Raw genomic sequence first — 446,196 nt, forward strand, 5'->3', positions numbered from 1 at the left:
GGGCGCCGGCGGCCAGCGCGCGCACGATGTTGCGCTGCTCGCTCTCGGTCGTCACCATCATCAGCGTCACGTCCCGCCACTCGGGGTTGGCACGCACCTGCGTGATGAACGTGTAGCCGTCCATCACGGGCATGTTCCAGTCGACCAGGCAGACGTCGGGTACGACGCCCGCGTTCATCTGGTCGAGGGCGGCCTGGCCGTGCTCGGCCTCGGTGGTCTCGAAGTCGAGCCCGGTGACGATGCGGCGCAGGATGCTGCGCATCGCCCGGGAGTCGTCGATGATCATGGCTCGCACGATCAGGCTCCTGTCCTGGAGAGGGTCATGGCGGATGCCCGGCGGTAGGCGGGCACGCGGCCGATCTGGTCGCGCCGCCACGAGGCGGTGAGGTCGGCCGGCATGTCGAGGGTGGTCTCGGAGGACCCGAGCAGCAGGTAGCCGTCGGGGGTGAGCATCGGCAGCATCCGGCGCAGGATGTCCGCCTTCGTCTCGGCGTCGAAGTAGATGAGGACGTTGCGCAGCCAGATCACGTCGAACGTGCCGAGCATCGGGAAGGGCGCCGCGAGGTTGAGGTGCTTGACGCTCACCCGCTCCCGCAGCCGCTCGGCGATCTCCCAGTCGCGCCCGACCCGGGAGAAGTAGCGGACCAGGCTGGTCGCGGGCAGGCCGCGGTTGACCTCGACCTGGCTGTACCTGCCGGCCCGCACCCGGTCGAGCATCTGGGTCGAGATGTCGGTGCAGACGATCTCGTACTCCCAGCCGGACGGCAGGTGCTGGTCGAGGAGCATCGCGATCGAGTAGGCCTCCTGGCCGCTCGAGCACGCCGCGCTCCAGATCCGCAGGCGGCGGGACGTCGCCCGTTCCTCCAGGAGCGCGGGGAGCATCGCGTCCGTGAACGCCTGGTAGGGCGTGTGGTCGCGGAACCAGCTGGTCTCGTTGATGGTGAGCGCGTCGATCACCTTGCGCCGTTCGTCGGCGTCGAAGGCGAGCCGCGCGACGTACTCCTCGAGCCCGAGTCCCTTGGCGTTCGCCAGCGGGGTGAGACGTGCTTCGACGAGGTACTCCTTGCCCTCGTCGTACACCATCGACGTCTCGCGGCGAACCAGCGCCGAGACGGACGCGAAGGCGGAAGGGGCGGTCATGCCCGCTCCTTCGGCCGCGCACGGTAGTCCCTGACGAAAAGCACCGAAATCGCGTGCGATCGGGTGCTTTTCGTCAGGGACTATCCCTGTGGGCCGATGGGTGGCCCGTGACCAGGATCAGGGTGCTCGTCGTGGACGACTCGGCGTTGGTACGACGGCTGGTGACGACCGCGCTCGGGAGTGCCAGCGACATCGAGGTGGTCGGCATGGCCCGGGACGGCCTCGAGGCGGTCCGGATGGTCGACGAGCTCCGGCCCGACGTGGTCACGCTCGACATCGAGATGCCGAACCTCGACGGCCTCGGCGCGCTGACCCGGATCCGGGAGAAGCACGCGCGGCTCCCGGTCATCATGTTCTCGACACTGACCGAGCGCGGCGCGACCGCGACCCTCGACGCCCTGTCACGTGGCGCGAGCGACTACGTGACCAAGCCGAGCAACACCGGGCAGATCGCCGACGGCATCGCCGCCGTGCGCGACCAGCTGGTGCCGCGGATCCGCGCCCTGGCGGGCCTGCGCAAGCTGACCCCCGGCGCCGGCGGCCCGATCGTGCGTCGCGAGCGGTCGGCACCGGCGCCGAAGTCCGTCACCGCCCTGCTGATCGGCTGCTCCACCGGCGGTCCCGACGCCCTCGCCCGCTTCCTGCCGCGGCTGCCCGCCGACCTGGGCATCCCCGTGCTCGTCGTGCAGCACATGCCCCCGGTATTCACCGCGATGCTCGCCCAGCGACTCGACAAGGTCTCGCCGCTCGAGGTGCGCGAGGCCGTTGACGGGGACGAGGTGCGCGCCGGCCGCGTCCTGCTCGCCCCGGGCGACTTCCACCTCCGCGTCCAGCGTCGCGGCACGGGCGTCCGCGCCGTGCTCGACCAGGGACCGCAGGAGAACTTCTGCCGTCCCGCCGTGGACGTGCTCTTCCGCTCCGCGCTCGAGGTGTACGGCGGCAGCGCGCTGGCCACCGTGCTGACCGGGATGGGCCAGGACGGTCTCGCCGGGGCCCGGCAGCTCGCCGCGGCCGGCGCCCGGATCCTCGTCCAGGACGAGGACTCCTCGGTCGTGTGGGGGATGCCGGGTGCGGTCGCGGGCGCCGGACTCGCCGACGACGTACTGCCGCTGGAGGAGCTGGCGGACCGCGTCGTCGGGGCGGTCCGGCGCTCGCGCGCTGCTTGAGCTGGCCGTCCCGAGGACGACGAAGGCCCCGAGGTCCCGTGCGGGACCTCGGGGCCTTCGTCGTGCGGCAGGCGCCTCTCAGGCGGTGATGTCGAGGTAGACCGGGTGCGCGGGCGTGCTGGTCGCGTCCGCCACCCGGTCCGCCACCCTCCGCTGGTGGTGCTTGTCCGACAGCAGCGCGGGGATGGCGGCCATCAACCGCTGCTGGCGGGCCAGCAGCTGTCGCGCCCGGGGCACGAACTCGTCGGGGATCGGGCCGAGGTCGGTCGGCGGTGCCCACGGCGGCTCGTCCGGAGCCGCGTGACCGCGGATCAGCTGCTCCGCGCGGTCCGCGTGGGCCTCCAGCCGGTCGAGGGCCTCGCGCCAGGTCACAGGTCGCCGGGGCTGCTCGGGCAGCCCGGGCGCAGGTACGGCGGTCACTGGATCGCCGCCGCCATCGCGGCCTCGCGCCAGGTGTCGCACAGCTGCCGGGCGAGGCCGAGGGCCTCCTCCGACTTCGCCGGGTCGCGCTTCACGTTGGCCTCGACGAGGCAGCCCCGGAGGTACTGGTAGAGCGAGAGCAGCTGCGGCCCCGCCGGCATCCGGTCGACGTCGAGGCTCGACTCGAGCTCGACGACGATGTCCTGGGCGTGCAGGAGGTGCTGGTGGGCCGCCGGCCAGTCGCCGGACTGCTGGGCGGCGAGCGCGCGCTCGCCGTCGAGGACGAGGCGCTCGACCAGCATCACCAGCAGGCGTGCCGGGGAGGCCGTGGCGACGGCGTTCTCGCGGTAGGCGCTCTGCGCGCTGTGCACCGATCGGGTGGCGTACATGGGGCGGTCCTCACTGGGTGGATGCGGACAGGGAGTCGAGCTGGCTGGTGAGCCATGTCGACTGGCTGTTGAGCTGGGAGAGGGCGGTCTCGAGGGCGGTGTACTGCCGCTCGAGGGTCTGGCGTCGCAGCTCGAGGCGGTCGTCCCACCGCTCGATGCTGGCGTTGAGCCGGGTGATCGTGGAGGTGTGGGTGGTGATCGCGGCGGTCACCGTGCCGTCGTACTTGTCGCTGGCGGCCTCGGCGACCTTCTGGACCCGGGCGGCGAAGCCGGTGGGTCCGGTGAACGCGGCGGCGGTGGCCACGGGGTCGGCGGCGTACGACTCGGCGAACTTCTTCGGGTCGAAGGTGACCTTGCCGTAGCGGTCGACCTGGATGCCGTACTTGGCCATCGAGGTGCCGTCCGGCGGGTAGATCGTGTCCTGCAGGGCACCCGCGACGCGGCGCAGGGTGCTGTCGCCGGCGAGGGTTCCCCTCGCCTCCGGCGTGTTGGAGGTCAGCGTGCCGATCTGGGTGAGGACCGCGTTGAGCTGGTCGACGAAGCCCTTGGCCGCGGCCGACTGGCCGTCGGCGTCGCGGGCGACCGTCAGGTCGGCGGTCCCGGTGGCGCTCGCGCCGAGCGTGATCGTCACCCCCGGTACGACGTCGGCGAAGGTGTTGCTCGTCGAGGTGGCCGTGATCCCGCCGATCGAGATGCTGGCGTCGCGGCCGGCCCGCACCGTGGTGCCGCCGAGGAGCGCGGCGCCGGTGCTGTCGGTGAGCTCGAAGTCCTGGCTCGCTCCCGTGGCGGTGGACTCCACCAGCAGGCGGTACTGGTCGACCCCGCCACTGCTCCCGGTCCGCACGAGCGTGGCCCGGACGCCGGCGTCGGCGGCGTTGATCGCCCCGGCCAGCTCCTCGAGGGTGCCGTTGGCGGTGTCGACCTGGAGGTCGGCCTCGCCGGACCGCTTGAGCACGACGCTCGTCGTCGCGCCGGTGACCACTTCGGTCTTCGCGTGGGCATCGGTGAACGCGACCTGGTGGGTCAGCGCGGTCTGGCCCACGGTGACCGTGAACGCCCCCGGCGTCGCCGCGGACGTCGCGGTGACGGCGACACCGGTGTTGCTCGAGGTCGCCTTGAGGGTGGACCACGTGCCGGTCGTCGGGACCGCCATGTCCTTGCCCGCCGTGGCGAGGGCCTGCAGCGCGGTGTTGAGCTTCTGGAGGGCGGTGACCTTGCCCTGCTCCGTGGTGACCTGCGTCTTCAACTTCGTCTGCGACGCAGCCTCGAGCGTCATCAGCTGGTTGATGATGCTCGCGGTGTCGAGTCCGCTGGCGAGTCCGCCGATGCTGCTCGTGCCGGCCATGGGGTCCTCCTGGGTGGCGGGTGGGGGAGCACGTGCGGGCGCTGGTCAGTCCAGGCAATGGCAAGTGCCGGTGGGGCCGGTCGGCCCCACCGGCACTTGTGGGTTCAGCTGGTGGTGCGGATCAGCCGCGGAGCAGCTGGAGCACGCCGTTGGGGGCCGAGTTGGCCTGGGCGAGCATGGCCGTGCCGGCCTGGCTGAGGATCTGCGAGCGGGTGAGGCTCATCATCTCCTGGGCCATGTCGGTGTCGCGGATGCGCGACTCGGAGGCCGACAGGTTCTCGATCGCGACGTTGACGTTGTTGATCGTGTGCTCGAACCGGTTCTGCACCGCACCGAGCTCGGCACGCTGGGTGGAGACCTCGGTGATCGCGGCCTGCAGCGTGTTGCTGTCGGTGATGTCGACGGCGGCGACCGCGGCACCGGCGGTGAAGTCGGCCAGCGCGGTGGCCGAGATCGCGATGGTGTCGGTGTTGTCGTAGCCGACCTGGAAGGTGAGCGCAGCGCCGGCGAAGAGGTCGACACCGTTGAACTTGGTGTTGTCCTTGATCCGGGTGATCTCCGTGTTCAGCGCGTCGAACTCCGCCTGCAGGGCCGCCTGCGACTCGGTGTTCTGGGTGCCGTTGTTGTACTGCACGGAGAGGTCGTTCATGCGCTGCAGCATGGAGTGGACCTCGGTGAGCGCACCTTCGGCGGTCTGTGCGACCGAGACGCCGTCCTGGGCGTTGCGGACCGCGACCTTCAGGCCGCCGACCTGCGAGCGCAGGCCCTCGGAGATGGCCAGACCGGCGGCGTCGTCGGCGGCCCGGTTGATCCGGAAGCCCGACGACAGCTTCTCCATCGACTTCGAGAGCTGGTTCTGCGTGACCGACAGGTTGCGGTACGAGTTCGTGGCCTCGATGTTCTGGTTGATGCGAAGACCCATGATGTTTCCCTCCTGGAATCAGGTCGTCCTGTGGTTCTCGGGTGACCGTCCGTGGTCTCCCGTCGGGGTGGTGATCGGTACGCCGACCCCGGGCTTGAGAGGTTTTCGGGGGAAGTTCGTCGAGGAGGTTGCGCAGCAACCGTCACGAGACGCCTCGCCCCGGTGCAGCTGCTAGCCGACGGCGTCGAGCGGCGTGACGACGCCGCGGCGTACACCGTCGGCGTGCCGGGCCGCGACGGCCGCGAAGTACGACTCCCGGCGGCGCTGGGCCACGCCGCCGGCCTTGCCGGCGGGCTTGAGCAGCGCCGGCTCGAGGGCGTGGTTGAGCGCGTCGCGCAGCAGGGTGAGCGCCTCGGCGCGCATCTGCGAGATGCGGGAGTCGGTGACGCCGAGCTCGGCGGCGATGTCGGCCATCGGCCGCTCGGCGAAGAAGTAGTCCTGGACGACGATCCGCAGCCGCTCGGGCAGCTCCTCGATCGCCTCGCGCAGGTAGGTCAGCCGCTCGGCATGCTCGACCAGGTCCTCCGGGGACGGGGCACGGGTGGGGACCAGCTCCTCGATCGGGGTCGTCGCCGACCCCTGCAGCGACAGGACCTGGGCGCGGGACACGTCGTCGTCGTTGGCGGCGACCTCGTCGGGCGTCATCCCGGCGGCCTGCGCGACCTCCGCGACGGTCGGCGTGCGGCCGAGCACGTTGGCGAGCTGGCTGCGGGTCTCGGCGAGGTCGCGGGCCCGGCGCCGGACGGACCGGGAGGCCCAGTCGACCGAGCGGAGCTCGTCGAGCAGCGCGCCGCGGATGCGGGTGGCGGCGTACCGGTCGAACGGGACGCCACGCTCGGGGTCGAAGGCCCGGGCGGCGAGGACGAGGGCGGTCAGCCCGGCCGAGGTGAGGTCGTCGCGACTCACGTGCGACGGCACCCTGCCCATCGTCTCGCGGACGATGTGGCCGACCAGGGGCATGTGGGTGGTGATCAGCTCGTCCGTCTCGGCGGCGACGGTGCCCTCGTACTCGTTCACGTCCCTGAGATTCCGGCAACGGTCCGGCGTGTCGCACGCGAATTCGATGCGAGTGACCGCTCGGTGGGGCAATACGGGACCGAGGTCCCGGAACCGTGTGGTTCCTTGTGGGGTGGGGGTGCAGGGACATCCGGCCGAAACTGCTCAGGTCGCTTCCGTCGTGATCGATGGGGGTGCTACAGACACCCCGCATCTCGGGGGCGGAGCAGAGAGGCCGGACGATCGATGGACAGGCTGTCGCAGATCCTGTGGCGTGAGCGCGAGCTGCTCGAGACACTCGCCTACAAGCTCGAGGTCGAGCGGATGGTGCTCGCCTCCGGCAAGACCCGCTGGCTGGTCAACGTCACGCGGGAGATCGAGGAGGTCCTGGAGGACCTCCGCGCCACCGAGGTGCTGCGGGCGACCGCCGCCGACGAGGCCGCCGAGGCCCTCGGGCTGACGCCCAACCCGTCGCTCGGCGCGCTGTCCGAGGCCGCCCCCGACCCGTGGGCCGGCATCCTGCGCGACCACCGCGACGCGATGGTCGCCCTGGCCCGTGAGATCGCCGAGACGTCCGAGGACGCCAAGGGCCTGATCACGGCCGGCTACCGCTCGGCCCGCGAGACCCTGCTCGCCCTGGGGGGTACGACGACCGCGAGCTACACCCCGTCGGGCGACGCCGTGCTGACCCCGGCCGCCACCCGGCTCGTCGACCGGAGCCTGTGATGGCGGGCTCCTTCGGCGCGATCACCTCCGCGAGCGCGGCGCTGCGCTTCCAGCAGGTCGCCCTCGACGTCGCCGGCAGCAACATCTCCAACGCCAGCACCGACGGCTACGTCCGCCGTCGCGTGGTCGGCGAGAGCATCAGCACCAACGTCCCCGCGATGTGGTCGCGCTCCGACAACTTCGGCGGCACCGTCGGCGTCGGCGAGGTCCGCCGCATGGTCGACCCGCTGCTCGACATCCGCGTGCGCCGCGAGCACGGCTCGCTGTCCTACCTCGAGACGCAGCAGACGATCCTCGCGCGCGTCGAGGAGGGCATCGGCGAGCCCGGCGACAACGGCGTGTACGCCGCCATCCTCGACTTCCGCAACGCCTGGCAGGACCTCTCGACCAACCCCGGCGGCGACGCCGCGCGGCAGCAGGTGCTCGGCAGCGCCGAGACGCTCGCGCAGGCGCTGCGGATCCAGGTCGCCAACGTCGCCGGCGAGGAGGCCGACCAGCGGGTCCACCTCAACAACGTCGTCGACGAGGTCAACACCGCGGCCGCCGGCATCGCCGAGCTCAACCACAACATCCTCGTCACCGAGCAGAACGGCACCGACGCGGGCACCCTGCGCGACCAGCGCGACCAGCTCGCGCTGCGGCTGGCCGAGCTCGCCGGCGCGGTCACGACCGTCCGCGCGGACGGCCAGTTCGACGTCACCGTCGGCGGCGAGGCCCTCGTCACCGGCAAGGAGGCGGGCAGCTTCGTGGTCGCCTCCGGCGTGACGCCGGCCGGCGACGCGGACGGGGCGCCGATCACCTTCCGGATCGACGCGAGCTGGGGGAGCACGGTGCTCCCGACCGGCGCGGCCGGTCCCGGCGGCGAGCTGGGCGGGATCACCCAGGTGCTCACGACCACCCTGCCGTCGTACCGGGCAGGGCTGGACGCGATCGCCGCCGACCTCGCCGCGGCCGTCAACACCCAGCACGCGCTCGGGTACGACGCCGCCGGCGCCGCGGGCGGGACGTTCTTCTCCTACGACCCGCTCGTCGGCGCGGCCAGCCTGCAGGTCGCGATCACCGACCCGGCCCTCGTCGCCGCGTCGTCGGTGACCGGGGCAGGGCGCGACGGCGTCAACGCCGACGCGCTGAGCCGGGCCGGCGACGCCGCCGACGCCTACCAGCGCCTGGTCAACGGCTTCGGCACCGCGGTCGCCTCGCTCCAGCGGCAGACCGCCAACCAGACGGCGCTCACCGGGTCGCTCGACGACGCGTGGGAGCAGCAGGCCGGCGTGAACCTCGACGAGGAGACGGTGAACATGATGACCGCACAGCGGTCCTACGAGGCGGCCGCGCGGCTGCTGACCACGCTGGACGAGGTCCTCGACACCCTGATCAACCGGACCGGGCTGGTGGGTCGCTGATGAGCATCGGACGCGTCACCCAGCGGATGCTGACCGAGGGCTCGCTCGACAACCTGCAGCGCGGCCTCGGCCGGCTGGCGAAGGTCCAGGAGCAGCTCTCCACCGGCCGCATCATCAACCGGCCCTCCGACAACCCCACCGGGACCACCGCGTCGATGCGGCTGCGCAGCTCGCTGGCCGACCAGGCGCAGTACTCCCGCAACGCCCAGGACGGCCTCGGCTGGCTGACCCAGGTCGACTCCGCGCTCGACTCCGTGACCACCACGGTCAAGCGGGCCCGCGACCTCGCCCTGCAGGGCGCGAACGCGTCGGCGTCCGGGCCGGTCGCGCGCGAGGCGCTGGCCGTCGAGGTCGAGGGGATCCGCGACGAGCTGGTCTCCCGGGCGAACACGAAGTACCTCGACAGCCCGGTGTTCGGCGGCGTCACCGCCGGGACGGCGGCGTACGACGCCGCGGGCAACTACGTCGGCACGCTCGGCGACGTCAACCGGCGCATCGCCGACGGGGTCGTGGTCAAGGTCGACGTCGACGGGCCGACGGTCTTCGGCGACGGCGCGACGTCGGTGTTCGCCGAGCTGGACGCGCTGGCGACGGCGTTGCGCGCCGGCGACAAGGCGGGGATCAGCGCCTCGATCAACACGCTCAACTCCCGCATCGACACCGTGACCAGCGCCCGGACCGCCGCCGGCACCCGCTTCCAGCGGCTGGAGCAGGCCGACCAGATCGCCTCCGACGCCGGGATCTCGCTGAAGAACCAGCTGAGCACGATCGAGAACGCGGACCTCGCCGAGACCACCGTCGAGCTCAAGCTGCAGGAGGTTGCCTACCAGGCCGCCCTCGGCGCCACCTCCCGTGTCATGCAGCCGAGCCTCCTCGACTTCCTGCGCTGAGGGGACTTGCCACAATGACCCGCATGGACATCCCCGTCATCGAGCTCGCGCACCCCATGCCCGGCTTCCCCGACGACGCCCGCTTCGCGCTGGTGCGCCTGGACGACGACGGCGTGCTGCACGGCTTCCGATCCCTGGACAGCGACGACCTGCAGTTCGTCGTCGTACCGCCGGCGCCGTTCTTCCCCGACTACACGCCCGAGATCGGCGACGAGGTCGTGACCGAGCTCGGCATCGCACCGGAGGACGCGAGCGACGTCCTGGTCCTCCTCGTCGTCCGGGCCGGCGCCTCGCTCGCCGACACGACGGTCAACCTGCGCGCCCCGCTCGTGGTCAACCCGGCCACCCGCCGCGCCAGCCAGGTGATCCTCGAGGACGCGGACCTGCCGCTTGCCGCCCCGCTCGTCGCCTGACCCGATAGCCTCTATCCGTGCTGGTTCTCTCCCGTCGCGTCGGCGAAAGCGTCGTCATCGGTGAGGGCACGCCCGACGCCGTGACCGTCACCGTGCTCGAGGTCCGCGGCGACGTCGTCCGGATCGGCATCGACGCGCCCCGCTCGGTCGCCGTCCACCGCGCCGAGCTCCTCGCCGAGCTCGCCGACGCCAACGCCGAGGCGGCCTCGCCCCCCGCCGACGCCGTCGCCTCCCTCACCGAGGCGCTCCGCTCCCGCCAGTAGCCACCCCCGCTGGTCGAGGAGGTCGCGCAGCGACCGTCACGAGACCTCTGGCTCCGGTGCACCCGCTGTGCCCTTCGGTTGGGTAGGTGATCGGGTCTTCAAGCGCAGCGACGAGGAGGCTGGGTCGGGGCTGGGTTCCGGCGGTCGGGTGCGGTCCGGCAGCTCGTGATCACTCGTCGCACCACTAGCTCTTCACATGCGCCGGATGGAGTTTCCCCTGTCCACAGGCGGGTTTCCGTCGCTTCGTTGTGTCGGAGGTCGATGCAAGAATCCAGTCATGGACCTCGACACCAGCACCGTCTCGACAGCCTCGCTGCTGTCCGAGATCCGTGACGGTGTCGACCTCCGCGACGCCCTCATCGTCCGCGAATGGCAGGCCATCACGTCGTGGGCCGAGGCCAACATCGTCGAAAGTCCCGAAGGTGCCGCGACCCTGACGGAGGGCTACCTCGACACCGGTGTCCCGATCGCCGGCCCCGGCGCCCCGCTCGTGTCGGAGTTCCAGCTGATGGAGCTCATCGCGGTGCTCGGCCGCTCACCGGACGGTGGCCGGTCGTACGTGGGCCAGGTCATCGAGTGCGCCTGGCGCCTCCCGCTTCTCTACGCCGCCATGGTGGACGCCCGGGTCACGCCGTGGCGAGCCCAACGCATCGCCGACCTGACCAGGTCGCTGCCGGCAGAAGCAGCAGCATTCGTGGACCGGCACCTCAACGCCGCCGTCGGCGGCGTCGGCTGGGCACAGCTCGAACGCCTCGTCACCGAGGCGATCCTGCGGTTCGACCCCGAACGCGCCGAGGCCGAACGCCAGGCCGCGAACGACCGCCGCCACTGTGACGTCCACATGGACGAGGTCGACGCGCACGGCGGCGTGCACCTCGACGCCTACCTCGACGCCGCCGACGGCCACGACCTCAACCAAGCCGTCGCCCGCGAGGCGCACCTACGGGGCCAGCTCGGCGACACCGACTCGTTGGACGTGCGTCGTGCGAAGGCTGTGGGTGCGATCGCCCGCCGCGACCTCGCCCTCGACCTGCTGATCGCCGACGAGACGACTGGCGAGGTCATCGCCCAAGCCCCCGGACGTCGGGTGGAGCTGAACGTCCACATCACCGACACCGCCCTGACAGCACAGGCACAGGGGTCTCGTGACGGTCGCTGCGCGACCTCCTCGACCACCAACACCGTCGGTCGCTGGGACGAGGGCCGCTGCCCGGTCACCACCGCACAGATCCGGGAATGGCTGCAGGTCCCGGGCACCACCGTCATCGTCCGACCGGTCATCAACCTGGCCGACTGCATCCCGGTCGACTCCTACGAGATCCCCGACCGCCACCGACACCGCGTGGCGCTGCGAGATCACACCTGCCGGTTCCCCAACTGCCCCCAACAGGCAGTTCGCTGCGACCTCGACCACGCCAAGCCCCATGCCGCGGGCGGCAAGACCTGCCCGTGCAACCTGGTCCCGCTTTGCAGGCGCCATCATCGTGCGAAGACCCACTCGACCTGGCGCTATCTCGTCGTCGTCCCAGGGCACTACTTGTGGACCAGCCCCCACGGCCACCACTTCCACGTCGGCCCCGCCGGCACCCGCCCACTCGACGGCTACTGACCACCAAGCCCCACACCCCGCCCCACCGGCGGGGCCACCGGCGCGTCCGGGACAGACTCAGCCGGACTTCCTCCCGGCCGCGGCCGCGAGGACTCGCCGGATCACCTCCGTCGTCGACGACGCAGAGGCGTGGTCGGTTCGTCATCTCCGGGGCCCATGGCAACCCATCCACCACCAGGCCCCGCGTCCCGACGTCCCCGAACGGATCCACCACCCGGGACCCCGGTCCCGACTCCACGATCGCCCCTCATCCGCCTGCGGCCCGCGCCGATGGACAGCGCGGAAGGGAGGGCCAATGGACGACGACGCAGAGATCATCGCGGAGTTCCTCGTGGAGTCCCACGAGAACCTCGACCAGCTCGACCGTGACCTGGTCGAGCTGGAGCAGCAGCCGGACTCACGGGAGCGGCTGTCGAGCATCTTCCGCACGATCCACACGATCAAGGGCACCAGTGGCTTCCTCGCCTTCAATCGTCTCGAGCAGCTGACGCACGTCGGCGAGACCCTCCTGTCGCGCCTTCGCGACGGTGAGGCGGTGATGACCCCGGTGATCGCCGAGGCGCTGCTGTCCATGGTCGACACCGTCCGCGCGCTGCTCGACGTGATCGAGCGGACCAGCAGCGACACCGACCCCGCGGTCGACGTCGCGCCGGTCGTCGCCGTCATCGAAGACCTGCTGGCCGGGCGCGAGCCCGAGCCCAGCACCGGGACGCTCGTGGCGTCCGAGGCCGGCGGAGCCGCGGAGGAGCCGGTCGTGTCCCCGGCGGACTCCTTCGCGGCACCGCCGGCCCCCGAGCCCGAGCCCGAGCTCGCCCTCGAGCCGACCCCGCAGCCGACCCCGGAGCCCGCCCCCGAGCCGACTCCGGAGCCCGAAGCCGCGGCCCCCGCCGAGCCCGAGTGGGACGGCGTCGAGCGCCGCGCGTCCGACCCCGCCGAGCCGTGGGACGGCGTCGAGCGCCGGACCCGCGTGGAGTCGTCGGTCCGCGTCGACGTCGACCTCCTCGACGACCTGGTCGACCTGGTCGGCGAGCTGGTGCTGACCCGCAACCAGCTGATCCAGCGCAGCCTCGCCTCCGACGACCTCGAGCTGGTGCGCGCGAGCCAGCGGCTCGACCTGGTGGCGAGCGAGCTGCAGGAGTCGGTGATGAAGACCCGCATGCAGCCGATCGGCCAGGTCTGGTCGAAGATGCCGCGCGTCGTCCGCGACCTGTCCCACCAGCTGGGCCGCGAGGTCGAGCTGGTGATGGAGGGTCACGAGACCGAGCTCGACCGCAGCCTCCTCGAGGCCGTCAAGGACCCGCTGACGCACCTGGTGCGCAACTCCCTCGACCACGGCATCGAGCCGCCCGACGTACGCGCCGCGGCCGGCAAGCCCACCAAGGGCACGCTGAGCCTGCGGGCCTACCACGAGTCCGGCCAGGTGGTCGTCGAGATCGCCGACGACGGCAAGGGCATCGACCCCGAGCGGATCGCGGCCGTCGCGCTGGAGCGTGGCGTCGTCACCCGTGACCAGCTCTCCCGGATGGACGGCCGCGAGGTGCTCGGCCTGATCTTCCGCCCCGGCTTCTCCACGGCGGCCGCGGTCTCCAACATCTCCGGCCGCGGCGTCGGGATGGACGTCGTACGGACGAACATCGAGCGGATCGGCGGCAGCGTCGACGTCAGCTCCGAGCCCGGCAGGGGTACGACGACGCGGGTCCGGATCCCGCTCACGCTGGCCATCATCCCGGCGCTCGTCGTCGGCGAGGGCAGCGAGCGCTACGCCATCCCGCAGGCCAACCTGGTCGAGCTGGTCCGGATCGAGGGCGACGACCTGCAGCGCGACGTCGAGGACCTCGCCGGCGCCCCGGTGCTGCGGCTGCGCGGCAAGCTGCTGCCGCTCGTGTCGCTCGCCGGCGTGCTGAGCGGCGAGCCCGCGCCCAGCGGCGAGGCGATCACCGTGGTCGTGCTCCAGTCCGACGACGTGCGCTTCGGCCTGTGCGTCTCGACGGTCCACGACACCCAGGAGATCGTCGTCAAGCCGATCGGCCGCCAGCTCAAGGGGCTGGCGATGTACGCAGGCGCCACCATCATGGGCGACGGCCGTGTCGCCCTCATCCTGGACGTGGCCGGCATCGCCGCCACGTCCGGCGTCGGAGCGACGCAGGCGGAGGCGGTCGACCTCCGCACCGGCGTCGCCGACGACCGCACCGCACTGCTGGTGCTCGAGGTCGCCGACGGCCGCCGCGCAGCCCTCCCGCTCGCGGCGGTCGCTCGGCTCGAGGAGTTCGAGCGGGAGCGGATCGAGCGGAGCGGGACGGCCGAGGTGGTGCAGTACCGCGACGGGATCCTCCCGCTGGTGCGGCTCGCGACGGCGATCGGCCTGCCCGACACGAGCGACCGCAGCGACCAGGTGAGCGTCGTCGTGCACGAGACCGGCGGCGGCAACGGCGCCGGGGGAGCGGTCGGCATCGTCATCGACCGGGTGCTCGACGTGGTCGAGGTCGCGGTCAGCGCGAGCGAGGTCGGACGCCGTACGGGCGTCACGGGCAGCGCCGTCGTGCAGGACCGGGTCACCGACCTGGTCGACCTGGAGGCCGTCGTCGCCCGGTCAGGAGTCCCCGCATGACGATCACCGCCACCGCCCGGACCGCCGAGCAGTACTGCACCTTCTGGGTCTCCGGCCTCTTCTTCGGCGTCGCGGTCGACGAGGTGCAGGAGGTGCTGCGCCTGCAGCCGATGACGCCCGTCCCGCGTGCGGACGAGGCCGTCACCGGCCTGATCAACCTGCGCGGCCAGATCGTCACCGCCGTCGACCTCCGGGTCCGGCTCGGCCTGCCGGCGCGTGCCGCCGGTGAGGTCCCCATGAACGTGATCGTCCGCAGCCGTGGCGAGGTGGTCAGCCTCCTCGTCGACGACATCGGGGACGTGATCGACACCGCCGGCGTGGACGCCCAGCCGGCCCCCTCGAACATGCCCAAGGAGGTGCAGGACGTCGTCCGCGGGGTGCGCCCGCTGCCCGACACCATCCTGCTCGTCCTCGACGCAGACCGCGCGGTCGACGTTGCGACCACGCCCGACACCACCGGAGGAAACCCGTGACCGAGACCCTGGACGTGCCGGTGAACGGCACCGGTCCCGCCAAGTCGACCCGCGCCACCAAGGCCCGCACCGCGATCCCCGTCCCCGACCAGCAGGTCGGCGGCACCGACGCCTCGGCGTTCGCCCTGTCGATGATGGAGAACAGTCCGACGAACATGATGTTCGCGGACCGCGAGTTCGTCATCCGCTACATGAACCCGGCGTCGCTCGAGACCCTCCGCAAGCTGGAGGAGCACCTGCCGGTCAAGGCCGACGACATCGTCGGGTCCAGCCTCGACATCTTCCACAAGACCCCGAGCTACCAGCGCGGCATCCTCTCCGACGCCGGCAACCTGCCGCGTCGCGCCAACATCAAGGTCGGTCCCGAGGTCCTCGACCTCCTGGTCTCGCCGATCCGCGACGCCGCCGGCGAGTACGTCGGCGCGATGGCCACCTGGGAGGTCATCACCGAGAAGGTGCGGATGGAGGAGGAGGTCGCCCGGGTGACCTCGATGATGGAGAACAGCCCCACGAACATGATGTTCGCGGACCGCGACTTCGTCATCCGCTACATGAACCCGGCCTCGCTCAACACCCTGCGCGGGCTCGAGGGCGCGCTGCCGGTCACCGCCGACCAGGTGGTGGGCTCGAGCCTCGACATCTTCCACAAGAACCCCGCCTACCAGCGCGGGATCCTCGAGACGGCCGAGCACCTGCCCCGTCGCGCCGACATCAAGGTCGGCGACGAGACGCTCGACCTGCTCGTCAGCGCGATCACCGACGCCAAGGGCGAGTACATCGGCGCGATGGCCACTTGGGAGGTCATCACCGACCGGCTCCGTGCCGAGCGCGAGCGGGCCGAGGCGGAGGCGGACACCACGGCCGTCAACAAGATCCTCGCCACCCTCGGGTCCGCGACGGACGTCGAGCAGGCGGTGCAGAGCGCCCTCGACACGGTCCGCACGGAGTTCGGCTGGGCCTACGGCTCGTTCTGGAAGGTCGACCCGGCCGACCGGACGCTGAAGTTCGACCGCGAGTCCGGCGACGCCGGCCCCGAGTTCCGTCGGGTCACGCTCCAGGCGTCCTTCGCCGAGGGTGTCGGCCTGTCCGGCCGGGCCTGGGCGCAGCGCGACCTCTACTTCACCCCCGACATCGGTGAGATGACCGACTGCGTGCGGGCGCCCGTGGCCCAGCAGGTCGGCGTGAAGTCCGGTGTCTGCTTCCCGGTCATCGTCGAGGGCGAGGTCGTCGCGACGATGGACTTCTTCGCGACCGAGACCCTGCAGCCGAGCCCCCAGCGGCTCGAGGCACTGCGCAACATCGGCCGCCTGGTGTCCCAGGCGATCGCGCGGATCAACCGCGAGACCGCCGAGCGCGAGGCCGCCGCGGTCCTCGCCGGCAAGGTCGAGCAGATCCTCGACGTGGTCTCGGCCGCGGCGGCCGGCGACCTGACCCGCGAGCTCGACATCGAGGGCGACGACGCCGTCGGCCGCGTGGCCGAGGGCCTGCGCACGCTGCTCACCACCCTGCGCACCAGCATGGGCGACATCGGCGGTACGGCGGAGTCGCTCGCCGCCGCCGCCGGCCAGCTCACGTCGCTGGCCGAGGGCATGGGCGAGGGCGCCTCGATGACGTCCGACCGTGCGGCGTCGGCGTCGAGCGCGTCGGTGCAGGTGTCGGCGTCCATCCAGACCGTCGCCACGGCGGCGGAGGAGATGACCGCGTCGATCCGCGAGATCGCCAAGAACGCCACCGAGGCGGCCACCGTCGCCACCGACGCCGTGACCGTCGCCTCCGAGGCGCAGGGCACCGTCGCGTCGCTGGGCGAGTCCAGCGCCGAGATCGGCCAGGTCATCAAGGTGATCACCTCGATCGCGCAGCAGACCAACCTGCTCGCCCTCAACGCGACCATCGAGGCCGCCCGCGCCGGTGACGCCGGCAAGGGCTTCGCGGTCGTCGCCAACGAGGTCAAGGAGCTCGCCAAGGAGACCGCCAAGGCGACCGAGGAGATCGGCCAGAAGATCGAGGCCATCCAGAGCGACACCCAGGGTGCCGTCTCCGCGATCAGCCGCATCGCCGACGTGATCGCGAAGATCAACGACATCCAGTCGACGATCGCCTCGGCCGTCGAGGAGCAGACCGCGACGACCAACGAGATCGCCCGCTCCGTCACCGAGGCGGCGGCCGGTGCCAACGGCATCGCTGAGGACGTGACCCAGGTCGCCACGGCTGCCGCCGACACCCGCGAGGGGGCGGAGAACACGCTGACCTCGGCCACCGAGCTCACCGGCATGGCCGGCCAGCTGCGGGACCTGGTCGGACGGTTCAGCCTCTAGGGCCACAGACCCTCCCAGGGAACGCGAAGACCCCCGCCAGGTGAGCCTGGCGGGGGTCTTCTGTCGTACGGGCCACGTCCCCGGTGCGGCCCGGCCGGAGGGAGCTTCCCGGAGGGAGCTCGTCAGCCCACGCGGCGCTCGGCCATGGGCGGAGCGCTGGTGCCCTCGCCGCTGCGCAGCCGTACGGCGAGCAGGGCGGCCTGGGTGCGGTGCTGGAGCCCGAGCCGCGCGAGCAGCCCGGTGACGTGGTTCTTGATCGTCTTCTCGGCGAGGTAGAGCTCCTCGGCGATCTGCCGGTTCGTCATGCCCTCGGCGATGAGGAAGAAGATCTTGCGCTGCTGCGGGGTGAGCTCGCAGATGACGTCGAGCGAGCGCCGCTGCATCTCCATCTGCTCGACCACGCGGCTCGCGACGGTCGGGTCGATGAGCGAGTGGCCGCCGGCGACCAGCTTGATGCCGCTGAGCAGCGAGTTCCCCTCGATGCGCTTGAGCACGTAGCCCGAGGCACCCGCGAGGATCGCCGCCGAGATGGCGTCCGGGTCGTCGTACGTCGTCAGGATGAGGCCCTTGATGTCGGGGTCGACGGACCGCATCTCGCGGCAGATGTCGACGCCGGTGCCGTCGGCGAGGTGGGCGTCGAGGATCGCGACGTCGGGCCGCAGCTCGAGGATCTCGCGCAGGGCGACGGTCGCGCTGCCCGACTGTCCGACGACCTCGATGGTGTCGTCGGTCTCGAGGAGGCTCGCGACGCCGCGACGCACCACTTCGTGGTCGTCGACGAGGTATACGCGGATCGGGGTCTGCTCAGTCACGTGACGATTCTCGGGGCCAACCTGAGTGGAAAACCACCGATACCGGCAGGTAGGGCCGGAGGTCTTTGCGGCATGGCCCGAACGGGCCAGTGGCCCGGGACCGAACGGGGGAGAGTTCCCTCGCGCAGGCCCGCTCAGCGGGCGCGGAGGTCGGCGAGGGCCGCGTGGACGTCGCGCTCGCTGCGCCGCAGCTCCTCGAGGAGGGCGACGATCTCGACGGTCGTCAGGTGTCCGTCGCCGGCCGGAGGGGAGAGCCACTCGTCCGCCTCGTCGGCGGTGATCCGGCCACCGATCTCGAGCCGGTACGTCGTGTCGTCGAGCTCGAACTCGACGTCGGCGACGACCGCTCGGAAGTGCTCGTCGGCCAGCGGGTCGTGGACCAGGACGTGCTCGCCGGGCTCCAGGCCACGGGACAGGTAGTGGTCGCGGTGGCTGACGCCGAGCGAGCGGCTGCGCCGCGTGAACGGGCTGAGCGCCACCACGATCTGCTCCATCGGATCCTCCGTGCGGTCGACGTCCGGCTCGGTGCCGGACACAGTGATCAACCGTGGTCCGACCGTGGTGTTATGCCCGGTGCCGTCCTCTCGCAACTAGTCCTTTCGGACTATTCATCCTGATTCATACGGGTGGTCATACGTATGGATTCGCGCTAGGTTGGGTATCGGCGCTGCAGATGCGCGACATGTGGCCAAGCCCACCGCCACACCGCTTCCGACCATCGGGAGTAGTCCATGTCCATCGCCCTTGAAGTTGAGGTACCCACCATCCCGTCGGCCCATCCGGAGCCGGCACTGCCTTCGGACGAGCGGAAGGCCCGCACCGCGGAGCTGCTCGCCCAGGCCCGCGAGACCAGCGGCGCGGAGCGCGAGGCGCTCCTCGAGCAGGTCATCGTGATCAACATCCCGGTCGCCCGCACGCTCGCCGCGCGCTACCGCAACCGGGGCCAGAGCCAGGACGAGCTCGAGCAGGTCGCCTGCCTCGCCCTGACCCGGGCCGTGCAGTCCTTCGACCCGGAGCTCGGCGACGACCTGCTGGTCTTCGCCGTCCCCACCATCCTCGGTGAGCTGAAGCGGCACTTCCGCTCGGCGAGCTGGGTGGTGCGGCCCCCGCGCCGGGTCCAGGAGATCCGGCCCCGGATCACCGCCATGGAGGCCGAACTCACCCAGGAGCTGGGTCGGCCGCCGTCGCTCGAGGAGCTCGCCGAGGCCGTCGACGCCCCGGTGGACGAGGTCGAGGAGGCCATGGCCTGCGGCGACCTCGCGCACGCGTCCTCGCTCGACGAGCCGGTGTCCGAGACCGGCAGCAGCCTCGCCGAGCTGCTGCCCACCGTCGAGCCGGGCTTCGACCACAGCGAAGCCGTCGTCCTGCTCGGTCCTGCCTGCCGCAAGCTCAAGCCGCGGGACCGCTGGATCCTGCAGATGCGCTTCTACGAGCAGATGACGCAGCAGCAGATCGCCGACGAGCTCGGGGTCACGCAGGTGCAGGTGTCCCGCCTCCTGCAGCGGATCTTCACGGATCTGCGCCGGAGCGTGCTCGGCACCACGCGCGCAGCCTAGGCGCGCACGCCGGCCGAACGACGGCCCACCGACCGGAGATCGCCTGACACGCTCGACGCGTCCGGTCGGAGGGCGGTCGTCGACGGCTGTCGTCGTCACGGCTTGAACAGCACCTTCACCATGCCGTCGCGCTTGTCGCGGAAGTCGCGGTACGCCGCCGGCGCGTCGTCGAGCGCGAGGTGGTGGGTCGCGAAGGACTCCACGCCGAGGTGGTCCTCGGGCTCCATCAGCAGCTCGAGGATGTCGCTGCTCCAGCGGTGCACGTTGGCCTGTCCCATGCGCAGCTGGACCTGCTTGTCGAAGAGCTCCATCAGCGGCATGGGGTCCATCGCTCCGCCGTACACGCCGACGACGGAGATCGTCCCCCCGCGCCGGACGGCGTCGATGGCCAGGTGGAGCGCGGCGAGCCGGTCGACGCCGGCCGACCGCATGAGGGGCCGCGACATCCGGTCGGGGAGCATCCCGACGACCTTCGCCATCGACTCCGCCACCGGCGAGCCGTGCGCCTCCATGCCCACGGCGTCGATGACCGCGTCCGCCCCGCGGCCGCGGGTCAGCTCGCGGACCTGCGCCAGCGTCGGGACCTCGTCGGCGAGGTCCAGCACCTCGGCACCGTACGCCGCCACCCGCGCCCGGCGCTCCGGGACCGGGTCGACCACGATCACCCGGTGGCCGCGGTGCAGCGCGATCCGTGCGCACATGTCACCGATCGGGCCGGCACCGAGCACGAGCAGCGTGTCGTCGGGCTGGAGGCCGGCGTACTCGACCGCCTGCCAGGCCGTCGGCAGCACGTCGGACAGGAAGACGAACCGGTCGTCCGGCGGACCGTCGGGGACCTTGATCGGCAGGGTGTCGCCGAAGGGCACGCGGAGGTACTCCGCCTGCGCGCCCGGCACCTGGCCGTAGAGCCTGCTGTAGCCGAACAGGCTCGCGCCCGTGCCGTGCTCCACGTTCTGGGTGGTCTCGCACTGGCTGTGCAGGCCGCGCGAGCACATCCAGCACGTCCCGCAGCTGATGTTGAAGGGGACCACGACCCGGTCGCCCGGCTGCAGCGAGGTCAACCCGGCGCCCACCTCCTCGACGACGCCGATCGGCTCGTGGCCGACGATGTCGCCCTCCTCCATGAACGGGGCGAGCGGGTCGTAGAGGTGCAGGTCGGACCCGCACAGGCCCGAGGACGTCACCCGGATGATGGCGTCGTCGGGGCGGTTGATCCGTGGGTCCGGGACCTGCTCGACCGTCATCGTGCCCTTGCCCTGCCACGTCACTGCCTTCATGCGTCGCCTCCTCCGGCTCGCGGACTACTCGTCCGTCTGCTCCTTCTTCTTCCTGCGCTTCCTTGCGCGGTGGCTGTCGTCGCACCAGGGCAGCCGCTCGGAGCGGCCGCACCGGCACATCGCGACGACGGCCCGGTCGACCGTGCCGGTCGTCCCGTCGATGCCGACCACCTCGTCGGCGCCGCGGATGAGCAGCGGCCCGCCCGGGCACTCGGTGACGGTGACCCGTCGCGCGCTCATCCGGCCCTCCGGCCGGTGGACTGGCGCGGCGCGGACCTGGCCTCCAGCCAGGCGTCGAGCTGCGCCTGTCCCGCGATCCCGTCGAGGGCCAGGCAGGCCCGTGCCCCCATCAGCACGTCGTCGGCCAGCTCGGGCTCGTCGGTGACGAGGGCGCCGCAGATGGTGCGGATCGCGAGCTGTTCGTGCACGGCGTCGGCCACCACGTGCTCCTCGTAGTACGCCGCCACCTCGTCGGGCAGGCCGAGGCGCCGGGCACCCCGGGCGATCCGGTCGCAGGGCAGCGAGCTGGTCGCCTCGAAGGCGGCGAGGTGGCCCAGGGCCGCACCCCGCAGCCGGCGGTTGAGCGCGAAGAGGGACATCACGTTGACCGAGGCGAGGGTGGCGGCGTCCGCCTCCTCGGCGTACGACGCCAGGTCGGTCGACAGGTCGAGGGAGCGCAGCGCGGCGGCGAACAGCTCCTGGTGCAGCCGGTCGGGGCGTCCGGAGCCGTACTCGTCGTACTGCAGCTCGGCGAGGCCGACCTTCGCGGCGCCGCTGAGGCGCGGCAGCAGGAAGCTGTGCGGGTCGGACTCGCGCAGGTGGTGGACCGCGCGGCGGCGCAGGTAGGAGACGAACTCCTCGCGGGTGGCGCGGCGCTCGAGGAAGCGGACGGTCTCGCCCGGTCCCTCCTTCACCGTCATCCGGGTGAGCTCGCGGGTGACGCGCTCGGCCGGGTCGCCCACGTGGCCCAGCCCGTCCTCCGGAGCGGACTCGTCGGCGAGCGACCTCACGGCCCGCTCGAAGACGCGCTCCAGCGCTGCGCGGCTGACCAGGAGCAGCGGGTCCCACTCGGCGCCGGGGTCGACGCCGTCGTACCCGCGGTAGTGGAGCTCGTAGAGGATCCACAGCGCGAGCTGGAGGTCGCGGTCGGCCAGGGGCAGGACCACGTCGCCGACGGCGCGCGGCTCGGGGACGGGGTGGGGGCCGGTCGCCTCGGCGGTCAGGGCGCGCACGACGCCCTCGCTGAGGGGGCCGCACGGTTCGGGGAGCCGCATCACACGTTCCTTCATGAGTGGGTGGGGCCGGTGTTGTGGCCCGGCGTGACGTTCGGAATGATTGGTCCGCAGGCAAGGGGGGCTGGGCCCGCGTCACGTTCGTGGTCGCCGTGGTACCCCGGAGGCCTGCCGGCACACGGGCCCCCGGGTGCTGCGGGCATTCGTCGAGCGGAGGTCACGTGGAGCAGGTCGGATCCCTCGCCGAGGTGGGGCAGGACCGCCAGACGGGCAGGTTCGTCTTCCACGTCGCGACGAGCACCTGGGAGTGGGACGACGACGTCTTCGCCATCCACGGCTACCGGCCCGGCGAGGTCGAACCGACCACCGAGCTGATCATGAAGCACAAGCACGAGCTGGACCGCGAGCTCGTCGAGGAGACCCTGGCTGCCGCGGTGGTCGACGGGGCGCCCTTCAACATCTACTACCGGATCATCGTCGGCGACCAGATCCGGCGGGTCGTGCTCGTCGGCGAGGGCGAGTACGACGACGGCACGGCCATCGGCAGCGGCGCCGACCGCCTCGTCGGCTACTACCTCGACCTGACCCCGGAGATGGTGGCGGAGAGCAGCGCCGCCGCCGACGCGGCAGTCGCCGCCTCCGCCAAGGCCCGCGACACGATCGAGCAGGCCAAGGGCATCCTGATGCTCGGCTACGGGCTGGACGCCGACGCGGCCTTCGCGATGCTGAAGTGGTGGTCGCGCAACCGCAACGTCAAGGTGCGCGAGGTCGCCGACCGGCTGATCCAGGTCGCGCGCGAGGGGCACGTCAGCCACCCCGGCCTGCGCCGGCTGCTCGACAGCCTGCTCGACGACCTGACGACGCGCCGCACGCCCCCGGCGTCCTAGGGGCTCCCGGGCCGGATCCGGCGGATCGGCCCGGGTACCGCCCGGGCATGACCGACGACATCCAGTTCCCCGCCCAGCAGCAGACGCCGCCGGGACTGACCGGCGAGATGCGCCCCGAGCCCGACCACGGCGAGCAGTCGTACGTCGGGAACGGTCGCCTCGAGGGCCAGGTCGTGCTCGTGACCGGTGGTGACTCCGGCATCGGCCGCGCGGTCGCGATCGCCTGCGCCCGGGAAGGTGCCGACATCGCCTTCACCCACCTCGCCGAGGAGCAGCCCGACGCCGACGCCACGGTCACCCTCGTCGAGGAGGCCGGGCGCCGCGTCGTACCGATGGCGCTCGACCTGACCCGCCGGGAGGCGTGTGACGAGGCGGTGCAGCGCACCGTCGACGAGTTCGGCGGTCTCGACGTCCTCGTCAACAACGCCGGCTACCAGATGGCCCGCGACCACGCGATCGAGGACTTCAGCGACGACCGGATCGACCGGACCTTCAAGACCAACCTCTACGCCCTGATGTGGCTGGTCCGCGCCGCCGTCCCGCACCTGCGCAAGCGTCCGGGCTGCATCATCAACAACGCCTCGATCCAGGCGTACGAGCCGTCCACGGCCCTCCTCGACTACGCCGCCACGAAGGCGGCGATCAACAACCTCACGGTCAACCTCGCGGCCTCCCTCGGTCCCGACGGAATCCGGGTGAACGCCGTCGCGCCGGGCCCGATCTGGACGCCCCTGCAGCCTGCGACCCAGGAGCCGGAGAAGGTCGAGAGGTTCGGCGCCGACACCCCGCTCGACAGCGCCGGGCAGCCGGCCGAGGTCGCACCCGCCTTCGTCTTCCTGGCCTCGCCCGCGGAGGCGTCGTACGTCTCCGGCACGGTGCTCGGCGTCACGGGCGGCAAGCCGGTGTTCTGACCGGGCGGGGCCCGGGTACCGCTCGTCCATGCCTGGTGAAGACAAGAACTCCGGAGAGCTGTCCGAGGTGTCCAGCCGCAAGGCGGCCGGTCCGGTGACGCCCGGTGACGCGGTCGCCGGTCACCCCTTCGACGACGACGTCCAGGAGGGCGCCGCGGGACCGGACGCGCGCACCGGCGACGAGGACGTCGACGCGGCGCAGGAGTACCACGTCGCGGACGGCGACCCCGAGGCCGTCGTGGACGAGGAGGACCTCGACCCCGAGGCCGTCGTCGACGAGGAGGACGGCTCGCCTGCCGACGAGGACGACGACGCCTACCCGCGCGTGCAGGACGTGGAGGAGGACCGCGCGTGACGCCCCCGGCGACGCTGGGGGACCACCAGCGGCCGCCCCGGCAGCTCGACCGCAACCTCGGCGAGCTGCTCCAGGAGCTGCGCGTCATGCAGACCGGCGTGCAGATCCTCACCGGCTTCCTGCTGACGGTGCCGTTCACCGAGCGCTTCCACGACCTGACCGCTGGGCAGCACCGGCTGTACCTCGGGATCCTCCTCGGTGCCGTCATCACCACCTGCACGATCGTGGCGCCCGTCTGCTACCACCGCCTGCTCTTCCGGCAGGGGGAGCGGGACTGGCTGGTCCGGGCGGCCCACCTGTGCTGCCTCGGCGGCATCGTCGGCCTGGGTGTTGTCTCGGCGGCCGTCGTCTACCTCGTCTTCGACGTGGTCCTCGGCGGATCCGCCGCACCGATCGCCGCGGCGGCGGTCGCGCTGGCCTTCATCGCGTTGTGGGCCGCGGTCCCGTTCACCCTGCGGGACCGCGAGCGATGATGCGGGCCTGGCGTACGACCGCCGTCGTGGTGCCCTTCCTGGTGCCCTTCCTGGTGACCGTCCTCGCCACCACGTCCGGCTGCTCGCTGGTGGGTCAGCCCGACGTGGCGGCGTGGGACCAGGAGGCGCGGCAGGCGGTGACCGACGCGACGAGCGAGGTCGCCACCGCACGGCTCGCGGTCGAGACCGCGCACGAGGAGCGGACCTGGTCGTCGTACACGGTGGTGCTGGTGGCGGACGCCGAGAAGGCGATGGGCACCGTGCAGGACGACACGTCCCGGCTGCAGGTGCCCGCCGGCCGCGACCAGGACGCCGAGGACCTCGAGGCGCTGCTCGACGAGGCGGCCACGGCGGTGCAGGACGCGCGCCAGCACGCCGTCGACGGACGGTACGACGACCGCGCGGTCCTCGTCGCGCTCGACCGCGCGGCGGACCGGCTCGAACGGGCCGAGAGCCGGTGGTGAGGTGCCGTGAAGCGCTACCTCAACGTCCTGCTGGGCGTGCTGACCGCCATCGGCGGGTTCGTCGACATCGGGGACCTGGTCACCAACGCCCAGGTCGGCGCCCGCTTCGGACTGTCCCTCGTCTGGGTGGTGGTGCTCGGCGTGGTCGGCATCTGCGTCTTCGCGGAGATGTCCGGGCGGATCGCCGCGGTGAGCGGGCGGGCGACCTTCGACCTCGTGCGCGAGCGGCTCGGGCCGCGGATGGGCTTCCTCAACCTGGTCGGCTCGATGCTGGTCACCCTGCTGACCTTCATCGCCGAGATCGGCGGCGTGGCGCTGGCGCTGCAGCTGGTGAGCTCGGTCAACCACGTGCTGCTGGTGCCCTTCGTCGCGGCCGCGGTGTGGATCGTCCTGTGGCGGGCGAAGTTCTCGTCGATCGAGAACGTCCTCGGCCTGCTGGGCCTGACCCTCATCGGCTTCGCGGTCGCGCTGTGGCAGCTCGGCCCGGACTGGGGTGAGCTGGCCTCGACCCTGTCGCCGGCCGAGAAGCCGGGAGCCGAGTCGTGGGCGACCTACGCCTTCTTCGGCGTCGCCCTCTTCGGCGCCGCGATGACGCCCTACGAGGTCTTCTTCTTCTCCAGCGGCGGCGTCGAGGAGCGGTGGACCAGCAAGGACATCGGCGTGATGCGCGCCAACGTCCTCATCGGCTTCCCGCTCGGCGGCATCCTGTCGGTCGCCATCGCCGGGTGCGCCGCGGTCGTGCTGATGCCGCAGGGGATCGCGGTGGAGACGCTCGGCCAGGTGGGGCTTCCCGTCGCGGTCGCCCTCGGCAAGGTCGGGCTGGCCGTGGTGGTGCTCGGCTTCTTCGCGGCCACCTTCGGTGCGGCGTGCGAGACCGGCCTGTCGACGGGCTACAGCCTGGCGCAGTACTTCGGCTTCCAGTGGGGCAAGTACGTCCGGACCCCCGAGGCGGCGGGCTTCCACGTGATCCTGCTCGTCATGACGGTGCTGGCCGCCGGCGTGCTGCTCACCGGGGTGGACCCGATCATGGTCACCGAGATCTCGGTGGTCTTCTCCGCGGTCGCGCTGCCGCTGACCTACTTCCCGATCCTCGTCGTCGCCAACGACCCGGACTACCTCGGCGAGCACCGCAACGGGCGCCTCGCCAACCTCCTCGGCCTCGTCTACCTGGTGGTCATCGTGGTCGCGGCCGTCGCTGCGATCCCGCTGATCATCGCGACCTCGATGGGACAGGGCTGATGACCGGTTCGTACGACGCCGCGCTCCACCTGCTCGACCGGCAGGTCGTCGACAGCGAGGGCCGCCTGGTGTGCAAGGTGGACGACATCGAGATCGCCACCGCACCCGACGGATCCCTCGTCCCCACCGGGATCCTGGTCGGGCTGCCGGCCCTGCTGCCGCGCTTCGGCCCGCACCTGGGCGGCGTCCTGACGCGGACCCACGCGCGGGTCTTCGACGCCCAGGCGCACCGGTCGGTGCCCGACGTCATCGACCTCGACCTGGTCGCCGAGGTCACCAGCGAGGTCCACCTGTCCGTGCCCCGGGCCGGGCTGCTCCGGCCGCGCGCCGAGGGCGAGGCGGGGGCGGACCGGCTCCGGCTGGGGCAGCTGCTCGGGCTACCGGTGGTCGCGCCGGCCGCAGCCGGCCTGCACCGCGGCGCCCGGGTGCTCGACGCGCGGATGGTCTCCGTGCCGGACGGGCGTCGTACCGTCGTGGACGCGCTGATCGTCGGACCCGGCCGGCCGGGCGCCCTGCTCGGCTACGACCGCCGGAGCGAGCCCGGCCCGTGGCTGGTCGCGGACCTGGTGCGGTGGCTGCACCGGCACGCGCGGGTGGTCGCGATGGGCCCGGGCGTCGAGGTCGACGTGGCCCAGCGCGAAGTCCGCGTCTCCGACCGGGCGTCTGTCACCCCCCTCCTCGGGTAGCGACTGGGGAGAAGCAGAGACCCCACGGACGGAGGACGCCATGCCCGGCAAGAAGCACGGCCCGGGGATCAAGAACCCCGACATGTACGAGGAGCTCCGCGAGGACGGCGCCAGCAAGGAGAAGGCCGCCCGGATCTCGAACGCGGCGAAGTCCGAGGGCGCCTCGGAGATCGGCCGTCGTGGCGGCAAGGCCGGCGACTACGAGGACTGGACCGTCGACGAGCTGCACGAGCGGGCCGCCGAGCTCGACATCGAGGGCCGCTCGTCGATGAACAAGGGCGAGCTCATCGACGCCCTGCGCAACCACTGAGCTCCCGGGCAGACGGCAGGCTTGCCGCCAGGCGGGCGTGGGTTCCACCGGAGGCAACCGCGAGCGCGGCAGCGCGGCGGGAGCCGCGCCTCCGGCAGCTTGCTGCCCCCACCTGCGGCGGAGACGCGCTCGCGCCCATGATCAGACCCAGCGGGTGAACCAGATCCGGTTCAGCCACTCGCTGTGGGTCAGCATCTGGTTGGTCCAGATCGGCCAGAACCACGCGAAGTTCAGCATCACCAGGATCACGAAGGCACCGCTCACGATCACCCCGGCGGTACGACGGGCCGAGGGCAGCCGGGAGGGGCCGATCATGGTGCCGATCGCGAGGGTGAGGGCGATGACGGTGAACGGCAGGACGGCGATCGCGTAGAAGATGAAGATCGGCCGGTCGTCGTACTGCATCCAGGGCAGCCAGGTCGACAGCGCGCCGACGACGGCGAGGCCGTACCTCCAGTCGCGCGCGCCGATCCACATCACGACCGCGAAGAGCAGCGCGACCACGCCGCCCCACCACAGCACCGGAGTGGGGAGCAGCAGGACCTGCTTGATGCAGTCGCTGTTCGCGGGGGCGTCGCAGCCCTCGGCGTCGGGGGAGATGTCGTTGGTGACGGCCACGCCGACCGGACGGTTGATGAGCAGCCAGCTGGACGGCTTCGACTCGTAGAAGTGCTCGGAGCAGTTCAGGAAGTGGGTGTGGAAGGTGTAGACGTCCTGGTGGTAGTACCAGAGCGAGCGCAGCGACTGCCACGCCTCACCGATGCCGTGGGCGTCCTTCTCGGTCGCGGTGGGCCACTTCCTCGAGTCGTCGAGGTCGGTCGCGACGTAGGAGTCGTCGTCCTTGGCGCAGTGCCCGTGGCCGGTGTACTGGCGGTACTGCGTCGAGCTGAGGTGCTCCTCGTACTCGTGCGCGTGGGCCAACCACCCGCCCCAGGTCGCGATGTAGACCAGGCCGGCCACGACCACGAGGTGCAGGAAGGCGGGTACGCCGTCGGCGAGCGCCCCCTTCGCCACGGCCCACCGGATGCCGAGCATCCGCCGCGCGCCCGCGCTCCAGACCCAGCACAGGACGCCGAACGCGGCCAGGGGGTAGAGCGCCGTCCACTTGGTCCCGACGGCCAGCCCGAAGCAGACGCCCGCGGCCAGCAGCCACGGCCGGAACAGGATCCGGCCGCCCCAGCCGTGCAGCGTGCCGTCGGCGGTGAGCGCGGCGCGGGCGGCCAGCCTGCGGCGCAGCCAGTCGCGGTCGGCGACCAGGCAGTGCACGCCGCACAGCAGGAAGAGCGCGAGGAAGATGTCGAGCAGCGCCAGCCTGGACAGCACGAAGTGCATGCCGTCGAGCATCAGCAGGAGGCCGGCGACGCAGCCGAGCATCGTGGAGCCGGTGAGGCGTCGTACCAGCCGGCACAGGACCAGGATCATCAGCGACCCGGCGACCACCGACGCGATCCGCCAGCCGAAGGGGTCCATGCCGAAGGCCTTCTCGCCGAGCGCGATCAGCCACTTGCCGACGTCGGGGTGCACGGCGAGCGACGGCTCGCCCGTCCACACGCCCTGGGTGTGCCCGGCGAGGATGTCGGCGTTGATGTCGGTCTTGGTGTTGCCGTCGACGTCGGTCAGGTAGGTCTGGATGTAGCCGTTGTTGAGCAGCGACCACGCGTCCTTGGCGTAGTACGTCTCGTCGAAGGCGAACCGGTCCGGGTCGCCGAGGTGGACCAGCCGCAGGCCGAGCGCGAGCAGCGTGACGCCCAGCGGCCCCAGCCAGCCGACCAGCCGGTCGCGGCCGCGCAGGCCCCGGAGCGGGCCGAGCGCCCGGTCGATGGCGTGCGGAACGCGTCGCCCGGTCGCCGTCGTGGACAGCGTCGTCAGGCTGCGTGGGCCCGCGGACGTGCGGGCCTCCTCCTCGGCGACGGTCACGGTCCGGAAGCCTAGCTCCGGTGGTCGAGGAGGTTGCGCAGCAACCGTCCCGAGACCCGGCTGCAAGGATGGAGCCGTGACTGGAGTCCTCGTCCTCGCGGGCACGCCGATCGGCCAGGCGGGCGACGCGCCGCCACGGCTCGCCGCGGAGCTGGCCGGCGCCGACGTCGTCGCGGCGGAGGACACCCGACGGCTGCGCCGGCTCACGACCGACCTCGGCATCGAGCTCGGCGGCCGGGTGGTGTCCTACTTCGAGGGCAACGAGTCCGCGCGCACGCCGTCCCTCGTGGAGGCGCTGCTCAACGGTGATCGGGTCGTGCTCGTCACCGATGCCGGCATGCCGAGCGTCTCCGACCCCGGCTACCGGCTGGTCGCCGCGGCCGTGGAGGCGGGCATCCGGGTGACCGCGGTCCCCGGCCCCTCGGCGGTGCTGACCGCGCTGGCGGTCTCGGGGCTGCCGGTCGACCGGTTCTGCTTCGAGGGCTTCCTGCCGCGCAAGGCTGGCGAGCGCTCCCGCCGACTCGCCGACCTCGGCGCCGAGCAGCGCACAATGGTCTTCTTCGAGGCGCCGCACCGCACGGAGGCCGCCCTGGAGGCGATGCGCGACGTGTTCGGGGCCGAGCGCGCCGCGGCGGTGTGCCGCGAGCTGACCAAGACCCACGAGGAGGTACGCCGCGGCCCGCTCGGCGACCTGGTCACGTGGGCGGCCGACGGCATCCGCGGCGAGGTGACGATCGTCGTCGCCGGCGCCGACCCCGCAGCAGCCGTGGCGACCGATCCCGCGAGCCTGCGCGCTGCCGTGGCCGGGCTCGAGGAGTCCGGCATGCGGCGCAAGGACGCGATCGCCGCGGTCGCCGTACAGGCTGGGATCCCGAAACGCGACGTCTACCAGGTGGTGCACATCGATGACTGACAAGCCCGACACGATCTCGGGGACCGGGCGGATCACGACGGTCCGACGCGACTCCCTCACCTTCGACGTGTACGACGACGGTCCGGCCGACGGCGAGGTCGTGGTCCTGCTCCACGGGTTCCCCGAGCGGGCCAGCTCGTGGCGGCTGGTCGCACCGCAGCTGCACGACGCGGGCTACCGCACGCTGGCGATCGACCAGCGCGGCTACTCGCGCGGTGCCCGGCCGAAGCGGCGCCGTGACTACCGGATCGAGGAGCTGGTCGCCGACGTGATGGCGCTGGTCGACGCGGCGGTCGGTCCCGAGGGACGGGTGCACGTGGTGGGCCACGACTGGGGCGCCGTCGTCGCCTGGGGCGTCGCGCAGCAGCACCCCGACCGCGTCGCGACCCTCACCGCCGTGTCGGTGCCGCACCCGATGTCCTTCGTGACGGCGATGGCGCGCTCGGGACAGGTGCTGAAGTCCTGGTACATGCTCGCCTTCCAGGTGCCCATGATCCCCGAGCTGGTCGTGGGCCGGCTCGGCAAGGCGTCGGACCGCCAGCTGGCGGCGTCGGGCATGACGCGCGAGGACCTCGACCGCGTGCAGCGCGAGATCGTCGACGACGGTGCGCTGCCCGGCGCGCTCGGCTGGTACCGGGCCCTGCCGCTCAACAAGCCCCGCGACATGCGGTTGAAGGTGTCGGTCCCGACGACGCTGGTGTGGAGCGACGGTGACATCGCCGTCGGCCGCTGGAGCGCGGAGAACAACCACCGCTGGGTGGAGGGTCCCTACCGCCTCGTCGAGCTGAAGGGCGTCTCGCACTGGATCCCGACGCAGGCGCCGGACGAGCTGGCTGAGGCGATCCTCGACCGGCTGGGCTCGGCCAGCACCCGGTCGTGAGCGCCCGGTCGTGAGCGACGAGAGGCCGCCCGCCCCCGAGCCGCTGCCCCATCCGGTCGTCGACAACCACTGCCACCTCGACATCGGGCGGGGCGAGCCGGCCCGGGACGCCGGTGAGGCGATCGCGGCAGCAGCCGCCGTCGGCGTACCCCGCATCGTGCAGATCGGCTGCGACCTGCCCGGCGCCCGCTGGGCGGTGGCGGCAGCGGCGGAGCACACCGCGCTGGTCGCCGGCGTCGCGCTCCACCCCAACGAGGCGCCGCGGATCCTCGCCGGTGGTGGCCGGGCGGCGCTCGAGGCGGCGTGGGACGAGATCGAGCAGCTGGCCGGAGCGCACGACAAGGTGCGCGCGGTGGGGGAGACCGGCCTCGACGCGTTCCGCACCGGCGAGGACGGCCGGGCCGTCCAGGTCGAGTCCTTCGCGCGGCACATCGACATCGCCAAGCGCCTCGGCAAGACGCTGGTGATCCACGACCGCGACACCCACGACGAGGTGCTGGAGGTGCTCGACGCCGAGGGCGTGCCCGAGCGCTGGGTGATGCACTGCTTCTCCGGCGACGCCGACTTCGCCCGCGCCTGCCTGGACCGCGGCGCCCACCTGTCCTTCGCCGGGACGGTCACCTTCAAGAACGCCGAGCCCCTGCGCGAGGCCCTCCGCATCGCCCCGCAGGACCGGCTGCTCGTGGAGACCGACGCGCCCTACCTGACGCCGGCGCCGTACCGCGGTCGCACCAACGCGTCGTACCTGGTCCCGGTGACGATGCGGCTCATGGCGGCCGAGCGAGGCGAGGATCTCGGCGAGCTCTGCGCGGCCGTCGACGCGAACACCGAGCGGGCCTTCAGCGGCGGCTGGTGAGCCCTCGCCACTGCTAACAAAAGTTAGCAAACGGCGTGAGACGGGTCACCCGCTGAGCGTGGAGAGGGCTCTCAGGAGTTGCGATCCGCGCTTGCTCTTGTTCTGGTAGATGCGACGGCCGGGATCGGACAGCAGCATCCCGACCAGTTTCTCTCGGGTTCTGGGGGGCCGCTCGCGTGCGGGCACACTCTCCGGGAGGCACTGGTCGACCGAGGCCCGGGGAGTTCGAACATCGGAGAATCGTGCGAGTTGCGCGCCCTCACCTTGCCCAGTCCCTGCGGGGAATCGTCCAGAAGCTGACCGAGAGCCGCGTGGCCCTCGTCGCCACGATCGTCGGGGTCCTCCTCGCGGTCTCCACGGTGACCTATGGCTACACCTCGCTCTCCACCGAGGTCACGCTCGCCGTCGACGGCAAGGAGCGCACCGTCAGCACGTTCGGCGACACCGTCCAGGACGTCCTCGACGCCGAAGGCATCGAGCTCGCCTCCCGTGACGTGGTGCAGCCCAGCGTCGACGAGGAGATCGAGAGCGGCGACCGCATCTCCGTCCGGTACAGCCGGCCGATTGAGCTGACCGTCGACGGCACGACCTCCACCCACTGGGTGACCGCCACCGACGTCGAGGGCGCACTCGCCCAGATCGGCGTCGTGTACGCCGACAGCCGGCTCTCGACCAGCCGTGGCGCGGACATCGACCGCGGCGGCGCCGAGATCGAGGTCATCACCCCGAAGAAGCTCGTCCTCGAGCTCGCCGGCAAGAAGGCCGTCACCCGCACCGTCCCCGCGCTGACCGTCGAGGACGCCCTCGCCGAGGTCGGCGTCGAGCTCGACGAGTTCGACAAGGTCCGGCCCGCCCGTACCGCCAAGGTCGAGGACGGCGACCGCATCGTCTTCACCGACATCGCGCAGCGCAAGCGCCGCGTCGAGGACGAGGTCGTGCCCGCTCCGGTCAAGGAGGTCGAGGACGACTCGATGTACGAGGGCGAGCGCAAGGTCGTCACCGAGGGCGTCGACGGCGTCCGCGACGTGACCTACCGCGTCATCGTCCGCAACGGCGACGTCGTCAAGCGGATCGTGCTGACCCAGGACGTCACCAGGGCGCCGCGCGCCGAGGTCGTCCACGTCGGCACCAAGTCCGTCGCCGCCAACTTCGCCGGTGGCAACACCGTCTGGGACCGCCTCGCGCAGTGCGAGTCGGGCGGCAACTGGGCGATCAACACCGGCAACGGCTACTACGGCGGCCTGCAGTTCAACGTCGGCACGTGGCGTGCCTACGGCGGCACCGGCTACCCGCACCAGGCCTCCCGGGAGACCCAGATCGCGATCGCGACGAAGGTCCGCGATGCGTCCGGCGGCTACGGCGCCTGGCCGGGCTGCGCTGCCTCGCTGGGCCTGCCCCGCTGAGCCACCCGCACCTCCCACCGACGGCGAGCGGACCCCTGGTCCGCTCGCCGTCGGCGTCCCCGCACGGGCGAGCGCGGGCTTCTGCGCCCGCGGGCCCTACGCTTGAGCCCATGACCGAGACCTCAGCGCCGCGCCTGCTCGGCCCGGCCGAGGTCCGCGAGCTCGCCGCGCGGCTGGACCTGCGCCCGACCAAGCAGCGCGGGCAGAACTTCGTGATCGACGCCAACACCGTGCGCCGGATCGTGCGCGAGTCCGGGGTCGTCGACGGCGAGGTCGTCGTCGAGGTCGGGCCCGGGCTCGGCTCATTGACTCTTGCTCTGCTCGAGGTCGGCGCCACGGTCACCGCGATCGAGGTCGACCCGCTGCTGGCGGCCGAGCTGCCCTCGACCATCGCCGCGTTCGCGCCCGCGCAGGCCGACCGGTTCCAGGTCGTGCTCGCGGACGCGCTGACGGTCGACGTCGTACCGGGTCCGGCGCCGCAGGCGCTCGTCGCCAACCTGCCCTACAACGTCTCGGTGCCGGTGCTGCTGCACCTCATGGCGCTCCTGCCGTCGCTCGAGCACGGGCTGGTCATGGTCCAGGCCGAGGTCGCCGACCGGCTGGCCGCCCCACCGGGGTCCAAGACCTACGGCGTGCCGTCCGCCAAGGCCGCGTGGTTCGCGGACGTCCGCCGTGCCGGCGCCATCGGACGCAACGTCTTCTGGCCCGCGCCCAATGTCGACTCCGGGCTGGTCGCGTGGACGCACCACGCGCCCCCGACCGACGAGGTCACCCGCGAGCAGGTGTTCGCGGTCATCGACGCCTCCTTCGCGCAGCGGCGCAAGGCCCTGCGCGGTGCCCTGCGCAACCTGGCCGGTGGGTCGGGACCGGCCGAGGCCGCGCTCCTCGCCGCCGGCATCGACCCGCTGACGCGGGGCGAGGCGCTCGGCATCGACGAGTTCGTCGCGCTGACCATCGCGCTCCAGGAGCACGCCGTGGTGCCGGGCGGCGCCGATGAGTGAGGCGATGGTCGAGCCGACCCACCGGGTGACCGTGCGCGCGCCCGCCAAGATCAACCTCCACCTCGGCGTCGGCGGCCCACGCGCCGACGGCTTCCACCCGCTGGCGACGATCTACCAGGCCGTCGGCCTGTACGACGACGTGACGGTCGCCGACGCGCCCGACTGGTCGGTCGGGCTGACCGCCCCCATCGACGGGGTCCCGCTCGACGACGACAACATCGCGATCAGGGCCGGTCGCGCGCTCGTCGCCCACCACGGCCTCGACCTGGCGGCGCGGATCACGATCGCCAAGGGCATCCCGGTGATGGGCGGCATGGCCGGCGGGTCGGCCGACGCCGCAGCGACCCTGCTCGCGCTCGACCGCCTGTGGGACCTGCAGACCAGCGACGAGGACCTGTTGCGGATCGCCGGCGAGCTCGGCAGCGACGTGCCCTTCGCCCTGCTCGGCGGCACCGCGCTCGGGACCGGGCGCGGCGAGGTGGTGACGCCGATCCCCGACCGGAGCTCGGTGTGGTGGGTCGTCGTCCTCTCCGACGAGGGCCTGTCGACGCCGGCCGTCTACCGGCACTTCGACGTGCTCGCGCCCGACGCCGTTGCGGACCCCCCGGTGCCCCAGGCGCTCGTCGACGCGCTCGCCGAGGGCTACACCGACGAGGTCGGTGCCCTGCTCCACAACGACCTGTGGCCCGCGGCGCGCGACCTGCGCCCCGACCTCGTCGACGTCGAGGCCCAGCTGAGGATCCTCGGACCCGACGGCGTCCTGCTGTCCGGCTCGGGCCCGACCCTGTTGATGTTGTACGAGGACGTCGAGGAGGCGCGGAGCGCAGTGGCGGACCTGACCGAGCGCGGCTTCCGGTGCACGATCGCGCCGGGCCCGGTCGCCGGAGCCCACGTGGTGACCTATGCCTGATCCCGGCCAAGGCCGGAGCCTGCTCAACCTGGAGCGGGTCTCGAAGGCCTACGGCGTCCGTCCCCTGCTCTCCGACGTCTCCCTCGGCGTCGCCGCCGGCGAGCGGATCGGCATCGTCGGACGCAACGGCGACGGCAAGACGACCCTGCTGCGGATCATGACCGGAGCCGAGGAGCCGGACGAGGGCCGGGTCTCGCGCCAGCGCGGGCTCCTCGTCGGCGTACTCGCCCAGCACGACGACTTCGATGACTCCCACACCGTGCGCGAGGTGGTGCTGCAGGGCAAGGCCGACCACGAGTGGGCCGCCGACGCCCGCCTGCGCGAGATCGTCGACGTCCTGCTCGCCGGTGTCGACCTCGACCGCGCGGTCGCGGGCCTGTCCGGTGGGGAGCGCCGGCGATGTTCCCTGGCGGGCCTGCTGCTGGGGGAGCACGACCTGGTGATCCTCGACGAGCCGACCAACCACCTCGACGTCGAGGCGGTCGCGTGGCTCGCCGCCCACCTCGCCGCCCGTCCGTCCGCCCTCGTCGTGGTCACCCACGACCGCTGGTTCCTCGACGCGGTCTGCCAGCAGACCTGGGAGGTCCACGACGGCGTCGTCGACAGCTACGAGGGCGGGTACGCCGCCTTCGTGCTCGCCAAGGCCGAGCGCCAGCGCCAGGCCGCGGCCTCGGAGGTACGCCGGCAGAACCTCGTCCGCAAGGAGCTCGCCTGGCTGCGCCGCGGCGCACCCGCCCGGACCTCGAAGCCGAAGTTCCGCATCGACGCCGCCAACGCACTGATCGAGGACGTCCCGCCGCCGCGCGACCGGCTCGAGCTCCAGCGCTTCGCCGCGCAGCGGCTCGGCAAGGACGTGATCGACGTCGAGGACGTCGACTTCTCGCGTGGCACCCGCCAGCTGCTGAGCCACGCGACCTGGCGCCTCGGGCCCGGCGACCGCGTCGGTCTGGTCGGCGTCAACGGCGCCGGCAAGACCTCGGTCCTGTCCCTGCTCGCCGGCGAGGCCGCTCCCCAGGTCGGGCGGGTCAAGCACGGCCGCACCGTCGCCCTGCAGCACCTCTCGCAGGCCGTCGAGTTCGACGACCCGGAGGCCCGCGTCCTCGCCACCGTGGAGGGAATCCGCCGGGTCACCCGTACGGCGGACGGCGAGATCTCCGCGACGTCGATGCTCGAGCGCTTCGGGTTCACCGGCGACAAGCTCACCGCGCGGGTCGGCGACCTCTCCGGCGGCGAGCGACGCCGGTTCCAGCTGCTGCGACTGCTGCTCACCGAGCCGAACGTGCTGCTCCTCGACGAGCCCACCAACGACCTCGACATCGAGACCCTCAACGTGCTCGAGGACTTCCTCGACGGCTGGCCGGGCACCCTCGTCGTGGTCTCGCACGACCGCTACTTCCTCGAGCGCGTCACCGACTCGGTCTGGGCGCTGCTCGGCGACGGCCAGATCTCGATGCTGCCGCGCGGCGTGGACGAGTACCTCGAGCGCCGGGCCCAGGCCATGCACCTCGAGGTCGCCCCGCCGCCCGCGGCACCTGCTGGTCCCGTCATTGATCGGGTAGCCGGCGAGGAACCAGCCGGCGGATCGAGATCGACGGCCAAGCCCGGCTCCGCCGAGGAGCGGGCCGCGAAGAAGACGGTCGCCCGCCTCGACAAGGTGCTCGCCCGGCTCGCCGAGCGCGAGGCGGAGCTCACCGCGGAGCTGGCGGCCCACGCGTCCGACCCCGGGAAGCTCACGGAGATCTCCCAGGCGCTCGGGGAGCTGCACGAGGAGAAGGAAGCCGCCGAGCTCGAGTGGCTGGAAGCCGCGGAGCTGCTGGAGTAGCCCGAGCGCGCGACCGTCAGTCCGCGAACGGCACGAGCAGGCGCCGCAACAGGTCGGCGAGCTCGGTCTGGTCCTTCTCGGACAGCCCGGTGAGCAGGTCCCGCTCGGCGTCGAGGAGCGCCGCGAAGGCGCCGTCGACGGCCTCCTTGCCCTCGGGGGTGAGGCGCACCAGCACGCCGCGCCGGTCCGAGGGGTCGGGGTGGCGCTCGACCAGGCCGCGGGTGGCCAGCCGGTCGACCCGGTTGGTCATGGTCCCGCTCGTCACCAGCGTCTCGCGCAGCAGCCGCCCGGGGGAGAGCTCGTAGGGCCGCCCTGCCCGCCGCAGCGCGGCGAGCACGTCGAACTCCCACGACTCGATGTCGTGCGCCGTGAACGCCTGGCGCCGCGCGCGGTCGACGTGGTGCGCGAGGCGCGAGATCCGGCTGAACACGGCGACCGGACCGAGGTCGAGGTCGTCACGCTCGCGCGCCCACGCCTCCACCAGGTCGTCCACCTCGTCCCGCATGGCAGCACCCTATCCGATGCGTCGAGAATCTTGATGTCAAGATACTGAGGGCATAGGGTCGGGCCGTGGACCAGCGCACCACCGCCCTCGACCGGATCACCCTGACCAGCCTCGTGTGGGGCGAGGTCGACGACACGGCACGCCCGCTCGCCGTCCTCCTGCACGGCTTCCCCGACACCGCCCACACCTGGCGCCACCTCGGCCCGGAGCTCGCCGCGACGGGCTACCGCGTCGTCGCGCCGTTCACCCGCGGCTACGCCCCGAGCGGGATCCCGGCGGACGGCAGCTACCACGTGCCGGCGCTGATGGACGACGCCCTCGCCCTCCACCGCGCGTACGACGGCGACGACCGCGCGCTGCTCGTCGGGCACGACTGGGGCGCGATCACGGCCAACGGCATCGCGGCGTCCGATGCCAACCCGTTCGCCGACGTCGTCTCGCTCGCGGTCCCGCCGTTCTCCGCGATGAACCCGCGCAGCGACGACCTGACCCGCTGGCTGCGGATCCTGCCGCGGCAGGCTGGCATGAGCTGGTACACCCTCTTCAACCAGCTGCCCGGCCTCCCCGAGCGCACCTTCGAGCGGCTCGTCGCCCACCTGTGGCGGCGCTGGTCGCCCGGCTTCGACGCCACCGAGGACCTCGCCCACCTCGCGGCCGCGCTGCCCGACGACGCCCACCGCTCCGCGGCGATCGGCTACTACCGCGCCCAGCCGCGCACCTGGCGGCTGCCGGCGCGCTACCAGCCGCTGGCCCGCGACTGGACCGGCGCGCCAAAGGTGCCGCTGCTCTTCCTGCAGGGCGCCGACGACGGCTGCCTCGACGCGCGCTGGGCAGCCCGGATCGGGGACCGGCTGCCCGCCGGCAGCCGGGTCGCCGTCGTGGAGGACGCGGGGCACTTCCTCCAGCTCGAGCGGCCCGACGTGGTCAACGCCCGGATCCTCGAGTACCTCCACGAGCGAGCGGCGGCCCGCTCGTGACCAGCACCTGGGACCCGGGTCGCTATCTCGCGTTCGCCGGCGAACGTGGACGCCCCTTCGTCGACCTGGTCGCGCGCATCGACGCCACCGACCCGCGGGTCGTCGTCGATCTCGGCTGTGGTCCTGGCAACCTCACCTCCCTCCTGGCCGATCGCTGGCCTGCTGCCGCGGTCACCGGTGTCGACTCCAGTGCCGACATGGTGCGCGCCGCCTCCGACAGTCCGGCCGCGGAGCGCGTGGTCTTCCACAGGCAGGACCTGCGGGACTGGCTGCGCGAGGCCGAGCCGGGCCAGGTCGACGTCCTGGTCTCGAACGCGACCCTCCAGTGGCTGCCCGAGCACCTCGACCTCCTGCCCGCCCTGGCCGAGGCCGTCGCACCCGGTGGCTGGCTCGCCTTCCAGGTGCCCGGCAACCACCTCGCTCCCAGCCACACCCTCCTCGCGGAGCTGGCCGCCGAGCCGCCGTACGACGTCCACACGGCCGGCGCCGCCCGGGTCGGCGCACACGACGCCGTGACCTACCTTCGCGCGCTCCAGGCGCTGGGCTGCGAGGTCGATGCGTGGGAGACGACCTACCTCCATGTGCTGCACGGGGAGGACCCGGTCTTCACCTGGGTCTCCGGCACCGGCGCCCGGCCGATCCTGCACGCCCTGCCCGAGGACCTCCGCGGTCGCTTCGAGGAGGAGTACAAGGCGCGGCTCCGGGCGGCGTACCCGGACGACGGCCACGGCGTGGTGCTGCCCTTCCGGCGGATCTTCGTCGTCGCGCGCGTGCCGTAGAACACCTTGCCCGGCTTTGTTACTCGCGAGTAATCTCGACCCATGACTCAGGTGCACAACCTCTGGAAGACGACCACCGGCCTCCCCGTCGTCGGCGGCACGATCGGCAAGCGCGTCTTCTCGATCGCCTTCGCGCAGAAGGCGCCCTACTTCGCGACCATCCACCCCCGGGTGACCGAGATGGGGCCCAACCACTGCGAGGTCGTGATCCCCAAGCGGCGCAGCGTGCAGAACCACATCGGCACGGTCCACGCGATCGCCATGTGCAACGGCCTCGAGATGGCGATGGGCGGCCTCGCCGAGTCGACGATCCCCAGCAGCAAGCGGTGGATCCCCAAGGGCATGAGCATCTCCTACACGGCCAAGGCGACCGGTGACGTCACCTGCATCGCCGAGACCGACCAAGAGCAGTGGGACACCGCCGAGGGCGACCTGCCCGTGCGGGTCCGCGGCGAGCTCGCCGACGGCACCGTCGTCATCGAGGGCACGATCACGCTCTGGGTGACCTCGAAGAAGAAGTAGGCGACTCGGCCGGGGCCGCGCCGGTCAGACAGGCCCGCCCCGGTCGTTGTCGATCCCTGCCGCGACGGAGACGACGTCGATCTTCTTCTCGCCGACGAAGCGCCTCTGGATCCAGGTCGCGAGCAGGGTCAGCAGCAGGTTGAGCCCGACATAGAGAACCGCCAGCACGATGGCCGTCGGCACCTGGTTGTGGAACTCCTTGTAGATCGACTGGCCGACCCTGGTCAGGCCGGGCGCGGCGACGGCGTAGCCGAGGCTGGTGTCCTTCAGGGCGACGACCATCTGGCTGATGATGGCCGGAAGCATGACCTTCACGGCCTGCGGCAACAGGATGATGGTCATGACCTGGGTCTTGCGCATGCCGATCGCGTACGCCGCCTCCGCCTGCCCCTTCGGCACGGCGTTGACGCCGGCGCGGACCACCTCCGCGAGCACGGCGCCGTTGTAGCAGGTGAGTGCGATGACCACCGTGAAGAACCCCGAGCGCTGGTCGATCCACAGGAAGCTGCCCTGTACCGAGATGAACCACATGTAGAAGACGAAGAACATCATCAGCAGCACGGGCATGGCGCGGAAGAACTCGACGACGACCCATGCCGGCCAGCGGATGAAGGCGTGGTCGGACATCTTGGCGACGCCGAACAGGAAGCCGAAGACGACGGCGCCGATGATCGCGAACACCGCCATGGTCACCGTGTCGACCAAGCCGTCGAGGATGAGGGCGCTGAGGTAGTCCGGCGTCACGAAGGGCTCCCAGAGCCCGTACTCGAACTGGCCGTCGTTGTTGAGCTTCACGACCGCGTAGACGACGGCGGCGATGATGCCCGCCGATGCGATCGCGGTGTACATCCGGTGCCGCATCCGGGTGGCGGGACCGGGGGCGTCGAAGAGGACACTCGCGGCCATCAGGCGATCCTCCAGCGTCGTTCGAAGGTCAGCGAGATCATCGACACGATCTCGACCAGCACGATGTAGCCGATGGCGAAGGCGAGGAAGATCCCGATCCGCTGGCTGCTGTAGTCGTTGGTCAGGCCGCGCATGGTCGCGGTGGCCTCGGCGAGGAAGAAGATCGCGGCGACCGAGGTGTTCTTGAGCATCGCGATGAGTGCACTCGCGACGGGTGGCACGGACGCGCGGATCGCCTGGGGGAGCACGACCTGGGTCATCACGCCGCTGAACGGCAGGCCGATGGCCCGCGCGGCCTCGGCCTGGCCCATCGGCACCGCGTTGACCCCGGAGCGCAGGCCCTCGCAGACGAAGCACGCGGTGTACAGGCTCAGCGCGACGAACGCCGTGGCGAACGCCGAGGTGAAGTCGTAGCTGCCGATGTGCACCTGCACCCACCTGAAGTTGATGCCGATGATCGGCGCCGCGAAGTGGAAGAAGATGAAGATCAGGACCAGCGGGGTGTTGCGCACGACCGACACGTAGACCGCGGCCAGCGAACGCAGCACGGCGATCGGGCCCACGCGCATCGCGACGAGCAGGGTGCCCAGAACCAGGGAAGCAACGGCGCACACGAGGAACAGGGCCAGCGTGTATCCGAATCCCTTGAAGAACTCGTCGAGGTTGTCGAGCACTGCGCTCAACGGGATCCCCTCTCCGTCCGGGGAGCTGGGGCCCGTCCTGCGACGGGCCCCAGCTCCGGAGTCATGCGTGGGTCACTTGCAGGGCTGCAGCGTGGGCGGCTCGGGCGTCTCGACGCCCGATGGCCCGAGCGTCAGCTCGAACGCCTCGGCCCACGACCCGTCCTCGAACGCCGCCTTGAGGACACCGTCGATCCACTCACACATCTCGGGGTGGTCCTTGCCGTAGCCGACGCCGATGTTCTCGGTGGAGAACTGGTCGCCGACGACCTTGAGCTGACCCTCGTTCTGGGCGGCGAGCCCGGCGAGGATCGTGCCGTCGGTCGACATGGCCTCGTAGGTGCCGTCGAGGACCTTCTCCGCGCACTCGGAGTACGAGTCGGCGCCGACGCCCTTGGCGCCCTTGGCCTTGACGTTCTCGAGCGAGGTCGATCCGGTGACGGAGCAGACCTCCTTGCCCTTGAGGTCGTCGATGCCGGTGACGTCGCTGTCCTCCTTCACCAGGACCTGCTGGCCGGTGACCATGTAGGGGCCTGCCTGGCCGACGACCTTCTGCCGATCGTCGGTGATCGAGTACGACGCCAGGACGATGTCGACCTTGCCCGACTCCAGGTAGGGCTCGCGGTTGTCGGAGATCGTCTCCTCCCAGTTGACCTTGTCGCTGGCAGGGTCGATGCAGAGGTCGGCGATCAGCAGCTTGGCGATCTCGATGTCGAAGCCCTTCGGCACGTCGTCCGTCGCGCCCTGGAAGCCGACGCCCGGCTGGTCGGTCTTGTGGCCGACGTTGATCGTGCCGGCCTTGGCCAGCTCGGCCATCCGCGATCCCTCGTCGAACTTCTTGTCGCAGTCGCTCTTCGCGTCGACGTCACGTCCCTCGTCGTCGCTCCCCGCATCGCCGCACGCTGCCAACCCGGCAGCGATCGCGATGCCCGCAGTGGTGGCCGCAAAGGCCTTCCTCAGTCGCATCCTTCTTTGTCCTCTCCTTGCCGAGATCTGGTTCGAACGGGTCAGTGCTTGAGGATCTTGCCGAGGAAGTCCTTGGCGCGATCGCTCTGCGGATTCGTGAAGAAGCTCTCCGGGTCGGCCGACTCGACGATGCGTCCGTCGGCCATGAACACCACCCGGTTGGCGGCGGTGCGGGCAAAACCCATCTCGTGGGTGACCACGATCATCGTCATGCCGCGCTCGGCGAGGTCGACCATGACCTCGAGGACCTCCTTGATCATCTCGGGGTCCAGCGCCGAGGTCGGCTCGTCGAAGAGCATCACCTTCGGCTCCATCGCGAGCGCCCGGGCGATCGCGACGCGCTGCTGCTGCCCACCGGAGAGCTGGGCGGGGTACTTCGCCGCCTGGTGCCCGACGCCGACCCGGTCGAGCAGCTCCTTCGCGCGCGCCTCGGCCTCGGCCTTCGGCGTCTTGCGCACCTTGATCGGGCCGAGCGTGACGTTCTCGAGGATCGTCTTGTGGGCGAACAGGTTGAAGCTCTGGAACACCATGCCCACGTCGGCGCGGTGCGCGGCGAGGGCCTTGCCCTCCTGGGGGAGCGGCTTGCCGTCGACCTTGATGTCGCCCTGGTCGACGGTCTCGAGCCGGTTGATCGTGCGGCAGAGCGTGGACTTGCCGGAGCCGGACGGGCCGATGACGACCACGACCTCGCCCTTGGTCACGGTGAGCTCGATGTCCTGGAGGACATGCAGCTCGCCGTACCACTTCTGGACGCCGTGCAGCTCCACGAGCGGCTCGCCGGAGCGAGCCTTGCCGAGATCAACCGCTGCGTCATCGGAGACGGTCATGCGTTCGGACGCTAGCGGGTGATCCGTCCCACCGGCTAGTGCGACAGGCGGAAGAGATCATTTCGTGACGAGCGCTGATCGCATCCGATGGTCCGGCCGGAGCCGGTCGGCGTCAGAAGACCGCCGGCACCACGCTGAGTGCCAGCCCGAGCGCGATCGCCCCCACCGCCAGGGGTACGGCGAGCCGGCCGGCCCGCGACGGCACCGGCTCGTCGGCGGCGGTGATGCCCATGTCGCGGCGCCACTCGGCCTCCTCCTGCTCCCACACGCCGGTCGGCGTCACCGCGCGCAGCCCGCCGCCGATGGCGAGGAGCAGCAGCGTGAAGGTGCCGCCGGCGACCGTGAGCACAGTCAGGATCGCGCGCACGCCGCGGGTGTCGGTGCCGAACATCAGCCCGGCGCCCAGCAGGACCGCGACCGCGAGGGCGACGATGCTCAGGATGCTGCCGATGACCTGGTTGTGGCGGGCGACGAAGCCGGGGGGAGCGGTGTCAGCCATGCGCCGAGACTATGACACCGGCGCCGTGATCGAGATTCGGGCGGCGGCCCCCTGCCGCCGTACCCTTTTCCTGCCATGACCAGCACCGCAGCCCCCACCGAGCAGAGGACCTACGAGGTCCGCACCTACGGGTGCCAGATGAACGTGCACGACTCCGAGCGCCTCTCCGGCCTGCTCGAGGACGCCGGGTACCTCGCCGCCGCCGAGGGTGAGCAGGCCGACGTGGTCGTGTTCAACACCTGCGCGGTGCGGGAGAACGCCGACAACCGGCTCTACGGCAACCTCGGCCACCTCGCGCCCGTGAAGGCCAGCCGGCCCGGGATGCAGATCGCCGTCGGCGGCTGCATGGCGCAGAAGGACCGCGACACCGTGGTGAGGAAGGCGCCGTGGGTCGATGTCGTCTTCGGCACCCACAACATCGGCTCCCTGCCCGCGCTGCTCGACCGGGCGCGCGTCCAGCAGGAGGCGCAGGTCGAGATCCTCGAGTCGCTCGACGTGTTCCCCTCGACGCTGCCGACCAAGCGGGAGTCCGCGTACGCCGCCTGGGTGTCGGTCAGCGTCGGCTGCAACAACACCTGCACCTTCTGCATCGTCCCCAGCCTGCGTGGCAAGGAGAAGGACCGCCGGCCCGGCGAGATCCTCGCCGAGATCGAGGCGCTCGTCGCCGAGGGCGTCTCCGAGATCACCCTGCTCGGGCAGAACGTCAACGCCTACGGCGTCGAGTTCGGTGACCGGCAGGCCTTCTCGAAGCTGCTGCGGGCCTGCGGCGAGATCGAGGGCCTGGAGCGGGTCCGCTTCACCAGCCCGCACCCCGCGGAGTTCACCGACGACGTCATCGAGGCGATGGCCGAGACGCCCAACGTCATGCCCAGCCTGCACATGCCGCTGCAGTCCGGCTCGTCGAAGGTGCTCAAGGACATGCGCCGGTCCTACCGGCAGGAGAAGTTCCTCGGGATCATCGAGCGGGTCCGCGCCGCCATGCCCGACGCCGCGATCACCACCGACATCATCGTCGGCTTCCCCGGTGAGACCGAGGCGGACTTCCAGGAGACGCTGAAGGTGGTGCGCGAGTCGCGCTTCGCCGGCGCCTTCACCTTCCAGTACTCCAAGCGCCCCGGCACGCCCGCCGCCGAGCTCGACGACCAGGTCCCGCAGGCCGAGGTCACCGACCGCTACAACCGGCTGGTCGACCTGGTCAACGAGATCACCTGGGACGAGAACAAGCAGTTCGTCGGCCGCGAGCTCGAGCTCATGGTCGCCGAGGGCGAGGGCCGCAAGGACGCCGAGACGCACCGGCTCTCCGGGCGCGCGCCCGACAACCGCCTGGTCCACTTCGAGGCCGACTTCTCGCAGGTCGACGGCGAGCCGCGGCCCGGCGACATGGTCACCGTCGAGGTCACCTACGCCGCCCCGCACCACCTGGTCGCGGACGGGCCCGTGCGCGCGCTGCGGCGTACCCGCTCGGGCGACGCGTGGGAGCGCCGTACGACGGAGCCCCCGGCCGCCGGACCGGCCGTCGGCCTCGGGATGCCGTCGGTCGGCGTACCCGCCCCGCTGCCCGAGGCGCCCGCCTGCGGTTGAGCAGGTGACGGCGCTGGGCTAGGTTCAGGGGCGATGCCAGCGAATGATCCAACGATTCTCGCAACCTCGGGCGGCATCGTTCCTGGCGCACGGACGCGCTGGAGTGTCGGCCCGCTGACGCGTCATGCCGTCGACCTCGCTGGCGTCGACGGCCGCGCGCCCAAGGTCTGCTTCCTCGCGACGGCCTGCGGTGACGCGCCGATGATCGTCCGCGACTTCTACGACATGGCCCAGGAGGCGGGCTTCCACGCCAGCCACGTGCAGCTGTTTCCGATGCCCAACGTCGAGGACGTGCGCGCCCACCTCCTCGCGCAGGACGTGATCTGGGTGTGGGGTGGCAGCGTCGCGGGGCTGCTCGCGATGTGGGAGCTCCACGGGGTCGACGACATCATGCGCGAGGCGTGGCAGGCCGGCGTGGTGCTGACCGGCGTCTCCGCCGGCTCGATCTGCTGGCACACCGGCGGCACCACCGACTCGTTCGGGCCCGAGCTGCGACCGATCACCAACGGGCTCGGCCTGGTTCCGTGGTCCAACGGCGTGCACTACGACTCCGAGGAGCAGCGCCGGCCGCTCTTCCAGAAGCTCGTCGGCGACGGCGTGCTTGCCCCCGGCTACGCCACCGACGACGGCGTGGGCGTCCTCTACCGGGGCACGGAGTTCGTCGAGGCCCTCACCGAGGTGGACGGCAAGGCGGCGTACTTCGTCGAGCGCGCGGACGACGGCGGCGTCGTCGAGACCCGGCTCGAGACGCGCCGCCTTCGCTAGCTAGGCCGGCGACTCGTCCTCGGGCGAGACCTCCGGGTCGCCGCGGGTGGCTGCGGTGTCGGTGTCCTCCTCGCTGAGCGTCTCGGGCGGGAGCTCCTCGTCCGTGGCCGGGTTGCGCAGCGGGTCGGGGTCGCGCGGCTCGGTGCTGTAGGCGCCGTCGCCGCCGACGCCCTCGATCGCGTTGGGCCCACCGGGCGGGGGAGCCTGCGGCTCGGCCGTCGGCTTGGGCGGTGGGGGCAGCTGCCCGTTCATGGGTTGTTCCTCTCCGTGGTGTGCGGGAGCACCACCTCGGAGGTATCCGGCGGGAGCGATCGCAACCGGCCGGAGCGCCGGCTCAGAAGCCGAAGTGCGTCAGGGGCGCGAGGTCGCCGCGCTCGAGCCCGGCGAGGACGACGCGCTCGTGGGGGACCACCGGGTCGGGCAGGGCGTCGAGGCGGAACCACCGCAGGTCCGCGCACTTCGCGGGCTCGACGATGCGCGGCTCCCCGCTCCACGCGCGCGCCGTGAAGAAGAAGTCGATCCGCTCGTCGATCGGCAGGTCGTGGGCGGTGCGCTGCATCGCCGTCGCGAAGGCGAGGTCGAGGTCGGCGACCGCGACCTCCTCCAGGGCCTCGCGCCGGGCGGCGTCCTCGGCGGTCTCGCCGCGCTCGACGTGCCCGGCCGCCGCTGCGGCCCAGTGCCCGTCCATGTAGCCGGTTCCCTGCCGCAATTGCAGGAGCACCTCGGTGCCCGTCCCGCCCGCGGCCTCCCGGAGGAGGAACACGTAGGAGGCGGGGACCACCACGAAGCGGGTCTTGCCGGTCGCGGGGTCCTGCACGGTCACCGAGGTGCTCTTCTGCTGTCGTTGGTCGAGCGACGTCAGTTGATGTCGTCGTTCTCGCCGTCGAGGCCGTCGAGCGCGTCCTTCGCCTTGTCGACGCCGAGGTCGATCTTGTCGTCGAACTTGCCGCCGGTCTTGTCGGAGGCGAAGTCGGCGGCCTTGTCGAGGCCGTCGCCGATCTTGTCGCCCTGGCTGTCGACCGCGTCGCTCAGCTTGTCCTTGGCGTCGTCCAGAAAGCCCACGAGAAACCCCCAAAGGTTGATGGTCGCGACCCGCTCCGAGTCGTCGGCCCCACCTTGCCACACTGTCTCCATGCCGCACCGTCCCTCCACGTCCGCGAACCCGATCGTCGCGATCGTCGGACCCACCGCCAGCGGCAAGACGTCCCTGTCCCTCGACCTCGCCGAGGCGCTCGGGGGAGAGGTCGTCAACACCGACTCGATGCAGGTCTACCGCGGCATGGACATCGGTACGGCGAAGCTGCCGCCCGCCGAGCGCCGCGGCATCCCGCACCACCTGCTCGACACCCTCGACGTCCGGGAGCCGGCCACCGTCGCGCAGTTCCAGGCCTGGGCGCGCGCGGCCATCGCCGAGATCCGTGGCCGTGGCGCGACGCCGGTGCTGGTCGGCGGATCCGCCCTCTACACGCGGGCGATCCTCGACCGCTTCGAGTTCCCCGGCACCGACGGGGACGTCCGCGCCCGCTACGAGGCCGAGCTGGAGGAGGTCGGCCCCGAGGGCCTGCACGCCCGGCTCCGGGCGCTCGACCCCGCCGCCGCCGAGCGGATCGAGCCCGAGAACGGCCGCCGCATCGTCCGCGCCCTCGAGGTGATCGAGCTGAGTGGGGAGCCCTTCAGCGCCCGCCTCCCCGTCCAGGAGTACGACGACCCGGCGACCGTGCAGATCGGAGTCGAGATCGAGCGCGACGTGCTCGAGGAGCGGATTCGCGAGCGGGTCCGGACCATGTTCGACGCCGGCCTGCTCGACGAGACCGAGCGGCTGCTCGCCAACGGGCTCGCCGAGGGACGCACGGCCTCCCGTGCCATCGGCTACCCCCAGGCGGTCGCCGTGCTGGCGGGGGAGATGGACGTCGCCGAGGCGCAGGAGCGCACCGTCATCGCCACCCGCAGGTTCGCCCGACGCCAGATGGCCTGGTGGAAGAACGATCCCCGCATCACCTGGGTGCGCTACGACGACCCGGACCGGGTGGCGAAGGCGCTGGCCGTCGTACGGGATCGCCCTGTCTGAGCGCCGGGAGCGCACGACCGATCCACGGTTCGCGCCCTCGCGGGGCCGGGCGTGGCTCTCGTGCCCGAGCGGTGGATCGCTCGTGTCGCTGCGCGACCTCCTCGACCACCGGGTCAGAGGCGCTTCAACGCCGCCTCCGCCGCGTTGAACCCACCCATCCCGTGCACGCCGCCGCCGGGCGGGGTCGCGGACGAGCACAGGTATACGCCGTCGACGCCGAGGGCGTAGGGGTCCAGCGCGACCCGTGGCCGGAAGGTGATCTGGCGGGCGGTGTTGGCGCCGGCGGAGATGTCGCCGCCGACGTAGTTGGCGTTGTAGGCCTCGAGGTCGGCGGGGCCGCGGACGGCGGTGGCGACGATCCGGTCGCGGAAGCCGGGCGCGAACCGCTCGACCTGGTCGATGATCGCCTCGGTCGCGTCGCCGTCGTAGCCGTGGGGGACGTGCGCGTAGGCGTAGATCGGGTTGATGCCGCCGGCCGAGCGCGACGGGTCGATGAGGTACTGCTGGCCGAAGAGCACGAACGGCTGGTCGGGCATCCGCCCCCGGACGGTCTCCCGTTCGATGGCGGCGATCTGCTCCGCCGTACCGCCGAGGTGGAGGGTGCCCGCCCTCCGGCACGCCTCGTTGGTCCACGGCACGTCGCCCTCGATGGCGAGGTCGACCTTGAAGGCGGCGGGTCCGTAGGAGTAGCGGGTCAGCGCGCGACGTACCCGCGGCGGCAGGCGGTCGCCGAGGATGTCGAGGGCGCCGGCCGGCGCCGTGTCCAGCAGTACGACGTCCGGTCGGCCGCCGGCGAGCTCGGAGACCTGCGCCAGCGACTCGACGCGGACTCCGGTGACGACCTTCCCGCCGAGCGCGGCGAGCTCGGCCAGCAGGGCCCGGGTGATCGCCTCGGTGCCGCCCTCGGCGACCGGCCAGCCGACGGCGTGGGCACTGCCGGCGAGCATCAGCCCGACCGAGGCGCTGAGCACCCCGTCGAGTCGGCCGAACTTGTGGGCGGCGACGCCCGTGAACAGCGCGCGGGCGGGGTCGTCGCGGAACCGGCGGGCCAGCACGGTGGCGGGGAGGGCGGCCTTCATGCCGAACCGGCCGAGGGTCACCGGGTGCCCGGGCAGGTGCACGACCGGGCGCAGCACCTCGTCCATGAGGTCGTCGAAGTTGCGCACGATCGGGGCGAACATCCGTCGCCAGCGCTCGCCGTCGACGCCGAGGGATGCCACCGACGCCGACATGTCGCGGGCCGCGACGCCCGCGCGGCCGTCGTCGAGCGGGTGGGCGAGGTCGACCTCCGGCCACAGCCAGCGCAGGCCGTGCCGCTCCAACCCGAGGGAGCGGAAGAAGGGGGAGGCGACGCCGGTCGGGTGGAAGGCGGCGCAGTCGTCGTGCAGCACACCGGGGAGGGTCAGCTCACTGGTGCGGGTGCCGCCGCCGGGGCGCTCGTGCGCCTCGACGACGGTCACCGGGAGGCCGGCCTGGGCGAGGCGGATGGCGCCCGCGAGCCCGTTGGGCCCGCTGCCCACGACGACTGCACTGCTCAAGCGACGGGGTCCTTCCCGCTGGTCGGCTGGGTCAGGGTTCCCTTGCGACGGTACCCGGCGGCGGTCCACGAGACCTGCACGGGGACCGGGCCGTTGGGCAGCCACGGCTGCTCCTTCACGCAGTCGCGGACGTCCCAGCTGCCCCGCTCGACGACGCCGAGGGCGGCATCGATGACCCGGTACTCCTGCGGCCGCGACGTGCGCCACGGCGTCGCCTGCGACTCGCAGTAGACGACGACGAGGTCGCCGGGCTCGAGGCCGAGCCGCTTCTGCACCGCGGCGACCAGGCGCTCGTCGTGGAGGTGCCCGTCGCCGAAGTTCCAGCCGACGAGGATGTTGCACATGAACTCGCCCTCGCGCACGTCGCGGGTCTCGAGGTCGTCGAGGTGCTCCATCAGCACCGACAGCACGCCCCGGCCCTGGCTGTGCATCGCGCGCCACGCGACCGCCTTCTGCACGGTCATCTCGGCCTCGTCGGCGGTGTAGGGCATCGGCGCCATCCGCTGCAGCTGGTCGTTCTGCGTCTCGACCAGCAGCAGCTCGTTGAGCCGCTGCTCCACCCCGGGCTTCATCGCCCAGACCGCAGAGGCCCAGTTGCCGGCGTACTGGCGCATCGACGGGAGGAAGGAGACCAGGTCGGGACGCAGGTTGCCGAGCACCGGCCCGAACAGCAGCAGCGCGAAGATCGGCAGGAGCAGCCAGGGCTTCGAGAACTCCCAGATGTTGTACGTCGACGCGTCGAACCCCGCTCCCAGGTCGGTGCCGCCCCACAGCACGAGGGCGATGTAGCCGAAGTAGACGTTCCACTCGAGCGGCACGGCCAGCGGGAAGGTCGAGGTGATGAAGATGTGGAAGACGAGCATCGCCACCGCCCCCAGCATCGCGACGGTGTCGTTCGCGGTCGTCAGCAGGAGGATCGGGATGATGATCTCGACGGTCGTGCCGCCGACGTGGGCCATGAACCAGGCCAGTCTCGAGGGCCGGATGTCGTCGGGTGCGTTGCGGTAGTGCAGCCTCTTGACGATGTTCAGCTGGCCGGGGGAGTTGGACACCATCGGCGGGACCACGTTGATGAAGTGCTCGCCGATCTTGGAGACGCCCGCGCCGATCCACACGATGCAGATGATGATCTTGAACGCGACCACGAGGTCGACGAAGTCGCCGGCGGACGCCCCGTCGCGCAGGGCGACGGCGCCGAGGGTGGCGGAGAACAGCATGATCGGCAGGTACTGCTCGGAGCGGGCGGCCAGGAAGATCACCTTGTCGCGCAGGCCCATCAGCGGCATCAGCACGAGGATCGGGACGAAGGCGAGCGGCGGCACCAGCTCCTGCGGGCCGGTCCCGGCAGGCAGCGCGGTGACCGGGTCGGCGTGCGTGACGAGGGGTACGACGAGCGCGGCCAGCACGCCGACGTACAGGACCACGTCGAGGACGGTCCGCTCGTCGCCGCCGGTTCCCGGCACGTGCTTGCCCCACGGCGCCATCCGGATCGTGCCCGGCCGCAGCCAGTAGCGGATGTTGCCCAGCATCGGCACGAAGTGGCCGCACAGCGGCCCGAACGCGCCGCCCAGGCCGACCACCTCGAGGAGCATCAGCCACACGGCGAGCTTCTGGTAGACGACGACGTTGTCGAACCACGTGCCCGGGTCGGTGAAGTGGACGTGGTCGGTGGTCCACCCGGTGATGGCCAGGCCGACCGCGAAGTAGAGGCCGAGCATCTTGAGGATGTAGACGACGTGCAGCATCCGCGGGGTGTTGAAGCCCTCAGTCACCCAGTTGGTGGTGAGGACGTGCAGGCGCTCACGGAACGGCAGCGCGAGGAAGTCGGCGGGCGCCATCGGCTCCGGCGCGGGCTTGAGGAAACCCATGTCACTCTCCTGCCAGTCGTGCCCGCAGCGCGGGCTTGTCGATCTTGCCGACGGGGTTCTTCGGGAGTACGTCGAGCACGTGCACCGCGACCGGGACCTTCACCTTGGTCAGCTCCTCCCGGCAGCGGGCCAGCAGGGCGTCCACGTCGATGCCGCCGCCGGGCTGGGGCGACACGAAGGCGACCACCACCTCGCCGTACACGGGATCGGGGGCGCCGACGACGGCCGCCTCGAGGACGGAGGGGTCGCCGTGCAGGACGTTCTCGATCTCCTTGGGATAGATGTTCTCGCCGCCGCGGATGATCATGTCCTTGATCCGGTCCACGATCCGCAGGTAGCCGTCGGCGTCGAGGATCCCGACGTCGCCGGTGTGCAGCCAGCCGTCGCCGAGCGTCTCGGCGGTCGCCTCGGGCCGGTTGAGGTAGCCGCGCATCACGTTGCCGCCCTTGATCACGACCTCGCCCCGCTCGCCGGTCGGTGCCATCGTCCCGTCGGGCGCCATGATCGCGACGATCTGGCCGGGCAGCGCCGGGCCGACGGTGCCGGGCTTGCGCACGCCGCCGACCGGGTTGCAGGTCGACGCGCAGGTGCCCTCGGAGAGCCCGTAACCCTCGACGAGCGGGAACCCGAACCTCTTCTCCACCGCCGCGAACAGCTCCGGGGGCGCGGGCGCCGCGCCGCAGACGGCGAAGCGGACCGAGCTCACGTCCGCGCGCACCTCCTCGGGCAGGGCGACCAGGTGGGAGTAGATCGTGGGCACGGCCGAGAAGTAGGTCGGCCGCAGCCGCTCGATCGCCTGCAGGAACTCGACCGGGTGGAAGCGCTGCAGCACCGACAGCTGCCCGCCGACCGACATCGGCGTCAGCCAGCTGACGCAGATCGCGTTGACGTGGAAGAGCGGCAGCACCAGCAGGCAGTGGTCGTCACCGGTGACGGCGATCGCCTCGCCCATGCTCGCGATCATCGCCTCGATGTTGGCGTGGTCGAGCATCACGCCCTTGGGGCGGCCGGTCGAGCCGCTGGTGTAGACGAGCAGGGCGAGGTCGTTGGGGGCCGTCGTGGCCGGCGGCAGCGTGCCCGCCGGGGCGGTGGCGAGGTCGTCGACGCCGAGCACCGTCGCGCCGCCGTGCACGGTTGTGGGATCGGTGGTGACCACGACCACGGCACCGGAGTCGCCGATCTGGTGGCCGGCCTCGGTCGCCGTGAAGGTCGGGTTGATCGGAGTCGCCGCCGCGCCCAGCCGCCAGGCGGCCATGATCGCGACGAGCAGCTCGACCCGGTTGGGGAGCATCACGGCGACGACGGAGCCCGCCGTGACGCCGCGCGCCGCGAGCTGTTCGGCGACGGCCTCGACCCGCTCGCCGAACGTCCGGTAGGTCAGGTCCAGCCGGTCGTCGCGCACGCACGGCAGGTCGTCGTACGACGTGGGGCGGTGCCAGGGGAGGTGGTCGAAGGTCATCGGGGGCTCCTGCGGGACTCGGGTGGTGACGCTCCGACGCTAGGACTGCGGCCTCCCGAGGTTCTTGGTCCCGGAGCACGAACTCGACGGGCGGATTCGGAGCTGCGGGGCCAAGACCGGCCGACGGGCCAGTCTGGCACCATGGCGTGACGGCCGTCACCCCTTGGTGCCGCGGCCCAAAGCCGGACCGAGGGGGTGGTCGCCGTGACCGATGCCGAGAGCGAGCTGCAGGGCATCGCGGCGCTCATCGCGGAGCGCGCGGCCGAGCTGACGTCGTACCTCGTGGTCGAGTTCGGCAAGCGCATCCCCGAGCTCCCGACCGACCCGTCGCTGGTCGACCTCCTCAACGGCAGCGCGAGCTCCAACCTCGAGACCCTGGCCCACCTGCTGCGCGGGCACGTGCCGATCGACGAGATCCAGGCGCCGGCCGCCGCCGTCGAGTACGCGCGCCGGCTCGCCCAGCGCGGCACCCCGCCCAGCGCGCTGCTGCGCGCCTACCGGCTCGGCCAGCAGCTGATCCTGCGCTGGGCCAGCGAGGAGATCGCCCGCCGGGTCGGCGATCCGGCCCTCGCGCTGCAGACCAGCAACCTGCTGACCGACACGTCCTTCCAGTACGTCGACGCGGTGTCCGAGGACGTGATGGGCGCCTACCTGACCGAGCGCGAGCGGTGGCTGGCCAACCGGAGCGCGGTCCAGCGCGAGACCGTCGAGGCGCTGCTGCGCGGCGACCGGATGGACGTCGGCGCCACCGAGGCGGCCCTCGGCTACCGGCTGCGCCAGCACCACCTCGGCCTCGTGCTCTGGTCCGCCGGCGCCGACAACGGGCTCGCCGACTCCGAGCGGCTGTTGGCCCGGCTCGCCCAGCGGGTCGGCTCCGGGCACCCGCTCTTCGTGCCGCGCGACCGCGACACCGCGTGGGCGTGGCTGCCGATCGGTCGCACGGCCGACGTGGACCTCGACGCGGTGGCGGACGTGCTGGCGGCCGACGGCGGCGGCATCCGGGTCGCCCTCGGCGTACCGGATGCCGGGGAGCAGGGCTTCCGGGCCAGCCACCTCGGCGCGGCGGCGGCGCACGACGTCGCCCAGCTCGGTCAGTACGACGCCGACGTGATCTCCTACGCCGACCCGACGGTCCGCGCGGCGGCCCTGCTGGTGCGCGATATGGACTCGACCCGGCGGATGGTGGCGCGCACGCTCGGCGAGCTCGCCACCGACTCCGAGGGCGCCGCCCGGATGCGCGAGACGCTGCTCGCCTTCCTCGAGGACCGGGAGAGCTTCGTCGCCACCGCCGCCCGGCTGCACCTGCACAAGAACACCGTGAAGTACCGCGTCGACCGCGCGGTCGAGGCCCGCGGCAAGCCGCTCGGGGAGGAGCGGCTCGACCTCGAGCTCGCGCTCATCGCCTGCCGGTGGCTGGGGCCGGAGGTGCTGCGCAAGAACGGTCAAGCGGCGCCGCACTGAACGGTCCAGACTCGTCCCATGAGCACACCGACCGGCCGCGACCGCCTCCGCGAGCTGCTCGACGCCGTGCTCGACGAGGACAACCGGACGCTCGACGCGATGGCCCAGGGGGCGTACGCGTCGCCGTACCACTTCAGCCGGAGGCTCTCCCGCGACGCCGGCGAGGCGCCGGTGGCGATGCGGCGCCGGGTGATGCTCGAACGGGCGGCGTGGCGGATCCGGAAGGGGTCGAGCGTCACGGACGCCGCGTGGGAGGCGGGCTACGAGTCCCTCGAGGGCTTCAGCCGCGCCTTCTCCCGCGCCTACGGGCACGCGCCGAGCGACGTCGGCGAGACCGGCAGCGTCTGGCTGCCCGCCGCCAACGGCATCCACTTCCACCCGCCCACGAGCCTGTGGGTCCACAGCACGGAGCAGGCCATGAACCCGGTGACCGACCAGCAGGTCCGCCACGACCTCGACGACACCCGCGCGCTGGTCGAGCACGCCAAGGGCCTCAGCCCGGAGGAGTGGCGGGAGGTCCGCGCCCCGGGCCACCAGGTCGCGTCGTGGGAGGGGCCGGAGGAGTCGATCGCGGCCGTGCTGGAGCGCACGGTCTTCGCGAAGGAGGTCTGGCTCGCGGCGGTCGAGGGCACCGAGTTCCCCGCGGTCGACCGTGACCCGAACCCGGCGACGCTGCTGGCGCGGCACGACGCCGTCGCCGGCCGCTGGCTCGCCGCCGTCCGTGACATCGACCGGCGCGGCGGCTGGGACGACCTGATCATCGACGCCCTCTGCGAGCCGCCCGAGTCCTTCGTGCTGAGCAGCATCGTGACCCACGTGCTGACCTACAGCGCCTACCGGCGGCTGCTCGTGCGCGGCTGGCTGCACCGTGCCGGCGTCGACCTCGACCTCGACGACGGAGACCCCATCAACTGGCTGCGCCACGAGGCCGGCGAGCAACCCGAGACCGGAGGAGACCGGTGACCCGCACGACGTACTACACCGCCACCACGCTGGACGGCTTCATCGCCGACCCCGACGACTCGCTCGCGTGGCTGCTGCGCCAGCCGCAGGACGAGGGCGGCGGACCGCAGTCCTACGACGACTTCATCAAGCGGATCGGCGCACTGGTGATGGGCTCGACGACCTACGAGTGGGTGCTCGCGCACCTCGAGAGGACGGGGGAGGATTGGTTCTACTCCCAGCCGTCGTGGGTGATGACCACCCGCGACCTGCCCGTCCCCGAGGGCGCCGACGTGCGCTTCGCGTCCGGCCCCGTGACCGACGTGTACGACGCCCTGCGCGACGCGGCCGGCGACCTCGACATCTGGGTGGTCGGCGGCGGCGACCTCGCCGGGCAGTTCGCCGACGCGGGGCTCCTCGACGACGTCATCGTGTCGGTCGCACCGGTCACGCTCGGCGCCGGCCGGCCGCTCCTGCCCCGGCGGCTGGAGCTCCGGCTCGTCGAGACCGCTCCCAACGGCGCGTTCGTCACGGCCCGCTACGAGGTCGACGGCCCGCTGCTGGAGGACCGCGCGGGCTGAGGGCGGGCTTGACAGCCCGGGCATGGTGGAGGGAGTCGGACCACTGTCTCGGGAGGACACCGTGCGCCGTACCCTCGCCGCCACCCTGGCCACCTCGACCGCCGTCGCGGTCACGACCTTCTCCGCGGCCGCGCCCGCGCCGGCGAAGCCCGGTCCGCAGCCGCCGCCCAAGGTGCCGGTCGCGACCGGCTACGGCGGAGCGGTCAGCTCCGTCGACCCCAACGCGACGGCCATCGGGCTGGACGTGCTGCGCCGCGGCGGCAACGCGGTCGACGCCGCCGTCGCGACGGCCGCGGCGCTCGGCGTGACCGAGCCCTACAGTGCGGGCGTCGGGGGCGGTGGCTATCTCGTCCACTACGACGCCGCGTCGGGCGAGGTCACCACGATCGACGGCCGCGAGACCGCGCCCGCCGCGATGCAGCCCGACGCCTTCATCGACCCGGCGACCGGCAAGCCCTACCCGTTCACCCCGGACCTGGTGACCAGCGGCGTCTCCGTCGGCGTGCCCGGGACGCCCGCGACCTGGCAGACCGCGCTCGACCGCTGGGGGAGCCTGTCCCTGGCGGACGCCCTGCGACCCGCCGCCGACCTCGCCCAGCGCGGCTTCACCGTCGACCCGACCTTCGCGCTCCAGACCAGTGAGAACGCCCTGCGCTTCCGCACCTTCACCAGCTCCGGCGAGCTGTTCCTGCCCCGTGGCCGGGTGCCGGCGGTCGGCAGCACCTTCCGCAACCCCGACCTCGCCCGTACCTACCGGCTCCTCGGCGCCCGCGGCACCGGATGGCTGTACGACGGCGCGCTCGGCGCCGAGGTGGCCCGCACCGTGCAGCGCCCGCCGCTGAGCGGTGAGACCGACCTGCCGGTGCCGGTCGGCTCGATGACGACCGCCGACCTGGCGGGCTACCGCGCGCACGTCCAGGCGCCCACCTCGATCGGCTACCGCGGCTACGACGTCTACGGGATGGCGCCGTCGTCGTCCGGCGGCACCACGGTCGGGGAGTCGCTCAACATCCTCGAGCAGTTGCCCGAGCCGGCCGACGACGTGGCCGCGCTGCACCAGTACCTCGAGTCGACGGCGCTCGCCTTCGCCGACCGCGGCCGCTACGTCGGCGACCCGGCCTACGTCGACGTGCCCACGGAGGCGCTGCTCGACGACACCTTCGCCAAGGAGCGAGGCTGCCTCGTCGATCCCGCGGTCGCCGCGACCAAGCCGGTCGCGGCGGGCGACGTGACGTCGTACGACGGCATCTGCGAGGCGCCGGCCGACGCGGAGGGTGTCGACGCCGACACCGAGGGCCTGTCCACGACCCACCTGACCACCGCCGACCGGTGGGGCAATGTCGTCTCCTACACGCTCACCATCGAGCAGACCGGCGGCTCGGGCATCGTCGTGCCCGGCCGCGGCTTCCTGCTCAACAACGAGCTGACCGACTTCTCCACCGTCTACGACCCGGCCGACCCCAACCGGATCCAGCCCGGCAAGCGGCCGCGCAGCTCGATGTCGCCGACGATCCTGCTGCGCGACGGCAAGCCGGTCCTCGCGCTCGGCTCGCCGGGCGGCTCCACGATCATCACGACCGTCCTGCAGGTGCTGCTCAACCGCCTCGACCTCGGCATGAGCCTGCCCGCGGCGGTCGCCGCGCCGCGCGCCTCCCAGCGCAACACCGCCAACGTGACCGCCGAGCAGGCGTTCATCGACAGGTACGGCGCCGCGCTGGCGTCGTACGGGCACCACTTCGCGGTGGCCGGTCCGCCCGGCTCGAGTGCGTCCGAGATCGGTGCCGTCGCGGCGATCGAGCTGGGGCCGGGCGGACAGCTGACCGCGGTGGCGGAGCCCACACGCCGTGGCGGGGGATCGGCGGGGGTGGTCAGGCCTACATTGGGTCGGTGACGACGTGGACCGAGATCGCCGACGAGGCCGCCCTGACCGAGCTCCTCGGTGAGCCCACCGCTGCGGCCGCGAACAAGGAGCGCTCCGCGCTGAGCGACGTCGACCGCGACTGGCTGGCGGCCTCGCCGTTCTGCATGCTCGCGACGGCCGACGCCGACGGGCGTTGCGACGTCTCGCCCAAGGGCGACCCGGCCGGGCAGCTGGTGCACGTCATCGACGACCACACCATCGCGATCGCGGAGCGTCCCGGCAACCGCCGGGCCGACGGCTACCGCAACATCCTCGCCAACCCGCACGTCGGGCTGAACTTCCTCATCCCCGGCCGCGGCGACACGCTGCGCGTCAACGGGCGGGCCCGGCTGGTCAGCGACGCGCCCTTCTTCGACGCGATGGTGGTCAAGGGCCACCGCCCGCTGCTGGCCGTCGTCGTCGAGATCGAGACGGTCTTCTTCCACTGCGCCAAGGCCTTCCTCCGCTCGCAGCTGTGGAAGCCCGAGACCTGGGAGCCCGAGGCGGTCGTGCCGCGCCGCGCCGTCCTCTCGCAGCGGCTGGAGCGGCCGGACGACACCATCGAGGAGCTCGACGCGTACTACGGGCCCAGCTACGAGGAGCGCCTCTACGGCTGAGTGCCGGGGGGTGGGTGGATCCCTCTACCCTTGGGGTGTGTACCCCTTCCTCAAGGGTCACGGCACCGAGAACGACTTCGTCCTGCTGCCGGACCACGACGGCACCGTCCACGGCGAGCTCGCCGCGGAGCGGGTCCGCGCCCTGTGCGACCGGCGGGCGGGCATCGGTGGCGACGGCGTGCTGCGGGTCATCCGAACCTCCGCCGTCGGCGACGCCGGTCGCGGCCAGACGGTGCTGGACGGCGGGGCTGAGTGGTTCATGGACTACCGCAACTCCGACGGCTCGGTCTCCGAGATGTGCGGCAACGGGGTGCGCGTCTTCGGCCGCCACCTCGCCGAGCAGGGCCTCGTCGACACCTCCGTGCCTGTGCCGGTCGCGACCCGCGCCGGGGTGAAGGTGCTGACCTTCGCCGGGGGTACGACGGACGGCGAGATCACCGTCGACATGGGCTCGCCGGAGTTCCCCCGGCCCCGCAGCGAGATCACCGTGGGCGAGCGCACGTGGAACTCGCTCAACGTCGACATGGGCAACCCGCACGCAGTCGTCCAGGTCGACTCCCTCGACGACGCTGGCTCGCTCCTCGAGGAGCCCGGCTACGACGGCGGCGTCTACCCGAACGGCGTCAATGTCGAATTCGTCGTGCGCCGGGGGGACCACCATGTCGCGATGCGCGTGCACGAACGCGGCTCGGGGGAGACCCGGTCCTGCGGCACGGGCGCCTGTGCTGTCGCGGTCGCCGCGGTCTGGGCCGACGGCCACGTCGAGCCGGGCCACCTGCCGACCGAGGACGTGACCTTCCGCGTCGACGTGCCCGGCGGGACGCTCACCATCACCTGGACGGCTGACAACCGGGTCCTGATGACCGGCCCGGCAGTCGTCGTCGCCGAGGGCACGACCGACCTCTGACCGACGGATTGCCGCCCCGCTCCGCGGTAGGGAGTGGCGTGCCCGCCGACAGCTGGTCCCGGTGGGAACGGCTCGCTGAAATTGATTGATATCAATCAATTTGAGCGTGGGCGACCCATCGGGATCGGATCACACCGGCGCCAACCGCAGTGACGAGCGTGAGCCCACGACCACGTCGCGAGCGCCGGAGAATCCCGGCCGGCGCGCGTCAGGGATCCCCGACACTGACACCTCTGGTGTCACGGTCCGCCGCGCGGCGCTACAGTCCGGGCCATGGAACTCACCGGATCCTCCGCCATCGTCACCGGCGGCGCCTCGGGCATCGGCGCGGCCGCTGCCCGCGCGCTCGCCGCCAAGGGCGCCACCGTCGTCGTCGCCGACCTCCAGGCCGACAAGGGCGAGGCCCTTGCCGCCGAGATCAACGGCGTCTTCGCCCAGGTCGACGTCACCAACACCGAGCAGATCGGTGCCGCCGTCAAGGCCGCCGCCGAGATCGCCCCCCTGCGCGCCGTCGTGAACTCGGCCGGCATCGGCTGGGCGCAGCGCACCATCGGCCGCGACGGCCAGCTGGAGTCGGCCCACTCGCTGGAGGCCTTCACCAAGGTCATCGCGATCAACCTGATCGGCACCTTCGACATGGTCCGCCAGGCCGCCACCGTGATGAGCCAGAACGAGCCCGACGAGGACGGCTGCCGTGGCGCCATCGTCAACCTCGCCAGCGTGGCCGCCTTCGACGGCCAGATCGGCCAGGCGTCGTACTCCGCGTCCAAGGGTGGCGTCGTCGGCATGACCCTGCCGGTCGCCCGTGACCTGTCGGCCGCCGGCATCCGCCTCAACACGGTCGCGCCGGGCCTGATCGACACCCCGATCTACGGCGAGGGCGAGGCGGCGGACGCGTTCAAGGCCAACCTCGGCCAGAACGTGCTCTTCCCGAAGCGTCTCGGCACGGGCGCCGAGCTGGCCAGCATGGTCATCGAGTGCCTCACCAACTCGTACATGAACGGCGAGGTCATCCGCGTCGACGGCGGCATCCGGATGCCCCCGAAGTAGTCAGCAGCACTTCACCCGCGCGTCGACCGGCGAACCCTCGCTGGTCGGCGCGCGGCGCTTTTCTGTGGGTCGTGACGCTCCTCTGGGACGACCGGACCCGGCTCGGCGAGCTCCGCGTGGGCCGCCGCAGCACCATCGTCGCCGGCCTGGCCGGTGCCTCCGTCCCGGCCCTGGGGCTGGCCCGGTTCCCGGCCTTCGTCGAGCGTCGTCCGGACCTGACCACCGGCGTCCGCAGCGGCGAGGTCACGACCAGCTCGGCGGTGATCTGGTCGCGCGGCGTCGAGCCCAGCCGGATGATGGTGCGCCTGCGCAGCGGTGCCCGCCAGTGGACCGTCCGTGGCCGCTGGACCGACCCGCGCACCGACTTCACCTCGCGGCTCCACCTGCGCGACCTCGCCCCCGGTCGTGAGTACGACACCGAGGTGTGGTTCGAGACGCCGGAGGGCGAGCGCAGCGCACCCGAGCAGCTGTCCTTCCGTACGGCGCCGATCCACGCCGCCGCGCAGTCGATCGTCTGGTCCGGTGACACCAACGGACAGGGCTGGGGCATCGACAAGGGCCGGGGCGGGATGACGACGTACCGGATGATGCTGGACCTCCGGCCCGACCTCTTCGTCCACGTCGGCGACACCATCTACGCCGACGAGCCGATGCCCGAGACCAGGCTCCTCGTCGAGGACGGCACGACCTGGCGCAACGAGCTGACCGAGGACGTGCTGGCGCCGGCCGAGACCCTGGCCAACTTCCGCGGCCGCCACCGCTACCCCCTGCGCGACGAGCACGTGCGGGCCTTCTATGCCGAGGTGCCCTCGGTCGTGCAGTGGGACGACCACGAGACATCGAACAACTGGTATCCCGGCGAGACCATCGACGACATGGGCTACTCCGAGCGCCGGGCCGACGTGCTGGCCGTGCGCGGCCGGCGGGCCTGGCAGGAGTACCAGCCGGTGCCGGTGCAGCGGCTGGTCGCACCCGACGGCAACGGCTTCGCGCCGAACCGGATCTATCGGAGGGTGTCGCGCGGCCAGCACCTCGACCTGTTCCTGATGGACATGCGCAGCTGGCGTGGCCCCAACCCCGACGCCGACCCGGCGCAGGCCGCCGAGCGGGGCGAGGCGGGCCTGCTCGGCCCCACCCAGGAGGCCTGGCTGATCGACGGCCTGCGACGCTCGCGGGCGACCTGGAAGGTGATCTCGATCGACCAGCCGCTGTCCGCGCCGGTCCGCGACACCGGCGACCTCGACGGCGTCGCCAACGGCGACGACGGACCGCCCCTGGGGCGCGAGCCCGAGATCGCGCGGATCCTGTCGGCGATCAAGAGGCACCGGATCCGCAACGTCGTGTGGATCACCGCCGACGTGCACTACACCGCCGCCAACCACTACGACCCCGGGCGGGCCACCTTCACCGACTTCGACCCGTTCTGGGAGTTCATCTCCGGGCCGCTGCACTGCTCGCCGTTCACGGCCCGGCCCACCGAGCTGGACCAGACCTTCGGCCCGCTCGTGCACTTCACCCACGGCAAGGACGAGCCGCTGCCGGTGAAGATCGCGCCGCGCCCGGACAACCAGCACGTCGGCCACCTCGCGATCGCCGCCACCGGCGAGCTCACCGTCAGCCTGTACGACGGCGGCGGCACCGTGCTGTGGTTCAGGACCCTCGAGCCGGACCCGCTGGAGGCCTGAGCCGGTCGTGGCGGACCGGCCTCAGCCCTGGCACCACATGGCGCCGTACGGGCCGACGATCGTGCGGCGCTCCACCACCCGGCCGCCGACGCTGACCACGCACGTGACCTCGACGCCCGGCCACAGGGCGTGCACGAAGGCGGCGCCGTAGTCGGGGCGGCCCCAGACCGTCGTGTTGTGGACCCACGAGTTGCCGACGCCGTTGTCCTCGCCGTACTGCTGGTCGTCGCTCGTGGGGATGATGTACTGCACGCGGTACATCGGCTTCGCCGACGTGATCTTGATCTGGTACGCCGTGCGCGGCAGCGACTTGCCACGCCGGAGCCGCCCAGGCCGGGCGGCATCGGCAGGCCCGACGGCAGGTCGACGGCCTCCGGCGTCTCCTCGGCCTCGGCCTTCTTCCTGCGCTGGCGCGGCGTCGGGGTCGCCGACGGCTCGGGGGTCGCCGAGGGCGCCGCCGCGGGGTCGTCGGCGGACTCGTCAGGTGGGTCGGGTCGGTTGAGGAAGGCGAGGGCGCCTACCGCGACCGCCACGATCGTCACGATCCACAGCCACTTGCTCTCGCCCCCCGGTCGTCGAGCACGCATGCACGGTCAACGACCGGGAGCCGCCGGGGCTATCTCGGGTTCACTCGCCGACGGCGTCGCGCTCCTCACGCGTGTAGCCCTCCATCATCGGAGCCGGTGCGCTCGCGGGCGCGGCCATCCGGTCGTTGCGGAGCTTGCCGAGCTTCTGCGAGGTCATGGCCAGCACGTCGCGGCTCTTGCCGCGGCCGTAGGTGACCGAGGCCTCGGGTCGCACGCCGAGGCGGGTGCCGACCTCGATCGCGTCCTGGTCGGCGCCCATGTAGAGGAACTGCCACGCGTAGTCGTTGGTCTGCTGCTCGACCAGCGCCCTGATCGCGGGATGCGTCCACTCCTGGCTGGCGTTCTCGTGGCCGTCGGTCATGATCGCGACGATGACCGTGCCCGGGCGCTCGTCCTCGGGCAGGGCGGCGAGCTCGGCGCCCGCGGTGGTGACCAGGCGGCCCATCGCGTCGAGGAGCGCCGTCGAGCCGCGGGGCTGCAGGTCCAGCGGCGGCACGTCCGCCACCGGGACGCCGGCGAACACCACGTCGTACTCGTTGTCGAACTGCGCGAGCGTCACCCGGCACTCGCCGGGCTGCGCCTGCTGCTCGGCCACGAACGCGGCGAAGCCGCCCTCGGTGTCGGTCTTGATGGACTGCATCGACCCGCTGCGGTCGAGCAGGAAGTAGAGGTGCGTGAGGTCGGCTCGGGCCATGGCTGTTCTCCTAACTGGGCCGCCGCGGCTTGAACCGCATCGGCGCCGGTGGTGCGGCGGGTTGCCGCGGTTGACCTGTCTCCAGGTCGTACTTCGCGCGCTCGACACCGGCGGCCGTCACCCGCCCTCGGTCGTCGGCGTAGGCGCCGAGGCTGCGGGTGCGGGCCAGCCGGGGGCCGACCGCGTTCTCGGTGAGGCCGGCCTGCGCCCCCGCCCCACGCAGGGACGCCTGGCCGGTCAGCACCGCGGTCGCCATCGCCTCGTCGATGAGCTCGGTGAGGCGATCGGCGGCTTCGCGAAGGTAGGGGAGGGCTCCGACGGAATCCTTGGCCTCCGCCTCGTCGAGGGCCTGGCGCACGGCCGCCAGGCCGTGCGGCACGGTGGGCCGGTCGCCACGCCTCTGTTCGCTCATGGGATCCATCGTGCCGCACAAACTGCGGATACGCAAGAAATGCGGATCCGCAGATCATGCGTTCGTACGACGTCCCGGTGCCCGCGGGAGGAAATCGGGAAGCATCGCGGCGTGCCCGTCGTTACGCTGGACGACGCCTATGACGAACCATGCTGAAGACTTCTCCCTCGCTGCCGCCCTCCGAGCCACCGAGGGCTGGGACGACCCCGAGGACCTGGTCGACCCGGTCGACCCCGACAACCCCGACGACACCTGGGAGTCGGGGTACGCCGACGCGGACCCGGAGGACCTGACCACCGGCGAGATGGACCTGGCGGCGCGCCACGAGCTGCGCCGCGTCGCTGGCCTGCGCACCGAGCTCGAGGACATCACCGAGGTCGAGTACCGCCAGCTCCGCCTCGAGCGCGTCGTGCTGGTCGGCGTCTGGACCGAGGGCAGCGTCGCCGACGTCGAGAACGCGATGGCCGAGCTCGCGCTGCTCGCCGAGACCGCCGGCTCCGAGGTGCTCGACGCGATCTACCAGCGCCGCCAGTCGCCCGACCCCGCCACCTACATCGGCCGCGGCAAGGTCGAGGGCCTGCGCGAGATCGTGGAGGCCACCGGCGCCGACACGGTGATCTGCGACGGCGAGCTCGCCCCCTCGCAGCTGCGCAACCTGGAGGACCGGGTCAAGGTCAAGGTGGTCGACCGGACCGCGCTGATCCTCGACATCTTCGCCCAGCACGCGAAGTCGAAGGAGGGCCAGGCCCAGGTCGAGCTCGCGCAGCTCAACTACATGAAGCAGCGCCTGCGCGGCTGGGGTGGCAACCTCTCCCGCCAGGCCGGTGGCCGGGTCGGCGCCGACGGCGGCGGCATCGGTGGCCGTGGCCCCGGCGAGACCAAGATCGAGACCGACCGGCGCCGCATCAACGACAAGATCGCCAAGCTCCGCCGCGAGCTGAAGGTCATGAAGGGCACCCGCGACACCAAGCGCCAGGAGCGCCGCCGCAACGAGGTGCCGTCGGTCGCGATCGCGGGCTACACCAACGCCGGCAAGTCGTCCCTGCTCAACCGGCTCACCGGCGCCGGCGTGCTCGTCGAGGACGCCCTGTTCGCGACCCTCGACCCGACGACGCGGCGCACCCAGACCTCCGACGGCCGCGTCTACACGATGAGCGACACGGTCGGCTTCGTCCGGCACCTGCCCCACCAGCTCGTCGAGGCCTTCCGCTCGACGCTGGAGGAGGTCGCCGACTCCGACCTGATCGTCCACGTCGTCGACGGCTCGCACCCCGACCCGGAGGGCCAGCTGGCCGCCGTCCGCGAGGTGCTCGCCGACATCGACGCCGGCTCGATCCCCGAGCTGGTGGTGATCAACAAGCTCGACGCCGCCGACCCGATCGTCATCGACCGGCTGCTGCGTCGCGAGCCGCACTCCGTCGCGGTGTCCGCCCACACGGGCGAGGGCATCGCCGAGGCGATCGCCGCGATCGAGGCGGACCTGCCGCGGCCCCGCGTGGAGTTCACCGCGCTCGTCCCCTATGCGCGCGGGGATCTGATCGACCGGATCCACAAGGACGGCGAGATCAGCTCGATGGAGCACACCGCCGACGGCACGCACGTGTCCGGCCGGGCCACGGAGGCGCTCGCCGGCGAGCTGGCGGCGTACGCGGTCTGAGCGGGTTGGCCACGCACCTACCGAATGTGTCGCTGTCTGCGGCATTTTGCGACAATTTCGGTTGGTACGACGGATGATCTCGTCGTGACTCGGCACCACCCTCGTCCCCGCCCGCTCGCAGCGCTCCTCGCGCTGGGGCTGGTCGTCGCCGCCACCGCCCTCGTCTGGGCCCGCGCCGGTGCCGGCCCGGACCGGTGCGTCGAGCGGGCCGAGCGTGCCGAGCAGCGGAGCGAGCTGGTGACCGGCACCGGACCCGAGGTCCTCGTGATCGGCGACTCCTACTCCGTCGGCGCCGGCGTGCAGCCCGACCAGTCGTGGCCGGTCCGGCTCCCCGGCCGGGTCCGCGTCGACGGCTTCTCCGGCAGCGGGTTCAGCGCCGGTGCCAGCGGCTGCGGCGACCTCTCCTACGCGACCCGGGCCCCCCGCTCGCTGCGGACGACGACGCGCCTGGTGGTCGTCGAGGGCGGGCTCAACGACACCGACCAGCCGGTGGCCGACCTCGAGGGCGGCGCCCGCCGGCTGCTGCGGCTGCTCGACGGCCGCCGCGTGCTGGTGGTCGGCCCGCCGGCGACCCCGGACCGGAGCTGGGGCGAGGTCGCCCGGGTCGACGCGGCGCTGCAGCGGCTCGCGGGGGAGTACGGCGCGTCGTACCTCTCGATGCTGGACGCCGACCTGACCTACCAGGACGACGACCTCCACCCCGACCCGGCCGGCCACCGGGAGTTCGGCGACATCGTCGCGGCGCAGGTCGAGGCGATGCTGACCTCCTCGTAGGAGGTCAGGCCCGGCACCCGCCGGCGGCCCGGACCTCCCGCGCCACCTGCCGTGCGGTCGCCACGACCTGCTCGGCGAGCGGCGAGAGGGAGCCTCGGGTCAGCGCGTGGATCCGCCGTGGGGGCAGCGCGGGCTCGAGCCGGTGCAGCTCGATGCCCGGAGGTCGCTCGGGCCAGCCGAGCGAGAGGGTCGGCATGATCGCGCTCCCCAGTCCGGCGCGGACCATCGACAGCACGGCCTGGTTGTCGGCGGTGCGGAACACGACGTCGGGCCGGACACCACGGGCGGCGAGGTGTGCCTCGACCACCAGGGCCTGGTCGCAGATCGGCGGCAGGGCGACCAGCGGGGCCCCGTCGAGCCGCTCGACGGGGACCCGGCGGCTGGTGAAGTCGCCCGGCCGCGCCACCAGGACGTGCTCGTCCTCGATGACCGGGGTGCTGTCGACGCCGGCCGGTCCGGGGCGGTCGAAGAAGAGGACGTCGAGGTCGCCGAGGTCGGGATCGGCGGCCTCGTCCTCCACCAGCCGGATGTCGCAACCGGGACGGGCCTCGCGGATCCGCTGCACCACTGCGGGGAGCAGCACGTTGGTCACCGTCTGGAAGGTGCCGATGTCGACGCGACCGTCCCCGGCGTGGAACCGCTCGACCGAGGCCGCGGCGTCGTCGACGAGGTCGAGCACCTCCCGCCCGGACGCGAGCACCAGCCGGCCGAGCGGCGTCAGCCGGACCGGACGCGGGCCGCCCGGACGGTCGAAGACCGCACCGCCCACGGAGCGCTCGAGCGCGGCCACCTGCTGGCTCAGTGTCGACTGCGTGTAGCCGAGCCGCGCGGCCGCTCGCGCGAAGGTCCCCTCCGACGCGATCGCGTCCAGGGCACGGAGGTGCCGGAGCTCGTACACGTCAATGATCGTAAATCACGAACGCCACGATCGGGAACAATCGTTTTTCACGATGCTCTGCGCGGCCTAGCGTCGCAGTCATGAACCCCGAGACCCTGTACGACGTCAACGGCGTCACCCTGTGCGCGCAGACCTTCGGCGACCCGGCCGACCCCGCGGTCCTGCTCATCCACGGCGCCAGCGCCTCGATGCTCTGGTGGGAGGAGGAGCTGTGCCGGCGCATCGCCCGCACCGGGCGGTTCGTCATCCGGTACGACCAGCGCGACACCGGCCGGTCCTCCACCTTCCCGGTGGGTGAGCCCGGCTACGGCCTGCGCGACCTCGCGGCCGACGCGATCGGCCTCCTCGACGCCCTCGGCGTCGATCGCGCCCACGTCGTGGGCCGGTCCATGTCGGGAGGCGTGGCGCTGGTCGTCGCGGTCGACCACCCCGAGCGGGTGCGTTCCCTCACCCTCGTCAGCACGACGACCGGCGAGCTGCCGATGGGCGACCTCGACTTCCCCGAGGAGCCCGACGCCTCCGACCCGGCGGCCGTCGTCGAGTACGTCGTCGAGGCGGTGCGCGCCTACGCGGGAGCCTCGCCCCACTTCGACGAGGACGCCGTGCGCGCCCTCGCCACCGAGGACGTCGGCCGCGCACGCGACATCGCCGCCACCCTGGTCAACCACTACGCCATGGACTTCTCCGGTCCTGCCGGCGGCGGCTTCGCGGACATCCGGGTGCCGACCCTCGTCGTGCACGGCGAGCTCGACCCGGCATTCCCGCTGGCCCACGGGGAGGCGCTGCGCGACGCGGTCCCGGGCGCGCGGCTCGTCGTCCTCCCGGGGTCGGGGCACGACGTCGCCCCGCCGGTCTGGGACCTCTTCATCGACGCGCTCGCCGAGGTGACCGCGTCATGACGCGCGTGAGGTCGGCGATCTGGGTGCCGCTGTTCGACGAGCTGGCGGACCCGGCGGTCGTCGTACGGCTCGCGGTGGAGGCGGAGGAGCACGGCTGGGACGGCTTCTTCGTGTGGGACCACGTCCGCTGGAGGGAGCCCGTCGAGGCGCTGGCCGACCCGTGGGTGACGCTGTCGGCGGTCGCGGCCGCGACGTCGGAGATCAGGATCGGACCGATGGTCACGGCGCTGGCTCGTCGCCGGCCGCAGGTCGTGGCGCGGCAGACCGCATCGCTCGACCTGCTCAGCGGCGGCCGCCTCGTGCTGGGCGCCGGGCTCGGCAGCGACCGCTTCGGTGGGGAGTTCTCGCGCTTCGGCGACGAGGTCGACGACCGGACGCGGGCGGCGATGCTCGACGAGGGCCTCGCGATCCTGCGGGACGCCTGGTCGGGGGAGCCGGTCCGGCACCGCGGCGAGCACCACGTCGTCGACGACGTCCGGTTCCTGCCCCGCCCGGTGCGCGGCACGGTGCCGGTGTGGATCGCCGGCTTCCCCAGCCGGCAGCGGCCGCTCCAGCGCGCCGCCCGGTACGACGGCTTCGTGCCGGTCAACCTCGCGCAACCCGAGCAGCTGGCCGAGGCCGTCGCGACGATCGGCGCACTGCGTGAGGACCCCACCACGCCGTACGACGTCGCGGTGACCCTCGCCCCGGACGCCGACCTCGCCGGGTTCGAGGCGGCGGGGATGACCTGGTGGCTGACCGACGTCGATCCGCACGGCACCTCCGTGGCGGACGTGCGCGCGGTGCTGAGGGACGGACCGTTGCGCTGATCGGACGTGATTCGCGCGACGTTCACCGGATGCGTCGGCGTGGCCTGTGGAGGGCCTCCCGGGATGGTCGGTCCCGCCCTCTAGGGTTCTCCGGTGACCTCCCCATCGGCCAGGCCGGCTGTCGACTCCTCGCCCGTCCGCGACCTGCTCGCGACGGCCGTGACGGCGCTCGGCGGCCAGGAGCGGGCGGGCCAGGTCGCGATGGCGGAGGCGGTCGCCCAGGCCTTCGCCGACCGGGAGCACCTCCTCGTCCAGGCCGGCACCGGCACCGGCAAGTCGCTGGGCTACCTCGTGCCGGCCCTGCTGCACGACAAGCGCGTCGTGATCGCCACGGCGACCCTGGCCCTGCAGCACCAGCTGGTCGAGCGCGACCTGCCCCGGCTGGTCAAGGCCGTCGGCACGACCCCCGGCCTCGACGCGTCGTACGCCGTGCTCAAGGGGCGGTCCAACTACGCCTGCCTGCACCGGATCCGCGAGGGCGCCCCCGACGACCAGGGCGAGCTGATCCAGATCCCCGAGGGCTCGATGGGCGCGAAGGTCCTCGAGCTGCGCACGTGGGCCGAGGCAGCGGCCGAGGCCGGCGGCAGCGGCGAGCGCGACGACGCTCCGCGGCACACCGAGAAGGAGTGGCGCCAGGTCAGCGTCTCGGCGCGCGAGTGCCTGAGTGCGAGCAAGTGCCAGTTCGGCCAGGAGTGCTTCGCCGAGCGGGCGAAGGAGAAGGCGCACAAGTCGCACCTGATCGTCACCAACCACTCGCTGCTCGCGATCGACGCGATCGAGGGCATCCCGATGATCCCCGACTACGACGCCGTCGTGATCGACGAGGCCCACGAGCTCGCCGCGCGGGTGACCCAGGCGGCGACCGACGAGCTGTGGGCCGCGGAGGTGGAGCGGGCCGCGCGGCGCAGCGTGCGCCATGTCGAGGGCAACGAGGCCGACGACCTGGCCGACGCCGCCGACGCCCTGCGGGCCGCCGTCAGCGAGGCCCCGGCCGGTCGCTTCGAGCGGCTCCCCGAGGACCTCGCCGACGCGCTCGCGCTGGTCCGCGACGCGGCCCGTGCGTGCATCTCGGCGTTCCCGAAGGCCGAGGCGGGCAGCGAGCCCGACGCGGCGATGACCCAGGCGAAGGGGATGGTGCAGGAGGTCTTCGCGACCGCGGAGCGGATGGCGGCCAACTCCGAGCACGACGTCCTGTGGCGCACCGAGGGCAGCGACCGGATGCCGCCGACGCTGGCGATCGCGCCGCTGCAGGTCTGGGGGCAGATGCGCGACAAGCTGCTCGCCGACAACACCGTCGTGATGACCTCGGCGACGCTGATGCTCGGCGGCGACTTCAACGCCGTCGGCCGCTCGGTCGGGCTCAAGCCCATGCCCGACGAGGAGCAGCCGTGGCGCGGCATCGACGTCGGCAGCCCGTTCGACTACGCCAGGCAGGGCATCCTCTACGTCGCCCGCCACCTCCCGCCGCCCGGCCGCGACGGACTGGGCCCGGCCCAGCTCGACGAGATCACCCAGCTGGTCGACGCCGCGGAGGGGCGCACGCTCGGGCTGTTCTCCAGCCGGCGTGCGGCCGAGGCCGCCGCCGAGCACGTCCGCAAGGCGCTGCCGCACCTGACCACGCTCGCGCAGGGCGAGGCTCAGCTGCCCGAGCTCGCCCGGCAGTTCGTCGAGGACCCGCACACCTGCCTGTTCGGCACCCTCGGCCTCTGGCAGGGCCTCGACGTCCCCGGCGACACCTGCCAGCTGGTGATCATCGACCGGATCCCGTTCCCGCGACCCGACGACCCGCTGATGAGCGCGCGTCAGAAGGCCGCCGACCAGGCGGGCGGCAACGGCTTCATGCAGGTCGCCGCCACCCACGCCGCGTTGCTGCTGGCGCAGGGTGCCGGCCGCCTGATCCGGACGACGAGCGACCGCGGCGTCGTCGCCGTCCTCGACCCGCGGCTCGCGACCGCCCGCTACGGCTCGTTCCTCAAGGCGAGCCTGCCGCCGATGTGGCCGACGACGGACCCGCAGGTGGTGCGCCAGGCGCTGGCCAGGCTCAGCCAGTCACCTTCACGCTGATCGCCTGGCTGCTCGACCCCTGCTGGGGCGTGCCCTGGCAGGTGTAGAGGTAGGACTGCTGGTCGTCGGCCATGTCGCCGCAGTTGTAGCGGGTGTCGCCGTTGGCCACGGTGACCTCGATCCACTCGGTGGTCGAGCCGAACGCGTAGCTGACCGAGGCGTTGCCGTCGCTGGTGAGCGGCACCACCCGCGAGACCGCGCCCTGGTTGCGACGCTTCACGGTGATCACGGCCGCGGCACCGATCGACAGGGTGTTGAGGTTCAGCCCGACGGTGACCTTCGAGGTGACCAGCCCGGACCCGCGGGTGAAGCGGTACGTGCCGGTCGCGAGGTGGGTGAGGCTGAAGCCGACCGACCGGGTGCGCGCCGAGGACGTCATCGTGTACGTCTTGCGCAGCGGCGCGGGCCGGTAGGCGCTGCCCTCCTCGTAGAGGAGCGGGCGGCGGTTCCACATGCCGAAGGTCGCGAGCTGGGTGGAGATGTTCGTGCCCTTGGCCGCGAGCTCGTCCACCAGGCCCTGGAGCGAGTAGGTGTTGGCGTCACCGGAGCCGCCGTCGTCGAGACGACGCCAGATGTCGCGCACGATGGTCGGCAGGCCGGCGACCGAGGTCGGGTAGCGCTCGGAGAGGTAGCGGAAGAAGATCCAGGTGCCGTAGGGCTCGATCTGCGTGAACGCGTCGAGCGCCTGGTTCGGCTTGGCGAGCGGGCCGTAGGGCAGGTAGGCGCGGTTGTCGTTGATGCCGTCGTACAGCTCGTCCTCGACCCAGCTGGCCGTGGCCTCCATGATCCAGCCGTCCTCGTTGACGTCGTAGGCGAACTGGACGGCGTGGAAGAACTCGTGGGCCGCGGTCACCCGCAGCGCCGAGCGCGGCAGGATCCCGAACTCGGCGTAGTTGTTGTCGAGCACGCAGTACGCCGGCGCGGCCACGTGGCCCGAGACGTCCTCGTCGGTGGTGCAGTAGCCGTAGGCACCGGCGCTGCCGATGTTGCCGAGGTAGACGTCGGGCAGCGAGCTGCCGTCGGCCCCACCGTCGGAGATCGGCTTCTTGTAGCCCGCGCGGACGTAGGTGTTCGCGACGTTGCGCATCGTGTCGAGGGTGAACTCGACGTAGTCCGGCGTCCCGCCGGCCACGCCGGGGAAGGCGCCACCGGCGCCGTCGTTCTCGGTGGGGATCGCGTTGGTGCCGCTGCTCACCCAGTGCACGCACACGACGGTGTTGCACTTGCGCTTGACGGTGTGCGAGCCGTAGCAGGCGAGGTCCTCGTTGAGGCACTCCGAGGCGCTGTCGGTCGGCCGGGCCAGCAGGCGCGCGGCCGTCGCCCGCTTGGAGTCGGGCAGGTCGCCGCGCGTGACCGCGAGGTCGCGCAGCGCCAGGGTGAGGTTCTTGCCCTCGACGTCGCCGGCGGCGGGGTCGGCGGGCTCGACCGGCGCCTCGACGAGGTCCTGCACCGTCTCCAGCGCGTGCTCGGCCACTTCCTCGGCGTCCGGTGCCGGGTCCGGGTCCGCCGCGCGGGCGGGGACGCCGAGCGCGGTCACCGCGAGGGCGGTCGCGAGCAGGGTGGCGAGCAGCGCGACGAGCGCCGACCAGGGGGTGCGGGGACGGATCATGGGGGAACGGGCCTCACCGAGTTGCCGACAGGGACCCCCTGACCCTATGTCAGACCCGGCGCAGGACCGCGGTGACCTTGCCGAGGATCGTGGCGTTGGTGCCGTCGATGGGCTCGAAGGCCGGGTTGTGCGGCAGCAGCCACACCTGCCCGTCCTTGCGCTGGAACGTCTTCACCGTGGCCTCGCCGTCGATCATCGCGGCGACGATCTCGCCGTTCTCGGCGGTCGGCTGCTGCCGGATGACGACGTAGTCGCCGTCGCAGATGGCCGCCTCGATCATCGACTCGCCGCTGACCTCCAGCAGGAACAGCTGGCCGTCGCCGACGAGCTGGCGGGGGAGCGGGAAGACGTCCTCGACGCGCTCCTCGGCGAGGATCGGGCCGCCGGCGGCGATCCGGCCGACGACCGGCACGTTGGCCGGCACCGGAGCCGCGTCGCCGATGCCCGTCTCGTCGTACGACGTCTCCTCGGCGGAGCCCATCGCCTTGCGGGCGGCCATCACCTCGGGCAGGAAGACCTCGAGGGCACGCGGCCGGTTGGGGTCGCGCTTCAGGTAGCCCTTCTCCTCGAGGACCCGCAGCTGGTGGGCGACGCTCGACGTGCTGGTCAGCCCCACGGCCTGGCCGATCTCGCGCATGCTCGGCGGGTAGCCGCGCTTCTCGATGCTGTCCTTGATGTGGGCCAGGACCCGCTGCTGGCGCGGCGTCAGGCCGGTCGCGTCCGGGGGACCGTCCGGCAGCTCGGTCACACCGCGTCCTGCCTTGCGCTCCGCCATGGGGTGCCTCCCGTTCGCTCAGATGTCCCGGCCGTTGATCGGACATCCCGATCAGCCGACCGGCTGCATGTGACGACGCTAACCGATCCGGCGGCGGCGTTTCAAACATCTGTTCGAACGGCGTGTCGCGACACGCCCTTCGAACACGATTTCGAACGGGTGCTGGATTTGTTCGAACGTGTGATCTAACCTCGTACACATGTTCGATCGAACGCCTGATCGAACACCTTCAGTCGGACCCCGTCACTAGACAGTTCCCGACAACTTCCCCGGAGGACATGAGACATGAGCACGATCAGCATCGCCCCCCACCGCGTCAGCGCCGGCCGCAGCAACGCCGTGCGCGTCGGCACCTCCCGTGTCGCCGCCACCCGCCGGGTCGCGCAGCCAGCTCGCGGGGCGGGCCGGGTCCGGCTCACCCGCCGGGGTCGTGTCGTCGTCTTCCTCCTCGCGTTCGCGGTCGTCGCCGCTCTCGCCGTCGCGATCGCCGCCGGCTCCGCCGCCACCCGTGACGGCGGTGGCGCACCCGCCGTCGACGTCGTGACGGTCGCCCCCGGCGAGACGCTGTGGGACATCGCCAGCGACGTCGCAGCGGCCAGCGGCGGCGACGTGCGCGGCGCGATGGCCGACATCCAGGACCTCAACACCCTCGACGGGAGCATGGTCTACGCCGGCCAGCAGCTCCGGATCCCCGCCGCGCACTAGCGGCGTACCGACTCTCCGCTGCCTCGACCCCAGCGGAGCTACTCCGCTGACTCGACCCCAGCGGAGCAGGGGAAAGGCGAAGGGTGGCAGGCCCGGCTCAGCGAGCCGCGCGCTTGCCACCCTTCGGCGCATTCGGGTCCCGCTTCGCCTTCGGCTCGGGCGAGGAGGTCAGGCCGACGGCCCGTGAGAGGCGCACCGCCAGCATGAAGGCGAGGAAGAGGCAGAGCATGGCGCCGGCGGATGCCACGGCGAGGAACAGCCAGGCGCTGCCCTTGCCGTCGTGCCGGGCGGTCGCGCCGAAGTCGATGGCCGCGAGCACCAGGTATCCCCAGGCCACCAGCGCGAAGGTGATCCCGACGGCCAGGGCGAGCAGGTCCGGACGGAAGCGCGCCTTCGTCTTGCCGCCCGCGCGCTTTCCACCTGTCACGGCGGTCATTCTGACTGATGGCTGGTTGACCCGCGACTCAGGGCACCTCCGAGACCACGTAGACGGCGACCGCGGCGCCGGTCCCGGAGTCGGAGACGTTGAGCACGACGCCGTACTTCTCGCTGGTCAGGTTGGCGCTGGTGCCACCCAGGCTGCTCTGGTTGGTGAAGCCGGCGTCCTCGAGCTCGGCGACCGCCTCGGCGAAGACGTCCTCGGCGCTGCCGTCGCTCTCGGTGCCGATGGTCCAGCCGGTGCCGTCGGGGGTGTCGACGGCCGTCCCGGACTTGACCTCGCCGACGAGCGGGACGGCGTCCTCGGGGAAGCCCTCCGGCAGGTCGCCGCCGCCGATCACGACCGAGCCGTCGCTGTTCTCGACCTTCACCTCGCCGTCGTCGAGGTCGACGTCGACGTCCCCGCCGTTGCCGTCCTCGATGGCGTCTTCTGCGGCGTTCTCGGCCGCGTTCTCGGCGGCGTTCTCGAGGGCGTCGCCGCAGCCGGCGAGGGTCAGGGGAAGGGCGAGCGCGGCGGCCGTGGCCGCGACGGTACGACGAAGGCGGGGCCGGGTGCGCAGGGCGGTCTTCGAGCTGGACATGGGGGTCGCTCCTGGGGGGTGGGGGGAGGTCGGCGCGACCCGAGACACGCCGGTCGGGAACTGCTGTCGAACAGCCTCGTCCACCGCGTGACCTGCGCAAACGCGGGTACAGGTAAAAGTTCGCGCAAGTCGTGGCCCCCCGGCCTTGCACCCGTGGTGGCCGGGGCGTACGGTTACCACTACATCTAGTAGTTACAACGATGTAGTTCTCCACATCTAGTCCACAGGACGAGGGGTGGAGATGCACAGATCATCGCTCGTTCTGCACAGTCGGCGCCCTGGTTTCCACAGGGCCGACCGTCAGGCGGCGAAGCCGACCGGGGGAGGAGGAACCATGCACTGTCCGTACTGCAAGCACCACGACACCAAGGTCCTCGACTCCCGGGTGGCCGAGGACGGCTGCTCGATCCGCCGCCGGCGGGTCTGCCAGTCCCCGAGCTGTGAGAAGCGGTTCACGACGGTCGAGCTGATGCAGCTCACCGTGCTCAAGCGCTCCGGCGCCACCGAGCCGTTCAACCGCGAGAAGGCTGTCCAGGGCGTCCGGAAGGCCTGCAAGGGCCGCCCGGTCGGCGAGGACGACCTGGCCCTGCTGGGCCAGGAGGTCGAGGACCAGCTCCGGCTGGCCGGCAGCCCCGAGATCGCGGCCCACGAGGTGGGCCTGGCGATCCTGACCCCGTTGCGCCGCCTCGACGAGGTGGCCTACCTCCGCTTCGCCTCGGTCTACCGCGGGTTCGACTCCGCGGCTGACTTCGAGAACGAGATCGCCCTCCTGCGCGCCGAGCGCCAGTTGCAGGGTGACCCAGCCCCGACGGGCTGACCACAGACGCCCGGCAGGTAGTGGGGAAGCTGCCTGCCGGGCCACCAACGTCCCTGCCCCTCGGACCGGGGCACGCATTTCACCGCACGACCGCAGCACCGACGCATCACGCCGACACCGACACCCAGCACCAGGAGAGTCATGACCGAGACGGCCAGCAACCCGACCGAGGCAGGCGCACGCGCCGGCAAGGGCCTGAAGATCGAGCGCATCTTCAGCACCGAGGGCGTGCACCCCTACGACGAGATCACGTGGGAGCGCCGCGACGTCGTCCAGACGAACTGGAAGACCGGCGAGACCGTCTTCGAGCAGCTCGGTGTCGAGTTCCCCGACTTCTGGTCGCTGAACGCCTCGACCATCGTCACGACGAAGTACTTCCGCGGCGCCGTCGGCACCCCGGAGCGCGAGACCGGCCTGCGCCAGCTCATCGACCGCGTCGTCTCGCGCTACGTCGCGGCGGGCATCGAGCACGACTACTTCGCGACCACGGCCGACGCGGAGATCTTCGAGCACGAGCTCACCTGGCTGCTCGCCAACCAGTACTTCTCGTTCAACTCCCCGGTCTGGTTCAACGTCGGCACCAAGTCCCCCCAGCAGGTGTCGGCCTGCTTCATCCTGTCGGTGGATGACTCGATGGACTCGATCCTCAACTGGTACAAGGAGGAGGGCTTCATCTTCAAGGGCGGCTCCGGTGCCGGCCTGAACCTCTCCCGCATCCGCTCGTCCAAGGAGCTGCTCAGCAGCGGTGGTACGGCGTCCGGCCCGGTCTCCTTCATGCGCGGCGCCGACGCCTCGGCCGGCACCATCAAGTCGGGCGGCGCGACGCGTCGTGCGGCCAAGATGGTCGTCCTCGACGTCGACCACCCCGACATCGAGGAGTTCGTCGAGACCAAGTGGCGCGAGGAGGACAAGATCCGCGCCCTGCGCGACGCCGGCTTCGACATGGACCTCGGCGGCAAGGACATCACCTCCGTCCAGTACCAGAACGCCAACAACTCGGTCCGCGTCAACGACGAGTTCATGAAGGCCGTCGAGAACGGCACCGAGTTCGGCCTGCGCTCGCGCAAGGACGGCTCGGTCATCGAGACCGTCGACGCCCGCAGCCTGTTCCGCAAGATCAGCGAGGCCGCCTGGGCCTGCGCCGACCCGGGCCTGCAGTACGACGACACGATCAACGACTGGCACACCAACCCCGAGACCGGGCGGATCACCGCGTCCAACCCGTGCTCGGAGTACATGTCGCTCGACAATTCCTCGTGCAACCTCGCCTCGCTCAACCTGCTGAAGTTCCTGCGCGACGACGACACCTTCGACGCGCCGCTCTTCGCGAAGGCCGTCGAGTTCATCATCACCGCGATGGACATCTCGATCTGCTTCGCCGACTTCCCGACCGAGCCGATCGGCCAGACCACCCGCGACTACCGCCAGCTCGGCATCGGCTACGCCAACCTCGGCGCCCTGCTGATGGCGATGGGCCTGGGCTACGACTCCGACGGCGGTCGCGCGATGGCGGCCACCATCACCTCGCTGATGACCGGCACGTCGTACCGTCGCTCGGCGGAGCTGGCCGCGATCGTCGGCCCGTACGCCGGCTACGCCCGCAACGCCGAGGCCCACCAGCGCGTGATGCGCAAGCACCAGGCCGCCAACGACGACGTGCGCCCGCTGCACATCGCCGACGCCGAGGTGCACAAGCTGGCCACGGAGGAGTGGGCCAAGGTCGTCGACCTCGGCAAGACCAACGGCTTCCGCAACGCGCAGGCCTCGGTGCTCGCGCCGACCGGCACCATCGGCTTCATGATGGACTGCGACACCACCGGCATCGAGCCCGACTTCTCCCTGGTGAAGTTCAAGAAGCTCGTCGGCGGCGGCTCGCTGCAGATCGTCAACCAGACCATCCCGCGGGCCCTGAAGAAGCTGGGCTACGACGAGGAGAAGATCGAGGCGATCGTCGCCTACATCGGCGAGCACGGCCACGTCGTCGACGCCCCCGGCCTCAAGCCGGAGCACTACGAGGTGTTCGACACCGCGATGGGCGAGCGCGCGCTCAAGCCCATGGGCCACGTCAAGATGATGGCCGCCTGCCAGCCGTTCCTGTCGGGTGCCATCTCCAAGACCGTCAACCTGCCGGAGTCGGCGACGGTCGAGGAGATCGAGCAGATCTACATGGAGTCGTGGAAGCTCGGCCTCAAGGCCACCGCGATCTACCGCGACAACTGCAAGGTCGGCCAGCCCCTCGCCGACGGTGGCGGCAAGGCCAAGAAGGACGCCGCTGCCGCCGACGCCGCCGCCGAGGCCGAGACCAAGGTCGTCGAGAAGGTCGTCGAGAAGGTCGTCTACGCGCCGACCCGCAAGCGCCTCCCGAAGTCGCGCCTGGCCCGCACCACGTCGTTCACCGTCGCCGGTGCCGAGGGCTACATGACCTCCGGTGCCCACGAGGACGAGAGCCTCGGCGAGATCTTCCTCAAGCTCGGCAAGCAGGGCTCGACCCTGGCCGGCGTGATGGACGCCTTCTCGATCGCGGTGTCGATCGGCCTGCAGTACGGCGTCCCGCTGGAGACCTACGTCTCGAAGTTCACCAACCTCCGCTTCGAGCCCGCCGGCCTCACCGACGACCCGGACGTCCGGATGGCGCAGTCGATCATGGACTACGTCTTCCGCCGCCTGGCCCTCGACTACCTCTCCTTCGACGAGCGCGCCGCCCTCGGCATCTACTCCGCCGAGGAGCGCCAGCGCCACCTCGAGACCGGCTCCTACGAGCCCGTCGAGGAGACCGGCTCGGCCTCCGAGCTCGTCGAGACCGCCCCGGTCGCCAAGACCGCCCCGGTGGTCGAGGACGTCGTCGAGGCCGAGGTCGACGAGGACCCCCTCGCCGGTGCGCCCGAGGTCAAGGTCGCCAAGACCACCGCCGAGCTCCTCGAGCAGATCACCGGCCACGCGGTCGACAGCCCGCTGTGCATGACCTGCGGCACGAAGATGCGTCCCGCCGGCTCGTGCTACGTGTGCGAGGGCTGCGGCAGCACCTCCGGCTGCAGCTGATCGATCGACGTACGACGGCCCGGTCCCTCCTCGGAGGGGCCGGGCCGTCGGCGTCGTACGTCGTCGTGGGTCGTGTGCCTGAGACCCGCCTATCCGGCTGTCTCAGGCACACGACTCGACACGATGGTCAGCGGTCGCACTCGCCCGCAGGGTGGTGCAGGAAGCAGGCGTCACACATCGCGTTCCCGCCGGTCGGGTCGGGGGCGGTCTTCGACTGCCCGCCGGTCTTGCCGTTGCGGGAGGTGCGCCACACGTGCCCGCCGTGGGACGCCATGTGCTCGCTGTCCGGCCGGGTGATCCCGGCGCCGTAGTGGACGAGACCGGCAGCGACGGCCATCACCTCGGCACCGTCGGCGTCGTGGACGAGCACGCTGCGGTTCCACCCGTGGTGGGCGTAGGTGAAGGTCACGCCGCCGAGGGCCTCGACGTCCGCGGCGATGTGGTCGCGATCGCGGTCGTTCCAGAGCGAGTCGAACTTGAGAAGTTGGGCCCGCGTCATGGCGTCGCCGTTGGTCAGGGTGCTCACCTGGCGATCGTCTCACCAGAGTTCCGCGCGGCTCGCATCCCGACGGCCACCGTGGGTGGCTGGTCCGGGGTGGATCGACCGGTCCTCAGGGCGTCACGACGATGCCCCGCGCGGCGAACGCCTCCTTGACGACGTCCGCAGCAGCAGCGCCGTCCCGCACCAGCGCCTTGTCGTAGATCGCCGTCGCCGCGGCGTCGAAGGACGTGTCCGGGGCGAAGTCGAACTGGGCGTCGATGACGGTGGTGTCGAAGTCGCGCGAGGTCAGGCCGAGGGCCTCGTACCCGGCGCGGGCGTCCCAGAGGCCGCGGCTCCAGATCTGGCCGTCGTAGTGGACCTCGCCCTTGCGGTCGGCGACGGTGAGGTCGGTGTCCAGGCGGCGCAGGCAGTGCACCGGCCCCGAGGTGTACGACGTCGAGTCCCAGTCCATGACGCAGGCCTCGGGCGCCTGCACGGGCCAGCCGTACTCCTCCGCGGCGTCGAGGCCGACGGACACGGCGAGGTAGTCGCCCCACGCCTCGCCGATCGAGCCGGCATCGAGGGAGGTGCCGTAGCCGGGGACCTGGGAGGCGTGTACGGCGTGGCCGTACTCGTGCACGATCACCTCGGCGTCCTCGGCGTCGTCCACGCCACCCTTGCCGAGGCGGATCCGATAGGGCTTGTCGGTCTGGTAGCTGTTGTCGCCGCCGTACTGGTCGATCTTGACGCTGAACGACTGCTTGACCACCGGGCGCAGGGTGGAGCCGAAGCCGAGCGACTGGATGTACTCCTGCGCCTGGTTGACCCAGAAGTACGCCATCACCTGCTCGAACTGGTCGTCCTTGCGGTTGTAGTTGTAGACGCCCGTCGCCGAGTACGCCGGCGTGCCGGTCGCGGACTCGACGGTGACCCACCTGCCGCGGAGGTAGCCGGAGCCGTCCAGGTTGCGCAGCGGCACGGTCGCGTACTCGCTGCTCGGCACCGCGCTCGCCGAGTCCTTGGCATCGACGAGCGACTCGTCACCGCTCGACTGGACCGGGTTGACCTTGAACACCAGCCCGCTCCCGGTGGTGACGCCCGCGGCGGGCTTGGCGCCGGCCGGCGCGGCCGCTGCGGAGATCGTGAGGACGACGGCGAGGGTGGCCAGGGCCGGGCGAAGTTGCACGTTCGGGACACTAACACCGGACGAAGTCCGCGTGGAGGGCTGCGAGCGACTCGTTTTTGCCGGGTTGTCTGCAGGTGGCGGGCCCCGGGGAGGGGTGCCCATGAGAGCATGCATCCCGCCAGTTCCTCGTTGCTCGATCTCGGGAGAGAACAAAGTGAAGAAGTACGTCGTCGCGATGGTGATGGCCCTCGCTGTCATCCTTCCCGCCGCCCCCGCACACGCCGCGACGATGACGATCGAGGACTCGAACACCGACGCCCAGGTGCGCAACGCGCCTCCTGCTCGCGCGAAGTCGACGGCCGAGATCGAGAAGATGACCGTTTGGAAGTCGAACGGGATGGCGTACTTCCGCTTCCACCAGGCGGGGCTGAAGTGGCGGAGCACGGACCGTGCCTACTTCACGCTGCGGACCGGCTCGGGCTGGTGGCGGTACTCGCCCCAGCTCGGCATGGTCTATGCCTCGTCGTGCATCGTGGCGGTCAGTGGCCGTTACAACCTGACCACCGACACGGTGACGATCTCCTTGCCGACGTCGTGCTTCCTGCGGGGCAGGAACGCCGTCCAGGGTGACACCGAGTTCAAGCTGCCGTCCGGCGCCAAGGCGTTCGACGGGACACGGATCGGCGAGTACACCTTCCGCTGACCCGGCGCTCGCCGACGGCCCTGCGTCGACGACGTCCTAGGGCGCCAGGCGCGTCGCGACCAGCTCCACGGCCGGTACGTCCGCCGGCGCCCAGTCCAGCCCATCCAGCGCGCCCGGTGCGACCCAGCGGAGCGCGGTGTGCTCGGTCAGCTGCGGCGTGCCGGACACGATCCGGCACCAGAAGGTCGTGAGCACGACGACGACCCGGCCGTCGTCGTACCGGGTGGTGGCGATCTCGTCGCCCACCTTGACGACGCACCGGAGCTCCTCGTCGATCTCACGCTCGAGCGCGAGGCGGCCGGACTCGCCGTGCTCGACCTTGCCACCGGGGAACTCCCACTTGCCCGAGAGCGACCCGTCCGGACCGCGCTGGGCACAGAGCACCAGGCCGTCGCGCACGATGACGGCGCCGACGACCTCGATCTCTGGCTGGCGAAGGCGGTCGTCCATGACGGCAGCCTAGGAGCCCGCGTCAGTAGGTCTCGAAGGTCACGACCGGCTCGCCGTCGACCAGGTCGACAGTGGCGTTCACGTAGAGGTCCACCTGCTCGGTCTCCTTCGTCCAGTCGGCGGCGCCGAAGCCGTACGACGCGTCGTACTCGTAGGTCACGGTCGCCTCCCCGGTCTCGTCGGACGAGAGGCTGGCCGGGAAGGTCCCGTCGAAGTAGTCCCAGGAGACGGTGGGCATGGTGGTGAGCGTCCAGACCACCTTGCGCTGCTTGTCGCCGGACGCGAAGGCGTCCTGCGGGCAGTCCTCGGGGGAGAGCTCGGTGGCCTTCATGCACGCGTCGACCCAGTCGGTGATCGCGGTGTCCACCTTGTCGCGCAGCTGGTCGGACGGTCCGGGCTGGCCGGTCTCGGCGTAGATGCCGAAGGAGTCCGCGGCGGGGACCGAGGTGGATTCGTCGCTGGGCTCGAGCCACGGGTTGTCGCCGTAGGGGTTGAAGACGTAGGAGCCGGGGAGCGCCCAGAAGTCGGCATCTTCGCCACCATCGGCCTCGACCGTGACGCCGTTGGCCTCGACGGAGGTGCTGGTGTCGGGCACCGAGACCGTCACCTCGCGGGCCAGGCCACCCTCGTCGACCTTCCAGTCGTCGAAGAAGAGCGCGCGCTTGCCGTCGGGGCTGAGGGTCAGCTCCACATCGTTGCCGTCCTCCGGGCCCTCGAGGTCCACGGTCACGGTGATCGTGTCGCCGAACTCCTCGACGTCGGTGATCTCGTAGCCGGTGATGCGGTCGTCGGCTGCGGCGTACACCTCCTCGGTGAGGAGCGCCACCGATGCCTCGTCCTCGTCGACCGGGGCCAGTTGCAGCACCTTGTCGACGTCGCCTGCGACGACCGCGTCGAGGTAGGCCTCGGCCCGCTTCTCCGGGTCGGCCAGCGTCGAGCCGACGATGCTGAAGACGAGGACACCGAGCAGGCCGAGCCCACCGATGACGGCGGCCGCGACCAAGCCCTTCTTCGCGCGGGCGCGATCGCCGGGCGACATCGGGATGCGCTGGACCGGGCCCGCTGGTGGCGTCGGCCGGGTCGGGCCGGCCGCCAGCCGTCGGACGACGGCGTCGGGCAGCGATCCGACGAGGGCCGGTGCGACGAAGCGTGAGAGCGCCTCGATCGCAGCACCCCAGAGCGCCAGCACCGGGATCAGCCAGTAGGCGCCGCTGTAGGTGATGCCGCCGTCGACGCCGAACAGGGCGCCCGAGAGGCGCACCGTCGAGATCATGCACACGAGGAGCGCGCCGACGGCGTACGCGATCGGCAACGTCGCCCAGGAGGCCGGGTGGGCCAGCCACGCACGGTCCCCACCGCGGCGCAGGTGCCACGCGATCGAGGCGACGACCAGGAACAGGACGGCCAGCACGGGCAGCACGACGGCGGGGAACCAGCCGAGGTCCCACGCGAACGCCTGCTCGCCCGCTGCGGTGACCGCGCCGACGTGCGCCATCGCGAAGGCGCCGAGGGCGAGGGTCGGACCCCAGACCAGGGCGTAGAGGGCAGCGTCGAGGCCGCTGTCGACCAGCATCCAGACCACGGCGATCGGCACCAGCAGCACCACCCAGGCCAGCACGTGCTGCGTCACCAGGTGCGTGCCGCGCCGTACGTCGGCAGGAACCGCGGCCGGCCACAGCGCCCCGTGCACGGACTGTCGCCCGAGAAAGGCGGCGCCGCCGGCGAGGATCAAGGTCCCGAAGAACAGGCCGACCGTCGCCGAGTGCATGACGAGGTCGTCGTCGCGCATCGCCAGGACGCGCGTAGCCACCACGGCGACGACCGCGGTCGCGAGCGCACCGCAACCGGCGAGGATCGCCCGCTCCAGGGTGCTGCTCGTCGGCGCGGAGCGCTCGCTGCGCCGTGACAGTCGGAGCACGGCGAAGACGAACACTGCGGTGATGAACAGCGGTGGGGCGAACAGGTGCAGCGCGAACTCGTCGTCGCCCAGCCCGATCGACCCGCCCAGCGCCATGCCGGCGATCTGGAACGGGATGCCGATCAATGTCCCGATCACCTTGATGTCGATGTCGCCGGAGGGGTCCCCGTCGCTGGAGCCGTCGGCCTCGAGCGCGATCGCCAGCACGATCAGGCCCATCAGCACCAGCGACGCACCCAGCGAGATCGCGTACGCCAGCAGCGGCGCGCCGCAGGAGCGCACGATGCTGCGCAGGGTCGGCACCGTGGTGGCGACGACCCGCGGTGGCAGGGCGGGAGGCGCCGGGGGACCGGTCGGTGGCGGTGGCGGTGGCGAAGCAGGGCTCGGCGAGCCGGGGTTGTCCATGCGGGGCATCTTGGCGGGGCGGCCCGACGGAATCAGGGGATTGGCGGAAATGGGACGAGGTCGCGGTTGCTAGCGTCGAGACGTGCCCGCCCGCGACCGCGCCGACGTCGTACGACGTGCGAAGGCGCTCCTCGGCCGCACGATCACCGGTCACGGCGTCACCGTCCGGATCACCGAGGTGGAGGCCTACGGCGGGGTCGAGGACCCGGCGTCGCACGCGTTCACGCGCACGCCGCGCTCGGAGATCATGTACGGCCCGGCGTACCGGCTCTACGTCTACCGCTCCTACGGCATCCACTTCTGCGCCAACGTCGTCACCGGGCCAACGGAGATCGGGGCGGCGGTGCTGCTGCGCTCCGGGGAGGTCGTCGACGGCCTCGACCTGGCCCGGCTCCGGCGCAACCACCCGGCCCGGGACGCCCAGCTGGCGAGGGGGCCCGGCAACCTCGCGCAGGCGTTGGGGATCACCCTCGACGACCTCGGGACCGACCTCCTCGCCGACGACACCGACCACCCCGACCCGCACGACACGCGGGTCCACCTCGGCCCCGAGCCCGCCCGCAGGCCCCGGATCGGGACCGGCCCGCGGGTGGGCGTCTCCAAGGCCGCCGACGTGCCGTGGCGGTTCTGGATCGACGGCGACCCGACCGTCTCGGCCTACCGGCGCAGCCCGCGGGCGCCGGCCCCGGAGCACTACGCTTCCGGCACGTGAGCACTGAGTCGTCGTACACGAACGTCACCCTCGACCCGCAGGCCAACATCTACTTCGACGGCGCCTGCGTGAGCCACACGTTCTTCCTCGCCGACGGCACGAGGAAGTCGGCGGGCGTGATCTTCCCGGCCAGCCTGACCTTCGGCACGGCCGCGCCGGAGGTCATGGAGCTCAACGCCGGCTCGTGCCGCATCAAGCTGGCCGGCGAGGACGAGTGGACGACCTACTCCGCCGGCGAGTCCTTCAGCGTGCCGGGCGACTCGTCGTTCGACATCGAGGTCACCGAGACGCTCGGGTACGTCTGCCACTACGGCTGATGCAACCCCGCGCGGGGTCCCACTCGTGAGAGGGACATGAGACCGAAGCCCCGCGACGCGGAGTTCGAGGAGTTCGTCCGGAGCAACCGGAGCAGGTTGCTCGGGACGGCGACGGTGCTGACCGCCGGCGACCACCACCTGGCCGAGGACCTGGTCCAGGGGACGCTGGTGCGGATGTACCTCGCCTGGGGTCGGGCGACGAAGCGCGGGGGAGCGGCGGCGTACGCCCGTCGCGTCCTCGTCAACAGCTTCATCGACCACCGCCGGCGACCGTCGGTCTCCCGGGAGACGGCGACCGCCGAGCTCCCCGACCGGGCGGGTGCGCCTGCGGAGGAGCCGGTGGACGCCGCGCTGCTCGCGGCGCTCGGCGCGCTGGCTCCCCGCATGCGGGCCGCCGTCGTGCTGCGCCACGTCCTCGACCTGAGCGTCGAGGACGCCGCGGAGGTCCTCGGCTGCAGCGAGGGCACGGTCAAGAGCCAGACGGCTCGTGGCCTGGCCCGGCTGCGCGAGGTGCTCCCGGAGCCCGCCCCGGTCCCGCCCCCTCACGAAGGAGACCTCGCATGACCGACCTCGACGACATCACCGGCCGCCTCCAGCGCCTCGACACGCAGCCGTCCGCCACCACCGACGAGACGGTACGACGCGACCTGCTCCGCGCCCGTGGCGCGGCCAGGCGACGGGCCGCCCGCCGCTTCACCGCGGGCATCGGCGTCGCCGCCGTGACCGCCGTCGGCGTCACCCTCGTCGTCAGCAACCAGGGCGCCACGAGCGAGAAGCCGCCGACCATCGCCCAGCCCAGCCAGACCCCGGACGCCAGCGTGGACCTGGTCGCCTACACCGGGGCCCAGCAGCCCGGCTTCGTCGTCACGAAGGTCCCCGAGGGCTTCGTGCTCGAGGGCGCGACCCCGTTCAACCTCAACATCGCCCGCGCCGGCGACACCAGTGGCCTCGACGTGTTCGAGGACAAGCTCGTGGTGATGCTCGAGTCCTCGTCGGTCACGACGCCCCCCGAGGGCGATCCGGTGGAGGTCGGAGGGTTCGACGGCTGGCTGCGCAACAGCGAGGGCGGCACCTGGACGCTGACGTACGACGACGGCGACCACCGTGTCGTCGTACAGGCCTGGAAGTCGCTGGGCCTCACCGCCGACCAGGTGGTCGAGTTCGCCGAGGGCGTCACCGTCACCGCGCAGGCGCAGGCGGGCGTCGGCTGAGTTCCACCAATCGCCGGACAGCTCCGCCTCCCGGTCGTACGGTCCGGGGACTGGGAGGTGGAGATGTCAGGGATGCGGATCGGATGGGCGGCGCTCGTCGCCGCGCTGGCCGTCACGGCGGCGGGCTGCGAGATCGACGACGGCGAACCCACCGCCGGCGACCCGGTCGTCACGCAGACGGTGACGGAGACCGCGACCGCGGAGCCCACGGAGGTCGCCACCAGCGTCGAGCCGGTCGCCGAGGAGCCGACGTACGTCGTCACCCATGTCGTCGACGGCGACACCATCGACCTCGACAGCGGCGACACGGTCCGCCTGGTCGGCATCGACACCCCCGAGCGCGGCGAGTGCGGGTTCGGCCCGGCGCAGTCGGCCATGAAGCGGCTGGTCCTCGGCAAGGAGGTCACCCTCGTCGAGTCCGACGAGGACGCCGACAAGTACGGCCGGTTGCTGCGCTACGTCGAGGTCGGCGACCTCGACGTCGGCCTGCGGATGATCCGCAAGGGCCTCGCGATCGCCCGCTACGACTCCCGCGACGGCTACGGCCGCCACCCGCGCGAGGACCGCTACATCACGGCCGACGAGGCCGCGGCCGACGTCACCTGCCCGAAGCCGGAGCCGAAGCCCGAGGAGCCCCGCGGCTTCGCCGACACCGGCGAGAAGGGTGGCGACTGCGAGCCCGGCTACGACCCGTGCGTCCCGCGCTACCCGCCGGACCTCGACTGCGCGGACGTCGGCCCCGTCACCGTCACCGGGGCCGACCCGCACGGGCTGGACCGGGACGGCGACGGGGTCGCCTGCGGAGGGGACTGAGGTCAGGCAGCGGCGACGAGCTCCGCCTCGTCCTCGCCCACCGCCTCGCTGGTACGACGACCGCGCCAGTCGAGCACCAGCCCGCCGATCGCGACCAGCGCACCCAGCGCCGAGACCGCGGTCGCGAAGGCCAGGCCCGGCTGGAAGCCGTCGAGCGCGGCCGCGGGGGACTCGACGCCCGTCGTACCCGACGTGATGATGGCCGTGGTGACTGCGAGGACGATCGCGGCGCCGACCTGCATCGAGGTCTGCAGCACGCCGGCGGCGAGACCTTGCTCGTCGTCGTCGATCCCGCTCGTGGCCTGGATGTTGATGGCCGGGAAGCCGATCCAGCCGGCGCCGATGAGCAGCAGCGGCGGGAGCAGCACGCCGAGATAGGTCGGCGCGGTGTCGAGTCGCACCAGGAACAGCAGGTAGCCCGCGGCCATGACCGTCATCGTCACCGCGATGATCGGCGCGGTGCCGTAGCGGTCGACGAGCTTGTCGGAGAAGACCGCCGACAGGGTGACCATCAGGCCGATCGGCAGCAGCGCGAGGGCCAGCTCCAGCGGGCTCCAGCCCAGGCCGTCCTGCAGGAACAGGGTGACGATGAACTGCCAGCTGAAGTAGGACCCGCCGACCGCGACGATCGCGATGCTGGCCCGCACCAGCGTGGCCTTGCGCAGGATCCCGAGCCGGATGAGCGGGTGCGCGATCCGGCGCTCGATCGTGACGAACGCGGCGAACAGGGCGGCGACGCCCACGAAGGACAGCACCGTCCGGGCCGAGGCCCAGCCCGCCTCGGGCGCGGACACGACCGTGTAGACGAGCAGGAGCATCGCGGCACCCGAGGTCAGCGCGCCGAGCAGGTCGTGCCCGCCCTCCTCGGCCGGCTCGTCGTGCGGGACCAGCACCCACGCCGCCGCGAGGGCGAGCAGCGCGATCGGGACGGGGAGCAGGAAGGTCCAGCGCCAGCCGACGCCGGTCATCAGGCCACCGAACAGCAGGCCGGAGGAGTAGCCGCCGGCACCGAAGACGGTGTAGATCGACAGCGCCTTGTTGCGGGCCGGTCCCTCGGCGAAGTTCGTCGTGATGATGGACAGGCCGGTGGGTGCGGTGAACGCGGCGGCGAGGCCCTTGATGAACCGGGTCGCGATGAGCAGCGGGCCGGAGCTGACCAGGCCCCCGAGCAGCGACGCCGCGGCGAAGACGGCGAGCGCGATCAGGAAGACCCGGCGCCGGCCGAGCAGGTCGGCGGTCCGGCCGCCGACGAGCAGCAGGCCGCCGTACCCGAGCACGTAGCCGCTGATCAGCCACTGGAGCGAGGACGTCGACAGGTCGAGCTCGGCGCCGATCGAGGGGAGCGCGACGCCGATCATCGAGACGTCGAGCCCGTCGAGGAAGAGCACCACGCACAGCGTGATGAGCAGGCCCCAGGTGCGGCCGGACCAGCGGATCGCGCTGCCGGCGGCGGACTGGTGGGGGTTGAGGGATGTCGAGGACATGGCATGGAAGACTTCCATGCATGTGCATTCAATGCAAGCGCAAATAATGCGTTTGCATAAAAGTAACCTGCTGGCTAGGATGCGAGCGTGTCCAAGGCGCCTGCCCCGAGCGCGCTGGTGGAGGAGTGGCGACAGCTGCTCGACCGCCACGCGGTGGTCAGCTGCGCGCTCGAGAAGGCCCTCCAGGACCAGCACGGCATCGGCCTGAGCGAGTTCGAGACCCTCGACCGGGTGGTCGACGCCAACTGCGGCAAGTACCGCATGGCCGACCTCGCCGGCGACATCCACCTGAGCCAGAGCGCGCTCTCGCGCGCGATCACCCGGCTGGAGAAGGACGGGCTCGTCGAGCGCTCCGCCTGCGCCGACGACCGCCGCAGCGTCTTCGTCTGCCTCACGCCCCAAGGCCGCGAGGTGTACGACGCCGCGCTGCCCACGCACCGCGCGGTGCTCGAAGGCACCTGGGGCGCCTGACCTGCTGGCGCGCCCCGGACGTCACTCCGTGACGGCGGGCTCCCGGTTGAGCACCCGGGTGAACCGGGTCCGGTTGGCCGCGGCGTTGCAGAACAGGATCACGGCCAGGCCCAGCCCGGCGTACACGAACAGCACGGCGAAGGCGCCACCCGTGGCGGCGTCGGGGAAGTACATCGCGTCGCGGGCCACGGTCGCACCGGCGCCCGGCGGCAGCAGCTGGCCCACCGTGTGGCCGGCCTTCGGCAGCATCTCGGGGGCGATCGAGGAGCCGGAGATGATCAGGCCGACGGTGAAGTAGAGGCCGCCGATCAGGGATCCGGCCGGCCCGACGAGCGCCACGACGGCCGCCGTCGAGGCGGTGACCGCGAGCGAGATCAGGGCGAGTCCCCAGAAGAGCGTGACGTGGTCGGCGCCGTCGCCGACGCCGAAGAGCGCCATCGCGAGCAGCGCGACACCTGCGGACGCCACCGCGTAGACGACCAGCAGGGCTGCGTGGCCCAGGCCGCGCAGGGCCGAGCGGTCGACCAGGCCGCGCAGCCGGCCCAGCGCGAGGGAGGCGATCGACCCGCCGAGGCACAGCGCCTGGATGACGAAGCCGAGCGAGCTGCCGGCGCTGTCGTCCTCCGGCAGGGGTACGACGTCGGTGACCGGTGGCGGCGTGGTGAGGGCCGCGAGCGTGGCGACCGGGACCGGCCTGCCCGCCGTGGTCAGTGCCTGCACCTGCTCCTGGACCTGCTGTTGGTAGACCTTCGTGTACTGCGCCCGGAACAGGTTCGCCACCGACGGCGAGGCCGCGGAGGCGACGTACAGGGTCGGGGTGCTGCCCTGGAAGGCGACGCCGCCGTAGGCGTCACGCTCGCGGATCGCCTGCTGCAGCGCCTCCGCGTCGTCGTACGACTCGACCTTGAACTGGCCGTCCTTCTCCAGCTGCTGGGCCTGTGCCTGCTGCTCGGCGCTGCCGACCACTCCGACCGGGAGGTCGTGCGGCGAGGGGGAGTGGGCCATCGCGAGGTAGTAGACGGCCAGCACCAGCTGGATCAGCGCGCCGGTGACGGCGATGGCGAGGCCGAGCCGCGACAGCTTGCGGAACCCGCCGGGGGCAGGAGCGGTGTCGGTCATCGGGTCAGCCACAGTTGTCGCAGATGCCGGTCGCGGGGATCGCCATGAAGCACGTCGGGCACACGGCCACGACGGGCTCCGCCTTGACCGGCTTCGCGGGCGCCTTCGGGGCCCGCGGCGTGGTCGCCTTGCGGGTGCCGGTCGCCGTCGGCAGCGTCGACTTCCGGACGACGGGCACCTCGACGACGGGCACCTCCACGACCGGCGGCACCCAGCCGGGCGGCGGCGGGTCGGTGATCGAGAACCGGCCGAGGATCTCCCGGGCCGCGTCGGTGGGCTGGTGCTTGGGCCGGGTGACGATGTCGAACGGCGACGACGCACCCTCGAGGAAGGTCTGCGCGTCGGGGCGCAGGGTCTCCGGGATGCGGCGGTGGCGCCAGCGCTGCGGGGTCGCGCCCTTCTGGGTGATGGTCACCAGGTCCGGCCGGTTCCACGCGACCAGCGCCCAGTCGTCGTGGTGGCTGGTCGCCCACACGGCCACGGCGAGGTCGCCCGCGTCGGCGGCGGCACGCAGCGCGATCCGCTCCGGGTTGGAGAACCGGCCCCGGACGTGGAGGACGCCGGGCAGCGGCTCGGTGACGTCGTACTCCTCGCCCTGCAGCTGGTCGACGAGGGGGCTGAGGTCAGGCGTGGTCTCCATCGCCTCCGAGGGTAGTCGAGTCCTCCGCGTCGTCCGAGACCGCACCCGTCGCCTCGGCGATGATCGTGGCCATCGCCACGCGGGCCGCCTCGGCGTCGCGCGAGCGGACCGCGCGGGCCACCTCGACGTGCAGGTCGACGGCCTCGTCCTTGGGGTGCGCCGGCATCAGGTGGTGGTGCGTGCGGCCGGCCAGCACCTCGGCCACGACGCCGTCGAGGGCGGCGAGCATCTCGTTGCCGGAGGCCTCGAGCAGCACGCGGTGGAAGACGATGTCGGCCTGCAGGAAGGCCTCGAGGTCGCCGGCCCGGCCGTGCACCACCATGTCGTTGGCGGCGGCGGTGAGGGCCCCGCACTGCTCCGGCGTCGCGCGTACGGCGGCCAGGCCGGCCGCCACCGGTTCGAACCCGCTGCGCAGCTCGCCCAGCGAGCGGAGCTGGTGGGGGCGGTCGCCGGAGTCGAGGCGCCAGCGGATCAGGCGCGGGTCGAAGACGTGCCACGACGTGCGGGGCAGGACGGTGACGCCGACCCTGCGCCGCGAGGCGACCATGCCCATCGACTCGAGGACCCGGACCGCCTCGCGGGAGACGGAGCGGCTGACGTCGTACTCGGTGTCGATGCCGTCGAGGGTCAGCACGGCGCCCTCGCCGAGCTCGCCGTCGACGATGCGCCGGCCGAGTGCCTCGAGGACGTCCTCGTGCAGCGCGGTGCGGGCCACGGCTCCTCCAAAGATCAGATTTATTTGGCTGCGGGGTTGTTAAAAGCAGATTAATGGATGCACACTGTGACGGCCAGCACACCGGACCACTGGAGGACCCATGAGCAGCACCCTGCCGCACGACGGGGGCGCACCCCTGATCGTCGTGATGGGCGTGTCGGGGTCGGGCAAGTCGACGGTCGGCGCCGCGCTCGCGCAGCGCCTCGGCGTCCCGTTCGAGGACGCCGACGACCTCCACCCGGCGGCCAACATCGCGAAGATGTCGGCCGGCATCCCGCTGGACGACGACGACCGCCACCCGTGGCTGGAGACCATCGGGGAGTGGCTCGCCGCCCACGACGGCGACGGTGGCGTGATCAGCTGCTCCGCGCTCAAGCGCAGCTATCGCGACCAGCTCCGCGCTCATGCAGCGCGGGCCGTCTTCGTCCACCTCCACGGCACCCGCGAGGTCATCGCGCGGCGCCAGGCCAGTCGTCCCGGCCACTTCATGCCGGCCTCGTTGCTCGACTCGCAGTTCGACACGCTCGAACAGCTCGCCGACGACGAGGCCGGTGTCGTCATCGACGTCGACCAGACGGTCGACGCGATCGTCCAGCAGTACGTCGACCTGAGCGTCGACCACTCCTGAGGAGACCCGCATGTCCGCACACCTGGTCCTTGCCGCCGGCACCGACCTCATCGAGCCGATCAACACCGAGGGCAAGCTGGTCCTGGCTGCCCTCCTCGGCATCGGCGTCATCGTCGCGCTCATCATCGGCGCGAGGCTGCACCCGTTCCTCGCCCTGACGGCCGGCGCGCTCGTCGTCGGCCTGACGGCCCGGATCGGGCTCGACGGCCCGATCGGCGAGCGTTTCGAGGCGTCGATCGCCAGCTTCACCACCGGCTTCGGGTCGACGGCTGCCGGCGTCGGCATCCTGATCGCCCTCGGCGCCATGTTCGGCAAGCTGCTCGCCGACAGCGGGGGAGCCGACCAGATCGTCGACACGATCATCGGCCACGCCTCGCCGCGCGCCCTGCCGTGGGCGATGGCCGTCGTCGGCGCGATCATCGGCCTGCCGATGTTCTTCGAGATCGGCCTCGTCCTGCTGATGCCGGTGATCTACCTCGTCGCCCGCCGCTCCGGCCAGTCGCTGATCACGATCGGCATCCCGGCGCTCGCCGGCCTCTCGGCGATGCACGGCCTGGTGCCGCCGCACCCCGGCCCGCTGACCGCGATCGACTACCTCGGCGCCGACCTCGGCACCACGCTCGCCCTCGGCGTCGCCGTCGCGATCCCGACCGTGATCATCGCCGGCCCGGTCTTCGGGCTCGTCGGCCGCTACGTCACCGTCGAGGTCCCGCACCGCTTCGAGTCCACGGAGGAGGAGGACGCGAGCGGCCGCCCGTCCTTCGCGATCACCCTCGCGTCGGTCCTGCTGCCGGTCTTCCTGATGATGGGCAAGGCCCTCGCCGACATCTTCATCGACGACGAGACCGCCCCGCTGCGCAGCGCGCTCGACGTGATCGGCACCCCGCTCATCGCGCTGCTCATCGCGGTCGTGGTCGGCATGTTCACCCTCGGCCACGGCATGGGCCGCGACGGCGTCGCGAAGTCGATCGAGTCCTCGCTGCCCGGCGTCGCCGGCATCCTGCTCATCGTCGCCGCCGGCGGTGGCTTCAAGCAGTCGCTCGTCGACACCGGCATCGGCACCCTCGTTGCCGAGAAGGTCGCCGACTCCAACGTCTCGGTGCTGGTGCTCGCGTGGTTCGTCGCGGTCCTGATCCGCCTCGCCACCGGCTCGGCCACCGTCGCCACGGTCACCGCGTCGGGCCTGCTCGCCCCGCTGACCGCGCAGCTCTCCAGCGGCGAGGTGTCGCTGATGGTGCTCGCGATCGGCGCGGGCTCGGTCTTCTTCTCCCACGTCAACGACGCCGGCTTCTGGCTGGTGAAGGAGTACTTCGGGATGACCGTCGGCCAGACCTTCAAGACCTGGTCGGCCATGGAGACGCTGCTCTCCGTCAGCGGCCTGGCGTTCGTGATGGTGCTCAACGCGTTCATCTAGCAGCGAACGGGACGAAAAGACGCTGGTCCACCACTGGACCGGTCGGGGAGGATGACGGGGTGGCTGATCCCGTCATCCTCCTGGTCTCCTCCGACCACATCGACGTCCTGACCGAGCAGTTCCACCGCTACCAGCGCGAGTACGACGTCCGGCCGGCCACCAGCGCCCGCGAGGCGACCGCGATCCTCCAGCGGGCGCGCTCGACCGGGCAGCCGGTGGCCCTGATCGTGACCGACTCCCAGCTGCCGGACGAGAACGTCCTGCTCGCCATGCACGACTGGCGCACCCTCGTCGCGACCGCCCGGCGGATCGTGGCGATCCCGATCGAGCGCTTCGCGGAGGAGAGCCAGTCGCTGCGGCCCTATCTGCAGAAGGGCAAGTTCGACACCTACCTCGTGCTGCCGCAGGGCCGCCGCGACGAGGAGTTCCACTACGCGGTGACCGAGCTGCTCAGCGACTGGGGCGCGACGGTCGCCACCTCCGAGATCGACTCGGTGCGGATCATCACCCCCGACAGCCGCCCGCTCGCCCTGGCCATCCGGGACTTCCTCGACCGGCAGGGGATGCCGCACCGCACCTACGCCCCCGACACCCCGCAGGGGCAGGAGGCGCTCGCGAAGGTGGACGGCGAGGCGTCGTACCCGCTGGTGCACATGAGCTCCGGTGTCTTCGCGGACCGGCCGGTCCTGATGCCGACCTCGACGCGCGACCTGGCCGCGATGATCTACGGTCGACCGTCCGACATCCACTGCGGCGACGTCGTCGACTTCGCGGTCGTCGGTGCCGGCCCGGCGGGCCTCGCCGCCGCCGTGTACGGCGCCTCGGAGGGCCTGTCGACCGTGGTGATCGAGTCGGAGGTGATCGGCGGGCAGGCCGGCACCAGCTCGATGATCCGCAACTACCTCGGCTTCCCGCGCGGCATCTCCGGGCAGCGGCTCGGTCAGCGGGCGCGGGTCCAGGCGATCCGGTTCGGCGCCCGCTTCTTCACCGGCTGGCCGGTCGTCGAGCTGCGGCCGGGCGCCGACGGCGAGCCGCACGTGCTGGTCACCGAGGGCGGCAAGGTGCACGCCCGCTCGGTCCTGGTCGCCTCCGGCGTCGCCTACCGACGGCTCGGCGTGCAGCCGCTCGAGGACCTGGTCGGCATGGGCGTCAACTACGGCGCCGCCATGACCGCCGCGCGCGAGATGGAGGACCGCGACGTCTACGTCGTGGGCGGCGGCAACTCCGCCGGCCAGGCCGCCGTCCACCTCGCCCGGTTCGCCCGCTCGGTGACGATCCTGATCCGGCGCGAGGACCTGGCCGCGACGATGTCGAAGTACCTCATCGACGAGATCGAGTGGAACCCCCGCATCGCCGTGCGCCCGTGCACGGAGATCATCGACGGTGGCGCCGACGACACCGGCCAGCTCGGCTGGCTGCAGCTGTGCGACGTGCGCACCCGGGAGGAGGAGCGGGTCAGCGCCGGCGGGCTGTTCCTGCTGATCGGCGCCGCGCCGCACTGCGACTGGCTCGGCGACGCGGTGCTGCGCGACGAGCGCGGCTTCGTGCTGACCGGCCGCGACGTCCCCACCGACTGCTGGATCGACGGTCTGCCGCCGGAGAACCTCGGCACCTGCGTGCCCGGCATCTTCGCCGCCGGCGACATCCGCGCCGGCTCGATGAAGCGGGTCGCGGCCGCCACCGGCGAGGGCGCGTCGGCGGTGTCGCTCGTGCACGGCTACCTGGAGGGTTTGCGGGTACCGACCGCGCCATGACCAGTGGAATCGACCTCGGCCGCCCCGAGTCGGGCGACATCATCGACCTGATCACCGACGACCACCGTCGCTTCGAGCACCTGCTGGCGCAGCTCCGACTGGGCACGGCCGACCGCGACGCCGTACGCCGCGCGTTCGCGAACGTGCTGATCGCCCACGGCGAGGCCGAGGAGGACCTCGTCTACCCGGTGCTGCGCCAGCAGGCGGGGGATGTCGACGCCCACGACATCGAGCACGGCAAGGAGGAGCACGCCGAGGGCAACGAGGCGCTGCTCGCCGTCCTCGAGCTCAAGGGCACCGACACCCAGGCCTTCACCGACGCGGTCGAGGAGCTGAGCAACCTCGTCGCCCACCACATCGCCGAGGAGGAGCTCAGCATCCTCGAGCCGGCCCGCACCGAGGTGTCCAACAAGGTGCGCTGGGACCTCGGCGAGAAGTGGTCCCGGCGCCGCAACGAGCTCATCGACCAGGACTGCGGGTCGGCCGAGAACGTGCGCCGGATCGTCGAGGCCGCCAAGCGGGAAGGCGTCCTCGAGGACGCCTGACCCGGCGGCTCAGGCAGGGGCGACGATCCCGGCCGCCACGCCGACCTCGCGGTACGCCGCCGCCAGCGAGTCGACCGTCTCGTGGGCGTTGAGCCCGCTCGGGTTGGGCACCACCCAGAGCTCGGCGCCGGCGAGGTCCTCGGGCTGCCGCCCGGGCATCGCCCTCGGCTTCCCGAAGGCCGCACGGTAGGCGGTGATCCCGGCGATCGCGACGACGACCGGTCGCTCGCGCTCGACGAGCGCGGTCAGCTCGGCGCCGCCCGCCCGCAGCTCCTCGTTGGACAGCTCGGACGCCTTGGCCGTCGCGCGGTGGACGACATTGGTGATGCCGATCCCGCGGTCACGGAGCAGGTCGCGCTGGGCGTCGTCCACCCCGTTCGCCGGGTCGATCGGCTCGGTGATCACGCCCGCCTTCAGCAGCGCGGGGTAGAAGCGGTTGCCGGGGTGCGCGAAGTGGGTGCTGGTCGCCGCCGTCCACAGCCCCGGGTTGATCCCCACGAAGAGCAGCCGCAGCACCTGGCCCGGCCGGGTCGGCAGCAGGTCGGGCACGACGGCGTCGCGGAAGGACTCGAGCTCGGCGCGGGTGAAGGTACGGCGGGCAGTGCTCACCGCTCCATCCTCTCCGACGCCCTCGGAGCGATCATCGTGTGGTCTCGCGTGCACCTGGTGAACGCAGCACCACACGATCACGCGCACCCGGGGCACGGGTGCGTCGAGCCGGTCCAGCCGCGCTGCTGCAGCAGTGCGCCGATGCGTGGCGCGGTCCGGCACTGGCCGCCGAACACCTGCCCCCAGGCCAGCCGCACCGTGTCCCGCCCGGCCACTGCAGCGTCGAGGTCTCGCTCGAGATCGCGATCGCGGTTGCGGATCCCCGAGTGGTGCAGGCGTCCGTCGAGCTCGACGATCAGGCCGAACGCGGCGTACACGACGTCGCGGTAGAGCGAACCCTTGGCCGACTCGTGGACCTGGCGCTCCGCGGCCGGTATCCCGTGCGCTCGTTCGACGCGGTGCAGGTAGCCGTGCTCGAGGGCTGAGCACGTACCTGACGCGACGTCGTCGATCACCGAGCCGAGGAAGGTACGGCGGGCGATCCGGGCCCGCCCGGTCAGGGCTGTTCGGAGAGCCACCGGCGACACCCGCCGGTTGCCCACGGCGTCCGCGAGCACGCCGACCGCATCGACGTCGGTGTCCGCCGCGGCGGCCAGGTCGAGGACGTACTCCTCGGCCCGCTGTCGCGGCGGGAAGGTCGACCAGACCACGCTGTCAGGAAAGCTCCGGCTCCGCTGAATGTCCACGCCCGGGACCTTCAACGTTCGCTGCCAGTCGACAACGACCTCGATCGGTCGGCGGTCGTCCGCGGCGCTGCGTAGTCGTGCGTCAGCCGACCGGAGCGCCGAGGCACCGCGGAGGCCGGCGGGCCAGCACGCCAGGACCGCGGCCCAGGACCGCTGGTGCCATGACAGCGCCCCGGTGTGGTCGATGTACACGCTGGAGTGGACACGCACCAGCTCGCGGCGACGAACCATCCTCGCGATGTCGTGGTCGCCGAAGCCGAGGTCGAGGAGCTGGGCGCGCGTGACCAGGCCGCCCTGACAGGCCTGCCGGTTCCTGAGCTGGTGGTGTGCCTCGTCCATGCGCCGACCCTGAACGGCCTGCGACCCGCTCGCAACCCCGTCGCGGGCGACCTGTGGACAACCCTTCGGTCGGTGATCGTGTGGCCGTGCGTGCACCTGGCGAACGGAGAGCCACCCGACGACGCGGGGCCTGCGTGCGAGGATCGGCGCCATGGCCGGGTGCAACACCTTCGTCGAGGGCGACAACCTCGACGTCCTGGCGACCCTGCCCGGCGAGTCCTTCGACCTCGTCTACATCGACCCGCCCTACAACACCGGCAACGACTTCGCCTACCGCGACGACTTCCGCGGCGAGCGCGGGGAGGGCGCTCGGGGCCGGCACGCCGCGTGGCTGGCGTTCATGCGGCCCCGGCTGGAGGCGGGCCATCGCGTGCTGGCACCCACCGGCGCGCTCTTCGTCAGCATCGACGACCACGAGGTCGCCCACCTGCGCCTCCTGCTCGACGAGGTGTACGGCGAGCAGAACTTCCTCGCCCAGGTCGTGGTCAACCTCAACCCGAAGGGCCGCCAGCTCGGGAAGGGCTTCGCGACGTCGCACGAGTACCTCCTCGTCTACGCGAAGGACGCCACCCGCTGCGTCCTCGACGCGTCGTCGTCGACGACCGTCGTCGAGTCGGACTTCCCGCTCGTCGCGGACGACGGCCGCCGCTACCGCCGGCTCCCGCTGCGCAACACCAACAAGAAGTTCAACCCGCTCACCGCACCGACCCTGCACTTCGCCGTCTGGGGCGACCCGGAGACGGGACGCGTCGCCACGGAGCCCTTCGCGGGCGGGGTGGAGATCAAGCCCGTGTTCGGCGACGGTACGCCGGCGGTCTGGCGCTGGTCCCGGCCCCGGATCGACGCGCGGCCCGACGACCTCGAGTGCCGCCGGGTGCGGGGCGCCCGGGGCGAGCGGGTCGACGTCTTCCAGCGCGACTGGCGCCACCCGGTCGGCGGCCGCCGCAAGAAGCTGCCGACCATCTGGCTCGCCGAGGAGGTGGGCTCGACCGACACGGCGGTGGCCGAGCTCAAGGCGGTCCTCGGCCACGTCTTCGAGTCGCCGAAGCCGACGGGGCTGATCCGCCGGGTCCTCGACACCATGCCCGCCGACGCGCGGGTCCTCGACTACTTCGCCGGGTCCGGCACCACCGGGCACGCGGTCGCGCTCGCCAACGCGGCCGACGGCGGGCGTCGTACCTGCCTCTCGGTGAACTCCGCCGAGCCGACCCGGGTGGGCTCGAACGCGGAGCGCGCCGGCTACGCCACCGTCTCGGCGATCACCCGCGCGCGGCTGGCCGCGGTCGAGGCGCTGCTCAGCTGACGCCTGCCGCCTTCTCCAGCGCCGCGAGCTCGTCGTCGAGGAAGGTCAGCAGTCGCTGCAGGTGCGGGACCGTACGACGGCAGCCCGTCAGTCCGAAGCCCATGTTGCCGGCGTAGGAGGTGCAGGTGATGTTGAGCGCCATGCCGTTGATCGGGATCGAGACGGGGTAGTTGCCGACGAGCTGCGCGCCGTTCCAGTAGTGGGGGACGCGCGGCCCGGGGACGTTGCTGATGATCAGGTTGAACGGCGGGCGCACCATGCCCTGCATGCCCAGCGCCGGGATCACGATCGACGGGGCCATGCCGATCGCGCTCATCGCGACGATCTGGGTCGGCGTCATCGACGACAGCGCCTCCTTGCCGTCCTTCATCGACCGGCTGATCGTGCGGAGGCGGTCGGCCGGGTCGGCCATGTCGGTGGCGAGGCGCACCATGACCGAGCCGATGGCGTTGCCGCCGGCGGACGAGGCGGTGCCGGCCTGCTTGGCGTTGAGCCCGACCGGGACCATCGACACCAGCGAGCGGTCCGGCAGCGCGTCGAGCTCGGCCAGGTAGGTCCGCATCGCGCCGCTGCACATCGCGAGCACGACGTCGTTGATCGTCGTACCGGTGGACTTGCCGACGGCGCGCATCCGCTCCACCGGCCAATCCTGGGCGGCGAAGCGGCGGGCGCCGGTGATCGACTGGTTGAAGATGGTGCGCGGTGCCGCCAGCGACACCGCGGAGGTCTCGTTGCGCAGGCCCTTGCGCAGCGTCTTGACCAGCGCGACCGGCATGCCGGCGGCCTCGGCGCTGATGCTCATCGCGCCGCGCAGCACGTCGGCGGGCAGGTCGGCCAGCGTCTTCGCAGCGGTCGTGGCCGCGTCGACGGCCGCGGCCGGCAGCGACTCGGCGGTCTCCTCCGGCTTCCGGCGCCGCGAGGCCCCCTCGGCGAACGGGGCGGGCATGTTGCGGCGGTCCTCGTCGGGCGACAGGACGCTCGCCATCAGCCGCATCGCGGAGATCCCGTCGACCAGCGCGTGGTGGAGCTTGGTGTACATCGCGACCCGGCCGTCGGCCAGGCCCTCGATCACGTGCGTCTCCCACAGCGGGCGCTCCCACGCGAGCCGCGTCGAGTGCAGCCGGCCCACCAGCTCGAGCAGCTCGCGCACGCGACCGGGCTGGGGGAGCGCGCTGTGCCGCACGTGGTGCTCGATGTCGAACTGCTCGTCGTCGCGCCAGACGAGGGTGCCGCCGGTCTTGACCGAGCGGTGGGGGTGCTTGAGGAAGAGCGGCGCGATCCGCTCCGTGTCGCGCATCGACTCGAACATCTCCCGGACGTAGCCCGGACCGGCGTCGGCCGGCGGCTCGAAGAGCTGGAGCCCGCCGACGTGCATCGGCTGGTTGCGGTTCTCCGAGAGCAGGAAGGCGGCCGAGGTCGGGTCGATCGGGCGGAATCCGGGAACAGAAACCACGGGGGTCTCCTTTCGTCGCAGGCCCTGATCCTTGCGCGTCGTGACCCCGGTCACAACCGGGTCCCGCGTTTCGGTTGGCCGGGATCGGTTAGGACTCGGACGTGAACCACTTCTCCACCCCGGCCGGCTGGTACGCCGACGGCGACGGCTGGGAGCGCCGCTGGGACGGCTCCAGCTGGACCGACGAGCGACGCCGGAAGAACGAGCCGACCCAGATCCGGGAGACGCCGGCCACCGCCCCCGAGGAGACCGTGGCCCCGGCCGAGCCGCCCGCTCCCGCCGCACCGGCCCCGCAGGCCGCCCCCCAGGGGCCGCCGCCGACCGCGCCGCCCGGGGCGCCGCCGGGCTACGGCCACATCCCGTCGCTGCCCTCGCCGTCGTCCCCGTCGTCCCCGTCGAGCTGGGGTACGCCGCCGCAGGGCCCGCCCCCCGGTGGACGGCGCACGAGGCGGCTGGGGCTGTGGATCACGCTGGTCGTCGTACTCCTGGTCGTGGTGGGCACCGGCATCACCCTCGCGGTGCTGCAGCCGTGGGACGGCGGTGGCGGCTCCGCCGACGACCCGAACGACCCCGACCAGCCGGCCAAGGCTGCGATCCAGGGCGACATCAACGGCGACGGCTACGGCGACGCCCGCTACTACTTCTACCTCGACTACGACAAGGTGACGAAGGTCGAGCAGATCAGCAACGGCAACGGCTTCACCCCCGAGGAGACGCCGGTCGAGCCGTCCAGCGAGCCGGAGGAGCTCTACTTCGACTGGGACGGCGACGGCGTCAACGAGCAGCTGGAGTGGCAGTTCGTGGCGTCCGGCAAGCAGGTCACGCTCACCTCGACCGACGACGAGTTCCCCGACGACCAGTCGTTCACCCTGTCGCTGTCGTCGCTCAAGGAGTTCGGCGACCCGGAGGTCCAGGTCGTCAGCGGCGACTTCGACGGCGACGGCGACCAGGACCTGGCCGTCGCGAGCCCCAACGACCGCAACGTCGACATCTCCGTGCTGGCCAACGACGGCACGGGCACCTTCGCCGACCCGGCCCTGTGGCTCTCGCTGCCCAACGCCGTGATGGACGTCCTGCGGCTCTACCCCGGCGACTTCGACAAGGACGGCGACACGGACCTGTGGGCCCAGCTGCCGTCGGAGCGGCTCGACGACGAGGACTACGACGGCTACTACTCCGGCGACCGCGGCTACGCCCTGCTGACCTCCACCGGCTCGAAGCTCGAGGCCGGCGCGGTCGGCTCCACCGGGAAGTACTTCCAGGCCCTGCTCGTCGGCGACGTCATCGGCGACGGCACGGCCAGCCTCGTCGGCATCGACACCAACTCGGTCGACGGGACCATCGAGGTCAAGGCCTACGACGTCTCCAGCGGCACCATCCAGGAGGTCAAGGGCTTCACCGGGACCTCGAAGATCGGCTCCCGCAACCTCCAGGGCGCCACCCTCAGCGATGTCGACGGCGACGGCAAGGCCGACGTCGTGTTCGTGGTGAAGGGCTTCACGGAGTCGAAGTTCTCCGGCGTGCAGGTGATGACGTCGACCGGAGCGGTCTTCGAGTCCGCACTGGTGTGGGCCGAGACGCCGACCTGCCAGGACGACGACTGCCGCATCGAGTTCATCGGCACCTCGCGCTACTGACGCAGGCTCAGCCGTCGAGCTCCTCGCGGAGCTCGGTCACGACGGAGTCGACGACGGCGACCAGGTCGTTGCCGGTGCGCTCGGCCACGGCGCGCTGGCGGACGTACGACGGTCCGCGCGCCGGGATCTCGAGCACGGAGGCCAGCTCGGCCTCGCAGCCCAGGCGCTCCGCGGTCGGCTGCAGCTGCTCGACCAGGTCGGCGAGGTCGTCGGTGACGAGCCGCTCGTTGGACTTCGCGTCGAGGATCACGATCGCGTCGACGCCGTACCGGGCGGCGCGCCACTTGTTCTCCTGCACGTGCCACGGCGGCATCGTGGGGAGCTCCTCGCCGGCGGCCGCGCGGCCGTCGAGCCAGATGACCAGGCAGTGCATGAGGGCGACCAGCGCGGCCATGTCGGACAGGGTCGAGACGCCGTCGCAGATCCGGTTCTCGAGGGTGCCGTGCTTGACGGCGGGGCGCAGGTCCCAGCGGATCTCGCTGAGCTCGTCGATCACGCCGGTGGTGATCTGGTCGTGCGCGAACGCCTCGAACTCCTCCCACCGCTGGAACTGGAAGGGCAGGCCGGCGGTCGGCAGCTGCTGGAACATCAGCGCGCGGTTGGAGGCGTAGCCGGTGTCCACCCCCATCCAGATCGGCGACGAGGCCGAGAGCGCCTGGAGGTGCGGGTAGTAGGTCAGCAGGGCCGAGAGCACCGGCAGCACGCGGTCCCTCTCGGGCAGCCCGACGTGGACGTGCACGCCCCAGATGAGCATCTGCCGGCCCCACCACTGGGTGCGGTTGATGAGCTCCTCGTAGCGGTGGCCCTCGGTCAGCTGCTGGCCGGTCCAGTCGGCGAAGGGGTGCGTGCCGGCGCCGTACAGGTCGAGGTCGAGGTCGTCGGCGGCGGCGGTGACGTACTGCAGGGTGTTGCGCAGGTCGGCCATCGCGTCGCCGACCGTGGGGCACACGCCGGTCACGACCTCGACGGTGTTCTTCAGCAGCTCCTTGTGCAGCTTGCCGGGGTCGGGCATCCGCGGCTTGGCCCGCGCGAACAGGTGGGCGGCGTCGTTGCGGAGGTCGCGGGTACGGCGGTCGACCAGCGCGAACTCCCACTCCACCCCCAGTGTCGGCTCGGCCGAGCCGTGGAAGTCGATGCGCACACGACAAGCGTAGGGGTAGCCGAGCCGCGTGGCGGTGCCCGCGGTGCCGACGGGAAACCTGTCAGCATGAGTGGATGGACGACCTGCGGACCCTCCACCGCACGCTCGACCTTTGCCTGAAGGTCGGGGAGGTGCTGCTCTCCTCGGGGGCGGGCGCCCCCGACGTGGTGGCGACGATGCGCGCGCTCGCCCGTGCGCTCGGGGTGCGCCACACGCAGGTCGACGTCACCTTCACCTCGCTGGCGATGAGCGTCCAGCAGGGCCTGGACGAGCCGCCGGTGGTGCAGCTGCGCGCGGTCACCCAGCGCGACATCGACTACGAGGACCTCACCCGCGTCGACCACCTCGTGCGGGCGGTCGTGGCGGGGGAGGTCGACCTCGAGGGGGCTCGCACCGAGCTCGCCGCGATCGTGTCCTCGGGCCACGCCCGTCCCCGCTGGATGGCCACGCTCGGGGTGGGCCTGATGTGCGGCGGCGTCGGCCTCCAGCTCGGGGGCAACGCGGTCGTGGTGCTGGTCGCGATGCTCGCGGCCGTGTGCATCGACCGGCTGCAGCTGCTGATGACCCGCCGCCGGCTGCCCGGCTTCTACCAGCAGGTCGCGGGCGGCGTCGTCGCCACGATCCTCGCCGCCCTCGGCACCCGCCTCGCCGAGCCGTGGGTGCACCTCAACGCCTCGCTCGTCGTGACCGCCAACATCGTCATGCTCCTCGCCGGCATCGGGTTCGTGGGCGCCATCCAGGACGCCCTGTCCGGCTTCTTCGTCACCGGCGGCGCCCGCGTCCTCGAGGCCGTGCTCGCCACCGCCGGCATCATCGCCGGGGTCAGCGGCGGGCTGTCGCTGTGCGCCCGGATCGGGCTGGAGATCCCGCGCCTGGCCCTCCCGCGCTTCGACCTGGTCAGCGTGACCTCCGCGGCCGTCGGTGGAGGCGTGGCCGCGGCGGCGTTCGCCTTCGCCTGCTACGCCCCGCTGCGCACCCTCGTGCCCGTGGGCGTGCTCGGCGGCGCCGCGATCGCGGCCACGGAGCTGATCTCCGAGGCCGGCTTCGGCCGCCCCTGGGCGGTCGGCGTGGCGGCGTTCTTCATCGGGCTGTTCGGCTACACCGTCGGCCGCCGGTTCCGGGTGCCGCCGCTCGTGGTCGTGGTCTCGGCCGTCGTACCCCTGCTGCCGGGGTTGTCGATCTACCGCGGCCTCTTCCTGCTCTCCGAGGAGAGCGGCCAGCAGGTCGCGCAGGGCCTGCTCGCGATGGTCACCGCCGCATCGGTCGCGATCGCGCTCGCCTCCGGCGTCATCCTCGGTGAGTACGTCGCCCAGCCGGTCATGCGCGAGGCCCGACGGGTCGAGGCGCGGCTCGCCGGGCCGCGCCTGGTGGGGGTCACCCGGGTCGCGCGACGCCGCCGGTCACGAGGGTGACGTTTCACGGCGCATTTCCGTGGGAGGCTGAGCCCGATCACCTCATCTCAGCACGGGAGAAACCTGATGAAGAAGACCACCCTCGGCCTCGGCGCCATCGCGCTGGCTGCCGCACTCTCGCTCACCGCCTGCGGTACCGACGAGGGCAAGCTCGCCAAGGAGTACTGCGACCTGCTCAAGGACGCGACCTCCGCCGCGGACTCCGGCGACACGGCGAAGGCCGCGGAGGCCAGCAAGGCCCTCACCGACTGGCTGGAGAAGAACAAGGACGTCAAGGGCGACGAGGACGAGTTCACCGACGCCGTCAAGGACGAGTGCGGCGACATCGCCAACCTGCCCTGATCCCTTCAGGCTCACGAGCCGGGCTCCCGCACGGGAGCCCGGCTCGCTGCATTTCGGGGCGACGGGGCAGCCGCGTCAGGGGAGCGTGTCGATGATCGCGGGCAGTGCCGAGGTGATCACCTTGACCAGGTCGTCGCGGGTCAGGCCGGCGGGGTTGTCGCACCAGGTGAGGACGAGGTCCTCGACCATCGCCTGCCAGGCGTGGATGACCAGCCGGACCGCGGGGGTGTCGGGCAGGTCGAGGGTCCCGGTGTCGACGGTGAAGAAGCGGTCGGCGAGCGCGGTGAAGGTGGTCTCGTAGATCGCCCGCAGGGCCTCGTTGCTGCCGGCGGCCGACTTGAGCAGGGACCGGTAGGCGTCCTGGTTCTCGATCACGTAGTCGACGTAGCCGGTGATCGAGCCGAGCAGCCGCTCGAGCGGCTCGCCCTCGGCCGGGGGAGCGGTACGGCGGTAGAGGTCGTCGGCGGCGTACTGCACGACCGCCTCGAGATAGCCCTGCTTGCCACCGAAGTAGTGGTAGAGCAGGCCGCGCGAGATGCCGGCCTCCTCCGCGAGGGTGTCGATCGACAGCTCCTCCAGCGACCGGTTGGTCAGCAGGCGGATGCCGAGCTCGAGGAGCTGCAGGCGCCGCTGGTCGGGCGTCAGGCGGCTCCGCGATCTCGGGGAGGGGGTGGTCGTCGTCACGCGACCCACTCTATTGACAGATGTTCAATAGTGCCAATAGCGTCGCCGCCATGAGTGCAACCCCGGGTCGCAGCAATGTCGACCACCTCATCGTCGGCGCCGGCTTCGCCGGCCTCGCCGCCGCGATCAAGCTCGACGAGGCCGCGGAGCGCGACTTCGTGGTGATCGAGAAGGACAGCGACGTCGGCGGCACCTGGCACATCAACACCTATCCGGGCGCGGAGTGCGACGTCCCGAGCCAGCTCTACTCCTACTCGTTCGCGCTGAACCCGGAGTGGTCCAAGGTCTACTCGCCGCAGCAGGAGATCTGGGAGTACACCCGCAAGGTCGCCGAGGACTCCGGCACGCTCGACCGGTTCGTGTTCGACACGGCGGTCGTCGACGCACGCTGGGACGAGGACGAGCAGCGCTGGATCGTGCGCACCGAGGGCCCCGACGGCCCGAAGGAGTACGCCGCCCGCACGGTCATCTCCGGCTCGGGCGGGCTCTCCGAGCCGCGCCTGCCGGAGATCGAGGGCATCGACTCCTTCCAGGGCGAGATCTTCCACTCGGCCCGCTGGGACCACGACGTCGACCTCGCCGGCAAGCGCGTCGCCGTGATCGGCACGGGCGCATCGGCCATCCAGCTCGTGCCCGAGCTGCAGAAGGTGGTCGGCCACATGGACGTCTACCAGCGCACCCCGAACTGGGTGATCCCGCGCAACGAGCGCTCCTTCACCGGCTTCGAGAAGGCCGTGTTCAAGAACGTCCCCGGCGCCCAACGCGCCCTGCGCTCGCTCGTCTACGGCACCCTCGAGGCCCGCGTGCCGGCGTTCGCGAGGTTCCCGCAGGCCATGCGGGCGGTCGAGCTCCAGGGCAAGCGCAATATCGCCAAGGGGATCACCGACCCCGAGCTGCGCAAGAAGGTTACCCCGGACTACCGCGCCGGGTGCAAGCGGATCCTGATCTCCAACAAGTGGTACCCCGCGCTCGACGCCGACAACGTCGACCTGGTCACCGACCCGATCCAGAAGATCACCGGCGACGCGATCGTCACGGCCGACGGGGTCGAGCGGCCCATCGACGTGCTCGTGGTGGCCACCGGCTTCTACGTGACCGAGCCGCCGATCGCCCAGCACATCACCGGCCGCGGCGGCCGCACGCTGGCCGACGTCTGGGACGAGGGCGGCATGGCGGCGTACAAGGGGACGACGATCCACGGCTTCCCGAACCTGTTCCAGGTCGTCGGCCCCAACACGGCGCTCGGCCACTCCAGCATGATCTTCATCATCGAGTCGCAGGTCCGCTACGTGGTCGAGGCCGCGAAGGCGATGCGCGCCGAGGGCCTCGCCGTGGTCGAGCCGACCCAGGCCGCGCAGGACGCGTGGACCGCGGAGATCCGCCGCAAGATGAAGCCGACCGTGTGGCAGACCGGCGGCTGCGCCAGCTGGTATCTCGACAAGTTCGGCAACAACACCACCCTCTGGCCGGGACAGACCTTCACGTTCCGCCAGCACCTGCGCTCGTTCGACATCGACAAGTACGACGTGCAGCCCGTCCAGCCCGTCCAGCCCCCGAAGTCCACGCAGTCCCCCACGTCCCAGGAGAAGGTCAGCTCGTGAAGAACCTCAGCAACAAGGTCGTCGTCATCACCGGCGCCGGGTCCGGCATCGGCCGCGCGCTCGCGGTCAACCTCGCCGGCAAGGGCGCCCGGCTGGCGCTCTCCGACGTCAACGAGGAGGGCCTCGGCGAGACCGTCGAGCTCGCGCTGAAGGCGGGCTCGCCCGACGTGCACACCGCGCGGCTCGACGTCTCCGACAAGGCCGCCTTCGCGTCGTACGCGACCGAGGTGGCCGAGCACTTCGGCCAGGTCAACGTGGTCATCAACAACGCGGGCGTCGCGCTCGCCGGTGACGCGATCGACCTCAGCTACGAGGACATGGAGTGGATCGTCGGCATCAACTTCTGGGGCGTCGTCTACGGCACCAAGGAGTTCCTGCCGCACCTGATCGCCTCCGGTGACGGCCACGTCGTCAACCTGTCGTCGCTCTTCGGCCTGCTCGCGATGCCCGGCCAGAGCGCCTACAACGCCACCAAGTTCGCGGTCCGCGGCTTCACCGAGGCGCTGCGCGAGGAGATGCTCATCGCCGGCCACAACGTCGGCGTCACCTCGGTGCACCCCGGCGGCATCAAGACCGCCATCGCCCGCAGCGCCCGGGTCTCCGACAAGGAGGACAAGGCTGCGACGGCCAAGCTGTTCGACGAGAAGCTCGCGAAGATGACGCCCGAGCGGGCCGCCGAGATCATCGTCAAGGGCATCACGAAGAACCAGGCGCGGGTGCTCGTCGGCCTCGACGCCCACGCGCTGCACAACTTCCAGAAGTTCACGGGATCGCGCTACGAGGACATCGTCGCGGTGGTCTCGAAGCGGGTGCTCCCGACGAAGGTCGTCTGACCCACTAATCTCGCCTCCGTGGAGGCGTCGCTCGATCGGATGTGGTCGCGCAGCCGCCTGTCGCTGCGCGGCCGCATCCAGCGGTGGAAGTCCAAGCGCTGGGTCGTCCTGCAGTGCGCCGTCGCCGCTGCCGTCGCGTGGTTCGTCGCCGCCGACCTGATCGGGCACGAGCGGCCGTTCTTCGCACCCATCGCCGCGGTCGTCTCGCTCGGGACGTCGTACGGGCAACGGCTGCGGCGGGTCGCCGAGGTCACGATCGGCGTCGCCATCGGTGTCTTCGTCGCCGACGTGCTGGTGGCCGGCATCGGCTCGGGCGCCTGGCAGCTCGGGCTGATCGTCTTCCTCGCGATGTCGACCGCGCTGCTGCTCGACGCCGGCATCCTCTTCGTCACCCAGGCCGCGGTGCAGTCGATCGTCGTCGCCGCGCTGCTGCCCGGCGCGGGCGGCGCCTTCCTGCGCTGGACCGACGCCCTCATCGGTGGGTCCGTCGCGCTCGTCGCCGCCATGGCGGTGCCGGCCGCGCCGCTGCGCCGGCCGCGCGAGCAGGCCGCGGCCGTCGCGCGCAAGATCGCGGAGCTGCTGCGGGCGGCGTCCGACCTGATGGTCGACGGTGAGGTGACGCCGGCGCTCGAGCTGCTCGCCGACGCCCGGGCGACCGACCGGATGATCCGGGAGCTCCAGGCCGCGGCCGAGGAGGGCATGTCGGTCGTCAGCTCCTCGCCGTTCCGGCTGCGTCACCGCGAGCCGCTGCGGCGGATGGTCGAGCTGGTCGACCCGCTCGACCGGGCCCTGCGCAGCACCCGCGTGCTGGTGCGCCAGACGTCGATCGCGGCGTACCGCCGCCGGCCGGTGCCGCCGTCGTACGCCGTGCTGGCCGCGGACCTGGCCGATGCCGCTGACGCGGTGGCCGCCGAGCTCGCCGCGGACCGGCTGGCCGTCGACGCGCGCGAGGCGGTGCTGGCGGTGGGCGCCGCGACCGGGGTCGTCGAGCGAAGCGAGGTGCTGACCGCGGAGGCGATCCTCGCCCAGCTGCGGGCGATCGTCGCCGACCTGTTGATGGTCACCGGCATGGGCCAGCTCGAGGCGACCGACGCGCTGCCGCCACCGCCGCGCAGCTGACGCGTGCCAGACTTCGGCGCGTGACCAATGTCGTGGAGCAGAGCGTCGAGATCGATGCCCCCGTCAGCAAGGTGTTCGCGTACGTCGACGACTTCACCACCACGAAGGACTGGATGTACGGGTTGACGAGGATCGACCCGGTCACCGAGCAGCTGAGCGGCGTCGGCGCGCAGTACGACGGCGTGATGAAGGTCGGCGTACCGCTGAAGGCCCGCATCCAGTGCACCAGCTGGGAGCGGGACCGGCTCATCGAGCTCACCTCGGTCAAGGGCATCCAGACCACCCAGCGCTGGAGCTTCACCGACCTCGGCGGCGACCGCACCCGCGTCGACGCCTGGGTCAGCTACACCCTCCCCGGCGGCCCGGCCGGCAAGGCCATCGCCGCCGCCGTGAAGCCGGTCGTCGGGATCGCGGTCAAGCACACCAGCGAGGCGCTCGTCCGCAACGTCGAGTCCTTGTGACGCGCGAAGTGTCACTCCTGCACGGCCGAGGTGTCACCGGTGCACCGCCGAGGTGTCGGTGCTGCACGCGGACCGCGTGCAGCACCGACACTTCGAGCGTGCAGGAGTGACACTTCGGCCGAGAAAACCTGACACTTCGCGGGGTCAGCCGAACTCGACGCCCTGGGCGAGGGGGAGCTCGGTGGAGTAGTTGATGGTGTTGGTCGTACGACGCATGTAGGCCTTCCACGCGTCGGAGCCGGACTCGCGGCCGCCGCCGGTCTCCTTCTCGCCGCCGAACGCGCCGCCGATCTCGGCGCCGGAGGTGCCGATGTTGACGTTGGCGATGCCGCAGTCGGAGCCGGTGGCGGAGGTGAAGGTCTCGGCCTCGCGGACGTCGAGGGTGAAGATCGCGGACGAGAGGCCCTGCGCGACGTCGTTGTGCAGCGCGATGGCCTCGTCGAGGTCGCGGTAGGTCAGCACGTAGAGCAGGGGCGCGAAGGTCTCCTGCTTGACGATGTCGGTCTGCGCCGGCATGTCCACGATGGCGGGTACGACGTACTGCCCGCCGCTCACGCCGTCGGCCCTCGTGCCGCCCGTCACGAGCCGGCCACCGTCGGCCTGGGCCTGCTCCACGGCGCCCAGGAAGGCCTCGGCGGCGGCCGCGTCGACCAGCGGGCCGACCAGCGTCGAGGGCTCGAGCGGCGAGCCGATCGAGAGGGTGCCGTAGGCCTTGGACAGGCGCGCGACGAGGTCGTCGTGGACGGACTCGTGGACGATCACGCGGCGCAGCGAGGTGCAGCGCTGGCCGGCCGTGCCCACGGCGGCGAAGACGATGCCGCGCACGGCGAGGTCGAGGTCGGCCGAGGGGGCGACGATGGCGGCGTTGTTGCCGCCGAGCTCGAGGAGGCAGCGGCCCAGCCGGGCGGCGACGCGGGGCGCGACCAGCTTGCCCATCCGGGTGGAGCCGGTGGCGGAGACGAGCGGCACGCGCGGGTCGTCGACCAGCACCTCGCCGACCGCGCTCCCGCCCACGACGACCTGGGACAGCTCCTGCGGCGCCCCCACTCGACGGCACGCCTCAGCAGCGAGGGCCTGGCACGCGAGCGCGGTCAGCAAGGTCTTCTCCGACGGCTTCCAGACCACGGCGTCGCCCGCGACGAGCGCGAGGGCGGCGTTCCACGACCAGACGGCGACGGGGAAGTTGAAGGCGGAGATGACGCCGACGACACCCAGCGGGTGCCACTGCTCCATCATCCGGTGGCCCGGCCGCTCCGAGGCGATGGTGAGGCCGTGCAGCTGGCGGGAGAGGCCGACCGCGAACTCGCAGATGTCGATCATCTCCTGGACCTCGCCGAGGCCCTCGGAGCGGATCTTGCCGGCCTCGATCGAGACCAGCTCCCCGAGCAGCTCCTTGTGCTCACGCAGCAGCTCGCCGAGCTCGCGCACGAGGTGGCCGCGGACCGGGGCGGGCACCGAGCGCCACTCCTCGAAGGCTGCGTGGGCCCGGCCGATCGTCGCGGTGACCTCGTCGGGGCTGTGTGCGCGCAACCGGCCCAGCTCGGAGCCGTCGACGGGGGAGACGGCGACCAGGTCGCCGTCCGGCGCGAACGCGTCGGCCGCGCCGAGCTCGGCGAGGATCTGGCGGGCGCGGGTGGGCAGGTCGGCGAGCGGCTCGGTCGGGGTGGTCATCAGGCGATCTTTCCGTAGTCGGCGAAACGGCGACCGGCGTGGGTCGCGCAGAGGTCCTCGAGGGCGATGTCCTCCTGGCGGACGAAGCCCTCCTGGGGCAGGCGGCCGTCGGCGACCAGCTCGATCACGGCGACCGCCGACGAGGCGGTGGTCCACGAGATGGCGCGCCAGCTGCGATCGGTGCCCTCCCCGTCGGGGATCGTGATCGGGAGGTAGCCGCGGACGTGGTTCTCGCGGAACGGCTGGCCGTCCTTGACGCCCTCGACGGCGGCGTGGAGGTAGACGATGTCGTCGTTGACCGGCGGCTTGGCCTTCACCAGGATCCGCCCCACCTCCTCGCGGCACTCGCGCAGGCCCAGCTCGTCGAAGAGGAAGCGCATCTGGTCGAAGTGGCCGGGATAGCGCAGCGTCTTGTAGTCGAGCCGCTGCACGCGGCCCTCGTAGGTCTGGCACATCGTCCCGAGGCCGCCGGACGTCAGCGCGGCCTCCAGCTCGATGCCGCCGATGACGACGCGCTCCTTCTCCTCCATGGCGGGCACCATCTGGCGCCGGCCGGAGCGGAGCACCTCGCAGTCGTTGAGGTACTCGTTGACCACGCCCTCCGCCGACCAGTTGAACGCGTAGCCGAGCAGCCCGGTGGGGTTCTGGGGCAGCGCGCCGACCTTGAGCTCGATGGAGCGGATCTCCTCGAAGCCCTTCGCGAGGGAGGCGCCGACGATGCCGATCAGCCCGGGCGCCAGGCCGCACTGCGGGACGAACGCGACGCCCGGGTGGCGGGCGGCCAGCTCGATGACCCGCTGGGTGGTCGGCACGTCCTCGGTGAGGTCGAAGTAGTGGCAGCCGACGGCGGCGGCCGCCTCGGCGACGGTGATGTTGCGGTCCCAGGGCAGGCAGGAGATGACCGCGTCGACGCCGCGCAGGGCCTCCCGCAGCGCGCCGGCGTCGGTGACGTCGAGCTCGCCGGTCTCGAAGCGCAGGCCGGGGTGGGCCACGACGTCGTACCCGAGGACCTTGAAGCCGGCGTCGGTGAGCAGCCCCGCGACGAGCTCGCCCACCTTGCCGAGGCCGATCACGCCGACCTGGTTGATGAGGCGGTTGTCGGGGCTCATCGCAAGGCCTCCTCGAGCCGGTCGAGGCCCCAGCCGAGGTCGTCGGCGGAGATGACCAGCGGGGGCGCGAGCCGGATCGTCGAGCCGTGCGTGTCCTTGGCGAGGACGCCGCGCGCCATCAGCCGCTCGCAGACGTCACGACCGCTGCCGAGGGCGGGGTCGATGTCGACGCCGGCCCACAGGCCGCGCGAGCGGAACGAGACGACCCCGTGGCCGACCATCGCGGCCAGCCGGTCGTGGAGTACGACGCCCAGCGCGGCCGCGTGCGCCTGGAACTCCCCCGTCCGCAGCATCTCCACCACCTTCAGGCCGACGGCGCAGGCGAGCGGGTTGCCGCCGAACGTGGAGCCGTGCTGGCCCGGGTGCAGCACGCCGAGCACGTCGCGGTCGCCCACCACCGCCGACACGGGGACGACGCCGCCGCCGAGCGCCTTGCCCAGCACGTAGAGGTCGGGGACGACGCCCGCGTGGTCGCACGCGAAGGTGCGTCCGGTGCGGCCGAGCCCGGCCTGGATCTCGTCGGCGACGAAGAGCACCTGCTCGCGCGTGCACAGCGCGCGCACGCCGGGGAGGTAGTCGTCGGGCGGGATCACGACACCGCTCTCGCCCTGGATGGGCTCGATCAGGACCGCCACGGTGCTCGGCGTGATGGCCGCCTCGAGGGCCGCCAGGTCGCCGTACGGGACGATGTCGAAGCCGGGCGTGAACGGTCCGAAGCCGCCACGGGCGTCGGGGTCGTCGGAGAAGCCGACGATGGTCGTCGTGCGGCCGTGGAAGTTGCCGGCCGCCACGATGATGCGCGCGGTCCCGTCGGGGACGCCCTTGACGTCGTACCCCCACTTGCGGGAGACCTTGATCGCCGTCTCGACCGCCTCGGCGCCGGTGTTCATCGGCAGCACCATGTCCTTGCCGGCCAGGTCGCCGAGCGCGGCGCAGAAGTCGGCGAAGCGGTCGTGCACGAAGGCACGGCTGGTCAGCGTGAGCCGGTCGAGCTGGGCGTGCGCCGCGGCCAGCAGGCGCGGGTGGCCGTGGCCGAAGTTGAGCGCGGAGTAGCCGGCGAGGAAGTCGAGGAAGCGGCGGCCGTCGACGTCGGTCAGCCAGGCGCCCTCCGCCTCGCTGAGCACGACCGGCAGCGGGTGGTAGTTGTGCGCCGTGCGGGCCTCCGCGCGGGCGACCTCCTCCGCGGTACGACGCGGGGCGACTCCGGTTCGTTCGGTGGTGAGGCTCATGCGGCTCTCCGATCCCAGCTCGCGGGCAGGAAATCTTGCTGCCGAATCGCGTACGAACGGGCAAAACCTCCGTTGTCTGACAATCTCCGTCCACTGTAACCCAGGCCACAGCGCGACACGCGCGCCCGGCCCAACCGATCCGCAGGTGGCTCCGTCAAGCAGGTGACGGTGGTGCACGATGGCGGCGAGAGGCGGTTCGATGGTGCGGTCCGGGGCTCGGCGCGACGACGCGTTCGCGGCGTACGTCGCCGAACGGCGCCCGCAGCTGTTCCGCGCGGCCTGGCTGCTGTGTGGCGACCCGCACCGGGCCGAGGACGTCGTCCAGTCCGCCCTGGCGCGGCTGTACGTCGTCTGGCCGCGGGTCGAGCGGGCGCGGTCGGTGGACGCCTACGTGCGCCGGGCGCTCGTCAACAGCCACATCGACGAGTCCCGGCGGCCCTGGCGCCGGGAGGCGTCCGCCGGCGACGACCTGCCGGAGCGCAGCGTCGGCGCGCCCGCCGTCGAGGAGCACGACGCCCTGTGGTCCGCGTTGCGGGCGCTCCCGCCCGGCCAGCGACGGGTCGTCGTGCTGCGGCACTGGTGGGGGCTCAGCGTCGAGGAGACCGCCGCCGACCTCGGGATCAGTGCCGGGACCGTGAAGAGCCAGACGTCCGCCGCGCTCGCCGCGCTGCGCTCCGCGCTGGCCGACCAATCCGACTCGCTCGAGGAGAACCGAACATGATCCCTGTCGACGAACAGCTCAGCGCCGGGCTGCACCGGCTCACCGACACCCTGGCTCCCTCCGCCGACCCCGCCGGCGACCTGCGTCGGGGACGACGGCGCCGTCGCCGCACCCGGCTCGCCGTCGGCTGCGGCTCCGCGGTCGTGGCCGCCTCGGCCCTCGCCGTGGCCGTGCTCCCGCCGGGGGAGGAGCAGGCGCCGGTCGCCGAGGACCCGGTCACCACGCCGAGCGCCACGCCGGTGACGACCCCCGCGTCGACCGCGAGCGCTGCTCCGGCGACGAATCGGTGCATCGACCTGGACGACCGGGGGCCCGGACCCAACGGGACGATCGTCGCCGCTGCGCCCGACCTCCTCGACCTCTACCGGACCATCCTGGTCGAGCGGCTGGACCCGGCCGAGCGCCACCTCGGCCCCGGTCGCACGAACAACCAGGTGGGGGCCTCGGGCAACGACGGCTGCCGGGCAGGACAGGTCCGCCTGACGTCGTACGGCACGAAGCTGGACTGGCGCGTCCCGGGGGAGAGCGGCCTCGGCATGATCCAGGTCGAGGTGACCTCGGGCCCGTGGCAGGACGCGCAGATGCGCTACGCCTACGACTTCTGGGCGCCACGCAAGGTCAACCTGCCCGGTGTGCGGTCGGCCGGCGTCGCGTCGTACGACGGCGGTGTGGCCGTGGTCGTCCACCGCACCGACGGGCTGTCGGTCGCCATCGACGCCAACACGCTGTTCGGCAACAACTCGCTGACGCCGGTGAGCGGCATGGACGTCGCCGTCCGCGACCTCCTCGCGGCCGCCGCGGACCCGCGCTTCACCCTCGAGTGAGGCGGGCGACCCCGGCGGGCGCAATCCGATTGCGGCCCGCTGGGGTCGGCACGGGACAATGGGTGGGTTGTGAAGATCTCCTACCCGCCCGACCTGCCGGTCAGTGCCCGTCGCGACGACATCGCCGCGGCGATCCGCGACCACCAGGTCGTCATCGTCGCGGGCGAGACCGGGTCCGGGAAGACCACGCAGCTGCCGAAGATCTGCCTGGAGCTGGGCCGTGGTGCGCCGGCCCCCGACGATCCCGCCGCGCGGCCGCGGATGATCGGGCACACCCAGCCCCGGCGGATCGCGGCGCGCTCGGTCGCGGAGCGGATCGCCTCCGAGCTCGGGACCGAGCTGGGCGACCTGGTCGGCTACCAGGTCCGGTTCACCGACAAGACGTCGAAGCAGAGCCGCATCAAGCTGATGACCGACGGCATCCTGCTGGCCGAGCTGCAGCGCGACCGGCTGCTGCGCCGCTACGACACGATCATCATCGACGAGGCGCACGAGCGCAGCCTCAACATCGACTTCCTGCTCGGCTACCTGCGCCAGCTGCTGCCGAAGCGTCCCGACCTCAAGCTCATCATCACCTCGGCGACCATCGATCCCGAGCGCTTCGCGGAGCACTTCGCCGACGTACGCACGGGCGAGCCGGCGCCGATCATCGAGGTGTCCGGCCGGACCTATCCGGTCGAGGTCCGCTACCGACCCTTGATGGACGTGCCCGAGGACGACGAGGACGGCGAGCCGATCGTCCGGGACCAGACCGAGGCCGTCGTCGACGCGGTCAAGGAGCTCTCGGCCGAGGGACCCGGCGACATCCTCGTCTTCCTCCCCGGCGAGCGGGAGATCCGCGACACCGCCGAGGCGCTGGCCCCCCTCGGCGAAAGCCCCTCAACCGGGCACAGTCGGGGAATCGACGTGCTCCCGCTCTACAGCCGGCTCTCGGCCGCCGAGCAGCATCGCGTCTTCGCCCCGGCCAAGGGGTCGCGGCGGCGCGTCGTGCTCGCCACCAACGTCGCGGAGACCTCGCTGACGGTGCCCGGGATCCGCTACGTCATCGACACCGGCGTGGCCCGCATCTCCCGCTACTCCGCGCGCACCAAGGTCCAGCGGCTCCCGATCGAGCCGATCAGCCAGGCCTCGGCCAACCAGCGCTCCGGCCGCTGCGGCCGCGTCGCCGCCGGCATCGCGATCCGCCTGTACTCCGAGGAGGACTTCGAGGCGCGCCCCGAGTTCACCGACCCGGAGATCCTGCGCACCAACCTCGCCTCGGTCATCCTGCAGATGACCTCGCTCGGGCTGGGCGACATCGCGCGCTTCCCGTTCGTGGAGCCGCCGGACCGGCGCAACGTGCAGGCCGGCGTGCAGCTGCTCGAGGAGCTCGGTGCGGTCTCCGCGAAGGGCGATCTCACCAAGGTCGGGCGGCGCCTCGCGCGGCTCCCGATCGACCCGCGGCTGGGCCGGATGCTGCTCGAGGCCGAGCGCCTCGGCTGCGTCCGCGACGTGCTGGTCATCGTCGCCGCGCTCTCGTTGCAGGACCCGCGGGAGCGGCCCGGCGCCGACCACCCGAAGGAGCAGGCGCAGGCCGACCAGCTGCACGCCCGCTTCAAGGCCGAGCGCTCGGACTTCCTCACCCTGCTCAACCTCTGGAACCACCTGCGCCAGCAGCAGAAGGAGCTCTCCGGCAGCGCCTTCCGCCGGATGTGCAAGCGCGAGTACCTCAACTACCTGCGGGTGCGGGAGTGGCAGGAGTTCGTCGCGCAGCTGCGCCAGGTGACCAAGGAGATGGGTGTCCGGTTCGAGGCCCCCACGGACCTCCCCGACGCCGATGGCATCCACCAGGCGCTGCTGTCCGGCCTGCTGTCCCACATCGGCCTGCTGGAGGAGCGGGAGAAGCCCAAGCCGGGCACGCGCCGCGACAACCGGCGTCCGGGGCCGCGGGAGTACCTCGGCGCCCGCGGGGCGAGGTTCGCGATCTTCCCGGGCAGCGGCCTGGCCCGGAAGAACCCGCAGTTCGTGATGGCCGGCGAGCTGGTCGAGACCGGCCGGCTCTGGGCCCGGCAGAACGCCGAGATCCAGCCGCAGTGGGCCGAGCGCCTCGGCGCCCACCTCGTGAAGCGGAGCTACTCCGAACCGCACTGGTCCCGCAAGCGCCAGGCGGTCATGGCCACCGAGCGAGTCACCCTGTACGGCGTCCCCCTGGCCACCGACCGTCCCGTCAACTACGGGCGGATCGATCCCGAGCTGTCGCGTGAGCTCTTCGTCCGCCATGCCCTCGTGTACGGCGAGTGGGACACCCGCCACCACTTCCTGCGCGACAACAAGCGCCTCCTGGAGGAGGCCGAGGAGCTCGAGCACCGCGCCCGGCGGCGCGACCTCGTCGTCGACGAGCACACGCTCTTCGACTTCTACGACGCGCGGATCCCCGAGGGCATCGTCAGCGGCGCCCACTTCGACCGCTGGTGGCGCGACGAGCGCCGCCAGCGCGCGACGCTGCTCACCTTCGACCCGGCCATGCTGACCCACGACGCGGCCGAGGAGGTGACCGAGGCCGACTACCCCGAGCAGTGGTCGGTCGCCGGCGGCCTCACCTTCCCCATCAGCTACCACTTCGAGCCCGGGGCGAAGGACGACGGCCTGACCATCGACATCCCGGTCTCGACGCTCAACCGGGTCGACGACGACGACTTCTCCTGGATCGTCCCCGGGCTGCGCGAGGAGCTGGTCGTCGAGCTGATCCGCGGGCTGCCGAAGGCGTTGCGGGTCAACTTCGTGCCGGCGCCCAACACCGCGCGCGACTTCCTGGCCGCCGTCCCGGCGGGGGAGGAGCCGCTGCTCGGCGCGCTCGAGCGCTACCTCCGCTCGACGACGGGTGTCCACGTGCCGCGCGAGGCGTGGGACCTCGGCGCCCTGCCGCCGCACCTCACCCCGAGCTACCGCGTCGTCGACGAGCGCGGGAAGGTCCAGGGCCGTGGCAAGTCGCTCGCCGAGCTGAAGGCGCCGCTCCAGCCGCAGTTCGACAAGGCGATGGCCGCGGTCGCCTCCGACTCCGGTGTCGCCCGCACCGGCGAGACGGACTGGGTGTTCGACGACATCGCCGACACCGCCACCTGGACCCGCGCCGGGCACGAGGTGGAGGCCTATCCCGGACTGGTCGACGAGGGCGACACGGTCGGCCTGCAGGTCTTCGGGTCGGCCGACGAGCGCGACGCGCGACACCGCCTCGGCGTCGTACGACTGCTGTTGCTGGCGCTGGGCGACGCGCCGGTCAAGGGCGTCGTGGACGGGCTGTCCAACGCCGACAAGCTCGGCCTGTCCGGCACGCCCTACCCGACCACGCCCGCACTGATCGCCGACTGCCTGCGCGCCGTCGTCGTCGACGCGGTCGACGCCCGCCCGCCCGTCCGCTCCCGCGGTGGGTACGACGACCTGCTGGCCACCCTGCGCAGCACCGCTCCCGCCGCCGTCCGGAGCACCGTGGCCGACCTGCTGCGGGTGCTGGAGACCTGGCGCGAGGTCGACCGGCTGCTCAGCGGCCGCGCGGACCTGCCGCTGCTGCCCGCGCTGACCGACCTGCAGGGCCAGCTCGGCCGGCTGGTCCACGACGGCTTCGTCGGCGAGGCCGGGGCGGCCCGGCTGCGGCGCCACCGCACCTACCTGATGGCGATGCGCGAGCGTCGTACGGCCCTCGACACCGGCGGTCCGGCCGCGCTCGCGAAGGACCGTCAGCGGATGGACCTGGTGCAGCCGATGCAGGAGGCGTGGCTGGCCCGCGTCGGGGCGCTGCCGGAGGGCCGGCCCGCGGGGGAGGGGCTGCGCGCGATCCGCTGGATGCTGGAGGAGTACCGCGTCTCGCTCTGGGCCCAGCAGCTCGGCGTCGACGGCCCGGTCTCCGACGTGCGGCTGCGCAAGGCCTTCGACGCCCTCGGCTGACGCTGCTGACGGCTGCGGGGCTGCGGTTCAACTACCGGAATTGTCGTGAAAGCCGTCCGAGCACGACAATTTCGGTAGTTGAACCGCGCCGACCGTACGCTGGTCAGATGTCCGAGCGCCCGCACAAGCCCGTCCCCCGGGAGGCCGCCTTCTTCGACGAGCAGCAGGACGGGGTCGACCCCGCGCTGGTGACCGAGGCGGCCGAGCGGGCAGCCGTGCTCCTGGTCCGCGGCGCCCACGACAGCGAGGACGCCGGCGTCGCCGAGCGGCTGGTCCACCTGGCCGACACCGAGGGCATCGAGGCGATCGCGCAGGTGTGGTCGCACGCAGCCGCCGACTCGCTGGCGGGCTGCCTGTGGCGGCTCTACCTGCTGCGCTCGTGGGTGTACGCCGACCCGGCGGGCGTCGCGCGGCAGTTCGAGGCCGGCCGCTCGCGGGCGGAGTTCGCCCGGGTCGTGGCCGGTGTCGCCGACCCGCCCGGGCCCGACGAGCTGCGTCAGATGATCGACGAGGTGCTGCGCGGGATCGCGTCCGGCGAGTTCGCCGACGTGCTCTTCCGCGCCGCCGCCTTCGCCCGGGTCGTCGCCGCCGGCCGGGCCGGTCTCCCGGAGGTCCCGGACGCCGACGTACGCCGCATGCTCGCGCTCGCCGAGCAGCTCGAGGCCGCCGGACACCTCGAGCTGTCACGAGGACTGGGCTGACACCCGTACAATCAACAGTCGAGCACGCCGGGTCGCGGCAGCCCCGGGTCCCAAAAACAAGCCGCTACGAGCGGCCCTGCGCCGTGAGGCGCTCCCGGCCCGGTGTGCTCGATCTCCCTAGTCAAAGGTGGTTTTCTCGTGGGTCGGTTCGGCTGGCGGACGGGCGCGGTCGTCGTCGTGGTGGCGCTGAGCGTGCTGGTCGGCATGGTGATGCTGGCCGAGGGGTCCGACGAGAAGCCGGCCCCGCCGGGACCGTCGAAGCCGACGATGGCCCAGCTCGACTTCGCCGTCTGGGGCAGCAAGGAGGAGATCGCCGCCTACAAGTCGGTGGTCGACGACTACAACGCCGACAGCCTCGACACCAACGTCACGATGTCGTCGTGGCCGAGCGCCGCGGCCATGCTCGCCGACGTCCGTGCCGGCAAGGCGAAGCCCGACCTCTACCTGCTGCCGCGCTCCGAGCTGGCCGCGACGATCGCCGACAAGGCCAACCTGCCCCTGCTCGACCTGGTCAACGAGCGCGAGATCCCGATCGGTGACGACTTCGCCCGCGAGGCGGTCCAGGCCTTCTCCGTCGACGACGACCTGCAGTGCATGCCCTACACCGTCTCGCCGATGGTCATCTACTACAACACCGACCTCGTCGACTTCGACGCGATGGAGGCCGAGGACCTGCCGGTGCCGAAGCCGGACCACTCCGGCTGGAACCTCGCGGAGTTCCGCGCGGCGGCGGAGTTCGCCAGCCGGCCGCGGCAGAACACCCGGGGCGTCTACATCGAGCCGACCCTGCGCGGGCTCGCGCCGTTCATCTACTCCGGCGGCGGCCAGGTCTTCAACGAGGAGTCCGACCCGACCAGCCTCACCCTGGGCGAGGACAGCTCGACCGACGCCCTGCGCCAGACCCTCGAGCTGCTCCGTGACCCGCGGCTGACGCTGTCGGCCAAGCAGCTCGGCCAGCGCACCCCGCTGCAGTGGTTCGAGCGCGGCAAGCTGGCGATGATCGCCGGCTTCCGCGGGCTCACCCCGGAGCTGCGCCGGGCCGGCGTGAACTTCGACGTGATGCCGATGCCGTCGCTGGGCTCCAACCAGACCGTCGGCGACCTCAACGGCATCTGCCTGTCGCCGGGCCGCCCGAGCCGCACGGAGGCAGCGGCGAACTTCCTCAGCTACCTCGTCGCCGACGAACCCGTCGGCAAGCTCGCCGAGACCGGCTACCTGCAGCCGGCGAAGCTGACGGTCGCGCTGACCGACGAGTTCCTCCAGCCGGACCTGCAGCCCGCCCACGCCGGTGTCTTCACCCAGTCGGTGCGCAACATGATCATGCCGCCGCTGATGACCCAGGGCGCCCAGCTGCAGGCGCTGGTGAAGACGGACCTCGAGAACCTGCTCACGACGCCGTACTTCGAGGACCTGCAGGCGTCGCTGCGCGCGATCGACGAGAAGTCGCGTTCGCTGCTCGACCCCGACTACGAGCCGTCGGAGTCGCCCTCGGAGTCCGCGTCGGGCGAGCCGTCCGGCGCGGCATCGGGCGCATCCGACGCGTCCGACGGGGCCACCGACGACCGCTCGCGGGACTGACGCTTCGGCTTCTCGGCGTCGAGGATCGCCCGGCTCAACGCGGGTGCGGTCAGGCCGACCTGCCAGCTGCGCGCGCCGAGGCCGCGCAGCTGGTCGATGACGGCCTCCAGCAGCTCCACCGGCTCCCGCGTCCTCGGCGGGGTCCACATGGTGCGCCGCAGCGTGTCGGGGGTGAGCAGGTTCTCCAGCGGGACCTGGTGCTCCTCGGCGATCCGCGTGACCGCGGCCCGGGCCAGCTCGAGGCGCCGGGCGGCCACCGGGTCCTTGTCGGCCCACGCCCGCGGGGCCGGGGGACCGTCGCCGTGCGAGACCCGCGTCGGGAGCTGGTCCTCGGGCAGCTCCGCCGCCTCGCGTACGGCGGCCAGCCACTCGTTCGCGTAGCGTGAGGCGCCGCGTCCGTGGAAGCCCGGCGTCGACATCAGCGCCCCCCGGTTGGCCGGCATCGCCGTGGCCGCGGCCACCAGCGCCGCGTCCGGGATCAGCCGGCCCGGGGTGACGTCACGCTCCTGCGCGATCCGGTCGCGCGCCTCCCACAGGGCGCGGACCGCGCCGAGCGTCCGGCGGCCGCGGACCTTGTGCAGGCCCGAGGTGCGCCGCCAGGCGTCGACCCGGACGGTGGGGGTGAAGGCGCGGAGGTTCTCGAACTCCTGCCGGGCCCAGTCGGCCTTGCCGGCCTCCTCGAGCTGGGCCGCGAGCAGGTTGCGCAGCTCGACGAGCACCTCGACGTCGAGGGCGGCGTACTCCAGCCACGGCTCGGGCAGGGGGCGGGTCGACCAGTCGACGGCGGAGTGCTCCTTGAGCAGCTGGCGCTCGAGCAGCACCTCGACGAGGGTGGCGAGGCCGACGCGGGGGTAGTTCAGCAGGCGGCCGGCGAGCTCGGTGTCGAAGAGCGCGGCGGGGCGCAGGCCGACCTCGGCGAGGCAGGGCAGGTCCTGGGTGGCGGCGTGCAGGATCCACTCGGCGTCGCCGATCGCGTCGGCGAGCGGGGAGAGGTCGTCGAAGGCGATCGGGTCGATCAGGCCGATGCCGGCCCCCTCGCGCTTGACCTGGATCAGGTAGGCACGGTTGGAGTAGCGGTAGCCCGACGCCCGCTCGGCGTCGATCGCGACCGGGCCCGAACCGGCGGCGATGGCGGCGCAGTAGGTCGCGAGCGCGTCCGGGGTGTCGATGACCGGCGGCAGGCCGTCGGCGAGGGTCAGCAGCTCGACGGGAGGGGCCTCCTCCGCGTCCGTCGCGCCCTGTTCGTCCGGCTGCTGGGCCATCAGCCGGCGCCGCCCCGCTGGCCACGACGCGACGGCATCACGGCCACCCCGTCCGGCACCGGCTCCAGGCCACCGGCGGTGCACATCAGCTCGCCCCACGCCTCGGCGTGGGCGGCGAGGTCGGTGGTGTCGACGGGAGTCCAGGACGCCCGGATCTCCAGCTGGGCGTTGCCCGGCTCGCCGGCCATCGAGCCGTAGCTCTCCGTGGCCACCCGGGTCACGGTGCCCGACTCGGCGACGTACTCGGCCCCGTGCGCCTGCAGCGCGTCGGTCAGCCAGGTCCAGCCGACATCGGTCAGCAGCGGGTCGGTGGCGAGGTCGTGGTCGATCTCGGCGCGGCAGTAGGCGACGCAGCGGAAGGTGCCCTCCCAGGCGTCGTTGCCCGCGGGGTCGTGCAGCACGACGAGGCGGCCGGTCGCGACCTCCTCGTCGTCGACCGTCACGTCGGCGGACAGGGCGGTCGCGTAGGGGGCGATCCGCTGCGGCGCCGGCATCTCCTCGCAGAAGACCTCGGGCCGGAAGGTCGCGGCGCGCAGGCTGTCCACTGCTTGCGTGAACTCCCGAGGGGTCCCGGCCGCGCCGGACCCCTGGTGCGTCTCTTGGCGGGCGACCATGAGGTCACCCTAGGCCTCGGGGGCCGGATCGATGTGCGTCCCACGCCGTTCACCTGAGACCCTGACCCCGTGACGACCGCACCTTCCGGCTCCCCGCTCAGCAACAGTGCCTTCCTCAGGGCAGCCCGCGGGGAGGCCGTGCCGCACACGCCGGTGTGGTTCATGCGGCAGGCCGGACGCTCCCTCCCCGAGTACCTCAAGGTGCGCGAGGGCGTCGGCATGCTCGAGTCCTGCATGAACGCCGAGCTGATCACCGAGATCACGCTCCAGCCCGTGCGCCGGTACGGCGTCGACGCGGCCATCTTCTTCTCCGACATCGTGCTGCCGCTGAAGGCCGTCGGGGTCGACCTCGACATCAAGCCCGGCGTCGGTCCGGTCGTGGCCCACCCGGTCCGCACCCTCGAGGACGTCGCCGCGATCCCCGACCTCACCCCGGAGCACGTCCCGTTCATCACCGAGGCCGTGCGCACGCTCGTCGGCGAGCTGGCCGGCGTCAACGGGGGCACCCCGCTGATCGGGTTCGCGGGGGCGCCGTTCACCGTGGCGTCGTACCTCGTCGAGGGCGGTCCCTCGAAGGAGTACGCCAACACCAAGGCGATGATGTACGGCGCCCCGGAGGTCTGGGAGGCGCTGATGGCCAAGATCGCCTCGATCTCCGCCGCCTTCCTGCGGGTGCAGGTCGACGCCGGCGCCTCCGCCGTCCAGCTCTTCGACTCGTGGGCCGGCGCGGTCAACCGCGACGACTACGTCCAGTACGTCCAGCCGTGGTCGGCGCAGGTGCTGTCGTCGATCGGCGAGACCGGCGTCCCGCGGATCCACTTCGGCGTCAACTCCGGCGAGCTGCTGGACCTGATGGGCGACGCCGGTGCCGACGTCGTCGGTGTCGACTGGCGGGTCCGCCTCGCCGACGGCATCGGGCGGATCGGGCCCGACCGCGGGGTGCAGGGCAACCTCGACCCGACCCTCGTCTTCGCGCCGACCGAGGTGATGGCCGCCCGGGCCGCCGAGGTCATCGAGGCCGGTCGCGCCGCGCGCGGCCACATCTTCAACCTCGGCCACGGCGTGATCCCGTCCACGAACCCCGACCAGCTCGCGCGGCTCACCGACTTCGTGCACGCCTACCCGCTCGACTGAGCTCCTTCGTCGCGGTCGCCGCGGTCCCCGGGTTGGCGTCATGCGAAGCGGTCGCCGGGGCGCGCGGTTCGCATGACGTCCTGCCCGGCTCGCCGCGGCGGGCGCGTGACGTCATGCGAGTCGGTCGCGCGGGCGCGCGGTTCGTATGACGTCCTGCCTGGCTCGGCCGTGAAGGACCTACTTCTTGGGGTCCTTCTTCGCAGCCGGCTTCTTCGACGCCGCCTTCTTCGCCGCGGCGACCTTCTTCGCCGGCGCGGTCGTCGTGCGGCCCTTCACGCTGACCCGCACGGCGTTGCCCGAGCCCTCGGTGGTGAGGAAGGGCTGCGCCTGGACCAGGTCGAGCAGCTTGGCGAAGCCGTAGGAGCGGGGGTCGAAGGCGGGATAGGTCGTGCGCAGGTAGTTGCCGAACGTGGCCAGCGAGACCCAGCCGTCGTCGTCGGAGGCGTTGTTGACGCCGCGGGTCAGCAGGCTCTGCAGGTTGGGCAGCGCGGGCGCGTCGGCGCTCGCCGCCCCCTCCGGAGCGGCCGGGGCGGCGATGTCCTCCGGGGCCGAGTCGAGCAGCTCGAGGCGGATGAACCGGTCGCACGCCTCCTGCAGGGCCTGCGGCGTGTTGCTGCGCCCGACGGCGTACACGGTCTTGCCGGACTCGCGCAGCCGGGTGGCCAGCCGGGTGAAGTCGCTGTCGCTGGAGACGATCGCGAAGGCGTCGACGTTGCCGGAGTAGAGCAGGTCCATCGCGTCGATGATCAGCGCGGAGTCGGTGGAGTTCTTGCCGACCGTGTAGGCCATCGTCTGCTCGGGGCTGATCGCGTGCTGGTTGAGCTTGGCGGCCCAGCCCTTCAGGGAGTCGCTGCGCCAGTCGCCGTAGGCGCGCTTCACCGTCGGCCTCCCGAACTTCGCGAGCTCGGCCAGCAGGTCGGCGGCGTAGCGGTGCGAGGTGTTGTCGGCGTCGATGAGTACGGCGATGCGGTCGGTCACCGCCCCATCATGGCCGACCGGGTTTCGAGGCTCGGCGCTGGCGCGCCTCGCACCTCAACCTCCGAGGACGTGGTCAGGACGCGGCGCTGGCGTTCGTCGCGGCCGACGCGGCGCGGTACTCCGTCGCCCGGGTGGCGAGCGCGTTCTGCAGCTCGCGGACGGGCAGCGGCTGCTGGAGCGTCTTGCGCTGGCGCAGCTGCAGGGTGACGAAGGTCTGGTTGCCGGCGATCGGGCGGGACTCGATCATCCCGACCCGGTGCAGCGGGCAGCCGATCACGGAGTAGTCGGGCAGCACGGTCACGCCGACGCCCTCGGCGACCAGCGCCTTGCCCATCTCGGCGCCGTCGGTGCTGTGCGCGGCCGGCGGGACCTCGGGGCCGAAGGCGCGGTGTACGTAGCGGTGCATCACGTAGCCGGCGCGCATCATCACGAAGCGCTCCATGCGCAGCTCGTCGATCGTCACCTGCGGACGCGCGGTGAGCGGGTGCCCCGCCGGGAGTACGGCGACCGGCCGGCCGTGCAGGAGGTCGACCCCGTCGAGGCCGATCGGCGGGTCGTCGCCGTCGAGCACGTTGACCAGGCCGAGGTCGAGGGTGCCCTCGGCGAGCTGCTCGTCGATCTGCGCCTGCTGGAGGGTGAGCACCTCGACGGTCGTGCCGGGGTGGCGTTCCTGGAAGGCGCGCACGGCGGGGACGAGGAGGGTCGAGGTGGCGGCGTGCACGGTGCCGACCCGGATCACGCGGGTGTCGGTGCGCTGGTCGCCGGCGGCCGTGCGCAGGCGGTCGACCGCGGCGAGCACCTCGTTCATGTAGGGGAGCAGCTCCCGGCCCTCGCGGCTGATCCGCGCGCCCGAGCGGCGGCGGTCGAGCAGGGTGACCCGCAGCTCGCGCTCGAGCTTGGTGATCGCCTCGCTCAGCGCCGGCTGGGAGAGGTGGAGCTTCTCGCTCGCCCGGCGCAGCGAACCGTGCTGCGTCACCGCCGCGAGGTACTCCAGCTGTTCGATCCGCATGTCCTGCTCCTGATTCCTGGCCCTGAGTGCTCCGGCCGATCACGCGATCGGCGAATCCTGCCGCTGCAGGCCTTGCCGGTCCCACTAAGTCAAGTAAGTCTGTAGACAAACAGTAACACGACTGTTCGTCTCGCCACGACCCGCAAGGAGAGAACGCCCCATGACCGCTGACCTCACCACCGCGACCGGCACCGCTGCCGGCGGGTGGACCGACCGACCGACGACCCCGGAGGGATGGCTCGAGCGGGCCCGCCAGGTGGCCACGACGCTGGCGGCCGACGCTGTCGAGCGGGACCGCGCGCTCGCCGTACCCACGGCCGAGGTGCAGCTCCTCAAGGACTCCGGGCTGGTCACCCTGCTCGGCCCGGTCGAGCACGGCGGTGGCGGCCAGGACTGGACGACCGCGCTGCGTGTCATCCGCGCGGTCAGCGCCGGCGACGGGTCGATCGGCCAACTGCTCGGCTACCACCTGCTGTGGTTCTGGGCGGCGCGCCTGGTCGGCACCCCCGAGCAGATCGCCGCCGTCGAGGAGCAGGCGACCAAGGAGAGGTGGTTCTTCGGCGGCGCGGTCAACCCCCGCGACGCCGACCTGGCCATCACTGTCGAGCACAGTACCGAGGACGGTGACGGCGAGCTCGTCTTCCGCGGTGAGAAGTCCTTCTCGACCGGCGGCCGGATCTCCGACGTCACCGTGCTGGAGGGCGTCCTGGAGGGCACGGACCAGCACGTCTTCGCGATCGTGCCGACCGACCAGCCCGCCATCCGGTTCAAGGGCGACTGGGACACCCTCGGCCAGCGGCTCACCGAGAGCGGCGGGGTCGTCATCGACGGCGTCCGCACGCCGTGGGCCTCGGCTGCCGGCTACGTGCGCACCGACGCCGGCTGGGAGTTCCAGCCGCGGGTCTACAACACCCTCAACGTGCCGCTGATCCAGATCATCTTCGCCAACATCTACCTCGGCATCGCCGAGGGTGCGCTGGCCACGGCCGCGACGTACACGCGGGAGAAGACCCGCCCCTGGCCCTACACGCCGGACCTCAAGGAGACGGCGACCCAGGAGTTCTACATCCTCGAGGCCTACGGCGACCTGCGCTCGAAGCTGTGGGCCGCCGAGGCCCTGGCCGAGCGGGCCGCGACGCTGATCGAGGCGATCAACGCGCACGCCGACACGGTCACCCCGGAGGAGCGCGGCGAGGCGGAGGTCGTCATCGCGGCCGCCAAGCAGGTCGCGATCGACACCGGCCTCGAGATCGGCACCCGCGTGTACGACGTCACGGGAGCCCGCGCGACCGCGAGCTCGGTCGGCCTCGACATCTTCTGGCGCAACATCCGCACGCACAGCCTCCACGACCCGGTCGCGCACAAGCGTGCCGAGGTGGGCCGCTACGCGCTGCTCGGCGAGCTGCCCGAGCCGACCTGGTACACGTGAGGAGGTCGCGATGAGCATCACCGAGACCCGCTCCCTGCTCGAGGAGCTCCGGGCGTCGTACGGACCGGTCTTCGAGGAGATCGGCCTGGGCACCCTGCAGCGCGAGCTCGACGACGTGCTGCCCGACCAGGAGGTGCGCCGCCTCAAGGAGCGCGGCTTCGGGGCGCTGCGCGTCCCGACCCGGTACGGCGGCCGCGGGGCCTCGATACCCGAGCTCACGCAGCTCTGGATCGACCTCGCGGCCGCGGACAGCAACCTGCCGCAGGCCCTGCGCGGCCACGCGGCCCTCGTCGAGGACCGGCTGTGGCAGCACGCGCGGGGCCGCGACCAGCGGGTGTGGTTCGACCGCTTCGTGGATGGCGAGATCGCCGGCAACGCGTGGTCGGAGGTCGGCGCGACCGCGATCGACTCCCAGCAGACCGTGCTCACCGCCCAGCCGGACGGCAGCTTCCGGCTGACGGGGAGCAAGTTCTACACGACCGGCACGATCTACGCGGAGTGGGCCGACGTCTACGCCCGCATCGTTCGTGAGCCGGCCGAGGGGGCCGGCCTCGGGCAGGAGCCGGAGTTCGCGATCGCGATCGTCGACACCCGCGAGCCCGAGGTCACCGTCACCGACGACTGGGACGGCTTCGGCCAGCGCGGCACCGGCAGCGGCACGACCACCTTCGACGGCGCGATCGTCGCGGCCGCGGACGTGCTGCCGTTCGGGGAGCGCTTCCCGTACCAGACCGCGCTCTACCAGCTGAACCTGCTGGCCGTCCTCGCCGGCATCGGCCGGGCCGCGGTCGACGACTTCGTCGAGCACGTCCGCAACCGCGAGCGGAACTACTCCCACGCCAATGCGGCGCGGGTGCGCGACGACCCGCAGGTGCTCGCCCGGATCGGCGAGGCCTCCGCCGCCGTGTACGCCGCCGAGGCGGCCGCGCTGCGGGTCGCGCACGCCGTGCAGGAGGTCGCCGACCTGGCCGCGGTGGCGGCGGACGTGCCCGAGCAGGTGGCGGCCGCGAACGAGCGCGCCGAGATCGAGTCGTCGGCGGCCCAGGTCGTCGTCACCGACCTCGTGCTCCGCCTGACGAGCGACCTGTTCGACACGCTGGGCGCCTCGGGGACCGCCATCGCCAAGGGGCTCGACCGCCACTGGCGCAACGCCCGCACGGTGTCCTCGCACAACCCGCGCATCCTCAAGGCGCGGGTGGTCGGTGGCCACCTCGTCAACGGCACCCCGCCGCCGTACGCCTGGGCCATCGGTCGCACCGCGCGCTGAAAGGTTCTGCCTCTCGCAGGGTCGTCGGTTCCACGGGGCCGGCGACCCTGTTGCGTCTTGCGTCCCGCCATCTGTCCGCTAATGTCTATCGAACTACTCGACTTATCTCCGAGGTGCATCCCATGACCGACAACGTCTTCGACCGCGAGGCCTTCGCGGAGCCCATCAAGTTCGCCTACTGGGTCCCCAACGTCAGTGGGGGACTGGTGGTCAGCAAGATCGAGCAGCGCACGGACTGGAGCTACGACTACAACGTCGAGCTCGCCCGGCTCGCCGAGAACAACGGCTTCGAGTACGCCCTCTCGCAGGTGCGCTACATCGCGTCGTACGGCGCCGCCTACCAGCACGAGTCGACCAGCTTCAGCCTCGCGCTGCTGCTCGCGACCGAGCGCCTCAAGGTGATCGCCGCCGTCCACCCGGGCCTGTGGCAGCCGGGCGTGCTGGCCAAGTTCATCGCCACCGCCGACCAGATCTCCGGCGGCCGCGCGGCCATCAACGTGGTCAGCGGCTGGTTCAAGGACGAGTTCACCAAGCTCGGTGAGCCGTGGCTCGAGCACGGCGAGCGCTACCGCCGCTCGGAGGAGTTCATCCGCTACGTGCGCGAGATCTGGACCTCCGAGCACGCCGAGCTCAACGGCGACTTCTACCGCCTGCACGACTTCGACCTGAAGCCCAAGCCGTTCGAGGTCCCGGGCCGCGCCCACCCGGAGATCTTCCAGGGCGGCAACTCCACCGACGCCCGCGGCATGGCCGGCCGGGTCTCGGACTGGTACTTCGCCAACGGCAACACCCCCGAGGGCATCTCGGAGCAGATCCAGGACGTCACCGACGTCGCGACCGTCCACGGCCGCAAGGTGAAGTTCGGCGTCAACGGCTTCTTCATCGGCCGCGACACCGAGGCCGAGGCCCGCGACGTGCTGCGCGAGATCGTCGACAAGGCCGACCGGGAGGCCGTCGAGGGCTTCGGCTCGGCCGTGAAGCAGGCCGGCCAGAGCACCGGTGACAAGAAGGGCATGTGGCAGGACTCTGAGTTCGCCGACCTCGTGCAGTACAACGACGGCTTCCGCACCGGCCTGATCGGCACGCCCGAGCAGATCGCGACCCGGATCATCGAGTACAAGAAGCGCGGCGTGAACCTCTTCCTGCTCGGCTTCCTGCACTACCTCGAGGACGTCGCCTACTTCGGGCGCGAGGTGCTCCCGATCGTCCGCGAGCTCGAGGCCGCGGAGCTGGAGCGGGTCTGATGTCAGCGGCACCCTCGGTGGTCGAGGAGGTCGTGCAGCGACCGTCACGAGACCCGGCGACCCACACCGCCGCCTCGGCGATCGCGACGGCCACCGACCTGGCCGCCGCCTTCGCCGAGGACTCGGCCCGGCGCGACCGGGAGCGGATCCTCCCGGTCGCCGAGGTCGAGGCGCTCTCGGCGGCCGGCCTGCTGGCGATCACCGTCCCCGTCGAGTACGGCGGCCCGGGGCTCGGCGCCGAGGTGCTGGCCGAGGTCGTGCGGATCCTCGCCACCGGCGACCCCAACGTGGCCCAGGTCCCGCACAGCCACTTCGTCTACGTCAACGCGCTCGTCGAGCAGGGCAGTGAGCAGCAGAAGCGCTTCCTGCTCGGCGAGGTCGTCGCCGGCAAGCGGTTCGGCAACGCGCAGTCGGAGATCCGCAGCCGCCACGTGCGCGAGCACGCGACGACCCTGCGGCCCGACCCCGACCGCCCCGGCGACTGGGTGCTCGACGGCGAGAAGGGCTACGCGACCGGTGCCTACCTCGCGCACTGGATCCCCGTGCTGGCGCACCTCGGCGAGGGCGGACCCCTCGCCGTGGCGTGGGTCGAGCGCCACGCCGGAGGCGTCACGGTGATCGACGACTGGGACGGGCTCGGGCAGCGCACGACCGCCAGCGGCACCGTCCGGCTCGAGGGAGTCCGGGTCGCGGCGGACCGCGTGACGTCGTACCACCTGACGTTCGAGCGCCCGCAGGTGTACGGCGCCTTCGCGCAGCTGCTCCACGCCGCGATCGACGCCGGCATCGCCCGCGCGGCGGTGCGGGAGGCGGCCGCGTTCGTGACCACCAGCAGCCGGCCCTACCCGGACGCCCTGGCCCTCTACGACACCGACGGTGCCGCCGACGACCCGTTGGTCGTGCAGGCGTTCGGGGAGGTCGAGCTGCAGGTGCGGGCCGCCGAGGCGCTGGTCGCCGAGGCGGGTCGCGCGGTCGACCGGGCCCGTGCGGACCTCACCGCGGAGACCGCCGCCGAGGCCAGCCTTGCGGTCGCCGCGGCCCGTGCGTCCACGACGGCCGCCTCGCTCGAGGCGTCCAGCCGGCTCTTCGAGGTGGCGGGCACCCGCTCGGCGCTGCGCGGCCTCGGCCTGGACCGGCACTGGCGCAACGCCCGCACGCACACCCTGCACGACCCCGCCGCCTGGAAGGTGCACCACCTCGGTCGCCACGCGATCGACGGCACGCCACCGCCCAACCACGGCCAGATCTGAGCGGTGGTCGAGGACGTCGCGCAGCGACTGTCACGAGACCTCTGCACCCGAAAGGCAACCGAGACAATGTCCCTGAAGTTCCACTGGTTCCTGCCCACCAACGGCGGCGACGGCCGCCACGTCGTCGGCGGCGGCCACGGCGTCAACCCCGGCCAGGCCGGCCGTCCGGCGGACGTCGCCTACCTGACCCAGGTCGCGCGCGCCGCCGAGGACAACGGCTTCGAGGCCGCGCTGACGCCGACCGGCGCGTGGTGCGAGGACGCGTGGCTGACCACCGCGATGCTGAGCCAGACGAGCGAGCGGCTGAAGTTCCTCGTCGCGTTCCGGCCCGGTGTCGTGGCGCCGTACCTCGCGGCCCAGATGGCGGGCACCTTCCAGAACCTCTCGGGCGGTCGCCTGCTGCTCAACGTCGTCACCGGCGGCGAGAGCCACGAGCAGCGGATGTTCGGCGACTTCCTCGACAAGGACGAGCGCTACGAGCGGTGCGGGGAGTTCCTGGAGATCGTGCGCCGGCTGTGGACCGGCGAGACCGTCGACTTCACCGGCAAGCACCTCTCGGTCGAGGCCGCGAAGCTGGGCCAGATCCCCAGCCCCGTGCCGGACATCTACTTCGGCGGGTCCTCGCCGGCGGCCGGCAAGGTCGCCGCCGAGCACGCCGACGTCTACCTCACCTGGGGCGAGCCGCCGCAGGCCGTCGCCGAGAAGATCGCGTGGATCCGCGAGCTCGCCGCGGCCGAGGGGCGTGGCCCGGACAACCGGCCGATCCGGTTCGGCATCCGGATGCACGTGATCACCCGCGACACCTCCGAGGAGGCGTGGGCCGAGGCCGACCGGCTGCTCAAGGGCATCGACCCGGCCACGATCAAGCAGGTGCAGGAGGGGCTGCGGCGCAGCGAGTCCGAGGGCCAGCGCCGGATGCTCGACCTGCACAGCGGGCGCACCGACGAGCTCGAGATCTACCCCAACGTCTGGGCCGGCGTCGGCCTGGTCCGCGGCGGCGCCGGCACCGCGCTGGTCGGCAGCCACGAGGAGGTCGCCGACCGGATCGCGGAGTACGCCGAGCTCGGCCTAGACGAGTTCGTGCTGTCGGCCTACCCGCACCTCGAGGGTGCCTACTGGTTCGGAGAGGGCGTGCTGCCGATCCTCGCCGAACGCGGCCTGTGGAAGTACGACGGCCCGCAGCGCCACCACGGCGCCTCGGTCCCGTTCGCGTCGGTCGGGCGGTGACGGGCGTGAGCACGCGCACCGCCGTCGTCGTCGGCAACCCCAAGCCCGCCAGCCGCACGCTGTCCGCCGCGCTGCACCTGCACCGCGAGCTGGTCGGCCGCGAGCCGGACCTCGTCGTCGACGTCGCCACGCTCGGCGCCGGCCTGGTCGACTGGACCGACGCCGCCATCGACGGGCTGGTCTCCGAGGTGGGTCGCGCGGACCTGGTGGTCTTCGCGTGCCCGACCTACAAGGCGACGTACACGGGGCTGCTGAAGCTCTTCCTCGACCGCTTCGCGGCCGGTCAGCTCTCGGGCGTGGCCGTGCCGCTGATGCTCGGTGGGGGACCGGCGCACGCGCTGGCCCCGGAGCACGGTCTCGTGCCGCTGCTCAGCCACCTCGGAGGCGTGGTGCCGGGCAGTGCGCTCTACGTGCTCGACAAGGAGCACGACGACCCGGCGGCGTACGCGGACTGGCTGGCCCGGAGCAGGCCCGTCGTGGAGAAGCTGCTGCGCCCGTCCTGACCCTCCGTCCCTCATCCACCTCGTCTCGGGAGGCACGATGACCAACCCACCTGCACCGCAGGGACCCACTCCGCGTCGCGTCGCGCTCGCGGCCGCGGTCGGCGCCACGATCGAGTGGTACGACTTCTTCCTCTACGGCACCGCCGCCGGGCTCGTCTTCGACAAGCTCTACTTCAACGGCCTCAGCGGCAGCGCCGCGACCTTCGCGGCGTTCGGCACCTTCGCCGTCGGCTTCCTCGCCCGTCCGATCGGCGGCCTGGTGTTCGGCCACTTCGGCGACCGCGTCGGACGCAAGGCGATGCTGATCTGGACGCTCGTGATCATGGGGGCCGGCACCGCCCTGATCGGCCTCCTCCCGTCGTACGACGACATCGGGGTCCTCGCGCCGATCCTGCTCGTCGTGCTGAGGGTGCTCCAGGGCATCGGCGTCGGCGGCGAGTACGGCGGCGCGGTGCTCCTCGCCGTCGAGTTCGCTCCCGCCGAGCGGCGCGGCTTCTTCGGCAGCTTCGCCCACATCGGCGTCCCCGGCGGGCTCTTCCTCGCCTCCGGTGCCTTCGCGATCGCGAGCCGCCTGCCGGACGAGCAGTTCCTCGCGTGGGGCTGGCGCGCCTGCTTCCTGCTGAGCATCGTGCTGCTCGCGATCGGCGCCTGGATCCGGCTCTCGGTCATGGAGACGCCGGCCTTCCGGGAGGTGCAGCAGCGCAAGGAGGTCAGCTCCGTGCCGGTGCGCGAGCTGTTCCGGCGTCAGCCGCGCACGCTGCTGCTCGGCATGGGCACCCGGTTCATCGAGGGCTTCACGTTCAACCTCTACTCGGTCTTCCTGCTCGCCTACGCCGTCAACACGGTCGGTGTCGCGCGGTCGACCGTGCTGAACGCGATCATGGCCGGGGCCGTGCTCGGCGTCGTGATGACACTGGTGGCGGGAGCCCTCAGCGACCGCCTCGGCCGGCGGCCCGTCTACCGGGTCGGTGCGCTCGCGGGCCTCGTGATCGCCTTCCCCGTCGCGGCCGCCGTGCACTCCGGCGGCACGGTCGCCGTCAGCGCCGCGTTCGTCGGTGGGCTCGGCCTGGTCTACGGCACGGTCTACGGGCCGCTCGCCGCCTTCTGGAGCGAGCTGTTCGACACCCGCTACCGCTACTCGGCGCTCAGCGCGCTCTACCAGCTCTCCGGCGTCGTCGCGTCCGGGCTCACCCCGCTCATCGCCGCCTGGCTGGTGGAGCTGGGCGACGACTCGCTGTGGCTCGTGGCGTCGTACAACGTGGCCGTGGCGGTGCTCAGCCTCGGCTGCATGGCGCTCCTGCCGGAGACCCGCGGCCGCGACCTCACGGCGCTGCCGGAGCAGGCGGAGCGGCCGGTCGGCGGCCGGCACGCCGCCGCAGCGCCAGCCACGCCGGGAGACCCAGCACTGCGACGAGGATGAGCCAGGGGAGCAGGAAGCCGAGGACGGTCAGGGCGACGACGAGTCCGTCGACGAAGCTGTCCCAGCCGTCCTTCAGCCCACTGGCGAAGCCGTTGTCGTCGTCCTTCTTCTCCGGCTCGTCCTCCTCGGGCTGCTCGACCGTGACGGTGATCGTGGAGAGGGCGGTCTGGTCGGCGAGGTACTTCTGCCGCGCGACCAGCGAGTCCAGGTCCGCCTGCCGGTTCGCGAGCTGACGCTCGATCGAGATCACCTGCTGCAGGTTGGTGGCCTGGTCGAGCAGCGCCTCGACCCGCGAGACGCTCGCCCGCTGGGCGCGGATCCGGGCGTCGACGTCGATCACCTCGGTGCTCACGTCCTCGCCCGCGGTGTTCGAGCTGAGCAGCGTCGCCACTTCCTCGAGGTCGCGGGTCGCGTCCTCGAAGCTCGCGCTCGGCACCCGGACGACGAGACGGGCCGTGCTCATCTCGCCCTCGTCCCCGGTCGTCGTCTCCTGCTCGGTGACGGTGCCGCGGTACTTGTCCACGACCTTGCGCACGTCGAAGCGGGCCTTCTCGACGTTGTCGGCCTCCAGCGACACCGTGCCCGTCCGGATCACCGACGTGCCGGGCGCGACGCGGGCGGCGTCCTTCGACGGGTCGACCTCCTTGGCGGCGGTTCCGCCGGCGCTGTCGGACACGCCGTCGACCGTCGAATCGAGAGCGGACTCCGCGGCCACCGACTCGTCCGCGAGGGCGTCGCGCTCGTTCGCCCCGCTGAAGTCGGCGGGTTCGTCGGCGGCGACCGCGGCGTCGGCCGTGCCGGCGGAGTCGCCACCGTCGGACCCGGAGCCGGAGCATCCGGACAGCAGGGTGAGGGCGGCGACGGCAGTGGCCGCCGCGAGCGAGGCGGTGAGGCGGGTGCGGGTCGGGTTCATGGTGGTGCGACGTCGTACGCCGCCGGGTGGTTCCCTGCCTGCCGTCGGTTCCCTGCCTGCCGTCGGTTCCCTGCCTGCCGTCGGTTCCCCCGGGGCCTCTGGGAGACTGCAGCCGTGCGCAGTGCGATCGTCGTCGGGGCCGGGGTGGCCGGACTGGTCGCCGCGCGCGACCTGGCCGAGGCCGGTGCTTCCGTGCTCGTGCTCGAGGGCTCCGACCGCGCCGGTGGCAAGCTCCGCGGGGGGTCCGTCGCCGGGGTGAGCGTCGACGTGGGCGCCGAGGCGATGCTGCACCGCCGTCCCGAGGGCATCGCCCTCGCGGCCGACCTCGGCCTGCCGCTCGTCCACCCCACCACGGCCACCTCGCGGGTCTGGACGCGCGACGCGCTCCGCCCGCTGCCGCGCACCGTGATGGGCGCGCCGCTCGACCTCGACCAGCTCGAGGAGTCGGGGATCCTGTCGCCGGAGGGGATGGCGCGGGCGCGCCACCAGTACGTCTCGACCGTGCCCGAGGGGAGCGACGAGTCCGTCGGATTCGTCGTGGGCAACCGGTTCGGGGAGGAGGTCGTCGACCGGCTCGTCGAGCCGCTGCTCGGGGGTGTGTACGCCGGCCAGGCCCGCCACATCTCCGTGCGCTCCGCCGTACCGCAGCTCGTCGACCTGATCGCGCGCCCGGACTTCGCGCTGCCCGTTCCGGCGGGGGAGGCCCCGCCCGTCTTCGCCGCCGTGGACGGCGGCATGTGGCGGCTGCCCGCTGCGCTCGAGGCCGACCTCGCCGACCGACCCGGCGTCGAGATCCGGTACGACGCCCCGGCGAGTGCCGTTCGTCGTACGGGATCGGGGTTCGGGGTGACCACCCCGGCGGGCGAGGAGATCGCGGACCTGCTCGTCCTGGCGACGCCGGCCGCGCCGACCGCCCGCCTCGTGGCGGAGCTCGCCCCGGCCGCGGCCGACGACCTGGTGCGGATCGGCTACGCCTCGGTCGCGCTCGCCACCCTCGCCTACCGCGCCGACGACCCCGCGGTCGTCGAGGCGCTCGAGATCGGCGCCTCCGGCTTCCTCGTGCCGCCGGTCGACGGCCGCCGGGTGAAGGCCTCGACGTTCTCGTTCGCCAAGTGGGACTGGGTCCGCGCCGCCGGCGACGGCCTGCTGGTGCTGCGCACCTCCCTCGGCCGGTTCGGCGAGGAGGCGACCCTCCAGGTCCCCGACGAGGAGCTGGTCCGCGCCTCGCTCGCGGACCTCGCCGACGCGACCGGCCTCCGTGCCGAGCCGGTCGACGCGGTCGTCCAGCGCTGGGGCGGGGGACTCCCGCAGTACTGGGTGGGCCACGCCGACCGTGTCGCCCGCATCCGCGCCGCCGTCGCGACGGTCCCCGGCCTCGCCGTCTGCGGGGCGTCGTACGACGGCGTCGGGATCCCGGCCACCATCGCCTCCGCCCACACCGCGGCCGCCTCCCTCCTCACCTGACCCCCGCGAGGTGTGAGAGTTTCTCCGCCGAAGTGCGCCTGTTTCTCCGCCGAGGTGTGCGAGAAGTCGTCACACCTCGATGGAGAAAGTCACGCACTTCGCAGGAGAAAACCTCACACTTCGCGTGTCCCGCGAGGTGTGCCCCGTTGTCCCTGTCGGGCGGGACACGGGGCCCGGCACCTTCGGGTCATGACAACGCAGACCCACCTCCCCCCGACCGCCCTCGACCAGACGGGACAGACCGGCCAGACCGGGTCCCCGGAGGGCACCACCACCTACCCGCCGACCCGGTGGGCGCTCGCCGGCCTCCTGGCCGGCGTCGCCGGGATCGGCACCATGGTCACGTCGTCGATGGTGAACGCCGTCTACGACCCCGACCTCCAGGGCAACGCGGAGAAGATCTCCGAGCGCCTCAGCGACCTCGTGCCGCAGATGCTGGCCTTCCACACGTTCACGATGGTCAGCGCGGTGCTGATGATCGTGTTCGCGGCCGGCCTCTACCGGCGGCTGAAGGCGACGGCCGCCCGCGACAGCGTGCTGCCGCTGGTGGCCTTCAGCGGCGTGCTGGTCACGTCGGTCATGCTGATCGTCGGGTCCGGCCTCGACACCGAGTTCATCTTCGCGGCCGGCGACACGGACACCGTCGTCCCGGAGAGCGCGACCTTCTACAACCACTGGATCGGCACCGTGCCGTGGTGCTGGGGCCTGCTCGGGCTCTCCGGCATCTGCCTGTTCGGGCTCGCCCGCGCCGGTGGCCTGCCGAAGTGGCTCGGCCTCGTCGGGCTCATCGGCGGCGGCCTGACCCTCCTGCTCGGCATCTCGCCGCTGCAGTACATGGCCGGCATGACCGGTCCGATCGGTCTCGTCGTGATCGCCCTCGGCTTCCTCGCCGGTGACAAGGCCTTCCGCGGCCGCGCGTGAACGACCACACCACCCCGGCCGGTCCGGTCCCCATTCCGCCACGGAGGGGACCGGGCCGGCTGCACAATGTGCCGGTGCAGAGCGACCCCCGGCCCCGCGGTGCCCAGCTCGCCGCCGTGCTGGCGGTTCCCGTGCTCTGCGTGGCGCTCCTCCCTGCGGGAGCCTGGCTCGACATGACGGCTCCGGGTACCGGTCCCGGCGCCGAGATCTCCGAGGGCGCCGGCTGGCCCTGGATCGTGAACGGCGCCGTGCTCGGGATCCTCGCGGGCATCGTGCTGCTGCGCGACCGGGGGCAGCGGTTCGGCTGGGTGCTCGCCGCGTCCGGCCTCTTCTGGTCCCTCGACGGATTCGCCCAGAGCTATGTCCACGCCGGTCTCACCGAGCACGACCCGTGGCCCGCGATGACCTTCGCGCTGTGGTTCCTCAACCGCTTCGGCGCCTACCTCACCTCGGTCACGGCAGCCCTGCTCCTCGTGTTCCCGACCGGTCGCTTCCTCCCCGGGCGCTGGACCCCGGCGTCGTGGGTGGCGGTCGGCGGCCTCTTCCTGAGCGGCTTCGCGGTGATCGTGGCGCCGGCCGAGGGCGACCAGTGGCTCGACCAGGTCCCCGCGGGCGTCGACCAGGACCCGACCTCGATCAGCGCCTTCGCCGGCCACGGCCAGCAGCTGGTCTCGGCGGGGGTCGCCATCGGCGTCGTCGCCTTCTTCTTCTCCCTGCTGACCGTGGTCGTCCGCTACCGCCGGTCGGAGGGCCTCGAACGCGACCGCATGCGCTGGCTGCTGTGGTCGGTCTTCGTGATCGTGGCCGTCGTGCTCGTCAGCCTGGTGTTCCCGCTCCCCGGTGACGGGTACGCCGGTGCGTTCAGCGCCACCGTGCTGCCGCCGGCCGCGATGACCATCGCGATCGTCCGGCCGACCCTCGTCTCGATCCAGGACCTCCTCGCCCGCACGGCCGTCCTCGCCGCGCTGCTCGCCGTACTGGTGGTCGCGGACGCCGCCGTGCTGGGTCTGCTGACGCTCCTGCTCGACGACGAGCTGAGCCAGGCCCAGGTCGTCGGCGTGGTGCTCGCCGTGGCCGTGTTGCTCTACGGCCCCGCGCGCCAACGCCTCTCCGCGCTGGTACGACGCCTCATGCTCGGCGAGCGCACCAACCGGTACGACGTCGTGGCCGGCCTCGCCTCGACCCTGGAGACCACCGACGACAGCACCGAGCAGCTGGCCGCCGTCGCGCAGGCGGTCGCGAGCGCGTTCGCGATCCCGTACGTCAGCGTGGAGGTCGAGCGCACCCACGGCGAGCGCCTGGTGACGACCGTCGGCGAACGGCCCGACCAGGTCCGCACCCTGCCGATCACCTACCGCGACGCCACGATCGGCAGCCTCGTCCTGCCCGCGCGCGGCCTGCGCAGCCGGCTCAGCCAGCGCGACCAGCAGCTGCTCGGCGACCTCGTCCGCCAGGCCGCGACGGCTGCCCGGTCCAGCCAGCTCGCCGACGAGGTGCAGCGCAGTCGGGAGCGCCTCGTCACCGCCCGCGAGGAGGAGCGACGCCGGATCCGCCGCGACCTGCACGACGGCTTCGGTCCGGCGCTGAGCGGCATCGTCTTCCAGCTCGAGGCCGCCCGGATGACCGTCGACAGGGACCCGCAGCGCGCGCGGGAGCAGCTGGAGGCGGTCAGCGCGCACGTGCAGGACGTCGTGGCCGACGTACGACGCCTGGTGCACGACCTGCGCCCGCCCGCCCTCGACGACCGGGGGCTCGTCGGGGCGCTGCGCCAGCAGGCCGAGACCCTGGCGCTGCCGCTCGCCGTCACCACCGGGGGCGACCTGGCGGGCCGGCTCCCGGCGGCCGTCGAGGTGGCGGCGTACCGGATCGTGGGGGAGGCGCTCACCAATGTCGCCCGGCACGCGGAGGCGACCGACGTCCGGCTGAGCATCGACGTCGCCGACGACGACCTGCTCGTCGAGGTGGCCGACGACGGTGTCGGCATCGCCCCCGGGCGCACCGCCGGCGTGGGCCTCTCCAGCCTGCGCGAGCGGGCCGCCGAGCTCGGCGGCACCACCACGATCACCAGCCCACCGGGCGGCGGCACCGTCGTCTCGGCCCGACTTCCGCTGAGGACCCCCGCATGACTCCCGCCATCCGCGTCGTCGTCGTCGACGACCACCAGATCGTCCGCGACGGCCTCGTCGCCCTGCTCGGCGCCCTCGACGGCATCGAGGTCGTCGGCACGGCCGCCGACGGACGTGAGGCGGTCCACGTCGTCGACGAGACCGCGCCCGACCTGGTGGTCATGGACATCCAGATGCCGCAGCTCGACGGCATCGAGGCGACCCGCTTCCTCACCGGCCGCAACCCGGCGCTGCGGGTGGTCATGCTGACGATGAACGAGGACGACGACACGATCCTCGCCGCGATCCGGGCGGGCGCCTGCGGCTACCTCCTCAAGGGCGCGGGCGCGGAGGAGGTGCAGGCCGCGATCCGCTCGGCGGCCGCGGGCGGGATGGTGTTCGGCGCGAGCCTCGCCGCGCGGGTGGCGGCCTTCTTCGCCGGCGCGGTCGCCACGCCGTCGACCGACCGGGAGGAGGAGGCGTTCCCGGACCTGACCGACCGCGAGCGCGACATCCTGCACCGGATCGCCGCCGGCCGGACCAACGACGAGATCGCGGGCGAGCTCTACGTCTCCAACAAGACCGTCCGCAACGCCGTCTCGGCCATCTACGCCAAGCTCCACGCCACCGGTCGCGCGGACGCGATCGTCAAGGCACGGGAGGCGGGGTACGGACTCGCCTGACCGCTCGGCACAATGGAGTCATGTCGGACCCCCAGGCGCACATCAAGACCAACGCGGCGAAGATCAACGAGCTCAACGACACGATCCGCTTCACCATGTGGTCGGTCTTCAAGCTGGAGCAGCCGCTGGGCGCCGACGAGGTCGTCCGCAAGGCCGAGCTGGCCGAGCTCGAGGCGCTCGCCGCCGAGCTGGCCGCCGAGGACGTCGTCATCCGCGGTGTGTACGACGTCGCCGGGCTCCGCGCCGACGCCGACCTGATGCTCTGGTGGCACGCCGAGAGCAGCGACCAGCTGCAGGACGCCTACCACCGCCTCCGTCGTACCGCCTTCGGCAGTCGGCTCGCGCCCGTCTGGTCGCAGATGGCGTTGCACCGGCCCGCGGAGTTCAACCGCAGCCACCTCCCGGCGTTCCTGGCCGACGAGCGGGCGCACGCCTATGTCGCGGTCTACCCCTTCATCCGCTCCTACGAGTGGTACCTCCTCGACGACGCCGAGCGCCGCCGCCTGCTCGCCGAGCACGGCCAGATGGCCCGCGACTACCCCGACGTCCGTGCCAACACGGTGCCGAGCTTCGCGCTCGGCGACTACGAGTGGATGCTGGCGTTCGAGGCCGACGACCTGACCCGGATCGTCGACCTGATGCGCCACCTGCGGGGCTCGGAGACCCGGCGCCACGTGCGCGAGGAGGTGCCCTTCTACACCGGGCGGCGGGTGTCCTTCGCGGACCTGGTGACGCGCCTGCCGTGATCCTCCCGCCACGCCGCGGGATCGAAGTTTGCAAACTCTATTGAGTTAATGCACTATGGAGCCATGACCGGTTCCTCCCTCGCCTCGCGCGCCACCTGGCGCTCGGGCGGGCTGTGTTGTCCGTGCTGTTGATCCACCTCGACTGATCCAGCACCGACCCACCAGCCCCCGAAGGAACCTCCGATGACCCAGCTCGCTGTCCTGCCCCTCCTCGAGGTCGTGCGTGAGCACGCCGCCGACCCCGACCTCCTCCACCTGCTCGACCACGACCCGGACGAGCGGACCTGGATCCGCCTGCTCGCCACCGAGGACTACGAGCTCTGGCTGATCTCGTGGCCGCCCGGTGCCGCCACTGACTGGCACGACCACGGCTCCTCCTCGGGTGCCTTCACCGTCCTCGACGGCCAGTTGACCGAGCACACCTTCGACGGCGGCCTCCAGCTGATCGACCTCGGCGTCGGCGACGGCAAGGCGTTCGGGGCCGGCTACGCGCACGACGTCCGCAATGCCACCGACCGGCCGGCGCTCTCCCTGCACGCGTACTCGCCGCGGCTCACCACGATGACCCGGTTCCGCTTCCGCGGCGACCGGCTCGAGGTGCTCGGCGTCGAGCGGGCAGGGGAGGAGTGGTGACCGCGCTGTTCGCTACCGTCGTCGACATGGTGCGCAAGGAGGGCCTCCGGCCCGCCCCGCGGTACGACGGCGTGGACGCCCTGCTCGCCGACGCCCGCTCGCGCCTCGACCGGATCAGCCCGCGGGCCGCGTTCCAGGAGCTGATCACCCACGAGGACGTGCTCCTCGTCGACATCCGCCCTGCCGCCCAGCGTGCCGCCGAGGGCGAGGTCGCGCAGACACTGGAGCCGCTCGTGATCGAGCGCAACGTGCTCGAGTGGCGCTTCGACCCGCGCAGCGACGCGCGGATCCCCGAGGCGTCGTACGACCTCCGGGTGATCGTGCTGTGCCAGGAGGGCTACACCTCCTCGCTGGCGGCGGATGCGCTGCAGTCGCTGGGCATCCACCGGGCCACCGATGTCGTCGGTGGCTTCGCGGCCTGGCGGGCCGCCGGCCTGCCGGTGGCCGGCGTCGTCGCCTGATCAGGGCGTCTTGCCCTCCTGGACGTCGCAGTCGCACAGGCCCGCGATGTCCTCGGCGAGGTCGGGCAGGCTCACGATGCTGACCAGGGCGACGGCCGCACCGTCCTGGACGACGTCGTACGAGAAGGCGAAGTTCGCCTCGACGAAGGCTGTCGTGGTGGCCTCGTCGGCGAACTCGGCGTAGAGGACCTCGGCCGGGGTGGAGGCGCTGACATCCGCCTCGGCCGCCCAGCAGCCGAGCTCGTGCGCCTCCGTGGCCTCGCCGAAGAGAGGGGCGAGGGTCGGGTTGACGTCGGTCCACTTGTGGGCGGCGCAGTCGGCGTCCGCCGGAACCTCGCTCGCCACGAGGTCCTCGACGGCCTCGAAGCTGAGGTGGGCATTCTGTTGGGTGCGGTCGTCGGCTCCGGTGTCGCCGTCGTCGTCGGACCCGCCGCAGGCGGTGAGGCCGAGCAGGAGTGCCGGAAGCACGGACAGGGCGATGGCGCCGGACCGGCGCAGGGGGAGTGCGGGCATGGGGGGCTGCCTTTCCGAGAGTGCGAGGTGAGGCGACCCTAGGGCGGCCGTCGCCGGGTGTCCGGTGGTTGGGGAATCCTTTGCCCGACGGGGCTTTCGGCGCTGGTCCGGCTGGGTAGCGTTGGGGTATGGCATACGAGGTCGAGAAGACGGACGAGGAGTGGCGCGCGGCGCTGACTCCCGAGGAGTACCAGGTGCTCCGCAAGGCGGGCACCGAGCGTGCCTTCACGGGTGAGTACACCGACACCGAGACCACGGGCGTCTACCGGTGCAAGGCCTGCCAGGCCAAGCTGTTCGAGTCCGACACGAAGTTCCACTCGGGGTGCGGCTGGCCCAGCTTCTACCAGCCGATCAGCGACACCATCGAATACATCGAGGACAACTCGCACGGCATGAAGCGGGTCGAGGTCCGCTGCGCCAACTGCGGCTCGCACCTGGGCCACGTGTTCCCCGACGGCTACGGCACGCCGACCGGCGACCGCTACTGCATCAACTCGATCTCGCTGACCCTGGAGCCTGCTGACGGCTGACGCCGGACCGACGCCGGCTTGACGGACGCCGGACTTGCACATGAGAATCATTCTCATGTTGATCAAGTCCGGTGTCCTCGTCGTCCTCTCCTCCCTGACCTCGGGCGCTCTCGTCGCCTGCGGCACGGAGGGGTCGCCGTCCTCCTCGTCCTCCTCGTCCCCGTCGTCCACGCCTGCGGCCGCCACCGAGGTGGAGGCGCCCAGCCCCCGCCTCGCGATGACGTACGACGGAGGCGTGCTCGTCCTCGACGCGGGGTCCGGCGAGGTGCTGCTCGACGAGGAGGTCGACGGGTTCCTGCGGCTCAACCCCGCGGGGGACGGCCGGCACCTGCTCGTGTCGGGGGCCGGCGGGTTCACCGCCCTCGACACCGGCGCGTGGACCGACGAGCACGGCGACCACGGGCACTCCTGGGCCACCGAGCCGCGGCTGACCGGCTTCACCATCGACGCCCAGGAGCCCGGCCACGTCGTCCCGCACCACGGGCGGACGACCGTCTTCGACGACGGGACCGGCGCCATCACGGCGTTCGACCCGGCCGACCTGGCCGAGGGTGAACCGGAGCTCGACACCTGGCAGGCGGACGAGGCACACCACGGCGTCGCCGTGCAGGACGGCCACGGCAACCTGATCCTGACCGTCGGCGACGAGGAGTCCCGCAGCGGCATCAGGCTGATCACCGCCGCCGGCAACGAGCTGGCCTCCTCCGACGAGTGCCCCGGGGTGCACGGCGAGGCCTTCGCCGGCGACGTCGCGCTCTTCGGGTGCGAGGACGGGGTACTGGTCGTCGACGGCCGCGAGATCACGAAGGTCGACGCGCCCGACGCCTACGGCCGGATCGGCAACCAGGCCGGCCACGACACCTCGCGCTACGTGCTCGGCGACTACAAGGTCGACGCCGACGCCGAGCTCGAGCGGCCGACGCGGGTCTCGATCATCGACACCCGGACCGCGTCGCTGCGGCTCGTCGACCTGCCGGCGAGCTACAGCTTCCGCTCCCTCGGCCGTACGCCGGACGGCGACGCGCTGGTACTCGGCACCGACGGCCGGCTGCACGTCATCGACGTGGCGACGGCGAAGGTGACGGCGTCGGTCCCGGTCACCGCGAAGTGGCGCGAGCCGCTCGACTGGCACCAGCCCCGGCCGCTCCTGGAGGTCGTCGGCGACACGGCCTATGTCACCGAGCCGGCGACGAAGCAGGTCCACGTCGTCGACCTCGGGACCCTCGAGGTCGTCGACAGCCTGGAGGTGCCCCAGGTGCCGAGCGAGCTGCGCGGCGTCACCGGTTGATCCGGCCCGCCGTCGGCACCAGCCCGTAGGCTCGCCGCATGGCGAAGACCGCTGCGGCGATGGTGCAGGCCGGCGACCGCGAGGTCCGGGTGTCCAGTCCCGACCGGGTGATCTACGAGGCGACCGACCGGACGCCCGAGGTGACCAAGCTGATGGTGGCGGAGTACTTCGTCGCGGTCGAGGACGGGCTGATGCGGGCCCTGCGGGACCGGCCGACAGCCCTCGAGCGGTGGCCCGACGGCTACCGCGAGGGCTTCCGGCTCTCCACCGGCTACGGCGACGACGGCGAGGGCTTCTACCAGAAGCGCGTCCCCAAGGGCGCTCCCGACTACGTCGACCCGGTGCGGATCACCTTCCCCTCGGGGCGCACCGCCGAGGAGATCTGCTCCACCGAGATCGCCGTGCCGGTCTGGTGCGCGCAGATGGGGACCCTGACCTTCCACCCGTGGCCGGTGCGTCGGGCCGACGTCGACCACCCCGACGAGCTCCGCATCGACCTCGACCCCCAGCCGGGCACGGGGTTCGCCGACGCGGTCCGGGTCGCCGGGGTGGCCGACGAGCTGCTCCGCGAGCTCGGGCTCGTCGGCTTCCCCAAGACCTCGGGCAACCGGGGCGTCCACGTCTACGTCCGGATCGAGCCGCGCTGGACCTTCGAGGACGTCCGCCACGCCGCGATCGCCTTCGGCCGCGAGCTCGCCCGGCGCGACGAACAGGTGACCACGGCCTGGTGGAAGGAGGAGCGGGGCGAGCGGATCTTCGTCGACTTCAACCAGAACAACCGCGACCGCACCATCGCCTCGGCCTACTCGCTGCGGCCCAAGCCGGGGGCGCCGGTCTCGACGCCGGTCACCTGGTCCGAGCTCCCCGAGGTCTCCGACCCCCGCGACTTCAACCTCTTCACCGTGACCGAGCGCGTGGCCGACGGGGACCCGTGGGCCGCGATCGACGAGGCGTCGTACTCCCTCGAGCCGCTGCTCGACCTCTGGCAGCAGCAGGTCGACGCGGGCGAGGGCGAGCTCAACTTCCCGCCCGACTACCCGAAGATGCCGGGCGAGCCGCCGCGGGTGCAGCCCAGCAAGAAGGTCGCCGAACACTGGGACGAGCAGGGCAACCGGGTCGAGGGGACCTAGCCCAGCGTCGTCAGGCGGGCAGGCCCCGCACGACCGCCACCTCGCACAGCCGCGCGAGGTCGCTGCGCACGCGGGGGTCGAGGCCCGGCACCGCGTGGGCGACCAGCAGGTGCACCGCGCAGCGGGCTGCCTGGCCGGGGTGGGGCAGGCCGAGCCCGGGCGCCATCGCGACCGCTGACTCGCACAGGTCGACGACCCGGTCGCGCTCGGAGGCGCTCAGGCACGTGCCCGTGAGCGCCTCGAAGAGGCGGACGTCGAGGGTGTGCAGGGCCGACATGACAGGTCAACGACCGGACGGATCCGGCTGTTACGCCATGCAGGGCGCGGGTTCAGGACTCGTCGTGCTCGAGCAGGTGGAGCACCGGTACGCCGAGCTTGCGGCGGGCCCGCGAGGTCCAGTCGACGTGGAAGAACTCCGCCACCAGGTGCGGCCGGGTGAGGATGATCGCCTCCCGGCCGTCGACCTCCTTGACCTTGCGGGTCAGCGCGTCGACCGGCGGGTCGGTGACGATCGCGCGACTGCCCACGTGGGCGCCGGTCGCGGTCAGCGCCTCGGCGGTCGTGGCGAGGTCGCGGTCGGCCTGCTCGCGGTACTCCTCGCGCAGGTGGTCGATCTCGTCGGGCGACGGCGTCATCGGAGGCGCGATCAGGTCGGCGCCACCGATCACGCCCAGTGAGGCCTCGACGGCCGCCGCGGCGTCGGCCATCGGCAGGAGGACGTGGTAGATCACCTCGATCGTCGGGTCGTCGTCCAGCTCGACGTGCAGGGCACGGACCTGGGCGGCGTCGGCGGGCGTGAGGGCCTGTTCGACGAGGAGGACGACGTCGTACGGCTCCTCGGTCGGCGCGGACTCGGTGGTCATGGCTCCATCCTGCCGCGCCGGTGGGCGCGGGTCGAGGACCGGGGTCGGTCAGCCGCCGAGCACGTCGGCGAGGTCGTACTTCACCGGCTGCTCGAGCTGGTCGTAGCCGCACGACTCCGGGTCGCGGTCCTCGCGCCACCGCTTGAAGTGGGCGGTGTGGCGGAAGCGGGAGCCCTCCATGGCGTCGTACTTGACCTCGATGACGCGCTCGGGGCGCAGCGGCGTGAAGGAGAGGTCCTTGCCCTGGCTCCACCGGCTCTGCGTGCCCGGCTGGCGGCCCGGGTTGGCGACGAGGAACTCCTGCCACCGGCCCCACGGGTGCTCCTCGATCGGGCAGACGAGAGGCTGGAGCTCCTGCCACAGCTCCGCCCGCCGCGCGGCGGTGAAGCTGGCGCTGACGCCGATGTGCTGGAGCTCGCCGCCGTCGTACAGGCCGAGCAGGAGGCTGCCGATGAGCGGCTTCTCGGGCGTGCTCGTCTTGTGCTCGCGGTAGCCGGCGAGCACCACGTCGGCCGTGCGCTCGTGCTTGATCTTCAGCATGGTGCGGGCGTTCTCCGCGTACGGCGCACTCATCGGCTTCGCCACGACCCCGTCGAGCCCGGCGCCCTCGAACTGGTGGAACCACTCCTCGGCGACGGCGGGATCGGTGCTCGTGCGGGTCAGGTGGCACCGCCCGGTGTCGGGGCCGAGGTGGGCGAGCGCCTGCTCGAGGGCGGCCCGCCGCTCGCTGAACGGCCGGTCGACGTACGACTCGTCGCCGAGTGCCAGCAGGTCGAAGGCGACGAAGTCGGCGGGCGTCTGCTCGGAGAGCAGCTTGATCCGCGACGCGGCGGGGTGGATCCGCTCCTGGAGGACCTCGAACTGCAGGCGTCCCTTGCCGTCGGCCCCGTCGAGCGCCACGAAGATCTCGCCGTCGAGCACGCACCGCTCGGGCAGCTCCGCCTTCACGGCCTCCACCAGCTCGGGGAAGTAGCGCGTCAGCGGCTTGGTGTTGCGGCTCGCGAGCTCCACCTCGTCGCCGTCGCGGAACAGGATGCAGCGGAAGCCGTCCCACTTCGGCTCGAAGCTGAGGCCCAGCGGGTCGTGCTTCGCCGGGTCCGGCACGCCGGAGACGGCCTTCGCGAGCATCGGCTGGACGGGCGGCATCACGGGGAGGTCCACGTGGGTGAGACTAGTCAGGGGTCCGACACTCATCGCTCCACCGCATTGTCCCGATCTCGACGTACGACGACCGAAAACCGCGTGCTCCGGCCCTTGCCCGGCCCCTAGATTCGGACGGGTGACGTCGACCCCCGCGCAGGCCGCTCCCGTCTCGTCCGGGAGCTCCGCGCCCCCGGCCTGGCAGCCGGTGGCGGCGATCGGGGTCACGCTGGTCCTCTGGGCCTCCGCCTTCGTGGCGATCCGGCACCTCGGCCACGAGGTGACGCCGGGTGCGCTGTCGCTGGGGCGGCTCCTGATCGCCGCGGTGGTGCTCTCGGCGCTCCTGGCGCGCGCTCCGCGGAGCCGGCTCACCCGCGCCGAGGTGATCCTGCTGGTGTGCTGCGGGGTCGCGTGGTTCGGGATCTACAACATCGCCCTCAACGACAGCGAGCGCAGGATCGACGCGGCGACCGCGGCCATGGTCGTCCAGGTCGGGCCGATCCTGATCGCCCTGCTGGCCGCACTCTTCCTCGGCGAGCGGCTCACGGGATGGTTGCTGCTCGGGATGGCGATCGCCTTCGGCGGCGTCGTCGTGATCGGCAGCGCGATGCGCGGGGACGGCGGATCCGACCTCGACGGGGTGCTGCTGGCGCTGCTCGCCGCCGTGACCTACGCGATCGGCGTGGTGTGCCAGAAGGTGCTGCTGCGCCGGCTCTCCGGCCTGGAGGTGACCTGCTACGCGTGCTGGATCGGCGCCGTCGTCTGCCTGCCGTGGCTCGGCGACCTCGGCGACGTGGTGCAGCACGGCAGCGCCGGGACGCTGCTGCTGATCGCCTACCTGGGCATGTTCCCGACCGCGCTCGCCTTCCTCACCTGGGCCTTCGCGCTGCGCTACACCGACGCGGGCAAGCAGTCGCTGACGACCTTCCTCGTCCCGGCCATCGCGGCGGTGCTGGCGTGGGTGCTGCTGGACGAGGTGCCGCCCGTCCTGGCCTTCGTCGGCGGCGCCCTGTGCATCGTCGGGGTGCTCGTGACGCGACGGAAGCCGCGCCAGAGTTGATTCAACCGGAAGATTTCCGGTTGAATGGCTCACATGACGGATGTTCTTTCGCTCACCGACCGCGCCGCCGCCCACCGTGACGCCGTGGTGGCCGATCCCGCCTGGCGGACCCTGAAGGACGCCGTCGAGCAGGTCCGCACCTGGCAGCTCGCCGACGGCTCGATCGACCTGGCCGCCGAGGGCGCCCCGTCCCGCGAGAGCGTGGTCGCGAGCGTCGCCGAGATCGTCACCTCGATCGAGGCGCTCTCGCCGCTGCTCCCGCACGACGCGGCGTACCACCGCGCCCTCGTCGCCGACCTGCGCCGCTGGGCCGAGACGGGCTTCGGCGTCCCCGACTTCCTCGACTCGCTGCTCGCCTTCCAGCCGGCCGCCGACCGGGCCGACGGTCGTCAGCACCTCGTCGTGTTCCCGATGTACACCCAGAACGGCAACCCGCACCGCAACCTCGAGGCCGTCGCGTTCCGCATGGTCTGGCCCGAGTGGCTCGCGGACCTCGAGGCCACGCGCTACGACAACCCGCTGTTCTGCGGCATCGCGTTCGAGGACTTCACCAGCGGCTACGACACCAACTCGGCCGTGCTCTTCCCCGAGACCGTCGCGGTGCGCGAGGTGCCCGAGCGGTTCAGCTGGGGCGGCATCTTCTGCGACCGTGAGGCCGCCCGCTTCCGTCGCGTCGGCACCGCCGCCGTCGACCTGCTCGGCGTCGAGCTGCCCGAGGAGGTCCGCGGCCTGCTCGAGGACCAGCAGCGCAGCCAGGACGCGTTCGTGCTGTGGGACATGATCCACGACCGCGCGCACAGCCACGGCGACCTGCCCTTCGACCCGTTCATGATCAAGCAGCGCCAGCCGTTCTGGATGTACGGCCTGGAGGAGCTGCGCTGCGACCTGACCGCGTTCCGCGCGGCCGTCGAGCTCGAGACGGAGGGCAACGAGGTCGCCGCGGACGCGCAGCACGCGATCCTGCTCGACCGGATGTTCCGCTTCCCGGTCACCGGCGAGCGCACCCGCAACTACGACGGCCTCGGTGGCCAGCTGCTGTTCGCCTACCTGCACCAGCACGACGCGATCCGCTGGACCGACAACAAGCTGCGCATCGACTGGGACCTCGCGCCCCAGGTCACCAACGCGCTCCTCGGCGAGATCGAGCAGCTCTACCGCGACGGCATCGACCGGCCGAAGATCGTGCACTGGCAGGCCGCCTACGAGCTGGTCAGCCGCTACCTCGCGCCGCACCCTGCCTCGAAGTGGGCCCGGGGCGCCGAGGCGCTCGACTTCTCCAAGCAGCCGCGCGAGCTGGTCGACGACGTGCTGGCCGACGAGTTCCCGCTGAGCATGTTCTTCGAGGCGCTGGCCAAGAAGCTCAAGAACGTGATCGCGGAGACCCGCGGCATCACCGCCGCCGCATGACCCGCGTCATCGCGGTCGCCGGTGCCGGCGGCCCGGCGGGTCGTGCCGTCGTACGCCGCCTCGCCGCCGGCGGTGCCGTCGTCGCCGCCGCCGACGCCGACGCGTCCCGGCTCGACGGGCTGGAGGCCGAGGCCAGCGTCGTGGACCTGCTCGACCCGGACGCCACCCGGGCGTGGATCGACGGCATCGTCGCCGCGCACGGCCGTCTCGACGGGGTCGTCCACCTCGTCGGCGGCTGGCGCGGCGGCAAGGGCCTGACGGCCGAGGCGCTCGACCACTGGGCGGTGCTCGAGCCGCTCCTGGTGCGCACCCTGCAGCACACCTCGCTCGCCGCGCAGGCGTCGCTGGTCGAGTCCGGTGGCCGGTTCGTGGTGGTCAGCGCCGCCGGTGCCGGCGCGCCGACCGCCGGCAACGCGTCCTACGCCGCCGCGAAGGCCGCCGCCGAGGCCTGGACCCTCGCCCTGGCCCACGCCTTCGGCCGGGCGGACGGGGACGCCGCCGCTACGATCCTCGTGGTCAAGGCCCTGCTCGACGACGCGATGCGCGCTGCCCGCCCGGACGCCGCGTTCGACGGCTTCACCCACGTCGACGATCTGGCCGAGACGATCGCCGGTCTGTGGGACCGGCCGAGCGCCGAGCTGAACGGAGAGCGACTGTGGCTGACGCCGCAACCCTGAGCACCGCCGCCCGACGGCGGCACGACCCCGAGGTCCGGCAGTTCGCCAGCGACAACTACGCGGGGGTGCATCCCGAGGTGCTGGCCGCGGTCGCGCTGGCCAACGGCGGCCACCAGGTGTCGTACGGCGAGGACGCCTACACCGAGCACCTCCAGGTGCTCATGGCCGGGCTGTTCGGCGACGGCGTCGAGGCCTACCCGGTCTTCAACGGCACCGGCGCCAACGTCGTGGGCCTCCAGGCGCTCACCGACCGCTGGGGTGCGGTGATCTGCGCCGAGAGCGCCCACATCAACGTCGACGAGGGCGGCGCGCCCGAGCGGATGGGCGGCCTCAAGCTGCACCCCGTCGCCACCCCCGACGGCAAGCTCACCCCTGAGCTGGTCGACCGGCAGGCCTGGGGCTTCGACGACGAGCACCGCGCGATGCCGCAGGTCGTCTCGATCACCCAGTCCACCGAGCTCGGCACGCTCTACACGCCCGACGAGGTGCGCGCGCTCGCCGAGCACGCCCACGGCCTCGGCATGCGGCTGCACCTCGACGGCGCCCGGCTCGCCAACGCGGCCGCCGCGCTCGACGTACCGGTCCGGGAGTTCACCTCCGATGCCGGCGTCGACGTGCTGTCGTTCGGTGCCACCAAGAACGGGGCGCTGGCCGGTGAGGCCGTCGTCATCCTGAACCCCGGCGCCGTCAGCCACCTCAAGCACCTGCGCAAGCTGTCGATGCAGCTGGCCAGCAAGATGCGCTTCGTCTCGGTGCAGTTCGAGGCGCTGCTGGCCGACGGACTGTGGCTGCGCCTCGCCGGCCACGCGAACGCCATGGCACAGCGCCTCGCCGCGGGCGTCCGCGAGATCGACGGCGTCGAGCTGTTGTACCCGGTGCAGGCCAACGGCGTGTTCGCCCGCCTGCCCCACGACGTCAGCCGCCGGCTGATGGAGCGGCACCGCTTCTACTTCTGGGACGAGGCCGCCGGCGACGTGCGGTGGATGTGCTCCTTCGACACCACCGAGGACGACATCGACGCCTTCCTGGCGGCGCTGCGCGAGGAGATGGGCCGCGCCTGAGGGCACCGGTCCCGCCTTGCGAGTGAGGCGCTGAAGGGGATGGAGCCGGTGACAGGATTTGAACCCGCGACCCTCTTATTACAAGTAAGACGCTCTACCAACTGAGCTACACCGGCGGCGCGCTCTCGGAGCGCCCGGCAATCCTAGTCAGCGGGTCGTCCGTCGCGTGGGCCGGGCGGGACGTCATGCGAAGTGGTCGTCCCGGCGGCCGTTTCGTATGACGTCCGGGCGGGCCCGGTGCGATCTGCGCGGGTCTGGTGCGATCCGGGCGGGACGTCATGCGAAGCGGTCGTCCGAACGACCGGAACGCATGACGCAAGCCGCTGGAGCCGCACAAGCCGCTGGAGGCGCACAAGCCGCTTGGAGGCGGGGCCGGGCGCGGGATCAGCGCAGACGCCGGACCTCGAACCGGGCCGGGGGAGCGGCGATCGCGTCCTGCGCCCCGATGATCTGCAGCTCCCGCGTGCCGGCGGTGAGGGTCGCCTCGAGCACCGCGAACACCGATGACGTGGTGCGCCCGAGGGCGACGGCGGGGGAGCCGGACTCGAGCAGGTGGGCCAGGTAGAGCGCCGCGGTCAGGTCGCCGCCGCCGTTGGGGGCGATCGGGAGCAGCGGCGTGGTGACGGCCCACGCGCCCTCGTCGGAGACGGCCACGAGCTCGAGGGTCTCCTCGTGGGCGGCGTCGTTGTCGTCGTACCGGACGGAGGTGACGAGGACGTCGCGCGGCCCGCGGGCGCGGACGGCGTCGACCGCGTCGAGGACCTCGTCGGCGGTGCGGGCCTCGCCGCCGGCGAGGAACTCCAGCTCGAAGTGGTTGGGCGTCAGTACGTCGGCCTGCGGGACGACCTCGTCGCGGATGAACTCGGGGATCCCGGGGCGGACGAAGACGCCGCGTCCGACGTCGCCGATGACCGGGTCGCAGCAGTAGACGGCCGCGGGGTTGAGCGACTTCACGGTCGCGACGGCGTCGAGGATGACCGCGCCCATGGCGGGGTCGCCCTGGTAGCCGGAGAGGACGGCGTCGCAGTCGCCCAGCACGTCGCGGTCGCCGATCCCGGCGATCACCTCGGCCACATCGGCCGGCGCGAGCAGCGGGCCGCGCCAGGCGCCGTACCCGGTGTGGTTGGAGAAGTGGACGGTGAACACCGGCCACACCTCGTGGCCCAGGCGCTGCAGCGGGAACACCGCCGCGGAGTTGCCGACGTGGCCGTAGGCGACCGAGGACTGGATGGACAGGATCCGCACCCGCCCATCCTGCTGCAGCCGGACCGAAGACGGAAAGTGAAACCCTTTCGTGAAGAAACTAGAACGCGTTACAGTGTGCTCGCCGGGCCCCCTATGACCCCGGTCACCCCGAGCGAAGGATGGGATCAGCGCGATGGCCAAGCGCCCGACGTACAGCAACGAAGCCGACTACGTGGTGGTCGGATCCGGCAGCTCCGGCGCGATCGTCGCCGGCCGCCTGGCCCAGTCCGGGGCGACGGTGATCCTGCTGGAGGCCGGCAAGTCCGACGAGAAGGGCATGCACGGCTACTTCACCCGCAAGCCGGGCATGATCGGCCCGATGCACTCCGAGCCGCGGCTCGAGAAGCTCTTCGACTGGGGCTACCGCTCCGTGCCGCAGCCCGGCCTCGACGGTCGGCGGATGCCCGTCCCACGCGGCAAGGTGGGCGGCGGCTCCTCGTCGGTCAACGGCATGGTCTACGTCCGTGGCAACCGGGCCAACTACGACTCGTGGGCGGCCGAGGGCAACGTGGGCTGGGACGCCGACAGCGCCAATGCCGCGTTCAAGCGCTACGAGGACTTCGAGGACGGCGAGAACGCCTACCGCGGTGCGGGCGGCCCGATCAAGATCACGCGCAACAAGACGCCGCAGGAGGCGAGCCTGCAGTTCATCCAGGCCACCGCCGACACCCTCGGCGTCAAGGTGCTCGACGACTACAACGGCGCCGAGCAGGAGGGCATCGCGCGGATGCAGCAGAACGCCGCCGACGGCGTCCGCTACTCGGCGACCCGTGGCTACGTGCACGACCTCGCGCCGCGCACGCTCGAGTTCCAGACCGAGGTGCTCGTCACGAAGGTCGTCGTCAAGGACGGCCGGGCGACGGGCGTCGAGGTCGTCGACGAGGGCAAGGGTGGCGGCACCCGGCGCTTCATCAAGGCGGGCAAGGAGGTCATCCTCTCGGCCGGCTTCGCCAACAGCCCGCAGCTGCTCATGCTGTCCGGCATCGGCCACGCCGACCACCTGGCCAGCCTCGGCATCGACTGCGTCGCGGACCTCCCGGTGGGCGACAACCTGCACGACCACCTGTTCCACCCGCTGTCGTTCCACGTGCCGAGCGTGAAGTACCGCGGCAACGCCTGGACCTTCTTCAAGGGCATCGCGCGCGACGTCGTCCGTGGCGACTCGTTCCTCGACAACTCCGTCTTCGAGTCGGTCGGATTCGTCCGTACGTCGATGGCGACCGACATCCCCGACCTGCAGCTGCACATGCTGCCCTGGGCGTACCCGAGCCCCAACCAGGACGAGCCGATCCGCCACATCCCCGACGGCCGTCCCTCGCTCACGGTCTTCTCGACGCTCATCTACCCCAAGAGCCGCGGCACGTTGCGCCTCGCCTCCGCCGACCCGAAGGCGGCCCCGCTCGTCGACTACGGCTTCTTCACCCACCCCGACGACGTCGAGGTGCTCGCCGAGGGCACCGAGATGATCCGCGAGATCATGGCCTCCGCGGCCTTCGGCGGCGCGGTCAAGGAGGAGATCCACCCCGGACCGTCGATCCCGAACGGCAAGGAGCTGCGGGTCGCGCTCAAGAACCGCTCGACGTCGGTCTACCACGGCGTCGGCACCTGCCGGATGGGCGTCGACGAGCGCGCCGTCGTCGGCCCGGACCTCAAGGTCCGTGGCATCGAGGGCCTCCGGGTCGCGGACGCGTCGATCATGCCGAGCATCACCGGCGGCAACACCAACGCGCCCTGCTACATGATCGGCGAGAAGGCCGCCGAGCTCATCCTGGGCGGGGTCTCGTGGTGACGGCCGGTACGCCGCAGCGGCCGGCGTCGGTCACCGACGAGCTCCTCGAGCGGCTCGTCGCTCGCGTCCCCGGCCGCACTGGCGCGACCTGGAAGCTCACCGAGGTCTACACCGGCGAGGTGCTCGTCGAGCTGCCCCAGTCGACCGAGCAGGACATCGAGGAGGCCTTCGCCGAGGCCCGCGCCGCCCAGGAGCTGTGGGCGCAGTGGCCGGTCGCCAAGCGGCTCGAGGTCTTCGACCGTGCACACACCCTCCTCGTCGACAACGCCCACACGACCGCCGACCTGATCCAGGTGGAGAGCGGCAAGAACCGGCGGATGGCGATCGAGGAGACCTGCGACCCGCCGATGGTGATGTCGTACTACCTCAGGCGCGCGAAGAAGCTGCTCGCGCCGAAGAAGCACGGCGGCCCGGTGCCGATCGTGTCGGGCTCGACCGAGGTCCGCGTCCCGAAGGGCGTGGTCGGCATCATCGCGCCGTGGAACTTCCCGTTCGCGACGGGCCTGTCCGACGCGATCCCGGCGCTGATCGCCGGCAACGCCGTCGTGGTGAAGCCGGACAACAAGACCGCGCTCTCGCCGCTCTACGGCATCTCGCTGCTCGAGGAGGCGGGTCTCCCGAAGGGCCTCTTCCAGGTCGTCTGCGGCGAGGGTCCCGACATCGGCCCGACGCTGATCGACAACGCCGACTACGTCATGTTCACCGGCTCCACCGCCACCGGCCGGGTCATCGGCGAGCGCGCCGGTCGCAACCTGATCGGCTGCTGCCTCGAGCTCGGCGGCAAGAACCCGATGATCGTGCTCGACGACGTCAACGTCGAGGAGTGGGTCGAGGGCACCACCTTCGGCGTCTTCGGCAACACCGGCCAGATCTGCATGCACATCGAGCGGATCTACCTCCCCGAGAGCCGGTACGACGAGCTGAAGTCGGCCTTCGTCGAGCGGGCCGCGAACCTGCAGATCGGCGCGGCCTACGACTTCGGGCCCGAGATCGGCTCGCTGGTCAGCCCCGACCACCGCGACCGCGTCGCGTCGCACGTGGAGGACGCCGTCGCGAAGGGGGCGACCGTGCTGACCGGGGGTCGGGCCCGGCCCGACATCGGCCCCGCCTTCTTCGAGCCGACGGTCCTCGAGGGCGTCACGAAGGACATGCTGGCCGGCCACACCGAGACCTTCGGACCGGTCGTGTCGCTGTACCCGTACCGCACCGTCGACGAGGCGATCCACCTCGCCAATGACACCGACTACGGGCTCAATGCCTCGGTCTGGGGCGGCGACCTCGCCCGCGCCGAGGCCGTCGCTGCGCGGATCGAGTCGGGCAATGTCAACATCAACGACGCGCTCGCCACGGCGTACGCGTCGAAGGGCTCGCCGTCGGGCGGCGTGAAGAAGTCCGGCGTCGGCGCCCGCCACGGCGACCAGGGCCTGCTGAAGTACACCGATGCCAAGAACGTCGCGGTGCTCAAGAAGCAGGTCATGGGCCCGCGTCCGGGCCAGGCCTACGAGGCCTACGTCAAGCAGATGCTGGGCTCGCTGAAGCTGATGAAGAAGCTCCGCGTCCGCTGACCCGGACCGACCGTCACGAGACGCACGAACGGCCGGCGTGGTCACCCACGCCGGCCGTTCCTCGTGCGGCTCAGGCCTCGATCGCCTCACGGCCCTCGGCCGGGGCGGAGCCGCCGATCTCGATCTTGCGCGGCTTCGCCTTCTCCGCGACGGGCACGACCAGGCGCAGCACGCCGTTGTCGTAGTTCGCGTCGATGCGCTCGAGGTCGAGGTTGTCGCCCAGGACGAGCTGGCGCGAGAACTGGCCGTGCGTCCGCTCGGACGCGAGCCGCTGCCAGTCGCCGTTGCCCGCGACCCGCTCGGCCTTGATCGTCACCACGTTGCGCTCGACGTCGATGTCGATGCTCTCGCGGTTGACGCCCGGGAGGTCGAACTCGAGGACGAACTCGTCGCCCTGGCGCCACGCGTCCATCGGCATGACGGCCGGGCGGTTGGTCGTGCCCCATCCGGCGCCGAGGAGCTGGCCGGTCAGCCTGTCGAAGTCGCGGAACGGATCGGTGGTACGCAGCAACATGACATGTCTCCCTTCGGTTTCACCGGCTCTCGGCCGGTCGCTGGATCTGCAATGACTGTTATAGATAATCTGTTGCCATGAATCAAGCCCAGCGGGAGCACAGGCGTGGTGTCTTCGCGATCTCGGTCGCGGCGGACCTGACCTCGCTGCAGATCCAGAACATCCGGGTCTACGAGCGACGCGGCCTGCTGGAGCCCGCGCGCAGCGAGGGCGGCACGCGGCTCTACAGCCGCGCCGACATCGAGACCCTCCACCGGATCCGCGACCTGCTCGCGGACGGGCTCAACCTCGCCGGGATCGCCAAGGTGCTCGAGCTCGAGGCCGAGGTGGCGCGGCTGAAGGCGCGGCTCGCCGATCGGCGGTGACGACGCCCGGTCATCGAGGAGGTCGCGCAGCGACCGTCGCGAGCGCCCGGTCGTCGAGGAGGTCGCGCAGCGACCGTCACGAGACGTCTGGCCCCGGGTGCGGTGGCCCCGGTGTGGCTGCTGGGCCGCTCTCGGTCGCGATGCGACCCGGTCTCGTGACGCGTCGCTCAGTCCCTCGCTGCGCTCGGGTCTGAGCCGACGCTCCTCGACCTCCTCGCTGATCGACGACCCCGCTCGTGCCTCGCGGGGTCGTCGCGCTCGGACTCAGGCCACCTGGAGGCTGCGCTTGGAGAGCCCCATCCAGAACCCGTCGATCACCTGGTCGCCGGGCTCGGAGGGGTCGCTCGCGGCGCCGAGGGTGACGAAGAGCGGGCTGTAGTGCTCGACGGTCGGGTGGGCGAACGGCATGCCCGGCGCCTTGTCGCGGAAGGACGCGAGCTCGTCGACGTCGCCGCGGGCCATCGCCTCGCCGGCCCAGGCGTCGAAGTCGGTCGACCAGCCGGGGGCGGCGGCGTCGATCCGGAACTCGGTCAGGAAGGGCAGGCCGTGGGTGAGGAAGCCGGAGCCGATGATGAGCACGCCCTCGTCGCGCAGCGGGCGCAGGCGGCGACCGATCTCCATCAGCCGGCCGGGGTCGTGGGTCGGCAGCGACATCTGCAGGACGGGGATGTCCGCGTCGGGGTACATGATCCGCAGCGGCACCCAGGCGCCGTGGTCGAGGCCGCGCGAGGAGTGCTGGTGGACCGGCTCGGTGCGCGGCATGATCGCGGCCACCTGGGCGGCGAACGCGGTGGCGTCGGGCGTCTCGTAGGTCATCTGGTAGTACTTCGGCGCGAACCCGCCGAAGTCGTAGACCAGCGGTGCGTGGCTGGCGCTGAGCGACAGGGGAGCGGACTCCCAGTGCGCGCTGACGATCAGGATCGCCTTCGGGCGGGGCAGGTCCTTCGCCCACGCGGCGAGCTGGCCCGACCACACCGGGTCGTCGAGCAGGGGCGGCGCGCCGTGCCCGATGTAGAGGGCCGGCATCCGTGCGGTCGTGTCCGTCATGTCCACCTCAATAGTTGAAGCCTCAACTATATTCCATCGCGCGCCCGGTGGGAAGGGCCTCGGTCAGCGGCGCGGCACGCGGGCCGCGCCCGCCGGATCGACCTCCTCGCCGCGGCGGAGCAGGGGACCGGAGGTGACCACCCTGCGGGAGCCGAGCGGCTCGTCGAGCTGGACGTACGACGTGCCGGTCGACCACTCCGCCGGCGGATCACAGGCCCGGCCCTGCTGGAGCTGCCACCGCGTGACCGGAGCGCTCGCCTCGAGCACGACCCGGTCGGCGTGCTCGACCGCCGTGACCTCGACCCGACAGCCGGCCGGCTGCTCGTCGTCGGGCCACGTGCCGGTGACCACGACCAGGCGTCCACCCTGCTGCGCCCGGAACGACACGATCGGTGCACTCGTGCGGTCCTCGACGGTCTGCAGGTCGTCGTACGGGGCGTAGGGGTCGGAGTGGGTGGAGTACGGCTCGGGGTCGCTCGCCCCCGGGTCCTCGCCACCGGACGACAGGGCGCCGATCCCACCGGCCGCTGCCGTCGCGGCCGCGCCGAGTCCGGCGCCGGCCTTCTTGCCCGTGGACCGTCGCGACGAGCCGCCGGACGAGTCCGACGGGCGCGTGGAGGACGAGTGTCGTCGGCCGGACGAGCCGCCCGAGAACGAACGTCGCCGCCGGTGCGGGGTGGACCAGGATGACGATGATGATGAGGAGGACGACACGACGGGGGCGGGCTCGTCGTACGGCTGGTACGGCGCCACGGCGACGCGCGCCGGGCAGTCGGCCGGACAGCGCTCGCAGTCGGCCGGGCAGGGGACGCCCTGGGCCGTGCACGCGCAGACGGGCTCGTCGGTGGGACGGCCTGGCGGCACGTAGGGCTCGTACATGCAGCACACGCTCCCCGGCCGCGTGACCGGGGAAACGCGGCGTCAGGCCGGCAGGGTCCAGTCGATCGGCCGGCCGCCCCGCTCGGCGAGCAGCTGGTTGACGCGGCTGAACGGGCGCGAGCCGAAGAAGCCCCGGTGGGCCGACAGCGGCGACGGGTGCACGGACTCGACCCACGGGATGGGGCCGAGGTGCGGCTTGAGCGTCTGGGCGTCCCGTCCCCACAGGATCGCGGCGATCGGTGCCCCCGCCTCGGCCTGTCGTACGACGGCCTGGATCGCGCACGCCGTGACGTGCTCCCAGCCCTGGCCGCGGTGGGACCCGGGCTCGCCGGGCCGGACGGTCAGCACGCGGTTGAGCAGCATCACGCCCTGGTCGGTCCACGCGCTCAGGTCGCCGTGGCCCGGCGGCACGAAGCCGACGTCGTCGGCGAGCTCCTGGTAGATGTTGCGCAGGCTCGGCGGGAGCGGGGTGATGCCGCGCTCGACGGCGAAGCAGAGCCCGATCGGGTGCGCCGGGTTCGGGTACGGGTCCTGGCCCACGATGAGCACCCGGACCTCGGCCAGCGGCCGCTGGAACGCGCGGAAGACGCGCTCGCCGGCGGGCTGGTACGAGCGGCCGGCGGCGATCTCATCGCGCAGGAACTGGCCGAGCGCGGTGACGCGGTCCTCGACCGGCGCGAGAGCCTCGGCCCAGTCAGCGGCCATCAGGCCCTGGTCGACGAGCTTGGAGAGAGCACCCACGGCCGAACCCTAGTGCGCCCGAAGGCGCCTGGTCCCCCCAGACCCACCCATCCTTCGGGCCGGCCGCGGTGCTGCTCCCGTGCGTGGGCCGCGCTCTCCCTTCGCGCCCACACCTGCCACCACCGTCCGGTGCCGCCCCTCTCCCTCCCAGGGGCGCCACCCGGTGGGTGACTAGCTCCGACGCGGATCTCGAGCCCTTGCTGGTCCTCCCGGGGGCACTCCCGGCAATTGGGGTGCCGGACCCGGTGGGGCTCCCTCCAGCGGGCTTCGAGGTCCGCGTCGGTGATGAGAAATCTACGGAGCCGGGACGGGTCCCGGGATCGGGAAGGCGGCCGAGGTCGCCTAGTCCTTTGGGACTAGGCGTCCCCAGCGATCGACGCGGCAGAAGAGGCGGGAGAAGGTCGCGCGAGCCGGTCGAGGAAGGCCACCAGCACCGCCTCCCGCAGGCGCGGCGGGGCCGCGTCGAGCAGCGCGTTGACGGGTGCCATCCGCTCGGGCAGGCCGAGTCCGCCGTCGTCGCCGGCGAGCCCGCCGGCCGCGAGCAGGAGGTCGAACTCCGCATCGCCGAGGGTCGCCGGGTCGAGCGTCTGCAGCAGCTCGACCACGCCGGCGTCCACCGGCACCGGGCCGGCGGCGACCGCCGCCGCCACGGACTCCTGCAGCGCCGCGAGGAAGCCCGCCGGGTCGGTCGCGGCACTGACCGCCAGGTGCAGCGAGGGCGGCCGGGCGTCGTACGACAGCTGCGGTTGGACGAACCAGCCGCGCTGCGCCATCTCGTCGCAGACCGTGAAGACGTCGAGCGGTCCGTCGGCGACCGCCGCGACGAGCGTCGAGTCGGGTACGGCGACGAGCGCCAGCCCGTCGAGGTCCCTGATCCCCGCGCAGATCCGGTCGGTCGCCTCCAGGGCGCGGCGGGTCAGGTCGAGGTAGCCGTCGTCGCCGATCGCCTGCACCGTCGCCCACGCGCCGGCGACCGGCCCGCCCGAGCGCGTCGACTGCAGGGTCGCGTTGAGCATCGTGTAGCCGGGCCAGCCGGCGTGGGCGAAGTACTGCGGCCGCCGCAGCTGCGGCGTGCGGTGCAGCAGCAGGGAGGCGCCCTTCGGCGCGTAGGCGTACTTGTGGAGGTCGGTCGAGATCGACGTGACGCCCTCGACCGCGAAGGTCCACGCCGGCACCGGCCGGCCGAGCCGCGCGGCCCACGGCAGCACCCAGCCGCCGATGCACGCGTCGACGTGGCACCGCACCCCGCGGGCCGCGGCCGCTGCCGCGATCTCGGTGATGGGGTCCACCACCCCGTGCGCGTACGACGGCGCGCTCGCCACCACCAGCACGGTGCTCTCGTCGATCGCCGCCGCCATCGCCGCGGCGTCCGCGCGGTGGTCCGGTCCGACCGGCACCACGACGGCGCGCACCCCGAAGTAGTGCGCGGCCTTGTGGAAGGCGGCGTGCACGGTCTCCGGAACCACCATCGACGGGGCTGCGACCTCGGGCCGCGCGTCGCGCGCGCCCTGCACCGCGAGCAGGCAGGACTCCGTGCCACCGGAGGTCAGCGTCCCGACCATCGTGTCGGGCCCGTCGACCAGGCCGCGGGCGAAGGCGACGAGGTCGTTCTCCATCGCCAGCAGGCTCGGGAAGGCCGTCGGGTCCAGCCCGTTGCTGCCGGCGAAGGCGGCGACGGCGTCGCGGGCCAGCGCGTCGACCTCGGCCAGCCCGGCGTCGTACACGTAGGCCAGGGTGCGGCCGCCGTGCACGGGCAGGTCATCGGCCTGCAGCGCCGCCAGCCGGGCGCGCACGTCGTCAGGCGTCAACGCGGTCCACCTCCGTCTCGTCGAGCGCGTAGCCCCGCAGCCACCGCAGGCTCAGGAGTACCAGCAGGGCGGGCAGGACGGAGAAGCCGAGGGTGATCGCGGTGACGGCCGAGTCGGGCTGGAGCACGTCGCCGGAGTCGCTGGACCGGTAGTCGCCGAGGGCGAGCACGACGGCGAACAGTCCCGGCCCGAGCGCGAGTCCGAGCGTCTCCCCGGCCGTCCAGACGCCCGTGTAGACGCCGATCCGCGAGGAGCCGGTACGACGGGCGTCGACGGCTGCGACGTCCGGCAGCATCGCGAGCGGGAACACCTGGATGCCGGCGTAGCCGACCCCGACCAACCCGACGGCGAGGAACACGAGGAAGGCGGGCGCGCCCGCAGCGGGCAGGACCGCGGCCGCACCGGCCGCGAGCACGAGCGACGACAGCAGGTAGCCCTGCTTCTTGCCGATCCGCTGCCCGATCGCCGCCCACGCGGGCGTCAGCAGCAGGGCCGGCCCGACGAAGCAGAGGAAGAGGACGGTCGCCGCGCCGTCGCGCTCCAGCACGTCGCCGGCGAGGTAGTCGACGCCGGCGAGCATGCAGCCCGTCGCCAGTGCCTGCAGCACGAAGGTCGTCAGCAGCACCCGGAAGTCGCGGGCACCGGCGACCACGCGCAGCTGGTCGCGCAGGGAGCCGGCGCCGGGGGTGACCGCACCGACCGGCGCGGAGCGGGTGCCGCGGTAGGCGAGCAGCGCGCCGGTCAGGATGAGCAGCGCCATCGCCACGCCCATGACGCGGTAGCCGTCCCGGCCCCCGATCGCGTCGCGGATCGCCGGGGCGCTCGCCCCCGCCAGCAGGATGGTGAACGCCAGGATCGCCACCCGCCAGGTCATCAGCCGGGTCCGCTCCTCGTAGGAGCCCGTGATCTCCGCGGGCATCGCGACATAGGGCACCTGGAAGAACGCGTACGCCGTCGCGCAGGCCAGGAACGCGACGAGCACCCACGCCGCGTCGACCGTCCGCGAGCCCAGGTCGGGCGCGGCGAACAGCAGCGCGAAGCAGGCCGCCAGCGCGACGCCGGCCCGCAGCAGCCACGGCCGGCGCGGCCCCCGCGGGTCGACGGAGCGGTCGCTGATCCGCCCGGCGACCGGGTTGAGCACCACGTCCCAGGCCTTCGGCAGGAAGACGATCGCGCCGGCGGCCAGCGCCGGGACGGCGAGGGTGTCGGTGAGATAGGGGAGCAGCATCAGTCCCGGGACGGTGCCGAACGCACCGGTGGCGACCGACCCGGCGCCGTACCCGATCCGGACGCGGCGTCCCGGGCTCACCGCGCCCGGCTCACTTCGCCAGGGAGCGGGACGCGGCCGACGACGTACGACGCTTGCGGTTGGTGCCGATCGGCACGGCCGGTTTGTTGTCGGTGGACCACTGGTTGATCCACTCGTCCATCGCCAGCCACGTGGTGGTGCGCGCGGCACGACCGGTCAGCATGCCGAGGTGACCGCCTGGCACGACCTCGAAGCGGACCTCCTCCGCCCCCGTCAGCAGGGGTACGACGGCGTGCACCGCCGGCACCGGGGCGATGCCGTCCGTGGAGCCGCCGAAGACCAGCACCGGCACCCGGATGTCGGCCAGGTCGATGGTGCGGTCGTCGAGCTCGAAGGTGCCCGTTGCGAGCTGGTTGCCCTTCGCGAAGCGGTGGTAGAGCTGCCCGAAGGTGCGCCCGGGGTAGGCGATCATGTTGGCGGTGAAGTGGTCGACCGCCTCGACCTGCGCGAGGAACTCGCGGTCGTCGACATGGGTCGCCAGTGCGATCGGCTTCGTGACGAGCTTCTGGAAGGCCGTCAGCTGGAAGGCCCACTTCACCAGCGGCTTCGGGGCACCGCCCAGCATCTGGTAGCCCTTGGTGATCGGCCCCTTGCCGTTGAAGAAGTTGAGCAGCGGCCGGAACGGCGCGAGCAGGGGCACCAGCGAGATGTCGATGGGGGAGCCGACGACCGTGAGCGACGCGACCGGCAGCTCGCCGGAGCGCTTGTCGGCGAGGGTGAGCATCGAGAAGATCCCGCCGAGGCTCCAGCCGATGACGTGCACCGGTCGGCCACCGGCGTGCTTCGAGACCTCGCGGATCGCGGTCGGCACGACCTCGTCGATCCAGTGCTCCATGCCGAGGTTGCGGTCGCGGAACGAGACCTCGCCGTACTCGACGAGATAGGTCGGCCGGCCCTCGGTCACGAAGTGCTCGACCAGCGAGCAGCCGCGGCGCAGGTCGTAGCAGCTCGACGGGGCGGCCAGCGGCGTCACCAGCAGGACCGGGTCACCCTTCTCCTGGACGTGGCCGGCCGGCCGGTAGTGGTAGACCTCGCGCAGCGTGCCGTCATCGATCAGCGTGCGGGGCATCGGGCGCAGGTCGGCGACACCGCCGTAGAGCACCTTGTGCGCGACATTGCTCGCCGCCGCGACCACCTGGTCGGGGCCGGGGAGGAGGCCCGCGCCGGGCACGGAGCGCAGGGGCACCAGATCCATGTGCGAAAACTACCGCGCAGCGGGGCGTCCCGCGGCCGTCGTCCGCAGGAGGCCCGGTGATCAGCTGCGGTCGGCGGGGCGCAGCGTCTTGCGGTGGTTGTTGCCCTCGTCCTCGAGCTCGGTCATGAAGCTGTCGGCCCACGCCTTCACGTCGTGCTGGGCGATCTGCTTGCGCATCGCCTTCATCCGCCGGGCGAGCTCCTTGGGCTCGGCCTCGTAGGCCTCGAGCAGTGCGGCCTTCATGCCGTTCATGTCGTAGGGGTTGACCAGCCAGGCCTGCCGCAGCTCGTCGGCCGCCCCGGCGAACTCCGAGAGCACGAGCGCCCCGTCCTCGTGGATCCGGCAGGCGACGTACTCCTTGGCGACGAGGTTCATCCCGTCGCGGTACGGCGTCACCACCATCACGTCCGCGGCGCGGTAGAGCGCCGCCATCTCCTCGCGGGGGTAGGACGTGTGGAGGTAGCTGATGGCGGGGCGGCCGATCCTGCCGAGGTCGCCGTTGAGGCGGCCGACGAGGCGCTCGATGTCGTCGCGCAGGTTGCGGTAGTGCTCGACCCGCTCCCGGGAGGGGACGGCGACCTGGACGAACACGGCGTCGTCGACCGTCAGCCGGCCGTCGCTGATCAGCTCGCCGAAGGCGCGCAGGCGGGCGTAGATGCCCTTGGTGTAGTCGAGCCGGTCGATGCCCAGGAAGATCTTCTTCGGGTTGCCGAGCGCCTCGCGGATGGCGGCGGCCCGCTCGGTCACCGCCTCGGACTCGGCCATCTCCTGGAACCCGGCGGCGTCGATCGAGATGGGGAACGCCGCCGCCCGGACGGTGCGCCCGTCGGGCAGGTAGACGAGGTCGCGGTGCGTCTTGTGGCCGACGCGCTGGCGGACCAGGCGGATGAAGTTCTGCGCGGCGCCGGGCAGCTGGAAGCCGACCAGGTCGGCGCCGAGCAGGCCCTCGAGGATCTGGCGCCGCCAGGGCAGCTGCTGGAAGAGCTCCGCGGGCGGGAACGGGATGTGCAGGTAGAAGCCGATCCGCAGGTCGGGGCGCAGCTCGCGGAGCATCTGCGGCACCAGCTGCAGCTGGTAGTCGTGCACCCAGACCGTCGCGCCCTTCGCGGCGAGGTCGGCGGCCTTCTCTGCGAAGCGGCGGTTGACCTTCACGTAGGTGTCCCACCACTCGCGGTGGAACTCCGGCTTGGCGACGACGTCGTGGTAGAGCGGCCACAGGGTGCCGTTGGAGAAGCCCTCGTAGTGCTCCTCGATCTCCTCCGCCGTCATCGAGAGCGGGACCAGCGCGAGGCCGTCGTCCTTGAACGGCTTGAGCCGCTGCTCGGTGCCGCCGGGCCACCCGACCCAGACGCCGTCGTGGGCGCGCATCACGGGCTCGATCGCCGACACGAGGCCGCCGGGTGAGCGACGCCAGGTCGTCTTGCCGTCGGGTCCCTTCACGCGGTCGACGGGGAGGCGGTTGGCAACGATCACCAGGTCGTGGGCCACGTGGTCACCTTAGGGGTCGGCTGGCAGGACGTGCGTCAGGCCGCGGGGTGCGGCGACGCCCCGACCTGTACCCGAATGTCCTCGATCTGACCGAGGATCGTCAGCGTCTGTGCCGCCGGGACCCACGGCGACTCCCGCAGGCCCGAGCGCAGGCAGTCGTGGACATGGGCGATCTCGTTGCCGTAGCCGGCGCCGATGATCGGCTCCGGCGGCTCGTGGACGACCCGCCGGACCGGCTGGCCGCGCTTCGCGAGCGCGTTGAAGGTGAAGCTCGAGGGGGCGTGGAAGTCACCCGGGACCTCCACCCAGCCGGCGTCGGTGGTGATCCGCGCCCGGTTGGCCGACTGCGAGGTCAGCCCGGCCGTCAGGGTGGCGTAGGTGTCGCCGGGGTAGCGGCCGCTGATCGCGACGTCGAGGTCGACGTGGCGGTCGACGACCGTCCCCACGGCCCGCAGCTCGAGCGCCTCGCCGAGCATCAGGTGCGCGAACGTGAGCGGGTAGAGGCCGATGTCGTGCATCGCGCCACCGCCGAGCGCCGGGTCGAGCAGCCGGTGCGTCGGGTCGGCGGGGGCCGTGAAGTGGAACTCGGCCGACAGGTGCCGCGGCGTGCCCAGCTCGCCGGCCCGCAGGCGGCGGGCCAGGTCGCGCCACACCGGGTTGCAGGCGCTCCACATCGCCTCCATGAGGAAACGGTCGTTCGCCCGCGCGGTCGCGAACAGCTGCTCCGCGCTCGCCCGGTCGAGCGTCAACGGCTTCTCGCAGAGCACGTGCTTGCCGGCCTCGAGCGCCCGCCTCACCTGCGCCGCGTGCGCGACGTGCGGCGACCCGATGTAGACGACGTCGACGTCCGGGTCGGCGAGCACGGCGTCCTGGTCGCCGTACCGCTCGGCGCCGTGGCGCTCGGCGAAGGCCGCCGCGCGCTCGGGCGTGCGTGAGCCGACGTGGACCAGCCGCGCGTCCGGTACGACGGCGAGGTCGGTCGCGAACAGGGCCGAGATCTTGCCGGGTGCGAGGATGCCCCAGCCGATCCGCGCGGTCGTCCCGGTCATGCCGGAACCCTATCGACCCGGTCGCGACCCGCCGCGCGACCGAATGACATCGCTGTGATTCGCACGTTAGAGTGGGGCCCGTACACCTGTCGAACAGCCCCCCCGCGAGCGTCGAGGAGACCTCATGAGCGCCGAGCGCAGCCACCAGGACGCCACCCCGGTCGTTCCGGCCGACCTCAGCGACCGGGACCGCGCCATTCTCGAGTTCGAGCGCCAGTGGTGGAAGTACGCCGGCGCCAAGGAGACGGCGGTGCGCGAGCAGTTCGACATGAGCGCCACGCGCTACTACCAGGTGCTCAACGCCCTGATCGACCGTCCCGAGGCCCTCGCGCACGACCCGCTGCTGGTCCGCCGGCTGCGCCGCCTGCGCTCCCAGCGCCAGCGCCAGCGCTCCGCGCGCCGCCTCGGCTTCGAGATCTGACCAAGGAGAGGCGGCCATGACCTTCCCCACCTGGCCTGCTGGACCCCGGACCACCCGCCGCCGTGGCGAGCGCGGCGCCGTCCTGCCCTCGCCGGTCGTCCTGCTGAGCGTCATCGCGGTGATCCTCGCCGCTGTGGCCTTCGTCGCGACCCGCGGCGACGAGCCCGCCGAGCGTGACATCTCCGCGACCAAGGCCGCCGCGACCCCCTCCGACTCCGCGTCCGACGACGCCGGGGAGGACGCGTCGGACGACGCCTCGGACGGCGCGTCGCAGACCCCGCCCGCCGAGGAGAAGCCGAAGCCCAAGCCGGTCGTCCGCGCCGACCACTCCGTCGTGGTGTTCAACAACACCCAGATCGCCGGCCTCGCGAGCCGGGTCGGCGAGAAGGTCACGGAGGCCGGCTGGAAGGTCGCCGCCGCCGACAACTGGTACGGCACGGTCCCGGCCACCACCGTCTACTACCCGAAGGGCAAGAAGGCGGCCGCGCAGCTGCTCGCCCTCGACCTCGGCATCGCCCGGATCAAGCCGGCCGACACCGACAGCGACATGTCGGACACCAACCTGACGCTCATCCTGACCGGGGAACTGGACTGATTCCCCGGCGCGAGCGCGTCTTCGCCGCTGGGCGGGCAGCAAGCTGCCTGGAGGGCGGCTCCCGCCGCGCTGCCGCGCGAATCCTCCGGCGCGAGCGCGTCCTCGCCGCTGGGCGGGCAGCAAGCTGCCTGGAGGGCGGCTCCCGCCGCGCTGCCGCGCGAATCCTCCGGCGCGAGCGCGTCCTCGCCGCTGGGCGGGCAGCAAGCTGCCTGGAGGGCGGCTCCCGCCGCGCTGCCGCGCGAATCCTCCGGCGCGAGCGCGTCCTCGCCGCTGGGCGGGCAGCAAGCTGCCTGGAGGGCGGCTCCCGCCGCGCTGCCGCGCGAATCCTCCGGCGCGAGCGCGTCTTCGCCGCTGGGTGATGGGCCCCACCGGGTTGAAACTTCACCTACCGGACACCATCTCCCCGTGCCGGCATGGTGGGATGGGTCAGTGAGGTTCTCGTCCGACGAAGGTGAACAGCGGTACGACGCCGTGGTCGGTGTCGCGTCGCGCACCGTCGTCGGCCTCGACTTCGACGGCACGCTGGCCCCGATCGTCGAGGACCCCGCGAAGGCGCACATCCACCCCGCGGCCGGGGAGGCGCTCGTGGAGCTCGCCGCCGAGGTGGCCGCGATCGCGGTGATCACCGGACGACCGGCCCGGCAGGCGCTCGACCTGGGTGGCCTGGAGGAGGTCGGCGACGCCCTGCAGGCCGCCGGCAAGGAGCTCTTCGTCTTCGGCCAGTACGGCAACGAGCGGTGGAGCTCGGGGCGGCGCCGGATCCTCGGTGCGCGCCCGCCGCGGGGCCTGGCGACCTTCGAGCGGGACCTGCCGCGGACCCTGCGCCTGGCCGGCGCGAGCGAGGCCTTCGTCGAGGACAAGGGGCTCGCGGTCGCCGTCCACACCCGGCGCCTGCCCGACTCCGAGGAGGCGTTCGAGCGGCTGCTGCCGCCGATGCGCGAGCTTGCCCGCGCCCACGGCCTCGTCCTGGAGCCGGGACGCTCGGTCATCGAGGTCCGCTCGGCGGGCTCGCACAAGGGCATGGTGGTCAACCGGCTCGCGGCCGTGCTCGATGCCGAGGGCTTCGTCTTCGCCGGCGACGACCTGGGCGACGTGGAGGCCTTCGAGGCGGTCGACGAGCTCGGTCGGCAGGGCCTCGCGACCCTGCGCGTGTGCTCGGCCTCGGACGAGCAGAGCGCGCTGGTGGAGATGTCGGACGTGGTGGTGCGCGGGCCGGACGGCGTCCTCGAATTCCTCCGCGGCCTCGCCGCGGACGCGCGCGCCCGCCGCTGAGCCCCCCCGCCGCGCCTGATCTCACATCCCGGACGTGGATCTCGCCATTCGGGATCTCGATTCGTGGTGGGTGACCTGTCACCCGTACATTGATCTCGCTCATCCAGAGGGACTGAGGGAACGGCCCGAAGAAGTCCCGGCAACCGCCGCGAACTCCCGGACGCGCCAGCACGCTGGCGCGGACGTCGCGGAAACGGTGCCAAATCCGACCCGGCGAGAGTCGTCCGGGACAGATGAGAAGGAGGAATCCATGAGCGCCGTTGTGACCGAAGAGGCCACGTCCACCGCCACGTCGTCCGCGTCCGGCCTCCGCGAGGGCGCCTTCGGGCACGCCACCGCGCTGTCCTGTCGCGAGTGCGGGCACCGGGTCGACCTGGGCCCGTTCTACGCCTGCCCCGAGTGCTTCGGGCCGCTGGAGATCGCCTACGACTTCCCGGCCGTCACCCGCGAGGAGATCGAGGCCGGTCCGCGCAACATCTGGCGCTACAAGGCGCTGCTGCCGGTCCCGAACGACATCGAGACCAGCCCCAACACCGAGCCGGGCTTCACCCGCCTCCTGGAGGCCGACAACCTGGCCCGCGAGCTCGGCATCGCCAAGCTGTGGGTGAAGGACGACTCCACCAACCCGACGAACTCCTTCAAGGACCGCGTCGTCGCCTGCGCCCTCAGCGCCGCCCGCGAGCTCGGCTCGACCGTGTTCGCCTGCCCCTCGACCGGCAACCTCGCCAACGCGGTCGCCGCGGCCGGTGCCCGCGCCGGCATCAAGACCGTCGTGTTCATCCCGAGCAACCTCGAGCAGCCCAAGCAGGTCAACTCGGCGATCTTCACCGAGAACCTCGTCGCCGTCGACGGCAACTACGACGACGTCAACAAGCTGGCCTCCGAGATCGCCGGCGAGGAGGAGGGCTGGGCGTTCGTCAACGTCAACGTCCGCCCCTACTACGCCGAGGGCTCGAAGACGCTGGGCTACGAGATCGCCGAGCAGCTCGGCTGGCGCCTGCCCGACCAGGTCGTGATCCCGGTCGCCTCCGGCTCGCAGCTCACCAAGGTCGACAAGGCCTTCCAGGAGCTGATCAAGCTCGGCCTGGTCGAGGACAAGCCCTACCGGATCTTCGGCGCCCAGGCCGAGGGCTGCGGCCCCGTCGCCACCGCCTTCAAGGCCGGCACCGACGCGATCCGCCCGGTCAAGCCCGACACGATCGCCAAGAGCCTCGCGATCGGCAACCCGGCCGACGGCATCTACGTCCTCGACATCGCCCGTCGTACCGGTGGTGCGATCGAGGAGGTCAACGACGACGAGATTCGCGCCGGCATCGTCCTGCTCGCCCGCACCGAGGGCATCTTCACCGAGACCGCCGGCGGCACGACCACCGCGGTCACGAAGAAGCTGGTGGAGACCGGTCAGCTCGACCCGGAGCTCGAGACGGTCATCATCAACACCGGCCACGGCCTGAAGACCCTCGACGCGGTCTCCGGCCACGTCAGCGCCGCCGCGACCATCGCCCCGACCTACAGCGCTTTCAAGGCGACCGGTCTCTGAGCACCCCCACCACCTGAGCACGAAGGAACACCCATGGCAGTCAGCGTCCGGATCCCCACCATCCTCCGCACCTACACCGGTGGCGAGTCCGAGGTGAGCGCCACCGGCGCCACCGTGTCCGAGATCCTGGACGACCTGGACGCCAACTACGCCGGCATCAAGGGCCGCATCGTCGACGAGGACGGCAAGCTGCGCCGCTTCGTCAACGTCTACGTCAACAACGACGACGTGCGCTTCGAGCAGGACCTCGCCACCCCGACGCCGGACGGCGCCGAGGTGTCGGTGATCCCCGCGGTCGCGGGCGGCTGCTGACCCACCCGAACCGACGAGGACGCCGCGGACCGGTCTCGGTCCGCGGCGTTCTCCTCTTTCGTACGACTTTCGTACGACGCCGGGCCGGTCCTGCGGCGGCCGGTTGGCTCAGAGCGTCGCCCGTCGCGCGATCAGGTGCGCCCGCTCGGCGTCGTTGCGGCACAGCGCGATCGCCGCGTCGTAGGCCCGCCGGGCCTCGTCGATCCGGCCGAGCCGCGCCAGCAGCTCGGCCCGGACCGCGGGCAGCCGGTGGGTCGGCAGCGCCACCTCGGCCAGGGCGGCCAGCCCGGCCTCGGGTCCGTCCCGCTCGGCGAGCGCCACGGCGCGGTTGAGGCGCACCACCGGCGAGTCCTGCAGGGCCACCAGCTCGTCGTACCTCTCGACGATGCGGTGCCACGCCGTGTCCTCGGCACGGAACGCGATGGCGTGCTCGGCGGCGATGAGCGCCTGCAGGAGGTACGGCGCCGGCGGGGCCGTCACGAGCGGGCGGAGCAGGTCGAGGGCCTCCAGCACCTCTGCGTGGTGCCAGCGGGTGCGGTCCTGGTCGGCGAGCAGGACCAGCTCCCCGTCGACCACGCGGGCGCCGCGGCGGGCGTGCAGCAGCACCATCAGGGCGAGCAGCGCGTCCAGCTCGGACCGGTCGACCTCCGCCGGCAGGACCGAGCGCAGGACCCGGACCAGGCGGATCGCCTCGCCGGCGAGGCCGGGGCGGTGCACGTCGGTGCCGCTGCCGGGGGCGTAGCCGGCGGTGAAGGCGAGATAGGCGATGTCACCGACGACCCCGACGCGTTCGGCCAGTCCGGCCGTGTCGGGGAGCGTGAACTCCGCGCCGGCCAGCTTCTTGCGGGCGCGGGTCAGTCGGGCGGCCATCGTCGCCGCGGGCACGAGGAAGAGGCGGGCGATGTCCTCGGTCGGTACGCCGAGGACCAGGCGCAGGGTGAGCGCCGCCGCGGCCTCGGGCGACAGCCGGGGGTGGGCGCACAGCAGCACCAGCCGGAGCCGTTCGTCGGTGAGCACCTCGCCTCCGTCCGCCATCACCCGCTGGGCCGCCTCGGCGGCGTACGCGTCGACGACGAGCAGCGGCAGCTTGGTCGCGTGCACCGACTCCGACCGCAACCGGTCGAGGACCTTGCGCCGAGCGGTCGTCAGCAGCCACGCGGGGGGATTGTCCGGGACGCCGTCGACCGGCCAGTGCCGGGCCGCAGCCTCGAACGCGTCGGCCAGCCCGTCCTCGGCGAGGTCGAGCCGGCGGAAGCGTGCGACGAGCAGGGCCAGCAGCCGGCCCCACTCGTCGCGGTGGAGCCGGCCCAGCGCGTCGGCGCTGCTCAACCGCTCGCCGGCCAAACCGTCAGACGGGCTGCTCGACGGCCGGCCGGACGTCGACGGTGGTGTCGCCGTCGGCCAGTACCGCGCAGATCTCGAGCAGGTCGTCGAGGTCGTCGCTCTGCACGGAGTAGTAGCCGCCGACCTGCTCGACGGCCTCGGCGAACGGGCCGTCGGTGACGGTGACGTTGCCGTCGCTACCGCGCGCGACGCGCTTGGTCGCGCGGGAGTGGGTCAGCTCGGCGCCGCCGGTCACGGTGTGGCCGCGCTCGGCGAGCAGCCGCGAGAACTCCTCGTGGCGGGCGAACATCGCGACCCTCTGCTCGTCGGTGGCGTTGTCCCAGACGTTCTCGTCGGCGGTGAGGAGGACGACGTACTCGGTCATGGTGGTCTCCATAGGTGTGATGGAAGGGAGTCTTTCACCGCGATGACGCGCGGGGACGCCCCCGATCGACAACCGACGGGAAAAAATCAGCCCAGCAGTTGCGCGGCCAGGGCCGCGCTCGCCGGGTAGTCCACCTTGCTCACCGGGGTCCGCGGCACCGTGTCGACGAAGAGCACCGCCTTGGGCACCTTGTAGTTGGAGATCAGCGCGCGGCAGTGGTCGCGGACGTCGTCCTCGTCGAGCTGGACGCCCTCGCGGCGCTGGACGAGGGCGGTGACCTGCTGGCCCCAGCGCTCGTGCGGGGTCCCGACCACGACGGCGTCGAAGATGTCCTCGTGGCGCAGCAGGACCGCCTCGACCTCCTCGGGGTGCACCTTCTCGCCGCCGGTGTTGATGCAGACCGAGCCGCGGCCGAGCACGGTCACGGAGCCGTCCTCCTCGCGGCGCGCGAAGTCGCCGGGGATCACCCACCGGACGCCGTCGACCTCCTTGAAGGTGGCGGCGGTCTTGACCGGGTCCTTGTAGTAGCCGAGCGGGACCGGGCCGGTGCGCGCGAGCATGCCGTCGACGCCCGGCGGGCACGGCTTCATCTCGGGGTCGAACACCTCGACCTGGTCGTTGACCGTGAAGCGCGGCGCCGCCGAGCCGCCCTCGGAGCCGTCGTCGACCCGGGAGCCGGCGGCGCCGGACTCCGAGGAGCCGTAGGAGTCGAGGATGAACCGGCCGGGCAGCGCGCGACGGATCTCCTCGCGCACCCCGTCGGACAGGGGAGCGGCGCCGTTGGAGACCGCGGCCAGGCTGGAGAGGTCCCAGCGGTCCGGCTCGGCGAGGATCGCCTCGGCGACCGGGCGGCCCATCGCGTCGCCGAGGAAGGTCAGCGAGACCACCTTCGCCTTCTCGACGAGGTCGAGGATGCCGGTCGCGCTGAAGTTGGGCTCCGTGTAGAGCGCGATCGTCTGGCCCGCCACGTGGCCGTTGCCGAGGATCCACTGGCTGCCGCCGTGCATCATCGGGCCGCAGGCGAGCAGGACCATCGGGTTCTCGACCGCGACCGCCTCCTCGACCAGCTGCTCGACCGAGTCGAGCGGAGCGCCGTACCGGGCCGCGTTGAGCGCCGCCCGGATCAGGTCCTCGATGCGCCACACCACGCCCTTGGGGTTGCCCGTGGTGCCGCCGGTGTAGAGGACGTAGTGGTCGTCGGCGCAGCGGCCGTTGACCGGGCGCTCCGGCGAGGCGGCGGCGAGCGCGGCGTCGTACCCCTCGCCGAGGACGACCATCTCGCGCAGGGTGGGCGTGTCGAGGGCCGTGACCGCGTCGACGTACTCGGGCGCGATGATCGCGGCGACGCAGTCGGCGTTGTCGTAGAGGTACGCGAGCTCGTCGTGGAGGTACTTGTAGTTGATGTTGATCGGCACGGCGCGTGCCTTGAGGCACCCGTAGAGCGCGTCGACCCACTCGATCCGGTTGGTGGCGTGGACCGCGACGTGCTCACCGGGCCGGATGCCGAGTCCGGTCAGGTGGTTGGCCAGGCGGGTGGCCCGGTCGTCGATCTCGGCGAAGGTCCAGGCCCGCTCCATCGTGAAGACGGCGACCCGGTCGGGGACGGCGTCGGCCATCGCCTCGAGGATGTCGGCGAGGTTGATCGGGCGCGGGGCGGCTGTGGCGGCGGTCACAGCTGACAGCCTGCCAAACTAGAACAAGTTCTCGCTAGCGTTCTCGGACAGAATGGGACCATGGCCTCGCACCACTACGCCCTCGACCTGACCTGGCAGGGCAACCGCGGCACGGGCACCTCCGGCTACCGCGACTACGGACGTGACGTCCTGCTCCGGGCGGCCGGGAAGCCCGACCTCGCAGGGTCCGCCGACCCGACCTTCCGCGGCGACGCCACCCGCTGGAACCCCGAGGAGCTGCTGCTCGCCGCGCTCGCCCAGTGCCACCTGCTGTCCTACCTCCACTCGGCCGTCAACCACGGCGTCGTCGTGACGTCGTACGACGACAGCCCGGTCGGCACGATGGCCCAGGTCGGCCAGGGTGGCCACTTCACCGAGGTCGTGCTCCGGCCGCGGGTCACCGTCGCCGACGTCGCCATGGTCGCGACCGCGCGGGAGATCCACGGCGAGGCGAGCACGAACTGCTTCATCGCGGCGTCGGTGAACTTCCCCGTCCGGCACGAGCCGGTGATCGAGGTCGCGCCGGCCTGACATCCCCGGGCCACCGGGCCGCCACGATCCGTTCAGGACGGTCTGGTTCAAAGCGTCCATGAGTCGTACCCGCAAGGCCCTCGTCGGCGCCGGTGTCGCGCTCGCCGGCATCGGGGTCACCACCGGCGGCGGTCGGGAGCTGCTGCGCCGCCAGGCCGCGATCGCCCGGGCCCGGATCGGCAAGCCGCTCGGCGAGCAGGCGTTGCCCGCGGACAAGACGTGGAAGCGGAAGTCCTACGCCGGCGCGCCCCTCGAGCTGCTCGTCCTCGGTGACTCGATCGCCGCCGGGCTGGGCGCCGAGCGGCCGAAGGACACCCTCGGGGCGCGGATCGCCCGGGGCCTGGCGCGGGAGCTGCACCGACCGGTGCGGCTGCGGACCGCAGCGGTCGTGGGCTCGGAGACCTCGGCCCTCGCCGGCCAGCTCGACGGCCTGCCGGACGGCTACCTGGCCGACGTGGCCGTCATCGTGGTCGGCGGCAACGACGTCACCCACCGCGTCCCCGTCGCCACCTCGGCCGCCCAGCTGGAGGAGGCCGTCGTACGGCTGCGGGCGCAGGGCACGGAGGTCGTCGTCGGCACCTGTCCCGACCTGGGGGCGCTGCGCCCCGTCCCGCAGCCGCTGCGCTCACTGGGCTCGCGGATGTCGCGCCAGCTCGCCACGGCGCAGGCGGAGGTCGCCGTCCGCAACGGCGCGCACGCCGTGTCGCTGGCCCGGGTGGTGGGCCCGTTCTTCATCACCAACCCGGACGAGATGTTCAGCCTCGACCGCTTCCACCCCAGCGCGCTGGGCTACAAGCGGACGGCGAAGGCGCTCGTCCCGTCGGTCCTGCTGGCGCTCGGCCACGCCGTCGACCTGCCCTTCGGGCACCACCCACCCCGCTCGTAGCCTCGGTCCCGTGACCACCGTGCTGCTCGCGACCTTCGACCTGATGCCCGAGGGCGAGCCCGGTGGCGAGCTGCTGCTGGCCGCCCTGGCGGAGCGCGGGATCGAGGCCCGCTGGGTGCGCTGGGACGACCCAGACGTCGCCTGGGCCGAGGCCGACCTGGTCGCGGTCCGCTCGACGTGGGACTACCACCGCCGCCTCGCCGCCTTCCTCGCGTGGGCGGAGCGGGTGGAGGCGGTGACACCGCTGCTGAACGGTGCGGAGGCCTTCGCCTGGAACGCCGACAAGGCCTACCTGACGGAGATCGCGGACGTCGTACCCACGGTGCCGACGGCGCTGCTCGACGACACCGACCTCGCGGGTGGGCTGGCGCGGGCGTTGGAGCGGTGGGGGCGCGTCGTCATCAAGCCACGTACCGGCGCCGGTGGCGTCGGCGTGGTCGTCGCCGAGAGCGTGGACGACGGCCGGCTCGAGGGCCTGGTCGCGGGTCCGTGGATCGTGCAGCCGGTCGTCGAGTCGGTGCGGACGACGGGGGAGTCGTCGGTCTACGTCCTCGACCGCGCGCCCGTCGCGCAGGTCGACAAGGTCGCGGCGGCCGGGGAGCTGCGCGTGCACGAGCTGTACGGCGGCAGCAGCCGCCCGGTCGCCCTCGACCCGGGCCGCGCGCGGGTCGCGGCGGACGCCGTGCGGGCGGTGGAGGCCCGCACGGGGGCCGAGCTCGCCTACGCGCGCGTCGACCTGATGGCCTGGCAGGACCAGTGGGTCGTGAGCGAGCTGGAGCTGATCGAGCCGGGCCTCTACCTCGACGTGGACCCGGCGAACGCGGGACGGTTCGCCGAGATGGTCCGCGCCCGGCTGAATCCGGCCTGAGAAGAGCCCCTTCTCCTTGCACTCGCCATGGTCGAGTGCTAAACATGATGCTGGCACTCTCGCCTTGAGAGTGATAACGGACATCGCGAAGGAATCGCAGGAGTTATGTCGAAGCTGATTGCTTTCAACGAGGAGGCCCGGCGTGGCCTCGAGCGGGGTATGAACACGCTCGCCGACGCCGTCAAGGTCACCCTTGGCCCCAAGGGCCGCAATGTCGTCCTGGAGAAGAAGTGGGGCGCCCCCACGATCACCAACGACGGTGTGTCCATCGCCAAGGAGATCGAGCTCGAGGACCCCTACGAGAAGATCGGCGCCGAGCTGGTCAAGGAGGTCGCGAAGAAGACCGACGACGTCGCCGGTGACGGTACGACGACCGCGACCGTCCTCGCCCAGGCGCTCGTCCGCGAGGGTCTGCGCAATGTCGCCGCCGGCGCGAACCCGATGGGTCTCAAGCGCGGCATCGAGGCTGCCGTGAGCGCTGTCTCCGAGCAGCTCCTCGGCATGGCCAAGGACGTCGAGACCCGCGAGCAGATCGCCGCCACCGCCACCATCTCCGCCGGTGGCGACGCCACCGTCGGTGACGCCATCGCCGAGGCGATGGACAAGGTCGGCAAGGAGGGCGTGATCACGGTCGAGGAGTCGAACACCTTCGGCATCGACCTCGAGCTCACCGAGGGCATGCGGTTCGACAAGGGCTACATCTCGGCCTACTTCGTCACCGACCCCGAGCGCATGGAGACCGTCCTCGAGGACGCCTACGTGCTCATCGCCAACAGCAAGATCAGCAACGTCAAGGACCTGCTGCCGCTGCTGGAGAAGGTCATGCAGTCGGGCAAGCCGCTCGTCATCCTCGCCGAGGACGTCGACGGCGAGGCGCTGTCGACCCTGGTCGTCAACAAGATCCGCGGCACGTTCAAGTCCGTCGCCGTCAAGGCCCCGGGCTTCGGCGACCGCCGCAAGGCCATGCTGCAGGACATCGCGATCCTGACCGGCGGCCAGGTCATCTCCGAGGAGGTCGGCCTCAAGCTGGAGTCGGCCGGCATCGAGCTGCTCGGCCAGGCCCGCAAGGTCGTCATCACCAAGGACGAGACCACCATCGTCGAGGGTGCCGGTGACCAGGCCCAGATCGAGGGCCGGGTCAACCAGATCCGCGCCGAGATCGAGAACTCCGACTCCGACTACGACCGCGAGAAGCTCCAGGAGCGCCTCGCCAAGCTGGCCGGCGGCGTGGCCGTCATCAAGGTCGGCGCGGCCACCGAGGTCGAGCTCAAGGAGCGCAAGCACCGCATCGAGGACGCCGTCCGCAACGCGAAGGCGGCCGTCGAGGAGGGCATCCTCCCCGGTGGTGGCGTCGCGCTGGTGCAGGCCGCTGCCGCCGCGTTCGAGAAGCTCGAGCTCGAGGGCGACGAGGCCACCGGTGCCGCGATCGTCAAGGCGTCGGTCTCCGCGCCGCTGAAGCAGATCGCGATCAACGCCGGCCTCGAGGGCGGCGTCGTCGCGGAGAAGGTCGCCAACCTCCCCGCCGGCCAGGGCCTCAACGCCGCGACCGGTGAGTACGTCGACCTGCTGGCCAACGGCATCATCGACCCGGCCAAGGTGACCCGCTCGGCGCTGCAGAACGCCGCGTCGATCGCCGCGCTGTTCCTCACCACCGAGGCCGTCGTGGCCGACAAGCCGGAGAAGGCCGCCCCCGCGGGCGACCCGACCGGTGGCATGGGCGGCATGGACTTCTGAGCGAAGCGAACGAGCTTCGACTCGGCTGAGTCCGGTCGCTCCCTGAGCACCACCAGCAAGGCCCCTGCTCCGGCAGGGGCCTTGCGCCATTTCTGTGGCAGGGTCGATCCCGTGAGTGTCACCGGGCTCCTGCTCGCCGCCGGCGCCGGCTCCCGGATGGGGATGCCGAAGGCACTGGTCCGCGACGACGCGGGCCGGCCGTGGCTGACCCGAGCCGTGACCGTGCTGCTCGAGGGCGGCTGCGACGAGGTCACGGTCGTGCTCGGCGCATCCGCCGACGAGGCGGAGTGGGTGCTCGCCGACGGGCTGGGCGACCTGACCCGGGTCCATGCCGTGCGGGCACTGGCCTGGCAGGCCGGCATGGGCGCGTCCCTGCGCACCGGCCTCCGGGAGCTGGCCGGCACCGGCCACGACGCCGCACTGGTCCACCTCGTCGACCTGCCCGACGTCACCGCCGCGGTGGTCGCTCGGGTGCTCGGGCAGGCGGACACCGGTCCGTCGGCGCTCGCGCGGGCGTCGTACGACGGCACGCCGGGGCACCCCGTGCTGCTCGGGCGCGAGCACTGGGCGCCGGTCGGCGACGCGGCGTCGGGGGACCGGGGTGCGCGCCTGTACCTCTCGGTCAACGACCCGCAGCTCGTCGAGTGCGGCGACCTGGCGTCGGGAGTCGACGTCGACGAGCCAACCTCGGACCAACGACCCGCTCAATAGCCTCGCCCCATGGACGCCCGTGTCGCCGAGCTGGCGCGCCGTTTGGGGGAGACCGGCTACCTCTGCGACGACGACCTGGCGACCGTCCTGTTCCTGTCCCTGGAGATGGGGCGTCCGCTGCTGCTCGAGGGAGAGCCGGGCACCGGCAAGACCGCGCTGGCGGAGGCGATCGCCGAGGCGCTCGAGCGGCCGCTGATCCGGCTGCAGTGCTACGAGGGCATCGACGCGACCCAGGCGCTCTACGACTGGGACTTCCCGCGCCAGATCCTGCACCTGCGCGCCCTCGAGGCGGTCTCCGGAGGCGCGTCGGCCGGTGGACGCGGTGACGTGGAGGAGGCCGAGAAGAGCCTGTACGACGAGCGCTTCCTCCTCGCCCGCCCGGTGCTGGCCGCGCTGCAGCAGAGCCCCGCGGTGCTGCTGGTCGACGAGGTCGACCGCGCCGACGACGAGTTCGAGGCGTTCCTGCTGGAGGTGCTGTCGACGTACCAGGTCACGATCCCCGAGCTCGGGACGGTGCAGGCCGCGACCCCGCCGACCGTCGTGCTCACCTCCAACCGCACCCGCGAGCTGCACGACGCCCTCAAGCGCCGCTGCCTCTACCACTGGATCGACCACCCGGGGCTGGACCGCGAGGTGGCGATCGTCCGCTCGCGCGCCCCCGAGGTGAGCGCCGAGCTGGCCCGGCAGGTGGTCCAGGTCGTGCAGCAGCTGCGCCAGGGCTCCGACCTGCTCAAGCCGCCCGGTGTCGCCGAGACGCTCGACTGGGGCCGCGCGCTGCAGCACCTCGGCACCGTCGAGCTCGACGTCGAGACGGCCGCCCTGACGCTCGGCGCCCTGGTGAAGTACCGCGACGACGCCGAGCGGGTGCGCGCCGCCCTCGACCGGATGCTGGCCCGATGAGCACGCCGCTGCTGGTCCGCGACGCCGACGAGGTCCTGCTCGGCTTCACGACCGCGCTGCGCGCCGCCGGCGTCGCGGTCACCCAGGACCGCACCCGCACCTATCTCGACGCGGTCGCCCTCGTCGGGATCGCCGACCGCGACGCCACCCGGACCGCCGGCCGGGCGACGCTCTGCGCCACGCCGGAGGACGTCGAGCGGCACGACCGCGTCTTCGACGAGTGGTTCGGCCGCGACAACACCGCGCCCACGCTGCGACCCCGCGGCGCCCAGCCGCGGACCGGGGTGGGCCTGCTCCCCGACGACCAGGGCGACGGCGCGGGTGCCGACCCCGACGACGACCCGGTGCGTGCGGCGGCCAGCGCCGCCGAGGTGCTGCGGCACCGTGACGTCGCGACGCTCGACGCCACCGAGCGGGCCCTGCTCGCGGGGATGTTCGCCTCGCTGCGGGTGCGGTTGCCGCGACGCGCCACTGCTCGTCGTACACCTCGCCGGAGGGGTGACGTCGACGCCTCCCGCACCCTGCGCGCCAGCCTGCGCCGGATGGGGGAGCCGGACCGGATCCGCTACCGGCGCCGGGCGACGCGCAACCGCCGCGTCGTGCTGCTGGTCGACGTGTCCGGGTCGATGAGCGGGTACGCCGACGCGCTGCTCCGCCTCGCCCACCGCATCAGTGCCGCCTCCGGGTCGGCGGCCGGCGAGGTCGAGGTCTTCACCCTCGGCACCCGGCTGACCCGGATCACCCGCCCGCTGCGGCTGCGGGACCCGGACCGCGCGCTCGCGGCCGCCGGGGAGGTCGTCCCCGACTGGTCGGGCGGCACGCGTCTCGGGGAGACGCTCCAGGCATTCCTCGACCGCCACGGGCAACGGGGAATGGCGCGCGGTGCGGCCGTGGTGGTCTTCAGCGACGGCTGGGAACGTGGGGAGCCACGGCTGCTCGGTGAGCAGGTCGCCCGGCTGCACCGTCTCGCGCACACCGTCGTGTGGGTCAACCCGCACCGGGGGAAGGACGGCTACGCGCCCGTGCAGCAGGGGATCGTCGCCGTCCTGCCGCACGTCGACCACTTCCTCGCCGGCCACTCGCTGGCGACCTTCGCCGAGCTCACGGAGGTGCTCGCCGATGCGTGAGGTGCTGCCCCAGTTGCTCGCCTGGTGGGAGGCCGGCGAGAGCGTCGGCATGGGGACCGTCATCGCCACCTTCCGCTCCGCCCCGCGCCCGCCGGGCGCGTCGATGCTGGTCGGTCCGGACGCGTCCGCGGTCGGCTCGGTCTCGGGCGGTTGCGTCGAGGGCGCCGTGTACGACGTCGCGCAGTCCGTCGCCGCGTCCGGCGTCCCCGAGCTGCACCGCTACGGCGTCTCCGACGACGACGCCTTCGCCGTCGGCCTGACCTGCGGCGGGATCCTCGACGTCTACGTCGAGAAGGTCAGCCGGGAGACCTTCCCCGAGCTCGGTGAGGTCGCGGCCGACATCGAGGCCGGCCGGCCGGTCGCGGTCGCCACCGTGGTCGACCACCCGGACCCGTCGTACGTCGGCCGGCGGGTGCTCATCCGCCCGGACGCCGACCTCGACGGCGGCCTCAGCGGCAGCCTCGGCAGCGCGCGGATCGACGCCGCCGTCCACGACGACGCCCTCGGCCTGCTCGCCGCCGGGCACAACGGCACCCTGTCCTACGGCCCCGACGGCGAGCGCCGGGGTGAGGGGCTGCGGGTGTTCGTGTGGGCGTTCGCGCCCGCCCCGCGGCTGCTGGTCTTCGGTGCGATCGACTTCGCCGCCGCCGTCGCGCGGGTCGGCGGCTTCCTCGGCTACCGGGTGACCGTCTGCGACGCCCGGCCGGTCTTCGCCACCACGAGCCGCTTCCCGGGCGCCGACGAGGTCGTCGTCGACTGGCCACACCGCTACCTGCAGGCCGAGCAGGAGGCCGGCCGGATCGACGGGCGCACCGTCATCACGGTGCTGACCCACGACCCGAAGTTCGACGTCCCGCTGCTCGAGGTGGCCCTGCGCCTGCCCGAGGTCGGGTACGTCGGGGCGATGGGCTCGCGTCGTACCCACGACGACCGGATGGAGCGGCTGCGCGAGGCCGGCGTCAGCGAGGCGGAGCTGCGGCGGCTGCACAGCCCCATCGGCCTCGACCTCGGTGCGCGCACCCCGGAGGAGACCGCGATCAGCATCGCCGCGGAGATCGTGGCCGGGCGCTGGGGAGGATCGGGGGAGCCGCTCGCCGAGCGCGAGGGCCGGATCCACGCGTAGGCGCCCTACCTCCGAAGGGGAGTGATCACCGTCACACCCCGGGAGTAGTGTGCTGGCATGGACGAGCTCCAGGAGCGGCGGAGGGCTGCGCTCTCGGCGTGGACCACCTTCGTCGAGCAGGGCGACCGCGCGGCGCCGCTCGTGCGCCCGGAGATCCGGGACAGCTGGGAGCGGTCCGGCGCGGTCGTCGCCCGCGACGTCGTCGAGGCGCCGCTGGCCGACGAGTCGGAGACCCGCTCGTTCTGGCAGGGCTCGCCGCTCCAGGTCGCCGTCGAGCGGGTCGAGGACGAGCTGCGCCGTACGGCCGAGGACGGCGACCTGGTGCTCGCCGTCACCGACCCGGACACCCGCGTGCTGTGGACCTACGGCGGCCGGGTGATGCGCCGCAAGGCCGAGACCGTCAACTTCGTGATGGGCGGGCGCTGGGACGACCAGTCGGTCGGCACCAACGCCCTCGACCTCGCCAACCGGCTCGACCGGCCCGCGATGGTGTTCAGCGCCGAGCACTACGCGCCGATCGTGCACAACTGGGTCTGCTGGGCGGCGCCCGTGCACGACCCGGTCAGCGGTGCCAAGCTCGGCGTGCTCGACATCTCGACCACCTGGGACCGCACCCACCCGATCGGCCTCGCCACCGCGCGGGTGCTGGCCCGACTGGTCGAGCAGGCCCTGCCCCGCACCCAGCAGTACCTCCACGAGGCCGCCCCCGGCGACGAGCTGGTCGAGCCCGGTCTCGTCCTCAGCCTGCTCGGCACCGCCGAGGCCCGGATCGACGGCCAGCGCCTCCTGCTCAACCGCCGGCAGACCGAGATCCTCGCCCTGCTCGCGTTGCACCCCGACGGGCTCTCCCTCGACCAGCTCCACGCGATGCTCTACGGCGATCACGCGGTCACCTTCTCCACCCTCAAGGCCGAGGTCTCCCACCTGCGCCACGCCCTCGCCGGCCAGCTCGCGTCGCGGCCCTACCGCCTGCTGATGCCGATCGCCACCGACGTCGACCACGTGCTCGGCCTGCTCCGCCGCGGCGAGGTCGCGGCCGCCGTCGAGGCCTACGGCGGCGACCTCCTCCCCGGCACCGAGAGCCCGGCCCTCGTCGAGATGGGCGAGTACGTCGCCGTCGCCGTCCGCGAGGCGCTGCTGGCCGACCCCCAGCCCGACGCCGTCCTGCACTACGCCGAGCTGGCGCCGTACGACACCGCGGTGCTGGAGGCCTGCCTCGCCCGCCTCGCCCTCGACGGTCGTGTCGCCCACCCCTCGGTCCCGTTGCTGAAGGCGCGGTTGGCGGTCGCCGACGTCTGACCCGGTGGTCGAGGAGGTCGCGCAGCGACCTCGGTGGTCGAGGAGGTCGCGCAGCGACCGTCACGAGACCCCTGGCTCCGGTGCACCTGCTGTGCCCCCCTCCGCTGGTTGAGGTGCGAGGTGCGCCAGCGCCGAGCCTCGAAACCTCTGGCTCCGGTGCACCGGCTGTGCCCTGCGGTATGCCTGTGGTCGGGTCTTCAAGCGCAGCGACGAGGGAGCTGGGCGGGTCGTTGGGTCCGGCGGTCGGGTGCGGTCCGTCCGGTGGTCGAGGAGGTCGCGCAGCGACCGTCACGAGACCCCTTGCTCCGGTGCACCCGTTGTGCCCTTCGGTTGGGTGGGTGGTCGGGTCTTCAAACGCAGCGACGAGCGGCATGGGTGCGGGACTGGGTCGCGCGGTCGGGTGCGGTCCGGCAGCCCGTGTTCACTCGTTGCACCACTTGTTCTGCACACCCCGTCGAGGGACTTTCCCCTGTCCACAGGCGGGTTTCCGTCGCTTCTTTGTGTCGGAGGTCGATGGGAGAATCCAGTCATGGATCTCGGAACCAGCGGCACCGCGACAGCGGTTTCGACAGCCTCGCTGCTGTCGTGGATCGCTGACGACGCCGAGGTCCGTGACCACCTCCTGATCCGGGAGTGGATGAACATCGCCGCCTGGGCTGAGGCCAACATCGTCGAAAGTCCCGAGGGTGCAGCGACGTTGACGGAGGGCTATCTCGACACCGGTGTCCCGATCGCCGGCCCGGGTGCCCCGCTCGTGAGCGAGTTCCGGTTGATGGAGCTGATCGCGGTGCTTGGCAGGTCGCCGGATGGTGGCCGGTCGTATGTGGGTCAGGTCATCGAGTGCGCCTGGCGCCTGCCGCTGCTGTATGCCGCCGTGGTGGACGGCCGGGTGGCGCCGTGGCGGGCCCAGCGCATCGCTGACCTGACGAGGTCGCTGCCGGCAGAAGCCGCGGAGTTCGTGGACCGGCACCTCGACGCCGCCGTCGGTGGGGTCGGCTGGGCGCAGCTCGAACGCCTCGTCACCGAGGCGATCCTCCGGTTCGACCCCGAACGCGCCGAGGCCGAACGGCAGGCCGCGAACGAGCACCGTCACTGCAACATCACCGACACCGATGAGCACGGCGGCGTGCACCTCGAGGCCTACCTCGATGCGGCCGACGGCCACGACCTCAACCAAGCCATCTCCCGGGAAGCAGCACTGCGGGGCCAGCTCGGCGACACCGACTCCCTCGATGTGCGTCGGGCGAAGGCGGTCGGTGCGATCGCCCGCCGCGACCTCGCCCTCGACCTGCTGATCGCCGACGAGACCACCGGCGAGGTCATCGCCCAAGCGCCCGGACGGCGGGTCGAGCTGAATGTCCACATCACCGACACCGCCCTCACCGGCGACAACAACGTCGGGCGGTGTGAGGAGACCAGGTCACCCGTCCAGACGGCCCAGGTGAAGGAGTGGCTGCAGGTCCCCGGCACGACCGTCATCGTCCGGCCCGTCATCGACCTGGCCGACTGCATCCCGGTCGACTCCTACGAGATCCCCGACCGCCACCAGCGACGCGTCCGGCTGCGCGACCACACCTGCCGGTTCCCCAACTGCCCCCAACAAGCGGTCCGCTGCGACCTCGACCACGCCAAGCCCCATGGCGAGGGCGGGAAGACGTGTCCCTGCAACCTCGTCCCGCTCTGCCGCAGGCACCACCGCGCCAAGACCCACAGCCAATGGCGCTACCTCGTGATCCAGCCCGGCCACTACCTGTGGACCAGCCCCCACGGCCACCACTTCCACGTCGGCCCCGCCGGCACCACGATCCTCGACGGCTACTGACCACCAAGCCCCACACCCCGCCCCACCGGCGGGGCCACCGGCATGTCCGGGCGACAAATCGGACGACAGGCGGGCCGGCGCGTGACGAGACTGGCCAGGTGACCGCACCTGACGCGCCCGACGACGTGCTCTGGGAGTCCGCCGTCCCCGGGAACGGCGTCGTACGCACGGTCATCGTCGACGGCGTCCACGCTGCCCGCTTCGACGACCTGAACGGTGACGGCCGCGAGATCGAGGTCAGCGTCTTCGTCCGGCGCGACCGGACCTGGTCGCGCGTCGGCCACCAGGACGACGTCGGGATCCCGGCAGTCGACGAAACACCGCTCTTCGGATGGATCGGCACAGGCGGCTGGGCGGTCGGTCGGGCGACGCCGGGGGACCGGGTGGAGGTCGACTGGATGGGCGAGCGCGCCGTGGTCGGCGTCGACGCCGGTGGATGGTGGTTGGCGGTGGTCTCCGGGGAGGTGCCGGAGGAGGATGACGAGCTGTCCTGGACCGGGCCGCGCACCCGCTCCTTCACTTGACCAGGTAGGCGGGGTGGTCCTCGTCCATCAACCAGTCCCGTGTGATGTGCACCTTCGTCAGCCGCTCGAGCAGCGTCCACGACGCCGGCCCGGTGTCGTTCTCCAGGTCGAGCCCCTTCTCCTCGGGCAGGTGCTTCGACTTGAGATAGTCCTGGCCGAGGAAGGGGTCGAAGCTGCGGACGACCTTGCCGTCGCGCGCGACGAGGACGTGGTCGTCGCCGTTGACGGTGTTGCCGTACGACGCGGCGAGGCCACCGATACGGCTGAGCGCGACGACCCTGTCCTCGTCGACGAGCCCCCAGGTGAAGAGCACGACGCCGCCGTCGTGCTCGGCCACGCGGATCGCCCAGAAGCGCTCCGGGCTGACCTTCCGGCGGTTCGGGCCCAGGGCCTCGAGCGCCTCGGCGGCGGTGGCGTCCGGTACGACGACGATCTGGTAGCCGGAGGAGAACGAGTCGTCCGTGGCGGCCCAGCTGTAGGGCCGGCCGGGCTCGCGGGCGAGCTCCTCGTTGAGGTAGTCCAGCTCGTCCTCGGAGAGCGTCCAGCGCCCGGAGCCGATCTCGACGTAGGCGGGGGCGTGGCAGGCCGTGAGCGGTTCCCCGTCGTCACCCGGAGGCATCAGGAGCCCGACCTGCACGCCGCCCGACCAGCCGACGGTGAGGTCGTCCTGGAGGGCCTGGCCCGCGCCGTCCGACTGGGCGCAGTGCAGCGTCGGTGGATCGAGCGGCTGTTCGGTCCCCGTGCTGTTCGAGTAGTCCACCCTGACGTTCAGCCAAGGTCGCTGGCCGTCGCCGCCGACCGACTCCACCACGATGTCGATCGGCAGCCCGGGGGAGATCTCCTGCTGCCCGCCCGACGCCGGGGTCGGGCGGCGCTCGTTGAGCTCGTCGACGATGTCGTCGGGCACGGTCCAGGCCTGCATGGTGCTTGACGAGCGCTCGCCCCGCAGGGTGAGGTCGATCGTGACCTCGCCCGTGCACTTCGGGATCGAATCGCCCCTCGCGCCCCCACCGAGCATCGACAACCGCTCCTGGTACTCGACCGAGCCGTCGGCTGGGACGCGCCCAGGCCTCGGCGCCTCGCCCTCGACGGTGGCGCCGAAACCGCTCTCCTGCCCGTCGCAGGAGAGCTCGAGCTCAGGGATCACCCGCGACCTCGCGCCGGTGTTCTCGACCCGGACCGCCATCGCCAGCCACGCACCGCTGTCGTCGCCGTCGACCCCGACGACGTCCGCCCGGATCCGCAGCGTGTCGTCCCAGTCGACGTACTCTCCGAGGGGGTACTTCCCCTCCTCGAAGACCACCGGCGAGCCGGTGACGAAGCCCGGGTCCTCGCCGTAGGCGCCCGGGGTCGTCGGGTCGTTCGTGCCGCAGGCCGCCAGCATCGTCGCCGCACCCAGCACCAGCGCCGGCACCACGCCCCGAGACCACCTCATGGCCGCAGACCGTAACCGCCAACGCCCCCGCGCCGGGGCAGAACAGGAAGAACCGGGACCCCGACCCGGCGCGCAACCATCTGCCAACCTCACCATCCCTAGCGTGAGCCGCATCACAGGTCCCCTCGCGCTCAAGGGAGAGTCATGGCCCGGATCAACCTCACCGTCGACGGCCAGCAGGTCGCCGACGACGTCGAACCCCGGATGCTCCTCGTGCAGTACCTCCGGGAGAAGCTCGGCAAGACCGGCACCGTCATCGGTTGCGACACCAGCAACTGCGGCGCGTGCACGGTCCACCTCAACGGCAGGAGCGTGAAGTCCTGCAACGTGCTGGCGGTCCAGGCCGACGGCGGGGAGGTCACGACCATCGAGGGCCTGGCCGGGGAGGACGGCCAGCTGCACAGGGTGCAGGAGTCGTTCCGGGAGTGCCACGGCCTGCAGTGCGGGTTCTGCACGCCCGGGATGATCATGCAGACCGTCGACCTGCTCAACGAGAACCCGAGCCCCTCCGAGGAGGCCATCCGGCTCGGCCTCGAGGGCAACCTGTGCCGCTGCACCGGCTACCACAACATCGTGCGCGCCGTTCAGCACGCCGCCGGTACGACGGAGGGGGCATCGGCATGACCGCGACCCAGGAGCCCACGACCGGCCAGGAGATCGGCCGCGACCGGCGACGCAAGGAGGACCAGCGCCTGATCACCGGCCGGACGCGGTGGACGGACAACATCACGCTGCCCGGGATGCTCCACCTGGCGATGGTCCGCAGCCCGTTCCCGCACGCGCGGATCACGAACATCGACACGGACGCGGCGAAGGCCGCGACCAACGTGGTGGCGGTGCTGACCGGCGCCGACCTCGACGAGGGCCAGGGCGCCTGCATCAACGCGTGGCCGGTCGTCACCGACCAGGTCACCCCGGCGCACCTGCCGATGCCGACCGACCGGGTCGCCTTCGCGGGCGAGACGGTCGCCGTCGTGGTCGCCCGGTCCGCCGCGGAGGCGCGCGACGCCGCCGAGCTGGTGGAGGTCGACTACGAGGAGCTGCCGGCCGCGCTCGACCTCAAGGAGGCGGCCACCGCGCACGAGACCGGGGGAGCGATCGCGCACCCCGACCTCGGCACCAACGTCAGCGCCGTCTGGCGCTTCGACTCGGCCGAGGCCGGGACCGGCGGCGACGTCGAGGCCGCGATCGCCGAGGCGCGCGCCAACGGCATCGTCATCGAGCGGGAGTACCGCCAGCAGCGGCTGATCCCGGCGTTCATGGAGCCGCGCAGCACGGTCGTCGACCCGACGGGCGAGCAGATCACGGTCTGGTCGGCCACCCAGGTCCCGCACATCCTGCGCTTCGCGATCGCCGCGACCACGGGCGTCCCCGAGTCGAAGATCCGGGTGATCGCCCCCGACGTGGGTGGCGGCTTCGGCGGCAAGCTGCAGCAGACGCCGGAGGAGATGATCACCTTCGCGGTGGCCCGCCGGCTCGGCAAGCCGGTGAAGTTCACCGAGACCCGCAGCGAGTCGCTGCTCACGGCCCACCACGGGCGCGACCAGTGGCAGCGGCTCACCCTCGCGGCGACCAAGGAGGGCCGGGTCACCGGCCTCAAGGTCGACCTGCTCGCGGACCTGGGCGCCTATGTCGCGATCGTGGGCGGCGGGGTGCCGGTGCTGGGCGCGTTCATGTTCAACGCGATCTACAAGTTCCCGGCGTACCAGTTCCAGACGACCAACATCCTCACCAACAAGACCTGGACCGACGCCTACCGCGGCGCCGGCCGGCCCGAGGCCACCTTCGCCATCGAGCGGCTGATGGACGAGCTCGCGGCCGAGCTCGGCAAGGACCCGCTCGAGGTCCGCGAGATGAACTGGATCAAGCACGAGGAGTTCCCGTTCACCACGGTCGCCGGCCTGGAGTACGACTCCGGCAACTACGAGGCCGCCACCGCGCGGGCCAAGGAGATGTTCGGGTACGACGCCCTCCGCGCCGAGCAGGCCGAGCGACGGGCCCGTGGCGACAAGGTCCAGCTCGGGCTGGGCGTCTCGACCTTCACCGAGATGTGCGGCCTCGCGCCGTCCCGCGTCCTGGGCAGCCTCAACTACGGGGCGGGCGGCTGGGAGCATGCCGAGGTCCGGATGCTCGCGACCGGCAAGGTCGAGGTCGTCACCGGGGCGTCGGCCCACGGACAGGGGCACGAGACGGCGTTCAGCCAGATCGTGGCCGACCGGCTCGGCGTACCGTTCGAGGACGTCGAGATCCTGCACGGCGACACGCAGATCTCCCACAAGGGCCTGGACACCTACGGGTCCCGCAGCCTGGTCGTCGGCGGAGAGGCCCTGGTGCGGGCGCTCGACAAGGTCATCGAGAAGGCGCGGCCCGTCGCGGCCCACCTCCTCGAGGCCTCCGCCGACGACCTCGAGTTCAGCGGCGGCCGGTTCACCGTCAAGGGGACCGACCAGGGCATGGCGATCCAGGAGATCGCCACCGCCGTCTTCGCCGCGCACAACCTGCCCGACGGGATGGAGCCCTCGCTCGACTCCGAGGCGACCTACGACCCGGTGAACTTCAACTACCCCCACGGCACGCACCTGTGCGCGGTGGAGGTGGACACGGAGACCGGCCAGGTCAGGCTGCGCAAGTACGTCTGCTGTGACGACATCGGCGTGGTGATCAACCCGCTCATCGTCGCGGGCCAGGTCCATGGCGGCCTGGTGCAGGGCATCGCCCAGGCGCTCTGGGAGGAGGCCGTGTACGACGACAACGGCACCCTCGTCACCGGGTCGTTCGTCGACTACCTGCTGCCCACGGCGGCCGACACGATCAGCTTCGAGATCGACCACACCACCTCTCCGTCGACCACCAACTCGCTCGGCACCAAGGGCGTCGGCGAGGCCGGCACGATCGCCTCGACGCCGGCCGTCGTCAACGCGGTCGTCGACGCGCTGCGCCCGCTGGGCGTCCACGACGTCGCGATGCCGTGCACGCCCGAGCGGGTGTGGCGGGCCATCAACAGCGGGTCGTCCGGTGGCCGGACGACGGAGTCGGCCATGCCCCACTTCGACGAGTCGGAAGGAGGGGTCCAGTGATCCCCGCAGCCTTCGAGTACGTCGCCCCGACCTCGGTCGAGGAGGCCGTGGCCGCGCTGGCCGAGCACGGCGACGACGCCAAGATCATCGCCGGCGGGCAGAGCCTGCTGCCGGTGCTCCGGATGCGGCTCAACGCCCCGGAGTGGGTCATCGACCTCGGTCGCATCGACAGCCTGCGGGGTGTCCGCGACGCCGGCGACCACCTGGTGATCGGCGCGATGACGACGCACCACGACGTCGGCCAGGACCCGCTCGTCCACGAGCACGCCCTGCTGATCAGCAAGGCGATCACCCATCTCGCCGATGCCCAGGTCCGGCATCGGGGCACCTTCGGCGGCGCGCTCGCGCACGCCGACCCCGCGGGCGATCTCGGGGCGCCCGCGCGGGCGCTCGGCGCGACCTTCGTCGTGCAGGGGCCCGGTGGCACCCGGGAGGTGGCGGCCGAGGCCTTCTTCGTCGACCTCTTCGAGACCGCGCTGTCCGACGACGAGATCCTCACCGCGGTGAAGGTCCCCAAGTACGACGGCTGGGGGGCGTCGTACGAGAAGTTCGTCCGGATCGCGCACCAGTGGCCGATCGTCGCGGTGGCGGCGACGGTCCGGCTCGACGGCGACACGATCGCGGAGGCGCGGATCGGGCTGACCAACATGGGCTCGACCCCGCTGCGTGCGGAGGCCGCCGAGCAGGCGCTGGTCGGGCAGCCGGCGACCGAGGAGGGCGTGGCCGCCGCTGCCGCGCTCGCCGCGGAGGGCACGAACCCGCCCAGCGACCTCAACGGCGACGCCGACTACCGCCGCCACCTCGCGACCGTGCTGACCCGTCGGGCCGTGCTCGCGGCGGCAGCCCGGAGCTGAGGAGCAGGATGGACCTCAGCCACTCCTTCACCGTCCCGACCTCGGTCGAGGCGACCTGGGCGCACTTCCAGGACATCGGCGCGCTCGCCGAGTGCTTCCCAGGCGCCCAGGTCACCGCCGTCGGCGAGGACGCCGACGGCAACCCGACCTTCGAGGGCACCTGCAAGGTCAAGCTCGGCCCGATCGCGCTCGTGTACGCCGGCGCGGGCAGCTTCGTCGAGCGCGACGAGGCCGCGCGCCGGTTCGTCGTCGACGCCAAGGGCCGCGACAAGCGCGGCAACGGCACGGCGGGCGCGAAGGTCACCGTGACCATGGCGGCCGCCGACGGCGGCTCCACGCAGGTCGACGTCGTCACCGACCTCGCCATCACCGGCAAGCCGGCCCAGTTCGGGCGTGGCGTGATGCAGGACGTCTCCGACAAGCTGCTCGGCCAGTTCGTGACCTGCCTCGAGCAGCGCCTCGCCGCCGAGGCGGCTCCGGAGGCTCCGGTTCAACAACCGAATTCGTCGTCCGCCGCGGCCGGGGACGACAAATCCGGTAGTGGCGTGGCGGATCAGGAGCCCCCGCGCCCGGCGCCCGCACGCCCAGCCGCGCCGGCCAACGACGACGACGCGCTCGACCTGGGCTCGGCCGTCCTGCCGGTGCTCCTCAAGAGCTACGGCAAGCAGGCGGCGATCGCGGTGCTCGCGCTGATCGGCCTGCGCCTGCTGGTCCGGACGCTGCGCAGGTAGCAGGACAGCACGCACCTGTCCGTTCGGGCAGGTGCGTGCCAACCTCGTTGCAACGTTCGAGGAGCAGTGTGGTGCCTGTCACATCGGCGAAGGGATCACCATGGTGCTCACGGCAACTCCGGCCCGACCCCGGCTCTCGGGCGGTGCCGACGAGGAGCCGACCGGGCTGGTGAAGTTCCACGCGCCGGAGGTGGTCTTCGGCACCGGGTCGCTCAGCGAGGCCGGCTTCGCAGCGGCCCGGCTCGGCGCGCGTCGCCCCCTGGTCGTCACCGACCCCGGCATCATCGCCGCCGGCTGGGTCGACGAGCTGCTCGGCCACCTGCGGGAGGCGGGCCTGCGTCCGGTGGTGTGGTCGCAGGTGACCCCGAACCCGCGCGACCACGAGGTCCGGGCGGCGTTCGCGCACTACCTGGAGTGGGAGTGCGACGTCATCATCGGCATCGGCGGCGGCTCCTGCGCCGACGCCGCGAAGGGCGTGGCGGTGCTGTCCGGCAACGGCGGCGACATCCTCGACTACCGCGGCGTCGACCGGATGACCCAGCCCATCCCGCCCCTGCTGATCATCCCCAGCACGTCGGGCACGGGGGCCGACGTCAGCCAGTTCTGCATCGTCACCGACACCGCCCGCTCGGTGAAGGTGACGATCATGGGCCGTGCCCTGGTCCCGGACATCTCGATCACCGACCCGCGGCTGCTCGTCACGATGCCGGACCTGCTCAACGCCGCGACCGGCCTCGACGCGCTGACCCACGGCATCGAGGCGTTCGTGTCGCTGGCCCACAACCCGCTCGCCGACACCCACGCCCTCAACGCCGTCGGCCTGGTCTGCGGCCACCTCCGCTCCACCATCACCGACCCCCTCGAGACCGAGCACCGCCGCAAGATGGCGCAGGCCAGCCTGCAGGCCGGACTCGCGTTCTCCAACGCGATCCTCGGTGCCACCCACGCGATGAGCCACCAGGTCGGCGGCCTGCTCGACGCCCCGCACGGGGTCGTCAACGGCGTGCTGCTGCCGCACGTGATCCGCTACAACGCCCGCGCGACGCCCGACCGCTTCGTCGCGCTCGCCGCGGCGGCCGGGCTCGACGTCGCGGGGATGCCCGGGGAGGAGGCCGCGGACCTGCTCGCCGACCACGTGCGCCGGCTGGCCGACGACGTCGGAGTGCCACGGGGGCTGCGCGAGCTCGGGGTGACGGAGGCCGACGTACCCCGCCTCGCGGACACGACCCTCGACGACGCGTGCCTGACGACCAACCCGCGTGCCGCCACGTTGCACGACGTGGAGAAGCTCTTCCTCGAAGCGCTGTGACGGGGCGCGCCATGACCGAGCAGCTCGACCTGGCGACGCTGACCGGGGTCCGGTCCGGCAAGCGGTCCTACTACCGCGCCTACGTGCGCTCCGACGAGCGCATGCAGCGGGCGGTCCGCGCGATGGACTCGATCTCCCGCGGCCTGGTCAGCACCGTGGAGGGGCCGCGAGGACTGCTCGAGCAGGTGGCGCGGGCCGCCGCGGAGCACCTCAACGCGGCGTGGCTGATCCTGGGCCTCGCCGACGGCCAGCTCCCCGGCGCCCGGCCCCGCTTCCTCGTCGTCGACGGCACGCGCGGCGCACTGGTCGACGACGACACCCACCTGCCCCCCGGGGTACGACGCGAGCTCGGCGCCATCCGTGCCGGGCACGCCACGCGGACGCCCCGCGACGACTCCTGGGTGCGGGTGCCGATGACCCTCGCCGGTGACCCCATCGGCAGCCTGGTCGGGCTGCACGGCCTCGACGACGAGCCGGAGCCGGGCGACCTGTCCGTGCTGCGCATCCTCGCCAACGAGGCCGCCGTCGCGCTGCACACCTCCGAGCAGTACCAGGCCGGTCTCGCGCTGCACCGCCGCGCCCAGCGCCTGTACGACGAGACCGCCGCCCAGGCCCGCGACCTCGCCGAGCGCACCCGCGAGCTGCGCCACGCGGAGGAGCGGCTGCTGGTGGCCCACCAGCGCGAGCTGCTCGACCACGAGCGGCACCGGATCGCGCGCGAGCTCCACGACAGCGTCACGCAGTACGTCCTGTCCGCCGGCATGGCCGTCGAGGTCGCCCGGGGCATGGCGGCCGACGAGGGGCGCGAGGCGATCGAGGCGCGGCTGAGCACCGCCAAGGAGCTCAGCGCCCAGGCGGTCGACCAGCTCCGCCGCGCGATCTACGCCCTCCACCAGCCCCAGCGCGACGTCGTGCACGCCCTTCCCGAGCTGCTGCTGGAGGTCGCCGAGCACCACCGCCCGCACCTCGCGGTGACGGTCCGGGTCGACGGCTCCGTCGCGGAGCTGACCGCCGACGCGGACCACGAGATCGCCCGCGCGGTGGGGGAGGCGCTGTTCAACGTCGCCACCCACGCCGAGGCGAGCCGGGCCGTCGTACGGCTGCGCTACCGGCCGGACGAGCTGTTCGTCAGCGTGGCCGACGACGGCACGGGCGACCCGTCCGAGCTGGCCCGGCGGCTGCGTCTGGAGCGCGGGCCGTCCGCCGACGGGCGCCACCGCGGCCTGGCCAACATCGAGTGCCGCATCACCGAGCTCGGTGGCTCGATCGCCTTCCGGAGGGCCCGCATCGGCGGCGTCCGGGTGGAGATGCGGATTCCCTTGCCCCTGGACGCGCAGCGTCCGGGCATCATCGCAGGCCTGGTCGGAACCGGGCCGGAACAGGTGGAACCATGGCAACCCTGACCGAGGCGACGACGCCGGCACCGACGCCGGCACCGGCGCGGACCGTCGACATCATGCTGGTCGACGACCACGCGATCGTGCGCCAGGGCCTGCGCTCGATCCTCGAGCGCGAGCACGACCTGCGCGTCGTCGCCGAGGCCTCCACGGCGGCCGAGGCGCTGGCCGTCGTCGGACGTGCCCGTCCGGCGATCGTGCTGCTCGACCTGAAGCTGTCGACGTCGTCCGACACCGAGGGCCTGGACCTGTGCGAGGCGCTGGCCGCGGAGTACCCCGAGCTCGCGATCCTGGTGCTCACCACCTTCCTCGACGAGCAGCTGGTGCTGCGGGCCGTGAAGGCCGGCGCGCGCGGCTATGTCGTCAAGGACGTCGACATGACCGGCCTGGTCCGCTCGATCCGCGACGTCGCACGAGGCGAGAGCGCCTTCGACGCCCGCTCGGCCGCGGCGATGGTGCGCGGGCTCAAGGCCCCGCCGGTGACCGACGAGAAGAAGCTGACCGCCCGCGAGCGGGAGGTCCTCGGCCTGCTCGCGCGCGGCCTGTCCAACCGCGACATCGGCAGCCGGCTCTTCATCTCCGAGACGACGGCGAAGTTCCACGTCGGCAACATCCTGCGCAAGCTCGACGTCACCCGCCGGGCCGAGGCCGTCTACGAGGCCTCCAAGATGGGCGTGATCTGACGGCCGCACAGCCCGGCCGGTCGCCGACCGGCCGGGCTGCGGTGCGCCCCGAGGGTCAGGGGAGCGGGAGGAGCGTGCGGTCCCACGTGGTGTTCACGATGACCGCGGCGGAGGCGTAGAGGGCCAGCGCGGCGTCGGCGACGAGCACGTAGCCGGCGAGGTGGCCCAGGCCCGTGCTCTCGCTGAAGGCGCCGAGGGCTGCGAGGTAGAAGACGGCGCAGAGCAGCACGAAGATCGCCACGGTGGTGGTGTTCGTGCGCAGCGCCGCGAGGAGCATGTACGTCGAGAAGAGGGCCCAGGCCAGCAGGAACATGCCGGTCACGGCGGCACCGTCGGCGGTCACCATGGGTGCGTAGAACTGGACGAGCAGCGCGTAGCTGAGCCAGAAGCCGGCGTACGCGGTGAAGACGAGGCCGGGGAAGGTCTCGCCCCGCCGGAAGTGGATGACGCCGGCGACGATCTCGGTGAGGAAGCCGAGGGCGAGCGCGAGGGACAGGACGGCCGGGGTGGCGGCCGCATCGATCATCCCGGACATCACGCTGGCGAGGACGAGGGCGGAGATGCCGAAGCTGGCGAGGCCGAGGGGGAACGGGTCGCCCCACTCGGGTGCCGCGGCCGCGGCAGGAACGGTGCTCGCGGGGATGCTGGCGGGGGTGCTGGCGGGTGCGGTGTCGGTCATGCTGGATCCTTCGGGAGGGTGGGTGGTTTCCGCAGGACGCGGGGCGCGCCTGTGGCTCTGGCCCCGACCGGGTCCTCGACGTCGACGACCAGCCACCCGCCGTGGTGGTCGTCGACGCGGTAGGGCAGGCCGGTGGCCCGTCCCCACGCGTCGAGGTCGGTCAGGGAGATCGTGCGGACGTGGCCCCAGGTCGCGTCCGCCTCGTCCTCGAGGGGGACCGCGACCACGACCCGGCGCCGCGCGAGGCGGAGCGCCTCGGCGAGGACCCGCGCCCCGTGCGCGGCGTCGAGGTGCTCGAGCAGGTGGATCGCCAGCACGTTGTCGACGCTGCGGTCCGGGGCGTGCACGCGCGCGGCGTCGTCCACCCGGGTCGTCAGCGGCACCCCGAGGCGCGGCGCGACCGCCGCGAGCAGGTCGACCGTGCCGGGGGAGATGTCGGAGGCGGTGACCTGGAGGCCCGCCTGGGCCAGACGCAGGGCCAAGAACCCGAAGCAGCAGCCGAGCTCCAGCACGGTGCCCTCCGCGAGCAGCTCCTCGACCCGGGCGTACACCGGCGCGTAGTCGGCGATCGTGCCGTGCGCTCCCGCCGACGGGCCCTCGATCGCGTCCCCGACCCGGTCGAGGGTGCGGCGGTAGAAGCCCTCCCACGCGACGACCGGGTCGGGATGGGAGCTGAGGACGATGCCGGTGAACAGGTGCTCGAAGAGCTCGCCCCCGCGCAGCCAGCCCGGCTGGAAGAGCTCGTCCGCCAGCAGCCCGGACAGGTCGTCGTCGATCCGCTCCGGCGGCACCCGGTGCACCACCACCGCCCGGTGCCCTACGGCGGTCAGGTCGAAGTGCGGCGTGCGCACGGTGTGCAGGTCGAGGCGGGGCGTGGCCCCGGCCTGGGCGCGGACCTCGACCAGCTCGTCGCGGTAGACACCGTCGCACGGTGCCTCGAGCGGCTGGATCTGCGCGGCGCTCATCGCGGGACCGGGACCGGCACCGCCACCCGGTCGAGGCCGCGGAGGTTGCGCACGACCTCGACCCGGTCGCAGTGCTCGGCGTAGAGCGGGAGGTCGCAGCTGCCCAGGCCCCACGAGTACCGCGGCTCGGGCGTCAGCCAGATCGTCGAGCGGGCGCGGCGGGCGATCTCCTCGAAGGCGCGCAGGCCCGGGTCCTGGCCGTTGTTGCGGCCGTCGCCGAGCACCACGACCGTCGTACGACGGTTGACGGCGGAGCCGTGCCGCTCGAGGAACTCCGTGAAGGCGTTGCCGTGGTCGGAGTCGGCGTCGACGTCGAGCACGCCGCCGGCCGGCAGCCCGGCCATGACGAGCGACAGGGCGTCCTCGATGCGGTGCTCGGCGAAGAGGTCGGTGATCTCCACGAGGTCCTTGACGAAGGCGAAGGTGCGCACGCTGGAGGCCATCGCCTGCAGGCTGTGCACGAGGTGCAGCGTGAACCGCGCGGTGGAGCGCACCGACAACGAGACGTCGCACAGCACGACCAGCCGGGGCCGGTCCTCGACCTTGCTGACCGTGACCGGACGGAACGGGACGCCGTCGTACCTCATGTTGGTGCGCATGGTCCGGCGACCGTCGACGACGCCGCTGGCCGCGGCCTTGCGGCGGGGCCGCGGCGCGCCGTGCAGCGAGCGCAGCAACCGGCGCAGCGACTCCTCCAGCTCGGCCCGCTCGTGCTCGTCGACCGTCTCGGCCCGGACCGCCTCGAGCTCGCGGGTCTCGATCTCCCGCTCCAGGGACATCAGCTGCTCGAGGTGCTCGCGGATCCGCTCCGGCAGCTGGTCCAGCCACGGCGCGAGCGCGGCACGCAGCGCCGCCAGCGAGGCTGCCGCCTCCGGGTCGTCGTCCCCCTCGTCGGCCACGCGCTCGTCGAGCCAGCTGAGCAGTGCGAGCTCCTGCTGCACCGACAGCTCCGAGTCCAACTGCAGGCCGGTCGAGCGGGCCAGGTCGGCCGGGTTGCCGGGGTTGTGCATCCGGCTGACCGTCAGCTGCACCCGCGCCGCCTGCGACGGGTCCAGCCTCGTGTCGTCCGACAGCACGATCTCGTCGGTCAGCGACGCGATGTCGATCTTGTTGGCCTCCTGGTGCAGGTTGAACTGCTGGGCCATGTCCTCGGGCTTGAAGAACTCCCGGATGTCGTCCGGCTTGCCGTGCGAGTGCCCGTCCGCCGGTACGTCGCCCGGTTGCTCGGACAGGGTGAAGTCGGTCAGCTCCCCGTCGTCCGACAGGTCGTCGTGCGCGTGCCCGTGGCCGTGCCCGACCTCCTCGTCGACCACCGCCCGGAGGCCGAAGAAGCGGTCGAAGACGTGGTCGAAGGCCGCGAGGTCGCGGCGGTCCTTGACCAGGCTGACCCGCAGGGCCGCTCGGAGCAGCGTGCGGTCGTCGAGCACGCCGGGCTGCGCGGCGGCGTACAGGCCGTCGATCAGCTCGGCGGTGCTGATCCGCAGGCCGTGCAGGCGCAGCAGGCGGACGAAGCGGTGGACGGCGCCCTCCACGACGGCGTCCTCACACCGGACGCTTGCGGGTGGAGAACGACCGGGAGCCCTGGCCGCTGCTGACCTCGCGCACGCCGAGCGGCTTGCCCTTGCCGCCGTAGTAGGCCTCGTGGTGGCGGCCCGGCTCGTCCTTCTCCGCGCGCTTCCGGCGCCCCTCGTCGCGGTCCTCGGGCGTCGCGCCGTGGGGGTGGTCGTCGTGGTCGTGCCCGTGGTCGTGTCCGTGCCCGTGCCCGTGTCCGTGCCCGTGGCCGTGCAGCGACGCGGGCACCTCGGCGTTGGGGTCGACCAGGCGGTGGAGCGCCTCGCGCGAGAGCCGCAGGTCGCGCTCGTACTTCACGACCACGTTGAGGGTCGCCGAGAGCACGTCGGCGCTGAGCTCCTCGACGCCCAGGACGGCCAGGGTGCGTGCCCAGTCGATCGTCTCGGAGATGCTCGGCGCCTTGCGGAGGTCGAGCTCGCGCAGCCCGCGGACGATGTCGACCAGGTGGGCGGCCAGCTCGTCGGCGAGCCCGGTCTCCTTGGACCGGATGATCTCGAGCTCGCGCTCCGGGTCGGGGTAGTCGAGGAAGAGGTGCAGGCAGCGCCGCTTGAGGGCGGCGGAGAGGTCGCGGGTGTTGTTCGACGTCAGCACCACGTACGGCGCGTGCTTGGCGCGGATCGTGCCGACCTCGGGGATCGAGATCTGGTACTCCGCCAGCAGCTCGAGCAGCACCGCCTCGAGCGCCTCGTCGGCCCGGTCGACCTCGTCGATCAGCAGTACGACGGGGTCCTCGGAGTCGATCGCCTCGAGCAGCGGGCGCGGGGTGAGGAAGCGCTCGGAGAAGAACACCGAGTCCTGCTTGGCGATCTGCTCGACGGCGTCGGTGAGGTCGGTGGCGTCCTTGACGACCTGGCCGATCTTCTCGCGCAGGATCTGGGTGTAGAGCAGCTGCTTGCCGTAGTCCCACTCATAGAGGGCCTTGGTCTCGTCCTGGCCCTCGTAGCACTGGAGGCGCAGCAGCCGCCGTCCGGTGGCTCGGGCCAGGCTCAGCGCGAGCTGGGTCTTGCCGACGCCGGCAGGGCCCTCGAGCAGCACCGGCTTGTCCAGCCGGGACTGGAGGAAGACGGTCGTGGCCAGCTGGTCGTCGGCGAGGTAGCCCTCCTGGGCGAACCGGGCGCGGGTGTCGGCGACGTCGGCGAAGTCGAAGTCGGTGTCGGTCACGGGAGAGCTCCTCGACGGTGGGGCCGGATGGGGGAACGGCTGGGGGGACGGGTCGGTGCGCCGGCCCGCGAAGGGCGGGAGGGGCCGGCGCACCGGGGCGATCAGGACAGGAGGTCGTCCAGGTCGCCGTTCATGCAGTGCTCCACGACCGGGCGCACCGTCTCGAAGGTGCACTCCTTGGCGTTGCCCGGGGTGCAGGCGTCGCCGAGGACGTGGTTGGTGATCCGGTCGACGTCCGCGGCGTCGCCGATGATCGTGGGCGCGTTCTGGTAGAACGGCGTCGGGCCCTGGCCCAGGCGGTTCTTCGAGTACGTGTCCTTCGTGACGTCGGTGAACTTCTCGGTGATCCCCACGTCGCGCAGCAGCCGGATCGCCGCGGCCAGCGCCGCGTCGGCGGCCTGCACGGTCGACATGCCGTGCGTGTCGACGCCCATCGCTTCGGCGATCTCGGCGAAGCGCTTGTAGTGCGTGGGCATGTTGAACGCCCACACCCGCGGCAGCGCGATCGCGTTGTTGAGGCCGTGGTGGGTGTCGTAGAAGGCCGAGATCGCGTGCGAGATCGAGTGGATGATCCCGAGGCCGCCGGAGTTGAAGGCCTGGGCGGCGATGTACTGGGCGTACATCATGCCCTCGCGGCCCTTCAGGTCCTGGCCGTTCCAGACCGCCTCGCGCAGGTTCTCCGCGGTGAGCTTGATGGCCCGGATCGCGTTGCCGAGCGAGGGCTCGAAGTTGAGCCGCGAGACGTACGGCTCGGAGGCGTGCGCGAGCACGTCGAAGCCGCACTGGGCGGTGTAGTCCACCGGGCAGTCGTAGTAGAGCACCGGGTCGTCGATGGCCAGGGTGGCGACGCTGGCGTCGTCGAACGCGACGTACTTGTGCGGGTTGTCGGGGTCGGTCGTGGTGTCGGTGATGACATAGGCCCACGACGTCTCCGAGCCGGTGCCGGCCGTCGTGGAGACCGCGATGTGCGGCGGGTTCTTCGGGTTCTCGGACATGTTGAAGCCCTCGAACTCGTTGACATTGCGGCCGTCGTGCGCGACCGAGACGCGGGCGCCCTTGCAGGCGTCGTGCGAGGAGCCGCCACCGATGGAGACGAACGAGTCGCACTCGTTCTCCTGGTAGAGCTTGACCGAGTCCATGACGTTGTAGTCCTTGGGGTTGGACTCGACCTTGTCGTACACGACGACCTCGAGGCCGTGGTACTTCATCGACTCCACGATCTTGTGGACGATGTCGGTGCCGCGCAGGCCCGACGTCATCACGAGGGTCTTGCGGAAGCCGAGCTTGAGGGCCTCCGGTCCGATCATCTCGTGTGCCCCCGGGCCCATGAGGGCGCGCGGGAACGGGTGGAACTCCTTGATCGGGAACGGCTTGAGCAGGTCGTCGACTTGCATCGCTGGAACCTCCGGGCGGGGTGGGTGGCTGACGTCCAGCGACGCTAGGCAGCGTGACGGGGGTCACGACAGACGAGGATCCGGAAACACGCAGGAGGGTCAGGCCCGGACCTGTCCGACCCGATAGGTGGCGCCCCCACGCCGGCGGGCGCGGGGGAGGGGATCACCAGGTCTCGGGACGCGTGTAGTCCTGGTCGTCGTAGAGGTCCTGCTCGTCGCTGCGCTGGTCGCGGCCCTGCTGGTTGTTGCGCTCGAGCCGCTCCTCGCGCGGGTCCTCGCCCTCGTCGGGCTCCTCGCCCGGCTGCTGCTGCGGCTGGTCCGGCTGCTGCTGCTGGGGGTCCTGCTGCTGTTGCTGGTCCTGCGCCTGCTGCAGCTTGTCGTGCAGCCGCTCGTCGACCGCCTTCGCGTCGTCGGTCTGCTCCTGCCCGCGGCCGGAGTCGGTCGGACAGTCACCGGCCGCGAGGACGTCGATGCCCTGCTGCCACGACTCGATGGCACCGTCGAGGTCCTGGTCGGACTGCTGCCGGTCGCCGACGGCCTCGTGCGCGAGCGCGAGGTTGATCCGCACCGTGCACTCCTCGCGCTCCGGCACGCTCTCCAGCGCCTTCTCGTACGCCGTGATCGCGTCGTCGTAGGCGCCTTCGGCGTGGTGGGAGGCTCCTTCGTCGAAGGGTGCGATCCACGACTCGAACCAGTTGAGGTCGCGGGTCTCGAAGAACTCCGCGGCGGCGCCGTCGTAGTCGCCGCGCTCGAACGAGTCGCGCCCGGCCGCGTTGTGCTGCAGCATCAGGCCGACCTTGACGAGGTAGCCGAGCACGAGCAGCGCCGGCAGCGCGCCGGCGACCAGCAGTGCCAGGCGCAGCCGGGCCCGCGGGTTGGGGCGTCTCGTCCGCTTCACGGCCCGACCTGCTTCCCCGGCGCCAGCGCGTCCTGCGAGCGCCACACCGCGCGCCAGCCGGACCGCAGCTCCACGAGCACGAGCCCGAGCAGCAGCAGGCCGAGCAGCCAGGTGAGGTCGTGCGCGGCCGGCGGCCCGTCGCCGCGCTCGCCGTCGACGTACGACGCCTCGAAGGAGTCGACGATCCGGTCCATGTGACCGGTGCCCGTGCGGTGCGAGAAGTCGACGTCGAGCTCGTCGGCGATCTCCTGCAGGTTGTCGAGGTCGGCGCGGGAGATCGCCGGCTCGCCGGTCTCGGGGTCCTCGACGTAGCCGGAGTCGAGGCCGAGGTCGTCGGCCGCGGGCATCTCGGCGCCGTCGGTCGTGCCGTAGCCGAGCACCGCGCCGCCGACGACGAGGTCGGCGACCTGGTCGAAGGAGTCGCCGGAGCCAGCGGACGTGGTGTCCTCGCCGTCGCCGACGTAGACGACCACGCGGCGCCGGTCAGGCCGCCGCTCGGCCGCCCGCTCCAGCACGTCGACGACCTCCGCCACCGGCCGGGTCGCCGAGGACCCGTCGCCCTCGCGCGGACGCTCCAGGTCGAGGGTCTCGACGGCGGACTGGAAGGCGGAGACGTCGGTCGTGAACGGGAGGGTCAGCCGGCTCTCCGCGCCGAAGCCGATCATCGCGAAGCGGGCGCCCGGCAGCTCCTCGGCCAGCGCGTCGAGGTCGTCGCGGACGCCCTCGATCCGCGGCTTGCGGCCGGCGTAGTCGAGGGCGGCCATCGACCGGGTGCGGTCGACGACGACCAGCACGTCGACGTCGGAGAGCTGGGTCGGGACGTCGGCCGTGCCGACGCCGGGCCGCAGCAGCACGAGCACGAAGGTGACCGCGATCGCCACCCGTCGTACGACGAGCAGGGTGGTGGCGCGGGAGGGGCTCATGACTCGTCCTCCTGCCGGGCGCGCACGGCGAGGAGCCCCTGGACCATCCAGACCGCACCGAGCCCACCGACGCCGACCCCGGCGAGGACCGTGCCGAGCGTCGGCCGGTCGAGCACCTGGACGACGGGCGGTCGCTCGATCTCCTTGGCCTCGAGGTCGCCGATCGCCTCGATCACCCCGGCTGCGCTGCCGTCCTGCCCGAGCAGCGAGAAGGTCCCGCCGGTGCTGGTGACGGCGTCCTGGAACCGTCGTACCGCGCTGGGCCGGTCCGCGGTCATCGGGGCGGCGATGCCGTGCACGACGACCTTCTCGTCGCGGGCGAGCTCGGCCGCTCCGTCGAGGTCGTAGATGCCCTCGCCGATCGGCTCGTTGTCGGAGGCCAGCACGATGGCGCGGCTGCGGTCCTGGTCGCGGTGGTCGAAGCGCTGGACGCAGGACGCGAGCCCGTCGCCGAGCTGCGACTGCACCTCCCAGTCGATGACGGTGCCGGCCGTGTAGATGGCGTAGTCGTCGGTGTAGACGCCGCCGGTGCCGAAGGCGTCCTCCGCCTCGGTGAGCTGGTCGAGCACGAAGTCGTAGTCGTCGGTCAGCGGGAAGATCGTGATCGCGACGCCGCTCCAGATGGTCAGGCCGACGCGCTCGCCGCGCAGCCCGCTGACGATGGTGCGGAACTCGCGCAGCACCTCGGCGTCGACCTCCGCCATCGAGCCGGAGGCGTCCAGGCACAGGATGATGTCGCGCGAGCGGTCGTCCTGCACGAGCGTCTGGCGCTCCTGGATGCGCCCGCCGAGCACGATCGCGCCGGAGCAGGCGACCAGCGCCGCGATGGTCAGGCAGGCGCCGATCGCCACCTGCCGACGGACGAGGGCCTGGTAGCGGGGCAGGGTGCGCAGGCGCGCGGCGTGGGCGACGTACGACGCCCCGGCGGTGGTACGACGCCCGCGGCTCCGCGCCCACCACACCATCAGCACGACGACGAGCAGCACCAGGGCGGGCACCAGCCACGGCCAGCGGAAGCCGGTGTCGCCGCCGTTCCAGGTCATGTCCATGTCAGCCCCATGTCAGCCCCACGTCCCCACCAGCCGGCGCGAGCGGTCGACCGCGTCGTCGAAGCTGGCGAGCGGGTCGGTGTCGGCCGCGTCGGGTGCGAACTCGGGCGGGTACATCAGCTCGATCGCGTCGACCAGCTCCTGCGGCGCCCGGTCGCGGAAGTCCGCCAGCGCCATGGTCCGCGCGGGCAGCGTGGTGACGGTGGCGACATAGGACCGGACCAGCTCGCTGAGCTGCTGGTGCCCGTCGCGGGGGCCGACCTCGCCGGCGCGCACCCGGGCGACGAGCGCGTCGATGCGCGCGAGGTGGTCGCGCTGGGCGTCGGGCACGTCGACCTCGCGACGCGGCACCGCCGGCGGTCGCGGCGGCCGGGTGAACCACCACGAGGCGAGGTAGTAGAGGACGACCAGCGCGAGCAGGGCGAGGCCGATCCACAGCCAGCGGTCGCTGTAGGCGACCGGACCGGTGAACTCCTCCGGCATCCCGGGGACGTCGGCGACCACCAGGTCAGCGGCGGCGGGCATGACGCTGCCTCTCCAGCAGGCGGAACACCGCCGTGACCGCCGAGTCGGTGTCCCGCACCCGCTCGTGTACGACGCCCAGCTGGTCGAGCCGGTGCCGCAGCTGCTGCTCCTCCCGGCCCACCAGGTCGGCCAGCTCACGACGCAGGCGCCGGTCGTGGCGGAGCCAGCCGGGCACCTCGGCGGTGGTGTCGACGTCGACGAGCCGGCGACCGGCCACGGCGGGCAGGGTCGGGTCGAGGTCGCCGATGGTCAGCAGGAGCACCTCGTGCTGGACGGTCAGCCGGCGCAGCAGGTCGGCGCTCTCCGGCGGGATGTGGGTGTCGTCGCAGACCACGACGAGGATGGTCCGCCGGCGCACGGTCCGCGCGACGTAGCGCAGCAGGGCGGCCAGGTCGGCAGGGGCGCCGTCGGGCCGGATCGCGTCGTGGACCTTGCCGAGCAGTCGCTCGAGGTGCAGCTCGCCTCCCTTGGGCGGCTCCGCGTGCCGCTCGGCGGCGTCGCCGTGGACGAGGCTGACCAGGTCGCCGTGCTGGACGGCCAGCAGGCCCATCAGGCCCGCGACGAACACCGTGAGCTCGCGCTTGGAGACGGCGGCGTCGTTCATCGCCGCCATGCTGCGCCCGGTCGAGACGCAGAGCAGCACCGTGTGCTTGCGCTCGGCGACATAGCGCTTGACGAGGAGCTGGCGGCTGCGGGCCGACGCCTTCCAGTCGATGTCCTTCACGTCGTCGCCGCGGACGTACTCCCGCAGGTCGTTGAAGTCGATCCCGCGCCCGACGTGGACGGCGGCGTACTCGCCCTCGAGCAGGCCCCGCACCTTGCGGTGGGCGTGGATCGAGACGCGGGCCTTGATCCGGGGCAGGTGGGCGGGCATGGCGGTCGCTCGGCGGGGGTCAGGGAGTCGGGACGGCGCGGAACACGGCGTCGATCACCGTCTCGGGACGGACCCGGTCGGCGAGCGCCTCGAAGCTGAGGTGGATCCGGTGGCGCAGCACGCTGTGGCGCAGCTCGCGGACGTCCTCCGGGATGACGTAGTGACGGCCCTGCACGACCGCCATCGCCCGCGCCGCCTGGAAGAACGCGATCGAGCCGCGCGGGCTGGCGCCGATCTCGACGTAGTTGCCCAGCTCGGGCCCGAGCAGCTCGGTGACCGTGCGGGTCGCCCGGACCAGGCTGGTGATGTAGCGGCGGATCGCCGGGTCGACGTACACGCGACGGACCAGGCCCTGCAGCTCGACGACGTCGTCGGTGTCGGCGACCGCGACGACGTCGGCCATGTGCTGCCCGAGGGTGCCGTCGTCGATCCGCTCGAGGACCATCAGCTCGTCGTCCTCGCTCGGGTAGTCGACGATCTCCTTGAGCAGGAATCGGTCCATCTGGGCGTGGGGGAGGACGTAGGTGCCCTCCTCCTCGATGGGGTTCTGCGTCGCCAGCACCATGAACGGGTCGGGCAGCGGGTGGATGGTGCCGGCGATCGAGGTCTGCCGCTCCTGCATCGCCTCGAGCAGCGCCGACTGGGTCTTCGCGCTCGCACGGTTGATCTCGTCGAGGAGCACGAAGTTGGCGTGCACCGGACCGAGCTGGGTCTCGAACTCGTGGCGGCGCGGGTCGTAGACCTGGGTGCCGATGATGTCGCTGGGCAGCAGGTCGGGCGTGCACTGGATGCGGGCGAAGCGCGCGTTGACGGCCTCGGCCAGCGTCGCCGACGCCAGCGTCTTGGCCAGGCCGGGGACGCTCTCCAGCAGGACGTGGCCCTCGGCGAGCAGCGTGACGAGCAGGCCGGTGCGGATCCGGTGCTGGCCGACCACGCGGCTGGAGAAGGCCTCGGAGATCCGGCCGATCAGGTCGGAGGCGCGAGCCAGCTCGTCCTCGGTCAGCGGCAACGTCGCGTCGACGGGTGCCCGGCGCGGCACCGTGGAGGCCTCGGTCATGCGGCCAACCTACCCAGCAGGTGTGCGGGTCATGTGCCCGATCTGCGGGCGGTGGGGGTGCGCTCCAGCAGGCGCGTGCGCAGCGCGTCGTCGCGGCGCAGCCGGGCCAGGTCGCGCTCGCGGCGCTCCGCGACGATCGCCATCAGCACGTACTCCGGCGGAGCGTTGGGCGGCGGCGCCGGCGCGACATGGGGGAGTACGTCGACCAGGAGCCCGCGCGCGACGCGCTCCCGCGACGCCGGGTCCAGCGTGGCGAGCCTGCTGAGGAACTGGCGGACGGCCAGCGCGGTGCCCGTCGGCAGGGCCGCGAGGTCGGCCCGGCGGGCCCAGGCGGCCAGCGGCGGCGGCATCTGCGGGGGCAGCGGCAACCGCAGCGGGACCCGGTCGCGCACGACGTACGTGCCGGCGGCGAAGTCGCCGAGCCGCTTGCCCCGGTTGCTGACCATGATCGCGAGGAAGGCCGGTGCGCCCCAGAAGGCGTAGATCTCGACGACGCCGATCAGCGAGCGCACCAGCGCGTGGTGGAACGAGATCGCACCACCGTCGTCGCGCACGGTGCGCAGGCCGAGGGCCAGCTTGCCGAGGGAGCGACCCCGGGTGAGGGTCTCCAGGGTCGTGGGGATCGCCAGCAGGCCGGTGATCGTCGCGAGCACGACGGCGGCACCCACGGCCGCCTCGTCCCGGAGCAGCAGCGCGGCGACGACGAGCAGGATGTAGATGACCACGAACGACACGATCGTGACGACCAGGTCGATCAGCCCGCTCGCCAGGCGCAGCCCGAGCGAGGCCGCAGGCAGGTCGAGCGCGACGCCCTCGCCGGTGACGAGGTCATCGGCGGTGACGGTGGCGAAGTCGGGTGCAGACATCGCCGACAGCCTAGAGGCAGACCGTAGGCTGCACCCGTGCCCCGGATCGACCTCGACGCCTACGTGGCGGCCCACTCGCACTCGTGGGCGCGCCTCGAGCAGCTGGTGCGCCAGCGCCGGCGCTCCGGTGCGGAGGCCGACGAGCTGGTCGACCGCTACCAGCAGGTCGCGACCCACCTGTCCGTCGTGCGCACCTCGGCGCCGGACGCCCAGCTGGTCGCCTATCTCTCCTCCCTGCTCGGCCGGGCGCGGATCTCGATGCTGGCTGCACGGGTGCCGAGCTGGCGCGGGGTGGCGCACTTCTTCTCCGACCGGTTCCCCGCCGCGCTCTACCGGCTGCGCTGGTGGTGGCTGGCCTGCCTCGCGGGCAATGTCGTCGTCACCGGCGTGATGATGGCCTGGCTCGCCGGCAACCCGTCCGTCGAGCAGAACCTCCTCGACCCGCAGGCGGTCCAGCAGCTGGTCAACAGCGACTTCGAGACCTACTACAGCGAGAACGCCGCGGGTGCCTTCGCCGCCCACGTCTGGCTCAACAACACCTGGGTCTCGGCGCTGTGCATCGCGCTCGGCATCCTCGGGCTGCCGGTGATCTGGCTGCTCTTCCAGAACATCGCCAACCTCGCCATCGTCGGCTCGATCATGATGCGCCACGACCGGGGCGAGGTCTTCTGGGGCCTGATCCTCCCGCACGGCCTCCTCGAGCTGACCTGCGTCTTCGTCGCCGGAGGCGTCGGGCTGCGGCTCTTCTGGTCGTGGGTCGAGCCGCGCGGCGTGACCCGGGCCACCGCGATCGCCCGCGAGGGCCGCACCGCGGTGACCGTCGCCCTCGGCCTCGGCGTCGTCCTCGCGATCAGCGGCGCGATCGAGGCCTTCGTGACGCCCTCGCCGCTGCCCACCTGGGCGCGGATCGCGATCGGCATCCTCGCCGAGCTGACCTTCCTCGCCTACGTGTTCGTGATCGGCCGCGCGGCGGTCGCGCGCGGCGGCACCGGCGACATCGGCGCCGAGCTGCTCGAGGACCGGGTCTCGACGCAGGCCTGAGCCCGCCCGGCCCCGGCGCGGCTACAGCAGTCCCTGCGCCTTGAGGTGCAGGTAGTGGTCCGCGAGGGCGGGCGGCAGCTGGGCGGCGTCCGCGTCGACGACGTCGACACCCAGCCGGGCCAGCACGTCGCGCATCCGCGCACGACGGTCGAGCTCGTGCTCGGCCGCCGCGGCGTCGTACACGAGGTCGGCGGAGGGACGCTCGGCGGCCTCGACGTCGGCGAGCCGGCCGAGCTCGGGGTCGCGGACGGAGGCGAGGACCACCCGGTGGTGGCGGGTCAGCGCGGGCAGCACCGGGAGCAGCCCGTCGGCGATCGCGGAGGGCTCCAGCGCCGTCAGGAGTACGACGAGCGCGCGCTGGCGCCCGAACTCCTGGACCCCACCGGCGAGGGCGTCCCAGTCGGCCTCGACCAGCGTCGGGTCGAGGTCGGCCATCTGCTCCTGCAGACGCGCGGCGACGTCGCGGACGCCGTGGATCCGCTGGCGGGCGCGCACCCGGCGGTCGCCGGCGAGGAAGTCGATCCGGTCGCCGGCCCGGGAGGCGAGCGCGCCGAGCAGGAGGGCGGCGTCCATCGCGGCGTCGAGGCGGGGGATCCCGTCGATCGCGTCCTCGCCGGCGGTGCGGGCGACCCGGCCCGCGGAGGTGCGGGAGGTGTCGAGGACGATCACCACGCGCCGGTCGCGCTCGGGCTGCCAGGTGCGGACCACGACGTGGGGGGTCCGCGCGGAGGCCCGCCAGTCGATCGAGCGGACGTCGTCGCCACGGACGTACTCGCGCAGCGAGTCGAACTCGGTGCCCTGGCCGCGGACCCGGACCGCGGCGCGGCCGTCGAGGTCGCGCAGCCGGGCGAGCCGGGAGGGCAGGTGCTTGCGGGACTCGAAGGGCGGCAGCGCGCGCACGGTGCCCGGGACGTCGTACGTCCTCTGGCGCGCGGCGATGCCCAGCGGGCCCCACGTCCGCACGGTCACCCCGGCGGCGCCGAGGTCGCCCCGGCGGCGCGGGAGCAGGGGAGTGGCCAGCCGCCGCGGCTCTCCGGCCCGGAGCCGCAGGCGGTGCCGGTTGTCGCTCGCCCCGGCCGAGGGCTGCCACGCGTCGCGCAGCTGCACCCGTCCGCTGCGCGCCGCCGTGACGCTCAGGCCGGCGGTGGCGGGATCGCCGAGGCGCACCGTGCCGGGCTCCTTGCGACGCAGGGTGACCGAGCCGGGTGCCGCGGCCAGGGCGAGGTCGATGCCGGTGAGCACCAGCACGCCGAGCAGCCACAGCCACACCGTGCTGGCCTCGGGGCGCAGCACGACCGCCACCAGCCCCAGCAGGAGCAGCAGCGGGAAGCGCCCGGAGATCGCCATCGGGTTCGCCGGCCTCAGCGCGGGACGGGCACCGAGGCGATGGCCGAGGCCAGCACCTGCGCGACGTCGACGCCCTCGAGCTCCGCCTCGGGACGGAGCCCGAGCCGGTGCACGAGCGCCGCCTGGGCGAGCGCCTTCACGTCGTCGGGGGTCACGAAGTCGCGACCCGACAGCCACGCCCACGCCCGCGCCGCGCGCAGCAGTGCCGTCGCGCCACGCGGGCTGACGCCCAGCGACAGGCTCGGCGACTGCCGGGTCGCCCGCGCGATGTCGACGATGTACGCCGCCACCTCGGGGGAGACCTGCACCGTCCGCACCGCCGCCTGCGCCGCCGCGATGTCCTCGCCGCTCGCGACGGCCCGGACCCCGGCACCGGCGACGTCGCGCGGGTCGAAGCCCGCGGCGTGCCGGCTGAGGATGGTGACCTCGTCGTCGCGCGGCGGGATCGGCAGCACGACCTTGAGCAGGAACCGGTCCAGCTGCGCCTCCGGCAGCGGGTAGGTGCCCTCGAACTCGACCGGGTTCTGCGTGGCCGCGACCAGGAACGGGCGCGGGAGCGGGCGGGTGACGCCATCGGCCGAGACCTGGCCCTCCTCCATCGCCTCGAGCAGCGCCGACTGGGTCTTCGGGGGCGTGCGGTTGATCTCGTCGGCGAGCAGCAGGTTGGTGAAGATCGGTCCCTCGCGGAAGGACAGCTCACCCGCGGTCGAGTCGATGACGAGCGAGCCGGTGATGTCGCCGGGCATCAGGTCGGGGGTGAACTGCACCCGGCGGGTCTGCACCGACAGGCTCTGCGCGAGGGTGCGCACGAGCAGGGTCTTCGCGGTGCCGGGCACGCCCTCCATCAGCACGTGGCCGCCGCACAGCAGCGCCACGAGCAGGCCGGACACGGCGGCGTCCTGGCCGACCACGGCCTTCGCGACCTCCTGGCGTACGGCGAGCAGCCGCTCCCGGAGCGCGTCGTCACCACTGCCGCCGGCCGGCGGGGGCGGCGGCGGGGCGTCCTTGGTCAGATCGGTCATCCTCGTCGTACCTCTCTCCTGAGTCGGGCGAGCTCCTGGGCGAGCGCGACCAGGTCCTGGTCGGTCGCGGGCGTGTAGGTCGTGTCGTCGAGCAGGGTCGCGACCTGGCTGGGCGGCGCTCCGGTGTGCCGCGCGGTCGCGTCGACCACCTCGGCGGCGCTGGCGCGGCGGTCGAGGCCGAGCCGCGCGGCGACGTCGGCGCGCGCGGCGCGCCGCAGGGCCCCGGCGGCGTGGGCCCGGTCGCCACTGCGTCGGTACATCCGCCCGCGGCTCCGCGCCGTCTCCACGGCCCGGACGACCACCGGCAGCGGCTCGGTCGACAGGGGGCCGAGGCGACGGACCCGCCACAGCAGGAGGCCGAGCAGCGCCAGCAGGCCGAGCCACATCCCGGGCACGATCCAGCGGGGGATGAGGGAGCGGAGGCTGACCGTCTCGTCGGCGCCCGCGTCGGTCGGGTCGGGGACGTACCAGACCAGCCGCTCGCTCGCGCCCGCCAGGCGCAGCGCGACGGCGGCGTTGTCGGCGCGGAGGACCTGGTCGTTGGTGAGCGCCTCGCCGGCGCCGAAGAGCACGAGGTCCTGCGCCTTCGACTCCGCCACGACCGCGCCGCCGCCGGTGGCGAAGCACCGGGCGCCGTCGAGCGTCGCGCCGTCGTCGCTGAAGACGGTCACCTGGTCGGCCTCGATCCGCAGCCCGGACAGGTCGGTGCCGGCCGGGCCGTCGCCGCCGGTGCAGTCGGCGTCCACCTCGTCGGGGAAGGCCGTCGTGGCGTGCAGGTCGTCGTCGATCTCCTGGGCGAGCGTGTACGACGGATCCACCAGCACGACCCGGCCCGCCCGCGCGTGCTCCCGGAGCCGGTCCAGGGTGCGGGGCGAGAGCGACGCGGTGTCGGTCACCAGCACGGTCGTGGCGGCGTCGACCCGTTCCTCCTCGAGCTCGTCGGCCGAGCGGGCGATGATGACGTCGACGCCCTGGTCCGCGAGGACCTCGGCCACCGCCTGAGCGCCGTCCGGGCCCGGGTTGCGGGGGTCGAGCGGGATCGGGAACTCCTCGTTGCCCCGCGTCGACCACACGGCCACGACGACGGCGGCGACGAGCGCCAGGCCGACCAGCAGCCAGCTGCGGCCCGGTCCCCTCCGGCTCATCGGCGCGCCGCCCGGCCGGCGAGGGCGTCGTCGAGGGCCAGCAGCTCGAGGGCCTGCTCGCGGGTGGCCCGTCGCTCGCCGTACAGGGTCTGGTCGAAGAGGTCGGCGCCGTGGTGGACCGCGCCTGCCTGCGCCGGGAACTCCACCGCGAGCGCCCGGGCGAGCTCGTGGGCCGTCGCCTGGGGCACGTCCTCGATCCGCTCCCGCTCGACCTGCCGCACCGCCAGCGCGCGGAAGGCGTCGACCAGGGCCGCGGACGCGTCCCCGGCCGCCAGCGCCGCCTCGGCCCGGGAGCGCAGCTCGGCGGCCGTGATCACCTCGTCGGTGAGCGCCGCCGCCGGGCGTCGGTCGGCCTGCGCCGTCCGGCGGGCGCGCGACACGATCAGGATGATCGCCGCGACCAGGGCGAGAGCCACGATGATCGCCAGCAGGGTCGACAACGGGCCCGACGCGGAGACGCCGGAGATCGTGTCGTCGACCAGCCGCCCGAGCCAGTCCATCAGGCGCTGCAGGATGTTGGCGTCGTAGTACTTGGGGTCGGCCAGCTCGCGCCGCAGCATCCGGCGCGCCTCGTCGCCGCTGGGGTCCAGCGGCGGCTCGAGGCTCCCGGCGAGGAGGGCGGCGAGCGGCGTCATGCGGAGATGATCCCCGCTTCCCGCAGCAGCTCGACGTCGAGCGCCTCCTTGCGGATCCGGAGGTCGAGGTACTGCATCGACGTCACGCTGGCGAGGAAGGGCGCGCTGAACGCGTTCTGGACGACCATGCCGATCGCCTGGGTGAGCACCAGGAGGAGGGCGCCGTACTCCGGGGCCACCAGGAGGCCGATCTGGCCGGCGAAGCCGAACGGGGTCGACAGGATGCTGCCGCCGACCGCGCCGATGATCGCCGTCAGCAGGGCGATGCCGAAGGTTCGCCAGAAGTGCCGGGTGGTGAGCGACCACGCCCGCGCGATCGCGCCGAACACACCGGTGTCCTCGAGCATCAGGATCGGCACGGCCAGGTAGTAGCCCTTGATCCACAGCCACACGCAGAGCGCGATGTAGGCCGGGACGGTGACCAGGCCCCACGCGACGAGGACCCAGGGCCCCGCGCCGGCGACGATCAGCACGATCCACAGCAGCACGTAGACGACGGTGGCAACGAAGTAGGCGACGATCGACAGCAGGACCAGCGCGATCAGCCGCCAGCGCTTCCCGCGCGTCGCCGCCCAGGCCTCGGCGAGGCCGAGCCGCCGCCCGACCGCGGCCGCCCGGGTCACGTGGACCACCATCCCGGTGACGAGCGCGATGCCGACGAAGGACAGGAAGTAGGACAGGAGGAGCGAGCCGTACGCCGCCAGCAGCCCGACGGCCTCCCCGGCGCTCAGGTCGGTCTCGTACTCGCCCGAGGCGTCCACCGCCAGGCCGACCGTGAAGGTGAGCACGGTCGTCACCACGATCGGGACGATCATCGCCACGGCGGTGACCAGCACGGCGGCCCCGACCGTCGCCTTCGGGTTGAACCGGATGATCCGGAACGCGCCGTCGTACATGTCGCCCAGGCCCAGCGGGCGCAGCGGGAAGGCGCCCGGCTTGTGGGCGGCGCCCAGGGCCAGCCCGGGCCGCGGACCGTTGCCCGTCGTGGGGTACGGCGCCCAGCCGGCGGGGACCTCGGGGGCCGGCGGGGCCCCGGGCGCGGGGAAGGCCTGGGGGAAGGCCTGGGGGAGGGGCGCGGGCTGCTCCGGCGGCGGCGCACCCGGCGGCGGGAACGCCTGCGGGCCGTCGGTCATGGCTCTCCTCGGTCGATCGGGGGTGCGCCCATCCTTGCAGGCGTCACGAATTCGCCTTGTCGATTTGTTGGGCACGCCGAACTCTGCCAAGATGTTCCGGTTGCTCCGACGGGGTTCGTCGGGGTGCACCACACCTTGACTACTGAATCGTGTCTCCCACGCGGAGCCGGCGGTCCGGATCACCGGATGCTCCTGCACCGCGGTGAGCGTGCCCGGTGGTCGACGTCTGGTCGCACCGTGTCGAGACCCGAAGCAGCCGAGAACAACAGCTCCACTTCCCCTGGTGGGAGACGTGTGTGCCTGCAAGCAGGCGCGACACGCCCGACCTCGGGGGTCGGAGCTGGCCCACAGGAACGAGCCGACACGGCACGGTCGTACGACGAGTAAGGACGAGAGAGACCTATGGCGGGACAGAAGATCCGCATCAGGCTCAAGGCCTATGACCACGAGGTGATCGACACCTCGGCGCGCAAGATCGTTGACACGGTCACCCGCACGGGTGCCAAGGTCGCTGGCCCGGTGCCGCTGCCGACGGAGAAGAACGTCTTCTGCGTCATCCGCTCGCCGCACAAGTACAAGGACTCGCGCGAGCACTTCGAGATGCGCACCCACAAGCGGCTCATCGACATCATCGACCCCACGCCGAAGACCGTCGACAGCCTCATGCGCCTCGACCTCCCGGCCGGTGTCGACATCGAGATCAAGCTCTGAGGTTTGCCGACATGACTATTGAGCGCAACGTGAAGGGCCTGCTGGGCACCAAGCTCGGCATGACCCAGCTGTGGGACGAGAACAACCGCGTCGTCCCGGTGACCGTGGTCGCCGCTGGCACCAACGTCGTCACCCAGGTCCGCCAGCCCGAGCCGGACGGCTACAACGCCATCCAGATCGGCTTCGGCGAGATCGAGGGCCGCAAGGTCAACAAGCCGCAGGCGGGTCACTTCGCCAAGGCCGGTACGACCCCGCGCCGCCACGTGGTGGAGATCCGCACCGCCGACGCCGCCGAGTACACCGTCGGCCAGGAGCTGCCCGTCGACACGTTCGAGGCCGGCCAGGCCATCGACGTGACCGGCACCAGCAAGGGCAAGGGCTTCGCCGGTGTCATGAAGCGCCACGGCTTCGCCGGTGTGAGCGCCTCGCACGGTGCCCACCGCAACCACCGCAAGCCGGGCTCGATCGGCGCCTGCGCCACGCCGGGCCGCGTGTTCAAGGGCCTGCGCATGGCCGGCCGCATGGGCACGGACACCGTCACCACCCAGAACGTCACCGTCCACGCCGTCGACGTCGAGAAGGGCCTCGTCCTCCTCAAGGGCGCCGTCCCCGGCCCCAAGGGCGGCCTCGTCGTCCTGCGCACGGCCGCGAAGAAGGGCTGATTCCACCATGGCCAAGACTGTTTCCGTTGAGTTCCCTGCCGCGATCTTCGACGTGGAGGTCAGCGTCCCGCTGATCCACCAGGTCGTCGTCGCCCAGCAGGCGGCCGCTCGCCAGGGCACGCACGCGACCAAGCGTCGCGGCGAGGTCCGCGGTGGCGGCAAGAAGCCCTACAAGCAGAAGGGCACCGGTCGCGCCCGCCAGGGCTCGACCCGCGCCCCGCAGTTCGCCGGCGGTGGCGTCGTCCACGGCCCGCAGCCGCGTGACTACTCGCAGCGCACGCCCAAGAAGATGAAGGCCGCCGCCCTGCGCGGTGCCCTCACCGACCGGGCCCGCAACGAGCGCATCCACGTCGTCGAGGGCCTCGTCGCCGGCGACAAGCCGTCCACCAAGGCCGCCCTCGCGTCGCTCTTCGAGCTGACCGACCGCCGCAAGTTCCTCGTGGTGCTCGAGCGGACCGACAGCCTCACCTGGCTGTCGCTGCGCAACGCCACCGAGGTGCACATCGTGGCCGTCGACCAGCTCAACACCTACGACGTCCTCGCGAGCGACGACGTGGTGTTCAGCAAGGCCGCGTTCGACCTGTTCGTCGCCGGTGGCAACGCTGGCGCCCAGGAGGAGAGCAACTGATGAGCACCCTGCACAAGGACCACCGCGACATCCTGATCGCGCCGGTCGTGTCGGAGAAGAGCTACGGGCTCCTCGACAACAACAAGTACACGTTCCTGGTGCGCCCCGACGCCAACAAGACCGAGATCAAGATCGCGGTCGAGAAGGTGTTCGGCGTCAAGGTCACCTCGGTCAACACCCTCAACCGCCCGGGCAAGGTCCGCCGTACCCGCAACGGTCTCGGCAAGCGCAAGGACACCAAGCGCGCGATCGTCAGCCTGGCCGAGGGTCACCGCATCGACATCTTCGGAGGTCAGGCCTGATGGCTATCCGCAAGTTCAAGCCGACCACCCCGGGCCGTCGTGGCTCGTCGGTGGCCGACTTCGCCGAGATCACCCGGACCACGCCGGAGAAGTCGCTGACGCGCCCGCTGCCCAAGAAGGGCGGCCGCAACAACCAGGGCCGGATCACCACCCGGCACCACGGTGGCGGTCACAAGCGCGCCTACCGCATCATCGACTTCCGTCGCTACGACAAGGACGGCGTGCCGGCCAAGGTCGCCCACATCGAGTACGACCCCAACCGCACCGCGCGCATCGCGCTGCTGCACTACGCCGACGGCGAGAAGCGCTACATCGTGGCGCCGAAGGACCTCGTCCAGGGCATGCGGGTCGAGTCGGGCGTCGGCGCTGACATCAAGCCGGGCAACAACCTGCCGCTGCGCAACATCCCCGTCGGTACGACCATCCACTGCGTGGAGCTCCGCCCCGGTGGCGGCGCCAAGCTGGCCCGCTCGGCCGGCAACAGCGCGCAGCTGGTCGCCCGCGAGGGTTCGCGTGCCACGCTGCGTCTGCCCTCGGGCGAGATGCGCTACGTCGACGTGCGCTGCCGCGCCACCGTCGGCGAGGTGGGCAACGCCGAGCAGTCGAACATCAACTGGGGCAAGGCCGGCCGCATGCGCTGGAAGGGCAAGCGCCCGACCGTCCGCGGTGTCGTCATGAACCCGGTCGACCACCCGCACGGTGGTGGTGAGGGCAAGACGTCCGGTGGTCGCCACCCCGTCTCGCCGTGGGGCAAGCCCGAGGGCCGTACGCGCAAGCGCAAGGCCAGCGACTCCCAGATCATCCGACGCCGCAAGTCCGGCAAGAACAAGCGCTGAAGGAACTGAGAGATGCCTCGCAGCCTGAAGAAGGGCCCCTTCGTCGACGGCCACCTTCTCAAGAAGGTGGACGCCGAGAACGACAAGGGCACCCACAACGTCATCAAGACCTGGTCGCGCCGGTCCATGATCATCCCCTCGATGATCGGCCACACGATCGCCGTCCACGACGGTCGCAAGCACGTCCCGGTCTTCATCTCCGACTCCATGGTCGGCCACAAGCTCGGTGAGTTCGCTCCGACGCGCACCTACCGCGGCCACGTGAAGGAAGACCGGAAGGGACGCCGTCGATGAGCACCACTGAGCGTCACCGCACCAGCGCGCGTCGCGAGTCGCTCCTGGGCGACGAGCCCGGCGCGTTCGCCACCGCCCGCTTCGTGCGGATCACCCCGATGAAGGCGCGCCGCGTCATCGACCTGGTCCGCGGCCTGCCCGCGGACGAGGCGCTGACCCTGCTGCAGTTCCAGCCGCAGGCCGCCGCCGAGACCGTGCACAAGGTGCTGCAGAGCGCCGTCGCCAACGCCTCCACCACCGAGGGCCTCGCCACCGGTGACCTGGTCGTGTCGGTCGCGCGAGTCGACGAGGGCCCGACGATGAAGCGTTGGCGTCCGCGTGCGCAGGGCCGGGCCACCCGGATCAACAAGCGCACCAGCCACATCACCATCGCGGTCCAGCCGGCCGATGTCGTCGCGAAGAAGGGCAAGAAGTAATGGGTCAGAAGATCAACCCGAACGGCTTCCGCCTCGGCATCTCGACCGACCACAAGTCGCGTTGGTACGCCGACAAGCTGTACAAGTCCTACGTCGGCGAGGACGTCGCGATCCGCAAGCTGCTCAGCAAGGGCATGGAGCGGGCCGGCATCGCCAAGGTCGAGATCGAGCGCACCCGTGACCGGGTCCGCGTCGACATCCACACCGCGCGTCCGGGCATCGTCATCGGTCGCCGTGGCGCCGAGGCCGACCGGATCCGTGGCGAGCTCGAGAAGCTCACCGGCAAGCAGGTCCAGCTGAACATCCTCGAGGTCAAGAACCCCGAGATCGACGCGCAGCTGGTTGCCCAGGGTGTCGCCGAGCAGCTGTCGGGCCGCGTGCAGTTCCGCCGCGCGATGCGCAAGGCCATGCAGACCTCGATGCGTTCCGGTGCCAAGGGCATCCGGATCCAGTGCTCGGGCCGCCTCAACGGCGCCGAGATGTCGCGCACCGAGTTCTACCGCGAGGGCCGCGTCCCGCTGCACACGCTGCGTGCCGACATCGACTACGGCTTCTACGAGGCCCGCACCACCTTCGGCCGCATCGGCGTGAAGGTGTGGATCTACAAGGGCGAGGTCGCCGGCACCCGTGCCGAGCGCCAGGCCCAGGCTGCCGCCCGCGCCGGTGTCCCCGGTCGCGGTGGCCGCCCCAGCCGTGGTGGCGACCGTCCGACCCGTGGGTCGCGCGGCGACCGCCCGAACCGCTCGGACCGCAGCTCGGACGCTCCCGCCGTGGAGTCGAACCCCGAGGCCACCGCGGTGGAGCCGACCACCGGAACGGAGTCCTGACCATGTTGATGCCGCGTCGCGTCAAGCACCGCAAGCAGCACCACCCGAAGCGTCGGGGTGCGGCCAAGGGCGGTACGTCGCTGGCGTTCGGTGACTTCGGTATCCAGGCGATCGAGGGTGCCTACGTCACCAACCGCCAGATCGAGTCGGCCCGTATCGCCATGACCCGTCACATCAAGCGTGGCGGAAAGGTCTGGATCAACATCTACCCGGACCGTCCGCTCACCAAGAAGCCGGCTGAGACCCGCATGGGTTCCGGTAAGGGCTCGCCCGAGTGGTGGGTCGCCAACGTCAAGCCGGGCCGCGTCATGTTCGAGCTCTCGGGTGTGCCGGAGGACGTGGCCCGTGAGGCCATGCGCCGTGCGATCCACAAGCTGCCCATGAAGGCCCGATTCATCACGCGAGAGGCTGGTGAGTTCTGATGGCGAACGTCATCCGCGCCCACGAGCTGGACGAGCTCAACGACGTCGACCTCGAGGCCAAGCTGCGCGAGGCCAAGGAGGAGCTGTTCAACCTGCGGTTCCAGGCGGCCACCGGCCAGCTGGAGAGCCACGGCCGGCTCCGCACGGTCAAGAAGGACATCGCCCGGATCTACACCGTGGTGCGTGAGCGCGAGCTCGGCATCCGGACCGCTCCGGGAACGGAGGAGGAGAACTGATGACCGAGTCGACCGAGACCCAGCGCAACGCCCGCAAGACCCGTGAGGGTCTGGTGGTCAGCGACAAGATGGACAAGACCGTGGTCGTGTCCGTCGAGGACCGCGTCAAGCACGCTCTGTACGGCAAGGTCATGCGTCGCAACACGCGGCTCAAGGCCCACGACGAGCAGAACGACTGCGGCGTCGGCGACCGCGTCCTCATCATGGAGACCCGCCCGCTGTCGGCCACCAAGCGCTGGCGCGTGGTGGAGATCCTCGAGCGCGCCAAGTAATTCCGTTCGGCCAGGCTCGATCCCCTGTTGAGGGGTCGAGAACCGGCACGACAACCAGGAGAAATCGATGATTCAGCAGGAGTCGCGACTCAAGGTCGCCGACAACACCGGTGCGAAGGAGATCCTTTGCATCCGCGTGCTCGGCGGCTCCGGTCGTCGCTACGCCGGTATCGGTGACGTCATCGTCGCCACCGTCAAGGACGCCATCCCCGGCGGCAACGTGAAGAAGGGCGACGTCGTCAAGGCGGTCGTCGTGCGCACCGTCAAGGAGCGCCGCCGTCCCGACGGTTCGTACATCCGCTTCGACGAGAACGCCGCGGTGATCCTCAAGAACGACGGCGAGCCGCGTGGCACGCGCATCTTCGGCCCCGTGGGCCGCGAGCTGCGCGAGAAGAAGTTCATGAAGATCATCTCGCTCGCCCCGGAGGTGCTGTGATGGCTGCCCGCAAGAAGTCGGAGCAGGACCGCAAGCGTCCCAACCTCCACGTCAAGAAGGGCGACACCGTCAAGGTCATCGCCGGCAAGGACAAGGGTGCCGAGGGCAAGATCATCAAGGTTCTCCGTGAGGAGCGCCGGGTGATCGTCGAGGGTGTCAACCGGATCAAGAAGCACACCAAGGTCGTCGACCAGGGTGGCCGCTCCGGCAACACCGGCGGCATCATCACCACCGAGGCGCCGATCCACGTGTCCAACGTGATGCTGGTCGAGGGTGACGGCGTCACCCGCGTCGGCCACAAGCGGGTCGAGGTCACCAAGCGTCGTCCCGACGGCTCGGAGTACTCCTCGACGCGCAGCGTCCGCATCTCCCGCAAGACCGGGAAGGAAATCTGATGACCGAGAGCACCATCGAGAAGGTCACGCCCCGGCTGAAGACCAAGTACCGCGAGGAGATCCTCCCGGCGCTCAAGGCCGAGTTCGAGATCGCCAACATCATGCAGGTGCCCGGCCTGACCAAGATCGTGGTCAACATGGGCGTCGGCGAGGCCGCGCGTGACTCGAAGCTGATCGAGGGCGCGATCCGCGACCTCACCGCGATCACCGGCCAGAAGCCGGCCGTCACCAAGGCCCGCAAGTCCATCGCGCAGTTCAAGCTGCGCGAGGGCATGCCGATCGGCACGCACGTGACGCTGCGCGGCGACCGGATGTGGGAGTTCCTGGACCGCCTGCTGGCCCTGGCCCTGCCGCGTATCCGCGACTTCCGTGGTCTGTCGCCGAAGCAGTTCGACGGCCGCGGCAACTACACGTTCGGTCTGACCGAGCAGGTCATGTTCCACGAGATCGACCAGGACAAGGTCGACCGCCAGCGGGGCATGGACATCACCATCGTCACCACGGCGACCAACGACGAGCAGGGGCGCGCGCTGCTGAAGCAGCTCGGCTTCCCGTTCGCTGAGCGCTGAGTCAACGAGGAGAGAAGACATGGCGAAGACTGCCCTCAAGGTCAAGGCCGCTCGCAAGCCGAAGTTCGCGGTTCGCGGCTACACCCGCTGCCAGCGGTGTGGCCGCCCCAAGGCCGTGTACCGCAAGTTCGGCCTGTGCCGTATCTGCCTGCGCGAGATGGCGCACCGTGGCGAGCTGCCCGGCGTCACCAAGTCGAGCTGGTAACCCCACCACGTAGCAGGTCGCTCCGGCTGGTCCGGTGCGAAACCACTTCGAGAAAGAACACACATCATGACGATGACTGACCCGATCGCAGACATGCTCACGCGTCTGCGCAACGCCAACCAGGCGTACCACGACGCGGTGACCATGCCGTACAGCAAGCTCAAGGAGGGCGTTGCCGAGATCCTCAAGCAGGAGGGCTACGTCACCTCCTACGAGGTCGCGGACAACGAGAACGGCGTCGGCAAGCTGCTGACCGTCACCCTCAAGTACGGCCGCAACCGCGAGCGTTCCATCGCCGGCGTTCGCCGGATCAGCAAGCCCGGCCTCCGGGTCTACGCCAAGCACACGGGCCTGCCCAAGGTGCTCGGCGGCCTCGGCGTCGCGATCATCTCGACGAGCCAGGGTCTGCTGACCGACCGCCAGGCCAACCAGAAGGGCGTGGGTGGGGAAGTCCTCGCCTACGTCTGGTGACAAGGGAAGGAGAGAGAAGAACATGTCGCGCATCGGCAAGCTCCCCGTCCCGGTCCCCGCGGGCGTCGACGTCCAGGTGGACGGCCCCGTCGTCACGGTGAAGGGCCCCAAGGGCACCCTGAGCCACACCGTGGTCGCTCCGATCACGGTCGAGAAGGGCGAGGGCGTCCTGGACGTCAAGCGTCCCGACGACGAGCGGCTCTCGAAGGCCTACCACGGCCTGAGCCGCACCCTGATCAACAACATGGTCGTCGGTGTCACCGAGGGCTACGAGAAGAAGCTCGAGATCGTGGGCGTGGGTTACCGCGTCCTGTCGAAGGGCCCGACCCAGCTGGAGTTCCAGCTCGGTTACTCGCACCCGATCATCTTCGACGCTCCCGAGGGCATCACCTTCACGGTGGACGGCCCGACGAAGCTGGGCGTCGTCGGCATCGACAAGCAGCTGGTCGGCGAGGTCGCCGCCAACATTCGCAAGCTCCGCAAGCCCGAGCCGTACAAGGGCAAGGGCGTCCGGTACGCCGGCGAGCACGTCCGCCGCAAGGTCGGAAAGGCTGGTAAGTGACCATGGCGATCACCCTCAAGCACAAGCGGAACCTCTCGGCTCGCGCCAGCTCCAAGCTGCGCCGCCAGATCCGCGGTCGCAAGAAGATCTCCGGCACCGCCGAGCGTCCGCGCCTGGTGGTCACCCGGTCGACCAAGCACATCACCGCCCAGGTCGTCGACGACCTGGTCGGCAAGACCCTGGTGTCGGCCTCGACCCTCGAGGGCGACCTGCGCGCCTTCGACGGCGACAAGACCGCCAAGGCCAAGAAGGTCGGCGAGCTCGTCGCCGCCCGTGCCAAGGAGCAGGGCGTGGAGTCGGTCGTCTTCGACCGCGCCGGCAACAAGTATCACGGTCGCATCGCGGCCCTGGCAGATGGCGCCCGCGAGGGCGGCCTGACCTTCTGACCGCGAACAGGACTGAGGAGAAATCATGAGCGGACCCCAGCGCGGACAGCGTTCGGGCGGCGACCGTGGTGGCCGTGGCGGCCGCGACGGCGGCCGTGGCGGCGCCGAGAAGAGCCAGTACGTCGAGCGCGTCGTTGCCATCAACCGTGTCGCCAAGGTCGTGAAGGGCGGTCGTCGCTTCAGCTTCACCGCCCTCGTGGTCGTCGGTGACGGCGACGGCCTGGTCGGCGTCGGCTACGGCAAGGCCAAGGAAGTTCCCGCGGCGATCGCCAAGGGTGTCGAGGAGGCGAAGAAGAACTTCTTCCGCGTTCCCCGCGTCCAGGGCACGATCCCGCACCCGGTCCAGGGTGAGAAGGCTGCCGGCGTGGTGTTCCTGCGCCCTGCCGCCCCCGGTACCGGTGTCATCGCCGGTGGTCCGGTGCGCGCCGTCCTGGAGTGCGCCGGCATCCACGACGTCCTCAGCAAGTCGCTGGGCTCGTCGAACCAGATCAACATCGTGCACGCGACCGTCGCGGCGCTCCAGCTCCTGGAGCAGCCGGAGTCGGTGGCCGCGCGTCGTGGTCTGCCGGTCGAGCACGTCGCTCCTGCGGCGCTGCTGAAGGCCAAGGCCGAGGGCGAGGCCGCTGCGGCCGCCGCCAAGTCGGCTGCGCCCGAGGCGGTGAACGTCTGATGGCCCAGCTCAAGGTCCAGCAGACCAAGTCGAAGATCGGCGCCAAGGCCAACCAGCGCGAGACCCTGCGCACGCTCGGCCTCAAGCGGATCGGCGACGTCGTCATCAAGGAGGACCGTCCCGAGATCCGGGGCATGGTCCACACCGTCCGTCACATGGTGACGGTCGAGGTCGTCGGAGGCGAGTGACCATGACTCTCAAGCTGCACCACCTGCGTCCCGCTGAGGGCGCGAAGACCGCCAAGACCCGCGTGGGTCGTGGTGAGGGCTCCAAGGGCAAGACCGCCGGTCGTGGTACGAAGGGCACCAAGGCCCGCTACCAGGTCCCGGTCGCGTTCGAGGGTGGCCAGATGCCGCTGCACATGCGGCTGCCGAAGCTCAAGGGCTTCAAGAACCCCTTCAAGGTGACCTTCCAGGTCGTCAACCTCGACCGGATCAGCTCGCTGTTCCCCGAGGGTGGCGACGTCACCCCGGAGACGCTGGTCGCCAAGGGCGCCGTCCGCAAGGGCGAGCCGGTCAAGGTGCTCGGCCAGGGTGACCTCACGGTCAAGGTCTCGGTGAGCGCGAACGCGTTCTCGGCCTCGGCCAAGGAGAAGATCGAGGGCGCCGGCGGGACCGTCACGGTCCTGTGATGGCGCTGCGAGGGGCGCGTCGGACCCAGCTGCTGCTGGGGTTCGCCGCGCCCCTCGTGCCGTCTCCGGAACCCGGTCGCCGTACCCCGTCAGGGGGCTGTGACCGCCCTGTTAGGCTTCCCGCTGGCCACAAGGCCAGCGATGAGAGAAGAGGAACCGAGTGCTCAGCGCGTTCGTGAACGCCTTCCGGACCCCGGACCTGCGGCGCAAGCTGCTGTTCGTCCTGATGATCATCGTGATCTTCCGGGCCGGTTCGCAGATCCCCGCTCCTGGCGTGCACGTCTCCAACGTGGAGAAGTGCATCGACATCGCCAAGGAGGGCGAGAACGCCGGGCTCTACAGCCTGGTCAACCTCTTCTCCGGTGGTGCCCTGCTCCAGCTGACGATCTTCGCGCTCGGCATCATGCCGTACATCACCGCGAGCATCATCCTGCAGCTGCTCGTCGTCGTGATCCCGCGCCTCGAGGCCCTCAAGAAGGAGGGCCAGGCCGGTCAGACGAAGATCACGCAGTACACCCGCTACCTCACGCTCGGCCTCGCCGTGCTGCAGGCGACCGGCATCGTCGCGCTCGCCCGCACCGGCAACCTGCTGCAGGGCTGTGAGGAGCCGCTGCTGCACAGCGACAACACCAAGACCTTCCTGGTCATGGTCGTCACCATGACCGCCGGCACCGCCGTGATCATGTGGCTCGGCGAGCTCATCACCGAGCGCGGCGTCGGCAACGGCATGTCCATCCTGATCTTCACCCAGGTGGTCGCGACCTTCCCGATCTCCCTGTGGCAGGTCAAGATCACCCAGGGCTGGTGGACCTTCGGCGTCGTCATCGCCATCGGCATGGCCCTCATCGCCGCGGTCATCTTCATCGAGCAGGCCCAGCGCCGCATCCCGGTGCAGTACGCCCGCCGGATGGTCGGCCGCAAGATGTTCGGCGGCAGCTCGACCTACATCCCGCTCAAGGTCAACCAGGCCGGCATCATCCCGGTCATCTTCGCCTCGTCGCTGCTCTACCTGCCGGCCATGGCGGTCCAGTTCAACCAGCAGAACCCGAACAAGGTCATCCGGTGGGTCAACGAGTACCTCGTCGACCAGAGCCACCCGATCCACATGGCGGCGTACTTCCTGCTGATCATCTTCTTCACCTACTTCTACGTTTCGATCACCTTCAACCCGCAAGAGGTGGCCGACAACATGAAGAAGTACGGCGGCTTCATCCCCGGGATCCGGGCGGGCAAGCCGACCCAGGACTACCTGTCCTACGTCCTGTCCCGCATCACGCTGCCGGGCTCGCTCTACCTGGGTCTGATCTCGCTCGTTCCGCTGATCGCGTTCGTGCTGATCGATGCCAACCAGAACTTCCCGTTCGGCGGTACGTCCATCCTGATCATGGTTGGTGTCGCACTCGACACGGTGAAGCAGATCGAGAGCCAGCTGCAGCAGCGCAACTACGAAGGATTCCTGCGTTGAGGCTTCTGATCATGGGCCCCCCGGGTGCCGGCAAGGGCACCCAGGCCACCGCGGTCGCCGACCACTTCTCGATCCCGGCGATCTCGACCGGCGACATCTTCCGCGCCAACGTCAGCGGCGGCACGCCGCTGGGCGTCGAGGCGAAGAAGTACATGGACGCCGGTGAGTACGTCCCTGACGAGGTCACCAACAACATGGTGCGCAGCCGCATCGCCGAGCCGGACGCCGAGAGCGGCTTCCTGCTCGACGGCTACCCGCGCACGCTCGCCCAGGTCACCGAGCTCGACGGCATGATCGAGGAGACCGGTCACAAGCTCGACGCGGTGCTCGTGCTCACCGTGGACCAGGAGGCCGTCGTCGGCCGCCTGCTCAAGCGCGCCGAGATCGAGGGTCGTGCCGACGACACCGAGGACGTCATCCGCCGTCGCCTCGAGGTGTACGCCGCGGAGACCGAGCCGCTGATCTCGGTCTACGCCGAGCGCGGTCTGGTCGTCTCCGTCGACGGCATGGGCGAGATCGACGACGTCCAGAAGCGGATCTTCGCCGCGCTGGACGACGTGCCGCAGAGCTGACGCGCGGCGCGCGTGCTGTTCGACCACCGGATCGAGGTCAAGAGCCCCGAGCAGGTCCGCTCCATGCGGGCTGCGGGGCTCGTCGTCGGCCGCACCCTCGCGCGACTGCGTGAGGCCGTGCGCCCCGGCGTGACCACCGCCGAGCTGGACGCGCTCGCCGAGGCGAGCATCCGCGAGCAGGGCGGCGTACCGTCCTTCCTCGGCTACGGCCATCCGCCGTTCCCGGCGAGCATCTGCGCCTCGGTCAACGACGAGGTCGTGCACGGCATCCCCGGTCCGCGGGTGCTCGAGGACGGCGACATCATCTCGATCGACTGTGGTGCGATCGTCCCGGACGCCTCCGGGACGGGCTGGCACGGCGACGCGGCGATCACCGTCGCCGTGGGTCCGGTGCCGGCCGAGGTCGAGCGCCTGATGCAGGTCACCGAGGACGCCCTCTGGCAGGGGCTCGCGGCCGCCCAGGTCGGCGGGCGGGTCGGCGACATCTCCCACGCCGTCGAGTCCTTCGTCCGCGCGGCGGGCGACTACGGCATCGTCGACGGCTACACCGGCCACGGCATCGGCACCGAGATGCACATGGACCCCGACGTCCCGAACGAGGGCCGGCGGGGTCGTGGGCCGCGGCTCCGGCGCGGCATGGCCCTCGCCGTCGAGCCGATGATCACCCTCGGCACGCACGACTCGGTCGTCGCGGACGACGACTGGACCGTCATCACGGCCGACCGTTCGTGGGCGGCCCACTACGAGCACACCTTCGCCCTGACCGACACCGGCGTGTGGGTGCTGACCGCGGAGGACGGCGGCCGTGAGCGCCTCGTGGCCCTCGGCGTCCCCTGCGGGGCCGAGGACTGAGCCGGGCTACCATCGAGGCCATGGCGCAGCATCCGATCACCCCGGCTGCGCTGGCAGCGCGACCGCTGCTCTTCGCCTCCGGCGAGCAGGCGTACGTCGCGGCCACCATCCTCGGCACCAGCCAGACCCCCGACGGCGCCGACCCCGCCTGGGCCGACGAGGTCGTGGCCGGGCTCGGGCCGGGGGAGCGCGCCCTGTGCGCCCTCTCGTTCGCCGCCGGGGCCCCCGGCCTCGCCCATCGCGTCGTCGGCGCCGAGCACGCCCTCCAGCGGCCCGCGCACGACGGCTCGGTCGAGCGCGCCTACCAGGTCACCGAGTTCCCGACCGCGGACGAGTACGCCCGCATGGTCGAGGCCGCCCTGGCGAAGATCGCCGACGGGTCGCTGCACAAGGTCGTCCTCGGCCGCTGCCTCGACGTGGTCAGCGACCCGCCGCTCGTGCCGGCCGAGATCATCGACCGGCTGCTGACCACGCGCCCGGGGCGCTACGTGTTCGCCGTGCCGCTCGTCCCCGGCAGCGACGACGGCCAGGCTCCCGTCGACGGCCCGATCCTGGTCGGGGCGAGCCCCGAGCTGCTGGTGCGCCGGGAGGGCCTCGAGATCTCCTGCACGCCACTGGCGGGCTCGGTCCCGCGCTCCAGCGACCCGGACGAGGACGCCCGGCGCGCGGCCGGCCTCCAGCAGTCCGGCAAGGACCTCGCCGAGCACGCCTTCGTGGTCGAGGCGATCGTGCACGCGCTCAAGGAGGTGTGCGTCGAGATCGAGTACCCCGCCACCCCCGAGCTGATGTCGACCGACACGGTCTGGCACCTGGCGACGCCGATCCACGCGCGGCTGGCCGACGCCGCCGACGGTCCCAGCGCGCTGCGGCTCGCCCAGCTGCTGCACCCCACGCCGGCGGTGGGCGGGGTGCCCACGGCGGCCGCGAACGCGGTCATCGCCGACCTGGAGGGTGACCTGCGGGACTGGTTCGCCGGTTGCGTCGGATGGGTCGACGGCAACGGCGACGGCGAGTTCGCGATCACCATCCGGGCCGCCGTCATGGACGGCCCCCGACTGCGCCTGTTCGCGGGCGCGGGCATCGTGGCCGGCTCCGACCCGGCGTCGGAGGTCCGTGAGACGGGTGCCAAGCTCGCCACGATGGCGCGCGTCACCGGCCTTCCCTGACCTCCGCCCGCCGAGACCAGCGAAGTCCCGTTTGGCGGAGGCCCTGATCGGTTAGGGTTTCAGGTCGTCAGCCTGCTCCCAGACCCGAAGGATGAGGTAGTGGACCGTCTCCAGGTGCAGTGGTCGGGAACGACCAGGACCTTCGACGGGCCGCGCGTGGTGATCGGGCGCGAGCTCGACTGCGACGTCCCGGTCACCGATGCCCGTGCCTCCCGGCACCACGCCTCCATCCAGGTCGAGGGCGACGTGTGGGTCGTGGTCGACTCGAGCAGCAACGGGACCTTCGTCTCCGGACAGCGGATCACCCGGCTGCCGCTCACCGGCGGCCCGGTGAGCCTGCACCTCGGTGGGCCCGTCGGCGAGCCGGTCGTCGTGACGGTCCTCGCCGGTCAGGGCGGTGGGGGAGGATTCGCCGCGCCGCCGCCGTACCAGGCCCCGGCGCCCGCTCCGACGCCCCAGCCCGCCGCGCCGCACTCGTCCCGACCGGTGCCGCAGCAGCAGCCGCCCCAGCCGCAGGCGCCGCTCGGCGGTGAGTTCTGGAAGAACCTGCCCCCGCCCCAGCTGCCCGCCAGCGGCGCCCCGGCCGATGCCTGGCGCCCGGTCGGCGTCCTTCCCCCGGGCCAGCTGCCGCACGGCCACTCGGTCGTGCTGCCGCAGCAGCTGCAGGCCGGCCGGTCGTTGACCATCGGCCGCGAGCACTCCAACGACATCGTGCTGGACGACCCGCTGGTGAGCCGCCGCCACGCGCGCCTGGACCCGCCGACCGCGCAGACGCTGGCGGTCCTGCACGACCTCGGCTCGTTCAACGGCACCTTCGTCAACGGCCACCGGGTCGAGGGCGCCGTGCAGATGCCGGTGGGCTCCGAGGTCATCGTCGGCAACCAGACCTTCCGGTGGGACGGCCAGCAGCTGGTCGCCTCGGCGACCGCCCACGAGTTCACCCTGTACGCCGACGGGCTGACCCAGGTCGTCGGCGGCGGCAAGCGCCTGATCGAGAACATCTCCTTCAAGCTCGAGCCGAAGAGCCTCACCGCGGTGATCGGTCCGTCGGGTGCGGGCAAGTCGACGCTGCTGGGCGCCCTCACCGGGCTGAAGCCGGCGAGCCACGGCCGGGTGATCTGGCAGGGCCACGACCTCTACCAGCACTACGACCAGCTGCGCTTCCAGATCGGCCTCGTCCCGCAGCAGGACATCCTCCACCCGCAGCTGAAGGTCAAGCAGGGCCTGCGCTTCGCCGCCCAGCTGCGGCTGCCGCCGGACACCACGGCGCAGGAGTGGGACGCGCGGGTCAACCACGTCGCCAACCAGCTCCAGCTCGTGCAGCGGATGGACAACCGGATCGGCACCCAGCTCTCGGGCGGCCAGCGCAAGCGGGTCTCGATCGCGACCGAGCTGCTCACCGCGCCGCCGCTGCTCTTCCTCGACGAGCCCACCTCCGGCCTCGACCCGGGCCTCGACCTCGAGGTCATGCGCCAGCTGCGCAGCCTCGCCGACGACGGCCGCGTGGTCATGGTCGTCACCCACTCGGTGCTCGCCCTCGACGTCTGCGACAACGTGCTCGTGCTGGCGCCCGGTGGGCGGATCGCCTACTTCGGGCCGCCCGACGGGGTGCTCGCCCACTTCGGCAAGGCCAACTACCCCGAGGTCTTCGACCTGCTCGACGACCCGGACCTCTGGCAGCGGATCCCGGTGCCGCAGCACGCCGTCGACACGGCCGCGCTGCAGCGGCAGCCGTACGCCGCCGTACCGGCTCCGCCGCGGCAGTCGGTGTCCCGCCAGCTGGCGACCCTGGTCAAGCGGAACCTGGCGGTCGTCTTCGCCGACAAGCTCCTGCTCGGGATGCTGGTGCTGCTGCCGCTCATCCTCGGCGGCCTCAGCCGGCTCGTGCCGGGCGACCACGGCCTCTCGCTCGACGTGTCACGTCGGGAGAACACGCTTCCCGACGGCTCGATCGTCGAGTCCTTCTCGACCGGGGAGGCGTCCCAACGCCTGATCGTGCTGATCGTGGCCGCCTGCCTGATGGGCACCGCGCTCGCCATCCGGGAGCTGGTGGGGGAGCGGCCCATCTTCAAGCGCGAGTACGCCGTCGGCCTCTCGCCCGGCGTCTACTTCACCAGCAAGGTGATGGTCCTCGGCACCGCCGCGTTCTTCCAGGGCCTGGTGGTGACCTTCCTGGCCACGGTCGGGCTGCCGGGGGCCGACGGCGACCTCGGCACCCTCCGCGTCGGGATCGCCATCGCCGCGCTGTCCTTCACGATGGTCGTGATCGGCCTCGCGCTCTCGGCGCTGGTCACCAGCACCGAGCAGACGATGCCGGCCCTCGTCGGCCTGGTCATGCTCCAGCTGGTCCTGTCCGGCGCGCTCTTCGAGATCGCCGGCCGCCCCGGCCTCGAGCAGATCGCCTGGCTGTCGCCGTCGCGCTGGGGGTACGCCGGCGCGGCGTCCGCCATGGACCTGGTCCGCGAGACGGAGGGCACCGACAAGGAGGACTGGATCGCGCTCGGCGGCGGCGTCCACTACGTGATGGACCTGCTGGTGCTCGGCCTGCTGTGCCTGGTCTCCTACGTCGTCGGCCTGCTCCTCGTGCGTCGCAGCGCCACCTCCGACGACTGAGCCCGCTGCACCAAGGCGCCACGTCTCGTGACGGTCGCTGCGCGACCTCCTCGACGAACGAGCGACGTCCCCCGGGAATGCGGGGGCCGTCCTCGGCATTGGGTCGAGGATGTCCCTCGCGCTCTCCGTCCTCGACCTCGTCCCCGTCCGCAGCGACCAGACCACCGGCGACGCCATCGCGGCCTCCGTCGAGCTGGCCCGCACGGCCGACCGCCTCGGCTACCGCCGGTTCTGGGTGGCCGAGCACCACAACATGCCGGCCGTGGCCGCGACCAACCCGCCCGTCCTGATCGGCCTGTTCGCCGGCGCGACGGAGCGGATCCGGGTCGGTTCCGGCGGCGTGATGCTGCCCAACCACGCGCCGCTCGTGGTCGCCGAGCAGTTCGCGCTGCTCGAGGCGGCCTTCCCGGGGCGGATCGACCTCGGCATCGGGCGCGCCCCCGGCAGCGACCCGGTCACGAGCTGGGCGCTGCGCCACGGCGCCGGCGGGGTGGACGACGAGGCCGTCGCCCGCTTCCCCGAGTACGTCGACAACGTGCTCGCCATGATGGAGCCGGCCGGGGTCGGGCTGGCCCTGCGCGGCGGCCAGCACGTCCTCAAGGCCACCCCGGTCGCGCAGACGGTGCCGCAGGTGTGGCTGCTCGGCTCCTCGGACTACTCCGCCCGCCTGGCGGCCGCGAAGGGCATGCCCTACGTCTTCGCCCACCACTTCTCCGGCTCCGGCACCGCCGAGGCCCTCGAGCTGTACCGCTCGACCTTCCAGCCCTCGCCGGAGCTGGACGAGCCGCGGACCTTCCTCACCGTGAACGCCTCGGTCGCCGACACCGTCGAGGAGGCGCAGCGCCAGGCGCTCCCGCAGCTGCTCCAGATGCTCGCCCTGCGCACCGGCCAGCCGCTGGTCGCCCAGCGCACCGTCGAGGACGCGGAGACGATCGTCGACGCGGGCCTGCCCGAGGCGCACGACGCGCTCATCGAGGCGATGCGGAAGCGCTGGGTGATCGGTGACGCCGCGTCGGCCCGTGACGAGCTCGCCTCCCTCGCGGCGGCGTACGGCGTCGACGAGGTGATGGTCAACCCGGTCGGCGGCGCGTTCGCCGGCACCGACCCGCGCACCGCCCCGGCCCGGGTGCGGACCCTTGAGCTCCTCGGGGGCTGAGGCGCGGTCCTCGCCGATTGGGGTTTCGTTGGCGCCTGCCCATAGACTGGCGTGTCGGTCCAACGTGGGTTCTGTGTGTGGTGCACGAGCCCACGAGGTCCACTCCCGTCTCCCGCGAGGGAGGGGAGAGGTTCCCGGGCCGGACGGTAGACATCATCCCCGAGCAGATTGTGAGACATGGCGAAGAAAGAAGGCGTCATCGAGATGGAGGGCTCCGTCGTGGAGGCCCTTCCGAACGCCATGTTCCGCGTGGAGCTGAGCAACGGCCACAAGGTCCTGGCTCACATCAGCGGAAAGATGCGTCAGCACTACATCCGGATCCTCCCCGAGGACCGCGTGGTGGTGGAGCTCTCTCCCTACGACCTCTCCCGCGGTCGGATCGTCTACCGGTACAAGTGAATTTGCCCGAGCGTGTCTCCGGTGAGATGACAGGGGCAGCAAGCTGCCGTCGCTCACCTCCCGACACGCTGCCGGGCGGATTTTCGCCGCCACTAGCAAGAAAGGGCTGACATGAAGGTCAACCCGAGCGTGAAGCCGATCTGTGACAAGTGCAAGGTGATCCGTCGCCACGGCCGCGTCATGGTGATCTGCGAGAACCCGCGCCACAAGCAGCGCCAGGGCTGAGCAGGCCGGCCCTCCGGGGCCCACAACTGAACACACTCATCAACGTGATCGCTTAGCCGCCAGTCCCATCGACATGACGGCGAACCACCTCCGGCGCGGATGGCCGGAGCTGGGCGAGAAGGCCCGGACGCATCACGACCACACCACCGCAACCGTTTGAAAGGAAGCCTTCATGGCTCGCCTCGTCGGAGTCGACCTGCCGCGCGACAAGCGCATCGAGGTCGCTCTCACCTACATCTACGGCATCGGCCGTACCCGCGCCCAGCAGCTGCTGGAGGCCACCGGCGTCAGCCCGGACCTCCGCGTCCACGAGCTGGGTGACGAGGAGCTGGTCAAGCTCCGTGACGAGATCGAAGCGAACTTCAAGATCGAGGGTGACCTCCGTCGCGAGGTCCAGGCCGACATCCGTCGCAAGATCGAGATCGGCAGCTACCAGGGTCGCCGTCACCGCATGGGCCTTCCGGTCCGCGGTCAGCGCACCAAGACCAACGCTCGTACCCGCAAGGGCCCGAAGCGCACGGTTGCCGGCAAGAAGAAGGCGAAGTGATCTGAGCCTCCGGCTCAGCACCGCCTCTCACCACAGACCAGCTTTCTCAAGGAGATAACGCATGCCTCCCAAGGCTCGTGCGGGCGCGGCCAAGAAGGTCCGCCGCAAGGAGAAGAAGAACGTCGCTCAGGGCGAGGCCCACATCAAGAGCACGTTCAACAACACGATCGTCACGATCACCGACCCGACCGGTGCGGTGATCTCGTGGGCCTCTGCCGGCACCGTCGGCTTCAAGGGCTCCCGCAAGTCCACCCCGTACGCCGCTCAGATGGCCGCCGAGGCCGCGGGCCGTCGGGCGATGGATCACGGCATGAAGAAGATCGACGTCTTCGTCAAGGGCCCGGGCTCGGGTCGCGAGACGGCGATCCGCTCGCTGGGTGCGATCGGCCTCGAGGTCGGCACCATCCAGGACGTGACCCCCGCCCCGCACAACGGCTGCCGCCCGCCGAAGCGCCGCCGCGTCTGACGCGCACGACAAAGACTTAGAGGAGAACCGACATGGCCCGTTACACCGGACCCCTGACCAAGAAGTCGCGCCGTCTCGGCGTCGACCTCGTCGGTGGCGACGCCGCCTTCGAGAAGCGCCCCTACCCGCCGGGCCAGCACGGCCGGGCGCGGATCAAGGAGAGCGAGTACCGCAACCAGCTGCAGGAGAAGCAGAAGGCCCGCTTCACCTACGGCGTGCTCGAGAAGCAGTTCCACAAGTACTACGTCGAGGCTGCCCGTCGCCAGGGCAAGACCGGCGAGAACCTGCTCCAGCTGCTGGAGTGCCGCCTCGACAACGTGGTCTACCGCGCCGGCTTCGCCCGGACCCGCCGCCACGCCCGCCAGCTGGTGACCCACGGTCACTTCCTGGTCAACGGCAAGAAGGTCGACATCCCGTCCTTCCAGGTCACCCAGTACGACATCATCGACGTGCGCGAGAAGTCGCTCGAGATGACGCCGTTCATCGTGGCCCGTGAGACGCACGGCGAGCGGATCGTCCCGGCCTGGCTCGAGGCGCTCCCGAATCGCATGCGGATCCTGGTCCACTCGGTGCCCGTGCGCGAGCAGATCGACATGCCGATCCAGGAGCAGCTCATCGTGGAGTACTACTCCAAGAAGTAGTGCCCCCGCGGTCGGGGGCGGCGACGCCCCCGACCGCCCACGCCTTTCTCTCCCTACTCCGCAACAGCTCTGGGTCCTCATATAGCGGTCGGCCCGGAAAGGAAAGAAACAAGTGCTCATCGCACAGCGCCCCAGTCTCTCGGAGGAGAGCGTCGACCAGTTCCGGTCGCGCTTCGTCATCGAGCCGCTCGAGCCCGGCTTCGGCTACACGCTCGGCAACTCGCTGCGTCGTACCCTCCTGTCCTCGATCCCCGGTGCCTCGGTCACGAGCATCAAGATCGACGGCGTCCTCCACGAGTTCTCCACGATCGAGGGCGTCAAGGAAGACGTCACCGAGATCATCCTCAACCTCAAGGGTCTCGTCGTCTCCTCCGAGCACGACGAGCCGGTCACCATGTACCTGCGCAAGTCGGGTGCCGGTGACGTCACCGCCGCGGACATCGCACCGCCGGCCGGTGTCGAGGTGCACAACCCCGACCTGAAGATCGCCACCCTCTCCGACAACGGCAAGCTCGAGCTCGAGCTCGTCGTGGAGCGCGGCCGCGGCTACGTCTCGGCCGTCCAGAACAAGGGCGCCGACAACGAGATCGGCCGGATCCCGGTCGACTCGATCTACAGCCCGGTCCTCAAGGTGACCTACAAGGTCGAGGCCACCCGTGTCGAGCAGCGCACCGACTTCGACAAGCTCGTCATCGACGTCGAGACCAAGCCGTCGATCCTGCCCCGCGACGCGATCGCGTCGGCCGGCAAGACGCTGGTCGAGCTCTTCGGCCTGGCCCGTGAGCTCAACGTCGAGGCCGAGGGCATCGACATCGGCCCGTCGCCCGTCGACGAGCAGCTCGCCGCCGACCTCGCCCTCCCGGTCGAGGACCTGCAGCTGACCGTCCGGTCCTACAACTGCCTCAAGCGCGAGGGCATCCACACCGTGGGTGAGCTCATCAGCCGCTCCGAGCAGGACCTGCTGGACATCCGCAACTTCGGCGCGAAGTCCATCGACGAGGTCAAGGCCAAGCTGCACGAGATGGGTCTGTCCCTCAAGGACAGCGCCCCGGGCTTCGACCCGTCGGCCGCCCTGGCCAACTACTCGGACGACGAGGACGACGACGAGTCGTTCGTCGAGGACGAGCAGTTCTGATTGATGGCGTGAGCGTGTCGCCCCTCGGGTGACACGCTGCCACGCCGCGGTTGGCTTGCGTAGGTCCAGACCTGGTCTGGCGGCAAGACCGCCGCAACACTCGTAGCACCGCCGGAACGGACCCGTTCCGGCTTGGAAACCCGGTACCTCATACGGCCGGACCTAGCACCCGGTACCTCGTACGGCCGGGCAGGAAAGAGAGATCGAGATGCCCAAGCCCAAGAAGGGTCCCCGCCTCGGCGGCAGCCCGGCGCACCAGCGCCTCATCCTGTCGAACCTGGCCACCGCTCTGTTCGAGCACGGCCGGATCACGACGACCGAGGCCAAGGCGCGCCTGCTGCGTCCGTACGCCGAGAAGCTGATCACGAAGGCGAAGAAGGCCGACGCCGGCGAGAACCCGCTGCACCAGCGCCGCGAGGTCCTCAAGGTCATCCGCGACAAGGGTGTCGTGCACACGCTCTTCACGGAGATCGCGCCGACGTTCTCGGACCGTCCCGGCGGCTACACCCGGATCACCAAGGTCGGCAACCGTGCGGGCGACAACGCCCCCATGGCGGTCATCGAGCTGGTGACCGAGGCGTTCACCCCGTCCGCCCCGAAGGCGAAGCCGGCCGCGGAGGCCGCTCCGGCTCCGGTGGAGGAGGCCCCCGAGGCCGAGGTCGTCGAGACCGAGGTCGAGGAGACCGAGGCTGCTGAGGTCGAGGCCCCCGAGGCCGAGGCCGAGGTCGCCGAGGAGGCTGCCGAGGAGGCTCCCGCCGAGGAGACCACCGAGGGCGCCGACAAGGCCTGACGCCTGCGCTCCACGTACGACGGCCCGTCACCCGCGAGGGTGACGGGCCGTCGGCCTTTTTCCGGCTCGTGCCGGGTGGCTCAGCGGCGTCGCAGGACGGTGTCGAGCAACCAGCAGGCCAGGCCGGTCAGCAGCAGCGGGGTCGTGGTCCAGACCCACCACAGCGCACCGGTGAGGACGAAGGCCGAGCCCGCTCCGGGCGCCAGGTCGCCGGCGAGCTCGCCGATCCGGCGTCCGACGTCGTCGGCGCCGAAGGACTGTGCGATCACCAGGATCGGGGCGAGCGCCAGCGCCGGCAGCCACCAGGCGCTGGTCCGGCGGGCGATGCACCACGCCGCGACCAGGGCGGTGCCGATCAGCACGCCCTGCGCGGTGACCAGGACGCGGAACTCGTCCGGCGCGTAGGACGTCCGGATCTCGTGGCGGATGACGAACCAGAACGCCAGGTGCAGGGGGACGAGGAAGAGCGCCACCCCGGCAGCGAGCCCGCGGCGCAGCCCGTCGCGGCCGATGACGGCCAGTGCTCCGGCGTACAGCAGGAAGGGCACGACGGACAGCGCCAGGGTCGCGCGGTCGCTCAAGGGCAGGCCGTCGCGCCCGGCCCAGTACGGGACGACCGCCGTCACGAAGTCCACGGCCAGGACGATGGCGAGCAGCAGCATCGCCACGGCGCCGGGCACGGCGGGGGTGCCGGACGGCGTCGGGGTGGCCGGGTAGGGAGCGCCGGGGTACGGCGCCGGCGGCGGGGGAGGAGCGAAGGACATGGGGGCATCGTGCCGGACCGTGGCCGTCGGCAAACACAGGTGCCCGCACGTCCGTGAACTCGGCTCACCGGTCGCCCGTCCGTAGACTGGAGCCATGACGATCGACCTGGGGAGCCCGCGCCTGCTCGAGGACAGCGAGCGCGAGGTGCTGCTGGCCGCGCCCCGGGGCTACTGCGCCGGCGTGGACCGCGCGGTCGTGACCGTCGAGCAGGCGCTCGACCTCTACGGCTCGCCCGTCTACGTGCGCAAGCAGATCGTCCACAACAAGCACGTCGTGGCCAACCTCGAGGCGCGGGGCGCGATCTTCGTCGAGGAGCTCGACGAGGTGCCCGCGGGTGCGCGCGTGGTCTTCTCCGCCCACGGCGTCTCGCCGGCCGTCGTCAACGAGGCCGCCGAGCGCGACCTCAAGACCATCGACGCGACCTGCCCGCTGGTGACCAAGGTGCACCGCGAGGCGGTCCGCTTCGCGGCCGACGGCTACACCATCCTGCTGATCGGCCACGCCGGTCACGAGGAGGTCGAGGGCACGGCCGGCGAGGCGCCGGACCAGACGGTCCTGGTCGAGCACCCCGACGACGTCGACAAGCTCGAGTTCCCGGCCGACGCCAAGCTGGCGTGGCTCTCGCAGACCACGCTCAGCGTCGACGAGACGATGGAGACCGTACGCCGGCTGCGGGCGAAGTTCCCCCAGCTCGAGGACCCGCCCAGCGACGACATCTGCTACGCCACCCAGAACCGCCAGGTCGCGGTCAAGGAGATCGGCGCGGCGGCCGACCTGGTGATCGTGGTGGGCTCGGCCAACTCCTCCAACTCGGTGCGCCTCGTCGAGGTGGCCCTCGAGGCCGGCGCCAAGGCGTCGTACCGCATCGACGACGTGTCGGAGCTCGACGAGTCCTGGCTCGACGGCGCCGCGACCGTCAGCGTCACCTCGGGCGCCTCGGTGCCCGACCACCTCGTCACCGAGGTGCTGGCCTATCTCGCCGAGCGCGGCTACCCCGACGCGCGCGCCGTGCAGACGGCGGAGGAGACCCTGGCCTTCTCGCTGCCCAAGGAGCTGCACCGCGACCTCAAGGCCGCCGGCCGCAGCACGAAGACGGCCGTCCGGCTCTGATGGCCCGCTACCTCGACGTCCACCCGGACAACCCGCAGCCGCGACTGCTGCAGCAGATCGTCGACGCGCTGAACGATGACGCGCTGATCGCCTACCCGACCGACTCCGGCTACGCCCTGGGCTGCCGGATCGGCAACCGTGAGGGACGCGACCGGATCCTGAGGATCCGTGGGCTCGACGACAAGCACCACTTCACGCTGGTCTGCAAGGACTTCTCGCAGCTGGGGCAGATGGTCCACGTCGACAACTCGGCGTTCCGTGCGATCCGCTCCGCGACGCCGGGCCCCTACACCTTCATCCTGCCGGCGATGCCGGAGGTGCCGAAGCGGCTGCTGCACCCGAAGAAGCGCACGGTCGGCGTCCGCATCCCCGACCACGTCTTCGTGCAGGCGCTGCTCGCCGAGCTGGGCGAGCCGTTGCTGACCTCGACGCTGATCCTCCCCGGTGAGACCGAGCCGCGCACGATGGGCTGGGAGATCAAGGAGGACCTCGACCACGAGGTCGACATCGTCGTCGAGGCGGGGGAGACCCCGGCCGAGCCGACGACGGTCGTCGACTGGTCCGAGGGCGCGCCCGAGGTCATCCGCCGCGGCGCCGGCGACCCCGACCGCTTCGTCTGAACATGGCGCGAGAGCGGCTTCGCCGCTGAGCGGCAGCAAGCTGCGGCGAGCGGCTCTCGCCGCGCTGCCGCGCCGCAGTTGGCGTGGGCGAAGGGCGGGATTGCCTGGCGGCAAGCCTGCAGTGGAGCTCAGCGGGGATGGGCCGCCAGGAACTGGCGGCGCACGAGCAGCAGGGCGAGGCAGGCGGCGTACCCGAGGGCCAGGGCGACGGCGTGGCTGCTCAGGCCGGAGACGGTCGCCTGGACGACACCGTCACGGGCGTCGGCCACCGCCTGCGGCTCGCTGATCGCGAGCAGCAGGACGACGACCAGCATCGCCAGCGGCGGGAAGACGCCGACCGGGAAGAAGTCGCTCGGACGCACGGTCAGCGCGAGGACGACGCAGATCGTGGCGAAGACGAGGTCGTAGAACAGGCCCAGGCCGTCGGAGAGCACCAGGTCGGCCACGGCCGCGGTGACCAGCAGCGCCGTCGCGAGCCGTAGCGCACCCCCGGCGGGGCGGGTGCCGGCCTCCCAGAGGGTGGCGGGCCGGGCGGGCGCGGTGGTCACCCCTCCAAACTAGGACTTCGTGAGGCTGGTCCCGCGGATTTGGGCGGCGACGCCCTCGAGGCGTCGTCCGGTCTCGCTGTCGAACAGGTGCGCGGCACCCGGCGGCACCGCGAGGTGGAGTACGTCGTCGGGGGAGACCTCGCCGCGTGAGGGAACCCGTACGGCCACGGTGACCTCACGACCGTCGAGCTCGGCGGTGCCGTGGGCGAAGCCCTCCGAGCCGAGCTCCTCGACCAGGTGGACCCGCATCGGCACGCCCTCGCCGGCGCCGACGAGGCGCCACGCCTCGGGACGCACGCCGACGGTGACGCTCGGCGTGAGTGCGGAGCGCGTAGCGGCGTCGAGCGGCACCTCGTGGCCGCCCAGCCAGACCGCGCCGGCCTCGACGCGGGCGGCGAGCAGGTTCATCTGCGGGGAGCCGATGAAGCCGGCGACGAAGAGGTTGGCCGGCCGGTCGTAGAGCGCGAGCGGGGTGTCGACCTGCTGGATCTCGCCGCGGTCCATCACCGCGACCCGGTCGCCCATCGTCATCGCCTCGACCTGGTCGTGGGTGACGTAGACGGTGGTGACGCCGAGCTTGCGCTGCAGCTGCGCGATGTCGCTGCGCGTCTGCACCCGCATCTTGGCGTCGAGGTTGGACAGCGGCTCGTCCATGCAGAAGACCTGGGGCTCACGGACGATCGCGCGTCCCATGGCGACCCGCTGGCGCTGGCCGCCGGAGAGCGCCTTGGGCTTGCGGTCCAGCAGCTCGGTGAGGCCGAGCAGCGCGGCGGCCTCCTCGACCCGGCGCTCGCGCTCCTCGCGCGGGGTCTTCGCCATCTTCAGCGCGAAGCCGAGGTTGTCGCGCACGGACTTGTGCGGGTAGAGGGCGTAGCTCTGGAAGACCATCGCGATGTCGCGGTCGCGCGGGGGGAGCCGGGTGACGTCGCGATCGCCGATCAGGATCCGGCCCGAGTCGACCTCCTCCAGGCCCGCCAGCATCCGCAGGGTGGTGGTCTTGCCGCACCCGGAGGGCCCGACCAGCACGAGGAACTCGCCGTCCTCGACGACGAGGTCGATGCCGGGGACGGCGGGGGCGTCGGCGCCGTCGTACCACCGCTGGGCGGCCTCGAAGGTGATGGTTGCCATCGCTGCTCCTGCTCGCTCGTTGCGGTCCTCGATGTGACCTGGATCGCACGGAATGCTTGCACCTTATATGTAAGTATGGTGAACTAACAAACATGTCCTGGCGCAGCCCCACCTCGCGGGCCCCCCGAGACCGGATCAAGCTCCGGCGGGCCGACTCCCGTCGGCACCACCGCGCGATGCTCCTCCAGGAGCTCTTCGCCGAGGGTCCGGCGAGCCGGGCCGACCTCGCCCGCAGCTCCGGCCTGACCCGGGTCACCGTGTCCGACCTGGTGGCCGAGATGATCGCCGAGGGCCTGCTCGAGGAGCTGGGCGCTCCGGCCGAGACCCGCGTGGGCAAGCCGCCGACGCTGGTGGGCCTGGTCCCGGACGCCAAGCACGTCGTCGCGATCGACCTCTCCGTGGACGACCAGGTCGTCGGTGCCGTGCTCACGCTCGCCGGCGAGGTCGTCGAGCGCGACGCCCGACCGCTGGAGGGCCGGCGGGGTGAGGACGCCGCCGCGCTGGTCGAGGAGATCGCGACCGGCCTGGTCGAGCGCAGCTCCCGACCGCTGCTCGGCGTCGCCGTCGCGACCCCGGGTGTCGTCAGCCCCGAGGGCGTGGTGCTCGACGCGCCCAACCTCGGCTGGCACGACCTCGCGCTCGCCGAGTCCCTGGGTGTCTCCCTCGACCTCCCGGTCTACGTCGCCAACGACGCCAACACCGCGGTGATGGGGGAGTACACCTTCGGCGGCGGTGGCGAGGGGGGCCTCCTGCTGCTCCGGCTCAGCACCGGTGTCGGCGCCGGCCTCGTGGTCGGCGGAGCCGTGCTCCACGGCAACGGCGGCGCTGCCGGCGAGATCGGCCACGTGCAGGTCGACCCCGACGGCGAGACCTGCGCGTGCGGCCGGCCCGGCTGCCTGGAGACCTTCGTGGCCGTGCCGCGGCTGCGCCGCCGGGTCGCGGAGGGTTCCGCGGACGACGTGCTGCGGGACGCCGGCGTACGGCTCGGGCAGGCGCTCGCGCCGGTCGTCGCCACCCTCAACCTCGGTGAGGTCGTGCTCAGCGGACCGGCGGACCTCGTCGGCCCGCTCGCCGAGCACGCCGAGGCCACCGTCCGGGACCGGGTCATGCCGGTCTCCTCCGCCGGCTTCACCGTCCGGGTCTCGACCCTCGGTGACGACGGCGTCCTGATCGGCGCCACCGGCGTCGTCCTCTCGGGTGAGCTCGGCGTCTCCTGACGCCGGGCGCACTTCCCCCCCAGACCCCCAGCAAGACAGATCGAAGGGAACGAAGCAGTGCGCATCTCCAACAGGTTTGTGAAGAAGACCCTGGCGGTTGCGGCCACCACCGCGCTGCTGGCCGTGGCCAGCGCGTGCGGCTCCGAGGACGACGGCGACTCAAAGGGTGGCGGCCCGGACAAGGCCGACCTCGTCGTGTGGCTCAACGGCGCGGACACCCCGCAGCCGGCCCGTGACTGGCTGAAGAAGACCTTCGAGGAGCAGAACCCCGGCTCCACGCTCACCATCGAGCAGCAGGAGTGGGAGGGCCTCGTCGAGCGGCTCACCACCGCGCTGACCTCGGCCGACCAGACCCCCGACGTGGTCGAGGTCGGCAACACCCAGGCGCCGACCTTCACCACCGTCGGTGCGTTCAGCGACCTGACCGACGACCTGGCCGACCTCGGTGGCGACGACCTGCTGCCCGGCTTCGTCGACGGCGCGACCGTCGACGGCAAGACCTACGCGGTGCCCTACTACGCCGGGTCGACGTACGTCTTCTACCGCAAGGACCTCTTCGAGGACGCCGGCATCACCGCCGTGCCCACCACGATGGACGAGTTCGTCGACGCCGCCACGAAGCTGAAGGAGAAGAGCGGCAAGGCCGACTTCTCGGGCTACTGGCTGCCGGGCAAGGACTGGCGTGACGGCGCGGCGTTGCTCTGGGACGCCGGCGGCGACTTCGCCGCTCCCGACGGCGACGGCTGGAAGGGCACGCTCTCGACGCCCGAGTCGATCGCCGGCCTGACCGCGTTCCAGGGCCTGTACGACGCCGCCTCGGGCGCGCCCGCCGACGCCAACGAGGCCGACCCGGTGACCCCGTTCTGCGCGGGCAAGATCGGCATGATGTCCCGCCCCGGCTGGGTCTACGGCATGCTCACCGACCCGAAGAGCGGCTGCCCGAAGCTGGCGAAGAACGTCGGCGTCTTCGCGCTGCCCGGCTCCGACGGCGGACCGGCACCGGTCCTCCTCGGTGGCTCCGACATCGCCATCTCGGCGAAGTCGCCCAACCAGGACCTGTCGCGCAAGGTGCTGGCGCTGATGCTGAGCGACGAGTACCAGACGATCCTCGCCGAGGCCGGCCTCACGCCCGCCCGCGAGTCCTTCGCCAGCAAGCTCGGTGACGACGAGTTCGCCCGGGCGACCGTCGAGGCGGCCTCGAACGCGAAGCTCACCCCGGCCGCGGCCGCGTGGGCGACCGTCGAGGGCAAGTTCGTGCTCGAGGACCTCTACAGCGAGATCGCCCAGGGCGGCGACGTGGCGAAGCTCGCGGCCGAGGCCGACGAGACGATCACCGCAGAGTTGAACTGACCCAGCCAATCCGGCCCGCGGGTCACACTGAGCACGGCGCCCGGTCGGTCCTGGACCGGCCGGGCGCCGTACCGGAGAAGAGGAGAAGACGTGGCACGCGGCACCGCGCGCCGGACACCGCTCCCCCTGGGGCTGGTGCTCCCGGCGAGCCTGGCCCTCGGGCTGGCACTGGGCTACCCCCTGGTGCGGCAGGTGGTCCTGTCGTTGCAGGAGTTCGGCCTGGCCCAGCAGTTCGGCCAGGCGCCGGAGTGGATCGGCCTGGGCAACTACCGCGAGCTGCTCGGCAACGGCGAGCTGTGGCCGGTCGTGCTCCGCACGGTCGCCTTCTGCTTCGTCAACGCCGGCCTCACCTTCGCGATCGGGCTGGGCCTGGCGCTGCTGATGACCCGGATGAGCAAGGTGACCCGGATCCTCACCCAGTGCGGGCTGCTGCTCGCGTGGGCGATGCCGGTGGTCGCGGCGATGACGGTCTGGCAGTTCCTCTTCGACACCGAGTACGGCGTCGTGAACTGGCTCCTCACCGCGCTCGGTGGCGACTTCGACGGCCACAGCTGGCTCCTCGACCCGTGGTCGTTCTTCCTCGTCGCCACGCTCGTGGTGGTGTGGATGAGCGTCCCGTTCGTCGCGTTCACCCTGTACGCCGCCCTCACCCAGGTCCCCGAGGACGTCGTCGAGGCCGCGCAGATCGACGGCGCCGGGGCCCGTCAGCGGTTCGTCCACGTGGTGCTGCCGTCGATCCGGCCGGTGCTGCTGGTCGTCGTCCTGCTGCAGGTCATCTGGGACCTGCGCGTCTTCACCCAGATCTACACGCTCCAGAAGGCCGGCGGGGTCAGCAAGGACACCAACCTGCTCGGCACCTACGTCTACACGCTCGGCATCAAGGGCGGTGACTTCGGGATGGCCGCCGCGGCCGCGATGTTCATGCTGCTGCTGACCGTCGTGCTCACCGCGCCCTACGTCCGGATGATGCTGAAGCAGGAGAGGGACGCCTGATGGCCCGCCGTACCTCGTTGCCCGTCCGCGTCGGCGCGGACCTGGTGGGGATCCTCGTCTTCCTCGCCTGCGTCTTCCCGGTCTACTGGATGGTCAGCCGCTCGTTCTTGCCGCGCAACCGGATCAAGGGCGAGGACCCCGTCTTCGTCCCGACCGGCGGCACCCTCGACAACTACCGCCGGGTCTTCGCCGACGGCTCGTTCACCGACGCGCTGGTCACCAGCCTGACCGTCACCCTGCTGACCGTCGGGGTGGCCCTGCTCTTCGCCTTCCTGGCGGCGGTCGCGGTGAGCCGCTTCCGGTTCCGCGGACGTCGTACCTTCATCCTGACGTTGCTGGTGATCCAGATGATCCCGGCCGAGGCGCTGTTCATCAGCCAGTACAGGATGCTCGACGGGATGGGCCTGCTCAACTCCGTCATCGGCCTCACCATCGTGTACGTCGCCAGCGTGCTCCCGTTCACCGTGTGGACCCTGCGTGGGTTCGTCGACGGGGTGCCCCGCGAGCTCGAGGAGGCCGCGATGATGGACGGCTGCTCGCGGACCCAGGCGTTCTTCAAGGTCACCCTGCCGCTGCTCGCGCCCGGCCTGGTGGCGACCGGCGTCTTCGGGTTCATCCAGGCGTGGAACGAGTTCACGCTGGCGGTCGTCGTGATGACCGACCCGGCGAAGGAGACGCTGCCGGTGTGGCTGGTCGCGTTCACCGACTCGCGCAGCCGTGGCGTCGACTGGGGCGCGATCATGGCGTCCTCGACGCTGATCACGATCCCGGTGATCATCTTCTTCCTGGTCGTGCAGCGGCGGATGGTCTCGGGCATCACCGCGGGCGCGGTGAAGGGATGAGCGTGGTCGGAGAGCTGGCCCTGCGGGTCCAGCTGGCGTCCTTCGAGGGACCGTCCCTGCCGGCGGAGTGGGCGGCCCTCCTCGAGGAGGGGCTCGGCGGGGTCTGCCTGTTCGGGTCCAACCTCACCGGCTCGCTCGACGACGCGGCGAGCCTGGTCGCGGCGGTGCGCGCGGCCCGGCCGGGGGCGATCGTCGCCACGGACGAGGAGGGCGGCGACGTCACCCGGCTGCACAGCCGGGACGCCAGCCCGGTGCCCGGGCCAGCCGTGCTCGGCGCCGTCGACGACGAGGAGCTGACCCGTGGGGTCGGCGCCGCGGTCGGTGCGGAGCTGGCATCGGTCGGCATCGACCTCGACCTCGGCCCGGTCGCCGACGTCAACAGCAACCCGGACAACCCGGTCATCGGCACGCGGAGCTTCGGCGCGGCCCCCTCCCTCGTCGCGCGGCACGTGGCGGCCTGGGTGGACGGGCTGCAGTCCGCGGGCGTCGCGGCGTGCGTGAAGCACTTCCCCGGCCACGGCGACACCGCCCAGGACAGCCACCTCGCGCTGCCGGTCGTCGACGCCACGCCGGCGACGCTGCGCGAGCGCGAGCTGGTGCCCTTCGCCGCCGCGGTCGGGGCCGGGGCCGCGGCGGTGATGACGTCGCACCTGGTGGTGCCGGCGCTCGACCCGGCACTGCCGGCGACGCTGAGTGCCCCCGTCCTCGGGCTGCTGCGCGACGAGCTCGGCTTCTACGGCGCGATCGTCAGCGACGCCCTCGACATGGCCGGCGCGTCCGGCGACCGCTCGATCCCCGAGGCCGCGGTCGAGGCGCTGGTCGCCGGTGTCGACCTCCTCTGCACCGGACCCGACAAGCCGGCCACCCTGGTGCGCGACATCCAGGCCGCGATCGTGGCCGCCGTCGCCCAGGGCCGCCTGCCACTCGCCCGCCTGGTCGAAGCCGCCGACCGGGTGGCCGTCCTGCGCCGAAGTGTGAGGGTTTCTCCGCCGAAGTGTGAGGGTTTCTCCGTCGAGGTGTCGGAGATGGTCGCGGCGGCGCGCCGGGCCTGCGTCGTCGAGGGCACGCTCCCGGACCTCTCCGGCGCCCGCGTGGTGAGTATCGCGACCGAGGCCAATATCGCCGTCGGCGAGGGCCGCTGGGGCGTGGCCGCCGACCTCGTCGTGGGCGAGGGCGACCGGCTGCCGGACGGGCCGGTCGTCGTACAGGTGAGGGACGGGCACCGGCGGCCGGGAGTCGCCGCGATGCTCGCGGCGGCGAGGGGGCCGGTGCTCGTCGTCGAGTGGGGCTGGCCCGGCCCGCGCACCGGCTGGGCGGACGCCCCGCACGCCCGGGTGTGCACGCGGGGCAACAGCGGACCGTCGATCGCGGCGGTCGAGGAGATCTTGCGAGAGGCAGGTTGGCAGCGGTGACCGGGTTGCTCGTGGGGCTGGACATCGGCGCCACCAAGATCCTGGGCGTGGTCGCCCGGCCGGACGGCGAGGTGCTGGCGGAGGTACGGACCGGCAGCCCGGCCGGTGGCGACGGGGTGGTCGCCGCCGCGGCGGACGTCGTGGCCCGGCTGCGGACCGAGTCCGGCCTCGTGCTCGACGGTGCCGTCGGCGTCGGCATCCCGGGGCTGGTCGACACGGCGAACGGCACGGTCACCCACGCGGTCAACCTCGGCGTCGACGACGGATTCCCGTTCAGCGCGCGCCTGGGCGAGGCCACCGGGATGCGGGTCGTGCTCGACAACGACGCCAACGCCGCCGCCCTCGGCGTCGCGACCCTGATCGGGCAGGACGACCTCGTCTACCTCAGCATCGGCACCGGCCTCGCCGCCGCGACGGTCCTCGACGGCGTGCTGCGGCGCGGTGCGCGCAACGCCGCGGGCGAGATCGGGCACATCCCGGTCGACCCCGCGGGCATCGCCTGCGAGTGCGGGCAGGTCGGCTGCCTGGAGACGGTCGCGTCCGGGTCCGCGCTCGCCGCGCTGTGGCCCTCCGCCGACCGTCCGCCGGCGCAGGCCCTCTTCGATGCCGCCGCCGGCGGGGACCCCTCGGCGGAGGCGGTGCGCGACCGGTTCGCCGCCCACGTCGCCGACGCGGTCCGGCTCGTCGCGCTGACGGTCGACCCGGAGGTCGTCGTGCTCGGCGGCGGGGTGGCCCACGTGGGCGAGCGGCTGCGGGTCGCGGTCGCGCACGCGTTGGCCGAGCAGGCCACGGGCTCGCCCTTCCTCGCCTCGCTCGACCTCGCCGGCCGGGTCCGGCTGGCGCCGCAGGACGTCCCCGTCGCTGCCCTGGGCGCCGCGCTCCTCGGGAGCCGGGATGGCTGACCTGTACGTCGTCGGGGGCTCGGTCGACGTCGCCGTGGTCGACGGCGTGGTGGCCGCGGCGCCCGCCCCCGCCACCCCCGTGTACGACGCCAGCGGGCTCCACGTCCTCCCCGGCTTCCTCGACCTGCAGGTCAACGGGGCGGCCGGCATCGACCTGACCCTCGAGCCCGAACGACTCTGGGAGGTCGCGGCTGCGCTGCCCAGCTTCGGCGTGACGGCCTTCCTGCCGACGGTCATCACGTCCGCGCCGGACGCACGGTCGAGGGCGCTGGCCGTGCTGGCCGAGGGACCGCCGGCCGGCTGGTCCGGCGCCGAGCCCCTGGGCCTGCACTTCGAGGGACCGATGATCGCGACCGCCCGCAAGGGGGCGCACCCCGAGACCTGGTTGCGCCCGCCGTCGGCCGAGCTGGTCGAGGGCTGGTCGCGGGCGGCGGGCGTCGCGCTGGTGACCCTCGCCCCCGAGCTGCCCGGGGCGCTCGACGTCGTCGATGCGCTGGTGGACCGGGGCGTGGTCGTCGCGGTCGGCCACACCGAGGCGAGCGCGGACGAGGTCGGCGCGGCGGTGGACCGGGGCGCGCGGCTCGTCACCCACCTCGGCAACGCCATGCCCCCGCTCGGCGGCCGGGTGCCCGGGCCGGTCGGGGCCGCGCTGGCCGACGAGCGGCTCGTGGCCGGGGTGATCGCCGACGGCCACCACCTCCACGACGCCACCCTGGGCGCCTACTGGAACGCCCTGGGCAGGGGGCGGTTCCTCGTGGTCACCGACTGCACCGCCGCCCTCGGGATGCCCGACGGGCCGGCCCGGCTCGGCGACCAGCCCGTGGTCGTCGCCGACGGCACGGTCCGCCTCGAGGACGGCACCCTCGCCGGCTCCGCCGCCGACCTCGCGCAGTGCCTGCGGGTGCTCCGGGCCGCGACCGGCTGCTCGCTCGCTGACGCCGTCGCCGGCTGCACGACGGTCGCGGCGGACGTCGTCGGCGACCCCGCCCGCGGGCACCTCGGCGTCGGCGCCCGCGGCGACCTGACGCTGGTCGACGACGACCTGCGCGTGGTCGCCACGATCGTCGGTGGCCGCCTGCTGCACGGAGGTGACTGATGGAGGTCGTCCCCCTGGAGACGAGCGACGACGTGGCCCGACTCGCGGCCGACGTCATCGAGACCGTGGTCCGCGCCCGGACCTCGCCGGTGCTCGGGCTGGCGACGGGGTCGACCCCGCTCCCGACCTACCGCGAGCTGGTGCGCCGCCACGTCGCAGGCGCCGGGCCGTCGTACGACGCCGTGCGGTGCTTCAACCTCGACGAGTACATCGGCCTGCCGCCCGGCCACCCCGAGTCCTACCGCGCCACGATCGCCCGCGAGCTCACCGATGCCCTCGGCATCGCGCCCGGACGGGTCCACGGTCCCGACCCCACGCCCGAGGGGCTGCCGACGGCGGGCGAGCGCTACGAGGCCGCGTTGGCGGCCGCCGGCGGCGTGGACGTGCAGGTCCTGGGCATCGGCAGCGACGGCCACCTCGCCTTCAACGAGCCCGGCTCGTCGCTCGGCTCACTGACCCGGCTCAAGACGCTGACCGAGGAGACCCGCCGCGACAACGCGCGCTTCTTTGGGTCGATCGACGAGGTGCCCCGCCACGTGCTCACCCAGGGCCTCGGCACCATCCTGCGAGCGCGCCACCTCCTGCTCCTCGTGACCGGTGCCGGCAAGGCCGCCGCACTGGCCGCCGCCGTCGAGGGACCGCTGACCGCGTCCTGCCCGGCGTCGGTGCTGCAGCTGCACCCGCACGTGACGGTGCTCTGCGACGGTCCCGCCGCCGCAGGACTGGCCCGCCGCGACCACTACCGCGAGGTGTACGACGCCAAGCCGGCCTGGCAGGGCCTGTAGCCCTCAGTCCGCGAGGTCGACGACCACCGGCGCGTGGTCGGACGGCGCGCCGGCGTACACGGTCGGGTCGCGCTCCTCGCGGTCGATGAACGCCCCGGTGACCCGCTCGGCGAACGGCGCGGAGCCGAGGACGAAGTCGATCTTCAGGCCGCGGTCGCGCTCGAAGCGCTGGCGGTAGTAGTCCCAGTAGGTGTACCCGGGCGCAAAGCTGCGCGTGACCTCGGACCAGCCGCCGTCGAGGAACGCCTGGAAGGCGGCGCGCTCGGCGGGGGTGACGTGGGTGGAGTTCTTGAACTGGGCCACGTCGAAGACGTCGTCGTCGGTGGGGCAGATGTTCCAGTCGCCGACCAGCGCGGTCGGGACGTCCAGCCACGAGTCCGCGGCGGCGCGCAGCCGGGCCAGCCAGTCGAGCTTGTAGACGTAGTGCGGGTCGTCGGGCTTGCGGCCGTTGGGGACGTACAGGCTCCAGACCCTTACGCCGCCGCACGTCGCGGCCAGCGCCCGCGCCTCGACCTCCAGCGCCTCGCCGAAGCCGGGCTGCTCGGGGAAGCCGACGGTGACGTCGTCGAGGCCGACCCGGCTGATCAGGGCGACGCCGTTCCACTGGTTGAGGCCGTGGGCGGCGACCTCGTAGCCGCGGGCCTGCAGGCCCATCAGCGGCAGCTGCTCCTCGCGGGCCTTGGTCTCCTGCAGCGCGAGCACGTCGATGTCGTGCCGGTCGAGGAAGGCCTCGACGCGGTCGATCCGCGTGCGGAGGGAGTTGACGTTCCAGGTGGCCAGTCGCACCGGGCAACCCTAGTCTGCAGGGAGTTGAACCCAGCAGACGGTCGCGTCGTATCCCCGGCAGGGAGGTGCGCATGGACGAGGACCCGGCCACGGCGATGCAGGTGCTGTACGACGACCATGCGTCGGCCCTGTGGGGCTTCTGCCTGCACCTCACCGCCAACGACCGGGCCCGGGCGGAGGACGTCGCTCAGGAGACGATGCTCCGTGCGTGGCGCAACGCCGCGGTGCTGACCGAGAGCCGCGGCTCGGTGCGCTCGTGGCTGTTCACGGTCGCACGCAACATCGTGATCGACGAGTGGCGCTCCCGGCGCGGGATGCGCGAGTTCGCGACGGCGGACCCGCCGTTCGACGAGGCCGGTGACGACCGGACCGACGAGCTGCTGCTGTCGTGGGTGGTCGCCGACGCGCTGCGCCAGCTCTCGCCGGAGCACCGTGCGGTGCTCGTCGAGTGCTACTACCGCGGTCGCTCGGTGGCCGAGGCCGCCCGCCGTCTCGACATCCCGGAAGGAACCGTGAAGTCCCGCACCCACTACGCGCTGCGCGCCCTGCGGCTGATCCTCGAGGAGACGGGGGTGGCGTCATGAGCTGCTCGTACGCCCACTTGGACGGGGTCTACGTCCTCGGCGCGATGGCGGCGGGGGAGCGGGCCGACTACGAGCGCCACCTGTCCGGCTGCGACGAGTGCACCCGTGCGCTGCGCGACCTCGCCGGCATCCCGGGACTGCTGGGCCGGGTGGAGGCCGACGTCGTCGAGCAGCTCGGCCCGGCCGAGCCGGTGCCGCCGACGCTGCTGCCGTCGATGGTGGCCGAGGCCCGCCGCTCGCGCGGCCGGCGCCGCGTCCTGAGGGCCGTCGTCGGGACGGCGGCCGCGGTCCTGCTCGCGTTCGTCGCGCTCGGCATCGGTACGACGATCGGCGACGACTCCCCGCCGACCACCCCCGGGGCGGCCGACCCCGAGCTGGCCGCCGCGCAGCGGATGGCGCCGCTCGGCACGGAGTCGTCGGGCTGGGTCTCCCTGACCGGGCGCCGGTGGGGGACCCGGATCGACCTGACCTGCACCTACGAGGGCCCGCTCAGCGGTGAGGAGACCTACGTCCTCGTCGTGCGCGCGGCCGACGGCCGCAGCGAGCAGGTCGGCACCTGGCGGACCGAGCCGGGCGAGGAGGTCCACGTCACGATGGCCACCGCGCTGGCGCCCGCCGAGATCGCCACGGTCGAGGTGCAGACCGCGAACGGCTACTCGGTGCTCCGCCTCGACGAGTGAGCGAGTGAGCCGACCCACCCCTCGGTGACGGCCGCGGCCACGGCGACGACCACGGCGCCGATCTCGGAGATCGCGGCGACCCACGCGTACCAGCTGTCCCACGTGGTGTGGATGCCGTAGAGGCCCGCCGTGGTGGAGATGACGAAGGCCGCGAGCGTGGTCGCGCCCAGGCCGGCCAGCAGGAACAGCGGGACCCAGCTGCGCCAAGCGACCAGCAGCACCGCGATCACCGCGCCGGCGACCACGTTGACCAGGAAGAGCTGGCCGACCGTGCCCTGGTCGCGCACGCCGTCGAACCACAGGTAGAGGTGGACCACGGCCGTCACCACGGCTGCCAGTGCACCCACCGCACGCATCACCATCGCGTTCTCCGATCCTCGATTGCCGAAAGCCTCACGATGGGAGTACGACGGCACGCGGCTCCCGGTTCAGCGTCCCGGCCCGAAGGCGGTCAGGATCCGGTCGCGCATCGTGTCCATCCGCGCCACCGGCGCGTCGGGCCCGGGCAGCACGCCGGCCTGCCACCCCCAGCCGTCGATCCGTCGGAGCACGTCGGGGTCCTGCGCGATCACCGAGATCGGCACGTCGCGCCCGGCGTCGCGGCCGGTGACGAAGGAGTGCGGCTGGTGGTCGCCGACGACGATCACGACCCGGTCGGGGTCCGGGTAGGTCATCAGGAACGAGATCAGCGTGCGCCACGTGTAGCGGACGGAGGCGGCGTAGTTGCGCTGCGCACCCCCGGGGTCCCGGTGGCCGTCGACCGCCTCCCCGCCGCGGTCGGGTATGCCGTCGTACACGGAGCCGTCGCCGACCTCCGACCACGGCACCAGCTCTGGCACCGGCGCCCACGGGTGGTGGCTGGAGACGAGGTCGACCTCGGCGAAGACGCGCGGGCGCGGCCCGGGGGTGAGCTCGGTGCGCCGGAGGTGGTCGAGGGTGTACTGGTCGGGCATCGAGGCGTAGCCGAACTCCGGCCCGCGGTAGCCGACGTTGCGGGAGTCGTACAGCTGGTCGAAGCCGTAGTACGCCGCTCCCTCGGGCCAGTCGCGGGTGTTGGCCGGGACGTCGAAGACGGTGCGCCAGCCCGCGGCCGAGAACGCGCGGGTCAGGCTGAGCCGGTCGCTGTCGAGGAGCTGGCCGTAGCGGCGCTCGCCGTCGGCCCACGCGCCCGACTGGAAGGTGCCGTGGGCGAGCCAGCTGCCCGCGCCGAAGGTGGGGGAGGTGAGGAAGGCGCTGCGGGACCGGTAGCCGGCGGCGGACAGCTCGCGGTCGCCCTCCTCGAGGACGTCGACGACCGACGGCGCGAACCAGCTGCCCTCCAGGGCCACCCGGCCGTAGCTCTCGAACCACACCAGCAGCACGTCCTTGCCACGCAGGCCGCGCAGCAGCTGGTCGCCGGGCGTGCCGGCGAAGGCGTCGGAGCGCAGCTCCCGCGCGAACACCCCGGTGTCGCGGTGGTCGGCGCGCACCTGGTCGACGGTGTCGACGACGAGCCCCGCCGAGCCGGCCGCGGCGACGCCGCCGACCGGGCCGCCGACGGCCGCGCAGAGGAGCCACGCGGTGCCGAGCGCGACCAGCGTGCGCGCGGTCGGGCGCGGTTGCTCGGCGGCCGTCCGCGCGACCCGGGCAGCCGACCAGGTCAGCACCGCGGCCAGCACCCCGACGACCGCCACCACGCCGACGACCGCGAGGACGGCGACGGGCATGCCCTCGGTGTCGCGGACGACCTCGGCGCCCTTCGGCAGGTAGGACCAGTCGCCGAGCACGTGGAAGGAGCGGCCCAGGTAGAGGTCGAAGCCCAGCCCGAGCGCGCGGAGCACGGCCAGCGCGGTCACGACCACGCCGACCACCACCGCCGCTGCCCGCCGCCCGCGGCGCGGCAGCACGATCGCGAGCGCGGCCAGCGCGACGCCCTCGACGGGGATCCGGGCGAAGTCGCCGGGCGTGACCCCGTCGACGACCCGGGGCGGGGCCAGGGTGACCCAGAGGACGGCGACCGCCGCCAGGGTGAGCATCCGGGGCGTCGGGCCGGTGGTGCCGGCCGGCAGCGGCGCGTCCTTGGCGTCGTACCGGTGCCGCCACTGCCACACGACGTCGTGGCCGAAGGACTCGACGAGGAGGAGCAGCGCGACCGCCAGCAGGGAGCGGGCCGTCGGGTCGGGGAGGAGGGTCGCCGAGGCGACGGTCAGCACGATGCCCTGCACGGCGGCGACCACCTTCGCCCAGTAGCGCGGCGGGGTGGGCCGGCGCAGCCACGGCCAGGCGTGGGCGGCGAGGACGTAGGCGTAGCGCATCGCTCCGATCGCCAGCACCCACCAGCCGAGCAGGGGAGCCACGTGCACGCTCAGGACGGCGATCAGGAAGGCGTCGGTCTCCATGTCGAAGCGCGCACCGGAGGCGCTCACGGTGCCGGTACGACGCGCGACGTACCCGTCCACCGCGTCCAGCACCAGCGCCACGGCGCTGGTGCCCACCAGCACCGCCGTCCACCGCTCGTCCAGCGGCGTGACGAGCCCGCGCAGGGTCAGCGCGGCCACCCCGAGCGCCAGCACCGCGCGCACCGCGGTCACCCGGTCCGCCGGTCCGCGAAGGGCAAGGTGAACCCGATCCATCGCACCTCCGTGTCCTAGGTCGCAAGGAGTGGTACGACGGACCGGGGACCTGGGTTCAACGGACCGGGAAGGGAGCTGAGGGTGGTCGACGCGCTGGCCTACTGGGTCACGGAGCCGGGACGGGGTGAGATCCGCTCGGCCGCGCTGCCCGAGCCGGGGCCGGACGAGGTGCTGGTGCGCGCGCTGCGCTCCGGGATCAGTCGCGGCACCGAGTCGCTGGTCCTCGCCGGCCGGGTCCCGCCCAGCCAGCACGCCACGATGCGCGCGCCCTTCCAGGAGGGTGAGTTCCCGGGGCCGGTCAAGTACGGCTACCTCAGCGTCGGCGTGGTCGAGCGTGGGCCCGAGGACCTGCTCGGGCGGACCGTCTTCTGCCTCCACCCCCACCAGACGGCCTATGTCGTGCCGGCTGCCGCGGTCGTGCCCGTGCCCGACGGCGTCCCCGCCGGGCGTGCGGTGCTCGCCGGCACGGTCGAGACGGCGCTCAACGCGCTGTGGGACGCCCCGCCGCTGCTGGGCGACCACGTGACCGTGGTCGGTGCCGGGCTGGTCGGGTGCTGCGTCGCCCGGCTGGTGGCGCGCGTGCCCGGCGCGACGGTGACGCTCGTCGACACCGACCCGACCCGTGCCGCGGTCGCCGCCGCCCTCGGTGCCGGCTTCGCCGGGCCGGACGAGGAGCCCGGGCGCAGCGACCTCGTGGTGCACGCCAGCGCGACCGAGGCCGGGCTGCGCCGGGCCCTCGAGCTCGTCGAGCCGGAGGGGACGGTGCTGGACCTGTCCTGGTACGGCGACCGGCCGGTCGCCGTACCGCTGGGGGAGGCGTTCCACTCCGGGCGGCTCACACTGCGCAGCAGCCAGGTCGGGGCGGTGGCCCCGGCCCGGAGGGGCTCGCGCACCCACCGCGACCGGCTCGCGCTGGCCCTCGAGCTGCTCCGCGACCCGGCCTTCGACGCGCTGCTGACCGGCTCGTCGCCGTTCGCGGAGCTGCCCGGGGTGATGGCGCGGATCGCGTCCGGCGACCTGCCGGGGCTGTGCCACTCGATCGACTACTCCGACCACGGCCAGGAGGACTGAATGTTCCGGGTGACCGTCCGCGACCACATCATGGTGGCGCACAGCCTGCAGGGGGAGGTGTTCGGACCGGCCCAACGGCTGCACGGCGCGACCTTCGTCGTCGACGCGACCTTCGCCGGGCCGGAGCTCGACGCCGACGGCATCCTCGTCGACATCGGCCGCGCCACGGAGGTCCTCCACGAGGTGCTCGGCCGCCTCCACTACCGCAACCTCGACGACGAGCGGGCGGACGACGAGGTCGGCCTCGCCGGGCAGAACACCTCGACGGAGGTGCTCGCGCGCTGGGTGGCCGACCGGCTCGCCGACCGCGCCTCTGCCGGTGACCTCGGTCCGGGCGGGAGGGCCCTGACCGGCATCCAGGTCACCCTGCACGAGTCGCACGTCGCGTGGGCCAGCTACGAGCGGTCCCTGTGACCCTGCACCTCCTCGTGCCCGCCGGCATCGACGACCCGCAGCGACCCAGCGGCGGGAACGTCTACGACCGCCGGCTCGCCTCCGCGCTGGTCGCGCGGGGGTGGACGGTGCGCGAGCACCGGGTCGGCGACGACGGGCCGGGCCGGGCGCTCGCCGGGCTGCCGGACGATGCCCTCGTGCTGGTCGACGGCCTGGTCGCGTCGACGACTCGGGCCCTGCTGGCGGAGCGCGACCGGCTGCGCCTCGTGGTCCTGCTGCACATGCCCGGGTCGGGGCCCTTCGAGCCGGACGTGCTCGTCGCGGCGCGGGCCGTGGTGACGACGAGCGCGTGGTCGCGCCGCTGGGTGCTCGACCACACCGAGGTGCCGCCCGACCGGGTGCACGTGGCGGTCCCCGGCGTCGACCCGCGACCGCTCGCGGCCGGGTCCCCGGCCGGCGGCCGGCTCCTCACCGTCGGCCCGGTCACCCCCGCCAAGGGGTACGACGACCTGCTGGCCGCGCTCGCCGACCTCCGCGACCTCGAGTGGCGGTGCCGGTGGGTGGGCGCGCTCGACCTGGCGCCGTCGTTCGTCGACGCGTTGGTCGAGCGGGCCGGCACGCTGGGGATCGCCGACCGCCTCGAGCTGACCGGGCCGCTCGCGCCCGCCGCCCTCGACGCGGTCCGGGCGGACAGCGACCTGGTGGTGGCCCCGTCGAGACGGGAGTCCTGGGGCATGGCGCTCGCCGAGGGCCTCGCGTGCGGTCTCCCCGCGGTCGCCACCGACGTCGGCGGGCACCCCGAGGCGCTCGGCACCGCCCCCGACGGGAGCCTGCCCGGCGCGCTGGTCCCGCTCGACCGGCCGGCCGCGTTGGCGGGCGCCCTGCGCGGCTGGCTCACCGACGCCGCCCTGCGGCACCACTGGCGATCGGCCGCGGCCGAGCGGCGCGGGCAGCTGCCGGGCTGGGGCCGCACCGCGGCGTGCGTGGCGGGCGTGCTGAACCGGATCGGGCCCGGCGTCGTACACGTGGGTGAGGGGTAGGAGGCGGCCATCGACGGGACGCGCGGGACGAGGATCCGGCTGCTGGCGGGCGCTGCGGTGCTGGCCGTGCTGCTGCTGCGCGTGGGACCCCAGCCCTTCCTCGACGGGCTCGCCCGCACCGATCCCCGGGCGATCGCGTACGCCCTGGTCGTCACCGCCGCCACGACCGCCTGCTGCGCGCGTCGCTGGAGCCTGGTCGCGGGAGGACTGGGGGTCGGACTCCCGATCGGCGCGGCCTACCGGGCCTGCTACCGGGCGCAGGTGCTCAACGCGACCCTGCCCGGCGGGGTCGCCGGCGACGTCCACCGTGGGTACCGGCACGGCCGGGACGCCGGCGCGCTCGGCCGCGGGCTGCGCTCGGTCGTCTGGGACCGGGCGAGCGGTCAGGCGGTGCAGGTCGCGCTGGCCGTCGCGTGCGTCCCGTTGCTGCCGCACGCGCTGCGCGGGTGGGTGCTCGGGGTGCTGGCGTTCGTCGTGCTCGCCGCGGTGGTGGTGCTGGTCGCCGCCCGACGCGAGGCCCGCGCCGTGCTCGGTGGGGTCTGGCCGGAGGTGGTGCTGCTCTCGGCGCTCGCCGCCGCCGGCCACCTGTCCGTGTTCGTCGTCGCCGCACGGACGGCAGGCGTCACGGCACCCGGTGCGGACCTGGCCGCGCTCGCGCTGGTCGTGCTGCTGGCCTCCGCGATCCCGCTCGGCATCGCCGGGTGGGGGCCGCGTGAGGGTGCCGCCGCCGCGGCCTTCGGCGCCGCCGGCCTGGGGGCGGGCACCGGGGTGGAGGTCGCGGTCGTCTTCGGCATCCTGTCGCTGGTGGCGACCCTGCCCGGCCTGCTGGTCCTGCGGAGCGTGCCGACGACCGGCCCGGAGCGGGCGAAGGGAGGTCGGACATGGGCGAGCACCCCTACATCCTCCTGAGCTGCTGCATCTCCCTCGACGGCTACCTCGACAGCGCCGGCGGCGAGCGGCTGCTGCTCTCGAACGACGCCGACTTCGACCGCGTCGACGCGGTGCGGGCCGGCTGTGACGCGATCCTCGTCGGTGCGGGCACGGTCCGCAGGGACGACCCGCGGCTGCTGGTCCGCTCGGAGGAGCGGCGCCGGCGACGTGTCGCGGAGGGACGGCCCGAGGGGCCCACGAAGGTGACGCTGAGCTCGGGCGGCGACCTGTCCCCGGAGGCGCGCTTCTTCACCGCCGGCGACGGCGAGAAGCTCGTGTACTGCCCCGACGCCACGGTGCCCGGGCTCGAGAGCCGGGTCGGCTCGCAGGCCAAGGTGGTCGGGCTCGGCGCCGAGGTGCGGATGGCCGACCTGGTCGCCGACCTCGGCTCGCGGGGCGTGCGTCGGCTGATGGTCGAGGGCGGCGGGACCGTGCACACCCAGTTCCTGTCGGCGGGCCTCGCCGACGAGCTGCAGCTCGTCGTGGCGCCCTTCTTCGTGGGCGACTCCCGCGCGCCCCGGTTCGTCGGCGACGGCGGCTTCCCGTGGCACGCGGGGCGACGGGCGAGCCTGGTGGAGACGCGCGCGATCGGTGACGTGGCGCTGCTGCGCTACGCGCTGTCGGAGCGGTTCCCGGGCTGAGCGCCGCTCAGGGCTGGGGGAGCGTGGCGCTCAGCAGGCCCTCGAGCGCGCCGACGAGGCGCTCCTTGTCGTAGCGCTCGGGCTGGTCGAGCACCAGCCGCCCGAAGTGCTCGGCCGTGATCATCACCAGGTGCGCGAGCACGTCGACGTCGACGTCCGGGCCGCCGCGCCGCTCGAGGCCGACCTGGAGCGCGTCGGCGACGTAGCCGCGGATCAGCTCGCGGGTCGAGTCGATCCGGTCCCGCACGATCGCCGGTGCGTTCTGGGTCAGGCCGAGGACCGGGCGCCACACGTCGGGTTCGTGCTGCACGGCGTCGATCAGCCCGCCGGCGGCCGTCAGGACCCAGTCGTCGACGTCTCCTTCGAAGGTGCGCGCCGGCATCAGCTGCAGGGCCGAGGCCAGCGCTCGGCGTTGCGTACGGTCGAGGAGGGCGTGGAGCAGGGGCTCCAGGCCGTCGTACGCCGCGTAGACGACGGGCCGCGTCACGTCGGCCTCCCGGGCGATCGCCTCGATGGTGACCCGGTCGTAGCCGTCGCGGACCAGCACGCGCAGCGCGGCGTCGAGCAGGTGCTCGCGTCGCTTCTCCACGGGGAGCCGCTTCGCGTAGCGCCGCTTGGGAGCCGGCGTGACGTCGTTCACGTGGTTGACAATATTCCACTGGTGTAAAGTTCGTGAACCTACGCAGGTGTAGCAATCAGATGAGGAGAGCCCGATGCTGGGTGTCCAGACCCGCAAGCAGATGCTCCCGAAGTACGAGCCGATGGCCGACTACGGCTTCCTCGGCCCCGACTCCGTCTCGTGGAAGGTGTGGTCGCACCCGACGTCGTACGTGCTCGGCTTCGCGCGCGCCGTCACGATCGAGCACTTCGACCCCAACCTGGCGGCCGCGGTCGTGCAGTCCGGCGGTGTGAAGTACCGGCCCTCGACCCGCTACGGCCGCACCCTGCGCTACTTCGCGATGCAGCTCTTCGGCGGCGCCGAGCAGACCGCGAGGGCCGCCGACGTGCTGGTCAAGGTGCACTCGAAGGCGGTCGGCCACGACCCCGTCACCGGCAGCACGTACGACGCCAACAGCGCCTCGTCGCAGCTGTGGATCCACGTCACGGCGTGGCACTCCATCCTCAAGTGCTACGAGATGTTCGGCCCCGGCAGGCTCACGCCCGCCGAGGAGGACCAGTTCTGGGCGGAGTGCGCCGAGATCGCGAAGCTGCAGACGATCGACCCGGCGGAGGTGCCGGCCAACCGTGCCGAGGTGCACCGCTACTTCGAGGAGTGGCGCCCGCGGCTGGCCGCGTCCGAGGCCGCGCAGGACATGATCCACTTCATCATGCCGTTGTCGGTCGCGCTGCCGCCGAGCATGCCGGGCTGGCAGAAGAAGGCGCTCGCCCCGGCCATGTGGCTGATGAGCAAGGGCGTCATCTCGACGTACCCGCGGTACATGCGCGACATGGCCAACCTGCGCCAGGGGCGCGTGCTCGACCTGGTCGCCCGGGTCGGCAACAAGGCGCTGCACGCGTTCTTCGAGCGCTCGATGAACGCGCGCCTCGCGCTCTTCGACCTGCTGGCCCCGCAGGCCGTCGAGATCGCCGCCCCCGCCATCCTCGGGATCCCGCCGAGGACCCCGCGGGTCTGGGGCGTGCGCGAGGCGCAGGAGCACTTCGGCTTCGCGATCCCGGCCGAGGCGCACCACGACATCCGCGAGAAGCAGCGCGACCGCGTGTTCAACCAGGGCGTGAAGCCGTCCGACGAGGGCCTGGTCGAGTCCGAACAGCACATCGGGACGATGCAGACCGCCTGACCGCACCCGTACGACGGACGCAGGGTCCGTGGCTCACATTCGTGCAGCCACGGACCCTGCGCGTTTCTGAACCGCAAGATCTCTTGTTCCCGGGGGTCGATCGGCGCTTCGATGTGGCAGTTCCACTCTCGGAAGAAAGGTTCTTGGATGTTCTCTACCCGGACCAGCAGGATCTCCGCCGGCGCAGCGTGTCTCGTGGCCACGTTCGCCGGTGCCACCGTCTCCGCCGCATCGGCGAACGGCGACGGGTCGGCGATCCCGACCTACAAGGAGTTCAAGGCCTCGACGTACGTCGACGTCGACGGCGCCTATGTCGTCAACGGTGACGAGGCGATCTCGACCGACGGCGACCTCAAGAAGTTCTACGAGCGCCTCGTCGGGCCCGAGGACACCCAGGCCGACGGCCTGATCGTCAACACCGTCGGCGGCGTCGACGACAAGTGGAGCGCGTCCCAGGTCGCCAACCTGACCTACTGCGTCAGCACCAAGTTCGGCACCCGCCACGACGACATCGTCAACGCGATGGCCGCCGGTGCCGGTCTCTGGGAGGCCGCCTCGTCGAAGGTCAACTTCGTCTACGTCGCGGCCCAGGACGGCAGCTGCACCACCCGCAACAACAGCGTGCTGTTCTCGGTGGAGCCGGTCCAGACGTCGCAGTACATCGCCCGGGCGTTCTTCCCGAGCACGTCGAAGCGCCAGCGCAACGTCCTCGTCGACGACTCGATCTGGACCTCGGGCAACTGGGAGCCCGGCGACATCCTGGGCCACGAGCTGGGCCACACGCTCGGCTTCCGCCACGAGCACACCCGCCCCGAGTCGGGCACCTGCTTCGAGGACAACAACTGGCGCCCGCTGACGCCGTACGACTCCTCCTCGATCATGCACTACCCGCAGTGCAACGGCGGTTCGAGCGACCTGGAGTTCCAGGCGTCCGACGCTGCAGGGGTCCGCGCGCTCTACGGTTCCTGATCCTGCCGGCGAGGCGGCCCGATCGTTGATTCGGGCCGCCTCGTCGTACGGCCATAGAATCGCCGCCCGTGGCACTCACCATCGGAATCGTCGGTCTCCCCAACGCGGGCAAGTCGACGCTCTTCAACGCGCTGACCAAGAACGACGTCCTCGCGGCGAACTACCCGTTCGCCACCATCGAGCCCAACGTGGGCGTCGTCGGCGTGCCCGATCCGCGGCTCGCGCAGCTCGCCGAGATCTTCGGCTCCGAGCGCCAGCTGCCCGCCACCGTCGAGTTCGTCGACATCGCCGGCATCGTCCGGGGTGCCTCGCAGGGCGAGGGCCTGGGCAACAAGTTCCTCGCGCACATCCGCGAGTCCGCCGCCATCTGCCAGGTGACCCGCGTCTTCCGCGACGAGGACGTCACCCACGTCGACGGCGAGGTCAACCCCGGCAACGACATCTCCACGATCCAGACCGAGCTGATCCTCGCCGACCTCGAGACGGTCGAGAAGTCCGTCGTACGCCTCGAGAAGGAGTCGCGCAAGGTCAAGGAGCTGGTCGCCAACCTGGAGGCCGCCAAGGCCGCCAAGGAGGCGCTGGAGGCCGGTACGCCGATCATCGCCACCGACATCGACCGGACCCTGCTGCGCGAGCTCTCGCTGCTCACCGCCAAGCCGTTCATCTACGTCTTCAACTGCGACGCCGACGAGCTGGCCGACGAGGAGCTGAAGGCTCGCATGCGCGAGCTCGTCGCGCCGGCCGAGGCGATCTTCCTCGACGCCAAGTTCGAGTCCGAGCTGATCGAGCTCGACGACGAGGAGGCCGCCGAGTTCCTCGCCGAGGCCGGCGTCACCGAGCCCGGCCTCGAGGTCCTCGCCCGGGTCGGCTTCGACACCCTCGGCCTGCAGACCTACCTCACCGCCGGCCCCAAGGAGTCGCGCGCGTGGACGATCCCCAAGGGCGCCACCGCCCCGCAGGCCGCCGGCGTGATCCACACCGACTTCGAGAAGGGCTTCATCAAGGCCGAGGTCGTCTCCTTCGACGACCTCGTCGCCGCGGGCTCCATGGCCAAGGCCAAGGAGGCCGGCAAGGTCCGCATGGAGGGCAAGGACTACGTCATGGCCGACGGTGACGTGGTGGAGTTCCGCTTCAACGTGTAAAGCCGCAGGTCAGAGGCCATTTACGCCTCATCTGCCCTCATTCTGCCCTCACCAGCGGTGAGGACTTCGGCCGCAAGACGGGCAGACGCGTCCCGCACCCGACTCTCCGCGCTCGGCCACAGGTGCGCATAGGTGGTCAGCGTGGTGGTGGACTTCGCGTGCCCCAGCGCGCGCTGCACGGCCACCACGTCGCAACCCGAGGCAATGAGCCCTGAAGCGTAGAAATGGCGAAGGTCGTGCAGGCGGACACCGCTCACGCCGGCACGGGCAAGGGTCGTGCGCCAACGGTGACCGACCGTGTTCTGGTGCGGTGGAAGCTTGGCGTTGCCTTCGAACAGCCACTCGTTGGTCAGACCCAGCGCCACGTGCTCGGCCAGCATGTCAATGAGTGCCTGCGCGGCGTGCACCGTGCGCTCGGAGTTGTACTTCGGCAGCCGGACCTCGAGCTCGCCGCCGTTCACCCGCTGCACCTGACGGCGGACGTGGATCTCGCGACGCAGGAAGTCGACGTCGCCGACCTGCAGCGCGGCCGCCTCCCCGAGTCGGAGTCCGGCGAACGCGCACAGTCCGACGAACGCCCGGAAGCGCGGATCCGCGGCCTCCAGGATCTGCCGGACCACCTCCGGGGCCGGGATCGTCATCGCGGCCTCGCGCTTGCGCTGACGGGGGAGTCGTACACGCGCCGTGGGATCGGTCGCGATCATCCCGTCGCGCACCGCCGCCCGGAAGACCGAGCGCACGTTGACGAACCGCGTCTTGATCGTCCCCGGCGCCAGCGGGGCGGATCGATCCGAGGAAGCAATCGTCATCGACTTCACCCAGGCCTCGACGTGGCTCGGCCGGATCGAGCGCAGGTCCACCTCGGCGAACGACGTCGACCGGGCCGCTAGCGACATCGCCTTCCGGGTGCCGTCAGTCCACAGCTGGTCCCGCTCCCACGACTCGAAGTAGCGCAGGAACGAGACCTTGCCGGCCTGCGGATCCACCCACCGCCCGCGATCGAGAGCATCGAGCTGCTGCCGTCGCCACTTGACGGCGTCCACTTGCTTGGCGAAGGACCGTTCGTGCTGCGCACCGGTCTCTTGGTTGCGGTACCTGGCCCGCCAAGAGTTCCCGCGTCTCGTGATCCCTTCCGGCATCCCGACTCCTCTCCGAGACCTTCGAGAGTAGGTCCGAGATCCGACAGCGGTCGAGCCGATCTGCGAATCGCTGGTGATGCGTTGCCGTTGGTGGTGGACGTTGCCCGGTCCTCGTCGCACCTGGTGCGTCGAAGTTGCTGCGTTCAGCGACCTCGAAGGGCGGCCGGTCGCCGACGCGAGCTGGATGACTGCCGACGTGGCCACCGTGGCGCTGCGCGGCGATATGGGGTAGCTGCGCCGCGACGCCCCGCCGCTGGCAGCGTGGTGGCAGCACGAGGTCGGTAGGATCCTGCACGCCGCGATGGCCGCTGGGCGAGCCGTCGACGTCGACGTCAGGTACCGATTTTACCGCTCTCGCAGCCGATGCGCACCCAATGGCTGTCGCTGCCCGGACTGTGCATTCGCGGGTATGCCACACTCAAGGGGCACGCCGCTGCAGATGCTGCAGATGCCTCGCTGACCTGCCAATATAAACAAATGTCAGAGAGGATGACTTTTGCTTATATCGAGTGATGTGTGGGTGGCGGCGCTGATCAGGGCAGGCGTCGCCGTGCGCCAACTCGGCCCGAACCAGGTCGAGCTCACCACGCACCCCTACGACTCCACCGACGGTCCCACTGATGAACTCGGCGAGTCAGCCGATCTGGGGCCGGATCTTGCCATGAGTCTGCCGTCGGGGGAGACGTGGACGGTGGAGGTCAAGGCATGGGATCGCACCCTGACGCCGAACATCATTCGCAAGGCCGCGCAGAGCCTCAGCTCGCGTCGCGTGCTCGCGATCGCGCCAAGCATTAGCGAGCAGGCGCGCGCGGTGGCGCGCGAGCATGGCTGGTCGGTTATCGCCACAAACCCCAACCGGGCGGACGGGCCGACCGGCGCGCTCGCCCTGCCCGATGGCCGCTGGCAGCTCCTCGGAGAGCCGGACGAACCTGAGCGCTCCCATGCCTCCGAACAGCCGGACCAGCCGGTGGGTTCGGGGACATTGCATCTGGGAACCCGGCCGGCTGGAACAGGGAAGCGCAGGACCAGCAGAAAGGGACGCCCAGCGTACGGGGTCGGGCAGGTGATCCGCGCCCTACTCACCGGGCAGCAGTTCACCCAAGCCGAGCTCGCCCAGTTAACCGGCCTCAGCCAGCCGCGGATCTCCCAGACGTTGCGGAAACTAAACGGGGAAGGTCTGGCCCATCCCCGCGGTGTGAAGCCCTATCGGTGGGAGGCGGCCGGGTGGGGTGACCTTCTCGACCACTGGCTGACCACGTACCGTGGTCCGGGCGGCACTCGCACCTACTGGTACGGCCTCGAGCAGGCCGCGCAGACCGCCGACCGGGTCCTCGATTTCCTCGACGGCACCGCCGTCGCTGCTGCCGCCGCCAATTCCAGTCATCTGATGGCGTACCGGACCGTCCCGGCGTTGTCCGGGCTAGTTGCTGCAGACCGAATCGCGCCGTGGGCACGCGCGAACGTGGCAACCATCTACACCCCGGTCGGTGCAGACCTCCAGCAGGTCGGCCTGACACCAGCCTCGCCGGGAGATGCCACCATCCAGCTCGTCGTACCCGCAGATCCAGGTGTGTGGCTCGTGCCCCGAATGTGGCAGGCGCTGGAAGGGCGGCGTCTGGCGGATCCGTTCCAGATCCTGTGGGACCTCACCCACCCGATCGGCGCCGCTGTCACTGATGCGGACCAGGCTGCACTTCACCTGCGGAAATACCTGTTCGACGAGGCCCTCGCCCAGCTCGACCGCGGTGACCGGGAGAGCGGTCACGGTGACCAAGGGAGCGGCGGGCCGCTGTGACCGAGCTAGAACAGGGTCAAGAACCTGCGCGCGAGCCGGTTCGTGAACAAGATGACGAGCATGATCACCAGCACGAGCAACACCACGAACAACAGCACCGTGAACAGCAGTACCAGCGCGAGCAGGAGCACGCGGTGGGGGACGTGGCGGGGGACGTGGTGACGTCGCAATCTTCGGCGGACAGCGAGGAATCAGGCGTGATTCATCTCGACCTGCTGTCGACGTCCCGGTCAACCGATGCGGCGTACCTCGCGGCCGCCGACATCGCCTCCGTGACAGCCGAGCTCGACGTGCCGTACCGCCTCGTCGGCGGGAACTGCGTGACGCTGCTCGTCGCGGCGTACCAAGTCACCGGCATCCCGCCTCGAGACACCGCCGACGCCGACCTCGGCGTCGGGTACGAGGTCGTTGCCGACCCGCGATTGCCCGCAGCGCTCGAGGGCCGTGGATACCAGCGCACCGACGGGAACCGGTTCGAGCGGCCCCTGTCCGACGAGCACGGAACGCTGCAGCTGGTGGTCGACGTTCTCGCGCCCGCGTACGACGCAAAGATGCGAACGAATCAGGAGCACGGCGACCTTGTCGTCGACGAAGTGCCGGGTCTGGGGATCGCTCTGGTCCGCGAGCCGGTCGTCGTCGACATTGACGTGCAGTTGACATCCGGTACGACGGTCACCGCCCAGCTGGCGCTGCCCGACCCCATCTCTGCGTTGTGTATGAAGGCCACAGCGTGGGCGGGACGGTTTTCGGCTCGGGACGCCTTCGACATCTGGCGGCTCCTGGAGGTCGCCTACGCCGCCGGAGTGAAGGCCGAGAAATGGCCTCTGGCCGGGTCCGGGCTCGACGCATCCCGCGTCCTACACCGCAGCTTCGCCACACCGGCCCGCGACCCGTACCGTGATGCTCAGGTGCCCGGGAACGTTCCAGCGAGAGTCCGGGCGCTCGTGGCGGAGGTAGTCGCGCCACCCGCACGCTGACCCCTTGTCACCTCCGCCTCGACCCGTCCCGCACCGGTCCTACCCGGGGCTACCGAGGCACCGGGCTGTTGCGGCCGTCTGAGGAAGCACGACGGCCCACCAGCGTTGGAAGTTGGTGGCCGTCCAGGGAGGCTTCCGGGAAGGGAGCCGGCACATCATGCGGAGGTGTGAGTCCACCCGCACCGGCGGTCCGCGACCGCCGGGTCCGCTCGAACGATCAGGTCGGTGAGCACAAAAGGCAATTGTCGTTGTGGTCGGAGACGACCACATGAGCCACCTCGCGGCTTTAGCCGTGAGCCGAAGCTGCCGATGCACGCGATCAACGGCACGCTGCGCATCTGTGTGTCGTCGTTCGAGCCGGTAATGCTGCCGGCGACTACTTCGAACCCGCCATGAATGCGTCTGTGAACTTGTCGTGCAAGCCGACCAGCGTACGCTTACCGGATTGCGTGAGCCGGACGTCCGCACGGACGAGTGCATAGGCCATCTCGACCTTGCTCGGGGTGCGAACCTTCTTCCGCTTGGCCCAATCGGCGAAGGCCTTGGCGATGGGCACCCCATCGGGGACATCGGCCGCTGTGAACCGCTTGACCTGCCCCATCGTGTCGAGGAACTTGTTGACCACGGTGACGTAGTCCTCGCGGTTGATGAGGTCTTCGACCGCGTGCGCCGTGGGGAGGCTGTAGATGCGGCTGCCATCGACGCCTACGGCCTTGAGAGCGGCCTTGTGTTCGTCGCCGCCCCTGTCGCCGTCGGTGAGATAGACAACCTTGGCCGCGACTTCCTCGACGCGGATCCCTGAGCCGTGTGCGTTAGCAAGGCCCGGCGCTACCTGGTAGTCGAGGTCGTCGAGCCTGGTGGCCTTGCGGATGAGGGTGGGCAGCAGCACCATGTCGGATGCTCCTTCGGCCAGCACGGCGTTGCGGCACATGGAGAACGCTGCGGCTCCTGCTCCCATCGCGAACAGGAGCGGAGAGAATCCGGGACCTTCACCCTCCCAGAAGTTGTTCTTGATGACGCTGGCATCCGCATACTCGGGGTCGCGGGCGAGGACACGGATTCCGGTGCCGAGGTCGCTGGGAAGGCATCCTGGCGAATGGGTGGTGTAGAAGACCTGGGCTGCGTTAACGCTCTTGAGCAGCACACTGACGAGGTCGGCTTGAGCGTCGTAGTGGAGGTGCGTCTCAGCCTCGTCGATGAGCAGTACAGGCGGCACCGTGTGACCGCCGGATGCGAGAAACGCGACGAGCGCGACGAACGTTTTGAGCCCGTCGCTTCGCTCGGCGATGTTGGTGACGTCGCCGTTGCCGTGGAGTTCCTTCAGCAGGACTTCCAGAAGGGTGCCGTTGACGTTGAACCGCACGGTGACCTTGCTCTGGTTCCATGCCTGGTCGAAGAGTTTCCGCAACCGGTCGTTGCCTCGTTCGAGGGTGGTCTCCCGCTTGGTGGAGTCACTGGTCTGGATGTGGCTCCACATCTCGTCGAGGTCGATGCCCGCGAGGGTCAGCAACCTCGCGACGGCCGGTGAGATGGCCCGGTTCTCAGGCTGGAGGTTGTAGGACGTTTCGAGGGCGCGATCCTCGTCTTCGAAGAGCACGAAGTCAGGGACGCGGTCCGCGATCGCGTTCCAGACGGCCTCCGACGGATGCTCCTCGGTGAGGTGTTCGGAGAGGTCGTCGAGCATCTGCGCGAGCCGCACGTCGCGTGGCTGCTTGCGACCAGCCGGGGTCTCCTTCAACCATGCAGCGAGTGACTGGACTGCGCTCAGCCATTGAGGGGGCCATTCTTCGTCCGGGCTCGAGAGTGCCTCGCTCACGGTCGCGGCCCAGTCGTTCGGGTCCTGCTCGTCTTCGTCGGCGGCCGCCGCGAACTGAGCTGCCAGCTTGGTGGTGGCCTTCGCGAGTCGTCCGCGGACCAGTTCGAACGGCTTCGCCGGGCGGGTGGGACGCGGGGACAGAGAGCGGATGCGGTTGCCGTCCCGTTTCTTGTACAGCACCAACGTCGTTGGCTGGTTGTCCATTGCGATGTCGGCGAAGGCATTCTTGTCATCGTCATCGAGTTCGTAGAACACCTTCACGACGGCGGAGTGGTCCGACGCGGGCGGACGGCTGCGGTTGTGGTCGACGGGCGAGACCTGCCCGCCGTGGGTGAACCACCGCAGCCCACGTAGGACGGTCGTCTTGCCCGCTTCGTTGAACCCGATGAATGCAGTCAACGGACCGTCGATGCCGGTGGCCGTCTTCGCGAGCCGGCGATACCCGTTGAACTCAATCCTGCTAACCCGCACGGAGGCTCCTGTCAGTTCCGGCTACCAGCGCTCGATAGGTGACTCCTAAGGGGGTCGCCACTCCGGTCGTACTCCCGAGGCCGGTCATCTGATTCGCCACCGTCGAGCTGCCCATGCATATGAGGAGGAGACCCCAGCTCGGTATCGGATCAGAGTTTGCATCAGGCCCCAAGGTGTTGGATGAGCGTTGGCCGTAGCTCGGCGTCACGGCGTTCATGCACCGTATCGGCGTGCGCGGCGTTTCGTCGGTACTTCACCGATGGCGGCCGTCCGCACTAAGGCATAGCGGGCGCTCGCGTCCGCACGGATCCAATCGCGGGCGGGCATGTCACGAAAGTGGCCGCCAGCATGCTTCCGTTATCCATGGAACCCGTTGATCGAGATCTCCGCGCTCGCCGCCCAGCCGCGGTACCTTTCCGGCGAGTGGAACTGCGACCCGCGTTCTGCAGCACCGTCCCCCCGTGACGAAGGACCGAACCGACTGCCACACACCTATTGCATTGCCGGCGGAGATTCGTCCCGATGCAATTGCCCATCGAGCTTCTCTGACGAGGATTTCAGAGGCAGTGCCACCGGTATTGATCGCTGCGGGCGCCAACTCGGACGTAGGTGACTGACCAAGAACCACCAGTTACCGCAGGAGGCCGAGATGAGCATGCAAGCGGACGAAGGAGACCAGCTGGGGCTGTGGCGTGAGCCGGCCGCAGCTCCAGCAGAGGGCGCGCGAACGGCAAGGGGCAGATCTGAGGGCCACGCGGGGAGCGGCCGCAGTGCGGCTCCCGCGCCGGACCTGCCGGCTCGGCGACCGCTCAAGCCGATGGACTACACCGAGTTGTGGACGATCGAGGACGTCGCCAACTACTTGGGCGTGCCGAAGCAGACGATCTACTCCTGGCGGCACACGGGCTACGGACCGAAGGGGTTCCGCGTGGGCAAGCACCTGCGGTGGCGATCTGCCGCGGTCATCGCCTGGACCTTGGGCCTGGAGAAGGACGAGTGATCACGCAACGGCCCTGCGAACGGTGCGGTCGTCCGATCTACGAAGGCGAGCCACGGCATCCGGGCCGTCCTCGACGATGGTGCAGCGATGCTTGCCGACGGGCTGACCACTCCGAGCGTCGGGCTCTCGAGCGGGGTCTTCAGCCGGCACCTGACCTCGACCAAGCGGTCGAGGTGGTCCTGCAGTCACCAGCAGCTTGCCGGCGCGTGCTCCGCCAAGTGGGGGACTGGGTCGGGAGCGGGGCCCTCGATGAGGCGAGGTGGAGCAGTGTTGCCGCAGAGCTCGCTCGCCTCCTCCGACAGACCGAGCGCGGAAGCCGCGCGACAGCGTCCAGCCGAAACCGGGCCCGCTGATGACCAGCCAGCTGGGCCGAGTTCGGGCACGTGCCAAGGAAGAGGAACGTCGGCGCCAGCTGCTGCGCCGCGCACGGCTGACCGAGATGCTGGTCATCAAGGCGCTCAACGCCCTCGCTCAACGCGGTCGCGGCCGCCGCGCGGACGTCGTTGCAGGTGAGGCGTTGCGCGACCTGATCGGCGTCGAGGGCGTCGGCCTCAAGGAGGCCGTTCGGCTGTGCCGCGGTGAGGTGGACGTAGCTGAGTTCAAGCGACTCAGCGCCCTCGGCTGCCCTCAATCTGCCCTCACCAGCACCGAAAGCGACCCAAAGAGACCATGACGACCGAATCGTGTTTGCGCAGGTCAAGGGCACTCTTGCCCAGAACTGACGACTGTCGAAAGACTCCGGAAACGTTCCGCTTCAACGTCTGAGGACCGCCTCTGCCCGGACGTCTGGCCAGCCGCGCGTCAGCTCACCGCTCGCGCGAGCGCTGCTCGGCGAGCCAGGTGTGGTTGCTGATCGCCGCGCCGACCTCGGCGCGGAAGTCGCGACCGGTGCCGTCGCCGCGGCGGTACAGGTCGCGGGCGTGGTACGGCGACTCGGGCTGGTACGGCGCGCTCATGTGGATCCGCTCGGCGAGCTCGTCGAGGTACTGGTGGCCACGCCTGCGGTAGTCCTCGCGCTCGACGGCGCCCAGCTCGATCAACGCGGAGTCGTCGATCATCGCGCTGTAGGAGTAGCGCGCGTCCAGGTAGAGGGCGTCGCCCTGGCGGACCAGGAACCAGCCGCCCGGGCGGTGGTCGACGTACTGCATCGCCTCCCTCGCCTGCTCCTGCCGGGCCCGTGACGCCCACTGCTCGACGGGCGGGATCCGCTCCATCGGCCGCTCCCTGGCCTCGTTCGGTCCGTGGTAGCCGAAGGTCGGCGGCCCGTCGCGGTGCAGCGTCAGGCAGATGACCCGGTGGCAGTTCCGGCAGGTCAGCTGGCTCTCCACGAGCCTCATCAGCCCCGAGGCGTGGAGCTCCTCGAGGTCGTCGAGCGGCACCCACGCCGGGTCCTGCTTGACCTGCTCCGCCGCCACGGCGGTCCGCAGCCGCTCCAGGGTCGCAGCCAGGTCGAGGCCGCCCTGCTCGTCGATCGCGGGCAGCGTGCTGCAGGCCGGGCACTCGTCGGCATCCGGCGGACGCACCCGTCCGGGCTGCCCGGCGGTGACGACGATGCTGACGAGGTGCCCGGGCTCCTTCCACGAGCCCTTGTCGCCGGCGTCGCCGAAGCGGAGTTGGGCGAAGCCGGCGCCGACCTTGAAGTACGGGCTGCGGAACCCGGAGAACTGGGCCTTCAGGCCGAACGCGGTCTCGACCTGCTTCAACGTCGCCGCGTTCGTGAGCCCGTCGACCCACGCCGACAGGTCGACCACCCCCGCACCGTCGGAGGGCGGCTTGGCGTGCAGGATCACGGCGAGCACCGCGCCGTCCTGGAGCACGATCTCGCCACCCGAGGCGAAGCGCAGCCTGCGCACCTCGGTCGCGGGTACGCCGACGCGGTGCTCCGTGACGTGGACGGGATCGTCACCGAAGGCGTGGAGGAGGCGGCGTACCGCGTCGTCGACCTCGGTGCCGCCGAGGGCGTCGACGAGGAGGGGAAGGCGGCTCCGAGTGGCCCACGGCTGCATGCAGGAACCGTAGGCCAGCGGGGCCGGGATCGCGGATAGGGTCGCCTCGTGCCCGTGACCCTATCCGAGCTGCTCGTCGCCGACCCGCCCGAGGCCTGGCGGGCGGCCGGCTTCACCGTCGACGACGACGGGACGTCCCGGGTCGGGACGGTCCGCATCCGACTGCTCGGCGACGCGGCCGGCAAGGGCGTGATGGGCTGGGCGCTGCGTGGGCTGCCGGAGGAGCGGGCCGACGTCGACGGCGTACCCACGACCGCGACGGACGAGCCCGCGGCAGAGCCTGCCGGCCACCCCAACGGTACGACGCACATCGACCACGTCGTCCTGCTGGCGCCGGACCTCACCCGCACCGTCGCGGCGCTCGGCGGCATCGGCCTCGAGCCGCGCCGTGAGCGTGACGGCGAGCTCGGTGGGGGCCCGGTGCGCCAGGTCTTCTACCGGCTGGGCGAGGTGATCCTCGAGGTGGTCGGTGCTCAGGGTGCGACGGGCGAGGGCCCGGCCACGATCTGGGGCCTCACCCACACGGTCGCCGACATCGACGCCGCGGCCGCGCTGCTGGGTGAGCACGCCGCGCCGGTCAAGGACGCCGTCCAGCCGGGACGGCGGATCACGACCCTGCGCACCCGCGAGCTGGGGATGTCGGTCCGCACGGCGTTGATCTCGCCGCACGTGAAGGACTGACCCCGACCGATCACCCCGTCGCGAGCTTCCACGCCACGACGAGCATCGTCACCGCGATCGCGACCTCCAGCACCTGCCACGCCCGCGGGCGGGCGAGCAGGGGAGCGAGGAGCCGGGCGCCGAAGCCGAGGCTGCAGAACCACAGCACGCTGCCGAGCGCCGCCCCGGCGCCGAACCACCAGCGCCCGGCGACCTCGCCGCCGTCGTGGGCGGCCGCGACCGAGCCGATGAGCAGGAGCGTGTCGAGGTAGACGTGCGGGTTGAGCCAGGTGAGCGCGAAGGTCCGCGCGAGCACGCTGCGCCGGGTCTCGTCGCGGTTGCCGTTCTGGGGCGCCAGCGACTCGGGGTGGAGGGCGCGGCGGAGCGAGCTGGCGGCGTACCAGACCAGGAAGGCGACGCCGAGCCAGCGGACCACGTCGATCACCCAGCCTGCGTGGTCGACCAGGGTGCCGATACCGGCGATGCCGGCGGCGATGAGCACGGCGTCCGAGAGCGCGCAGACGAGGACGACGGCGCCGACGTGCGAGCGGAGCAGGCCCTGCCGCAGGACGAACGCGTTCTGCGCGCCGATGGCGACGATGAGGGAGAGCGCGGTCAGGAGGCCCGCGACGGCAGGGGCGATCACGGCTCGACCGTAGGTGCGTCATCGGATGCAGGCCAGCGAATCTTCCTAAGGAAGATGAAGCAGCGCTTAACCTGATCAGCATGCGCTTCGACCCCGCCCAGCTGGAGACGCTCGTCGCGATCTCGGAGGAGGGGACCTTCGAGGCCGCGGCCCGGCGGCTCCACGTCACGCCGAGCGCGGTCAGCCAGCGCGTGCGCGCGCTCGAGCAGGCGGCGGGCCAGGTCCTCGTCGGTCGTACGACGCCCGCCACCGTGACCGCGGCAGGGGAGCCGCTCGTCCGGCTGGGCCGGCAGCTGCGCCTGCTCGCGTCCGAGGCCGCTGCCACGCTGGGCGCCGGTGAGGTGGTCGAGCTCGCCGTCGCGGTCAACGCCGACTCGCTGGCGACCTGGCTGCGCCCGGTGCTGCGCGCCGTGGCGACCCTGCCGGCGGTCGCGCTGCGGCTGAGGATCGAGGACCAGGGCTACTCGCACGACCTGCTGCGGCGTGGTGACGTGCTCGCCGCGGTCACGGCCGAGGGGGCGCCGGTGCAGGGCTGTGCGGTCGAGCCGCTGGGCCGGCTGCGCTACACCCCGGCGGCCGCCCCCTGGCTGGTCGACCGGCACCGGCGCGGGCGGTCGGTCGACTGGGCGCGCATCCCGATGGTCGTGTTCAACGAGAAGGACCACCTCCAGGACGAGGTGCTGGCGGCCCACGGCGCCACCCGGCCGCCGGTCGTGCACCGGGTGCCGAGCACGGCCGACTTCCACGAGGCGGTCCGCGCGGGGCTCGGCTGGGGCATGATCCCGGCCCCACAGCTGGAGCCCGACCGGGCCGACGGCCTGCTGGTGCGGCTGCCCGGCGGGCGGCCGGTCGACGTACCCCTCTTCTGGCAGCGGTGGCGCCTCGACAGCCCGGCGCTGGCCGCGCTGTCCGACGAGGTCCGCGCCGCCGCGGCTCTGGGCCTCGGGCCGCGGCGTCCCTAAGGTGGCGGCATGGCAAGCGTCGACCTGTTCGCCGGCATCCCCGTCACCGACCACGAGCGTGCGGTCGACTGGTACACGCGGCTCCTCGGCGAGCCGCCGTCCTTCCTGCCCAACGACATCGAGGCGGTGTGGGAGCTCGCGGACCACCGCTACGTCTTCACCGAGCTCCTGCCCGAGCACGCCGGCCACGCGCGGCACACGCTGTTCGTCGACGACCTCGACGGCTGGGTCGACGCGATCGCGGACCGTGGCATCGAGGCGGCCACGAGCGAGACCTACGACAACGGCGTGCGCAAGGTGACCTACCGCGACCCCGACGGCAACGAGATCGGGTTCGGCGGGGAGTCCGCGGCCGCCTGAGCGTGGATGGCGGTCGGGCTCAGGCGCTGCGGGTGGCGCGGTCGTGCGCCTCGCGCACGAGCTCCACCACGGAGCGGCCGATCCGGGTGAGGCCGAGCCGCTTCTGCAGGTCGATCCACATGGCCGCGTCCAGCGCGTCGGTCGCCAGTCGGCGCAGCTCGTCGGCATCGAGCTCGCCCGCGTCCCCGTCGCCGGAGTCGAGGGTGGCGCTGAACACCGGCTCCGCCCCGTCGAGGCACCAGGTCCGGACCAGCCCGAAGCGCGGGCCCTCGTGCAGCCAGGCGCCGGCGTCGTCGTACGCGTGCTCGGCGGCGCTGGTGACGCACCACGGCGGGCAGTCGGGTGCGCTGGTCGTGCGCGACGGGTCGGCCGGGTCCATGCCTGCCTGATCGGCAGTCCGGAGGCCTTGTTGACCGCTCTAGGGTCGGGACATGGGAATCGGCTCGACCCTCGCCAAGGTGGCGGACGCCTCGCTCGACCGGACGGTGCTCCTCGGCTACACGCGGGTGGGCGCCGGCCTGCGCGCCGCCTGGTGGCCGGCCGACCCCGAGCCGGGCGCGCTCGAGGGGCGCCGGGTCCTCGTCACCGGTGGCACCTCGGGCATCGGCAGGGCTGCTGCGGTGGGCTACCTACGGCTCGGCGCGACCGTCCACCTCCTGGGGAGGAACCAGGCCAAGGTCGCCGCCACGATCGCCGACCTGCGCTCGGTCGTCCCGTCCGGAGAGGTGGTGGGGGAGACCTGCGACGTCGGCGACCTCGACGACGTCCGGCAGTGGTCGGCAGGGCTGCTCGCACGGGTGGACCGGCTGGATGCGGTCCTGCACAACGCCGGCACGATGACCGGTGATCGTCGCGAGACGAGCCCGCAGGGACACGAGCTCACCCTCGCGGTCCACGTGCTCGGACCGCACCTGATGACCTCGCTGCTCGGGGCAGCGCTGCTGGCGTCAGAGGCGCCGAGCGTGGTGTGGATGAGCTCGGGCGGCATGTACGGCGCGCGCCTGCACGCCGACGACGCCGACGACATCGAGTACCGCACCGGGCCCTACGACGGCGTGCGGGCCTATGCCCGCACCAAGCGGATGCAGGTCGTGCTCGCGCAGGAGTGGGCGCGGCGCACGGCGGAGCACCCGGTCCTGTTCGCGAGCATGCACCCTGGTTGGGCCGCCACCCCGGGGGTCAGCGAGCACCTCCCGCGCTTCGAGCGGCTGACGCGTCCGCTCCTCCGCACGCCCGAGGAGGGTGCGGACACCGCCGTGTGGCTGGTGGCGACCCGGCCCGACTCCCGTCCGCCGCACTTCTGGCACGACCGTGCGCTGCGTCCGGTCGTGTTCCCCGGCCAGCGTCCGCCTTCGGCCGAGGCCGTACGACGGCTGGCCGAGCACGTCACCGACGCGACCGGGGCGCCCTTCGTGCTGTGAGCAGGCGGCGCGAATCGGCTCGCGCGAGGGCCGCCTGTTGTCGGACAATGCCTGCATGCCGTCGACCAGCCAGCTCGCCGCCTTCGCGGTCGCCTCGTTCCTGTTCATCCAGGTGCCGGGGCCGAGCCTGCTGTTCACGATCGGCCGCGCGCTGACGGTCGGTCGTCGCGACGCGCTGCTGTCGGTCGTGGGCAACGCGCTCGGCCTGGTCGCCCAGGTCGTGCTCGTGGCGGTCGGCCTCGGGGCGGTCGTCGCTGCGTCGGCGACCGCGTTCACCGTGCTCAAGCTCGCGGGCGCGGCCTATGTCGCCTACCTGGGCATCCAGGCGATCCGGCACCGTGGCGACGCCCGGGCCGCGCTGGCGGCTGCCGACGAGGGCGCCGACGTGTCGCGCCCGAGCAGCAGCCTCGCGTCGGTGCGCACGGGCTTCCTCGTCGGCGCCACCAACCCCAAGACGATCGTCTTCTTCGTCGCCTTCCTGCCGCAGTTCATCGACGACGGGGCCCCTGCCGCGCCGCAGCTGCTCCTCCTCGGCGTCCTGTTCGGCACGATGGCGGTGTGCTCCGACGCCTGCTGGGCGCTGGTCGCCGGCCGGGCGCGCGACTGGTTCGCCCGCAAGCCGCAGCGCCTCGACGGCCTGGGGGCGGCCGGCGGCGTGATGATGGTCGGCCTCGGCGCCGCGCTGGTGACGACGAACAACCACTGAGCAGGCCGCGCCGCGGGCCCGGAGGCTACTGGCGCGTAACCACGCCGTCGTACCCCTCGTTCTCCCGGTGTGAAGCGCGTCACATCAGCCTTGGTCGCCACCCTCGCCGCGGTGCTCGTCGCCGCCGGCCTGCTCGTCCCGGCGCCGTCGGCGCACGCGGCCGACCCGTTCACCGTCACCACGTTGCACTTCAAGGTCGTGGTGGGGCCGGACAACGGCACGACCTGCGACGTCGTGGGCGACGTCTACGTCCCCAACGGTGCGAGCAGCCTCAACCGGGTGCCCGCGGTGCTGACGACCAACGGCTTCAACGGCTCGAAGAACGACCAGGCCCCCACGGCGAAGGCGCTCGCCTCCCGCGGGTACGCCGTGCTGTCGTACTCGGGCCTCGGGTTCGGTGGCTCGAGCTGTGTCATCACGCTCGACGACCCCGACGTCGACGGCAAGGCGGCCAGCCAGCTGGTCAGCTATCTCGGCGGCCGCACCGGCATCGCCTTCCTCGACAAGGAGCACACGCAGCCCGCGCCGGCGCTCACCGTCGTGCAGAAGGACGCCCGCGACCACAAGGGCGTCGCGCGCACCGACGACCCGCGCGTCGGGACCTTCGGCGGCTCCTACGGCGGCGGCTTCCAGTTCGCGGTCGCATCCGTGGACGCCCGGGTCGACGCGCTCGTCCCGTTGATCACCTGGAACGACCTGAGCTACAGCCTCGACCCCAACAACACCGCGCAGACCTCGGGCGTCTCCACCTCGACCCCCGGCGCGGCCAAGCTGATGTGGGCCCTCGGCTTCTCCGCGACGGGCGCCACCGGCGACGTGCAGAACCAGCAGGTCCCGCCGGACGCGGTGCCGTGCCCCAACTTCGCCGCGTTCGTCTGCCCGGCGCTCGTCACGGCCGGGACCACCGGCTACCTCCAGCCGGGCGACATCGCCTCGCTGCGGCACGCGTCCGTGGCGTCGTACGTCGCGAAGGTGCGGGTGCCGACCCTGCTCGTCCAGGGCCAGCGCGACACCCTCTTCAACCTCAACGAGGCCACGGCGACCTACCGCGCGCTGCAGGCGCAGGGCACCGAGACCAAGATGATCTGGATGCTCGGCGGGCACTCCGGCGCCAGCGCTCCCGGCGAGGTCAGCTGGGACGACCCGTCCGCCGGCTACCTCAGCACCCGGGTGCTGCAGTGGTACGAGCGCCACCTCAAGGGCAAGGCGGTCAGCACCGGTCCCGAGTTCGCCTACTTCCGCGACTGGGTCGCCTACTCCGGCAACGCCACGCCCGCCTACGCGACGTCGTCCGCCTTCCCCGTGGGAGTACGACGGACCTGGCGCCTCTCGGGCGCCGGCTCCCTCGTGACCGGTACGACGGCGACCGCTCCGGGCTCGCAGTCGTTCGTCACGACCGCGGCGGGCCTGCCCACCCGGTTGGACGAGATGGACGTCTTCGGCAGCTTCACCGCCCCGGTGACCGATCTCGTCACCGACCAGCCCGGCACCTTCGCGAGCTGGTCGACACCGGCCCTGACGGGTCCGCTGCGGGTCGCGGGCTCGCCGACGGTGCGGATCCAGGTCGGCGCCCCGAGCGCGGCGCTGACCCAGGCGCTCGGTCCGGCCGGGCAGCTGGTGCTCTTCGTGAAGGTCGTCGACGTCGCCCCCGACGGCACCGCGCGTCTGATCAACGGGCTCGAGGCGCCGGTGCGGGTCCCCGACGTCACCAAGCCGTTCACGGTGCAGGTGCCCGCGATCGTGCACGAGTTCGCGGCCGGGCACCGGCTGCGGCTGGTCGTCGCGGGCGGCTCGGTCAACTACCGCGGTGGCCTGGTGGCGACGCCGGTGTCGATCGCGTCCGGCTCGGCGCAGACGCTCAGCCTGCCGATCGTCCCCTGACCGGTCCGGGCTGGAGCGGTCCGGGCTGGAGCGGTCAGGGCTGCTGCTGGGACATCCCCATCCGCGCCAGCACGACGTTCTCGAGCAGCTGCACGAGGTTGTAGAGCAGCAGTGTGATCGCGGTGATGATCGCGACCGACGCCCAGAGGTCGTCGAACTTCGCGGCCGCACTGAACTTCTGGATCGAGCCGCCGATGCCCTTGCCCGTCGAGAGCCACTCGGCGAGCAGCGCGCCGGTGACCGCGCCGGGCACGGAGACCCGGGCGGCGGCGAACAGGGAGGGCAGGGCACCGGGGATCGCGACCTTGCGCAGCGCGGTGGCGTTGCCGCCGCCGTACACGTGGACCAGGTCGAGGCTCTCCCTGCTGGCCCGGCCGAGCCCGAAGAGCGCCGAGGCGAGGGCCGGGAAGAGCACCACGATGCTGCCGATGACCGCCACCGAGGCGGTCGTGCCGCGGCCGGTGATCAGGATGATGACCGGCGAGATCGACACCAGCGGGACGCTGCGCAGGAGCAGGGCGAGGGGGAGCACCCCGGCCTCGACGGTCTTCGACAGCGAGAACGCCACGGCGAGCGCGACGGCGATGGCCATGCCGACGCCGAAGCCCAGCCCCGCGTCGCGCAGGGTCTGCGTGGTGAGCGGGCGCAGCGCGTCGCGGTGGTCCGCGGCCAGCCGGCCCGGCGCGGCGCCGGCCTCGTCGACGAACAGGAACCGGAAGACGTCCAGGGGTCCCTTGGCGACGTACGGGGAGACGCCGGCGAAGCTGACCACGGCCTGCCAGAGCGCGAGGACCACGAGCACGGTGACCAGCGCGTTGAGCAGCGAGCGCCCGATCGCGCGGCTCATGCGGTGCCCCGTCCCGACACCCACGGGGTGACCAGCCGGGCCAGCAGGCCGAAGGCGGCGTAGCCCGCCAGCGCAACGAGGGCGCACAGCAGGAAGACCGCCCAGACCCGGACCGAGTCGAGCTGGCCCTGCAGCCGGATCAGGGTGATGCCCACGCTGCGGTCGGTCGCGCCCATGTACTCCCCGAGCACCGCGCCGAGCAGCGAGGTCGGCACGGCCACCTGCAGCGCGTTGAGGACCGCGGGCAGCGCCGCGACGAGGCGCACCTTCACCAGCTGCCGCACCCGGCCGCCGCCGAAGACCCGGACGACGTCCAGGCTCGCCCGGTCGGCGGCCTTGAAGCCGAGCAGGGCGCCGACGACGGTGGTGAAGAAGACCGAGAGCGCCGCGAGGAAGATCGCCGTCGTCGACGGGTCGCCGGGCTCCGTGGCGCCGCCGAGGGCGACGATCGAGATGCCGCCGACCGCCACGAGCGGCAGGCAGTAGGACACGACGGCGACCTGGACCACGATCGGCTCGATCCGCGGCACCAGCAGCACCGTCGCGGCGAGCAGCAGGGCGAGCCCGTTGCCCCAGAGGAAGCCGACCGCCGCCTCGTGCACGGTGACCGAGAAGAAGTCCCAGTACGCCGACAGGCCGTCGTCGAGGATCTGGCGGCCGACCGCGAGCGGCGACGGCACGGGGTCGTACGTCGTCCCGGGGTCGGGCCGGAAGGCGAGCACCGAGAACAGCCACCACGCCAGGACCAGGCCGACCGTGCCGAGGATGCTGGCCAGCCAGCCCGGCACCCGGCGCGAAGGGTTCACGACTCGGCGTCCGCGCGGCCGTCGGCGCCGAACAGCAGCTCGGACGCCTGGTCCACCAGGGCGTGGAACTCCGGCGTGCGCATCAGGTCCGGCGTGCGGGGCCGCGGCAGGTCGACGTCGATGATCGCCTTGATCCGGCCGGGCCGCGGCGACATCACCGCCACCTGGTCGGAGAGGAAGATCGCCTCCGAGATGCCGTGCGTGACCAGCAGCGTCGTCGCCGGCTTCTCGGTCCAGATCCGCAGCAGCTCGAGGTTGAGGTTCTGCCGCGTCATGTCGTCGAGCGCCCCGAACGGCTCGTCGAGCAGCAGCACCGACGGCTTCAGGGCGAGCGCGCGAGCGATCGACACGCGCTGGCGCATGCCGCCGGAGAGCTGGGCCGGCTTGCTGTCCTCGAAGCCGCGGAGCCCGACGAGCGCGATCAGCTCGTCGACGTACTCCTTGTCGACGTCGCGCCCGGCGACCTCGAACGGGAGGCGGATGTTCTTCGTGACGCTGCGCCACGGGAGCAGCGCGTGGTCCTGGAAGGCGATGCCGAGCTCGCTGTCGCGGCGCAGCTCGGCTGGGGTGCGGCCGTCGACGAGCGCGGTGCCGGACGTCGGGTGCTCGAGGTCGGCGAGGATGCGCAGGATCGTCGACTTGCCGCACCCCGAGGGACCGAGCAGGGCCAGGAACGAGCCCTGCCCGGTGTGGAGCTCGGCGCCCTCCAGGGCGGTCACGGTGCGCCCGCGGCCCGCCCTGAAGGTCTTCGAGAGCCCGGAGACGTGGATGCCGGTCGCCATCGTCAGGGGAGGTACTTCTTCAGCTCGGGCTGCTCCTCGTAGATCTCGTCGATGATGCTCGTGTCGAAGAGGTCGTCGACGCTGACCTCCCAGCCGGCGGCCTTCAGCGAGGCGACGGTCTGCTCCTTGAGCTCGTCGGTGATCGTGAACAGTCCGTTGGCCTCGGTGTCGGCGGTGGAGATCAGCAGCTTCTCCGCCTCCAGGCCCATCCCGGTCTTCTTCGGGTCGAGCGCGCCGAAGGTCGCCTCGAGGCCGTCGGCGTTGTCGGACGCGGCCTTGTTGTAGAACTCGGTGATCAGCCCGACGGTGTCGTCGGTGGAGTTCTTGAAGACGTCGGTCCAGCCCTTGATCTCGGCGATCAGGAAGTCCTTGAGGAGAGCCTTGTTCTCGGCGAGGTACTGGTCGGTGACGCTGAACGTCTCGGCGACGTAGGGCACCCCGTTGTCGGCGTACGGCAGGTTGGTGACCTCGTGGCCGGCCAGCTCGACGGTGATCGCCTCGTTGGTCAGGTAGGCCATGAAGCCGTCGACCTTGCCCTCCATCAGCGGGGTCGGGTCGAAGTCGACGGGCACGACCTCGACCTCGTCCTTGGAGATGCCGTTGGCGTTGAGGATCGCCTCGAAGACGCTGGCGTTGGAGTCCTGGACGCCGATCTTCTTGCCCTTGAGGTCGGCGGGCGTCTTGATGTCCGCGCCGTCCTTGAGGGACAGGATGGTGAACGGGTTCTTCTGGAAGGTCGCGCCGATGATCTTCAGCGGTGCGTCCTCGTTGGCGATCGCGGCGCCGATCGACGCGGCGTCGCTGAGCGCGACCTGGACCGTGCCGCTGAGCAGCTTGGCGACACCGGTGTCGGGGCCGGAGATCCCGCTGACCTTCGAGAAGCCGGCGTCGGCGTAGTAGCCCTTGTCCTCGGCGTAGAACTCGCCGGCGAACTCCTCGTTCTTGATCCACGAGTACTGCACGCTGATGTCACCGTGGCCGTCGCCGCCACCGTCCGAGGCGTCGTCGCTGCCGCACGCCGCGAGGCCGACCAGGCCGACGACGGATGCCGTGGCGGCGGCGAGGGCGCGGAGGCCGCGGCGGGAACGGGTGGACGCGTGGGTCATGGGGGTCTCCTGTGGGCTGGTGCCTGCCACCGAGAAGCAACGGGGACGTTGCCTGCACGGCGACGCTAGGAGACCGGGATTTCAGCGCCGGGTCGGACGGTTTCGGGGAGGTTAAGTTCCCGGTGTCAGCGCCCCAGGCTGCTGCGTCTCATCGCGAAAACCCAGCGCCGGTGCGGGTGCTCGGTGACCGACCACAGCGACTCCGTCTCCGGCCACCAGACCAGGTCCTCGGGGCCGATCGGGGTGGCCCACCGCAGCTCGCGGAAGCGGCCCGGGGCGCCGACGAACATCGAGCCCGGGAAGAGCGGCGTGCGCGAGGCGGTCGCGTAGTAGGTGCCGTCGACGACGGAGACGCCCTGCATCCGGGCCTGGCCCCGGTCGTCGATCTCCGGCACGTAACGTCCCTCGGCGTCGCCGACGAGGAGCTGCGTCGCCGGGTCGAGGGCGAAGCGGGCGATCCGCCGGGTCTGCTTCAGCGAGCCGTACTCGCCGACGACCAGCGCCGGGTCGGCCGCGCTGCGGTCGACGGTGAAGAACGAGAAGCGCAGCCGCGTCGTACCCTCCTCGTTCCGGCCGCGGTAGACGAAGCGCACGGGCAGCACGTAGCGGTGCCCGAAGGTCTCGTACGACGACCCGGCGGGCACCCGCAGGATGTCGTCCATCCGGCAGGTGAAGAGTCCCTTGCCGGTGCCTCCGACGTGCAGGTAGCCGCCGTGCCACACGATGCCGCCCGCGTGCACCTTCAGCGGGCCGAGGCCGGGCACACCGTCCTTCAGCGTCGGCGTCACCAGCAGCACGTGCGCGTAGCGGCGGCGCTCGACGTCGACGATGCTGATCCGCGAGCCCTGGCCCTGTTTGGAGTACCACGACGTCGCGAGCACGTCGTGTCCGTGCCGCTCGCGGAAGCCCGTCGCCACCGACGTGGTGATGCCCTGCGGCATCCAGGTCGGGTCGCGCCGGTCGTGGCCCTCCCACGTGTAGGCGCGGGAGACCTTGCGGCCGAGCAGGCGCGGCGTCGGCGCGAAGGTGCGGCGCAGCCGCCGGGCGAGGTCGGGCGCGAGGCCGCTGATCCCGACCCGTCCGCCGCCGTCCGCGGCGAGGGCCGCGGCCAGGGCGTCGATCTCGGCGACGTTCTCCTCGGTGCGGGTCAGGTGCAGTCCGGCCACGGGCGTCACGGTAGCCGAGGTGCCTGCGTCATCATGGGCACGTGAGGGGCATCTTCTTCGACGAGGAGCAGGCGCGTTCGGCCGCCGCGGCGCTGGTGCGGGGCGGGTACGCCGCCGAGGTGGTCCGCGAGCGCCTGGCCGGCGAGGACGACGACGAGGACCACCCGTGGGCCGTCGTCACGGACGCCCCGGAGATCCAGCTCGACATGCTGGTCGAGATGTACGACGGCTGGCTGGACTACGACGACGAGGCGGAGCCGGCGGCGCCGCCGCTCGTCCTGCCGCTCCCCGACCAGCCGAAGCGGATCAAGCGCCCGGAGTAGTCACCGGGCGGGTCACTTGCCGAGCGGGCAGGCGAACGGGCCGTCGGCCCGGGACCACGCCTGCACCATCGCCCGCCGGTCGTCGAAGGAGCCCTCGGCGGTCACGGCGTCGCCGTCGGCCTGCACGTCGAGGCCGACGTCGAAGCCCCGCGTCGAGGCGCGCTCGTCGAGATAGGTCTCGAGCCCCTTCGCGTCGCTCTCGGCGTCGTTGTCGTCGCCGAAGAGGCGCACGGCCGTCACCGCGTCCGGGTCGGCGAACAGTGCCTCGCCGCGGTCGGGGTGGGACAGGCCCTCGAACTCCCGGGCGGCCTGCTCGGGCGTCACCCGGTCACCGAGACCGCACAGCCCCTCGAGGCTGAGCGCGGCGTACTCGAGGTCGCCGGCGTCCGGGGCGCGGTCGAGCAGGTCGTCGAAGCTGCCCTCGTCGGACAGCGAGTCCTCGTCGTCGTTCGCGACGTCGATCGCGAGCTCGACGGCACCCGACAGCACGAGGTGCTCGTCGGGGACGAGCGCGAGCGAGGTCAGGATGCCGGGGTAGCGGCCGCCGTACAGGCCGCTCTCGTCGGCGCTCTCCGCGGAGGTCTCGAAGGTCTCGACGTCACCCGACGTGCCGTGCTCGTAGCCGGCGTCCTCGAGGTCGTCGGCGATCTTGCCGAAGTCGACGTCGTCGTCCAGCTTCCAGACCCGGACCCGGCCGTTGTCGACGGAGGTCCCGGATGCCTCCCACTCGACGTCCAGGTCGCTGAACGCGGCCTCCTGCATGACGGCGACCCACGCGCTGAGCTCGGTCCCGTAGCCCTCGTCCTGCTGGGCCCGGCCCCAGTCGGCCAGCTCGTCCTCGGAGGCCGGGGTCGCCAGGTCGTCGAGGTCCAGCCGGTCGTCCATGGCCGCGCGGTCGGTGAAGGTGAGCGCGGTCGTGGAAGCCGGCAGGTACTCCAGCGCGTCCTCGACGGGCGTGCTCCCGTCGAGCAGCCCGCAGCCGGCGAGGCCGCTCGAGAGCAGGGTGAGCGCGGTGGTGACCACGGCGAGGCGCCCGAGAGAGTGCGTCATGGAGACCATCATTACGCTCGATCTCATGACCGACACCCCGGCCCACCGGTTGCTGCTCGTCCACGCCCACCCCGACGACGAGTCGATCGGCCAGGGCGCCACGATGGCGAAGTACGTCGCCGAGGGTCGCGGCGTCACCCTGGTCACCTGCACCGCGGGGGAGATGGGCGAGGTCCTGGTGCCCGAGCTGGTCCACCTGGCGGCGGACCAGGAGGACCGCCTCGGCGAGCACCGCCGGGGCGAGCTCGACGCCGCCATGAAGGCGCTGGGCGTGACCGACCACCGCTTCCTCGGCGGCTTCGGCACCTACCGCGACTCCGGGATGAAGTGGCACGAGAAGGGCCACGCCGTCGCTGCCGACGACGTCCACGAGAACGCCTTCTGGAACGCCGACCTCACCGAGGCCGCCAACCACCTCGTCGCCGTCATCCGTGAGGTCCGGCCGCAGGTGCTCGTCACCTACGACGAGTTCGGCGGCTACGGCCACCCGGACCACATCCAGGCCCACCGGGTCGCGATGTACGCCGCCCAGCTGGCCGCCGCGCCGTCGTACCGGCGCGACCTGGGGGAGGCCTGGGAGATCGCGAAGATCTACTGGGGCGCGATGTCGGAGAGTCGGGTCCGCGAGAGCCTGCGCCGCCTCCGCGAGGCCGGTGACACGACGACCTTCGAGGGGATGGACCCCGACGGCGACCTGCCGCCGATCTTCCGCCCCGACGAGGACATCTCGTGCGAGGTCGACGCGAGCGCCTACGTCCCGCAGAAGCTCGACGCGCTGCGCGCGCACGCCACCCAGATCACCACCGACGGGCCCTTCTTCGCGCTGTCCAACAACAAGGGCGCGGAGGCCTTCGGTCGCGAGCAGTACCGCCTCGTCAAGGGCGTGGCCGGCGAGACCGACGCCGAGCGCGGCTGGGAGACGGACCTCTTCGCGGGCATCCCCGCCTGACCCGGACCCGGTACGACGCCATGGCGCACCTGCGGCGCGCACCGCTCGCCGTCCTGTGCCTCCTCGGCGGTGCGGCCGTCTCGACCTGCGCCGTGCTGCTGCACGACTACGCGTGGGGCCTGGTCCTGGGCGTCGTGACCACCTTCGCGCTGCTGGTCGCCCTGCCGCCGGGCTGGTGGTCGCGGCTGTCCTTCGCGGTCGGCTGGGTGGTCGTGCTGTTGCAGGCGACCACCGAGCGTCCCGAGGGGGACTACCTCGTGTCGTCCGACGCGTCCGGCTACGCCCTGCTGCTGGTGGGGACGGTCGTCCTGGCGGGCGGCTTCGTGGGTCTGGTGCGCCGCGGCCGCCCCGCCGGGGATTCAGGAGGAGTGGAGACGGCTCCCTAGGATGGCGCCCGTGGGCATGTGGGAGGACGTCGCGCAGGACGCCGGCAGCACCAAGCGGGAGCGCCCGGGCGGCCGCCTGGTCGCCGTGGTCGTCGTGGTGCTCCTCCTCCTGGTGGGCGGCGGGTACGCCGCCGCGCACGCCGTGGCCGCCGACAAGGTCCCACCGGGCACGAAGGTGTCCGGCGTCGACGTGGGTGGCCTGACCCGGGCCGACGCGCTCGAGAAGCTCGAGGACGCCTTCGGGCCGCGCAGCGAGGTCCCCATCGCCGTCACCGTCGAGCACCGCCTGCCCGGTGGTGGCGAGGGCTCGGAGGCCGCGAGCATCGAGCCCGCCGACATCGGCCTGGCGGTCGACTACGAGGCATCCCTCGACGCGGCGGGTGCCGAGTCGAGCTGGAGCCCGGGTCGGCAGTGGGACTACTTCACCGGCGGCGACGACGTCGACGCCGTGGTCACCCTCGACGAGGACCGCTTCGAGGACCGGCTGACCCAGGCGGCACAGGGCCTGGGCACGCCGCCGAAGGACGGGCAGGTGAGGTTCACCGCCGACGGCGTCGAGACGTCCGCGCCGGTCCCCGGCGAGGCGATCGACGCCGGCGCCGCCCGCGAGGCGATCACCGACGCCTTCCTCGCCGGCGAGGACGCCGTCGACCTCGCCGTCACGATGGCCGAGCCCGAGATCGACGCCGCCGACGTGGAGCGGGCGGTGAAGGAGTTCGCCGAGCCGGCGATGTCCGCCCCGGTCACCCTCGTCTTCGGCGAGAACGACGTGCGGCTCACGCCCAAGCGCTTCGCCTCCGTGCTGTCGATGAAGGCCGAGGACGGCGAGCTGGTGCCCGTCGTCGACGAGGCGCGGCTCGCGAAGCTCGTCGACAGCGCGACCGCCGACGGTAAGGCCGTCGACGCCACGGTGCGGATCGTGAAGGGCAAGCCTCGCGTCGTACCCGCCAAGCCGGGGGTGGAGTTCGACCCCGCCGACGTCGCCGAGGTCTTCACCGGCCTGCTCACCGCCGACGGCGCCGCGCGCAGCGGCGAGGTCGAGGCCGAGGTGACCGACGCGGAGTTCACCACCCAGGACGCGAAGGACCTCGGCATCGTCGAGAAGGTCTCGCAGTTCTCGACGTTCTACCCCCACGCCGACTACCGCAACACCAACATCGGCCGCGCGGCCGAGCTGATCGACGGCACGATCCTCAAGCCCGGCGAGGAGTTCTCGCTCAACGGCATCGTGGGCGAGCGCACCCGCGAGAACGGCTTCACCGAGGGCTACGTCATCAGCAACGGCATCCTGAAGCTGGACCTCGGCGGCGGCGTCTCGCAGCTCGCCACGACCACCTTCAACGCGATGTTCTTCGCGGGCCTCAAGGACATCCAGCACAAGCCGCACTCCTTCTACATCGACCGCTACCCGGTCGGCCGCGAGGCCACCGTGGCGTGGCCGACCGTCGACCTGCGCTTCCAGAACGACACCGACCACGGCGTCCTGATCCACGCCTGGGTCGAGCCGAGCGACTACTCGCGCCAGGGCAAGGTGACCGTGCAGATGTGGTCGACCAAGGTCTGGGACATCGACTCGAAGACCTCCGACCGCTACGCCTACGTGGGCCCGGCCACGCGGACCCTGACGACGCCCGACTGCGAGCCGCACACCGGCTCCTCGGGCTTCCAGGTCGACGTGACGCGGATCTTCCGCAAGCACGGCGAGTCGGCGATCGACCACACCGAGAAGTTCCACACCGACTACACCCCGGCCGACACGGTCATCTGCAAGAAGCCCGGGCCGCCGCCGCCCGAGGACCCCGACGAGGGCTGAGAGCCGCTCAACCCGGGTCTCCCGCTGCCGAAGGGACGGGCGGAGGGATGCGGATGATGCTGCGGGCTGCCTTTGCCCTGCCGGAACCGGTGGTCGAGGACCTCCGCCGGGTCGCCGGCCGGCTCAGCGTGCTCCCGGGCGTCCGGCCGTCCCAGGCCGTCGCCCTCGACGTACGCGTGGCCGACCTCGGCAACATCGTCGAGGCCGACGCGCGGTCGCTGGCGGCGTCGGTCAGCAGGCAGTTCGCGCAGACGGCCGCGCCGCTGCTGCGGGCCACCGGCGTCGAGGTGTCGCCGCGGGGGAGCGTCGCGCTCACCCTGGGCGGCGACGTGGAGACGCTGCGCGCGATGGCCACCGCGGTCGGCCTGGCCGCCGAGCGGATCAACCTGTACGTCGACCGGCGCTCGTTCCGCCCCGAGGTGGTCGTCGCGTCGCTGGACCAGCAGCGGCCGGGGTCGCGGGTCGCTGCCGCGCTCGAGGCGATCGAGCCCCCGGTGACCGAAGACTGGTCGATCCACGAGCTCGTGCTGGTCCGCACCCGGTGGGGAGCCGCCGGGGGCGCCGCCGAGGTGTTCGAGCGGGTCCCGATCGGTACCGGTTCCGGCGCCGCCGGCGTGGACGGTGAGTGACCACCGTCACGCACTGGCGTTGAATGTCGACGTGCGCACCCTCCGCCTCCCGGCCTCCGCCCTCCTCGCCTCGCTGCTGCTGGCGCTCGGTGTCCTCACTGCGACGCCGGCCGCGCCGGCCGGCGCGGACACGATCCTGCCGCCGCTCCCGACCGCGCCCGAGGGCGACATCCCCGGCGTCAACGTCTGGACGTGCAAGCCGACCGCGGCCCGTCCGACGCCCGTGATCCTCGTGCACGGCACGTTCGGCGACCGCCGCCACCTGCTCGAGCGGCTCGGCACGTCGATCAAGGCGAAGGGCTTCTGCGTCTACTCCCTCGACTACGGCAACCGCGGCACCGGTGACATCGTGACCTCGGCCAAGCAGCTCAAGGCCTTCGTCGCGAAGGTCCGCACGGCGACCGGCGCCGCGAAGGTGTCGATGGTCGGGCACTCGCAGGGCGGGATGATGCCGCGCTACTACATCAAGTTCCTCGGCGGGGCGCCGTACGTCGACGACCTGGTCGGCATCGCGCCGTCCAACCACGGCACCAAGCTGCTGCCGGCCTTCAACCCCATCGCGCCGCTCCTGCCCGGGCTGGTCTGCGTCGCCTGCGACCAGCAGGCGTGGGGCTCGACCTTCCTGAAGAACCTCAACGCCGGCGACGAGACGCCCGGCGCGGTCAGCTACACCCAGATCACCTCGCGGCTCGACGAGGTGGTGGTCCCGCACACCTCCGGCTATCTCGCCGCCGGTGCCCGCACCACCAACGTGACCATCCAGGCGAAGTGCCCCTTCTCGCTCTCCGAGCACGTGCTGATCCCGACCGACCGGGCCACGATCGGGCTCACCCTGGACGCGCTCACGCACGTGGGACCGGCGCGCCCCACCTTCCAGCCTCCTTGCTAGGATGTAGAACACGTTCTATTCCAGGAGGGTCCGAAGCCGTGACCGCCACGTCCGCCACCCCCGTGATCGAGGGCTGGTTCACCACGGGTGAGGAGCCGCGCCTGCTGGCGTCGCGCTGCACCACCTGCAGCAATGTCGTCTTCCCGCCGGTGTCGTCCGACGCCACCGAGGCTGCGTTCTACTGCCGCAACCCCGCCTGCGACGGCGACCAGCACGACTCCGTCGAGCTCTCCCGCCGGGGGACCGTGTGGTCCTACACCGACGCGCAGTACCAGCCGCCGGCGCCGTACGTGCCGGCGACCGAGCCCTACCAGCCGTTCGCGCTCGCCGCGGTCGAGCTGCCCGAGGGCATCGTCGTGCTCGGCCAGGTGGCCGACGGGTTCGGCGTGGCCGACCTGAAGGTGGGGGCCGAGGTCGAGCTCGTCGTCGAGACCCTCAACGTCGACGAGACGGGCGAGCGCACGATCTACCGCTGGAAGCCGGTCGTGGAGGTGTCCGCATGAGCAGCAACGCAGTGGCCATCGCCGGTGTCGGCATGCACCCCTGGGGCAAGTGGGGCCGCAACTTCACCGAGTACGGCGTCCACGCGGCCCGCGCCGCGCTGAAGGACGCGGGCATCCCGTGGACCGATGTCGACCTCGTCGTCGGCGGCGAGACCGTCCGCAACGGCTACGCCGGCTACGTCGCCGGCTCCACCTTCGCCCAGGCGCTGGGCTGGAACGGCGCGCGGATCGCGACGTCGTACGCCGCCTGCGCGACGGGCGCCCAGGCGATCGACACCGCCCGCGCCCGGATCCTGGCCGGCCTGTGCGAGGTGGCGCTGGTCGTCGGCGCCGACACCACCCCGAAGGGCTTCCTCGCGCCCAACGCGGGCGAGCGGTGGAGCGACCCCGACTGGCTGCGCTTCCGCCTGCTCGGCATGACCAACCCGGCCTACTTCGCGCTCTACGCGCGGCGCCGGATGGACCTCTACGGCGCGACCAGCGAGGACTTCGCGCAGGTCAAGGTCAAGAACGCCAGGCACGGCCTGGCCAACCCCAACGCGCGCTACCGCAAGGAGGTCAGCGTGGACGACGTGCTGACCTCGGCCGTGGTCTCCGACCCCCTGCACCTGCTCGACATCTGCGCCACGTCGGACGGAGCGGCGGCCGTCGTACTGTGCAGCGTCGAGTACGCGAGGAAGCACGGCATCGCGAACCCCGTCCGGGTCGCCGCCGTCTCGACGGTCACCCCGACCTTCCCGAACACCGTCATCGACATGCCGCTGCTCTCGACCGACTCCTCGGCCGTGGTGGGTGTGCCCGAGCGGACGTTCAAGGAGGCCATCGGGCAGGCGGCGTACGAGGAGGCCGGCATCGGCCCCGAGGACGTCGACGTCGCCGAGGTCTACGACCTCTCGACCGCCCTCGAGCTCGACTGGATCGAGGACCTCCAGCTGTGCAAGCGCGGCGAGGCCGAGGTCCTGCTCCGCGCCGGCGACACCACGATCGGCGGACGGATTCCGGTCAACCCCTCCGGCGGGCTCGCCTGCTTCGGCGAGGCGGTCCCGGCCCAGGCGATCGCGCAGGTCTGCGAGCTCACCTGGCAGCTGCGCGGCCAGGCCACCGGCCGCCAGGTCGAGGGCGCGAAGGTCGGCATCACCGCCAACCAGGGCCTCTTCGGCCACGGCTCCTCGGTGCTGCTGTCCGTCTGACGCTTCGCGGGGCTCAGGTCGCGGGAGCGAGGAGCTCCCACACGACGTGCTCGCCCGGGAGGCCCTTGAGCTCCACCGCGTCCCGCTCGACGAGTACGACGGCCGCGTCGTCGTCGAGGGCCTCGCGGACCGCGTCGCTGGCGAGCACCTCCCCGCCGAGCGCGAGGTTGGCGACGCGGGCGGCCATGGCGACATTGCGCCCGAAGTAGTCGCCGTCGCGAGCGACGACCTGGCCGGTGTGGATGCCGATCCGCACCAGGATCGGTCCGTAGCGGCGGAGCGTGACGTCGCGCGGCAGGTCGCGCTGGATGGCCAGTGCCGCCCGACAGGCCGCTTCCGCGTCGCGGAAGGCGACCATGAAGCCGTCGCCGGCGGTCTTGACGACCTGTCCGCGGTACCTCTCGATCTGCGTTCGCAGCACCCGGTCGTGGGCGGCGAGCACCTTCACCCAGGTGCTGTCGCCGAGCCGGTCGTTGAGCGGCGTGGAGTCCTCGATGTCGGAGAAGAACAGGGTGACCGTGCCGTCGGAGGCGGCCATGTTGAGGATGTCGGCTCGCTCGTCGTCGCTCGCCCAGCTCTGCAGGTCCTCGACCGTGCTCTGGATCAGGCCCGTGATCCCGTGCTCCCGGACCCGGGTCGCGGCGCGGATCACGCGGCGTACCGCCCGGTCCGCGGAGTTCGACGGCGGGGGCGGGCGCAGCGCGGCGTCGAGGTCCGACTCGAGCTGCGTGATGTGGTGCTGCGCGTCGGCCAGCTGGCGCTGGAGCCGGCCGCGGTCACGCGCGAAGCCGACGATCACCACGACCAGCAACACGCACACGACGCCCAGGACGATGGCCACGGTCGAAGAGTAGAGCGGGGACAGGCGTTGTGTGTCCGCAGTAGCGTGAGATGGTGACCACTACGGCTCCCGAGATCTCGACCCTCGGCGCGCTGCGCGCCTCCGGCCACCAGCAGAAGTCGCTGCGGGCCGAGCTCCGCACCAACCTCCTCGACAAGCTCGCCCGCGGCGAGGACCCGTGGCCCGGCCTGCACGGCTTCGAGGACACGGTCGTCCCCCAGCTGGAGCGGGCGATCATCGCCGGCCACGACGTCGTCCTGCTGGGCGAGCGCGGCCAGGGCAAGACCCGCCTGCTCCGCACCCTCGTCGGCCTGCTGGACGAGTGGACCCCGATCATCGACGGCTCCGAGCTGGGGGAGCACCCCTACGAGCCGATCACCGTCGGGTCGCGCCGACGGGCCGCGGAGCTCGGCGACGACCTGCCGGTGGCCTGGCGCCATCGCAGCGAGCGGTACGCCGAGAAGCTCGCCACGCCGGACACCAGCGTGGCCGACCTGATCGGTGACGTCGACCCGATGAAGGTCGCCGAGGGCCGCTCGCTGGGCGACCCGGAGACCATCCACTTCGGCCTGATTCCCCGGTCCCACCGCGGGATCGTGGCGATCAACGAGCTGCCCGACCTCGCCGAGCGGATCCAGGTCGCGATGCTCAACGTGATGGAGGAGCGCGACATCCAGATCCGCGGCTACGTCCTGCGCCTCCCGCTCGACGTGTTCGTGGTCGCCTCGGCCAACCCCGAGGACTACACCAACCGCGGGCGGATCATCACCCCGCTCAAGGACCGCTTCGGCGCCGAGATCCGCACCCATTACCCGCGCGAGCTGGCCGCCGAGGTCGCCGTGATCCGGCAGGAGGCGGACCTCCTGGCCGACCAGGTCGACGTACCGGACTTCCTGGTGGAGATCCTCGCCCGCTTCACCCGCAACCTGCGCGAGTCCAGCGCCGTCGACCAGCGCTCGGGTGTCTCGGCCCGGTTCGCGATCGCCGGGGCCGAGACCATCGCCGCGGCCGCGCTGCGCCGAGCCACGATCCACGGCGAGGACCGGGCGGTGGCCCGCGTCGTCGACCTCGAGACCGCGGTCGACGTCCTCGGCGGCAAGATCGAGTTCGAGTCGGGCGAGGAGGGCCGCGAGGCCGAGATCCTCACCCACCTGCTGCGGACGGCGACCGCGGAGACCGTGCGTGAGAAGTTCCGCGGCCTCGACTTCGCCCTGCTGGTCGCGGCGGTCGAGGACGGCGCGACCATCACGACGGGCGCCTCCGTGACGGCCCGCGACGTGCTGACCGGGCTCCCGGTGCTCGGCGAGTCCGAGCTCTACGACCAGCTCTGCGAGCGGGTCAACGGACCGGGCGGCGGGCGCAACGACGGCGAGCGGGCCGCGGCGGTCGAGCTCGCCCTCGAGGGCCTCTTCCTCGCGCGCAGGATCGGCAAGGACAGCGACGGGTCCGAGACCGTCTATGGCTGAGCTGTCCCCGTTCGGCGTGAGCGTCGCGTCCGGCTCCCTGCGCGAGGGGGACGGCGTGGTGCTGCCGCACGCCTGGACGGAGGCCGGCGTCCTCGCCGCCCCGGTCACCAACGGCGCGCAGGCGCTGCACCTCGCGGTCGCCCTGTGCGTGCTCAACGACACTTACCGCGAGGCCGAGCGCCTCGTCGTACCCATCGAGGGCGTGGCGGTCACCGCGGACGGCGCCTTCGACGACGTGTGGACCTCGACGGGCATCACCTACGACATCACGGTCGACACCCCGGCCCAGCCGGACGCCCTCGCCCTCCTCCTCGAGGTGGTCGACGAGGTCGCCGAGATCCCGCGCGTCCTCCGGGCGGGCGCCGACGTGAGGAGGGCGGGACAGTGAGCCGCTACCGCAAGTACGACGGCGGCGACCCGCTCGCCCCGCCCGTCGACATCGCCGAGGCGCTCGACGCCATCGGCCAGGACGTGATGGCGGGCTACAGCCCCGAGCGCGCGATGCGCGAGTTCCTGCGGCGCGGAGGCGACGACCAGGCCGGCCTCGACGACCTCGCCCGGCGCGTCGCGGAGCGCCGCCGCGACCTGCTGCAGCGCCACAACCTCGACGGGACCATGAACGAGGTCCGCGAGCTGCTGGAGAAGGCCGTGCTCGAGGAGCGCAAGCAGCTGGCCCGCGACGCGCTCATGGACGACGGCGACCGCGCGTTCCGCGAGATGCGGCTGGAGAGCCTGCCGGACTCCCCGGCCGCGGCGGTCACCGAGCTCAACGACTACGACTGGCAGTCCCGCGAGGCGCGGGAGGCCTTCGAGCAGATCAAGGACCTGCTCGGCCGCGAGCTGCTGGACCAGCGCTTCGCCGGCATGAAGCAGGCGCTGGAGAACGCCACCGACGAGGACCGCCAGGCCATCAACGAGATGCTGTCGGACCTCAACGAGCTCCTCGAGAAGCACGCCCGGGGCGAGGACACCCCCGAGGACTTCCAGGAGTTCATGGCCAAGCACGGCCAGCACTTCCCCGAGGACCCGCAGGACATCGACGAGCTGCTCGACACGCTCGCCCAGCGCTCGGCCGCCGCGCAGCGGATGCTCAACTCGATGACGCCCGAGCAGCGCGCCGAGCTGATGCAGCTCTCGGCGCAGGCGTTCGGCTCGCCCGCGCTGATGGAGCAGCTCGACCGGCTCGACCAGAACCTGATGGCCTTGCGTCCGGGCGAGGACTGGGGTGGCTCCGAGCAGTTCGGCGACGGCGACCAGGGGCTCGGCCTCGGCGACGGCACGGGCGTCCTGCAGGACCTCGCCGACCTCGACGCCCTCGCGGACCAGCTCTCCCAGTCGTACGGCGGTGCGCGGCTCGACGACGTCGACCTCGACAAGCTCGCCCGCCAGCTCGGTAACGAGGCCGCGGTCGACGCCCGCAAGCTGCAGGAGCTCGAGAAGGCGCTGCGCGAGTCCGGCGCGATGGAGCGTGGCTTCGACGGTGAGCTGCGGCTCACCCCGAAGGCGATGCGCCAGCTGGGCAAGGCGTTGCTGCGCGACGTCGCGGAGAAGATGTCGGGCCGCCAGGGCCAGCGCGACCTGCGCCAGGCCGGAGCTGCCGGCGACCTGTCCGGGGCGACCCGGCCGTGGGAGTTTGGCGACACCGAGCCGTGGGACCTCCCGCGCACGATGCTCAACGGCGTCCTGCGCCGGGCGGGCGACGCCGGCGGTCCGCTCCTCTCGATCGACGACGTCGAGGTCGCGGAGACCGAGGCCCGCACCCAGGCCGCGGTGGCGCTCTGCGTCGACACGTCCTTCTCGATGGCCATGGACGGCCGCTGGGTGCCGATGAAGCAGACGGCGCTCGCGCTGCACACGCTCATCGGCTCGCGCTTCCGCGGCGACAGCCTCGAGCTGATCGGCTTCGGCCGGCACGCGCAGACCATGCGGATCGAGGAGCTCACGGCCCTCGACGCCCGGTGGGCGAAGGGCACGAACCTCCACCACGCGCTGCTGCTCGCCAACCGGCACTTCCGCAAGCACCCGAACGCGCAGCCGGTGCTGCTGATCGTCACCGACGGCGAGCCGACGTCGCACCTGGAGTCGAGCGGCGAGGTCTACTTCTCCTACCCGCCGCACCCGATGACCGTGGCGCTCGCCGTCCGCGAGCTCGACAACGCCCGCCGGATCGGTGCGCACACCACCTTCTTCCGGCTCGGTGAGGACCCCGGCCTGGCCCGCTTCATCGAGTCGATGGCGCGCCGCGTCGACGGCTCGGTGGTCGCCCCGGAGGCCGGCGACCTCGGCGCCGCGGTGGTCGGCTCCTATCTCGGTTCCCGCCGCGGCGGCCGTCCCGGCGACGGCGGCGGACCGGGCAGCTACGGCGACTGGTTCGGCTCGCGGGGCTTCTGGGTGGGCTGACGCCGGCCGGTACCGGGTCCGGTACCAGCAGGCCTGTGGACAACCTCCCGGCCGGGTTTGTCGCTCTCGGGCGACGGGCAGCCAGCCTCCATGGATGATCTCGGGCTCCTTCGACGCGTCGACCCCGCAGTGGTCGACGACGACCCCTTCTGGTCGGTGGTGCGGCAGCGGCACCCCGACGTCACGCTGGTGCTGCTGCCGGAGGAGCCGCCCCCGCCCGACGGCGCGGCCGCGGAGCCCGCCGACCCCGACGACGTACGACGCGCGCTCGACGCGGTGCGCGAGGTCTGGGCCGCCGTCGTGCAGCCGCTGGTGGTCGCACAGGGCGTGCCGGACCCGCCGCGCGAGCGCTGGCGTGAGGGACCCGGCGGCCGGGCTCCCGTGCTGCAGAAGTCCCTCGTGGGGATCGGGCAGCCCGCGGGTGAGGACGTGCTGCGTGGGCTCGTCGCGGGGCTCGCCCGGCGTGGCTGGAGACTCGGACCGGGTGCGCGACGGGGGATGTCGACCCTGCGCGCGACGGACGGTGCGCTCGTGCTCGACGCGGTGGCCGGTCCCGGCGCCACCGTCCTGACCCTGGCCGGTGCGTCATGGCGGTGACGCTGGCCGTCCCGCCGGGCGTGCTCGCGGCCGCCCGGGCGGCGTGGGACGACGCGGCCGACGGCCTCGACGGCGGCTGGCGACGACTGGTCAAGGCGTCGACCGCCGGGTTCTCCCCGACGGTCGCCGCCGCGGTGGACGCCTTCCAGGTGACCTGGGTCGACGAGCTCAAGCGCCGAGCGGTCGAGGCCCAGGGCAACAGCGAGGCGTTCGTCGAGGTCGGGGGCGTCTACCAGTTCGTCGACGTGGCGTCGGCCGAGCGGGCGCGGGCGTTGCTCGGCTGGGTCCACCGCGACGTGCCGATCGAGGTGCGCTGATGGGCGCCATCGTCCTCCCGGCCCTCGTCGAGAGCGTGCCGCGGCTCGCGTCGACGGCGGCGCGGGCGGCCACCTTCGCCAACAACCTCCGCGCCGTCACGGTGCAGGTGAAGGACGTCCAGGAGTGGGCCCAGGGGCAGGGGGTGCCCGAGGGCTGGCAGGGCGACGCACGGGAGGCCGCCGACCACGGCACGACCCGGTTCGCGCGTCGGCTCGACGTCTCCGAGGCGGCGCTGGAGCGGGCGGTGGTCGCTGCCGACCGGTTCGAGGACCGGCTCGTTCGGCTCGGGACGCGGCGCAGCGCGCTCGTCGACCGCCAGGGCACCCTCAACGACGACATCACCGCCCTGCGGGCCGAGATCGACGGCAACGAGGCGGTCGAGGCGAGCGTCGCGGCGTGGGAGACCCGCGCGGCGGACCTGCGTGGACGCGCCGCCGACCTGGTCGGCGACATCGCCGCGTGGAGCGCGGACGCGGACGAGGCGGACCTCGACTTCGTCCGCGCCCTGCAGCAGGTCGACGAGGTGGCCGAGGGGCAGGAGGCGGCGCAGGACCCGGGCCGCCCGGACGTCGCCGACCTGACCCGTGGCTTCGACCGCCGCGTCGGTGACCCTGTGGCCCTGGCCGCGTGGTGGCGCACGTTGTCGCGGGCGCAGCGGCAGGCGCTGCTGACCGAGCACCCGCACCGGGTCGGCAACGCCGACGGCATCCCGGTGCGCGACCGGGACGAGGCCAACCGGGCCGCGCTCTACAGCGACATCGACCGGTGGACCCGGCAGGAGGCCGACGGCGAGCTCGGCGACGCCGATCGTGCCGCCCTGGCCAACGCGAAGGTCATCCGCGCCGAGCTCGACGACCGCCTCGAGCAGGTGGACCCGGCCACCGGCGAGCACGTCGTGCACGTGGTCGTCTACAAGCCGGGGGAGTTCGGCGGTGACGGCGGCGTCGCGATCAGCTTCGGCGACCCCGACCGCGCCGACCACGTGTCGGTCAACGTCCCCGGGCTCACCAGCGAGGTGGGCAGCCTGCCCGGCAACCTCGGCCGGACCGAGGCCCTCCACGACGCGGCCCTGGGGCAGACCGACGGCACGGTCGCAACGGTGTTCTGGCTCGACTACGACGCCCCCAGCGGCAACCCGCTCACGAGCCTCGAGGGCATCACCGACTTCGGCTCGGTCGTCGGCCCGGGGGCGGCCGACGCCGGCGGGGAGAGGTTCTCGCAGTTCATCGACGGCCTGCGGGCCTCGGACGCCGGGGCCACGGCCCACCTGACGGCGATCGGCCACAGCTACGGCTCGACGACCGTGGGTCATGCGCTCCAGGACGGGCTCCCGGTCGACGACGCGATCCTGCTGGGCAGCCCCGGGGTGCCCGAGCACACCGCCGCGGCGCTGACCGATGCCGACGTGTGGGTGGGCGCGAAGGACCACGACCCGGTGTCGCTGATCGGCGCCGAGGACGGCCCGGGCACGCTGGGCACCGACCCGGCGCAGGAGTCGTTCGGTGCGACGCGTTTCGAGACGGGCGACGGCTCACCGCGGATCCAGGACGCGCTCGACAACCACACGTCGTACTTCACCGGCACGTCGCTGGACAACCTCGGCGCCATCGTGGTCGACCAGGACGACCACGTCGTCCACGACGAGGGGCGCGAGCGCTGGTCCGAGGAGGGGCACTACCCGACGCTGCCGGAGTGGCTGGCGGAGGGCGTCGTACGCGGCGTGGGCGATCCGATCGTGGAGGGAGTCAGGGAATGGGGCGAGGACGTGGTGGACTCACTCGTACGCGGTTTCGGTCCAGGGAGGTTCGTCGGATGAGGTGGCTGTCGGCAGTCGTGGTCCTCGGCGTGGCCGCGAGCCTGGCCGGGTGCGGGGGCGACCCCGACGCGGAGCGGGCCGCGGTGGACGAGACGGAGGAGCTCGCCCTGGCCGCGGTGGACGGCGTCGTCCACGAGGTCGCCGACGCCACCCGGCTGGAGTTCACCAGCGGCGACCACGACTTCGTGATCTGCGGCGAGAGCTATGCGCCCGGTGGCGTCATCCACCGGGTCTCGCTCCACTTCGGACCGCCCGACGCAACCGTGGAGCGGGCGATCGAGCGCGCAGCGGAGGCGCTGGAGGCCGACGGCTGGAAGGTCGAGCACCCGGGCAACCCCGCCATCGTGGAGGGCGTGCGGGGGAGCAACACGCTGCGCTTCCACTTCGGCGGCGCCGCCACCGAGGTCAGCATCCGATCCTCCTGCGTCGAGACCTCCGACGACGTGGCGAAGGAGTACGCCGACCGGGCGAACGCCGACATCGACTGGGACTAGGCGTCGGCCGACGAGCCCGGTGCGGGACGATGACGGTGATGTCCGACCTCGCCCCCGCCGTACTCGCGCTGCTCGCGCTCGCCGCGCTCACCGCCGGGTTCGTCGACGCGGTGGTGGGCGGCGGCGGCCTGGTGCAGCTGCCCGCGTTGCTGCTCGGCCTGCCGGGAGCGAGCCCGGTGCAGGTGCTCGCGACCAACAAGATCGCGTCGGTGTGCGGCACCGCCGCTGCCTCGGCGACCTACTACCGACGGATCCGGCCCGATCCCCGCACCTTCGGGCCGCTGATGCTGCTCGCGCTCGCGGGGGCCTTCACCGGCGCCCTCGCGGCCTCCCACATCCCGCGCGAGGCGTTCGAGCCGATCGTCCTGGTCGCCCTCGTCGTGGTGGGTGCCTACGTCCTGCTCCGCCCGGAGCTCGGCGAGGACGCCGAGCTGCGCTTCCAGGGCCACCGCCACCTGGTGGCCGCGATGGTGGTCGGCTTCGCCATCGGTCTGTACGACGGCGTCCTCGGCCCCGGCACGGGCAGCTTCTTCGTCTTCGCGCTGGTCGGCCTGCTCGGCTACGACTTCCTGCAGGCCAGTGCCAAGGCGCGCCTCGCCAACCTCGCCACCAACCTCGGCGCCCTGCTGCTCTTCATCCCCTCCGGCGCGGTGCTGTGGGACGTCGGCCTGCTGATGGGCGCCTGCAACCTGGTCGGTGGCTACCTCGGCGCACGCACCGCCGTCGCCCGCGGCGCCCGCTTCGTCCGGGCGTTCTTCATCGTCGTCGTCGGCGCCTTCGTCGTCCGGATCGGCGGCGGCGTCGTCGGCCTCTGGTGAGTCGTCCCCGGGGTGCCTAGGCTCGCCACGTGAGCATCCCCGTTGACCCCGCCGAGCTGCACCGGGCCGTCGCCGACTTCGACAGCGGCTACCTGCTGACCACCTCCTCGCCGCAGGTGAAGGTGGTGACCGTCGACCCGGTCGCGGGCACGGACGGGACGCTCCGGATCACGGCACCGGGCAAGGGCACGCTGCGCAACCTCGAGGCCAACGACGCCGTCACGGTCGTGTTCCCGCCCCGGGAGCGGCACGGCTACACCCTGCTCGTCGACGGCGCGGCCTCGCTGGACGGTGAGGACGTGGTGGTCGCCGCGACCGCCGCCGTCCTGCACCGTCCGGCCGCGCACGCCGATGGTCCGGTGCCGCCGGACGGCTGCGGGCACGACTGCGCCCCGGTGGGCGGATGAGCCCCTTCTGGGTCACGGCCTTCCTCGACTCCGCACCCGACCACCACCAGCGCGGCGTGGGCTTCTGGCAGGCCGCGACGGGCTACGCGCTGTCGGCGCCCCGCGGCGCGCACGAGGAGTTCGCGACCCTGCTGCCGCCCGACGGTGACGCCTTCCTCCGGGTGCAGCGCCTGCACGAGGGAGCCGACCGCGTCCACCTCGACCTCCACGTGGGTGACCCGCGGCGCGCAGCGGACGCCGCCGTCGTCGCGGGCGCCGTGGAGATGGTCGACCGCGGGGACTACGTCGTGCTGGCCTCACCCGGCGGCCAGGTGTTCTGCTACGTCGACGGCCCGGCCGCCCAGCGGCCCGCGCCCACCGTGCACCCGGACGGATCGGCCGCGCGGGTGCGCCAGGTCGCGATCGACGTGCCCCGGGCGTCGTACGACGCGGAGCTGGCCTTCTGGCACGCGATCACCGGGTGGGCGGAGCATCCGTCGTCGGTGAGCGCCGACTTCCGGTTCCTCGTGCCGCCGGCCGGCCGGCCGCTGCAGCTGCTGCTCCAGCGGCTCGGCGAGGAGGCCGGCCCGGCACGCGCCCACCTCGACTGGGGCACGACCGACCGGGCCGCGGAGACCGAGCGGCACCTCGGCCTCGGGGCGCGGGTGCTGGCCGTCCACTCCCACTGGACGGTGCTGGCCGACCCGGTCGGCCGGACCTACTGCCTCACGGACGGCCCGCCGGGGTGAAGCCCGGGAGGAACTCCTCCATGATCGCGCGGAACGGCGCCTCGGCCTCGAGCTGGCTGAGCACACCCACGCCGCCCAGCCAGGTCCGGTGGATCAGCACGTACGACGGCGGCAGGTTCAGCTTGATGCTGACCGTGTAGGCCGGGTCCTTCGGGTTGTTGATCCGCTGGAACTGCTCGCGCATCCACTCCCGGCTGAACCGGAACCGCTCGACCAGCGTCGGGTCGACGAAGGGGGAGAGGTAGTCCATCAGCAGCTGCGGCTCGATCCGGATCCGGTCCTTGAGGAAGCCCTCCTCGCGCAGGCCCACGATCAGCGCGTCGCCGTCGCCGGCCGCGCACAGCGTGATCAGCCGGCCCATCGGCTCCGGCAGGCCGCGCTGGGGGAGGCGGGCGACGGCGCCGTAGTCGAGCACGCCGATCCGTCCCGGGCTGCCGTCCTCGTGGGGGATGACCCGGAAGTTGCCGGGGTGCGGGTCCGCGTGGAGCAGGCCGGTGCGGGCCGGGCCGGAGAACAGGAAGCGGGTGAAGATCTCTCCGTAGTGGTCGCGCTCCTCCTGCGTGCCGTCGGCGATGATCGACGCCAGCGAGCCGGCGGAGTCGAGCCACTCGGTGACGAGCACCCGCGGTCCGACGGCGACGACGTCGGGCACCTCGATGAACGGGTCGTCGCGGAAGGCCGCCGCGAACTCGCGCTGCGCGTCGGCCTCGAGGTCGTAGTCGAGCTCCTCGCGCGCCCGGGCCTGGACCTCCTCGACGAGCGGCTTCATGTCGACGCCCGGGATGAGCGGTCCGATCGCCCGCGCCGCGCGGGCCAGCGTCCGGAGATCGGCCATCAGGGCCTCGCCGGCGTTCGGGTACTGCACCTTCACCGCGACCCGGCGGCCGTCGTACCAGCGGCCCTCGTGGACCTGGCCGATCGACGCCGCGGCCGTGGGGGCGCCGTCGAGCCAGACCAGCCGCTCCTTCCAGTCCGCGCCGAGGTCCTCGGCGAGGATGGTGCGCACGGTCTGCGTGGGCATCGGGGGAGCGGAGTCCTGGAGTTTCGTGAGCTGCTCGCGGTACGGCGCCGCCATCTCCTCGGGGAGCGCGGACTCGAGCACGGACAGCGCCTGGCCGAACTTCATCGCGCCGCCCTTGAGCTCGCCGAGCGTACGGAACAGCTGCTCGGCCGTGCGCTGCTGGATGTCGCTCATGACCGCCTCGGCGGGCGCGCCGCCGAGGCGCCTGCCGAAGCCGACGGCGGTCCGGCCGGCGTACCCGAGGGGGAGCGCCGCGAGCCGCGCCGTGCGCGCGGCCGCCTTGCGGGGGAGGTCAGCCATGGGTCCATTGTCGCGGCTGGACCAACCCCGTGCAGCCGAGTTCACCGGTACGCGTCGACGCGGATCTCGTTGGCCCGCGCCTCCTGCTGGTCGCGCACGCACTTGGCGAGGGCGAAGGAGGAGTTCACGAGGAACAGGGCGCCGAGGCAGAGGAACGCGCGGATCCAGCCGTCGACCGGCAGGAAGTAGATCCCGCCGACCATGAAGAGCAGCGCGGCGGCGAAGGAGATCGCGGACTGGAGGTAGAAGGCATAGGTCGTCTTGGTCATGCCAGAAGGGTCGCGGCGCGAGGGGTGGTGGGGCTTGAGCCGGACTACTCACCTCGCATGGCCCGAGGTGGTCAGGCGGTCTCCGGGAACGGGATGCCCGTGTTGGCGTGGCAGCGGTAGCCGTGCGGCACCTTGTGGAGGTACTGCTGGTGGTGCGGCTCGGCGTAGTAGTAGGCGCCGGCCGGCTCGATCTCCGTGGTGATCTCGCCGTAGCCGCGGCGGGCGATCTCCTCGCCGTACACCTTGGTGAGCTCGCGGGCCGTGGCCTCCTGCTCGGGGCTGTGGAAGTAGATCGCGGAGCGGTACTGGGTCCCGATGTCGTTGCCCTGGCGCATGCCCTGCGTCGGGTCGTGGACCTCGAAGAACTGCTTGACCAGGTCGGCGTAGGAGACCTTGTCGGGGTCGAAGACGATGCGGACGGCCTCGGTGTGGCCGGTGCGTCCGCTGCAGACCTCCTCGTAGGTCGGGTTCGGGGTGGTGCCGCCGGCGTACCCGACCGACGTCGACCAGACGCCGGGGACCTGCCAGTAGATCTCCTCGGCGCCCCAGAAGCAGCCGAGGCCGAACTCCGCGACCTCGAGGCCGTCGGGGACGTCGTCGGTGACGAGCGGGGTGTGCAGGACCTCGTGCTGGGCGGGCAGCGCGAACGCGGGGGTGGTGCGGCCGGGCAGCGCCTCGGCGGGGTCGACCATCTCGGTCTTGCGACGGGAGAACATGCCTCCATTGTCTCCTCGCGCGCAAGGGGCCCGGAGGAACGGCTCAGCCGGCCCCGTGCGTGGCGCACCACGCGTCGCGCTTCGCCGGCTTCGCGACGAAGAAGGTGCGGATCAGCTGGGCCTGGAGCGCGGAGTAGACCTCGATCTCCTTCTCGACCAGGGCCCGGGCGGCGGGTGTGCGCGCGAGGACCAGCGCCTCGGCGTGCCGCCACACCATTTCCCGCCAGCCGCGCATGATCACCCCGGCGACGGCCTCCTCGGCGGTGCCGGCGTCGATGTCGTCGAAGGTCGGGTCGAAGCGGGCCGCCTCCTCGGCGAACACGGGGGCGTAGAGGCTGTCGAGGCGGTTGTTGTAGCGGTTGTGGTCGGCCTTGTGGCTGCCGTCGGGCCCGGTCAGCCCGACGGTGGCCAGCACGTGCGGGAAGTCGCTGTTGATGTGGGCGTTCATCGCGAGCAGGAAGTTGCCCAGGCCGCTCATCGCCCGGTCGTCCTCGGCCTTGAGCGCGATCTGCCAGGCCCGCGGGATGCCGGTGCGCTGGCCGGCCTCCCAGCGGCTGGTGGTGTCGAAGTACATCTCGGCGAAGACTGCGTCGACACGGTTGAGCCAGGCCCGGTCCTCGAAGTAGCCGGAGCGGACGGCGTCGCGCACGTTCTCGGTCACCCGCAGGTAGGCCAGCGAGAAGACCGCGCTGTGCGAGCACTCCTCGACCAGGCCGTCGAGGCGGTGCTCCATGCGCGCCACGACGTCGTCGATGCACGCGTCAGCGCCGCTGGCGCACACCTCGCCCGTGTACGGCGTCGCGGGGATCGGGAAGGGCGCGAGGAGTGCCACCACGGCGTCGATCGGCGGGAGCAGCAGGCCGCGCAGCGGGTCCGGGTCGCCGCCGTCGTCCGCACGGGCGGGGGCTGCCGGCAGGGCCAGCGCGGTGGCGGCGAGGACCGCACAGGCGGCGGTGGCGAGGACGCGGCTGAAGCGGGGCACGTTCCAGAAACGAGCGTCCGCTCGTATTGTCACGGGGGTCGGTAGGCTCGACTGGTGAGCGACAACCACATCGACGAGCACCTCGACGGGGCGGGCTTCGAGACCCGGGCCATCCACGCCGGCTACCGCCCCGACCCGACCACCGGCGCGGTGATCCCGCCCATCTACGCCACCTCCACCTACGCCCAGGACGGCGTCGGCGGGCTGCGCAACGGCTACGAGTACAGCCGGTCGGCCAACCCGACGCGCACGGCCCTGGAGTCCACGCTGGCCGCCCTCGAGGGCGGTGCGCACGGCTTCGCCTTCGCCTCCGGACTCGCGGCCGAGGACACGCTGGTCCGGGCGCTGTGCCGTCCCGGCGACCACGTCGTCCTGCCCAACGACGCCTACGGCGGCACCTTCCGCCTCTTCGACAAGGTCGCCACGAACTGGGGCCTCGCGCACAGCCCGGCGCCGGTGACCGACCCCGAGGCGGTCCGGGCGGCCATCCGGCCGGGGGAGACCAAGCTCGTGTGGCTGGAGACCCCCACGAACCCGATGCTCTCCATCGGCGACATCGCCGCCCTCGCCGCCGTCGCCCACGAGGCCGGCGCACGGCTCGTCGTCGACAACACCTTCGCGTCGTCGTACCTCCAGCAGCCGCTGGCGCTGGGCGCCGACATCGTCGTCCATTCGACCACCAAGTACGCCGGCGGCCACTCCGACGTCGTCGGGGGAGCGCTCGTCGTCGACGACGCCGACCTGGCCGAGACGATCGGCTACCACCAGAACGCCATCGGCGCCGTCGCCGGCCCGTTCGACTCGTGGCTGGTGCTGCGCGGGCTCAAGACCCTGGCGCTGCGCATGGAGCGGCACAGCGACAACGCGGAGCGGATCGTCGAGTTCCTCAGCGGCCACCCCTCGGTCAGCGAGGTGATCTACCCCGGACTGGCCGACCACCCCGGTCACGCCGTGGCGTCGCGCCAGATGAAGAGGTACGGCGGCATGGTGTCCTTCCGCGTCAAGGGCGGCGAGGAGCAGGCGCTCGCCATCTGCGCGGCGACGTCGGTCTTCACCCTCGGCGAGTCGCTGGGCGGTGTCGAGTCGCTGATCGAGCACCCGGGCCGGATGACGCACGCGAGCGTCGCCGGCACCGACCTCGAGGTGCCGGCCGACCTGGTCCGGCTGAGCGTCGGCATCGAGACCTCGGAGGACCAGGTCGCCGACCTGGAGCGGGCGCTCGGCTCCACGACCTGAGGCCGACCGTCTAGGGTCGATCGTGTGACCAGCGACGGCCCCACCGAGCCCGAGGACCCGACCACCGCCGCCGCGGAGGAGCACGCCGTCCAGGAGGCGGAGGAGGACGAGCCGCCGCTCGGTCCCGACGAGGGGGATCGCGAGGAGCGGCTCTTCCGCCGGTTCGCCCACCAGTGGGCGCTGCTGCGGGAGGAGCGCGAGGGGCGGCGGCACGAGCTGCCGACCTTCGCGACCGGGCCGTCCAACCTGCGCCGGGCGGAGGTCCCCTACGGCCTCGACCTGGCCGCGGGCTGGGCGTGGCGGATCCTGCTCATCGCGGGCGCGGCGTACCTGCTCATGTGGCTGGTGGGCTTCTTCGCGGTGGTGACCGTGCCGATCGCGGTGGCGCTTCTGATCAGCGCGCTGGCGGCGCCCTTCGTGCAGCTGCTGACGCGCCTGGGCATGCCGCGCGGCCTGTCCGCGCTGTTCATCGTCATCCTGGGCTTCGCCGTCGTCGGGGCGCTGCTGACCTTCGCGGGCAACCAGGTCGCCGACGGGGCCAAGGACCTCGCCGACGGGGCGGTCGAGGGACTCCAGGAGATCCGCGACTGGCTCCAGGACGGCCCGCTGCACGCCAGCGACTCGCAGATCAACGACTGGATCGGGAGCGTCCAGGACATGATCACCGAGCGGTCGCAGGACGGTGAGGTGATCAGCCAGGTCGGCGAGGTCGGCTCGGCCCTGGGCCACGTGCTCGCCGGCTTCTTCATCTCGCTCTTCGCGACCTACTTCTTCCTCGCCGACGGCGAGCGGATCTGGTCGTGGATGGTGCGCCTCGCGCCGCGGGTGGCGCGCGAGCGGGTCGACAGCTCGGGCCGGGTCGCCTGGATCTCGCTGGTCCAGTTCGTGCGGGCCACCGTCGTCGTGGCGCTGGTCGACGCCATCGGCATCGCCGTCGGCGCGGCGATCCTCGACGTGCCCTTCGTGCTGGCGATCGGCGTGCTGGTCTTCCTCGGCGCCTTCGTGCCGATGATCGGTGCCACCATCGCCGGCAGCGTCGCGATCCTCGTCGCGCTCGTCGACCAGGGCCCGCTGACCGCGCTGCTGATGCTGGCCGTGGTGGTCGGCGTGCAGCAGCTCGAGGGCCACATCCTCCAGCCGTTCCTGCTCGGCCGCTGGGTGTCGGTGCACCCGCTGGGCGTGATCGTGGCGATCGCCTGCGGCGTGCTCGTCGCCGGCATCGCAGGCGCGCTGGTCGCCGTACCCCTGGCCGCGGCGGCGAACGCCGTCGTGCTGCACCTGGCCGAGCTGGCCGATGCGGCCGGGGAAGCGACCGAGCCGCCCGCCCCCGGGGGGACGGACGGCTCGGGAGGCCTGGCGGGTCAGCCCACGTAGGGCTTGGCGTCCAGGATGATGACCGTCTGCTGCTTGCCGTTGACCTCGTAGGACACCGTCTCGCCCTTGCTGCGGCCGTTGATGGCCTGGCCCAGCGGCGACTGGGGGGAGTAGACGGTGAGGCCCTCGGGCTCGATCTCGCGCGCGCCGAGGAGGAAGCTCTCCGCCTCGTCGTCGTCATCGCCGTCGAACTTGTAGGTGACGACCATGCCCGGCTCGACGACGCCGTCGTCGGGCGGGGTCTCGCCGATCTCGGCGCGGCGGAGCATGTCCTCCATCTGGAGGATCTTGGCCTCGTTCTTGCCCTGCTCCTCGCGGGCGGCGTGGTAGCCGCCGTTCTCCTTGAGGTCGCCCTCGTCGCGGGCAGCACTGATCTCCGCGACGATCTCGGCGCGGCGGGGGCCCTTGAGGTACTCCAGCTCCGCCTTGAGCTTGTCGTAGGCGTCCTGGGTCAGCCAGACGGTGTTCGCGCCACCGGACTGGTCGGTCTGAGACATGAATGAAACTCCTGTGCTGCTCGTCGCATACCCCTGCGGGTACATGAACGATCGAGTCTACCGGTTGAACGGGGATCGCTCAGCGATAGCGGGGTTGTCCCGGTGCCTTGCAGCCCAGCCACTCGACGGTCGTGGCGCGGCGCTCGGTGCGGACCTCGACCTCGTAGACCGGCCCGTCGGCCGGGTCGGGGGAGAAGGTCTTCTCGCCCACGATCGCCTTGTCGTGCGAGATCGCCCGCAGCGCGCACTCGGGGTCGTCGATGTCGTCGTCGATCTCGATCCGGACCTCGATCGTCGCCGTGTGGTCGTCGACGACCTCGTGGCCGATCTCCTCCGAGGCGATCTCCGGGTTGGAGTGGAAGAGCATCGCCCAGACCAGCCAGCCGAGGAAGCCGAGCGCCACGACGCCCGCCAGGACGAGCACCGTGAGCCGCCGCCCGGCCGACGGGGCGCCGTACCGCTGGGCGAGGGAATCGTCGGTCGTGCTCACCGGTTCATGGTCCCACGATGACTTTTTCTACGATGGGCGGCATGCCCACCTCGCACGCGCCCTCCGTCGACCGCTCCGGCCTGCGGCTGATGCACGTCCACGCCCACCCCGACGACGAGTCGAGCAAGGGCGCCGCGTCGACGGCGCGGTACGTCGCCGAGGGCGCCGACGTGCAGGTGGTGACCTGCACCGGGGGTGAGCGCGGCTCGATCCTCAACCCGAAGATGGACCGCCCGGAGATCCTCGAGAACATCACCGAGGTGCGCCGCCAGGAGATGGAGCGGGCCCGCGACATCCTCGGCGTGAGCCAGGAGTGGCTCGGCTTCGTCGACTCCGGCTGGCCCGACGGCGACCCGAAGCCGCCGCTGCCGGAGGGCTGCTTCGGCCTGGTCCCGCTCGAGGAGGCGACCGAGCGCCTGGTCCGGCTGGTGCGCGCCTTCCGCCCCCACGTGATGACGACGTACGACGAGCGCGGCGGCTACCCGCACCCCGACCACATCCGCTGCCACGAGGTCAGCGTCGCGGCCTTCGAGGCGGCCGGCGACCCGGACCGCTTCCCCGACGCCGGCGAGCCGTGGCAGCCGCAGAAGCTCTACTACCACCACTCCTTCAACCGGCCCCGGATGCAGGCGCTGCACGACGCGATGGTCGAGCACGGCCTGGAGTCGCCGTGGGAGGAGCGCCTGAAGGAGTGGAAGCCGGAGCCCGAGTGGGACGCGCGGATCACGACCCGGGTCCCGTGCGCGGAGTACTTCGGCGTCCGTGACCAGGCGCTGCTCGCGCACGCCACCCAGATCGACCCCGACGGCTTCTGGTTCGCGGTGCCGCGCGAGCTGCAGGCAGAGGTGTGGCCGACCGAGGACTACGAGCTGGTGACCAGCCACGTGGAGTCCGTCGTACCGGAGGACGACCTGTTCGCGGGGGTCACCCCTGACGCCTGAGCGGGCGTCCTGAGACACTGGGCCTATGCATGCCCTCGCCGCCACCGTCGTCAACACGCTCGTCCGCGCCGAGGACAAGGCGCCCGAGGACAAGGACGTCGTCGCGGGCTGGACGGCGTTCTGGATCTTCATCGGCCTGATCGTGGCGGTCGTGGTGATCGGCATAGCCCTGACCCGCAGCCTGCGCACCGCGCAGAAGGCCAAGGACGCCGGCGTGTACGGCGACGGCACGTCCGCCGACGCCACCGACGCCGACCGGACCGAGTGATCGGCGTGGTGATCGGCGTGGCCCGGTGATCGGCATCGACCAGCTGCTCGGCTTCGGCCTCGCGGCGCTCGTCGTCATCGTCATCCCGGGCCCGAGCGTCGTCTTCGTCGTCGGCCGGGCCGTGTCGTACGGCCAGCGGGTCGCGCTCGCCAGCGTGCTGGGCAACACCGCCGGGCTGTTCCTCGTGATGGGCCTGGTCTGCCTCGGGCTCGGCGCGGTCGTCGCCGAGTCGCAGCTCGTCTTCAACGCCATCAAGCTCGCCGGCGCGGCCTTCCTCGTCTGGCTGGGCGTCCAGGCCTTCCGGCACCGCCGCGAGATGCAGTTCGGGGCCACCGGCGAGCGGGCCCCGGTGGAGGGCTGGCGGGCCTTCCGCCAGGGCTTCGTGGTCGGGGTGAGCAACCCGAAGGGCTTCCTGATGTTCGCGGCCATCCTGCCGCCGTTCGTCGACCGGTCCGCCGGTGCGCCCGCCGTCCCCGCGCAGATGTTCACGCTGGGCTGTGTGGCGATCCTGCTCGGCCTGCTCTGCGACTCGACCTGGGCCTTCGCCGCGGGGCGGGCGCGCGACTGGTTCGTCGCGTCGGAGCGGCGCGGGAGCGTGCTCGGCGCCATCGGCGGGACGTCGATGATCGGGCTGGGCGTCGGGATGGCGCTCACCGGTCACGCCGACAGGTAGCCCCCGACCAGCGCGACCATCTCGTCGAGCAGGGTGTCGCGGCTGACCGCCGGGGGCTGGTCGAGCACCCACCGCAGGGCGAGGTTCTCGATCGCGAGGACGACCACCCACGCGGCGACGGCCGCCGAGGGGCGCTGGGAGCTCTCGGGCCGCGCGGCGAGGTAGGTCGTGACCAGCTCGCGGACCCGCCGCTCGAGCGCGGCGCGGCGGTCCCGGTTGCGGCCGATCGGCAGCTCCTCCGCCACGACCCGCAGCACGACGGGGTCGGCCTCGAGGGCGCTGACCAGCGCGTCGGCGGTCGCCCGCACCATGCCGGGGCCGAACTCCCCGATCCGGTCGCCCAGCGACGCGGCCACCTGCTCGGCGACCTCCGCCCAGTAGCGGTCGATCACCACGTCGAGGATCGCGGCCTTGTCGGGGAAGTACTGGTAGAGCGAGCCCGGGCTGACGCCGGCGGCGGTGGCGACCCGGTTGGTGCTGAACGCGTCGTAGCCGTGCCTGACGAGCACCTCGCGGCCGGCCGCGACGATCCGCTCGACCATCTCGCGCGAACGGGCCTGCTGGGGAGCCTTGCGCATCAGGCGGAGCGGGCCCGCAGGTGGCGCCGCTTGACGTCGTACATGCTCGCGTCGGCCTGCAGGAGGGCGTCCGGCAGCAGGTCGATGTCGGTGAGGGCGGCCGTGCCGATGCTGGCCCGGCGCCCGATGGCCTGCTCGAGGCGCGACTGGAGCTCGTCGGGCGCGAGGTCGCGGGAGAAGACGGCGAACTCGTCGCCACCGATGCGGGCGACCACGTCGGTGTCGCGCACGCTGGACTGCAGCGCCGTCGCGACCTTGCGCAGCAGGCGGTCGCCCGCCTCGTGCCCGTCGGAGTCGTTGACGACCTTGAGCCCGTCGAGGTCGACGAAGGCGACGGCACCGGCGCCGGTGCTCTCGGCCCAGCGGTGCCGGGCGAGCTCGAAGAAGCCGCGGCGGTTGCGCAGCCCGGTCAGGTCGTCGGTGACGGCCAGGTGGTGGGTGGCCTCGCGCAGCGCGACGGCGCTCGCGAGCTGGGCGTGGACCTGGACCTTGTCGAGCGCGACGGACGTGGCGTTGGCGAGGCCCTGCAGCAGCGAGATCTCGGCCTCGGTCGGCGTGTGCGGCTCGGCCCAGTAGGTGCCGATCGCGGCGATCGGGTCGAGCGCGCGGACCGGGACCATCAGCATGCTGGTCACGAAGGTCGGGCGGTAGGCCTCGTGGGGGACCCGCTCGTCGGCGTAGATGTCGGGGATCGCCACGTGGGTGCGCTCGAGCATGGCGACACCGCTGATGCAGGCCTCGAGCGGGAACCGGTGACCCTTCCACAGCGGCGCGATCGCGTCCTCGTCGGCGTAGTAGCACTGGTCGCCGTCGCGCAGGACGAAGGTCGCGCCGTCGCAGGCGCCGAGGTCGCGGGCGGCGGTGCGGACGACCTCCTGCACCTCCTGCAGCGAGCCGGCCATCGACAGCTGCTGGACCGCGACGAGCAGCCGCTCCAGTCCTGACGTCACGTCGCCCATGCCCTTCTCCTCCCAGATCCGACGGCCCCATCATCACACCCAGCCGGGGGCGTGGCGTCGGGGATCCTCATCCGGACGGCCAAATTTCGCGACTTGAATGCGAGCGATGACTCGCGTCACGATGTTGGCATGACCGCAGACCTCGCCGCCACCCCCGGCACGCCGACCGAACCGTCGTACCCGACCCGCTTCCGGGCAGGCGGCGACCGCAACCGGCGCCTGGGCCGCCCGCTGAAGGTCGTCGGCCGGGTCAAGGGCGTCGACGAGGCCCTGCTGGACCGGATCGGACGCGGCATGTACGAGCGCGACGAGCTGGGCGCCCGGCTCGCGGACGCGATCCGGTTGCGAGCAGGCACTCCCGGCAGGGTCGAGATGGGCCAGTTCCGCGCCGCCCTCGCCCACGGGATCGACGCGGTGCCGGACGCCCCGCCGGCGCTGCGCGCGTTCTTCGAGGAGGTGCAGGCCGAGCCGGCCTGGCTGGACCGTGCCCTGGTCGAGGAGGGCGCCCGGGTGTTCCGCCGGCTGGGCCAGAACGCGCAGGACGTGCTGCTGCAGCTCTCGCTCGTCGGCGGCTACCGGTTCGGCGGCCCCACCGACCTGCTGGTCGCGACCGGCGGCCTGACCGGCGGCCAGACGCTGCGCCGGCTCGCCGAGACGCAGAAGTGGGGCGCCGCGCTGGCCAACCCGGAGGCGCTGCTGCCGGTCCAGGGCGAGGGCTGGCGGCTGACCGTGCACGTGCGGCTGATGCACGCCCTGGTCAACCACGCCTTCGAGGACCAGTGGGACACCGCGACGTGGGGCCTGCCGATCAACCAGGCCGACCAGGCCTCGACGCTGGGCCTGTTCGACGGAGTGCTGATCATCGGCTCGCGCGCGCTGGGCGTGCCGGTGTCGGGCCGGGAGTCGCGGGCGCTGATGCACCTGTGGAAGTACGTCGGCTGGCTGATGGGCGTGCACGAGGACTTCCTCGTCGACGACGAGTGGGAGCGGCACCGCATCGACTACCACGTGCTGCTCGCGCAGGGCCCGATGACCGAGGCCGGTCCCGCCCTGGCGCAGGCCGTCGTCGACGCGCAGGCCGAGCGGCACTACCCGGGCTGGCCAGCTGCGCTGCAGGGGGTGCGGGCGCGCTACGAGCGCGAACGGCTGCTCTCCATGCTCACCGTCTTCCTCGGTCCGGAGAGCATGCGCGAGTTCGGGCTGCCGATGCGGCCGCCGTGGGCGCACGCCTACCTGGTCGGCCTGAACACGCTGCGCTACCGGGTGCTGCGGCACCTGCCCGGCGGCAAGGACCGACTGTGGCGGTGGGGCGGCCGGCGGGCGCAGTGGCTGCTGGACAGCTACTTCCAGGGGGATGCCGAGGACGTGGGGAAGCTCAGGGCGTGAGCTGCTGACCGTCGAGCCGGATCGCGCGCGATGGTTGTCGGCAGGCTGTGGGAGATTGCTGCCGTGCCGCGCCCGACCCGTCCCGACGTCCCCGGCGAGTACCTCGCCCGCCTGCGGGCGATCTTCGGCCGCCTGCCGGAGTGCCTCGAGGAGGAGGCGTGGGTCGGGGTCCGCTGGCGCGTCGGGGGTACGACGACGACCGTCGCCCACGTCTTCGGTGGCGAGGACCAGCTCTTCCGGATCACCTTCCGCGCCGAGCCCGACGAGGTGATGGCCTTCCAGCACCTGGGTGCGCCCTACTTCCGCTCCGACTGGGGCGCCAACGTCGTCGGCATGCTCATCGACGGCGACACCGATTGGGAGGAGCTCGGCGAGCTGCTCACCGACTCGTTCTGCCTGCAGGCGCCGCAGCGGCTGGTCGACCTCGTGGACCGGCCGACTGCCTGAGTCGTCCACAGGTCCCGCAAGAGCCCTGGCATTCGAACATGTGTTCGAGTATCATATGGGTATGGCAGCGCAGCTCACGGCGGAGGAGGTCCGGTCGTTCGTCGACCGAATCACCGCTGGCGTGTGCCCGGACGACCCGGCCGCGCAGATCGACGTGATCGCGGCGCTGGAGACGTTGAAGTCGGCAGCGGCTGCGGTGCAGGCCGAGCTCTCCGTCGTGTACGACGCCCGCCGCCGCGCCGACGAGGCAGCGGCCGGGGTCCAGGCGGCCCGCCAGGGCCGTGGTGTCGCCTCCGAGATCGCGCTCGCCCGTCGTGAGTCACCCCACCGCGGGCAGGTCCTTCTCGGTCTGGCGAAGGTGCTGCACGCCGAGATGCCGCACACCCTGGCCCGCCTGCGCGACGGCTCTCTCTCCGAATACCGAGCCACTCTTCTCGCTCGCGAGACGGCTTGTCTGCCGGTGGAGCTGCGGATGTTCGCCGACGAGGAGACCTGTGCCGACCCGAGTGCGCTCGACGGGGTCGGGACAAGGGAGTTGGTCGGCCGGATCCGGCGGCTGGTGGCCGAGGTCGACCCCGCCGCCGTCGCGGCCCGTGCCCGCAAGGCGCAGGGTGACAGGAATGTGACGGTCCGGCCGGCGCCGGACACGATGACCTACCTGACCGCACTGGTCCCGGTCGCCCAAGGGGTCGCGGCCTACGCCGCGCTCCGCAAGGCAGCTGAGGCGGCCCGCGCCGCGGGCGATCCCCGCAGCCTGGGCCAGCTGATGGCCGACCTGCTCGTCGCGCGGGTCACCGGTGTCGCCGAGTCCGGCACCCCTGAAGCAGCGCCGGCGGTGCCGGTCACGGTGGATGTGGTGATCTCGGACGAGTCCCTGGCCGGTGGCCACGCCCCCGCCGAGGTGTCCGCGGACGGCGTACCTGCTGAGGTGGTCCCGGCCGAGGTTGCCCGCAACCTCCTCGCCACCGCCCTCGACAGCGACGTGACCGCCTGGTTCCGATGCCTGTACCGCAACCGCCTGGGCCGGCTGGTCTCGATGACCACCCGCAACCGGTTCCACACCAAGGCGATGGGTGAGTTCCTCGCCCTGCGCGGTGCCGGGATCTGCGCCACCCCCTTCTGCGACGCACCCATCCGGCACAACGACCACATCACCCCCGTCGCCGACGGCGGCAACACCACCGTCGACGACGGCCAAGGCCTGTGCCAGACCTGCAACCACGCCAAACAAGCCCCCGGCTGGCGACAACACCAGGTCGGACATCCCGTCGACCGTCACCAGGTCGAGACGATCACCCCGACCGGCCACCGCTACACCGCCACCGCGCCCGCCCCACCCGGCTGGCGAGAACCCCGCTACGTCCAGACCGGCCCCGGCCGCTACCAGCTCATCGCCTGACGGCCACGGGCTCCTCTAGTGTCGGTCGGGTGAGCGAGCCCACCGACGAGATCGCCGTCCGCACCATCCGCCACGAGCGGACCCTGATCATCGGCCTCGACCGGCCGGCGAAGCGCAACGCGATCAACAGTGCGGTGACCCGCGGCCTCGACGAGGCGCTCAACCTGCTCGAGGACGACGACGAGCTGTGGTGCGGCGTCCTCGCCGGCGGCCCCGCCGTGTTCTCCGCCGGAGCCGACCTGGCCGAGGGCGCGGGGGAGCCGACGGAGCGCGGCGGGATCGCCGGGATCATGTCGCGCGTGCGGCCCAAGCCGCTCATCGCCGCGGTCGAGGGGCTCGCGCTGGGCGGAGGCTTCGAGCTCGTGCTCTGCTGCGACCTGGTCGTCGCGTCTCGTACGGCGGCCTTCGGCTTCCCCGAGGTCAAGCGCGGCCTGCTGCCCGACTTCGGCGGGGTCTTCCGCGCCCCACGGGTGCTGCCCGCCAACATCGCCCGCGAGATGCTGCTGACCGGCGAGCCGATCGACGCCGAGCGAGCCGAGCGACTCGGCTTCGTCAACCGGCTGGTCGAGCCGGGGATGGCGCTGGACGTGGCGCTCGGGCTGGCGGCGACGATCTGCACCAACGCACCCCTGGCGGTGCGGGAGTCGCTGGCCCTCGCGCAGGCGGAGATCAACGGCGACGAGACGGCCGACTGGACCGCGAGCCACGCCGCGATCGACCGGCTGCTGGCGACGGCCGACCTGGCGGAGGGGTTGAACGCGTTCTTCGAGCGGCGGGACCCGGTCTGGCGCGGGCGCTAGCCGTCAGGCCAGCGCCCCGCCCAGCCACCCACCCAGCTGTCGTACGACGTCCGTCGCCTCGCGGACCATCCCCGCGAACAGGTGGGTCACGTGCCAGTGCCCGTCGAGCAGCTCGTAGGTGACCTCGACGCCGGCCGAGCGCGCGGCGGCGACCAGGCGTTCCACGTCGTCGCGGATCATCTCGTCGCTGGCGGCGTGCACGAAGAGCGGCGGCAGGCCGGTCAGGTCGGCCTTCAGGGGTGACACCTCGGGGAGGTCCACCCGTCCGCCGGCGTACGACGAAGCGCCCAGCTCGAGCCAGCCGCGACCCAGCAGCGGGTCGTCAACCGAGGGGTCCAGTCCGGCCAGGGAGAGGTCGACCCACGGGGAGATCAGACCGAGCGCGGCCGGCAGGGGTACGCCGACCGACCGCAGCCGCAGCGCGAGGGCCAGGGTCAGGCCGCCACCGGCGGAGTCGCCGGCCACGACGATGCGGTCGGCCGAGTAGCCGCTCTCCAGGAGCGCCCGGTAGGCGGCGAGGGCGTCGTCCACCGCCGCCGGGTGGGGGTGCTCGGGGGCGAGCCGGTAGTCGAGGACGTGGGTGACTGCGCGGGCCGAGTCGGCGAGGTGGGCGGCCACGGCGCGGTGGGTCGTGGGGGAGCCGACGAGGTAGGCGCCGCCGTGGAGGTAGAGCAGGGCGCGGTCGGGCAGGCTCGCGGGCGTCGTGATCCGCTCCGTCGGCACGCCCCCGAGGTGGGTGGCCTCGCGGCGGGTGCCCTTCGGGAGCACGGAGACGCGCATCAGCGCGTTGATGACCTGGCGCTGGCGCACCGGGGTGAGGCGGGTGCCGAGCACCGGCTTCACGACGCGGCGGACGAGCAGGCGGGCAGCAGGCAGGGGCACGTGCACGGGCTTCATCCAAGCACCAGGCCGGCGGGTCAGGACCGCGCGGCCGGGCGCGCGAACGCCAGGCCGGCCAGCCAGCCGACGACGACCGCCGTCACGACGGTGAGCCCGATCTGGCCGGGGTTGCGGCCCTGCTCGAAGGGCAGGATCAGCGGCAGCACCAGCGCGTAGGCGATCAGCGCGGCGACCGCGCCGTGCAGGCCCGGGTTGCCGGCGTTCCGGCTGTGCCGGGCCGCCACCGCGAACGCGACGACCGCGACGAGGGCGAGCCAGCCGGCCGCCACCGCCGTCGAGAGCAACGTCCAGAAGGGCGCCACCAGGCCACCGAGGATCAGGATGCTGAAGCCGGTCGAGGCCCCGCGGACCGCGCCGGGGACGTCGATCCGGCCGACGCCGGCCGCCACGGGACGGCTCGCGGTGGTGGCTGCCATGGCGCCGACCCTAGGCCCGGACCGCCGCCGGGCGGCAGCGCGCCCGGTCACAAGGTCGGTCCGACTCTTTGGTCGTCGGCGACAACCGCGGGCAGCGGGCTCATCCGCGCAGGGCCGAGGCGAAGACTCCCGGCAGCTTGCGCCACCTCGGCGCGACCGAGAAGCGGACCAGTCGCTCGCCGGTCGTCGCTGCCGTCCGGTTGTGCACGAACCACGGCGGGACCGGCGTCAGCGCGAGGCTCCCCGTCGCCCACGACCGCGGGAAGGGGCGGAACGGCCCGCGCACCACCGTCCGCTCGGGCCGGGCCAGCAGCAGCCCGTTGTGGACGACACCGTGCCCGGACTGGATGTCGTCGGGCGTGTGCCCGGGGAAGGCGCCCCACGTGGCGAAGGGCGACAGGTAGCCGACGCCCGTCCACGCGTTGACCGCGATGGTGCCGTAGCGCAGGCCGGCGAGCAGCTGCTCGAACGCCGCCGCGCCGTTCGCCTTCTGCTCGCGCGGGTGGATCAGGATGTTGGCGCCGAGGGTGCCGCGCAGCCGGTCGTTCGAGAAGTCGATCGCGCGCTGCAAGAAGTCCGCGCCGGTGCCGGACAGCTCGGTCACGCCGAGGACCGGACCGAAGTACTCCATCGAGTACGACGGCTCGTCCACTGTCGGGTCGAGGGCCGGCAGCAGGGTCCGCTCCGGCGTGCCGCCGAGCGCCTCCGACGGCGTCGCGCCGTTGCGGGCAGCGTCGATGCGGGCGGGCGTGCCCGGGTACCACGCCGGCCGGGCAGGTGCGCTCGCCAGCGCCCGGCGCACGGCTGCGAGGAAGGCGTCCTTCTGCTTCCAGTCCGCACTCACCACGAGCACCTGGCCCGCGACGCAGTTGGAGCCGGAGTTGTGCAGCCGCATGGTGGCGACGTGCCGCGCCTGGAACTCGAGGTCCCGCCTCGACCACCTCCCCGGTACGACGACGATCGGCGCGACACCGCCCAGCTCGCTGGTGATCGGCTTGCGCAGCCGCGGCGTACCGGCGGCCTTGTTGGCGGCACCCTCCGCGCCCGGGCCCCAGACGATCGCGTCGTGGGTGGCCTCCGAGCCGGTCATGTGCACCGCGTCGATGTCCGGGTGGGCGATGACGGCGGCGCCGAGCTCGAGGTCGCTGGTGAAGACCTGCACGACGCCGAGGTCGATGAACGGCTTGAAGATCGCCTCGAACACCGGCAGCAGCGGGTCGGTCACCGGGTTGAGCTTGAGCGCGACGGAGCGGTTGTCGGCGTACAGGACGTAGAGCGCGTCGAGCGGGGCGATCGAGGTGATGTTGCCCGCGCCGAGCACGACGCACGTCCCGCGGACCGCCTCGGGCTCGCGCAGTCCGAGGCCGGCGCTCGCCCGCACCTCGTCGGCCGTGACGCCCGGCTCGCACCACACCTCGGCGGAGAAGCCGGAGAGCAGCAGGCGGTCCCACACGGAGTGGGGGAGCACCTCGACGGCCACCCGGCCGCCCGGCACCGACCTGATCTCGAAGCCCTCGGTCGGGGACTGCCCGGCCTCGAGCCTCACGATCGACTGGACGAGGTGGCCGGCGTAGTAGAGCGTCGCCCAGGGGCCCGAGGTCCACTCCTCGCCGACATTGGGCGAGGCCGGGTCGAGGCCCTTGATCTCCGCGGCGATCCGCACCCACTCGCTCGCGTTCTGCTCGACGAGGACGGCGAACTGCTGCAACAGCTCGCGCCGCTTCGCCAGGCTCACGCCGGACCAGGCCTTCGCGCCGGCCTGGGCCGCGGCGGCGATCTGGTCGGCGCGCTGGGAGATGGTCCCGGTGGTCGTGCCGGTCATCTCAGGCTCCGCTCGTGAGGAGGTCGGCGGCCTTCTCGCCGATCAGCATGGTGGGGGCGTGGGTGTTGCCGTGGGTCACCCGCGGCATCGCGGACGCGTCGACGACCCGCAGGCCGTCGACCCCGCGGACCCGCAGGCTCGCGTCGAGGACGCCCTCGCCCTCGGCGCCCATCCGGGCGGTGCAGCTGGGGTGGTAGGTGTGCTCGACGCCGACCCGGACCGCCTCCTCGAGCTCCTTGCGCGTGCCGTACTTCCTGCCCGGGTGGATCTCGTGGTTGGCGCGCAGGTCCTTCGCGGCCATCACCTCGCGGGCGCGCTCGATGCCGTCGAGCATCGAGGTCATGTCGTCGGGGTGCTCGAAGTAGTTGTTGCGGACCAGCGGCTTGCGCTCGGGGTCGGCGGACGCGAGCCGAACCCAGCCCTCGGACCGCGCGCCGACCATCGACAGGCCGATGGCGATCGCCTGGCCGTCGTACGTCGCGGCGCCGTGCTGCCAGAAGTACACCGGGGCGCCGATCATCTGCATCTGCGGCGCGTCGTCGGCCACGCTCGTGTGGAAGAAGGCGCCCGCCTCGCCGATGTTCGAGGTGAGCATGCCCTTGCGGCCGAGGAGGTACTTCACCAGCTGGGCGGGCTTCTCCGCGAACGCGAGGTTGTCCCGGTCGGCCGTGTCCCAGTTGACCAGGTACATCGGGTGGTCCATCAGGTGCGCACCCACGTGCGGGTTGTCCACGACGGCGGTGATGCCGTGCTCGGCCAGGTGGTCCGCCGGCCCGATGCCCGAGAGCATCAGCAGGTGCGGGGTGTTGTAGGCACCGGCGCTGAGCACCACCTCCCGCTTCGCGCGGAAGGTCTGCAGCTCGCCGCCGACCCGCGCGACGACGCCGGTGGCCCGCCCGTGCTCGATCACGACGCGGTGCACGAGCGCGTTCGGGGTGATGGTGAGGTTGGGCCGCCTGCGGTGCGGGGCCAGGTAGCCGTCGTACGTCGTCCAGCGCTGGCCGCGCCGCGTGAAGCGCTGGTACATGGAGGCGCCCTCCTGCTGGGCGCCGTTGAAGTCGTCGGTGCGGCCGATGCCGGCCTGCGCCATCGCCTCGACCAGCCGGCGCGACCCCTCGCGCGGGTCGGGGGCGTCCTCGACGTACTGCGGGCCCGAGGCGCCGTGGAACTCGCTGGCGCCGCGGCTGTTGGTCTCCATCCGGCGGAACAGGGGGAGGACCTCGTCGTACGACCAGCCGTCGGCGCCGGCCTTCGCCCAGCCGTCGTAGTCGGCACGGTTGCCGCGGATGTAGATCATCGCGTTCATGCCGCTCGTGCCGCCGAGCATCCTGCCGCGCGGCTGGTAGATCCGGCGGCCACCCAGGTGGGGCTCGGGCTCGGACTCGTAGTCCCAGTCGATCTTCGTGTGGAAGGTCTTGGCGAAGGCCGCCGGGATCTGGACGTTCAGGTTCGGCCGGCTCCGGCCGCCCGCCTCGAGCACGAGCACGGACGTGCCCGGGTCCTCGCTGAGCCGTCCCGCGAGCACCGCGCCCCCCGAGCCGCTGCCCACGACGATGTAGTCGAACTCCCGCATGGTCTTCCTTCCGTCGGTCTGCCTCCATGCTCGGTCGTGGCAGCACCCCAGCGCTTGTGACGCACACCACTCCCAACGGGCTGAGTTGTGACAGACTCCAAGAACTGACCGCGTCGGCCGCCGTTGAATGACGCCACATGTTGAACACGACAATGGAGGCGCTCATGGCAGGGAGCGACACCAAGGGGGATCTGGCCCGCGCCTGGCTCCAGGAGTTCGTCGAGGCGGGGCTCCAGCCCAGTGCCGTCGACGAGTTCGTGCGGACGGTCGACGACGAGATCCTCGCCGCCATCCCGGTGCTCGCCGGCGACGCGAGCCTGGCCGAGGAGCTGCACGCGTCGACCCGCGAGCACTGGCGCAACTTCCTGGTCAGCCTCGGCGGCGAGCACCGGCTCGCGCTGCCCCCGGCGGCGGTCGCGCTGAGCCTCTCGATCGCGCGCCGCAACCACGACATCAGCGTCCTGCTCAAGGTCTACCGGGTCGCCAACAGGGTCGTCTTCCGGTACGTCGCCGAGCACACCACCGCGGACACGCTCCCGCCCAGCCTGCCCCGTGACGAGGCCCTGCTCGCGCTGTGGCTGCGGGCCGAGCGCTGGATCGACGAGTCCATCGAGCGCCTCGTCGAGCACTACACGCGCGAGCGCGCGAGCCTCGTCGAGGGAGCGCAGGCGCGACGCGCGGAGATGATCGAGGCCCTCGTCGCGGGCGCGGCCCCGTCTGCGGAGTCCGAACGGCTGCTCGGCCACCGCTTCGCCCTGTGGCAGACCGCCTTCGTCCTCTCGGCGCCGCCGCACGACGACGAGGGTGTGCCGCTCTTCGACCTGTCGCTGCGGGTCTGCCAGGAGCTCGGCCTGCCGCGTCCCCTGACGACGCTGGCTGGCAGCCGCGAGCTGTGGGGGTGGGTGGCGACGCCGGAGGAGCCACGGCTCGCGCTCGACGGCATCGAGGAGCTGCTCGCGAAGACGGGGATCCACCTCGCGCTGGGCGCGTCGGGGCAGGGACCCGGTGCCTTCCGGCTCAGCCACGTCCAGGCCGTCGCGGCCCAGCGGATCGGGCTGCGCGCACCCGCGCTGTGCCACCCGTACGCCGACGTCGAGCTGGTGAGCCTCGTCGGCGACGGCGAGCTGGCGCGCGAGATGGTGCGTCGTACCCTCGGGCCGCTGCTCACCGGCGCGAAGGGCGACGAGATGCTCCGCACCACCGTCCTCGCCTACCTGCGCTCCGGCCAGAGCTTCGACGCCGCCGCCGAGGGGCTGTTCGTGCACCCCAACACGGTGCGCTACCGCATCGCCCGTGCCGAGGACCAGCTCGGCCACCGCATCGCCCCGCACGCCGCGACGCTCGAGGTCTGCCTCGCCTGGCTCGACGTGTACGGCGACGCCGCGCTCTCGTAGGGCCCGGCGACCCCGCTGAGCCGGCCGGGGATCGGGCAGTTTGCCAGCGACCTACAAATCACCCTCGAAGGTTTGTAGGCGGCGACTATGTCGTCGGTCACACGGGATTGAAAGGTTGGCCGCACTCCCAACCGAGGCAGGCGGTGACCATTCATGGGGAATGCGACACGCACGGCTCCGCCCAGGACAGGCACCCTGGCAGCCGGCGTCACCGAGCTGGGCGAGATGGCCAAGCTCGGCGGCGTGGTGGTGTGGATGGCCGTTCGCGGCCCGTGGGACTACTGGCGCGACACCCGCGACCAGATGTTCCTGATCCTCCAGCAGTGCTGGATCCCGATGGCGGTGTCCTGCACCTTCTTCGGGCTCGGCGCACCCGGCCTCCAGGGCGGCAACATCTACGCCCTGTTCGGGATGCCCGAGCGGCTCGGCTCCTTCTTCATCATGGCCAGCATCCGTGAGTTCGCCCCGTGGGTGAACGCGATGGTGGTGGCCGGCGTCGTCGGCTCGGCGATCACCGCCGACCTCGGCGCCCGCCGGATCCGCGAGGAGATCGACGCGATGGAGGTCCTCGGCGTCGACCCGATCCGCGCGCTCGCGCTGCCGCGGATCGTCGCCGTCACGATCATCACCGGCCTGATGGACATCATCGCCCTCTGCTTCGGCCTGCTGGGTGGCTTCATCGCGGCGGTGCCGATCCTCGGCGCGAACCCCTGGGCGTTCTACAACAGCCTGTTCGCCAACCTGACCACCCCCGACATCTGGGGCAGCGTCGTGAAGACGACGATCTTCGGCCTGATCATCGGCGTCGTCTGCTGCTACAAGGGGATGTACGCCAAGGGCGGTGCAATCGGCGTGGGCCGGGCCGTCAACCAAGCCGTCGTCGTCGCGTTCGCGCTGATCTGGGTCGTCAACGTCGTCTTCACCAACATCCTGCTCGGGCTCAACCCCGAGATCCAGGTCTTCAAGTAGGGGCGGCGACGATGACGACGACACCCGACGCGCCGCGCACCCGGCCCGCGGCACCCGAGCCGAAGGACGCCGAGCTCTCCCTCGGCAGTGCCGCCGGCGCCGTACGCGCGGCGCTGACCACGGGAGGGGAGATCCTCCGCTTCTCGTGGCAGGTCACCCGCAGCCTCCCCGAGGTGCGGGCCCACTGGACCGAGGTCGTGCGCCAGGCGGCGATCCTGGTCCTGTCCAGCGCGCTGATCATCTGGGCGATGCAGTTCGTCATGGGGACGATGTGCGGCACCGAGGCGATCTACACGCTCAAGCAGGTCGGCGCCCCGATCTACTCGGGCATCTTCAACGCCTGGTGCGCGGTTCGCGAGCTGGTGCCCTACATGTGGGGCTACATCCTCGCGGCCAAGATCGGCTGCGGCCTGGTCGCCGAGATCGGCTCGATGCGGATCGCCGAGGAGGTCGACGCGCTCGAGGTGATGGGCGTCGACTCCCGCAGCTACCTGGTCGGCACCCGGGTGGTGGCGGCGTGGCTGTCGATGCCGTTCCTGTACGCCGTCAGCCTCGGGATGATGTCGCTCGGCGAGATCCTCGTGACGGTCTACTACGTCGGCGGCGTCTCGCCCGGCGGGCACATGTACATCTTCTGGCTCTACCAGAACCCGCTCGACTTCCTGTACTCGATGATCAAGGGCATGACGATGGGGACAGCCATCGTGTTCGTGGCCTGCTACTACGGCTACACCGTGCGTGGTGGTTCGGTCGAAGTCGGCAAGAACACCGCGAGATCCATGGTCCTGAACATGGTGCTGATCCACATGATCGGTGCGCTCGGGACCCAGCTCTTCTGGGGCCTCTCGCCCAACGCGCCCATCGGCAACTAGCTGCCGCACCGCGCCCCGCGTCCTGCTCCCCGTCCACCCTCACGCAGAGGACACCTCGTCATGACCACTTTTGCTCCGGCGCACGCCGCCACTCCGAGCCCGACGGGCTCGCGCGGCCCGCACTCGATGGAGGTCCGCAACGTCCACAAGAGCTTCGGTCCCTACGACATCTTGACCGGGATGAACCTCAACTTCGTCGACGACGCGATCACCACCATCCTCGGTCCGTCGGGCACGGGGAAGAGCGTCCTGATCAAGCACCTCGTCGGGCTGCTCGAGCCCGACCAGGGCGAGGTGCTGATCTTCGGCCAGGACATCTGGAAGATCAGCAAGCCCGAGCGCTACGAGCTGCGCAAGCGCTTCGGCGTGCTCTTCCAGGACGGGGCCCTCTTCGGGTCGATGAACATCTTCGACAACGTCTGCTTCCCGTTGCGCAAGCACACCGACATGCACGAGAAGGACATCCGCGACCTGGTCATGGACCGCCTCCAGGAGGTCGGTCTCGAGGGTGCGGCCGCCAAGCTGCCGAGCGAGGTCTCGGGCGGCATGCGCAAGCGGGCCGGCTTCGCGCGGGCGCTGATCCTCGACCCCGACATCGTCATGTTCGACGAGCCCGACTCCGGCCTCGACCCGGTCCGCACGAGCCTGCTCAACGACGTGATCCTCGAGATGCACGAGCGGCACAAGGGCACCTACATGGTCGTCACCCACGACATGGCGACGGCGCGGAAGGTGAGCGACTACATCGGCGTCGTGTGGAAGGGCAAGTGCATCCACTACAGCGAGGCGGATGCCGCCTTCAACTCCGACAACGCCTTCGTCCGGCAGTTCCTGGCCGGCGACTCCGCCGGCCCGCTGGGGATGGACTGATGAATCGGGGATCGATCGTCGTCGGCCTGCTCTCGGTCGCCCTCGTCGGCGGCGCCGCGGCGGCCGTGGAGCGGACGGGCGACTACGAGGTCCGCGCCGTACTGCCCAATGCGGGCAACCTCTTCGTCGGCAGCTCGGTGATGTACGACGGCTACGAGGCCGGCAGCGTCAAGGACATCGAGGTCAAGGACGGCAAGGCGCTGGTCACGCTGACCCTGGACGACGAGTTCGTGCCGCTCCACGACGGGGCGACGGTCGAGGTGGTGTGGAAGGCAGCCCTGGGCGAGCGGCTGGTCCGCGTGGTCGACGGTGCGGAGAAGAACGCGGAGCTGCCGGAGGGGGCGATGCTCGCGGGTGTCCAGCGTGAGCCGGTCGAGCTGGACGCCGTCCTGTCCGCGCTCGACGCACCGACCCGCAAGCACCTGTCGTCGCTGGTGAGCCGGCTGCAGGAGACCCTCCAGGGGCGGGAGAGCGACGCCAACGCGAGCCTGAAGGCCGCGGGCCCGGCGCTGGAGCAGCTGGGCGCGGTGCTGCGGGAGGTCGGCACCGACGGCGAGGCGATCAAGCAGATCGTCACCCAGTTCAACGAGACCATGGAGATCCTGGCCTCGCGCGGGGACAGCCTGGAGCAGGTGGTCACCTCGCTCGCCTCGGCGACCGACACGATCGCCGCCCAGGAGCGCAGCGTCGGGAGCACGCTGCACAAGCTGCCGCCGGTGCTCGACAAGGCCAACGCCACGCTGGCCCGGGTGCCCGGCACCGTCGACAAGACCCTGCCGCTGCTGGAGGACCTGGCGCCGGCGACCGGCAGCCTCGAGTCCGTCTCGCGCGACCTGCGCCCGCTCCTGCAGGACCTGCGTCCGACGGTCGGCGACCTGCGTCCGACCCTCGACCGGCTGTCCCAGCTGCTCGGGATCACGCCCGGCCTGCTCGACGGCAGCACGGCTGCCGCACCCGACGCCGACGACGCGATGACCGGCCTCACGCCGGTGCTCGACTTCCTGCGCCCGTACACGCCGGAGATCACCGGCTGGGCCACCAACTGGGGCTCGGCGGGCGGCAACCGCGACAACCAGGGCCACTACGTCCGGTTCCTCATCCAGGCCGGCCTGGAGAGCGTCATCCCCAGCCCGACCGGCAAGCCCGGCCCCGGCATCACCCAGAACCTGACCCCCGACCCGGGTTCGCCCGTCGGCCAGCCGTGGACCGACGCCTACGGAAGCGAGATGCGATGAACACCGCGAAGGACGTCGGTCGCGCCGGCCTCGTGGCCGTGCTGATCGCCGCCGCCGTCACGGCCGTGGCCGCGAGGGCCGGCAAGGACGACGCGGACGTGGTCACGGCGCAGTTCGCCTCGGCTGCGCCCCTGGTCGAGGGCAACCAGGTCAAGATCGACGGCGTCGTCGTCGGGTCGGTGAAGAGCCTGAAGGTCGTCGACGGGCTGGCCGAGGTCGCCCTCGAGCTCGACGACGAGGCGCGACCGCTGCACGAGGACGCCCGGCTGACCATCCGCCCGGTCAGCCTCCTCGGCGAGCGGTACGTCGACCTCGACCGCGGCAGCCCCGACGCTCCGCTCCTCGACGAGGACACGGTGATCCCGGTCGCCCAGACGGCCACGTCGGTCGGCCTCGACGAGGCGCTCAACACCGTCGACCAGCCCACCGGAGAAGGCCTGCGCGCGTTGCTCTCGACCCTCGGCGAGGGCATGCAGGGCAACGGGGAGAACGTCGACGAGGCACTGCGGCTGCTGTCGCCGAGCCTGAAGGACACCCGTGCGATGGCGGCGGTGCTCGACGAGCACAACGAGCTGCTGTCGCGGCTGATCACCAACTTCGAGCCCGTGGCGAGCGCGCTCGCCACCCGCGACGGCGAGGCGATGGACCAGCTCGTCGACTCCTCGGACAAGGTGCTCACCGCGGTCCGGGAGCGGCAGGCGAAGCTGGAGCAGACCCTCGACAAGCTGCCCGGCACGCTCCGCGTGCTCCGCACGACCCTCGGCAACCTCCGTTCGGCGGCCGACGACACGGCCCCCACGCTGGCGGAGCTGCGCCCGCTGACCGACAAGCTGCCGGTGCTGGCCACCGAGCTGCGGGCGTTCTCCGACGCCCTCGACCCGGCGCTCGCGACGTCCGAGCCGGTGCTGCGCAAGGCCGACGAGCTGCTGAAGGCGGCGGCCCCGGTCGCCGCGGACGCCCGCCGCGCGGGGGGAGGCCTCGCGACCAGCACCGACGGCGTCCAGCGGCTGACGAAGGCGATCACCCGCAACCGTGAGGACGTCTTCAACTACATCCGCTACTGGGCGCTGACCACCAACGGGTACGACGGCCTCTCGCACTACTTCCGGGCGCACTACGTCGTCGACCCCGACACGATCCTGGGCCTGCTGCCGGTCGCCGGCACCAAGCCGTCGGCCGCGAAGCCGAAGGGCAGCGGCACCGGCGACAAGCCGGCCACGCCGAAGTCCGGAGGCCTGCTCGACGGGCTCGACGGCGTGCTCGGAGGACTGCTGCAGCCGAAGGGCGACAGCGCCACCGGGCTGAGCGAGCAGCAGGAGCTCGACCTGCTCGGCCTGCTGCTGGGAGGCAAGTGATGACCGACAACGCCCTGCTCTCGTGGCTGCGCAGCCCGCTCGGCATCGGCACCGCCGTGCTCGTGCTCTTCGGCGGCGCCGTGGTCTTCGGGCTCAACGCCACGCACGGCATGCCGCTCGCGGAGCGCCGCGAGGTCCGTGTCGAGTTCGACGACCTCAGCGGCCTCAACACCGGTGACGACGTGCGGATCGCCGGCAACCGGGTCGGGTACGTCGACGAGCTGCTCCTCGAGGACGGCAGGGCGATCGCCGTCCTCAAGCTCGACGACCCCGACACCAAGCTCTACGAGAACGCCGAGGCGGCGCGCATCTCCGACCGGTCCGGCCTCGGCCAGAAGTTCGTGACCCTCGACCCGGGCGACCCGTCCACGGGCCCGCTGCGCGGTGACGAGGTGATCCCGGCCAGCCAGACGGTCAAGACCGAGGACATCAACGAGCTGCTCGACGTCCTCGACCCGAAGACGCGCGAGGCGGCGGCCACCACCCTGCAGAACCTCGGCGGCGGCATGATCGGCCACGAGCAGGACCTCCACGAGCTCGCCCGCAACGCACCCGGCATCCTCACCTCCACCGGCGAGGTGTCCGAGGCCCTCGCGGCGCAGGGCGGCGTACCGCTGGGGGACATGCTCGAGTCGGCCGACCGGCTCAGCGGCCGGCTGGCCACGCGCGACGACGAGCTCGCGGCGCTGGTCGACGAGATGGCCGTGACCGTGGACGCGTTCGGAGCCGACGACGGCAACCAGGTCCGGGCCTCGCTCGACCAGGCCCCCGACACCCTCGACGCCGCCCACTCGGCGCTGACCGGGCTGGACGAGCCGCTCGCCGACCTGGCCGTCGCGATGCGGCAGGTCCGACCCGGGGCGACGGCGCTCGGCCGTGCGACCCCCGACCTGCGGGCCTTCCTGCGCGAGTCCCTGACGCCGCTGCGGAAGGTGCCGGGCGTCAACGAGGACGCCGAGCGCGGCGTCGTCGCCCTCGACGGCCTGGTCACCGACCTGCGGCCGCTGGTGCACCAGCTGATCAAGACCGGTGACAGCGCGGCGCCCGTCGCGAGCGTGGTCGGCGACTACGCCGAGGACATCGCCTACTTCCACACCAACGCGTCCGGTGCCCTGTCCAGCGGTGACCGGGCCGGCCACTGGCTGCGGATCCTGCTCCTGCCCGGCGCCGAGTCGTTGGGCGTCCCCGGCGCGGCGACGCGCGATCCCTACCCGGCCCCGGGGGAGACCCGATGAACAGCAAGCCCCGACTCAGCGCCCTGAGCCTCGGCAGGATCTTCGTGGCGGTGGCCGCGGTGTCCGGCGCGCTCCTCTTCCAGAAGGCACAGCTGGCCGCCATGCTGCGGCCCGGCGACACGGTGCAGATCCAGTTCAGCGAGGCGCACCGGCTGCGCACCTCGGTCTCCGACGTGAAGATGTCGGGTGTCGACATCGGCGTCGTCCGCTCGGTCGAGGACGAGGACGGTGTCACCACCGTGACCGTCAAGGTCGACGACGACACCCGCAAGGCCATGGGTACGGCGCCCTCGGCCCGCGTGCGCCCGACGACCCTGCTCGGCGGCAACTACTACGTCGAGATCGTGCCGGGCGGCCGGCGCGGCGAGTTCGAGGGGACCATCCCCGTCGAGCGCACCGAGCTCCCCGTCGAGCTCGACGGCGTCGCCAGCGCCTTCCCCGCCGACGCCCGCACGGGCGTGCGCAGCAGCACGAAGGCCCTCGACAGCACCCTCGACGAGGGCGGCACCCGCGCGCTGCGGGAGATCCTGGAGTCGGCGCCCGGCACCCTTCGGTCGACCGACGACGTGCTGCGCGCCCTGCAGGGCACGTCGCCGCGCACCGACCTCGCGGACCTGGTCCGGGGCGGCGAGAACGCCTCCACGGTGCTGTCGTCGGAGAACGCCCGGCTGGGCGACACGGTCGACGCACTGGCCACCACCGCCCGCGTCCTCGAGGTCCGGCGCCACGACGTCGCCGAGGCGGCCCGGACGATGCCGGCCAGCCTCGACGAGACGGCCTCCCTGCTCGACAGCCTCGACGGCGTGCTCGCGTCGCTGGAGGCCACGGCCGACCCGGCCCGGCCGTCGGTGCGCGAGCTGGCCCGGCTGCTCGACCACGCCGACCCGGTGCTGGGTCGCGCGCGGCCCGTCGTACGCGACCTGCGCGGGGTGCTGCGCGACGCGCGCCCGCTCGTGACCACCCTCATCCCGATCAGCCGCGACCTCGACGCCACCGTCGACAACGTCCGCGGGCCGGTGCTGGACCGGGTCAACGGCCCGATCGTCGACCAGCTCACGTCGTCGTGGCACGGCACCGGCGAGTACGAGGGCGGCGGCGCGGACCGCCCGCTCTACAAGGAGACCGGCTACATGTTCGCCAACCTCACGCAGGCCAACATGATGGACGAGAACGGCTCGATGGTCTCGTTCCTCCCCGGCATGGGGCCCGGCTCGCTCGCCGGCCTGCCGATCAGCCTCGAGGACCTCCTGGTGGCGCTGACCAAGGGAGGCCAGTGATGCGCAGCTCGGTGACGAAGTTCTGGGAGCGGGCTCGCAGCGAGCCCGGCCTCGGCCGCAACCTGGTCGCGTTCGCGGTCCTCGTCGTGCTCGGTACGGCGGTCGGCGGCTACTTCCTCGCGCACGAGCGGTTCAACCCGCCGTGGGAGGACAGGTACACCCTCTACGTCGACCTCGACGAGGCCGCCGGGGTCAGCCCCGGCAACGGGCAGGAGGTGCGGATCGCCGGCGTACCGGTCGGCGACATCCGGGGCACCGACATCACCGCTGACGGGATGGCGCGGCTCGAGCTGCGCATCGACGACGGCCAGGTCGTGCACCAGGACGCCCGGGTGCTGCTGCGGCCGAAGAGCCCGCTCAACGACATGTACATCGAGATCAGCCCCGGCACGGGTGACGCTCCGGTGCTCGCCGACGGGGACACGATCCCGGTCGACCAGACGGTCTCGCCGATCCAGGTCGACGACGTGCTCGCGCACCTGGACACCAACACCCAGGCGGCGATGAGCTCGCTCTTCGCCGAGTCCGACGTCGCCCTGGTCAGCGCGCCGAAGACGCTGCCGGCCGGCCTCGACCAGACCAACGCGCTGCTGGAGGAGCTCGCGCCGGTGATGGACCGGCTCGAGACCCGGCGCAAGAACCTGGCCCGCCTCGTCAACGCCCTCGCCGAGGTCTCGTCCGCGGCCGGCACCAACGACGTGCGGCTGGAGCGGATGGCCAGCTCGCTGAGCGCCACGCTGGGCACCCTGTCGGGCAAGCGCGAGAACCTCGACGCCACGCTCGCCCAGCTGCCCGAGCTGTCCCGCGACCTGCGCTCCACGTCGAGCAGCGTCGTGGCCCTGGCCGAGCAGCTCGACCCGACGCTCGACGACGTGCGCAAGGCGAGCGACGAGCTGCCCGGCGCGCTGAGGAGCTTCAACGGCAGCGTCGACGAGCTCGACGACTTCATCCGCGAGGCGAAGCCGGTCCTCGACAAGGCCGGGCCGGTCGTGGGCGACCTGCGCGCGGCGTCGCCCGACCTCCGGCGGATCGCCGGTGACCTGCGCCCGATCACGGCCGACACCCAGCCGCTGACGCAGATGCTCGTGCCGCGCCTCGACGACCTCGCGGCCTTCGTCTACAACACCAACTCCGTGGTCAGCCTCCGCGACGCCAACCGCGGCATCCTGCGAGGCCTCTTCCAGCTCTCGCCCGAAACCGTGGGAGGACTCGGCTGATGCGCATCCCCTACCAGGCCGTCCCGAAGCTCCGCGGCCTCACGCTGCTGGCCTTCCTCGCCGTCTGCACGCTGATCATCAGCTTCCTGTGGACCCAGGCCGGCGGGAAGATCCCGGCCCTGTCCCGCTCCGGCTACCAGCTCACCGTCCCGTACGACGACATCGACAACCTCGTCTTCCAGTCGGACGTGCGCATCGCCGGTGTCGAGGTCGGGCAGGTCGAGAGGATCGAGGTCGACGGCGACAAGGCGATGGTCACCCTCGAGCTCGACGACGACGTCGTACCCCTGCACGAGGGGGCGGTGATCACGATCCGCAACAAGACGATGATCGAGGAGACCTACCTCGAGATCGTCGACGGCGACGGATCCGCGTACGCCGACGGCGACACCCTGCCCGCCAGCGCGGCGAAGGGCAGCGTGCAGCTCAACGACGTGCTCACCAGCCTCGACGCGAGGACGCGCAAGGACCTCTCCGGCCTGATCCGGTCCGGCGGTGAGTCGACCAAGGGGACCCGCGAGGACGTCGACGCCGTGCTCACCGGCCTCGGCGACCTCGGGGAGAACGCCGGCGCACTGGAGGCCCTCGCGCAGCAGTCCGACGACCTGCGGCAGCTGGTGAAGAGCTCGACCGTCGTCCTCGACGCGCTCGACACGCAGCAGGGACGGATCGTCGACCTGACCCGCGACGCGCAGACCCTCACCGCGGTCACCGCGGGCCACGAGCAGGACGTCGAGGCCCTCATGCGGGCGCTGCCGCCGCTGCTGGTCACGACGGAGAAGGCCAGCGACAGCCTCGCCGCGCTGACCACGCCGCTGGGCACCGTGTCGCACAACCTGCGCGGTGCCGCCCCCGACCTGAGCGCGGCGCTGCTCGAGCTGCCGGCGACGACCGAGGACCTGCGCGGGATGCTCCCGTCGCTCGACACGACCCTCGACCGGGCGCCCGCGACGCTGACCCGGCTGAGCCCGCTGCGCAAGGCCGCCAGCCCGCTGCTGGAGACCCTCCAGGTCAACATGGCCGACCTCAACCCGATGCTGGCCTACCTGCAGCCCTACGGCCGCGACCTCGTCTCCTACTGGACCAACTTCATCGGCTTCGTCGGCTCGTCCGACACCAACGGCCCGATCGCCCGGGTCAAGCCGATCCTCGGGGTCAGCTCGCTCAACCTGCCGCTCGACGCCAGCCCGACGACGATGTACAACCCCTACCCGGCGCCGGGCGCCCACAACGACCCGGAGGAGTTCACCGGGGAGTACCCGCGCATCGAAGAGGACCCGATCCCCTGATGAGCCTGCTGCGCCGGGCACTGCCCGCCCCGAGGACACCGCGGCCACGCACCCTGCCTGGCGTGGCCGCGGCCCTCGGCGTGCTGGCGGTGCTCGCCGCCCTGCTCGTCCCCGGCCTGCTCCGCGTGGAGGTGGAGACCGGCGTCAACGAGTTCGTCCCGGCCGGCGACCCGGTCGCGCGGGCCACGTCGGAGATGGCCGCGCAGTTCGGGGGCGACCCGGTCGTCGTACTCATCGAGTCGGCGAAGCCGCGTGAGCTGCTGCTCAAGGAGAACCTCCCGGCGCTGCTGCAGCTCGAGGGGGAGCTGGCCGCGCTGCCGCACGTGAAGGCCGTGTACGGGCCGGGCACCGTGCTCAACCAGATCGCCGGCCAGGCGCAGGACCTGCTCGCCGAGCTCGGCGGCTACCGCGACGGGCTGCGGGCGAAGGCGGAGGCGCAGGCACGCAAGCGCCGCGCCTCGCCGGAGGAGGTCGCGGCGGCGGGCGTACGGGCCACGCAGGCCTTCGACGAGAGGTACGCCGCCCTGCTCGCGAAGGGCATGCCCGGCGGCCTCCCCACCCTCCACAACCAGGCGTTCGTGGACCGGGTGATCTTCAACGACGAGGGCGATCCCCGCCCGCAGTGGGACTTCCTGGTGCCCCGGCCCGACGCGGTCGCGCTGCTCGTCCGCCCCGACGCATCGCTGCCGCAGAGCGACACCGAGGACCTCGTCGCGGCGGTCGACGCGGCCGTGCGCGACAGCGACCTGAAGGCCAGCAGCACCACCGTCACCGGCATCCCGACGGTCGTCGCAGCGCTGGGGGAGCAGGTCCGGCACGAGGTGCCACTGCTCGGCGGGCTCGCCGTCGTCGCCGTCGGGGCGTGGTTCCTGCTGACCAGCTGGACCCGCCGCCGGCTGCGCCTGCTGCCGCTCGGAGCGAGCCTGCTCGGCACCGCGGTCACGCTCTCCGTAGCGGGCTGGGCCGGGCGCCCGCTCGCGCTCACGGCGGTCGCGTTCCTGCCCGTCCTGCTGGGCATCGGCTCCGACTTCATGACCTACCTGCACCGCAACGCCGGGCCGCGCACGGTGCTCGCGGCGGCGCTCGCCTCGGCCGCCGGCTTCGGGGCGCTCGCGGTCGCGCCGGTCCCGGCCGTCGCGGACCTCGGCGTCAGCCTTGCGGTGGGCCTGCTGGTGACCGTGCTCGTGTCCCTGGGCATCCACCGCTGGGGTCCGGCCGAGCCGGAGCTCCCAGCGGCGCCGGCCTCGCCCGACGCGTCGCGTCCGGCGCCGGGTGGCCTGGCGCGATCGACCCGGATCTCGATCCTGCTCGTGCCCGTCCTCGCCGCGGTCGGCGGCTGGGCGATCTTCCCCTCGCTGTCCCTCCAGTCCGACCTCACCTCGCTCGCCTCCGGCCTCCCCGAGTACGACGAGGCGCGCGGCGTCGAGCGCGTGCTCGGCGCCTCGGGCGAGGTCGCCTTCGTCGTCCGCGGCGACGACGTGCTCGACGCCGAGAGCTTCGCCTGGATGAGCCGGACCCGCCGCGACGTCATCGCCGAGCACGGCGACGAGCTGAGCGCGGTGCTGTCGCCGGGCGACGTGCTGTCCTTCCTCGGCGGGGAGCCGGAGGCCTCCCAGGTGGACGCCGCGCTGCGGCTGCTGCCGCCCTATCTCGCCTCCAGCGTGGTGAGCCCGGACCGGCGGACGGCCGTGATGACCTACGGCGTCGACCTCGACGACGTGGAGCGGCTGGCCGTGCTGCGCGACTACCTCGACGACGTGGCCGCCACCGCGCCCGCGTCGGTCGACGTGGAGGTCGCCGGGCTGCCGATGGTCGCGGTGTCCGCGCAGGAGGCGATGGACGACGAGCGGCTGCTCGGCGCGGTGCTCGGCATCGTCGCCGCCGGCCTGGCCCTGCTCGCGCTCCTGCCCGAGCGGAGGGTCGCGCTCGTCGCGATGCTCTCGGCCGCGGTCGCCTCGGGCCTGGTCGCGCTCGGCATCGCGGTCACCGGGGTGGCGCTGACGCCCATGACCGCCGGCCTCGGCTCGTTGACGGCCGCGGTCGCCTGCGAGTTCACGGTCCTGCTCGCGCTCGCCCAGCGCAGGGGAGACCGGATGCTCGCCCGCGCGGTCGACCTCGCCGCGGCCGCGTCGGCCACCGGCTACGCCGTGCTGGCCGTGTCGGACCTCGGCCTGATCCGCGGGTTCGGGGTGCTGCTCGCCGTGACCGTCGCGGTCGCGCTGGGCGCCTCGCGGCTGCTCGTCTGGGCGCTCCTGCCGGCGGCGACGCCGCGGGAGCGGGCGGGCGTCGTACACGAAGAGACACCGAAGGTGCTGGAGAAGGTGTGATGAAGCAGAGGATCCCGATCGTGCTGGCCGTCGTGGCGGTCGTCGCCGCCGGCCTTCTCCTGTGGCGGCCGTGGGCCGACGAGGCGCCGGAGGGGACGGCGTTCCGGGTCGGCGAGGAGGTCGTCACCGTCGACGACCTCGACGCGCGCAACGACTCGTTGCGGGCGCTCTACGGCATCCAGGAGCCGCTCGACGCGAAGGAGCTCGACGGGTTCCGGCGCCAGGCCGCCAAGTCGATGGCCATCAGCATCGTGCTCGACCGCGCCGTCGACGAGGAGGGCGTGGAGGTGAGCGACGCGGAGGTCGAGGAGGCCGTGACGGCGTTCATCAAGGCGAGGTTCGCCGGCGACCGCGACGCGTTCCTCGACTCGCTCGGCAACGTCAACACCTCCGAGGAGGCCGTCCGTGCGGAGGTACGACGCCAGCTCGAGCTGCGCGAGCTGCTCGCCGAGGTCGCGGGTGACGTCGCCGTGGGCGACGCGGACGTGCGGGCCGCCTTCGCCGAGCGCAAGGCGTCGCTCGGCACCCCCGAGCGCCGCGTCGTCAGCAATGTCGTCGTCGACACGTTGGCCGAGGCGCAGCGGGTCCGCGACCAGCTCGACAGAGGCGTGGGCATCGCCGCTCTGGCGCGCAAGGTCAGCATCGACGCGGCCACCCGCGACAAGGGCGGCCGGCTGGGCGCGGTGGCGCGGGCGGACCTGCTGCCCGAGGTGGCCGAGGTCGTCTTCCGCACCGGTGCCGGCAAGGTCTACGGGCCGGTGCAGGGCAGCCAGGGGTGGAATGTCGGGATCGTGACCCGCATCGAGCCGGCCACGACCGCGACCTTCGCGGCGGTCCGGACCCGGCTGCGCAGCACCCTCGAGTCCGAGGCGGTGCAGTCCCGGTGGAGCGACTGGCTCGCCGGCAGGCTGCACGACGCCGACGTCCGCTACGAGCGGGACTACCGGCCCAGCGACCCCTACGACGTCAGCGCGTGGGAGCAGTCCGGCATCGAGGGCGCCGAGGGTGGGGGCACACAGTGATCGGCCTCCTCGACGCGTTCACGTGCCTGGTCGTGGCCTGCCTCCTCTTCCCGCTGGGCGTGTGGGGCAGGGCGCAGGCCCACGACCTCGTGGTCGACGCCCTGCCGAGCGAGGAGCGGGAGCACCGGATCGCGGTGCTCCGCCGCGGGGCGCTGACCTGCCAGGTGGTGGCGGTGGTCTTCGGCGCCGGCGCGGTGCTCCTGCTGCTGGTCTGACGGGCGGGTCTCAGACCGCCGGGGGAGTGACGCCGAGGTCGGCCAGCTCGGCGACGTACTTCTCGACGTTGCGGAGCTTGACCTCCTCGTAGCCACGCACGACGTCCGGCAGGGCCGCGATCCGCACGGCACGGTCGTAGCCGGCCGTGTCGTCGGCGGCGAGGCCGCGGGCCAGGTCGGCCACCAGCGCGCGGTAGTGGTCGCGCAGCTCGCGCTCCACCTTGCGCACGTGGGCGCGCCCGAACGGGTCGGCCGCCGTGCCGCGCAGCTTCTTCATCCGCGCCAGCGCGCGCAGCGAGCCGTGCGACTTCGGGCCGAAGGCGATCTTCTTGTCGCGGCCCATCGCGCGGAGCATCGGCGGGTGGAGCTGGAAGGAGATCGTGCCGCCGGGGAAGGCGCCGCCGGTCTCCGCGAGGAACGCCGGGTCGGTCAGCAGGCGCGCCACCTCGTACTCGTCCTTGTAGGCGGTCAGCTTGAACAGGTTGCGGGCGACGGCCTCGGTGAACCGGGAGCCGGTGCCGGCCTCCCGCTCGGCGCGGGCGACCTCGGCGACGAGCGCGACATAGGAGTCGGCGAGCTTCTCGTCCTGGTAGTCGACCAGGTCGGCGGCCCGCTGCTCGACGAGGCGGAGCACCTCGCCCTCCAGGCCGGCGGCCGCGACGGACGCCAGGACGTGGCGCTCGCGCACCCGGACCGGACGCTCGTTGGCGGCCCGGAACGCGGCGGGGTCGGTCACGGCGACGCGGCCCCAGCGGAACGCGGCGACATTGGCCGCCACCGCGGTGCCGTTGATGGCGATGGCCTCCTCGATCGCGGCGGCCGGCAGGCGCAGCGCGCCGGTCTGGTACGCCGCCCCCACGAGCAGGAAGTTCGCGGCCACGGTGTTGCCGAAGATCCGGTCCGCCGCCTCGAGGGCGTCGAAGTCGAACAGGTCGGCGCTGACCGTGCGGACCCGGTCGAGCAGGCCGGCCTCGTCGGGGTGCTGCACGGTCGGGTCCTCGACCATCGCGCCCGTGGGGGTGCGGCTGGTGGAGACGACGGTGCGGGTCGTCGCGGCGCTGCCGTACTGCAGGTTGCGGTCCTCGGCGAGGGTGAGCAGGTCGAAGCCGAGGAAGCAGTCCGCGGAGCCGGGCGTCAGCCGGTTGGCCGGCTCGAGGTCGCCCGCGGCGAAGCGGAGGTGGCCGACGACCGGCCCCGCCTTCTGGCTCAGGCCCGTCTGGTCGAGCGACTCGACGCCGTACCCGGCGCGCAGGGCGGCCGTGGCGAGCACCTGGTTGACGGTCACGATGCCGGTGCCGCCGATGCCGACCATGAAGACGTTCTGGGTCGCGGTCACCGGCTCCTCGGCGGGGCTCGGGGCGACGGTCGGCGGGGTCGGGTAGCCCGTGCGCTTCTTCCCGGACCTTGCCGGGGTCTCGTGACGGTTGCTGCGCAACCTCTTCGACCACCGGCGGGATTCGGGCGCGGTCTCGACGGTCACGAAGGACGGGCAGTCGCCGTCGAGGCAGCTGTAGTCGGTGTTGCACGACGTCTGGTCGATGCGGGTCTTGCGGCCGTACTCGGTGTCGACGGGCTGCACGGAGAGGCAGTTGCTCTTCATGCCGCAGTCGCCGCAGCCCTCGCAGACCGCCTCGTTGATGACGACCCGCTTGGTGCGGGTGGGCAGCGAGCCCCGCTTGCGCTGGCGGCGGGCGTCGGCGGCGCAGTGCTGGTCGTAGATCAGGACGGTCACGCCGGGGATCTCGCGCAGCATCCGCTGCGCCTCGTCGAGCCGGTCGCGGTGCCACAGCAGCGTGCCCGGCGCGAGGTCGCGCTGGCGGTGGCGGCCGGGCTCGTCGGCGCAGACGATGATCTTCTTGACGCCCTCGGTGTGCAGCTTGTGGGTGAGGGCCGGCACTCGCAGCGCGCCCTCGGCGTCCTGCGCACCGGTCATCGCGACGACGTCGTTGTAGAGCACCTTGTAGGTGATGTTGACGCCCGCCGCGATGCAGGCCTGGACGGCCAGCTGGGCGGAGTGGAAGAAGGTGCCGTCGCCGACGTTCTGGAAGATGTGCGGGGCGTCGGTGAACCAGGCCTGCCCGATCCACTGCGCGCCCTCGCCACCCATCTGGGTGACGCCGACGACCGCGCTGGACGGACGGTCGGAGATGGTCACCATGGCGTGGCAGCCGATGCCGCCGCCGCCGAGCGAGCCCTCCGGGATGACGGTGGAGCGGTTGTGCGGGCAGCCCGAGCAGAAGTACGCCGACCGGCTGGCCGACAGCAGCGGCAGCGGCTTGCGGCTCGGCGCCGGCGGCTTCATGGTGAGCCGGTCCTGCAGGACGTGGCGCAGGGGAGCGAGCAGTCGTCCGGAGGTGAGCTCGCCGTCGGCCGGGATCAGCGGCATCCCGGCGGCGTCCTTCTTGCCGATGATCCGCGGCGCGTTCTCCGTGCCGTAGAGCAGGTCGCGGACCTGCATCTCCATGAAGGAGGTCTTGTCCTCGACGACGATGATCTCCTCGAGGCCCTGTGCGAACCGGCGTACGGACTCGGGCTCGACCGGCGACATCATGCCCATCCGCATCAGCCGGAAGCCGGCGGCGGTCAGGTCGTCGTCGGTGACGCCGAGGTCGGCGAGCGCCTGGCGCAGCGAGTCGAAGCAGCTGCCGGAAGCGACCAGGCCGGTCCGGGCACCCGGCGCGTCGACCTCGGTCACGCAGAGGCCGTTGCGGGCGGAGTACTCGTGCACGAGCGCGGTCCGCGGGCCGACGAGCTCGGCCTCGGCGCCGACGATCATCGCCGGGCGCAGCACGATCGGGCTCTGCGTGTAGGCGTAGGGGTGGCCGTTCCAGTCGATGGCCGGCATGACCGGGTCGAGGTCGATGTCGGCGCCGTCAACGACCCACGCGCCGTCGGCGACGTCGGCGACGATCTTGAGCGCCACCACGCAGCCCGACGCGCGGGACATCTCGATGGCGTGCAGGCCGAGGGTGACGATCTCGGTGGCGTTGCGCGGGAAGAGCACCGGGATGCCGAGGGCCGCGAGCGAGCGCTCGCTCACCGCGGGCACGGTCGAGGACTTGGACGCCGGGTCGTCGCCGACCAGCAGCACGGCGCCGCCGCGGCGGTTGACGCCGTACATGTTGGCGTGGCGCAGGGCGTCGGTCGCCCGGTCGACACCGGGGCCCTTGCCGTACCAGAAGCCGGTCACGCCGTCGTAGCGCGACGTGTCGGTCGGCAGGTCGATCTGGCTGCCCCACACGGCCGTGGCGGCGAGCTCCTCGTTGAGGCCGGGCACGAAGCGGATGTCGTTCTCGTCGAGGATGTCCTTCATCCCGGCGAGCATCTTGTCCAGGCCGCCGAGCGGGCTGCCCTGGTAGCCGGACACGAAGGTGGCCGTCTTCAGGCCGCGCTTGCGGTCGAGCGCGCGGTGCTCGACGAGCAGCCGGGCGATCGCCTGGACGCCCGTCAGCAGCGTCGGCGGGGCCGCGACGCGGAACCGGTCGTCGAGGTCGTACGGCGTCGCCGGCACGGCCGGCCCCGGGGCGCGAAACAGCTGCTCGGTCACGCGCACGAGCATGCGCCCTCGGTGGGCCCGGTCACAACGGTCGTCGTGGGGTTTGGCGACGATCCGCAACCCGCAGGACGTGCTGGCCCCTCTGGGAGCAACAGATCGACTCTCGGGGTTAGGCTTTGTTGCGTGAGCGAACCGGCCATCCTCGACGCCACCGACCACGCCATCCTCGACCTGCTGCGCGAGAACGCGCGCCGCCCGCTGCGCGAGGTCGCGGACGCCGTCGGCCTCACCGTCGCACCTGTCCAGCGCCGGATCGCGCGCCTGGAGAAGCTCGGCGTGATCGAGCGCTACACGGTGCAGATCAACCACGGCCGGATCGCCGCCGGGATCGAGGCCGTCACCGAGCTGAACTTCTCCAACGACCTCGACCTCGCGCAGATCATGGAGTTCGTCGCGGGCGTGCCCGAGGTCGAGGAGGTGCTCACCCTCGCCGGCGACCCGGACGCCCTGGTCCGGATCCGGGTCAACGGGGTCGAGGACCTGCGCCGCGTCGTCAGCCAGCTGCGCTCGGGCGGACGGATCTCCAGCACGAAGACGCTCGTCGTGCTGGAGCAGTGGACCCGCTCGGGCTGATCGCCCGGGACGACCGGGCGGAGGACGCCGCGGTCCTGGGCGTAGTGTCGAGGGCAGGAGCCATCCAGGCTTCCTCTCAGAGAGATACCGCCATGAGCGACAAGTCGCCGCGCCAGAGCATGTCCAAGAAGTCCGGCAAGTCCCTCAAGGAGAAGCGCGCCGCCAAGCGCGACAAGGCCTCCGGCGAGCCTCCCGCCGCCAAGGCCGACCCCGGCACCCGCAAGTGACCCTGCTGGGCCTGGGCGTCATCGGGTCCTCGGCCAAGGAGAACGAGCGCCGGCTGCCGATCCACCCCGACCACCTGCCGGCCCTCGACGCCGACCTCCGGCAGCGGATCACGCTCGAGCACGGCTACGGCGCCGGCTTCGGTGTCGACGACGCGGCCCTCGCCGCCCACGTCGCCGGCTTCGCCTCGCGCGAGCAGATCCTCGCCGAGTCCGACGTGGTGCTGCTGCCCAAGCCCCAGCTCGCCGACGTGACCGCCATGGGGCGCGGGAAGGTGCTGTGGGGCTGGCCGCACTGCGTCCAGGACACGGACCTCACCCAGGCCGCGATCGACCGCGGGCTGACCCTCATCGCGTTCGAGGCGATGAACCACTGGACGAAGGACGGTGCGGTCGGGCTGCACGTCTTCCACAAGAACAACGAGCTGGCGGGCTACTGCTCGGTGCTGCACGCGCTCCAGCTCGCCGGGCTGACCGGCGACTACGGCCGCCGGCTGAGCGCCGTCGTCATCGGCTTCGGTGCCACGGCCCGGGGCGCGGTGACCGCCCTCAACGCCCACGGCGTGCACGAGGTCGCGGTGCTCACCAACCGCGCCGTCGCCGCGGTGGGCTCGCCGATCCACTCGGCGCGCATCCGACAGTTCGAGCACGAGCCGGACGGTGACCAGCCGAGCAGCGTGATCACCGAGCGGGGGCGCGAGCCGCTGCCGTCGTACCTCGCCGAGAACGACATCGTCGTCAACTGCACGCTCCAGGACACCGCCAACCCGCTCGTCTACCTGACCGAGGAGGACGTCGCCGCCTTCCGGCCCGGCAGCCTCCTGGTCGACGTCTCGTGCGACCTGGGCATGGGCTTCTCGTTCGCCCGCCCCACCAGCTTCGAGGAGCCGACCTTCGTCGTCGGCGACAAGGTCCTCTACTACGGCGTCGACCACACGCCGTCGTACCTGTGGAACTCGGCGACGTGGGAGAACAGCAACGCCCTCGTGCCGTTCCTGCGCCGCGTGCTCGAGGGCGGCCCCGCCTGGGACGCCGACGAGACGCTGAGCCGGGCCATCGAGATCCGCGACGGTCGGGTGGTCAATCCCGCGGTCCTGGCCTTCCAGGGGCGCGCGGCCGAGCCGCCCCACCGGCGGATGACGCCCGCGGGCCTGCGGTGGCCGATCTCGCAGCGCTGAGCGGTTCAGCGCTCCGGCAGGGGTAGGCGGGAGCGCAGCCAGGAGACCGTGCCCGCTGCCACGCCCCGCGCCTTGGGACGGCGCTCCAAGGGGGCGACGAGGAGGGCGCAGTCGTCCGGCAGCAGCCACTTGATCTCGTGGAAGACGCGGGACGTGGTCTCGGTCGTCTCGACCAGTAGCAGGCCGGGCGCCGCCTCGCGGACCTCACGCCACGGGCCGGGGGAGGAGACCACCTCGGCGGCTGCTGCGGGGTCGCCGAGCCAGGCGAGGCAGACGGGCATGCAGGTGGGGTGCCCGCGAAGCCGTCCGACATCCCCGGTGGTCGAGGAGGTGGCCGGTGGTCGAGGAGGTCGCGCAGCGACCCGGTGGTCGAGGAGGTCGCGCAGCGCCCTCGGTGGTCGAGGAGGTCGCGCAGCGACCGTCACGAGACCCCTTGCTCCGGCGCACCCGCTGTGCCCTGCGGCTGGGTGCGTGGTCGGGTCTTCAAGCGCAGCGACGAGGACGGTGGGCGGGTGGCTGGGTTCCGGTGGTCGGGTGCGGTCCGGCAGCTCCGCGAGTCACTCCTTGCGCCACTTGTCCTCCACAAGGCCCGGTGGGAGCGCCGTTGTGCACAGGCAGGTTCGGGGCCAGATGGTTGTGTCGGAGCCCCGTGATCCAATACAGGTATGGCCACTCGCGACCGACACCACCAGCTCGCGGACATGTCCGCCGATGCGGTGCTGTCCTTCGCCGAGCAGCGGCATGCGGCCCGGCTCGATGCCGAGCGCGACATCCTGGAAGCGGCCTACCAGTGGGCCGTCCTGCACTCACCGGACGCGCTTCCTCCTGCTGACAAGCGTGGTCGGGAGCGCGCGAAGCCCGCGGGTGCGGTGGGTACGCCGCGGATCACGGAGTACGCCGCGGCGACCTTCGGCGCCCGCATCCAGACGTCACCGTACGGCGCGAAGAGGCTCATTGCGGACGCGGTCGACCTCGTCCACCGCCTCCCCAAGCTCTGGGCCGGCGTCCAAGCCGGGAAAGTGCGGTCCACGCATGCGCGTCATGTCGCCGACGCGACACGTGAACTGTCGGCCGAGGAGGCCGGGTGGGTGGACGGGGAGGTCGTCGAGATCGCCGACGGCCGGCTCGCCTGGACCCGGTTCGAAGCCATCGTGGAGGGCAAGGTCGCCGCCGCCTCCCCCGAGCTCGCCCGAGCCAAGGAAGAAGCCGCCGCCAAGGACAACTACGTCCGGGTCTCACGGATCAACAAGCACGGCAAGGCCACCCTCACCTTTCACGCCGACGCGGCCCTCATCCTCGGCTCCAACGCCGGCGTCACAGCCGTGGCCAAGGCACTTGAGGACCAGATGCCCGACGCCACCAAGAACGAACGCCGGGTCGCCGCCCTTGCCCTCCTGACCAACCCTCAGGCCCACGTCGACCTCACGGTGGGTCCGGTGAAGCCCAAGGTCGAGATCGTCCTGCACTGCACCCCCGACTCCGCCATCGCCCGGATGGAAGGCCACGGACCGCTCACCGTTGAGTACGTCCGTCACCTCGTCGAGCACTACGCGAGCGGCGTAAAGGTCCAGCCGGTCATCAACCTCAACCAGGGCGCATCAGTCGACGCCTACGAGATCCCGGCCAAGCTCCGTGAGGCCGTGCACCTGATCCACCCCGGCGACACGTTCCCGTTCGCAGCGAACCTGTCCCGCAAGGTCGATCTGGACCACCAGATCCCCTACGCCGAGGGCGGACCGACCTCCACCGACAACCTCGGCCCAATGACCCGCACTCACCACCGGATCAAGACCCACGCCGGCTGGCAAGTCCGACAACCCTTCCCCGGGATCGTCATCTGGCGAGACCCACACGGGGCCCACTACCTGGTCGACCAGACCGGCACACGACGAGTCACCGGCACCACGGCTGACCAGACACCCACGCGCGCCGAGATCGCGCTGATGCAGCTCACCGTCGACTGGGCCGCTTGACGACTGGGCCGCTTGACGACTGAACCCGTCGCGCCGGCGGGCCGAGGATGCGAGGCGGCCGGTGATCCCGCCAACGCGAGCGGCGACGGGGTTATCCGCTGGCCTGGTCCGACGTCACCTGTCGTTGGAACTCGCCTCCGGTGTCGAAGTGTCGGTCGAGGTAGTCGTCCGGCTCGAGTCGACTGCGCCGGATCAGCGAGAAGACCTCGACCCCCTGCGCGGGCGCGTCCTCGCAGAGGTAGCTCTGTGCGAGTCCGGTGTACTCGCACTCGACGACGTCGGCGTACTCCTCGGCCTCGGCCTCTGCGAGCGCGATCGCGGCCTCCGCGCTCGCGGCTTGCCACAGGGTGATCCGCTCCTCGTAGGCGGCCTCGCCGGGTTCGAGCCGACGCGAGCCCGGTGAGTGGTTCTCGCGGCTGACGAAGATGCACCTCACGGCGTACCAGTCCCCGGTGCCATCGACGTCAGCCATGGCGTCACCGTACGGGCGAGGGTTGGGCGGGGCCATCGGTATGGCGCGCCCCCGGCAGGGCACCACGAGCACGAGGACGGAGGCCCGCCATGACCCAGACGATCACCGCGATGATCCAGACGCACCCCACCGAGATCCGCTACGACCGGCAGCTGCTCGAGGACTGCATCGCCGCGTGCGTCGAGTGCGCCCAGGCCTGCACCTCCTGTGCCGAGGCGTGCCTGAGCGAGACGGAGATCGATCCGCTGCGTCGCTGCATCCGGGCGAACCTCGATTGCGCCGACCTCTGCACTACGACGGCGCGCGTCCTCGCCCGCCATGCCGGGTACGACGCCGCCGCGCTCGCCGGCCTCGTGCTCGCGGCGTGCGCGGAGGCGTGTCGCAGCTGCGGTGACGAGTGCAGCTCCCATGCCGACATGCACCGCCACTGCGAGGTCTGCGCGGGTGCCTGCCGGCGGTGCGCTGAGGCCTGCGAGCGCCTGCTCGCCACGTTGTGAGCCCTCGTCTGCCACGTCGCGGATAGCGTGGGACCGTGCCCAACCGCCTGGCGTCCGCGACGTCGCCCTATCTCCTCCAGCACGCCGACAACCCGGTCGACTGGTGGGAGTGGGGTCCCGAGGCCTTCGCCGAGGCGAAGCGCCGCAATGTCCCGATCCTGCTGTCCGTCGGGTACGCCGCCTGCCACTGGTGCCACGTGATGGCGCACGAGTCCTTCGAGGACCAGGCGACGGCCGACTACCTCAACGAGCACTACGTGAGCATCAAGGTCGACCGCGAGGAGCGGCCCGACGTCGACGCGGTCTACATGCAGGCGACGACGGCGATGACCGGGCAGGGCGGGTGGCCGATGACGGTGGTCATGGACCACGAGGGCAGGCCCTTCTTCGCCGGCACCTACCTGCCCGACCAGCCGCGCCACGGGTCGCCGTCGTTCACCCAGGTGCTGCAGGCGCTCAGCAACGCGTGGGTCGACCGCGGCGACGACGTGCGGACGACGGCCGGCAACGTGGCCGAGCACCTGCGGCGCGAGGCCGCGCTGCCGTCGTACACGCTGACGGCGGAGCGGATCGACGCCGCCGTCGGCACGCTCGGGGCGGAGTTCGACCCGATGGCCGGTGGCTTCGGGGGATCGCCGAAGTTCCCGCCGTCGATGGCGCTGGAGTTCCTGCGCCGGTACGACGGCCCGGCGGACCTCACGACCAAGGCGCGGCACATGCTGGCGCGCACCACCGCCGCGATGGCCGGGAGCGGGATGTACGACCAGGTGGGCGGCGGGTTCGCGCGCTACGCGGTCGACCGCGGCTGGGTGGTGCCGCACTTCGAGAAGATGCTCTACGACAACGCCCAGCTGGTCGGGCTCTACGCGCGGCTCGGGACCGAGCAGGGTGACCGCGTGGCCGCCGAGACGGCCGACTTCATGATCCGCGAGCTGCGCACCGCCGAGGGCGGCTTCGCCTCGGCGCTCGACGCCGACAGCGTGGGGGAGGCCGGTGGGCACGCGGAGGAGGGGCTGTTCTACGTCTGGACGCCCACCCAGCTGGTCGCGGTGCTGGGGCCGGACGACGGCGCCTGGGCCGCCGAGATCTTCGGCGTGACCGCGGCGGGCTCCTTCGAGCACGGCACGTCGACCCTCCAGCTGCGCCACTTCCCGGCCGACGCCGAGGAGCGGCGCCGCCTCGATGACGTACGACGCCGCCTGCTCGCCGCCCGCGAGGAGCGCCCGCGTCCCGCGCGGGACGACAAGGTCGTCGCCGCCTGGAACGGCCTGGCGATCAGCGGGCTGGTCGACGCGGCCCGGCGCCTGGGGCGCCCCGACTACCTCCAGGCCGCGCTCGAGGCGGCCCGCCTCCTCGTCGACGTCCACCTGCGCGACGGGCGCCTGCTGCGGGTCTCCCGCGACGGTGTGGCCGGTGCCCACGCGGGCGTGCTGGAGGACTACGGCTGCGTCGCGTCGGGCTTCCTCGCGCTGGCGCAGGCCACCGCGGACCCGCGTTGGCTGGACCTCGCCACGAGCCTCGTCGACACCGCCCTCGAGGGCTTCGCCGCTCCGGACGGCGGGTTCTTCGACACCCACGCGGACGCGGAGGCGCTGGTGACCCGGCCGCGGGACCCCGGCGACAACGCGAGCCCGAGCGGGTTCAGCAGCCTGGTCCACGCGCTCGTCGAGGCGCACGCACTGACCGGCGAGGGGCGCTATCGCGACGCCGCGGAGGGGGCGCTGGCGACCGTCGCCGTCCTCGCCGAGAAGGCGCCGCGCTTCGCGGGCTGGTCGCTGGCCGCGGCCACGACGATGCTCGACGGGCCGCTCGAGGTCGCCGTCGTCGGGCCGGCCGGGGCGGCGCGGGACGCCCTCGAGGCGCGGGCGCTGGAGATCCCCGGTGCCGTCGTCGTGGTCGCCGACGGTCCCGTCGACGGGATCCCGCTGCTGATCGGCCGTACCCCGGTCGAGGGCCACCCCGCGGCGTACGTCTGCCGCGGCTTCGTGTGCGAGCGGCCGGTGACGAGCCCGGCCGACATCGGATGAGCGAGCGCTGGCGGTCGGGGCTCGCCCTGGTCATCAGCGCGGTGGTCCTCGTCGTCATGGTCTTCATCGGCCCGGGGGACGAGCTGGCCGCCCTGCGGCGGGTGTTCGGGATCGGCCAGGACCCGCTCGGCACGCCCGCCGACGTCGCGCCCGGTGGCGTGCACGCCTTCCTGCAGACCCAGCCCGGCCACCCGCGGCAGCCGGTCGCGTGGGACCCCTGCCGCGAGATCCGCTACGAGGTCAATCCCGACGGTGCGCCGGGCGACGCCGACGACGCGATCGCCTTCGTGCAGGACGCCGTGGAGGAGGTGTCCGCCCTGACCGGGCTGCAGTTCGACTACGTCGGCGAGACCGACCGCCGTCCGTCCTGGGAGGCGAGCCTCGTGCCCCGCGGGCGCAGCGAGCCGGTGCTGGTCGCGTGGGCGGACGAGGACGAGGTCGACGAGCTCTCCGGCGACGTGGCCGGTGTCGGGGGAGCGGTGTCGCAACAGGCGCCCGCCGGCGGATGGCGCCGGTACGTGACCGGTCAGGTCACCCTCGACAGCGACGTCTACGAGCAGCTCGACGACGAGCGCGACGGGGAGGCCCGCGGACGTGCCATCCTGCTGCATGAGCTCGGCCACCTCGTCGGGCTCGACCACGTCGACTCGCCCGCCGAGCTGATGTTCGCCGACGAGGTCGGCCTGCTCGACTTCGGCACGGGCGACCGCAACGGCCTGGTCCGGCTCGGCAAGGGGCAGTGCGCCTGAAGGGGTGGCAGATGAAGCAGATCGAGACCTCCGCGGAGCCCGGCCGCTTCTTCGACGGCGGCACCGCGAGTGCCGACCCGGACCCGACCCAGCCACCCCGCATCGTGCTGGAGCGCGTGGAGGTCGGTGAAGTGCGGCGCCGTACCGAGCGCTTCCGGATGCAGCGCCGCATCGCCTACCGCGACCGGGAGTACGGCGTCCTGCTGGTCCCCGCCGACCCCGGCACCTTCGAGAGCGACCTCGCGTCGGTGCCCGCGATCTTCACGTGGCTGGTGCCGCGCACGGGTCGCCACCTGCCTCCGGCGCTGCTCCACGACGGGATCGTCCACGGTCCCCACGAGATCCCGGACTACGTCTCCGAGGAGGGCCACGTCCTCGACCGGGTCGCCGCGGACCGGGTCTTCCGTGACGCGATGCGCGACACCGACACCGGGCCGGTGCGCAGCTGGCTGGTCTGGTCGGCGGTCACCCTCGGCACCATCCGGGCCGGCTCGACGCAGTGGTCGCGCGGGCGGCACCTGCGCTACCTGGTGGTGGCCGCCGCGACGCTGCTGGCGATCGCCGCGCTCGGGGTGCTCGCGACGCTCGACCTGTTCGACGTGGTCGACGTGGTGCCCTGGATGGGGGAGCGGCCCTTCGCCGAGGAGCTCCTGGGCGGCCTGGCCGGCGCGGTCGTCGTACCCGTCGTGCTCGGGCTGGCGTGGGGACGCTTCGCGGTCGCCGGCGCGGTCAGCGGCGTCGCGCTGGCGGTACTGCTGCACGTCACGGCGGCCCTCGGACTGATCACGCTGGCCTACCTCGCGGCCGAGTGGCTGGCGCGGCGCCGGCCGGTCGCAGCGCTCACGGCCGGCGCCCTTGTGATCGGCGCCTCGCTGCTCGTGCTCATTTTGTGCCTCGGCCCATTCCGCTGACCTGCCACTGGCAAGTACGTTCGTGGGGTGACCAGCACCGAAGCCGTCCCGGCCGCCGCGCAGACCTTCACCTCGCTCAACCCCGGCACCGGCGAGGTCGTCGGCACCCACCCGATCCACGACGCCGCCCACGTGCAGGCCGTCGTCGTGACCGCCCGCAAGGAGGCCGAGCGCTGGCAGGCGCTCGGCTTCGAGGGTCGCAAGAAGGCGCTCGTGAAGTGGCGCAAGGTGATCGCCCGCCGCATGGACGAGCTCGCCTCGCTGATGGCCCGCGAGACCGGCAAGCCGCAGGGTGACGCCCTCCTCGAGACCGCGCTGGCGATCGACCACCTGGCCTGGGCCGCCAGCCACGCCGAGAAGGTCCTCAAGCGACGCAGCGTGTCCCCGGGCCTGCTGATGGTCAACCAGGCCGCCAGCGTGGAGTACCGCCCGCTCGGCGTCGTCGGCGTGATCGGTCCGTGGAACTACCCCGTCTTCACGCCGATGGGCTCGATCGCCTACGCCCTCGCGGCCGGCAACACGGTCGTCTTCAAGCCGTCGGAGTACACCCCCGGCGTCGGCGTCTGGCTCGCGGACACCTTCCGCGAGGCCGTCGGCCGTCCGGTCTTCCAGGTCGTCACCGGGTACGGCGAGACGGGCGCCGCGCTCACCACGGCCGGCGTCGACAAGGTGGCCTTCACCGGCTCGACCGCGACGGGCAAGCGGGTGATGGCCGCCTGCGCCGAGACCCTGACCCCGGTCGTCATCGAGGCGGGCGGCAAGGACGCGCTGATCGTCGCCGACGACGCCGACCTCGACGAGGCCGCCGAGGCCACCCTGTGGGGCGCGGCCGCCAACGCGGGCCAGACCTGCGCCGGCGTGGAGCGGGTCTACGTCCACGACCGCGTGTACGACGAGTTCCTCGACAAGCTGGTCGCCGAGGCGCGGAAGCTCAAGGCCGAGCCCGGCGGCCAGGTCGGCCCGATCACGATGCCCTCGCAGGTGGACATCATCCGCCGGCACATCGACGACGCGCTGGCCCGCGGCGGCCGCGCCCTGGTCGGCGGGCCCGTCCCCGAGGGCGCCCGCTTCGTGCAGCCGACCGTGCTGGTCGACGTACCGGAGGACTCGGCGGCCATCCAGGAGGAGACCTTCGGTCCGACCGTCACGGTCACCCGCGTGCGCGACATGGACGAGGCGATCGAGCGCGCCAACGGCACCCGGTACGCGCTCGGCTCGACGGTGTTCTCGAAGGACCAGGGCATGGCGATCGCCGAGCGCCTGCGCGCCGGCATGACCGCGATCAACGGCGTGATCTCCTTCGCCGGGATCCCGACCCTGCCCTTCGGCGGCGTCGGCGACTCCGGCTTCGGCCGGATCCACGGGCCCGACGGCCTGCGCGAGTTCACCTACCCGCACGCGATCGCGCGGCAGCGCTTCAAGCCGGCCATCGCGCTGACCACCTTCCGTCGTACGGCGAAGGAGGAGCAGCAGCTCACGAAGGTCGTGCGGGGCCTCTACGGCCGCGGGAAGAAGTAGCGGCTCCGGCGAGCACGATCACCGCGAAGCCGCCGGCGGCGGTCAGCAGGGTGATCTGCTCGCCCAGCAGCAGCGCCGCCCAGCTGATCGTCAGCACGGGCTGGACCAGCTGGACCTGGCTGACCTGCGCCATCGGGCCGATCGCGAGCCCGCGGTACCACGCGAAGAAGCCGAGGTACATGCTCACGCAGGCGAGATAGGCGAAGCACGCCCACGCCGCGGGCGGCGCCGACGGCGGCTGCCGGACGACGCTGACGGCGGTGAGGGTCGCCATCACGGGCGCAGCCACGACCAGGGCCCACGAGATGGTCTGCCACGAGCCCAGCTCGCGGGTCAGCAGCCCGCCCTCGGCGTACCCCATCGCGCAGACGAGGACGGCCGCGAAGAGCAGCAGGTCCGCCCGGTGCACCCCGCTGATCCCGCCGCCCTGGGCGACCGCGAAGCCGACGGCGGCGGCCGCGCCGCAGGCCGAGAGGATCCAGAACGCGCGCACCGGGCGCTCGCCCGTGCGCAGCACCGCCAGCACCGCCGTGGCGGCGGGCAGCAGCGCGATCACGACCGCACCGTGGCTGGCCGGCACCTCGGTCAGCGCGTACGTCGTCAGCAGCGGGAAGCCCGCGACCACGCCACCGGCGACGACCGCGAGGCGCAGCCACTGCGACCTGCGGGGGAGCGCCTGCCGGGTCACCGTGAGTGCGACCGCGGCGAGGGTCGCGGCCACGACCGCCCGACCGGCTCCGATGAAGAGCGGCGACAGGTCGGCGACGGCGACCCGGGTCAGGGGGACCGTGAAGGAGAAGGCCGCGACGCCGAGGACGCCCCAGCCGAGACCGGCCGGGACGGCGGATAGCAGGTGCCGTCGCGGGACGATAGCGCTACTCTGTACTGACATGAGCAACGATAGCAGTGATCGGATCGCGGTCGCACTGCGGAGCTGGATCCGCGAGGCGCCCGCCGGCGCCCAGCTGCCGTCGAGCCGCACCCTCGTCACCGAGTACGCCGCCAGCCCGGTCACGGTGCAGAAGGCGCTGCGCCGCCTGGTGGCCGAGGGGCTGGTCGAGTCGCGGCCGGGCGTGGGCTCGTTCGTGCGGGCTGTCCGGCCCAGCCGGGGAGCCGACTTCGGCTGGCAGACGGCCGCCCTGCGCGCGCCCCGCGCGCGGCTCACCGGCGTGGCCGGGCCGCTCCAGGTCGCCCCGCCCGACGCGCTCGCGCTGCACGCCGGCTACCCGCCCGCGGAGCTGCTCCCGGAGCGGCTGGTCCGCGCCGCGCTGGGCCGGGCCGCGCGGAGCTCGGCGGCGACCGACCGCCCACCGTCGGCGGGCCTGCAGGAGCTCCGCGCATGGTTCGCGGCCGAGCTCGCCGACGCCACGCCGGCGCACCTCGGCGCGGTGACCGCGGCCGACGTCGTGGTGGCGCCGGGGAGCCAGAGCGCGCTCTCGTCGATCTTCCGGGCGCTCGTCGCCCCCGGCCAGCCGCTGCTCGTGGAGTCACCCACCTACTGGGGAGCGATCCAGGCGGCACAGCAGGCGGGCGTCGTACCGGTGCCGGTGCCGACCGGTCCCGACGGGCCGAACCCGGAGGACCTCGACCGTGCCTTCCGCGAGACGGGGGCGAGGGCGTTCTACGCCCAGGCCAACTTCGCCAACCCGACCGGAGTGCAGTGGAGCGTCGAGCGCGCGGACCAGCTGCTCGAGGTGGTCCGCCAGCACGGGGCCTTCCTCGTCGACGACGACTGGGCGCACGACTTCGGCATCGACAGCGGTCCCCGCCCGGTCGCCGCTCGCGACGACGCCGGGCACGTCGTCTACCTCCGCTCGCTCACCAAGAGCGTCTCGCCGGCCGTGCGCGTCGCGGCGGTCGTCGCCCGCGGCCCCGCGCGCGACCGGATCCTCGGAGACCGCGCGGCGGAGTCGATGTACGTCAGCGGGCTGCTCCAGCAGGCGGCCGTCGAGGTGGTCAGCGACCCCGGCTGGCGCAGCCACCTGCGCCGGCTCCGGGTCCAGCTGCGGGAGCGGCGCGACCTGCTCGTGGAGAGCGTCCGGGCGCACGCACCGGGGTTGGAGCTGGACGTCGTACCGCCGGGCGGGCTGCACCTGTGGGCGCGCCTGCCCGCCGGCACCGACGTGCCACGCCTGGTCCGCGACTGCGCGGCGCGGGGCGTGTGGGTGTCCGGCGGCGACGAGTGGTTCCCGGCGGAGCCCTCGGGGCCCTTCCTCCGGCTGACCTTCACGGGGCCGGAGCCGGCGCGTTACCCGGAGGCGGCGCGGGTCATCGGGGAGGTGCTGGCGGTCGGGTGACCGGTCAGGGCGTCTCCTGCTGCTCGGCCTGCTTCTTCTCCTGCTGCACCCGCTCCTCCTCGGACTTCACGACCTCGGGGTCGGCGCCCCGGGTGAGGGTCACCTCGTAGGTCGCCGTGTGCGTGACCTTCTGGTTGCCCTCCCACGGACAGTCGCGCGGGCGTGACGGTCCGCTGATCGCGGCGTACTTGATGATGGTCTCGGAGAACTGGTACGAACCGGTGAGCTCGGCCGGGAGGCCGCTGTCCTCGTCGACCGGGCCGGTCGGTGTGAGGGTGACGTCGCGGGGCGTCTGCTGCTGGCGGACGGTCACCTTGCCGGTCTTCGTCCCGTCGTCATCCTGGCAGTCGCCCACCCAGGTCGAGTCGCCCGCGGGCGTCCGCTGCTGCAGCGTGGCTCCGTCCCAGGCCGACTCGAACTCCGAGCCACTGGTGCTGGTGATGGACCCCGTGCAGGCGTCCTCGTCGCACCTGGGGGTGAGGGTCCAGATGCGCGTGATCTCGTCGCCCACCTTCAGCCAGGTCTTGTCGTCGGTCTTGGTGACGACGGCCCGGAAGGTGTACTCCCCGCTCGGCACGGCGTCGACGACCGGGTCGAACGCCTCCTTGGTCGGCGAGGAGCCTGCGCCGCCCGCCGACTTCTCGTCGTCGCCGTTCGTCACGGCGATCGCGGTCGCGCCCGCGGCGCCCAGCAGCACCAGCGCGCCCACCCCGGCGAGGAGCTTCGTCGGCGCACGCCGGCTGGTCGTGACCGCAGCCGCTCCGAGGCCCGAGGCCAGGCCGGGGGCGACCGGGCTGAGCACCGTCGCGGCGGTGATCCCGCCGGCGGCGCCACCGCCGAGGGGTGCCACGGCCGCGACGACGGGCGCGACCATCCCACCGACGCCCGCGGTGGTCCACCAGGCCGGGCCGTACGTCCGCTCGGCTGCCTCCTCCAGCGCGGCGAGGAAGGCTGCCGCGTCGGGGTAGCGCGCCTCCGGCTCCGGTGCCAGGGCGGTGGCCAGCACCGGCCGCAGTCCGCTGTCCGTGCGGTCGACCGCGGGGGCGGCTCCGGGGTCCAGCTGCCCGGTCAGCAGGTGGACCAGGACCGCCGCTGCCGCGTAGACGTCGGCCGCCGGCGACAACGTCTCGCCCCGCGCCGCCTCGGGGGCGCGGTAGGCGGGCGTCGAGCCGCCGACCCCGAAGTCGATCAGGCGGGAGGTCCCCGCGACGTCGACCAGCACGTTGGACGCCGACACGTCGCCGTGCACGATCCCTCGTGCGTGGGCGTGGGCGAGGCCGAGCAGGGCGCCCCGGACCACGCCGAGGGCCTGGGGGACCGACAACCGGCCACCCGCGGCGAGGACCTCGGCCAGGGTGGCGCCGTCGATCCACTCGACCACGAGGTACGCCGCGCCCGCCTCCTCGACGAAGCCGAAGACCTGGACCACGTGCGGGTCGTCGAGCTGGGCGAGCCGGGCCGCCTCGGCGCGCAGGCCCTCGACGGCTGCTGCCGGGACCTGCTTCAGCGCCACGTCGCGGCCCAGGCCGGGGTCACGTGCCTTCCACACCGTCGCCGTCGAGCCGGTCCCGACCCGGCCCACGAGCTCGTATCCGCCCACCACGGCAGGTCCTGCGTCCGCCATCTCGGCCCCCCACGTCCGGATCCGGTCCCGAGAGGTGCGCCGTCCGACGGAGCGGCTGCGACGACCAGTGTTCTCTCCTGCTCGGCCCCGGACGCCGCCATTGCCCATTTCTTTACCTTCCCCGGACGGACCCGGTGGTTCGGCCTCGCGCCCGCCTGCGCGCTGGTTGAATCGGCGCCATGCACCTGCCACGGGGCCTGGAGCTGGTCCGCGTCCTCGGCGTCGGCGGCTTCGGCGAGGTGGTCCTCGCCCGGGACCCCAACCTGGGTCGGGACGTGGCGGTCAAGCTGGTCCACGGCGGCGGGCACGTGCAGGACTCCGTGGCGCGGATGATGCGTGAGGGGCAGGCCCTCGCCCGGATGCGGCACCCGTCGGTCATCCACGTCTACGAGGCGGTGCAGGTCGGCGCGGACGTCGCCCTGCTCATGGAGTACGTCGACGGCGGTGACCTCACGGGCCGGCTCAACGACCCGCGGTTCACCGTCGCCGAGCGGCTGGAGGTGCTCGCCCAGGTCGCCTCCGGACTGGAGGCGGCCCACGCGGTCGGGATCGTGCACCGTGACCTCAAGCCCGCCAACATCCTCGTGTCCGGGGCCGGCGTCGAGCTGCGGGCCAAGATCGCGGACTTCGGGCTGGCCCGGCTCAGCCGCGACACCGAGGCATTCCGGACGGAGGCGGGCATGGCGGCGTACACGCCGGGGTACGGCGCCCCCGAGCAGATGATCGACCCGGACCACGAGACACCGCGCATCGACTGGTACTCGTTCGGCGTCGTCGCCTTCCGCCTCCTGCGCGGCACGATCCCGCTTCCCGGCCAGCGGGCGGGGGTGGGGGAGGAGCTCTGGGAACGCGCGCTGGCGCTGGACCCGGCCGACCGCGTCGCACCGGGTGAGCTGGTCGCTGCCCTGCGGAGCCTGCCGCCGGGGGCGTGGACGCCCGTGCTCGGCAGTGGCTTCGGCGACGCACCGCCGGTCCCGGCTGGACCCGTGACGGTGCAGTCGGCGGCCCCGGACACCGTCCTCGCCTCCTCCGCGGATCCCGGTTGGGTGGACGTGCCCGTCTACCGGCCGCCCCCGGCTCCACGCCGGGGACGAACAGCGGGGCCGCCGGCGAGCGTCCTGCTGGGTGTCCTCCTGGGCGTCCTCCTCGGCGTCGCGCTCGGCGTCGTGGTCGTGCTGCTCCGTTGACGCCTACTCGGCCGGCCGGGCCCGCCGGTCGGCGTCGAGCACGGTGATCTTCTGCCAGACCTTCCGCTCGAGTGAGACGGTCAGCGTCTCGACGGTGCTCACCGTGTCGAGCACGAGCGCGTCTCGCGACTCCTCGGCGCACAGTGCCGCTGCCTTGCCGACCAGGCTGAGCAGCTCCGAGCAGTAGTCGAGATAGTGCTCGAGCTGCTCGGGCGTCAGGTCGATCTCGACGCTCGCGGACGTGGGACGGAAGGACGCCCGCAGCCGCTCGGGGTCCTTGGTCAGCTGGTGCATGTCGATGATGTGGGCCAGCGAGCGGAGCCGGTGCAGCAGGTCGAGCAGGCGTTGGCGCTGCAGTCGCTCGGGCACCGAGTGGAGGAACCAGATCGCGATCGCGGCGAAGACCAGGTCGTTGACGCCGCTCTCCAGCAGCGGCACCCACTCGAGCCCGTCGGCGGGGGCGTCGACCAGTGCCGCGCGCACCGCCAGCCCGAGCAGGGCCACGGTGAGGACCACCACCGCGAGGATCCCGGCCTTGGCCACCGGGCGCAGCCACGACCGCCGGTCCCGCACGCTCGCCGTCGACGTGGCGACCTCGTCGACCAGCCGGCCGAGCTCGCCGACCAGCCGGTGCAGCCCACGGCCGGGGAAGCGTGCCTCGATCCGCTGCTCGAGGCGACGCACGGTGGCGAGCACCGGGTCCGCCTGCACCTTCTCGAAGGAGTACGCCACGGGCCGCAGCCTACGATGAAGGCCATGTCCCTCGCCGTGCTCGACTGCGCCCACTTCACGGCGGGGGAGTGCCGGTCCTGCGCCTGGCTCGGACGTGTGTACGACGACCAGCTGGCCGCCAAGCTCGCCGCGACCCGGGCGCTGGTCGACGCGCCGGGGCTGGTGTGGGAGCCGCCGGTCGCCAGCCGTCCCGAGGGCTTCCGCAACAAGGCCAAGATGGTCGTGGCGGGGACCGCTGATGCCCCGACGCTCGGGATCCTCGACCCGCGGGGAGGTGGCGTGGACCTGCGCGACTGCGCGCTCCACACGCCAGGGATCGTCGCCGCGCTGCCGCTCCTGGCGGAGCTGGTCACCCGTGCCGGGCTCACCCCCTACGACGTCTCCTCCGACCTGCCGGTGAGCCAGCGCGGCGAGCTCAAGCACGTGCTCGTCACCGAGTCGCCGGACGGCGAGCTGATGGTCCGCCTCGTGCTCCGCTCGACCGCGGTGGAGGCACGGGTGCGCAAGCACCTGCCCTGGCTCCGGGAGCGGCTGCCGGCCGTGCGGGTGCTGACGGTCAACGTCCAACCCGACCACCGGGCGGTGCTCGAGGGCGAGCGGGAGGTGGTGCTCACCGAGGCCGACACGCTGCCGATGCGGCTGCCCGGTGACGCGGGGATCACGCTCCACCTGCGTCCGCGCAGCTTCTTCCAGACCAACACCGACGTCGCTGCCGCCCTCTACCGCGAGGCGGTGGCGTGGACCGCGGACCTCGCCCCGCGGCGGGTGCTCGACCTCTACTGCGGCGTCGGCGGCTTCGCCCTGCACCTCGCCGCGCCCGGCCGCCAGGTCACCGGCATCGAGATCAGCGCCGACGCGATCGCCAGCGCCGAGCGCTCACGCGACGAGGCCGGCCTGCCCGGCGACATCCGGTTCTCGGTCGGCGACGCGACCGCACCCGAGCACGCGGGCCTCCTGCGCGACGCCGACCTCGTGGTGGTGAACCCTCCGCGGCGCGGGCTCGGCAGCGAGCTCGCCCTGCGGATCGAGGACTCCGGCGTCCCGCACCTGCTCTACTCGAGCTGCAACCCCGAGACGCTGGCGCGCGACCTGGCCGACCTGGCGTCGTACACGCCGGTGCGGGGACGGCTGCTGGACATGTTCCCGCAGACCCCGCACGCCGAGGTGCTGGTCCTTCTTCAGCGCAGCGAGTAGGTCGCCAGCGAGACGCCGACGTAGTGCGCGGCGAACGCGGCGATGGTGAAGCCGTGGAAGATCTCGTGGAAGCCGAAGACGCGCGGCGACGGGTTCGGCCACTGGAAGCCGTAGACCAGGCCGCCCATCGTGTAGAGCGCGCCGCCGACGATGATCAGCACGAAGGTCGCGATGCCGATGCCCAGGCCGAGCGCCACGGCGCCGTCGAAGAAGGCCGGGATGAAGAAGATCGCCGCCCAGCCGAGCGCGATGTAGATCGGCGCCGAGAGCCACCGCGGCGCCGTCGGCCAGAAGAGCTTGAACGCGATGCCGAGCAGGGCGCCGCTCCACACCACGGAGAGCATGATGACCCGCGGCAGCCCGTCGAGCAGGATCAGCGCGAAGGGCGTGTAGGACCCCGCGATGAACAGGAAGATGTTCGAGTGGTCGAAGCGGTTGAGCACCTGCCAGACCTTCGGTGACCACGTGCCGCGGTGGTAGAGGGCGGAGGTCCCGAAGAGGAGGAGCGCCGATCCGGCGTACAGCGCCGAGCCGACCTTGGTCGTCGCGGTGGGCGAGAGGCAGATGAGCACGATGCCGGCGGCGAGCACGAGCGGGGTCGACACGAGGTGGATCCAGCCGCGGAGCTTCGGCTTGATCTCGGCGACCTTCTCGCTGAGCTGCTCCCCGAGGTCGTCCAGCCGGGAACGCACCATCTCGTTCGCTTGGTGGAGGGCCTGGTTCATGGCTTGAGGGTACCCGCAGGGACCATGCGCAACGGCGGCCGGACGGGCGTGATCTCACGCTCATCCGGCCGCCGTCGACTGACCGATCGGAGGTTGCCGACCGGTGGAGGCTCAGGCCGTGGCCGTAACCGGCGGACCCTCGGAGGGCTGCACGATGACGAAGCCCTGGCCCTGGAAGGAGACCTGGAAGGCCTCACCCGAGCCGCGACCGATCAGCGCGCCCGCGCCGAAGGTCGAGCGGATGCCCGTCTGCAGGTGCGTCGACCACGCGACGAGCGCGTTGGCATCGGCGAAGGTCGGCGCCTCGGCCGGGTTGAGCACGACCGGCATGCCCTCGGTGGTGATCGCGACCCAGCCGGTGCCGCGCAGGGTGGTGTTGAACAGGCCGCCGGCCGCGATGCTGCCGCCCTTGACCCGCTCGATGTTCCACTCCAGCGACGACGAGAACGCGAGCACGTTCTTGCCGTTGACCGAGATGCCGCTGTTGTTGAGGTTGAGGATGTGGACCTCGTGCGCGAGGTCGGCGAGGAAGACGTCGCCCTGACCCTCGACGCGCATCAGCGAGAGGCCCTCGCCGGTCAGCGCCTTCTTGAGGAACTTCGCGGCGCCGCCGCCCTGGTAGGCGAAGTTGACGTTGCCCTGGTAGGCCACCATCGCGCCCTGCTTGGCCATGAACGGCTCGTTGATGCGCACCCGCAGGAGCTTCTTGTTCTGCAGGCTCGCGCCGACACCGTCGACCTCGCTGAAGCGGCCGTCGATGAGCTCACCGGTGATGCCGGCGAAGGCGTCGGCGGGCACCTGCTGGTTGCCGCCGTACTGCTGCTGGCCGCCCCACGGCTGCTGTGCGGGCTGCTGCTGGCCCCACTGCTGGTCGGGCTGCTGCTGCGGCTGGGCCTGCTGGTGGTGCGCGGCGACCTGGGTCTGGTCCGACCCGCCGCCGGCGGCACCGGCGTCGGAGCCCCCGTCGACCGGCGAGGTCGACTGGACCCCGTTGTCGGAGACGTGTTCGGTCCACTGGGAGCCGTCCCAGTAGCGGAGCTCGTGGCGGCCGGTGGGGTCCGGATGCCAAGCGGCTGCGGTCATCGTCGTGGTGCCTCTCTCGTCTGTGCTGCTCGTCGGGTGCTGCGCACTGTGGTGCTCATCGTGTCAGCCCCGTGGTCGGCCGGGAAGGTCCCGGGTGCGGCCTCCGGTCTACCACCGTGTGTGGCTGATGTGGCCTACGATCGGAAATGTGGCTGACTGGAAGCGGGGCGTGCGACGGGTGCTCTACCCCGCCTACGAGGCGCGCATGCTTCGCCGGATGCCCGGCGACCTCCCCAAGCACATCGGGGTGATGCTCGACGGCAACCGGCGCTGGGCGAAGGCCGTGGGCCGCGACACCGCGCACGGCCACCGCGCCGGCGCAGCCAACATCGAGCCCCTGCTCACCTGGTGCGACGAGATCGGCATCGAGGTGGTCACCCTGTGGCTGCTCTCGACCGACAACCTCAACCGCCCGGCCCAGGAGCTCGAGCCGCTCCTCGAGATCATCGTCGACGCGGTCGACTCGCTCGCCGACCAGCGCCGCTGGCGACTGCACCCCGTCGGTGCCCTCGACCTGCTGCCCGTCGCGGCCGCCGAGCGGCTCAAGGCCGCGGCCGAGGCCACGGCCGACGTCGACGGGATGATCGTCAACGTCGCCGTCGCGTACGGCGGCCGCCGCGAGATCGCCGACGCGGTCCGCTCCCTGCTCACCGAGCACGCCGCGCTCGGCACCCCGCTCGAGATGCTCGCCCAGCAGATCGACATCGAGCACATCGAGGAGCACCTCTACACCAAGGGCCAGCCCGACCCCGACCTGGTGATCCGCACGTCGGGGGAGCAGCGCCTCGGCGGCTTCCTGCTCTGGCAGAGCGCGAAGTCGGAGTTCTACTTCTGCGAGGCCTACTGGCCCGACTTCCGCCGCGTCGACTTCCTCCGCGCGATCCGGGCCTACGCCCAGCGCGAGCGCCGCTTCGGCGCCTGATCCCGCAGCCACCGGGTGCGCTGGGTCACAGGAGTAGCGTCAGCGTCCGTGAGCACCACCCCCGAACCGCCTGGCCCCGAACCGTCCGGCCCCGAACCGTCGGCCAAGCCGGCGAAGCCGATCACGCTGCTGACCGTCGAGCGCAAGGAGCAGCTGAGCCCGGGCATGGTCCGGATCCACTTCACCGGCGACCTCGCCGCCTTCGAGGGCAGCGCCTGGACCGACCGCTACGTCAAGCTGGTCTTCGGCGACGTGGCGGAGCTCGAGCGCGGCGGGCGCCCCACGTTGCGGACCTACACCGCGGTCGCGCCCGACGTCGCCGCCGGCACGCTCTCCATCGACTTCGTGGTCCACGGCGACGAGGGCATCGCCGGCCCGTGGGCGGCGGCCGCCCAGCCCGGCGACAGCATCCACGTCCGCGGCCCGGGCGGCGCCTACGCCCCCGACCCGGCCGCCGACTGGCACCTGCTCGCCGGTGACGAGGCCGCGATCCCCGCCATCCGCCAGGCGCTGGCCGCGCTGCCCGCCGACGCACAGGGGTACGTCGTGCTGCAGGTCGACGCGGCGTCGTACCAGCAGGAGGTGGCGACGCCCGCCGGGGTCGAGCTGACCTGGCTGCACCGCACCGACCCCGCCCACCCGTCGCTGGCCGACGCCGTGCGCGCCCTGCCGTGGCGCGAGGGCCGGGTGCACGCGTTCGTGCACGGCGAGGGCCAGGCGGTCATGAAGGAGATCCGGCCCTACCTGGTCTCCGAGCGCGGAGTGCCGCGCGACGACGTCTCGATCTCGGCCTACTGGAAGCAGGGCCGGACCGAGGAGAGGTTCCGTGAGTGGAAGGCCGCGCTCGCGGCCGAGGAGGACGCCCGATGAGCCCGACCCGCCTGTTCCGCAGCGTCGCGATCGCGGAGGCGGTCACCTGGACCGGCCTGCTCGTCGGCATGTTCCTGAAGTACGGCCCCGCCGACAACGAGACGGGCGTGCGGGTCTTCGGGATGCTGCACGGCGTCGTCTTCGTCGCGTACGTCGTCACGACCGCCGTGGTCTGGGTGGACCGTCGCTGGTCGGCCGGACGCGGGCTCCTCGCGCTGGTCGCCGCGGTGCCGCCGCTGGCGACCCTGCCGCTGGAGTGGTGGGCGGTCCGCAAGGGCTGGCTCGGCGACGCCTGGCGCCTGCCCGCCGGTGCCGGGTCGTCGGTGCCCGACCGCTTCGTCGCCTGGCTGCTGACCAACCCGCTGCGTGGTCTGGCCGTCGGCCTGGTCGCCGTCGCGGCCCTGACGGGGCTCGCCCTCGTGGTCGGGCCCCCGACCTCCTGACGCCGACCTCCTGAGAGACTGCCGGGCATGACCAGCCCGTCCCTGCGCCAGCGCGCCCTCGTGCTGGTCGGGCTGCTGCTGGTGGCCGGTGGGCTCGTGGCCGTCGTGGCGTCGTCGGTGCTGACGGCCGAGGCCGTCAGCCGGTGGCACCGGGCGCAGGAGCAGCCGGCCTGCCGGGGCCGCGCCACCGACGGGTGCCTCCGGGTCGAGCAGGGATCGCTCGACGCGGTCGCCGTCGAGGGCAACATCCCGCGCTACGTGTTCGTCGGGCGCGACATCGGCGCGTCCTTCGACGTCGCCAGCGGCACCGACGAGGCGAAGCTCGCGCTGCGCCGCCTCGCCCGCGGCCGCAAGCCGGTCCGGACCCTGTGGGTCGACCACGACCTGGTGGCCGTGCAGACCGGCGAGGGACGGGTGTTCACCGCCGAGGGGAGCTCCGGCCGGATGGTGACGATCGCGCTCCTCGTGCCCGGCTCGCTCGCGGTCGCCGGGACCGGCGTGCTCCTGGTGCGGCGCGGGAGGCGCGGCTCGCGGAACCGCGGCGGCGCCCCTGTCGTCGTACCCGCATGATCGATCGTCGCGACACCCTTCGCCTCGGCCTGCTCGCCCTCGCCCTCACGGGTGGTGTGGGCGGCCTCGCCGCCTGCTCCTCCGACGACGAGCCCGGCCTCCAGCCCGCGCCCGACGCCGACCCCGACGGGATCGAGCTCGTCTCATCGGACGTCAAGCGGGCCGCGGGCGACACCACCGCGCTGGCGCCGGTGGTCGACGGGCTGCGGCTGCTCGCCGGCGACCTCTACCGCGAGCTGGCCACCGAGCCGGGCAACCTCGTGCTGTCGCCGTACTCGGTCGCGGTCGCACTCGGCATGACCCTCGTCGGCGCGGCCGGTCGGACGGCCCGCGAGATGGGCGAGGTGCTGCACACGGGCGACCTGGGCGACCGCTGGCACAAGGGCCTCAACGCCGTCACGTCCGGGACCGGCGCGCTGGCGGGGGAGCGGAAGCGTGCCGACGGCTCGAAGGCGACGATCGAGCTGGCCACAGCCAACCAGCTCTTCGGGCAGCAGGGCGTCGGGTGGGAGGCGGACTTCCTCGACCTGCTGGCCAAGGAGTACGGCGCCGGCCTGCGCGCCGTCGACTACGAGACCGCGCCCGAGGACGCCCGCACGCTGATCAACGACTGGGTGGAGCAGCAGACCCACGACCGGATCGTCGACCTCGTGCCCGAGGGGCTCATCGACCCGTCGACGCGTCTCGTCCTGGTCAACGCGATCTACCTCAAGGCGCCGTGGGAGCAGCCCTTCGAGAAGACCCTCACCGCTGCCGGCGACTTCCACCGGCTCGACGGCTCGACCGTCGCCGCCGACCTGATGCGCCGTCCGGACATCAAGGGTGGGTGGGTGACCGGCGACGGCTTCCGCGCCGCCGTCCTGCCGTACGCCGGAGGCGGGCTGTCGATGAGCGTCGTGGTCCCCGACGACGGGCAGCTCGCCGCCGTCGAGGGCGCGCTGGCGAAGAGCGGCTACGGACCGGTCCTGGCGTCGAGCGCCGCCCCGGCCACCATCGACCTGACCCTGCCGCGCTGGTCCTTCCGCACCGCGGCGCCGTTGAAGGAGGCCCTCCGGACAATGGGCATGCCGACCGCCTTCGCCGACGGCGCCGACTTCAGCCCGATGACCGACGAGGACCTCGACCTGGTGATCGCCGACGTGGTCCACCAGGGCTTCATCGCGGTCGACGAGGAGGGCACCGAGGCGAGCGCGGCCACGGCGGTCGTCATGGCCGAGACCGCGGCGCCGGTCGCGGAGGTCCTGGTGGCGGACCGGCCCTTCCTCTTCCTCATCCACGACACCGAGCACGGCACGCCGCTCTTCGTCGGCCGGGTCACCGACCCGACCGCCGAGTAGTCGAGGAAGATCGCGACGGCCGGGCTGTCGGCGCCGCTCGCTACGCTGGGGGCACACCCCCGGTCCTCGCTCGACCGGGGGCGCTCGTGCTGTCCGTCCCTGCTGAAATGAGCCCGAAGTGCACCTCGCCGGCATCGCCGACGCCGTCCTCGCCGACCCCGCGCTGGCCGCCGCCCTGGCCCAGGCGCAGGGCGCCCAGCCCACGGGCGAGCTGACCGGCCCGGAGGCGCTGCGGCCCTTTCTCGCCGCCGGCCTCGCCCGGACCGCCGGCACGGTGCTGGTCGTGACCGCCACGACGCGGGAGGCCGAGCAGCTCGTCGCCGAGCTGGGCGACCTGCTCGACCCCGAGGGCGTCGCCTACTACCCGAGCTGGGAGACGCTGCCGCACGAGCGGCTCAGTCCCCGCAGCGACACCGTCGGCCGCCGGCTCGCCGTGCTGCGCCGGCTGTGCCACCCCGGCGCCCCCGGCAGCGGCGCCGCTCCCGTGAAGGTGCTCGTCGCCCCGGTCCGCTCCGTGCTGCAGCCGCAGGTCAAGGGACTGGGCGACCTCGTGCCGGTCGAGCTCGAGACGGGCGCCACCGCCGAGCTGGACGAGGTCGTCGCCGGTCTCGTCGGGGCGGCGTACTCCCGCGTCGACCTGGTCGAGAAGCGCGGCGAGTTCGCGGTCCGCGGCGGCATCGTCGACGTCTTCCCGCCGACCGAGGAGCACCCGCTGCGCGTGGAGTTCTTCGGCGACGAGGTCGACGAGATCCGCTCCTTCGCCGTCGCCGACCAGCGCACCATCGCCAAGGTCGAGCGCCTGTGGGCGCCGCCGTGCCGCGAGCTGCTGCTGACCGACGAGGTCCGTGCCCGCGCCGCCGAGCTCGGCCGCACCCACCCGCAGCTGCTCGAGATCACCGACAAGCTCGCCCAGGGCATCGCCGTCGAGGGCATGGAGGCGCTGATCCCGGCGCTCGTCGACGAGCTCGAGCTGCTCGTCGACCTGCTGCCCGCCGACACCCGCGTCCTGGTGCTCGACCCCGAGCGCGCCCGGGCCCGCGCCCACGACCTCGTCGCCACGAGCGAGGAGTTCCTCGCGGCCTCGTGGGCGACCGCCGCGAGCGGCGGGCAGGCGCCGATCGACCTGCAGGCGGCGTCGTACCACTCCCTCGGCGACGTGCGCAGCCACGCGCGCGAGCGCGGCCAGGCCTGGTGGACGTTCAGCCCGTTCGGCCTCGACGCGGACGATGCCGGTTCCGGCCATTCCGCCGCGCAGCCCGCGCCGTCGTACCGCGGCGACGTGGCGAAGGCTTTCGCCGACATCGCCCGCTGGCACGCGGAGGGCCACCAGGTCGTCGTCGTGCACGCCGGCCACGGCCCCGCGCAGCGCATGGTCGAGGCGCTGGGGGAGGTCGACGTCCCGGCCCGGCTCGTCGAAGAGGTGCCGTCGGGCGCGACCCTCGACCCGGCGGTCGTCACGATCACCTGCGGTGCGCTCGGCCACGGCGTCGTCGACGAGGCCCGCAAGCTGGTCGTGCTGACCGGCGAGGACGTCGTGGGAGCCAAGGCGAGCACCCGTGACAAGGGCGCGATGCCGGTGCGCCGCAAGCGCCAGATCGACCCGCTCGAGCTCAAGGCCGGCGACTACGTCGTGCACGAGCAGCACGGCGTCGGCCGGTTCGTGGAGATGAAGCAGCGCGAGGTCCAGGGCGCGGTGCGCGAGTACCTCGTCCTCGAGTACGGCCCGTCCAAGCGGGGCGGCCCGCCGGACCGGCTCTTCGTGCCGGCCGACACCCTCGACCAGGTCACCCGCTACGTCGGCGGCGAGCAGCCCAGCCTCGACCGGCTCGGCGGCGGTGACTGGACGAAGCGGAAGAACCGGGCGCGCAAGGCGGTCCGCGAGATCGCCGCCGAGCTGATCAAGCTGTACGCCGCCCGGCAGGCCACGCAGGGCCACGCGTTCGGTCCCGACACGCCCTGGCAGCGCGAGCTCGAGGACGCGTTCCCGTTCCACGAGACGCCCGACCAGCTGACCACGGTCGACGAGGTCAAGGGCGACATGGAGCGCACCGTGCCGATGGACCGCCTGGTCTGCGGCGACGTCGGCTACGGCAAGACCGAGATCGCGGTCCGGGCTGCCTTCAAGGCGGTCCAGGACGGCAAGCAGGTCGCCGTGCTGGTGCCGACGACGCTGCTGGTCAACCAGCACCTCGACACCTTCAGCGAGCGGATGAGCGGCTTCCCGGTCATCCTCAAGCCGCTGAGCCGGTTCCAGACCGACAAGGAGGCGGCCGAGACCATGGCCGGCCTCGCCGACGGCACGGTCGACATCGTGGTGGGCACCCACCGGCTCTTCAACGCCGACACGAAGTTCAAGGACCTCGGCCTGATCATCGTCGACGAGGAGCAGCGCTTCGGTGTCGAGCACAAGGAGGCGATGAAGCGGCTGCGCACGTCGGTCGACGTGCTGTCGATGAGTGCGACGCCGATCCCGCGGACCCTGGAGATGGCGATCACCGGCATCCGCGAGATGTCGACGATCACCACGCCGCCGGAGGAGCGGCACCCGGTGCTCACCTATGTCGGCGGCTACGAGGACCGGCAGGTCGTCGCCGCCGTACGCCGCGAGCTGCTGCGCGACGGCCAGGTCTTCTACATCCACAACCGGGTCAGCTCGATCGAGAAGGCCGCCGCGAAGATCCGCGAGCTGGTCCCGGAGGCGCGGGTCGCGACGGCCCACGGCCAGATGGGCGAGCACCAGCTCGAGCAGGTCATGCTCGACTTCTGGGAGAAGCGCTTCGACGTGCTGGTCTGCACGACGATCGTCGAGTCCGGCATCGACGTGTCCAACGCCAACACGATGATCATCGAGCGCTCCGACACCCTCGGCCTCTCGCAGCTGCACCAGCTGCGCGGCCGCGTCGGCCGGTCGCGGGAGCGGGCCTACGCCTACTTCCTCTACCCGACGGAGAAGCCGCTCACCGAGACCGCCCACGAGCGCCTCGCGACGCTGGCCCAGCACTCCGACCTCGGCGGCGGCATGGCGATCGCCATGAAGGACCTCGAGATCCGCGGTGCCGGCAACCTGCTCGGCGGCGAGCAGTCCGGCCACATCGCCGACGTCGGCTTCGACCTCTACGTCCGCCTCGTCGGCGAGGCCGTCCGCGACTTCCGCGACGACGGGGGTGCGCCCGAGCAGCTCGAGGAGGTCCGCATCGAGCTGCCCGTCGAGGCCCACCTCCCGCACGACTACATCCCCAGCGAGCGGCTCCGCCTCGAGATGTACAAGCGCCTGGCCGAGGTCCGCGCCGACGCCGACGTCGACGAGATCGTCGCCGAGCTCGAGGACCGGTACGGCGAGCCGCCGGAGCAGGTCACGGCCCTGCTCCTCGTCGCGCGCTTCCGGGCGCGGGTGCGGGCCGCGGGGGTCAAGGAGGTGACCACGGTCGGCAAGAACATCCGCTTCCACCCGGTCACGCTCCCCGAGTCGCGCACGATCCGGCTCAACCGGCTCTACCCGAAGTCGATCGTCAAGCACCAGCTCGAGTCGATCCTGGTGCCCCGCCCCGGCACCCCGGGGAAGACGGGAACGCCCATCGAGGGGGTCGCCCTGCTTGAATGGGCCCGACTCGTCATCGACTCGGTCATCGACCCCAAGGAGTAGTAGTGCGCCGTCGTACCTCCCTCGTCACCGCCCTCGCCGCGACCGCGCTGCTGGCGGCCGGCTGCGGCCTCACCGACGACGGCCCCCGGCCCGGTGCCGCCGCGGAGGTGGACGGCCAGACGCTGGAGCTGGACAAGGTCGACAGCGCGGTCGAGGACTACTGCGGGCTGCTGGCGGGCGAGGAGGGCGCGCCGTCGTACGCGAAGGCCGTCGTGCGCTCCCAGCTGGCCTGGAACTGGGCGCAGGCCGTCGCGGTCGACGAGCTCGCGCCGCGCTACGGCGTCGATGTCCCGTCGGGTGTCGAGAGCGCCGTCGTCGAGCGGAGCTGGGGGGTCAGCCGCGAGGACGACGAGTTCGAGTCCTTCGAGTGGCTCACCTGGATCGGGCAGCGCCTCGACCAGCCGCTGGCGGCCATCGGGACCCAGGCGCAGATCGATGCCGGGCAGACGCCGACGGCGGAGGGAGCCCAGGCTGCCGGCTACGAGGTCGTCGACGCCTGGCTCGAGGAGCACGGGGTCGAGCTCAACCCGGTCTTCGGTGAGCGCGACGCCAAGGAGGGCGCCTTCCTCGGCGACGACCTGTCCGTCGCCGTGAGCGGCGTGGCCAAGCAGGGCGACCAGCTCGGCAAGCCGGTCGCGAGCGAGGCCGAGGCCACCGAGCGCCTGTCCGCCCTGCCGGCCTCCGAGGTGTGCGGGGCGCCCGTCGAGGCGCCGGCGCAGCCGGTGGGCTGAGCCGTGGCGGCCCCCGCCCAGCCGGAGCCCGCGGTCGACGAGTTCGTCGCCGTGATGCGGCGGCTGCGCGCGGAGTGCCCGTGGAAGCGGGAGCAGACCCACCGGTCGCTCGTGCGCTACCTGCTGGAGGAGACCTACGAGGCGGTCGACGCCATCGACGCCGGTGAGGTGTCGGGGGACTGGTCCCACCTCGCGGAGGAGCTCGGCGACCTGTTGCTGCAGGTCGTCTTCCACGCCGTCGTGGCGGAGGAGCGGGGCGACTTCGACCTCGACGACGTCGCCCGCGGCATCACCGCCAAGATGGTGCGCCGCAACCCGCACGTCTTCGGTGACCTCGCCGACGACCCGGCCGCCGACGACCTCGACGCCGCCGCCGTCAACGACCTGTGGCAGCAGGTCAAGGCCCGCGAGAAGGCCGACCGCCCCGTCGACGACGGCATCCCGTCCGCCCTCCCCGCCCTCCTGTACGCCGACAAGGTGCTCGACCGCCTCGAGCGGGCCGGCACCCCGGCCGACCTGGTGGCCGACCCCGCCGATGCGGACGCCGCCGTCGGCGAGCGGCTCCTGGCCCTCGTCGCCGAGGCCCGCGCGGCCGGCGTGGATCCGGAGCAGGCGCTGCGCGACGCGGTGCGCGAGCGTCTCTGACGAATCCCGGCCGAGGGGGTTTCCGGACCCGGTGCCGAGGGCGAGACTGCCGGTGGCCGCGACCGCGGCCGATGACTCGGCATCCGGAGGCTCCCATGCGTCGTACCCGCAGGTCTTGGCCCGCCACCCTCGTGGCCGCCCTTCTCCTCTCCCTCCTCCCCGCGGGCCTGGTGGTCACCGCGACCGCACCCGCGCACGCGGACGAGTGCTACACGTGGGGCCGGACCCTGCGCGAGGGCACGTCCGGCAGCGACGTGACCCAGCTGCAGATCCGCGTCGCCGGCTGGGCCGGCTACGACCGTGGCTTCGCCGTCGACGGGCAGTACGGGCCGGCGACGACCACGGCGGTGCGGAACTTCCAGGCGGCGTACGGGCTCACGGCCGACGGCATCGCGGGCTCGCAGACGTTCAGCAGGATCTACGCCCTCCAGGACGCCGACTGCACGCCGGTCCACTTCGCGTGGAGCGAGGTCGACGACGTGTGCTTCGGCGGGTTCCCGACGCCGGTGTCGGGGACGACGGTCGCCCAGGTGAAGGCCAACCTGATCCAGGTGATGTGGCGGGCCGAGGCCCTGCGGCACCGGCTCGGCGACAACCCGCTGCGGGTCACGTCGGCCTACCGCAGCGCCGAGTGCAACCGGCGGGTCGGGGGCGCGACCAACAGCAACCACCTCTACGGCCGGGCGATCGACCTCGTGCCGGGCAGCTCGGCGACCACGATGTGCGGGATCGCGCTGGCCGCGCGCTACGTCGCCTTCCGTGAGCTGCTCGGCCCCGGCTACCCGGACCACAACGACCACATCCACCTCGGCATCCAGTCCACGAAGTTCTGGCGCGCGCCGAGCTGCGGGATCTGACCCCTTCCGCAGGAGGTCGGCCCACCACTACTTTCAGCGCAGGTCCGCGCATCGGGCGGGGACGACGCAACGGTGGGAGTGGCGATGGCAGGCAAGTTCGAGGTGTACGAGGACAAGGCCGGGAAGTTCCGTTTCCGGTTGAAGGCCTCCAACGGTCAGGTCGTCGCCGTCGGCGAGGACTACGAGACGAAGGCCGCCGCCATCGCGGGCACCGAGGCCGTGCAGCGGGCGGCCGACGGCGCGACGGTCGTCGACCTGACCGACTGAGAGGCGTGCGTCAGCGGGTCGGGGCGGCGATGCCCTCGATCCGCACGGTCCGGCCGGTGGTGGCCACGACGACCTTCACCGTGCCGGTCCACGCGCTGCTGAAGCTGGTCACCGGGATGACCCGCTTCGTCACGTTGCGAGTCGTTTTCAGCGAGATCGTCTTCAGCAGGCGGCTGCCGGCGTAGACCCGGACCGTCCCGTGCGTGGTGCCGCCGCTGGCGACCAGGGCGAGGCGCCGCGCGCCCCGGACCGGGTACGACGTCGAGGCGTTGCGTCGCGAGGTCGCGAGCACCTTGCCGCCGTACGCGCTGGGCGCCGAGAGCAGCGACCAGCCGGCCGAGCGGGAGAGCGAGCGCGCCGGGACCGGGACGGTCCAGGTGCGGGTCGCCGCCGTCGGGTCGGCGTTGCCGGCGGCGTCGGTCGCGGTCGCGCGGAAGACGTGGGTGCCCGGCGCCAGACCGGTCACCGTGTGCTTGCCCGCCGCGCAGGCGCGGCCCTTGCTGTCGAGGGTGCACGCGAACCGCGAGCCCGCCTCGGTGGAGCCGAGGGTGAACGCCGCCGAGGTCGAGGGGACGATCGCACCGTTGGCCGGACCTCCGCTGAGGGTGGTGTCCGGTGCGGTGGTGTCGCCGGAGGTGCCGGCCTTCGCGGCGAAGATCGGGACGTACGGCGTGACGTACTGCTTGTCGCCGCCGTGGCCGCCGACCGCGAAGGCGATCTGGAGGTGGTCGCCCGACTGCGAGGGCGGGCAGGGCGCCGTACCGTCGCGCCGGGAGAGGCAGGTGGGGGCCTGGGTGGCCGTGCCCTTGAACTCGCGGGTCGCGACGACCGGGAACTGGAACTCCAGGACCTGCCCGCGCTGCAGCACGAACGGCTCGTCGCCCGGCTTGGTCAGCACGATGCCTCCGTTGACGCCGTTGAAGATGTCGAGGGGCGCATCGGTCAGCTCGCCCGGCTCGCCGAGGGTGTTGACGCCCCACAGGACCGGCTCGTCGGGATAGCTGAAGCCCGCCGGCGGCAGGATCTCCGGGACCGTGGCGACCTTGCCGCTGCACGGCAGGCCGACGAGCGAGATGTAGCCGCGGAGGTAGAACTTCTCACCCACCTCCGGCACCTCGCCGTTGGTCGAGCGCCAGCCGGTGTTGGCGCTGACGCCGACGCTGGGGCTCTGGGTGACGCAGTTGATGATGGTGTCGGACGACGTGACGCCGTCCTGCCACTCGCCCGTGGCGGCGGAGGCGGAGCCGGCGAGGGTCGGCGCGACGGCGACCAGGCCGGTGGTGAGCAGTGCCGCGGAGAGGGCGGCGATCCTGCGGATGCGCATGGCTTTCCTTCCTATGGGGGATTCGGTGGCGAGTCAGCGGGTCGGGGCGGCGATGCCCTCGAGCCGGACGGTGCGTCCCGAGGTCGCGACGACGACGCGGACCTTGCCGGTCCAGGCGGCGCTGAAGGTCGTGACCGGGACCACCCGCTTGCTGACGGTCCGGCTGGTCCGCAACGAGATCGTCTTCAGCAGGCGGCTGCCGGCGTAGACCCGGACGGTGCCGTGGGTGGTGCCGCCGCCGACGACGAGGGCGAGCCTGCGCGCTCCCCGGACGGAGTACGACGCCGACGCGTTCCTCCTCGTCGTCGTGAGCGCCCGGCCGTCATACGCCGAGGGCAGGGCCGCGAGGCTCCAGCCGGTCGAGCGCACGAGGGAGCGGGCGGGCACCGGGACGGTCCACGTGCGCACGGCCGCCGTCGGGTCGGTGTTGCCGGCCGCGTCGGAGGCCTGGGCACGCAGCTCGTGGGTGCCCGGGACGAGTCCGGACAGGGAGAGCGCCCCGGGCCCGCAGGGTCGCGTGGTGCCGTCGACCGCGCAGGTGAGCTGGACGCCCGGCTCGCTGGCCCCGAGCGTGAACGCGGCCTTCGTCGACGGTGCGATCGAGCCGTGGGCGGGGCCGCCGGTGATCGTGGTGTCCGGCGCGGCCAGGTCGACGCTCCAGCGGCGGACCGCGGGGGAGGCGTCGGTGTTGCCGGCGGCGTCGGTGCCGGCGGCCGTCAGGACGTGGTCGCCCGGCGGCAGGTCGCGCAGCGCGAGCGCGCCGTGCCGGCAGGTGAGCGGAGCGCCGTCCAGGGTGCACGCGATGCTGACGGCCGAGCCCGGCGTGGTGAGGAAGAAGTCGGCGCCGGTGGCGTTGGTGCGCGAGCCCTCGGCGGGGCCGCCGTCGATGGTCGTGTCGGGGGCGGTCGTGTCGATGCTCCACGCCCAGCGTGCCGGAACCGGGTCGTACCAGGCGCCGTAGCGGGCGCCGACGGTGAACACGTGCGTGCCCTCGCCGAGGTTGTCGAAGCGGACGTTGCCCTCGTTGGTGCAGGCGACGTCGACGCCGTCGAGCGCGCAGTCGTAGGCATTGCCGGCGAGCGTCGAGAACCAGAACTGGGCGGTGCGGCTGTTCACGAGCTCGCGCGGCTTGCCGTAGAGGTTCGTGTCGACCGAGCGGAAGTCCACCCGGCGCACCTCGCTGAGGTTGCCGGAGGCGTCCTCCGCGCGGACCTCGATGTTGCGCGAGCCCTCGGGGAGGACGACGTCGGTGGGCGTCGTGCACGTGGCCCAGGGAGCGCTGTCGATGCGGCACTCGTTGCGGGTCGCGCCCTCGTGGCTCCAGGTGATCCGGAAGCCGCCCTGGCGGAGCGGCACCTGGGCGACCTGCAGGTTGCTGACGACCGGTGCCTTCGTGTCGCGGAAGACGGCGACCGGGAACTTTCCGCTCGTCCCGAACGCCGTCGACCCGACGCCGCACTCCTTGACGCCGCTGCGCTCGCGGAGCTGGTCGCAGCCCTGCCACTCCACGAAGTCCCAGTACGGCGGGGAGTAGGCGACCGAGGGACGCAGCCACACCCACGCCTCGAACGGCTCCTCGTTGCGGACCCGGTCGCAGGTCAGCACGACGCGGTGGTCGAGGTTCTGGCTCTGGTCGCAGGTCTCGGACCCGCCGTCCTCGAGGGATCCCTCGACGACCCGGACGAAACCGGAGCCTTGGATGCCGATGGTGACGTTGACCTGGCCGGCGTGCGCCGGCGCGGCGAAGGTGAGGGGGAAGAGGCCGAGGCCGGCGGCGAGGACGCCGCCGGTGATCCGGAGCAGGGCGCGGGGGCTCATGCGCGCTCCTCCACGAGGTCGGGCAGCGCCAGCCACGCCGCCCACGAGAGGTCGCGGCCGACATAGCGCGGCTGGGCGAGCGGCCACTCGGCGGCGATCCAGCGCGGCACGAATGCGTCGAGCGCGGCCTCGAGGTCGGAGCCGAGCAGCGCGTCGACGACCCACCACGAGATCTCGGCGTCGGCGCCGACCTTGGCCGGCGGGTCGACGTACAGGCAGCCGAGCAGGACGCTCTCGTCGGCGTCGAAGAGGCCGTAGAGGAAGGACTCGTGCGCCTCGATCTCGGCGGCGTGGTGGGCGAGGTCGTCGATGTCGGCCTCGCGGGACAGGTGCACCGGCGGCCACCCCCACGCCTGGCCGTAGATGCTCCACAGCCGGTCGCGCGAGCCGCGCACGGCGGGGAGGTCGAGGTCGACGTCGTCGGGACCCATCGGCCGGAGGTGGTGGCCGTCGGTCACCGCGACCCGGGTGGGGTGTGCCCAGCCGTCGGGGAGCCAGGGGGTGGGTTCGGTGGTCATGGCACGCAGCCTGTCCACCACCGCTTGCGGTGCCCTTGCCGTCGGCTTGGGGCGTCGCTTGTCAGGCGCCTGCGAGCGCTGCCATCTCCTCGACCGTCAGCGTCCGGCCCGAGGCCACGTCGTCGTCGTACGACGGCCCGCGGCTCGCCCGCGCGGTGGCGGAGGCCTGCTCGATCAGCGCCTCGTCGGGCCGGTAGTAGCCGTAGACGTTGCCGCCGGCACCGGCGCGCAGCTCCGCGGCCGCGCCGCGCAGGACCCCGACCCGGGCGAGGTCGCCCGCCCCGTCGAGCGACTCGACCACGGCGAGCGCCTCGAGCAGGTAGGCGAGGTTGGCGTGGTCGCCCGTCTCCTGGCTGAGGGCGACCCCCTCGGCGATCTGGGCGCGGGCGCGCTCGAAGTCGCCGCGGACGACGGACACCTGGATCGCGGTGAACAGCGCGATGTAGACGGCCAGCGGGTCGTGGCGGCGACGGCCGGCGGCGAGGGCGTCGTCGACGAGCGCAGCGGCCCGGGACGGGTCGCCCCGCAACAGCTCGACGGTGCCGAGCCACACGTGGGAGAGCGTCCAGAGCCACTCGCCGCCCAGGCCCGCCACCTCGGTGAGGCCGATGGTCTCGGTGAACACGGCGACGGCCGTGTCGAGGTCGTCCTCGGCGAGCGCGACCAGGCCGATGCCGCCGTAGGCGTAGGGCAGGCCCTCGGCGTCGCCGGTGCGGCGGGCGAGGTCGGAGGCGATCCGCCAGTGCTCGCGGGCGAAGTCGAGGTCGCCCTGGGCGAAGGCGAGCGCCGCCGCGACGGCGCCGGAGCGCACGCGCACCCGGTCGTCGGTCGCGTCGGCCAGCACGGCGGCCATCAGGCGGCGGCCCTCGCGCAGGGTGCCGCGCACCCACCAGAACAGCCACAGGTGCCAGCCCAGCCAGCCGCCCTCGTCGGGCTGGCCCGAGGCGAGCGACCACTCGATCGCGGCGACCATGTTGGCGTGCTCGCGCTCGATGCCGGTCAGGGTCTCGACCGTGCCCGGCCCGCGCAGTGACGGCTCGTAGTGGGCGGCCAGGCCGGTGAAGTGGCGCAGGTGGGCGTCGCGCGCGAGGCGCTCGTCGGCGGCGGGGAGGCGGGTGAGGGCGTACTGCGCGACCGGCTCCAGCAGCCGGAAGCGAGGGCCGCTGTCGCCGAGCGGCTCGGCGACGACCAGCGACTGCTCGACCAGCGCGTCGACGAGTGCGAGCGCGTCGCCGTCGAGGTCGGCCAGCACCGCTGCGGCGGCGTCGAGGTCGAAGCCGCCGACGAAGACCGCCAGCCGGGGGAAGGCGGCCTGCTCGGCGGGTGACAGCAGCTCGAAGCTCCAGTCGATGGCCGCCCGCATGGTGCGCTGGCGCGGCGGCAGGTCCCGCGCGCCCTCCGCCGCCATCACGTGGTCGAGGCGGGCCACGATGTCGGCGGGCCTGAGCAGGCGCACACGTGCCGCTGCGAGCTCGATGGCCAGCGGGATGCCGGCCAGCCGCTGGCAGAGCTGGACCACGGCCGGGTCGTCCGGCAGCGGCGCCGCGGTGGGGGCGACCGTCGAGGCACGCGTCACGAACAGGTGCGCGGCGGCCTGCTGGTCGAGCGGGCTCAGCGGGTAGAGGACCTCGCCGCGCACGCGCAGCGGGATCCGGCTGGTGACGAGGATCCGCAGTCCCGGACAGGCAGCGGCCAGGGTGGCGACCTCCGGCCACGCGTCGACGAGGTGCTCGGCGTTGTCGAGCAGCAGCAGCTGCTCGCGGTCGCGCAGCAGCTCGAGGAGGGCAGCGAACGGGTCACCGCCCTCCGCGACCCCGACCGCGTGGGCGATGGCCGGGATCACGGCCGTCGGGTCGCGCAGCGGAGCCAGCGGCACCAGCGTGACCCCGTCGCCGAAGTGGTCCTCGGCCGCCCGCGCGACCGCGAGGGCGACCCGCGTCTTGCCGCAGCCGCCGACCCCGGTGACCGTGACCAGGCGCGAGGTGGGGGAGCGGAGCAGCTCGAGCAGGTAGTCGATGTCGCGGTCGCGCCCCACGAGGTCGCCGAGCAGGTCGGTCGACGGGATCCGGCTGGGCCGGTGCTCGGAGGGTCGCGGGTCGGGTCGCGCGTCCGGACAGGGGGCCGGCGGGTGGGCCGGGCGCAGCGCCGGGTCCTGCTCGAGGATCTGCTGGTGCAGCCGCTGCACCGCCGGGCCGGGGTCGACCCCGAGCTCCTCGACGAGGCGGGTGCGGAGGTCGGCGTACTCCTGGAGCGCGTCGGCCTGTCGGCCGGCGAGGTAGAGGGCGCGCATCAGCTGGCCGCGCACCGACTCGCGCAGCGGGTGCTGGACGGAGAGGTCCTGCAGCCGGGTGACGGCGGCGGCCGCGTCGCCGGCCCGCAGGTCCAGCTCGGCGGCGAGCTCCTCACCGGTGAGCCGGATCCCCTCCAGCCGCAGCGCCTCGGCGCGCGCGAACATCTGGGGTACGTCGGCCAGCGGCTCTCCTCGCCACCAGTCGAGCGCGGCGCCGAGGTGCTGCTGGGCCCCTCCGACGTCGCCGGACGCCAGCGCCGTACGGGCCTCCTCGACGCCGGACGCCAGGTGGTGGGCGTCCATCGCGTCGGGCGCGAGCTCCAGCCGGTAGCCGGGAGGTGCGGTGACGATCTCGGCCGGGACGCCGGCGTCGCGCAACCGCGCGCGCAGGCGGGAGATCACGGCCTGGAGGTTGGCGAGCGTCCCGCCGCGGCCGTTCTCGCCCCACACCCGGTCGAGCAGCATGTCCGTGGAGACGACGCGTCCGGCGTCGACCGCGAGCGCGGCCAGGGTCTCGCGGTGCCGCGGTGAGCCGATGTCGACGGCCGCGCCGGAGGCGTCGATGACCTCGAGGGGGCCGAGCAGCCGGAGCGGGACGTCGCTCACCTGCTCACCCTCCTGCCGCCGGACACCGGGAAAGGTTAAGGGCGGACCGGTGGCGGCGCAGGGCGTTTACCGAAGCAGGGCCTTGATCGCGGTCCAGGCCGCGCTCCCGAGCCGCCGGTCGGCCTCCTCCATGCCGCCACGCTGCATCCGCATCCCCGCGGTGACGACCGGCTCGCCCGGCAGGATCGCCCGGTGGCCGGCCGCCGGGTCGGAGACGAGGGAGGTCGGGAGGCCGTGGGACGCGCGCCGCGCGACGATGCGGCGCGCGTGCTCCTCGGCCGGCCAGACGCGGTCGTCACCACCGGCGACCAGCAGCAGCTCGGTGATCCGCTCGACCGGGATGGTGGCGCCGGGCACCCGGTCGGCGAAGCGCGCGCGGGAACGACGGTAGAGGCCGTCGTACGACGGAGGGTCGGTGTCGGCCCGCCAGGTGTCGTCGAACGGGACGAACGGCAGCGGCTCGCCGTCGCGGGTCCAGTGCGACGTCACCCGGCCCTCACCGGTCACCCCCGCCCAGACCAGGTCGCTCGGGGCGAAGGCCACCACGGCGTCGACGTCGTCGGAGGAGCAGCCCGTCAGCAGCGCCGCCTCGGCCCCGAAGGAGGTGCCGAGCACGAGCACCCGGTCGCAGTCGCGGCGCAGGTCGGCGACCCGGGCGAGGAAGGTCTCCAGCGGGACCTCCCACGGCCCGTCGTGCTGGCCCGGGCCGCCGAACCAGCGCACCGACTCCGCGAGCACGCCCTCGTCGGCGAGCAGCCGGGCCCGCGGCGCGTCGATCCGCCCGCTCGAACCGCCGAGCACGAGCGCACCGGTGCCGGTCGGGGTGGCCGGCACGCAGCGCACGCCTTCGATCCCGGTGGTCGGCTCCTCCCGCACGCTCATCCGGCTTCGGGGACCTCGTCACGCTGCAGGACGACGCGGTCCATCTCCTGCCCGCCGTCGCAGGTGCACAGCGCGACGGTGACGTGGTCGCCGGACTCGGCGACCACGTCCCAGTGCCCGCCGGACACGATCCAGCGGTCGAGGGCGGCGCGGGCGGGGCTCACGCCTCCATCATGCAGTGCCGCTCAGACGCCCTCGACCACCGGGAAGATGTGATCGGCCTCCAGACCGTGCGCCTCCCGGTGCACCCGCGCGGCGGTCTCCGCGTCGGGGGCGTCGACCAGGCAGAAGATCTTGCCGTTGGTCTCGTCGACCCAGTAGCTGCGGTAGTGGACGCCGTACTGCTCCTGGACCTTGAGGTCCTCGGCGTGGGCGCCGGCGACATCGGCCGCGGTGGCGCCTTCGGGCATCGTCTCGTGGACATCCATGAAGAGGGGCATCGTCGTTCTCCTGTCGGGTGGTGATTCCTCTGCCACACTCAGGTTCGTGGCAGGGTCCCCCGGGGGGAATGACCGTGCGGCCGCCGTGGATGATCGCGACCCCAGCGCGGCGCTCGACGACGCGCTGGCCCACCTGCACATCCAGGGTGCGATCTTCCTGCGAGCCGAGTACACCGAGGGTTGGGCGTTCCAGTCCGCGCCGACCCAGGACCTCGCGCGCCTGCTCGCGCCGCACGCGCGGCGGATCGTGCCCTTCCACCTCGTGGCTGCGGGCCGCTGCTGGATCGAGGTCGACGGTGTCCGGCACTGGGCCGACGCGGGTGACCTGATCGTCCTCCCGTACGGCGACAGCCACCGGATGGGCGGGACACAGGACGCCGAGGTGGTGGACGCGATGACGCTGGTGACCCCGCCGCCGTGGGCCTCGATGCCCGTCATCGAGCACGGCAGCGGGGGAGCGCTGACGCACGTCGTGTGCGGCTACCTGACGTCCGAGGCGCCGCTGTTCGACCCCGACCTGCGAGCCTTCCCGCCCGTGCTCGTCGTGACGCCGAGCGGGCCCGCGGCGCAGTGGGTGCGGGCGAGCATCGACTACGCCCTCGCGCGGACAGCCCTGGTCGCCCCCGACCTCGCCGCCACCCCGGCCGAGCTGGTGGAGCTGCTGTTCACCGAGGTGCTGCGCATCCACCTGGCGCAGGCGCCCGCCGACGAGCTCGGGTTCATCCGGGCGCTGCGCGATCCCGTGCTGGCGCCGGCGCTGGCGCAGATCCACCGCGACCCGGCCCGCAAGTGGACGGTGGCGGAGCTCGCGTCCGTCGCCGGGGTGTCGCCGTCCCTGCTCGACGAGCGCTTCCGGGCCGTGCTGGGGCTCCCGCCGATCCGCTACCTCACCGGCTGGCGGATGCACCGGGCCCAGGACCTGCTGGCCTCCTCCGACCTCGGCGTGGCCGCGATCGCCCACCGGGTCGGCTACGACTCCGAGGAGGCGTTCAGCCGTGCGTTCAAGCGGAAGCACGGGGTCGCGCCCGGCGCGTGGCGGCGTACCGGGGGACGGGGCTGACGACCCGTCAGGGCACCTCGATCGTGACGTTGGCGCGCTGGTTGCCCGGCGTGGCCGCCATGGTGGCCCAGAAGTCGGTGCTGCGCATCCACGCCGGGATGCCGAAGGGCAGGTCCCGGCTGGGGATCTCCGGGAGCTCGTCGGGGGTGAAGTCGGCGCCGTAGGGGACGAGCGGCGTGGCCACGTCCGGGTCCTGGATGCCGGCGTGGAGGCTCTGCAGCGCGATGTTCCAGTTGTCGAGCAGGTCCTTGCGGCTGATCGGGCCGCCCGGCTTGTCGGCCGTCGGGTGCAGCGCCTTGTGGAAGGTGATCGTGGGCAGCACGGCCTGTCCGGCGGGCGTGGCCGTGAAGGCCGTCCACGCGTCGAAGGCCGGGGTGCCGAAGGTGACGACCGCCTCGATCCTCCCGGGCGCGAAGGCGGCCTCGAACCACTGGTTGCGGTAGGCCTCGATCTCGGGGTCGTGCAGGTGGGGCAGCGCCTGCGACTGGTTGGAGATGCCGTAGAGGAAGGCGTTGATCATCAGGTAGCGCCTCGTGTAGCCGAGCTTCTCGACGAAGCCCTGGACGCGCCGGCCGGCCTGGCCCGAGAGGATCCGCCGGGTGACGGCCTCGGTCTGGGCGGGGTCCTGGCCGACGACGAGGAGCCGGGCGGTGCCGTTGGCGCGGCCGCGGTAGAAGATCGGTCCCCACAGGGAGCGAAAGCCGTCGCTGCCCTTGAAGACGGTGTCGTCCGGGTAGGTGCGGCACAGGGTCTTGAACGCGCCGGTCGGACCGGAGTCGAAGGGATCGCTGATCATGGTGGCCCCCGGGGGGTGAGGTGGTCGAGACCTCCAGTGCAGCGGATCGTGGGGGAGCCCACCATGGCCCGTTCTGGTCATGCGGAGGGGCGGCCGGGCTGCTGCCGGCAGACCCGGCAGCGCCCGACGTGCACCGTCTCCGCGTAGCCGACGTCGAAGCCGGAGCGCTCGATGAGGTCGGGGTGGGCGGACGCCTGGGGACCGGGGAGGTTCATGATCCGGCCGCAGCCGGTGCAGAACAGGTGGTGGTGGTCGGGCCCGGACGTGGACTCGAAGCGGACCGGGCCCTCGGGGAGCGCGACCCGCCGTACCAACCCGGCGGCGACCAGCGCGTCGAGGCAGTCGTAGACGGTCTGTGTCGCGACGCGACCGAGGATCTCGCGGCTCCGGTCGGCGACCTCGGTCGCCAGCAGGTGGGCTCCCTCGCCGCGGGCGCGCTCCAGCACGGCCATCACCGCGAGCCGCTGCGGGGTGACCCGCACCCCGGCGCGCCGCAACCGCGCCTCGGCTCCCGTCATGGCGGGCCGGTACCCCGCTGATCTGGACTGAGTCACGAACACGCCGCGCCACGGCCGGGGAATCCGATCGGCGTGTCCGCTGGCCGTCTCCCGTGCGGGGGCAGGGGTACTTCGGCAGGCCTACGCACGGAAGGGACGAGCGATGACAACCTATGACTACAGGGCCGGGACCGACAGCGGGACCGGCACGACCGAGCAGGCCAAGCAGGCCGCCGCCACCGCAGGAGCCGAGGGCAAGCACCTCGGCGAGGAGGCGAAGGGCGAGGCCAGGGCCGTCGCGGCCGACGCCCAGGCGCAGGCCCGCGACCTGCTCCACCAGGCGCGTTCCGAGGTCGAGAGCCAGAGCCGCTCGCAGCTCGAGACGCTGGTCTCGACCCTGCAGGGCTTCGCCGACGACCTCGAGCGGATGGCGCGTGGCGAGGGCGCGGGCAGCGGCCTCGCCCAGGACGTGGTGCGCGAGGTCAGCGACAAGGCGACCGCGTTCAGCTCCCAGCTGCGCGGCCGCGAGCCCGGCGAGCTCCTCGACCAGGCGCGCGGCTTCGCGCGCCGCAAGCCCGGCACCTTCCTGCTGGGCGCCCTCGTCGCCGGCGTCGTCGCCGGTCGCGTGGTGCGGGGGGCGAAGGACGCCCAGAGCAGCACCGGCAGCACGGGCAGCACCGGCACCGGAGTGGGTACGCCGCCCCTCCCGGACGCGACCGCGACCGCGGCCCTGCCGACCACCGACGCGCCGCCGCCCCCGCCGCCGTCGCCGATGCCCGGCCTGACCGGCTCGGCCCCGCAGGTCGGGGCCGGCACCCCGCCGCCGACCAGCCCGGGCACGAGCGGGTGGAGCACGCCGTGACCACCCAGGGGACCCGGCCGGCGGGCACCGACCCGACCGGGCCGGCCGGCACGCACGAGACGGCCGACGGCCGCTCCCTCGGGGAGCTCGTCGGCGACATCGCCACCGACCTCACCACGCTGGTGAAGCAGGAGGTCGAGCTGGCGAAGACGGAGCTCAAGACCGAGGCAACCAGGGCAGGCAAGGGGGTCGGCCTCTTCGGCGGAGCCGGAGTCGCCGGTCATCTCGCCCTGCTGTTCGCCTCCTTCGCCCTGCTGTTCCTGCTCGACAGCTGGATGCACGCAGGGTGGGCCGCGCTGATCGTCGCGGCGCTGTGGGGCGCCGCGGCGGCAGTGATGGCGGCCTCCGGCCGCAAGGAGCTGAAGTCGATGAACCCCACGCTTCCCACCACCCAGGAAACCCTCAAGGAGGATGCGGCATGGGCCAGGCAACTGAAGAACGGATGACCGCGCAGATCGACAGCACCCGCAACGACCTCTCCCGCGACGTGGACGCGCTCTACGACCGGGTGAGCCCGCACCGCATCGTGGAGCGCCGCAAGAGCGCCCTCCGCGGCCGGATGTCGTCGATGAAGGAGTCCGTCATGGGCACGGCGCACGACGCCACCGGATCCGCCCAGGGTGCGGCCCAGGGCGCGGCCGAGTCGGTGCAGCACACGGCGCAGGCCGGTGTGCAGGCGGTGGGGCGGCGCGCCGAGGGATCGCCCATCGGTGCGGGCCTCGTCGCCTTCGGCGCCGGCATGGTGATCGCCGCGCTGATCCCGGCCAGTCCCAAGGAGGCCGAGCTCGCGGGTCGCCTCACCGAGGCGGCCAAGGACTCCCCGCTGATGGACGAGGCGAAGGCCGCGGGCCAGGAGATGGCCTCGAACCTGAAGGAGTCCGCCACGGAGGCGGCCCAGGAGGTCAAGGCGAGCGCGCAGGAGTCGGCCGACCACCTCAAGGACGAGGGCCGCTCGGCTGCCGAGGACGTACGCCGCGAGGCGCCCGGCACCTGACCCTCCCGTCGAGCAACTCCCCGAGCCGACGCCGCCCGTCTCTCCCGCGGGCGGCGTCGGCGCGCCCGGACCTGTTGTCCACAACCGGTGACGCGGCTCTACCGCGGGACGCGCTGGTGGCCTAACGTTCCTGCAGCCACAGCAGTCCTATCTCGGGTGAGTCGCCATGGCCCTGGTCCAGCCACCCGTGCAGCCGTCCGTCGTGCCGCCGGTGGTCTCGGCGCCCGCCTCCGACGAGGTGGTCGCGCGTCTCGACGAGGAGCTCCGCGCCGCCGTACGACGTGAGGGGCTCGACCCGCAGCGCGACCCGGGCTGTTCGACCACCGCAGGAGGTAGGGGCGCGGTCGCAGGTACATCTTCGTCAGGCCCTCGCGCAGGTGCGGGCTGCCCTTCCTCTCCATGAGGGCCCAGTGGTGGGCTGGCTCGCCGCACTTCAGGCAGGCCTTGTCCTTCGCCTTGCCGCGGTGTCGGCTGAGCCTCTTGTGGGCTCCCTTGTAGTCGGTCTCCGACCAGGTCTCCGTGTCTGTCATGCACTCTGGTTCGGCACTTCGTGCGCCCTTGTCCGGGTAGGGTCCGGGGCGTGATTCAGATTGCAGTCGGCATCGTGGCGGGCGTGTTCGCCGTGCTCCCCGCCCTGCTCGTCACGCCCAAGCGGCGACAGCTGAACCACATCAAGGAGGAGGCCGCGGTCATCAAGGAGATGCCCGAGGGCCCCGCCCGCCGGAACCTTGAGGCCGCCCACGTCGCCTCGACGGAGGCCTACGAGCGCCGGATCAAGGGACTCGACCGCGTTGACATCCTGCGTCGGCGGCTTGGGTGGCTCTTTCCCGTGGGCTACCTGGGCTTCCTGCTGGCGGCCGGGGCGATCATCTACGCCGACCGCCTTGCTGACCAGCTCGGCGTCAAGGAAGGCACAGCGGCCACCGGCATGAACGTCGCCGGAGCGCTTCTGCTGTCGCCGCTCGTGGTGACCGTCCTTCAGCTGCGCACCGCGTTGCGTGAGCGGGACGAGCGGTTGAAGAAGGAGGTTGAGCGGCTTGAGAAGGTCGACGCCTCCCGGGCCGCCACCGCTGCGCAGCGCGAGTCCTTCCAAGAGGCGCTCCGCAAACTGCAGGATCAGGTCGCCGGTGACGAGGACCGGATCTCGCGGGACCTCCAAGCTCAGCTGGCGCGGCTCAACGAGGGAGTCGCCCGTAGCGCCGTCAGTGGCAAGCGCCTCAGTACGGGGACCATGCGGTTCGTCAAGAACAAGGACGGCCGGTTCGTTGCCGTGACCAAGGAGCAAGGCGAGGTTGCTCCCGGCACTGGTGACGGCAAGCCGATGCGCGAGTTCCGGACCGACGACGCGCCCAAGTCGAAGGACGAGGACGGCGACGAGCCCACGGCTCCCGTGCCGGTGAGCTGACGGCGTGCGAAGGCCCCAGCTCGGTGAGGAACTGGGGCCTTGTTGGCTGTCGTGGGTTACGCCACCCTGCGGAGCGCTCCCGAGTCGCAGAGCATCGCGATCGCGACAGCCATCGTCACGGCGGCGCGGGCCTCCTCGAGCGAGTTGGCTGACTCGCCTGCGGCGTGTCGGTCCTTCTGCCCGTAGCAGATGGCTCGGGCCAGCTGCATGACCGTCTCCCGGCCGTCCAGCTCGGTGTGCCGGTCCGGGTTGAACGTCGGCCTGGACTCTGTGATGCAGGAGCCCCACTTCTCGGGCTTCGCGTCGTAGTCGCCGATCATCTTGCCGAGCTTGGCGTCGCCGTCCTCCGGACTGATGATTGGTCGGAGGATTGCCTCAGTCGCCTTGAACGCGTCGCTCCAAGCGTCGTCCGGGCGTGGGTCCATGCCGTAGGCGGCGTTCCAAGCCTTGGTCAGGAGCTTCGACGCGCCCTCGGGTGAGGCGCTGATGGCGAGCTCGACCTGCTCTCTCGCCGACGGGTGGACGCGAAACTCCAGGCCGCGGCGGTCCATCCGCACTGCGTAGCCCGACTTGCCGCGGACCAGAATCTCTTCGAGAGTCTTCGCACGGTGGTCGTACGGGAGATGCTTCAAGATGGCGCGGATCGTGTTCAACATGCCGTCGGGTGTTATGCAGTAGTTCGCGAACCACTGCCTGTACTGACCCGCCCTCACGCCCAAACTGGAGTTGGAGGTCGGAGGTGGAGTCTTTCGGAGGACGTTGAAGATCTTCAGCATCTCGTTGATGCCGTAGGACCTCTCGGGCTCGATGACTCCTCGGATCCAATTCCAGAGCTCGCCGTGAAGGTGCGGCGGCACGTCGTAGTGGAGAGGCTCCAGCTCTTCTAGGCGGTCTTGTTCGTCGGGGTCCCACGGCATGCCCAGATCGTAGGCACCGGTCCCGACTTTTCTCAGACGTTAGAGGCCCCGTCCCGAAGTCGTTGGAGCGCCCACGGGCCGGGGCTGGTCGGCGTGGCACACAGAGGACAGAGACCAGACCTCGCCGACGTCTACTGGTACGGCACTTCAGGCGACCTTGTGTGCTGGCTTCCCGCACTCGCGGCAGAAGCCGATGGGCTTGCCTCCGCCTCGCGGCCTGCGCCAGATCACGGCGGGCTTCTCCGTCGAGTCCTTCGGCTGGATCATCGTGTCGCAGTGGACGCATCGCCATCCGCGCCCCTGGGCTGGCGGGTGTCGGGTCGGTCATCGCGGGCTCCTCGCGCGGATCAGAGGTTGATCTTGTTCCCTGCCCAGGACGTAACCCGCCCTTACCCATTCCATAGGGCCTTGGGCGGGTGCGTCGTTGGGCAGGCCTGCCGTTGGACGTGGAGGTCTCGCACCTCCGCCACCCTTGCGGATGGTCCCCGAGCCACCGTTCTCCGGTGGACCTAGCGCGGGCATCTGCCTTGGAGTCGAGGAAGCATCTTGCTCCACCGGGAGGGGCTGTCTGTTCAGCGCGTCTCCGGTCCGACGCGGGCGCTCCATGTCCCGTCGGTGCTTCACGGCTCGCCCGTTTCGTGGGCTATCCGGAAGGGATCTGTGCTGGGCCAACGGCTACGCCTTCGACTTCTGTACGGAGACTACATCGTCCTCGGCGCGCTCCTTCCTCAGCTTCTCGGCGCGACGTGCGTAGAACGCTGCGAATGAGGCCTTGCGGCAGGTCAGGCACATCCGCGAGCCGCGGTTGGTTCCGGTGTTCTTCGGCGTGAACTCGTGGCCGTTCTTGCAGTGCGTGCTCAGGGCCCGCGGGACGGCCACCTTCGGCTGTGGAGCAGGCTTCTTCGGTCGCGGCGTCGGGACGTCCCGCTTCGGACGTCCCCGCTTCTTCGGGACGTCGGGGTGCTGCCGCTTGAGGCAGGTGGCGCTGCCGACGTGGAGGCGCAACATCTGCGCCTTCGCGACTGTCCAGCCGCACTCTGGGCAGGTTCGGGCGTCCACCTCGTTGGCGGCCTCGACCATGTCGGCGGCGTAGCTGGGGTCGATGGAGAACTGGACCAGTGCCTCCCACGTCAGCGCCGCGAACTCGATCAGCAGCCGGTCCTCGTCGATGTCGTCCACGGTCCGACGTACGTCGATGGATGCCTGGACTCGGCGGGCTACCGCGCCGTGGCCTAGTGATCAGGTGGCCTGGAGATCGTGGAAGTCAGGGTCACGTAGCAACCCCACCTTGGTCACCCGTAGAGCGGTTCGCCGGTGCTCACGTTGAGCGGCGTGATGTCCACGCGCTGGCGTGCCAGCTCCTGCGTCGGCCTGACTCCCTTCGGGTGGGGGAGCACCTGCACCGAGACGAGGGCCTTGATGACGGCCTGCCGCTTCTCGAGCGACGTGTTCGGGTCGAGCAGGCGGGCCTTGATGTCCTCGGCCGCGAGCCGGATCGAGAAGCCGCCGACCGCCTCCATGCCGACCTTGTCGACTGTGAGGGAGGAGAACATGTCGGCGAGGTGGACGCTGCGCAGCAGGCGGCCCGACTCCTTCTCCAGCGCGGCGCGGGCGGCGTCGATCTCCTCGGTGAACTTGATCCGGTTCGAGATCGACAGGCCGGACTTCGCTAGCTGGCGCTCGTCCTCGTCCAGCTCGGCGCGCTTGGCGTGCAGGGCGTCGAGGCGGGTGCGGTCGTCGGCGGTGGCCTGCAGGAGGTCGTCGGTCGGGAAGGCGAGGCGGGTCGCCACGACGTTGGTCACCACCTCCTCGGCGATGTCCTTCAGGATTGAGGCGCGGCACTTCGACGCGATGCCGCCGGTGCACTGGTAGAGCTCGTAAGGGACTCCGGCACGGGTCACCGTCTTGCCCCACCTCATCCTTCCGCCGCACTTGGCGCAGGTCAGGACGCCGCTCAGCAAGTGCTTCCTACCGACGCCCGCGTTGTTCGTCCGGCGCTGCGGCTGTCAAGGACCGAGCGGGGCTTGCGCAGTTCGTCCTCGGTCACGATCGGCTCCCAGGCCGCCGGACCGACAGGCTCGCCCTTGTGCTCGCGGATGCCCGCGTTCCGCCACCGCCGGATCATCGACGTGAAGGAGGAGTAGTGCCACTTGCCTCCTCGGGTCGTCTTGACGCCCGCCTCGTTCCACTCGCGGATGATCGAGGCCAGCGAGGCACCGTTCAGGATGCGGGCGGTCGCCTCAACGATCAGGGCCGCCTCCTCGTCGTCGTGTTCGATGCCGCCGACCTTGAAGCCGAACGGGCCACCGCCTCCGGAGGGTAGGCCCTTCTCCCGCAGCTCTTGGTGCTTGCGGTGGACGCGCTCGATCATGTGCTTCACCTCGTGCTGGGCGACGGCGCCGGCCACCTTCGCCTGCATCCGACCGGCCGGAGTCGAGAGGTCGAGGACGCCGCCCTATCACTGAGTGGGTGGGCACCTTCTCCGCCACGGCGATGTAGTCCTCCAACTCCGCCGTCCGGCGGTGGAGCCGGTCAGTGTGCCAGACGATGACCGCGTCGATGGCGCCGTCTTTCAGGGCTTCGAGGAGGTCCCGGTAGCCGGGGCGGACCTTGGCCTGTAGGCCGAGGTGTCATTGTCGGAGAACACCGCGACGACGTCGAGGCCCAGCTCCTCTGCCTTCGCTCGACAGTCCTGCTCCTGGCGGTCCACGCCGAGGCCTGCGCCGGTGCGGTCCTGCGAGATGCGGGTGTAGATCGCCGCCCTGTTCTTCTGCATAGAGATACGTGCCTTGCTACCACCCGGACTGGGTGGCCCTGCAGACCCGGCAGGAGGGGCTGGAGGGCGCCGGCGAGGTCCGGCTGCGCGACCTGGTCAAGGAGTCGCTGCGCATGCGGCCGAGCCGACTAATCGTAGGAGAGGTGCGGGCCGAGGAGTGCCTCGACCTGCTGCTCGCCCTCAATGCCGGGCTGCCCCGACTCACCGGAGAGCGTAACTCGTGCCGGGGGGCTGTCGCAGCCGTCGCCTAGGCTCAGACCAGGAGGCGTAGGGACATGGGCAGTGGAAACGGGCTTCCGCATCTCGCGGACGGCACCGATGTGGTGCGTTGGGCCGACCAAAGGTCTGCGCAATCCGACTTGCCCAGGCTGGTGCGTCGCCTGATACGTCATGAGAACGATCAGGTGCAGCGGGTTGAGATGCGGGGTGGCGAGGGCGTCGGACTCCCGGGATACGACGGAGTTGTTGAAGCGACGCGGGCGACCTCCTTCGTTCCTGCGGGTCTGAGTGTCTGGGAGATGGGTGTCGACAAGGACCCCGCGGGCAAGGCGACGGACGACTACACGACGCGAACAGCGAACCCGCTCGGGGTCGACATGGCCACGACCACATTCGTGTTTGTCACGCCTCGGCGATGGCGCAAGAAGAAGGACTGGGAACAGAAGCGCCGCGAGGAGGGCAAGTGGAAGGACGTCCGAGTCCTCGACGCAGATGACATCGAGCAGGCGCTCGAGGAGGCGGCGGCAGTTCGTATCTGGCTGTCCGAACTCCTCGACATGCCCGCTCTCGGGGCAGTGACCATCGAAGACTGGTGGCGTGGATTCTCCGGAGGGTTCGACCCGCGGTTGACTCCGGCGGTCGTGCTCGCTGGCCGGGAGAACGAAGCGGCGGAACTGTTGCGTCGTCTCTCGCCGGATGTTGGGAAGACCTTTATCAAGGCGGCGAGTGTTGACGACGGACTAGCCTTCGCGGCCTGCACGATGCTGGCCCAAGAGCCCGACGGCGCAGAGCCGATGCTTTCCCGGTCTCTCGTTGTTCACGACGGGATCACGCTCCGGCGCTTGGACAGCGCGTCCCGACTGTTGATCCTCCTCCCGTACGAGGAGCACTTGCAGCGCGAAGCACAACAGATCGCGAACCACCACGTCGTGTTCGTGGTTACTGAGGGCGACGCGACCATCGAACTTCCGCCGCTCGACCATCTGACGCTGGAGGCCGCCCTACGGGACGCCGGAGTGCCCGACGCGGACTTGAGCCGCTACGTCAGGGCGGGCAACAAGAGCCTCCTGGCTCTTCAGCGTGTGTCTGCCAAGTCGGGGCAGCCCGGCCCTGATGAGTGGGCCAACGACCTCTCGGATCGCCTGGTGCGCAGGGCATGGCTGGCTGGTGCATGGAGCCAGCTACGCAGTGGTGATGTGGAGGTGCTTGAAGCACTCACCGGCGGTCTGCCCGAGGACATTGAGGAGCGCCTCCAAAGCGTGATCCGTCAGCCGGACCCTCTCTTCACGCGAGTGGGATCGACCTGGGCTGTGGTTTCACCCGAGGACTCCTGGCGAACAGCCCGGCATGCCATTCGCGAGGCGGACCTTGAAGCACTTGAACGGGCAGTGCAGACGGTGCTGGCCTCCGTAGACCCAAGCCTCGACCTACCTCCCGATGAGCGCTGGACTGCCGAGATATACGGGAAGGTGCGCGTTCATTCGACGGACCTTCGAAAGGGTCTGGCGCGATCCATCGCCCTGCTAGGCAGTCACGGCGACGAGGCTCGGCTCGCTGGCGGCCGGTCGGCTCGCCAGTGGGCGGAGAGGGTGGTCTGGAGCCTGCTACGACGGGCCAATGAAGACCTCTCTGCCCAACTGTGGGCGTCGATTGAGGACGTGTTGCCGCTACTCGCCGAGGCGGCACCAGACGTCTTCCTACGGTTCGCCGCCGAAGCAGTCAGTGGTGATGACCCACTGCTAGCGAAGTTGTTCCAGGATCAAAGCGACTCATGGCAGGTCAGCAGTCCGCACACGGGACTTCTCTGGGCTCTGGAGTGCGTCGCATGGTCGAGTCACCACCTGGGCTTCGCAACGGAGATTCTGGCTCGGCTGGCCGAGTTGGACCCTGGTGGCAAGTTGTCGAATCGACCGGAAAGTAGCTTGCAAGGGATATTCCGTCCCTGGCTCCCACAGACGTCCGCGCCCGCCGAGACGCGAATCTCGACACTAGACGCGTTGCTCGAACGCCATGAGGACGTGACGTGGAAACTCCTGCTTTCGCTCCTGCCGGAGCACCATGCCGTGGGCATGCCCACCCACAAGCCTCGTTTCCGCGACTGGGCGGGTGAAGGTGAACGCGCCGTCACGTACGGCGAGTACTTCGGGGTGGTCGAAGCGATTGCCGAGCGCGTGCTCCGCCTCGCGGCGGCCGAGCCCGCCCGTTGGACTGAGGTCATTACCGAGTTCGATCGGCTGCCCGAAGCGAGCCGTATTGCGGCGATCGCTGACCTCGAGAACCTCAACACTGAGGGTCTGTCCGAGGACGAGTCCAGGGCGATCTGGAGCGCGCTCGAAGACTTCATTCGTCGCCACCGCGAGTTCCCGGATGCGGATTGGTCCGTCGCCGAGGAGTGGCTCACGAGCCTCGCCGCTATCGCCGACCGCGTACGACCCGCACGCGCCAGCGAACAGCACCGCTGGCTCTTCGATGACTGGCACCCGGACCTAGCCGCGTCACTTCGAGATGACTTCGATGCCCGTGAAAGGGAGGTCGACCTGGCGCGCCAACGCGCAGTAGCGCAGATCATCGCGGAGGAGGGGTTCCCCGCCGTGATGGCGCTGGCTCAGGCCGCAAAGCTTCCGTGGGCGGTGGGTTCGGCGCTCGCCCGGTCGGGAGGGGAGTTCGACATGGAGGCGCTGTCCCTGCTGGATAGCGAGGACACGTCGCTAGTTCAGTTCGCTGACGGGTTCGCGCGTATCCGCGGCGGCCGAGAAGCACCGATGGTTCGCCAGTGGGTCGAACGATTCGACGGGCGGCCTGTTGCTCAGGCCCGTTTGCTTCTGACCCTCGATGACGTCCAGGACGCCTGGGCCATGCTTGCGAACCTTCCCGACGAGGTGGACAGCGCGTATTGGGCCGAGTTTGCGCCGTATGGACGAGGCGCCGACTTCCCACATGCGAGTGAAACGGCTAGACAACTCTTGCGACATGGCAGGGCTGCAATGGCGGTAGACGCCCTAAGTCTGTACGCGAGGCGCGATGCCGTCGAGGTAGACGTCGTGGTGGATGCACTGAATGAGTTCGGGAGCGCGGAAGACCCCGAGGTCGGCCGCGTCTCTGAGCATGACCTCACGACCCTCCTCGATTACTTGCGTGCGCATGATGTCGATGAGTCGGTCCTGGCGCGACTGGAGTGGAAGTTCCTCCCCGCGCTGCATGACGAGTCGCGGGCGAAGTCTCTTCAACGCCTTATGGCGCGGGACCCGGCGTCCTTCGTTCAACTCATCGAATACGCGTTCAGGCCTTCGGATCAGCGGGACGTATCGGAGCCGCCTCGTGTGGACCCGGGACTGGCCGCGAACGCCTATCGGCTTCTGCGGGAATGGCGCAGGGTGCCAGGCACTAACGATGACGGGGTTGTGGAACAGGAAAAGTTGGAGTCCTGGCTTCGCGACGTTCGCGCCCTCCTTAGTGAGACCGGCCACCTCGAACTCGGTGAGCTGCAGATTGGCGAGGTGTTCGCCCATTCGCCAAGCGAGAGCGATGGGACGTTCCCTGCGCGTGCTGTTAGGAACGTCCTAGAGGCGGCGCCCAACGATCGATTCGAGCGAGGCTTCATCATTGGCCTGCACAACAAGCGAGGCGTCACGTCCCGCGGGATGACCGATGGCGGCAAGCAGGAGTACGACCTGGCACAGCAGTACGACACCTGGGCGGAGCGAGTCGAGGCGACTCATCCCAGGACCGCCGGAGCCCTCCGCTCAGTTGCGGACTCGTACCGCAATGAGGGTCGCCGCAATGACGAAGAAGCGAGACGGTTCCTGGAAGGCATGGACCTGTAGGGCAGCCCTTAGGGCTGCGCGACTGTAGGGCAGCCCTACGGCTGCGCGACCTCTATGCCCGTACACGGCGCGGGACGCTATGCGCTTCGGTGTCACACGCCCCCGGGGGAGGCGGTCCCCAAGGGCTGCGGCAGCCGTACGGCATGACGGACCGCCATGTCTCGACCTATGCGGGCAGGATGGTTCCTGTGCACCCGATGAACCTCATTCCCCTCGCCAAGCCTGTTCCGGTGGACGACGCTCGGGACTGGCTCGACCACGTGGCCATCTGGTCTGGTGCTGTCGGTGCTCTCCTTGCCGCATTCGCCATCGGTTACGCCGCGTGGCAATCGGTGCAGACGAAGAAGGACCTCGTGCGTGAACGTCGGCTCGAGTTCGAGTTGGGCCTGCTCGCGGAGATTCGACGCCAGATGTCGATTACCCAGTTTCAGCATCTGTCGGGCTACGTAGGAGCCTTGGTCCGAGACACCCAGGACGAGACCGACATCCCGGTGCTGCGCGCCCTCGTGGGGACGAAGGCCGGGCCGAACGGGCGGCGCCGGCGCGACGAGCTCGCGGATGCAGCGCGCGGACGAGCGGCCGATCCCCAAGCGGACTGGTTGCAGTGTGCGGCGGAAGAGGTAGATGCTGCCATCCAGCGACGACTGGAGGGATGATCCTGCGTGGACGATTCAGATGCGCAGTACCTGCAAGACAATCGGCATATCGCCGAGCGCCTAATGATCCTCTTGCAGCGCCGACGCCTCCTTCGTGATCGCGTGATGGACGAGGACTACGAGGAGTGCCGGAAGTCCGCTCACGACCTTCGTAAGGTCTTCGAGAACGAGATGCTGACGGTCAGGGGAGGCGGCTTCCTGCTCCGCGCGCTGATGGACCTCCAGGCGGCGTGTACGACCTTCGTGAGCGCAGCAGGACGTAAGTCGGAAGCATTCCGCCGCGACGATGAGTTGTTTCGCTACCACCTGATCGTCCTGCGGGAAGTCTTCGCCCAGCGCGTTGGTCTCATCGTCGAAAGGTTCAACCTGGTCGTCACCCCGGAGCTTCAAGGAATCATCGACTTTCGACGGTGATTTCTCCCGAGCGGACGGCGGACGGCGGGCGGCCACCAAACCGCCCGCCTCGCGGTCGGAGGGGACTCAGCCTCGGAAACCCAAAGTTTCGAGCCCAGCGCACGGCGGTCCGAGGGCCGCCCACGGCAACGTGGTGGCAGCCGTGTTCCGCCCCGGGCTGCGCAGCGCGGCCGACGGCGTCGATCGCGTCCTGGGCGGCTCGGCCTAGGTGCGGCGCCGGCTGTCCCGGGCGGGTCTCGACATCGACGTCCACGACTTCCGGATCCAGCAGGTGCTGTGGGGGCTGGCCGGCTTCGGCGTGGCGGCGGCGTACGGGCTGGTGCGGGCGTGGACCCACCCCGGCAACCCACTTCCCCTGCTGGTCGTCTGCGTGGGCGCGTTCGTGTTCGGCGTGCTGCTGCGCGACAACCGCCTCTCGGCCCAGGTCAAGCAGCGCGAGAGCGCCATCGTCGCGGAGTTCCCCACCATCGCCGAGCTGCTGGCCCTGAGCGTGGCGGCGGGCGAGGCGCCGGTCGCTGCGTTGGCGCGGGTCGTCCGGCGCGTGGTGGTGAGCTGTCGCGCGACCTGTCCGAGGTGCTGGCCCGGATCCGCACCGGTGAGCCCGTCGCCGACGCCTTCGACCGGTTGGCGGGGACGTCCGGCGTGGCGGTCGTCGCCCGTTTCGCCCACAGCGTCGCGGTGGCCGTCGAGCGGGGCACCCCGCTGGCCGACGTGCTGCACGCCCAGGCCGCCGACGTGCGCGAGGCGGGGCGGCGTGCGCTCATCGAGCAGGCCTCGCGCAAGGAGATCTTCATGATGATTCCCGTCGTGTTCCTGGTCCTGCCCGTGACCGTGATCTTCGCCTTCTGGCCCGGCTTCGTCGGGCTGTCGCTCAGCTACTGACCAGCACCTCTCGGGAAGGAACCACCGTGCACCACCGACCACCGATCGACCTGATCCGACGACGCTGGGGCCAGCGTGACGACCGCGGCGACGTGCCGGGGTGGGTGCTGGTGACGATCATGACGATCTCGCTGGGCGTCGCCCTGTTCGGTCTTGCCCGACCGCAGTGCTCGCGATCCTCCAAGCGGCGCTCAATTCGGTGCGCTGAGCGATGGCGACCGGCCGGCGGAGGGACGAGCGGGGGTCGGCCCTGGTGGACTTCACCCTGGTCTCGGTCGTGCTGGTGCCGATCGTGCTTGGCATCGTGCAGGTCGCCCTCGTCCTCCACGTCCGGGCGACGCTGGCGGCCGCTGCGTCCGAGGGAGCCCGGCTCGCGGCGACCGCCGGGAGCAGCCCCGGCGAGGGGGTGGCGCGCACGCGGTCGCAGATCGCCGATGCCGTCGGCAGTCGCTACGCCCACGACGTCGAGGTGCGCCGGGTGAGCGTCGACGGCGCGCCGGCCATCGAGGTCATCGTGCACGCGGAGGTCCCGGCGCTCGGCCTCGGCGGCCCGGCCGTCCAGCTCACCGTGTCCGGTCGCGCCGTGCAGGAGGACCCGCGATGAGGAGCCGGCCGCGCAGGAGGGACGAGCGGGGGAGCGGCCTCGTCGAGGTCGTCTGGATGGGTGTCCTGCTGCTCCTGCCGCTGCTGTGGATCGTGGTGTCGGTGTCCGAGGTGCAGCGCGGCTCGTTCGGCGTGAGCGGTGCGGCACGGGCGGCGGCCCGCGCCTACGCGCTCGCGCCCAACGACGTGGCCGGTGAGAAGCGGGCGGTCGCCGTCGCGCGACTGGCCCTCGCCGACCAGGGCCTGACCGATGTCCCGGTCCACGTGCGGGTCACCTGCACGCCGTACCCGCGCAACTGCCACAGCGGGACCTCGGTCATCACCGTCCGGGTCGAGTCGTCGGTGGAGCTGCCGCTCATGCCCGACGTGCTGGGTGGCGGTGCGCCGAGCTTCCGGTTGAGTGCCGAGCAGACCGTGCCGATCGGCCGCTACCGGGAGATCGACCGGGGGCGTCGGTGAGAGGCGCCCGGTGGGACCAGCGCGGCAGTACCACGCCGCTGGTCCTCGCGTTCATGGCGATCATCCTGCTGCTGGTCGCGGTCGTGGTCGACGCCAGCGCCGCCTACCTCGCCCGCCAGCGCCTCGACGAGCTCGCCGACGGCGCCGCCCTGCAGGGCGCCGACCTCGGCGCCCAGGGCCGCGATGCGTACGACGGCGGGCTGGCTCGCGGCCCCCTCGCCATCACGCGGCGCGAGGCCGAGCGGGCGGTCCACGCCTACCTGCGCGAGTCCGGCGCCCAGCACGACCATCCCGGCCTCCGGGCAGCGGTGCGGGTCGAGGGGGACCGGGTGGTCGTCGAGCTGGTCGCCCCGCTGGACCTGCCCCTCGGCGTGCCGGGGATGCCGGCGGCGTCGGTGCGGTCGGTCGGGACCGCGGTGGTGGACCCGGAGGAGTGAGCCGAGCCTCAGCCGCTCGGCCCGAAGCGCTCCACCCGGATCGCACCCGGCTGCACGCCGCAGTCCAGCAGCAGCCCCTCGGCGAAGGCGGCGAAGCGCGCCGACCCGCAGACGAAGGCGAGCTCCGTCCCGGTGAGCAGGGGAGTGAGCTCGTCGACGGTGGGCGGACCTGCCGGTCGCTCGCCGGTGTCGGTGCGGGTCCAGGCGAGCGTGGCGCCGGCGCGGGCGAGCTCCTCGGCGTAGGCCAGCTCCTCCGGCGAGCGCCCGACCGCGACCACGCGGAGCAGCGACGAGCGGCCCAGCCGGCGGGCAGCGCGCGCCATCGCGACGGCGGGGACGACACCGGTCCCGCCGACGAGGCACAGCGCCGGCGTCGTGGTGTCCCAGGTGAACCAGCGGCCGATGGGGCCACGCATCTCCAGCACGTCGCCGACCTCGGCGACGTCGGCGAGGAACTCCGACACCTCGCCGTCGGGCAGCCGCTCGATGAGGAACTCGACCAGCGGGTCGTCCTCGTCGGAGGCGATCGAGTACGAGCGCTGCGCGGTGTAGTCGTCGGGCGCCCTCAGCCGGATCAGGTAGTGCTGGCCGGGCCGGTGGCGGCGCCGGTCCTCCACGTGCATCCGCAGCCGGACCGTCGTGGGGGTCGGGTGGTCCTTCTCGATGATCCGCCCGGTCGTCCAGGTGGTCTCGAGCGCGCGCACGTCGTCGATGGATTCACTCACCGTGTGGTCCTCAATCGCCCTGGTAGCGCTGCTCGAGCCACGGGTCGCCACGGTCGTGGTAGCCGTTGCGCTCCCAGAAGCCGGGCCGGTCGTGCGCCATCAGCTCCAGCCGCGAGACCCACTTCGCCGATTTCCAGAAGTACAGGTGCGGCACCAGCAGCCGGGCCGGGCCGCCGTGCTGGCGGGAGAGCGGCTTGCCGTCGTACTCCCACACGACCCAGGCCTTGCCGTCGACCAGGTCGCTGAGCGGGAGGTTGGTCGTGTAGCCGGTGCTGGAGTGGACCATCACGTACGCCGCGTCCGGCAGGGGGCCCGCCGCGTCGAGGAGCTCGTCGACGCTCACCCCCTTGAAGGTGACGTCGAACTTCGACCACGCGGTCACGCAGTGGATGTCGCCGACGTACGTCGACGCGGGCAGCTGGTGGATCTCGTCCCAGCTCCACGTCGTGGGCCGCTCGACGAGTCCGTCCACGGACAGCGACCAGCTCGCCGTGTCGACGACCGGGGTCGCCTCCGCGGTCAGCACGGGCCAGCCGGCACCGGTGTCGTACTGGCCCGGGGGCAGCCGCCCCTCGTGGCCGCGTCGGCGACCGAGGAATCCACGCGTGACCGGCATGTCTGCTCCTGGGGAGGAAGGACTCAGGCGTCAGCGTGGACTCTAGCGGTCAGGTCGAGCCCGGGTCTCCCGGCGGGCTGTCGGCCTTCACCGCACCCCGCTGGCCCATCGGCCTCTCCGGGCCGACGGTCGTGTCCTCGGCGGTCTGCTGCTCGGCCTCGGCGTTGACCTCGGCGCCGAGCAGGACGACGTACATGGTCAGCCAGAGCCACAGCAGCAGGACGACGACGCCGGCGAGCGCGCCGTAGGTCTTGTTGTACGAGCCGAAGTTGTCCACGTAGAGCGAGAAGCCGAGGCTGGCGAGGAGCCACAGCACCGTGGCGACGACCGACCCGATCGAGACCCAGCGGAACGTGGGGGCGTCGCGGTCCGGCGCCAGCTTGTAGAGCACACCGAGCGCGACCGACATCGCGACGAGGAGGCCGAGCCAGCGGACCACCTCGAGTGCCCAGCGCAGTGGCCCCGCGCCGACGAGGTTGTCCAGCACGGCCGGGGCGACCGCGACCATGCCGACCGCCACCACGACGAAGACGATCGCGCCGAGGGTGAGGCCGAGGGCGAGCGCCTTGCGCTTCACGAAGCCGCGGGTCTCCTCCTCGTCGTACGCGAGGTTCACGGCGGTCATCACGTTGCCGACGCCACCGGACGCGCTCCACAGCGCCAGCACCAGGCTGATGATCAGGCCCAGCCCGAGCGAGCTGCTCGACGTGGTGGTCAGCGCCTCGAGCTGCGTGGTGAGCAGCGAGGCCGCGTCGGACGGCAGGGTCGCGGAGAGCTCGTCGACCTGGCGCTGCACGTCGGCGGGGTCGCGGACCAGGCCGTAGAGCATCACTGCCGCGATCATCGCCGGGAAGAGCGCGAGGAACGAGTAGAACGCCACGCCCGCGGCGAGGAGCGGGACCTGGTCCGACTTCGCCTCCCGCCAGGCCCGCCGCACCACCTGCCACCAGCCGCGGCGCGGGATCTCGGTCGGCTTGTCGGCGTCGGCGCCGGGCACACGGTCCTGGAGGGTCTGGGTGCTCATGGCCGGTGCGGTACCCCGTCGCTCGACGAGCAGAAGGCCCACGAACAGCGGGCCCCGGTCGACGACCGGGGCCCGCTGTCCTGGGGGTGGGAAGGGAACGTCAGTCGTTCGGGTCCTCGTACACCGTGCGCGCCACGGCCGGGGCGTAGCTGTCGTTGCCCGCGAAGCGCACCTCGAAGCCCTGCAGGATCAGCGCGCCCCACCGCAGCGGGACGTCGCACTTCGCGTAGCCGTCGGCGTCGGTGACCGCGGAGCACACGGCCGTGACGCCGCCGTTGAGCACCGGCCCGGTCGTGAACACCAGCTCCTGGCCGGCCAGCGGGGCGCCGTCCAGCCCGGTCAGGGTGGCCTCGACCCGCGAGTAGTTGTCGACCAGCGGGTCCGCCACGTCGTGCGCGACCAGCGTCGGCTGGGCCCGCTCGACGACCTGGAGCAGCACCGGCGACGTGCCGGCCGCGTGGCTCCCGTCGCCCGAGTACGACGCCGTCAGCTCGTGGCTGCCGGCCGCGAAGCCGTCGACCTCGAGCGTCGCCGTGGTGCTGCCGTCGGCGGTGGACAGGTCGGCCTCGCCGAGCACGTCGTCACCGGAGCGGAACACCACCGTGCCGGTGGGTGCGCCGACGCCGGGGGCCGCGTTCGCGACGGTGGCGGTGAGGGTCACCGGGTCGCCGTACACGGACGGGTTGGTGGCCGACGCGATCCCGACGACGGTGCTCACGGCGCCGACCGCCTGGGTGGTCGTGGCCACCTGGCCCTCGAAGTTGAAGTTGCCGACGTAGACCGCGCGGATCTCGTGCTGCCCGGGAGCCAGCCCCGCCGTCGAGTACGACGCCCGGCTGGTCCGCGCCTCCGAGGCCGGGACCAGGCTGGTGGCTCCCAGCAGGGTGCCGCCCCTCCAGAACTGCACCACGCCCGTGGGCTTCCCGGTGGCCGGCGCGAGCGCGGTCACCGTCGCGGTGAAGGTCACCGTCTGCCCGTGGTCGGCCACCGGGTCGTCCGAGGCGAGCGCCATCGACGTGGCGCCCTTGACGACGTTCTGGCCGTTGCCCTGGTCGAGCACGCCGCTGCTGGCCACGAACCGGGCGTCACCGCTGTAGGCGGCGGCGATCCGGTAGGTGCCGGGGGAGAGCGAGCTGAACAGGTTGCTGGTCGCCGCGCCGTCCACGACGGCCACCGGGCCACCGAGGTTGGCGCCGTTGACGGTGAACTGCACCGTGCCCGACGGGCTGCCGGCGCCCGGCGCGACCGGGGAGACGGCGGCCGTGAACCGCACGCCCTCGCCGGACTGCGACGGGTTCGCCGACGACGTCACCATCGTCGAGGTCTGTGCCCGCTGGACCTTCTGGGCGACCGAGCCGTTGCTGCCGCTGAAGGAGTCGTCGCCGTCGTACGTCGCGACGACGGCGTGCTGGCCCACGGACAGGTCGTCGACCGTGACCGACCCGACCCCGCCTGTGGCCGAGCTGACGTCGGCCGTGCCGAGGACGGTGTCGCCGTCGGTGAAGGTGATCGTGCCCGAGGGCGAGCCCGCGCCCGGCGCCACCACGGAGACCTCCGCGGTGAAGGTCACCGGCTGCCCGAAGACCGACACCGGCGCGGAGCTGGTGACGACGGTCCTGGTCGACGCCTTGTTGACCGTGTGGGTGGCGGCGGCCGAGGTGCTGGTGATGAAGTTCGGGTCGGCGCTGAGGTAGCGCGCCTTGATCTCGTGGGAGCCCCGGGCCAGCGTGCTGACCTGGATCTCCGCCGCGCCGTCCTCGAGGGTGGCGTAGTCGCCGGGGACGCCGTCGATCTCGAACTGCACCGCGCCCTGCGGCGTACCCGTCGCCGGGCTGACCGGCGAGACGGTCGCGGTGACGGTCACCGGCTGGCCGACCACGGACGGGTTCGGCGAGCTGGTGACGACGGTGGTGGTGTGTGCGGCCGCGACCTCTTGGTCGAGGCTGTCGGAGCCGCCCGCGAACTTGTCGTCGCCCTCGTAGTTGGCGGTGATCACGTGCTCACCGGCGTCGAGGCCGGTCGCGGGGGAGACCGCCGTGCCGTTGGTGACCGGGACCGGCGCACCGATCGGCTCACCGTCCGCGGCGAACTGCACGGTTCCCGTCGGCTCGCCCGCGCCCGGGGCGACGACGTCGACGTCGGCGGTGAAGGTCAGCGGCTCGCCGGCGACGGCGTCCGGGTTGGACGAGCTCAGCGTCACCGTCGTGTCGGCCCGGTTGACGCCGTGGGTGAGCGCCGCCGAGCTGCTGGAGGCGAAGTCGCCGTTGCCGTTGTACGTCGCCTGCACGTCGTGGTTGCCGGGGCGGAGGTTCGCCACGGTGAGCTCGGCGCTGTCGCCGTCGAGCGGGACGGCGGTGCCGTAGGGCTCGCCGTCGATGTTGAACTGCACGCCGCCCGCGGGGGCGCCGGCGCCGGGGGCGACGACGCCGACCTCGGCCGTGAACGTCACGGCCTCACCGGTGACGGTCGGGGAGCCCGTGCTGGTGAGGACCGTCGATGTCGGCGCCTTGCCGACGACCAGGTCCTTCGTGGAGGCGGTGCTGGTGAGCAGGTTGCCGTCGCCGCTGTAGCGCGCGCCGATCGCGTGCGTGCCGGTGCTGAGCGAGTCGGTGCTCGCCGACGTCGCCGAGCCGCCGCTCACGGTGACCGGGGAGCCGAAGTCGGCGCCGTCGACCGTGAACTGCACCGTGCCGGTCGGGTCGCTGGTGCCGTTGACCCGCGCGACCTGGGCGGTGAAGGCCACCGGCTGACCGTGCACCACGGCAGCGGGCTGCACGACGGTCGTGGTCGACGGGTTCTTCTCGACGGTGAAGTTGCTCGACGCCGTCGAGCCCTTGTAGAAGGAGGTCTGCGCGAAGGACGCCGTCACCGTCGCCGTCCGCGGCGGGCCGGAGACCGGCAGGCTCGCGGTCGCGACCCCGTTGGCGTTGGTGGTGCCGTTGACCGACGTACCACCGGACAGGGTGAAGGTGACCGTCCGGCCGGGCAGCACGGAGGCCGCCAGGTTCGGGTCGGTCAGCGTGGCCCGCACCGTCACCGAGGTGTTCTGCGGTCCCTCGGTGGCGCCGGAGTAGGCGAGATCGGTGACATTGTCGATCGACACCGAGCGGTTGGTGGTGGTCGTGCTGTTGGTGCAGTAGAGGAAGCCGGAGCGCTTCCGCTCGATCGCCCGGGCGGTGTAGGCGCCGTTGGCGTAGGCGTGGGTGTCGACGGTGGCGCTCTTCGCGCCGGTGCCGCCCTGCACGCTCTCGAACACGACCGTGCCGCCGCTGTTGATCAGCTGCAGGGTCGTCTGCGGGCTGCTGCCGCTGAGGCAGCCGGTGCCGTCGGAGGCACCGCTCGCCGAGAGGGTGGCGTTGCCGCGGAGCACGGCTCCGTTGGCGGGCGCCGTGATGTCGGCGCCGGCCGGCGCGGCCAGCAGCACCGGGGTGCCGATGGCCAGCGCCGACGCCGCGACGAGGGAGATCAGTCTGCGCACGGGAGTTCCTTTCACCATGGCCGGACTCACTTGAGGATGGCGCCGCGCGCCGTGGACGAGAGGTGGTTGGCGTCCCCGAGGAAGGTGGCCGTGTAGCCGCCGTTGAGGACCAGGGCGACCAGCTGGGACCCGGCGTTGCACGTGGCCGCGCCGGCACCGTTGGTCACCGAGGTGCACACGACCTTGGCGCCGACCTTGAACTCCACCGGTACGCCGGCGAGCGGGCCCGCCGAGGTCGTGACCGTCGCGCGGAGCTGGCCGAGCGGCAGGCCGAGCGGGGTCACCTTCACGACCGCCGCCTCGGCGGTGGTCGTCGTCGCGCGCTTGGCCACGGTGACGTCGACGACGGCGGACCCGCTGCCGTCGTGCACCGCGCTGCCGCCGTAGACCGCCCTCAGGTGGTGGGCGCCCGCCGGCAGCGCTGCCGTGGACAGTTGGGCCGAGGCCGCACCGCCCGCGGCCGGCCCCACCGGCACGGAGCCGATCTCCTCGCCGTCGGCGAGGAAGGTGACCGATCCCGTCGGGACGCCGAGGTCGCCGTTGGCGGGCGAGACCAGCGCCGTGAGGACGAGGCCGTCGCCGTAGGTGACGGTGGTCGCCGAGACGCTCAGCCCGGTCGTGGTCGCCACCTTCGCCACCGTCTGGGTGAGCTCCTCGAGCTGCGGGCGGAAGTGGACGTCGCCGGAGTAGAGCGCCGTCACCGCGTGCGTGCCGGGCGCGAGGTCGCCGACGGCGATGCTCGTCGCCGCGCCGTCCTCGAGCTCGACCGCGTCGCCCAGCGGCTGGCCGTCGACGGAGAACTGGACGAAACCGGTCGGTACGCCGGTGCCGGCCTGCTGCGAGGAGACCTCGACGCTGAAGCGCACGTCGTCACCGACCTGGGCGTCCGCGTCGGTCGACGACAGCGCCACGTCGACGCCGGCCGCGGCCACCGTCTGGACGAGGATGTCGCCGCTTCCTGCGTAGCCGGGGGCGGGCGTGAAGGCCGCGATCACCGTGTGGTCGCCCGGGTCGGGCGAGGCGAGCGTCGCGCTCTCGGCGACCCCGTTGGGACCGACCGCGACCGCGCCGCCGAAGTCCTGGCCGTCGACCGAGAACTGCACGGTCCCGCCCGGGGCGCTGTCGTCGGCCGCGGAGACCTCGGCGCGGAAGGTGATCAGCTCGCCGTACGTCGACGGGTTGGTGCTCGACGTGAGCACCGTCGACGTCGCGACGACCGCCGTGCCCTCGATGACCGTGTGGCTCACCGGGGCCGAGCTGCTGCCGCGGTAGTCGTCGTCACCCGCGTAGCGCGCGCTGAGCTGGTACGAGCCCGGCGCGAGGTCGGACACCGCGAGCACGGCGGTCCCGCCGGAGAGCGGGGCCGAGCCGATCGCGTCGGTGCCGGCGTAGAAGGTGATCGTGCCGGTGGCGTCGCCCGAGCCCGGGCTGACCGCCGCGACCGTGGCCGTCAGCTCGACCTCCTGGTCCTGCAGCGACGGGGAGGGGCTGGCGAGGAGGGCGAGCGTGGTGTCCGCCTTCGCGACGTCCTGCCCGACCTGGTCGGAGCCGGACTGGTAGCCGCCGCTGCCCGAGTACGCCGCAGCCAGGGTGTGGCTCCCGGCCCTCAGCGAGGTCAGCGGCGGGAAGGTCGCCGAGCCGTTGGTCAGCGCGACCGGGGCACCGGTCGCGGTGCCGTCGACGAGCAGCTGGACGGTGCCGCCCGGCGTGCCGCCGCCGGGAGCCTGGACCGCGACGGTCGCGGTGAGGCCCACGGCCTCGCCCGTCACGGTCGAGGAGTCCGACGCGACGAGGGTGACCTCGACGGCCGCCTTGCTGACGGTCACCGTGCGCGGCGCCGCCGAGCTGGGGCCGAAGACGTCGTCGCCGGTGTAGGTCGCGACGACCGGGTTGCTGCCGACCGGCAGGTCGGTGACGGTCGTGCTGGCGTTGCCGTCGGGGCCGACGGGGGCGCTGCCGACCTCCTCACCGTCCACGGTGAAGACGACCTCGCCGGTGGGCGTCCCGGTCGCGGTCGCGACCGTCGCGCCCAGGGTCACCGGCTGCCCGGTGACAGCGCTCACCGGGTCGACCGACGACGTGGTCGTCGTCGGCTTGAGCGGCTCGCGGACCCGGAAGGTCACCGCCGCCGACGTGCTGGTCGCGTGGTCGGCGGTGCCGTTGTAGACCGCGACGACCGTGTGGTCGCCGAGGCCGAGCGTCGAGAGCGCCGCGCTGGTCGCCTCACCGTCGGCGAGCGCGACGGCGGAGCCGAAGTCGGAGCCGTCGACCCGGAACTGGACGGTGCCGGCGGGATCCCCGCCGTGCGTCGGCACGACGCTCGCGTGGAAGCGGACCGGGTCGCCGATGGTCACGACCGCGGGGTCGGCGCTGACCGTCGTGGTCGTCGCGATGGCGCCGACCGTGAAGGCCTCGCTCGTCGAGGCGGGCTCCAGCGTCGCGTCCCCGGCGTACGACGCCGAGACGGTCGCGCTGCGCGGGGGACCGGCGACCGCGATGGTCGTCTCGGCCACGCCGGCGGCGTTGGTGGTGGCGTTCGCCGTGGCGCCACCCGAGAGCGTGAAGCTGACCGTCCGGCCGGACACCGCGCCGCCGGTGCGGTCGGTGAGCGTGGCCCGCACGGTCGCCGTACCTCCCTGCGGGGCGGTCAGGTCGCCGGTGTAGGCCAGCGTGCTGCAGGCCTTCGGCGTGACCACGAGGGTCGCGGCTCCGGTCGCGCCGCCGGCCGAGGCGACGACGCCCCAGCTGCCACGGGCGCCGGCCTTCTGGAGGCCGTCGGACTCGGCGGGGGCGGCGACCGTCACGCTGTAGTTGCCACCCGAGGTGGTGGTCGCGCTCGCGGTGATGCTCGCGCCCGGCGTCACGGGGGACTTGTCGAGGAAGAGCGAGACCGGGACGCCCGCGGCGCCCGTGCTGAGCTTGCCGCTCACGGTGACGTCACCGCCCGCGCAGGACAGCGACGGGGTGATCGTGGTGGTGAGGGTCGTCGACGGAGCCGGGGTGCTCGACGACGACAGCTTGCGGTCGAGGGTCAGCGTCGCGCCGTCGAGCGGGAGCTTCAGGTACTCCTGCGCGTCGTTGCGGTGCACCGGCGACCACCAGTGCGTGCTGACCAGGCTGCCGTCGGAGCTCTGCGTGTGGACCCGACGGGTCGCGATGCTGCCCGCCGGCACGCTGGCCGTCGCGTTGGTGACCGCGGCCGGGGCGTCGAGGGAGAAGACCCCGTCGAAGGTGTCGGCCCCGCTGCCGTAGCTGCCGGCGTCGTACGTGAAGCCGCCGGTGTAGTCGACGTCCACGTCGCTCTGCCACGACTGGCCCGCCTCCACGGGGAAGTCGATCGCGCGCCACCCGCCGCGCGGGGTCATCTCGAGGTCGACCGCCGCGGTGATGTTGGTCGAGATGATCGAGATCGACGCCTTGGCCCGGAGGTCCTGGTGCTGCTGCTCCTGCAGGAGGGCGAGGTCGGAGCGGCGCACGTAGCGGGTGCCGCTCACCGACCCGGAGAAGTTGCTGAGGGTGGCGTTCCCGACGCCGTCGACCTGGGCGCTGCCGCCACCGCCGGTGATCGTGCCGGAGATGTTCAACTTGTAGGCGCTCTGCCCCTGGAAGGTCTCGACGCCGGCCACCGTGTAGGTGACGTTCTCGTTGATCGTGACGTCCGCGGTGTCGCCGGTGTAGCGGAAGCTGGTCTGGTAGGTCCACGCCCACCCGGTGCTCCACACCGCGACGTCGTCACCGCTGGCCTGCGCGGCGAGGGCGGGCGTCGTACCGGCCCCGACGAGCGTCGCGACCACGGTCGCGAGGACGCTCAGCCAGGCCATCCGTCGCCGGAAGTCGCGCGCCGCGCGGCGGCGGCTGGGCTGGAGGGTGCTGTCGTTCGGCGCAGGGAGCATGCGTCACCGTCCCGTGAGTGGGGGGTGCCACCCGAGAGGGACGGGCACGGGAGCCCGTGTGGCGGAGGGAGTGGCGGGAGTCAAGCAGGTTGTGACGGGGCCCACATCCCTTTTCTGAAAGAAGTTCACCTTTTTTCACCAAGGCCTTGGCGAACGGCTCGTTTCGCTGCTCCTGCCGCAGGGTGCGTAACCTTGCACCTTGTGGCTGGACCCGACTACGACTCCGAGATCAAGCAGCTGACTGCGACGATGCACACCATCGAGCAGGTCCTCGACCTGCCGAAGATGGAGCAGGAGATCGCGGACCTCGGCGTCCAGGTCGCCGCGCCCGACCTGTGGGACGACCAGGACAACGCGACCCGGGTGACCGGGCGCCTGTCCTCCCTGCAGGGCCAGGTGGAGCGCTTCCGCGGCCTCCAGCAGCGCATCGACGACCTCGCCGTGCTGGCCGAGCTGGCGGCCGAGGAGGGCGACGCCGACACCCAGGCCGAGGCCGACGCCGAGCTCGACCGGATCAAGAAGGCCGTCGAGGGCCTCGAGGTCCGCACCCTGCTCTCCGGTGAGTACGACGAGCGCGAGGCCATCGTCACGATCCGCTCCGGCGCGGGCGGCGTCGACGCCGCCGACTTCGCCGAGATGCTGATGCGGATGTACACCCGCTGGGCCGAGCGCAACAAGTACCCCGTCGAGGTCTACGACATCTCCTACGCCGAGGAGGCCGGCATCAAGTCGGCCGAGTTCGCGATCCACGCGCCGTACGCCTACGGCACCCTCTCCGTCGAGGTCGGCACCCACCGCCTGGTCCGGATCAGCCCGTTCGACAACCAGGGCCGCCGCCAGACCTCCTTCGCCGCCGTCGAGGTCGTGCCCCAGCTCGAGCAGACCGACGAGATCGAGGTCGACGAGAACGAGATCCGCGTCGACGTCTTCCGCTCCGGCGGCCCCGGCGGCCAGTCGGTCAACACGACCGACTCCGCGGTCCGCCTCACGCACATCCCGACCGGCATCGTGGTCTCCTGCCAGAACGAGAAGTCGCAGCTGCAGAACAAGGCCGCCGCGATGATCGTCCTCAAGGCCAAGCTCCTCGCGAAGAAGAAGGCCGAGGAGGCCGCGCTCAAGAAGGACCTCAAGGGCGACGTCGCCGCGAGCTGGGGCGACCAGATGCGCAACTACGTCCTCAACCCGTACCAGATCGTCAAGGACCTGCGCACCGGCTACGAGACCGGCAACCCGCAGCCCGTCTTCGACGGCGAGATCGACGGCTTCCTCGAGGCCGGCATCCGCTGGCGTCGCGGGGCGGACAACGCCTCCGACAACTGACCTGGTCGGTCGGGGGTGCGCTCAGCGCTCCAGGTCGGCCGCGTCGAAGATGACCTCGGCGACGGCGAAGGCCACGACCGCGCCCAGGGCACCGACGACCTCGCTGGCGAGCAGCAGGCCCAGGGCCGTGGCTGCGCCGACGCTGCGCCATGCCCAGCGGGGGAGCGGGAAGCCTTCTTGCACAAAGTCATTCAACTCGATCGACTTTGATTGGTAAAGGCGTGGCTTCGGGTCCGTTCATAGCCAGACCGTCGGGTGCAGGGTCTCACTCGTATCGGGTGGAGTGCGGTGCTTGAGCTCTGCCGCGCCAGTACAGCCCCCAGGTGGCGCGCACCTGTCGCAGGACGCCCTGCGTTCGCAGTTCGCGTCGGAGGGTTCGGCTGGCATTCGGGTGCATGTAGCAATAGGCGCGGACCCAGATGGAGGGATACTCCGCCTCCGCCTGCTCCTGTCGCTCGCGCTCAGCCGCGATTCGAAGTGCTGACAGGGGAGTTGAGGGATTGGTGAGCGCCCAACTCGTCTCGCCTGAGCGGACGAGTTCCTCAAGTGCGTCAGGTGGCATGTTCGGATTGCCGGAGGCCCATAGGCGCACTGGCGGAACAGGGTCCCTCGCCAACTCGCGTAGCCGGTCCGGGCTAGTGCTCAAACGCCTGGCCTCAAGTACACGCAGGTACGCCTCGTGTCGTTCACGTGGTGTTCGCGTATGGCGTTTGCTCACTGGACCATCTTGCCGCTCCGCTTCTGTTGGACTACGCGGCTACGGCGCTCAGAGATGGTGGCGCGCCTGACGGCGGCGGGTGTCGGGCGTGTTGCTGCCGGAGTGGAGTGCCCCGACCGCGGGCAGCCGCAATCAGAGGCACGGGGCCTGGCGCGGACGTCGTGGGCCTTACCTGTCGCGCGGGCCAACCGGGTCCTCTCAACTCGAAGCACCAGGTGCTCGTGCCCAGGGAGTCCCGGGCGTCGCCGTGGCGCTCCTTCTACGACGCTTGACCTACCGATCGTCACGGTCTCGAGCCCTGCCGTCGACGCCGGCGCGGAGCGCTCGTCCCTGCCGCACTCCGTTGTCCACAGCCTCGAGCAAGCATCTTGGATCGAACATATGTTCGAGTATCATACGGGTATGGCAGCGCAGCTCACGGCAGAGGAGGTCCGGTCGTTCGTCGACCGAATCACCGCTGGCGTGTGCCCGGACGACCCGGCCGCGCAGATCGACGTGATCGCGGCGCTGGAGACGTTGAAGTCCGCGGCGGCTGCTGTGCAGGCCGAGGCGTCGGTGGTGTACGACGCCCGCCGCCGCGCCGACGAGGCAGCGGCCGGGGTCCAGGCGGCCCGCCAGGGCCGTGGTGTCGCCTCCGAGATCGCGCTCGCCCGTCGTGAGTCACCCCACCGCGGGCAGGTCCTTCTCGGTCTGGCGAAGGTGCTGCACTCCGAGATGCCGCACACCCTGGCCCGCCTGCGCGACGGATCGTTGTCGGAGTTCCGGGCGATGCTGCTGGCGCGGGAGACGGCTTGTCTGCCGATCGAGCTGCGGATGTTCGCCGACGAGGAGACCTGTGCCGACCCGGCCGCCCTCGACGGGGTCGGGACGAGGGAGTTGGTCGGCCGGATCCGCCGGCTGGTGGCCGAGCTCGACCCCGCCGCGGTCGCCCGCCGCGCCCGCAAAGCACAAGCCGACCGCAACGTGACCGTCCGCCCGGCGCCGGACACGATGACCTACCTGACCGCACTGGTCCCGGTCGCCCAAGGGGTCGCGGCCTATGCCGCGCTCCGCAAGGCAGCGGAAGCGGCGCGTGCCGCGGGCGATCCCCGCAGCCTGGGGCAGCTCATGAGCGACCTGATGGTCGCTCGGCTCACCGGCGTCGCCGACACGGGTACCCCCGAGGCGGCGCCGGCGGTGCCGGTCACGGTCGACGTGGTGATCTCGGACGAGTCCCTGGCCGGTGGCCACGCCCCTGCGGAGGTCTCCGCGGACGGCGTACCAGCCGAGGTGGTGCCGCCCGAAGTCGCCCGCAACCTCCTCGCCCAGGCCATCAACCAGCCGTCCGACAGCGAGGTGATCAGCTGGTTCCGGTGCCTGTACCGCAACCGTCTCGGCCGGCTGGTCGCGATGACCACCCGATCCCGGTTCCACACGAAGGCGATGGGTGAGTTCCTCGCCCTGCGCGGTGCCGGGATCTGCGCCACCCCGTTCTGTGATGCCCCGGTCCGGCACAACGACCACATCACCCCGGTCGCCGACGGTGGCGACACCACGGCCGACGACGGCCAGGGGCTGTGCCAGGCGTGCAACCACGCCAAACAAGCCCCGGGCTGGCGACAACACCAGGTCGGGCACCCCGTCGACCGTCACCAGGTCGAGACGATCACCCCGACCGGCCACCGCTACACCGCCACCGCACCCGCCCCACCCGGCTGGCGAGAACCCCGCTACGTCCAGACCGGCCCCGGCCGCTACCAGCTCATCGCCTGACAGGGACGAGCTGGAAGACCCTCAGAATGGGCCAATGGTGCGTGGCTCTTCGCGGCCGCGGGCCAGACGGTCCGCCTTGGCCAGGGCGTCAGGCAGACGATGGCTGCCAGCCATCGCGGCGACCAGGCGCGCGGCGTTGTCGAGCGACACGCCTCCGGCGGTCGTGACGTAGAGGGGCCGTGTGGCCGCGCCACGGATCACTTCGATTGCGTGGGTTGCTGAGTGGAATGACGTCTTCGCGACGCCGATCACCGGAATGCCGAACGCTCGAGCCGCATGCGCGCCGAGCCCGGGGCGGCCCTTCGGGTCGAGGGTGGCGTAGCCGTCGACGAGCAGGAGGTCGACGGGCGGCGCGGACGTCAGGACGGCCTGGATGCACGGCAGCTCACGCTTGTAGAGCGCGCCGGATTCGTAGGGGAGGGTGCGGGCGATCCTGACCACGTGCTCGGAGGTCACTGTCGAGCAGGTGCTGTCCTCGCACACGATCAGCGCGGCGCGCCCTCCGCCGTCACCGTCGTAGTGGACGTCGACGGCGCCCACCCGCGTCACGCCGTCCATCGCTCCACCCTAGAAGGCGCGTGCGCCAGGACGCGTCAGCGCGGCACCACCCGCGCCGACGCCGCACTGAGCGGACCCCACCCGACCGCATTGCGGGCCCGGACCCGGACCACCCAGCGTCCCCGCGGCAGCCGCAGCGAGACCCGGTGCGTGCCGGCTGCCAGGGTGCGGGCGCTGGCGCGAGCGACGACGCGTCCGGTGACGCCGATCCGGTAGGCCGTGATCTGGTAGCCCGTGATGGACGTCCCGCCGGTCACCGCCGGAGGCGTCCAGCGCGCGACGATCGTGCGGATCCCGCCGCGGGTGCCCGGCAGCGCGCGCGGCCGGGAAGGGGCGCCCGGTCGGGTCGCCGTGGTCGTGGGCGGCGGCCCGACCACCGGGGGCTCGTCGCCCGGCGGGTCGTCGCCGGGCGGAACCTCGCCGGCGCTGCAGCCCGTGACGGTCAGGCGGTAGGCCCCGAGGCTGCCGTAGTCGTCGTACCCGATGGACGGCCAGGTGCTCGGGCTGGTCGTGCCGGAGCCGATGCCCTTGACGACGACGTGGTACGGCCCGCCGCTGAGGGTCCGGGAGAAGCCGGCGTCGAGGCCGGTCACGCCGGACGTCATCCGGTTGGTCGCGGTGGCAGCCGAGGTGATCAGGGTGCCGGTGGGGCCGCGCAGCTCGAGCCCGATGTCGAGGTTGCCGCCGACCGATGCCGGGTCGGCGTGGACCGTGACGGTGCCGGAGCAGTCGGTGACGGTGATCCAGTCCTCGTCGTCGCGGGTGGTGATGACGCCACGGCCGCCGGACAGGGCGGCGAGGGGGACCGCGGTGGCGACGGAGTCACCGGCCTCGTCCGCGCGGAGGGTGACGCCGTTGGTCTGCGCGACCGCGAGGTCGTCCTCGTGGTTGTTGGCGTTCGCGTAGTCGCCCTTCGACCACTGGGTGACCCCGGCCGAGTAGGGGCTGCCCATCAACGGTCCCCACAGCGACGTCCCGCCGTAGTAGCCGCTCGTCGTGGTGCCGTCGTGGCCCAGGCCGAGCGTGTGCCCGGCCTCGTGGCTGCCGGCCTCGGCCATGCTCTTGGCCCGGTTGCCGAGCGAGCTGGGGAACACCCACGCCGGGCTGCGCGTCTCGCCGCCGCTGAGGATCGCGTCGAAGGTGCCGATCCACGCCAGGCCGCCGCAGGCGCTCCGGCACAGCGCCGCCGAGATCGACGTGCCGGACGAGAACGCCACGCGCGTGCCGTAGCTCGTGTCGCCCGAGGAGCTGCGGAACAGCCCGCCCGACGCCGGCTCCTCGGTGGTCACGTCGATGTCGAAGGGCGCGAAGTCCTCCGCCATCCGCGCCCACACCTCGATCACGGTCGCCCGCTCGGAGTCGGAGAAGGCCGCCGAGCCGTCGAGCGACCACCCGGGGAAGAGCAGGGTGCTGAGGCCCTGGAGCAGCCACGAGTTGGTGGACAGCAGGCTGCCGCCGTCGAAGTCGAGGAAGATCTTCTGCGCCGCACCGGGCCGGCTGTGCAGCGCGAACGCGTCCGCCTCCGTGTACGACGCCAGCGCGGTCGCCACCGACCGGCTGGTCACCGTCGGGGTGCTCGGCGGGGGACCCCACTCGTCGAGGTAGAAGCTGCCGCCGTCCTCGGTCACGACGAGCCCGGGCGGGGCCGGGTCGGGACCGGTGGAGTCGTCGGCGGTGGCCGGCATCGCCAGGCCCGCCACCGAGACGGCCACCGAGACGGCCAGCGAGGTCAGGGCGAGCAGGCCGGATCGCAGCATGCCTTCCCATCGGCGCGCCCGGTGTGCGGCTGAGCGGGGACCGGGTCCCGTCGCGGGTGGGCCGAAGGGATCAGGAAGGCACGACGGACGCCGCTTGCGCGACGGCGACGCACCAGCGTCCGGCCCGGTCGACGAGGTCGGCCTCGGTGGCGCCGACGCCCTGGGTCAGGGTGCAGGTCAGCCAGGCGTCGCCGAAGAGCCCGCGCCACGAGACCGTGCGCTGCTCGCCGCTCGTGCAGGTGGTCGCCACCGACGGGGTGCCGAACGCGGCGGCTCCCGCGGTGGTCGTGCAGCCCCGGGCGGGGGCGGCCTTGGCGAGGGCCTGGGCGCGGGTCCGGGTCACCGGGGGAGCGAACACCCACGCCCGCGCCTCCGCGCCGGAGCCGGCGAAGGCACAGCCGTACTCGTGCGCGACGTCGCCGCCGGGCACGGCGGCGGCCTTCTCGCCGTTGCCCCAGGCGGTCAGCTCGCCGTCGCCGCCGAGGGCCTCGGCCACGGCCTCCTTCGCCACGAGCTCGCAGAACGGGGCGCGCCGCACGACGGCGGTCGTGCTGTCGAAGTCGGCGAGGTCGGTGCCCTGGTAGACGGCGGCCTTCGGGGTCGGCGTACGGTCGCCGGCCACGCCCACGCCGATGCCCACCGGCACCAGGGTGAGGAGCGCGGAGAGCCCCAGCGCACGGACGACGGTCGACACGTCGGACCACCCTAGATGACGCTCCCGAATGTGACGCACCGGACGTGAGGGGTCCGCAGGGAGCACAGGTGGGTCGCGTACCGTCTTGTCAGTGATTCGCTTCGAGAAGGTCACCAAACGCTATGCCGGTCCGGGCCGTCCTGCCCTCGACCAGGTCACCCTGGACATCGACAAGGGAGAGTTCGTCTACCTCGTCGGACAGTCCGGCTCCGGGAAGTCGACCGCCCTGCGGCTGGTCCTCCGTGAGCTGCGTCCGACCTCCGGCCGGGTCTACGTCGCGGGCAAGGAGATCAACCGGATGGCCGGCTGGAAGGTGCCCCGGCTGCGTCGCCAGATCGGCACCGTCTTCCAGGACTTCCGCCTGCTCCCCAACAAGACCGTCGCCGAGAACGTCACCTTCGCCCAGCAGGTGATCGGCAAGTCGCACCGCGAGATCAGCAAGTCGGTCCCCGAGACGCTCGAGCTGGTCGGTCTCAAGGACAAGGCCGACCGCATGCCCGACGAGCTCTCGGGTGGCGAGCAGCAGCGTGTGGCCGTCGCCCGCGCCTACGTCAACCGGCCGATGATCCTCATCGCCGACGAGCCGACCGGCAACCTCGACCCGCAGACCTCGGTCGGGATCATGAACCTCCTCGGTGACATCAACCAGACCGGTACGACGGTGGTGATGGCCACCCACGACCACGGGATCGTCGACCAGTTCACCAAGCGGGTGATCGAGCTGGAGAACGGCAAGGTCATTCGCGACGAGGCCGGCGGCAGCTACGGCTTCCAGCACCTCGACAACCAGCAGGAGGGCTGAGCGATGCAGCTGCGCCATGTCTTCAGCGAGCTCAGCACCGGCCTGCGCCGCAACCTGACCATGCACCTCGCCGTCGTCGTCACGCTGTTCGTGTCGCTGACCCTCGCCGGCATCGGCATCCTCGTGCAGCGCGAGGCGACGATCGCCGTCGACGAGCTCGGCAGCGAGCTCCAGATCCGGGTCAACCTCTGCACCGAGGACGACCCCTCCCTGCGCCGCGGCACGGCCAACTGCGCGAGCGGTGAGGTCACCGCCGCGCAGAAGGAGCGCATCGAGCAGGAGCTCGAGTCCAGCCCCGAGGTCGAGTCCTTCGACTTCGAGAGCAAGCAGGAGAGCTTCGAGACCGCCTACGAGCAGGCCAAGCGCAAGGACCGCGGCTACCTCTTCGAGGGCGACGGCGCGGTCGTCACGGTCGAGCAGTGGCCGGCGGCGTACTGGGTGACGCTGAAGTCGCCCGACAAGGCCGATGGCGTGATCAGCGCGGTCGAGGGCCTCGACGGCGTCGCGAGCATCCTCGACCAGCGCGACGCCATGAAGCAGATCTTCGGGATCATGACGGTCCTCAAGTACGGCTCGTGGATCGGCTCCGGGTTCCTCCTCTTCGCCGCCCTGCTCCAGGTCGCGAACACGATCCGGCTGGCCGCCCTGGCGCGCCGCCGCGAGATCGCGATCATGCGCCTCGTGGGTGCCTCCACGCTCTACATCGCGCTGCCGTTCCTGCTCGAGGCGCTGGTCACCGCGATCGTCGGCGTCGGCCTCGCCGCCGGCGCGCTGGCCGCCTTCCAGTTCTGGGGCGTCGAGAACGGCATGGCCGAGCGGGTGACCTTCCTGCCCTGGGTGGACTGGAGCGACTACGGCCACGCGCTCTACGGCTACCTCCCGCCGGGCATCCTGCTGCTCGGCCCGGCGCTGACCTTGGTCCCGACACTCCTGCTGACCCGGAAATACGTCAAAGTCTGATCCACGGCAGTTACGGTCGAGGCGTTCACTTCCCCGAACACTGATTGGTTGTACCCGTGCGCTCCTTCCCCAGCGCCCCCTGGCTCCGCCGTACCCTCGACCGGATGCCGGCATGGGCTCATCCCCAATGGCTGGTGACCGCGGTCGCCGTCGTCGTCGCCCTGGCCGGCCTCGCCGTGCCGATCGCGCACGCCGACGACCGCGACGACCTCGAGGACAAGCAGGACCAGGTCCGCGGGCAGATCTCCAGCGTCAAGGACGACATCCACGAGGCGAGCGCCCGGGTCGCGAAGATCTCCTCGCAGCTCCGCAAGGCGCAGGGGCAGCTGAGCGCCGCCCGGTCGCGGCTCGCCGACGTCCGCGGTGAGCTGGCCGACGCACGCACCATCGCGACCCAGCTCAAGGCGAAGCTGGCGACGGCCGAGGCCAAGCTGGTGAAGGCGAAGGCCGACCTCGCGCAGGCGAAGATCGAGGTCGCCCAGCAGCGCGAGGAGGGGCGCGACACCCTCATCCGGATGTCGACGGAGGCCAACCCGGAGCTCGACGTGCTCATGTCGTACGCCGAGGGCGACAGCCTCGAGGAGGTGCTGGTCAGCCAGACCACCAACGGCGTGGTCACCGGCCGGCAGCAGCAGGCGCTCGACGCCCTCGAGGTGGTCCAGCAGCTGATGGCCGACCGCGAGGCCGCCGTGCGCGACGCCCGCAACGAGGTCGCGAGCGCCAAGAAGGAAGCCGACGCCAACGTCGCGACCATCACCAAGCTGGTCAACAAGGCCGCCGCCACCGAGGCCACGGTCTCCTCCCTCGTCAGCCGTACGTCGACCGCGCGGGCCGCCGTCGTGGCCGCCCGTGCCGCCGACCGGGCGGCGCTGCGCCGCCTGGAGGAGCGCGAGGCGCGGATCAAGCGCCGCATCCTCGCCCTCTCCCGCGGGCAGGGCGGCAGCTACAACGGCGACACCGGCGGCCTGCTGGCCAAGCCGGGCCCGGGGCCGGTCACGTCGCCGTACGGCTGGCGGATCCACCCCATCTACGGGTACTGGGGCCTGCACAACGGCATCGACTTCGGCACCGGCTGCGGCGCCCCGCTCGTCGCGGGCGAGTCCGGCAAGGTGATCGACACCTACTTCGACGAGGTCTACGGCAACCGCCTCTACCTCGCCATCGGGCGGGTCAACGGCGCCTCGATCGTGCTCGTCTACAACCACATGACCAGCTACGCCGTCGGCGAGGGCGCGCACGTGCGGCGCGGCCAGGTCGTCGGCTACTCCGGCTCGACCGGCTGGTCGACGGGCTGCCACCTGCACTTCATCGTGATGCGCAACGGCGAGCCCGTGGACCCGGCGCCGTACCTGTAGAAACCGCGTTGCGCCGTTCTGGGAGAATGGACGAATGGCCAAGGGGAAGTCGGGAGCGACGAGCAAGGGGGACGACGGCGGGCGCAAGCTCGTCGCGTCCAACAAGAAGGCGCGCCACGACTACCACATCGAGGACACCTACGAGGCGGGCCTGGTCCTCCAGGGCACCGAGGTGAAGTCGCTGCGGATGGGGCGCGCGAGCCTGGTCGACGGATTCGTCGACATCGACGGCGGGGAGGCCTGGCTGCACGGCGTCCACATCCCCGAGTACGCCCAGGGCACCTGGACCAACCACGCCGCCCGCCGCAAGCGCAAGCTGCTCCTGCACCGCGACGAGATCGACAAGATCGAGCGCAAGGTCAGCGAGAAGGGCCACACGGTCGTCCCGCTGGCGCTCTACTTCGTCAAGGGCCGGGCCAAGATCGAGATCGGCCTCGCCAAGGGCAAGAAGTCGTGGGACAAGCGCCAGGCGATCGCCGAGCGCACCGCGGACCGGGAGAAGGAAGAGGCGATCGGTCGCCGGCTCAAGGGCATGCGTGACTGATCGGCCGACCGAGGTCCAGGAGGTCCGCTCCTTCTGGGAGGGGCTCGGCCTGCCCGGGCTGGTCGACCTGCACACCCACTTCCTGCCGCCGGGCATCCAGCGCGCGGTGTGGGCGGTGTTCGACGAGGCCGGCCCGAAGATCGGTCGGCCGTGGCCGATCCGCTACCGGCAGTCGCTGGAGGAGCGGGTCGCGCTCCTGCGCGACTTCGGGGTCCGTGCCTTCCCGACCCATCCCTATGCGCACAAGCCCGGCGTGGCGTCGTACCTCAACGACTGGTCGGGGGAGTTCGCCGCGGGCGTGCCGGAGGTACTGCGCTCGGCGACCTTCTACCCCGAGCCCGAGGCGGGGGAGTACGTCGCCGAGCTCGTCGAGGACGGCGTGCGGATCTTCAAGATCCACCTCCAGGTCGGCGAGTTCGTCGCCGACGACCCGGTCCTGGACCCGGTCTGGGCGGTGCTGGAGGACAGCGGGACGCCGGTCACCGTGCACGCCGGCTCCGGTCCCGTCGGCAACGCCTTCACCGGGCCGGGCTCGGTGGCCCGCCTGCTGCGCCGGCACCCGCGGCTGCGGCTGGTCGTCGCGCACATGGGTGCGCCGGAGTACGAGGACTTCCTCGTCCTCGCCGAGCGCCACGAGAACGTCCACCTCGACACCACGATGGTCTTCACCGACTTCTTCGACCGGGACGCCGCCTATCCCGCGGGCCTGCTCCCGCGGCTGAAGGACCTGCAGGCCAAGGTGCTGCTCGGCTCGGACTTCCCGACCATCCCGTACCCCTACCACCACCAGCTCGAGGGTCTGGCCCGGCTCGAGCTCGGCGACGACTGGCTCCGCGACGTCTGCTGGCACAACGCCTTGCGGCTGCTCGGCCCCGACGCCGCAAATTCTTGACCCGGCCGCCCTTCCCTCCGGACCTTCCACGGGTGCAGTCTTGGCCCCGACCCGTCGTTGCTTTCCCGAGGAGAACCATGCGTGCTCGTCTCCCGATCCTGGCCGGCGCCATCCTCGCCGGCCTCGGTCTCGTCGCCCCCGCTCCCGCGACCGCCAGCACCGGCGGAACGGCTGATGGTGACACCCACCCGAACGTCGCCATGATCGCGTTCTACGACGCGGACGGCCGTTTCCGTTGCTCGGCGACCCTGATCAGCCCGACCGTGCTGGTCACGGCCGCCCACTGCACCGACGGCACGCTCGGACAGACGCTCGTCACCTTCGACAGCGTGATCGCCGAGGCGCCGCCGTCGCCGCTGCCCGTCGCTGCCGACGTCACCGCCGGCTACACGAAGGCCGAGCTCGAGGCGAAGGGCTACCTCTCCGGCACGGCGTACACGCACCCGGAGTACAGCGACTTCACCGACCTCGACAACTGGAACGACGTCGGCGTCATCGTCCTCGACGAGCCGGTCGAGGGCATCGCCCCGGCCCCGGTCGCCGCCCTCGGTGCGGCCAGTGCCATCAAGCAGCCGCGCAAGACCATCTTCACCGCGGTCGGCTACGGCACCGAGGTCCGGCAGGCCGACTCCGGCCCGCAGAAGCCCACCCCGATGAGCTACCCGCTGCTGCGCCGGTACGTCGACATGCCCGGCCAGAAGATCACGCCGCAGATCATCCAGACCAACGGCAACGAGCACGACCCCTTCGGCACCGGCGGCACCTGCTTCGGTGACTCGGGCGGGTCGCTGTGGCTCAACGGGAAGGTCGTCGCGGTGACGTCGTACGGCTACACGGACAACTGCCGCTACATCGACGGCTACCAGCGCATCGACATCCCCGTCGTCGCGGACTGGCTGGCGGGTTTCCTCGCGGACTGATCCGCATCGATCCACGCGCGCGGGCCCACCGGGAACAATCCGGTGGGCCCGTGTCGTTGAGTCCCAGTAGACTCGTGCTGTTCACAACTCAAGAGGGGCTGATCGGTTTCGACTTGGGACGTTAGTTCCAGGGGAAGCGGGTCGAGAAGCCAGCGTCATCTCGTAAACGATCGCTGGAAACCAATAACTGCCAACGCTAAGCGCAGTTCCTTCGCTCTCGCTGCCTGAGCAGTGATCGAAGCGTCTGACCGGGCATCCGTCTCCGTCCCGGACCCAGGCGTCATCCAGGAGACTTGCTGATCCGCTGCTGTCAGGGTGGCTGATCGGGACTCAAACCTGACTGGGCCTGTCGGCGACGTGTCAGTGCGAGCGCCGGGGCCGAGAACACGCCAGCACTGACTGCACCCGGAGAAGACCTGGATCGACGCTCGAGGACCGGGGTTCGATTCCCCGCAGCTCCACCAGACCTCTCATGAGACGACAGAGCCGCCCCTCGGGGCGGCTCTGCTGTCTTTTCGGGGAGTGATCAGACGGCCGTCCGACGGGCGTGGCCCATCGCGAGCAGGGACACCAGGTCGTAGGCGACGTGCGCGGCGGCGACGCCGGTCATCTCGGCGTGGTCGTACGCCGGCGCGACCTCGACGACGTCGCCGCCGACCACGTCGAGGTCGGCGAAGCCGCGCAGGATCTCCAGCAGCTCGCGGCTGGTGAGGCCGCCGGCCTCCGGCGTGCCCGTGCCGGGGGCGTGGGCCGGGTCGAGGACGTCGATGTCGATGGACAGGTAGACCGGCCGGTCGCCCACGCGCGCGCGGAGCCGGTCGACGACCTCGTCGACCCGCAGCCGGTAGACGTCGGCGGCGGTGACGATGCCGAAGCCGAGGCGGCGGTCGTCCTCGAGGTCCCGGGGTCCGTAGAGCGGGCCGCGGGTGCCGACGTGGCTGAGCGCCTCGGTGTCGAGGATCCCCTCCTCGACCGCGCGGCGGAACGGCGTGCCGTGGGTGTACTCGGCGCCGAAGTAGGTGTCCCACGTGTCCAGGTGGGCGTCGAAGTGGACCAGCGCGACGGGTCCGTGACGCTCGGCCGCGGCCCGCAGGAGCGGCAGGGAGATGGTGTGGTCGCCTCCCACGACGACCAGGCGCGCGCCGTCGGCGGTCAGCGCTGCCGCTCCCGCCTGCACCGACTCGACCGCCTCGTCGATGCGGAACGGGTTGGCGACGATGTCGCCGGCGTCCGCGACCTGCGCGACCTCGAACGGCGAGACGCCGAGGCCCGGGTGGTAGGGGCGGAGCAGGCGCGAGGACTCCCGCACGTGCGCCGGGCCGAACCGTGCGCCCGGGCGGTAGGAGACCCCGCTGTCGAACGGGACGCCGGCGACGACGATGTCGGCGGCGGGCACCTCGTCGATGCGGGGCAGCCGGGCGAAGGTCGCCGGGCCGGCGAAGCGGGGGACGAGCGAGCTGTCGGTGGGACCGATGGTGGTCACGGGTACCTCTCTGGATCGGCTGTGGATCGGCTCTGGATCAGGTCTGGGTCAGGCGACGGCGACGGCGGGGCCGTCCGCGGCGACGATGGGCGTCGCGCCGGCGGTCCCGGTGGGGACCAGGCGCGGACCGTCGGGGCCGAAGGCGTCCTCCGGCTCCGGGAAGATCCACAGCAGCGCCGGGTAGAGCAGCGCGGCGAGGCCGAGGCCGACCGGGATGCTCAGGTCGACGCCGTTGGCGAGGTCGCCGAGCGGGCCGACGAACTGGCCGGGCACGTTGACGAAGCAGATGCTGAGCGCCGCGGGCACCAGCCAGCCGACGAGGCCCCGGAAGTTCCAGCCGTGCGCGAACCAGTAGCGGCCCCCGCGCTGGCGGCGGTTGAACACCTGGAGCGAGTCGGAGTCGTACCAGCCGCGGCGCACGACCCAGCCGATCGTCATCACGACCATCCAGGGGACCGTGCAGGTGATGATCAGGATCGCGAAGGTGGAGATGCTCTGGACGACGTCGAGTGCGAACCGGCCCACGAAGATGAACGCGATCGCGAACACGCCGATGAAGACGGTCGCCTGGACGCGGGTGAACCGCGGGAACACGCTGGAGAAGTCGAGCCCGGTGCCGTAGAGCGACGTGGTCCCGGTCGACATGCCGCCCACCAGCGCGATCAGGCACACGGGGACGAAGTACCACTCGGGCGCGACGGCGAGCAGCCCGCCGACGTAGTCGCCGGCCGTGATGTAGTCACCGGCGTCGGTCGCGATCACGGTCGCGGTGACGAGGCCGAAGCCGAACGGGACCAGGGTCGCGAGCTGGGCGAGCACGGTCGCGAGCATCACCCTGCGGCGCGGGGTCTCCCGCGGGATGTAGCGCGACCAGTCGCCGAGGAAGGCGCCGAAGGAGACGGGGTTCGACATCACCACCAGCGCCGCTCCGACGAAGGAGGGCCAGTAGAGCGCGTTGGTCGCGGCGTCCGCGCCGGGACCGTAGATGCCCGCGTAGCCCGGGTCGAAGGCCCCGCCGAAAGCGACGATCCCCAGCAGGAAGAGTGCCGTGGCGGCGGCCACGGCCACCTTGTTGACGAGCAGCATGAAGCGGAAGCCGTAAATGCAGACCACGAGGACCAGCACGGCGAAGATGCCGTAGGCGATCGCGAGGACGGCGTCGTTGACCGGTACGCCGACGGCGCGGTTCGCTGCGCCGACGAGGACGTCGCCCGACGACCAGACGGAGATCGAGAAGAACGCGAGCGCCGTCAGCAGCGACAGGAACGAGCCGACGACCCGGCCGTGCACGCCGAGGTGGGCCGAGGACGAGACCGCGTTGTTGGTGCCGTTGCGCGGCCCGAAGACCGACATCGGCGCGAGGATCAGCGCGCCGACGCCCAGGCCCAGCAGGGTGGCGAGCAGGGCGTCGCGGAAGCTGAGGCCGAACAGGATCGGGAAGCTGCCCAGCACGACGGTCGCGAAGGTGTTGGCGCCGCCGAAGACGAGCCGGAACAGGTCGAGCGGGCGGGCGCTGCGCTCGGCGTCGGGGATGGCGTCGACGCCGTGCGTCTCGACCTCGGTGGCCTTCGGGGGCGCTGCGATCTCGGACATCGGGTTCCTTCCTACGCCACCGGGCAGGGTGACAGGTGCTCGTGGACGGCGACCACGCGGTCGCCGTCGAGGACGAAGACGATGGACTCGCGCTCGTCGGTCTCGGTGCGCTCGCCGTCGACGACCGTCACGGTGTGGACGCGGTGGGTCAGGACGCCGGTGTCCCCGTGGACCTGGACCAGCCGGTCGGTGCTGGTGCACGACTCCACGCGCCAGCCGTCGGCCAGCCAGCCCGCCCACAGCCGTTCGTACGACGCCCGGTCGTCGAGCCGGTCGGGCTCGGGGTGGAACACGAAGGTGGCCGACGGCGCGAAGCAGTCGAAGTAGGCGGCCGTGTCGGTCGCCGCGAACGCGGCCACCAACCGGTCGGTCGCCGCGAGCACCTGCTCGGTGGTCAGTGCCGCCATCGTTCCTCCGTCGTCCTCGGTCGTCGTGGTGGCCGCACCGTAGGCGTGATCTGGGACACCCGGCAAGCACTTCGTGCGTTACAGAGCCGCAACAAGTCACGATCGTCCACAGCTCAGGCCTACTATGGCGACAACGGCTTCGCATGAGTGGTCAGTGGTGATCGAAACGCCACCGTGGGAAGTCCGAAAGAAGTCGGAAAAATCTTCGAGGGGCGAGACGGTGGACGAGGTCGACGAGGCGATCGTGGAGCTGCTCGAGCACGACGGCCGGATGTCGCACCCGGCGATCGCCCGGGCGGTCGGCACCTCGCGGTCGGGAGCTGCCGCCCGTGTGCAGCGGCTGCTCGGGTCGGGCCAGGTCGAGGTGCGCGGGGTGGTCCACCCCGCGGTCCTCGGCCAGGGCGCCCTCGCCTACGTCACGCTGACCGTCCAAGGTCCGGTGGCACCGGTCGCCGCCTGGGTCGCCGAGCGCGAGGACGTGCCCTTCGTCTCCCTGCCCACCGGGCGGCAGGTCGTGCTGGTGGAGGTGCGGGCCGGGTCGACGCAGGAGGTCGACCGCGCGGTCACCGAGCTGCGCTCCCACCCGTCGGTGCGCGCCGTCGAGGTGCTGACCTACGTCGAGGTCGTGCGCGACGTGGTCGGCCCCACGGGGGACGTCGACGGTGACGTCGACGAGACCGACCTGACGCTGCTCCGCGCGCTCGAGGAGGACGGGCGGGCGTCGTACGTCGACCTCGCGCGGCTGGTCCGCCTCTCGCCCGCAGGGGTACGCCGCCGCGTGCTGCGGCTGCTCGACGACGGGCTGGTCCGGGTCGGGGCGATCGTGCGGCACTCAGGCCGCGACCGGCAGCCCACGATGGGCCTGGGCCTGCGACTCTCCGGCGATCCCGCGCCCGTCGTGGACCTGCTGGCCGGCGACCGCGAGGTCATCTTCCTCGCCCGGACGCTGGGTCGGTTCGACCTGCTGCTGACGCTGCGGGCCCATGCCGGCGCCGACCTCGCCGAGCGGATCGACCGCGTGCGGTCCCTGCCCGGCGTGGAGGACGTCGAGTGCTGGAGCCACCTGCACATCGTCAAGGAGACCTACGCGGCGGTCCGGGTCGGCGGCGCGCCGCGTTCCTGACCGGCGACCGGCCCGCCGCCGACCGCCGCTCTGGCAGGATCGCCGCATGGAGCCGACGGTGGACCTCTTGCCCAAGCTGCGCGGCAGTCTCGCGACCGGTGCGACGGCCTACGGCGCGACCGCGATCGGGGCGGCGGCGCTGGGCGCCCTGGCGATCGGCGCCGTCGCCGTGGGTGCGGTCGCGATCGGGCGACTCACCCTGGGGGAGGGACGGATCAGCCGGCTCGTCATCGACGAGCTCGAGGTGAAGGTGCTGCGGGTCGGCTCGGTCGAGTCGCTCGACTGACGGGGCGTCTGGTCCACGCGGTCGGGGGTACCTCCCGGAGATCCCACTCCGCGTGGGCGAAAGAAAGGAACCGCCATGGGTACGCTCCTGTGGATCGCCGCAGTCGTCCTCGTCATCGCCGGAATCGTCACGTTGATCCAGGGCAGCATCCTGCTCGGCATCGTGCTGATCGTCGTGGGGCTCCTGGTGGGGCCCGGAGGTGTCTCCATCTTCAACGGGCGCGGCAACACCGTCTGACCGCAGCACGCTGACCGGGAGAGCCCTCTAGGCTCGGGCGGCGGCGTCCAGCGCTTCGTCGAGCGGGACGTCGCCGCCCACCAGGTTCCACTGCTGGCCGACCGTGTCGGGACGGTCGAGCACGGCCGCGAGGACGGCGGCCACGTCGGCCCGGGTCACCGGGCCGCGCGGGACGTCCGGTCCGATCGCCACGTGCCCGGTCGCCGGGTCGTCGGTGAGCCGGCCCGGACGCAGGATCGTCCAGGCGAGGTGGCTCGCGCGCAGGGCCGCGTCGGAGTCGCGCTTGGCCGCGACGTACGCCGCCCAGACCTCGCCCGCATCGGGAGTGACCGGCTCGTCGACGTCGATCGCGGAGACCTGCACGAAGCGGCGGATGCCCAGACGGGTCGCCGCCTCGATCGACTTGAGCGAGCCCTCGAGGTCGACGGTGCGCTTGCGCTCGATGTTGCCGTCGGGTCCGCCGCCCGCGCTGAACACGACGGCCGAGCAGCCCTCGAACGCCGCGGCGAAGTCGTCGACGCCGGCGTTCTCGATGTCGAGCAGGCGCACCTCCGCCCCGAGCTCCTCCAGCGCGGCGCGCTGCTCCTCCGAGCGGACGAGCGCGACGGGCGTGTGGCCCTGGGCGACGACGAGGGGGTGCAGCAGCCGGGCGATCTGGCCGTTGCCTCCGACGATGGCGACGAGCATGCACCCAATCTACGTGCGACCCCCACGGCCCCTACGGGCGCACCGTCAGGGTCTGCGCGATCGTGCCGAGCGGCCCGTCCTCGTCGTGCATCTTCGAGCTGGTGACGCCGATGCCGCCGGGACCGTACGACTGGGTCGTGTCGAGCCCGAGCCAGCCCTCGGCCGGGGCGTGCAGGAAGTGGGCGGTCAGGTCGAGGTTGGGGAAGGCCACCTCGCCGGGGTCGGCGCGCACCGCGATGCCGTTCGTGACGTCGACCAGCCCCGCGACCGCGGCCAGCCGGCTGACCGGCTCGTCGGCGACCAGTGCGTGCGGCGTGCGGACCCAGACCATCGACCGGCCGGGGCCGAGCTCCTTGCGGCGGACCTCGAGCGACGCGATGAACCCGCCCCGCCACAGGCCGGCCATGTCCCACGGCTCCATCTCGTCGGCGGACGGGATGGAGGGAAGGTCGGTCCCGGCGAGCGGGGTCGTGTCGTAGGGCTCCGCCAGCCACGCCCTGAGTACGACGACCGTGCGGCCACCGTGCGACGCGGTCGCCTGCACCAGCTCGATCGTGCGGCCCGGCCGCAGCACCTCGACGGACACGTCGATCGGCTCGATCGGCACGGTGCCGAAGATGTCGTAGGACAGCCGGCTGACCACGAGACCGTCCTGGCGGCGCCGGTCCCGGTCGGTCTCCACCTCGTGCGCCAGCACGCCGAGCGCGGGCGCGATGTGCTGGGTCGCGAGGTCCCACGCCCCGCCCACGTGCTCGGTGGGGGTGAAGGTGTGCGGTGCGGTCCGGTGCCAGTACGCCACGGGCCCATTGTCCCGGGGGCCGGTCGGGCGTCGTACCCCCGATCGGAGGGGCGGGCCACTTGATCGGCGCGCCCAGTTCACCTCCGGCCCACCGCGCCGCCACCTGCGGCTGGTCGGGTGGCCCCCATGACCCGGAACACCACCCTCCTCCCGAGGACCCTGCTGGCCCTCGCCACCTCGGCCGCCGTCACGCTCGGCGCCGCCACCGTCCCCGCCGAGGCCGCGCCGGCCGGCCACGGCAAGCCGGCCGCCGACGAGACCACCCCGCTCGTGTTCGCCCACCGGGGCGCGTCCGGCTACCGGCCCGAGCACACGCTCGCGGCCTACCGCCTCGCGATCCGGATGGGCGCCGACTACATCGAGCCCGACCTGGTCTCGACCAAGGACGGCGTCCTCGTCGCCCGGCACGAGAACGAGATCAGCGGCACCACCGACGTCGCCGCGCACCCGGAGTTCGCTGGGCGCCGCGCGACGAAGGTCATCGACGGCGTCACGGTCACGGGCTGGTTCACCGAGGACTTCACCCTCGCCGAGCTCAAGACGCTGCGCGCCAAGGAGCGGCTGCCCCAGGTCCGCCCGGGCAACACCGCCTTCGACGGCCGGTTCGAGATCCCGACCCTGGATGAGGTCATCCAGCTCGCGAAGCGTGAGTCGGGCCGTACTGGCCGGACCATCGGCATCGCGCCGGAGACCAAGCACCCGACCTACTTCGACTCGATCGGGCTCTCGCTCGAGGAGCCGCTGGTGCGCGCCCTGCGCCGCAACGGCCTCGACCGCGCCAACGCCAGGGTCGTCATCCAGTCCTTCGAGACCGGCAACCTGCGCCAGCTCGACACGCTGACCCGGGTGCCGCTGGCACAGCTGGTCGACGCCGCCGGGGCGCCGTACGACCTCAAGGCCGCCGGCTCGACCACGACCTACGCCGACCTGGTGAAGCCGGCCGGGCTCGCCGAGGTCGCGACCTACGCCGACTGGGTCGCCCCGAACAAGAACCTGATCCTGCCGCGGGACGCCTCCGGCGCCATCGGTACGCCGAGCGCGGTCGTGGCCGACGCCCACGCCGCCGGGCTCGAGGTCGTCACCTGGACGATGCGTGTCGAGAACCAGTTCCTGCCGACGAACCACCGCATCGGCACCGACCCGAACGCGAAGGGCGACCTCGCCGGCGAGATCGACGCCTTCCTCGACGCCGGGGTCGACGCGCTCTTCTCCGACAGCGCCGACATCGCGGTCGCCGCCCGCGACGCGTGGGTGGCCGACAACGACTGAGGCGTCTTCTTCGCCCGGCAGGGGGCACCGTGGCGACATGCGCCTGGGCCCCCTGCTGGCATTTCTCGCCGTCGTGCTCGCTGCCGGACTCCTGGCGCCGCCGCCGGCTGGCGCCGCCGACGGGCTGACGCTCACCGCTCCCGCGCAGTACGCCGACCGCGACACCCCGTTGACGATCGCCGGCGCGCCGCCCGGCGCCGCGGTGGTCCTCGAGCGCTTCGACGGCACGGACTGGCAGCCCGCAGGCTCCTTCGTCGCCGGTGAGGACGGCACCGTGACCACGCCGGTGCGCGTGCTGCGGGTGCCCGCGCGCAACCTGGTCCGCGCCACCGCCGCCGGGGCCACGGGGGAGCTCCGGCTCCCGCTGCGCGCGATCGGCACGACCACCACGCTGACCGGCCCGCGGCAGGTCGTCGACGAGCGGTCGATCACGTTGACCGTCGTACGACGGACGGCGGAGGGGACGGCGGTCCCCGGACCGGTCCTGCTGCAGCGCATCGTGGCGGGATCGTGGAGCACGGCCCGCACCCTCACCCTGGGCACGACCGGTACGGCGACCACCTCGGTCACGCCTCGCAGCGACAGCACCTGGCGGGTGGCCAGCCCCGCGCAGCCGTGGGCGGCCTCCTCGGTCAGCGCCCGGCTGGCCGTCGACAACCTGCCGCCGGGGCGCCCGGTCGCGTTGCCGGAGGCGGCGCCGCGTCCGCGGGTCGCGCTGCCCGCCGCACCCCGGGCCACCGGCGCCGGTGCGAACGCCGCGATCTACCGGATCCCGGACCGGGTCTGGCGCTCCATGGTCGGGCGCAGCTGGCACCGCGGCTGCCCGGTCGGCCGCTCGGGCCTGCGCCTGCTGCGGATCAACTACTGGGACTACGCCGGCTACCGCCGCCGCGGGGAGCTGGTCGCGGCCGCGTCGGTCGTCCGGCAGATGGCCGGCGCCCTCGCCGACATGTACCGCGCGGGCCTGCCCATCCGCTCGATGTACCGGGTCGACCGGTTCGGCTGGTCGAAGCGGCTGCAGGGGGCCGACGACTACCGGTCGATGGCCGCCGGCAACACCTCGGCCTTCAACTGCCGGTGGGTCGTCGGCCGGCCTGGCGTCCGCAGCCCGCACACCTACGGACGGGCGCTGGACCTGAACACCTGGGAGAACCCCTACCTGTCGCGCCAGGGCTGGGAGCCGAACTCCTGGTGGCCCTCGCGCTCGCATCCCCGCGCCGCCTGGCGCAGCCGCAGCCACGCCGTCGTGGCGATCATGCGCGCCCGCGGCCTGCGCTGGACCTACGGCACGTCGGACAGCCAGCACTTCGACGCCGTGCCCCCGGGTGGCCGACCGATCGTCGTACCCGGTTGCGCGGTCGTGGTCTGTCACTAGCCTGACGTCGTGGCGGACTGCATCTTCTGCGCGATCGTCGCCGGCGACGCCGAGGCCGACGTCGTCCTCGACGAGCCGGGGTTCCTGGCCTTCCTCGACCGGCGCCCGGTGTTCAAGGGCCACGTCCTGCTCGTGCCCCGCGAGCACGTGGTCACGCTGCCCGACCTCCCGGCGAGCGAGCGTGACGGTTTCCTCGCCGCCGCCCAGCGCCTCGCCACCGCCGTCGTCGAGGGCCTCGGCGCGCAGGGCAGCTTCGTCGCGATGAACAACGTCGTCAGCCAGTCCGTCCCGCACCTGCACCTGCACGTCGTGCCGCGGACGAAGGGCGACGGGCTGCGCGGCTTCTTCTGGCCCCGCCGCACGTACGCCGACGGGGAGTCCGCGGAGTATGCCGCCCGCCTGCGGGCCGCGCTCTCCGCGTAGGCTGCCGCCGATCGTCTACCGAGTTGAGAGGTCAGCACCCATGGGTCGTTTCGACGGGCGAGTCGCCGTCATCACCGGAGCAGCGCGCGGGATCGGGTTCGGCACCGCCACCCGGTTCGCCGAGGAGGGCGCGTCGGTCGCGATCGTCGACCTCGACGAGACCGCGGCCGCCGAGGCCGCCGCGAAGCTGCCGCTCACCGAGGGTGCGAAGGCCATCGGCGTGGGCGCCAACGTCTCCGACGGCGCGTCGGTCGACGCCGCCATCGAGCGGGTCGTCACCGAGCTGGGTGGGATCCACATCCTGGTGAACAACGCGGGCATCACCCGCGACAACCTCCTCTTCAAGATGACCGAGGAGGACTGGGACCTGGTGATGGGGGTGCACCTCAAGGGTGCGTTCTTGATGACCAAGGCCGCGCAGAAGCACTTCGTGGAGCAGAAGTACGGCAAGGTCGTGAACATCTCCTCGATCTCGGCGCTGGGCAACCGGGGGCAGGCCAACTACTCGGCCGCGAAGATGGGCGTGCAGGGCTTCACCCGCACCCTGGGCATCGAGCTGGGCCCGTTCGGGATCAACGTCAACGCGGTCGCGCCGGGCTTCATCGCGACCGAGATGACCGACGCCACCGCGGCCCGGCTGAAGATGGACGTCGACGAGTTCCGCCGCCTCAACGCGGAGGCGAACCCGGTCCGCCGCGTCGGCCTGCCCGACGACATCGCGGCCGCGGTCACCTTCCTGTCGGCCGACGAGTCGTCGTACATCACCGGCCAGACGCTCTACGTCGACGGCGGGATCAGCCTCGGAACCTGAGCACCCTGCAATGCAGCACATGGAGCCGCTCCCGCGACACGCGGGGGCGGCTCCGTCGTCCTCGGGGCCTCTGGGCCAGACTGGTCGGGTGCGTGTGAAGACTCTGCGATCTGCCCTGCCCGCCTCGCTCGTCGTGATGAGCCTCGTGCTCGCCGGATGCGGCGGGGGAGACGACGACTCCGCCGACAAGCCCAAGAGCGACGAGACCCCGTCGCAGAGCCAGGCGCCCGAGGAGCCGGCCACCTGGCCGCTGACGGGTGAGCTGACCAAGGGCGGCGCCTCGGCGGAGCTCACCCACCCGGCGTACATCGTCAAGATCGACAACTCCCAGGACAGCAACCCGCAGATCGGTGTCGGCAAGGCCGACCTCGTGGTGGAGGAGCTGGTCGAGGGCGGCATCACGCGCCTTGCGGTCTTCTACTACGAGAACCTGCCCAAGCAGGTCGGCCCGGTCCGCTCGATGCGGCTGACCGACATCGGCATCGCCAAGCCGCTCGGTGCCTCGATCGTCACCTCGGGTGCGGCGCCGGTCACGCTCGACGGCCTGCGGAAGGCCGGCATCAAGTTCCTCGACATGAACAACCCGCACGTCGTGCGGGTCAGCGACGGCACCCACGACTCGCTGCACAGCGTGATGGCCAACCTGAAGAAGATCGGCGCCGAGGCGAAGCAGGACCCCGCGCGTCCCGCCGACTACCTGCCCTTCGGCGACGAGGCGCTCCCCGCCGGCAAGCCGGCGACCACGATCGACGTCAAGCTCTCCGGCTCCCGGACGTCGCACTGGAAGTTCGAGGGCGGGAAGTACGTCCTGCAGAACGGCTACATGCCGCAGGGCGACGTCTTCACCCCGGACACCGTCATCGCGGCCACCGTGCGCACGACGCTCGCGCCCTACTCCGACCCGGCCGGCAACCCGGTCCCGGTCTCCCACTTCGAGGGCAGCGGCAAGGCGCTGATCTTCCACGACGGCGAGGTCGTCGAGGCGACCTGGGAGAAGGCCGACGAGGGCGCCGAGATCACCTTCAAGGATGCCGACGGCAAGGAGCTCGACATCCCGGTCGGGCGCACCTGGCTCGAGCTGGTGCCCGGCAAGGGCGCCGCGGCGACCGGTGGGGTCACCTACGGCAAGTGAGCCGTCCTTGAGCCCGCGCTGACCGGTCGGCCCCGCCAGGGGCCGGCCGGTCGGCCATTTCCGGCGGCTCAGTCGCTCTCGTCGGCCTCGGGCAGCTCGACGGTGTCGAAGGCACTGGGCATGTCGATGCCCTTCTCCACGAGGCTCTGCACGCCGGCGAGGAGGAAGCCGATGGCGTTCTCGACGCGCCGCGCCGCCGCCTCCGGGTCGTCGGAGGTGGCGACGGACTCGCCGGCCGACGACATCGCGCCGAAGAAGATGCGCGAGAAGGTCTGCAGCATCGGCTCGTCGAGCTCCCAGGAGCCGGCGTCGAGCGTGGCGCGGACGATCTCGACGATGTTCGCGTACGTCGAGCGCTCCTCCTGCTCGCGGAACCGCTCGTAGCCCAGCACGGCCGGGCCGTCCTGGATGACGATCCGTCGGTAGCGCATCTCCTGCACCACCTGGAGGAAGGAGCGCAGGCCCTCGGTCGCCTTGCGCCACGGGTCCTTCTCGTTGCGCAGGGCCTTCTGGATCCGCTTCGCCGACTCCTGCTCGACCCGCTCGAAGACGGCCTCGAAGAGCGCCTGCTTGCCGGAGTAGTGGTGGTAGAGCGCGCCCTTGGTCACCCGCGCGCCGGCGACGATGGCGTCCAGCGAGGTGGCGGCGTACCCCTTCTCGGCGAAGAGCTTCTCGGCGACGTCGACCAGGGCCCGCTTGGTGGAGGCGGAGTACGCCGCCCTCCGGGTCGCTCCCGCGACCCCCGGAACCTTGGGGACCAGCTTGGAGACGGACGCCTTTGCCACCGGTTCAGCATAGGCAACCCGCATTCCGGATCGTGACACCGGTCACCCCCGGAGGTGGGCGGGATCACGGTGTCGTGCCGTTTGGCATACCCCCGGTCTGCGCCATACTCGTAGTACGTACCAGCGGTATGTCAGGTACCCCCAGTCTTCCCTCCCGAGGCCTGGCAGCCGCCGAGAAGCAAGGAGCTGACCATGACCTGGAAGGCCTACCACAACCGGGGCGAGACCCTCCGCGCCGTCATCAACACGTCCTCCGTCCGCCGTGACGGCGTCCTGCCCATGGACGTCGCCGGCGTCGCGGAGACCTTCCGCGACGAGCTCGACCTGCTCGCCGCGCTCACGCTCAAGTGGCACACCCGCCTGTCCGGCAACATCGAGCAGATGCTGGCCCACCAGCCGGTCGACCTCGACGAGGCCGTCACCGTCGCCTGGAGCAACACCGCGCACGAGCTCGCCGGTGTGCGGATGATCATCGACAACTACCGCACCAACCCGCTCGACGACGCCATGGCCCGGGCCATGGCGACCGCCGCGGACAAGGAGCACTACCTGCTGGCCGTGATGGCCGGCCGCTCCAGCCTGCTGAGCGAGGAGGCCGCGCTCCGCATCGGCGCCGACCTCGAGGAGCGGGCCCGCCTGCTCCACCGCGGCATCCCGGTGATCACGCCGGACGCCGCCTACGAGGAGCCGGAGGTGCGGGGCTCGCTCCTCGAGCGCCTGCGCGCGGTGCTCGCCGCCTGACCGACCCCCCCGCTGAGTCCGACCCCGGACCTGACGCACCCTCCCTCCCAACGCGTCGGGTCCGGGGTCGCCCCGTGTCCGGACACCGGCGCCGCGTGGGTCGAGGTGGGATGATGGGGACATGTCGAGCGCAACCGGCCACGGCACGGGGGAGATCGCGGTCGGGAGCCTGCTCCTGGCCAGTCCGGCGCTGCTGGACCCCAACTTCGTCGACACGGTGGTGCTGCTGCTCGACGTGAACGACGAGGGCGCGCTCGGCGTCGTCCTCAACCGGCCCTCGGCCCTGCCCGTCTCGGAGGTGCTGGGGGAGTGGGGGGACGTCGTCGACGAGCCGGAGGTGCTCTTCCAGGGCGGCCCGGTCTCCACCGACGGTGCCCTCGCGGTGGCGCTGGCGTCGCCCGACGGCCTCGACTCCGCCGGCTTCAAGGCGATGTGGGGCCGGATCGGCCTGCTCGACCTCGACACCCCGCGCGAGCTGGTCGACGGCACGGTCGACCGGCTGCGGATCTTCGCCGGCTACGCCGGCTGGGGCGCCGGCCAGCTGCAGGCCGAGGTCGCCGAGGGCAGCTGGTACGTCGTCCCGGGGCTCGTCGACGACGTGTTCGCCGGCGAGGTCCCCGACCTGCGCCGGCAGGTGCTGCGCCGCCAGCCCGGCGACCTCGCGATGCACGCCACCCGGCCGGCCGATCCCGAGCTCAACTGAGGGTGGGGATCGGGTTCCGTCGGCCCGAGGTCGGTAGAGTGACCCGGTGACCACGATCGGCTTCTCGACAGAAACGGATGTCCGCGAGGACCGCCGTACCGTCCCGACCGACGAGGGCGACCACGAGCGTTTCTCGCACTACGTGGACAAGGACAAGCTCACCGAGGCGATGGTCATGGGCACCCCCGTGGTGGCCCTCTGCGGCAAGGTCTGGGTGCCCAGCCGCGCGCCGGAGAAGTTCCCGGTCTGCCCGGACTGCAAGGAGATCTGGGAGAGCATGTCGGACGACGAAGGGTCTGGTCCGGACGCATGACGTCGCTCGGTCCGGCCTGGCCGGAGCGGGCAGCCTGGGGCACGGCGCCGTCGCTGCGTGCCTGGCAGTCCGCCGCGCTCCAGGACTACCTCGCCCGCAACCCCCGGGACTTCCTCGCCGTCGCGACGCCCGGCGCCGGCAAGACCACGTTCGCGCTGACCGTGGCCGCCGAGCTGCTCGGCCGCCGCATCGTCGACCGGCTCGTCATCGTCGCGCCCACGGAGCACCTGAAGCTGCAGTGGGCCGAGGCGGCCGCCCGCGCGGGGATCCCGGTCGACCCGACGTACTCCGCGGGCGCCGGCAAGATCGCCAGCGACTTCGTCGGCGTCGCCGTCACCTATGCGGGTGTGGGCGTCAACCCGCTCGCGATGCGCATCCGCACCGAGCGGTTCCGGACGCTGGTCATCCTCGACGAGGTGCACCACGCCGGTGACTCGCTGAGCTGGGGCGAGGGTGTCCGCGAGGCGTTCGAGCCCGCCGCCCGCCGGCTCGCGCTGACCGGCACGCCCTTCCGCTCCGACATCAACCCGATCCCGTTCGTCACCTACGCCCCCGGCGAGGACGGCGTCCCGACCTCGGTCGCCGACTACACCTACGGCTACGCCGAGGCGCTCAAGGACCACGTCGTGCGCCCCGTGCTCTTCCTGGCGTACTCCGGGCAGATGAGCTGGCGCACCCGCGCCGGCGACGAGGTCGCCGCCTCGCTCGGCGAGCCACTGACCAAGGACATGACCTCGCAGGCGCTGCGCACGGCCCTCGACCCGAAGGGCTCGTGGATGCCGTCGGTGCTCGCCGCAGCCGACAAGCGCCTCTCCGAGGTACGCCGCCACGTCCCCGACGCGGGCGGCCTGGTCATCGCCACCGACCAGGACAGCGCACGCGCCTACGCCAAGCTGCTCAAGCAGATCACCGGCGAGTCCGTGACGGTCGTCCTGTCGGACGAGAAGGCCGCGTCGAAGAAGATCTCCGCGTTCAGCGCCGACGACAGCCGCTGGATGGTCGCGGTCCGGATGGTGTCCGAGGGCGTCGACGTCCCGCGCCTGGCGGTCGGCGTGTGGGCGACCACCACCTCGACGCCGCTCTTCTTCGCCCAGGCCGTCGGCCGCTTCGTGCGTGCCCGGACCCGCGGCGAGATCGCGTCGGTCTTCCTGCCGTCGGTCCCCAACCTGCTGACCTTCGCCGCGGAGCTCGAGGCCCAGCGCGACCACGTCCTGAAGCGCAAGGTCAACAACGACGGCGACATCTTCGCCGCCGAGGAAGACCTGATGAACCAGGCCAACGCCGGCGACGCCGCCTCCGACGAGCTCGACGCCGTGCCCTTCGAGGCGCTCGGGTCCGAGGCCCGCTTCGACCACGCGCTGTACGACGGCGCGCAGTTCGGCCACGAGGGCGAGGTCCACGTGGGCTCCGAGGAGGAGATGGACTTCCTCGGCATCCCCGGCCTGCTCGAGCCCGACCAGATGCGGAGCCTGCTGCGGCAGCGGCAGGAGGACCGGCGTCGTACCCGGTCGAAGGCGGTGGAGGTCGAGGAGGCGCGCCCCGCCGACACCCTCGCCGATGTCACCACCCACGAGCACCTCGCCGTCCTGCGCCGCGAGCTCAACGGGCTGGTCGCCTCGTGGAACCACCGCACCGGCCAGGCGCACGGCATCACCCACGCCGCGCTCCGCAAGGAGTGCGGGGGACCGGCCGCGGCCGTCGCCAACGCCGAGCAGCTGCAGAAGCGGATCGACCGGATCCGGGAGTGGTCGGTCCGCAAGACCTCCTGAAGGTCCCGGGTCAGCCCTCGAAGGGGCGGACGCCCGGGCCGGGGCGGGTGGCGACGTGGCGCGGGTCGTCGACGTGGTGGCCGGCGGCGCAGCGGACCTCGACGTGGACCGGCTCCGCGCACTCGCCGCGGTGCACGAAGACGGTCGGCGGGCCGCCGGGGTCGGCGAGGTGGCGGTCGCCCCAGTGGCTGATCGCGAGCAGGATCGGCTGCAGCTCGAGGCCCTTGTCGGTCAGGCGGTACTCGTGCCGGACCCGGGAGCCCTCCTGCTGGTAGGGCTCGCGGCGCAGGATGCCCTCCTCGACCAGCGAGGCGAGCCGGTTGGAGAGCACCTGGCGGGGGATGCCGGAGTGGCGGCGGATGTCGTCGAAGCGTCGTACGCCGAGGAAGACCTCGCGCAGCACGACCACCGTCCAGCGCTCGCCGAGGATCGCCATCGCCCGGCCGAGGGTGCAGTTGTCGACCGACCAGGCGAGTGCCGGCGGCGAGGTGGCCACGGTGCTCATGGGACCAGCATAGGCGACCTAGGTCTCATTGACAGACCCAGCGTGGGCCCGCGACGATGGGGCCATGACTGAGTCCGCGATCCAGACCCAGCTCGACCCGAGCACGCTCGACGGCTTCGAGCAGCTGCACGCGATCCTCGACGGCCACCTGCCGCCGGCGCCGATCGCGGAGACCCTCGGCTTCGTGGGCTTCGAGGTGCCCGAGCGCGGCACTGCGATCTTCGAGCTCGACCCCGAGCTGCGCCACTACAACCCGATCGGCAGCATGCACGGCGGCGTCTTTGCGACCCTGCTCGACTCCGCCTGCGGGTGCGCGGTCCACTCGACCCTCGCGGTGGGGGAGGCCTACACCTCGCTCGACCTCACGGTGAAGTTCCTCAAGGCGGTCACCGTCGACTCCGGCCGGCTGCGCGCCGTCGGCACGGTGATGCAGCGCGGCCGCCGTACCGCCCTCGCCGAGGCGAAGCTGTACGACGGCCGCGGCCAGCTGGTGGCCTACGCGTCGAGCTCGTGCCTGATCATCGCGTGATCAGCTGAGGTCGCCCAGCGCCTCGGCCTCCGCCTCCTCGGCGGAGTGCGGGGCCGGGGCGCCGTGCAGGGCGGTCGCGATGGTCCGGCCGCCGGCCAGCATCACCACGACGCCGACCGCGACGGCGATCCCGCCGAACCAGAACGGCGCGGCCGAGCCCTGGTGTTCGGCGAGCTTGAGCGCCACGTACGGGCCGACGGCGCCGCCGGTGAACCGCACGAACGAGTACGCCGCCGACGCGACCGGCCGCTCGACCGGTGCCGCGCCCATGACGGCCTCGGTGACCAGCGTGTTGATGACGCCGAGGAAGGCGCCGGCGACGACGATGCCGACGATGACGACGCTGCTGGTGTCCGCGCCGAGCGCCATGAGGAGCAGGTCGAGCGCGAAGAGCGCGAGGGCGCCGACGAGCGCGGGCACGGTGCCGACGCGGCGCTGCACCCACGGGGCGAGCGCGACGGACGCGACCGCGAGCAGCACGCCCCAGCCGAAGAAGTTCCAGCCGATCTCCATGATCCCGGCCTCCGGCAGCGCGAACGGGCCCGCCGCGAGCAGCGAGAAGAAGCCCAGGTTGTAGCAGACCGCGACCGCGGCCATGATCGCGAGCGCGGGGTGCGCCAGGGCCTTGAACGGGTCCGCCAGCGTCGTACGACGGGCCGCCGGCGGGGTGGCCGGCAGGAAGACCGCGGTGGCGACGAGGGCGATGGTCATCAGCACCGAGACCCCGAAGAACGGGCCGCGCCACGACTGCTCGCCGAGCAGGCCGCCGACGAGCGGGCCGGACGCGATGCCCAGGCCGAGGGCGGCCTCGAACAGGATGATCGCCTGCGCCAGGGAGCCCCTCGACGCGCTGACGATCGTCGACAGTGCGGTCGCGATGAACAGGGCGTTGCCCAGTCCCCAGCCGGCGCGGAAGCCGATGACGGCGCCGACCGAGCCGGACAGCCCCGCCAGCCCGGCGAACACGATGATGAGGAAGAGTCCCAGCAGGAGGGTCCTCTTGGCGCCGATCCGGGTCGAGACCACGCCGGTGACGAGCATCGCGACGCCCATCACGGCCATGTAGCTGGTGAACAGCAGGGAGACCTGGCTCGGGCTCGCCTCGAGCTTCGCGGCGATCTCCTTGAGGATCGGGTCGACGAGGCCGATGCCCATGAAGGCGATGACGCAGGCGAAGGCGACGGCCCAGACGGCGCGCGGCTGGTGGAGGAACGAGCCTCCGGTGGCGGTCTCCTCGGTGGTGGGGTGGGCGGTGGCGGTCACATGCTTCCTTCCGTGCTGGTGCCGCTGCTGGGGTCGACGACGGCCTGGAGCACGGCCACGGCGGTCGCGAGGTCGTCGGGGGAGAGGTCGGGGTGCCGGGCGAGCCGCTCGGCCACGAGCGAGGCGCTCAGTGCGCGCACCCGCCGCAGCTCGGCGCGACCCGCGTCGGTGAGGGTGACCAGGCTGCTGCGGGCGTCCGCCGGGTTCGGCGTCTTCGCCACCCAGCCCTGGTCGGTGAGCTGGCCGACCTGGCCGGTCATCGTCGGCTGCGAGCAGCGGTCCGCCTGGGCCAGCGCGGTCACCGACTGCGGGCCGAGCTCGTCGAGGATCGACAGCACGCGCACGCCGGCCGAGGGGGCGTGGCTGCGGCGGACCAGCCGGACGAGGCGGGCGGCGTACACGGTGAGGTCGCTGCTGAGGGCGGCAGTGTCGGGCGTGCTCACGTCCGCCGACTATACATCGGAAACCTATGTAAAAGTCGAGTGTCCGTGGGGCACGCCACACTGGGGCCATGCCGAAGTACGTCGCGTTCCTGCGGGCCATCAACCTCGGGGCCAAGCGCAAGTTCCCCAAGGCCGACATCGTCACCGCCACCGAGGCGGCCGGCGGCACGGACGTGGAGACGCACATCAACACCGGCAACGTGCTGCTCACGACGAGCCTGCGCTCGCGGGCGAAGGTCGAGTCGGCGCTGGAGGCGGCCTACGAGGAGCAGGCCGGCTTCGTCGTACCGACCATCGTGTTCGCGCCCGCCGAGCTGGTCGCGATCGCCGACGACGCGCGCGAGCTGACCGGTGCGCGCCCGGACCTGGAGCGGCACTACGTCTACCTGCTCAAGGACGAGCCGGACCCGGCGCTGGCGAGGGCCGTCGAGGAGCGCAGCGACGCGGTCAACGAGGTCGTCGTGCGCGGCCGGGCCGCCCACATCCTGCTCGGGCCGGGCTACGAGGCCGGCGGCGTCGACCCCTACCGGGTGGAGAAGTCGCTGGGGGTCGTGGCCACCAACCGCAACTTCAACGTCGTCACCACGCTCGCCGACAAGTGGTGCTCGTGAACGACGCGAGGCCCTGTGCCACCATGGAGCCGTGACGACTGCCAGCCCGGAGAAGGTCGATCCGGGAGTCCAGAAGGACCTCACCCCGGACGAGATCACGCTGGCGGACACCCCCTGGGTGACGCTGGTGTGGAACGACCCCGTCAACCTGATGTCCTATGTCACCTTCGTCTTCCAGAAGCACTTCGGCTACGGCAAGAAGAAGGCCGAGAAGCTGATGATGGAGGTCCACGAGGACGGACGCTCGGTCGTCAGCAGCGGCAGCCGCGAGGAGATGGAGCGCGACGTTCAGGCGATGCACGAGTACGGGCTCTGGGCGACCCTCTCCAAGGCCGAGTGACCACGGCCGAATGACAACGGCCGAATGACAAGGGACTGTCCGTGACCTCCTCCACGACCGGCTTCGTCCGGCACCGCCGCAGCAAGCGCGCCATCGCGACCTTCTCGGTCTTCGAGGCCGACCTGCTGCGCTCCCTGGCCGCGCAGCTCGTCGAGCTGCTGCACAACGAGTCGGCCGTCGTCGTCACCGAGCGCGACCCGCTCGAGGCGCTCCTCGACTTCTCCGGCCCGACCACCGAGCCCGAGGACCCGGTGCTGCGCCGGCTCTTCCCCAACGCCTACCGCGGCGACGACGAGTCGGCAGCAGAGTTCCGGCGGTTCACCGAGGGCGGCCTGCGCGACGGCAAGGCACGCGCCGCCGGCACCGTCATCGACGTGCTCGAGGAGGCGGGGCTGCCGACCGAGCCGACCGACGAGGACATGGTCATCGACGTCGAGCTCGACGACGAGACCGCCCTGGTCTGGCTGCGCAGCCTCACCGACCTCCGCCTGGCGCTGGGCACCCGGCTGGAGGTCGAGGAGGGCGACGAGGACTACTGGTACTCGCTGCCGGACGAGGATCCCCGTGCGCAGGCCCACCACATCTACGAGTGGCTGGGCTTCCTGCAGGAGACCCTCGTCCGATCGGTGCACTGACCCCAGCGGTCAGGCGGCGGGCTTCACCGCCAGCACCGGGCAGTGCGCCTCGAGGATGATCCGCTGGGCGACGCTGCCGAGCAGCAGCTTGCCGACCGGCGAGCGGTGCCGGATGCCGACCACGATGAGGGTGGCCCGCTCCTCGTCGGCCGCCGCGATCACCGCGTCGGCGACGTCGTCCACCAGGTCGTGGCGTACGACGACCTCCAGCCCCTCCGCGGCGAGCCTCTCCTGCAGCGCGGTGATGTCCGCGTCGTGGGCGAAGCGGTCGTCGACCAGCTTGTTGCCCAGCGTCGCGTTGACCACGACCAGCCGGGTGCGCTCCTTGCGGGCCTGGTCCGCGGCGTGGGTGAGGGCGGCCTCGCCGTAGCGGTCCGCGCTGTAGGCGACCACGATGCTCATCGCTCGACCAGCTCCTTCTCGTTGTCGGTGGGGTTCGTCTCCGCGGCTGCGGGCCTGCGGACGCCGCGGACGGCCATCGCGAGGAGCAGGAGCCCCATCACGGCGTACACGACGACGGCGACGGGCTCGCTCCACAGGGTGCTGACGTCGCCCTGCGAGATCTTCAGCGCGGTGGTGAGCTGCTCCTCGAGCTTCGGGCCGAGGATGACGCCGATCAGCAGCGGCAGCACCGGGACCCCGAAGCGGCGCATCGCGAAGCCCAGCAGGCCGATGCCCAGCAGCAGCGCCAGGTCGAAGGCCTGGAAGTTCACGCTGTAGGCGCCGAGCGAGGCGAAGAAGAGGATGCCGGCGTAGAGGTAGGGCCGGGGGATCCGCAGCAGCTTCGCCCAGATCGGGGCCAGCGGCAGGTTGATCAGCAGCAGGAGGCAGTTGGCGACCAGCAGGCTCGCGAGCAGGGCCCAGACCAGGTCGGGGTGCTCGTCCATCAGCGTCGGGCCGGTGTTGAAGCCGTAGCCCTGCAGGGCGACCAGCATGATCGCGGCGGTCGCGGTGGTCGGGAGGCCGAGCGCGAGCAGCGGCACGAGGGTGCCGGCGGCCGATGCGTTGTTGGCGGCCTCCGGGCCGGCGACGCCCTCGATGGCGCCCTTGCCGAACTCCTCCGGGTGCTTCGTCAGCTTCTTCTCCGTCGCGTAGGACAGGAAGGTCGGGATCTCCGCGCCACCGGCGGGCAGGGCGCCGAACGGGAAGCCGAAGGCGGTGCCGCGCAGCCACGGCTTCCACGAGCGCCGCCAGTCCTCCTTGCTCATCCAGGGCTGGCCGACGGGGATGATCTCCAGCGGCTTGCGACGCAGGTGGGCCGCGACCCACAGCGCCTCGCCGATCGCGAAGACGGCCACCGCGACCACGACGATGTCGATGCCGTCGGCGAGCAGCGGGTCCCCGAAGGTGAGCCGGGCCTGGCCGGTGTTGGTGCCGACGAGGCCGAGGGTCAGGCCCAGGAAGAGCGCGATGAAGCCGCGCAGCTTCGACGAGCCCAGCACGGCCGTCACGGCGAAGAGTGCGAGCAGCATCAGCGCGAAGTACGACGGAGAGCCGAGCGTGACGACGAGGTCGGCGACGGTCGGGGCGACGATCCACAGCGCGACCGTCGCGATGGTGCCCGCCACGAACGAGCCGATCGCAGCGGTGGCGAGGGCCTGGGCGGCCCGGCCGGCCTTGGCCATCTTGTTGCCCTCGATCGCGGTGATCACCGATGAGGACTCGCCGGGGGTGTTGAGCAGGATCGAGGTCGTCGACCCGCCGTACATGCCGCCGTAGTAGATGCCGGCGAACATGATGATCGCGCTGTCCGCGCCGACCGTGTAGGTGACGGGGAGCAGCAGGGCCAGCGTCATGGCCGGGCCGATGCCGGGCAGCACGCCGACCGCGGTGCCGAGCAGCACGCCGATCGCGGCGAAGAAGAGGTTCTCCGGCGTGAGCGCGGTCTGGAAGCCTTCGAGCAGCAGGTCCATCAGAGGACTCCGTCCAGGATGCCGGCGGGGATCGGGATGCCGAGGCCGACGTAGAAGCCGTACCAGGTGCCGACCGAGAGGGCGGCGCCCACGGCGAGGTCACGCACCCAGGTGCGGCTGCCGAGGGCGAACGCCGACCCGGCGAAGAGCAGGGCGCCGGTGATCGCCCACCCGAGGAGGTCGATCAGCGCGATGTTGACGACGAGCACGCCGGCGAGCAGCGCGACGGTGCGGACGTCGGTGCCCTGGGTGAGGTCGATGTCCTCACCCTCCTCGGCCTCCGGCCGGTCGCCGCGCGCGGTGGCGATCCCGAGCAGGATGCCGAGGACGACCAGGCCCGCGCCGACGACGTACGGGATGGCGTAGGGCTGGACCGGCTGGTCGGCGAACGCCGGCTCGAGGCTCCAGGCGTCGTACAGGACGTAGCCGCCGACGACGACGAGGAAGCCGGCGAGGCCGTACTGCGCCCGGTCGACGAGGGTGGCCGGCGGGGTGCCCGCCGGTGCTTCGGTGGTGGTGGTCATGCCAGTCCCAGCTCCTTCAGGGTGTCGGCGACGCGGGCGTCCTGCTCGGCGAGGAAGTCCTCGAACTCCTGACCCGTGGCGAAGTTGTCGGTCCAGCCGTTGGCGGCCAACGCTTCCTTCCACTCGTCGGTGGTGTGCATCTTCTTGAGCAGCCCGGTGAGGTACTCCCGCTGCTCATCGGAGATGCCGGGCGGCGCGAGGACACCGCGCCAGTTGGTGAAGACGAGGTCGACGCCGGACTCGGTCAGCGTCGGGGCGTCGACGGTGTCGAGCCGCTCCTCGCCGGAGACCGCGAGGACGCGCAGCTTGCCGTCCTTGATCTGGTCCTCGAACTCGCCCAGGCCGGACATGCCGACGTCGATCTTGGCGCCGAGGAGCGCGGTCGTGAGCGGGCCGCCGCCGTCGTACGAGATGTAGTTGACCTTCTTCGGGTCGACGCCGATGGTGTCGGCGAGCTGCATCGGGAAGAGGTGGTCGGGGCCGCCGTTGCCGGAGCCGCCGCCGACGGTGAGACCGGCCGGGTCCTTCTTCCACGCGGCGACGAGGTCGTCGAGCGTCTCGAAGGGGGAGTCGGCGGGCACGAGGATGCCCTCCTGCTCCTCGACCAGCCGGGCGATCGGGGTCATCTTCAGCGGCTTGGCCTCGGACTTGTTGGTGTAGACCGCGCCCACGACGCCCAGGCCCATCAGCATCATCAGGTCGTCCGCGCCCTCCTCGTTGAGGAGGCGCTGCATGGCGACGGTGCCGCTCGCGCCCTGGACGTTGGTGATCTTGAAGCGTCCGGTCAGGTCGTTGTCCTGCATCGCCCGCGCGGCGGCGCGACCGGTGAGGTCGTAGCCGCCCCCGACGCTGTTGGGGATCATCATCCGCAGCCGCCGGTTGTTCGGGTCGTCCGAGCCCCGGGTGACGCCGCAGCCACTGGCCAGGGCGAGGAGCGCGAGCGCGGCGATGAGAGCGACGAGGGTCCGCCCCGCGAAGGGGCGCCTCGCTCGGCTCGGGTGCATGGGAACCTCCGTGCGGGTTGGGTCGTGACCGTCGTCACGTGCGATCCGTGCCAGCATGTCCACCGGGTGTGGCGGCCGTCACGCTTGCGGACGCAAAGGAGGTTGTGGTCGTTGTGGTCGCGCGCCTCCTGAGGTGGCGGAGCGGCGAGCTGACGCTCGCCGCCAAGGTCCTCCTGCTCCAGCTCGTCGTGATCGTGGTGCTCCTCGTCGCGGTCGGCGTGCTGAGCATCCGCCAGTCCAACGCCGACTTCGCCGAGGAGCGCGGCGACCAGATGGCCTCGGTCGCCGAGTACGTCGCCGTGCAGGACCTCGTGCGGACCCGGCTCGAGGAGGTGCGCGACGGCGCGGAGCGCTGGCAGGTGGCGGCCGACCTGACGTCGTACGCCGAGCGGGGGGTGCGCCTGTCGGGCGCCACCGACGTGCTGGTCCTCGGTCCGGACGGCACCGTCCTCGCCGCGACCGACGCGAGCCGCGTGGGGGAGCGGGCCGACCTCGGTGGGGGCGAGGTGCGCAACGGTCGCAGCGGCACGGCCGACGTCGAGCCGGGCGGCGAGCGCCGGGTGGCGGCATACGCCCCGGTCATCTCGGACGCCCGCGGCGACAACGGCGCGGTGGGTGCGGTCGTCGCCGAGGTGGCCTACCCGTCCGTGGCCGACCAGCTCTCCGAGGCGGCCCCGGAGCTGGGGCTGTTCCTGGGGCTCGGCGCGGTGCTCGGCCTCGCCGGCACGTGGGTCGTCTCCCGCGTCGTACGACGCTCGACGCGGGGCCTCGGCACGACGGAGCTCGCCAACCTGGCCGACCAGCGCGAGGCGCTCCTGCACGCGATCCGCGAGGGTGTCGTGGGGGTCGGCACCGACGGCCGGGTCACGGTCATGAACGACGCCGCCCGCGCCACGCTGGGCCTCGAGGACGCCCCCGACCCGGTCGGCCGGCGCGTCGACGCGCTCGGTCTCGACCCCCACGTGGTCGCGCTCCTGACCGGCGAGGGCGGTGCGGACGCTCGTGACGCGCTGGCCCTCGTCGGCCACCGGGTCGTCGTCTTCAACAGGGGGAGGGCCTCGACCGGCGGGCGCGGCATCGGCACGGTCACCACCCTGCGCGACCGCACCGAGCTGGTCTCGCTGCAGAGCCAGCTGAGCTCCAACCTGTCGATCACCGACACGCTGCGCGCGCAGACCCACGAGTTCGACAACCGGCTCCACACGATCTCCGGGCTGGTCCAGCTCGGTGAGTACGACGAGGTGGCGACCCTGGTCGGCACCCTCACCCGGCACCGGGCGGAGGTGGGGGAGCACGTCGCGAAGCGCCTCGCCGACCCCGCCGTCGCCGCGCTCGTCGTCGCCAAGCACGCGGTCGCCGAGGAGCGCGGCGTCACCCTCGAGCTCGACCCCGGGTCCCGCCTGCCCGCGCTCGCGCCCGACCTCGCCGCCGACCTGACGACCGTCGTCGGCAACCTCGTCGACAACGCCGTCGACGCGTCGGCCGGCGGGGCCGAGCCGGCCGTGGAGCTGTGGATCCACGCCGACGACGACGCCGTCCACGTCCGGGTCCGCGACAACGGCCCGGGCGTCCCGGCCGACCTGCGCGACGCGGTGTTCGTGCGCGGCTGGTCGACGAAGGGGGAGGTGCTCGGCGGGCGCGGGATCGGCCTGCCGCTCGTCCGGCTGATCTGCACCCAGCGCGGTGGCGAGGTCGTCGTCGACGACGCGGAGGCGGACGGCGGCGGGGGCGCCGAGTTCCGGGTGGTGCTGCCCGTCGGCGGCGCGGTCCGTCAGGATGGGCGACCGTGAGCAGCCCCGACCTCCGCGTCCTCGTCGTCGACGACGACTTCATGGTCGCCCGGATCCACGGCCGCTTCGTCGAGCAGACCGACGGCTTCGAGGTCGTCGGCACCGCCCGGACCGGCGCCGAGGCGCTCGAGCTCGTCGACTCCCTGCACCCCGACCTGCTGCTGCTCGACGTGCACCTGCCCGACCTGTCCGGCCTGGAGGTCCTCGAGCAGCTGCGCGGGCGCGGCCAGGACGTCGCCGTCGTGATGGTGACCGCCGAGCGCGGCGCCGCGGCCGTCCGGTCAGCGCTGCACGGCGGCGCGCTGCAGTACCTCGTCAAGCCCTTCGAGTACGACGACCTGGCCGACCGCCTGCGCCGGGTCGCGGTGACCCTGGCCAGCCTGGCCGACGAGGTGGACCAGGCCACGATCGACCAGGCCTTCGGCACGGGCCGGCCGGTCGACGTACCCGCCGTGCTGCCGAAGGGGCTGAGCCCGGAGACCGCGGACCTCGTGCTCGAGGCGGCGCGCGGGACCGGCGAGATCTCGGCGTCGGAGGCCGCCGAGGCGGTCGGCCTGTCGCGGGTCACGGCCCGGCGCTATCTGGAGCACTTCGTCGACACCGGCGCGGCCGAGGTCCGGTTGCAGTACGGGGGGACTGGACGTCCCGAACGGCGGTACCGGGTGGTCAGGTGAGCCGACAGCGGGCTTAGGCTTGCCTGAGCAGGCCCGCCGATGCCCAGGGAGCACCCCATGACTGCGATCGACGACCGTCCCGAGCCGACAGTGCGCGCCACGATGAGCGGCGACCACCAGTCGTGGGCCGAACGGTTCGCGCTCGCGCTCTTCATCGCGGTGCCCTTCATCGCCTTCGTCGCGGCCATCCCGGTGGCGTGGGGCGGCTGGCTCGGCTGGAGCGACATCGTCATCACCTTCGTGATGTACGCGCTGACCCTGCACGGCGTCACCGTCGGCTACCACCGGCTCTTCACCCACAAGTCCTTCAAGCCCAACCGGGCCGTCAAGATCACCTTCGCGATCCTCGGCTCGATGGCGGTCGAGGGCCCGGTGATCCGCTGGGTCGCCGACCACCGCAAGCACCACAAGTACTCCGACAAGGACGGCGACCCGCACTCGCCGTGGCGTTACGGCAACAGCCTGCGCGGGCTCACCAAGGGCTTCGTCTGGGCCCACGTCGGCTGGCTGTTCGACCCCGAGCAGACCCCGATCGAGAAGTACGCCCCCGACCTCGCCAAGGACCGCGACCTGGTCCGGATCTCGCGCACCTTCTGGGTGTGGGTGCTGACCTCGATCTTCCTGCCGCCCGTGCTCGGTGCGCTGCTGACCTGGTCGTGGCAGGGCGCGCTCACCGCGTTCTTCTGGGGCACGGTCGTGCGCATCGGCCTGATCCACCACGTCACGTGGTCGATCAACTCCATCTGCCACACGCTGGGGGAGCGGCCCTTCGCCTCGCGTGACTTCTCCGGCAACGTGTGGTGGCTGGCCATCCCGTCCGGCGGCGAGTCGTGGCACAACCTGCACCACGCCGACCCGACCTCGGCCCGCCACGGCGTCAAGCGCTTCCAGCTCGACACCTCCGCCCGGGTGATCTGGGTGCTGGAGAAGCTCGGCTGGGTCCGCGACGTCCGCTGGCCCACGCCCGAGCGGATCCGCGCGAAGTCGGTCAGCCCCGCCGCCTGAGGCCTCCCCACCGTCCCGCGCACCGGCCCGATTCCGGCGCGGCGGCCCCGACGCAATACGCTGGAGCGCGTGTTGCGGATCGGTCAGGCGACGTACGACGCCCTCGTGGAGCACGCCAAGCGGGACCACCCGGTGGAGGCGTGCGGCATGGTCGTGGGGCCGATCGGCAGCGACCGGCCCGAGCGGCACATCGAGATGGTGAACGCCGCGGGCAGCCCGACGTTCTACGAGTACGACTCGACGGACCTCCTCCAGCTCTACAAGGAGATGGACGACCGCGACGAGGAGCCGGTGGTGATCTACCACTCGCACTCCGCGACCGAGGCCTATCCGAGCGTCACCGACATCAACCTCGCCGGCGAGCCGGGCGCGCACTACGTGCTCGTCAGCACGCGTGAGCACGGGAATAACCCGGGCCCGGTGGAGTTCAGGTCCTACAGAATCATCGACGGCGTCGTGACCGAGGAAGAGGTCACCGTCATCCCAGAGGAGAGCAGCTGACATGGCCATCGAGGTCCGGATCCCGACCATCCTGCGCACCTACACCGGCGGCGAGAAGGCCGTCGACGCCGACGGCGCGACGCTGAGCGCCCTCATCGACTCCCTCGACGCCAACCACCCCGGCATCAAGGACCGCCTGGTGGAGGACAAGGGCAACGGCGTCGAGCTGCGCCGCTTCGTCAACGTCTACATCAACGACGAGGACGTCCGCTTCATCGGCAGCCTCGGGGCCGAGCTGTCCGACGGCGACCAGGTCGTCATCCTGCCGGCCGTCGCCGGCGGCGCCCGCTGAGCCGATGGTGCGCTACGACAGTCTCCTGACCTCGGTCGGCAGCACGCCGCTCGTGGGGCTGCCGCGACTGTCGGCACCGTTCAACTCCCCGGGCGCACCGGAGGTGCGGATCTGGGCCAAGCTCGAGGACCGCAACCCGACCGGCTCGATCAAGGACCGCCCCGCCCTGAAGATGATCGAGGAGGCGGAGAAGGACGGCACGCTCCGTCCCGGCTGCACGATCCTCGAGCCGACGTCCGGCAACACCGGCATCTCGATCGCGATGGCGGCCAAGCTCAAGGGCTACCGCACGGTCTTCGTGATGCCCGAGAACACCTCCGAGGAGCGGCGTCAGCTGCTGCGGATGTGGGGCGCCGAGATCGTCTCCTCGCCCGCAGCCGGCGGCTCCAACGAGGCCGTGCGCGTCGCGAAGCAGATCGCCGCCGAGCACCCGGACTGGGTGATGCTCTACCAGTACGGCAACGCGGCCAACGCGCTCGCGCACGAGGAGGGCACCGGGCCCGAGATCCTCGCCGACCTGCCGTCGATCACCCACTTCGTCGCGGGCCTGGGCACGACCGGCACGCTGATGGGAGTGTCCCGCTTCTTCCGCGGCGCGAAGCCGGAGGTGCGCATCGTCGCCGCCGAGCCGCGCTACGGCGAGCTCGTCTACGGCCTGCGCAACCTCGACGAGGGCTTCGTGCCCGAGCTGTACGACGCCGAGCTGATCGACAGCCGCTTCTCGGTCGGCCCCCGCGACGCCGTACGCCGCGTCCGCGAGCTGCTCGAGCTCGAGGGCATCTTCGCCGGCATCTCGACGGGCGCGATCCTGCACGCGGCGCTGGGCCAGGCCGCCAAGGCGGTCAAGGCCGGCGAGTCCGCCGACATCGCCTTCGTGGTCGCCGACGGTGGCTGGAAGTACCTCTCCACCGGCGCCTACGAGGGCACCATCGACGAGGCCGAGGACCGGCTCGAGGGCCAGCTCTGGGCCTGAGGCCCCTCCTCGTGGCTCCTCGTGGCTACTCGTGCCAGGTGAGCCGCTGGGCCTTGTTCCACAGGCTGCCCGGCACCGGCCCGAGGCCGAGCACCCGGGTCGCGAGGTTGGCCAGGTCGCCGTTGCGGATCGGCTGGACGCCGGTGAACAGCGGACGGGTCATCCCCGGGTCGCGGAAGTACGTCGGGTTCAGCTGGTAGAGGTTGCCGTGGTCGACGCCGCGACCCCACACGACGAAGGGGATGCGGTAGTTGTCGTAGCGCGTCGCGACGTCGTGGCCCGTCGTACCCGGTGTGCCGCCGTGGTCGGCGGTGAGGATCACGAAGGTCGTGCGGCGCAGGGTCGTGTTGCCCCGGATCGTCGCGAGGACCTGCCCGACGAGCTGGTCGAGGCGGACGACGGCGTTGAGGTAGGCGGTGCTCATCCACCCGCTCGCGTGGCCGACCTGGTCGGCGAGGCCGAGGTGGAGGAAGGCGAACGAGCGCCGGTTGGCGACGATGTCCTGGCGGAAGATCGTGGTCAGCGCGGTGTCGTCCTCCTCGCGGATGACGGTGCGGTCGACGGCGGCCGGCCAGGACCGGGTGAAGAGCGAGAACTTCGTCTTCGTGGAGAAGAGCGACGTGCGCCCGCCGGCGGCGTGGACGGCGCGGAACACCGAGGACACGTCGTGGCCGGCGGCCTGCTGGACCGTCGTACCGGCCCGGTCGGTGTTCCAGGTGACGCCGTGCCCACCGTGGTCCGCGTCGATGCGACGTCCGGTGACCATGCTCGTGTGGTTGGGCAGGGTCACCGTCATCTCGACCTGGGCCCGCGCGTTCAGGGTGAAGGCGCCCTCCGCGAGCATCCGGTAGAGGTTCGGCAGGCGGGTGCGCCCCAGCTGCGTGATCGCCTTCGGGTTGAGGCCGTCGAGCGAGATCGCGACGACCCGCGTGTCGGTGATCGCCGCCACCTGGGCGAGCTGGGGCCGCTCGTGCGCCGCCCGCGGCGAGCCGGAGCAGGCCGCGAGGAGGGGCAGGAGGAGCGCGAGGACGAGGGCGGGGACGATGGCGGCGAGTCGCCCGAGCCGGCTACCGGAGGTCACGCGACCACGCTAGGACATCCGCGGGCGTGACGCCCGCCATGACGTGATCTGGGTCCCGGAATGCCGACCGCGCGGGTACCGACGCCGTAGTCTGGGCGGGTGCGGCACCTGGACCACCCCGACGCTGGCGTCCCCCTCGACGTCGATGCGCCCATCGGGATCTTCGACTCCGGGTTCGGTGGGCTCACCGTCGCGCGGTCCGTGATCGACCAGCTGCCGCACGAGTCGATCACCTACGTCGGCGACACGGCGCGCCAGCCCTACGGCCCCAAGCCGATCGGCGAGGTCCGCGAGTACGCCCTCGAGTGCCTCGACCACCTCGTCGAGCAGGGCGTCAAGGCCCTCGTCATCGCCTGCAACTCCGCGTCGGCCGCGATGCTGCGCGACGCCCGGGAGCGGTACGACGTCCCGGTGGTCGAGGTGATCTACCCCGCCACCCGGCGCGCCGTGGCCGCGAGCCGCAACAACCGGATCGGTGTCATCTGCACGCGCTCCACCGCCGAGTCGATGGCCTACGACGACGCCTTCGCCGCGGCGCCCCAGATCTCCCTCGCGACCCGCGCCTGCCCGCGCTTCGTCGACTTCGTCGAGGCCGGCGTCACCGGTGGTGACGAGCTGATCGCCGTCGCACATGAATACCTCGACCCGCTGAGCGAGCTCGGCGTCGACACCCTGATCCTCGGCTGCACCCACTACCCGCTCCTCACCGGTGTCATCTCCTACGTCATGGGCGACGAGGTGACCCTGGTGAGCAGTGCCGAGGAGTGCGCGAAGGACGTCTACCGGATGCTCGCCGACACCGGCCTGATGCGGCCGGGCGGCGATCCGTCGTACACCTTCGCGACCACGGGCTCCCCGGCGGAGTTCGAGACGATCGGGCGCCGGTTCCTCGGCCCCGAGCTGGTGGCGGCCGGACAGTTCGCAGGGGGACTCGCATGAGTGAAGACGTGGCACCGGAGACGACCCGGCTCCGGCTCGCGGCCCAGCCCGACGACCACCAGGTCAAGGTGACCGTCGTCGGCTGCTCGGGCTCCTACCCGGGCCCGGACTCGCCCGCGAGCTGCTACCTGGTCCAGGCGACCGACGCGCTGCGCACCTGGAGCCTGGTGCTCGACATGGGCAACGGGGCGCTCGGCGTGCTGCAGCGCTATGTCGACCCGCTGCAGGTCGATGCCGTCTTCATCAGCCACCTGCACGCCGACCACTGCGTCGACATGACCAGCTACTACGTCCTGCGCAAGTACCACCCCACCGGCACCCAGCCGCGGATCCCCGTCTGGGGCCCGAAGGGCACCGCGAAGCGGCTCGCGAAGGCCTACGACCTGCCGCGCAAGCCGGGCATGCGCGAGGAGTTCTCCTTCCGGGTCTACGACAAGCCGATCACGATCGGCCCGTTCACCGTCGAGCCGTTCGAGGTCGACCACCCGGTCCCGGCGTACGGCCTGCGCGTCAGCGCCTTCGGCAAGGTGCTCGCCTACAGCGGCGACACCGGTCCGACCGCCGCGCTCGACTCGATCGCGGCGGACGCCGACCTCTTCCTGTGCGAGGCGTCCTTCCGCTCCTGCGACGACAACCCGCCCCACCTGCACCTCACCGGCGAGGAGGCCGGCGAGGTCGCGACCAGGGCCGGCGTCAAGCGCCTCGTCGTCACCCACGTGCCGCCGTGGCACGACGCGCAGACGATGCTCGCCGAGGCCAACAAGACCTACGACGGCCCGACCGAGCTCGCCGCGATGGGCGCCGTCTACGAGCTGTAGCTGCCGTCGACCGGGTGGCCGGCATCGCGGATGGTGAGCGCGATCTGCACCCGATTGGTCGTCTCCAGCTTCTCGAAGAGCCGCGACACGTGGCCCTTCACCGTCGGCACCGACAGGTGCAGCTCGCGGGCGATCTCCGCGTTGGACAGGCCCCGGCCGACGGCGGTCGCGACCTCGAGCTCGCGCTCGGTGAGCCGCTCCAGCCGGCGCTGCGCCTCGGCGGCCCGGCCGCTGCCGGAGTCGGTGCGGACCCGCTCGATGAGCGTGCGCGTCACCGACGGCGAGAGCATCGGGTCGCCGTCGGCGACCTTGCGGATCGCGGCGACGATCTCGCCCGGCGGCGTGTCCTTCAGCAGGAACCCGTCGGCTCCGGCGGCGAGTGCCCCGACCACGTAGTCGTCCGCGTCGAAGGTGGTCAGCACGATGACCCGCGGCGGGCGCGGCTCGGCGTGCAGCAGGCGGGTCGCGGCGAGCCCGTCGAGCACCGGCATCCGGATGTCCATCAGGACGACGTCGGGGCGCAGCTCGCGCGCCAGCGCGACGCCCGCGCGCCCGTCGGCCGCCTCACCCACCACCGCGATGTCGGGCTGCCCGCCGAGCATCAGCGCCAGCGCCGAGCGCACCAGCGGGTCGTCGTCGACGACGAGGACCCCGGTCACGTCACTCATTCCGGCTCACCTGTCGGCCTCCCGCCCGTCTCGTCGGAGGACCACGGTAGCCACGCCCGCAGCACGAACGACCCCTGCGCGGGGCCGCCCGGCGACTGGTCCTCGACCCCGTGGGCCAGCCAGCCACCCCGCAGCTCGGCGCGCTCGGCCAGGCCGACCAGGCCCAGGCCGGCGCCCGGCGTCCGGGTCGGGCCGAACCCCAGCGCGTTACGCAGCACGACGTCGACGCCCTCCGTCGGCGAGCCGCCGACCTCGACCCGCAGCGTGGCCGCGGGCGCGTGCTTGGTCGCGTTGGTGATGCCCTCCTGCACGATCCGGAAGACGGTGCGGCCCACCGCCGCGGGCGGCGGCTCGTGGCCGGCCAGCCGGTCGTCGTACTCGATGACGGCGCCGGCGGCGCGGGCGTCCGCGACCAGGCGGCCGAGGTCGTCGTACGTCGGCTGGGGGCCCGTCAACGGAGCGGCTGCCTCGTCGTCGCGCAGCACGCCCAGCACCTCGCGCAGGTCGGTGAGCGCCTCGTGCGCCTTGTCCTGGATGACGGCGAGGCTGCTG

The 446,196-nt window shown here is 72.0% G+C and carries 458 protein-coding genes, 1 tRNA gene, 1 other RNA gene, 1 pseudogene and 1 riboswitch (2 of these 462 cut by a window edge); of the genes and pseudogenes, 293 read left to right on the forward strand and 168 right to left on the reverse strand.

The window, feature by feature from the left end; all coding sequences use genetic code 11:
* Together BJ993_RS15025 and BJ993_RS15030 are read right to left on the reverse strand one after the other, a co-directional pair.
* Positions 1-286 carry the 5' portion of a response regulator gene (locus tag BJ993_RS15025; protein ID WP_207011017.1) on the reverse strand. 101 nt of this gene lie to the left of the window's left edge, so 286 of the gene's 387 nt are visible here — the first part of the coding sequence; the start codon lies at positions 284-286; the stop codon falls past the left edge of the window.
* Between the two features lie 11 nt (positions 287-297).
* Positions 298-1,140 carry a CheR family methyltransferase gene (locus BJ993_RS15030; RefSeq protein WP_179649640.1) on the reverse strand — a complete coding sequence of 281 codons (843 nt, stop codon included), beginning with the start codon at positions 1,138-1,140 and terminating at the stop codon, positions 298-300.
* Between the two features lie 107 nt (positions 1,141-1,247).
* On the opposite strand from BJ993_RS15030, the gene BJ993_RS15035 reads away from it, so the two are divergent.
* Entirely contained in the window at positions 1,248-2,306 is a 1,059-nt protein-coding gene (locus BJ993_RS15035) for a protein-glutamate methylesterase/protein-glutamine glutaminase (protein ID WP_308645581.1), read from the forward strand.
* A 78-nt stretch (positions 2,307-2,384) separates the two neighbouring features.
* Here BJ993_RS15035 and BJ993_RS15040 read toward each other — a convergent pair whose 3' ends face one another.
* The 5 genes from BJ993_RS15040 to BJ993_RS15060 form a co-directional block, all read right to left on the reverse strand.
* Positions 2,385-2,726, reverse strand: coding sequence for a hypothetical protein (locus BJ993_RS15040; RefSeq protein WP_179649642.1), 342 nt, complete (start codon positions 2,724-2,726; stop codon positions 2,385-2,387).
* A complete protein-coding gene (fliS, locus tag BJ993_RS15045; RefSeq protein WP_179649644.1) occupies positions 2,723-3,115 on the reverse strand; it encodes a flagellar export chaperone FliS in 393 nt (130 codons plus the stop codon). The genes BJ993_RS15040 and fliS overlap by 4 nt, the downstream gene beginning before the upstream one ends.
* A gap of 10 nt (positions 3,116-3,125) precedes the next feature.
* Positions 3,126-4,460, reverse strand: coding sequence for a flagellar filament capping protein FliD (fliD, locus tag BJ993_RS15050; RefSeq protein WP_179649646.1), 1,335 nt, complete (start codon positions 4,458-4,460; stop codon positions 3,126-3,128).
* Between the two features lie 121 nt (positions 4,461-4,581).
* On the reverse strand, positions 4,582-5,382 hold the full coding sequence (locus BJ993_RS15055) for a flagellin N-terminal helical domain-containing protein (protein WP_036547430.1): 801 nt from the start codon (positions 5,380-5,382) through the stop codon (positions 4,582-4,584).
* A 171-nt stretch (positions 5,383-5,553) separates the two neighbouring features.
* The gene (locus BJ993_RS15060) at positions 5,554-6,399 is read right to left on the reverse strand and encodes a sigma-70 family RNA polymerase sigma factor (protein ID WP_036547433.1); all 846 of its coding nucleotides are present in this window, start codon (positions 6,397-6,399) and stop codon (positions 5,554-5,556) included.
* A gap of 225 nt (positions 6,400-6,624) precedes the next feature.
* Between BJ993_RS15060 and flgN the strand changes: the two genes are divergently transcribed.
* The 9 genes from flgN to BJ993_RS15105 all read left to right on the forward strand — a co-directional run bounded on the left by flgN (position 6,625) and on the right by BJ993_RS15105 (position 17,078).
* The gene (flgN, locus tag BJ993_RS15065) at positions 6,625-7,104 is read left to right on the forward strand and encodes a flagellar export chaperone FlgN (RefSeq protein ID WP_179649648.1); all 480 of its coding nucleotides are present in this window, start codon (positions 6,625-6,627) and stop codon (positions 7,102-7,104) included.
* Complete coding sequence (gene flgK / locus BJ993_RS15070) at positions 7,104-8,507, forward strand: flagellar hook-associated protein FlgK (protein WP_179649650.1); 1,404 nt, start codon at positions 7,104-7,106, stop codon at positions 8,505-8,507. Before flgN ends, flgK begins: the two co-directional genes overlap by 1 nt.
* The gene (gene flgL / locus BJ993_RS15075) at positions 8,507-9,397 is read left to right on the forward strand and encodes a flagellar hook-associated protein FlgL (RefSeq protein WP_036547440.1); all 891 of its coding nucleotides are present in this window, start codon (positions 8,507-8,509) and stop codon (positions 9,395-9,397) included. The genes flgK and flgL overlap by 1 nt, the downstream gene beginning before the upstream one ends.
* A gap of 23 nt (positions 9,398-9,420) precedes the next feature.
* Positions 9,421-9,810: a flagellar assembly protein FliW gene (gene fliW, locus BJ993_RS15080; protein ID WP_242530514.1), complete on the forward strand. Its 390-nt coding sequence runs from the start codon at positions 9,421-9,423 to the stop codon at positions 9,808-9,810.
* Between the two features lie 17 nt (positions 9,811-9,827).
* Positions 9,828-10,073: a carbon storage regulator CsrA gene (gene csrA / locus BJ993_RS15085; protein WP_036547445.1), complete on the forward strand. Its 246-nt coding sequence runs from the start codon at positions 9,828-9,830 to the stop codon at positions 10,071-10,073.
* Positions 10,074-10,350: 277 nt separating this feature from the next.
* Positions 10,351-11,682, forward strand: coding sequence for an HNH endonuclease signature motif containing protein (locus BJ993_RS15090; protein WP_179649652.1), 1,332 nt, complete (start codon positions 10,351-10,353; stop codon positions 11,680-11,682).
* 295 nt (positions 11,683-11,977) lie between these two features.
* Positions 11,978-14,290 carry a chemotaxis protein CheA gene (locus BJ993_RS15095; protein ID WP_179649654.1) on the forward strand — a complete coding sequence of 771 codons (2,313 nt, stop codon included), beginning with the start codon at positions 11,978-11,980 and terminating at the stop codon, positions 14,288-14,290.
* Positions 14,287-14,763 (forward strand): chemotaxis protein CheW, encoded by a 477-nt coding sequence (locus tag BJ993_RS15100; RefSeq protein WP_036547451.1) that lies wholly within the window; start codon positions 14,287-14,289, stop codon positions 14,761-14,763. The genes BJ993_RS15095 and BJ993_RS15100 overlap by 4 nt, the downstream gene beginning before the upstream one ends.
* Positions 14,760-17,078 (forward strand): methyl-accepting chemotaxis protein, encoded by a 2,319-nt coding sequence (locus BJ993_RS15105; RefSeq protein WP_308645582.1) that lies wholly within the window; start codon positions 14,760-14,762, stop codon positions 17,076-17,078. Before BJ993_RS15100 ends, BJ993_RS15105 begins: the two co-directional genes overlap by 4 nt.
* Before the next feature lie 122 nt (positions 17,079-17,200).
* On the opposite strand, the gene BJ993_RS15110 is transcribed toward BJ993_RS15105, so the two are convergent.
* Together BJ993_RS15110 and BJ993_RS15115 are read right to left on the reverse strand one after the other, a co-directional pair.
* A complete protein-coding gene (locus BJ993_RS15110; protein ID WP_308645583.1) occupies positions 17,201-17,890 on the reverse strand; it encodes a response regulator in 690 nt (229 codons plus the stop codon).
* A 134-nt stretch (positions 17,891-18,024) separates the two neighbouring features.
* On the reverse strand, positions 18,025-18,384 hold the full coding sequence (locus BJ993_RS15115; protein ID WP_179649656.1) for a hypothetical protein: 360 nt from the start codon (positions 18,382-18,384) through the stop codon (positions 18,025-18,027).
* Positions 18,385-18,621: 237 nt separating this feature from the next.
* Between BJ993_RS15115 and BJ993_RS15120 the strand changes: the two genes are divergently transcribed.
* Complete coding sequence (locus BJ993_RS15120; RefSeq protein ID WP_051932424.1) at positions 18,622-19,446, forward strand: sigma-70 family RNA polymerase sigma factor; 825 nt, start codon at positions 18,622-18,624, stop codon at positions 19,444-19,446.
* A gap of 95 nt (positions 19,447-19,541) precedes the next feature.
* Here the strand turns inward: BJ993_RS15120 and BJ993_RS15125 are convergent, their stop codons facing one another.
* Genes BJ993_RS15125 through BJ993_RS15135 form a run of 3 tightly spaced genes read right to left on the reverse strand, consistent with a single transcriptional unit; the run spans position 19,542 to position 21,997 of the window.
* Positions 19,542-20,723, reverse strand: a complete 1,182-nt coding sequence (locus tag BJ993_RS15125) for a zinc-dependent alcohol dehydrogenase (protein WP_179649658.1) — start codon at positions 20,721-20,723, stop codon at positions 19,542-19,544.
* Positions 20,724-20,747: 24 nt separating this feature from the next.
* Positions 20,748-20,963: a CDGSH iron-sulfur domain-containing protein gene (locus BJ993_RS15130; RefSeq protein ID WP_036547460.1), complete on the reverse strand. Its 216-nt coding sequence runs from the start codon at positions 20,961-20,963 to the stop codon at positions 20,748-20,750.
* Entirely contained in the window at positions 20,960-21,997 is a 1,038-nt protein-coding gene (locus BJ993_RS15135) for an iron-containing redox enzyme family protein (protein WP_179649660.1), read from the reverse strand. Before BJ993_RS15135 ends, BJ993_RS15130 begins: the two co-directional genes overlap by 4 nt.
* 179 nt (positions 21,998-22,176) lie before the next feature.
* Here BJ993_RS15135 and BJ993_RS26605 point away from each other — a divergent pair, with 179 nt between their 5' ends.
* From BJ993_RS26605 to BJ993_RS15175, 8 genes are read left to right on the forward strand one after another with little or no spacing between them, the layout of a single operon-like run.
* A complete protein-coding gene (locus tag BJ993_RS26605; RefSeq protein WP_179649662.1) occupies positions 22,177-22,842 on the forward strand; it encodes a PAS and ANTAR domain-containing protein in 666 nt (221 codons plus the stop codon).
* Positions 22,843-22,889: 47 nt separating this feature from the next.
* Entirely contained in the window at positions 22,890-23,753 is an 864-nt protein-coding gene (locus tag BJ993_RS15145) for an SDR family oxidoreductase (protein ID WP_179649664.1), read from the forward strand.
* 28 nt (positions 23,754-23,781) lie between these two features.
* Positions 23,782-24,108: a hypothetical protein gene (locus BJ993_RS15150; protein ID WP_179649666.1), complete on the forward strand. Its 327-nt coding sequence runs from the start codon at positions 23,782-23,784 to the stop codon at positions 24,106-24,108.
* Positions 24,105-24,581 (forward strand): DUF6328 family protein, encoded by a 477-nt coding sequence (locus BJ993_RS15155; protein WP_179649668.1) that lies wholly within the window; start codon positions 24,105-24,107, stop codon positions 24,579-24,581. The genes BJ993_RS15150 and BJ993_RS15155 overlap by 4 nt, the downstream gene beginning before the upstream one ends.
* Entirely contained in the window at positions 24,578-25,045 is a 468-nt protein-coding gene (locus BJ993_RS15160) for a hypothetical protein (protein WP_179649670.1), read from the forward strand. Before BJ993_RS15155 ends, BJ993_RS15160 begins: the two co-directional genes overlap by 4 nt.
* Before the next feature lie 6 nt (positions 25,046-25,051).
* Entirely contained in the window at positions 25,052-26,284 is a 1,233-nt protein-coding gene (locus BJ993_RS15165; protein ID WP_179649672.1) for an NRAMP family divalent metal transporter, read from the forward strand.
* Entirely contained in the window at positions 26,284-26,970 is a 687-nt protein-coding gene (locus BJ993_RS15170) for a hypothetical protein (RefSeq protein WP_179649674.1), read from the forward strand. The genes BJ993_RS15165 and BJ993_RS15170 overlap by 1 nt, the downstream gene beginning before the upstream one ends.
* 40 nt (positions 26,971-27,010) lie before the next feature.
* The gene (locus BJ993_RS15175) at positions 27,011-27,280 is read left to right on the forward strand and encodes a DUF7218 family protein (protein ID WP_036547480.1); all 270 of its coding nucleotides are present in this window, start codon (positions 27,011-27,013) and stop codon (positions 27,278-27,280) included.
* 141 nt (positions 27,281-27,421) lie between these two features.
* Here BJ993_RS15175 and BJ993_RS15180 read toward each other — a convergent pair whose 3' ends face one another.
* Complete coding sequence (locus BJ993_RS15180) at positions 27,422-29,197, reverse strand: dolichyl-phosphate-mannose--protein mannosyltransferase (protein WP_179649676.1); 1,776 nt, start codon at positions 29,195-29,197, stop codon at positions 27,422-27,424.
* 76 nt (positions 29,198-29,273) lie between these two features.
* Here BJ993_RS15180 and rsmI point away from each other — a divergent pair, with 76 nt between their 5' ends.
* The 7 genes from rsmI (at position 29,274) to BJ993_RS15215 (ending at position 36,982) form a co-directional block, all read left to right on the forward strand.
* Positions 29,274-30,110, forward strand: a complete 837-nt coding sequence (gene rsmI, locus BJ993_RS15185; protein ID WP_179649678.1) for a 16S rRNA (cytidine(1402)-2'-O)-methyltransferase — start codon at positions 29,274-29,276, stop codon at positions 30,108-30,110.
* Complete coding sequence (locus tag BJ993_RS15190; protein WP_179649680.1) at positions 30,103-30,990, forward strand: alpha/beta fold hydrolase; 888 nt, start codon at positions 30,103-30,105, stop codon at positions 30,988-30,990. The genes rsmI and BJ993_RS15190 overlap by 8 nt, the downstream gene beginning before the upstream one ends.
* Positions 30,991-31,000: 10 nt before the next feature.
* Positions 31,001-31,846, forward strand: a complete 846-nt coding sequence (locus BJ993_RS15195) for a TatD family hydrolase (RefSeq protein WP_179649682.1) — start codon at positions 31,001-31,003, stop codon at positions 31,844-31,846.
* Between the two features lie 311 nt (positions 31,847-32,157).
* Positions 32,158-33,249 carry a resuscitation-promoting factor gene (locus tag BJ993_RS15200; protein WP_308645584.1) on the forward strand — a complete coding sequence of 364 codons (1,092 nt, stop codon included), beginning with the start codon at positions 32,158-32,160 and terminating at the stop codon, positions 33,247-33,249.
* 110 nt (positions 33,250-33,359) lie between these two features.
* On the forward strand, positions 33,360-34,250 hold the full coding sequence (gene rsmA, locus BJ993_RS15205) for a 16S rRNA (adenine(1518)-N(6)/adenine(1519)-N(6))-dimethyltransferase RsmA (RefSeq protein ID WP_179649684.1): 891 nt from the start codon (positions 33,360-33,362) through the stop codon (positions 34,248-34,250).
* A gap of 4 nt (positions 34,251-34,254) precedes the next feature.
* On the forward strand, positions 34,255-35,160 hold the full coding sequence (locus BJ993_RS15210) for a 4-(cytidine 5'-diphospho)-2-C-methyl-D-erythritol kinase (protein ID WP_179649686.1): 906 nt from the start codon (positions 34,255-34,257) through the stop codon (positions 35,158-35,160).
* Complete coding sequence (locus BJ993_RS15215) at positions 35,153-36,982, forward strand: ABC-F family ATP-binding cassette domain-containing protein (protein ID WP_179649688.1); 1,830 nt, start codon at positions 35,153-35,155, stop codon at positions 36,980-36,982. Before BJ993_RS15210 ends, BJ993_RS15215 begins: the two co-directional genes overlap by 8 nt.
* Before the next feature lie 16 nt (positions 36,983-36,998).
* On the opposite strand, the gene BJ993_RS15220 is transcribed toward BJ993_RS15215, so the two are convergent.
* Complete coding sequence (locus BJ993_RS15220) at positions 36,999-37,487, reverse strand: MarR family winged helix-turn-helix transcriptional regulator (RefSeq protein WP_036547498.1); 489 nt, start codon at positions 37,485-37,487, stop codon at positions 36,999-37,001.
* A 65-nt stretch (positions 37,488-37,552) separates the two neighbouring features.
* Between BJ993_RS15220 and BJ993_RS25975 the strand changes: the two genes are divergently transcribed.
* The 3 genes from BJ993_RS25975 to BJ993_RS15235 are packed head-to-tail and all read left to right on the forward strand — an operon-like array spanning position 37,553 to position 39,765.
* On the forward strand, positions 37,553-38,464 hold the full coding sequence (locus BJ993_RS25975) for an alpha/beta fold hydrolase (RefSeq protein ID WP_179649690.1): 912 nt from the start codon (positions 37,553-37,555) through the stop codon (positions 38,462-38,464).
* Positions 38,461-39,243 (forward strand): methyltransferase domain-containing protein, encoded by a 783-nt coding sequence (locus BJ993_RS15230; RefSeq protein ID WP_179649692.1) that lies wholly within the window; start codon positions 38,461-38,463, stop codon positions 39,241-39,243. The genes BJ993_RS25975 and BJ993_RS15230 overlap by 4 nt, the downstream gene beginning before the upstream one ends.
* Positions 39,244-39,285: 42 nt before the next feature.
* The gene (locus BJ993_RS15235; RefSeq protein WP_036547507.1) at positions 39,286-39,765 is read left to right on the forward strand and encodes a hotdog fold domain-containing protein; all 480 of its coding nucleotides are present in this window, start codon (positions 39,286-39,288) and stop codon (positions 39,763-39,765) included.
* 24 nt (positions 39,766-39,789) lie between these two features.
* On the opposite strand, the gene BJ993_RS15240 is transcribed toward BJ993_RS15235, so the two are convergent.
* From BJ993_RS15240 to BJ993_RS15260, 5 genes are all read right to left on the reverse strand, one after another.
* Positions 39,790-40,671: an amino acid ABC transporter permease gene (locus tag BJ993_RS15240; RefSeq protein WP_179649694.1), complete on the reverse strand. Its 882-nt coding sequence runs from the start codon at positions 40,669-40,671 to the stop codon at positions 39,790-39,792.
* Positions 40,671-41,345 carry an amino acid ABC transporter permease gene (locus BJ993_RS15245; protein ID WP_308645709.1) on the reverse strand — a complete coding sequence of 225 codons (675 nt, stop codon included), beginning with the start codon at positions 41,343-41,345 and terminating at the stop codon, positions 40,671-40,673. The genes BJ993_RS15240 and BJ993_RS15245 overlap by 1 nt, the downstream gene beginning before the upstream one ends.
* A gap of 81 nt (positions 41,346-41,426) precedes the next feature.
* Positions 41,427-42,317: a glutamate ABC transporter substrate-binding protein gene (locus tag BJ993_RS15250; protein WP_179649698.1), complete on the reverse strand. Its 891-nt coding sequence runs from the start codon at positions 42,315-42,317 to the stop codon at positions 41,427-41,429.
* Between the two features lie 41 nt (positions 42,318-42,358).
* Positions 42,359-43,144 carry an amino acid ABC transporter ATP-binding protein gene (locus tag BJ993_RS15255; protein ID WP_179649700.1) on the reverse strand — a complete coding sequence of 262 codons (786 nt, stop codon included), beginning with the start codon at positions 43,142-43,144 and terminating at the stop codon, positions 42,359-42,361.
* A gap of 112 nt (positions 43,145-43,256) precedes the next feature.
* Positions 43,257-43,643 (reverse strand): hypothetical protein, encoded by a 387-nt coding sequence (locus BJ993_RS15260; protein ID WP_036547521.1) that lies wholly within the window; start codon positions 43,641-43,643, stop codon positions 43,257-43,259.
* 75 nt (positions 43,644-43,718) lie between these two features.
* On the opposite strand from BJ993_RS15260, the gene miaB reads away from it, so the two are divergent.
* Positions 43,719-45,224: a tRNA (N6-isopentenyl adenosine(37)-C2)-methylthiotransferase MiaB gene (miaB, locus tag BJ993_RS15265; protein ID WP_179649702.1), complete on the forward strand. Its 1,506-nt coding sequence runs from the start codon at positions 43,719-43,721 to the stop codon at positions 45,222-45,224.
* A 33-nt stretch (positions 45,225-45,257) separates the two neighbouring features.
* Positions 45,258-45,989 (forward strand): Type 1 glutamine amidotransferase-like domain-containing protein, encoded by a 732-nt coding sequence (locus BJ993_RS15270; RefSeq protein WP_179649704.1) that lies wholly within the window; start codon positions 45,258-45,260, stop codon positions 45,987-45,989.
* On the opposite strand, the gene BJ993_RS15275 is transcribed toward BJ993_RS15270, so the two are convergent.
* The 3 genes from BJ993_RS15275 to BJ993_RS15285 form a co-directional block, all read right to left on the reverse strand.
* Positions 45,990-46,241 (reverse strand): hypothetical protein, encoded by a 252-nt coding sequence (locus BJ993_RS15275; protein WP_036547528.1) that lies wholly within the window; start codon positions 46,239-46,241, stop codon positions 45,990-45,992.
* 82 nt (positions 46,242-46,323) lie between these two features.
* The gene (locus tag BJ993_RS15280) at positions 46,324-46,812 is read right to left on the reverse strand and encodes an NUDIX domain-containing protein (protein WP_308645585.1); all 489 of its coding nucleotides are present in this window, start codon (positions 46,810-46,812) and stop codon (positions 46,324-46,326) included.
* A 35-nt stretch (positions 46,813-46,847) separates the two neighbouring features.
* On the reverse strand, positions 46,848-47,051 hold the full coding sequence (locus BJ993_RS15285) for an antitoxin (RefSeq protein WP_308645586.1): 204 nt from the start codon (positions 47,049-47,051) through the stop codon (positions 46,848-46,850).
* 70 nt (positions 47,052-47,121) lie between these two features.
* Here BJ993_RS15285 and miaA point away from each other — a divergent pair, with 70 nt between their 5' ends.
* Complete coding sequence (gene miaA, locus BJ993_RS15290) at positions 47,122-48,057, forward strand: tRNA (adenosine(37)-N6)-dimethylallyltransferase MiaA (protein WP_179649708.1); 936 nt, start codon at positions 47,122-47,124, stop codon at positions 48,055-48,057.
* Between the two features lie 113 nt (positions 48,058-48,170).
* On the opposite strand, the gene BJ993_RS15295 is transcribed toward miaA, so the two are convergent.
* Genes BJ993_RS15295 through BJ993_RS15305 form a run of 3 tightly spaced genes read right to left on the reverse strand, consistent with a single transcriptional unit; the run spans position 48,171 to position 52,922 of the window.
* Positions 48,171-49,595: a phytoene desaturase family protein gene (locus tag BJ993_RS15295; RefSeq protein WP_179649710.1), complete on the reverse strand. Its 1,425-nt coding sequence runs from the start codon at positions 49,593-49,595 to the stop codon at positions 48,171-48,173.
* Positions 49,592-51,463, reverse strand: coding sequence for a DUF3556 domain-containing protein (locus BJ993_RS15300; RefSeq protein WP_179649712.1), 1,872 nt, complete (start codon positions 51,461-51,463; stop codon positions 49,592-49,594). The genes BJ993_RS15295 and BJ993_RS15300 overlap by 4 nt, the downstream gene beginning before the upstream one ends.
* 1 nt (position 51,464) lies before the next feature.
* Positions 51,465-52,922 carry a class I adenylate-forming enzyme family protein gene (locus tag BJ993_RS15305; protein WP_179649714.1) on the reverse strand — a complete coding sequence of 486 codons (1,458 nt, stop codon included), beginning with the start codon at positions 52,920-52,922 and terminating at the stop codon, positions 51,465-51,467.
* 204 nt (positions 52,923-53,126) lie between these two features.
* Here BJ993_RS15305 and BJ993_RS26610 point away from each other — a divergent pair, with 204 nt between their 5' ends.
* From BJ993_RS26610 to BJ993_RS15345, 8 genes are all read left to right on the forward strand, one after another.
* Entirely contained in the window at positions 53,127-54,383 is a 1,257-nt protein-coding gene (locus BJ993_RS26610) for a PucR family transcriptional regulator (protein ID WP_218864717.1), read from the forward strand.
* An 18-nt stretch (positions 54,384-54,401) separates the two neighbouring features.
* The gene (locus tag BJ993_RS15315) at positions 54,402-55,346 is read left to right on the forward strand and encodes a helix-turn-helix domain-containing protein (RefSeq protein WP_179649716.1); all 945 of its coding nucleotides are present in this window, start codon (positions 54,402-54,404) and stop codon (positions 55,344-55,346) included.
* Positions 55,343-55,906, forward strand: coding sequence for a dihydrofolate reductase family protein (locus BJ993_RS15320; RefSeq protein ID WP_179649718.1), 564 nt, complete (start codon positions 55,343-55,345; stop codon positions 55,904-55,906). Before BJ993_RS15315 ends, BJ993_RS15320 begins: the two co-directional genes overlap by 4 nt.
* A gap of 61 nt (positions 55,907-55,967) precedes the next feature.
* Positions 55,968-57,797 (forward strand): gamma-glutamyltransferase, encoded by a 1,830-nt coding sequence (gene ggt / locus BJ993_RS15325; protein WP_308645587.1) that lies wholly within the window; start codon positions 55,968-55,970, stop codon positions 57,795-57,797.
* The gene (locus BJ993_RS15330; protein WP_179649722.1) at positions 57,794-58,423 is read left to right on the forward strand and encodes a pyridoxamine 5'-phosphate oxidase family protein; all 630 of its coding nucleotides are present in this window, start codon (positions 57,794-57,796) and stop codon (positions 58,421-58,423) included. The genes ggt and BJ993_RS15330 overlap by 4 nt, the downstream gene beginning before the upstream one ends.
* A 37-nt stretch (positions 58,424-58,460) precedes the next feature.
* Positions 58,461-59,330 (forward strand): diaminopimelate epimerase, encoded by an 870-nt coding sequence (dapF, locus tag BJ993_RS15335; RefSeq protein ID WP_308645588.1) that lies wholly within the window; start codon positions 58,461-58,463, stop codon positions 59,328-59,330.
* A 273-nt stretch (positions 59,331-59,603) separates the two neighbouring features.
* On the forward strand, positions 59,604-60,380 hold the full coding sequence (locus BJ993_RS15340) for an SDR family NAD(P)-dependent oxidoreductase (protein WP_179649726.1): 777 nt from the start codon (positions 59,604-59,606) through the stop codon (positions 60,378-60,380).
* A gap of 71 nt (positions 60,381-60,451) precedes the next feature.
* The gene (locus BJ993_RS15345; RefSeq protein WP_308645589.1) at positions 60,452-62,065 is read left to right on the forward strand and encodes an alkaline phosphatase D family protein; all 1,614 of its coding nucleotides are present in this window, start codon (positions 60,452-60,454) and stop codon (positions 62,063-62,065) included.
* A 21-nt stretch (positions 62,066-62,086) separates the two neighbouring features.
* On the opposite strand, the gene BJ993_RS15350 is transcribed toward BJ993_RS15345, so the two are convergent.
* The 3 genes from BJ993_RS15350 to BJ993_RS15360 form a co-directional block, all read right to left on the reverse strand.
* Positions 62,087-62,326, reverse strand: a complete 240-nt coding sequence (locus BJ993_RS15350; RefSeq protein WP_179649728.1) for a hypothetical protein — start codon at positions 62,324-62,326, stop codon at positions 62,087-62,089.
* Between the two features lie 366 nt (positions 62,327-62,692).
* On the reverse strand, positions 62,693-63,346 hold the full coding sequence (locus BJ993_RS15355; RefSeq protein ID WP_179649730.1) for a vWA domain-containing protein: 654 nt from the start codon (positions 63,344-63,346) through the stop codon (positions 62,693-62,695).
* A 10-nt stretch (positions 63,347-63,356) separates the two neighbouring features.
* Complete coding sequence (locus BJ993_RS15360; RefSeq protein ID WP_179649732.1) at positions 63,357-63,758, reverse strand: hypothetical protein; 402 nt, start codon at positions 63,756-63,758, stop codon at positions 63,357-63,359.
* Between the two features lie 139 nt (positions 63,759-63,897).
* On the opposite strand from BJ993_RS15360, the gene hflX reads away from it, so the two are divergent.
* Together hflX and BJ993_RS15370 are read left to right on the forward strand one after the other, a co-directional pair.
* Positions 63,898-65,415 (forward strand): GTPase HflX, encoded by a 1,518-nt coding sequence (gene hflX / locus BJ993_RS15365; RefSeq protein WP_036547567.1) that lies wholly within the window; start codon positions 63,898-63,900, stop codon positions 65,413-65,415.
* A gap of 84 nt (positions 65,416-65,499) precedes the next feature.
* The gene (locus tag BJ993_RS15370; RefSeq protein WP_179649734.1) at positions 65,500-66,189 is read left to right on the forward strand and encodes an SGNH/GDSL hydrolase family protein; all 690 of its coding nucleotides are present in this window, start codon (positions 65,500-65,502) and stop codon (positions 66,187-66,189) included.
* Positions 66,190-66,193: 4 nt separating this feature from the next.
* On the opposite strand, the gene BJ993_RS15375 is transcribed toward BJ993_RS15370, so the two are convergent.
* The gene (locus tag BJ993_RS15375) at positions 66,194-67,087 is read right to left on the reverse strand and encodes a LysR family transcriptional regulator (protein ID WP_308645590.1); all 894 of its coding nucleotides are present in this window, start codon (positions 67,085-67,087) and stop codon (positions 66,194-66,196) included.
* Between the two features lie 80 nt (positions 67,088-67,167).
* Here BJ993_RS15375 and BJ993_RS15380 point away from each other — a divergent pair, with 80 nt between their 5' ends.
* The 3 genes from BJ993_RS15380 (at position 67,168) to BJ993_RS15390 (ending at position 70,859) form a co-directional block, all read left to right on the forward strand.
* On the forward strand, positions 67,168-67,986 hold the full coding sequence (locus BJ993_RS15380) for an alpha/beta fold hydrolase (protein ID WP_179649736.1): 819 nt from the start codon (positions 67,168-67,170) through the stop codon (positions 67,984-67,986).
* Positions 67,983-68,795 (forward strand): LLM class flavin-dependent oxidoreductase, encoded by an 813-nt coding sequence (locus BJ993_RS15385; protein WP_179649738.1) that lies wholly within the window; start codon positions 67,983-67,985, stop codon positions 68,793-68,795. The genes BJ993_RS15380 and BJ993_RS15385 overlap by 4 nt, the downstream gene beginning before the upstream one ends.
* A gap of 93 nt (positions 68,796-68,888) precedes the next feature.
* Positions 68,889-70,859, forward strand: a complete 1,971-nt coding sequence (locus tag BJ993_RS15390) for an ATP-dependent DNA helicase (protein ID WP_179649740.1) — start codon at positions 68,889-68,891, stop codon at positions 70,857-70,859.
* Here BJ993_RS15390 and BJ993_RS15395 read toward each other — a convergent pair.
* Together BJ993_RS15395 and lexA are read right to left on the reverse strand one after the other, a co-directional pair.
* Positions 70,837-72,468, reverse strand: coding sequence for an MXAN_6640 family putative metalloprotease (locus tag BJ993_RS15395; RefSeq protein WP_179649742.1), 1,632 nt, complete (start codon positions 72,466-72,468; stop codon positions 70,837-70,839). The genes BJ993_RS15390 and BJ993_RS15395 overlap by 23 nt on opposite strands.
* A gap of 49 nt (positions 72,469-72,517) precedes the next feature.
* Complete coding sequence (lexA, locus tag BJ993_RS15400) at positions 72,518-73,243, reverse strand: transcriptional repressor LexA (protein ID WP_036547579.1); 726 nt, start codon at positions 73,241-73,243, stop codon at positions 72,518-72,520.
* Between the two features lie 285 nt (positions 73,244-73,528).
* Between lexA and BJ993_RS15405 the strand changes: the two genes are divergently transcribed.
* A complete protein-coding gene (locus tag BJ993_RS15405) occupies positions 73,529-73,948 on the forward strand; it encodes a LysM peptidoglycan-binding domain-containing protein (protein ID WP_179649744.1) in 420 nt (139 codons plus the stop codon).
* 97 nt (positions 73,949-74,045) lie between these two features.
* Here BJ993_RS15405 and BJ993_RS15410 read toward each other — a convergent pair whose 3' ends face one another.
* Both BJ993_RS15410 and BJ993_RS15415 read right to left on the reverse strand, forming a co-directional pair.
* Positions 74,046-74,375, reverse strand: coding sequence for a hypothetical protein (locus BJ993_RS15410; RefSeq protein WP_179649746.1), 330 nt, complete (start codon positions 74,373-74,375; stop codon positions 74,046-74,048).
* Positions 74,376-74,412: 37 nt separating this feature from the next.
* A complete protein-coding gene (locus BJ993_RS15415; RefSeq protein WP_179649748.1) occupies positions 74,413-74,967 on the reverse strand; it encodes a hypothetical protein in 555 nt (184 codons plus the stop codon).
* A gap of 334 nt (positions 74,968-75,301) precedes the next feature.
* On the opposite strand from BJ993_RS15415, the gene nrdR reads away from it, so the two are divergent.
* Complete coding sequence (gene nrdR / locus BJ993_RS15420; RefSeq protein ID WP_036547586.1) at positions 75,302-75,784, forward strand: transcriptional regulator NrdR; 483 nt, start codon at positions 75,302-75,304, stop codon at positions 75,782-75,784.
* A gap of 141 nt (positions 75,785-75,925) precedes the next feature.
* Positions 75,926-78,823 carry a vitamin B12-dependent ribonucleotide reductase gene (locus BJ993_RS15425; protein ID WP_179649749.1) on the forward strand — a complete coding sequence of 966 codons (2,898 nt, stop codon included), beginning with the start codon at positions 75,926-75,928 and terminating at the stop codon, positions 78,821-78,823.
* A 127-nt stretch (positions 78,824-78,950) separates the two neighbouring features.
* On the opposite strand, the gene BJ993_RS15430 is transcribed toward BJ993_RS15425, so the two are convergent.
* Together BJ993_RS15430 and BJ993_RS15435 are read right to left on the reverse strand one after the other, a co-directional pair.
* On the reverse strand, positions 78,951-79,349 hold the full coding sequence (locus tag BJ993_RS15430) for a hypothetical protein (protein WP_036547590.1): 399 nt from the start codon (positions 79,347-79,349) through the stop codon (positions 78,951-78,953).
* 85 nt (positions 79,350-79,434) lie between these two features.
* A complete protein-coding gene (locus tag BJ993_RS15435) occupies positions 79,435-80,490 on the reverse strand; it encodes a M36 family metallopeptidase (protein WP_308645592.1) in 1,056 nt (351 codons plus the stop codon).
* Between the two features lie 154 nt (positions 80,491-80,644).
* Between BJ993_RS15435 and BJ993_RS15440 the strand changes: the two genes are divergently transcribed.
* Positions 80,645-81,133, forward strand: a complete 489-nt coding sequence (locus tag BJ993_RS15440; protein WP_179649753.1) for a hypothetical protein — start codon at positions 80,645-80,647, stop codon at positions 81,131-81,133.
* 36 nt (positions 81,134-81,169) lie between these two features.
* Here BJ993_RS15440 and BJ993_RS15445 read toward each other — a convergent pair whose 3' ends face one another.
* Positions 81,170-81,583 (reverse strand): (deoxy)nucleoside triphosphate pyrophosphohydrolase, encoded by a 414-nt coding sequence (locus tag BJ993_RS15445; RefSeq protein ID WP_179649755.1) that lies wholly within the window; start codon positions 81,581-81,583, stop codon positions 81,170-81,172.
* Positions 81,584-81,605: 22 nt separating this feature from the next.
* On the reverse strand, positions 81,606-83,906 hold the full coding sequence (locus tag BJ993_RS15450) for a hypothetical protein (RefSeq protein WP_179649757.1): 2,301 nt from the start codon (positions 83,904-83,906) through the stop codon (positions 81,606-81,608).
* Positions 83,907-83,988: 82 nt separating this feature from the next.
* Here BJ993_RS15450 and BJ993_RS15455 point away from each other — a divergent pair, with 82 nt between their 5' ends.
* The 5 genes from BJ993_RS15455 (at position 83,989) to BJ993_RS15475 (ending at position 86,959) form a co-directional block, all read left to right on the forward strand.
* On the forward strand, positions 83,989-84,618 hold the full coding sequence (locus BJ993_RS15455) for a DNA-3-methyladenine glycosylase (protein WP_179649759.1): 630 nt from the start codon (positions 83,989-83,991) through the stop codon (positions 84,616-84,618).
* Positions 84,615-84,935: a pyrimidine/purine nucleoside phosphorylase gene (ppnP, locus tag BJ993_RS15460; protein ID WP_179649761.1), complete on the forward strand. Its 321-nt coding sequence runs from the start codon at positions 84,615-84,617 to the stop codon at positions 84,933-84,935. Before BJ993_RS15455 ends, ppnP begins: the two co-directional genes overlap by 4 nt.
* Before the next feature lie 36 nt (positions 84,936-84,971).
* On the forward strand, positions 84,972-85,499 hold the full coding sequence (locus BJ993_RS15465; protein ID WP_179649763.1) for a SigE family RNA polymerase sigma factor: 528 nt from the start codon (positions 84,972-84,974) through the stop codon (positions 85,497-85,499).
* Positions 85,496-86,146, forward strand: coding sequence for a hypothetical protein (locus tag BJ993_RS15470; protein WP_179649765.1), 651 nt, complete (start codon positions 85,496-85,498; stop codon positions 86,144-86,146). The genes BJ993_RS15465 and BJ993_RS15470 overlap by 4 nt, the downstream gene beginning before the upstream one ends.
* Before the next feature lie 72 nt (positions 86,147-86,218).
* On the forward strand, positions 86,219-86,959 hold the full coding sequence (locus BJ993_RS15475) for a thermonuclease family protein (protein ID WP_179649767.1): 741 nt from the start codon (positions 86,219-86,221) through the stop codon (positions 86,957-86,959).
* 2 nt (positions 86,960-86,961) lie between these two features.
* Here the strand turns inward: BJ993_RS15475 and BJ993_RS15480 are convergent, their stop codons facing one another.
* The gene (locus BJ993_RS15480; RefSeq protein WP_179649769.1) at positions 86,962-88,443 is read right to left on the reverse strand and encodes an MFS transporter; all 1,482 of its coding nucleotides are present in this window, start codon (positions 88,441-88,443) and stop codon (positions 86,962-86,964) included.
* Positions 88,444-88,530: 87 nt separating this feature from the next.
* Here BJ993_RS15480 and BJ993_RS15485 point away from each other — a divergent pair, with 87 nt between their 5' ends.
* Complete coding sequence (locus BJ993_RS15485; protein WP_179649771.1) at positions 88,531-88,914, forward strand: MarR family winged helix-turn-helix transcriptional regulator; 384 nt, start codon at positions 88,531-88,533, stop codon at positions 88,912-88,914.
* Between the two features lie 21 nt (positions 88,915-88,935).
* Here BJ993_RS15485 and BJ993_RS15490 read toward each other — a convergent pair whose 3' ends face one another.
* From BJ993_RS15490 to BJ993_RS15500, 3 genes are read right to left on the reverse strand one after another with little or no spacing between them, the layout of a single operon-like run.
* Positions 88,936-90,033 carry an ABC transporter permease gene (locus BJ993_RS15490; RefSeq protein ID WP_179649773.1) on the reverse strand — a complete coding sequence of 366 codons (1,098 nt, stop codon included), beginning with the start codon at positions 90,031-90,033 and terminating at the stop codon, positions 88,936-88,938.
* A 4-nt stretch (positions 90,034-90,037) separates the two neighbouring features.
* The gene (locus BJ993_RS15495; protein ID WP_179649775.1) at positions 90,038-90,673 is read right to left on the reverse strand and encodes a hypothetical protein; all 636 of its coding nucleotides are present in this window, start codon (positions 90,671-90,673) and stop codon (positions 90,038-90,040) included.
* A complete protein-coding gene (locus BJ993_RS15500; RefSeq protein WP_036547616.1) occupies positions 90,657-91,388 on the reverse strand; it encodes a FadR/GntR family transcriptional regulator in 732 nt (243 codons plus the stop codon). The genes BJ993_RS15495 and BJ993_RS15500 overlap by 17 nt, the downstream gene beginning before the upstream one ends.
* 100 nt (positions 91,389-91,488) lie before the next feature.
* On the opposite strand from BJ993_RS15500, the gene BJ993_RS15505 reads away from it, so the two are divergent.
* From BJ993_RS15505 to BJ993_RS15520, 4 genes are read left to right on the forward strand one after another with little or no spacing between them, the layout of a single operon-like run.
* The gene (locus BJ993_RS15505) at positions 91,489-92,016 is read left to right on the forward strand and encodes a gluconokinase (protein WP_257026895.1); all 528 of its coding nucleotides are present in this window, start codon (positions 91,489-91,491) and stop codon (positions 92,014-92,016) included.
* Positions 92,017-92,026: 10 nt separating this feature from the next.
* The gene (locus BJ993_RS15510) at positions 92,027-93,430 is read left to right on the forward strand and encodes a GntP family permease (RefSeq protein WP_036547618.1); all 1,404 of its coding nucleotides are present in this window, start codon (positions 92,027-92,029) and stop codon (positions 93,428-93,430) included.
* A 59-nt stretch (positions 93,431-93,489) separates the two neighbouring features.
* The gene (locus BJ993_RS15515; RefSeq protein WP_036547621.1) at positions 93,490-95,184 is read left to right on the forward strand and encodes an NAD(P)/FAD-dependent oxidoreductase; all 1,695 of its coding nucleotides are present in this window, start codon (positions 93,490-93,492) and stop codon (positions 95,182-95,184) included.
* Entirely contained in the window at positions 95,181-95,729 is a 549-nt protein-coding gene (locus tag BJ993_RS15520; RefSeq protein ID WP_036547624.1) for a hemerythrin domain-containing protein, read from the forward strand. Before BJ993_RS15515 ends, BJ993_RS15520 begins: the two co-directional genes overlap by 4 nt.
* Before the next feature lie 9 nt (positions 95,730-95,738).
* Here BJ993_RS15520 and BJ993_RS15525 read toward each other — a convergent pair whose 3' ends face one another.
* Positions 95,739-96,338, reverse strand: a complete 600-nt coding sequence (locus tag BJ993_RS15525; protein ID WP_179649777.1) for a mismatch-specific DNA-glycosylase — start codon at positions 96,336-96,338, stop codon at positions 95,739-95,741.
* Between the two features lie 77 nt (positions 96,339-96,415).
* The gene (locus BJ993_RS15530; RefSeq protein WP_179649779.1) at positions 96,416-97,363 is read right to left on the reverse strand and encodes a type IV toxin-antitoxin system AbiEi family antitoxin domain-containing protein; all 948 of its coding nucleotides are present in this window, start codon (positions 97,361-97,363) and stop codon (positions 96,416-96,418) included.
* Positions 97,364-97,514: 151 nt separating this feature from the next.
* Between BJ993_RS15530 and BJ993_RS15535 the strand changes: the two genes are divergently transcribed.
* The gene (locus BJ993_RS15535) at positions 97,515-98,666 is read left to right on the forward strand and encodes a site-specific DNA-methyltransferase (RefSeq protein WP_179649781.1); all 1,152 of its coding nucleotides are present in this window, start codon (positions 97,515-97,517) and stop codon (positions 98,664-98,666) included.
* Here the strand turns inward: BJ993_RS15535 and BJ993_RS15540 are convergent.
* Entirely contained in the window at positions 98,659-100,119 is a 1,461-nt protein-coding gene (locus BJ993_RS15540; protein WP_308645593.1) for a WS/DGAT/MGAT family O-acyltransferase, read from the reverse strand. The two genes, BJ993_RS15535 and BJ993_RS15540, sit on opposite strands and share 8 nt — an antisense overlap.
* A 101-nt stretch (positions 100,120-100,220) precedes the next feature.
* On the opposite strand from BJ993_RS15540, the gene BJ993_RS26615 reads away from it, so the two are divergent.
* A complete protein-coding gene (locus BJ993_RS26615; protein ID WP_179649783.1) occupies positions 100,221-101,756 on the forward strand; it encodes a DUF2510 domain-containing protein in 1,536 nt (511 codons plus the stop codon).
* Positions 101,757-101,763: 7 nt separating this feature from the next.
* Here the strand turns inward: BJ993_RS26615 and BJ993_RS15550 are convergent, their stop codons facing one another.
* Positions 101,764-102,897 carry a glutamate--cysteine ligase gene (locus tag BJ993_RS15550; RefSeq protein WP_179649785.1) on the reverse strand — a complete coding sequence of 378 codons (1,134 nt, stop codon included), beginning with the start codon at positions 102,895-102,897 and terminating at the stop codon, positions 101,764-101,766.
* 74 nt (positions 102,898-102,971) lie between these two features.
* Between BJ993_RS15550 and BJ993_RS15555 the strand changes: the two genes are divergently transcribed.
* Positions 102,972-104,309, forward strand: coding sequence for a threonine/serine exporter family protein (locus BJ993_RS15555; protein WP_179649787.1), 1,338 nt, complete (start codon positions 102,972-102,974; stop codon positions 104,307-104,309).
* A gap of 66 nt (positions 104,310-104,375) precedes the next feature.
* Positions 104,376-104,651 (forward strand): hypothetical protein, encoded by a 276-nt coding sequence (locus BJ993_RS15560; RefSeq protein ID WP_036547642.1) that lies wholly within the window; start codon positions 104,376-104,378, stop codon positions 104,649-104,651.
* Between the two features lie 75 nt (positions 104,652-104,726).
* Here the strand turns inward: BJ993_RS15560 and BJ993_RS15565 are convergent, their stop codons facing one another.
* Positions 104,727-105,335 (reverse strand): TetR/AcrR family transcriptional regulator, encoded by a 609-nt coding sequence (locus BJ993_RS15565; RefSeq protein WP_036547645.1) that lies wholly within the window; start codon positions 105,333-105,335, stop codon positions 104,727-104,729.
* A gap of 50 nt (positions 105,336-105,385) precedes the next feature.
* Between BJ993_RS15565 and BJ993_RS15570 the strand changes: the two genes are divergently transcribed.
* From BJ993_RS15570 to BJ993_RS15585, 4 genes are read left to right on the forward strand one after another with little or no spacing between them, the layout of a single operon-like run.
* Positions 105,386-106,936: a flavin-containing monooxygenase gene (locus BJ993_RS15570; RefSeq protein ID WP_179649789.1), complete on the forward strand. Its 1,551-nt coding sequence runs from the start codon at positions 105,386-105,388 to the stop codon at positions 106,934-106,936.
* Entirely contained in the window at positions 106,933-107,769 is an 837-nt protein-coding gene (locus tag BJ993_RS15575) for an SDR family NAD(P)-dependent oxidoreductase (protein WP_036547650.1), read from the forward strand. Before BJ993_RS15570 ends, BJ993_RS15575 begins: the two co-directional genes overlap by 4 nt.
* An 18-nt stretch (positions 107,770-107,787) precedes the next feature.
* Positions 107,788-108,888 carry an FUSC family protein gene (locus BJ993_RS15580; RefSeq protein WP_036547652.1) on the forward strand — a complete coding sequence of 367 codons (1,101 nt, stop codon included), beginning with the start codon at positions 107,788-107,790 and terminating at the stop codon, positions 108,886-108,888.
* 20 nt (positions 108,889-108,908) lie between these two features.
* Complete coding sequence (locus BJ993_RS15585) at positions 108,909-109,349, forward strand: SRPBCC family protein (RefSeq protein WP_036547654.1); 441 nt, start codon at positions 108,909-108,911, stop codon at positions 109,347-109,349.
* Between the two features lie 144 nt (positions 109,350-109,493).
* Here BJ993_RS15585 and amaB read toward each other — a convergent pair whose 3' ends face one another.
* Genes amaB through rocD form a run of 3 tightly spaced genes read right to left on the reverse strand, consistent with a single transcriptional unit; the run spans position 109,494 to position 113,358 of the window.
* Complete coding sequence (gene amaB, locus BJ993_RS15590; protein ID WP_179649791.1) at positions 109,494-111,020, reverse strand: L-piperidine-6-carboxylate dehydrogenase; 1,527 nt, start codon at positions 111,018-111,020, stop codon at positions 109,494-109,496.
* Complete coding sequence (locus BJ993_RS15595; protein ID WP_179649793.1) at positions 111,020-112,129, reverse strand: saccharopine dehydrogenase family protein; 1,110 nt, start codon at positions 112,127-112,129, stop codon at positions 111,020-111,022. The genes amaB and BJ993_RS15595 overlap by 1 nt, the downstream gene beginning before the upstream one ends.
* Positions 112,126-113,358, reverse strand: coding sequence for an ornithine--oxo-acid transaminase (gene rocD / locus BJ993_RS15600; protein ID WP_179649795.1), 1,233 nt, complete (start codon positions 113,356-113,358; stop codon positions 112,126-112,128). The genes BJ993_RS15595 and rocD overlap by 4 nt, the downstream gene beginning before the upstream one ends.
* Before the next feature lie 199 nt (positions 113,359-113,557).
* On the opposite strand from rocD, the gene BJ993_RS15605 reads away from it, so the two are divergent.
* The 5 genes from BJ993_RS15605 to BJ993_RS15625 all read left to right on the forward strand — a co-directional run bounded on the left by BJ993_RS15605 (position 113,558) and on the right by BJ993_RS15625 (position 121,103).
* Positions 113,558-114,079, forward strand: a complete 522-nt coding sequence (locus BJ993_RS15605) for a SigE family RNA polymerase sigma factor (RefSeq protein WP_036547665.1) — start codon at positions 113,558-113,560, stop codon at positions 114,077-114,079.
* Positions 114,076-114,903, forward strand: coding sequence for a hypothetical protein (locus BJ993_RS15610; protein ID WP_179649797.1), 828 nt, complete (start codon positions 114,076-114,078; stop codon positions 114,901-114,903). The genes BJ993_RS15605 and BJ993_RS15610 overlap by 4 nt, the downstream gene beginning before the upstream one ends.
* 69 nt (positions 114,904-114,972) lie before the next feature.
* Positions 114,973-118,824: an ATP-dependent RNA helicase HrpA gene (hrpA, locus tag BJ993_RS15615; protein WP_179649799.1), complete on the forward strand. Its 3,852-nt coding sequence runs from the start codon at positions 114,973-114,975 to the stop codon at positions 118,822-118,824.
* Between the two features lie 107 nt (positions 118,825-118,931).
* Positions 118,932-119,525, forward strand: a complete 594-nt coding sequence (locus BJ993_RS15620; RefSeq protein WP_036547673.1) for a hypothetical protein — start codon at positions 118,932-118,934, stop codon at positions 119,523-119,525.
* A gap of 138 nt (positions 119,526-119,663) precedes the next feature.
* Positions 119,664-121,103, forward strand: coding sequence for an extracellular solute-binding protein (locus BJ993_RS15625; protein WP_179649801.1), 1,440 nt, complete (start codon positions 119,664-119,666; stop codon positions 121,101-121,103).
* On the opposite strand, the gene BJ993_RS15630 is transcribed toward BJ993_RS15625, so the two are convergent.
* Both BJ993_RS15630 and BJ993_RS15635 read right to left on the reverse strand, forming a co-directional pair.
* Entirely contained in the window at positions 120,992-122,365 is a 1,374-nt protein-coding gene (locus tag BJ993_RS15630) for a ribonuclease D (protein ID WP_179649803.1), read from the reverse strand. The two genes, BJ993_RS15625 and BJ993_RS15630, sit on opposite strands and share 112 nt — an antisense overlap.
* Positions 122,365-122,979, reverse strand: a complete 615-nt coding sequence (locus BJ993_RS15635; RefSeq protein WP_179649805.1) for a DUF3000 domain-containing protein — start codon at positions 122,977-122,979, stop codon at positions 122,365-122,367. The genes BJ993_RS15630 and BJ993_RS15635 overlap by 1 nt, the downstream gene beginning before the upstream one ends.
* 69 nt (positions 122,980-123,048) lie before the next feature.
* Here BJ993_RS15635 and hemE point away from each other — a divergent pair, with 69 nt between their 5' ends.
* The gene (hemE, locus tag BJ993_RS15640) at positions 123,049-124,113 is read left to right on the forward strand and encodes a uroporphyrinogen decarboxylase (RefSeq protein WP_179649807.1); all 1,065 of its coding nucleotides are present in this window, start codon (positions 123,049-123,051) and stop codon (positions 124,111-124,113) included.
* Positions 124,114-124,290: 177 nt separating this feature from the next.
* On the opposite strand, the gene BJ993_RS26620 is transcribed toward hemE, so the two are convergent.
* Entirely contained in the window at positions 124,291-125,091 is an 801-nt protein-coding gene (locus BJ993_RS26620; protein ID WP_179649809.1) for an NYN domain-containing protein, read from the reverse strand.
* Between the two features lie 73 nt (positions 125,092-125,164).
* A complete protein-coding gene (locus BJ993_RS15650; RefSeq protein WP_179649811.1) occupies positions 125,165-126,100 on the reverse strand; it encodes a LysR family transcriptional regulator in 936 nt (311 codons plus the stop codon).
* A 160-nt stretch (positions 126,101-126,260) separates the two neighbouring features.
* On the opposite strand from BJ993_RS15650, the gene BJ993_RS15655 reads away from it, so the two are divergent.
* The 7 genes from BJ993_RS15655 to BJ993_RS15685 all read left to right on the forward strand — a co-directional run bounded on the left by BJ993_RS15655 (position 126,261) and on the right by BJ993_RS15685 (position 134,440).
* Positions 126,261-127,529, forward strand: a complete 1,269-nt coding sequence (locus tag BJ993_RS15655) for an acyl-CoA dehydrogenase family protein (RefSeq protein WP_179649813.1) — start codon at positions 126,261-126,263, stop codon at positions 127,527-127,529.
* A 10-nt stretch (positions 127,530-127,539) separates the two neighbouring features.
* Positions 127,540-128,796 carry an acyl-CoA dehydrogenase family protein gene (locus BJ993_RS15660; protein WP_179649815.1) on the forward strand — a complete coding sequence of 419 codons (1,257 nt, stop codon included), beginning with the start codon at positions 127,540-127,542 and terminating at the stop codon, positions 128,794-128,796.
* Positions 128,797-128,918: 122 nt separating this feature from the next.
* Positions 128,919-130,040 (forward strand): dimethylsulfone monooxygenase SfnG, encoded by a 1,122-nt coding sequence (gene sfnG / locus BJ993_RS15665; protein ID WP_179649817.1) that lies wholly within the window; start codon positions 128,919-128,921, stop codon positions 130,038-130,040.
* Positions 130,040-131,290, forward strand: a complete 1,251-nt coding sequence (locus tag BJ993_RS15670; protein WP_179649819.1) for an SfnB family sulfur acquisition oxidoreductase — start codon at positions 130,040-130,042, stop codon at positions 131,288-131,290. The genes sfnG and BJ993_RS15670 overlap by 1 nt, the downstream gene beginning before the upstream one ends.
* Positions 131,291-131,356: 66 nt before the next feature.
* Positions 131,357-132,517 carry an LLM class flavin-dependent oxidoreductase gene (locus BJ993_RS15675; protein WP_036547699.1) on the forward strand — a complete coding sequence of 387 codons (1,161 nt, stop codon included), beginning with the start codon at positions 131,357-131,359 and terminating at the stop codon, positions 132,515-132,517.
* A 5-nt stretch (positions 132,518-132,522) separates the two neighbouring features.
* Positions 132,523-133,020 (forward strand): NADPH-dependent FMN reductase, encoded by a 498-nt coding sequence (locus tag BJ993_RS15680; RefSeq protein WP_179649821.1) that lies wholly within the window; start codon positions 132,523-132,525, stop codon positions 133,018-133,020.
* 37 nt (positions 133,021-133,057) lie between these two features.
* Positions 133,058-134,440 (forward strand): MFS transporter, encoded by a 1,383-nt coding sequence (locus tag BJ993_RS15685; RefSeq protein ID WP_179649823.1) that lies wholly within the window; start codon positions 133,058-133,060, stop codon positions 134,438-134,440.
* Here the strand turns inward: BJ993_RS15685 and BJ993_RS26005 are convergent.
* Positions 134,343-135,353 carry a DUF4349 domain-containing protein gene (locus BJ993_RS26005; RefSeq protein WP_179649825.1) on the reverse strand — a complete coding sequence of 337 codons (1,011 nt, stop codon included), beginning with the start codon at positions 135,351-135,353 and terminating at the stop codon, positions 134,343-134,345. The genes BJ993_RS15685 and BJ993_RS26005 overlap by 98 nt on opposite strands.
* A gap of 114 nt (positions 135,354-135,467) precedes the next feature.
* Here BJ993_RS26005 and BJ993_RS15695 point away from each other — a divergent pair, with 114 nt between their 5' ends.
* The 7 genes from BJ993_RS15695 (at position 135,468) to BJ993_RS15725 (ending at position 142,366) form a co-directional block, all read left to right on the forward strand.
* On the forward strand, positions 135,468-136,817 hold the full coding sequence (locus tag BJ993_RS15695) for a protoporphyrinogen/coproporphyrinogen oxidase (RefSeq protein ID WP_179649826.1): 1,350 nt from the start codon (positions 135,468-135,470) through the stop codon (positions 136,815-136,817).
* 189 nt (positions 136,818-137,006) lie between these two features.
* On the forward strand, positions 137,007-137,738 hold the full coding sequence (locus BJ993_RS15700) for a hypothetical protein (RefSeq protein ID WP_179649827.1): 732 nt from the start codon (positions 137,007-137,009) through the stop codon (positions 137,736-137,738).
* A gap of 74 nt (positions 137,739-137,812) precedes the next feature.
* The gene (locus tag BJ993_RS26625; RefSeq protein ID WP_179649828.1) at positions 137,813-139,864 is read left to right on the forward strand and encodes a sensor histidine kinase; all 2,052 of its coding nucleotides are present in this window, start codon (positions 137,813-137,815) and stop codon (positions 139,862-139,864) included.
* Positions 139,861-140,526, forward strand: coding sequence for a response regulator transcription factor (locus BJ993_RS15710; protein WP_179649829.1), 666 nt, complete (start codon positions 139,861-139,863; stop codon positions 140,524-140,526). The genes BJ993_RS26625 and BJ993_RS15710 overlap by 4 nt, the downstream gene beginning before the upstream one ends.
* Before the next feature lie 20 nt (positions 140,527-140,546).
* A complete protein-coding gene (hemQ, locus tag BJ993_RS15715) occupies positions 140,547-141,272 on the forward strand; it encodes a hydrogen peroxide-dependent heme synthase (RefSeq protein ID WP_036547713.1) in 726 nt (241 codons plus the stop codon).
* A 183-nt stretch (positions 141,273-141,455) separates the two neighbouring features.
* Entirely contained in the window at positions 141,456-141,905 is a 450-nt protein-coding gene (locus tag BJ993_RS15720) for a cysteine dioxygenase (protein ID WP_179649830.1), read from the forward strand.
* Positions 141,902-142,366, forward strand: a complete 465-nt coding sequence (locus BJ993_RS15725; RefSeq protein ID WP_308645594.1) for a rhodanese-like domain-containing protein — start codon at positions 141,902-141,904, stop codon at positions 142,364-142,366. The genes BJ993_RS15720 and BJ993_RS15725 overlap by 4 nt, the downstream gene beginning before the upstream one ends.
* Here BJ993_RS15725 and BJ993_RS15730 read toward each other — a convergent pair whose 3' ends face one another.
* Entirely contained in the window at positions 142,367-142,879 is a 513-nt protein-coding gene (locus BJ993_RS15730) for a hypothetical protein (RefSeq protein WP_179649831.1), read from the reverse strand. It abuts the gene before it with no gap.
* A gap of 128 nt (positions 142,880-143,007) precedes the next feature.
* On the opposite strand from BJ993_RS15730, the gene msrB reads away from it, so the two are divergent.
* From msrB to BJ993_RS15745, 3 genes are read left to right on the forward strand one after another with little or no spacing between them, the layout of a single operon-like run.
* Positions 143,008-143,409: a peptide-methionine (R)-S-oxide reductase MsrB gene (gene msrB, locus BJ993_RS15735; RefSeq protein ID WP_036547722.1), complete on the forward strand. Its 402-nt coding sequence runs from the start codon at positions 143,008-143,010 to the stop codon at positions 143,407-143,409.
* A 55-nt stretch (positions 143,410-143,464) separates the two neighbouring features.
* Entirely contained in the window at positions 143,465-144,697 is a 1,233-nt protein-coding gene (gene aztD / locus BJ993_RS15740; RefSeq protein WP_179649833.1) for a zinc metallochaperone AztD, read from the forward strand.
* A 38-nt stretch (positions 144,698-144,735) separates the two neighbouring features.
* Positions 144,736-145,827 (forward strand): DNA polymerase domain-containing protein, encoded by a 1,092-nt coding sequence (locus tag BJ993_RS15745; RefSeq protein ID WP_179649835.1) that lies wholly within the window; start codon positions 144,736-144,738, stop codon positions 145,825-145,827.
* A 10-nt stretch (positions 145,828-145,837) separates the two neighbouring features.
* Here BJ993_RS15745 and BJ993_RS15750 read toward each other — a convergent pair whose 3' ends face one another.
* Genes BJ993_RS15750 through BJ993_RS15760 form a run of 3 tightly spaced genes read right to left on the reverse strand, consistent with a single transcriptional unit; the run spans position 145,838 to position 147,851 of the window.
* Entirely contained in the window at positions 145,838-146,104 is a 267-nt protein-coding gene (locus BJ993_RS15750) for a hypothetical protein (protein WP_179649837.1), read from the reverse strand.
* Positions 146,105-146,156: 52 nt separating this feature from the next.
* On the reverse strand, positions 146,157-146,690 hold the full coding sequence (locus BJ993_RS15755; RefSeq protein ID WP_036547733.1) for a hypothetical protein: 534 nt from the start codon (positions 146,688-146,690) through the stop codon (positions 146,157-146,159).
* 48 nt (positions 146,691-146,738) lie between these two features.
* Positions 146,739-147,851: an ATP-dependent DNA ligase gene (locus BJ993_RS15760; RefSeq protein ID WP_179649839.1), complete on the reverse strand. Its 1,113-nt coding sequence runs from the start codon at positions 147,849-147,851 to the stop codon at positions 146,739-146,741.
* Between the two features lie 118 nt (positions 147,852-147,969).
* Between BJ993_RS15760 and BJ993_RS15765 the strand changes: the two genes are divergently transcribed.
* From BJ993_RS15765 to BJ993_RS15780, 4 genes are read left to right on the forward strand one after another with little or no spacing between them, the layout of a single operon-like run.
* On the forward strand, positions 147,970-148,890 hold the full coding sequence (locus tag BJ993_RS15765; protein WP_308645595.1) for a DMT family transporter: 921 nt from the start codon (positions 147,970-147,972) through the stop codon (positions 148,888-148,890).
* 33 nt (positions 148,891-148,923) lie between these two features.
* Positions 148,924-150,297 (forward strand): DUF6421 family protein, encoded by a 1,374-nt coding sequence (locus tag BJ993_RS15770; RefSeq protein WP_179649841.1) that lies wholly within the window; start codon positions 148,924-148,926, stop codon positions 150,295-150,297.
* Positions 150,294-150,974, forward strand: coding sequence for an SDR family oxidoreductase (locus tag BJ993_RS15775; RefSeq protein WP_179649843.1), 681 nt, complete (start codon positions 150,294-150,296; stop codon positions 150,972-150,974). Before BJ993_RS15770 ends, BJ993_RS15775 begins: the two co-directional genes overlap by 4 nt.
* Positions 150,953-152,035, forward strand: a complete 1,083-nt coding sequence (locus BJ993_RS15780) for a threonine aldolase family protein (RefSeq protein ID WP_036547742.1) — start codon at positions 150,953-150,955, stop codon at positions 152,033-152,035. Before BJ993_RS15775 ends, BJ993_RS15780 begins: the two co-directional genes overlap by 22 nt.
* Positions 152,036-152,075: 40 nt before the next feature.
* Here the strand turns inward: BJ993_RS15780 and BJ993_RS15785 are convergent.
* Together BJ993_RS15785 and pdxY are read right to left on the reverse strand one after the other, a co-directional pair.
* Positions 152,076-152,151, reverse strand: a tRNA-Thr gene (locus BJ993_RS15785).
* A gap of 268 nt (positions 152,152-152,419) precedes the next feature.
* Complete coding sequence (gene pdxY, locus BJ993_RS15790) at positions 152,420-153,280, reverse strand: pyridoxal kinase PdxY (protein ID WP_179649845.1); 861 nt, start codon at positions 153,278-153,280, stop codon at positions 152,420-152,422.
* A gap of 133 nt (positions 153,281-153,413) precedes the next feature.
* Between pdxY and BJ993_RS15795 the strand changes: the two genes are divergently transcribed.
* Together BJ993_RS15795 and BJ993_RS15800 are read left to right on the forward strand one after the other, a co-directional pair.
* Complete coding sequence (locus BJ993_RS15795) at positions 153,414-155,069, forward strand: GMC family oxidoreductase (RefSeq protein ID WP_036547747.1); 1,656 nt, start codon at positions 153,414-153,416, stop codon at positions 155,067-155,069.
* Complete coding sequence (locus BJ993_RS15800) at positions 155,066-156,634, forward strand: succinic semialdehyde dehydrogenase (protein ID WP_179649847.1); 1,569 nt, start codon at positions 155,066-155,068, stop codon at positions 156,632-156,634. Before BJ993_RS15795 ends, BJ993_RS15800 begins: the two co-directional genes overlap by 4 nt.
* 70 nt (positions 156,635-156,704) lie before the next feature.
* Here the strand turns inward: BJ993_RS15800 and BJ993_RS15805 are convergent, their stop codons facing one another.
* Complete coding sequence (locus BJ993_RS15805; RefSeq protein WP_179649849.1) at positions 156,705-157,148, reverse strand: Hsp20/alpha crystallin family protein; 444 nt, start codon at positions 157,146-157,148, stop codon at positions 156,705-156,707.
* A 77-nt stretch (positions 157,149-157,225) separates the two neighbouring features.
* Here BJ993_RS15805 and BJ993_RS15810 point away from each other — a divergent pair, with 77 nt between their 5' ends.
* Positions 157,226-157,513, forward strand: a complete 288-nt coding sequence (locus tag BJ993_RS15810) for a MerR family transcriptional regulator (RefSeq protein ID WP_179649851.1) — start codon at positions 157,226-157,228, stop codon at positions 157,511-157,513.
* 264 nt (positions 157,514-157,777) lie between these two features.
* Here BJ993_RS15810 and BJ993_RS15815 read toward each other — a convergent pair whose 3' ends face one another.
* The 8 genes from BJ993_RS15815 to BJ993_RS15850 form a co-directional block, all read right to left on the reverse strand.
* Entirely contained in the window at positions 157,778-158,560 is a 783-nt protein-coding gene (locus BJ993_RS15815) for a dioxygenase family protein (protein WP_036547758.1), read from the reverse strand.
* A 63-nt stretch (positions 158,561-158,623) separates the two neighbouring features.
* The gene (locus tag BJ993_RS15820; RefSeq protein ID WP_179649853.1) at positions 158,624-159,439 is read right to left on the reverse strand and encodes a hypothetical protein; all 816 of its coding nucleotides are present in this window, start codon (positions 159,437-159,439) and stop codon (positions 158,624-158,626) included.
* 42 nt (positions 159,440-159,481) lie between these two features.
* Entirely contained in the window at positions 159,482-160,180 is a 699-nt protein-coding gene (locus tag BJ993_RS15825) for a uracil-DNA glycosylase (protein WP_308645596.1), read from the reverse strand.
* A 356-nt stretch (positions 160,181-160,536) separates the two neighbouring features.
* On the reverse strand, positions 160,537-161,988 hold the full coding sequence (locus BJ993_RS15830; RefSeq protein ID WP_179649855.1) for a pyridoxal phosphate-dependent decarboxylase family protein: 1,452 nt from the start codon (positions 161,986-161,988) through the stop codon (positions 160,537-160,539).
* Positions 161,978-163,297: an MFS transporter gene (locus BJ993_RS15835; protein WP_179649857.1), complete on the reverse strand. Its 1,320-nt coding sequence runs from the start codon at positions 163,295-163,297 to the stop codon at positions 161,978-161,980. Before BJ993_RS15835 ends, BJ993_RS15830 begins: the two co-directional genes overlap by 11 nt.
* Positions 163,298-163,307: 10 nt before the next feature.
* Complete coding sequence (locus BJ993_RS15840; RefSeq protein WP_179649859.1) at positions 163,308-164,492, reverse strand: alpha/beta fold hydrolase; 1,185 nt, start codon at positions 164,490-164,492, stop codon at positions 163,308-163,310.
* 60 nt (positions 164,493-164,552) lie between these two features.
* Positions 164,553-165,980, reverse strand: a complete 1,428-nt coding sequence (locus BJ993_RS15845) for an alpha,alpha-trehalose-phosphate synthase (UDP-forming) (protein ID WP_036547774.1) — start codon at positions 165,978-165,980, stop codon at positions 164,553-164,555.
* Positions 165,981-166,015: 35 nt separating this feature from the next.
* The gene (locus BJ993_RS15850) at positions 166,016-167,029 is read right to left on the reverse strand and encodes a Gfo/Idh/MocA family protein (protein WP_179649861.1); all 1,014 of its coding nucleotides are present in this window, start codon (positions 167,027-167,029) and stop codon (positions 166,016-166,018) included.
* A 124-nt stretch (positions 167,030-167,153) separates the two neighbouring features.
* Here BJ993_RS15850 and BJ993_RS15855 point away from each other — a divergent pair, with 124 nt between their 5' ends.
* The 5 genes from BJ993_RS15855 to BJ993_RS15875 all read left to right on the forward strand — a co-directional run bounded on the left by BJ993_RS15855 (position 167,154) and on the right by BJ993_RS15875 (position 171,169).
* A complete protein-coding gene (locus tag BJ993_RS15855) occupies positions 167,154-167,450 on the forward strand; it encodes a DUF3263 domain-containing protein (RefSeq protein ID WP_036547779.1) in 297 nt (98 codons plus the stop codon).
* A 16-nt stretch (positions 167,451-167,466) separates the two neighbouring features.
* The gene (locus tag BJ993_RS15860) at positions 167,467-168,045 is read left to right on the forward strand and encodes a LytR C-terminal domain-containing protein (RefSeq protein WP_179649863.1); all 579 of its coding nucleotides are present in this window, start codon (positions 167,467-167,469) and stop codon (positions 168,043-168,045) included.
* Positions 168,046-168,474: 429 nt separating this feature from the next.
* Entirely contained in the window at positions 168,475-169,317 is an 843-nt protein-coding gene (gene otsB, locus BJ993_RS15865) for a trehalose-phosphatase (RefSeq protein WP_036547782.1), read from the forward strand.
* A gap of 96 nt (positions 169,318-169,413) precedes the next feature.
* Positions 169,414-169,557: riboswitch (SAM riboswitch) on the forward strand.
* Between the two features lie 10 nt (positions 169,558-169,567).
* Positions 169,568-170,857: a threonine synthase gene (gene thrC / locus BJ993_RS15870; RefSeq protein ID WP_036547785.1), complete on the forward strand. Its 1,290-nt coding sequence runs from the start codon at positions 169,568-169,570 to the stop codon at positions 170,855-170,857.
* A 33-nt stretch (positions 170,858-170,890) separates the two neighbouring features.
* Positions 170,891-171,169: a ubiquitin-like small modifier protein 1 gene (locus BJ993_RS15875; protein ID WP_036547788.1), complete on the forward strand. Its 279-nt coding sequence runs from the start codon at positions 170,891-170,893 to the stop codon at positions 171,167-171,169.
* A gap of 108 nt (positions 171,170-171,277) precedes the next feature.
* Here the strand turns inward: BJ993_RS15875 and BJ993_RS15880 are convergent, their stop codons facing one another.
* From BJ993_RS15880 to BJ993_RS15890, 3 genes are all read right to left on the reverse strand, one after another.
* Positions 171,278-172,498, reverse strand: a complete 1,221-nt coding sequence (locus tag BJ993_RS15880) for an RNA polymerase sigma factor (RefSeq protein ID WP_257026897.1) — start codon at positions 172,496-172,498, stop codon at positions 171,278-171,280.
* 19 nt (positions 172,499-172,517) lie between these two features.
* Positions 172,518-172,889: a YciI family protein gene (locus BJ993_RS15885; RefSeq protein WP_218864719.1), complete on the reverse strand. Its 372-nt coding sequence runs from the start codon at positions 172,887-172,889 to the stop codon at positions 172,518-172,520.
* Positions 172,890-172,963: 74 nt separating this feature from the next.
* Positions 172,964-174,550 (reverse strand): AMP-binding protein, encoded by a 1,587-nt coding sequence (locus tag BJ993_RS15890; protein WP_179649867.1) that lies wholly within the window; start codon positions 174,548-174,550, stop codon positions 172,964-172,966.
* 60 nt (positions 174,551-174,610) lie between these two features.
* Between BJ993_RS15890 and BJ993_RS15895 the strand changes: the two genes are divergently transcribed.
* The 11 genes from BJ993_RS15895 (at position 174,611) to BJ993_RS15945 (ending at position 186,075) form a co-directional block, all read left to right on the forward strand.
* Positions 174,611-175,081: an OsmC family protein gene (locus BJ993_RS15895; RefSeq protein WP_179649869.1), complete on the forward strand. Its 471-nt coding sequence runs from the start codon at positions 174,611-174,613 to the stop codon at positions 175,079-175,081.
* Between the two features lie 58 nt (positions 175,082-175,139).
* Complete coding sequence (locus BJ993_RS15900) at positions 175,140-175,967, forward strand: SGNH/GDSL hydrolase family protein (RefSeq protein ID WP_179649871.1); 828 nt, start codon at positions 175,140-175,142, stop codon at positions 175,965-175,967.
* A gap of 10 nt (positions 175,968-175,977) precedes the next feature.
* Positions 175,978-176,835 carry an ATP-grasp domain-containing protein gene (locus BJ993_RS15905; RefSeq protein WP_179649873.1) on the forward strand — a complete coding sequence of 286 codons (858 nt, stop codon included), beginning with the start codon at positions 175,978-175,980 and terminating at the stop codon, positions 176,833-176,835.
* Between the two features lie 105 nt (positions 176,836-176,940).
* The gene (gene groL, locus BJ993_RS15910; protein WP_036547800.1) at positions 176,941-178,569 is read left to right on the forward strand and encodes a chaperonin GroEL; all 1,629 of its coding nucleotides are present in this window, start codon (positions 176,941-176,943) and stop codon (positions 178,567-178,569) included.
* A gap of 111 nt (positions 178,570-178,680) precedes the next feature.
* Entirely contained in the window at positions 178,681-179,280 is a 600-nt protein-coding gene (locus BJ993_RS15915; RefSeq protein WP_179649875.1) for a nucleotidyltransferase family protein, read from the forward strand.
* A gap of 9 nt (positions 179,281-179,289) precedes the next feature.
* Positions 179,290-180,180: an AAA family ATPase gene (locus BJ993_RS15920; RefSeq protein WP_179649877.1), complete on the forward strand. Its 891-nt coding sequence runs from the start codon at positions 179,290-179,292 to the stop codon at positions 180,178-180,180.
* Positions 180,177-181,307, forward strand: coding sequence for a vWA domain-containing protein (locus tag BJ993_RS15925; RefSeq protein ID WP_179649879.1), 1,131 nt, complete (start codon positions 180,177-180,179; stop codon positions 181,305-181,307). Before BJ993_RS15920 ends, BJ993_RS15925 begins: the two co-directional genes overlap by 4 nt.
* Positions 181,300-182,430 carry an XdhC family protein gene (locus BJ993_RS15930; RefSeq protein WP_179649881.1) on the forward strand — a complete coding sequence of 377 codons (1,131 nt, stop codon included), beginning with the start codon at positions 181,300-181,302 and terminating at the stop codon, positions 182,428-182,430. Before BJ993_RS15925 ends, BJ993_RS15930 begins: the two co-directional genes overlap by 8 nt.
* A 57-nt stretch (positions 182,431-182,487) precedes the next feature.
* Positions 182,488-183,729 carry a transcriptional regulator gene (locus BJ993_RS15935; RefSeq protein WP_179649883.1) on the forward strand — a complete coding sequence of 414 codons (1,242 nt, stop codon included), beginning with the start codon at positions 182,488-182,490 and terminating at the stop codon, positions 183,727-183,729.
* A gap of 529 nt (positions 183,730-184,258) precedes the next feature.
* A complete protein-coding gene (locus BJ993_RS15940; RefSeq protein WP_179649885.1) occupies positions 184,259-185,551 on the forward strand; it encodes an HNH endonuclease signature motif containing protein in 1,293 nt (430 codons plus the stop codon).
* Between the two features lie 98 nt (positions 185,552-185,649).
* Positions 185,650-186,075 (forward strand): hypothetical protein, encoded by a 426-nt coding sequence (locus BJ993_RS15945; RefSeq protein ID WP_179649887.1) that lies wholly within the window; start codon positions 185,650-185,652, stop codon positions 186,073-186,075.
* Here the strand turns inward: BJ993_RS15945 and BJ993_RS15950 are convergent.
* On the reverse strand, positions 186,068-187,510 hold the full coding sequence (locus BJ993_RS15950; RefSeq protein WP_179649889.1) for a hypothetical protein: 1,443 nt from the start codon (positions 187,508-187,510) through the stop codon (positions 186,068-186,070). The two genes, BJ993_RS15945 and BJ993_RS15950, sit on opposite strands and share 8 nt — an antisense overlap.
* A gap of 144 nt (positions 187,511-187,654) precedes the next feature.
* Between BJ993_RS15950 and BJ993_RS15955 the strand changes: the two genes are divergently transcribed.
* From BJ993_RS15955 to BJ993_RS15985, 7 genes are all read left to right on the forward strand, one after another.
* Complete coding sequence (locus tag BJ993_RS15955) at positions 187,655-188,134, forward strand: (2Fe-2S)-binding protein (RefSeq protein WP_036547828.1); 480 nt, start codon at positions 187,655-187,657, stop codon at positions 188,132-188,134.
* The gene (locus tag BJ993_RS15960) at positions 188,131-190,587 is read left to right on the forward strand and encodes a xanthine dehydrogenase family protein molybdopterin-binding subunit (protein ID WP_179649891.1); all 2,457 of its coding nucleotides are present in this window, start codon (positions 188,131-188,133) and stop codon (positions 190,585-190,587) included. Before BJ993_RS15955 ends, BJ993_RS15960 begins: the two co-directional genes overlap by 4 nt.
* A complete protein-coding gene (locus BJ993_RS15965) occupies positions 190,584-191,441 on the forward strand; it encodes an FAD binding domain-containing protein (protein WP_179649893.1) in 858 nt (285 codons plus the stop codon). The genes BJ993_RS15960 and BJ993_RS15965 overlap by 4 nt, the downstream gene beginning before the upstream one ends.
* Before the next feature lie 8 nt (positions 191,442-191,449).
* The gene (locus tag BJ993_RS15970; RefSeq protein ID WP_179649895.1) at positions 191,450-192,172 is read left to right on the forward strand and encodes an SRPBCC family protein; all 723 of its coding nucleotides are present in this window, start codon (positions 191,450-191,452) and stop codon (positions 192,170-192,172) included.
* 100 nt (positions 192,173-192,272) lie between these two features.
* Positions 192,273-193,481 (forward strand): iron-containing alcohol dehydrogenase, encoded by a 1,209-nt coding sequence (locus BJ993_RS15975; RefSeq protein WP_179649897.1) that lies wholly within the window; start codon positions 192,273-192,275, stop codon positions 193,479-193,481.
* A gap of 11 nt (positions 193,482-193,492) precedes the next feature.
* Positions 193,493-194,884 carry a MadS family sensor histidine kinase gene (locus BJ993_RS15980; protein ID WP_179649899.1) on the forward strand — a complete coding sequence of 464 codons (1,392 nt, stop codon included), beginning with the start codon at positions 193,493-193,495 and terminating at the stop codon, positions 194,882-194,884.
* Entirely contained in the window at positions 194,872-195,561 is a 690-nt protein-coding gene (locus BJ993_RS15985; protein ID WP_179649901.1) for a MadR family response regulator transcription factor, read from the forward strand. The genes BJ993_RS15980 and BJ993_RS15985 overlap by 13 nt, the downstream gene beginning before the upstream one ends.
* Before the next feature lie 55 nt (positions 195,562-195,616).
* Here BJ993_RS15985 and BJ993_RS15990 read toward each other — a convergent pair whose 3' ends face one another.
* The 12 genes from BJ993_RS15990 to BJ993_RS16045 all read right to left on the reverse strand — a co-directional run bounded on the left by BJ993_RS15990 (position 195,617) and on the right by BJ993_RS16045 (position 207,524).
* Positions 195,617-196,240: an acetate uptake transporter gene (locus BJ993_RS15990; protein WP_179649903.1), complete on the reverse strand. Its 624-nt coding sequence runs from the start codon at positions 196,238-196,240 to the stop codon at positions 195,617-195,619.
* The gene (mftM, locus tag BJ993_RS15995; RefSeq protein ID WP_179649905.1) at positions 196,237-197,205 is read right to left on the reverse strand and encodes a mycofactocin oligosaccharide methyltransferase MftM; all 969 of its coding nucleotides are present in this window, start codon (positions 197,203-197,205) and stop codon (positions 196,237-196,239) included. The genes BJ993_RS15990 and mftM overlap by 4 nt, the downstream gene beginning before the upstream one ends.
* The gene (locus BJ993_RS16000) at positions 197,202-198,737 is read right to left on the reverse strand and encodes a VWA domain-containing protein (RefSeq protein ID WP_179649907.1); all 1,536 of its coding nucleotides are present in this window, start codon (positions 198,735-198,737) and stop codon (positions 197,202-197,204) included. Before BJ993_RS16000 ends, mftM begins: the two co-directional genes overlap by 4 nt.
* Positions 198,738-198,747: 10 nt before the next feature.
* The gene (locus BJ993_RS16005) at positions 198,748-199,938 is read right to left on the reverse strand and encodes an AAA family ATPase (RefSeq protein ID WP_179649909.1); all 1,191 of its coding nucleotides are present in this window, start codon (positions 199,936-199,938) and stop codon (positions 198,748-198,750) included.
* A 101-nt stretch (positions 199,939-200,039) separates the two neighbouring features.
* Complete coding sequence (mdo, locus tag BJ993_RS16010) at positions 200,040-201,332, reverse strand: NDMA-dependent methanol dehydrogenase (RefSeq protein WP_036547852.1); 1,293 nt, start codon at positions 201,330-201,332, stop codon at positions 200,040-200,042.
* A 163-nt stretch (positions 201,333-201,495) separates the two neighbouring features.
* Positions 201,496-202,230 (reverse strand): hypothetical protein, encoded by a 735-nt coding sequence (locus BJ993_RS16015; protein ID WP_179649911.1) that lies wholly within the window; start codon positions 202,228-202,230, stop codon positions 201,496-201,498.
* On the reverse strand, positions 202,227-203,153 hold the full coding sequence (locus BJ993_RS16020) for a vWA domain-containing protein (RefSeq protein ID WP_051932442.1): 927 nt from the start codon (positions 203,151-203,153) through the stop codon (positions 202,227-202,229). The genes BJ993_RS16015 and BJ993_RS16020 overlap by 4 nt, the downstream gene beginning before the upstream one ends.
* Positions 203,150-204,202, reverse strand: a complete 1,053-nt coding sequence (locus BJ993_RS16025) for a VWA domain-containing protein (RefSeq protein ID WP_179649913.1) — start codon at positions 204,200-204,202, stop codon at positions 203,150-203,152. The genes BJ993_RS16020 and BJ993_RS16025 overlap by 4 nt, the downstream gene beginning before the upstream one ends.
* Before the next feature lie 12 nt (positions 204,203-204,214).
* On the reverse strand, positions 204,215-204,727 hold the full coding sequence (locus tag BJ993_RS16030; protein ID WP_179649915.1) for a hypothetical protein: 513 nt from the start codon (positions 204,725-204,727) through the stop codon (positions 204,215-204,217).
* Positions 204,711-205,601 (reverse strand): DUF58 domain-containing protein, encoded by an 891-nt coding sequence (locus BJ993_RS16035; protein ID WP_036547857.1) that lies wholly within the window; start codon positions 205,599-205,601, stop codon positions 204,711-204,713. Before BJ993_RS16035 ends, BJ993_RS16030 begins: the two co-directional genes overlap by 17 nt.
* A 19-nt stretch (positions 205,602-205,620) precedes the next feature.
* Complete coding sequence (locus tag BJ993_RS16040; RefSeq protein WP_179649917.1) at positions 205,621-206,658, reverse strand: AAA family ATPase; 1,038 nt, start codon at positions 206,656-206,658, stop codon at positions 205,621-205,623.
* A 29-nt stretch (positions 206,659-206,687) separates the two neighbouring features.
* Positions 206,688-207,524 carry an RDD family protein gene (locus BJ993_RS16045; protein ID WP_179649919.1) on the reverse strand — a complete coding sequence of 279 codons (837 nt, stop codon included), beginning with the start codon at positions 207,522-207,524 and terminating at the stop codon, positions 206,688-206,690.
* 36 nt (positions 207,525-207,560) lie between these two features.
* Here BJ993_RS16045 and BJ993_RS16050 point away from each other — a divergent pair, with 36 nt between their 5' ends.
* The gene (locus BJ993_RS16050; protein WP_308645598.1) at positions 207,561-208,565 is read left to right on the forward strand and encodes a stage II sporulation protein M; all 1,005 of its coding nucleotides are present in this window, start codon (positions 207,561-207,563) and stop codon (positions 208,563-208,565) included.
* Positions 208,566-208,586: 21 nt separating this feature from the next.
* On the opposite strand, the gene BJ993_RS16055 is transcribed toward BJ993_RS16050, so the two are convergent.
* Genes BJ993_RS16055 through BJ993_RS16075 form a run of 5 tightly spaced genes read right to left on the reverse strand, consistent with a single transcriptional unit; the run spans position 208,587 to position 213,847 of the window.
* Complete coding sequence (locus tag BJ993_RS16055; protein WP_179649921.1) at positions 208,587-209,912, reverse strand: DUF58 domain-containing protein; 1,326 nt, start codon at positions 209,910-209,912, stop codon at positions 208,587-208,589.
* A 14-nt stretch (positions 209,913-209,926) separates the two neighbouring features.
* On the reverse strand, positions 209,927-210,934 hold the full coding sequence (locus BJ993_RS16060) for an AAA family ATPase (protein WP_036547866.1): 1,008 nt from the start codon (positions 210,932-210,934) through the stop codon (positions 209,927-209,929).
* On the reverse strand, positions 210,931-212,079 hold the full coding sequence (locus tag BJ993_RS16065) for a DUF4350 domain-containing protein (protein WP_179649923.1): 1,149 nt from the start codon (positions 212,077-212,079) through the stop codon (positions 210,931-210,933). Before BJ993_RS16065 ends, BJ993_RS16060 begins: the two co-directional genes overlap by 4 nt.
* Positions 212,076-212,714, reverse strand: a complete 639-nt coding sequence (locus BJ993_RS16070) for a DUF4129 domain-containing protein (protein ID WP_179649925.1) — start codon at positions 212,712-212,714, stop codon at positions 212,076-212,078. Before BJ993_RS16070 ends, BJ993_RS16065 begins: the two co-directional genes overlap by 4 nt.
* Positions 212,711-213,847: a hypothetical protein gene (locus tag BJ993_RS16075; protein WP_179649927.1), complete on the reverse strand. Its 1,137-nt coding sequence runs from the start codon at positions 213,845-213,847 to the stop codon at positions 212,711-212,713. Before BJ993_RS16075 ends, BJ993_RS16070 begins: the two co-directional genes overlap by 4 nt.
* A 402-nt stretch (positions 213,848-214,249) precedes the next feature.
* Between BJ993_RS16075 and rpsJ the strand changes: the two genes are divergently transcribed.
* From rpsJ to rplQ, 34 genes are all read left to right on the forward strand, one after another.
* Positions 214,250-214,558, forward strand: coding sequence for a 30S ribosomal protein S10 (gene rpsJ / locus BJ993_RS16080; RefSeq protein WP_007078637.1), 309 nt, complete (start codon positions 214,250-214,252; stop codon positions 214,556-214,558).
* Between the two features lie 11 nt (positions 214,559-214,569).
* A complete protein-coding gene (gene rplC / locus BJ993_RS16085) occupies positions 214,570-215,220 on the forward strand; it encodes a 50S ribosomal protein L3 (RefSeq protein ID WP_051932448.1) in 651 nt (216 codons plus the stop codon).
* A 7-nt stretch (positions 215,221-215,227) separates the two neighbouring features.
* Positions 215,228-215,848 (forward strand): 50S ribosomal protein L4, encoded by a 621-nt coding sequence (gene rplD / locus BJ993_RS16090; RefSeq protein WP_036547872.1) that lies wholly within the window; start codon positions 215,228-215,230, stop codon positions 215,846-215,848.
* Positions 215,848-216,150 carry a 50S ribosomal protein L23 gene (gene rplW / locus BJ993_RS16095; RefSeq protein WP_036547875.1) on the forward strand — a complete coding sequence of 101 codons (303 nt, stop codon included), beginning with the start codon at positions 215,848-215,850 and terminating at the stop codon, positions 216,148-216,150. The genes rplD and rplW overlap by 1 nt, the downstream gene beginning before the upstream one ends.
* Entirely contained in the window at positions 216,150-216,986 is an 837-nt protein-coding gene (gene rplB / locus BJ993_RS16100; RefSeq protein WP_036547877.1) for a 50S ribosomal protein L2, read from the forward strand. Before rplW ends, rplB begins: the two co-directional genes overlap by 1 nt.
* Positions 216,987-216,998: 12 nt before the next feature.
* A complete protein-coding gene (gene rpsS, locus BJ993_RS16105; RefSeq protein WP_036547879.1) occupies positions 216,999-217,280 on the forward strand; it encodes a 30S ribosomal protein S19 in 282 nt (93 codons plus the stop codon).
* Positions 217,277-217,696, forward strand: a complete 420-nt coding sequence (gene rplV, locus BJ993_RS16110) for a 50S ribosomal protein L22 (RefSeq protein WP_179649929.1) — start codon at positions 217,277-217,279, stop codon at positions 217,694-217,696. The genes rpsS and rplV overlap by 4 nt, the downstream gene beginning before the upstream one ends.
* The gene (gene rpsC, locus BJ993_RS16115) at positions 217,696-218,523 is read left to right on the forward strand and encodes a 30S ribosomal protein S3 (protein ID WP_036547881.1); all 828 of its coding nucleotides are present in this window, start codon (positions 217,696-217,698) and stop codon (positions 218,521-218,523) included. The genes rplV and rpsC overlap by 1 nt, the downstream gene beginning before the upstream one ends.
* Positions 218,524-218,525: 2 nt before the next feature.
* Positions 218,526-218,945 (forward strand): 50S ribosomal protein L16, encoded by a 420-nt coding sequence (gene rplP / locus BJ993_RS16120; RefSeq protein ID WP_028656350.1) that lies wholly within the window; start codon positions 218,526-218,528, stop codon positions 218,943-218,945.
* Complete coding sequence (gene rpmC, locus BJ993_RS16125; protein ID WP_036547884.1) at positions 218,945-219,181, forward strand: 50S ribosomal protein L29; 237 nt, start codon at positions 218,945-218,947, stop codon at positions 219,179-219,181. Before rplP ends, rpmC begins: the two co-directional genes overlap by 1 nt.
* Positions 219,181-219,453, forward strand: a complete 273-nt coding sequence (gene rpsQ / locus BJ993_RS16130) for a 30S ribosomal protein S17 (RefSeq protein WP_036547886.1) — start codon at positions 219,181-219,183, stop codon at positions 219,451-219,453. Before rpmC ends, rpsQ begins: the two co-directional genes overlap by 1 nt.
* Positions 219,454-219,520: 67 nt before the next feature.
* Positions 219,521-219,889: a 50S ribosomal protein L14 gene (gene rplN / locus BJ993_RS16135; protein ID WP_011757324.1), complete on the forward strand. Its 369-nt coding sequence runs from the start codon at positions 219,521-219,523 to the stop codon at positions 219,887-219,889.
* Positions 219,889-220,284, forward strand: coding sequence for a 50S ribosomal protein L24 (gene rplX, locus BJ993_RS16140; RefSeq protein ID WP_036547889.1), 396 nt, complete (start codon positions 219,889-219,891; stop codon positions 220,282-220,284). The genes rplN and rplX overlap by 1 nt, the downstream gene beginning before the upstream one ends.
* On the forward strand, positions 220,284-220,853 hold the full coding sequence (gene rplE, locus BJ993_RS16145; RefSeq protein WP_036547893.1) for a 50S ribosomal protein L5: 570 nt from the start codon (positions 220,284-220,286) through the stop codon (positions 220,851-220,853). The genes rplX and rplE overlap by 1 nt, the downstream gene beginning before the upstream one ends.
* Before the next feature lie 19 nt (positions 220,854-220,872).
* On the forward strand, positions 220,873-221,058 hold the full coding sequence (locus BJ993_RS16150; RefSeq protein ID WP_011757321.1) for a type Z 30S ribosomal protein S14: 186 nt from the start codon (positions 220,873-220,875) through the stop codon (positions 221,056-221,058).
* A gap of 66 nt (positions 221,059-221,124) precedes the next feature.
* Positions 221,125-221,529 carry a 30S ribosomal protein S8 gene (gene rpsH, locus BJ993_RS16155; RefSeq protein WP_036547896.1) on the forward strand — a complete coding sequence of 135 codons (405 nt, stop codon included), beginning with the start codon at positions 221,125-221,127 and terminating at the stop codon, positions 221,527-221,529.
* Positions 221,530-221,551: 22 nt separating this feature from the next.
* A complete protein-coding gene (gene rplF / locus BJ993_RS16160; RefSeq protein WP_036547898.1) occupies positions 221,552-222,091 on the forward strand; it encodes a 50S ribosomal protein L6 in 540 nt (179 codons plus the stop codon).
* Positions 222,092-222,093: 2 nt separating this feature from the next.
* Positions 222,094-222,477 carry a 50S ribosomal protein L18 gene (rplR, locus tag BJ993_RS16165; protein WP_036547901.1) on the forward strand — a complete coding sequence of 128 codons (384 nt, stop codon included), beginning with the start codon at positions 222,094-222,096 and terminating at the stop codon, positions 222,475-222,477.
* Positions 222,478-222,502: 25 nt separating this feature from the next.
* Positions 222,503-223,147: a 30S ribosomal protein S5 gene (gene rpsE / locus BJ993_RS16170; RefSeq protein WP_036547904.1), complete on the forward strand. Its 645-nt coding sequence runs from the start codon at positions 222,503-222,505 to the stop codon at positions 223,145-223,147.
* Positions 223,147-223,335 carry a 50S ribosomal protein L30 gene (gene rpmD / locus BJ993_RS16175; RefSeq protein WP_036547907.1) on the forward strand — a complete coding sequence of 63 codons (189 nt, stop codon included), beginning with the start codon at positions 223,147-223,149 and terminating at the stop codon, positions 223,333-223,335. Before rpsE ends, rpmD begins: the two co-directional genes overlap by 1 nt.
* A 2-nt stretch (positions 223,336-223,337) precedes the next feature.
* Positions 223,338-223,778 carry a 50S ribosomal protein L15 gene (gene rplO / locus BJ993_RS16180; protein ID WP_036547910.1) on the forward strand — a complete coding sequence of 147 codons (441 nt, stop codon included), beginning with the start codon at positions 223,338-223,340 and terminating at the stop codon, positions 223,776-223,778.
* A 160-nt stretch (positions 223,779-223,938) separates the two neighbouring features.
* On the forward strand, positions 223,939-225,243 hold the full coding sequence (secY, locus tag BJ993_RS16185) for a preprotein translocase subunit SecY (RefSeq protein ID WP_036547913.1): 1,305 nt from the start codon (positions 223,939-223,941) through the stop codon (positions 225,241-225,243).
* The gene (locus BJ993_RS16190; protein ID WP_207009398.1) at positions 225,240-225,815 is read left to right on the forward strand and encodes an adenylate kinase; all 576 of its coding nucleotides are present in this window, start codon (positions 225,240-225,242) and stop codon (positions 225,813-225,815) included. The genes secY and BJ993_RS16190 overlap by 4 nt, the downstream gene beginning before the upstream one ends.
* 12 nt (positions 225,816-225,827) lie before the next feature.
* Positions 225,828-226,667: a type I methionyl aminopeptidase gene (gene map / locus BJ993_RS16195; RefSeq protein ID WP_179649930.1), complete on the forward strand. Its 840-nt coding sequence runs from the start codon at positions 225,828-225,830 to the stop codon at positions 226,665-226,667.
* Between the two features lie 20 nt (positions 226,668-226,687).
* Positions 226,688-227,833: an isochorismate synthase gene (locus BJ993_RS16200; RefSeq protein ID WP_179649932.1), complete on the forward strand. Its 1,146-nt coding sequence runs from the start codon at positions 226,688-226,690 to the stop codon at positions 227,831-227,833.
* A 99-nt stretch (positions 227,834-227,932) separates the two neighbouring features.
* Positions 227,933-230,446: an FHA domain-containing protein gene (locus BJ993_RS16205; RefSeq protein ID WP_179649934.1), complete on the forward strand. Its 2,514-nt coding sequence runs from the start codon at positions 227,933-227,935 to the stop codon at positions 230,444-230,446.
* Between the two features lie 109 nt (positions 230,447-230,555).
* A complete protein-coding gene (locus BJ993_RS16210; RefSeq protein ID WP_179649936.1) occupies positions 230,556-231,602 on the forward strand; it encodes an LLM class flavin-dependent oxidoreductase in 1,047 nt (348 codons plus the stop codon).
* A 177-nt stretch (positions 231,603-231,779) separates the two neighbouring features.
* Positions 231,780-232,001 carry a translation initiation factor IF-1 gene (infA, locus tag BJ993_RS16215; RefSeq protein WP_028656368.1) on the forward strand — a complete coding sequence of 74 codons (222 nt, stop codon included), beginning with the start codon at positions 231,780-231,782 and terminating at the stop codon, positions 231,999-232,001.
* A gap of 111 nt (positions 232,002-232,112) precedes the next feature.
* Entirely contained in the window at positions 232,113-232,226 is a 114-nt protein-coding gene (gene rpmJ / locus BJ993_RS16220) for a 50S ribosomal protein L36 (protein WP_004008316.1), read from the forward strand.
* A 172-nt stretch (positions 232,227-232,398) separates the two neighbouring features.
* Positions 232,399-232,773, forward strand: a complete 375-nt coding sequence (gene rpsM / locus BJ993_RS16225; protein WP_036547929.1) for a 30S ribosomal protein S13 — start codon at positions 232,399-232,401, stop codon at positions 232,771-232,773.
* A 61-nt stretch (positions 232,774-232,834) separates the two neighbouring features.
* On the forward strand, positions 232,835-233,239 hold the full coding sequence (gene rpsK / locus BJ993_RS16230; protein ID WP_028656371.1) for a 30S ribosomal protein S11: 405 nt from the start codon (positions 232,835-232,837) through the stop codon (positions 233,237-233,239).
* A 32-nt stretch (positions 233,240-233,271) separates the two neighbouring features.
* The gene (gene rpsD, locus BJ993_RS16235) at positions 233,272-233,880 is read left to right on the forward strand and encodes a 30S ribosomal protein S4 (protein ID WP_036547932.1); all 609 of its coding nucleotides are present in this window, start codon (positions 233,272-233,274) and stop codon (positions 233,878-233,880) included.
* A 112-nt stretch (positions 233,881-233,992) separates the two neighbouring features.
* Positions 233,993-235,015 carry a DNA-directed RNA polymerase subunit alpha gene (locus tag BJ993_RS16240; protein WP_036547935.1) on the forward strand — a complete coding sequence of 341 codons (1,023 nt, stop codon included), beginning with the start codon at positions 233,993-233,995 and terminating at the stop codon, positions 235,013-235,015.
* 208 nt (positions 235,016-235,223) lie between these two features.
* Positions 235,224-235,805 (forward strand): 50S ribosomal protein L17, encoded by a 582-nt coding sequence (rplQ, locus tag BJ993_RS16245; protein WP_179649938.1) that lies wholly within the window; start codon positions 235,224-235,226, stop codon positions 235,803-235,805.
* Between the two features lie 80 nt (positions 235,806-235,885).
* Here the strand turns inward: rplQ and BJ993_RS16250 are convergent, their stop codons facing one another.
* A complete protein-coding gene (locus BJ993_RS16250; protein WP_179649940.1) occupies positions 235,886-236,569 on the reverse strand; it encodes a hypothetical protein in 684 nt (227 codons plus the stop codon).
* Between the two features lie 94 nt (positions 236,570-236,663).
* On the opposite strand from BJ993_RS16250, the gene BJ993_RS16255 reads away from it, so the two are divergent.
* Together BJ993_RS16255 and BJ993_RS16260 are read left to right on the forward strand one after the other, a co-directional pair.
* Positions 236,664-237,680: a 4-hydroxy-3-methylbut-2-enyl diphosphate reductase gene (locus tag BJ993_RS16255; RefSeq protein ID WP_179649942.1), complete on the forward strand. Its 1,017-nt coding sequence runs from the start codon at positions 236,664-236,666 to the stop codon at positions 237,678-237,680.
* Positions 237,680-238,300: an L-threonylcarbamoyladenylate synthase gene (locus tag BJ993_RS16260; protein WP_036547942.1), complete on the forward strand. Its 621-nt coding sequence runs from the start codon at positions 237,680-237,682 to the stop codon at positions 238,298-238,300. The genes BJ993_RS16255 and BJ993_RS16260 overlap by 1 nt, the downstream gene beginning before the upstream one ends.
* Before the next feature lie 128 nt (positions 238,301-238,428).
* Here the strand turns inward: BJ993_RS16260 and BJ993_RS16265 are convergent, their stop codons facing one another.
* Entirely contained in the window at positions 238,429-238,848 is a 420-nt protein-coding gene (locus BJ993_RS16265; RefSeq protein ID WP_179649944.1) for a DUF6542 domain-containing protein, read from the reverse strand.
* A gap of 9 nt (positions 238,849-238,857) precedes the next feature.
* A complete protein-coding gene (locus tag BJ993_RS16270) occupies positions 238,858-239,976 on the reverse strand; it encodes an ABC transporter ATP-binding protein (RefSeq protein WP_179649945.1) in 1,119 nt (372 codons plus the stop codon).
* A gap of 92 nt (positions 239,977-240,068) precedes the next feature.
* Here BJ993_RS16270 and BJ993_RS16275 point away from each other — a divergent pair, with 92 nt between their 5' ends.
* From BJ993_RS16275 to BJ993_RS16310, 8 genes are all read left to right on the forward strand, one after another.
* On the forward strand, positions 240,069-241,193 hold the full coding sequence (locus BJ993_RS16275; protein ID WP_179649947.1) for an ROK family transcriptional regulator: 1,125 nt from the start codon (positions 240,069-240,071) through the stop codon (positions 241,191-241,193).
* A gap of 78 nt (positions 241,194-241,271) precedes the next feature.
* The gene (locus BJ993_RS16280; RefSeq protein ID WP_179649949.1) at positions 241,272-242,543 is read left to right on the forward strand and encodes an extracellular solute-binding protein; all 1,272 of its coding nucleotides are present in this window, start codon (positions 241,272-241,274) and stop codon (positions 242,541-242,543) included.
* Between the two features lie 90 nt (positions 242,544-242,633).
* On the forward strand, positions 242,634-243,536 hold the full coding sequence (locus BJ993_RS16285; protein ID WP_218864720.1) for a carbohydrate ABC transporter permease: 903 nt from the start codon (positions 242,634-242,636) through the stop codon (positions 243,534-243,536).
* Positions 243,536-244,378, forward strand: a complete 843-nt coding sequence (locus BJ993_RS16290) for a carbohydrate ABC transporter permease (RefSeq protein ID WP_179649951.1) — start codon at positions 243,536-243,538, stop codon at positions 244,376-244,378. The genes BJ993_RS16285 and BJ993_RS16290 overlap by 1 nt, the downstream gene beginning before the upstream one ends.
* On the forward strand, positions 244,375-245,790 hold the full coding sequence (locus tag BJ993_RS16295; protein ID WP_179649953.1) for a glycoside hydrolase family 3 protein: 1,416 nt from the start codon (positions 244,375-244,377) through the stop codon (positions 245,788-245,790). The genes BJ993_RS16290 and BJ993_RS16295 overlap by 4 nt, the downstream gene beginning before the upstream one ends.
* Positions 245,787-246,692, forward strand: a complete 906-nt coding sequence (locus BJ993_RS16300; protein WP_036547953.1) for an ROK family protein — start codon at positions 245,787-245,789, stop codon at positions 246,690-246,692. Before BJ993_RS16295 ends, BJ993_RS16300 begins: the two co-directional genes overlap by 4 nt.
* Complete coding sequence (gene nagA, locus BJ993_RS16305; protein ID WP_179649954.1) at positions 246,685-247,788, forward strand: N-acetylglucosamine-6-phosphate deacetylase; 1,104 nt, start codon at positions 246,685-246,687, stop codon at positions 247,786-247,788. Before BJ993_RS16300 ends, nagA begins: the two co-directional genes overlap by 8 nt.
* Positions 247,788-248,573 (forward strand): glucosamine-6-phosphate deaminase, encoded by a 786-nt coding sequence (locus BJ993_RS16310; RefSeq protein WP_179649956.1) that lies wholly within the window; start codon positions 247,788-247,790, stop codon positions 248,571-248,573. Before nagA ends, BJ993_RS16310 begins: the two co-directional genes overlap by 1 nt.
* 3 nt (positions 248,574-248,576) lie before the next feature.
* Here BJ993_RS16310 and BJ993_RS16315 read toward each other — a convergent pair whose 3' ends face one another.
* Positions 248,577-249,359 carry an exodeoxyribonuclease III gene (locus tag BJ993_RS16315; protein ID WP_179649958.1) on the reverse strand — a complete coding sequence of 261 codons (783 nt, stop codon included), beginning with the start codon at positions 249,357-249,359 and terminating at the stop codon, positions 248,577-248,579.
* A gap of 71 nt (positions 249,360-249,430) precedes the next feature.
* On the opposite strand from BJ993_RS16315, the gene BJ993_RS16320 reads away from it, so the two are divergent.
* Positions 249,431-249,943 carry a sigma-70 family RNA polymerase sigma factor gene (locus tag BJ993_RS16320; RefSeq protein ID WP_179649960.1) on the forward strand — a complete coding sequence of 171 codons (513 nt, stop codon included), beginning with the start codon at positions 249,431-249,433 and terminating at the stop codon, positions 249,941-249,943.
* On the forward strand, positions 249,940-250,623 hold the full coding sequence (locus tag BJ993_RS16325; protein WP_179649962.1) for an anti-sigma factor family protein: 684 nt from the start codon (positions 249,940-249,942) through the stop codon (positions 250,621-250,623). Before BJ993_RS16320 ends, BJ993_RS16325 begins: the two co-directional genes overlap by 4 nt.
* On the opposite strand, the gene BJ993_RS16330 is transcribed toward BJ993_RS16325, so the two are convergent.
* The gene (locus BJ993_RS16330) at positions 250,596-250,985 is read right to left on the reverse strand and encodes a hypothetical protein (RefSeq protein WP_179649964.1); all 390 of its coding nucleotides are present in this window, start codon (positions 250,983-250,985) and stop codon (positions 250,596-250,598) included. The two genes, BJ993_RS16325 and BJ993_RS16330, sit on opposite strands and share 28 nt — an antisense overlap.
* A 66-nt stretch (positions 250,986-251,051) precedes the next feature.
* The gene (locus tag BJ993_RS16335; protein WP_308645599.1) at positions 251,052-253,193 is read right to left on the reverse strand and encodes a CDP-alcohol phosphatidyltransferase family protein; all 2,142 of its coding nucleotides are present in this window, start codon (positions 253,191-253,193) and stop codon (positions 251,052-251,054) included.
* Positions 253,194-253,316: 123 nt separating this feature from the next.
* On the opposite strand from BJ993_RS16335, the gene BJ993_RS16340 reads away from it, so the two are divergent.
* The 5 genes from BJ993_RS16340 to BJ993_RS16360 are packed head-to-tail and all read left to right on the forward strand — an operon-like array spanning position 253,317 to position 257,310.
* On the forward strand, positions 253,317-254,306 hold the full coding sequence (locus tag BJ993_RS16340) for a zinc-dependent alcohol dehydrogenase (protein WP_308645600.1): 990 nt from the start codon (positions 253,317-253,319) through the stop codon (positions 254,304-254,306).
* Positions 254,307-254,720: a 6-pyruvoyl trahydropterin synthase family protein gene (locus BJ993_RS16345; RefSeq protein ID WP_179649968.1), complete on the forward strand. Its 414-nt coding sequence runs from the start codon at positions 254,307-254,309 to the stop codon at positions 254,718-254,720.
* Positions 254,717-255,739, forward strand: coding sequence for a glycosyltransferase family 4 protein (locus tag BJ993_RS16350; RefSeq protein ID WP_308645601.1), 1,023 nt, complete (start codon positions 254,717-254,719; stop codon positions 255,737-255,739). Before BJ993_RS16345 ends, BJ993_RS16350 begins: the two co-directional genes overlap by 4 nt.
* 42 nt (positions 255,740-255,781) lie before the next feature.
* On the forward strand, positions 255,782-256,648 hold the full coding sequence (locus tag BJ993_RS16355; protein WP_218865169.1) for a lysylphosphatidylglycerol synthase transmembrane domain-containing protein: 867 nt from the start codon (positions 255,782-255,784) through the stop codon (positions 256,646-256,648).
* Positions 256,621-257,310 carry a RibD family protein gene (locus BJ993_RS16360; RefSeq protein ID WP_179649971.1) on the forward strand — a complete coding sequence of 230 codons (690 nt, stop codon included), beginning with the start codon at positions 256,621-256,623 and terminating at the stop codon, positions 257,308-257,310. The genes BJ993_RS16355 and BJ993_RS16360 overlap by 28 nt, the downstream gene beginning before the upstream one ends.
* Before the next feature lie 7 nt (positions 257,311-257,317).
* Here BJ993_RS16360 and BJ993_RS16365 read toward each other — a convergent pair whose 3' ends face one another.
* The gene (locus tag BJ993_RS16365) at positions 257,318-257,950 is read right to left on the reverse strand and encodes a TetR/AcrR family transcriptional regulator (RefSeq protein ID WP_036547987.1); all 633 of its coding nucleotides are present in this window, start codon (positions 257,948-257,950) and stop codon (positions 257,318-257,320) included.
* 73 nt (positions 257,951-258,023) lie between these two features.
* Here BJ993_RS16365 and BJ993_RS16370 point away from each other — a divergent pair, with 73 nt between their 5' ends.
* The 3 genes from BJ993_RS16370 (at position 258,024) to ychF (ending at position 261,220) form a co-directional block, all read left to right on the forward strand.
* Positions 258,024-259,109: an oxygenase MpaB family protein gene (locus BJ993_RS16370; protein WP_179649973.1), complete on the forward strand. Its 1,086-nt coding sequence runs from the start codon at positions 258,024-258,026 to the stop codon at positions 259,107-259,109.
* Positions 259,110-259,256: 147 nt separating this feature from the next.
* Positions 259,257-260,078, forward strand: coding sequence for a zinc metalloprotease (locus tag BJ993_RS16375; protein ID WP_179649975.1), 822 nt, complete (start codon positions 259,257-259,259; stop codon positions 260,076-260,078).
* Positions 260,079-260,146: 68 nt separating this feature from the next.
* Entirely contained in the window at positions 260,147-261,220 is a 1,074-nt protein-coding gene (gene ychF, locus BJ993_RS16380; RefSeq protein WP_036547993.1) for a redox-regulated ATPase YchF, read from the forward strand.
* Between the two features lie 20 nt (positions 261,221-261,240).
* On the opposite strand, the gene BJ993_RS16385 is transcribed toward ychF, so the two are convergent.
* Positions 261,241-262,263 (reverse strand): tyrosine-type recombinase/integrase, encoded by a 1,023-nt coding sequence (locus BJ993_RS16385; RefSeq protein WP_308645602.1) that lies wholly within the window; start codon positions 262,261-262,263, stop codon positions 261,241-261,243.
* 616 nt (positions 262,264-262,879) lie between these two features.
* Here BJ993_RS16385 and BJ993_RS16390 point away from each other — a divergent pair.
* On the forward strand, positions 262,880-264,154 hold the full coding sequence (locus tag BJ993_RS16390; RefSeq protein WP_179649979.1) for a helix-turn-helix domain-containing protein: 1,275 nt from the start codon (positions 262,880-262,882) through the stop codon (positions 264,152-264,154).
* The gene (locus BJ993_RS16395) at positions 264,151-265,131 is read left to right on the forward strand and encodes a hypothetical protein (protein ID WP_179649981.1); all 981 of its coding nucleotides are present in this window, start codon (positions 264,151-264,153) and stop codon (positions 265,129-265,131) included. The genes BJ993_RS16390 and BJ993_RS16395 overlap by 4 nt, the downstream gene beginning before the upstream one ends.
* Before the next feature lie 376 nt (positions 265,132-265,507).
* Here BJ993_RS16395 and BJ993_RS16400 read toward each other — a convergent pair whose 3' ends face one another.
* A complete protein-coding gene (locus BJ993_RS16400) occupies positions 265,508-267,418 on the reverse strand; it encodes an AAA family ATPase (RefSeq protein WP_179649983.1) in 1,911 nt (636 codons plus the stop codon).
* Positions 267,419-268,067: 649 nt separating this feature from the next.
* On the opposite strand from BJ993_RS16400, the gene BJ993_RS26015 reads away from it, so the two are divergent.
* Both BJ993_RS26015 and BJ993_RS16410 read left to right on the forward strand, forming a co-directional pair.
* Positions 268,068-268,418: a helix-turn-helix transcriptional regulator gene (locus BJ993_RS26015; RefSeq protein WP_257026900.1), complete on the forward strand. Its 351-nt coding sequence runs from the start codon at positions 268,068-268,070 to the stop codon at positions 268,416-268,418.
* A gap of 352 nt (positions 268,419-268,770) precedes the next feature.
* Positions 268,771-269,091, forward strand: a complete 321-nt coding sequence (locus tag BJ993_RS16410; RefSeq protein WP_179649985.1) for a hypothetical protein — start codon at positions 268,771-268,773, stop codon at positions 269,089-269,091.
* 133 nt (positions 269,092-269,224) lie between these two features.
* On the opposite strand, the gene BJ993_RS16415 is transcribed toward BJ993_RS16410, so the two are convergent.
* Entirely contained in the window at positions 269,225-270,424 is a 1,200-nt protein-coding gene (locus tag BJ993_RS16415) for a polysaccharide lyase family protein (protein WP_179649986.1), read from the reverse strand.
* Between the two features lie 54 nt (positions 270,425-270,478).
* Between BJ993_RS16415 and BJ993_RS16420 the strand changes: the two genes are divergently transcribed.
* Positions 270,479-271,105: a hypothetical protein gene (locus BJ993_RS16420; RefSeq protein ID WP_218864723.1), complete on the forward strand. Its 627-nt coding sequence runs from the start codon at positions 270,479-270,481 to the stop codon at positions 271,103-271,105.
* Between the two features lie 10 nt (positions 271,106-271,115).
* Here the strand turns inward: BJ993_RS16420 and BJ993_RS16425 are convergent, their stop codons facing one another.
* On the reverse strand, positions 271,116-271,730 hold the full coding sequence (locus tag BJ993_RS16425) for a LysE/ArgO family amino acid transporter (protein ID WP_179649988.1): 615 nt from the start codon (positions 271,728-271,730) through the stop codon (positions 271,116-271,118).
* 80 nt (positions 271,731-271,810) lie between these two features.
* Here BJ993_RS16425 and BJ993_RS16430 point away from each other — a divergent pair, with 80 nt between their 5' ends.
* Both BJ993_RS16430 and BJ993_RS16435 read left to right on the forward strand, forming a co-directional pair.
* Positions 271,811-272,692: a LysR family transcriptional regulator ArgP gene (locus BJ993_RS16430; RefSeq protein ID WP_179649989.1), complete on the forward strand. Its 882-nt coding sequence runs from the start codon at positions 271,811-271,813 to the stop codon at positions 272,690-272,692.
* Positions 272,693-272,701: 9 nt separating this feature from the next.
* Positions 272,702-273,052: a VOC family protein gene (locus BJ993_RS16435; RefSeq protein WP_179649990.1), complete on the forward strand. Its 351-nt coding sequence runs from the start codon at positions 272,702-272,704 to the stop codon at positions 273,050-273,052.
* Between the two features lie 19 nt (positions 273,053-273,071).
* Here BJ993_RS16435 and BJ993_RS16440 read toward each other — a convergent pair whose 3' ends face one another.
* Positions 273,072-273,431 carry a hypothetical protein gene (locus tag BJ993_RS16440; protein WP_179649991.1) on the reverse strand — a complete coding sequence of 120 codons (360 nt, stop codon included), beginning with the start codon at positions 273,429-273,431 and terminating at the stop codon, positions 273,072-273,074.
* Between the two features lie 52 nt (positions 273,432-273,483).
* Between BJ993_RS16440 and BJ993_RS16445 the strand changes: the two genes are divergently transcribed.
* From BJ993_RS16445 to BJ993_RS16455, 3 genes are all read left to right on the forward strand, one after another.
* Positions 273,484-274,473 (forward strand): SDR family NAD(P)-dependent oxidoreductase, encoded by a 990-nt coding sequence (locus BJ993_RS16445; protein ID WP_179649992.1) that lies wholly within the window; start codon positions 273,484-273,486, stop codon positions 274,471-274,473.
* A 55-nt stretch (positions 274,474-274,528) separates the two neighbouring features.
* A complete protein-coding gene (locus BJ993_RS16450; RefSeq protein ID WP_179649994.1) occupies positions 274,529-275,179 on the forward strand; it encodes a LysE family translocator in 651 nt (216 codons plus the stop codon).
* Between the two features lie 90 nt (positions 275,180-275,269).
* Positions 275,270-277,060: a CocE/NonD family hydrolase gene (locus BJ993_RS16455; protein WP_218864724.1), complete on the forward strand. Its 1,791-nt coding sequence runs from the start codon at positions 275,270-275,272 to the stop codon at positions 277,058-277,060.
* 34 nt (positions 277,061-277,094) lie between these two features.
* Here BJ993_RS16455 and BJ993_RS16460 read toward each other — a convergent pair whose 3' ends face one another.
* The 5 genes from BJ993_RS16460 to BJ993_RS16480 form a co-directional block, all read right to left on the reverse strand.
* Positions 277,095-277,907 (reverse strand): ABC transporter permease, encoded by an 813-nt coding sequence (locus tag BJ993_RS16460; RefSeq protein WP_051932501.1) that lies wholly within the window; start codon positions 277,905-277,907, stop codon positions 277,095-277,097.
* Positions 277,904-278,713, reverse strand: coding sequence for an ABC transporter permease (locus tag BJ993_RS16465; RefSeq protein WP_036548021.1), 810 nt, complete (start codon positions 278,711-278,713; stop codon positions 277,904-277,906). The genes BJ993_RS16460 and BJ993_RS16465 overlap by 4 nt, the downstream gene beginning before the upstream one ends.
* Complete coding sequence (locus BJ993_RS16470) at positions 278,710-279,495, reverse strand: ABC transporter ATP-binding protein (protein ID WP_179649998.1); 786 nt, start codon at positions 279,493-279,495, stop codon at positions 278,710-278,712. The genes BJ993_RS16465 and BJ993_RS16470 overlap by 4 nt, the downstream gene beginning before the upstream one ends.
* A 2-nt stretch (positions 279,496-279,497) precedes the next feature.
* Positions 279,498-280,601: an ABC transporter substrate-binding protein gene (locus BJ993_RS16475; RefSeq protein ID WP_179650000.1), complete on the reverse strand. Its 1,104-nt coding sequence runs from the start codon at positions 280,599-280,601 to the stop codon at positions 279,498-279,500.
* Between the two features lie 125 nt (positions 280,602-280,726).
* The gene (locus tag BJ993_RS16480) at positions 280,727-281,767 is read right to left on the reverse strand and encodes a hypothetical protein (RefSeq protein ID WP_179650002.1); all 1,041 of its coding nucleotides are present in this window, start codon (positions 281,765-281,767) and stop codon (positions 280,727-280,729) included.
* A 41-nt stretch (positions 281,768-281,808) separates the two neighbouring features.
* On the opposite strand from BJ993_RS16480, the gene BJ993_RS16485 reads away from it, so the two are divergent.
* A complete protein-coding gene (locus BJ993_RS16485; RefSeq protein WP_036548031.1) occupies positions 281,809-282,090 on the forward strand; it encodes a hypothetical protein in 282 nt (93 codons plus the stop codon).
* A gap of 12 nt (positions 282,091-282,102) precedes the next feature.
* Here the strand turns inward: BJ993_RS16485 and BJ993_RS16490 are convergent, their stop codons facing one another.
* Entirely contained in the window at positions 282,103-283,140 is a 1,038-nt protein-coding gene (locus tag BJ993_RS16490) for a hypothetical protein (protein ID WP_179650004.1), read from the reverse strand.
* A 25-nt stretch (positions 283,141-283,165) separates the two neighbouring features.
* Between BJ993_RS16490 and mshB the strand changes: the two genes are divergently transcribed.
* The 7 genes from mshB to BJ993_RS16525 are packed head-to-tail and all read left to right on the forward strand — an operon-like array spanning position 283,166 to position 289,499.
* Positions 283,166-284,089 carry an N-acetyl-1-D-myo-inositol-2-amino-2-deoxy-alpha-D-glucopyranoside deacetylase gene (gene mshB / locus BJ993_RS16495; protein WP_179650006.1) on the forward strand — a complete coding sequence of 308 codons (924 nt, stop codon included), beginning with the start codon at positions 283,166-283,168 and terminating at the stop codon, positions 284,087-284,089.
* A 20-nt stretch (positions 284,090-284,109) separates the two neighbouring features.
* Positions 284,110-284,475, forward strand: coding sequence for a hypothetical protein (locus tag BJ993_RS16500; RefSeq protein ID WP_179650008.1), 366 nt, complete (start codon positions 284,110-284,112; stop codon positions 284,473-284,475).
* Between the two features lie 16 nt (positions 284,476-284,491).
* Positions 284,492-286,288: a VanW family protein gene (locus tag BJ993_RS16505; RefSeq protein ID WP_257027508.1), complete on the forward strand. Its 1,797-nt coding sequence runs from the start codon at positions 284,492-284,494 to the stop codon at positions 286,286-286,288.
* Between the two features lie 53 nt (positions 286,289-286,341).
* The gene (locus tag BJ993_RS16510) at positions 286,342-286,917 is read left to right on the forward strand and encodes a 2'-5' RNA ligase family protein (protein ID WP_179650012.1); all 576 of its coding nucleotides are present in this window, start codon (positions 286,342-286,344) and stop codon (positions 286,915-286,917) included.
* A gap of 31 nt (positions 286,918-286,948) precedes the next feature.
* Positions 286,949-287,806, forward strand: coding sequence for an esterase/lipase family protein (locus BJ993_RS16515; protein ID WP_179650014.1), 858 nt, complete (start codon positions 286,949-286,951; stop codon positions 287,804-287,806).
* A 38-nt stretch (positions 287,807-287,844) separates the two neighbouring features.
* Entirely contained in the window at positions 287,845-288,309 is a 465-nt protein-coding gene (locus BJ993_RS16520; protein ID WP_179650017.1) for a Zn-ribbon domain-containing OB-fold protein, read from the forward strand.
* Entirely contained in the window at positions 288,306-289,499 is a 1,194-nt protein-coding gene (locus BJ993_RS16525) for a lipid-transfer protein (protein WP_036548044.1), read from the forward strand. Before BJ993_RS16520 ends, BJ993_RS16525 begins: the two co-directional genes overlap by 4 nt.
* 13 nt (positions 289,500-289,512) lie before the next feature.
* Here BJ993_RS16525 and BJ993_RS26630 read toward each other — a convergent pair whose 3' ends face one another.
* Positions 289,513-290,340 carry an adenylate/guanylate cyclase domain-containing protein gene (locus BJ993_RS26630; RefSeq protein WP_179650019.1) on the reverse strand — a complete coding sequence of 276 codons (828 nt, stop codon included), beginning with the start codon at positions 290,338-290,340 and terminating at the stop codon, positions 289,513-289,515.
* Positions 290,341-290,390: 50 nt separating this feature from the next.
* On the opposite strand from BJ993_RS26630, the gene BJ993_RS16535 reads away from it, so the two are divergent.
* The 10 genes from BJ993_RS16535 (at position 290,391) to BJ993_RS16580 (ending at position 299,384) form a co-directional block, all read left to right on the forward strand.
* Positions 290,391-291,806: a magnesium chelatase ATPase subunit I gene (locus tag BJ993_RS16535; RefSeq protein ID WP_036548048.1), complete on the forward strand. Its 1,416-nt coding sequence runs from the start codon at positions 290,391-290,393 to the stop codon at positions 291,804-291,806.
* Entirely contained in the window at positions 291,799-292,194 is a 396-nt protein-coding gene (locus BJ993_RS16540) for an OsmC family protein (protein ID WP_179650020.1), read from the forward strand. The genes BJ993_RS16535 and BJ993_RS16540 overlap by 8 nt, the downstream gene beginning before the upstream one ends.
* Positions 292,191-294,206: a vWA domain-containing protein gene (locus BJ993_RS16545; protein ID WP_179650022.1), complete on the forward strand. Its 2,016-nt coding sequence runs from the start codon at positions 292,191-292,193 to the stop codon at positions 294,204-294,206. Before BJ993_RS16540 ends, BJ993_RS16545 begins: the two co-directional genes overlap by 4 nt.
* A gap of 90 nt (positions 294,207-294,296) precedes the next feature.
* Positions 294,297-294,803, forward strand: coding sequence for a hypothetical protein (locus BJ993_RS16550; protein WP_179650023.1), 507 nt, complete (start codon positions 294,297-294,299; stop codon positions 294,801-294,803).
* The gene (locus tag BJ993_RS16555; RefSeq protein WP_179650025.1) at positions 294,794-295,120 is read left to right on the forward strand and encodes a hypothetical protein; all 327 of its coding nucleotides are present in this window, start codon (positions 294,794-294,796) and stop codon (positions 295,118-295,120) included. Before BJ993_RS16550 ends, BJ993_RS16555 begins: the two co-directional genes overlap by 10 nt.
* Positions 295,120-296,937 carry an alpha/beta hydrolase gene (locus tag BJ993_RS16560; protein WP_179650027.1) on the forward strand — a complete coding sequence of 606 codons (1,818 nt, stop codon included), beginning with the start codon at positions 295,120-295,122 and terminating at the stop codon, positions 296,935-296,937. The genes BJ993_RS16555 and BJ993_RS16560 overlap by 1 nt, the downstream gene beginning before the upstream one ends.
* A complete protein-coding gene (locus tag BJ993_RS16565) occupies positions 296,934-297,431 on the forward strand; it encodes a hypothetical protein (protein WP_179650029.1) in 498 nt (165 codons plus the stop codon). Before BJ993_RS16560 ends, BJ993_RS16565 begins: the two co-directional genes overlap by 4 nt.
* 38 nt (positions 297,432-297,469) lie before the next feature.
* On the forward strand, positions 297,470-298,249 hold the full coding sequence (locus BJ993_RS16570) for a TSUP family transporter (RefSeq protein WP_036548067.1): 780 nt from the start codon (positions 297,470-297,472) through the stop codon (positions 298,247-298,249).
* Positions 298,250-298,278: 29 nt separating this feature from the next.
* The gene (locus BJ993_RS16575) at positions 298,279-298,656 is read left to right on the forward strand and encodes a pyridoxamine 5'-phosphate oxidase (RefSeq protein WP_179650031.1); all 378 of its coding nucleotides are present in this window, start codon (positions 298,279-298,281) and stop codon (positions 298,654-298,656) included.
* On the forward strand, positions 298,653-299,384 hold the full coding sequence (locus tag BJ993_RS16580; protein WP_179650033.1) for a VOC family protein: 732 nt from the start codon (positions 298,653-298,655) through the stop codon (positions 299,382-299,384). Before BJ993_RS16575 ends, BJ993_RS16580 begins: the two co-directional genes overlap by 4 nt.
* On the opposite strand, the gene BJ993_RS16585 is transcribed toward BJ993_RS16580, so the two are convergent.
* From BJ993_RS16585 to BJ993_RS16600, 4 genes are all read right to left on the reverse strand, one after another.
* A complete protein-coding gene (locus BJ993_RS16585) occupies positions 299,362-300,705 on the reverse strand; it encodes an ABC1 kinase family protein (RefSeq protein ID WP_179650035.1) in 1,344 nt (447 codons plus the stop codon). The two genes, BJ993_RS16580 and BJ993_RS16585, sit on opposite strands and share 23 nt — an antisense overlap.
* A gap of 41 nt (positions 300,706-300,746) precedes the next feature.
* Positions 300,747-300,974 (reverse strand): YiaA/YiaB family inner membrane protein, encoded by a 228-nt coding sequence (locus tag BJ993_RS16590; protein ID WP_036548537.1) that lies wholly within the window; start codon positions 300,972-300,974, stop codon positions 300,747-300,749.
* A gap of 71 nt (positions 300,975-301,045) precedes the next feature.
* Positions 301,046-301,690, reverse strand: coding sequence for a peptide-methionine (S)-S-oxide reductase MsrA (gene msrA, locus BJ993_RS16595; protein ID WP_036548077.1), 645 nt, complete (start codon positions 301,688-301,690; stop codon positions 301,046-301,048).
* Between the two features lie 43 nt (positions 301,691-301,733).
* On the reverse strand, positions 301,734-302,672 hold the full coding sequence (locus BJ993_RS16600) for a DUF5995 family protein (RefSeq protein WP_179650036.1): 939 nt from the start codon (positions 302,670-302,672) through the stop codon (positions 301,734-301,736).
* A gap of 54 nt (positions 302,673-302,726) precedes the next feature.
* Here BJ993_RS16600 and BJ993_RS16605 point away from each other — a divergent pair, with 54 nt between their 5' ends.
* Positions 302,727-303,908, forward strand: a complete 1,182-nt coding sequence (locus tag BJ993_RS16605) for a cystathionine gamma-synthase (RefSeq protein WP_242530539.1) — start codon at positions 302,727-302,729, stop codon at positions 303,906-303,908.
* Positions 303,909-303,932: 24 nt separating this feature from the next.
* Positions 303,933-305,282: an AI-2E family transporter gene (locus BJ993_RS16610; protein WP_179650039.1), complete on the forward strand. Its 1,350-nt coding sequence runs from the start codon at positions 303,933-303,935 to the stop codon at positions 305,280-305,282.
* Here BJ993_RS16610 and greA read toward each other — a convergent pair.
* Entirely contained in the window at positions 305,270-305,779 is a 510-nt protein-coding gene (gene greA, locus BJ993_RS16615; protein WP_036548078.1) for a transcription elongation factor GreA, read from the reverse strand. The genes BJ993_RS16610 and greA overlap by 13 nt on opposite strands.
* Before the next feature lie 79 nt (positions 305,780-305,858).
* Positions 305,859-306,269, reverse strand: a complete 411-nt coding sequence (locus BJ993_RS16620) for a DUF4307 domain-containing protein (protein WP_179650041.1) — start codon at positions 306,267-306,269, stop codon at positions 305,859-305,861.
* A 41-nt stretch (positions 306,270-306,310) separates the two neighbouring features.
* Between BJ993_RS16620 and mca the strand changes: the two genes are divergently transcribed.
* The 3 genes from mca to BJ993_RS16635 are packed head-to-tail and all read left to right on the forward strand — an operon-like array spanning position 306,311 to position 308,151.
* The gene (gene mca / locus BJ993_RS16625; protein ID WP_179650043.1) at positions 306,311-307,210 is read left to right on the forward strand and encodes a mycothiol conjugate amidase Mca; all 900 of its coding nucleotides are present in this window, start codon (positions 306,311-306,313) and stop codon (positions 307,208-307,210) included.
* A 25-nt stretch (positions 307,211-307,235) separates the two neighbouring features.
* Complete coding sequence (locus BJ993_RS16630) at positions 307,236-307,478, forward strand: hypothetical protein (RefSeq protein WP_179650045.1); 243 nt, start codon at positions 307,236-307,238, stop codon at positions 307,476-307,478.
* Between the two features lie 25 nt (positions 307,479-307,503).
* The gene (locus tag BJ993_RS16635) at positions 307,504-308,151 is read left to right on the forward strand and encodes a LysE family translocator (RefSeq protein WP_179650047.1); all 648 of its coding nucleotides are present in this window, start codon (positions 307,504-307,506) and stop codon (positions 308,149-308,151) included.
* Here the strand turns inward: BJ993_RS16635 and BJ993_RS16640 are convergent.
* Complete coding sequence (locus tag BJ993_RS16640) at positions 308,136-308,729, reverse strand: TetR/AcrR family transcriptional regulator (protein ID WP_207009493.1); 594 nt, start codon at positions 308,727-308,729, stop codon at positions 308,136-308,138. The genes BJ993_RS16635 and BJ993_RS16640 overlap by 16 nt on opposite strands.
* On the reverse strand, positions 308,729-309,688 hold the full coding sequence (locus BJ993_RS16645; RefSeq protein ID WP_179650049.1) for a GGDEF domain-containing protein: 960 nt from the start codon (positions 309,686-309,688) through the stop codon (positions 308,729-308,731). The genes BJ993_RS16640 and BJ993_RS16645 overlap by 1 nt, the downstream gene beginning before the upstream one ends.
* Positions 309,689-309,817: 129 nt before the next feature.
* Here BJ993_RS16645 and BJ993_RS16650 point away from each other — a divergent pair, with 129 nt between their 5' ends.
* The 4 genes from BJ993_RS16650 (at position 309,818) to BJ993_RS16665 (ending at position 313,720) form a co-directional block, all read left to right on the forward strand.
* Positions 309,818-311,074, forward strand: a complete 1,257-nt coding sequence (locus BJ993_RS16650; protein WP_179650051.1) for an oxygenase MpaB family protein — start codon at positions 309,818-309,820, stop codon at positions 311,072-311,074.
* A 63-nt stretch (positions 311,075-311,137) separates the two neighbouring features.
* Positions 311,138-311,521 (forward strand): MmcQ/YjbR family DNA-binding protein, encoded by a 384-nt coding sequence (locus tag BJ993_RS16655; protein WP_308645603.1) that lies wholly within the window; start codon positions 311,138-311,140, stop codon positions 311,519-311,521.
* Between the two features lie 61 nt (positions 311,522-311,582).
* The gene (locus BJ993_RS16660) at positions 311,583-312,920 is read left to right on the forward strand and encodes an HNH endonuclease (RefSeq protein WP_179650054.1); all 1,338 of its coding nucleotides are present in this window, start codon (positions 311,583-311,585) and stop codon (positions 312,918-312,920) included.
* 29 nt (positions 312,921-312,949) lie between these two features.
* On the forward strand, positions 312,950-313,720 hold the full coding sequence (locus tag BJ993_RS16665) for an enoyl-CoA hydratase-related protein (RefSeq protein ID WP_218864727.1): 771 nt from the start codon (positions 312,950-312,952) through the stop codon (positions 313,718-313,720).
* Between the two features lie 3 nt (positions 313,721-313,723).
* Here the strand turns inward: BJ993_RS16665 and BJ993_RS16670 are convergent, their stop codons facing one another.
* From BJ993_RS16670 to BJ993_RS16685, 4 genes are all read right to left on the reverse strand, one after another.
* Complete coding sequence (locus BJ993_RS16670) at positions 313,724-314,608, reverse strand: alpha/beta hydrolase (protein ID WP_218864728.1); 885 nt, start codon at positions 314,606-314,608, stop codon at positions 313,724-313,726.
* 29 nt (positions 314,609-314,637) lie between these two features.
* Complete coding sequence (locus tag BJ993_RS16675) at positions 314,638-315,036, reverse strand: hypothetical protein (protein ID WP_179650058.1); 399 nt, start codon at positions 315,034-315,036, stop codon at positions 314,638-314,640.
* A 100-nt stretch (positions 315,037-315,136) separates the two neighbouring features.
* The gene (locus BJ993_RS16680; protein WP_179650060.1) at positions 315,137-316,858 is read right to left on the reverse strand and encodes an aldehyde dehydrogenase family protein; all 1,722 of its coding nucleotides are present in this window, start codon (positions 316,856-316,858) and stop codon (positions 315,137-315,139) included.
* Between the two features lies 1 nt (position 316,859).
* A complete protein-coding gene (locus BJ993_RS16685; protein ID WP_179650062.1) occupies positions 316,860-318,431 on the reverse strand; it encodes a GMC family oxidoreductase in 1,572 nt (523 codons plus the stop codon).
* Between the two features lie 137 nt (positions 318,432-318,568).
* On the opposite strand from BJ993_RS16685, the gene BJ993_RS16690 reads away from it, so the two are divergent.
* The 13 genes from BJ993_RS16690 to BJ993_RS16750 all read left to right on the forward strand — a co-directional run bounded on the left by BJ993_RS16690 (position 318,569) and on the right by BJ993_RS16750 (position 333,708).
* Positions 318,569-319,825 (forward strand): PucR family transcriptional regulator, encoded by a 1,257-nt coding sequence (locus tag BJ993_RS16690; protein WP_179650064.1) that lies wholly within the window; start codon positions 318,569-318,571, stop codon positions 319,823-319,825.
* Positions 319,826-319,978: 153 nt separating this feature from the next.
* Positions 319,979-320,794 carry an MlaE family ABC transporter permease gene (locus BJ993_RS16695; protein ID WP_207009509.1) on the forward strand — a complete coding sequence of 272 codons (816 nt, stop codon included), beginning with the start codon at positions 319,979-319,981 and terminating at the stop codon, positions 320,792-320,794.
* Positions 320,795-320,805: 11 nt separating this feature from the next.
* Positions 320,806-321,666 carry an ABC transporter permease gene (locus BJ993_RS16700; protein WP_036548109.1) on the forward strand — a complete coding sequence of 287 codons (861 nt, stop codon included), beginning with the start codon at positions 320,806-320,808 and terminating at the stop codon, positions 321,664-321,666.
* Positions 321,667-321,726: 60 nt separating this feature from the next.
* A complete protein-coding gene (locus BJ993_RS16705; protein ID WP_179650066.1) occupies positions 321,727-322,536 on the forward strand; it encodes an ABC transporter ATP-binding protein in 810 nt (269 codons plus the stop codon).
* Positions 322,536-323,771 carry an MlaD family protein gene (locus BJ993_RS16710; protein WP_179650068.1) on the forward strand — a complete coding sequence of 412 codons (1,236 nt, stop codon included), beginning with the start codon at positions 322,536-322,538 and terminating at the stop codon, positions 323,769-323,771. Before BJ993_RS16705 ends, BJ993_RS16710 begins: the two co-directional genes overlap by 1 nt.
* Positions 323,768-325,126 (forward strand): MlaD family protein, encoded by a 1,359-nt coding sequence (locus BJ993_RS16715; protein WP_179650070.1) that lies wholly within the window; start codon positions 323,768-323,770, stop codon positions 325,124-325,126. The genes BJ993_RS16710 and BJ993_RS16715 overlap by 4 nt, the downstream gene beginning before the upstream one ends.
* Positions 325,126-326,361: an MlaD family protein gene (locus tag BJ993_RS16720; RefSeq protein WP_179650072.1), complete on the forward strand. Its 1,236-nt coding sequence runs from the start codon at positions 325,126-325,128 to the stop codon at positions 326,359-326,361. The genes BJ993_RS16715 and BJ993_RS16720 overlap by 1 nt, the downstream gene beginning before the upstream one ends.
* Entirely contained in the window at positions 326,358-327,638 is a 1,281-nt protein-coding gene (locus BJ993_RS16725; protein ID WP_179650073.1) for an MlaD family protein, read from the forward strand. Before BJ993_RS16720 ends, BJ993_RS16725 begins: the two co-directional genes overlap by 4 nt.
* Positions 327,638-328,855 (forward strand): MlaD family protein, encoded by a 1,218-nt coding sequence (locus BJ993_RS16730; protein ID WP_179650074.1) that lies wholly within the window; start codon positions 327,638-327,640, stop codon positions 328,853-328,855. The genes BJ993_RS16725 and BJ993_RS16730 overlap by 1 nt, the downstream gene beginning before the upstream one ends.
* Entirely contained in the window at positions 328,855-330,144 is a 1,290-nt protein-coding gene (locus BJ993_RS16735; protein WP_179650075.1) for an MlaD family protein, read from the forward strand. The genes BJ993_RS16730 and BJ993_RS16735 overlap by 1 nt, the downstream gene beginning before the upstream one ends.
* 62 nt (positions 330,145-330,206) lie before the next feature.
* Complete coding sequence (locus BJ993_RS16740) at positions 330,207-332,471, forward strand: RND transporter family protein (protein ID WP_179650076.1); 2,265 nt, start codon at positions 330,207-330,209, stop codon at positions 332,469-332,471.
* Positions 332,471-333,493, forward strand: a complete 1,023-nt coding sequence (locus BJ993_RS16745; protein ID WP_179650077.1) for a peptidyl-prolyl cis-trans isomerase — start codon at positions 332,471-332,473, stop codon at positions 333,491-333,493. Before BJ993_RS16740 ends, BJ993_RS16745 begins: the two co-directional genes overlap by 1 nt.
* Positions 333,490-333,708: a hypothetical protein gene (locus BJ993_RS16750; protein WP_218864729.1), complete on the forward strand. Its 219-nt coding sequence runs from the start codon at positions 333,490-333,492 to the stop codon at positions 333,706-333,708. The genes BJ993_RS16745 and BJ993_RS16750 overlap by 4 nt, the downstream gene beginning before the upstream one ends.
* A gap of 10 nt (positions 333,709-333,718) precedes the next feature.
* Here BJ993_RS16750 and BJ993_RS16755 read toward each other — a convergent pair whose 3' ends face one another.
* Entirely contained in the window at positions 333,719-337,255 is a 3,537-nt protein-coding gene (locus BJ993_RS16755; RefSeq protein ID WP_308645604.1) for an indolepyruvate ferredoxin oxidoreductase family protein, read from the reverse strand.
* A gap of 132 nt (positions 337,256-337,387) precedes the next feature.
* On the opposite strand from BJ993_RS16755, the gene BJ993_RS16760 reads away from it, so the two are divergent.
* From BJ993_RS16760 to BJ993_RS16765, 3 genes are all read left to right on the forward strand, one after another.
* A complete protein-coding gene (locus BJ993_RS16760) occupies positions 337,388-337,837 on the forward strand; it encodes an Lrp/AsnC family transcriptional regulator (RefSeq protein WP_036548132.1) in 450 nt (149 codons plus the stop codon).
* Positions 337,838-337,929: 92 nt separating this feature from the next.
* Positions 337,930-338,064, forward strand: a complete 135-nt coding sequence (locus BJ993_RS26025) for a hypothetical protein (RefSeq protein ID WP_257026902.1) — start codon at positions 337,930-337,932, stop codon at positions 338,062-338,064.
* Complete coding sequence (locus BJ993_RS16765; protein WP_179650079.1) at positions 338,061-339,239, forward strand: N(5)-(carboxyethyl)ornithine synthase; 1,179 nt, start codon at positions 338,061-338,063, stop codon at positions 339,237-339,239. Before BJ993_RS26025 ends, BJ993_RS16765 begins: the two co-directional genes overlap by 4 nt.
* Positions 339,240-339,244: 5 nt before the next feature.
* On the opposite strand, the gene BJ993_RS16770 is transcribed toward BJ993_RS16765, so the two are convergent.
* The gene (locus BJ993_RS16770) at positions 339,245-339,520 is read right to left on the reverse strand and encodes a hypothetical protein (protein WP_179650080.1); all 276 of its coding nucleotides are present in this window, start codon (positions 339,518-339,520) and stop codon (positions 339,245-339,247) included.
* 384 nt (positions 339,521-339,904) lie between these two features.
* Between BJ993_RS16770 and BJ993_RS16775 the strand changes: the two genes are divergently transcribed.
* The gene (locus BJ993_RS16775; RefSeq protein ID WP_179650081.1) at positions 339,905-341,212 is read left to right on the forward strand and encodes an HNH endonuclease signature motif containing protein; all 1,308 of its coding nucleotides are present in this window, start codon (positions 339,905-339,907) and stop codon (positions 341,210-341,212) included.
* A gap of 91 nt (positions 341,213-341,303) precedes the next feature.
* On the opposite strand, the gene BJ993_RS16780 is transcribed toward BJ993_RS16775, so the two are convergent.
* Positions 341,304-341,684, reverse strand: coding sequence for a DUF4288 domain-containing protein (locus BJ993_RS16780; protein ID WP_179650082.1), 381 nt, complete (start codon positions 341,682-341,684; stop codon positions 341,304-341,306).
* Between the two features lie 89 nt (positions 341,685-341,773).
* Between BJ993_RS16780 and BJ993_RS16785 the strand changes: the two genes are divergently transcribed.
* Genes BJ993_RS16785 through BJ993_RS16805 form a run of 5 tightly spaced genes read left to right on the forward strand, consistent with a single transcriptional unit; the run spans position 341,774 to position 347,386 of the window.
* Positions 341,774-342,181 (forward strand): four-helix bundle copper-binding protein, encoded by a 408-nt coding sequence (locus BJ993_RS16785; protein WP_179650084.1) that lies wholly within the window; start codon positions 341,774-341,776, stop codon positions 342,179-342,181.
* Between the two features lie 35 nt (positions 342,182-342,216).
* A complete protein-coding gene (locus BJ993_RS16790; protein WP_179650086.1) occupies positions 342,217-344,208 on the forward strand; it encodes a thioredoxin domain-containing protein in 1,992 nt (663 codons plus the stop codon).
* A complete protein-coding gene (locus BJ993_RS16795) occupies positions 344,205-344,957 on the forward strand; it encodes a matrixin family metalloprotease (RefSeq protein ID WP_179650088.1) in 753 nt (250 codons plus the stop codon). Before BJ993_RS16790 ends, BJ993_RS16795 begins: the two co-directional genes overlap by 4 nt.
* Positions 344,958-344,968: 11 nt before the next feature.
* Positions 344,969-345,868: a DUF1353 domain-containing protein gene (locus tag BJ993_RS16800; protein WP_179650089.1), complete on the forward strand. Its 900-nt coding sequence runs from the start codon at positions 344,969-344,971 to the stop codon at positions 345,866-345,868.
* A gap of 27 nt (positions 345,869-345,895) precedes the next feature.
* Positions 345,896-347,386, forward strand: a complete 1,491-nt coding sequence (locus BJ993_RS16805) for an aldehyde dehydrogenase family protein (RefSeq protein ID WP_179650091.1) — start codon at positions 345,896-345,898, stop codon at positions 347,384-347,386.
* Here the strand turns inward: BJ993_RS16805 and BJ993_RS16810 are convergent.
* Positions 347,343-348,278: a DMT family transporter gene (locus tag BJ993_RS16810; protein WP_179650092.1), complete on the reverse strand. Its 936-nt coding sequence runs from the start codon at positions 348,276-348,278 to the stop codon at positions 347,343-347,345. The genes BJ993_RS16805 and BJ993_RS16810 overlap by 44 nt on opposite strands.
* Between BJ993_RS16810 and BJ993_RS16815 the strand changes: the two genes are divergently transcribed.
* Positions 348,277-349,683, forward strand: a complete 1,407-nt coding sequence (locus BJ993_RS16815) for an aminotransferase-like domain-containing protein (RefSeq protein ID WP_179650094.1) — start codon at positions 348,277-348,279, stop codon at positions 349,681-349,683. The two genes, BJ993_RS16810 and BJ993_RS16815, sit on opposite strands and share 2 nt — an antisense overlap.
* A 4-nt stretch (positions 349,684-349,687) precedes the next feature.
* Here the strand turns inward: BJ993_RS16815 and BJ993_RS16820 are convergent, their stop codons facing one another.
* Complete coding sequence (locus BJ993_RS16820; RefSeq protein WP_179650096.1) at positions 349,688-351,286, reverse strand: serine/threonine-protein kinase; 1,599 nt, start codon at positions 351,284-351,286, stop codon at positions 349,688-349,690.
* Between the two features lie 200 nt (positions 351,287-351,486).
* Between BJ993_RS16820 and BJ993_RS16825 the strand changes: the two genes are divergently transcribed.
* Entirely contained in the window at positions 351,487-352,494 is a 1,008-nt protein-coding gene (locus BJ993_RS16825; protein ID WP_179650098.1) for a serine/threonine-protein kinase, read from the forward strand.
* A gap of 3 nt (positions 352,495-352,497) precedes the next feature.
* On the opposite strand, the gene BJ993_RS16830 is transcribed toward BJ993_RS16825, so the two are convergent.
* The gene (locus tag BJ993_RS16830) at positions 352,498-353,226 is read right to left on the reverse strand and encodes a hypothetical protein (RefSeq protein WP_179650100.1); all 729 of its coding nucleotides are present in this window, start codon (positions 353,224-353,226) and stop codon (positions 352,498-352,500) included.
* Between the two features lie 24 nt (positions 353,227-353,250).
* Between BJ993_RS16830 and BJ993_RS16835 the strand changes: the two genes are divergently transcribed.
* Positions 353,251-354,420 carry a methyltransferase domain-containing protein gene (locus BJ993_RS16835; protein WP_179650102.1) on the forward strand — a complete coding sequence of 390 codons (1,170 nt, stop codon included), beginning with the start codon at positions 353,251-353,253 and terminating at the stop codon, positions 354,418-354,420.
* Here the strand turns inward: BJ993_RS16835 and trhA are convergent.
* Together trhA and BJ993_RS16845 are read right to left on the reverse strand one after the other, a co-directional pair.
* Positions 354,405-355,145: a PAQR family membrane homeostasis protein TrhA gene (trhA, locus tag BJ993_RS16840; protein WP_036548164.1), complete on the reverse strand. Its 741-nt coding sequence runs from the start codon at positions 355,143-355,145 to the stop codon at positions 354,405-354,407. The genes BJ993_RS16835 and trhA overlap by 16 nt on opposite strands.
* Positions 355,146-355,256: 111 nt before the next feature.
* Complete coding sequence (locus BJ993_RS16845; RefSeq protein WP_179650104.1) at positions 355,257-356,228, reverse strand: AIM24 family protein; 972 nt, start codon at positions 356,226-356,228, stop codon at positions 355,257-355,259.
* Positions 356,229-356,376: 148 nt separating this feature from the next.
* Here BJ993_RS16845 and BJ993_RS16850 point away from each other — a divergent pair, with 148 nt between their 5' ends.
* From BJ993_RS16850 to BJ993_RS16895, 10 genes are all read left to right on the forward strand, one after another.
* Entirely contained in the window at positions 356,377-357,150 is a 774-nt protein-coding gene (locus BJ993_RS16850; RefSeq protein WP_242530543.1) for an isoprenyl transferase, read from the forward strand.
* A gap of 48 nt (positions 357,151-357,198) precedes the next feature.
* Positions 357,199-358,020, forward strand: a complete 822-nt coding sequence (locus BJ993_RS16855; protein WP_308645605.1) for a siderophore-interacting protein — start codon at positions 357,199-357,201, stop codon at positions 358,018-358,020.
* Positions 358,017-358,463 carry a DUF3817 domain-containing protein gene (locus BJ993_RS16860; protein WP_036548168.1) on the forward strand — a complete coding sequence of 149 codons (447 nt, stop codon included), beginning with the start codon at positions 358,017-358,019 and terminating at the stop codon, positions 358,461-358,463. Before BJ993_RS16855 ends, BJ993_RS16860 begins: the two co-directional genes overlap by 4 nt.
* Before the next feature lie 27 nt (positions 358,464-358,490).
* Positions 358,491-359,033 (forward strand): hypothetical protein, encoded by a 543-nt coding sequence (locus tag BJ993_RS16865; protein ID WP_179650106.1) that lies wholly within the window; start codon positions 358,491-358,493, stop codon positions 359,031-359,033.
* The gene (locus BJ993_RS16870; RefSeq protein WP_179650108.1) at positions 359,030-360,370 is read left to right on the forward strand and encodes a serpin family protein; all 1,341 of its coding nucleotides are present in this window, start codon (positions 359,030-359,032) and stop codon (positions 360,368-360,370) included. The genes BJ993_RS16865 and BJ993_RS16870 overlap by 4 nt, the downstream gene beginning before the upstream one ends.
* A gap of 118 nt (positions 360,371-360,488) precedes the next feature.
* On the forward strand, positions 360,489-364,013 hold the full coding sequence (gene mfd, locus BJ993_RS16875; protein ID WP_179650109.1) for a transcription-repair coupling factor: 3,525 nt from the start codon (positions 360,489-360,491) through the stop codon (positions 364,011-364,013).
* A 2-nt stretch (positions 364,014-364,015) separates the two neighbouring features.
* Complete coding sequence (locus BJ993_RS16880; RefSeq protein WP_179650111.1) at positions 364,016-364,744, forward strand: hypothetical protein; 729 nt, start codon at positions 364,016-364,018, stop codon at positions 364,742-364,744.
* A gap of 3 nt (positions 364,745-364,747) precedes the next feature.
* Positions 364,748-365,389: a MazG nucleotide pyrophosphohydrolase domain-containing protein gene (locus BJ993_RS16885; protein ID WP_373366953.1), complete on the forward strand. Its 642-nt coding sequence runs from the start codon at positions 364,748-364,750 to the stop codon at positions 365,387-365,389.
* 95 nt (positions 365,390-365,484) lie between these two features.
* Complete coding sequence (locus tag BJ993_RS16890) at positions 365,485-366,246, forward strand: M15 family metallopeptidase (RefSeq protein ID WP_036548185.1); 762 nt, start codon at positions 365,485-365,487, stop codon at positions 366,244-366,246.
* A gap of 84 nt (positions 366,247-366,330) precedes the next feature.
* Positions 366,331-366,513 carry a YegP family protein gene (locus tag BJ993_RS16895; protein WP_036548590.1) on the forward strand — a complete coding sequence of 61 codons (183 nt, stop codon included), beginning with the start codon at positions 366,331-366,333 and terminating at the stop codon, positions 366,511-366,513.
* A 10-nt stretch (positions 366,514-366,523) separates the two neighbouring features.
* On the opposite strand, the gene BJ993_RS16900 is transcribed toward BJ993_RS16895, so the two are convergent.
* The 7 genes from BJ993_RS16900 to BJ993_RS16930 form a co-directional block, all read right to left on the reverse strand.
* Entirely contained in the window at positions 366,524-367,837 is a 1,314-nt protein-coding gene (locus tag BJ993_RS16900; RefSeq protein ID WP_179650113.1) for a hypothetical protein, read from the reverse strand.
* Between the two features lie 33 nt (positions 367,838-367,870).
* Positions 367,871-369,655: a hypothetical protein gene (locus BJ993_RS16905; protein WP_179650115.1), complete on the reverse strand. Its 1,785-nt coding sequence runs from the start codon at positions 369,653-369,655 to the stop codon at positions 367,871-367,873.
* Positions 369,652-370,173 carry a GNAT family N-acetyltransferase gene (locus BJ993_RS16910; protein ID WP_036548191.1) on the reverse strand — a complete coding sequence of 174 codons (522 nt, stop codon included), beginning with the start codon at positions 370,171-370,173 and terminating at the stop codon, positions 369,652-369,654. The genes BJ993_RS16905 and BJ993_RS16910 overlap by 4 nt, the downstream gene beginning before the upstream one ends.
* A gap of 61 nt (positions 370,174-370,234) precedes the next feature.
* Entirely contained in the window at positions 370,235-373,069 is a 2,835-nt protein-coding gene (locus BJ993_RS16915) for an AfsR/SARP family transcriptional regulator (protein ID WP_179650117.1), read from the reverse strand.
* Between the two features lie 66 nt (positions 373,070-373,135).
* Complete coding sequence (locus BJ993_RS16920; RefSeq protein ID WP_179650119.1) at positions 373,136-373,951, reverse strand: acyl-CoA thioester hydrolase/BAAT C-terminal domain-containing protein; 816 nt, start codon at positions 373,949-373,951, stop codon at positions 373,136-373,138.
* Positions 373,948-374,115 carry a hypothetical protein gene (locus BJ993_RS16925; RefSeq protein WP_242530545.1) on the reverse strand — a complete coding sequence of 56 codons (168 nt, stop codon included), beginning with the start codon at positions 374,113-374,115 and terminating at the stop codon, positions 373,948-373,950. The genes BJ993_RS16920 and BJ993_RS16925 overlap by 4 nt, the downstream gene beginning before the upstream one ends.
* Positions 374,116-374,136: 21 nt before the next feature.
* Positions 374,137-374,391 carry a DUF4242 domain-containing protein gene (locus BJ993_RS16930; protein WP_036548199.1) on the reverse strand — a complete coding sequence of 85 codons (255 nt, stop codon included), beginning with the start codon at positions 374,389-374,391 and terminating at the stop codon, positions 374,137-374,139.
* A gap of 85 nt (positions 374,392-374,476) precedes the next feature.
* Here BJ993_RS16930 and BJ993_RS16935 point away from each other — a divergent pair, with 85 nt between their 5' ends.
* Positions 374,477-375,451: an AraC family transcriptional regulator gene (locus BJ993_RS16935; RefSeq protein WP_308645606.1), complete on the forward strand. Its 975-nt coding sequence runs from the start codon at positions 374,477-374,479 to the stop codon at positions 375,449-375,451.
* 7 nt (positions 375,452-375,458) lie between these two features.
* On the opposite strand, the gene BJ993_RS16940 is transcribed toward BJ993_RS16935, so the two are convergent.
* Both BJ993_RS16940 and BJ993_RS16945 read right to left on the reverse strand, forming a co-directional pair.
* The gene (locus tag BJ993_RS16940) at positions 375,459-376,247 is read right to left on the reverse strand and encodes a uracil-DNA glycosylase family protein (protein ID WP_179650123.1); all 789 of its coding nucleotides are present in this window, start codon (positions 376,245-376,247) and stop codon (positions 375,459-375,461) included.
* A gap of 77 nt (positions 376,248-376,324) precedes the next feature.
* Complete coding sequence (locus tag BJ993_RS16945; protein ID WP_179650125.1) at positions 376,325-376,765, reverse strand: Fur family transcriptional regulator; 441 nt, start codon at positions 376,763-376,765, stop codon at positions 376,325-376,327.
* 142 nt (positions 376,766-376,907) lie between these two features.
* Here BJ993_RS16945 and BJ993_RS16950 point away from each other — a divergent pair, with 142 nt between their 5' ends.
* The 4 genes from BJ993_RS16950 (at position 376,908) to BJ993_RS16965 (ending at position 380,005) form a co-directional block, all read left to right on the forward strand.
* The gene (locus BJ993_RS16950; RefSeq protein ID WP_179650126.1) at positions 376,908-377,606 is read left to right on the forward strand and encodes a hypothetical protein; all 699 of its coding nucleotides are present in this window, start codon (positions 376,908-376,910) and stop codon (positions 377,604-377,606) included.
* Positions 377,603-378,052 (forward strand): phage holin family protein, encoded by a 450-nt coding sequence (locus BJ993_RS16955; RefSeq protein ID WP_051932507.1) that lies wholly within the window; start codon positions 377,603-377,605, stop codon positions 378,050-378,052. The genes BJ993_RS16950 and BJ993_RS16955 overlap by 4 nt, the downstream gene beginning before the upstream one ends.
* A complete protein-coding gene (locus tag BJ993_RS16960) occupies positions 378,025-378,600 on the forward strand; it encodes a DUF3618 domain-containing protein (protein WP_179650128.1) in 576 nt (191 codons plus the stop codon). Before BJ993_RS16955 ends, BJ993_RS16960 begins: the two co-directional genes overlap by 28 nt.
* 613 nt (positions 378,601-379,213) lie before the next feature.
* Positions 379,214-380,005 carry a hypothetical protein gene (locus tag BJ993_RS16965; protein WP_179650130.1) on the forward strand — a complete coding sequence of 264 codons (792 nt, stop codon included), beginning with the start codon at positions 379,214-379,216 and terminating at the stop codon, positions 380,003-380,005.
* Between the two features lie 56 nt (positions 380,006-380,061).
* Here BJ993_RS16965 and BJ993_RS16970 read toward each other — a convergent pair whose 3' ends face one another.
* The 5 genes and pseudogenes from BJ993_RS16970 to BJ993_RS16990 form a co-directional block, all read right to left on the reverse strand.
* Positions 380,062-380,922, reverse strand: coding sequence for a hypothetical protein (locus BJ993_RS16970; RefSeq protein WP_179650132.1), 861 nt, complete (start codon positions 380,920-380,922; stop codon positions 380,062-380,064).
* Positions 380,923-381,597: 675 nt separating this feature from the next.
* Positions 381,598-382,101 (reverse strand): hypothetical protein, encoded by a 504-nt coding sequence (locus BJ993_RS16975; RefSeq protein ID WP_179650134.1) that lies wholly within the window; start codon positions 382,099-382,101, stop codon positions 381,598-381,600.
* Positions 382,102-382,214: 113 nt separating this feature from the next.
* Positions 382,215-382,823 carry a hypothetical protein gene (locus BJ993_RS16980; RefSeq protein ID WP_308645607.1) on the reverse strand — a complete coding sequence of 203 codons (609 nt, stop codon included), beginning with the start codon at positions 382,821-382,823 and terminating at the stop codon, positions 382,215-382,217.
* Between the two features lie 53 nt (positions 382,824-382,876).
* Entirely contained in the window at positions 382,877-383,293 is a 417-nt protein-coding gene (locus BJ993_RS16985) for a recombinase family protein (protein ID WP_179650138.1), read from the reverse strand.
* A gap of 172 nt (positions 383,294-383,465) precedes the next feature.
* Positions 383,466-383,698 (reverse strand): annotated as a pseudogene (locus BJ993_RS16990) (recombinase family protein); the annotation flags it as partial.
* A gap of 8 nt (positions 383,699-383,706) precedes the next feature.
* Between BJ993_RS16990 and BJ993_RS16995 the strand changes: the two are divergent.
* The 8 genes from BJ993_RS16995 (at position 383,707) to BJ993_RS17030 (ending at position 391,192) form a co-directional block, all read left to right on the forward strand.
* Positions 383,707-383,949, forward strand: a complete 243-nt coding sequence (locus BJ993_RS16995; RefSeq protein WP_308645608.1) for an ATPase, T2SS/T4P/T4SS family — start codon at positions 383,707-383,709, stop codon at positions 383,947-383,949.
* Positions 383,950-384,102: 153 nt separating this feature from the next.
* The gene (locus BJ993_RS17000) at positions 384,103-387,741 is read left to right on the forward strand and encodes a hypothetical protein (RefSeq protein ID WP_179650142.1); all 3,639 of its coding nucleotides are present in this window, start codon (positions 384,103-384,105) and stop codon (positions 387,739-387,741) included.
* Between the two features lie 143 nt (positions 387,742-387,884).
* A complete protein-coding gene (locus tag BJ993_RS17005) occupies positions 387,885-388,397 on the forward strand; it encodes a hypothetical protein (protein WP_179650143.1) in 513 nt (170 codons plus the stop codon).
* A 6-nt stretch (positions 388,398-388,403) separates the two neighbouring features.
* Positions 388,404-388,811, forward strand: a complete 408-nt coding sequence (locus BJ993_RS17010; protein ID WP_179650145.1) for a DUF6650 family protein — start codon at positions 388,404-388,406, stop codon at positions 388,809-388,811.
* Positions 388,812-389,384: 573 nt separating this feature from the next.
* On the forward strand, positions 389,385-389,693 hold the full coding sequence (locus tag BJ993_RS26030) for a type II secretion system F family protein (RefSeq protein ID WP_308645609.1): 309 nt from the start codon (positions 389,385-389,387) through the stop codon (positions 389,691-389,693).
* A gap of 253 nt (positions 389,694-389,946) precedes the next feature.
* Positions 389,947-390,297, forward strand: a complete 351-nt coding sequence (locus tag BJ993_RS17020; protein WP_308645610.1) for a TadE family protein — start codon at positions 389,947-389,949, stop codon at positions 390,295-390,297.
* Complete coding sequence (locus BJ993_RS17025; RefSeq protein WP_179650149.1) at positions 390,294-390,755, forward strand: hypothetical protein; 462 nt, start codon at positions 390,294-390,296, stop codon at positions 390,753-390,755. The genes BJ993_RS17020 and BJ993_RS17025 overlap by 4 nt, the downstream gene beginning before the upstream one ends.
* Positions 390,752-391,192 carry a pilus assembly protein TadG-related protein gene (locus BJ993_RS17030; protein WP_308645611.1) on the forward strand — a complete coding sequence of 147 codons (441 nt, stop codon included), beginning with the start codon at positions 390,752-390,754 and terminating at the stop codon, positions 391,190-391,192. The genes BJ993_RS17025 and BJ993_RS17030 overlap by 4 nt, the downstream gene beginning before the upstream one ends.
* An 8-nt stretch (positions 391,193-391,200) precedes the next feature.
* On the opposite strand, the gene BJ993_RS17035 is transcribed toward BJ993_RS17030, so the two are convergent.
* From BJ993_RS17035 to BJ993_RS17055, 5 genes are all read right to left on the reverse strand, one after another.
* On the reverse strand, positions 391,201-391,917 hold the full coding sequence (locus BJ993_RS17035) for an FAD-binding oxidoreductase (protein ID WP_308645612.1): 717 nt from the start codon (positions 391,915-391,917) through the stop codon (positions 391,201-391,203).
* Between the two features lie 10 nt (positions 391,918-391,927).
* A complete protein-coding gene (locus BJ993_RS17040; RefSeq protein ID WP_179650151.1) occupies positions 391,928-392,533 on the reverse strand; it encodes a sulfite oxidase-like oxidoreductase in 606 nt (201 codons plus the stop codon).
* A gap of 49 nt (positions 392,534-392,582) precedes the next feature.
* The gene (locus BJ993_RS17045; RefSeq protein ID WP_179650153.1) at positions 392,583-393,557 is read right to left on the reverse strand and encodes a YihY/virulence factor BrkB family protein; all 975 of its coding nucleotides are present in this window, start codon (positions 393,555-393,557) and stop codon (positions 392,583-392,585) included.
* 100 nt (positions 393,558-393,657) lie between these two features.
* On the reverse strand, positions 393,658-397,035 hold the full coding sequence (locus tag BJ993_RS17050) for an Ig-like domain repeat protein (protein WP_179650155.1): 3,378 nt from the start codon (positions 397,033-397,035) through the stop codon (positions 393,658-393,660).
* Positions 397,036-397,061: 26 nt separating this feature from the next.
* On the reverse strand, positions 397,062-400,928 hold the full coding sequence (locus BJ993_RS17055) for an Ig-like domain-containing protein (RefSeq protein ID WP_179650157.1): 3,867 nt from the start codon (positions 400,926-400,928) through the stop codon (positions 397,062-397,064).
* A gap of 201 nt (positions 400,929-401,129) precedes the next feature.
* Between BJ993_RS17055 and prfB the strand changes: the two genes are divergently transcribed.
* Complete coding sequence (gene prfB, locus BJ993_RS17060) at positions 401,130-402,248, forward strand: peptide chain release factor 2 (RefSeq protein ID WP_036548244.1); 1,119 nt, start codon at positions 401,130-401,132, stop codon at positions 402,246-402,248.
* A 21-nt stretch (positions 402,249-402,269) separates the two neighbouring features.
* Here prfB and BJ993_RS17065 read toward each other — a convergent pair whose 3' ends face one another.
* The gene (locus BJ993_RS17065) at positions 402,270-402,431 is read right to left on the reverse strand and encodes a hypothetical protein (RefSeq protein ID WP_179650159.1); all 162 of its coding nucleotides are present in this window, start codon (positions 402,429-402,431) and stop codon (positions 402,270-402,272) included.
* A gap of 937 nt (positions 402,432-403,368) precedes the next feature.
* Here BJ993_RS17065 and BJ993_RS17070 point away from each other — a divergent pair.
* On the forward strand, positions 403,369-404,718 hold the full coding sequence (locus BJ993_RS17070; RefSeq protein ID WP_179650161.1) for an HNH endonuclease: 1,350 nt from the start codon (positions 403,369-403,371) through the stop codon (positions 404,716-404,718).
* A 21-nt stretch (positions 404,719-404,739) separates the two neighbouring features.
* Here the strand turns inward: BJ993_RS17070 and BJ993_RS17075 are convergent, their stop codons facing one another.
* The 3 genes from BJ993_RS17075 to BJ993_RS17085 form a co-directional block, all read right to left on the reverse strand.
* The gene (locus tag BJ993_RS17075; protein ID WP_179650163.1) at positions 404,740-405,276 is read right to left on the reverse strand and encodes an endonuclease V; all 537 of its coding nucleotides are present in this window, start codon (positions 405,274-405,276) and stop codon (positions 404,740-404,742) included.
* A gap of 35 nt (positions 405,277-405,311) precedes the next feature.
* A complete protein-coding gene (locus BJ993_RS17080; RefSeq protein ID WP_179650164.1) occupies positions 405,312-407,033 on the reverse strand; it encodes a fibronectin type III domain-containing protein in 1,722 nt (573 codons plus the stop codon).
* A gap of 70 nt (positions 407,034-407,103) precedes the next feature.
* Positions 407,104-407,727 (reverse strand): hypothetical protein, encoded by a 624-nt coding sequence (locus BJ993_RS17085; protein WP_179650166.1) that lies wholly within the window; start codon positions 407,725-407,727, stop codon positions 407,104-407,106.
* Between the two features lie 91 nt (positions 407,728-407,818).
* On the opposite strand from BJ993_RS17085, the gene ftsE reads away from it, so the two are divergent.
* From ftsE to ssrA, 7 genes are all read left to right on the forward strand, one after another.
* Positions 407,819-408,529 carry a cell division ATP-binding protein FtsE gene (ftsE, locus tag BJ993_RS17090; RefSeq protein WP_179650168.1) on the forward strand — a complete coding sequence of 237 codons (711 nt, stop codon included), beginning with the start codon at positions 407,819-407,821 and terminating at the stop codon, positions 408,527-408,529.
* 3 nt (positions 408,530-408,532) lie between these two features.
* Positions 408,533-409,489 carry a permease-like cell division protein FtsX gene (ftsX, locus tag BJ993_RS17095; protein WP_036540691.1) on the forward strand — a complete coding sequence of 319 codons (957 nt, stop codon included), beginning with the start codon at positions 408,533-408,535 and terminating at the stop codon, positions 409,487-409,489.
* Positions 409,490-409,593: 104 nt separating this feature from the next.
* Complete coding sequence (locus tag BJ993_RS17100; protein ID WP_179650170.1) at positions 409,594-410,844, forward strand: M23 family metallopeptidase; 1,251 nt, start codon at positions 409,594-409,596, stop codon at positions 410,842-410,844.
* Positions 410,845-410,878: 34 nt separating this feature from the next.
* Positions 410,879-411,388: an SsrA-binding protein SmpB gene (smpB, locus tag BJ993_RS17105; protein WP_179650172.1), complete on the forward strand. Its 510-nt coding sequence runs from the start codon at positions 410,879-410,881 to the stop codon at positions 411,386-411,388.
* Positions 411,381-412,280 carry an amidohydrolase family protein gene (locus BJ993_RS17110; protein WP_179650174.1) on the forward strand — a complete coding sequence of 300 codons (900 nt, stop codon included), beginning with the start codon at positions 411,381-411,383 and terminating at the stop codon, positions 412,278-412,280. Before smpB ends, BJ993_RS17110 begins: the two co-directional genes overlap by 8 nt.
* A gap of 77 nt (positions 412,281-412,357) precedes the next feature.
* The gene (locus BJ993_RS17115) at positions 412,358-413,200 is read left to right on the forward strand and encodes a S1 family peptidase (protein WP_179650176.1); all 843 of its coding nucleotides are present in this window, start codon (positions 412,358-412,360) and stop codon (positions 413,198-413,200) included.
* 94 nt (positions 413,201-413,294) lie between these two features.
* Positions 413,295-413,664, forward strand: a transfer-messenger RNA (tmRNA) gene (gene ssrA / locus BJ993_RS17120).
* Between the two features lie 62 nt (positions 413,665-413,726).
* Here ssrA and speB read toward each other — a convergent pair.
* From speB to BJ993_RS17135, 3 genes are read right to left on the reverse strand one after another with little or no spacing between them, the layout of a single operon-like run.
* Positions 413,727-414,683: an agmatinase gene (gene speB / locus BJ993_RS17125; RefSeq protein WP_179650178.1), complete on the reverse strand. Its 957-nt coding sequence runs from the start codon at positions 414,681-414,683 to the stop codon at positions 413,727-413,729.
* Positions 414,684-414,731: 48 nt separating this feature from the next.
* The gene (locus tag BJ993_RS17130) at positions 414,732-416,276 is read right to left on the reverse strand and encodes a purine-cytosine permease family protein (RefSeq protein ID WP_179650180.1); all 1,545 of its coding nucleotides are present in this window, start codon (positions 416,274-416,276) and stop codon (positions 414,732-414,734) included.
* An 11-nt stretch (positions 416,277-416,287) separates the two neighbouring features.
* Complete coding sequence (locus tag BJ993_RS17135) at positions 416,288-416,683, reverse strand: YybH family protein (protein ID WP_179650181.1); 396 nt, start codon at positions 416,681-416,683, stop codon at positions 416,288-416,290.
* 220 nt (positions 416,684-416,903) lie between these two features.
* Between BJ993_RS17135 and BJ993_RS17140 the strand changes: the two genes are divergently transcribed.
* From BJ993_RS17140 to BJ993_RS17150, 3 genes are all read left to right on the forward strand, one after another.
* A complete protein-coding gene (locus tag BJ993_RS17140) occupies positions 416,904-417,806 on the forward strand; it encodes an Lrp/AsnC family transcriptional regulator (RefSeq protein ID WP_179650182.1) in 903 nt (300 codons plus the stop codon).
* A gap of 46 nt (positions 417,807-417,852) precedes the next feature.
* Complete coding sequence (locus BJ993_RS17145; protein WP_179650183.1) at positions 417,853-418,092, forward strand: hypothetical protein; 240 nt, start codon at positions 417,853-417,855, stop codon at positions 418,090-418,092.
* Between the two features lie 75 nt (positions 418,093-418,167).
* On the forward strand, positions 418,168-418,329 hold the full coding sequence (locus tag BJ993_RS17150) for a GPGG-motif small membrane protein (protein WP_179650184.1): 162 nt from the start codon (positions 418,168-418,170) through the stop codon (positions 418,327-418,329).
* Positions 418,330-418,356: 27 nt separating this feature from the next.
* On the opposite strand, the gene BJ993_RS17155 is transcribed toward BJ993_RS17150, so the two are convergent.
* Both BJ993_RS17155 and BJ993_RS17160 read right to left on the reverse strand, forming a co-directional pair.
* Entirely contained in the window at positions 418,357-419,016 is a 660-nt protein-coding gene (locus BJ993_RS17155) for an SDR family oxidoreductase (RefSeq protein ID WP_179650185.1), read from the reverse strand.
* 31 nt (positions 419,017-419,047) lie between these two features.
* Positions 419,048-419,815 carry a thioesterase family protein gene (locus tag BJ993_RS17160; RefSeq protein ID WP_036540715.1) on the reverse strand — a complete coding sequence of 256 codons (768 nt, stop codon included), beginning with the start codon at positions 419,813-419,815 and terminating at the stop codon, positions 419,048-419,050.
* Between the two features lie 126 nt (positions 419,816-419,941).
* Here BJ993_RS17160 and BJ993_RS17165 point away from each other — a divergent pair, with 126 nt between their 5' ends.
* From BJ993_RS17165 to BJ993_RS17185, 5 genes are all read left to right on the forward strand, one after another.
* A complete protein-coding gene (locus BJ993_RS17165) occupies positions 419,942-421,084 on the forward strand; it encodes a glycerophosphodiester phosphodiesterase (protein ID WP_179650186.1) in 1,143 nt (380 codons plus the stop codon).
* Between the two features lie 37 nt (positions 421,085-421,121).
* Positions 421,122-422,459, forward strand: coding sequence for a M15 family metallopeptidase (locus BJ993_RS17170; protein WP_179650187.1), 1,338 nt, complete (start codon positions 421,122-421,124; stop codon positions 422,457-422,459).
* 9 nt (positions 422,460-422,468) lie between these two features.
* Positions 422,469-422,882 carry an HIT family protein gene (locus BJ993_RS17175; protein WP_179650188.1) on the forward strand — a complete coding sequence of 138 codons (414 nt, stop codon included), beginning with the start codon at positions 422,469-422,471 and terminating at the stop codon, positions 422,880-422,882.
* Positions 422,883-422,922: 40 nt separating this feature from the next.
* Complete coding sequence (locus tag BJ993_RS17180; RefSeq protein WP_179650190.1) at positions 422,923-423,693, forward strand: SDR family NAD(P)-dependent oxidoreductase; 771 nt, start codon at positions 422,923-422,925, stop codon at positions 423,691-423,693.
* Between the two features lie 88 nt (positions 423,694-423,781).
* Positions 423,782-424,825: a DUF3048 domain-containing protein gene (locus BJ993_RS17185; protein WP_179650192.1), complete on the forward strand. Its 1,044-nt coding sequence runs from the start codon at positions 423,782-423,784 to the stop codon at positions 424,823-424,825.
* A gap of 68 nt (positions 424,826-424,893) precedes the next feature.
* Here the strand turns inward: BJ993_RS17185 and BJ993_RS17190 are convergent, their stop codons facing one another.
* A complete protein-coding gene (locus BJ993_RS17190) occupies positions 424,894-425,610 on the reverse strand; it encodes a TetR/AcrR family transcriptional regulator (protein WP_051931376.1) in 717 nt (238 codons plus the stop codon).
* Positions 425,611-425,802: 192 nt separating this feature from the next.
* Here BJ993_RS17190 and BJ993_RS17195 point away from each other — a divergent pair, with 192 nt between their 5' ends.
* The 4 genes from BJ993_RS17195 (at position 425,803) to BJ993_RS17210 (ending at position 429,136) form a co-directional block, all read left to right on the forward strand.
* On the forward strand, positions 425,803-426,351 hold the full coding sequence (locus BJ993_RS17195) for a hypothetical protein (RefSeq protein WP_179650193.1): 549 nt from the start codon (positions 425,803-425,805) through the stop codon (positions 426,349-426,351).
* 121 nt (positions 426,352-426,472) lie between these two features.
* Positions 426,473-427,054: a YqgE/AlgH family protein gene (locus tag BJ993_RS17200; RefSeq protein ID WP_036540725.1), complete on the forward strand. Its 582-nt coding sequence runs from the start codon at positions 426,473-426,475 to the stop codon at positions 427,052-427,054.
* A gap of 55 nt (positions 427,055-427,109) precedes the next feature.
* On the forward strand, positions 427,110-427,367 hold the full coding sequence (locus BJ993_RS17205; RefSeq protein ID WP_036541073.1) for a DUF3039 domain-containing protein: 258 nt from the start codon (positions 427,110-427,112) through the stop codon (positions 427,365-427,367).
* On the forward strand, positions 427,364-429,136 hold the full coding sequence (locus BJ993_RS17210; RefSeq protein ID WP_036540733.1) for a DEAD/DEAH box helicase: 1,773 nt from the start codon (positions 427,364-427,366) through the stop codon (positions 429,134-429,136). Before BJ993_RS17205 ends, BJ993_RS17210 begins: the two co-directional genes overlap by 4 nt.
* A 10-nt stretch (positions 429,137-429,146) precedes the next feature.
* Here BJ993_RS17210 and BJ993_RS17215 read toward each other — a convergent pair whose 3' ends face one another.
* Entirely contained in the window at positions 429,147-429,641 is a 495-nt protein-coding gene (locus tag BJ993_RS17215) for a winged helix-turn-helix transcriptional regulator (protein ID WP_036540735.1), read from the reverse strand.
* Positions 429,642-429,705: 64 nt separating this feature from the next.
* Between BJ993_RS17215 and BJ993_RS17220 the strand changes: the two genes are divergently transcribed.
* On the forward strand, positions 429,706-430,170 hold the full coding sequence (locus tag BJ993_RS17220; RefSeq protein ID WP_036540738.1) for a PaaI family thioesterase: 465 nt from the start codon (positions 429,706-429,708) through the stop codon (positions 430,168-430,170).
* Here the strand turns inward: BJ993_RS17220 and BJ993_RS26635 are convergent, their stop codons facing one another.
* Together BJ993_RS26635 and BJ993_RS17230 are read right to left on the reverse strand one after the other, a co-directional pair.
* Complete coding sequence (locus tag BJ993_RS26635) at positions 430,171-431,433, reverse strand: MFS transporter (RefSeq protein ID WP_308645613.1); 1,263 nt, start codon at positions 431,431-431,433, stop codon at positions 430,171-430,173.
* A complete protein-coding gene (locus BJ993_RS17230; protein ID WP_179650197.1) occupies positions 431,430-431,876 on the reverse strand; it encodes a MarR family winged helix-turn-helix transcriptional regulator in 447 nt (148 codons plus the stop codon). The genes BJ993_RS26635 and BJ993_RS17230 overlap by 4 nt, the downstream gene beginning before the upstream one ends.
* Positions 431,877-431,944: 68 nt before the next feature.
* Here BJ993_RS17230 and BJ993_RS17235 point away from each other — a divergent pair, with 68 nt between their 5' ends.
* The 3 genes from BJ993_RS17235 to BJ993_RS17245 are packed head-to-tail and all read left to right on the forward strand — an operon-like array spanning position 431,945 to position 433,462.
* Positions 431,945-432,487, forward strand: a complete 543-nt coding sequence (locus BJ993_RS17235; RefSeq protein WP_179650199.1) for a DUF1697 domain-containing protein — start codon at positions 431,945-431,947, stop codon at positions 432,485-432,487.
* 31 nt (positions 432,488-432,518) lie between these two features.
* Entirely contained in the window at positions 432,519-432,827 is a 309-nt protein-coding gene (clpS, locus tag BJ993_RS17240) for an ATP-dependent Clp protease adapter ClpS (RefSeq protein WP_036540746.1), read from the forward strand.
* 41 nt (positions 432,828-432,868) lie between these two features.
* Positions 432,869-433,462, forward strand: a complete 594-nt coding sequence (locus BJ993_RS17245; protein ID WP_036540748.1) for a DUF2017 domain-containing protein — start codon at positions 432,869-432,871, stop codon at positions 433,460-433,462.
* Positions 433,463-433,471: 9 nt separating this feature from the next.
* Here the strand turns inward: BJ993_RS17245 and BJ993_RS17250 are convergent, their stop codons facing one another.
* From BJ993_RS17250 to BJ993_RS17265, 4 genes are read right to left on the reverse strand one after another with little or no spacing between them, the layout of a single operon-like run.
* Positions 433,472-433,864, reverse strand: coding sequence for a universal stress protein (locus BJ993_RS17250; RefSeq protein ID WP_179650201.1), 393 nt, complete (start codon positions 433,862-433,864; stop codon positions 433,472-433,474).
* Complete coding sequence (locus tag BJ993_RS17255) at positions 433,861-435,375, reverse strand: tripartite tricarboxylate transporter permease (RefSeq protein WP_179650203.1); 1,515 nt, start codon at positions 435,373-435,375, stop codon at positions 433,861-433,863. Before BJ993_RS17255 ends, BJ993_RS17250 begins: the two co-directional genes overlap by 4 nt.
* Positions 435,375-435,899: a tripartite tricarboxylate transporter TctB family protein gene (locus tag BJ993_RS17260; RefSeq protein WP_179650205.1), complete on the reverse strand. Its 525-nt coding sequence runs from the start codon at positions 435,897-435,899 to the stop codon at positions 435,375-435,377. Before BJ993_RS17260 ends, BJ993_RS17255 begins: the two co-directional genes overlap by 1 nt.
* Positions 435,896-436,903, reverse strand: a complete 1,008-nt coding sequence (locus BJ993_RS17265) for a Bug family tripartite tricarboxylate transporter substrate binding protein (RefSeq protein WP_179650207.1) — start codon at positions 436,901-436,903, stop codon at positions 435,896-435,898. Before BJ993_RS17265 ends, BJ993_RS17260 begins: the two co-directional genes overlap by 4 nt.
* Positions 436,904-437,016: 113 nt before the next feature.
* Between BJ993_RS17265 and BJ993_RS26640 the strand changes: the two genes are divergently transcribed.
* The 6 genes from BJ993_RS26640 (at position 437,017) to BJ993_RS17295 (ending at position 442,138) form a co-directional block, all read left to right on the forward strand.
* Positions 437,017-438,693, forward strand: coding sequence for a sensor histidine kinase (locus BJ993_RS26640; protein ID WP_218864734.1), 1,677 nt, complete (start codon positions 437,017-437,019; stop codon positions 438,691-438,693).
* A complete protein-coding gene (locus tag BJ993_RS17275; RefSeq protein ID WP_242530549.1) occupies positions 438,690-439,367 on the forward strand; it encodes a response regulator in 678 nt (225 codons plus the stop codon). Before BJ993_RS26640 ends, BJ993_RS17275 begins: the two co-directional genes overlap by 4 nt.
* Positions 439,368-439,424: 57 nt before the next feature.
* Positions 439,425-440,372 carry an acyl-CoA desaturase gene (locus BJ993_RS17280; protein ID WP_242530550.1) on the forward strand — a complete coding sequence of 316 codons (948 nt, stop codon included), beginning with the start codon at positions 439,425-439,427 and terminating at the stop codon, positions 440,370-440,372.
* Between the two features lie 69 nt (positions 440,373-440,441).
* Entirely contained in the window at positions 440,442-440,873 is a 432-nt protein-coding gene (locus BJ993_RS17285) for a M67 family metallopeptidase (RefSeq protein ID WP_036540757.1), read from the forward strand.
* 1 nt (position 440,874) lies between these two features.
* Positions 440,875-441,165, forward strand: a complete 291-nt coding sequence (locus tag BJ993_RS17290) for a MoaD/ThiS family protein (protein WP_179650211.1) — start codon at positions 440,875-440,877, stop codon at positions 441,163-441,165.
* A 7-nt stretch (positions 441,166-441,172) separates the two neighbouring features.
* The gene (locus tag BJ993_RS17295; protein WP_036541083.1) at positions 441,173-442,138 is read left to right on the forward strand and encodes a PLP-dependent cysteine synthase family protein; all 966 of its coding nucleotides are present in this window, start codon (positions 441,173-441,175) and stop codon (positions 442,136-442,138) included.
* 25 nt (positions 442,139-442,163) lie between these two features.
* Here the strand turns inward: BJ993_RS17295 and BJ993_RS17300 are convergent, their stop codons facing one another.
* A complete protein-coding gene (locus tag BJ993_RS17300; protein ID WP_179650213.1) occupies positions 442,164-443,219 on the reverse strand; it encodes an alkaline phosphatase family protein in 1,056 nt (351 codons plus the stop codon).
* 108 nt (positions 443,220-443,327) lie between these two features.
* On the opposite strand from BJ993_RS17300, the gene murI reads away from it, so the two are divergent.
* Together murI and BJ993_RS17310 are read left to right on the forward strand one after the other, a co-directional pair.
* Positions 443,328-444,158, forward strand: a complete 831-nt coding sequence (murI, locus tag BJ993_RS17305; protein WP_036541086.1) for a glutamate racemase — start codon at positions 443,328-443,330, stop codon at positions 444,156-444,158.
* Entirely contained in the window at positions 444,155-444,976 is an 822-nt protein-coding gene (locus BJ993_RS17310; RefSeq protein WP_179650215.1) for an MBL fold metallo-hydrolase, read from the forward strand. Before murI ends, BJ993_RS17310 begins: the two co-directional genes overlap by 4 nt.
* On the opposite strand, the gene BJ993_RS17315 is transcribed toward BJ993_RS17310, so the two are convergent.
* Together BJ993_RS17315 and BJ993_RS17320 are read right to left on the reverse strand one after the other, a co-directional pair.
* Positions 444,964-445,644, reverse strand: coding sequence for a response regulator (locus BJ993_RS17315; protein ID WP_179650217.1), 681 nt, complete (start codon positions 445,642-445,644; stop codon positions 444,964-444,966). The genes BJ993_RS17310 and BJ993_RS17315 overlap by 13 nt on opposite strands.
* Positions 445,641-446,196, reverse strand: partial view of a sensor histidine kinase gene (locus tag BJ993_RS17320; protein WP_179650219.1) — the end only. Its footprint extends 674 nt past the window's final position; 556 of the gene's 1,230 nt are visible here — the last part of the coding sequence; its start codon lies beyond the right edge, outside the window; it ends in the stop codon at positions 445,641-445,643. Before BJ993_RS17320 ends, BJ993_RS17315 begins: the two co-directional genes overlap by 4 nt.

This window comes from Nocardioides aromaticivorans (genome assembly GCF_013408525.1).
GTDB classification, from domain to species: domain Bacteria; phylum Actinomycetota; class Actinomycetes; order Propionibacteriales; family Nocardioidaceae; genus Nocardioides; species Nocardioides aromaticivorans.

Coding starts and splice junctions, on each gene's coding strand:
- BJ993_RS16860 (WP_036548168.1), top strand. CDS start 358,017: ATGAGCCCGACCCGCCTGTTCCGCAGCGTCGCGATCGCGGAGGCGGTC.
- BJ993_RS15555 (WP_179649787.1), top strand. CDS start 102,972: ATGGACGACCTGCGGACCCTCCACCGCACGCTCGACCTTTGCCTGAAG.
- ftsX (WP_036540691.1), top strand. CDS start 408,533: ATGCAGCTGCGCCATGTCTTCAGCGAGCTCAGCACCGGCCTGCGCCGC.
- BJ993_RS15100 (WP_036547451.1), top strand. CDS start 14,287: ATGACGATCACCGCCACCGCCCGGACCGCCGAGCAGTACTGCACCTTC.
- BJ993_RS15210 (WP_179649686.1), top strand. CDS start 34,255: ATGGTCGAGCCGACCCACCGGGTGACCGTGCGCGCGCCCGCCAAGATC.
- BJ993_RS15720 (WP_179649830.1), top strand. CDS start 141,456: ATGACCCAGCTCGCTGTCCTGCCCCTCCTCGAGGTCGTGCGTGAGCAC.
- BJ993_RS16500 (WP_179650008.1), top strand. CDS start 284,110: ATGGCGCACCTGCGGCGCGCACCGCTCGCCGTCCTGTGCCTCCTCGGC.
- BJ993_RS17290 (WP_179650211.1), top strand. CDS start 440,875: ATGGCCATCGAGGTCCGGATCCCGACCATCCTGCGCACCTACACCGGC.
- BJ993_RS15315 (WP_179649716.1), top strand. CDS start 54,402: ATGAGCACACCGACCGGCCGCGACCGCCTCCGCGAGCTGCTCGACGCC.
- BJ993_RS15630 (WP_179649803.1), bottom strand. CDS start 122,365: ATGGCCCAGCAGCCGGACGAACAGGGCGCGACGGACGCGGAGGAGGCC.
- trhA (WP_036548164.1), bottom strand. CDS start 355,145: ATGAACCAGGCCCTCCACCAAGCGAACGAGATGGTGCGTTCCCGGCTG.
- BJ993_RS15770 (WP_179649841.1), top strand. CDS start 148,924: ATGACGGATGTTCTTTCGCTCACCGACCGCGCCGCCGCCCACCGTGAC.
- rpsC (WP_036547881.1), top strand. CDS start 217,696: ATGGGTCAGAAGATCAACCCGAACGGCTTCCGCCTCGGCATCTCGACC.
- BJ993_RS16960 (WP_179650128.1), top strand. CDS start 378,025: ATGGGCCAGGCAACTGAAGAACGGATGACCGCGCAGATCGACAGCACC.
- BJ993_RS17315 (WP_179650217.1), bottom strand. CDS start 445,644: ATGAGTGACGTGACCGGGGTCCTCGTCGTCGACGACGACCCGCTGGTG.
- rpmD (WP_036547907.1), top strand. CDS start 223,147: ATGGCCCAGCTCAAGGTCCAGCAGACCAAGTCGAAGATCGGCGCCAAG.
- BJ993_RS16060 (WP_036547866.1), bottom strand. CDS start 210,934: ATGACCGATCTGACCAAGGACGCCCCGCCGCCGCCCCCGCCGGCCGGC.
- BJ993_RS16470 (WP_179649998.1), bottom strand. CDS start 279,495: ATGGCGACCGGCATCCACGTCTCCGGGCTCTCGAAGACCTTCAGGGCG.
- msrB (WP_036547722.1), top strand. CDS start 143,008: ATGGCATACGAGGTCGAGAAGACGGACGAGGAGTGGCGCGCGGCGCTG.
- BJ993_RS17210 (WP_036540733.1), top strand. CDS start 427,364: ATGACGTCGCTCGGTCCGGCCTGGCCGGAGCGGGCAGCCTGGGGCACG.
- BJ993_RS15985 (WP_179649901.1), top strand. CDS start 194,872: ATGGCAACCCTGACCGAGGCGACGACGCCGGCACCGACGCCGGCACCG.
- BJ993_RS16725 (WP_179650073.1), top strand. CDS start 326,358: ATGAACAGCAAGCCCCGACTCAGCGCCCTGAGCCTCGGCAGGATCTTC.
- BJ993_RS15900 (WP_179649871.1), top strand. CDS start 175,140: ATGAGTCGTACCCGCAAGGCCCTCGTCGGCGCCGGTGTCGCGCTCGCC.
- BJ993_RS15175 (WP_036547480.1), top strand. CDS start 27,011: ATGCCCGGCAAGAAGCACGGCCCGGGGATCAAGAACCCCGACATGTAC.
- BJ993_RS17115 (WP_179650176.1), top strand. CDS start 412,358: ATGCGTGCTCGTCTCCCGATCCTGGCCGGCGCCATCCTCGCCGGCCTC.
- BJ993_RS16680 (WP_179650060.1), bottom strand. CDS start 316,858: ATGACCGGCACGACCACCGGGACCATCTCCCAGCGCGCCGACCAGATC.
- BJ993_RS16800 (WP_179650089.1), top strand. CDS start 344,969: ATGAAGCAGATCGAGACCTCCGCGGAGCCCGGCCGCTTCTTCGACGGC.
- BJ993_RS15340 (WP_179649726.1), top strand. CDS start 59,604: ATGGAACTCACCGGATCCTCCGCCATCGTCACCGGCGGCGCCTCGGGC.
- BJ993_RS15415 (WP_179649748.1), bottom strand. CDS start 74,967: ATGTCCAGCTCGAAGACCGCCCTGCGCACCCGGCCCCGCCTTCGTCGT.
- BJ993_RS15385 (WP_179649738.1), top strand. CDS start 67,983: ATGACGCGCGTGAGGTCGGCGATCTGGGTGCCGCTGTTCGACGAGCTG.
- BJ993_RS15620 (WP_036547673.1), top strand. CDS start 118,932: ATGTCCGAGCGCCCGCACAAGCCCGTCCCCCGGGAGGCCGCCTTCTTC.
- BJ993_RS17145 (WP_179650183.1), top strand. CDS start 417,853: ATGGAGCCGACGGTGGACCTCTTGCCCAAGCTGCGCGGCAGTCTCGCG.
- BJ993_RS16735 (WP_179650075.1), top strand. CDS start 328,855: ATGCGCATCCCCTACCAGGCCGTCCCGAAGCTCCGCGGCCTCACGCTG.
- rpsJ (WP_007078637.1), top strand. CDS start 214,250: ATGGCGGGACAGAAGATCCGCATCAGGCTCAAGGCCTATGACCACGAG.
- BJ993_RS15450 (WP_179649757.1), bottom strand. CDS start 83,906: ATGGACAACCCCGGCTCGCCGAGCCCTGCTTCGCCACCGCCACCGCCA.
- rplF (WP_036547898.1), top strand. CDS start 221,552: ATGTCGCGCATCGGCAAGCTCCCCGTCCCGGTCCCCGCGGGCGTCGAC.
- BJ993_RS17200 (WP_036540725.1), top strand. CDS start 426,473: ATGTCGAGCGCAACCGGCCACGGCACGGGGGAGATCGCGGTCGGGAGC.
- BJ993_RS16865 (WP_179650106.1), top strand. CDS start 358,491: ATGACCAGCCCGTCCCTGCGCCAGCGCGCCCTCGTGCTGGTCGGGCTG.
- BJ993_RS16025 (WP_179649913.1), bottom strand. CDS start 204,202: ATGGACATGACCTGGAACGGCGGCGACACCGGCTTCCGCTGGCCGTGG.
- BJ993_RS16450 (WP_179649994.1), top strand. CDS start 274,529: ATGCCGTCGACCAGCCAGCTCGCCGCCTTCGCGGTCGCCTCGTTCCTG.
- hflX (WP_036547567.1), top strand. CDS start 63,898: ATGACGAACCATGCTGAAGACTTCTCCCTCGCTGCCGCCCTCCGAGCC.
- BJ993_RS16940 (WP_179650123.1), bottom strand. CDS start 376,247: ATGATCAGCGATCCCTTCGACTCCGGTCCGACCGGCGCGTTCAAGACC.
- BJ993_RS17045 (WP_179650153.1), bottom strand. CDS start 393,557: ATGAGCACCCAGACCCTCCAGGACCGTGTGCCCGGCGCCGACGCCGAC.
- rpsH (WP_036547896.1), top strand. CDS start 221,125: ATGACGATGACTGACCCGATCGCAGACATGCTCACGCGTCTGCGCAAC.
- BJ993_RS16460 (WP_051932501.1), bottom strand. CDS start 277,907: ATGAGCCGCGCGATCGGGCGCTCGCTGCTCAACGCGCTGGTCACCGTG.
- fliD (WP_179649646.1), bottom strand. CDS start 4,460: ATGGCCGGCACGAGCAGCATCGGCGGACTCGCCAGCGGACTCGACACC.
- rplN (WP_011757324.1), top strand. CDS start 219,521: ATGATTCAGCAGGAGTCGCGACTCAAGGTCGCCGACAACACCGGTGCG.
- BJ993_RS16445 (WP_179649992.1), top strand. CDS start 273,484: ATGGGAATCGGCTCGACCCTCGCCAAGGTGGCGGACGCCTCGCTCGAC.
- BJ993_RS16690 (WP_179650064.1), top strand. CDS start 318,569: ATGTTGAACACGACAATGGAGGCGCTCATGGCAGGGAGCGACACCAAG.
- BJ993_RS16585 (WP_179650035.1), bottom strand. CDS start 300,705: ATGGCTGACCTCCCCCGCAAGGCGGCCGCGCGCACGGCGCGGCTCGCG.
- BJ993_RS16505 (WP_257027508.1), top strand. CDS start 284,492: ATGTGGGAGGACGTCGCGCAGGACGCCGGCAGCACCAAGCGGGAGCGC.
- rpsQ (WP_036547886.1), top strand. CDS start 219,181: ATGACCGAGTCGACCGAGACCCAGCGCAACGCCCGCAAGACCCGTGAG.
- BJ993_RS16695 (WP_207009509.1), top strand. CDS start 319,979: ATGGGGAATGCGACACGCACGGCTCCGCCCAGGACAGGCACCCTGGCA.
- BJ993_RS15655 (WP_179649813.1), top strand. CDS start 126,261: ATGACCGCTGACCTCACCACCGCGACCGGCACCGCTGCCGGCGGGTGG.
- BJ993_RS15940 (WP_179649885.1), top strand. CDS start 184,259: ATGGATCTCGGAACCAGCGGCACCGCGACAGCGGTTTCGACAGCCTCG.
- BJ993_RS16035 (WP_036547857.1), bottom strand. CDS start 205,601: ATGCCCGCCCACCTGCCCCGGATCAAGGCCCGCGTCTCGATCCACGCC.
- BJ993_RS15925 (WP_179649879.1), top strand. CDS start 180,177: ATGAGCACGCCGCTGCTGGTCCGCGACGCCGACGAGGTCCTGCTCGGC.
- BJ993_RS15810 (WP_179649851.1), top strand. CDS start 157,226: ATGAATCAAGCCCAGCGGGAGCACAGGCGTGGTGTCTTCGCGATCTCG.
- BJ993_RS16930 (WP_036548199.1), bottom strand. CDS start 374,391: ATGCCCCTCTTCATGGATGTCCACGAGACGATGCCCGAAGGCGCCACC.
- flgK (WP_179649650.1), top strand. CDS start 7,104: ATGGCGGGCTCCTTCGGCGCGATCACCTCCGCGAGCGCGGCGCTGCGC.
- BJ993_RS16775 (WP_179650081.1), top strand. CDS start 339,905: ATGGCCACTCGCGACCGACACCACCAGCTCGCGGACATGTCCGCCGAT.
- BJ993_RS16660 (WP_179650054.1), top strand. CDS start 311,583: ATGGCAGCGCAGCTCACGGCGGAGGAGGTCCGGTCGTTCGTCGACCGA.
- BJ993_RS15955 (WP_036547828.1), top strand. CDS start 187,655: ATGGCCCGGATCAACCTCACCGTCGACGGCCAGCAGGTCGCCGACGAC.
- BJ993_RS16720 (WP_179650072.1), top strand. CDS start 325,126: ATGACCGACAACGCCCTGCTCTCGTGGCTGCGCAGCCCGCTCGGCATC.
- rpsD (WP_036547932.1), top strand. CDS start 233,272: ATGGCCCGTTACACCGGACCCCTGACCAAGAAGTCGCGCCGTCTCGGC.
- mdo (WP_036547852.1), bottom strand. CDS start 201,332: ATGCAAGTCGACGACCTGCTCAAGCCGTTCCCGATCAAGGAGTTCCAC.
- BJ993_RS16075 (WP_179649927.1), bottom strand. CDS start 213,847: ATGACCGACGGCCCGCAGGCGTTCCCGCCGCCGGGTGCGCCGCCGCCG.
- BJ993_RS16630 (WP_179650045.1), top strand. CDS start 307,236: ATGCATGCCCTCGCCGCCACCGTCGTCAACACGCTCGTCCGCGCCGAG.
- miaB (WP_179649702.1), top strand. CDS start 43,719: ATGACCAGCACCGCAGCCCCCACCGAGCAGAGGACCTACGAGGTCCGC.
- BJ993_RS15980 (WP_179649899.1), top strand. CDS start 193,493: ATGACCGAGCAGCTCGACCTGGCGACGCTGACCGGGGTCCGGTCCGGC.
- BJ993_RS17100 (WP_179650170.1), top strand. CDS start 409,594: ATGCCGGCATGGGCTCATCCCCAATGGCTGGTGACCGCGGTCGCCGTC.
- rpsM (WP_036547929.1), top strand. CDS start 232,399: ATGGCTCGCCTCGTCGGAGTCGACCTGCCGCGCGACAAGCGCATCGAG.
- nagA (WP_179649954.1), top strand. CDS start 246,685: ATGGCTGACCTGTACGTCGTCGGGGGCTCGGTCGACGTCGCCGTGGTC.
- miaA (WP_179649708.1), top strand. CDS start 47,122: ATGCCGCACCGTCCCTCCACGTCCGCGAACCCGATCGTCGCGATCGTC.
- BJ993_RS16270 (WP_179649945.1), bottom strand. CDS start 239,976: ATGGCAACCATCACCTTCGAGGCCGCCCAGCGGTGGTACGACGGCGCC.
- BJ993_RS16330 (WP_179649964.1), bottom strand. CDS start 250,985: ATGGTGATGCGTGCGGTGGGTGCACTGGCAGCCGTGGTGACGGCCGTG.
- BJ993_RS15260 (WP_036547521.1), bottom strand. CDS start 43,643: ATGGCTGACACCGCTCCCCCCGGCTTCGTCGCCCGCCACAACCAGGTC.
- BJ993_RS16475 (WP_179650000.1), bottom strand. CDS start 280,601: ATGACCCACGCGTCCACCCGTTCCCGCCGCGGCCTCCGCGCCCTCGCC.
- sfnG (WP_179649817.1), top strand. CDS start 128,919: ATGACCGACAACGTCTTCGACCGCGAGGCCTTCGCGGAGCCCATCAAG.
- BJ993_RS16770 (WP_179650080.1), bottom strand. CDS start 339,520: ATGCCCGTCTGCCTCGCCTGGCTCGGCGACCCCGCAGCAGCCGCCGAG.
- BJ993_RS15860 (WP_179649863.1), top strand. CDS start 167,467: ATGACCTTCCCCACCTGGCCTGCTGGACCCCGGACCACCCGCCGCCGT.
- BJ993_RS16525 (WP_036548044.1), top strand. CDS start 288,306: ATGAGCAGCAACGCAGTGGCCATCGCCGGTGTCGGCATGCACCCCTGG.
- BJ993_RS16985 (WP_179650138.1), bottom strand. CDS start 383,293: ATGATCGAGCGCGTCCACCGCAAGCACCAAGAGCTGCGGGAGAAGGGC.
- flgN (WP_179649648.1), top strand. CDS start 6,625: ATGGACAGGCTGTCGCAGATCCTGTGGCGTGAGCGCGAGCTGCTCGAG.
- BJ993_RS15700 (WP_179649827.1), top strand. CDS start 137,007: ATGACAACGCAGACCCACCTCCCCCCGACCGCCCTCGACCAGACGGGA.
- BJ993_RS17195 (WP_179650193.1), top strand. CDS start 425,803: ATGACCTGGAAGGCCTACCACAACCGGGGCGAGACCCTCCGCGCCGTC.
- BJ993_RS17070 (WP_179650161.1), top strand. CDS start 403,369: ATGGCAGCGCAGCTCACGGCAGAGGAGGTCCGGTCGTTCGTCGACCGA.
- rplC (WP_051932448.1), top strand. CDS start 214,570: ATGACTATTGAGCGCAACGTGAAGGGCCTGCTGGGCACCAAGCTCGGC.
- BJ993_RS16275 (WP_179649947.1), top strand. CDS start 240,069: ATGTCCTGGCGCAGCCCCACCTCGCGGGCCCCCCGAGACCGGATCAAG.
- BJ993_RS15675 (WP_036547699.1), top strand. CDS start 131,357: ATGTCCCTGAAGTTCCACTGGTTCCTGCCCACCAACGGCGGCGACGGC.
- BJ993_RS15530 (WP_179649779.1), bottom strand. CDS start 97,363: ATGGACGAGGCACACCACCAGCTCAGGAACCGGCAGGCCTGTCAGGGC.
- BJ993_RS15850 (WP_179649861.1), bottom strand. CDS start 167,029: ATGACCGGGACGACCGCGCGGATCGGCTGGGGCATCCTCGCACCCGGC.
- BJ993_RS16375 (WP_179649975.1), top strand. CDS start 259,257: ATGTTCTCTACCCGGACCAGCAGGATCTCCGCCGGCGCAGCGTGTCTC.
- BJ993_RS15235 (WP_036547507.1), top strand. CDS start 39,286: ATGACTCAGGTGCACAACCTCTGGAAGACGACCACCGGCCTCCCCGTC.
- amaB (WP_179649791.1), bottom strand. CDS start 111,020: ATGACCACCCCGACCGAGCCGCTCGCCGACCTGCCCACCCGCGCCCGC.
- BJ993_RS15855 (WP_036547779.1), top strand. CDS start 167,154: ATGAGCGCCGAGCGCAGCCACCAGGACGCCACCCCGGTCGTTCCGGCC.
- flgL (WP_036547440.1), top strand. CDS start 8,507: ATGAGCATCGGACGCGTCACCCAGCGGATGCTGACCGAGGGCTCGCTC.
- BJ993_RS16685 (WP_179650062.1), bottom strand. CDS start 318,431: ATGCGGGAGTTCGACTACATCGTCGTGGGCAGCGGCTCGGGGGGCGCG.
- BJ993_RS16055 (WP_179649921.1), bottom strand. CDS start 209,912: ATGGCGATCTCCGGGCGCTTCCCGCTGCTGCTCCTGCTGGGGCTGGTG.
- BJ993_RS15150 (WP_179649666.1), top strand. CDS start 23,782: ATGCCTGGTGAAGACAAGAACTCCGGAGAGCTGTCCGAGGTGTCCAGC.
- BJ993_RS15895 (WP_179649869.1), top strand. CDS start 174,611: ATGGCCTCGCACCACTACGCCCTCGACCTGACCTGGCAGGGCAACCGC.
- fliW (WP_242530514.1), top strand. CDS start 9,421: ATGGACATCCCCGTCATCGAGCTCGCGCACCCCATGCCCGGCTTCCCC.
- BJ993_RS17055 (WP_179650157.1), bottom strand. CDS start 400,928: ATGCTCCCTGCGCCGAACGACAGCACCCTCCAGCCCAGCCGCCGCCGC.
- BJ993_RS15775 (WP_179649843.1), top strand. CDS start 150,294: ATGACCCGCGTCATCGCGGTCGCCGGTGCCGGCGGCCCGGCGGGTCGT.
- BJ993_RS15885 (WP_218864719.1), bottom strand. CDS start 172,889: ATGGAGACCACCATGACCGAGTACGTCGTCCTCCTCACCGCCGACGAG.
- BJ993_RS16650 (WP_179650051.1), top strand. CDS start 309,818: ATGACCGCAGACCTCGCCGCCACCCCCGGCACGCCGACCGAACCGTCG.
- rplV (WP_179649929.1), top strand. CDS start 217,277: ATGAGCACCACTGAGCGTCACCGCACCAGCGCGCGTCGCGAGTCGCTC.
- BJ993_RS16845 (WP_179650104.1), bottom strand. CDS start 356,228: ATGACCGCAGCCGCTTGGCATCCGGACCCCACCGGCCGCCACGAGCTC.
- fliS (WP_179649644.1), bottom strand. CDS start 3,115: ATGTACGCCACCCGATCGGTGCACAGCGCGCAGAGCGCCTACCGCGAG.
- BJ993_RS15605 (WP_036547665.1), top strand. CDS start 113,558: ATGGTGCGGTCCGGGGCTCGGCGCGACGACGCGTTCGCGGCGTACGTC.
- BJ993_RS15495 (WP_179649775.1), bottom strand. CDS start 90,673: ATGGAGACCACGCCTGACCTCAGCCCCCTCGTCGACCAGCTGCAGGGC.
- BJ993_RS16645 (WP_179650049.1), bottom strand. CDS start 309,688: ATGGGCGACGTGACGTCAGGACTGGAGCGGCTGCTCGTCGCGGTCCAG.
- BJ993_RS16510 (WP_179650012.1), top strand. CDS start 286,342: ATGATGCTGCGGGCTGCCTTTGCCCTGCCGGAACCGGTGGTCGAGGAC.
- BJ993_RS15380 (WP_179649736.1), top strand. CDS start 67,168: ATGAACCCCGAGACCCTGTACGACGTCAACGGCGTCACCCTGTGCGCG.
- BJ993_RS15650 (WP_179649811.1), bottom strand. CDS start 126,100: ATGCGGATCGAACAGCTGGAGTACCTCGCGGCGGTGACGCAGCACGGT.
- BJ993_RS15445 (WP_179649755.1), bottom strand. CDS start 81,583: ATGGACGACCGCCTTCGCCAGCCAGAGATCGAGGTCGTCGGCGCCGTC.
- BJ993_RS16560 (WP_179650027.1), top strand. CDS start 295,120: ATGGGCGCCATCGTCCTCCCGGCCCTCGTCGAGAGCGTGCCGCGGCTC.
- rplW (WP_036547875.1), top strand. CDS start 215,848: ATGAGCACCCTGCACAAGGACCACCGCGACATCCTGATCGCGCCGGTC.
- BJ993_RS16345 (WP_179649968.1), top strand. CDS start 254,307: ATGTTCCGGGTGACCGTCCGCGACCACATCATGGTGGCGCACAGCCTG.
- BJ993_RS16065 (WP_179649923.1), bottom strand. CDS start 212,079: ATGAGCCGGAGGGGACCGGGCCGCAGCTGGCTGCTGGTCGGCCTGGCG.
- BJ993_RS15535 (WP_179649781.1), top strand. CDS start 97,515: ATGGCCGGGTGCAACACCTTCGTCGAGGGCGACAACCTCGACGTCCTG.
- BJ993_RS15820 (WP_179649853.1), bottom strand. CDS start 159,439: ATGTACGAGCCCTACGTGCCGCCAGGCCGTCCCACCGACGAGCCCGTC.
- BJ993_RS16815 (WP_179650094.1), top strand. CDS start 348,277: ATGAGCAACGATAGCAGTGATCGGATCGCGGTCGCACTGCGGAGCTGG.
- smpB (WP_179650172.1), top strand. CDS start 410,879: ATGGCCAAGGGGAAGTCGGGAGCGACGAGCAAGGGGGACGACGGCGGG.
- BJ993_RS15505 (WP_257026895.1), top strand. CDS start 91,489: ATGAGCAGCACCCTGCCGCACGACGGGGGCGCACCCCTGATCGTCGTG.
- BJ993_RS17165 (WP_179650186.1), top strand. CDS start 419,942: ATGACCCGGAACACCACCCTCCTCCCGAGGACCCTGCTGGCCCTCGCC.
- msrA (WP_036548077.1), bottom strand. CDS start 301,690: ATGTTCTCCCGTCGCAAGACCGAGATGGTCGACCCCGCCGAGGCGCTG.
- BJ993_RS15570 (WP_179649789.1), top strand. CDS start 105,386: ATGAGTGCAACCCCGGGTCGCAGCAATGTCGACCACCTCATCGTCGGC.
- thrC (WP_036547785.1), top strand. CDS start 169,568: ATGAGCGCCGTTGTGACCGAAGAGGCCACGTCCACCGCCACGTCGTCC.
- BJ993_RS16910 (WP_036548191.1), bottom strand. CDS start 370,173: ATGACCACCGAACCCACCCCCTGGCTCCCCGACGGCTGGGCACACCCC.
- BJ993_RS15095 (WP_179649654.1), top strand. CDS start 11,978: ATGGACGACGACGCAGAGATCATCGCGGAGTTCCTCGTGGAGTCCCAC.
- rpmJ (WP_004008316.1), top strand. CDS start 232,113: ATGAAGGTCAACCCGAGCGTGAAGCCGATCTGTGACAAGTGCAAGGTG.
- BJ993_RS15960 (WP_179649891.1), top strand. CDS start 188,131: ATGACCGCGACCCAGGAGCCCACGACCGGCCAGGAGATCGGCCGCGAC.
- BJ993_RS15115 (WP_179649656.1), bottom strand. CDS start 18,384: ATGGAGCAGATCGTGGTGGCGCTCAGCCCGTTCACGCGGCGCAGCCGC.
- BJ993_RS17040 (WP_179650151.1), bottom strand. CDS start 392,533: ATGCCGGTCACGCGTGGATTCCTCGGTCGCCGACGCGGCCACGAGGGG.
- rplE (WP_036547893.1), top strand. CDS start 220,284: ATGACCGAGAGCACCATCGAGAAGGTCACGCCCCGGCTGAAGACCAAG.
- BJ993_RS16260 (WP_036547942.1), top strand. CDS start 237,680: ATGGCCCGCTACCTCGACGTCCACCCGGACAACCCGCAGCCGCGACTG.
- BJ993_RS15480 (WP_179649769.1), bottom strand. CDS start 88,443: ATGTCCTCGACATCCCTCAACCCCCACCAGTCCGCCGCCGGCAGCGCG.
- BJ993_RS17255 (WP_179650203.1), bottom strand. CDS start 435,375: ATGGACCTGCTGCTCGAAGGCTTCCAGACCGCGCTCACGCCGGAGAAC.
- BJ993_RS15470 (WP_179649765.1), top strand. CDS start 85,496: ATGACCGACCTCGACGACATCACCGGCCGCCTCCAGCGCCTCGACACG.
- BJ993_RS15135 (WP_179649660.1), bottom strand. CDS start 21,997: ATGCGGCTCCCCGAACCGTGCGGCCCCCTCAGCGAGGGCGTCGTGCGC.
- BJ993_RS15490 (WP_179649773.1), bottom strand. CDS start 90,033: ATGACCGACACCGCTCCTGCCCCCGGCGGGTTCCGCAAGCTGTCGCGG.
- BJ993_RS15465 (WP_179649763.1), top strand. CDS start 84,972: ATGAGACCGAAGCCCCGCGACGCGGAGTTCGAGGAGTTCGTCCGGAGC.
- BJ993_RS16250 (WP_179649940.1), bottom strand. CDS start 236,569: ATGTCCTTCGCTCCTCCCCCGCCGCCGGCGCCGTACCCCGGCGCTCCC.
- BJ993_RS17025 (WP_179650149.1), top strand. CDS start 390,294: ATGAGGAGCCGGCCGCGCAGGAGGGACGAGCGGGGGAGCGGCCTCGTC.
- rplR (WP_036547901.1), top strand. CDS start 222,094: ATGGCGATCACCCTCAAGCACAAGCGGAACCTCTCGGCTCGCGCCAGC.
- BJ993_RS17170 (WP_179650187.1), top strand. CDS start 421,122: ATGCGCCTGGGCCCCCTGCTGGCATTTCTCGCCGTCGTGCTCGCTGCC.
- BJ993_RS15670 (WP_179649819.1), top strand. CDS start 130,040: ATGTCAGCGGCACCCTCGGTGGTCGAGGAGGTCGTGCAGCGACCGTCA.
- BJ993_RS17150 (WP_179650184.1), top strand. CDS start 418,168: ATGGGTACGCTCCTGTGGATCGCCGCAGTCGTCCTCGTCATCGCCGGA.
- BJ993_RS15125 (WP_179649658.1), bottom strand. CDS start 20,723: ATGAAGGCAGTGACGTGGCAGGGCAAGGGCACGATGACGGTCGAGCAG.
- rpmC (WP_036547884.1), top strand. CDS start 218,945: ATGGCGAACGTCATCCGCGCCCACGAGCTGGACGAGCTCAACGACGTC.
- BJ993_RS17130 (WP_179650180.1), bottom strand. CDS start 416,276: ATGTCCGAGATCGCAGCGCCCCCGAAGGCCACCGAGGTCGAGACGCAC.
- BJ993_RS16210 (WP_179649936.1), top strand. CDS start 230,556: ATGTCCCTCGCGCTCTCCGTCCTCGACCTCGTCCCCGTCCGCAGCGAC.
- BJ993_RS15220 (WP_036547498.1), bottom strand. CDS start 37,487: ATGCGGGACGAGGTGGACGACCTGGTGGAGGCGTGGGCGCGCGAGCGT.
- BJ993_RS17235 (WP_179650199.1), top strand. CDS start 431,945: ATGCCGAAGTACGTCGCGTTCCTGCGGGCCATCAACCTCGGGGCCAAG.
- BJ993_RS16040 (WP_179649917.1), bottom strand. CDS start 206,658: ATGACCGAGGCCTCCACGGTGCCGCGCCGGGCACCCGTCGACGCGACG.
- BJ993_RS16440 (WP_179649991.1), bottom strand. CDS start 273,431: ATGGACCCGGCCGACCCGTCGCGCACGACCAGCGCACCCGACTGCCCG.
- BJ993_RS15275 (WP_036547528.1), bottom strand. CDS start 46,241: ATGAACGGGCAGCTGCCCCCACCGCCCAAGCCGACGGCCGAGCCGCAG.
- BJ993_RS16435 (WP_179649990.1), top strand. CDS start 272,702: ATGGCAAGCGTCGACCTGTTCGCCGGCATCCCCGTCACCGACCACGAG.
- BJ993_RS16535 (WP_036548048.1), top strand. CDS start 290,391: ATGGTGACCACTACGGCTCCCGAGATCTCGACCCTCGGCGCGCTGCGC.
- BJ993_RS15120 (WP_051932424.1), top strand. CDS start 18,622: ATGTCCATCGCCCTTGAAGTTGAGGTACCCACCATCCCGTCGGCCCAT.
- BJ993_RS15660 (WP_179649815.1), top strand. CDS start 127,540: ATGAGCATCACCGAGACCCGCTCCCTGCTCGAGGAGCTCCGGGCGTCG.
- BJ993_RS16415 (WP_179649986.1), bottom strand. CDS start 270,424: ATGCAGCCGTGGGCCACTCGGAGCCGCCTTCCCCTCCTCGTCGACGCC.
- BJ993_RS16020 (WP_051932442.1), bottom strand. CDS start 203,153: ATGAGCCCCTCCCGCGCCACCACCCTGCTCGTCGTACGACGGGTGGCG.
- infA (WP_028656368.1), top strand. CDS start 231,780: ATGGCGAAGAAAGAAGGCGTCATCGAGATGGAGGGCTCCGTCGTGGAG.
- BJ993_RS16675 (WP_179650058.1), bottom strand. CDS start 315,036: ATGGCAGCCACCACCGCGAGCCGTCCCGTGGCGGCCGGCGTCGGCCGG.
- BJ993_RS15255 (WP_179649700.1), bottom strand. CDS start 43,144: ATGACCGTCTCCGATGACGCAGCGGTTGATCTCGGCAAGGCTCGCTCC.
- BJ993_RS16370 (WP_179649973.1), top strand. CDS start 258,024: ATGCTGGGTGTCCAGACCCGCAAGCAGATGCTCCCGAAGTACGAGCCG.
- BJ993_RS15145 (WP_179649664.1), top strand. CDS start 22,890: ATGACCGACGACATCCAGTTCCCCGCCCAGCAGCAGACGCCGCCGGGA.
- BJ993_RS15355 (WP_179649730.1), bottom strand. CDS start 63,346: ATGGCCCGAGCCGACCTCACGCACCTCTACTTCCTGCTCGACCGCAGC.
- BJ993_RS16810 (WP_179650092.1), bottom strand. CDS start 348,278: ATGTCAGTACAGAGTAGCGCTATCGTCCCGCGACGGCACCTGCTATCC.
- BJ993_RS17155 (WP_179650185.1), bottom strand. CDS start 419,016: ATGCTCGTCGCCATCGTCGGAGGCAACGGCCAGATCGCCCGGCTGCTG.
- BJ993_RS16825 (WP_179650098.1), top strand. CDS start 351,487: ATGCACCTGCCACGGGGCCTGGAGCTGGTCCGCGTCCTCGGCGTCGGC.
- BJ993_RS16490 (WP_179650004.1), bottom strand. CDS start 283,140: ATGACGCACTCTCTCGGGCGCCTCGCCGTGGTCACCACCGCGCTCACC.
- BJ993_RS15920 (WP_179649877.1), top strand. CDS start 179,290: ATGGACGCCCGTGTCGCCGAGCTGGCGCGCCGTTTGGGGGAGACCGGC.
- BJ993_RS16895 (WP_036548590.1), top strand. CDS start 366,331: ATGGCAGGCAAGTTCGAGGTGTACGAGGACAAGGCCGGGAAGTTCCGT.
- rpsK (WP_028656371.1), top strand. CDS start 232,835: ATGCCTCCCAAGGCTCGTGCGGGCGCGGCCAAGAAGGTCCGCCGCAAG.
- BJ993_RS15190 (WP_179649680.1), top strand. CDS start 30,103: ATGACTGACAAGCCCGACACGATCTCGGGGACCGGGCGGATCACGACG.
- BJ993_RS17220 (WP_036540738.1), top strand. CDS start 429,706: ATGACTGAGTCCGCGATCCAGACCCAGCTCGACCCGAGCACGCTCGAC.
- rpsS (WP_036547879.1), top strand. CDS start 216,999: ATGCCTCGCAGCCTGAAGAAGGGCCCCTTCGTCGACGGCCACCTTCTC.
- BJ993_RS15360 (WP_179649732.1), bottom strand. CDS start 63,758: ATGAGCGAACAGAGGCGTGGCGACCGGCCCACCGTGCCGCACGGCCTG.
- BJ993_RS17310 (WP_179650215.1), top strand. CDS start 444,155: ATGAGTGAAGACGTGGCACCGGAGACGACCCGGCTCCGGCTCGCGGCC.
- BJ993_RS16795 (WP_179650088.1), top strand. CDS start 344,205: ATGAGCGAGCGCTGGCGGTCGGGGCTCGCCCTGGTCATCAGCGCGGTG.
- BJ993_RS16900 (WP_179650113.1), bottom strand. CDS start 367,837: ATGCGCATCCGCAGGATCGCCGCCCTCTCCGCGGCACTGCTCACCACC.
- aztD (WP_179649833.1), top strand. CDS start 143,465: ATGTTGATCAAGTCCGGTGTCCTCGTCGTCCTCTCCTCCCTGACCTCG.
- BJ993_RS15475 (WP_179649767.1), top strand. CDS start 86,219: ATGCGGATCGGATGGGCGGCGCTCGTCGCCGCGCTGGCCGTCACGGCG.
- BJ993_RS15395 (WP_179649742.1), bottom strand. CDS start 72,468: ATGATCCGTCCCCGCACCCCCTGGTCGGCGCTCGTCGCGCTGCTCGCC.
- BJ993_RS15750 (WP_179649837.1), bottom strand. CDS start 146,104: ATGTCGGCCCTGCACACCCTCGACGTCCGCCTCTTCGAGGCGCTCACG.
- BJ993_RS16890 (WP_036548185.1), top strand. CDS start 365,485: ATGCGTCGTACCCGCAGGTCTTGGCCCGCCACCCTCGTGGCCGCCCTT.
- BJ993_RS16905 (WP_179650115.1), bottom strand. CDS start 369,655: ATGAGCCCCCGCGCCCTGCTCCGGATCACCGGCGGCGTCCTCGCCGCC.
- BJ993_RS16430 (WP_179649989.1), top strand. CDS start 271,811: ATGCGCTTCGACCCCGCCCAGCTGGAGACGCTCGTCGCGATCTCGGAG.
- mftM (WP_179649905.1), bottom strand. CDS start 197,205: ATGAGCGCCGCGCAGATCCAGCCGCTCGAGGCACCGTGCGACGGTGTC.
- BJ993_RS15300 (WP_179649712.1), bottom strand. CDS start 51,463: ATGGGTTTCCTCAAGCCCGCGCCGGAGCCGATGGCGCCCGCCGACTTC.
- BJ993_RS16555 (WP_179650025.1), top strand. CDS start 294,794: ATGGCGGTGACGCTGGCCGTCCCGCCGGGCGTGCTCGCGGCCGCCCGG.
- greA (WP_036548078.1), bottom strand. CDS start 305,779: ATGTCTCAGACCGACCAGTCCGGTGGCGCGAACACCGTCTGGCTGACC.
- lexA (WP_036547579.1), bottom strand. CDS start 73,243: ATGGCGGAGCGCAAGGCAGGACGCGGTGTGACCGAGCTGCCGGACGGT.
- BJ993_RS26015 (WP_257026900.1), top strand. CDS start 268,068: ATGAGCATGCAAGCGGACGAAGGAGACCAGCTGGGGCTGTGGCGTGAG.
- BJ993_RS16325 (WP_179649962.1), top strand. CDS start 249,940: ATGAGCTGCTCGTACGCCCACTTGGACGGGGTCTACGTCCTCGGCGCG.
- BJ993_RS15755 (WP_036547733.1), bottom strand. CDS start 146,690: ATGACCACCGAGTCCGCGCCGACCGAGGAGCCGTACGACGTCGTCCTC.
- BJ993_RS16640 (WP_207009493.1), bottom strand. CDS start 308,729: ATGCGCAAGGCTCCCCAGCAGGCCCGTTCGCGCGAGATGGTCGAGCGG.
- BJ993_RS15270 (WP_179649704.1), top strand. CDS start 45,258: ATGCCAGCGAATGATCCAACGATTCTCGCAACCTCGGGCGGCATCGTT.
- BJ993_RS17215 (WP_036540735.1), bottom strand. CDS start 429,641: ATGAGCACCGTGGCCACCTCGCCGCCGGCACTCGCCTGGTCGGTCGAC.
- BJ993_RS16295 (WP_179649953.1), top strand. CDS start 244,375: ATGAGCGTGGTCGGAGAGCTGGCCCTGCGGGTCCAGCTGGCGTCCTTC.
- BJ993_RS16310 (WP_179649956.1), top strand. CDS start 247,788: ATGGAGGTCGTCCCCCTGGAGACGAGCGACGACGTGGCCCGACTCGCG.
- BJ993_RS16710 (WP_179650068.1), top strand. CDS start 322,536: ATGAATCGGGGATCGATCGTCGTCGGCCTGCTCTCGGTCGCCCTCGTC.
- groL (WP_036547800.1), top strand. CDS start 176,941: ATGTCGAAGCTGATTGCTTTCAACGAGGAGGCCCGGCGTGGCCTCGAG.
- BJ993_RS15975 (WP_179649897.1), top strand. CDS start 192,273: ATGGTGCTCACGGCAACTCCGGCCCGACCCCGGCTCTCGGGCGGTGCC.
- rpsE (WP_036547904.1), top strand. CDS start 222,503: ATGAGCGGACCCCAGCGCGGACAGCGTTCGGGCGGCGACCGTGGTGGC.
- BJ993_RS16565 (WP_179650029.1), top strand. CDS start 296,934: ATGAGGTGGCTGTCGGCAGTCGTGGTCCTCGGCGTGGCCGCGAGCCTG.
- BJ993_RS16410 (WP_179649985.1), top strand. CDS start 268,771: ATGACCAGCCAGCTGGGCCGAGTTCGGGCACGTGCCAAGGAAGAGGAA.
- BJ993_RS16030 (WP_179649915.1), bottom strand. CDS start 204,727: ATGCCCGCCGCCGCTGACCTGGTGGTCGCCGACGTCCCCGGGATGCCG.
- BJ993_RS16835 (WP_179650102.1), top strand. CDS start 353,251: ATGTCCCTCGCCGTGCTCGACTGCGCCCACTTCACGGCGGGGGAGTGC.
- BJ993_RS15815 (WP_036547758.1), bottom strand. CDS start 158,560: ATGACGGACACGACCGCACGGATGCCGGCCCTCTACATCGGGCACGGC.
- BJ993_RS15030 (WP_179649640.1), bottom strand. CDS start 1,140: ATGACCGCCCCTTCCGCCTTCGCGTCCGTCTCGGCGCTGGTTCGCCGC.
- BJ993_RS15240 (WP_179649694.1), bottom strand. CDS start 40,671: ATGGCCGCGAGTGTCCTCTTCGACGCCCCCGGTCCCGCCACCCGGATG.
- BJ993_RS17265 (WP_179650207.1), bottom strand. CDS start 436,903: ATGCACCCGAGCCGAGCGAGGCGCCCCTTCGCGGGGCGGACCCTCGTC.
- BJ993_RS15425 (WP_179649749.1), top strand. CDS start 75,926: ATGACCGAGACGGCCAGCAACCCGACCGAGGCAGGCGCACGCGCCGGC.
- BJ993_RS16785 (WP_179650084.1), top strand. CDS start 341,774: ATGACCCAGACGATCACCGCGATGATCCAGACGCACCCCACCGAGATC.
- BJ993_RS15935 (WP_179649883.1), top strand. CDS start 182,488: ATGGACGAGCTCCAGGAGCGGCGGAGGGCTGCGCTCTCGGCGTGGACC.
- BJ993_RS16970 (WP_179650132.1), bottom strand. CDS start 380,922: ATGCCGTGGGACCCCGACGAACAAGACCGCCTAGAAGAGCTGGAGCCT.
- BJ993_RS17075 (WP_179650163.1), bottom strand. CDS start 405,276: ATGGACGGCGTGACGCGGGTGGGCGCCGTCGACGTCCACTACGACGGT.
- BJ993_RS15930 (WP_179649881.1), top strand. CDS start 181,300: ATGCGTGAGGTGCTGCCCCAGTTGCTCGCCTGGTGGGAGGCCGGCGAG.
- BJ993_RS16540 (WP_179650020.1), top strand. CDS start 291,799: ATGGCTGAGCTGTCCCCGTTCGGCGTGAGCGTCGCGTCCGGCTCCCTG.
- BJ993_RS17250 (WP_179650201.1), bottom strand. CDS start 433,864: ATGAGCATCGTGGTCGCCTACAGCGCGGACCGCTACGGCGAGGCCGCC.
- BJ993_RS15795 (WP_036547747.1), top strand. CDS start 153,414: ATGGCCAAGCGCCCGACGTACAGCAACGAAGCCGACTACGTGGTGGTC.
- BJ993_RS17135 (WP_179650181.1), bottom strand. CDS start 416,683: ATGGCGGCACTGACCACCGAGCAGGTGCTCGCGGCGACCGACCGGTTG.
- mshB (WP_179650006.1), top strand. CDS start 283,166: ATGACCGACACCCCGGCCCACCGGTTGCTGCTCGTCCACGCCCACCCC.
- BJ993_RS15710 (WP_179649829.1), top strand. CDS start 139,861: ATGACTCCCGCCATCCGCGTCGTCGTCGTCGACGACCACCAGATCGTC.
- BJ993_RS15685 (WP_179649823.1), top strand. CDS start 133,058: ATGACCAACCCACCTGCACCGCAGGGACCCACTCCGCGTCGCGTCGCG.
- BJ993_RS16570 (WP_036548067.1), top strand. CDS start 297,470: ATGTCCGACCTCGCCCCCGCCGTACTCGCGCTGCTCGCGCTCGCCGCG.
- BJ993_RS17005 (WP_179650143.1), top strand. CDS start 387,885: ATGACGGACCGCCATGTCTCGACCTATGCGGGCAGGATGGTTCCTGTG.
- BJ993_RS16745 (WP_179650077.1), top strand. CDS start 332,471: ATGAAGCAGAGGATCCCGATCGTGCTGGCCGTCGTGGCGGTCGTCGCC.
- BJ993_RS15840 (WP_179649859.1), bottom strand. CDS start 164,492: ATGGATCTGGTGCCCCTGCGCTCCGTGCCCGGCGCGGGCCTCCTCCCC.
- BJ993_RS16070 (WP_179649925.1), bottom strand. CDS start 212,714: ATGACGCCGCTCGCCGCCCTCCTCGCCGGGAGCCTCGAGCCGCCGCTG.
- BJ993_RS17280 (WP_242530550.1), top strand. CDS start 439,425: ATGACTGCGATCGACGACCGTCCCGAGCCGACAGTGCGCGCCACGATG.
- BJ993_RS15560 (WP_036547642.1), top strand. CDS start 104,376: ATGAAGAAGACCACCCTCGGCCTCGGCGCCATCGCGCTGGCTGCCGCA.
- BJ993_RS15950 (WP_179649889.1), bottom strand. CDS start 187,510: ATGAGGTGGTCTCGGGGCGTGGTGCCGGCGCTGGTGCTGGGTGCGGCG.
- BJ993_RS17180 (WP_179650190.1), top strand. CDS start 422,923: ATGGGTCGTTTCGACGGGCGAGTCGCCGTCATCACCGGAGCAGCGCGC.
- BJ993_RS15305 (WP_179649714.1), bottom strand. CDS start 52,922: ATGACCTTCGACCACCTCCCCTGGCACCGCCCCACGTCGTACGACGAC.
- BJ993_RS16730 (WP_179650074.1), top strand. CDS start 327,638: ATGCGCAGCTCGGTGACGAAGTTCTGGGAGCGGGCTCGCAGCGAGCCC.
- BJ993_RS17080 (WP_179650164.1), bottom strand. CDS start 407,033: ATGCTGCGATCCGGCCTGCTCGCCCTGACCTCGCTGGCCGTCTCGGTG.
- BJ993_RS15160 (WP_179649670.1), top strand. CDS start 24,578: ATGATGCGGGCCTGGCGTACGACCGCCGTCGTGGTGCCCTTCCTGGTG.
- BJ993_RS15055 (WP_036547430.1), bottom strand. CDS start 5,382: ATGGGTCTTCGCATCAACCAGAACATCGAGGCCACGAACTCGTACCGC.
- BJ993_RS15520 (WP_036547624.1), top strand. CDS start 95,181: ATGACCAGTGGAATCGACCTCGGCCGCCCCGAGTCGGGCGACATCATC.
- BJ993_RS15215 (WP_179649688.1), top strand. CDS start 35,153: ATGCCTGATCCCGGCCAAGGCCGGAGCCTGCTCAACCTGGAGCGGGTC.
- BJ993_RS16870 (WP_179650108.1), top strand. CDS start 359,030: ATGATCGATCGTCGCGACACCCTTCGCCTCGGCCTGCTCGCCCTCGCC.
- BJ993_RS16950 (WP_179650126.1), top strand. CDS start 376,908: ATGACAACCTATGACTACAGGGCCGGGACCGACAGCGGGACCGGCACG.
- BJ993_RS16150 (WP_011757321.1), top strand. CDS start 220,873: ATGGCGAAGACTGCCCTCAAGGTCAAGGCCGCTCGCAAGCCGAAGTTC.
- BJ993_RS16590 (WP_036548537.1), bottom strand. CDS start 300,974: ATGACCAAGACGACCTATGCCTTCTACCTCCAGTCCGCGATCTCCTTC.
- BJ993_RS26005 (WP_179649825.1), bottom strand. CDS start 135,353: ATGAACCCGACCCGCACCCGCCTCACCGCCTCGCTCGCGGCGGCCACT.
- hemQ (WP_036547713.1), top strand. CDS start 140,547: ATGTCGGACCCCCAGGCGCACATCAAGACCAACGCGGCGAAGATCAAC.
- rplX (WP_036547889.1), top strand. CDS start 219,889: ATGGCTGCCCGCAAGAAGTCGGAGCAGGACCGCAAGCGTCCCAACCTC.
- BJ993_RS16320 (WP_179649960.1), top strand. CDS start 249,431: ATGGACGAGGACCCGGCCACGGCGATGCAGGTGCTGTACGACGACCAT.
- BJ993_RS15350 (WP_179649728.1), bottom strand. CDS start 62,326: ATGTACCGCGTGCAGTACATCATCCCCACGAGCGACGACCAGCAGTAC.
- rplB (WP_036547877.1), top strand. CDS start 216,150: ATGGCTATCCGCAAGTTCAAGCCGACCACCCCGGGCCGTCGTGGCTCG.
- BJ993_RS16920 (WP_179650119.1), bottom strand. CDS start 373,951: ATGAGCGTGCGGGAGGAGCCGACCACCGGGATCGAAGGCGTGCGCTGC.
- BJ993_RS15250 (WP_179649698.1), bottom strand. CDS start 42,317: ATGCGACTGAGGAAGGCCTTTGCGGCCACCACTGCGGGCATCGCGATC.
- BJ993_RS16360 (WP_179649971.1), top strand. CDS start 256,621: ATGGGCGAGCACCCCTACATCCTCCTGAGCTGCTGCATCTCCCTCGAC.
- rplQ (WP_179649938.1), top strand. CDS start 235,224: ATGCCCAAGCCCAAGAAGGGTCCCCGCCTCGGCGGCAGCCCGGCGCAC.
- BJ993_RS16550 (WP_179650023.1), top strand. CDS start 294,297: ATGGATGATCTCGGGCTCCTTCGACGCGTCGACCCCGCAGTGGTCGAC.
- BJ993_RS15595 (WP_179649793.1), bottom strand. CDS start 112,129: ATGAGCCCCGACAACCGCCTCATCAACCAGGTCGGCGTGATCGGCCTC.
- BJ993_RS17260 (WP_179650205.1), bottom strand. CDS start 435,899: ATGACCACCACCACCGAAGCACCGGCGGGCACCCCGCCGGCCACCCTC.
- rocD (WP_179649795.1), bottom strand. CDS start 113,358: ATGAGCCTCACCACCGAACGAACCGGAGTCGCCCCGCGTCGTACCGCG.
- BJ993_RS16580 (WP_179650033.1), top strand. CDS start 298,653: ATGAGCCCCTTCTGGGTCACGGCCTTCCTCGACTCCGCACCCGACCAC.
- BJ993_RS15510 (WP_036547618.1), top strand. CDS start 92,027: ATGTCCGCACACCTGGTCCTTGCCGCCGGCACCGACCTCATCGAGCCG.
- BJ993_RS16200 (WP_179649932.1), top strand. CDS start 226,688: ATGGCGCAGCATCCGATCACCCCGGCTGCGCTGGCAGCGCGACCGCTG.
- BJ993_RS15745 (WP_179649835.1), top strand. CDS start 144,736: ATGGCGAAGACCGCTGCGGCGATGGTGCAGGCCGGCGACCGCGAGGTC.
- BJ993_RS16945 (WP_179650125.1), bottom strand. CDS start 376,765: ATGACGGGAGCCGAGGCGCGGTTGCGGCGCGCCGGGGTGCGGGTCACC.
- BJ993_RS15635 (WP_179649805.1), bottom strand. CDS start 122,979: ATGGTCGCCCGCCAAGAGACGCACCAGGGGTCCGGCGCGGCCGGGACC.
- BJ993_RS26025 (WP_257026902.1), top strand. CDS start 337,930: ATGAGCGACAAGTCGCCGCGCCAGAGCATGTCCAAGAAGTCCGGCAAG.
- BJ993_RS15875 (WP_036547788.1), top strand. CDS start 170,891: ATGGCAGTCAGCGTCCGGATCCCCACCATCCTCCGCACCTACACCGGT.
- BJ993_RS15130 (WP_036547460.1), bottom strand. CDS start 20,963: ATGAGCGCGCGACGGGTCACCGTCACCGAGTGCCCGGGCGGGCCGCTG.
- BJ993_RS16715 (WP_179650070.1), top strand. CDS start 323,768: ATGAACACCGCGAAGGACGTCGGTCGCGCCGGCCTCGTGGCCGTGCTG.
- BJ993_RS15610 (WP_179649797.1), top strand. CDS start 114,076: ATGATCCCTGTCGACGAACAGCTCAGCGCCGGGCTGCACCGGCTCACC.
- BJ993_RS15730 (WP_179649831.1), bottom strand. CDS start 142,879: ATGCCCGCACTCCCCCTGCGCCGGTCCGGCGCCATCGCCCTGTCCGTG.
- BJ993_RS15990 (WP_179649903.1), bottom strand. CDS start 196,240: ATGACCGACACCGCACCCGCCAGCACCCCCGCCAGCATCCCCGCGAGC.
- BJ993_RS16780 (WP_179650082.1), bottom strand. CDS start 341,684: ATGGCTGACGTCGATGGCACCGGGGACTGGTACGCCGTGAGGTGCATC.
- BJ993_RS16705 (WP_179650066.1), top strand. CDS start 321,727: ATGACCACTTTTGCTCCGGCGCACGCCGCCACTCCGAGCCCGACGGGC.
- BJ993_RS15405 (WP_179649744.1), top strand. CDS start 73,529: ATGAGCACGATCAGCATCGCCCCCCACCGCGTCAGCGCCGGCCGCAGC.
- rplP (WP_028656350.1), top strand. CDS start 218,526: ATGTTGATGCCGCGTCGCGTCAAGCACCGCAAGCAGCACCACCCGAAG.
- BJ993_RS16700 (WP_036548109.1), top strand. CDS start 320,806: ATGACGACGACACCCGACGCGCCGCGCACCCGGCCCGCGGCACCCGAG.
- BJ993_RS16290 (WP_179649951.1), top strand. CDS start 243,536: ATGGCCCGCCGTACCTCGTTGCCCGTCCGCGTCGGCGCGGACCTGGTG.
- rsmA (WP_179649684.1), top strand. CDS start 33,360: ATGACCGAGACCTCAGCGCCGCGCCTGCTCGGCCCGGCCGAGGTCCGC.
- BJ993_RS16045 (WP_179649919.1), bottom strand. CDS start 207,524: ATGTCTGCACCCGACTTCGCCACCGTCACCGCCGATGACCTCGTCACC.
- BJ993_RS15090 (WP_179649652.1), top strand. CDS start 10,351: ATGGACCTCGACACCAGCACCGTCTCGACAGCCTCGCTGCTGTCCGAG.
- rplD (WP_036547872.1), top strand. CDS start 215,228: ATGGCCAAGACTGTTTCCGTTGAGTTCCCTGCCGCGATCTTCGACGTG.
- BJ993_RS16255 (WP_179649942.1), top strand. CDS start 236,664: ATGACGATCGACCTGGGGAGCCCGCGCCTGCTCGAGGACAGCGAGCGC.
- BJ993_RS15970 (WP_179649895.1), top strand. CDS start 191,450: ATGGACCTCAGCCACTCCTTCACCGTCCCGACCTCGGTCGAGGCGACC.
- rplO (WP_036547910.1), top strand. CDS start 223,338: ATGACTCTCAAGCTGCACCACCTGCGTCCCGCTGAGGGCGCGAAGACC.
- nrdR (WP_036547586.1), top strand. CDS start 75,302: ATGCACTGTCCGTACTGCAAGCACCACGACACCAAGGTCCTCGACTCC.
- BJ993_RS15170 (WP_179649674.1), top strand. CDS start 26,284: ATGACCGGTTCGTACGACGCCGCGCTCCACCTGCTCGACCGGCAGGTC.
- BJ993_RS15805 (WP_179649849.1), bottom strand. CDS start 157,148: ATGTTGCTGCGTACCACCGATCCGTTCCGCGACTTCGACAGGCTGACC.
- mca (WP_179650043.1), top strand. CDS start 306,311: ATGCCCACCTCGCACGCGCCCTCCGTCGACCGCTCCGGCCTGCGGCTG.